This window comes from Krasilnikovia sp. M28-CT-15 (assembly GCF_047159595.1).
Lineage (GTDB): Bacteria > Actinomycetota > Actinomycetes > Mycobacteriales > Micromonosporaceae > Actinoplanes.
Genome location: NZ_BAAGAK010000001.1, coordinates 3128492 through 3587659 on the forward strand (window position 1 = coordinate 3128492; position 459168 = coordinate 3587659).

Below are 459168 nucleotides of genomic sequence, written 5' to 3' on the forward strand. Positions count from 1 at the left end.
AACGTAAGCGCCGCGACATCAGGCGTTTACGCGGCCCGGGTCGACCTGACCCGCACTCTCCAGGTCCGCGTGGGGCGTTCGGTGCGGTGGCAGCCTGCCGGGACCGGGTGGCCCGGGCGTCAGCGGTTGCCGCCCCGGAAGATCCGCAGGAAGAAGAGGAACACGTTGAGGATGTCGAGGAAGATCGATGCCGCCAGCAGGGGGGCGGATTCGACGTCGGAGGAGCGTCGCAGCCGCTGGAAGTCGAACATGATGAACCCCGCGAAGATCACCAGGCCGAGTACGGAGTAGACGAGGGACCCGTACGGGATGTTCACGAAGATCAGCACGATGCCGAAGAGGAGCAGGGCCACCAGCGCCCAGAAGCAGAACCGGGCCAGCACCGTGAGGTCGCGGCGGGTCGCGTATCCGGCCGCGCCGAAGGCCGCGACGAACAACGCCGTCGCGGCGCCCGCCTGCCACAGCGCCTGCGGATCGGTGCGGGCGTAGTAGACCAGCGTCGGTGCGACCGCCACCCCCATCAGCAGTCCGAATGCCGCCAGCAGTGCGATCGTCTTGTCCCGCGATCGGCGGACGGTGAACTGCATGCCGATCAGGGCGCCGAACGCTGCGAGGTACGCGACGAAGGCGATCACGCCGGGAAGGTTGCGACCGAGGAACGCGCCGAGGGCGAACAGGCCGGTGGTCGCCGCCACATAGCCCATCGTCTGCGCGAACAGGGCGTGGCCGCGGTCGCGGGCAGCGAGTGCGGCCGGGCGGTACGCAAAGGTGTGGTCCATCGGATTCCCCGCTGAGCTGGCTGGTGTGGCCCCAGTCTGAACCGGCGCGATCACGTGGACACCCTTCGCCAGGGGTGATAGTCGCCCCGGCGAATCGGCGCCGCCGAGCTCATCACCGGCCCGCCTGGCGATTACGGAACGGCGCCGTCTGCCCGCCCGATCCTGAGTGCCCATCCGGGGCGGTCTGACGCGTATCGTACTCGTTGTCCGTCTCCGCAATCCGTCTCACGCGACTGTGGACTCACGGTTTCGCCGGAGGGGAGGCGATCGGCATGGATCGTCCAGCGCAGATCGATTTCGTCCTGGGCGGCACGGTCCGCGTCGCGCTCACCGGAGCGGTGATCATGGTGCAGCACGAGGACGTGCTGTCGCAGGTGGAGCGCGCCATGAAGGCCGCGCACGCCCTGCGGGTGCAGGTTGACCTGACCGCAGCCGCGGCGCTGGACTCGTCGGGGGTCGCACTGCTCGTCCTCACCCGGCGGTTGGCCACCCGGTGCGGCGCCGAATTCCAGTTGCACGGGGCAGGTCCCGAGATCGTGCAGCACCTGCACATGGCGGGCCTGACCACGCTGTTCGGTCTGCGCCCGGCCGACGGCGGCGACGGTCCGGACACCGGCATGGCCGGGCAAGCGCCCGACGACCAACCGCCCGACGACCAACCGCCCGACGACCAACCGCCTGAGGTGCCCGCGGCTGTCGTTGACGTCCTAGACGAGCCGTTCGACCGGCAGGGCATCCCGGCGATCCGGGATCGCCTGTTGAGCTATGCCACGAGCTGCGGCCTGTCCGGCTTCGACCAGTACAAACTGGTGCTCGCCGCGACTGAGATCATGACCAACGCGGTCCTGCACGGCGGCGGCCGCGGGACCATCAGGGTCGAACGCCACGGCGAGCGGCTGATCCTGCGGATCACCGACCGCGGTCCCGGCATCCCGCGCCAGCAGCGTGTGACATATCCGCGTTCGCGTCCGGGCCGGGTGCGTTCCGCCGGTCTGTGGCTGGCCCGTCAGATCTGCCTGCGGGTCGACATCGACACCGGGCCCGGCGGCACGATCGTGTCGCTGACGTACGCCCTGCCACTGCACGCCGAGTAGAGCAAGCCGTACGCCGTGGATCCTGCCTGCGTGTCCCGGCACGGCGTGAGCGAACCGTGCGCGGCGAACGGCGGCCCCCGTGCCCGGGACGTGCCCGCGCCGCGGCTGGACTTCCTCCTGGCGGCGTACCGGATGCTCGGGCAGTCGCTCAGCCTGCAACGCAGCGCCCGCGCGGCAGTCCGGCTGCCGGTGCCCGCGCTGGCCGAGGCCGCGGCTCTCGTCCTCGTGTCCGGCCCGCAGTGGGCGCACTGGTGGACGACGGACGGCCGGGCGGCGGCGCACGGGCCGGAACGGATGCCGGTGCGCTCGGCGGACGTGCCACCGGCCGACCTTCCGGGCTGGATCCGGGCCGCGCTCGCGGTCGCCGACGGGCCCTGGGTGCGGCCGGTGCGCTGCGGACGGTGGGTCCTGCCCGACGGCACGGAGCACGACGGGCACGGGGTGCTCGTCCGGCTGCCGTGCGACCACCTGTGCCAGGGCGTGCTGGTGCTGCTGCGTTGCGCGGATGGCCCGGCCTTCGACGACGCCGATCGCACCCTGGCCGCCCAGTACGCCGAGCCGGTCGGCCGCGCCGTGACAGCGGCCCTCCTCTACCGGGATCAGGTCCGGGTCGCCGACACCCTGCGCGCGGCGCTGCGGCCGGCTCCGCTGCCGTCCGTCACCGGTCTGGACCTGGCGACGGCGTACCGGCCGGCACGCGAGGCGATGCACATGAGCGGCGACATCGTGCACGTCGAGCCGCTCGCCGACGGCGGCGTCCTGTGCATCGTCGGCGACGTCTGCGGCAAGGGCGTCGACGCGGCGGTGGCCGGTGGCCGGCTCCGGCAGTCCCTGTCGATCCTGTGCCGGGTCACCGGGCAGCCGCTGGACATCCTCGCCGTGCTCAACGACGCCTCCGTCGACACCAGCAGTGCGGCGGCGACCCAGTTCACCACGGTGGTCGTGGGCTCGGTGCGGGCGACGCCCGGTGGGGGTGCCCTGCTGCGCCTGGCGGCCGGCGGTCACCTTCCCCCCTTGGTGGTGCGGGGCACCGGCGAGGTGGAAGCGGTGCACATCGGCGGCATGATGCTCGGCGCCGACCGGCCGGGGAGGTTCGCTGAGGCCGTCGTCTGGCTTGCCCCCGGCGAGGCCTGCGTCCTCTACACCGACGGGGTGACCGAGGCCCGCGGACCAACGGGGACGATGTTCGGCCCGGATCGGCTCGCCGCACTGCTGACCGAATACGCAACCGCCCCGGCGGCGGTGGTGGCGGAGCGGATCGAGCAACGCGTCGTCGACTGGCTGTCCGGGGCCCACCACGACGACATCGCGATTCTCGTCGTTCGGGCGCAGCCTGCGGTTCCACCTCGAGGAGGAGCACGATGACCGGACGACCCATCCCGAATGCCCGACCTTGCTGGGCAACGTTCTGGCCGCCGACGAGGCGGCCGCGTTCCGGCTCGCCCACCACCTCATCGACACCGGCACGGACCCGGAGGACGTCCTGCTGCGGTTGATCGCGCCGGTCCAGGCGACGATCGGCGAGTTGTGGGCGCGCAACCGGGTGTCGGTGGCCGACGAACACGTGGCGAGCCATATCAACGCGCGGCTGACCGTCGTCTGCGCCGCTGCCGAGCCGCCACCCCGGCGGCCGGACAGGCTCGTCGTCGTCGCCTGCCCGGACGGCGAGTGGCACACGATGCCCTCCCGGCTGCTCGCCGAGACTCTCCGGCTGCGCGGCTTCTCGGTGCACTTTCTCGGGGCCAGCGTCCCGGCCGCACACCTGACGTCGTACCTGCAGCAGCATGAACCGGCCGCGGTGCTGCTCAGCATCTCGCTGGCCGTCCGCCTGCCCTCCGCCCACCGGTCGGTCATGGCGGCCCGGCGGGCCGGCGTACCGGTGCTGTGCGGCGGCCTGGGATTCGGTGGCACGGCGCGGTGGGCGGACCGCCTCGGGGCCGACGCCTGGGCCGCCGACGCCGCCGGGGCCGCTGCGGCGCTCGAGGACTGGCCGCCGCCCCCGGCAGACCGCGCCGGGCTCGACCACCTGGTCGACGAGGAGTACGACCGGCTGGTCAAGGAGACGCCCGACCTGGTCAACCGCGCTCTTTCCGTCCTGGACCAGCGCTTTCGGCCGATGCGCGGCTACACGCGTTCGCAGCGGGAGGCGACCGTCGAGGACCTGGGCCACATCGCTGCCTTCCTGGCCACCGCGGTGTATGTCGACGATCAGGCGCTGTTCGCGGGGTTCGTGGACTGGCTGGCCGACCTGCTCACGGCCCGTCATGTGCCGCCCGTCAGCGTCGACCTGGTCCTGGAGCACCTGCAGGAGGCGCTGGACGACAGCCCGCGCACCGCACGGATGGTGGCCGCCGGCCGGGCCGTGCTCCAGGGCCGCCTGTAGTCCAGCCTTGGCGCCCGTCGGCCGGGGCGGGATCACCTGGGGCGGGATCACCCAGGGCGGGTGAACATCGGGCCGGGAGGGAGGAAGGCACTTCCCAACCATCCACGTCGGTCCTTGCGGTGTCGTACCGTCGACCTCGGGATACCCGGTGCATCAGACCGAGGGGGAGAGGCAGTGACGACGAAGGCAGCATTCTCGCCGCAGGAATGGACGACGGTCCTTGAGGGTCCGCCGAGCGCGGGCATGATCGTGGTCACCGCGGCCAGCGGGGGGATGTTCCGCGAGACGTTGGCCCTGTCGAAGGCGTACGCCGAGGCGCGCAGGGTGCATGGCCAGAGCGAGCTGCTCGACGAGATCGTGGGGGCGAAACCCAAGGCCGACCACACGCGGTATCACTCGGTTGACGAGCTCCGGGACAGCGGACTGCGGCACCTGCGCGACGCCGTGGCGCTGCTGGCGGACAAGGCGACGGCCGAGGAGGTGGACGGCTACCGCAGCTTTGTTCTCGCCGTGGCGAACAAGGTCGCGGCCGCCCATCGGGAGGACGGCCAGGCCGTAAGCCCTCCGGAGACGGTCGCGATCGAGCAGATCACGGCGGCGCTGGGCGCAGACGCCTCCTGAAGCGAGGTCGTGGTCACGCCCGCGGCCGGCGCGGCGACCTGCGTGGACGGTGCCTTAGCGATCGTTCAGTTGTGCTGGTCGCCCATGGGCCGGATCGAGGAGTGCGGGATGGCTGAGCCGGTGCTGACCTACCGCGGCACGGTATACCCGTGGCACTGCGACCACATGGGGCACATGAACGTGATGTGGTATGTCGGGAAGTTCGACGAGGCGACCTGGAACCTGTTCACGACGCTCGGCATCACCCCGGACTACTTGAGATCATCCTCGCGCGGCATGGTCGCGGTGGAGCAGCACCTCACCTACCAGCGCGAGGTTCTTGCTGGTGACACGGTCGCGGTGCACTCCACGCTGCTCGAAGTCCGCGAGAAGGTGATGCGGTTCCGGCACGAGATGCGCAACGCCTCGGGGGAGACCGCGGCGGTCACCACGCTCACGGGCGTACACCTGGACACCGCGCGGCGGGTCTCCTGCCCGATGCCCGCCGAGATCCTGGACACCGCGCGCAGGCTCCACTCGGCCCAGGCGCAGTGACCAGTCCCGGCTTGCCCGCCCTCGGCGCGTGAGGCGGTCCTGCCTGCCGTCGGTCAGAAGCCCCTGCCGTCGGTCAGAAGCCGGGGAAGACGGCGCGGAGCTGGTCGAGCGAGATGTTCCCGGTCACCTCGAGGTGGGCCGGTGTGTGTTCCGGGGTGAGCCGGCCGTAGATGAGCCGCAGCGCGGACTCCAGCGGACCGGCGAACGTCGCCGTCGCGGGCAGGTCGGCGGTGGTGAATCGAACCCCGTCGTCGAGCGCGATGCGGTAGGGCGTCCCGCTGATGTCGACCACGGCGTGCTCGGGTGCCGCGTCGGATTTGCCGATGAAGCCGAGCAGAAAGCCGAGGCTGCCGCTGAGGTGCTCGGCGAGTAGCTGGGCGGACACGTCGGCGAGTGTCGCCGCCGGGTCGATGCCGACGCGGACGTCCCAGCTGTGCTGGGCCACCTCGCTGAGCCGCAGGGCGGCGAACGCCGCGAGCGGCAGCGGGTCGGGCAGGAAGCCGACCCTGACCTGGAGGTCGTCGTGGCGCTGTTCCGGAACGTTCTCGAGTGCCGTGACCAGTGCCTCGTCGGACCGGAGCGAGCCGGTGGCCTGGTCTTGTGGACTCAGCGCGTTCCACCGGTCCCAGACGCCCTGGTTGAAGTCCGGCCCGGGGGCCTGCGCCTCACCCAGCGCCGCCTGCAGGCTGGTGAGTGTGATTTCGGCGCCGCTGCCCAGATGGGAGAGGACATCGGCGATGCTCCACTCGGAGGCGCCGGACGCGCCGGTGAGCTGCTCGGCGGAGAGCGCGGGGACCGTGCTCGCCAAGACGTCGTGCTCGCTGCGCAGGGCCGCGATCGTGCGGCCGGCAAGTGTCGTCATGCGTCAAACCTAGGTCCAGTCACGGGCGGGCACGCGGTACCGGGTGGGCGTGGCGCGCGCGTGAAGTGGGGTAACGGGCCGCATCGTCAGGCGGCGTGGATGATCCGGGTGCTGAGCGCGCGTACCGTCGGGTTGTCCGCGGGAGCATCGGTGACGATCCCGGCGACGTCGGCCAGCGGCAGCACCCCGAATCGCGATGCCGCGCCGATCTTCTCCGAGCTCGCGAGGATGTACGTGTCGGCGGCCTGGCGCGCGAGGGCACGCTTCATCGCGGCCTCGTCGGCGTCATCCGTGGTGAGCCCCGTTTCGGGGTGGACGCCGGTCACGCCGAGCAGGAAGAGGTCGGCGTGCAGGCCCCGTGCGGCTTCCATGGCAGCGGCGCCACAGGCCACCATCGAGTGTTTGAACAGCCGTCCGCCGATGAGGTAGACCTCGATGTCGCGGTGATCGGCCAACGCGCTCGCCACGGTGGGGCTGTGCGTCACGACGGTGGCCCGCAGGCCGATGGGCAGCGCGCGGGCGACGGCGAGCGCGGTGGTGCCGCCGTCGAGGATCGCGGTGGTGCCCGGGGCGACCAGCGCGGCCGCGGCGGCCGCGACGCGTTGCTTGCCGGACACCGCGACGCCCTGGCGGGCCGCGTAGTCGGCGATCGCGGGCGAGGCGGGCAGCGCACCGCCGTACACGCGCTGGCACAGGCCCGCTGCGGCGAGGTCGCGAAGGTCGCGGCGGATGCTGTCCTCGGAGATGCCCAGTTCGGTGGCCAGGTCCTTGGCGACGATCCGGCCGTCGGCGCGTAGGCGTTCGAGCAGCAGGTCCCGGCGTTGAGCGGCCAGCATGCACGTTCCTCCTTGTTTTTGCCGAGTCTTGCACACTACGGTACCCGGCATGATGATTTTGATCGCGGGGCCCTACCGCTCGGGCACCGGTGACGACCCGGAGTTGATGGCGCGCAACCTGGCCCGGCTGGAGGAGGCGGCGTGGCCGATCTTCCGCAGTGGCCACGTACCGATGATCGGGGAGTGGGTCGCCCTGCCGGTGGTGCGCGGTGCGGGCGGCAACGGGCCGACCGACCCGGTCGCTGACCAGGTCATGTACCCGACCGCGGAGCGCCTGCTGCGGCACTGCGACGCGGTGCTGCGGTTGCCCGGTGAGTCCACCGGCGCCGACCAGGACGTCCGGATCGCCCAGCAACGGGGTCTGCCCGTCTACCACAGCGTCGAGGACATCCCTGACTACCAGCCCGCCTGAGGAGAACGCGAACGGGGGCCGCCCCGGTGGGGGACGGCCCTCGTTCTCCAGGCGCGGTGTCAGCTGACGGGCAGGTGCCGGCTGACCAGCGCCTCGGGGGAGGCCGGGACCACGATCCTGCGGGGTCGCATGCTGTACGCGGTCACGCCGGCCACGGCGCCGAGTGCCATGAACAGTCCGCCGAGCCCGATGACCAGCCAGGTGACCTGCTCGGCCTGGTAGGCGCTCAGCAGGGAACCGCGCAGCGTCTCGCCCATGAACGCGGTCTGCCGCACCTGCGCGAGCTGCGCGTCCTTGCGGCCGCCGGCGATCCATTCCTCGGAGACCTGCGAGTAGGTCTTGCCGCCGGTCGCCTTCGCGACGTGTTCGGCGATCAGGTCGGCGTATGCCTTCGCGTCGCTGCCCGTGGTGACCTGCTGTCCGGCGTACTCCTTCAGTCCGTCGGGAAGCTGGGCCCGCTCCGCCGGGAACGTGATCTTCTGAGCGGTCAGCTCGTCGGTGATCATGCTCTGTCCGTGCACGCCCTCGTACACCAGCACCGGGCCGGCCGCGACCATCCCGGCCCCGACCAAAGCCATCAGCACGCTGGCGATCCTGCGCGACCTCATTGTCCTGCCCCTTCCGTGCGCCTTCCGACTTCCTCGATGTGCACCTAGATCATCGGTCGGCGCTGCGGTGGCTGGACGTGCGTAAGGGCCTGATCGGCGCGGGCTGAAGATCCCGACCTGGGCGGGCCGGTCGGGGCCCCGGCCGTGCACCGGGCAGGGGACTTTCGGCCCTGCCGTTCGGCGGGCGCCGTTTCCATGCCGGCGGGTGTTACGGCAGTGCCGGGATGATGTGCTCGCCGTATGCGGCCAGCGTCGACTCCTTGGCATCGTGCTGCAGGTAGACGGCGAACTGGTCGACGCCGAGGTCCTTGAGTTCGGACAGTCGCTTGAGGTGGTTCTCGACCGGGCCGAGCACGCAGAACCGGTCGACCACCTCGTCCGGCACGAACGTGGCGTGCGAGTTCCCGGCCCGGCCGTGCTCGGCGTAGTCGTAGCCCTGGCGTTCCTTGATGTAGTCCGTCAGCACCTGCGGCACCGCGCCGTCGCCGCCGTAGCGGGCGACGATGTCGGCGACGTGGTTGCCGACCATGCCGCCGAACCAGCGGGTCTGGTCCCGCTGGTGCGCGATGTCGTCGCCCACGTAGGCGGGCGCGGCCACGCAGAACTTGATGGCCGCCGGGTCGCGCCCGGCCTTCGCGGCCGCGGTGCGGACCGCCTTGATCATCCATTCCGCGATGTCCGGGTCGGCGAGCTGCAGGATGTAGCCGTCACCCACCTCGCCGGCCACGGCCAGGGCCTTGGGACCGTACGCGGCCACCCAGACGTCGAGCCGGCTGTCCGGCGCCCAGGCGAACCGCAACTGCTGGCCGCGGAGCGTGACCTGCTCCCCGTTGCCCAGCCCTCTGATCACCTGTACGGCCTCCCGCAGCTGACCCAGCGTCTGCGGCTGCGCGCCGAGCACCCGCAGCGCCGAGTCGCCCCGGCCGATACCGCAGATGGTGCGGTTGCCGTACATCTCGTTGAGCGTGGCGAACAGCGACGCGGTGACCGTCCAGTCGCGGGTGCCGGGATTGGTCACCATCGGTCCGACGACGACGCGGGACGTCTCGTCCAGGATCTTGGAGTAGATGACGAACGGCTCCTGCCAGAGCACGTGCGAGTCGAACGTCCACACGTGGCTGAACCCGGCGGCGTCGGCCTTCTTCGCCAGTTCGACGACGCCCATGGCGGGCGGGTCGTTCTGCAGGACGACCCCGATGTCCATGCTCTTGGCGGGCATTGCTCACCGCACTTTCGGGAAGCCGAGGTCGACCTCGGAGGTGGCCGGGTCGGGCCAGCGGGAGGTGACGACCTTGCCGCGGGTGTAGAACTGGATGCCGTCCGGTCCGTACATGTGCAGGTCGCCGAAGAGCGAGGACTTCCAGCCGCCGAAGCTGTAGTAGGCGACCGGCACCGGCACGGGCACGTTGACGCCGACCATGCCGCACACGGCGTCGTACTGGAACTGCCGGGCGGCGCCGCCGTCGCGGGTGAAGATGGCGCACCCGTTGCCGAACTCGTTCGCGTTGACCAGGTGCAGCGCCTCGTCGTACGTGTCGACCCGGACGACCGACAGCACCGGGCCGAAGATCTCGTCGGTGTAGAGCGGCGAGTCGGTCGGCACCTTGTCCACCAGTGACGCGCCGAGGAAGAAGCCCGGCTCCTGCGCGATCGGTGCGTTGCGGCCGTCGACCACGACGTCGATGCCGTCGTGGTCGAGATACGCCGCCACCTTGTCGCGATGCTCGCGGCTGATCAGCGGGCCCATCTCGGCCGACGGGTCGGTGGCCGGGCCGACCGCGATCCGGCCGATCCGGTCCTTGATCGCGTCGACCAGCGGGTCGGCGCTGCCACCGACCGCCACCACCACCGAGATGGCCATGCAGCGCTCGCCGGCCGAGCCGTACCCGGCGGAGACCGCGGCGTCGGCGGCCGCGGAAATGTCCGCGTCCGGTAGCACGACCATGTGGTTCTTCGCGCCGCCGAGGGCCTGCACCCGCTTGCCCGCGGCGGTGCCGCGCTGGTAGATCGACTTCGCCACGGGGGTGGAGCCGACGAAGCTGAGCGCCTGCACGTCCGGGTGCGCGATGAGCGCCTCCACCGCCTCGACGTCACCCTGGACCACGTTGAACACGCCGTCGGGCAGCCCGGCCTGGTGCAGCAGGTCGGCCAGCAGCAGCGACACCGACGGGTCCTTCTCGCTGGGCTTGAGCACGAAGGTGTTGCCGCAGACGAGCGCGTTGGCGAACATCCACATCGGCACCATGGCGGGGAAGTTGAACGGGGTGATCCCGGCGACCACGCCGAGCGGCTGCCGGATCGAGTACACGTCCACGCCGTTCGACGCCTGTTCGCTGTATCCGCCCTTGAGCAGATGCGGCGCGCCGGTGGCGAACTCGATGTTCTCCAGGCCGCGGGCCACCTCACCCTCGGCGTCGGCCACGGTCTTGCCGTGCTCGGCGCTGACCAGCGACGCGATCTCCTTGCGGTTCGCGTCGACCAGCTCGCGGAAGCGGAACATCACCTCCGCGCGGCGGCTCAGCGACTGCGCCCGCCATTGCGGGTACGCGGCCAGCGCGGTCGCCACGGCCGCATCGGTCTCCGCCGCGGTGGCCGCGACCACGTACGCCTGCTGCTCGCCGGTCGCCGGGTCCCAGACCGGCAACTGCCGTCCACTCGTACCCGGCCGGGTCCTGCCGTTGATCCAGTGATCGATCGCGCGCATGCGCCCCCCTTTAGAGCAGGTAGTCGGAAAGCCCGCGCTTGACGAAACGGCCGTGACCGGCCCGGCCGGAGTAGGTGCCGCCGCGCGCGACGACCGTGCCGCGGGACAGGACGGTGTCCACGCCGCCGTCGATCTCCCAGCCCTCCCACGCGGAGTGGTCCATGTTCATGTGATGCGTCTCGACGCTGATCCGGGTCCGCGCGCCGGGGTCGTAGACCACGATGTCGGCGTCCGAGCCGGGCGCGATGACGCCCTTCTTCGGGTACAGGCCGAACATCCGGGCGGGCGTGGTGGCGATGGTCTCCACCCAGCGGGCCAGCGACAGCTTGCCGTCCACGACACCCTGGTAGAGCAGGTCGACGCGGTGCTCGACGCCGCCGATCCCGTTCGGGATCTTCGAGAAGTCGCCGAGCCCCAGCTCCTTCTGGTCCTTCATGCAGAACGGGCAGTGGTCGGTGGAGACCACCGACAGGTCGTTGGTGCGCAGGCCCCGCCACAGGTCGGCGCGGTGGCTCTGTTTGCCCGAGCGCAGCGGCGTCGAGCACACCCACTTGGCGCCCTCGAAGCCGGGCGCGCCGAGCTGGTCCTCCAGCGTCAGGTACAGATACTGCGGGCAGGTCTCGGCGAACACGTTGCGGCCCAGGTCGCGGGCCGCCTTGACCTGTTCGAGGGCCTTGGACGCGGACAGGTGCACGATGTACAGCGGGCAGTCCGCGGCGACCGCGGCCAGCCAGATCGCCCGGCTGGTCGCCTCGGCCTCCAGCTCCTGGGGCCGGGTCAGGCCGTGGTAGATCGGGTCCGTCTCGCCGCGTTGCAGGGCCTGCTGGACCAGCACGTCGATGGCCGGGCCGTTCTCCGCGTGCATCATGATCATCGACCCGTTGCCGCGGGCCTTCTGCATCGCCCGCAGGATCTGCCCGTCGTCGCTGTAGAACACCCCGGGGTACGCCATGAACAGCTTGAAGCTGCTGATCCCCTCGTCGGTGACGAGCCGGTCCATGGCCTTGAGCGACTCGTCGTCGACGCCGCCGAGGATCATGTGGAACGCGTAGTCGATGTGGCAGTTGCCGTCGGCCTTGGCGTGCCAGGCGGCCAGGCTGTCGTGCACGACCTCGCCGTAGCGCTGGACCGCGAAGTCGATGATCGTGGTGGTGCCGCCGATCGCCGCCGCCCGGGTGCCGGTGTCGAACGTGTCGCTGGCCTCGGTGCCGCCGAAGGGCAGCTGCATGTGGGTGTGTGCGTCGATGGCGCCGGGGATGACGTACTTGCCGGTGGCGTCGATCGTCTCGACGTCGGAGGGGCCGCGGCCGGGTGCGTACAGCGCGGCGATCGTCTCGCCGTCGACGAGGACGTCGGCGTGGCCGGCGCCGGTGGGGCCGATGACCAGGCCGCCCTTGATCAGCGTGGTCACGGGTTCACCAGTCCCTGGTAGCTGTCCGGGCGGCGGTCGCGGTAGAACTGCCAGCGGTCGCGGACCGTGCCCAGCAGGCTCATGTCCAGGTCGCGGACGATCAGCTCCGGATTGTGCGTGTCGGCGACCTCGCCGACGAATCTGCCCTCCGGGTCGACGAAGTACGACTGGCCGTAGAAGTCGTTGTCGCCGAGGTCCTCGATGCCGGTCCGGTTGATCGCACCGACGAAGTACTCGTTGGCCACCGCACTGGCCGGCTGCTCCAGCTGCCACAGATAGCTGGACAGGCCGCGGCTGGTGGCGGACGGGTTGAAGACGATCTGGGCGCCGTTCAGGCCGAGGGCGCGCCAGCCCTCGGGGAAGTGCCGGTCGTAGCAGATGTAGACGCCGACCTTGCCGACCGCGGTGTCGAACACCGGGTAGCCGAGGTTGCCGGGCCGGAAGTAGAACTTCTCCCAGAAGCCCTTGACCTGCGGAATGTGGTGCTTGCGGTACTTGCCGAGGTACGAGCCGTCCGCGTCGACGACCGCCGCGGTGTTGTAGAGGACGCCGGGCTGCTCCTGCTCGTACATGGGCAGGACCATCACCATGCCGAGTTCGGCCGCGAGGGCCTGGAAGCGTTCGGTCGTGGGTCCGGGGATCGCTTCGGCGTACTCGTAGAACTTCGCGTCCTGGACCTGGCAGAAGTACGGGCCGTAGAAGAGTTCCTGGAAGCAGATCACCTTCGCGCCCTGCGCGGCCGCGTCGCGGGCGTAGTCCTCGTGCGCCTTGATCATCGATTCCTTGTCGCCCGTCCAGCTGGTCTGGACGAGAGCGGCCCGAACGACATCGGTCATGGAGCAGCCCCTCCTCGGTACGGCGTGGATCACCATCGTTGTGATCGTCCGACCTGCAGCTGTCGTCCGCTCCTCGGCTTGACATCGGGGCCGGATACCGTAGGACACTACGACACAGATCCTGGCGTACAAAGACCCTACTGCTACGGAATGTTTGGGAGCTGGTCCTTGCTGGCGCTCATCGCGGAGGCCGTCGACGACCGCAGCGCCCGCGGAATCGCGGCCGCCGTGAGCCGTCTCGTCACCGCGGGCACCCTGGTCGCGGGCACCCGGCTGCCGACCGTGCGGGACCTGGCCCGGTCCCTCGGGGTCAGCCCGACGACGGTCAGCGAGGCGTGGGGGAGCCTGGCCAGGGCCGGTGCGATCCAGACCCGGGGACGGTCCGGGACGTTCGTGACCGGTGCCGCGTCCGGCCGCACCCGCCTGCGGTACGCGCAACTCGGCAGCACGTCGGCCGGATTGCCGCGGGACCTCTCCACCGGCGTACCCGATCATGATCTGCTGCCGGACGTCACCGACGCGCTGCGCCGCATCGGTGACGGGCGACTGACGACCAGCTATCTCGACGCGCCGGTCCTGCCCGCGCTCGACGCCGCGCTGCGGGCGCGGTGGCCGTTCGCGCCGCAGCGGCTGACCGTGGTCGACGGCGCGATGGACGCGCTGGACCGGATCATCGGGATCGCCGTGCGGTTCGGCGACCACGTGCTGGTGGAGAACCCGGCGTTTCCGCCGGTGCTCGACCTGCTCGACGCGGCCGGGGCAACCGTGGTCGGTGTGCCGCTGGATTCGGGCGGCCTGTCGGTCGCCGCCCTGACCGAGGCGTTGTCCCAGTGCGATCCGGTGGCGTTGTTCCTGCAACCGCGGGCCCACAACCCGACCGGGGTGAGCATGTCGCCCGCGCGGGCCCGGGAGCTGGCGGCCGTGCTGGCCGCGCATCCGCGGGTGACGGTCGTCGAGGACGACCACGCGGGAGACATCGCGTCCGCCCCGCCGGTCAGTCTCGGCACCCGCCTGGCCGGCCGGACCGTGCACGTGGCCGGCTTCTCCAAGAGCCACGGGCCGGACCTGCGGCTGGCCGCGGTCGGCGGCCCGGCCGAGCTGATCGACGCGGTGGCCGACCGGCGGCTGCTCGGCCCCGGCTGGTCCAGCCGCATCCTGCAGGCCGTCCTGCTCGACCTGCTGACCTCGCCGGACGCGATCGCCACGGTCGCGAACGCCCGCGACGAGTACGCCCGGCGCCGCGCCGCCCTGCTGTCCGCGCTGGCCGATCGCGGCGTGGCGGCCGACGCCGCGGACGGCATCAACCTGTGGCTGCCGGTCGACGACCAGCAGCGGGCCATGGTCACCCTCGCCGGGCACGGCATCGGCGTCGCTCCGGGTACGCCGTTCCTGGTGTCCCCGGCCGGCGGCGGCGATCATGTCCGGCTGACCGTGGGCCTGGTCCGCGACGGCTACGACGACCTCGCCGACATCCTGGCCGCGGCGGCCGGCCCCGCCGGTGGCAACGGTTCCGGTTCCCGAGCCCGCCCGCACCCGCGCGGCTGGCGCTGACGAAAGGTTGCGCGATGACGGACGATCTGCTGGCCCGGCACCGGGCCGTGTTGCCGACGTGGATGCCGCTGTACTACGGCGACGAACCGCTGGAGATCGTCTCCGGCTCGGGACGCCGGGTGGTCGACGCCGCCGGGCGCTCGTACCTCGACTTCTTCGGGGGCGTGCTGACCAACATGATCGGGTACGACATCCCGGAGATCTCCGCGGCGGTGTCCGAGCAGCTCGCCACCGGTGTCGTGCACACGTCCACGCTGTACCTGATCCGCCAGCAGGTGGAGCTGGCCGAGAAGATCGCCCGGCTCTCCGGGATCCCGGACGCGCGGGTGTTCTTCACCAACTCCGGCACCGAGGCGAACGAGACCGCGCTGCTGATGGCCACCAATATCCGGCGTTCCAACCAGATCCTCGCGGTCAAGAACAGCTACCACGGCCGGACGTTCGCCACGATGGCGATCACCGGCCACCGCAGCTGGTCGGCCAGCTCACTGAGCCCGCTGCAGGTGGCCTGGCTGCCCTCCGGCGACCGGGTACGCGGTCGCATGCGCGGACTCTCCGACGCCGACCACGTCGAGGTGGCCGTCGACGAGTTGCGCGAGGTGCTCGCCACGGTCACCGCGGGCGATGTCGCCGCGCTCATCGCCGAGCCGATCCAGGGGGTCGGCGGATTCGTGCATGCGCCCGACGGGCTGCTCGGGGCGTACAAGAAGGAGCTTGACGCGCACGGCATCCTGCTCATCGCGGACGAGGTGCAGACGGGGTGGGGGCGCACCGGCGACCACTTCTGGGGCTATCAGGCGCACGACGTCGAGCCGGATCTGATCACGTTCGCCAAGGGCATCGGCAACGGGTTCGCGCTCGGCGGCGTGGTCGGCCGCGCCGACGTGATGAACGCGGTCCCGGCGATCAGCTTCTCCACGTACGGCGGCAACCCGGTCTCCACCGCCGCCGGCAACGCCGTCCTGGACTATCTGCTCGACCACGACCTGCAGGCCAACGCCCGCCGGGTGGGCGCCATCCTGCTGGACGGGCTGCGGGCGGCCCTGGCGTCGTGCTCCATCGTGGCCGAGGTGCGGGGCCGGGGACTGATGATCGGCATCGAGTTCGTCCGTCCCGGTGGCAACGAGCCGGACCCGGCCGCCGCCGTCGCCGTGTTCGACGCGTGCCGCCGCTGCGGCCTGCTGGTCGGCAAGGGCGGTCTCTACGGCAACGTGCTGCGGATGGGGCCGCCGCTCACGCTGACCGAGGACGAGGCCCGCGAGGGGCTGGCCATTCTGGTCGAGGCGATCAGGACCGTGGACGCCGCCGCGATGTGATGAGCCAATTCATTGCTTCCGGGTTACGGGCGGGAGTGGAGAACGTCACCGTCCTCAGAGGATGAGGTCCGCTGCGCAAGCGGGACATGCGGTGTACGTTCCTTCCGTCTGTATAGGGAGGTATCAATGCCAAAGCGGCTCCTACACTCATTTGCCATTGTTGTAACCGGTTTGAGTCTTTCTACCGTGATGGCGGCGCCCGCGCTGGCCACGGAGTCCGACCCTCGCACACCCACCCCGGCGCTGACCGCACCTCAGGCGCCGGTCGCCGAGGCGGGGCCCGCGAAGCGCTCCGTGGCCAACGCCAACGCGGCCACCGCCACGGAACTGACGCCGTTGGCCCCGGCGCTGCCCCCGGGAGTCAGCACCAAGACCTGGTCGGTCGACGAGTTCGTCGCACTCTTCGAGCGCAAGTACGGCCGGCCGATGACCACGGAGGAAAGAAACGCCCTGGCCCGGGGCTGCATCGGCGTCACCACCGTCAACCTGGAACGCGGGAACATCAACCCGCCGCTCGACATGTCCTTCGGCACGTTCGCGACCGCCCGCAACGTCCAGGACGCGATCAACGACATCCTGGCCACCAACCCGACCCGCGCCCAGTTCGTCACGGCCGTGGCGCAGGACCCGCTGCTGAGCCGGATCGACAATGTCACCGACTCGCTGCCCGGCGGCCCGACCTCCCAGTGGACCGCCGTCATCTTCTCGAAGCGCTTCTACTCCAAGCAGGACCCGTCGTGGACCGACGAGCAGGCCGAGCAGGCGTTCCGCCCGGATCCGGCGACCGACCAGGTCGACATGACCGAGTACCGCTACCGGGCGAAGCCGGGATATGTCAACTTCGACTACGGTTGGCTGGATGACGGCACCGGGAACTGGTGGCACGCGAACCACGCGGAGCCTGGGATGAAGGTGTACCAGAGCACGCTGCGGCACTACTCCCGTCCCTTGCTGGACTTCGACCGCCAGGTTTTCACCGTGACGTTCGGGCGGCTTCACCCGTGACCATCGACCACCTCGTCGGCCGGCGCGTGACGTTGCGCGGCATCGCGGGCGACGCCGCCGCCGGCGCGGTGGTACTGGTCGGCGAAGGCCTGCCGGTATACATCGAGAGCCGGTCCGGCTGGGGCACGCTTGCCGGCGCGACGATCGAGATCACCGGCGAGCTCGACCGGACGGAGATCGCACCGCTGCATTCCGCGCCGGGGCAGCCGGCGAGCCACGGCGCACCGGGACGTCAATACGTCCTGCGGAACTCCACGCCACCGCGCCTACCGCCCCCGGAATGAGGGGACAGCCCCAAGATCACAGGTGCTCATGGTGCCGGTGTGACCGCTGAGTTCGGCCACGGCCCGCGCACGGCCTCCTCGGGCCGCGGAATTTGCTCAGCCAGGGTCGCCCGGGTTCCGATAGGGACAGCGGCAACTGTGCGGGGGTGGTTCCTTGGACGGCAGCGCGACCAGCGCCGAGGAGCTGTCGGCTGCCCTGCTGGCGCTGGAGGACCATTACGGCGGCGATGCCGAGGGCGGTTACGCCGCGGCGGTGGAGTGCGAGCGCCGGGCCGCCACCCTGCGCGACGAGGGCCTGCTCGCCCGCGCCCGCCTCTGCCGGACCATCATGCTTCAGCGGATCGGCGACGTCGCCGGGGCCACGCGGCAGGTTCACGGCATCCACGAGTGGGCCGTCCGGCACGGCGATCGCCGGCTGCAGGCCCGCGTACACCTGGCCTGGGCGAACATCGAACAGCTGTCCGGTGACGCGGCCAAATTCCTGGAGCACGCGCTGAGCGCGGTCGAGTTACTCGACGAGACCGCCACCCCGTACATGCAGATCATGCACCGTACCCGGCTGGCCGACGCCCTCGCGCTCAACGGTGAGATGGACGCGGCCCGGCTGCGCTACCGCCAGGCCGAGACGCTGGCCCGGGAGCTGCGGCAGTGGGAGCGGCTCACGATGGTCCTCAACAACTGGGCCTATGCCGAGTACGACGCCGCCGACTTCCTGCGGGCCCGCGAGATCGCCCACCGCATGCAGCACCACGCCGCGGCGCACGGCCTGGATCTGCATGCCACGGAGCTGGACACGATCGGCGTGATCCAGATCGAGAACGGCGAGTACGCCCAGGCCGAGCAGACGATGCAGAAGTGCATCGCCCAGCAGGAGGCCGGGCAGCGCGACGTCGCGGATGATCTGGCCGATTACCTGCTGACCCTGGCCCGCGCCCAGCGCGGTCTCGGCGCGACCGACCGGGCCCAGGTGAGCCTGGACGCCTCCCGAGCCCTGTGCATCGAGCGTGACCTGCACGCGGTCCTGGTCCGGGTGCACCGGGAACAGGCCGAACTGCACGCCGCCCGGGGGGAACACGCCGAGGCGTTCGCCACCCTCAAGAGCTTCTTCGCCGCCCAGGAGACCTTGCTGGCGCGACAGGAACAGGACACGGCGCTGACCCGGCACGCCCGCTTCGAGACCGCCGAAGCGCGCGAGGAAGCCGACCGCTTCCGCGAACAGGCCCGCCGTGACCCACTCACCGGGCTGCGCAATCGCCGCTACGTCGACGAGGAACTGCCCGCCCTGATCGCCGCCGACCCGGACCTGAGCGTCGGAATCGTCGACATCGACCATTTCAAGCAGATCAACGACCAGCTCTCCCACGACACCGGCGATCAGGTCCTCGCGCAGGTCGCGAAGCTGTTGGACACCGGACTGGCCGCCGTGTTGCCCGAAGGGATCACCGCCCGGCTCGGCGGCGAGGAGTTCCTCCTCGTGCTGCCGGCTACTCCTGTCATCCTGGCGGCCAGGCAGCTCGAGGGGATCCGGCGGGCCGTCAGCGAGCACGACTGGCACGACATGACCCGGGGGCTGCCCGTCACGGTCAGCATCGGCGTCGCAGGAGTCGGCGAGACGTCCCCCCGCAGCCAGGCTTCCGTACTGTCCACCGCCGACCGCAACCTGTACGCGGCAAAACGCGCGGGACGCAACCGCGTCGTGGCCGGAACCGAGCCGGAACCACGCCCCCGCGCCTACCGCGACCGAGGCACCCCGGCCGACTGACCCTGCGTGACGCCAGCGGTCGCCGACCGGCGGTCCCCTCCCGGCCGGATCGATGACCGGGAAGGGGAGCCGACCCGAGCGGGGACTCGGGCCGGGCTCAGCGGTGCAGGATGCCGGGGAGCCAGCGCTTGCGGGCCGATCGCGACTTCGCCGCGCGGCGGCCGAGGAGCACCGCGGCCACCGCACCGGCCAGGGCGAGGCCGCCTACCGTTGCCGGTACGGCCGGATTGCGGACGGCCTGCCGCGCCCGCCGCGGCGCCTGCGCGCGGAGGCGGGAGACGCCGGAGGCGGTCCTGGTCTTCATGCGCGACAGCGCGCCGCGCATCCGCGTACCGGGCTCCACCGTCCCGGTGAGCGCGGTGACGGTGCCGTCGAGGTCGGCACGGTTCTGTTCGATGTCCGCCCGGATGTGCTCGGGACTGCCCGCAGGGGTGTGCGACGTCCGCAGGCCACCGCTGGTGTAACTGGTCGTCATTTCTGTCTCCTCACCGTCGAGCGTCCGTGGAAGTGCTGGTCGCGTACTTGCCCCCTGGACGACGGTGACTAACGTGACTTGGGCGTTCATTCACCCTGCCGGGTTCGGTGACCTCGCACACCGGGGTCGGTGGCGGGGCTGGTGACCTGCACTATGTCGGGAAGCCGCGCTGGTGAGCGAGCCTTTGCAGGTCGGGCCAGTCGTCGCCGCTGTGGGTGTGTTGCGGCAGGAGGCAGCCGAGGGTGATCGGACGGGGCACGTGGTACCGCTCGGCGCTGGTGTCGGCCGGAGTGTCGAAGTCGAGGACCTCCGCGAGGTTGTTGGCGGCCGCGTCGCGGACGGTGAGGGGCGCGAGGCCGAACCGCCACTCGATCATCTTGAGGATCGAGGTGTGGTCGTACAGGCCGTGGGCCACGTGGCCGCGGCGGGCGCGGGGAGAGATGACGACGCACGGCACCCGGAAGCCGCGCAGGCCCGTGCCGAGCGCGGGATTCGGGTCCTCGCCCACCGGCGGTGGCACGTGATCGAAGAACCCGCCCCACTCGTCGTACGTGATGACCAGGACCGTCCGTCTCCAGTGGGGTGAGCTCACCACCGCGTCGTGGACCTTGCCGAGGAAAGCCTGGCCGAGACGGATGTCGGCCAGCGGGTGCTCGTCCTCCGCGAGGCCCGGCACAGCCTCGCCCAGGAACGCCGGCTCGACGAAGCTCACCGCGGGCAGCGTGCCCGCTGCCGCGGCGGTGTAGAACTCGCCGATGCGTCGGCTGATGCCGAGGTACCGGGTGCCCCACAGCGCGGTGAACGGGACGTCGCTGTAGAAGTAGCGGCCGCTCACGCCGGCCGCGGCGAGCCGGTCCCAGATGGCCGGCATGGTGGCGATCCGGTCGAGCGAGGTGGTGATCCGGTCCGTGGTCGCCGAGTGCAGGAAGAACCGGTTGGGGTAGGTCGGCGCCATCATCGCCGCGAAATACCGGTCGCACACCGTCCACTGCGGCGCGGCCTTGCCATAGAACCCCAGGTCGGGCCGCTCGTAGTAACCGATGGACAGCAGGTCGTTGGAGCCGGCACGCAGCCAGCCGTCGCAGGCGCCGTCATTGAGCTCGACCCGCCCGCCCTCGTACGAATGGTCCGGGTCGTGGAACCCGCAGCCGTTCGGCACCAGGAGATGGTGGGTCGGGTGCACCGCGCCGGAGGTGTCGGCGTAGCTCAGTCCGGCCTGGATGCCGTCGGCGCCGGGCAGCCAGCCGAGGTAGTGGTCGAACGATCGGTTCTCCATCATGACGACCACGATGTGGTCGATGCCGGAGTCGGCCGGGTCGGGTAGCTCGGTGTCGCCTTCCGCCGCGGTCGGGGTGAGAAGCATCCCCGCCGCCACGACGGCCGAGCCGGCCAGGAACTCCCGTCGGGTCACAGGATTCATGTGAGAGAGTGTCGTTAACATCGATGAACATAAATACCTCTCATCCTGATGATGCGAATACTCCCGCCGCACCCCGGCCGGTTCCGACGCCGCGACGGCCGTGCCGAACGCCCGCCCGTCGAAGGTCATTTGCGCGGTGGCGCGGGGTCTGTGAGGGTGAGCCGGTGGAGAGTGTGTTGGACGACCTGGTCGAAGCCCGTCTCGGCTGGACCTCCCCCACCATCGCGTCCTGGTATGCCGAGCCCGACCTGCGAAAGCAACTGCGCGACGCGGTGGCCGCCGAGGCGGACCGGACGGGCAACGCGGATTTCGGCGGCGAATTCCGGGACCAGGTAGGCACGGGTGGCCCCGCCGACCCGCTCGAATGGGCCAACCGCCGCCTCGATCTGCCCGGCGGTGGGTGGGCGCTCACCGGGATCCGCTTTCGCGGACGGGACGTCGACCGGCCCTTCGTCGACGTGGTCGCCACGAGTCTTCGCCCGGCACCCGACAGCCTGTCCGTCGTCGGCGCGGCCGTTGCATCGGCGTATCGGGACTTCGCACCGCTGTGCCTTCGGGTGGCCGCGCCGGACGCGCCGCGACTGGTCCAGCAGCTGCGGCGCGATCCCCGATTCGGCCCGCACTGCGCCATCGACATGCACGTCGTGGCGGGGCTCGTCAGCCAGCTCAGGGCGCATCCGCGAGCGAACTCGTATGCCGGGGTTGGCCTGCGCGCCGGCAATCCGCAGCGGCTGGTACAGCGGGTGGCGGCCATCTACGAGGAGCTGGCGGAGCGCGAGCCCGAGCTTCCGATGTGGGCGAACCCGGAGAACCTCGAGTCGTTGACCGAGTGCGCCGATGCGGGACTGCTCTTCGAGGTCCTCGTCGATGGTGCATCCGCCGGCGTTGTTGCGGCACTGCGCGACGACGCGCACGCGATGCGCGGGTTCTCCGTACAGGAGCTGTGCCTGGACGCGTCGCACCGAGGCCGGCGGCTGGCGTCGGGGGTGGTGCAGAGACTGGTTGATCAGCTTGACGCCGGTGACGGAGACGTGCTGTGGGGAACGATCCACCCATCCAATGCGGCCTCCCTGCGCAATGCCCTCTCGATCGGCCGCGAACTCGTGGGCGGCTACGTCTGGGTCACCCCCGAGGGCTTTCCCGGGATGCCGCCCGGCGTGGCGGGCTGACCGTCGGCCCGCCCGGAGGGAACGCTGTATCGGGACGGTGCTCGGTCAGCCCTTCACGGTCAGGATCGGTCGTAGCTCGGCGGCCGGCTGCGCGACCCCGGCACCGCCGCCGCTGAGTCCGCGTCGTGCCTGCCGGATCACCAGCCTCGCGGGCAAGGTCACCTCAGGGGCCGCGGATCTGGAAGGCCATCGATTTCCGGGCCGCCGCCGGCCGTCGCGGCGGACGGCCGCTGTCATGCGTCAAGGAGTCGGCAGGTAGGGGTTCCCTTCCGTCCGCGGCATCCGCCTGGCGCGGTGGTCCACCGGCCCTCGGCGTGCCTGACCGATGATCTTTCTGCGCCGTGCTGGTCTGTACGCCGAACGCCGACTCACGGGAGGCTGACGCCATGCGGAAACTGACCTTCGCCATGAACCTGAGCCTGGACGGCTACATCGCCGCGCCCGGCGACGACCTCGGCTGGAGCGTGCCGAGCGACGAACTGTTCCAGTGGTGGTCCGACCGGGTGGGGGCGACCAGCCTGGCGCTGTACGGGCGCAGACTGTGGGAGACGATGAGTTCCCACTGGCCGACCGCCGACCAGCAGCCCGGCGCCACCCCTGCGGAGATCGAGTACGCCCGCCGCTGGCGGGACATGCCGAAGGTGGTGTTCTCCTCCAGAATCAGCACGGTCGACTGGAACACCCGCCTGGTCACCGGCGACGCGGTCCCCGAGATCACCCGGCTCAAGGCCGAGGACGGCGGCCCCATGGACATCGGCGGCGCCACACTCGCCGCAGCGGCGATGCGGGCCGGGCTGATCGACGAGTACGTGCTGGCCACCGCACCGGTCTTGGTGGGCGGCGGCACGCCGTTCTTCACGGCCCTGGACAACTGGGTGAACCTGACCCTGGTGGAGACCCGGACGTTTCCCGACGGGGTGATCCTGACCAGGTACGAAACCAGGCACTGAGTGCCCGGCGTCGGATCGGCGCGGGCTTCGGGCCGCGCGGACGCACCTCTCACCAGGGGACGAGCCGTGGTGCAGGACCAATTCCTTAGGTCCGCATTCCGTCTGACGATATGAGCGCGAGGGATTGATTCGGACCAGGGGGACCGCGTGAGCGACGCCGGGGCGGGTGGCCACCGCTGGTCTGCGGGCAGCCGACTGGACTTGACCGATCTCGTCGTCGGCGCCGAGATCGGACGCGGCGCCGCCACGTCGGTGTTCCGGGCCGCGCGCCGCGGCCAGCCGTACGCCCTCAAGCAACTGCGCGGCGCGGCCGGGCACGAGCCGGAGGCGCTGGCCTCCTTCCGCCGCGAGGCCGCCCTGATGGCGTGCGTGGACCACCCCGGCCTGGTGCGCACCCGGGCCGTCGGACTGCACGACGGACGCCCCGCTCTGGTCACCGACCTGGTCGACGGTGCTTCGCTGGCCGACCTCCTGGCCGGCGGCATGCTGGACCAGGTGCGGGTCGTCACGCTGGGCGCGGAGATCGCCCACGCGCTGGCCGCCGCGCACCAGGCCGGCCTGGTGCACCGCGACCTGAAGCCGCAGAACGTCATGGTGCCGCGTTCGGGCCCGGCCATGCTGATCGACTTCGGCCTGGCCGCTCGCGCCGGCAAGGCGGTCGCCGAGGACAGCGCGGTCGGCACGTTCATCTACAGCTCGCCGGAGCAGACCGGCATGCTCAAACGCCCGGTCGACAGCCGCTCCGACCTCTACTCCCTCGGAGTCGTGCTCTTCGAATGCCTGACCGGGCACCCGCCCTACCAGGGCCCGGACGTCGGTGCGCTACTACGCCACCATGCCGCCGCGCCGATCCCGGACGTCCGCAAGTCCCGGCCCGACGCCGACCCGGTGCTCGCCGAGATCGTCACCCGGCTGCTGGCCAAGGACCCCGACGACCGGTACGGCTCGGCCACCGAGCTGCTCGCCGCGCTGGGTCGCTGCTCTGACGCCGTGGCGGCGGAGGGCCCGACGAACTGGCCGCTGTACGGCCGCGACGCGGACCTGTCCGCGCTGGAGTCCCGGTGGGCCAGGGCGCGCGCCGGGGCCGGTGGTGTCGCCGTGGTCCATGGTCCCAGTGGGCTCGGCAAGACCCGCCTGCTCGAAGCGGTCACCGCCGCCGCGGATGGCGCGCTGGTCCTCGACGCCCGGTGCGGCCCCGACGACACCGTGCCGCTGGCGGCGCTGCGCGAGACGCTCGACCGTTGTATCCGGAAGTGGCGGGCGCTGCCCGCGGACGAGTGGGCCGCCACCGCGCAGACCGTCCGGGAGTCGGCGATGGCGGCCGGCGCCAGCCTGCTCAAGCCGTTGTCGGCGGGCCTGGCCGACCTGCTCGCGGACGTTCCGGACACCGCCGCGGGGGGCCGCGACGAGCAGTTCGTCCACGCGGTCGCGACGTTCCTGATCGAACTGTCCACCCGCGTCGGCCCGACGCTGCTCTGTATCGACGACGCGCACTGGCTCGACGACACCAGCCGCCGAGTGCTGGCAGACCTCGACCGTACGCTGAGCGACGCACCGCTGCTGGTCCTCGTCGCCGTCGCGAACGACGCGGACACCGCCCCCGGCGGGTTCGCCGCCGGCGCCGACCCGGTGCTGGCGCTCGGGGCGCTGTCCGACGACGACATGGCGGCCCTGGTCGCCTCGCGGTTGCCCGGAGCCCCGGTGCCCGGCGAGTTGGCCGCACACGTCACCGCCCGCTCCGGCGGCGTACCACTGTCCGCGATCGAGTATCTGCGGCACCTGGTCGACAGCGGACTGCTGGTACCGCACTGGGACACCTGGCTGCTCGACGAGGAGGGCCTGGACGCGCTGCCGGTCCCGGCCGACGGCCTCGACCTGGTCGTGTCCCGGCTCGACGAGCTGACCGACGCCGAACGTGCCGTGCTGGCCGTGGCGGCCGCGGTGGGCAGCCGGTTCGACCTCGACCTGGTGACGGCGGCCGGTGGCCGGTCCGCGGATGCGGTCGCCACGGCGGTGGAGGCGGCCATCGGGCGCCGGCTGGTGGAGGCGCGCGCCGCAGGCCGTTACGGCTTCGTCTACCCGGCGGTCCGCCGGGCCCTGCTCGCCACGCTGGACCCCACGGGCCGCCGCGACCTCCACGCACGGATCGCCCGGCAGCTCGAGACGCTCGACCCCCGGGAGGCCGACCACGTCTACGCGGTCGCCGGGCACTACGCGCAGGCCGACCCGGCGGCTGAGGCTGAGGCGGTGTACCGCACCAGCGTGGCCGCCGGCCGGCAGGCGCTGGCCGACCAGGCGCCCGCCGAGGCCGTCACGTTCCTGGAGCAGGCCGAGCACGCCGCGAACGCCCACGGCCTGACGGTCGACATCGACACCCACCACCTGCTCGCCACGGCCTACCTGCGAGCCGGACGGCTGACGCAGGCGCGGGAACGACTCGACCTGGCGCTCGCGCACTCCGACGATCCGTGGCAGCGGGCGGCGGTGTGGACGACCATCGCCGAGCTGCACAATGTCGGCTACGCCGACGAGGAGGCGGCCAAGGCCGTCTTCGCCGGGCTGGCCGAGATCGGCCGGCCGTTGCCGCGCAACAAACTGGCGCGCGTTGTCTCCGGGTTCCTCCCCGCCCTCGGGGCGGCGGTGATCCGGCGCACCGGCATCGGGTTCGGCACCGTACGCGGCCGGCGGCGCGAGGAGTACCTCGTCCGGGCCCGGCTGCTGGACACGGGCGCCTACTCCGCCGCCCTGGGCATGCGCATGGACGAGGTGGCCGCGTTCGCCCAGCGCGCCCTGTTCGTGGCGAACCGGCTCGGTCCCGGTGCACAGCTCACGCGCGCGTACGCGATGGTGGGTTTCATCGGGGTGATGGTCCGCCTGCGGGGTGTCGGCCTGCGCTGCTTTGCCCGCGCGGCCCGCTACGCCGCCGAACTGGCCGACCCCGCCCTCGTCGCGTACGTCGACTTCACCCGCACGATGGGGCTGCTGTTCTCCGGCTCCGGCGACTCCGGCCAGGAATGGAACGAGATGCTGGACCGGCATGCCCGGTGGCTGGAGCCGGCTCAGTTCATCGCCGGTGTGGCCACCGCCGGCATGCGCCAGGTCCTGCGGGGCAATCCCCGGGAAGCGCAGGCCTGCTACGAGCGGGCCATCGCCGTGCTGCCCACCGGGCGGGAGATCAGCGGCACCACACTCGCCGCCCTGTCGGTCATGATCCCCGCTCAGCAGGGCCACCTGGGCGAGGCGGCCGCCGCGCTCGCCGACCTGCAGGAATCGTTCGATCATGAAGCCGCGAGTGTCCAGCAGCGCCGCACCCTGGTTCTGGCCACCATGCATTCGCTCGTGGAGCAGGGCGAGTTCGGCGAGCTGTTCGAGGCGGCCGCTGCCGACTGGGAGCGGTTCGCCGAGGGCGGCGAGCTGATGACCCACCACCACTGGTGCTACATGTACCTGGCCTATGGCCGCCTGGCTCAGTGCCGGCAGGCATCGGAGCCGGACCCCCGCCTGCTGACCGCCGCCCGCGCGGCCGTGCGTGAACTCGGCCGGCACACCGCCACGTCGCTGCTGCGTGCGGCGCACGAGATCACCCGGGCCGCGCTCCTGCTGGTCGAGGGCAAGTACACCGCGGTCCTTCGCCTGTGCGACCGCATCGAACGCAAGGCCCGGCCGCTCGACTCGCCGCTGGTCGCCTTCGAGATCGCTCGGCTGCGGGCCCGGGTACTGCACCGCACCGGCATCACCGGCGAGGCCGACCGCCATGCGCAGTGGGCCCACATGATCGCGACCCGGTACGGCCTGGAAGGTCGGGCACGTCAGGTCCGCGCGGAGTTCGGCATCACGGACGCCACCTCGGCCGCACCCGGTACGCGGATGGGCGAGCGGGCCACCAGGACGGTCGTCAGCCGGCGCATGGAAGCCCTCCAGCAGGTCAGCATCGCCGCCGCCTCGGTCCTCGACCCGGATCGGCTGGCCCGGATCGCGCTGGACGAGACGCTGCGCATCCTGGGCGCCGAGCGCGCACTGATGTTCCTGGTCGACGACGGCCGGGTCCGCCCGTTCGTCGGCCGCGACGCGGCCGGCGGCGACCTGGACGCGGTCAGCGACTACGGCTCCAGCCTGGTGCACCGCGTCGCGGACACCGGTGAGGCGCTCGTGGTCACCGGCACCGAACACGGCGCGTCGCTCGGCTCCGAGAGCGTGGTGGTGCACGGCCTTCGCAGCATCATGGTCGCTCCGGTGCAGCTCAAGGGCCGGCTCATCGGCATCGTCTACCTGGACAGCCGGATGGCGCGCGGCATCTTCACCGAGGACGACGTCGAGGTGCTGACCGCGATCACCAGCCACGTCGCCGTGTCCCTGGAGACCGCGCGTGCCGCCCAGCTCGATCTCGCCGTGCGCACCGCGCGCCAGGCGCAGGAGCTCGCGGAGACCCTGCGCGCCAGCCTCGCCGAACTGACCACGATCCTCGACCCCGCGCAGCTGCTCCACCAACTCTTCGCGACCCTGCACACCCAGCTCGGTGCCACCACCGCCGCCCTGCTGCGGGGCACCGACCCGCTGACCGTCACGCACCTGGCGGGACCGGCACCCGGACTGGTCGGCGGCACCGTGGACCCGGGCACGGACCCGGCGTGGACCCGGCTCTGCACCAACGAATCCGCGACGGTGCTGCGTGACGGGAAGGTGCCGGCCGCCGTCGCCGAGGTGCTGGGCGTCCACCCGACGACGCTCGTGGTGCCGCTCGTCAACCGTGACGGCCCGGTCGGTCTGGTGCTCCTGGGCGGGCCGGCGTTCGACGACACCGCACGGAATGTTGCCGCCACACTGACCGGCCAGGGCATGACCGCGTACGACAACGCTCAGCTCTTCACCCGGGTGCAGGAGCTGGCCACCACGGACGAGCTGACCGGTGTTCACAACCGCCGGCACTTCTTCTCCCTGGCGGCGGCGCTGTTCGGGGTGGCGCGCCGCAGCGGCCACGGGCTCAGCGCGGCCATGCTCGACATCGACAACTTCAAGAAGATCAACGATACGTACGGGCACGGCGTCGGTGACGACGTCATCCGCGAGGTCGCCCGCCGCATCGCCGCAGCACTCCGGGAATCCGACATCCTCGGCCGCTACGGCGGCGAGGAGTTCGCGGTGTTCCTGCCGGGCTTCGTGGACACCGAGACCACCGCGCTCGAACGGATCCGGTTGGCCGTGGCGGCGGAACCGGTGGCGACGCGGGACGGACCGGTCACCGTCACGATCAGCATCGGCCTGGCCAGCCTCAACGCGCACGATGACGGTCTCGACCAACTGCTCGCCCGCGCAGACCATGCCCTCTACCAGGCGAAGACGGCCGGGCGTAACCAGGTGATCGCCGTCTAGCACCGTTTCACGGGTCGTAATGGTTATCCCTCCACTGTGGTCACACTCATCGGCTAGCGTCGATTTCAGGCGCACCGCATGTGTGCGACTTATGGCGAGGAGAGACAAGTGATGGCTCAGGAGGCCCGGGGCGGCGTCGGCCGACGGTTCGTCCGCGCCGCCGTAGCGGGCGTCGTGGCGATCGTGGCGGCATTGGCGCTCATCGGGGGTCAGCCCGCTGCGGCCCAGGCGGCGTTGCCGTCGGGATGGTCGGGCTGGTCGCAGGTCCCCGGCGGCGGCGCGACGTACGACTCGCCCGCAACCGTCAACTACAACGACGTCCAGTACCTGTTCGTCCGGGGTACGGACAACCGGATCTACGTGCAACGGCACAACGGGGTGCTGTGGTCCGGCTGGAGTGAGGTGCCGGGTGGCGGCCTCACCACCTCTGGCCCGGCGGCCGTGGTGTACCAGTCACAGCTGAATCTCTTCGTCCGCGGCACGGACGACCGGATCTACGTCAACCGGCTGAACGGCACCTCGTGGTCCGGCTGGTCCCAGCTTCCCGGGGGCGGCGCTACGCACGGCGCGCCGGCGGCGACGATCTACCAGAGCACGCTCTACCTGTTCGTCCAGGGCACCGACAACCGGATCTACGTGAACCGGTACACGAGTTCGTGGAGCGGTTGGTCGGAGGTGGTCGGCGGGGGAGCGACACCGTCCGGGCCGGCGGCCGTGGTCTACCAGAACACGCTGTACCTGATCGTCCAGGGCACCGACAACGCGATCTACGTGAACAGGCTGGCGTCCAGCTGGTCCGGCTGGTCGCTGGTCCCCGGCGGCGGCCGTACGCCGTCGTCCCCGGCCGCCGTGGTCTACCGCGGTGAGCTCGGCGTGTTCGTCCGGGGCACGGACAACGCGATCTACCTCAACTCGCTGGGTAGCGCATGGTCCGGATGGTCGCAGGTGCCGGGTGGCGGCGCGACCACGTCCGGCCCCGGCGCCGGGGTGTATCAGAACATCCTGCACCTGTTCGTCCGCGGCACGGACAATGCGATCTACGTGAACCGGCTCGGGCCGCCACTGCGCTGATCCGAGCCCGGCGGCGCACCGCCCCGGACCAGGCGCCCGTTCGCCTGGTCCGGGGCAGGCGCCGCGATCAGGCGACACAGAACTCGTTTCCCTCAGGGTCGTGCAGGGTGACCCCGTAGTGATCCATGCCTGGCTCTGCCAGCACGCGCACCACGGTCGCGCCGAGCCCGGTCAACCGCTTGACCTCGGTGTCGACCTGCTCGCGCCGCGTCTGCAGTGCCGCCGTCCGGTCAGCGATCCTGATGTCCAGATGCAGCCGGTTCTTGACCACCTTCGTCTCGGGGACCGGCTGGAACCAGATTCGTGGCCCGGCCCCCTCCGGGTCGACGATGGAGTCGACCTCATCGTCGGCCATCCCCTCCAGCTCGTCCTCGGGCACTCCGAGGGAGCGGTAGTACGCCTTCCACGTGGCGTGACCCGCGGGTGCCGGTTCCGGTACGTAGCCGAGCGCTCCGGCCCAGAAGGCAGCCTGGCGGGCCGGCTCGGCGCAGTCGATGACAAGCTGAAAACGCGCGCTCATCCGCCGAACCTTACGGGAGCGTGGTGGCCTATGCGCGCTCCTCGCGCGGTGCCCGGTCCCGCGCACTGCCGGGTCGCGGTGGGCCTGCGTACCCCGCGCCCTTGCCCGAACACGGGAGCGCGCGGCCGCGTCGGGGAGATCAGGACTGCCGCACGTGGCGGGTGGCATGCTGAAGGGATGGGTGTCCCTGACGATGCGGTGCGCGAGGCTGCCCGGCTCGACCCGGCGCCCCGGTGGGTGGCACCGGTGTTCGCCGTGCTCGGCGCCGCCGCGATCCCGTGGACGGCGTATCTGGCGGTGACGCTGCCGGATCATGAGCGGACCCACAACTACCGTGCGGCGTGGGTGGGCTTCGACGTGATGCTCATCGTGGTTCTGCTCGCCACGGCGTTCGCGGCGTGGCGCGGGCGGCGGATCGTCGGGTTGCTGGCCGCCTCGACCGCGACCATGCTGGTCATGGACGCCTGGTTCGACATGACCACGTCGCGTCGCGTCGACGTGCCGGAGGCGGTGCTGTCGGCGGCGCTCGTCGAGTTGCCGCTGGCCGCGGTCTGTACCTGGATCGCCCTGCATGTGGACCAGGTTGTCGATCGGCGTCTCCGGCAGCTCGCCCGGCGGGCCTGATCTGCTGACCGATGTCACTCGGCCGGGCCCCGTCGACTTCAGCGGTCCGCTGCTCGTCCGCGCGATTCATGAGCCGGCCGCCTTCGACACCGTGGCGGCCGAGGTCGCGGACATGGGCTACCCGGTCGCGCGCGGGTAGCCTTCCGCGCCGAGCAGATAGTCGATGACGTCGCGGGCGTGGTAGTCGTCGCCGGTCCCGGCCAGTTCCGGCAGGAACGTGAGATCCTGCCCCAGGGTCAGCAGGGGCGGCTCGACGTACCCGTCCGGTCGGCGCTGACCCAGGCCGATCCCGGCGACCAGGCCGTTGCACAGGCACCGGCTGCCGACGGTGTCTTCGATCGATCCACCCTTGCGCAGGTATTCGCCGACCGGTTCGGCGGGACAGCGGTAACCGACTCTGCCGTCCGTTCTCTGGTAGGGGACACGGAGGTAGCCGAGGTCGCAGTGCCGCGGCCGGTCCGCGTACACGTCCTCGTCGGCGGCGGTGCCGGCCAGGTGTGCCACCTTGAAGGGGAAGCCGGTCGGTGACGCTCCGGCGTGGTTTCGCACCACCAGGGCACCGCGCAGAGCCTCATCCAGCAGGCTCCGCCGGAGCGTGGGGTCGAGACCGGACTCGCGGCAGAGGGCGAACGCCGTACCGACCTGCACCCCGGCGGCTCCGGCCGCGTGCACCGCGGTGAGGTGCTCCGGGCCGCACCGGCCACCGGCGATCCAGAACGGTAGCCCCAGGGCGGCGATCCTCGGCAGATCGACGTGGTCGCGCGGTCCGTACACCGGCTCACCGTCGGCGCTGAGTTTCAGCGGTCCCCGGGGACGGGCGCTGTGGCCGCCCGCGATCGGCGTCTCGACCACGAAACCGTCCGGCCGGGTGGCGTCGTCGCGGGCGAGATAGACGGCTAGCGTGGCGGACGAGACGATGGCCAGCAGCCGGGGGCGTCGCATTGGCGGCATCGGCATGCCCAGCAGCGTCGGCGGATCGAGGCTGACCTGGAAACGTTCGCCCGACGCGGCGGCCTGCACCGCCACCGGCAGCCGCACCGGTCGGTGTTCGGCCAGGGCGTCGAGCAGGCCGGGTATCTCGGTCGGCAGGCCCGCGCCCATCAGCACGTAGTCGACGCCCGCCAGCATCGCACCGTAGACCGCCGCGGGCGTGGCCATCTGGATCTTCTCGAGATAGTTCACCCCGACCGGCCCGTGGTGTCCCTGTTTGGCGAGGAACACCTCGGCGAAGTTGCCGAGTATCGCCAGCTCCTGCGCGGCCCGGCGGGAGCGCAGGCCGAGTCGCGGCACGGGCCGGTACGGCGTCGTGCCCGATATCCCTCCCGCCACGTAATAGCGCTGCAGCACCCGGTGGACCAGCTCGGGAGCCGGAAAATGTGCCAGCGCCCGGCGGACACACCCATCCGCGTCGCCCTCCTGCAACCGGCGGGCGAGCAGCGCGTCCAGGGCCACACCGGACACCACCCCCAGCTGGCCGGTGCGGGCCACGGCACGGGCCAGCCGCCATCCGGAGACACCGACCCCCATGCCGCCCTGGATGATCACCGGTAGGCCGCCGGTTGCCGTGGTGCCGCCGGTCGTCTCGTTCGGCCGGTTCACGACATCTGCAGGGCTAGGGCCACGAACGCCACGCCGATGGCCATGAACAGCGCACCCAGGCCGACGACCAGCAGGGTGACCTGCCATGCCTGGTACGCGCCGAGCAGGGCGCCGCGCAGGCTCTGTCCCATGAAGGCGGTGTCCCGCAACCGGGCCAGCCCGTCGTCGGCGCGTCCACCGGCCTGCCATTCGTCGGCGATCTCCGCGTACGTGCGGCCACCCGTGGCCTTGGCGACGTGGACGCCGATCAGCTCGGAGAAGGCCCGCGCCTGGGAGCCGGTGTGCACCGGCAGTCCGGCGTAGCGGGCCAGGCTGATGGGCAGCGCGTCCCTGACCGGGAAGCTGATGCGTTGCCGCGCCAGTTCCCGGGTGACACTGCGGCGTCCGATCAGCCCCTGGGTAAGCATCAGAGCGCCGGCGACGAGCAGGGTCCCGCCGGTGAACACGAGGACAACAGAGATCATGCGATGGATCCTGCCCCGCGGCGCGGGCGGGGAGCAGAGAACCACGTCCCCTAATCGGTACGGCCACAGGTCCCGCGATCCCGACGTTCTACGGGCGACAGGAGGCGCCGGGCACCATGATCGGATAGCCGGTGATCATGGCGGCGCAAATGTCATAGATCAGGCATTTCCCCACGTTTCCCGCCGAGCGCTCGGCAGTTAGTCGTCGTGTGCCAGATCTCGTTGAGTTAGCAGCCGCACCGATGCCACGCACGTCGGATTCGCCATCTCGCGGCCACATCGTGATGCTGGTACGCAACGGTGTCGAGACTGACTCGCGCGTGCAGAAGCAGGCCGAGTCGGCTGCGGCGGCCGGGTGGCGCGTGACCCTGGTCGGCATCAAGCTCCACACCAGCAAGGGCAGCCGCTGGAAGATCGGCGAGGCGGACGTGCAGCTGGTGCCGCTGGGTGACAACGCCTTCGCCTGGCGATCCGGAGTTCGCCGGCCGGTGCGCCGGGTGCTCGCCTACCCGTCACGCCTGGCTGCGGCATACCGCAAAGGCGTCGTCGAGTATCGCCACCTGGAGCTCCTCGCACGGCTCGGGCACCTGGCGGCCGTCCAGCAGTCGGGAGCCGTATGGCGTGCCCGACTCGGCCGCCTCGCGCTGTACCCCAGTCGCCTGGCGCTCAAAGTCCTTCGCCCGTGGGTCCGGTTCCGCGACGCGCAACGGCGGCGCCTGGACGCCGTGCGCGCCAGCGAGACCGCGCCTCTGACCAGGTTTCATATCTGGTTCCGGACGTTCTTCTGGGGCAACCGCAGCTGGCGGTATCTCGACCCGGCGATGCTCGATCTGGAGCTCGCCTTCGCCCCGGTGATCGACAAGCTCCGGCCGGACATCATCCACGCGAACGACTTTCACACGATCGGCGTCGGGGCTCGCGCGAAGATGCGGGCCGTACTGCGCGGGCGCTCGGTCAGACTCGTCTGGGACGCCCATGAACTCGTGTCGGGGGTCGTCCCGCCGCCAGGACGGCCGCGGTGGCTGCCGGCCCAGGTCGCCCACGAGCGGGAGTTCGCACCGTACGCCGACGCCGTTGTCACCGTCTCGCCGATGCTGGCCGACCTGCTGATGAGCAACCACCGGCTGACGGTCCGTCCCACCGTCGTCCTGAATGCGCCGAGGATCTCGGCCGAGACCGGCGAGGTCCCGGACCTGCGGCGCCGGTGCGGCCTGGACAGCGCCACACCGGTGCTGGCGTACAGCGGCGCGATCGCCCGTCAGCGCGGCCTGCACGTCGTGATCGACGCGCTGCCCCAGCTTCCCGGTGTGCATCTGGTGCTGCTGTCCCTCGCCCCGGACCAGACCCCGGCGGCTGCCGAGGCGCTGGAGGCGCAGGCTGCCGCGCGCGGGGTCGCCGACCGGCTGCACCTGTTGCCGTACCTGCCGCACCACCAGGTGGTTCCGTTCCTCGCCGGCGCCGACGCCGCGGTCAGCCCGCTCGAGCACACGCCGAACCACGAAGTGGCATTGACCAACAAGTCGTTCGAGTACGCACACGCCGGACTTCCGCAGGTGGTCAGCGACGTACGCGCCGCCGCCGAGATGGTCCGGGTCAACGGCATCGGCGAAGTCTTCCGGGCGGGCGATGTGGACGACTTCGCCCGCGCCGCCCGAGCCGTGCTGGCGGACCCGGCACGATACCGGGCCGGCTACGACCGGCCAGGACTCCTGGAGGAGTGGACGTGGGAGCGGCAGAGCGCGGTCCTCGACGCCGTCTACCGCGGTGTGCTCGAGGCGGCCCCGACGTGACCTGCCGTGCCTGGCCGGTCCCGAGCACCGCCGGGTACTCGGGACCGCGGGTACCCAGGCCTAGCTGAGGGCGAACTGCTGCGCGGCGCTGCCGTTGCAGTCGTAGATCTGGAGCCGGGTACCGTTCGCCGAGGCGCCGTTGGGGGCGTCCAGGCAGCGCCCGGACTGCGGGTTGCGCAGTGAGCCGTCGGCCTGCTGCTGCCAGACCTGGCCGCCGACGCCGTTGCAGTCCCAGAGTTCGACCGGGGTGCCGCCCGCCGTGCCGTTGCCGACGATGTCGAGGCAGCGGCCCAGAGTGCGCAGCGAGCCGTTGGCGTTGTGGAACCAGTGCTGGTCGATGGCGTACGACTGGCAGTCCCACAACTGAACGGCCGCCCCGTTGGCCCCGCTGTCGTCCGCGGCGACGTCCACACACTTGCCGGCCGGTCCGAGCGCGGCGCCGCCGCCGTCGACGGCGAACCTCTGGGCCGCCGAGGAGTTGCAGTCCCAGATCTGCAGGCGGGTGCCGTTGCCGGTGGCGCCGCTGGGCGAGTCGAGGCACCGGCCGGACTGCGGGTTGCGCAGCGAGCCGTCGGCCTGCTGCACCCACCTCTGGCCGCCGACGCCGTTGCAGTCCCAGAGTTCGACCGGGGTGCCGCCCGCCGTGCCGTTGCCGACGATGTCGAGGCAGCGGCCCAGTGTCCGCAGCGTGTTGTCGGCGAAGTGCGCCCAGTGCTGGTCGGACGCGTAGGACTGGCAGTCCCACAGCTGCACCGCGGCGAGGTTCTGGCCGGTGTCGTCCGCGGCCACGTCGACGCACTTGCCGCCGGGGCCGGTGATCGTCCCCTTGGGGCCGTTGGGCACGTGGGTCTGCCCGGAGTAGCCCACCGACACGATGTTGGCCTGCACCGCGTTGTCCGCGGCGTCGCTCGGGTAGCCGGAGGTCATCACGCCCTCGAAGAACGTACCCATGTTGCGGTTGCTGTTGTCGCCGCCGGTGCCGAGGATGATGGAGCCTTCCTGGTGCATCGGGATGTAGCCGCCACGGTTGGGCAGGGCGCCGTTCCACCAGGTGCTCAGGCCGCCGGCCTGGGAATTGCCGCCCTTGAGCGCGTACGTCGTCTGGCCGTTGTTCTTCAGCAGTGCCGTGACGAACGCGCTGTCGTTGCCCAGGTTCGCCGGGTTGGAGCCGTCGGCACCTTGGAACATGCCGTTCTCCAGGTCCGCCTCGACCCACGGCCCGGATCCGGTGCACGGCGCGAAGTAGCAGGTCGTGGCAATGCTGACCGCGTCCATGTGGCCGTTGCCGGTGTCCGCGACCTGCGCCTCGGCGTTGCCGTAGTCGAAGCAGCAGTCGGCACCGACGTGGGTCCCGCTGGCCACCATGTACATGCCTTCGGGTGCGCCGTTCTGGGCGACGCCCGCGCCGACGTAGTGCCGGTAGCCGTGCTGAGGGGAGATCCAGATGCCGTACGCCTTGTGGCCGCCGGCCGTGATCGCGATCTCGCTCGCATCGGCCGGGTAGTCGGCCGGCCCGGCGGTCCCGGCCGGGGACACGGTCAGGTCGTTGTGCCGGGTGCTCTGGTCGTAGATCCTGGTGATGCTGCAGGTGGTGCCGTTGCAGAAGGCGTCGTGGTCACCGGCGTTGGCGTAACCGCCGACCGCCAGCAGCCCGACGTCGTGGGTGGCGCGGTCGGAGGCGCGGGTGAGCTGGTACAGCGGTCCGGCGTACGCCGCGAAGAGCGCGCGCACGGTGCTGTGCGCGGCGACGCACGGGGTGCCGGCCGCGCCGTAGATGTCGCAGGGCAGGGAGGTGGCGGCGAGGCCCGCGCCGGGCATGCCGAACAGCGTGCCGAGCACGAGAACCAGCGTCGCCCCGAGGGTGCGGAGGGGGGAGTGGGGTTTGCGCATGGGGATGCACTCCTGACGACCGTCTGCGCAGTGCCGGCATGGCAGACATCGACGATGGTCGACCGTGTAAACGGGAAGTTACGCTGGCTGGTCGATACGGTCAATATCCGATCGAAAATGTTGCTTCTTGTTCGACTGTCCAGCAACGAGCGCGAGGCGACTCACCGGGCGAGCAGCATGATCGCGATGCAGGCGACGGCGGCTCCGATGGCCGTGCAGGCCAGAGCGGCTTGCGCGGCCATCTGGACGACGGCGAGGATCGGAGCATTGGCGGCGGCATCTGCCCGCCTCACCCTTGCCGCACTGGCTGACCCGGGTGTGAGTCGGCGCTGGCCGGCGGCGCCGTTCAAAATGTTGACGGGAACGAGAACATCGATAATCGTGGATAGCCAACGTCCCGGTGCACCGTGACGCCGGGCCACCCACGATCGAGGTACCGATGACCAGGTTCGCGCTCTCCCGCCGGTCGCGCCTGCGCAGTGTGCTCGCCGCCGCGACGGCTGTGCTGCTGCCCCTGCTCGGCGCCGGGCTGGCGTTTCCCGGCGGCGCCGCCGCGTCCGTCCCGAACGCGTCCGAACCGGCCTACTACGACGTCACGTCGCCGTCCACGACCGCTACCGGCCTGGCCGCCGATCTCACCCAGCGCGGATACGACGTGCTGGAAGGCCGGTTGACGCACGGCGTGCCGATTCTGGCGACTGCCGCGGAAGCCCAGCGGCTGCGGCACCGTGGCCTGACGGTGCGCTACGCCGGCCCGCTCTATCAGCCGGTGTCGGCGTCGGTGCGGGCGGCGGCCGGGACCTACTACGGCGGCTACCACACCGCGGCCGGGCATGAGGCGCACAACCAGCAGGTCGCCTCGGCCCACCCCGACCTCGTCGTCCTGCGCAGCATCGGCCAGTCGTGGCTGAAGACCCAGGGCAGGGGCGGCCACGACATCCAGGCCCTGTGCCTCACCAAGATCAAGCCGGGGGACTGCGCGACCAGCACCAGCGGTGCGAAACCCAAGTTCACGCTCATGGCCCAGATGCACGCGCGCGAGCTCGCGACCGGCGAGCTGGCCTACATGTGGATCGATTACCTGGTCGGCAACTACGGCACCAATGCCGACGTGACGCGGCTGATGGACACCACGGAACTCTGGGTCATCCCGATCGCCAACCCGGACGGCGTCGACATCGTGTCGTCCAACTCAACCCGGCCCGTCTCGCAGCGCAAGAACGCCCACGACAACGGCTGCTCCGGCACCGGCCGAGGCGTCGATCTCAACCGCAATTCGAGTTACCACTGGGATGTCAACCAGGGCACCAAGTGCAGCGAGACCTACCCGGGTGCGAGCGCGGCCAGCGAGCCGGAAACACAGGGCATCCAGAACCTGCTGGCCGGCATCTACCGCGACACCAAGCCCAGTGCCGACTTCTCGCCCGCGACCACCGACACCACCGGCACGTTCGTCACCCTGCACAGCTACGCCGAGCTCAACATCTATCCGTACGGGTGGACCAACACGCTGGCGCCGAACAACGACGACCTCCGGACGATCGCCACGGCCATGAGCCGGTCCAACCACTACGACGTCGTGCACGGTGACGGCGGCCTGAACTACTTCGCGCCCGGGGCGACCGACGACTGGATCTACGGCACGCTGGGCGTGCCCGGCTACACCATCGAGGTGGGCCCGAACTCCTCCAGCTGCAGCGGCTTCTTCCCGCGCTACTCGTGCGTGCCGGGCTTCTGGAACCTCAACGTGGGCGCTTTCATGGCCTTGGCGAACGCGGCGGCGCATCCCTACCCGACCGGCCACTGACAGCACGGCAGGCAGCTCGGCGGACAGCCGCGCCCCCGCTCGAAGGCGGGTTGCTGTGGCCCTTCGCGGCTCCCGACACGGGAGGCCACGAAGGGCCATGGCCGTCCACTAGGCTGCGGCGGTCAGCGGCCGTACTTGCGGTAGGGGACCGCCCAGTCGCCGAGCCCGTTGCCGATCTGCAGCGGTCTCGGGCTGTTCTTCACGTCGACGATGTCGCCGACGATGAAGTTCTCGTAGACCCACTTCGCGTCGGACACGCTGAGGTTGATGCAGCCGTGCGACAGGTTCGCGCGGCCCAGCGAATGGTTCCACGGGGCGGCGTGCATGAACTCGCCCGAGTCGCTGATCCGGGTGCAGTACTCGACGTCTTCGGGCGCGTAGTAGTTCGGGTCCTTCGGGTCGGTGATGCCGTAGCTCTCCGAGCTCATGCTGTGCACCCGCTCCTTGGACAGCACGACGTGGGGACCGCCCGTCGTCCAGTAGCTGATGTGCTCGCCGTTCGCGCCTGTGGTGGTGCCGCCCTTGCCGAGGCTGCACTTCATGGTGCGGACGAGCTTGCCGTCGATGTACACCTTCGTCTGGTGCTTCTTGTAGTCGCTGATCGCGATCAGCTGACGCCCGATCTTGAAGTGGGTGGACGCGTTCTTCGCGCCGTACACCTCCTTGCCGAGCTTCACACCGAACGCCTTGACGCTCACCTTGATCGTCGTGCCGCTGGTCCAGTACTTCGCCGGCCGCCAATGCACCGTGGAGTCGTTCGCCCAGTGGAACTTGCCTTCGACGGCGGGCGAGGTCTCGATCTCGATGGCCTTCTCCGCCGCGGCCTTGTTGACCGCGCGGCTGAACGCGATGATCACCGGCTGTCCCGCGCCGTACGTATGGCCGGTCTTGAGCGAGCTCATCCCGTTCGCCTGGAACGTGATCCTGGCGAGGCTGTGCGGCTTCACCGTGCTGAAGGTGGAGGTATGCGTGCTTGCGGCGCCCAGGCTGTCGGTGGCGGTCGCGACCACCTTGTAGGCCTTGCCGTAGTCCAGGTCGTCGGTCGAGGTCCAGGTCCCGTCGCTCTGCAGGGAACCGCTGACCTTCGTCTTGCCGGCGGTGACGGTGACCGACTGCAGCTTGGCGCCTTCGGCGGTGACGACGATCGGCTTCCCCGGCGACACCCCGGTGGCCCCGCTGGCCGGCGTCACGCTCAGCCGGACCGGCGTGGCCGGCCGGGCGGTGTCGGCCACCGGCTCGATCCAGCCGGCGGTGCCGGAGCGGACCGTGCGGTGGGCGGAACACCCGGCGGCCGCGGCGGCTGCGGCCACGCCCAGTGCGCCGATGATGACGTTACGTCGCTGAATCATGGTTCTCGCAATCGAGGGGTCCCGGTCGGCGTCATCCGTGGCCGTACAAGAGAAGACGCAACCGGGGCTTGAAACGTTGCCTGTTGAATCGATCGGACATTCAAGACGGGCTGTGGCGGAGACCGTCTGGGTGGATATGGGGTTAGCCCGGTGAACCGCTTCGGGCTTTCGACCGTGGCGGAACGCCGGGCGATATGGAGACCGGCGCCTCGGGGCCCGTTCTCGTTGTCTGCTTTGAGGTTTTTATGGGTATTTCCACATGTCGATCAAGTGGACCCTGGAGGTTACCACCGCCGCGCCGCATTGACCGCTGCCGTAAGTTGATCCTGCTCGTCGGCGCGGACCGGGAGGCGACCATGGCGGCGGGCGGCAGCGGGAGCGCTCTGTGGATGTGACCACTGTCATGGAACTCATCGCCGCGGGCGGACAGAACTGGTCGTGAATCTTTCTCAGCGAGCCCGGATACGCGCTGGTGACGCCGCGACGTTCGGGCAGCTCTTCGAAGACCACGCGGGCGCGGTGTACCGGCACGTCGTGCGGAACACCGGCAGCTGGAGCGTGGCTGAGGACATCGTGTCGCTGACGTTCCTGGAAGCCTGGCGGTTACGCGAGAAGCTGCGGCCCGAGGGCGACAGCGTGCTGCCCTGGCTGCTCGGCATCGCCGTGAACGTGCTGCGCAACACCCGGCGTGCGGCCCGTCGGCACGCCGCCGCGCTGATCCGGCTGCCACCGGCCGAGGCGATGCCGGACTTCGCCGACGAGATCGTCAACCGGATGCACGACAGCGAGCAACTGACCGCGGCGACGGCCGCGCTGAACCGGCTGCGCCCGGCCGAGCGCGAGGTGTTCACGTTGTGCGTGTGGTCCGGACTCGACTACGCGCAGGCCGCGGAGGCGCTCGGCGTACCGATCGGCACGGTCCGGTCCCGGCTGTCCCGGGCCCGGACCAGGCTGCGGGAGATGACCACGGAAGTCTCCGGCCCGCGGGAACCCGGCCCGGACAGCGGACAGGTACTGGATGGCCGTACCGATGCGGCCCGGTCGAATCAGGAGCGGAACCGATGAACCAGTCGCCACGGCTCGATGCTGCCGAGCGCGCCGAGCTGACCCGGCTGCTGCCGCCGCCGGGGGACCCGGAGCTGCCCGCGGACCGCCACCGCCTGCTCAAGGACGCCTTCATGCAACAGATCACGGAGCACCCCGCCGCCGCACCCCGCCGCCGGCTCCTCCTGCTGGCCGCCCCGGTCGCGGCCGCGGTGCTGGTCGCGGTGATCGTCGCGACGATCACGCTCAACCGGAGTACGACCGCTGCCACCAGCCCGGTCGTGGCGGTCGCGGCCGGTGACGCCACCAAGGTGGCACCGCTCATGGAGCGCGTGGCGCTGGTCGCGGGCAAGAAGCCGCAGGTGCCGGTCGGCAAGGACGAATACGTCTACATCAGGAGCCGGACGGCCGGGCTGGTCTTCACCACGGAGAACGACTCCGGCCACCTGGAGGCCGGTGTCGACGCCCAGGTGCTCGGACCGGTGCACAGCCGCGAGATCTGGGTGCCCGCCTCGCACGGCAGCGAAGGCCTGATCCGGGAGGAGGACGACACGTTCGGGCTGGAGGGCGCGACCCCGAACAGCCGCTACGCCGACCTGCCGACCGACCCGGCAGCGCTGCTCAGAAAGATCTACGCCGACACCAAGGGCCAGGGCCCGGGCCCGGACGAAGAGGCGTTCGACTTCATCGGTACGGCGTTGCGCGAGTCGCTGCTGCCCCCGCAGGTGACCGCAGCCCTCTACCGGGCCGCCGCGAAGATTCCCGGCGTGGTCCTGATCGCCGACTCGGTCGACGCCCAGGGCCGGCACGGGGTCGCGATCGCCCGCACCGAGGAGTCCGGCGAGCGGCGCGAATGGATCTTCAGTGCGACCACCCTCGAGTACCTCGGCGAGCGCTCGTACCTGGTCCGGGACACCAGGACCGGCAAGGCAGGCATGCTCACCGGCACCACCGCGGTCCTGGAACGCGGCGTGGTCCAGAAACAGGGCGACCTTCCACAGTGACCGCCCGGCCGCCGGGTGCCGGACGCGATCAGTACTCGTTCTTGATGGTGAAGTAGGAGCCGCGAATGGTTCCGGCCAGCTTCGACTTCTGCCTGGCGAACTTGAACCGCTCGGCGAGCTCGGCGGGAACCTCCATCCCGTCGGAGAGCTTGAATCCGACCGCCCGCTTCCCGAGGTCGTCGACCGTGTACAGCACGTTGATCGACAGGCCGCTCTCGTAGAAGACGTAGGCCCAGCGGATGTTCTCGACCTGGAAGGCCGTGGCCTCCAGCGGACGGGAGGAGATGACGATGTCGCGCTCCTCCTTGAGGATCCGGTGCACCCAGTCGACGGTCGCCTGGGCCTCGCTGGCAGGTTCCACCGTGAAGACGTGGTCGTACTTGTTCTTGAAGTAGCGGGCCTCGTTCGCCCGCAGGCCGGCCAGCGCGTCCGCGACCGGCGACGACTCCAGGCCGACGGTGGAGACGGTGGTGAAATCCACGATGTAGGGCATGGGCACCCCCGAGTCGCGCCGAGATGTGTCCGGGACGTTACCACCCGTGGTGGCGCTTGCAGCGCCGACGCGCTGATGTCATGGTCAACCGCGCACCGGCAGCTCGGCATGGACCGGCACCGCGGCGCCGCGGCGTTCCCTCAGGAGCTCGTGCAGCGCGGCCACCGGCGCGGGCCGGGCGAAGTGGTAGCCCTGCGCCAGGTCGCAGCCGAGCTCCCGCAGCCGGTCGGCCTGAGCGGCGGTCTCCACCGCCTCGGCGATGGTCTGCAGCCCGAGGAGCCGGCTGAGCTCCAGGATCGCGCGGATGAAGGCGAGGTCGCGCTCGGTGCCCTCCTCGATCTGCAGCGCGGTGAACGAGCCGTCCATCTTGAGGATGTCGACGGGCAGCTGGCGCAGGTAGGCCAGGGACGAATACCCCGTGCCGAAGTCGTCGATGGCGATGCGTACCTGGTGATCGCGCAGGATCTGCAGCTGTTCGGTGACGGTGGCGGCGTCGACGACCGACGTGACGAGCACCGTTTCGGTGATTTCGACGATCAGAGCCGAGCCCGGCAGGTCGTTGCGTTGCAACAGGTCGAGGACGTGGTGGGCGAATCGCGGGTCGCGCAGCTGCTGGGCGGAGACGTTCACGGTCACGGACAGGCCGTGGTCGCGGTGCAGGTCCCGCAGGTCGGCACAGACCTGGGCCAGCACCCAGGACCCGATGGCCACGATGGCGCCGCTCTGCTCGGCGAGCGGGATGAACCGTCCGGGCGAGATGACGGTGCCGTCGCTTCGGGTCCAGCGCAGCAACGCCTCGGCTTCGACGATGTCGTCCGTGCCCAGTGCCACGATGGGCTGGTAGTGGATGGTGAACTCGCCGTCCTCGAGGGCCCGGTGCAGGTCGGCCACCAGTTGGGTGTTGGCCAGCCGTTCGGCGTGCACCCCGGCGTCGTAGACCGCGTACTGCTGGCCGCCGGCCAGCCGGGCGCTGCGCAGTGCCAGGTCGGCGTCGCGCAGCGCGTGTCGGCGCGGGCTGTCCGCGCCCAGCGGCACCACCCCGATGCTGGCGGCGATGCGCCGCGAGGGGATCCCCGGCAGCCGGTACGGCCGGTGCAGACCGTCGAGGATGCCCTGGGCGACGACGGCGCCGTCGCGGCCGCCGCCGGTGTCGGTGAGCACGGCGAATTCGTCGCCGCTGATGCGGACGACGGTGGCCCGGTCGGGCAGGACCGCGCGGAGCCGCCGGGCGGTCTCCACGAGGACCGCGTCGCCGATCTGGTCGCCGAAGCTGTCGTTGAGGTCCCGGAAGCCGTCGAGGTCGACCAGCAGCAGCGCCTGGTCGCGGCGCCCGGCGGTGTCCAGGCCGTCCTGCAAGCGGGCCCGGTTGCCCAGCCCGGTGAGGCTGTCCAGCCGGGAGCGGCTGCCGAGCAGCGCGGCGAGTTGCGACATCCGCACGATGAGCAGGATCGACATCGCACCGCCGATCAGCACCAACCCGATCGTGCGGGGCGAGTGACCACCGCGGTCGCTCGCCAGGCTGGCAACGGTCATCGCGCCGATGGCCAGGATCAGCGTGACGTAGAGCAGGAGTCGTCCCCGCGATGTCGGTGCCGGGTTGCGGGTGACGGTGCCGGTGCTGCGGGCCATCGAGGGGTGCAGCGCCGCACCACCGATGAGCAGGTACGAGCCCAGCCAGCCGAGCGCGACCAGCCGGTCGACGTCCGTGCCGGACAGCAGCCCCGCGAAGTTCACCGTGTTGCTGACGACCAGCAGGCTGCTGGCGGCGACCATCAGGCGGTACGCGGCGGTGCGCACCCGTGAGACCACCACGACGCGCGCGGTCAGCACGAGGAAGACCAGGTCGATCGCGGCGTAACAGAGGTAGCTGGCCAGCCGCAGGCCGCTGAACCGGCCGCCGAACAGCAACGGCTCGATGACGATCGTCCAGGAGAGCGCGCCGCCACCCAGCACCACGATGGCGGCCTCCACGGCACCGCCCCGGCGCTGCCCGGGCCGGACCCAGCAGTAGTTGCTCAGGACCAGCAGGACCAGCATGAGGGCGTAGAACAGGTCACCGAACGACGGGAACCGGGGCACCCCCGCCGGCGTGAGCGCCATCGCCCAGCCGGCGTTGGCCACCAACGACGCGGCCACCGCCGCGATCATCAGCCACCACGGCGCGGTCCAGGACGGCCGGTGCCGGCGCACGCCGACCGCGACGGCCACCATGACCGAGGCGGCGACCGCCACGTACAACAAGAGGCGCACCTCGAGGTCGAGCAGCGTGCCGACCAGCACGACGAGTCCGCCGACGGCGAGGTACCAGCGGTTGGCCACCGCACCGGATACGTCTGGCTTTTGACGGGTCACGGCATATGGATACCGGCCCTCGGGTGCAGTCGCGTTGCCATAACCCTGCGATCCGGATCCTCTTCACGCCTCGACCGGGCGCGCGGAGATCATCAGTGCTGTCGCAAGCCGCTGAACAGGTCCTGCTCCGGCGTCGGGGATCCGGTCGAGTCGGTCGCCCGGATGTACGTCTCCACCCCGAGCACCTCGGCGAACAGCTCCGGCGGCAACTTGGCGGCCAGGGAGGAGCCGAGTTGGCTACGGTGCGCCAGCAGGGCCCGGCGTTTCCGGTCCGCGACGGCACGGGCGTCGATGGTGGTGCTGATGCGCTGCTGCACCGCGTCCATCTCCGCCCTCCGGGTGGCATCGGGAGCCGGCCGGGCGATGCCGATCCGGTTCAGCGCGGCCCGCAGGTCAGCCCAGTAGCTGCTGCCGTGCGCCTTGAAGTAGAGCTTGCGCGGAATGCCCGTGATCTCGGCGGCCCGGGCGGTGACGCGGGCCGTATGGATGTGGTCCGGGTGCTGGTAGCTGGTGTGCGGATCGTAGGTGACCACGACGTCCGGCCGGTACGTGTCGAAGTGTGCGCCCACCCGCAGGGCGGCCTGCTCGACCGGGACATTGCAGAAGACGTCCGGGCGGTCCCGGTAGGGCCAGTCGGGCATTCCGGAGTCGTGGTAGCCGAGCATCTCCACCGCGCTCACACCGAGGATCTCGCACGCGTCGCGCAACTCGCCCCGCCGGACGGCGGCGACCGCGCCGGGATGATGACCTGCGTCGCCGGGCTTGGCACCACCCGGGGCGTCACCGAGCTCCCCGTTGGTGCACGTGACGACGATGGTCCGTACGCCGGCCAGGGCGTAGTGCGCGAGAACGCCGCCGGTGCTGGTCGATTCGTCGTCCGGGTGCGCGTGCACCGCCATCAACGTCAGTACGGGATCCGCCATGGTTCGCTGCCTCCGCTTCGCCAGTCGTGTGTCCACTTCGTGTCGCGACCGGCGGTAGACATTCACAACACGGGCCGTGACGTATAGGCTCGTTCGCAAGCGTCCACTACAGTAGATGAGCGATGGAGTGGCCGGCGAGGAGCGGAGGCGGCAGCCTTGAGCGGGCGCACATCACACGAGAGCCGACAGGCCTGGCTGGCGAACACCATGCGGCGTCTGCTGGATGAGAAGTACGGTCCGGGACACGTCCCGGGAGTGCGCGCCATCTCCGCCGACATCCGGGCGGCCAACGGCGGCGAGACGGTGTCGCACGGCCACATCCACAACATCCTCAAGGGCGAGGCCGACAACCTGACCGATCGGACCCGCCGGTTGCTCGCCACCTTCTTCGGTAGGCAACTCGCGGATTTCCTGCCGCCCGAGGATGACATGCCGGGCTCGCCGGGGCAAGGCGTGCGGCCCGCCGGTGGCACCGGGCCGGACGCGCGGACGGTGCAGGCATTGGCCGGCCGGTTCGCGACCTTCGCGCCGGAGCAGATCGCCGCGATACGGCAGGCGGTCGAGATCGTGACCGCTCAGCAACAGGAACGCGAGGGACGGTAGTGCCCGCGCAGTCCACCCCGCGCGTGGCCCAGATCCGTCGCTGATGCGCGGCGGGAGTCATCCCCGCGGCATCGGTAGTCGTCGGTCACATATCAGATGTCTACAGAGGACCGGTCTGTGTACGGTGGGTCCGGGTCGATGAGTAGGCGATGTCTGACCGAGGAAACGGGGCACACGATGGGCTGGAAACGAGTCCAGGCAGCCGCTACGGAACTCATGGTGCAGCTTCCACCGATACCGGACCCATGGCTGATCGAGGACCTGTGCGCCCGTGTCGCGGCGCGCCGTGGACGCCCCCTGTTACTCCATTCCATGGACCTCCCGGCCCTGCCGTTCGGGTTCTGGCTCGACGATGGCGTCCGTGACCACATCATCTACCGCAGCGGGGTGGCCGGCTTTCACCGGGACCACATCATTCTGCACGAGCTGTGCCACATGCTGGCCGGCCACAACGCGACCGGCGAGGACGGCCAGTCTCATGCCGGGGTCGACATCGACCGGCTGATCGAGCGGGCCATGACGAATCGCTTCAACGACCGGCAGGAAGACGTCGCCGAGATGTTCGCCTCCCGGGTCCTCAAGGTGGTGCATGACGGCTTCCCCGGGTCCCTGAGCGACTTCGAGCAGCACGCGGCCGCGATGTTCGGCGCGGCGTGATGTCCGACGAGACCATCCGCCAGATCATCATCACCGTTGTCGTCGCCGTACTCGTCGTGCGGACGCCGTTCATGGTTCGCGACCGGCGCCAGCGTCCGCTGTGGTTGATGCTGCTGGTCTTCGCCGGCGGCTCCCTCGTCATCCAGTCCTGGTTCGGTGCCGCGATCAACCGGGCCACCGGGGTGGCGCAGGTCAACAACCTGGTCCAGGGGCTCTGGGGCGTCCTGAGCATGGCGGTCACCCTCGAGTTCGTCAGCCGCCTCGCCGGCAAGGGCCAGCGCTCCCGCCGATGGGATCTGACCCGGATCGCCGCCGCCCTGACCACCGCGGCCGCGATGGCGCTCTTCTTCGCGCTCACCCCACCGCCGCAGCGGTTCACCGTGCCCCACGGATTCACCACCTTCACGATGTACGCGCTCACGGCCGCGATCTACATGATCACCACGGCGGTGGCGGTCGTCTGGTTGCTGTGCCGTCACCTCCGGTTCGTGCGGACCAGGACCTTGTCCGCGGCGCTGGTCCTGCTCGCGGTGGGCAACGCGACCCAGGTGCCGTTCATGACCATCCGCACGGTGCAGCGGCTGAGCGGCGCGGCGAGCCCGGGCCTGCTGGATGTCGCGTTCATCCTCAACACCACCCGGTTCATCCTCGTGCCGATCGGATGCGTGATCGCCGCGATGGAACCCGTACGCAAGGCTTCGCTGTACTGCTACCGCCGGGCGCGCCTCTACGGCTTGTGGCGCCGGTTGCGCAGCGCCACCCCGGAACTGCAACTGTCTCCGGATGTCTCCCGGGCCTCCGATCTCCTGGCGTTCGACGATGCGTGGGAGCGCCTGCACCGTCGAGTGGTCGAGATCCGCGACAGCATGCTGTATCTCCATGACACGTGGGCGTCGCATGATCTGCTGAACGCGGCCCGTCAGCACGTGGAGGACGGGCCGCCAGCGCACCGGCCCCGCCTGTTGACCATCGCGTGCTGGCTCGAGGTGACCCGCCGGCTCGCCGTGACCGGGCGGCCCAGGGTGTACGCCGACGTCGACCGATCTCTGCTCCCCGACCTGCGCGCGGCACGGTCCACCATGCACCCGGAGACGCGGTACCTCCTGCGCCTGCACCGGGCGCTGCGCTCCCGGGCGGTACGCGACTTCGCCGACCGGCACCTGGAGGCCGGTGCGGCACCCGCGGCCGCCGGGTCGTCGCGGTAACCAGCTCTCTGCCAGCCCTGTGCACCCGGACCGAGGTCGGGCACGGGGCGTTCGGCGCGCGCGGCAGACCTCGAGGCACGTCCGTCTCCTTTCGACACCGGGTGTCCACTCGGGTGTCCAATGTACTTGACGCGTGCGACGGCCCCGGCCTAGGGTTGGCGACAGGATCGCGCGATTCAGACGGAATGCAGTTCCACCACGGCAACGGCACGATCGAGTGAAAGGCACGCGGGCGGCGGCGTCGGCGCCCCACGTGGCACGAGTAACCGAAGGAGTGGTAAATGCCGACACCGGCTTGGGAGATCGAACCCGATACCGGCAGGCCAAGGGTGATACACGTCAACACGACTGCCGTCGGCGGTGGGGTGGCCGAGGTGCTGCACGGCCTCGTTGCTCACCAGCGTTCGGACGGAACCAACGCGGGTTGGTTGGTGATCAACGGAACGGACGACTACTTCGCCGTCACCAAGTATCTCCATCATCTGCTGCATGGGCGGGCGGACCCCGATCGGCTCGATGATCCGGCGCTGCTGCGTACCTATCATGAGGTGCTTGCGCCCCAGGCATCGTGGCTGGCGTCTCAGCTCGGCCCTGGCGACGCCGTGATCCTGCACGATCCGCAGACGCTCGGGCTGGCCCCCGCGATCCGGGCCGCCGGAGCGCGGGTGGTGTGGCACTGCCACATCGGCACGCAGAGCCGGTCGGCCCAGGGGCCGGACGCGGTGTGGCGGGCCCTGGCCGCCGAGCTCGCCGCGGTCGACGCGGTCGTCACCACGCTGCCGGAGTACGTGCCATCGTCGGTGCCCCCGCACAAGCGGTTCATCGTCGCGCCGGCGATCGACCCGATGTCACCGAAGAACCACCCATTGACGACCATCGACATCGACACGCTGCTGGACGAGATCGGCCTCACCACGGCCCGCCACGCGCCCGACGTGTCGGTCACGCAGCAGGCGCCGATGCCGCGCGACGCGCGGGTCGTGCTTCAGGTTTCCCGGTGGGACCCGCTGAAGGACATGCCGGGCGCCCTGCGCTGCATCAAGGGACTGGCACCGGACGTGCACCTCGTGCTCGCCGGTTCGGATCCGACGGAGATATCCGACGACCCGGAGGGCGCCGCCGTCCTCACCGAGGTCCGCCGGGTCTATGCCGGCCTCGCCCCGGCCGATCGGGCCAGGGTGCACCTGGTGACGATCTCCGGGCGAAACCCGTACCGCAACGCGATCGTGGTCAACGCCCTGCAGCGGCGTGCCGACGTGGTGCTGCAGAAGAGCCTCGCCGAAGGCTTCGGTCTCACCGTGACCGAGGCCATGGTCAAGGGCCGTGCCGTCGTCGCGTCCGCGGTCGGCGGCCTGCGACAGCAGATCGTCGAGGGCGTCAACGGTCTGCTCGTCGACCCGGAAGACCTCAATGGGGTACGGACGGCGCTGCGGCGCCTGCTCGGTGATCCACCGTTGCGCGCCCGGCTGGGCGCCCGCGCCCGCATCGACGCTCTGGAACGCTACTCGATGACACGACTCGCCCAGGACTATGTCGACATCGTCGAGCCCACCCTGGCGGTGACCGCATGAGCGTCGCCGTCGTCACCGCGGCGACGGGTGGCATCGGTCGTGCGGTGGTCGAGGCACTGCTCGCCGAGAAGATCGTTTCGCGGGTCGTCGCCGTCGACATCGCGCAACCGGCTCATCCGTTGCCGGACGGCGCCGAGCTGCTCTGCTGTGATCTGCGCACTGAGCAAGGGCTGGCCAGGCTCGACGCGCAACTCCCCGCCGACGTGTCCGTGCTGGTCAATGTGCTGGGTGGGGAACGGCAGCCGCCGGTGCGCCCGATCACGGACGTGGCGTGGCCGCCTCCCGAGGTGTGGGATGACATCATCGATCTCAACGTTTCCGCCGGGTACCGGCTGACCAGGCTGCTCGTCCCACGGATCGCGCCGGGCGGCGCCATCTGCAACGTCAGCTCCATCGCGGCGACGATGCCGTGGGCGGTCTCGCCGGCGTACGGTGCTGCCAAGGCGGCACTCGAGCACTGGAGCAGCTCACTGGCCGTGCTGCTGGCCGACCGGGGGGTTCGCGTGAATCTGGTGCGACCGGGGTTCGTCTGGAGCAGCCAGTGGCAGCTGGTCGACCGTGACGAGTTCGAGAGCGTGGTGCGCGATCGGGTGCCGCTGCGCCAGGTCGCTGGTAGGACCCCGACCGACCGGGAACAGACCGCCGAGGACGTCGGCGCCGCCGTGGCGTTTCTCTGCTCCGCGGCGGCGGCACACGTCACCGGCCAGGCCATCAACGTGGACGGCGGCGCGGCCCTGGTCCGCGCCGCCCGGTGAGCGGCAGCGATGGCGGACACCACCACCGGAAAGACGCGACTGGGTAGCGGCACGGTCCTGCTCGCCTTCACCGCTTTCGGACTGCTCTGGGGCATGTACGCGGCAGCGCTGCCGGCGATCAAGCGCAACACCGGCGCCAGTGACGGCGACCTCGGCGCGGCGCTGGTGTGCGTCGGACTCGCGGCGGCACCGGCGATGTTCATGGTCGGCCGGCTGCTCGACCGGTACGGCAGGCCGGTCGCGATCACGGCGCTGTGCCTGTTCGCCGCTGCGGCACCGCTGCCCGCGTTCGCCGGATCGGTGCCCATGCTGGTGGTGGCGTTGCTGCTGTTCGGCTTCGCGTCGGGATCCTGCGACGTCGTGATCAACAGTTTGGCCGCGACGGTGGAGGCGGACACCGGGGAGCGGGTGCTCAACCGGGCGCACGCCCTGTTCAGCGTCGGCCTGCTGGTCGGCACGGTGGTCACGAGCCTGACCAGGGCGGCCGGCGTCGAGGCCGCCTGGCCGTTGGTGGGGTTGGCCGTGGTGACGGTTCTGCTCACGGTGGCCTCGACGGGCCGGGTGCCGGCGCGACTCGCCGCGCATGCCACCGGAGAGACCCAGGCGGCCAGGACGCGCCGGCGCATCAATCCGCTGGCGCTGCGGTTCGGTGTGCTGGCCGCGTTGGCCCTGCTCGTGGAGAGCGGAGTTCAGCAGTGGAGCGCGGTCTTCCTCGAGGACGAGGTACACGCCGCCCCGGGCCTGTCCGGGCTCGCTCCCGGGGTGTTCGCGGGATCGATGGCACTGGGCAGATTCGGTGGCCACTGGCTGTCCACCCGGATGTCCGACCGTGTCGTGCTGTTGGCATCCGGGCTGCTGTCCGGGGTGGGGGTCCTGATCGTGGCGTGGTCGGGCAGCCCGCTGGTGGCACTGGTCGGGTTCGCCGTCGCCGGGGCGGCGATCTCGGTCGCGGCGCCGACGGTGTACGGCGTGGTCGGCCGGAGCGCCCCGGCCCAGCGGCGCGCCACGCTCGTCGGAGCCACCGCCTCCATCGCCTATGTCGGACTACTGCTCGGACCGGTGGTAGTCGGATTGATCGCCGAGCAGACCGCGTTGCGCACCGCGATCGGCTCGCTGCTCGTGGTCTCGCTGGCGATCAGCGTCGCCGCCGTCCTGGTCAGAGCGGCAGGCCGAGAATCGCCCGTGTGACCGGCTCGTGACTCTCCGGGTGCGTATCCGAGCGCCCGCCACTGACACCGCACGCGCGGGCAGGCCGGGCGTGTGCTTGCGGCCGTGTCCGCGGCCGACGGAATGACGGTGCGGTACCGCCGTGCCCATGGGCGTCCAGGCCTGGGCCGGACATGACATCTACAGGCACGCGCTCTGCGGAAACACGTGATCTGCAACAGGGAGCCGCACTATGGACAATCGCATGTCGGGGGCCGACGAAAGGACAGTCACAGTATTCGACATCGGCGGTACCTATCTGCGGTGGGCGCAGTGGTCGCCGGTGAACGGTCTCGGGGCGGTGGGCCGTACGGCCTCGCCGAGCCGCGCGCGTTTCGGGTGGACCGGGGTCGACGAACTGCGGTCGATGTTGATCAACGACATCACGGCCCGGGTCCCGGCCGGGGCCACGGCTGGGGTGTCGCTCGGCGCGGCCCTGGACCACCGGACCGGCACGGTCTACGCCTCGGCCCCGCTGTGGGGGCCGCACGCCACGCCGTTCGACATGCTCGGCGCGCTGCAAGCGGCCCGCCCGGACGTTCGGTGGCAGGTGGTCAACGACGTGACCGCCGCGCTGCGGCACCTGGCGAGTTCCGAGCGCGGTCATGGCGTGAACAAGCTGCTGCTGGCCACCATCAGCACCGGTATCGCCTGCCGCACCATCGACCTGCGCACCGGAACGATCCCGGTCGACGGCAGCGGCCTGCAAGGGGAGATCGGGCATCTGCCGACCATCGTGCTGATCGACGAGGCGCCGGTGCGCCTGCGGTGTGACTGCGGGCAGATGGGACACGTGGCCGCCTACTCCTCGGGCCCGGGGATGCGGCGGCTCGCCGAGGTGCTGCGCATCCGGCGGGGCCGCGCGTGGGAGGCGTCGGCGATCGGCGTCCGGCTGGCCGGTGGGGCGGCGTTCGAGACGGCGCTCCAGGCGGCGTTGGACGCGGGCGACGCGGTGGCGACGGAACTGCTCGACGCCGCGACCGGGCCGGTGGCGGACATCGTGCGGACCGCGTTCTGTCTGGACCCGGACGTCGACCTCGTCGCACTCACCGGCGGGGTCGGCGTCGGTCTCGGGGCGCGCTACCGGGAGTCACTGCTTCGCCACCTGAGCCGGGCCGGGCTGTACCTGACCAGCGAACGGGATCCGGCCTGGATGCCCGATCGGATTCTGGTCTGCGCCGAGGGCGACGCCGACGGTCTCGTCGGTGCCGGGCTCGCGGCGCTGGCCGCGTTGCCCGAGCCCGCAGCGTCGGAGGAGTTGGTGCGGCAATGATCGGAAGAACTGCGGCGGCGGCCGGGCACCGGGCGATCGTCCGGTCTGACGGCGGGATATCCGTCGCCGACCGGCCCACGGTCCTGCCGGGTCCGGGCGAGTTGCTGGTAGCCACCGAGTACGCGGGGTTGTGCGGCACCGACATCCAGATGTTGCGGGGCCTGCGCGACGATCCGGCCCCGGTCGTCGGGCACGAAGGGGTGGCCAGAGTGGTGGCCGCGGGTGAGGGTACGCCGGAAACACTGGCGCCGGGCACCCTGGTCGCCGTCAATCCCACGCATCCGACGGACCCCGGCTTCCTGCTGGGACACAACGTCGACGGCCTGTTGCAGGAGCGCACGTTGCTGCCCGCCACGGCGGTGGCGGGCGGCAGGGTACTGGTCCTGCCGGAATCCACCGACGTCACGCTGGCCGCCCTGCTCGAGCCGTTGGCCGTGGTGCGGTACGCCGTGGACGCGCTGCGCGCCTTCCGGCCGACGACGCTGCTGGTCGTCGGTGATGGGACCGTGGGCCACCTCGCCGTGCGCGCCGCGGCCCGCTGGCTCGGCACCCGGACGCGTGTGGTCCTCGTGCACCACACATCCGCGGGCCGCGCGTTCAGCGCCGCCAGCCCGTACCCCGCGGATGTGCTGCTCGACGCGGGTGAGCTGGCGGAGGCCAAGCTGGGCGGCTCGGTCGCGGCCCTGGTGGCCACTCCCCGCGACGCCACGGTGGCCGCGCTCGAGGCCGTCATCCGCGCCACGGAATCAGACGTCGTCGTGGACATCGTGGGCGGGGTGCCGCCCGGCGCCACGGCACCGTCGCTGCCCGGGGTCGATCTCGGCGCCGTGCGGGCGGCCAACTGCGGCGGCGTGCCGGACCCGATCCTCGTCACGACCACCGACCGGGGGATACGCCTGGTGGGCCACCGCGGGGTGGCCAACCAGCATCTCGTCGCGTCTGCCGCCGAGCTGGCGCGGGCCCCGGAGCGTTACCGCGACCTGATCACCCACGAGACCGACCTCGACGGCGCGGCGCGCGTGATGCGGGCCCTGGCCGGATCGCCCGAACGGACCGTCGACGGCCGCCGCTTGATCAAACTTTCGGTGCGGGTCACCGAAGAGAGGACTTCTGATGACAGACACCCGGCTGACCGGTAAGCGCGCACTCGTCGTCGGCGGATCGACGGGCATCGGCCGCGGGATCGCGGACGCGTGGGCGGCCGCCGGCGCCCACGTGGTGATCGGCAGCCGCAGCGCACCCGTGGGTCCCGGTGCGGAACTCCTGCACTGGCGGCTGCTCGATCTCACCGAGCCGGAGCGCGCCCGGGCGCGGCTCGAGGAGATCGCCACGGACGGTCTCGATCTGACGTGTTTCTCCTCCATCTACTACGGAGCCAGGCGGGCCTACTTCGCCGACGTCGCCGAGCAGGAGTGGCGTACGCAACTCGACATCAACGTCAGTGGCCTCTGGATGACCCTTGCGGCGGCGCTGCCGTCCCTGCGCGCCGCCAGGCCGGGGCTGTTCGTCGGGGTGTCGTCGGAGGTCGTCTACAACGCCGGACCGGGCAGGTCCGGCTACACCGCGACGAAGGCCGCCGCAAAGGCGCTGCTGGACTCGGTCGGGCAGGAGGAGGACAGCACCGCGGTACGCATCGTCCAGGTACTGCCCGCGGGCATGGTCGACTCTCCGGGCATCCGCCGGCGGCGGCCGCCGGACTTCGACTACAGCTCCTACATGAAGCCCTCCGACTTCGCCCGCCTCGCGACGGAACTGGCCGTCACCGCCGGGGCGGGACACCACGGCGACAGCCTCGTGGTCGACGCGGACGGTGACTGGTGGTCGGCCACCGACCGGGTCCCCGTCTCCCAGAGCCGGTCGGTGCGCACATGAGCTGCCTCGTCGGCCTGGCCGCATGGCGCCTCGCCGCGACCGGCGCCGAAGCGGTGCGGCTGACCGCGGCCGTGGGCGCCGACGGCCTGCAACTCGACCTCGGCGGTCCCGGGCGTGGCGAATGGCTGGACACCCCGGGGCGGGCGGAGAGCCTGCGCGAGGTGGCGCAGGACACCGGGGTACACCTGCTGGCGGTCACGGCCAACACCCTCAACGACGTCGGACTGATCGCCGAACCGGCCGTGGTGCGGCCGATCCTGATCCGGCTTCTCGATGTCGCGTACGAGCTGGGCGTGGGCCTCGTGTTCGTGCCGAGCTTCCGGCGCAGCGCCATCCGCGGACCGGCGGAGTTCGACCGTACCGTCGCGGCCCTGCGCTGGGCGGCGGTCGCGGCCGAGGCCCGCGGCCTGGTGCTGGCCAGCGAAAATGTGCTCGCGCCCGGGATGGCCCGGACGCTCGCCGAGCGGGTGGCCTCGCCCGCCTTCCGCCTGCTGCTGGATACGTTCAATCCTGTCGTGCACGGCGTGAGCCCCGTCGCACTCGTCACCGAGCTCGGCCACGTGCTGGCCGACCAGGTCCACCTCAAGGACGGTCCGCCGGAGGTCGGCGCGTCGCCACCGTTGGGGGCGGGCCAGGGCGGACTCGACGACACCATCGCCGCGCTGCACCGGCGGCACGTGCCGGTACGCGCGTTCGTCCTGGAGAACGACTACCGCGACGCGGATGTCGACCGGCTCGCCGTCGACATCGCCTGGACGAGAGAGCGCATTCAGCAGTTCGTCACACCCGGGAGCAGGAGTCGATGATGACCACAGATGACACGACCGCGATGCGCCACGTCACCGCGACCGTGGCCGCGGTGCTGTTCGACATGGACGGGACGCTGGTCGACTCCACCGCGGTCGTCGAACGCACGTGGCGTTCGTTCGCCGACCGGCACCAGGTGGAACTCTCGCGGATCCTCGCGGTGTCGCACGGGCGCCGCACCGAGGAGACGGTCGCCGAGTTCGTCTCCGCGGGCGTGGACGTCGCGGCCGAGGCCCGGCGCATCGCCGCCGAGGAGGTCGCCGACACCGAGGGAATCACGGCGGTGCCCGGCGCCGGCGAGCTGCTGGCCCGGCTGCCCCGGGGCAGCTGGGCCATGGTGACCTCAGCCGGGCGCCGACTCGCGGAGGCCAGGATGGCAGCGGCCGGACTACCCATGCCCGATGTCACGATCAGCGCGGACGACGTCACCGCCGGCAAGCCCGATCCGGAGGGCTATCTCGCCGCGGCCGCACGGCTCGGCGTCGCTCCTGAGTCGACCCTCGTCTTCGAGGATGCCGAGGCCGGCCTGCTGGCCGCGCGGCGCTGCGGCGCACGGACCGTGGTCGTGGGCACGGCTCACCCGCCCGCCGGGCAGGGCCTCGACCGCGTCGCCGACTTCAGAAACGTACTCGTCGACGCCGACCCTTCGACCGGTCTGCTGCACGTGACGCTCGGTCCATGAGTCGTCAGGAGGTCGTCGGCACGAAGGTTGCACCTGATCCGGTTCATGAGTAACGCAATCAATGGGGGAGTGGACATGAGCATCAGCACAGCCGAGAGCAGGTCGGGACTGCACGTTCGAGACGAGGCCGGATCCTGGCTCGTCCACACGCAGAAGCAGGTCAGCTATGAGGTACGCATGCGTGACCATGTCTTCCGGCGCGACCATACCGACCTGCTCGAAATCGGGGCGGACACCGACGGCCGGCGGCGCCGATTCGTGATCGTCGACAGCAAGGTCGACGAGTTGTACGGCGCCGAGATCCGCGCCTACTTCGCGCACCACGATGTCGAGTACGCGATGATGACGGTGCACGCCAACGAAACCGTCAAGGACCTCGACACCGCGGGCCGTATCGTCGAGAAGATCGACGCGTTCGGCATCGCCCGGCGACGCGAGCCCGTGATCGTGGTCGGCGGCGGTGTGCTGACCGACGTCGTGGGCCTGGTCTCCAGCCTGTACCGGCGCGGCACACCCTTCCTGCGCGTCCCCACCACCCTGATCGGACTCGTCGACGCCGGTGTCGGCGCCAAGACCGGCGTGAACTTCAACGGCCACAAGAACCGCCTCGGTACCTACGCGCCCGCGGATCTCACCCTGCTCGACCGGCGGTTCCTCGCCACGGTGGGTCGACGGCACATCAGCAACGGCCTCGCCGAGATGCTCAAGATCGCCCTGATCAAGGACCACCAGCTGTTCGAACTGCTGGAACGGCACGGCCGGTTGCTGCTCGAGGAGAAGTTCCAGGGCATCACCCTGGCCGGGGACGAGGCCGCGACCGCCGCCCTGCGGGCGGCCACCCACGGCATGCTCGAAGAGTTGCAGCCCAACCTGTGGGAAGCGCAGCTGGAGCGGTGCGTCGACTACGGGCACACCTTCAGCCCGACCGTCGAGATGCGTGCGCTGCCCGCACTGCTGCACGGTGAGGCCGTCTGCGTGGACATGGCCTTCACGACCGTCATCGCCCAGCGGCGTGGCCTGCTGACCGAGGCCGAACGCGACCGCATCCTCGCCGTGATGGCGGCGCTCGAACTGCCCACCTGGCACCCCATGCTCGACCCGGTGGTGCTGGCCCACGCGCTGCAGGACACGATCCGGCACCGCGACAACCAGCAACGGCTTCCACTGCCGGTCGGCATCGGTGGTGTCACGTTCGTCAACGACCTCACCGAGAAGGAGATGCACGCTGCCGTCACGGTGCAGCGCGACCTCGCCGCAGGAATTCGGGACACGGGGGGAAACGGCAGGTATGGCGGCCACCGTTGACACGCCGTTCGACTGGCGAGACATCCGCGGCGACGGTGTGCGGCTGAAGGCCGGAGGGCGGTCCTACATCGACTGCGCCTCCGGCACCTTCAACCTCTCGCTCGGCTATTCGGCAACCGAGGTGAAGCAGGCGTTGCACGAGCAGATCGAACGGTGCTGCCACCTGTCGTCGGAGCTGACCCGGGAAAAGTCGCTCCGGGTGTTCGAGTCGCTGCGGGAACATCTGCCGTCGCACATAGACGGCTACTGGTTCCGGGACATCGTGGGGTCCACCGCGATCGAGTGTGCGGTCAGAATCGCGCAGAAGGCCACCGGGAAGACCGAGATCATCTCGCTGTTCGGCTCCCACCACGGCCAGTCGATCGCGGCGACCGGAATCTCCGGCAACGCGTTCCGCCAGGCGAGCTTCCGGCTGCCGGTCATCGCGTCACTCAAGGTGCCGGCGCCGGACTGCAACAACTGCTTCTACGACAAGACGCCGGACAGCTGCGGGATGTTCTGCGCGACCCGGCTGGACGACTTCCTGGAGTACGCGTCGAGCGGCCAGGTGGCCGCCGTGGTCATCGAGCCGATCCTGGGCAACGGCGGGAACATCGTCCCGCCGCCCGACTACTTCGGCAGGCTCCGGGAGTTCTGCGACCGGCACGGCATTCTCGTCATCGCCGACGAGGTGCAGACCGGCTTCGGGCGTACGGGAGAGTTCTTCGCCAGCAACGGACTCGCCCGGGAGCTGCGTCCTGATGTCATCGTCTTCGCCAAGGGCGCCGGAGGCATCGGCATTCCGGTCGCCGGTGTCCTCATGCGCCGTGAGCTCGATGTGCTCGAGCCATGGGAGCACTCGTCCACCGCCGGAGCGAATCCGCTGGCGCTGGTCGCGCTCCAGGCGACCATCGACTACATCAACAAGTACGACGTGCTGGCCAACGTGCGCGCCCTCGGGCCGGTGCTGCGCACGGAACTGGACCGTCTCGGACACGAGTTCCCCAGCATGGAGAACGTCCGCGGCGAAGGGCTGATGCTCGGGTTCGACCTGCCCGACAGCGCATCGGTCGCCGCGTTCATCGAGGTGGCCAAGGGACACGGGCTGCTCCTGCGGGGCAGCCGCTACGGGTTCGGGCGCACGGTGAAGGTGCGTCCGCCGCTGGTCGTGAACGCCGCCGAGGTGGCCGACATCGTGCGAGGACTGCGGTCCGCGTTGACCGAACTACAGGAGGCGGGAGTCGGATGAAAGCGCTCAAGTTTCACGGTGCCTGGGACGTGGAACTCACGGAGGTCGGGACGCTGCACGCCACCGGGCCCGACGACGTGGTCGTGGACGTGAAATTCTGCGGTATCTGCGGCACCGACCTCGCGATCGTTTCCGGTGCCTATCCGGTGGCCCAGCGCGGGGTCACCCTCGGGCACGAGGCCACCGGCATCGTCGCGGAGATCGGCGCGGACGTGTCCACGGTGCGCGTGGGAGACCGCGTCGTCATCAACCCGACGCCGTCCTGCGGGACGTGCCGGATGTGCACGAGCGGCCGGGCGAACCACTGCGTCAACAAGGTGGGGACGGAGAGCGGCGTCAGCTACGACGGCGCCTTCGCCGGCAGATTCCGGACGACGTCACCGTACGTGCATGTGCTGCCCGAGCATGTCCCGCTGGAAGCGGCCGCGTTGACCGAACCGCTGAGTTGCGTGCTCGGCGGGGTCCGTCAGCTGGACCTCACGACGCCCAGCGCATTCACGTTCGTGTTCGGTGCCGGGCCGCTGGGTCTCATGTACTCGTGGGCCCTGGCACTGCGCGGCGTCGTGCCCGTCGTGATCGAGCAGTCGCCCAGCCGTCTGGAGCTCGCGCCGTCGCGGCTTCCGTCCGGCGTGCGTGCCTACGCCTCGCTCGACGAGGCCCGCGCGAAGCATTTCCACGACCCTGCCTGCCCGATCGACCTCGTCGTGGACACGACGACCGGCCTGCTCGACGAGCTGTACCCGCAGATGTCCTGCGGAAGCACCTACCTGTCGGTGGGGCTCAAGGCCCGGCAGGTCGCGATCGACACCATGCACCTGGCCGATCGCAGCCTCACGATCCTCGGCTCGATCGACTCCCGGGACGGCTCCTTCACCGAGGCCTTCAACCTCATCGCCAGTGGCATCTTCCCGGCACGGCGCCTGGTCAGTGACGTGGTGCCGCTGGCGGACTTCGCGCGCGGCTTCGCCGTGCTGGGTTGCGACATCGGGAGACGTCAGATGACCCCGGCCCCGGTGGGTAGCTGCAAGGTGCTCCTGCAGGTATGAAGAATCCGAAGGTCAGCATCGTCATCCCGTACCGGCAGCGGCTGCGCAACATCCGCATCGCGTTCGAGGCGTTCGCACGGCAGACCCTGCCGCGGGCCGAGTTCGAGATCGTGCTCGGGGTCATGGAGCACGCGCCCGACTTCACCGCACTGTGCCAGGAGTTCTCCGACCGTCTCGACATCGTCGCGGTCAGCTGCTCGTACGACTGGCAGGTGGGCAGGGCGCGCAACCTGGCGCTGCGGATGGCCCGCGGCTCGGTCGTCGTGCTGCTCGACGCCGACATGGCGGTGCCCCGGCGTTTCCTGGAGAACCTCTGGGAGCGGCACTTCGCCGGAGGACAGGAGCACTGCGTCGTCGGCCAGATGATCGACTACGACAACAACACCGCGGACGTCACGTCGGCCGAGGCACGCCCGTACGCCTTCTACGCGGACCGCCTCGCCGAGTTGGACAGGCACGGGCCCGGCCCGGCCGATGCCCGGCTGCGCACCGCGCACGTCATCGCGTGGGCGTTCGCGTGGACCGCGCTGATCGCGTTGCCGCGGGACACGATCACGCGGCACGACCTGTTCTTCGACCTGAACTTCCACGGGTACGGCGTCGAGGATCTGGAGTGGGCGTACCGGGTGTCGCGGGCCGGTGTGCCGATCGTCATGCGCGAGGACGTCTTCGGCATCCACCTGCCACACCAGCGCAACGTCGCCGCGAACCGCCGGACGGAGGAGGCGAACTACCGCTATTTCCTGGGCAAGTGGCCGAGCGTTGAGGTGGAGCTCGCCGCGGCGTTCGGCGACTTCGAGGCGAACCAGCAGCTCGTGGCGTTCAGGCGGGAGCTCTCCGAGGTGCTCCCGTCCGGCAGCGCGGGCCCGGCGGTGGTACGCGGCGCCAGCGCGGGCGTCGACACCGTCGTGGTCGGTGCCGGACTGGGTGCCGACGGTGAGGTGTGTCTGCCGGTGGGCACGACCTTCGACGCGGAGCCGGAGGTCACGGTGTTGCCGCTGGCCGGACTCGCGCTGCCGTTCCCGACCGGGTCGGTGCAACGCTGCGTGATATCGCCGTCGGTGCGTGGTTTCTCCACCAGATACCGGAAGCATATTCTCGCCGAGGCCGGCCGCGTCGCCCGGGAGACCACCGATGCGGCAGCACTGACCTGAAAGGATCCGGTGATCGTGCCCGAGATGCAGTGGCTCAACGAACCCCCACAGTGGTCTGTGGAGGGCGACACCGTTCGCGCCGTCACGGCGGCCGACACGGATTTCTGGCGCAACACCTTCTACGGTTTCATCCACGACAACGGGCACTTCTACCACCGCGACGTCAGCGGCGACTTCACCGCCGAGGTCACGGTGCACGGCCGGTACGACACCCTGTATGACCAGTCCGGTCTGATGCTGCGGGTGGACGAGCGGAACTGGCTGAAGACCGGGATTGAGTACACCGACGGCACGACGCACGTCAGTACGGTCATCACCCGGGAGTTCTCCGACTGGTCCATGGTGCCTTGGCCGGACTATGCGGGGAGCCTGCGGATCCGGTTGACCCGGCACGACACGGCACTCCGGGTGCAGTGCGCGACCGACGACGGCGGATGGCGACTTCTCCGGCTGGGCTACCTCGACCTCCCGGAGTCGGTCCAGGTCGGCGTCATGTGCTGTTCGCCGCAGCGGGCCGGCTTCGGGGCGTCGTTCACCGGCTTCACGGTCACGGAGCCGATCTCCCGGGAGCTGCACTAGCGATGGCGAACGACGTCCGCACCGAGGAACGCGAGCGTCGGCGCCGGATGGCTCTGCTCGGGCGCGTGGCCACGCAGGCTGCGCATGCCGGTGCGGCCGCGGTCGCCGAGCGGCTCGACCGGGCGACCGGAGTGGGGCACAAGTCCGGCCGGACGGACCCGGTGACCGATGCCGACCGGGTCAGCGAGCGGGCGATCGTGGCAGCGCTGCACCGGGCCCGGCCGGACGACGGGGTGGTGGGCGAGGAGGGCAGCGACGTCGCCGGCACGACGGGACTCCGGTGGGTGGTCGACCCGCTCGACGGAACGGTGAACTACCTGTACGGCCTGCCGAACATCGCCGTCAGCGTCGGCTGTGAACAGTGCGTGGACGGCGTCTGGCGGCCCATCGTGGGCGCCGTCCACGACATCCGCCGAGGGGAGACGTTCGCGGCGGCTCACGGCCTGGGTGCCCGCCTGAACGGCACACCGATCACGGTCAACGCCACGGCCCGGCTGGCGACGGCCCTGGTCGCGACCGGCTTCTCGTACGATGCGGCGTCGCGGGCCCGGCAGTCGCGGGTGCTCACGGGTGTGCTTCCGCGCGTGCGGTGCCTCAGAAGCAACGGCAGCGCGGCCCTGGAGCTGTGCTGGGTGGCGTGCGGGCGCCTGGACGCCTACTACGAGGACGAGCTGCGCGCCTGGGACACCGCCGCGGGGGTGGTGGTGGTCGCGGAGGCCGGTGGCCGGGTGACCCCGCTGGGCGTGGGCGGTGTGATCGCGTCCGGTGCGGGGCTGCACGACGCGCTGGCCGAGCTGGTGAGGCCGGCGACCTCCGGCGGCGGGGCGCCGCCCGCGGCCGCGTAGGCGCGCATGGTCACTTCCGATGCCCTGGCCCGGCCGACCAGCAGACCGCGCCAGCTGGCGATCCTCATCACGCTGGCCGTCGCCACCTTCGTGTTCGTGACGGCGGAGATCATGCCGGTGGCCCTGCTGCCGTGGATGGCCCCGGCGCTGGACACCTCGTACGAGCGCATGGGCCTGGTGGTGACCGGATACGGTGCCGTCGTCGCGCTGACGTCGATTCCGCTCACCCGGCTGACGCTGCACCTGTCGCGGCGGCGGCTGCTGTGTGGCGCTTTCGGCCTGTTCACCGTATCGATCATCATGGCTGGGCTGGCCGACAGCTACGCGGTCCTGCTGACCGCGCGCATCGCGACGGCGCTCAGCCACGCGGTCTTCTGGTCGCTGGTGGCGACCACCGCGGCGTCGTTGTTCGCCGGTGCGGCGACCGGCTGGGTGATCGCGGTGGTGTTCAGCGGCGGCAGCCTCGGCGCGGTGATCGGCGTGCCGGGCACCGCGTGGGTCGGCGAGCACGGTGGTTGGCGCTTCGCGTTCGGCGTCGTCGGGCTGCTCGGCCTGCTCGTCTTCGTGGCCCTGTGCCTGCTGCTGCCGCAGGTGCCCCGCGTCGCCGAGAAACGGTCCGTGGGCCGCAGCCCGTCGCGTCGGCAGTACGCCGTCGTGCTCGCCACCACAGCCGTCGCCGTGACCGCGGTCTTCACCGCGCAGACGTACGTGACGATCTTCCTGACCGACGCCAGCGGTTTCGCCCCGTCGAGCATCGCCCCGACGCTGCTGGTGGCGGGTCTCGCAGGGGTGGCCGGCGTCAGCGCGGCAGGCTGGATCATGGATCGGCGGCCCTTGCTCGGCATGGTCGCGACGCTTGTGCTGTCCGCCGGAGCGCTGCTCGCCCTCTACCCGCTGGCGGGTCATGGCCCGGCCGTGATCCTCCTGGTGGCGCTGCGGGCGCTGGCGTTCGGCGCGCTCGGGACAGCGGTGCAGGTGCGCGTCCTGTCGGTGGCGCCGGGGAGCACCGACATCGCCTCGGCCGCGAGCTCCAGCGTGTTCAACGTGGGGATCGGCGCCGGTGCGCTGCTCGGTGGCTACGTCGTGGCCAACGCCGACGTCCGGCACACGACGCTGGTGGCCGGTGTGGCCGGTATCGTCGCGGTGGCGGTGTACGTCCTCGGCGTTCCACGGCCGCGCCGACAGCGGGCGAGGACGAAGTAACAGAGAGTAGTTCTCTGCTGTTCGGCGGGGTCCGTCTCTGGACGGACGGTCAGCGCTGACCGGCCGGGCGGTGACCCGCCGTCGCGGTAACGGTGAGTAACAGCGGCTGCTGCGTCGAGCCGGGGGCCGGGTCCGTTTCGGTACGTTCGTCGTTCTGATCCGTACCCCTCCCTTTGCCCGGAGTAATGATGCTTCGTCCGTCCCGTTCCTCTCTGCTGACCGCCGCCGTGTCGCTGGCCGCCGGCCTGCTCACGTTGCCGGCCCCCGCGTACGCCGCGGACACCACGACCTCGCTGGACGCGACCGCGATGGCCGCGGCGCTCAGGACGGTGGCCGACGCGTCGACCGCCGCGGCCCGCGACGGCTGGAAGATCACCGATGCCTTCACCGGTGGTTCGGTGTCGGCCTCGTCCACGGTGGTGGTCGATGTCAGCCACAAGATCGCACACTCGCGGTACCAGTTCGGCGGCGACAGCATCGCCATGTACGTCGTCGGTGGCAAGGGGATGTACCGGTCCTTGAGCGAGCCGGACGAGCGGGCGGCGGTGAAGATGATGGGCCGCCCCCAGGTCCGCTACCAGTTCACCGCGGTTCCGTCGGTGACCCTCGGTGATTTCCTCGGGGCAGGGCTGACCACGCCGGCCACGGCGCTGACCGACGTCGCGCACGCGGGCACCCGGACCGTGCACGGCGACGGGTCCGCCCACTACGCCTACCGCGACGGCGACGGCATGACGATCACCCTGCACGTCAGCGCGGCGGGGACGCTGACCGGCAGCCGCGGCGCCGGCCCTGGTTTCAGTGAAACCGCCACGTACGGCTACGGGGTGCAGCACGTGACGCTGCCGGCGGCGTCGGTGACGATCAGCGCGACGACGCTGGCCCGGGGCGTGGCGTACGTGAACATGACCGACACCGTCGGCGAGGTCGCCGCCCAGGGCGCGGCCGACACCCGCCGCGCCGCGCACGGGCACCGGATCAAGGTCGCCGTGTTGCGCCGGATGGTCCGCCAGGAGGCGTCCGACTTCAACCGCATGATCGGCACCAAGATGGTCCGGGTGACCACCATGGACCGTGGCGCCCGGGTGTACGCGAAGAACCCGTGGACCCACAAGACCACGTCGTTCACGGTCAAGGCGTCCGGCAAGAAGATCGCCGTCGAGGGCTGACCCGCTCCCGGAAGACCGCCCCGGACCCCTGGAACCCAGGAGTCCGGAGCGGCCCGGCGGATCAGGAGGGTGTGCCGTAGACGGCGAGCTCCGTCGAATCCATGAACGAGCAGCCGCTGTACGGTGCGTCCGGCGTGGTGCACACGCCCATGTCCTGTGCCTGGCTCGAGAGCATCGTGTACCGCACGTACAGCACGTCCGTCGTGCCCGCGGACAACGCGACCGGGTTGGCCAGGCCGCGGTTGGCCGCGGTGAACTGGCTGTCGGCGGCCACGGTCCAGGTGGTGCCGTCGGGGGACGTCTCGATCCGGAACTTACCGGTCGAGGCGCTTCCGAAGTCACCGCAGGTCGCGGTCGCGTCCAGCGTCAGCTCGGTGATGTCGACCGCCTGCGGCAGCTTGAGCACCACGTGGTACCCGTTGACACCGGTGACCTGGGAGGCCCAGCCGGAGCCGTACGACTGGTCGAACAGGTGCTTCGGGCCGCAGCGGGACTCGGTGTAGTCCGGGCCGGTGAAGCTGGCGACGCTGCTGCCGCCGGCGGTGGCCGCCCAGTCGCGGCGCAGCGCCCAGTCGGCCCGGTTCACCCGGGCACCGACGGAGACCGTCTTGACCATGGAGTCGAACCCGGCGGTCTTGGCGAACACCTTGGGGTAGGTGCCGGGCAGCACGCGACTGATCGTGTACGTCCCGTCGGCCGCCGTGGTGGTCACATAGTCGTTGGCGAACCCGGAGGTGTGACCGCTGAAGGTGACGGTCGCTCCGGCTACGGCCGCGCCCGTGTCGGCGTCGGTGACCTTCCCCGTCACCGTGCCCCGCGGGGTGTTGGCCGCGGGCGGCAGGGAGAAGTCCTCGGTCACGTCGGTGTCGGTGCCGTCCACGGCACCGGCGAAGAAGCCCATGCCGCGGTGCGCGAACACCTTCCAGATCGCCGACTGCAGCCGTCCGCGGTTGGCGACGAGATCGGCCTGGAGGATGGAGTTGCGCTGGTCGAGGAACGACGGCTTGGCGGGTGACAGCTCCATCGCGCGGGTCACCAGGAACTGGGCCTTGCTGCTGCCGATCGCCTTGCGCAGGTCCCACAGCGTCTGCGCCCAGATCTCGCCGTCGGTGTGCACGTCGGGACCACCGGAGTAGATCTTGCCGTAGTCGCCGTAGGTGTAGCCGCCCCGGCCCGCCGTCGGGGTGCCCGGGCACGCCTTGGAGGCGCTGCCGACCTGGCAGTCCATCGGCTCGCTGCGCAGGGTCACCCCACCGAACATGTACTTGCCGACGAGGACGTCACCTTCCCTCGCGGTGTCCTTCTCGTAGCCCTTGGCCACGAAGTAGTCCTGGGTGTACCAGTCACTCCAGGCCTCGCCCATGGCGCGCGCCTGAGCGACGGTCAGCGTCGAGACCCCGTTGGCGTCGACGACGAGGCGGTTGGACAAGCCGTGGGTGTACTCGTGGAATACCGTGTCGGCCTCGTCGCTGGAGTTGCCGGCGAGGGACTCGTCGTCCGGGTTGGTCGGGTCCGACCACAGGTACATCTGCATGCGCGGCGGGGTGCCGTCCGGCGGCGTGCTCATGTTCGCGTTGCTGATGTGGTCGGTGTCCGGCAGGCCGTTGGCGGTGTTGGCGCCGTCGAGGGCCTCACCCTGCACGGCGTCCTCGTCGATCGCTTCGAAGTTGCCCGCGGCGCGGGTGAAGCCGATCGGCTTGGCGGCCAGGTGGTCGTGCCACACGCCGAGGAGGTAGTAGAGCTCCACGGAGGACTGCGCGCGGTTCGTCCGCCAGGAGTACGGGACCTTCGGGTTCCAGGAACACTTGAACGCCGCCCGGCACTTGCCGCCCACCTGCTTGCTGAAGTCCGTGAACGGGTACCGCCAGGTGCGGTTCGCGCGTGGCCGGACCTCCTCGGACGGGTTGGCCTTGTTGTCGTCGTTGAGGTCGGTGTAGACGTGGGCGATGTTGCCGGCCAGTCTGGGTGAGCCGTTCGGCAGCCACCTGCCCAGGTCCACGCTGACCTGCTTGCCGCCCGACGGGGCGCCCGGGTAGTTGGGCCAGATGAGGGCGGTGTCCTTGGCCACCGTGCTCTGCCGGAACAGCACCGTGCCGTCCTGGGCGTCGACGACGTGGATCCAGCCGGTGTCCATCGCGACGGTCTGCCACGCAAGGCGCGGGCCGGTGGCGGTCTGGAACATGACCAGCGACGCCGCGCCCTGGTCGGAGAACGTGGTGGCCCTGGTCGCACCTGCGGCCCGGTGGACGACCGTGGCGCGGGAGTCGCCGAAGACGTTCTCGACCGCGGCGGCGCGGGCCTTTTCGGCGCTCAGCCTGGCCGTGCCCGGTCCGCTCGGCAGGTCCGCGACCGGTGAGCCGTCGACCTGGATGAGCCGCCCGTCCTTGGCGACGTGTGCCTTGACGCCGTTGCCGAATACGGGCACGCCGCCCACGCTCTGGATGAAGCTGAGGTGGTGGGTGCCCGCGCGGTCGACGTAGTCGCGGCGCAGCTTGAGCCGGCCGACCTCGCCGGCGCTGAGGCCGAACACCGCCGGGTTCGCCGTCACGTAGTTCAGGGCGATCCGGGCGGGGCTCAGGGAGCTCACCCCGGTGAGGAACCCGTCGAGCTTGGCGACGCGACGCGGCGTACCCGTGGCCCGGTCCAGCTCGACGACGCCCTGGATGCCGAGCGTGTCCCGCAGCCGGCGCACCGGGCTGCCCGGCTCGACCGCTGCGGTCAGGCGCCGCACGGCGACGCTGGTGCTCCTGGCCGTGATCTCCGGCTGTCTGGCCCGGGAGGCGTTCAGCGCGTCCCGCGAGTCGTAGTCGGCGAGGTCCTCGCGTTCCACCGTCCGGTCCGCGGCACGCACGACGTCCTTCGGCTTCGGCGCCGAATCAGCGTGCGCGGTCACCACGCCCCCGACCAGGACGGCGCCGCCCGCTGCTGCTGCCCACCATCGCCGGTTCCGCGATGACGCCGACAACGCTTTCATTCAAGGCCCCTTCCGGCCGGATCAGGTGGCACCGTCCGTCCGGTCGCACGTCGCGCGCCGGGAACCCACCTACGGCCATCCGGAGGACGCCGATCGGCGTCCGGTGCGGGATCACAAGATCAATTCCGATTTCGCTACCAGTTGGCAACCAAGGGAGGCGGAATCAGGCGGCGTCGAGGTCGCGAAAAGTGCGGTTGTGGCCTGTGCGCCCGTGGCTGGAGGCGATGCGGTCGCGGCCCGCGTGCTTGGCGATGTAGAGGTTGCGGTCCGCGGCGGACAGCAGCGCGGGCTGGCTGAGGTCGGGGGCCTCGTGGACGCCGGCCACGCCGATGCTGATCGTCACGGGCAGCGTTCCGGTGATCTCCTGCCACGCGTACGCGCTGACGACCTGGCGGATCCGGTCGAGTTGCTCCGTGGCGGCGGCGACCCCGGTCGCGGGCAGGACCATCAGGAATTCCTCGCCGCCGAGCCGGGCCGCGAACCCGTCCGGCGTCGCGGCGAGAAGCTCGGTCTCCAGCAGCTTCGCGACCTGGACCAGTACCCGGTCGCCGACGTCGTGGGACAGTTGGTCGTTGATCCGCTTGAAGTGGTCGAGGTCGACGATGGCGACGGTGAGGTCGGGGTCGGCCGCGATCAGGGCGGGGAGTTCCTCGTCGACGTAGCGCCGGTTGCGCAGGCCGGTCAGCGGGTCGCGGCGGGCCTGCTCGCGGAAGCGTTCGGCCTCCTCGCGGACCTCGGCGGTCTCGAAGATGGTCTGTGCCTGGGCCTCGTGCTGCTTGGAGCGCAACCGCTCGTAGGCCTCGTGGAAGACCTTGTGCATCGCGAACGCCTCGGCGATCTCGCCGCGGGCGGCGTGCAGCTCGGCCTGCTCCTGGTGGACCCGGACCAGGACCTCGTGCAGCTCCCGTTCGACGCAGAGCTCCCGGGAGGAGTCCAGGCTGGCCTGTGCCCGGTCGGTGGCACCCATCCCGCGCTGGGCGCGGGCCAGGGTGAGCAGGTACTCGGCCAGGTATTCGGCGCCGTCGTACCGCCCCGTGTGGTGCAGGTCGATGCAGGCGAGCATCGTCCGCTCGGCTTCCGCGTACAGGCCGTTGCTGATCTGGATCGCGCCGATCGTGTCCAGCGTGAAGGTGGCGAGTTCGATGTCGTGTGCCTCGGCGTGTTCCTGCAGCCGGCGGGCGACCTCCTGGGCGCGCACGAACTCCCCGGCGAGATACTCCGAGTACGCCCAGTTGTTGAGCACGTCCGTGAGCAGCTCCCACAGGCCCAGCTCGCGGGCCAGCTCCTCGGTCTGTGCAAAGCGCGGCCGGGCCGCGTCCAGCGCGCCGCTGTCGGCGAGGGCGTCGGCCAGCTTCATGTGGTGGCGCACCCTCATGTACGGGGTGGCGGTCTCGTCGAGCAGCTCCACCGAACTGAGCGCATGCTCCAGGCTCTTGGCGAAGTCACCGCGCAACCGCTGGACGTACGACCAGATCGCGTGAGTGCGGGCCTGCAACATGCGGTCACCGTGCTCGACCGCCCAGGCGAGGCTCTCGTCCAGCCGCTGGGCGGCCCCGGCGACGTCGCCCGCGCGCACGAGCAGGTACGTGCGGCTCAGGCGGGCGCGTGCGACGAGGGTGTCGTCGCCGAGTTCCAGCGCCCGGGCCTCGAACTCGGTGACGAGGGCGAGGGCGGCCTCGGCGTTCCCGATTCGCCGGTCCTCGATCTCGAGCAGGGCAGCCGAGAGTTGCTCGGCGCTGGTCGCGCTGGCGATCAAGGTCTCACCCCCGGTCCGGTCGCCTCCTCCATCGGCCAAGGTCAGCCGGGCTGAAGTAGTTGGGCGGCGCCAACCAGCGAAGATCCAGCCATCCTCCTAGGATGCTGTGATCACGTGACCCGGCAGGGCGATGTCCTCGTCGATCGGGGTGGGGGCACGCCGGTCTGTGCCCATCACCCGGTCACGGCCCGCGCTCTTGGCCCGGTACAGCGCGCGGTCGGCCTCCGCAATCAGCTGGTCGGGGTCGGCGGCGGCCAGGTTCCCCTCGGCCGGGGTGCCGGCGACGCCGACGGAGGCGGTGATGGGGATGGCGAGGCCGGGCCGGATGTCGACCGGAGTGCTGCGCAGCGCGTGACGCAGGCGTTCGGCGAGTTCGAGCGCCGCGTCCTCGTCCGTGTCGTTCAGCAGGCACACGAACTCCTCGCCGCCGAAGCGGGCGACGACGTCGCCGGCCCGCGCAGTCCGGCGGAGCCGGTCGGCGACCTGGACCAGTACGGCATCGCCGGCCGGATGGCCGTACCGGTCGTTGATGCGCTTGAAGTGGTCGAGGTCGAGGATGACCACCGCTATCGGCTGGCCGGACCGGGCACAGCGCGCGGACTCGTCCTTGAGCACGTCCTGGAAGAAACGCCGGTTGTACAGGCCGGTGAGGGGGTCGGTGGCCGCCAGGCGCTCCTGCTCGCGCAGCGCCGCATCCAGGTCGCGGGCCAGCCTGGTCCGGTCGCGGGTGGTGAGCATCTGGCGCAGCAGCAGTCCGCTGAACAGGACCGCGGCGACAGCCAGGGTGCCGCTGCCGATCCGGTCGGTGCGGGCCTGCTCGACGCCGACGAGCGCGGCGACGGCGAGCGCGGCCACCAGCACCGCCGGGAAGGTGATGTCACGGTCGATGCGTGCCACCTGCGCCTCGCCCTGGTGGCGTTTCGCCACCACGGCGGCCAGCAGGATCAGTACGGCCTCGGCCTGATATCCGATGTTCAGCCAGCTCCCGTCGGAGTACTCGTGCACCACCGCGACGTAGGTGTACCCGCCATCGGCGATCGCGGCGGTCAGGTACGCGCCCGCGATCAGCAGCACCGGGTACGGCACCACCCGGTGCCCGGCCAGGCCCACCGCAATCATGATCGCGAGGATCACGACGTCCAGCAGGGGGTACGCGCAGGACACCACGGCGGCGAGGTCGGCGCCGTCGGCGAGCTGCGGCGCGATGAACGTCGGCCAGCCCACCGCGCCCAGTCCCGCGGCAACCAGCGCCGCGTCGAGCAGGCCGCGCGCCTGGCGCAGCGCGTGGGCACCGCCGAACCCGATCACGATCGCCGGGATCGTGAGCAGGTTGCTGGCCAGGTATGCCACGTCGGCCAGCGAGGGATCCGGGCCGCCGTCCGCGTACGCGTACGCGGACACCGCCCAGCAGAGGTCGCCCGCCAGCCAGCAGACCGACGAGGCGCAGAGCAGGCGCCACATCGTCCGGGTCCGGCCGTGGGTCGCGCGTGCGGTGATCCCGCAGGCCACCGCCGCCGCGACGACCGGCACCAGGTAGACGATCGAGCCGACGAACCGGGTCAGGTCCTCGTCGCCCTGCGACAGGGCGGTCGCCGCGGTGTACAGCCCCAGCCAGAGCATCCCGAGGGCGGCCGCGACCCAGCACACCCGGTCGGACAGGACCGCCCGGCGCAGCACCGCCTGCGCGCGCAGCTGCCGTTCGGCGGGGGTGTCGACGGGCGTGGCGGCGCGGGCACGGTCCATGACCGGCGCACCTCCTTCCACCCCCGGCGCCCTCAGTCGCCGCTGCGGCGTGCGGGTCGGGAGCGGCCCACGCGTCGGCCGCCGCCCGGACACCGGATGCGGCCAGACCACCTCATCGGCAACACCCGAGCGCGACTGAAGCACTTCGGCGCTGCGTCCGCGGGCCGGACTGCCGGGGCGGCGCCCGGGTGCGGGCGGCCAGGCTCGGCGCGTTCGTCCGGCGTCTCATCCGGGGGGTGAAGACGCCGAGCCGGCTCAGGCTCCCACACGGGTGTGGGCTCTGCCCGCGCCGGCTCGGCGGTGTGATCTTCCCAGGCTGATGCGGTCCGTGGACCGCGGTCAGTTGGCCGTGGGGGTGAAGGTGTCGCAGGTGGTGCCGCGCTCGGCCTTCTTCACCGTCGTGCCCTTGCACAGCCGCACCGCGGGCTGGAATCCACCGAACAGCAGGTTGGAGGTGGTGGTGAAGTTGGTCTTGCCCCTACCGCAGAGCGTGCCGAACGTGCGCCACTCGATGCCGTCCGTGGGACCGTTGTAGGCGACCTGCACGACGCCACACGCCGTGGCGGAGTTGACGGCCAGCGTGCCGCTGATGCGGATCGGGGCGACCGGGTGCTCCGGGATGCTCATCATGCGGTCGTAGGTGCCATAGGCGGAGACGCTGCCGGTGACAAGCTCGAACGTGTTGTCGAGGGCCGCGGCGGCGGCGGGCGCGGCGGCGACCCCCACGGCGATACCGGCCGTCGCGACGATGCCGAGGGTGCGTGCAGCGAGAGACTTCATGAGTCGGTCCTTCGTGTGATCCCCACCGGTCGGGCGGGGGAGTGGATGGAACTGCCTACCGCCGGCGAAACGCCTCCTCGGCACAGCCTCGCGACTGGACAACGAGCCCGAACACCAATGAGGACGCTTGCAGTGAGTTGTGCTCACTCGACGGTGCGTCACGATCAGACGGCATCGTGGCGTGACGGTCAAGTCGAGGCGCAGGCGATCAACCGGTGGGCATCCGTTGGTGCCGGGTCAGACCCAGCTCACGGGTGTTGCAGCGGCGGCGGGCGGTCACTGGGTGTGTGAGATCATTCACTCTCCGCCGTGGCCGCTTGCCTGGTGCTGGCCCGCACCGCCGGGCGTTCTGCCGCCGATCCCGCGCGCGCAATCACGGGTTCTCGACGGTGATATTTGTCCCTCCACAGTGGTCAGACGCATCGATTAGTGTCAACGCATCCGCACCGGGTGTGCGGGAGTGATCACAAGGAGAGACGTTTTGATGGTTCATGAGGCGCGCGGCGGCATCGGCCGCCGTTCGGTCCGCGCCATGGTCGTCGGTATCGCAGCGATCATCGCGGCGACCGCTCTGGTCGGCACGCCCGCGCAGGCGGCATTGACTCCGGCGTGGTCGGGATGGTCCCAGCTGCCCGGCGGCGGCGCGACGCCGGACTCGCCCGCCACCACGACGTACAACGACATCCAGTACGTGTTCGTCCGCGGCACCGACAATCGGATCTACGTGCAGACCCACAACGGTGTGCAGTCGTCCGGCTGGCGCGAGGTCCCCGGCACCGGTCTCACGCCCAGCGCCCCCGCCGCGGTGGTGTATCAGAACAAGCTGTACGTGTTCGTCCGTGGCACCAATGACCGGATCTACGGCAACACGCTCGCGGGCTCGACCTGGGGTAGCCAGTGGACTGAGGTCCCCGGCACCGGCCTGACCCCGTCCGCTCCCGCGGCGGCGGTGTATCAGAGCAAGCTGCAGGTGCTCGTCCGTGGCACCAATGACCGGATCTACGGCAACACGCTCACGAACTCGTCCTGGGGTAGCCAGTGGACTGAGGTCCCCGGCACCGGCCTGACCCCGTCCGCTCCCGCGGCGGCGGTGTACCAGGACCGGCTGTACGCGCTCGTCCGTGGCACCGACGACCGGATCTACGGCAACACGCTCACGAACTCGACCTGGGGCGGCCAGTGGACCGAGGTCCCCGGCACCGGCCTGACGCCGTCCGCGCCGAGCCTCGTCGCGTACCGAGGTGACCTGCATGCCTTCGTCCGCGGCACGGACAACGGGATCTACCTCAACACCCTGACGAACACGACCTGGGGCAACCAGTGGACGCAGGTGCCCGGCGGCGGCGCGACCCCGTCCGCCCCCGGGGCCGGCACCTACCAGGGTGTGTTGCACCTGTTCGTCCGGGGCACGGACGACCGCATCTGGGTCGACCGGGTCGGCCCGCCGCTGCCCTGACGCATGACGCCGGGCAGGCCGACACCCCCACGGCCTGCCCGGCGCCCGCCTCGGTTCCGGCGACCGTGCACCCAGGCCGACCACGGCCGCCCGCTCACCGGACGAGTGCGCTTTTCGGTCACCGATCGCCAAGCCATGTCACGACGTCGGAAGCGTTGCTTGTCCGGCATTACGGACGGGGATCCGGGCCGCGCCGGACCGAAGGTCACTCAGGACGTCCGGGCGGTCACCCATGGTGCAGCAGTTGGCGGATCGGTGGGGGTGGAGTCGGATGGACAGCCACTGCCATGTGTGTACGTGGAGTGCGACATTGTCGCGCGGATCGGTGATGGGGGTGGTCATGGAAGAGGCGCTGCTGGCATACGCCGCCGGTCGCATCGACGCCCTGGAAGGAAACCGGGACGAGGCCAAGGCGGCGGATCCGGTGACCGGCGTGGATTATCGCAGGGGCTTTCTCGACGGCCGCCTGGACGTCTTCCGGATGCTCGCCGGTGTCCGCGACCTGCTCCGCGAATACGACTGACCTCGGCGTACACAATCGAGCGGGCGCCGTCCCTGACAAGGATCGGGCCCGGACAGCTTGATCCAGTACGTCACCGCCGACGACCGCGCCGTGCCGACGGTGCTGACCGGGCGGCTCGCCGCCGTCTACAAGGAGCTGGTCTGCCGGGGCGCCGCCTGGAGCGCCGCCAACCCGACGCTGGGGCTGCCGGCCCGGCGCCGCCGCGTCGTCACGCAACGGCACGGGGCATCGGCCGCGACAGCGCCCCCGTCGGGGGAGCGCGTCGCGGCGCGGCGATAGATCATCTGCAAGCCGATCCTTGTCCGGAGGCAGCGAGGATCCCGCGTCTCCTTCCAGGCCGGTCATCGACCGGATCAGTGAATACCCCGTCGCGCGCGGGGCGGGGTCCGTCCCGTGGCGCTGGCGGGCTGCGGCGGCGGGTACCTGTGCATGATCCACGCCTGCTGCCCGTAGGCGAACAGGCTCTGCGTCGCCCAGTAGAGAACGACGCCGATGGGGAACAACGCGCCCGAGACGAGCAGCGACAGCGGGATGCCGAACAGCATCAGCCGCTGCACCGTTCTCGCTTGCGGGTCCGGGGCCCAGCCCGTCTTGAGGATCATCTGCCGGCTGGACAGGAAGGTCGTTGCCACCATCACCGCGATCAGGACCGCCGCCACGATCGTGACGATGCCGTCGTGGGTGCCGAAGCTCGCGGCGATCGGTGCACCGAACAGCCGCGCGTGCGCCGCGCTGTCGAACTGTGTCAGCGTCTAGCCGTACAGGGTGCGGGCGGCCTCGCTGGTGACGGTCGGCCGGAGGTGGCGCAACACGTGCAGCAACCCGAGCAGGACCGGGGCCTGCAGCAGCATCGGCAGGACGCTCATCAGGGGGTTGACCTGCTCCGACCGGTAGAGCTCCCACAGCTGTCTGCGCAGGGTCTCCGGGTCGCCCTTGTGCTTGTCCTGCAGCGCTGTGACCCTGGGTTGCAGCTGTTGCACCGCGCGTTGTGACCTGACCTGCCGGGCGACGATCGGGAGCAGTGCGGTCCGGACGGTCAGCACCAGGAAGACGATGCCGAGCACCCAGGACCAGTCGGTGCCCCAACCGTGCGCGTCACCCAGCACCGTGTCCCAGGCCGCATGCCAGAACAGCAGGACCGCTGAGATCGCCGAATAGACCACCGCCATCAACGGGCTGAACAGCGCGCTCATCGCGCGGCCCCGGCGGCCGGGAAGGCCAGCGACAGGGCAAGGGTGCGACCGATGCCGGTCGGGCACCCGGAATCATCCGGTCCGCACAGGACAACAGGCATGGGCATGGGCATGACGGACCCCTCGAAGGACGGCCGGTGGCTGGATCAGGACGTGGACAGCTGCCAGCGGCCGCGAGGAGCGGTGGAAGTAGTCGAGCGGTTCAGGCGAGGACGCTCAGGCGGCCGCGAGGAGCCCGGTGGGCCCTCTCGGCCGGGTACGTCCTGCGGCGTCGGGATCGCGATGGCGCGGCACACCCGTACGGCCTGCCCGATCCCGCAGCGCCCGTAGGCGAATCCGCGGGTGGACCGCGGTGGCGCGACTGCTCAGCACCACACCGGCGGCAAGGGCGGCGATCAACAGCACGCCGGCAACGGCGCCCGTACCGACGAGCAGACCGGTCGGGCCGGCCTCGGTCAGCATGCTGACCAACAGCCGGAACGCCTCGAACCAGATCACCCCGCCACCGTAACCGCACGGCGCAAACCATCGTGGCCGGGTCGACGCGAGCGCCGCGGCTACCCGGCGCGCAGGTCCAGCGGCAGCCTGTGCACGCTGACCATCAGCCACGGATTGCGTTCCTCCACCGGCTCGTCGGGCGCGATCGAGATGCCGCGGTAGCGCTGGAGCATGATGCCCAGCGCGACCCGCGCCTCGAGCCTGGCCAGCGGTGCCCCGATGCAGAAATGGATGCCCTGGCCGAAGGCGAGGTGCGGGTTGCGGGCGCGGTGGATGTCGAACCGGTTCGGGCGGGCGAACACGCGCTCGTCGCGGTTGGCCGCCGCGAGCCAGGGCTGCACGATCGCTCCCGCGGGAATGTCCACGTCGCCGACCCGGACGTCCCGGGTGGCCCGCCGGGGCAGCCGCGGGAACGGTGTGCGATATCGCAGCACCTCCTCGATGGCGCCGGGCAGCAGACGCGGATCGGCGCGTACCGCCGCTGCCGCGTCGGGGTACTCGTGAAAGGACAGGACAGCGCTGCCGAGCGTCGCCGTCGTCGTGATGTGCCCGGCGATCAGGAGCAGGCCGACGAAGCCGATGATCTCCTCGTCGTCCAGCCGCTCCCCGTCGACCTCCGCCTGGATCAGCTTGCTCGTCAGGTCGGCACCCTGGTCCTGCCGCCGGGCCCGGATGTGCTCCAGGAGGTAGGCGTTCATGTCGCGCATGACGGGTCCGGCGGCGGCCATGGCCTGCGACCTGGCATCCCGCAGGGACTGCTCCGGACCGACGTCGGCCCGGTCGAAGAGCGCGTCCGCCCACCGGCGGAACACCGGCCGGTCCGACGCAGGGATCCCGAGCAGCTCCGCGATCACGATCACCGGCAACGGGTACGCCAGCGCTTCGATGAGCTCCACCCGGGTCGTGCCGGCCACGGCGTCGAGCAGCTCGTTGGTGACCTCGGCGATCCTGGGCTCCAGCTCGGCCACCACCCGGGGCGTGAACGCCTGGCTGACCAGGCCACGCAGCTTGCCGTGCCGGGGTGGATCCATCCGGACGAAGTTGCCCTTGCCGAAGAGGTCGAAGTCCTCCTGCTGCGGCATCAGCTCGCTCAGATCGGAGGAGAAGGTGCGGGGGTCGGCGAGCACCTCCCGCACCTCCGGATGGCCGAGCACGTGCCAGCACTGCTGCTTGTCGTCGTGGACCACCTGCCCCTTGTCGCGCTGTTGCTCCAGCCAGGCAAGCAGATCCGCCAGTCTCGGAGCTTCATTCGTCACGGGCATGGAACTCACCCCTCACGGGCACGCTGTGCCCCCGGTTCGGCTCAGCTCGAAGCGGTCACCTGTTGACAAACCAACGCTATATCCAAAGAGGACGATGGTGTCCGCCATGTCGGGACAAATTCTCCGGGGATCATCGCCGTCGTCCGGGAACCGCAGGCAGGCTCCGCCGGTTACCGAGCGCGTTACGTGCGTAACTCGCGGCCGCCCGTTTAGACTCTGCGTGCGCGCCCGGTTCCGCTCTGTCGTCGGCGAGGAGGCTCCTGTCGTGGTGGCCCAACGGATCACCGTCGTGTCGACCTTCGCTCCCGATCACTGCGGCATCGCCAGCTACACCAGCTACCTCGTCGCGGCGCTGCTTGCCGAGGACGAGGATGTCGAGGTCACCGTCGTCACGCCGAGCCGCGCCGTACCGCACCGCGACGGGCGGTTCCGGGTGGTCCCGGTACCGGTCCACGGCGCCGACTACCCGGCGCAGCTCGCCCCGGTGGTGGCCGCGACCCGCCCGGATGTCGTGCACATCCAGCACGAGTTCGGCATCTTCGGCGCCGATGAACGGTTTCCCCGGCTCCTGACCGCACTGGCGCACGCGGGACTGCCGGCGGTGGTCACGATGCACACGGTCCACACCGATCTCAGCGTCGACCTCGGCTGCGGATGGTCCCGCGGGTTCTCGCTGGATGGCGTGGCCATCGAGGCCCACCAGCGGGCGATCGGTGAGCGGGCCGGACTGCTCATCGTGCATCACGAGCAGTCGATGCGGCAGACCCTGATCCGGCAAGGGCTGCCGGAGGACGCGGTGGTGGCGATCCCCCACGGGACGCTGCACCTGCGTCCGGGGGCGATCGGGCGCGCCGATTCCGTCCCGGCCGGATCCCCGCTGCTCGTCGCCCCGGGTTATCTCCGGCGTTCCAAGAATCTCGAGGTCGTCATCGAGGCCTTCGCCTTGATCGCCGCAGGCCGCCCGGAAGCGCGGCTGTGGGTCGGCGGGTACCGGCGCGACTCCGGGACGCAGGGGCTCGCGTACCTCGACTCCTGCGTCGAGAAGGCGCAGCGGGCGGGGATCGGCGATCAGCTCGTGGTGACCCGGGACCCGGTCTCCGAACAGGTGATGAGCGCGGCCTTGGCCTCGGCCGACGTGGTGTTCTGCGTGTACGACGAGGACACCCGCTCGGTCAGCGGCATCCTGCACCGCGCACTCGGGGCGGGGGCGATCGTCGTCGCGTCCCGGCGGCCGAAGTTCCAGGAGCTGGCGGAGGTGTGCGACGAACTGCTCGTCGACCCCGGGCGCCCGGTGGAACTCGCGCGCCTGGTCGACAGGATCCTCGATGACGACGGGTTCCGCGCCGCGGTGCAGGCACCGCTACGCCACCTTGCGCTGCGTACGGCGTGGCCCGTGGTCGCACGCGCCCACCTGGACGCATACACCCGGGTCGCCCGGCGCACCGTGGCGGTGGTGCACGGCGGCTCGCCGGTGCCCGCGTTGAGTGGTCGATAGCGGGCCGGGATGCGGGAACTGGTCCAGGACGAATTCGCGGAGCCGGTAGCCGAGCGGGCGCTGCACGACGAACCGCTGGTGGTGCACCGGCATGCGGGACTGGCCGACTGCGCGAACCTGGTGGTCTTCGTGCACGGCCTGGGCGGCCGCCGGTACGGCACCCGTCCGACCTGGGGGGACTTCCCGCGCCTGCTGTTCCGGGAGCTCCCCGACGTCGACGTCGGGATCTACGAGTACGTTTCGTTGCGGGGACGGCTGAAGTTCTGGCGCTCGGTCGACCTGACGGTCGAGGCCGAGGTGCTGGCCGGCATCCTGCGGCAGGCGAGCACGTACCAGCGGATCATCCTCATCGGGCACAGCATGGGCGGCCTGTTGTGCAAGGCGGCCGTCCGGTTCCTGATCGACGCCGGGGAGTTCCGGCATCCACCACACGTGTCCGGCCTGATCATGATGGCGACGCCGCAGGCCGGGTCGTTGCGAGTGCCGCGCATCGCCGGGCGGTTGACCCGGGACGGACGGGCCATCGTCGCGCATGGTGCGCTGGTCACGCAGCTCAACACGTTCTTCACGACCCGGGTGGTGGTGGACGGCTCCGAGCCGGGCCCCGACCGCGAGTCCCTGCCGACGTGGGGCGTACTGGGAGCCTCGGACTTCTGGGTCGACACGCTGAGCGCGAGCCTCGGGCTGCCGATGAACCGCACCCGCCGGGTACGTGGCAGCCACACCTCGATCGTGAAGCCCGCGACGCGGGACGCGGATGCGTTCCGTTTCGTGCTCGACCGCGTGTGGCAGCTCGTCGGGCGTGACGGCACCACGACCGCCGCCACGGCTGCCGCGCCGGAACTGCCCCGCCGCGACGGCGTACCGGCCGTCGGGGTCGTTCTCGGGCGGCTGGAGCTGCGCGCTGAGCTGGCGTCGTTCGTCGCGGACCGCCACCAGCGCCTCTTCCTCCTCGCCGGACCACCGGGTTGGGGCAAACGCACCGTCGCGGCGAAGGCCTTCGACGACCACCGGGGGTCCTTCGACGACGCCCTCTGGATCGACTGCACCGAGGCGCGGGACACGGCGAGTGCGTTCCTCGGGCAGCTGCACGCCATGGTGAGCGAACAGGGCGACAGCGCGCTGGAGGGCCGCTGGCACCAGCGCGACCCCGATTCGTTGCCCGCGATCATCCAGCGGCTGATGCCCGCGCTGAACCGGAAGCGGTACCTGATCGTGCTGCATCGCGTCGAGCGGTGGCTGGGCGCCGACGGTTCGATCCGGGACGAGGCACTGCGGACCGTCCTGCTGGCGGTCCTGACCCGGGTCAACGCCGCGAAGGTTCTGGTGACCAGTGAGGTGTTCCCGCGGTTCGACCCGAGCGGAGTCGAAGTCCCGCTGGGTGCGGTGGTCGAACGCAAGGTCGGTGGACTCGACGAGGACGCGGCGGTGCACCTGCTGCGCGCGAGCGGGCTGGGATCGGCCGACGAGCAGCTGTTGCGGCGGGTGGCGGCACAGTACGGCGGGATGCCGGCCGCGCTGCGCGCGGTAGCCGACCTCGTCGTGCGCGGTCATCGCCCGCTCGACCAGGTGCTCCAGTCGGCGGAGGTGGACGTCGCAATGGACGACCTGGTGAACCAGTCGCTGGCCGATCTCCCGGAGAGCGCGCGGCACGCCCTCGACTGTCTCGCCGTGCTGCGGCGGCCGGTCGGCCGGACCGACCTGCCGCGGCTGGGCGACGAGGCGGCGGACGCGGTGCCCCTGCTGGCGCAGCGGTTCCTGGTCGAGGTGGACCTCGACAATGACACCGTCCGGATTGCGCCGGCCGTCCGCCGGGCGGTGCTGGTCGCGATGCCGGCGGACACGGCTGCGCGGCTGCACCGTGCGGCGGCCCGCTTCTACGCGCGGGATCCCCGGCCACCCCGGCCCGACGACCTCGCCGACGCGGAGACCGCCCTGGAGGAGCTCTTCCACCGGACCGAGGCGGGCGAGCTCGACGCCGCGTCACAGGTGCTGTGGTGGGCTGGTCCAGCGCTGCTCACCTGGGGATATGCCGACGTCGTCGATCGGGAGGCGCGGCGCGTTGTGACCGCGGCCGACCCTGCCAGTCACGCCCGGGCCGCGTTCCTGCTCGGTGAGGTCGCCGATCTGGGTGGTCAGTACGACGCGGCGGCCGCGCACTTCTCGGACAGCCGGCAGGCGGGAGCGGAGGCTGGTCTCTGGCCGATCGTGACATTGTCGGTGTATCGGCTGGGGCGCATCGCGTCCGCGCGGAGCCGCCTGGCCGAGGCCGAGGAGCTCTTGCGCGAGTGTGTCGCGGAGTGTGAGCGGCACGCGGTGACCGACGGGCTGGCCGGTGCCCTGCTCAGCCTGGGCTGGGTCGAACGCCAGCAGGGCGCGTCGGAGGAGGCGGTCGAGCGGCGGTTCGAGGAGGCACTGGCGCGGGCCCGCGGCGTCGATTCCCAGGTCGAGGCGTCCGCCCATCGTGAGCTGGGGTATCTCGCCTGGACGCGCTTCGGCCGGCAGGAGGACGCGCGGGAGCACCTCGCCCGGGCGCGGGTGATCTGTGAGCGTCACCACGACGTCAAGGAACTCGGGGCGGTCCACACCACCCTCGGCTATCTGGAGGTGCAGTGGGGCGACACCGATGCGGCGATCGACAACCTGTGGGCCGCCGTCGACATCGCCCGCAGGATCGGCGACGCTCACCTGCTCGCGTCGGCCTACGACCATCTGGGCCAGGCGTGGGAGCGGCGCGGTGAACTCGGCGGGGCGGAGGACTGGTACGACCGGAGTCTCGACACGCAGACGCAGATCGGCAACCCGAGCGGCCGGGCCGTCACCCACCTCCACCGGAGCCGGGTGCGCCGGCTCCAGGGCCGCGGGGCGGCGGCCGCCGCCGACCTGGACGCCGCGCGGCGGCTGGTCGTCGCGTACGGAATCACCGACCTCGGCGCCAGGGTGGCGGAGGAGGAGCGGGCACTCGGGTAGCGCACGTCCGGCTTTCACACGTGTCCGGCAACCGCAGGAGGCCGAGTGCGGGACTTCTACTCCACGATGGCTCAGGTCTTTCCCGTACTGATGCTGGCGCTGGTCTGGGAATCGGCGTATCTGGATCGGCTACGGACCCAGGCGCGTCACCGGGGGCGGGTGCGCTTCTGGACCAAGTCGCGCGTGCGCTCGTGGACGATAGCGATCTCCACGATCGCCATCGTTGCGGTGGCCCTGGCCGCGCTCGTGTTGGCCGGCATCGTGCCCGACAGCGCGCTGATTCGTGTGTCGATCGTGGTGGGTCTGCTCTGCGTGCTGGGGACGATCCTGACCCGTGCGGTCGTCGACATCGTCGAGGCGACCGACGAGTCCCCGACTCGCGCGCAGCGCCGAGATTGATCCTGCCGTCGCCGGGATCCAGGTTCTGAGCGCAGCCACCCCACCAGAACCCCTGTGTCAGGGAGTGGGAAAGGAGCTGATCTTCGGGAAATCGTTACCGGATCATGAAGCCGGAGTTACTGATCATCGGCTCCGCCGCTCGCTGACTTGCGACGACCGACCACGCCGAACGGAGGAAAGCACCCCAGCCATCGAGGACGCCGAGCGGCGGAACGCCTTGGGGGAGGGCACATGCGCAAGAGGCTCCACGACATCATCGAGGCACTCCGGCTGCGGATCCCATGGCGGGGTCCTCGGCGCCGGCGCTCCCGCGCGGCGCACGGCGCCGGGCACCGGGGCTCACGGGACGTCGCCACCCAGGTGTTGCGGGACGAGGATCACCGGCTACTGGGGATTCCCGGTCCACGACCCGCCGATATCACCGCGGATCATCGACCTCGGTACTGAGGCGGGGGCTGATTGACGGCCGGCATCGCCGACTGCGGGGGTGCATCGGCGGGCATCATCGTCGGTACGTGATGGTCTCGATCTGAAGGTACCGGACCGACCGCGACGGCCGCCGGGGATTCCCGGCGGCCGTCGCGGAGTCCTGCCTCAGGGCTGCGGGCGATCCACCTCGCCGCGCCACGCGCCGGTCTCGACGCCGCCGCGGCTCTCGATGAACTCCTTGAACCGCTTCAGGTCGCCTTTGACCTGTCGGTCGAGGAAGCCGAGCTTGCCGCCGACCTGTTCGACGACCCCGTCGGGCTCGAACTCCATCTGGACCGTCACCCGGGTCTGGGTGGGGTCGAGGCGGTGGAAGGTCACGACGCCAGCCTGGCGGCTGCCCTCCACGGACGTCCACGCCACCCGCTCGTCGGGCACCTGCTCGGTGATCCGGGCGTCGAACTCCCGCGTCACGCCGTCGATGGTGGTCTTCCAGTGCGTGGTGGTGTCGTCGAGCTGGCGGATCTCCTCCACCCCGCTCATGAACTGGGGGAAGTCCTCGAACTGCGTCCACTGGTTGTACGCGGTGCGTACCGGCACGTTGACGTCAACGGACTCGGTAACGGTGCTCACCATGGGTTCCTTCCTGTCCGGGCCGACATCGGCGCATCGCGCCCGAAGAATCCGAGCGCTCTGCCGCCGCGATCCATGCCTTGTTGGTGCCCAGTGCGCCTGATGCCAAACCGCCGCCGTCGTCGAAGGCGACCAGCCGGCTTGACTCCCAGATGCTAAGCGCGCATACTAATTGGCATGAAGACGATCGCGACCGCGGCAATCACCACCGACGTCCCCGCTCAGGCGTTCTTCGCGCGGTGGGCCGACATGACCACCTGGCCGGAGTGGAACACCGACATCGAATGGGTACGCCTCGACGGACCGTTCCGCCCTGGCGCGACCGGGCGGATGAAGCCGAAGGGCGGCCCGGTGACCCGGTTCGTCGTGACGGCGCTCGTCCCGGAGCGGGAGTTCACCGACGTGTCCCTGCTGCTGGGCGCGCGACTGACGTTCCAGCACCTGGTGACCACGGACGCAGGCGGCAGCACCACCGTCTCGGTGCGGGCGACCATGACCGGTCCGTTCTCCTTCTTCTGGACCGCGGTGCTCGGCAAAGGCATCGCGAGGGGACTCACCGCCGACCTGGCCCGGCTCGAAGCAGCCGCCCGCACGGCCGGAGTGCCGGCATGACCCACTGGCTCGGTGTGGTCTGCCGCGACCACGTACAGCGCGGCACCGAGCTGGGCATCGCCCAACTCGGTCACGGCAAGCGGGACGGGCTCGCCCGTCTCGCGGCCGGTGACCGGCTCGTCTACTACTCACCACGGACGAGCCTGCGCGACGGGGAGCCACTCCAGGCGTTCACCGCGCTCGGCGTGGTGGCCGACGACGAGATCTGGCAGGCGCACGAAGGCGACTTCCACCCGTGGCGTCGCCGGGTCAACTACCTGCCGGACGTGGTCGAGACGCCGATCCGGTCGCTGGGCCTGAGTTTCACCGCCCAGCCGGGGTGGGGCATCCGGCTGCGTCGCGGCCTCGTGCGCCTCACCGACGACGACTTCGGGCGCATTCACACCGCCATGCGGGCGCGGCGGGTGGCGGCATGAGGCTGGCCAGTCGGCATGACAGCGCCGACGAGAGCCCCGGGCTGCTGTTGTGGCAGGTCACCAACCGGTGGCAGGCCGCACAGCGGGCGGCACTGAAACCGTTCGACATCACCCACGTGCAGTTCGTGCTGCTGGCCACGCTCACCTACCTGCAAGCCTCCGGGCCGGTCACCCAGAAGGCACTGGCCGGTATGGCGGCCACCGATCCGATGATGACCTCCCAGGTGCTCCGTACGCTGGAAGGTCGCCGCCTGGTGCATCGGCCCGCGCATCCCAGCGACCGGCGGGCCCGGGCGGTGGCCGTCACCGAGGCCGGCCGGGACCTCGCCAACCGGGCGGTGGTCGCGGTGGAGGCGTGTGACGCCGCCTTCTTCGCGGACCTCGGCGCCGACCTGCCCGCGTTCACCACAGCGCTGCGCACGCTGCGCCGATCCACATCAGAGGGATGACCGCCGGCCGGGGCGCGGATCAGGGCGCCGGCCTGCCGGACCCGGCGCCGCCACGGTCGGCGGTGTGCCAGTACAGCAGAGGGCCGTCCGGGGTGCCGTCCGCCGCCAGCGCCCGCACCGCCGCTGCCGCCTTGGCGGTGTACACCGGCTCGGCCACCAGGCCGGCCTGGTCGGCCAGCCAGCCGGCCGCGGCCGCCGAGTCCGCGGTGGCCACCCCGTAGCCGGGGCCGAGCCAGTCGCGGCGCACCGTGAGCGGCGCCAGCGGCGTACCGTCGGGCAACGCCGCGCCGGCCCGGCGCAGCAGCCGCGCGGCGGCGGCAGCGAGCCGCTGGACCTGCGCCTGCCCCATCGGGGTGCGGTCGTTGACGAGTACGCCGATCACCTCGGTGGGCAGTCCCGCCAGGGCCAGCCCGAGGGCGAGCCCGGCCGCCGTGCCGCCGGAGCCGACCGGCAGCACCACCCGCCGGGGCGCGGGCACTTCACCGTCCGCCACCTGGGCCGCGAGCTCGAACGCCGCCTCGACGTAGCCGAGGCAGCCGCGGGGGCTGGAGCCGCCGATCGGCAGCAGGGCCGGGCGCCGGCCGGTCAGCGCGGCCCCGGCCAGGAAGCGGGCCGCGGCGAGGTAACCGCCGGGAACAGTGCGGACCCGGCGGACCCGGGCGCCGCTCGCGAGCACCGCGGCGAGCTGTCCGGCGACATGGTCGTCGTACGGCTGCTCCAGGGCGACGATGGACACCCGCAGGTCGGCCGCGGCGGCGTACCGGGCGACGGCGACCGCGTGGTGGCTGCCGGTCCCACCGGCGGTGACGACGGTGCGCCGGCCGCGACCGAGCAGGTCCGCGAGGGTCCACTCCAGCTTGCGGACCTTGTTGCCGCCGTAGATCGTCCCGTACCCGCTGTCGTCCTTGACCCACACCTGTGGGGCACCGGCCAGGCGGCGCACCGGCGTCGGGCCGGAGCCCAGCCGGCGAAACGGCAGCCGGGCCGCCGCGGTCGGGTACCGGAGATGCAGGTGCGGCGCCGTCATCCGCTCAGGGTACGGCCGTCTGCGGCCGCGCGGGCACCGTCATTTCTTGCCGATGGGGGGGAGGTCCGGGCGTCACGCACGGGCGTAGCGGGGTATGTACTGCTGGGCGGAGAGGGACTGGATGGTGGCCATGAGGGTGTCGGTGACGCGGCGGATGTCCGCCGGCTCCGCGACATGGACTGCGATCGCGGGCCCGAACGCGACGCTGACCGGGCGGCGGCGCGGGAATCGGGCGCCGGGTGGGCGCAGCCGGTCCGTGCCCCGGATTCCGACCGGGATGATCGGAACGGCGGCCTGATCGGCGAGGCGGACCACGCCGGTACGGCCGCGGTAGAGCCGTCCGTCGGGGGAGCGCGTGCCCTCGGGGAACACGGCCACCAGGCCACCCCCGCGAAGTACGGGAACGGCGGCGTCGAACGCGGTGCGGGTGGCCCGGCCGCCGCCGCGTTCGACCGGGATGGCACCCATGCCGGTGACCACGTGCCGGGTCAGCCGACCGCGGAGTCCGGGCGTCCGGAAGTACTCGGCTTTGGCCCAGAAGGCGATGTGCCGGGGCGTGAGGACGCCGAGGAACAACTGGTCGGCCACGGACAGATGGTTCGCGGCCAGGATCGCACCGCCGGTGGCGGGAACATGCTCCAGGCCCGTGACGGTGGGGCGCCAGCGGCGGCGCAGGTACCGGCCGAGGGTGTGCTGGGCCAGGGCGTACACCGGTGGGGTGGCGGTCATGTGGCGGGTCCTAGATGGGCGGTGAGGGCGGTGTCGAGCAGCGCGTCCGGATCGGTGGCGCCGGTGGCGAGGGGGAGGCTGCCCCACTGCCACAGCTGCGCGATGCCGTGCAGGTTGGCCCAGAGCGCTCCCGCGACGACCTGCGCGGACGGCTCGAGGTTCGGCCGGGCCTGCGCGACGAGCTCGGTGAGCAGCTGGAACAGTGGCAGGCTGGCATCGCGGAGCCGTAGGTGGCCGCTGGCCAGCAGGTCGTGGCGGAACATCAGCTCGTAGCGGCCGGGGCGGGTGATGGCGAAGTCCAGGTAGGCCCGGACGAGCACGCTGAGCCGGGTGCGCGGGTCACCGGGCGCCTGGGACAGCGCGGCGTCGGCCATCGCGGCGAGGTCGGCGTATCCCTCACGGGCGATCGCCGACAGCAACTCGAGGTGGGTGGGGAAGTACCGGCGCGGTGCGCCGTGGGACACCCCGGCGCACCGGGCGATCTCGCGCAGGGACACGGCGGAGGGACCGGCACGGTCGACGAGTTCCCCGCCGATCCGGACCAGGCGGGCCCGTAGCCCGTCGTCAGTGTGCATAGACACTGTCTACCTGACGTCGGTAGACAGTGTCTACTGATCGTGGCCGGAATTCGTGCGCGACGGGTCCCTGGTCATCCGGGATGGTTGTCGGGTCGCGGCGGTCCGGCCTCCAGGGCGGCGCGGTCCCAGCCGCCCAGATCCGCAGCGGCTCCGTACGTCGTGCCGAGGAACTCGGTGAGCATCGCATCCGGGTCGGGCGCGGCGGCGACGGCTTCATAGGGCAGCAGGAACTCCCCGACGTCGCGGTGGTAGGACGCGCCCTGGGGGCGCACCGGATGCCCGGCGTAGCCGGGCGGCTCGGGGTAGGCGTACGCGTAGTAGGCGCCTTCCGCGCCGCCGGGCCAGAAGCCACAACTGGCCAGCTCGTGTGAATAGCCTTCGCGCATGACCCGCGCGGGGCAGTTCGGCACGCCGCCGGGGTGCGGTGGCGCGGTGCGCCCCGAGAACCGGGTGCAGGCCAGGTCCATCGCGCCCCAGAAGAAGTGCACGGGACTGGACTTGCCCACGAACCCGGATCGGAACTGTGCGAGGACGCGGCTGGACTGCAGGAGCTGGTGCCAGTACCGCGTGACCGCGCGGGCGTCGTAGGACGCATGCTGCTCGTCGTGGGCGAACGGTACGGCGGGCTCCACCTCGTTGGGTGTGGCATGGATCCGGGTCTGGATGCCCAGCTCGGCAAGGGCGTCCATGGTCTCGGTGTAGAAGCGGGCCACCGGCTTGGGTGCCAGTGCGACCTGGCGCCGGCGGCCGTCGGTGGTCCGGATGTGCAGCTGGTGGTCGAGGAAGTCGAATTCGATGTCGAACGCCGCGTCGCGGTACGGGATCGTCGAGGTGGTCAGCCCGCGCGGACTGACGTAGAGCGTGACGTGCCACCAGTGGTTGACCGCTGGTGTGTGCGCCATGCGGATCTTCCCGACGATCTGGGTCCACATGTGCAATGTGTCTTTCGTGTCGGCCCAGTCTTCGGTCCGCAGCCGTGGCCACGCCCGATGCTGCGCCGTCGTCTGCCTGGTCACCACGCCCTCCCGCGGATGCCGCTGGACGTTCCGTCGGACCGTGGGCACGGGGGAGAGCGCCGTAGAGAATGGTGGGGCGCGCCCGGCACCACACCCACGGATGGTAGACCCGGTCGGCTTACTCCGGGGTCGTGCTGATGGATTCCGGGGACTGGTGGCTGCGGGGCGGGGGAGCCGCGACACCGCCCGGTGTGGTCGGTGCGCTGGTGCGGTGCGCGACGGCCCGGCGGACCACCGGGGGGACCAGGCACCCCACGGCGGCGAACGCGGCGCCGAGCACCCACCAGCCCGGGGTGCCCCACCCGAGGGTGAGCGTCGTGACCACGGCGGGGGCGATCATCTGACCGAATTGGTGGCCCATCGCGTAGGTCCCCTGATACTGCCCGTGCGCGTTGTCCGGTGCCAGGCCGAAGGAGATGCCCCAACCGCCCGCCGAATACCAGAGTTCACCGGCGACGTGCACCATGGCGGCGACGATGAGCAGCGTGATGGTCAGGAGGTGGTGGGTGCCGGCCGTCAGTGGAAAGATCAGGCACGACGTGAGCAGCGCGAATCCGGCCCGGCGGGAAGCGCGGGCGGCCCCGGTGATGGTGTCGGTGCCGCGGGCGGCGCGGACCTGGAGCAGCACCACGGTCACGGTGTTCACCGCGAACACCACCGAGATCATCCAGCGCGGCGCGTCGGTGCGCTCCGCGATCCACAGTGGCAGGGCCACCTCGAAGAGGCCGAAGTTCGTGGCGAGCAGGCCGTCCAGCATGACGAAGGCGAGGAACGGCCGGTCGCGCAGCGCGATCAGCCGCGGCCCGGATTCCGCGCGGGGCGCCCGGGCGACCGGGGCCAGCCGCGAGAGTATGGCCGCGGCCAGCAGGAACGTCGCCGCATCCGCGACGATCAGCGACAGGTACGCACTGCGGGTGTCCACGGTGAGTCCGATGCCGGCGACCGCGGCGCCGACCGTGATGCCGACATTGGTGACCGACCGCAGGTAGGCGCGGGTGTAGACCCGCCGGTCCGGCGGCACGCAACCGCCGATGATGGCCCCACGGGCCGCCCGTTGCGCCGCGTCCAGAATGGCCATCGGGCCCGCTACCAGCAGGAACCCGGTGATGGAACGGACCCCGGTCAAGCCGAACTCGCAGAGGCCGAGCGCCGCGAGCCCGCCGATCGCCACGCTGCGTGGGCCGAGCCGGTCGGCGAGGTAGCCCGCCGGGGTGCTGGTCACGAGGCTGACCAGCCCGACCAGGGTGAGCGCCAGACCGACCTGTCCGACCGGGAGACCGACGGAGCGGGTGAGAAACAGCGCGCTGGACACCATCCACAGCCCGTTGCCGATCGTGTTGATCAGGGTGGCGGTGGCGAGGGTCCGGATCGGTCCCGGTTCCGGTAGCAGGGGCATGGAGATCATCCAACAGTACGACCGTACTGTTTGACAATCGGTATTGCGTACCGTGGTCAGCGACCAGAGGTCACAGCAGGTCGAGCGCGGCGGCGACGATGCTGTCGGTGTCGAGGCCGTGGTGGCGGTACACCGATTCCAGGTCGCCGGACTGCCCGAACGTGGTCACGCCGAGGTGCGCCGCCCGGACCTGGCGGATGCCGGCCAGGAAGGCGAGCGTGTGCGGGTGGCCGTCGAGCACGGTGACCAGCGGTGATGACCTGCGGGCGGGGAAGGCGGCATCCAGGATCCACGTCTCGGTGGCCGCCGCGCGGGCCGGACGCCCGGCCTGGGCCTGGACGGCGTCGAACAACAGCCCGGGGCTGGTGACGCAGACGACGTCGACCGCCGTGCCCAACGACTGCAACCGGTCGGCGGCCTGCAGGGCCTCGGGGATGACCGCGCCCATCGCGGCGATGGTGAGTGCCGGTGTCTCGGCGGCGGAGCGGCGCAGCGGATAGGCCCCGGCCACGACCTGCTTGCGGCGCCGTTCGCGGGCGGCGGGGTCGGCGGGCACCGCGGCCAGCGTCTGATCGACCGGCCGGGTGGACAGCCGCAGGTACGCCGAGATGCCGTCCGGCCGGCCCAGGCGGGCCATCGACGCGAGCAGCGTCCACTCGACGTCGATGGCGAACGCCGGCTCGTAGCTGATGCAGCCGGGCTGTTCCAGCCCGACCGAGGGAGTGGTGATGGACTGGTGCGCGCCGCCTTCCGGGGCCAGCGCCACGCCGGACGGGGTGCCGACGAGAATGGACTGCCCTCCGGCGTAGAGACCGTAGGACCACGGCTCCAGGGCCCGCTGGACGAACGGGTCGTACAGCACGCCGATGGGCAGCAGGGGCTGTCCCCACCGCGACCAGGTCGCGCCCAGCTCGCCGAGCAGGCCGACGAGGTTGACCTCGGCGATGCCCAGCTCGAGGTGCTGGCCGTGGGGATGCTCGCGCCAGTGCAGGATCGTTTCGGGGTCGTCGTTGAACCAGTCCTGCCGTGCGGTCTGCGACCAGACGCCGACCTTGTTCACCCATCCGGCGAGGTTGGTCGACGACGAGACGTCCGGGGACAGGGTCACGACGCGGCGGGCGGCGTCGGGGGCGGCCCGGGTCAGATCCAGCAACGCCCGGCCCAGCGCGGCCTGGGTCGTCGCCTTGCCCGACGGCGTGCGCCCGATGTCGGTCGGCAGCACCCCGGCCGGACGGGTGGGCACCGGTTCCCGGCGCAGGCTTGCGGCCCGGCGCGCGCACAGCTCGGCGGCGTCGCTGCCCGCCGCGAACCGTTGCCAGGGCGCGTCCAGCGTCATGCCGGACCGGGCGGCGAGTTCGGTCATCTGTTCCTCGGACAGCAGCGAGGAATGGTTCTGCGGATGGCCCTCGGTGGCCAGCCCGTAGCCCTTGACGGTGTAGGCGAAGATCACCGTCGGCCGGGTGTCGTCGATGCTGCCGAACGCCTCGTCGAGCGCTTCCAGGTCGTGGCCGCCGAGGTTGCGCATCGCGTCGTGCAGCCGGGCGTCATCGAGCGTGCCGACGAGCGCGCGCAGGTCGTCGCTGTCGGGCAGCCGCTCACGCAGCTGGGCCGGGGAACACCGCAGCAGCCGCTGGTACTCCGGGTTGGTCATCTCGTCGATGCGGCGCCGCAACTGCGGGCCGCCCGGCCGGGCGAACAGGTCGTTCAGCTGCCGCCCGTACTTGACGGTGAGCACCTGCCAGCCGGCCGCGGCGAACATGCCCTGCAGCCGGGTGGCGCCGATGTTGGGCACCACGCGGTCGAGCGACTGCCGGTTCATGTCGACGATCCAGCAGATCTCGCCGAGCTCGGCGACCATGGGGTCGAGGATCGCCTCCCAGATCGCGCCCTCGTCGAGTTCCGCGTCGCCGACCAGCGAGTACTGGCGCCCCGTCCCGGCCCCGCCGAGGTGCGACTCCACGTAGCGGCGCGACAGCGCTCCCCAGATGGGCGCGGTGGCCCCGATGCCGACCGAGCCGGTCGAGTAGTCCACCGGGTCGGGATCCTTGGCCCGGGAGGGGTAGCTCTGCAGGCCGCCGAACGACCGGAGCCTGGTCAGATAGGACTCGTCAAGCGCGCCGAGCAGGAAGTTGATGGCATGCAGGACCGGCGAGGCGTGCGGCTTCACCGACACCCGGTCTTCGGCGCGCAGATGCTGGAACCACAACGTCGTCATGATCGTCGCCATCGACGCGGAGGACGCCTGGTGGCCGCCGACCTTCATGCCGGTCGGGTTGGGCCGGACCCGGTTGGCGTAGTCGACGATCGCGGTCGACAGCCAGAGCACCCGCTGCTCGATGTCACGCAACACGTCGGTGTGGTCACCCTGCCTGGTCCCGCCCGGCACGGACGGGGAGCTGGCGGTGGTCGGAAGGTTGCGATCGCTCATGAGAGGCTTTCTGACGGCGGTGCGGCATGACGGAGGTGGGCCCTCGCCGGGGCGAGGCTCGGTTCGGGTATCGGTCCCGGATTTCCCAGGGTAGGCGGACGTTCGCGACCAGCCGACGTCAGCCCCTGGCGCCGCCGCCGGGCCCCTCGTCCGCCGGCGCACCAGCGCGCGACGACATCGTTTCAGCCCGCCCGTCGCCTGCCGGAAATCGTCGGTAACACCGCGGGCCGCCCGGGCGTGCTTATGGCAGGAACAGCAGGCAGTACGGGACAGGAGCCGAGCACGGATGTCGACCGAAGCAGAGTTCGACGCCTTCTATGCCGCCACGGCGAAACGGCTGGTCGCCACGGTCTATGCGATGACCGGGGACCTGGCCGAGGCCGAGGACGCGGTGCAGGAGGCGTACGCCCGGGCGTGGCAGCGATGGGGTCGGCTCACCCAGCAGGGAGACCCGCTGCCCTGGGTACGCACCGTCGCGTCACGGCTGGCGATCAGCACCTGGCGGCGTACCCGTAACCGGCTTCGCGCTCAGCTGCGGCACGGCCCGGAACCGGATCTGCCCGGGCTGTCCGAGGACCGGGTCGCGCTGATAGCGGCGCTGCGCGAGCTGACCCCGGACCAGCGGCGGGTGGTGGTCCTGCACCACCTGCTCGACCTGCCGGTCGAGGACGTGGCGCGCGAGACGGGCTCGTCGAGCGGCGCGGTACGGACCCGGCTCAGCAGGGCTCGCAAACTGCTCGGCGCGCAGCTCGGGCACATGGACAGGTACGACGAGGGGGTTGTGGCGAATGGCTGACGTCGAGCAGCTACTGGATGGTGTCCCGGTGCGACTGGCGCCCGCCCAGGCCGTACGCGCGCGCGGCGAGCGCCGCCGGGCCCGGCAGAAAGGGGGCCTGGTCGCCGTGGCGGTGCTCGCCGCCGCGGCGGTGGGTGTCAGCTCGTGGACGCAACCGGCACCCGGCCCGCCCCCGACCGGCCTCTCCCCGGCGGGCACCAGCGTGGCCCCGGACGGTGAGAACCCGTTCAAACCGCACGGTGTGGTGCAGAACCTGAAGCCCTCGGACCTGCCGAAGGACGCGGTTCTGCACTGGCAGCTCGACTCCGGGGACTCCGAGGTCGTCGCGCTTCCGCAGGCCGGTCTCCACGGCGCGTGCAACGGCTGGCCCGGCGGCATCACCGCACCCGAGCAGCAGTTCACCAGCGCCTTCACCGGTCGGGGCGACGCCCGGGCGCGGTACCGCGTCTCGCAGTACGCGACCGAGGACCAGGCCCTCGACGCGGTCCGTGCGCTCGGGCAGGCGCTGCACGACTGTGGATTGCAGGAGCACCAGGACGGCAGTAGCTACAGCGGCGAGACGAACGCCGGCCCGCGGCTCGAGGTCAGCGTGCGGCGCTGGGGAGCGTGGGTCGGCGTGGTCGAGGCGCAGTACCGCCCGACCGCCTGACCGCGAGGACGGGCCCGTCACCCGCGGCGCCGGGCAGGTTTCGAAACCGGCGCCACGGGTGACTTCAATGGCCATGAGCATCACCGCACACGCCCCGCACGCGGCGCGCCGCGCCGCCGACAGCCCCGCCGTGCAACGCCTGGCCCGTGGCGGCTTCGTCTGCTACGGGGTCGTCCATCTGCTGTTCGCCTGGCTTGCGCTGCGGGTGGCGTTGGGTGATCCGGCCCAGGAGGGTGACCAGCGCGGCGCCCTGCAGACCCTCGCGGCGCAGCCGTTGGGGAAAGTTCTGGTCCTGGTGGTCGTCGCGGGGATGGTGGCGCTGGCCCTCTGGCAGGGGTTGGCGGCGGCCATCGGGCAACGCGGGCAGCGGGGCCGGGCCGCGGTCGCGGAACGGGTGGTCAGCGGATGCCGCGCCGTCATCTACCTCTGGCTCGCCTGGACCGGTGTCATGGTCGTGCGGGGCGCGGGCGGATCGTCGGCCGACAGCCAGGAACGCACCACGTCGCACCTGCTCAATGCCACCGGCGGTCGCTGGCTGGTCGGGCTGGTGGGGGCCGTCGTCGTGGGCGTGGGGCTGGGGCTGTTCTGGTACGGCGTGAGCAGGAAGTTCGAGCGTAATCTGCACACCGGGCAGATGAACGCGACCGTGCACCGTGCGGTCCGGCGGTTCGGGGTGGGCGGTTACGTCGCCAAGGGTGTCGCGTACACGATCGCCGGGGTGCTCGTGGTCGCCGCGGCCGTGACCTACGACCCGGACAAGGCGCGCGGGCTCGACGGCGCCCTGCGGACGCTGGCCGGGCAGAGCTGGGGGCCCTGGCTGCTGGGCCTGATCGCGCTCGGCTTCGCGGCGTTCGGTGTCTTCTGTTTCGCGCAGGCCCGCTACCGCAAGGTCTGACCGCGGATCTTCTCCATCGAGGCAGGGCTATGCATGGCGGCCCGCAAGTCCTATCGTTCCTGTCGTTTGGCTGTCCGCGCCGACGACAGGGGTTCCCGATGCCCGACGCCACTCCGACCGGTCTGCTCGACCAGGCCCACGCGCTCGCCGAGGGCAGCGTCACGTCACGTGTCCTGGTGCAGCGGGCGCTGGATCGCATCACCGCGACCCAGCGGACGCTCAACGCGTTCCGCCGGGTACGGGGCGAGGCGGCGCTTGCCGAGGCGGCCGCCGCCGACCGCCGCCTCGCCGCGGGTGACCGGCTGCCGCTGCTGGGTGTGCCGGTGGCGGTCAAGGACGACATCGACGTCGCGGGGGAGGCGACGGCGTTCGGCTGCGGCGGTGAGTTCTCGCCGCAGACAACGGACGCCGAGGCGGTACGGCGGCTGCGGGCGGCCGGCGCGGTCGTGGTCGGCAAGACCAACACCTGCGAACTCGGGCAGTGGCCGTTCACCGAGGGATCGGCGTTCGGCGCCACCCGCAACCCGTGGTCGACGGCGCACACCCCCGGGGGTTCGTCCGGTGGCGCGGCGGCCGCGGTCGCCGCCGGTCTCGTGCCCGCCGCGCTCGGCTCCGACGGCGCCGGGTCGGTACGGATCCCGGCCGCGTGGACGCACCTGGTCGGGATCAAGCCGCAGCGCGGCCGGGTCTCGACCTGGCCCCATGCGGAGGCGTTCCAGGGCCTGACCGGCTACGGACCGCTGGCCCGTACGGTCGCCGACGCCGCCCTGCTGCTCGACGTGGTGGCCGGTAGCCACCCCGGTGACCGGCACCGCCCGTCGCCGCTGACGGTCCAGCCGGCCGTGGGGCGCGACCCGGGCCGGTTGCGCATCGCGCTCTCGCTGCGCAGCGCGTTCCACGGGGGTGTGCCCCGGCCGCTGGACCCGGCGGTGCGGCGTGCCGTCATGGACGTCGCCGGGGTGCTGGCCCGGCTGGGCCACGACGTGGTCGAGGCGGATCCGCGCTACGGCCTGATCGGCCTGGCGTTCGTGCCCCGGGCGACCGCCGGTGTCCGCGACTGGGCCAGCCGGATGCCGGACCAGACGCTGCTGGACCGGCGGACCAGGCAGAACGCGCGGCAGGGCCGGATCCTCGGCGGACCGGTCCTGCGCCTGTCCCGGGCGGCGGAAACGCGCTCGCGCCGGCGGATCGGCGCCATCTTCACCCGGTTCGACGTGGTGCTGACCCCGACCACCGCGACCCCGCCGCCCAGGATCGGCGCCTGCGACACGCTGTCGAGCTGGAACACGGATCGGGCGATCATCGCGGCCTGCCCGTACGCCTGGCCGTGGAACGTCCTGGGATGGCCGGGCATCAACGTCCCGGCCGGTTTCACCCCGGACGGGCTGCCGGTCGGCGCGCAGCTGCTGGGTCCGGCCAACAGCGAACCGCTGCTCGTCTCGCTCGCCGCGCAGCTGGAAGACGATCAACAGTGGGCGCGGTACTGGCCGGACGGCGACCTCGACGAGGCCGTCAGGCAGGGCTGAGTGGCCCGGCAAATCCAGAACCGGGCTTGCGGCTGCCTTGAGCCGGGCGCGTCACTCTCGGCAGAGTCCGCATCACGCCCGACCACGGAGTTGCCCGCTTCATGAGCAAGAGCCCCAAGAGCGCCACGCGCGCCCGGCGTACCGCCCGCGCGCTCACGGCGGCCATGCTGCCGCTGGTCGCCGCCCCGTTCGCCGTCGCCTCGTCCGCGTTCGCCGCGGAGAGCCTGCCCGACACGCCGTACTCGCTGGCGGCCACGGTGGCGCCCGCGCCGATGACCGTGGCGGAATGCCAGGCGGACGCCTCCTGTGAGGTGGACCAGGCGGTCAACGCGAGCAGCGTGGAGAACCACGCCGGCCTCTACAAGGCGATCGCCCGGGCCGCCGCGAAGACGTCGCCGGCCGTGCTGGACGCCGGCGGCGACGTCGTCACCCCGGCGAAGACCGCGACCGTGCTGATCCCCGAGGGCAACTACTGGCTCAGCCGCCCGCTGCTGCTGCCGCCGAACGTCAACCTGCGCGGCAGCGGCATCAACAAGACCACGCTGACGCTGGACCCCGCGTACTGGATCAACTTCGGCTTCGTCATCCGCTACCAGGACAACCAGAACTGGGCCGGTAGCAGCAACCTGGTCTCGGACCTCACCGTCAACGGCAACTGCCGCATCGGCGCGGGTCAGGCCGACCCGAACGTCCCGGTCTCCCGGCCCGGCGAGGTCTGCGACTTCCGCGACAAGGACCGCTGGAGCGGCGCCCTGGCCAAGGACAACACCGGCGGCGGCATCAGCGTGGCGGACAACTGGACCGTGCGCCAGGTGCGGTTCACGAACCTGGAGTACTTCAAGCTCTGGATCAACAACGCCGGCAACGTGCACGTCATCGACAACCGTTGGGACAACTGGGGCGGCGCGGAGTCGGGCGAGGAAGACAACATCGGCGGTGGCGGCGGCCTCGAGAACGACACCGCGGTGATCGAGAACAACCAGTGGGACCGCAGCATCCGCGGCAACTCGTTCGACTTCACCAACGCCGTCGACACGGTCATCCGCAACAACGTCGTGCACAGCGACAACGCCGCCCTGCTGGCGCCCCGCAAGGTCGGCGACTACGGCTCGATGTACCTCGAGGACGTGCCCGGCGCCCAGGTCACCGGCAACCTGCTGGTGGGCGGCCACATCATCCTGCAGTCCAACGTCAAGTACACCCACGCCGGCGAGAACAAGGACATCGGCCAGCCGCGCAACACGCTCGTCGCGAACAACGAGATCCGCAACTCGTACTGGGCCGGCATCACCTCCTCGTACGAGGACTACACCGACGGCGACAAGTCCTGGGGCACCATCGACGCCGACCCCACCCACAACAGCCTGACCAGCACGACGGACCACCTGCTGCGCCCCGGCGGCAACAACGTCATCCGGGACAACCTCATCGTCAACCCGGCACTGTCCGGTGTGCTGCTCATCGGCAACACCAGCGTCGCCAAGGACGCCCCGGACACGGTGACGGGCAACCGGATCGTCAACGCCGGCTTCGGCGGCTCGCTGTCCTACAGCACGGGCGCGGGTGCGTTCGACACCTCCGGCGTCGGCGTCTCGCTGGGCACCGGCGACAAGATCTACAACAACGTGATCGAGGACAACCAGGCCCGGCCGACCACCCTGTACGGCGTGCACGTCGGCGCCCGGGGCGGGCTGACCGCGCCGGTCGGCACGGTGCTGAGCGACCCGGCCGACCCGACCGGCCAGTCCGGCACGAACCAGCTCGTCGGCAACATCCCGACGCTGGTGCGTACGGTCACCTCGCAGGCCGTCGAGACGCCGACCAACCTGGTCGTCAACGGCAACGAGCTGACCTGGAAGGAGTCGACCGCGATGGCGGTGGCCCCGGTCGCCGGTTACCGGATCTTCCGTAACGGCGTCCAGGTCGCCGACATGCCGCTCGGCAGCGTGGCCATCCCGGGCAACCTGCTCACCGTCAACGAGGCGAGCCTGGAGAGCGGGATCGCGGCCGACTACACGGCGGGCTACAAGACGTCGGTCAGCGCGTACACCGGGTCGGGTGTGCGGGGCGGCTACTCGCTCGCCCTGACGTCCGCCAACACCGGTCAGATCAGCGCCGCCACCACGCGGATGGTCCCGGTCACGCCCGGCCAGATGTACACCTCGGTCTCCTCGTACCGGGCGCTCAACAACACCGGGCACCGGGCCCGCGCCGGCATCGTCTGGTTCACCGCCGGCGGCACGATGATCGCCCGCATGGCGACCTCGAACTACGGCTCGGTCGACAACGGCAACGGCTGGACGACCAGCTCGTACAGCGAGGCGGCGCCCGCCAACGCGGCCTTCGCGCAGGTCTTCGTGTCGGTCGACCTGACCGTCCCGGGCGAGGTGCACCTGGTGGACCGGATCGGCCTGGTGGCCGGCACGAACACCGAGTCGTTCTGGGACCCGAACGGCACCGCCGGGGCCCGCTACCACATGGTGGCGTACAACCAGCTCAACGGTGAGTACTCGGCGACCGCCGTACTCAACAACTGACGTACGGCACGACCTTGACCGGCCCGGTGGGCGGGGCTCGCGGCCCCGCCCACCGGGCCGGTCCGCATCTGTCCCCAGTGGTGTGTCAGGCCACGTCGCGGTCGCGGTAGGCGCGGAGCAGGCGCTCACGGGGCGTACCCGCGATGACGCGGTTGCGTCCTTCGCGTTTGGCGGCGTAGAGGTTGCGGTCGGCGGCGGCCAGGGTGGCGGACTGGCTGGGTGGTGAGTTTTCGGCGACGGCGGCGACGCCGATGCTGACCGTGACGGGTAGGCCGCCGGTGATGTCGTGCCAGTCGTGTCCGCCGATGGCCTGGCGGATGTCGTCGAGGATGGTGGTGGCGACGGTGGCCGGGGTGCCGGGCAGTGCCAGCAGGAATTCCTCGCCGCCGAGGCGGGCGACGAATCCGTGGGGGTTGGCGGCGGTGAGACCGATTTCCAGGAGTTTGGCGACCTGGATGAGTACCTGGTCGCCGGTCTCGTGGGAGAGCTGGTCGTTGATGCGTTTGAAGTGGTCGATGTCGGCGATGGCGAGGCTCAGGCCGGGGTCGCTGGTGATGAGGGGGGCAAGTTCCTCGTCGACGTAGCGGCGGTTGTACAGGCCGGTGAGGGGGTCGCGGCGGGCCTGCTCGCGGAACCGTTCGGCTTGTTCGCGGGCTTCGGTGGTTTCGAACATGGCCTGCCGGGCCTGCGCCTGCGCTTCCCGTTCCTGCGAGCGCACGCCCTCGCGGGCGGCGATGAACAGCTTCAGTTCCGCGAACGCCGCGACGTGGTCACCGCGGGCCGCGTGCAGGTCGGCCTGCTCCTCGTGCACCTCGACCAGGATCTCCTGGAGTCCCAGTTCGGCGCACAGCGTCCGGCAGGCGTCCAGGCTCTCCTGGGCGCGGACGACGTCACCGAGTCCGCGCCGGGCGCGGGCCAGGGTGAGCCGGTAGTAGGCCAGGTCGGCGACGGCCTCCATCTGCCCCGCCTCGTACCGGGCGATGCACGTCAGCATGGTCTGCTCGGCCGCGGCGTACTCGCCGTTGGCGGCCTGGACCTCACCGACCGTGTGCAGGGTCGGCGGATCGATTTCGAGGCCGTGCGCGTCGGCGTCCGCGACCATCCGGCCGATGACCTCGCGGGCCCGGACGACGTCGCCGCCTTCGTACTCGTAGTGCGCCCAGTTGTTGTGCACGAGGTTCAGCAGCTGCCAGTGCCGCGCCGTGCGTGCCAGTTCCTCGGCCTGCCGGTAGCGCTGCCGTGCCGCGTCCATCGCGCCGGTTTCGGCGAGCGCGTCGCCCAGCCGGGTGCGGTACCCGATCTGCATGTACATGGTGGCGGTCTCGTCGAGCAGCTCGACCGCGGTCAGCGAGTGTTCCAGGCGCTTGGCTGCGTCACCGGACAGCCGCTGGATCAGTGCGCACATCCCGTGGGCGCGGGCCTCCAGCGGGCGGTCGCCGTGCTCGGCGGCCCACTTCTGGATGTCGTAGACCTCCCGGGCCACCCCGGTGATCTCGCCGCCGCGTACACCCATGTTGGCCCGGCAGAGCCGGGCACGCATGACGAGCCCCTCGTCGCCCAGCGCCGTGGCCCGGTGCTCCAGCTCGATCGCGGCGGCAAGGCCGGTCGCGGCGTCCGGAGCGAACTGCTCCTCTATCGCCAGCAGGGCAGCCGACAACTCCTCGGTACCCATCGCACTGACATCCATCGGTCCACCCCCTATATGGCTTCCCATCGGCCCCGGCCGTCGTCGCCTTAGCCGGGGCGCCGGGGCTCGATGCTCTTGGTGGGGCTGGTGGTGGCGCTGTTGCTGGGGGCGTTCGGCAGTCAGACCGGCGACGGCAGGGTCGTCGCCGGGTACGCCGTGCCGAGTTCCTCGAAGACGGCCGCGTTCAGCCGGAAGGCGAGCTGCGCCTCCGCCACGACGGTGTCCAGCTGCTCGTCCGGCAGCGGCAGGGCGTCGAGCCGGGCCCGGTAGGCGGCCTTGTACGCCTTCGGGTGCTCGACGCCGTCGAAGGCGTAGAAGCGCACCCCGTCCGGGCCCAGCCCGTACGTGGTGGCCACGGAGCGCCCGACCAGCAGGCCGCCGCTGAGGTCGCCGAGGTAGCGCACGTAGTGGTGGGCGATGAAATGCGGTGCCGAGGCGCGACAGTGTTCGTGCAGGCGCCGCACGTAGCGCTGGGTGGCCGGGAGCGGCGTGATCGTGCTCGCCCAGCCGGGGCCGTACAGGTGGGCGAGGTCGGCCTCCAGGGCGGGCACCCGGGTCAGCGCCGGGTCGGCGAACGGCGCCGCGGTCTTGTCGGCGCGCATCCGGTCGGCCGCCGCCTCGAGCTCGGCGTAGATGAACAGGTATTGGGCGGTCAGCGCGGCGAACCCGGCGCGCGGCACGCCGCCCGCCATCAGCCGGGTGATGAAGCCTCGGGTCTCGGCCTCGCGATGCTCGACCATGGTGGCGCGGCGGAGGCGGGCGGCGAAGGTCGTCATGTGGATCCTTCCGGGCGGCTCGGGTGGCCACGCCCACGATCCTCTCAGTGGCGGTCGCTGATCCGCCAGACGATCGCGCGGGCCGGGTCCGCAGTCGTCCGCACAGTGGATGTGATTCCCGACATGGCGGCTCGGGGTGATCGATGACGGTCGGTACTGTCGCGCTGTGACGGTGTATGTGATCGCCCAGTTGTCCATTCACGACCGCGAACGCTACGACCGCTATGCCGCGGGCGTCGCGTCGCTGCTGCCGCAGTTCGGCGGCCGGTTGCTGGTGTCCGACGAGGATCCCCGCGTCGCCGAGGGGCAGTGGGACGGCGACAAGGTGGTCGTCCTGTCGTTCCCGGATCAGGACGCTCTCACCGCCTGGGGGAGCTCGCCGGAGTACCAGCGGATCGTGCAGGACCGGCACGCCGCCACGGACGGTGTCGTGCTGACCGTGCGCGGCGCCGCCTAGTTCACGGCCCCGGTCAGGCGATACCGGCCAGGCGAAGGAGGGCGGCCGTGGCGGCCGCCGCGATCACGACCACGACGAATGGCGCGCGGCGCCACGCCAGCAGCGCCCCGACCGCGACCCCGGCCGGGCGCGCGACGCCCGCGAACGCGCCTCCGGCGGTCAGCGCGGCCGTCGCCGCCAGTGCGGTGAGCAGGGTCGCGGCGGCCATCGGCAGCAGGCGCTGCAGCCCGGCCGGGACATCCAGGCGTTCGCGCAGCAGGACCCCGGCGAGCCGCATGGTGTAGGTGCCCACGGCCAGCGCGACGATGGCGGCGATCAGCATGCGGCCGCCTCTTCGGGTACGTCCGCCGGGGTGCGGCGGCGGGGGCGGAACAGGGCGGCCAGCCCCAGCAGCGCACACAGCACCGGCAGTCCCGCGGGCAGGATCGGCGTGAGCAGCACCGCCAGGCCCGCGCCGAGAAGCGCCGTCAGGCGGGTGTCGCGGTCGCGCAAGGACGGCAGGACCAGTGCGATCAGCCCGGCCGGGAACGCCGCGTCGAGCCCCAGCACCGTGGGGTCGCCGGTGGCGCCGCCGAGCCACACGCCCAGGGCGGTGCCCACGTTCCACGAGGTGAACAGCGTGACCCCGATCAGCCAGTAGGTGCGGTGGCGCCGTGCGGGATCGTTCTGCGCCAGTGTGAACGCCACCACCTCGTCGGTCATCAGGTGGCTGCCGAGCAGCCGGTGGCGCGGCCGGGGACCGACGTCGTGCGCGACCGCCAGCCCGAACGGCAGGTGCCGCGCGTTGAGCAGCAGCCCGGCCAGCACGGCGGCGACCGGGTTGCCCGCCGCGATCAGGCCGACCGCGAGGAACTGGGAGCCGCCCGCGAACACGATCAGGGACATGACCACCGGCACCCAGACGGGCAGCCCGTACGCGACGGTGATGGCGCCGAACGACGCCCCGACGGCGACCATGGCGGCGGCGAGGGCGGCGGCGTCGCGTCGCAAGGCCCGATCGGGCGTTCGACTTGGCGTACGCATGGTTCAGAATAATGAACGACCGACCCGCTGTTCGTCAAACCGAACGAACCGACCGATGGAGCGAACATGCAGCAGCCCGCCCCGCCGCTGGCCACCATCGCCGCCGCGCTGCGCCGGGAACGTGAGCGGGCCGGCATCTCGCTGGCCGAGCTGGCCCGCCGCGCGGGCCTGGCCAAGTCCACGCTCTCCCAGCTCGAGGCCGGGACCGGCAACCCGAGCATCGAGACGCTGTGGTCGCTCGGAGTCGCGCTCGGCGTCCCGTTCAGCCGGCTCGTCGAGCCGCCCGCGCCCCAGGTGCGCGTCCTGCGCGCGGGCGAGGGGCCGCGCCTGCGGGCCGAGAGCGCCGACTTCATCGCGACCCTGCTGGCGGCCGGTTCCAACCACGCCCGCCGGGATCTGTACGTCATGGAACTGGAGCCGGGACAGGCGCGGCACGCCGAGGCACACATCCCGCACAGCGTCGAACACGTCGTCGTGGCCGCGGGCCGGCTCCGGGCCGGGCCGACGGGGGAGACCGTCGAGCTGGGGCCGGGCGACTACGTGTCATTCCCCGGCGACGCGCCGCACCTGTACGAAGGGCTGGCGCCCGGCACCTGGGCGGTCCTGGTGATGGAACACCGCTAGCCCGGTGTGCCGGCTCAGCCGCCGATCTCGCTCACCTCGGCGAACGGCTGCCCGTCCCGCCAGACCGCGTGGATGACGAAATGGTGACCCTGCTCGATGAAGAAGACGGCCAGGTTGTCCGGGGTCTGCTGCACCTTCTCCACCGAGTAGCCGGCGGCGGGCGTGGCGGTGACCAGCTGCACCCGCCCGTCGCTCATCCGGATCACCGCCTGGCCGCCCTCCACCAGGAACGACCGCGTGTATGAGGTGACCCCGGCCGCGTCCGTCGTGACCGTCCACCCGTCCCGGGTCTCCGTCTCCGTCTGCGTTTCCGTCTGCGTTTCCGTCTCCGGCGCACGGGGCGCGCTCCGGGATCGGGTGGCCTCCGGGCGCGACGGACTGGGGGAGGGCGTGGGCGAGGCCGACGAGGGGGCGGGTGGGGCGGGCGTGGTGGCCGGCACGTCGTCGGGCACGGTGACGGACGGCCGCGCTCGCGCCGCCTCGCCCGCCAACTCGTGCACGGAGGTCAGCGCCTGCTCGGCCGGGGCGGCGGCACGCAGCACCGGCAACAGCGCGACAGAGGACAGCGCGATGCCCGCCACGGTGGCCGCCAGCCATCCGAGCATCGGTGCCCAGCCTCGCAGTAGTCGCACGGTTACCGCCTCTCACCTGCCTCTATGTTTGATCCTATGGCGTTGATCCTGCTTGTCGAGGACGACCGCATCATCACCGCGGCACTGCGTCGGACGCTGACCGACGCCGGCCACGTGGTGCACGCGGTGAGCCGGGCGCGCGAGGCGCTCGACATCCTCGCCGACCACCCGCCCACGCTCATCCTGCTGGACCTGGGCCTGCCCGATATGGACGGAACGGACGCACTGCGCCTCATCAGGTCGGTGTCGGACGTACCGGTCGTGGTGGCCACCGCGCGCAAATCGGAGAACGCCATCATCCACCTGCTCCACGCGGGCGCCGACGACTATGTCACCAAGCCGTTCTCGGGCGAGCACATCCTCGCCCGCATCGACGCGGTGCTGCGCCGCTACAGCAGCGGTGCCGCCGACGAGAACAGCACGATCACGGTCGGTCCCCTGGTGATCGCCCGCAGTGAGCGTTGTGTCTCGATGAACGGCGAAGCCATCAAGCTCACCCGGCGCGAATACGACGTCCTGACGTACCTGGCCGAGCGGGTCGGTCAGGTGGTGAGCCGGCAGGAGCTGATGACCGAGGTGTGGCGGCAGCCGCGCATCGGCGAGGAGCAGACCATCGACGTCCACCTGTCCTGGTTGCGCCGCAAGCTCGGGGAGACGGCCGCCGAGCCGCGGATGCTGCGTACGATCCGCGGCGTCGGCGTGATGATGGTCGACCCGGGCTGAGGGAAGGACCGCGATGAGGTGGGCGCTCAACCGGCTGGCGCTGGCCATCACGTCGATGGTGGCGTTGGCCTTCCTGGTGCCGTTGGCGGTCGTCACCCGGCAGCTCGCACACGACCGCGCGTTCGGTGACGCCCGGCAGCAGGCCAGCGCGATGGTCGCGGCCCTCGCGATCGACGCCGACCCCAGGCTGCTGACCCTGGCGGTGGCCAGCACCGCGGCCGGCAGCCAGCGGCGCCTGGCGGTGCACCTGCCCGGAATGGCGCCGATCGGCGCGGCCCACGCCGACCCGGCGGATGTGGCGCTGGCCGCCCGGTACCGGCGCGCGGTCACCACCGAGGCCGGGACGGGCGTGTCGTACCTGTCGCCCACGGTGATCCGCGACGGCCGCACGGCCGTGATCGAGGTGTACGTGACCCGCTCCGACATGGAGCGTGGCGTGTGGCGGGCGTGGCTGGCGCTGGGTGCGGTGGCCGTCGTCCTGGTCATCGGCTCGACGCTGGTGGCGGACCGGCTGGGCGGCCGCATCGTGCGGGCGACGCGGCGGCTGGCGGGCACGGCGCGCGAACTGGGCCGCGGCGACCTGAGCGCCCGGGTCGTTCCCGAGGGCCCACCCGAGCTGCGCGACGCGGCGCAGGCGTTCAACGCGATGGCGCGGGACATGCGCCGCCTCCTCGTCGCCGAGCGGGAACTCGCCGCGGACCTGTCGCACCGGCTGCGCACCCCGTTGACGGCGTTGCGTCTCGACGCCGACGCGATGCCGCCGGGGCCGATCGGTGACCGGATGCGTCAGGCCTGCGACCTGCTCGACGAGGAGCTGGAGGCAATCATCACGGGTGCCCGCCGCGGCACCGACGGGCACACCGCCGAGACCACCGACCTGGTCGAGGTGCTGGCCGACCGGCTGGCGTTCTGGTCCGTGCTGGCCGAGGACCAGCAGCGCCCGTGGACGGTGACCGGCGGCGACCGGCCGGTCCCCGTGCCGGTGTCGCGGGGCGACCTGATCCTCGCGGTGGACGCCATGCTCGGCAACGTGTTCGCGCACACGCCGGAGGGTTGTGCCTTCGAGGTCTCCATCTCCGAGCGCGCACTGATCGTCGACGACGCGGGTCCGGGCATCGCCGACCCGGCCGCCGCGGTGCGGCGTGGGTCGAGCGGGGCGGGGTCCACGGGGCTCGGCCTCGACATCGTGCAGCGGGTCGCGGCCGCCGCCGGGGGGCGGCTCGAGATCAGCCGGGGGCCGCTCGGCGGGGCTCGGCTGGCGGTCGTCCTGGCCGCCCCGGAACCGGCCGGCACCGCTCTGCAGGCTGCCGTGGCAGCGCCGCCTCGGCGGCGTGGACTGTTCGGATCAGTACGGAATTCGCCACGCGGATAGTCGTCGAGCAGGGGCGCAGCGTGGTTTCACGGCCCTTTCCGAAACGTTTAAGGTTCGTTTGAGGCACCCCTGGCTAGCGTCCTGACCGTTACTCGAGATCCGTCGGAACCTCCGGCGATCCGATCGACAGAAACGGGTTGAGTAGACGATGGCCATGCGCAGACTGATCACCTATCCGCTTGCCGCGATCGCGGCCGCCGGAGCGACGCTCGCCGCCACCGGCTCGGCCGCCTCGGCACACGGGTACGTGTCGTCGCCGCCGAGCCGGCAGGCCCTGTGCGCGGCGCGCGCCGTACCCGACTGTGGACCGATCCAGTTCGAGCCGCAGAGTGTCGAGGGCCCGAAGGGTCAGCGCAACTGCAACGGCGGGCTGTCCCAGTTCGCGGTGCTGAACGACAACAGCCGCAACTGGCCCGCCAAGGCGGTCGGCAAGACCGTCTCGTTCAGCTGGGCCCTGACCGCGCGCCACCGCACCAGCACCTGGGAGTACTTCATCGGCGACAAGCGGGTCGCCGTCTTCGACGACGGCAACAAGCAGCCGGAGGCGGTCGTGACGCACCAGGTCGACCTGAGTGCGTTCCCCGGGCGGCAGACCGTGCTGGCGGTGTGGAACATCGGCGACACCCCGATGGCGTTCTACAACTGCATCGACCTCAATGTCGGTGGCGGCGGCGGTTCCGCTCCCGAACCGACGGGACAGCCGACGACTCCGCCGGCCACGCCGTCCCAGCCCAGCCAGCCGGACACCACCCCCAGCCAGCCGGGCACCCCCAGCCAGTCCGGGAGCCCGAGCGAGCCCGGCAGCCCGAGCGCGCCCGGCAACACCAGCCAGCCCGGCAGCACCAGCCAGCCCGGTGGCGCGGCGGGGACCTGGGCGGCGGGGACGAGCTACCGCACCGGCGATCAGGTGACGTTCAACGGCAAGAGCTACCAGTGCCGGCAAGGGCACACCGCGCTGCGCGGCTGGGAGCCCTCGCAGTTCACGCTGGCGCTCTGGTTGCCGCTGTGAGACAGCGTCAGCGGCTGCACCGGGTCGCCGTGCTCGCCGTCGTCCTGCCGTTGGCCCTCACCGCCTGCGGTACGGGGGCGCCGGCCCGGCAGCCCGCGGGGTCGGCGGCGGGCGGCGCGGCGACGGCTGACCCGGCGACATCCGGGTCGGCGGCCGCCGTGCGTGCCGACGGCGCGCACAACGACACCGACGTGATGTTCCTGCAGATGATGGTCGCCCACGAGAAGCAGGGACTGGAACTGGCGCGTCTGGGTGCCGAGGCGCAGCGGGAGAACGTCCGGACGCTGGCCGCCGCCGTGGCGGCCACCCAGACCGACGAGGTCAGCATGATGACGTCGTGGCTGCGCGGCTGGTCCAAACCCGTCGCCGTGGACACCGACCCGGCGGCACACGCCAGCCACGGCGGGCTGCCGGCGACCGGGCCGGAGCAGATCGCGGCGCTGAAGAAGACCGGCAAGTCCGAATTCGACGGTCGGCTCCTCAACCTCTTCATCGGCCACCAGCACAACGCGGTGGAGATGGCGACGAAGGAGGCCGCGGACGGGGCGAACGCCGAAACGAAGGAGTTCGCCCGCCGCGTCGTGGAGTCCCGTACCGATCAGATCCAGCAGATGTTGACGCTCCTCAACGAGTAGGTTCCCGGGTCGCCGTACCTGTCCGAAGACGGTGCGGCGGCCCGGCCGCCATGTCGGGTCAGAGGCCGCCGTCCAGCGCGGTCATCAGTTCCCCTCCGGCGGTGTCACCCGACATCTCCCAGATCATCGCGCCGAGCAGTCCGCGTTCCTTGGTCCATGCCGTCTTGCGGGCCAGCGACCACGCGTCGTCGTACGTCCACCACTGCCCGCCCGGGCCGGTGTAGCAGTGGGTGGCCACCGACTGCGCGTCGTGGTGCACCGTGCAGCCGGGCACCGAGGCGAGCAGGTTGGCGTACCCGCGGGTGCCGGCCTCCTCCGAGAATTGCCCGGGCGCGGCGCCGGTCGCCGACTGCCATTCGCCGTCGGCCGCCGGGCCGGCGGCCACCCCCTGCCAGCCCCGGCCGTAGAACGCGACGCCGACGGTGAGCTGCCGGGGGTTCACGCCCGCGGCGAGGTACGTCTGGATCGCCCGCTCGACGCTGAATTCGAACGGGTACGGGTCCTGCGCGTCGCGGTAGAGGTTGCCCTGGTGTCCCGTACGGTTCGGCTCCCACGAGTTGTCGCTGCCCGCGCCGTGGAAGTCGTACCCCTGGACGTTGGCGAAGTCCAGGGAGCGGAACACGCCCGAGGCGCTGATGTCCCAACCGGCGGCGATCTTCGCCGGGTCCGCCGGGGTGAACGCCGTGAGCAGGTAACGCCGCCCCGTGGTGGCACCGAGCGCGTCGAGCTGCTTGCGGAACTCGGCCAGCAGCGCGGTGTTGTTCGCCTTGTCCTGCGCACCCCAGTGGTTGCCCGCGTGCCCCTCGGCCCCCGGCCACTCCCAGTCCAGGTCGATGCCGTCGAAGATGCCGGCGGCACTGCCCGCGCCGCCCGCCCCGTTGTAGGCGGGCAGGTTGCCGCGCAGGTACATGTCCACGCAGGAGCGGACGAACCTCTCCCGGGTGGTGGGCGTCGCGGCCGCGTCGGAGAAGAACTTCGAGTAGGTCCAGCCGCCGAGTGACATGAGCACCTTCAGCTGCGGGTGCTTGGCCTTGAGCTTGCGCAGCTGGTTGAAGTTGCCGCGCAGCGGCTCCCAGCCGGTGTCGGCCACCCCGTCCACGGACTGCGCGGCGCTCATCGGCCGGGCGTAGTCGGCGTCCGCGTCGCCCGCGCCGGTGCCCTGGTCGGGGTCCTGCGGGTTCTGGGTGGTGCCCCTGGTCACCCCGTTCATGCAGGTGAGGTTCACCGGGTCGAGGTTGGTGAACGCGTAGTTGAGGTGGGTCAGCTTCGCCGCGGCGCCCGAGGTGTCGAGGTTGCGGACGAAGTACTGCCGCCCGTAGATGCCCCACTGCACGAAGTAGCCCACCTTCGCGTAGTTGCCGGTGCCGACCGCGTCGTCGGTGGTCACGGTCACCGCGGCGCTGGGCGGCGAGGCGTTGTCGTAGGTGTCGCGCGCCCGGACGGTGAACGTGTACGAGGTCAGCGGGGTCAGCCCGCCGACGGTCGCGGCGGCGGTGGTGGGCCCGACCCTGGTGGCGAGGATCGAGCCCCGGTAGACGTCGTATCCGGCGATGCCGCTGGCGTCGGTGACCGCGTTCCAGGCCAGGCTCACGCTGGTGGCGGTCCGTCCCGTTGTGCGCAGTCCGCCCGGCGGCGGGGGAGCGGTGGTGTCCTCGGCCGGGTCGCGCGTGATGGCGGAGACGGCCGCGCTGTCGGCGGAGGCGTTGCCACGGGTGTCCTTCGCCCGCACCGTGAAGGAGTACCCGGTCTTCGGCGCCAGCCCGGTGACCGTCGCGGTGGTGGCGGTGACGCTGGCGGCCAGGGCGCCACCGCGGTACACGTCGTACGACGCGACCGGGAAGTCCCCGGCGGTGGCCGCCGTCCAGGACAGCGCCACGGTCGTGGTGGTCCGGCCGGTGACGGCCAGCCCGGTCGGGGCTCCCGGCGCGCGGTCCGGGCCGCCGTCGCACCGGTTGCCGTTGATCCGGCAGTTCAGTGGCGCGGCCGGGGAGCCGTTGGCGATGAACCAGAAGCTGTACGGCTCCGTGGTGCCGCCGGGCGCCACGGTGCCGTTGTAGTGGGCGTTGCCGACGGTGACGTGATCGCCGCTGGTGGTGACGGTGCCGTTGTAGCCGGAGCCCATGGTCACGCCGGGCGGCAGGTCGAACTCCAGGGTCCAGCCGGTGATCGGCGCGGGGGTCGGGTTGGCGATGACGTACCTGTCGAGATACCAGCTGCCGTTGTCGGCCGAGGAGAACGTGGCGGTCAGCCCGGCCGCGGCGTGGGCCGGTGCGGCGACACCGACCGCGGCGCCGCTGGCCAGCAGGGCGGCCGCGAGGCCGAGCAGGGACCGCTGTCGTGGAGTGGGGCGTCGTGGGGTCAGCACCGGGGACACCTCCGTACAGTTAACAATCCTAACTGAAGTTACAAAGATGTCCGTCGATACGTCAACCCTGGGGGGCAACACGATCGGGGCTCCGCCGATATGATCAACGACGGCGTCACAGCAAACGGGGAGGCAGCGTGCCTGATGGAGTGCAGATCGACACCGACGGTGTCGGCGATGTCGCGCACGGGATGCGTGGGCAGGCGGACGGTGGTCTCGCCGACGCGGCGCAGCGGGGTGCGACCCTGCACGGGCACGGCGTGGAGTTCGGCGCCCGGATCACCCCGAGCGGCGTGGTGACCGAGGCCAAGAACCGCTACGCGCTGGCCCTCGCGCACACCGAGGCGAACCTGCGGGCCTACCACACGGCCGCGGGCGCGCTGGCCCAGGCGGCGGATGAGATCGCGCGGATGTTCGCGTCGTCCGACATGAGTTCCGCGGCGGCCCACCGCAAGGTCGAGGACCTGATGGCCGGAGCGGTCCGCGCGGCGAACGCCGCGATCGATCAGGCCGGGAAGGAACCGCTGCTGTGAGCGCGACGAACTGGGACTCCTACAATCTTCCCGCCATCTGGGAGATGCTGCGGAAAGAGAACTCCTGCACCGGAGCCGACCGGGTGCTGGCCTGGGAGGGCCTGGCCACCTCGGTCCGCGAACAGCACGGCAGGCTGCTCAAGGCCGGCGAGGATCTGGCCGCGGTGTGGCCGCCGGAGAAGAACGAGTCGGCGCATCGGTTCCAATTCCTGATCGGTCAACTGGCCACTTCGATGACCGAGACCCTGACCTGCGCGGAAGACACCCGGGCGGGGCTGCGCGGCGTCATGGAGGCGATCGGCACGGCGCAGAGCACGATCCGGACCCTGGCTGATGGGCGCGCCGAGGTCAGCGATGACTGGATCCCGCGTTTCATCGACCACGCCGAGGACGAGTACGACGAGCAGGCCCAGCAGGCGATGCGCGAGGCCGAGGCCGCGATCCAGGACCACAACCCGCAGATCCGGGCCCCCGAGCTGTTCAAAATGATCCTGCGCAAGGACGGCGACGACGGAACCGATTTCCCTCCTGGCCATCAGGGAGACCCGGGGCAAGGTTCCGGGCCGGCGACGATCCATGCGCGGCCGGTGCCGGTCGCGGTCCCGCATCATCCGGTGCTCGTCGGCGAGCCGCCGCAGGCCGCGAACACCGGCGCTAACACCGGGGCGCACACCGGGCTCGGTCCGATGCCCGGACACGACGCGTCCTCCGGTGTCGGTCCTGGACTCGCCGGGTCCACCATCACCCCGGCGGGGCTGCTGCCGGGCCAGGGCCTGGGCGGATATCCGGGCGGATCGGCGGCCGGTGGCGCCCTGCCGGGCGCGGTGATCGGAGGCGGCGGCGGAAACGCGGCCCTCGGGCTGATCGCGGGTGCCGGTGGGGCCGGAGCGCTCGGCGTGCTGGGCGCTGGTGGTGCCGGCGTGCTGGGCACCGGTGGTGTCGCGGGGTTCGGCGCCTCGGGTTCCGGTGGTGCCGGCGGCCTCGGTGCCTCGGCCGGTGGCCTGGGCATCTCCGGTGGGCCTGGCGCCGCCGCGAGCCGGCAGGCCGTGCCGATGCGTCGTGGGATGCCCTCGGGCGCGGTGATCGGGGCCGACGGACATGGGCCCGGCGGCCGGGGCCAGTCGCCGTTCGGCGCGCAGGGACAGCGCGCCGGTCGGCGCACCGAGGACGGAACCATGCTGCCGGAGGGCGAGGCCGATCAGCAGTGGGCGACCGCCGACGGCGTGCAGGCCGTGATCGTCCCGGACGCCACCGTGACGAGGCACGATCCCGGGCCGGGCGTGCTCGGTTTCCCACGGTGATCAGGCGCCTCGCGGCCGGCGCGGCTACCGCACTGGTCCTGGTCGGGTTGTCCGCGGCGCCGGCCGCCGCGGACAACGTCCGGGACCAGCAGTGGCACCTCTCGGATCTGAAGATCCCCGAGGCGCACCGCATCACCCGAGGCGAGGGGGTCGTTGTCGCGGTGATCGACACCGGCGTCGACGCGAAACACCGCGACCTCGCCGGGGCGGTCCTGCCCGGGTACAACACCTACCACGGCAAATACGCGACGGACCCCACCGGCCGCCAGGATATCGATGGTCACGGCACCGAGATGGCGGGCCTCATCGCGGGTCGCGGGCATGGCTCCGGCGCGGGCGTGCTCGGCATCGCACCCGCCGCGAAGATCCTTCCGATCGCCACGTCGGTCGGCGGCTTCTCGAGTCAGTCCCTGAAGAATGTGGTCGACTTCGCCATTGCGCACCACGCTGGCGTGATCAACATGTCCTTCGGTACGGCCGAAGATGAAGATGATCACGAGGCGATCCGCAACGCCTTGGCGCACGACATCGTGGTGGTCGCCGCGTCCGGCAACCGCGGCAAGGACGGGGCCAACTCTGACTACCCCGGCAAGTACCCGGAGGTGCTCACCGTCGGCGCGTACAGCGCCAACCGGAAGATCGCCAAGTTCTCGGTCACCGGCCCCCAGGTCGATCTGGTCGCTCCGGGCGACCGCATTGTCACCACCGGCATCAACGAGTCCGGATACCGGTTGTCCAACGGCACCAGTGAGGCCACCGCCGTGGCCAGTGGTGCCGCAGCGCTGATCCGCGCGAAGTACCCCACCATGAGCGCGGCCGAGGTGGTCCACCGGCTCACCGCGGCCGCCGACGACGCGGGCGCACCGGGACGCGACGACACCTACGGGTACGGGCGGCTGGACATCGTCCGTGCCCTGACCGCCGACATCGAACCGCTGCCCGACGCCCCCGCGGTCTCCGCCTCACCCTCGACCGACGCGGCACCGGCACCACCGGCCCAGGCGTCCAAGGTCGACCCCCGGGACCTGCCCCGGGCGGCCAGCCCGCTGTCGCTGGCTCTCCTCGTAGGGGGAGTCCTGCTGGCCGTCGCCGCCGTGCTCACCGTGGTGTTCTGGCGCCGCCGTCGGCCTTCCTGACCCGCCACCGTCTCCACGCGAGTGCGTGCGTCCACTGCGGACCCCGGCGCATCGATAACCGCTGGGTCGGTTGTGGCGGTCTCGCTACGATCGGGCGATGGCGCTTCCCGAGTACCTGAACGAGTTCGTGCTGCCGGTCGACGTCCGTGAGCGCGAACGCCACGGCACGGTCGACCTGTATCTGCCCGACACGGCCGCGCCGCGTCCCGCCGTCCTGTTCGTCCACGGTGGCCCCGTGCCCGAGGAGGTCCCGACGAGGCCCCGGGACTGGCCCATCTTCCGGGCGTACGGATCGCTGGCGGCCGCCCGCGGGCTGGTCGGCGCGACCGTCGACCACCGGCTGCACGCCCTCACGGACTATCCGCTGGCGGCCGACGACGTCGCCGCGGCGGCGGAGTTGCTGCGCGCCGACCCGCGCGTCGACGCGGACCGGGTGGCGCTGTGGTTCTTCTCCGGCGGCTCCCCGCTCATGGCCGACTGGCTGCGCGCCTCGCCGTCGTGGCTGCGCTGCGTGTCCGCCACGTACGGTCTCCTGTCGTGCCCACCCGAGTACGGGACCAGGTTCAACCCCGCGCACGCGGTCGCCGAGGCCGGTGCCCTGCCGATCGTGGTGACCCGCGTGGGCCGGGAGCGGCCCGAGTTCGCGCTGACCGTGGCGGAGTTCGTCGCCGCCGCCGAGGCCTGCGGCGCACGGCTCGAGATCGTGGACGTCCCGAACGGCCGTCATTCGTTCGACATCCTCGATGACACCGACGAGTCCCGGCGCGCGATCGAGCAGGCGGTGGACCTGGTCGCAAAGATCATTTGAGAGCCAATTGATCTTTGTGGATCAGCGTTGCCGGCGTGTCCACGCTGGTCAGAGCGTCGCGGCGGATGGGCGAGCCCGATCTCACGACAATGATCGACACCCATGTGTTTGCGGGGGTCGATAACCGAAACCGGGCTCGCCTGCGTACTTTTTCACAGAGCTTTGACGGTGTCCCTGAGCGACAGTATCGTGGCAGACCGATATGTTGACGGACGGGGGTCGGCATTGGACGAGAAGGCCGTTGTCAGCGACGATCTCACCTCGCCTGGCCCGCGAACCGTCCCCGGCCCACCACATCGGCTCCAATGAAGATCAACCCCGTGCGGGATGAGAGATGAGTCGGCAGGTCAAGGCGGGGAGCAAGGCTTACCGCACGGAGATGCGCGATCGGCTGGCCGCGCTTGGCTTCCCCGCCGAGATCATCTCCGCCCAGCTCGCGGCGCACCTGATCGCGGAGTGCCAGATCAGGCCGCGTACGGCATGGCGGATGGCCGCCGAGTTGTCGCTCGACCTGGCGGCGCGCCACTACAACGCGGTCACCGCGGACCCCCGCGCGGGGATGCGCGGTTCCCGCATCTGGGAATACGAACAATGGCCGGACCGCGGCGTACGACCGCCGTTGCACGCACTGCGCACACTGGCTCAGGTGTACGGCACCGAATGGCAGTCCCTGCTCGATCTTCGCGACCTGGAGAATCTGCCGCCGAAGGATCTCGCCGAATACCATTCCGCGCCGTCCCCGGCGGCGGACGGACACCGTCTTCACACCACGGGGACGGTCGCGCCGTCGTACCCGCCGCCCGGCGCGGCGGTCAGCCCGCTGGAACAGGCGATGACGCTGACCACGACGAACGTCGACGACGCCCAGCTCGACGACCTGTGGTCGGACATGGGTCATCTCGGCGACGCCTACACCCACACGACACCCAAGTCGATCCTTCGCCAGCTGTCCTTCGTGCGTGAGCAGGCCGCGACGCTGTTGCAGGGACGGCAACGGCCGAAGCAGGCGAGGAATCTGTACCTGCTGAGCGCGAAATGCTGCGCGATGATGGCCTGGATATCGGCGGATCTGGGACGCTACGGTGCCGCGCAGGAGCTCAATTCCGCGGCCTGGCTGTACAGCCAGTACGCCGACGACCACCTCGCCCGGCGCTGGGTGCGGACCGCACAGTCGCGAGTGGAGTACTGGGCCGGCAACGGCGCCGAATCGGCCCGGCTCGCCGCGGACGCGCTGGCCTACCCGGTCAGCAGCGGGATGACCGACGCGCCGCTCATCCTGGCGGAGGCCCGGGGCTGGGCCAGCGTCCGGGCGGAGCGGCAGGTGCTGGACGCCGTGCGGCGGTGGGCCAGAATCGAGGACGCCGATCCCACGGTCACCGACGAGGACAGGTTCTTCAACATCAGCAAGGATCGCCGGTACTACATGGCGGGGACGTCGCTTCTGTCGGTGGGGCGCACCGGCCTCGCCCTGCAGGAGCTTCGCACGGCCCGCCAGGCGTACGAGCGGTCGGCGCCGGAGTTCCGGTGGGAGGCGATGGATCCGATGATCCGGATCGACACGGCCCGCGCCCACCTGCGGCTCGGCGAGCTCGACGGCACCGCCGCCGAGATCGAGCCTCTTCTGTCCACGGACATCGGACGGCGACCGGACATGGTGCGGGCAATGCTGAAAGTGCTGGCGACGGAACTCACCGGCCCGGGCTGGCACAAGTCGAAGACGGCCGAGAGCCTGGCGGAAGCGCTGCGTGACGCCCAGCGCCCGCATTGACGTCACAGTTGCCCGTCGGGCACAGATGGTATGGGGGACATCGTGTTGGCTATGTCGGTCAGTGCCCCTTCGGGGGCGGTCAGAACGGACTCCGCACCACCCGAAGGCCCGGGTGAGGAGCAGGATGCCACGCGCAGCATGCCGCCGACCTGCGGCAGCACCAGACACGTCCTGCTGGTGGCTGACAGGTTCGCGCAGTTCGCCGACGGTGAGCAGGTGTTCGCCGTCTCCGACTTCACGGCCCGGGCGGCCCGCGGCGAGACCACGGAATCCGGTGCCGGATGGGTGATCCATGCCGGCCAGGGGATAGAACGCTCGGATCTGGACGTTCTGCGTACCATCAGTGTGGTGGACCGGGGGTCCGGGATTCGCCTCGCGTCCTCGGCCGCCATGCTGGGGCAGCCGGTGCCACCGGCCACGGTGCACAAGAGCCGGGCGGAGAACGTGCTGCTGGCGGATCTCCGCAACCCCTCCAGGGACCACTGCGCGGCCCGTCTGCGGATCCACGCCGACAACGAACTCGTCCTCGATCACTCCTCCGGGAAGCATGTGCAGGGAATGGTGATCATCGAGGCCATGCGCCAGATCTGCACCGCCCAGTTCGAGACGAGCTACCGGCCGGAGCTGCCGCACCACGACTACGCGGGCCTGTGGCACCGCATGGATCTGACGTTCGAGAGCTTCCTTTTCGCCTTGAACGCGGACGTGCTCGCCGAGATCACCAATGTGGATGTCAGCCGGAAGACCAGTCTGCGTTTCCGCGCGTCGACCTCCGTGCGGCAGAACGGCGAAGTGGTGGCGTCGGCCGAGATCGAATATTCCATGGTCGACAAGGCCCGCATGGACGTCCTGGAGCGCTACCGGGCCGCCCGGGCGGCCCGGGCCCACCTCGCCGGGCCCGCCGACCGGTGAACGTGCGTGTCCGACCCGAACTTTTCGCCCTGTTGCACAACGGAAAGGAAGCTGACGATGGTTGACGAGCCGGGTGCCGGTCGGCACCCCGATTTCGATCGGGGGCTGCGGCTGATCCAACGCATGGGCGCTGTGGATCGTCCCGCGGTGCTGGACCTGTTCGAGAGTCTGGACGAGGGCGCCTTCGGCGAGGAATGCGTGGCGTTCATCTACGGCGGCGTCTACCACCGAAGCGGACTCCCGCTGCCCGAGCGGCAGCTGGCGACGCTCGGCGCGCTGACCGCGCTCGGTTACGCCTCCGCGCAGCTGCAGTTTCACGCGAAGGCGGCGCTGAACGTCGGATGCAGCCGACGGCAGGTCATCGAGTCCATCGTCCAGGCGAGTTCGTTCGTCGGATTCCCGGCCGCACTCAACGCCCTCGCGGCGGTCAAGGAGGCCACCGCCGGGGTCGACGAGGAGGACGGGCAGGGCTCACCCGGCCCGATCGACGGCGACCGGTTCGCGCGCGGCATGCGCCTGATGGAGCAGGTCGACGGCGAGGCGGGCAAGCAGGTCCTGGCGGCGCTCGAGGACATCGCGCCCGACCTGGCGCGATACATCATCGAGTTCACGTTCGGCGAGATCTACCCCCGGCCGCACCTGGACCTGAGGCAACGGGAGATCGTGACGATCGCGGCGTGCACCGCGCTCGGTGCGGCCCTGCCGCAGTTGAAGGTGCACATCCACGGCCTGCTCAACGTCGGCGGCACCCGGCAGGAGGTGGTCGAGACGCTGCTGCACGTGGCGTTCTACGCCGGATTCCCGGCGGCGCTCAATGCCCTGGCGGTGGCCAGGGACGTGTTCACGGAGCGCGACCAGAGCTAGTGAACGGATTCCGCAAGATCCGCCTGGTCGCGGTCGACTGCGACGGTGTCCTCATCGACGACACGTACCTCGCCGTCATCGAGCGTTTCGTCACCCGCCACGGCGGCCGGTACGACGCGCAGGCCGAACGGGACATCATCGGCCTGCGCGACGTGGTCGTCGCGGAACGCGTCGCGCAGCTGTGCGGGCTTGACCAACCGGTCACCGACACCCTGGCGGCACTCTGGGCGGAACGGGAGCGGTACCTGCGCGAGCGGCCCATCAAGGTCGCCGACGGCGTGCCGGAGTTCCTGCGGTCGCTGCGGCGGCTGGACCTCCGCGTCGTCTGCTACGGCGGGCGGACGCGGCAGCACACGTTCGACACGTACCTCGGGTCTCTCGTGGATCTGCTCGATCCCGCGCATCCGTACGTGAGCGTGAACGACCATCGGCCAGGAGTCGAGTGGATCGTCCGCGACGTCGTCGGCTGCGATTTCGACCAGGCCGTCTTCATCGACGATGTCAGCCGGGTGGCCGAGGCGGCGCGCAGCCACGGCGCGGGATTCATCGGCTTTCCCAGCGGCGCCGCACATGCCCGGCAACGGCGATTCATGACCGAGGGGGGCGTGCGGCACCTGATCGGCTCACTCGAGGAGGTCACACCGCGGCTGCTGGCACGCATCGATGCGGAGCTTGCCGCGGCGACGCACTGGCCGGCGCGAGGGGCCTGACGGCACGATCGAGAAATGGGGCGATAGTGAAGTACTTCTGCCTGCCACAACCAGGTGGCAGCCTTATTCTGCGCGAACGCGAGACCCCGGAACCCGGGCCGGGGCAGGTGCTCGTGCGCATGCGCGGCTGGTCGGTCAACTTCCGCGACCTGATGATCGCCAAGGGGTGGTACCCGAAGGCGGTCAAGGCGGACGTGGTGGCGCTGTCCGACGGCGCGGGTGAGGTCGTCCGGGTCGGCGCCGACGTCACGCGGTGGTCGCCCGGCGACCGCGTGGCCGGCACGTACTTTCCCCGCTGGGTGTCGGGTCCCGGCACCCCGGACAAGACCGCGGACGACCTCGGCGGCGCGGTGGACGGTGTGCTGGCCGAGTACGTGGTCTTCGCCGAACACGCCGTGGTGGCGGTCCCGGCGCACCTCGACTTCGCGGAGGCCGCGACGCTGCCCAGCGCGGGCGTCACCGCGTGGCGTGCCGTGGTGGAGGAGGGCGGGCTGGCCCCCGGCCAGAGCGTGCTCACCCTGGGCAGTGGCGGGGTTTCGACGTTCGCGGTGCAGTTCGCGGCGCTCGGCGGCGCCCGGATCATCGCCACGTCCCGCTCGGACGAGAAGCTGGAGCGGCTGAAAATGCTCGGGGCCACCGACGTGGTCAACTACGTGGCCACACCCGAGTGGGGAGCCGCGGCGGCCGCGCTCACCGCGGGCGGGGTCGACCACGTCGTCGACGTCGGTGGCGGCGGCACGCTGGGGCAGTCCGTCAGCGCGGCCCGCATGGGCGGGCACATCAGTGTCGTCGGGGTGCTGAGCCAAGGCAGCGGCGCCGACCCGCTGATGGTGCTCGCCAAGCAGCTCACCCTGCGGGGCCTCACCAACGCCAGCCGGGAGACCTTCGAACGGATGAACCGGGCCATCGCGCATCACGGCCTCCGCCCGGTGATCGACAAGCGGTTCGGCTTCGACGAGGTCGACGCGGCGTACCGGTATCTGGAGTCCGGAGCGCACGTCGGCAAGGTGGTCCTCGACGCCGGCTGACAGTCGGTGCCAGGGGCGGAGAACTGTCCGTCCTGGTTGGGTAAATCTCCCCTCGCCTTCGGTATCCGTGCAGGTCAACGCCCTGCCAACACCGGAAAACACGGGCCGGTCGCAGGAGTGGTGGTGCGTCCGGGTGAGCCGCGATAGTGGTACCACCCGGAACGCATCCCGCGGCGGCCGTCGTGCTGGACAGCCCGGATACGCCCGGCCGGTGTGCTGAAGGCTCTCAACAGAGGGGGTTCGTATGCTAGGGGAGCAGACTCGGATCGGTCTTCTGGGGACGCTCGAGGTGGACCACGCCGCCGGCACGCCACCGGGCCACCGCCAGGTGCAGATCACCGCGGCGAAGCCGAGGCAGGTGCTGGCGATGCTGGCGGCCAACGCGGACACCACGGTCAGCATGGACCAGATGATCGACGAGCTGTGGCCCGTCAAACCGCCCAGCACGGTCAAGACGATCGTGCAGACGTACGTCTATCAGCTGCGCAAGCTGTTCGGCGAGGCGTCGCGTTCCTCGGCCGGATCGGCGCTGCTCACCACGCGCCCCGGGGGTTACCTGCTGAGCGTGCCGCGCGAACGGGTCGACATCTTCCAGTTCCAGACCCTGATGGCACGCGGCCGCAGCGCGCTGCGGCTCGGCCGGCCCGCGCAGGCCGCGGAACTGCTCCGCGAGTCGCTGGAACTGTGGCGTGGCCCGGTCCTCGCGGACGTCCAGGCGGGACCCGACCTGAAGAGTCTGTCGGTGTATCTGGAGGAGCAGCGCCTGGAGGCGATCTCGGCGCGGATCGAGGCGGACCTGGCCGACAACCGGCACGGCGAACTGGTCGGCGAGCTGCGCCGTCTGGTATCCGTCCACCGGCTGCACGAGTCGTTCCACATCCGGCTCATGCAGGCCCTGCACCGGTCCGGGCGCCGCGGTGAGGCCCTGACCGCCTACCAGCAGCTGCGCGGAGTGCTCGACCGGGATCTGGGGCTCCAACCCTCCGTCGAGGCGCAGCAGCTCCAGCGGGACATCCTCGCCAGCACCTGACCGCCCCTCAGCATCCTGCGGCCACGGGGGATCGCAGGATGCCGGGTGTCCACCGGGTTTCGCGCCCGAAGTCCGGTGGACACCCGGCCGGCGGCGGCGACCACAAGGTCGACGTCTACCGTGGCCGGCTGGCCGCGGGCGACGCAGACCGCCCCCGCCACGCCGCGTCCACAACGCTCATGGACAACACAGCTAGACCACGGATTGAGTGGTGGTCGAGCGGCCCCGCATAGCGTCGGACGGACCGGAACCCGGGGACGGAGGCCACGCGAATGAATCGCAGGAACATGTCCGGTGGCGCATGAGCGTCATCACGGGGATCGGCGTCGTCGCGCCGAACGGGCTCGGGATCAAGGAATACTGGGCCGCGACGCTGTCGGGACGCAGCGGTATCCGGAAGCTGGACCGGTTCGACACCGCCGGGTGCCCGGCCGGGCTGGCCGGTCTCGTGCGGGATGTGGACCCGGCGGTGCACCCGTCCGGTCGGCTCCTGCCGCAGACCGACGTGTCCACGCGGCTGGCCCTGATCGCCGCGCAGGGCGCCCTCGACGACGCCGATGTCGACACCGCCGCCATGTCCGGCGACGACATCGGCATCGTCACGGCCAGCACCTCCGGCAGCGCCGAGTTCACCCACCCGGAGTTCACCAGGCGGTGGAGCCGGGGACCGGAACACGACGGCCGGAACGAGTCCTTCGCCTGGTTCTCCGCGGTGAACACCGGTGAGGTCTCGATCCGGCACGTCCTGCGCGGGCCCTCCACCGGTCTGCTCGCCGAGCAGGCGGGCGGGCTGGACGCGCTGGGGCGGGCCCGGCACACCATCCGCACGGGGGTGCCCCTCATGCTGTGTGGCGGCGTCGACTCCGCGTTCGACCCGCCGGGGTGGGCCTCGCACCTGGCCAGTGGCCGGGTCAGCGCCGACCCGGACCCGGCCACCGCGTACCGGCCCTTCGATACCGGCGCCACCGGTTACCTGCCGGGCGAAGGGGGCGCCGCCTGCGTGGTGGAGGACGCCGCCGCCGCGCTGGCCCGCCACGCCCGGGTGTACGGCGAGATCGCCGGCTACGCGGCCACCTTCGATCCGGCGCCGGACAGCGGGCGTCCCCCGGGGCTGCGACGCGCCATCGAGACCGCCCTCGCCGATGCCGGTATCACCCCCGCCGACGTGGACGTCGTGTTCGCCGACGCGGCCGGGGTGCCGCAGCTGGATCTCGCCGAGGCGCGGGCACTGCGGGAGGTCTTCGGGACCCGTGGGGTGCCGATCACCGCACCCAAGGCGCTGACCGGCCGGTTGCTGTCCGGCGGCGCACTGCTGGACGTCGTCTCGGCGGTGATGAGCATCCAGGAGGCCGTGATCCCGGCGACCTTCGGCACCCGGCAGGTGCCGGCCGCGTACGGCATCGACGTCGTGCTCGGCGAGCCACGCCGGGCGCCGGTCGACACCGTGCTGGTGCTCGCCCGCGGCCGCTGGGGCTTCAACGCCGCCGTCGTCATCCGCCAGTTCCAGAACGGGAGCTGACACCCCCGGCATCCGTGATCGCCGCGAAGAGCAGGCGGTCGCGCCAGCGGCCCCGGACGTACAGGTGGTCGTGGAGGTGTCCTTCGCGCCGCATCCCGATCTTCGTCAGGACGCGGCCGGACGCGATGTTGCCGGGATCGCAGGTGGCGGAGATCTTGTGCAGGTCGAGCCGGTCGAAGCCCAGGCGCAGCATCGCTGTCGCGGCCTCGGTGGCCCGGCCCTGCCCCCACCAGGGCCGGGCCAGGACGTACCCGGTGCTGCCCTGCCGGTGCGCCGCGCTGGTGACGCTCAGCTCGACCGAGCCGATCAGCACCTGCGCGGCGCGGTCGAGCACGGCCAGCGCGAACCGGGTCCGCGGCCGCGCCCCGGCGTCGTGGGTGGCCTCGGCCAGGAAGGCCGCGGTGTCGTCCACAGTGTTCGGCCCCCAGTCGGTGAACCGGATGACCTCGGGATCGGCGGCGAAGGCGTGCACCGCGTCGAGGTCGTCGGCGTGGAACTCGCGCAGCAGCAGCCGTGGTGTCTCCAGATGCATGCGTTCGATCATCCCGGGCCTGCCGGGATCGCCGGGCGGGTGCCGGACGAGCTCACCCCTGCGCCGTGAGCAGGACCGGGGCACACGGCGGCCGGTCCACCCTTCCGCTGCCGAGGCGAACGTGGTGACGTGGAGCGGTCGGGCGGTGACCGCAGGGCCGCCCGCACCATCGAGTCCCGGGAGGAAGCCATGCGCGCATTGCACGTCCCCGCCGCAGGCCAGGCGCCGGTTCTGGGCGAACTGCCGACCCCGCAGGCCGGTGACGGCCAGGTCCTCGTCCAGGTCAAGGCCGCCAGCCTCAACGGCATCGACAACGCCATCGTCGCCGGCCTCATCGCCGACCTGATGCCCCACGAATACCCGCTGGTCGTCGGCCGCGACGCGGCCGGGATAGTCGCCGCGGTCGGCGCCGGCGTCGCACACGTCGAGCCGGGCGACGCCGTGATCGGCCACGTCCTGCTCGCCCCGCCCGTCCAGGCGGGGACCATTGCCGAGTACGCCGTCCTGCCCGCTGCGGCGGTCACCGCGAAGCCCCCGGAGCTCGACGACGTCACGGCCGCGGCCATCCCGCTGGCCGGTACCGCGGCGCTCACCGCCGTCGACGCGATCGACCCGAAACCCGGTCAGGTGGTGCTGGTCAACGGCGCCGGAGGCGGCGTCGGATCGTATGCGGTGCAGCTGCTGGCCGCCCGCGGCGTGACCGTCGTGGCCACCGGTACCGCCCCGGACGCCGACCGGCTCATCCGGCTCGGCGCAGCCACGGTCGTCGACTACACCGCCGGCGACGTGGCCGCGCGGGTACGCGCCGCCCACCCCGACGGCGTCGACGCCCTCATCGAACTGGCCGCGTTCACCGTGGACAGCTCCCCGCTGGCCGCCGTGCACCGCGGCGGGCAGGTGGCCAGTGCCACCGGCATCCCCGACGAGAAATCCCTCGAGGCCGCCGGACTCACCGGCACCCACATCGTGTCCGCGCCGGTCCGCGAGGTGATCGCCGCGCTGGCGGAGCAGGTCGCCGCCGGGACGCTGACGGCCGACGTGGGCACCGTGCTCCCGCTCGACGCCGCCGTCGAGGGCTTCGGCCTGCTGGCCGGCCGCCGGGCCCGCGGCAAGATCGTCATCACGGTCGGGGACTGACGCCGCGCCGGGCACCGGTGGAGTTCACCGGTGCCCGGCATCGGTCAGCCGAGGGTCAGCCGGGAATCAGCTGCCGAAGGAGTTGACCACGACCGAGGCGGTGTCCACGGCCGGGCCGTGACCCTGGTCGTGCGGCACGCCGACGGTCGCCGTACCGGTGCAGGTGCCGCCCTTGCCGTCGCTGACGGTGTAGGCGATCCGGTACACCCGGCCGTCGCCGGTGCCGGCGCGCTCGGCGCGCACCTGGACCTTGTCCTTGACGGTCGCGTTGACCCACGCGGCGTCGGGTCCGGTGTCGCCGTCACCGGTGCCGTTCAGGGCCTCGTCCTGGGTCACCCCGGTGATGGTGAGCGCGGTCGCGTCCCCGTCCGGGTCGGTGGCACCGCTCAGCGCGACGGTGACGAACTTGTGGTTCGGCGGCCACAGCTCGTTCTTGTCCAGCTTCACCGCGGTGCACACCGGCGCATGGTTGATGATCGGCGTCACGGTGTTCGTCTCGACGAATTCCGTCCTGCCGGTGGTTACGCCGTTGAGCTGGAAGTCCACGGTGCACTTGAGCGGGGTGTCGCTGGAGACACCGGCGCCGAGAGTCAGCGTCTCGGTGAACGTGGCCTGCTCGCCGCTGGTCACGGTCTTCTCCGCGGCGTCGAACGTGGCGGTCAGGCCGGCATCGCAGGTGGCGACCGGCTTGACCTTTGTCGGCAGGCTGGTCAGACCGGTGAGGATCGCGTCGGACACCTCGTTGGGTGGCACGTCCATGAACACCCGGCCGCCGGTGGCGTTCGCGATGTCGGTGGCCTGGCCCGCGGCGCCACCGGGGCTGCCGCACACACCGTAGTCGGTCGAACTGGCGACCGGATCCCCGTCGAGACCGAGGCTGCCGGGGGTGCTGGTGGACACCGCGATGACCTTGATGTTCGCGGCCTGCAACTCCGCGATGACCGAGGCCTTGGTGACATTCGAGGAGTCCCCGGAAATGGCCGTACACACCGGGTCGTGCCCGGGAGCGTCGCCGAACCAGACCACGATCCGGCTGGAGTCCGCGCGGAAGTTGGCCTCGGTCGCCAGCTTGTGCAGCGCGAACAGGTTCGCCTCGGGGGCGTCACCGCCGCCGGAAGCGGTCCAGGCGTTGATGGCCGCCTGTGCGGCGGCACCGTTGTCGTCCGACCCCGGGATCGGGGCGTCGTTGTAGTAGCCGGTGTCCCCGTTCACGAAGTCCTTGTACGAGCCCGCGCCGTAACGGGCGTCATTCGCGACGCTGTCGACGGTCGTCAGGATGGTGCCGGCGTTGGTGCGTACGTTGGTCAGCACCGGGGTCATGCTGCCGGTGGTGTCGGCGAGGAAGAAGACGTCTGGCTTGGGCAGGATCTGCGGCGTGTCCACCTTCTTGGTGATGGTGGTGTGCTCGCCGGGCTTCAGCGACGCCGCGTACACCGACGGCGTCACGCCGTCCGCCAGGGCCGGGGTGGCCGGGGCCAGGACGGTGGCCACGGCCGCGCCGGCCGCCACGGCCCAACGGGGTACTGCTCGAACAGTCGACACTGTGGTCCTTTCGGGGGGCGCCAGGCATCGCCCGACCGGCCGCGAAGGCACGGTGGGGTGCGGGCTGCCGGCTCAGGTGATGTGGGGGAACGTCCGGACCGGGAGCCGGGGAGAGTCCGGAGTGGTGGCGCGCTGCGTCCAGCTCGACCGTGCGTGACCCTACAAGGGACAGTGAGTCAACGGCCGCCGACACGCCGGGGCCGGTCGGGTCACCCGTACGGTGCGGTGCGGTTTGATCGAGGGCGACGGACATCGATCGTCGCGAAGGAGCAGCCGTGACCGTGCGCGAGGCCACCGCCGCGGACTGGCCCGAGGTGGCCGGCATCGTCAACCACTACATCGCCACCACGACGGTCAACTTCCGCACCGAGCCGCAGACGCCGCAGCAGTGGCTGGCGGAGTGGCGCCGGCATCGCGACCGGTATCCGTGGCTGGTGGCGACCGACGGCGGCCGCGTCGCCGGGGTGGCCTACGCCGGGCCGTGGAAGGCGCGTCCGGCGTACGACTGGTGCGCCGAGGTCACCGGGTACGTGGCCGCGGACCTGCGCGGCCGCCGGATCGGCCAGGCCCTGTACCGGGGCCTGCTGGCGGTGCTGGACGCGCAGGGCTTCCGCACCCAGGTCGCGGTCATCGGCCTGCCCAACGACGCGAGCGTGGCGTTCCACGAGGCGTTCGGGTTCCGGCACACCGGGACCCTGACCGGCGTCGGGTTCAAGCACGACACGTGGTGCGACGTCGGCTTCTGGCAGCGCGGCGCCGGTCGTCCCGGTGAGCCCCCCGCAGCGCTGCGGGCCTGCGCCGAGGTGCTGCCGGAGGTGCTGGGCGCGCAGCGGGGGTAAGGGACCCGGTCACGGCGCGGCGTCTCGGACGGTCAGCAGCCCGGCGACCGCGTCGGCGGCCTTCAGGGCCGAGCCGGTCAGCACCGCCACGATCTTCTGGCCGGGGCGCAGCGCACCGCGGCGCGCGAACTCGCGGATCGCCGGGAGCACGATCGCGCTGGTCGGCTCCGCGTACAGGCCGCGGCGGGCCAGGTCGGCCGTGGCCGGGCCGATGTCCGCCTCGGCGACCGCCGCCATGTCGCCGCCGCAGGACCGCACGGCCGCCAGCACTTCCCGGTCCCGGACCGGCCGCGCGATCGCGGTCCCCTCGGCCACGGTCGCGCTCCACCCGCCGGGGGAGACCTCGGCGGCCCCGGCCGCGAACGCCGCGACCAGCGGGGCGCAGTTGCGCGGCTGCGCGACCAGCAGCCGGGGCAGGGCCCGGATGGCGCCCGCGGCCAGCAACTCGCCGAAGCCGAGATGGCAGCCCAGCACCAGGCTGCCCGCACCGGCGGGCAGTACGACCGCGTCGGGCGCGGTGAAACCCAGATCCTCCCAGATCTCGTACGCCAGCAGCTTCGTGCCCTGCAGGAAGAACGGGTGCCAGTTGTGGCTGGCGTAGAAGGTGGTCGCGGCCCGGCGCACCGCCTCGTCCGCGGTCGCCTGCCGGGGGCCGGGCACCAGCTCGACCGCCGCGCCGTGGAACCGGCTCTGCTGGATCTTGGCGGGGGAGGTGGTGGCGGGCGCGAGGATCGTGGCCCGGATGCCCGCGGCGGCCGCGTACGCGGCGACCGACGAGCCGCCGTTGCCACTGCTGTCCTCCAGCACCTCGCCCACACCCTGCTGGGCCAGCAGCGACATCATCACGGTGGTGCCCCGATCCTTGAAGCTCGCGGTCGGGTTGAACCACTCCGGCTTGACCAGCAGCTCCAAGCCGTCCACTTGCAGCGGGAGCACCGGGGTCACTCCCTCGCCGAGCGTCACCGGGCGCGCGATGGGCAGTGGCAGCGCGGCGGCGTAGCGCCACTGCGACCGTATCGTCGTGTCGACGTCGTCGCGGGTCAGCCCGCCCAAGGCGGTGACGGCCAGCGGTGAGCCGTCGGCGCCGCGCCAGCACGGCTCGCCGAGCGGATAGCGCCGCCCGCTGCGGTCGACCAGGGCGGCACCTCCGGTCACGGGCGTGCGTCCGGGCCCGGCGCGGCCTCGGCCTCGGTCTCCCGGACGACGCGGGCCGCGATGCGGGCCACCTCCTCCACGGTCAGCGCGATGATCGGGAAGTCCGGGCCACCCGCCGCCAGGCCACGCTCGGCGTGCCCGACGCTGATCTCGGCGCCGACCCGCTGGTCGAGCGTCTCGTGGAGCCGGGCGGCGATGCGCTGTGCGAGATCCGACATCATGCGCACCACGGTAGAGGGCACCGCGCAGGGGTGAACCTCCGGAGCGGGGCACCAAATCGGTGCCAAGGCGAAACTCCGGCGTCCCGTCGCCGATCACACGGGCCATGAGGCCTCAGCCGGTGCACCTGTTCATCGCCGCGACCGTGGTCGCCGCGGTGGTCGCCGGCGTGACCGCGGGCGAGACCCTGGGCGACCCCATCTACCTCGTCGCGCACGCGGGCATCTGCGCGACCGGGCTGGTGTGCGCGCTGCGCCCCCGCCGGCGCGCGGACCGGCGGCCCTGGCTGTGGATCGTCGCGGGGCAGCTGTTCTGGCTGGCCGGCAACGCCGCGTACCCGGTCGCCCGGCTGCTCGGGCGGCCGGAACCCGGGGCGGCGGAGGCGGTGCTCTGGACGCTGGGGTACGTGGCGTACGGCGCGGCTCTGATCATCATGGCCCGGAGCCGGGCGGGGCGCTGGATTCGCCCCGCGGTCCTGGACATGCTGACCCTGACGACCGCGGTCGGCATCGCGATCTGGGTCGCGTTCATCTCGCCGTACCTGGCGGACCTGGCGGCCGAGCCGGTGTACGCGTACCTGGTGATCATGGGGCCGCTCGGTGACGTCGTCGTCACCGCCGGAGTGCTGCTGCTCGCGCTCTCGCCCGGGGTGCGGGGCACCGCGACCCGGCTGCTGCTGGCCTCGGCCGTGATCCGCATCGCCGCCGACCTCGGCACCAGCTACATCCCGAGCGACACCGTGGCGATCATGGTGCCGACCGGGATCATCCTGCTCAGCAACGGGCTGCTGATCGCGGCCGCGCTGCATCCCGGCAGCAGCGAGCTGACTCACCCCGCGTCGAACCGGCCGACCCTGCACCCGGCGCGCATCTGGTTCCTCGGCGTCGGCCTGCTCACCGCGCCGACGATCACCTTCACCCGCCAGGGCTACATCCCGGCCGAACGGATCGCCCTATTCACGGCCACCGTCGTCACGCTGGTGTTCGTCTTCATCCGGTTCGCCAGCGCGCTGCGCTCGCTGGAGCGCGCGGAGCGGCAGCTGAGCTTCCAGGCGCTGCACGACCCGCTCACCGGGCTGGCCAACCGGGCGGCCCTCAGCCAGGCCCTGGACGCCGCGCCCCCGGTCACCACGGTTCTCTACCTCGATCTCGACGGCTTCAAGGCGATCAACGACGCGGCCGGGCACGCCGCCGGGGACGCCATCCTGCGCGCGGTGTCGCAGCGGCTGCGCGCCGCCGTCCGGGACGCCGACACGGTCGCCCGGCTCGGCGGCGACGAGTTCGTTGTCGTGCTGCCCGGTCTCGACGAGAGTGCGGCCGTACCGATCGCCGAGCGCATCCTGCGCGACGTGGCCGCGCCGGTGCCGCACGAGGGTGCCTTCCACACGGTCGGCACGAGCATCGGTATCGCGGGCGGGGGCGCGGGCCAGAGCGACGCCACGTGGCGGCCCGCGGCGCTGCTGCGCGCCGCGGACGCCGCGATGTACCGCGCCAAGGGTCTCGGCCGCGGCTGTTTCGTCATCGCCGGCAGCGCGGCGTAGCACCCCGGCCACGCCCCGCCGCGAACCCGTGGCGGGCCCGGTCAGACCACCTCGGACCAGCCCTTTCGGCTATCGCGACCTGCCTGTTCGGCTTGGTAGGCTCCCGCGCGGATCATGGCTGGATGCCCCGGCCCGGACCCCGCCACTCCGGTGTCCGCGGTGTGCCCGGATCCGACCCCGCGTCCGGCGCGCGCAGCCGCGGGCGACCCACATACCTATGGAGGTCCGCGTGACTGACAACCGGATGAAGGTGATCCTCGGGACGTCCCCCGACGGAGCGACCTCGGAGCACGTCCTGATGGCCCCCACCGCCGGGCACCCCAACCAGGCGTTGCAGGTGCTCACGCTGGCCCAGCGCACCGCCGAGGAGCACGTCGCCACGGCCCACCGCCAGGCGGACAAGATCCGTACGGACGCGTTGGGGGCCGCCGAGCAGATCGCCCGGGAGGCCGAGCACCACGCCCACGCCGTGCGGCGCGAGGCAGATCATGTGCTGGCCGAGGCCCGGGCCACCGCGGAACACGGCGCGGTCGAGGCGCGGACCCGGGTCGAGGAGGCGCAGCGCACCGCCGAGCAGATCGTCGCGGACGCGCAGGCGCGGGCCGAGTCGATCGACGCGGACGCCCGCGCCAACGCTGAGGAGCTGCGGTTGCAGGCCCAGCGTCGCTACGACGACGTGGTGGGCAGCCTCAGCGTGAAGCGGGAGGACCTACAGGAGCAGATCGAGGCGCTGGAGCGCTTCGACCGGGAGTACCGGGCCCGTCTCGCCGCGTTCATGCAGGGACAGCTGCGCGCGCTGTGGATGGACCAGCCGCAGGTGAACGGCGAACTCGACGTCCCGGAGGCGGAGGAGCCGCGGCACGCCGCCGAGCCGGTGGCGACCGCGGCCGAGCCCGCGGTGCCGGGCCCGCGGCGCAGTCCCGAGGCGGAGGCGGCGCAGCCCGCCCCGCAGCGCGGGTTCGAGGCGGAGGCGATCGCGCCGGGCCCGCAGCGCGGGTTCGAGGCGGAGGCGGAGCCTGCCGCGCCGGGCGGGGATCAACCCGCCTAGGCTGGTCCCGTGACCTGGCTCGACGTGATCGGCTGGGCAGGATCGGCGCTGCTCGTGTGGTCGCTGCTGCAGAGCCGGCTGCTGCGCCTGCGTGCCCTCAACCTGCTCGGCTGCGTGGTACTCCTCGGCTTCAACGCGGCGCTCGGAGTGTGGCCGATGGTCGGCCTGAACGTCGTGCTCGCCGCAGTCAACGTCTTCTACCTGTGGCGGATGCTGGCCACCAGGCACGACGAACGGGCCTACCGGGTGGTGAAGGTCCGTTCGGACGACGAGATGCTCGAGTACGTGCTGGAGCGGCACCGCGACGACATCGCCCGGTTCAACCCCGGCTTCCGCCCGGCCAAACCGAGCCCCGAGCGCGCGGCGTTCCTGGTCGTCAACCGCGACGAGGTGGTCGGGGCGGTGCTGTTCCGCACCAGCGGCGACGGCGTGGCCCGGGTGGAGCTGGACTACGTGACCCCGCCGTACCGGGACTTCACGCCGGGGGAGTTCGTCTACCGGCGCAGCCAGCACTTCCTCGAACTCGGCTGCCGGACCGTGGTGACCCCGCCCGGCATGGTCGCGCCGTACTACGACCGGCTGGGGTTCCGCCGCTCCGGCGACTCGTACGTGCTGGACCTGGCCGCCTGACCGGCGGGCCGGGCCGCCCGGCGGCCCTGACCCACCTCCCCAGGGCGTTCACAGCGTGGACAAGGCTAAGGAGGTGCCTGTCCCGGTCGATGGCATGCCAAGTCGCGTCCGCGCCTTTTCGCAGAGCCCTCGGGGGGTCCCATCGTGCTGCGCCGTCTCGCCGCCGTGCTCGCCACCGCCATCGTCAGCGTCCCTGTCGTCGCCACACCGGCGTCCGCGGCCACCGCGTACTGCCTGCCGGTCACGGGTAGCGCGCGCTGCCACGTCTGGACCGGCAAGGTCTCCTGGGTCGCCGACGGCGACACGATGCTGGTCGACATCAACGGTGACGGCACCGACACGCCCCGGCCCGTGCGGATCATCGGCATGCAGGCCATGGAGCAGCGTGTGTACTCGCCGAACCCGAAGAAGCGCCGCGGCGAATGCCACGCGCTGGCCGCCACGGCCCGGGTCGAGCAGCTGGTCAAGGCGGGGGGCGGCATCGTACGGATGACCGCCCTGCGCGCCTCCAGCAAGAGCAAGGGACGGCCGCTGCGGTCCATCTCCGTCAAGATCAATGGCCAGTGGCGCGACATCGGTGCCGACCTGGTGAGCCGCGGCCTGACGCTGTGGCAGCCGTTCGCGGGCGAGTGGGCGGCGGATGTGACGTACCGCAAACTCGAGGCGCAGGCGGCGAGCTACCGGCGGAACCTGTTCGACACCGACAGCTGCGGGGTCGGGCCGTTCCAGAGCACCCCGCTGCACGTGTGGGTCAACTCGGACGCCGACGGCGAGGACAGCAAGAACCTCAACGGCGAGTGGGTCCGCATCGGCAACGACTCGGCGGTCAACACCCGCATCGACGGCTGGTGGGTTCGCGACTCGGGGCTGCGGCGCTACACGTTCGGAGCGAACACCGTGGTGCCCGCGCACGGGGCGATCTACCTGCACGTGGGGCGCGGCCACAACACCCCGACCCACAAGTACTGGGGCCTGACCGCGCCGGTCTTCGAGAACGTGGGCGCCGCCGCGCACGTGATCGGCGACGGGGCGTACCTGTTCGACCGCCAGGGCGACGTCCGCTCCTGGATGCAGTACCCCTGCATGCTGAACTGCACCAGTCCGCTGGCCGGCAAGGTCGATGTGAAGGTGCACCAGAGTGGTGTCGAGAGCATCGAGGTGACCAACACCTCCGCGGAGGCGGTGGACCTGTTCGGGCACATGCTGGTCAGCAAGCCGTACCGGTACTCGTTCGTCAACCACACCGTGCTGCAGCCCGGGGCGACCCTGACGCTGTACACCTCGTGGGGCACCAGTTCGGGCCTGACCCGGTACTGGAACAAGAACGGCGGGATCCTCACCGACCGCGGGGACGCCGTGTCGCTGCAGACCGCGGCCGAATCCATCGTGCAGTGCGTGAACTGGGGCGGCGTCCGCTGCTGAACTCCCGTCCGCCGCATGGCGTACCGTTACCGATCTCTGTCGCCGCGGGTCGCGGCGTGGGCGGCGGGCGGTAGCTTGTGACGGACGCGGACAAGGGAGCGTGGGTGCGATGACGACCGGGCGCAACCGTTCGACCGGACGACCCACCCTGGATCAGGTTGCCGAGCGGGCCGGGGTGGGTCGCGGGACAGTGTCCCGGGTGGTGAACGGCTCGGCGCAGGTCAGCCCGCAGGCGCGGCAGGCGGTGCAGGACGCGATCGAGGAACTGGGCTACGTGCCGAATCGCGCGGCCCGCGCCCTGGTCACTCAGCGTACGGATTCCATCGCCCTGGTGATCTTCGAGTCGGGGGAACGGTTCTTCGCGGAACCGTTCTTCGGCCGGATCGTGCAGTCGATCTCCTCGGCGCTGATCGTCCGCAACCTGCAGATGCTGCTGATGATCGCCCAGTCCCCGCAGGAGCGGCAGCGCCTGGAGGGTTACCTGACCCGCCAGCACGTCGACGGAGCGTTGCTGCTGTCCCTGCACGGCGACGACCCGCTGCCGGCCAAGCTGGAGGAGCGGGGACTGGCGACCGTGCGGGCCGGGCGCCCCACCTATCCCGCCCGTGGCTGCGTCGTCGACGCGGACAACCGGGGCGGGGCCCGCGACGCGGTGCGCTACCTGCACCAGCAGGGGCGCCGTCGGATCGCCGCCATCGCCGGGCCGCAGGACATGGCCGCGGGCGTGGCCCGGCTCGAGGGTTTCCGCGACGTCGTCGGCCACGGCCCGGTGGCGGTCGGTGACTTCAGCGAGGAGAGCGGCGCCGCCGCGATGCGGTGGCTGCTGGAGCACTACCCGGACCTCGACGCCGTCTTCGCGGCCTCCGACATGATGGCCGCGGGCGCCATGCGGGTCATGCGGGAACGTGGCGTGCGGGTGCCCGGCGACATCGCGGTCGTCGGCTTCGACGACTCCGTGATCGCCCGGCACACCGATCCGCCGCTGACCAGCGTGCACCAGCCGATCGAGCAGATGGGCCAGGAGATGGTCCGGCTGCTGCTGGCCAAGCTCGACGGCGAGGAACTGGACGACTGCGAGATCGTGCTGCGGACCCGGCTGGAGCTGCGCGGCTCCGCCTGATCCGGCGGGCTCGCGAGGGTGGCTGAGGCGATGTCCAGGGCTCAGGCCCGGGCGGCCCGGGCCAGGTCGGTGATCCGCGACTGCAGCACGTCGGCCCGGCCGGTCGCGATGGCGCCCTCGACGGCGCGCTGCGACACCTTGCGGCGCAGGTCGGCGATCCGGCCCGCGACGTCCCCGGCCGCCGCCCCCGCCAGCGGGCGCAGCAGGTTCGTCAGATCCGTGGCGACGTCGGGACGGATCTCCCCGGCGGCCTGGCCGTCGCGCACCGCCGTGCCGACCCGGCGCAGCGCCACGTCGAGGTCCAGCGGGGCCGGCGTGGGCGGGCTGCGCCGCGGGCGGGGGCTGGTCGCCGCGTTCGACGGCGCGGCGTTGGACGGTACGGAAGACTGCGGCGCGGCCACCGCCGGTGGTGGTGGTGACACCCCTGCCTCGTCCCTCCGCAACGCCGCCCCCAGCACCACTAATCCCGCCGCGGCGGCCACGGCCACTCCGGCCACTGCGGCGCGCAGTGGCCGGCGGCGCCCGGGCGGCCGGGTCAGCGCCACGGTGTGCGCGGCGGCGCGCCCGGCCGCGAACCCGCGCGGCGCGCTCCGGGCGGTGCTCGCCTCCGGCGGGGCCAGCGCGGTCAGCCGGTCCTTGACCAGCGCGGCGCCCGGGCGCTGCGCGGGGTCTTCGTCCAGGCACTGCGCGACGAGTTCGCGCAACGGTGCGGGCAGTGTCGCCGGCAACGGCGCGGGCGGCTGCCGACGGGCGGCGGCCAGTTCCTCCCAGGTGTCCACCGGATACGGCGGGTCGCCCGTCACCATCTCGTACAGCAGGACGCCCAGCCCGTAGACGTCCGTGGCGGGCTGGGCGGGATGGCCGTCGAGCCGCTCGGGGGACACGTACGCGGGGGTGCCGAAGGTCCGGCCGGTTTCGTCGTCGTCCGGCTCGCCGGTGGCCGCGCTGATGCCGAAGTCGAGAATCTTGACGCCGGTCGGTGTGAGCATCACGTTGCCCGGCTTGATGTCGCGGTGCACGACCCCGGTGGCGTGCGCCGCGACCAGCGCGTCCGCGACCGCCGCCGCGACGGCCGCCGCCTCCCGCCACGGGAGCACGGCCCGGTCCAGGCGGGCCGCCAGGGTCTCGCCCGCCAGCAGTTCCATCACCACGAACGGGGCGATGGAGCCGTCCGGCCGGATGGCTTCGGTGTAGTCGTGCACCGCCGCCACGTGCGGGTGCGACAGCCGGGCCCCGGCGCGCGCCTCCTTCCAGGCGAGCTGCAGCAGCTCGGCGGCGGTGGAGGTGAGGTTCGTGGGCAGCTTCAGGGCGACCGGGCGGCCGAGCAGTTCGTCGTCGGCGCGCCAGATCTCGGCCATCCCGCCGGTTTCCAGGCGGGTCGTGAGCCGGTACCGGGCGGCCAGCAGCGTGCCCGCGGTCGGCCAGTCGTCGCTCACCCGGCAAACCCTCGCCGACCGGCGTCCGGCGTGTCAACCGTTCCCGGCCGCTTGGTCCGCCTCGATGCCGGCCCGGCCCCCGCCGGGGTCTACGCCCCGATCTGCCCTGGTGTACGCCCGATCCGCCAGGCCGGGTGCCACGGCGACGTGGCGAGCGCCGCCATTTCCGCCCTTGCGGATCGTGGCCGCGGCGCCGACCATAGTCTGTCGCGGTCACCGTCGGGTTCGGGGATTGGAACACATGTCCACAGAGGAGGGCGCGCGGCTGCGCCAGGTCACGCTCACGGGTTCCGCCGTGCTGCTGGCCGTGGCGATCGCCGTGCCGATGCTGCTGGTCCGGGAGACACGCTCCGCGGCCCCCAGCCGCTTCATCCTGCCCTCGACCGCCGCCGAGCCGGTGATCCCGGTCACTGCGGGCGGGTCCGGCCACCCCGTCGCGGTGCCCGGCACCCGTACGGTCGCGCCGCCGCAGACCACCACCCCCACCGTCGCGCCCGGGCCGCCCGAGCACAGCCGGTCCGCGCGTGCCATGACCGCGACCGCGCCCCCGCCCACCACCGTCCCGCCCACCAGCGCCGCCGCGCCCTCGTCCCCGCCGCCCTCGTCCCCGCCGCCCGCGTCGCCGGACGTCCCCGCCCTGGTGGCCGGCGCGGTCATCGGCCTGGAGCCGGCCGCAAGCCCGGGACACCGGTTGGGGCACGGCCGGGCCCGGGCGTGGATCGGCAGCGTGCGGCCCGACGGTCCGGCCGCCGACCGCCTCGCCACCCGTTTCGTCGTCCGGCCCGGCCTGGCCGATCCGGCGTGCGTCTCGCTCGAGTCGGGCACCCGTGCGGGCCACTTCCTGCGGCACCGCACGTTCGTGGTCCGGGTGGACCGGCAGCGGTCCGACGACAGCACCTTCGCGGCCGACGCGACGTTCTGCCCGGTGCCGGACAAGCCGGGCGAACGGGTGACCCTGCGCTCTGCCAACCACCCCGACCGCTACCTCACCGTCCGGCGCGGAAAGCTGGTGCTGGCGCCCGCCTCCGCCGGGGACGCCGCGACCTTCGTGGTGCGCCCTCCGCTGTAGGCGAGCGGGGTCACCCGGCTCGGCGGAAGATCGTGATGGAGTGGCCGACCTCGTCGATCGGACGGCTGGTCTCGATCAGCTCGCGCAACTGCCGGCCGGGCCGGTCGATCCGCGAGTCCGACACCACCAGCAGCCCGCGGACCCGCTCCGGTGGGACGGCCAGCGGGTTGCCGGCGGTGATCCCGTACGCGGCCGGGACGCCGCTGCCCTTGTAGACCAGCCATACCGGCTCGCCGGGGTACTTCTCGCGCAGCCGGTCCGCCAGCCGCCCCAGGTCCTGCCCCCAGTCGACGTTCGAGTCGTGCAGCCGCAGGTAGGTCTTCGCCGGGCCGCCGAACGCCTCGTTGGAGTACGGCAGGTAGTACGGGAACGTCCGCAGCGAGCTGGCCGCCACGAACACCACGAGCGCAGCCGCGGCGGCCGGGGCCCAGCGCGGACGGCGCACCGTCACCACGGTCGCCGCCGCGACCGCCAGGAACAGCGGCAGGAACACCGCGTACCGGGTGCCGAAGTCGCGGGCGCCGGTCATCGCGGACAGCAGCAGCACCCCGGCCGGGAGCAGCACGTACGCGGCGGCCGGCCGCAGCCGACGGGTCGCCACCATCCGCAGCGCCCCGGCCGCCCACAGCGCCAGCATGCCCAGCGGCGTCTTCACCAGTAGCGCCGCGGGCAGGTAGTACCAGAGCGCACCGCGGTACTGCCGCCCGAACAGGAACCCCCGGTACGTGTCGTCCTCGAAGCCGAACTGGATGCGCATCCCGTCCCGGTACGCCGCCGGCACCGGCAGCCAGTCCGCGACCAGCCCGCGCAGGCCGCCGATGGCCGGCACGTCCGGCGGCGTCACCCAGCGCAGCCTGGGATCCACGGCCAGGTAGCTCACCCACACCACCGCGACCGCGCAGACCGCCACCACGGCCGCGGCCGCGGCGGCGCGCCGCACCTTCCGCCGCCGATCCCCGCTGGTCCGGTCCTCACCGGCCTGGTCCACGCTGCTGCGGCCCGGGCCGCGCTCGGCCGCGGCGTCCGGTCCGCGGCGGGTCGCGGGCCAGGCGGACATTGCGGCCAGCGCCAGCATCACCGGCACGGCCGCGAGCGCGCTCATCTTGGTGGCCAACGCCGCACCGAGGGCCAGCCCGGCCAGCGGCAGGTACCGGCGCGGGCGGCCCCGGGCCCGCCACAACAGCCACGCCGAGGTGAGCAGGAAGCCCGCGACGGGGACGTCCAGGGTGGCCAGCGCGCCGTGCGCGATGACGTCGGGGGAGAAGGCGTACAGGGCGAGCGCCAGCAGCCCGCCCCACCGGCCCGCCAGGTCGGCGGCGAACGCCAGCACCACGAGGCCGAACAGCAGGGTCAGGGCGATCACCGGCAGGCGGGCCAGCAGCATCAGCCGGTACGGGTCGTTGCCGGAGGCGTACAGCAGGGTGCGCCCGAGGTCCTCCTGGGTGTCGCGTGCCGTGGGCGCTGCCAGTCGCGGGTGGGCGAAGGCCAGCGGAGCGCCGATCAGGAGCTTGGCGAGCGGCGGGTGTTCGGGGTTGTACCGCAGGCTGTGCTGCTGCTGGTAGACGACCGCGGTCCCGACGTACACCGGCTCGTCGATCGTGGGGGTCTGCTGCACCGCCGTGGTGAGCATGGCGACCGCCATCTGGGCCAGCAGGGCCATCGCCGCCAGCAGGAACGGCCACCGCCGTCGCCGGACGCCGCCCGTCGTGGGGGGCGCGTCGGCCGGGTGGTCGAGGGTCGTCTGCTGGGTCATCGTCCGCGGGGTCGCTCGGGTCGGCTGGGGGCCGGGCCGCGCCGGATGCGTGGACCGTCCCGGGTGACGGTACCCGGACCCGGCCAGGGCGAACCGGGGCCGGTCGACGACAAACCCGGGCGGTCCGGGACGAACTCGGGCGGTCTCAGCCCAGGGACAGCAGCTCCACCGGGCGTTCCGGCCGCCAGGTGGCCGGGACGACGGCGAGCGCGTCGGCCTGTGCCGCGTCGCCCAGATGCCACGGCGGGGCCGTGGCGTGGCCCAGCACGTACGGACCCTGCTGGACGACCGGGAGCAGCCGGGTGGCGCGCGGGTCGGCGCGGACGTCGCCCATGAGCATCGCCTGCGCCGCGGGAGCGGCCGGCCGTCCGGCGAGGCCGCCGAGCAGCGGTTCCAGCAGGGTGAGTGCCGCGACCAGCGCCGCGTAGGGATCTCCGGGCAGCCCGACCAGCCAGCGGTCGCCGAACTGGGCGAGGACCTGCCGCTCGGCCGGTCGGCAGGCCACCCCGTCGACGTGTACGCACGCGCCGAGCAGCCGCAGCGATCGGTGCAGCCCATCGGCGGGCCCGGCCGACGACGCGCCGCACACCACGGTGACCTCGGCGTCGTGGACCGCCGCGGCGATGGCTGCGGTTACGGCCGTGGCGGGCTGGTCGGGGACGTACCGGGGCGGATCGACCTCGGCCCCCCAGCCACGCAGCATCGGCGCGAGCATCGGCGCGACCGCGTCGCGCACGGCGCCGGGTGGGGGAGTGCCCGCGGCGACGATCTCGTCCCCGGTGACCAGCAGGCGCACCGAGGGGCGGCGGCGCACCGTCACCGTGTCCAGGCCGACCGCGGCGGCCAGGCCGAGGGCGGCGGGGGTGAGCAGGGCGCCGCTGGGCAGTACCGGGTCGCCGGCCGCGACGTACTCGCCGGTGCCGCGGATGTGCCGGCGGGCCGCGACGCTGGCGGTGCAGACCAGGTCACCGTCGCGCTGCGCCTCCTCGTACGGGACCACGCGGTGGGTGCCCGCGGGGATCGCGGCGCCCGCGGCGATCTCCACGGCCTCTCCGGCGGCGACCGCGGCGGGGCCACCGTGCCCGGCCAGGGCCCGGCCCACCACGCGCCACGGTGCGATGCCGCGGACCGCGTAGCCGTCCACCGCGGCATCGTCGGTGCCCGGCAGGCTGGCCGTGGCGACCACCGCGGCGGCGAGGGTACGGCCCGCCGCGGCGTCCAGCGGGATCCGTTCCGGGGCCAGCGCCGTGGGCAGCCGCCGCGCCAGCGCACGGGCCTGCGCCCACGGCGTCAGCGCCGGGGCGCTGCGGCGCAGCCGCCGGGCTTTGGGCGCCCGGGCGGTCCCGGCGGTCATCGGTGGTCGGCGCTGCGGCGCCGGCGCTCGGATGTCCTCATGGAAGTGACCTTCGACGTACGGCACGCCACGGCCGTGGCGCGGACGGGAGGGAACCCCCAGAGTCAGGCTCGCGCCCGGGGCCGGAAGGTCAGTAGGGACCTTCGGCCCCTTCGCGGTGCGCCGGGCCGGTCGGTGCCGCGGCGGTCGTCGGCGAGGTCTCGGGTGCGGACGGGGTGGTGGGCGGGAGGTACCAGGGCGGCAGGCCGGTGCCGGTCAGGCGCAGGCGACCCCACGGGTCCGGCTCGCCCAGGCGGACGGCGACCGCCGGGCCCGCCCCGATCAGCAGGGTGCCGTCGCGCAGCCCGGAGCGGAACAGGGCGTGCAGGTCGTCGCCCGCGCCGGCCCGGCCGGCCCACCGGTAGCGGCCCTCGACGGGCTCGAAGCGGGCGGACAGCCGTACTGTCACCGGGGTGTCCCGGCCGTCGAGGCGCAGCACCGCGACGCCCGCATACCGCTCGTCCACGCCGGACAGCTCGCCGAGGTCGGTCATCGCCCGGTCACCGCCAGCCCGCCCGGCAGGTCGGCGGCCGCCTTGATGCCGGAGACGCCGCTCCAGAGCAGCGTCGTGAGGTAGTCGCTGAGCGCCGCCCGGCTGATCGGTTTCTGCCGCCGCAGCCACCAGTCGGCGGTGGTCTGCACGTAGCCGACCACCCCGTACGCCCAGGGCAGGGCGGGGCCGGTGTCGAGGCCCAGGGCGCGCAGCCGGTCGCCGAGGATGCTGGCCAGGCCGCTGGCCACGGTGTCGATGACCTCGGCGACGACGTCGCGGGCGCGGGCGATGCCGGGCTGGTGCACGACGAACAGATAGAGATGCGGGTCGGCCTCGATGTGCGTCAGGTAGGCGTCGATCGCGGCGTGGATGACGTCGCGCTCCTCGCGGACCGCGGCCACGGCGGGCCCGATGGCGGCGATCGCGAACGCGGCACCCTGCTGGCCCACGGCCTGCCACAGCTGCGACTTGTCCGCGAAGTAGCGGTAGAGCACGGGCTTGCTCACGCCCGCGTGGGCGGCGATCGTGTCCATTCCGATCTCGGGACCGAGCTCCCGGATGGCCTCGATGGCGGCGGCGGTCAGCTCGGCCCGGCGCTGCTCACGGTGGTCGGCCCAGCGACCCCGGCGGCCGTCCGGGCCGGTGTTGACGGAGGCATCGACCGAGTTCATAGTACTAGAAGTAACTGTTACTTCGGGTAACGTCAACCCCCGACCCCGGAGGCTCGTCATGGTGACCCCGCCCCCCGCCCGCGACGTGACCGCCACCCGCCTGTTGCGCTCGTCCCCGCCGCACACGTACGACCCCGACGTGGAGATCGACTGGGATGCCCCGCTGGCGCCCGACCGCTACTTCGTCCCCCCGCACCGCTGCAGCCTCTACGGCACCCCGCTGTGGGAGTCGCTGACCGAGGCGCAGCGGATCACCCTGACCCGACACGAGGTGGCCAGCGTGGCCAGTCTCGGCATCTGGTTCGAGACGATCCTCATGCAGCTGCTGCTGCGTGACTACTACCGCCAGGACCCCACCCGGTCACACGCCCAGTACGCGCTGACCGAGGTCGCCGACGAGTGCCGGCACTCGGTGATGTTCGGCCGGATGCTGTCGAAGCTGGGCTGCCCGGCGTACCGGGTCGGCATGCTCGACGACCTGCTGGGCCGCTGGCTGGCGGCGACCGCGGCCGGGCCCCGGATGTTCGCGGCGATCCTCATCGCCGAGGAGGTCCTCGACGCGCTGCAACGGGAGTCCGCCGCGGACGAGTCGCTGCAGCCGCTGATCCGCATGGTGTCGCGCATCCACGTCATCGAGGAGGCCCGCCACGTCCGGTACGCCCGCGAGGAGCTGGCCCGCCAGGTCCGGACCGCCGGGCGGTCCCGGCTGGCGTACGACCGGATGATCATCGCGCGGGCGGCGTACCTGACCGGGACGCGGATGGTGGCGCCGGAGGTGTACCGCAGCGTCGGGATCTCGCCCGAGGTCGGCCGGCGGGCGGCCCGCACCAATCCGCACCATCTGGCGACGCTGCGCTGGGCCGGCCAGCGGGTCGTCTCCTATCTGGACGAACTCGGCCTCATCGGTGGCCCGGGTGTCGCCCTGTGGCGCCGCTCCGGCCTGATCTGACCGTACGGGCAGGCCCGCCCGGATGGCGGGCGGCCCGGGCTCAGGCGGCCTGCGAGCGGGCGCTCAGGCCCGGCAGCAGGGTCAGGCCCGCGACGAACGGACCGGCCACCATCGCCAGGTACGCCAGCAGCACCACCGGGCCGACCGACGTGGCCAGCAGCATTCCCGCGAGCAGCAGCAACATCCCGCACACCGAGGGAGTGGCGGCCAGCACCCAGGCCGCCGCCTTCTGCGCGGGCGACCACCGCGGTGACCCGCTGACCAGCGCCATCCCGGCCAGCGGCGCGACCACCGGGAGGAACACGGCACCGATGCTGAGCAGGGTGACCGCCACGTAGTCGGTGGTCGTGCCGACGGCGGCAGCGGTGGCCGGGACGGGCCGCAGCGCGGGTAGTCGAAGGTGGGGAGGCATCCGTCCCCGGCGCACGGCGGCGGCCAGGTCCTCGGGCGGCCCCAGCCGCCGGATGATCCGTTCGGGGTCCTCGCCACCGGCGGCCCGCCGCCGCGCGACGTAGTCGGCCACCGTGGTCATCAGCTCGTCGCGCAGCTCCGGCGTGAGGTCCTCAGTCTCGGCCCAGAGCGCCGCGAGGTAGTCCAGGACCAGGACGTCGGTGTGCGCCAGCGGTGCCGTGTCCGCCATCGTTGTCCCCCAGGGTGTCGGTGCGTGGTGGCGTCTCCCAGCCTGCTGGCGCCGGGCTCGGCCGGGTATCTGGCGCTCGGCGGGTTGCCGGGCGACCGGCTCCACCTTTCGGCGGACCCACCGCGAGACCGCCCACGGAACCCCGCGTCGGGCACCCCCTGGTGGTGAGCTGGTGGGTTTGCCCGGCACGGTGCGCGCCGGTGGGCGACGCTGTTGGCGTGGTGGCGCAGGGCAGCGGGCGGCATCCGGAGAGCTGGTGGGCGCAGTTCCCGGACGCGTCCGAGCGCTTCGACACCGCGTCCGCGGTCGACGGGCTCGGCGAACTGATCCTGCCGCACATCCCGTCGCCGCTGCTGCGCCGCGAGGCGGAGATCGCCACGGACATCGTGGTGCGGCGGCTGGTGCGGCCGAACAGTCCGGAGGCGGCCGAGCGGGCGGACACCGCGCTGAGCCGATTCGGCGCGACCCTGGACCGTCTCGCCGAGCGCTCGACCGGCACGGGCTCGATCGCCGAGGCGCTGGCCCTGCGCGAGGCGCTGCAGGGCCGGTGCCCGGCCGCGGCGGCCGCCTGCGAACCGTACGTCGGCACCGGCAAGCTGGCGAAGGTGTTCCTCGCCGCGCTGAGGTTGGAATACTTCGACATCCCGCTGGCCCTGCGGCTGCTCAACGGCGGTCAGGAACCCGCCCAGGCGGTGCGGTCGGGTCGGCTCATCGGCCGGTACAGCTGGTGGCCCGCGTGGCTGCTGAATGTCGTCACGGAACGGGCGCTGGCCGGCACCCTCGACGAGGAGACCATCATCGCGCTGGACACCTGCGCGTACGCATCGCTGAGCCCCGCTCAGGCCCGGCTGGCGCGCCACCTGCTCGCCGGGGATCCCCGCCTGATCGGTACGGCCGTACAGCGGCTGGAGGTGCTGGGGGAGGCGGACGCGGCGGCGCGGCTGCTCGACGGGGACCTCAAGGCCGTGGCGCTCGCGGCCCGGCTCATGCCGATGTGACGACGCCCTTCGATGTAAGGGCCGGGGGCCCCATGACGGCGAACGAATGGTGAACGACGCCGCCCATCCAGGCTCAATAGTCGCTCTAAGTAACTGAATGACTACACAGAGCAGGTTTTAGGGAAACAATAGGCAAACAAATGCGGAACTCCTTTACATGTGTGGTTCACCCACTGGAAGAACCCTGCCCACGCAGGTCACCATCGCCGCGTGACAACCACATCGGTGATCCTGGCGCTGGTGATCGTCGCCGCGCTCGCGTTCGATTTCACGAACGGGTTCCACGACACCGCCAACGCGATGGCCACCTCCATCGCCACGGGCGCCCTGCGGCCAAAAGTCGCCGTCGCCCTGTCCGGGGTCCTCAATCTGATCGGCGCCTTCCTGTCCGTGGAGGTGGCCCTGACGGTCACCAACGCCGTGGTCAAGATCCAGGGCAAGACCGGCGCCCCGAAGCCCGAGCTGCTCTCCGACGGCGGCACCGCCCTGCTGCTGATCATCCTGGCAGGGCTGGCCGGGGGCATCCTCTGGAATCTGCTGACGTGGTTGCTCGGCCTGCCGTCGAGTTCCTCGCACGCGCTGTTCGGCGGCCTGATCGGCGCCACTGTCGCCGGTCTGGGCTGGGCCGGGGTCAACTGGGCCGGTGACGGCAGCAAGCTCGACGGAGTGATCGGCAAGGTCCTGCTGCCCGCCGTCCTCTCGCCGATGATCGCGGGTGCCGTGGCCGCGGCCGGGACCTGGCTGGTCTACCGCGCCAGTGTCGGCGTGGCGCAGCGGTTCACCGACTCCGGTTTCAAGTGGGGCCAGATCGGCAGCGCCTCGCTGGTCTCCCTGGCGCACGGCACGAACGACGCGCAGAAGACCATGGGGGTCATCACCCTCGCGCTGATCGCGGCGGGGCAGTGGCACGACACCACGAGCATCCCGTTCTGGGTCAAGGTGGCGTGCGCGCTCGCCATCGCTCTCGGTACGTACCTGGGCGGCTGGCGCATCATCCGGACCCTGGGCAAGGGCGTCGTGGAGATCACCCCGCCGCAGGGCATGGCCGCGCAGTCCGCCGCGGCCACCGTCATCCTCGCCTCCAGCCACCTCGGCTTCGCGCTGTCCACCACGCACGTGGCGACCGGGTCCATCATCGGCGGCGGCATCGGCCGGGCCGGTGCGTCGGTGCGCTGGGCCGTGGCCGGGCGGATGGTGGCCGCATGGCTGGTCACCCTGCCCGCAGCCGGTCTGGTCGGTGCCGTGATGTGGTGGATCGGCCACCTGGTCGGCGGCCTCGGCGGTGGCCTGGCCATCTTCACCCTGCTGGTGGCCGGTTCCGCGGCCATGTACCTGCGGTCGCGGCGTACGCCGATCGGCCACCACAACGTCAACGACGAGTGGGAGCCCGCCCCGGCGGCAGCCGCCCCCGTTCCCGCCACCGCGGCGAGCTGAGAAGGACGACGAGATGCACAACCTGGGTTTCGCGCTGGACGGCGCGTGGCGGGTCCTGCTGGCCGGTCTGCTGCTGGGTGCCGGGCTGCCGGCGTTGTTCGCCCTCGGCGTGCGGTCGCTGGCGTGGGGCAGCGGCGGTGATGCCGAGGTGCACGAGACCGGCGTGACCGGGCCCACCCCGCGTCCGGTGGGCACGGTGCTCGGCTGGGCCTGCTTCGGGGTGGTGCTGCTCGCGGTCGCCGTGGGCATCACGTTCATCGTGGCCAGCGGCTTCGGCAAGGCGATCAGCTTCGCGCACGTGTTCCCGGCGATCGTCGACAAGTGAGGTCGTACCGGTCCGCGGCGCCGCCGCGGACCGGTCATCCGCGGGCGCGCAACTTTAAGGGAGCCTGAAGAAATCCGGTGCGGTGAACGGTTATGGGAGCGCTCCCGTAACTATCGGGGAAGCGCGATTCCCCGCACAGGAAGGTTCCTCGCCCTCATGTATACCTCCCGAACGAACGCGCGTCGCTGGCAGATCGCCGGCGTCGCCGCAGTGGCCGTGGCAATGGTCGGTGTGGGCCTCGGTGTGGCCGCCGCCGACGAGACCGGCGCACCCACCGTCAGCTGCCCCAGCATCGCCGACAAACTGCCCGCGGTGCCCGCTCAGGCGCAGGCGGAGATCGCGCGCAATCTGGCGCTGTTGAACACCCAGATCGGCGAGGCGAACCGGCGGCTGGCGACGAGCCAGGGCGAGGGTGGCCCGAACTTCGTGCAGAACGCGATCCTGGGCCCGCTGAAGGACAAGCGGGTCGCGACGATCAACCGGATGGCCACCGCGATCGGGCGTAACGCGCCGCGCCCGCAGCTCGACGTGCAGGGCCTGGCCACGTGCTCGCTGAACCGGGGCGGCGGCGCCTCCGCCGCCGAGCCCACCGCCGTGGCCACCCAGGCGCCGGGCACGGTCGCCGCCCGTACCGTGAACTGCCCGCGGGTGGCCGGGGCGCTGCCCGCGGTCCCCGCCCAGGCCCGGGACGAGGTGACCCGCAACCTGGCGCTGCTGGACACCCAGATCGGCGAGGCGAACCGGCGGCTGGCCACCAGCGTCGGCGAGGGCGGCCCGAACTTCGTGCGGAACGCGATCCTCGGGCCGCTGGAGGACAAGCGGGTCGCCACCATCAACCGGATCGCCACCGCGATCGGGCGGCACACCGCCCGGCCGAACCTCGACGTGGCGGCCCTCGCCCCGTGCGCCCTCAACAACTGAACCAGGCTGGCGGGCCCCGCCCTCCGCTTGCCCGTCAGCCGAACTGCGGTGTGGTCACCGACCCCGACCACACGCCGCCGAACGTCGCCGCCGTCGCCGCGTCGACTTCATAGCGGCACCGCAGCACGAGCGGGCCGGTCGGCAACGGTGCACCCCCGTTGACCGGCCGGCCCGCCCAGTGCCGCAGGTCGGCCGTGTGGGTCAGCGAACCCCCGGGCACCAGCCGGGCCCGCTCGACCGCCGACTCGTCGCGGTCGCCGACGAACCGCAGGGTGCGCGAGGAGCCGAGCAGCACGGTGTACCAGTCCAGGTGGATCTCGCCGACGTCCACGTGACTCAGCACCGTCAGCTCCTGCGGCCCGGCGTTCTGCAGCGTGAACGTCACCGTGTCACCGTCGGCCGCGCCGCCCAGCCGCAGCCCGGCAACGACCGGCGACCACGCCACCTCGCCCACCGCGGCCCCCTCAGCGCTCGTATCCGACCCGTACCTCGTAGTTGGCGTCGTCCATCGACGACTTGTTCTTGACCTGGCCCATGGCCGGGGACCAGCGCATCGACACGATCTTGTCGTCCGCGTCCGGGGTGTCCTCGTCGAACACCTCGATCAGCACCTCCGACGCCAGCGGCAACGTGGTGGTGAACGCCTCCAGCGGCACGAGGAAGTCGTGGCTGTCGCCGTCGTTGAGCTTCTTCACCTTCGTCCGGTACTTCTTCTGGCCGGTGACGCGGGCGTACACCTCGTCGGCCCCGGTCCAGTCCTCGGTGCCGCGCACCTTCACCCAGACCTCGACGTTGCGGTGCGCGAGCTCCCGCTCGTACGCGAGGCGGGTGAAGTCGCGCCGCACCCGGTCCGCACCGGCGGGCAGCCGCGCGACCTCCGCGCGCAGCTCGATCAGCCGCCGCGCCAGGTTGACCGTGTCGAACATGTCGATGTCGTGGGCGATCGGCAGATCGACCGTGTTGTAGACCGTGCCCGTGGCCGGGTCGGTGAAGCTCAGCGCGTTCCACTTCGCGGCCGCGTCGCCGAACGCCTCCGTGGGCGGCCCCTGCCGCACCAACGTGATCGCGGCCGGATCCAGCTTCGCCCGGCCCGCGTCGTCGGTGCGCCAGCCCCATGCCACGCTGCCCAGGTACATCCCCGCCAGCGGCCCGTCGATGGCCAGCGCCGCGACCTCGAAGCTCTGCTGCCACTGCTGGCCCGCGAACGCCGGAGTGCGCCCCGGCGTGTCGTCGAGGACTGCGTCGACCGCCGGGAAGAACGTGCCGTCCGGCTTGCGGCGGTGCGCGCCCGTGGCATTGTTCCCGCCGCTGGCCGCCACGTCGCCCAGGGCCGCCGACACCACCGCCGCGGCGGCACCGGCCGGGGCGACGTTGTACACGCCGTACAGCGGGTTGGTGTTGGGGACGGTGCCGCCGCGGCCGAAGTCCCGCCGGTCGATGCCGCGGCCCACGTCACCCTCGCCGCGCTGCAGGAAATCCGGCATCGTACGGGCATTCGACGGCGTGTTCACGGCGGCGCCGCGGGCGGTCGCGGACAGTGTGCGTACCGTCTGGCTCAGACCGATCTGGGTCGCCTCGACCTGGTCGTTCGCGGTGAAGTGCAGCTCGATGTGCGCGCCGATGGTGCCCGCCTGGTTGACCGGCCGGTACGCCGAGGTGGTCCAGGACCCGCCCGCCGTGGCGACCAGCCGGTGGATCAGCGGCGGCGCCGCGGCGCCCCGGCTCCCGGCCACGGCCGCCCGCTCCGTCGCGTCGCCAGGGGAGCTCACCCCGCCTGGCCGCCCCGGCAGGCTCATCCCTTCCTGCTGCACCACGTGCGCCACCTCGTGCGCGACGACCTCGGGAGTGGGGCGTGCATCCGCGAACGCAATTCGGCTGCCGTACGTCGCGGCCTGCGCGCCCAGCGCGGTCAGCCCGGCGCCGGCCGCCTCCCCACCCAGGTACGCGTCGACATGCCCCAGGTCGCGCCCGAACCGTGCCTCCATCCGCTCCCGGTACGGCACCGCCGCGGCATTGCCTGATGTCGCCAGTGTGAACGCGTCGGCGGGGGTCATCGTCCGGTCCCGGTGTGCCGCGACGACCGGGGCCGCCATGTCGCGGAGCAGTCGGTGGATCGCCGCGTTGCCCGCGACCAGCGCGGTCTCCAGCGACACCCGGCCGGGGGGTAGCCGCCCCGGGGGCAACCGGCCGGGCAGCGGCGACCGCGTCGGCGAGGGCGCGGGCGGGCGGGGCACCGGCACGACCGCCTCGTCGCTGTCCAGCCGTGGCTCCAGCCTGGCCCGCATCGCCATCACCCGCTCTCGCCCGCTTGTCTCACGGTAACCAGCACAGGCCCGCCACGACAGGTGCTCGGACCGCGCGCCAGGTGGAAGGCGGCAGCCGACCTTGGCCGGTCGCGCGACGAAAGAAGCTGACCGGACTCGCTGCCTGCCGTCCGCCGAGTGGCCCGCGCCACTGTGACGCCCGTTATGCCAGGCGCAAACCCGATGACAACCGTAAAAGCCTGACGTTTGGTCCGCCGTCGGCCGATCGTTGGGTCCGGGACGCCGCGGGCGGCGTTTCCATCGTCAATGCGTCCGGCGCGTCAGGTCCGGCGCCGTGGTGTCACACAGTGATGGGGAGGGTGTCGTTCCGATCATGGCCGCGACGCGACAATGGATTGCCGACCGCAGTGTGCGGGCGAAGGTGAGTATGGCCGTGGCAGTGATCGCCGCGGTCGCGGCCGGTGTCGGCGTGCTGTCCGTGCAGAGCATCCGGGATGTCAACGGCCGGCTGGAGGCGCTCAACGCGCGCACCGTGCCGCAGCTGGAGGCCCTCAGCGACATCCGGGGCGCGCAGGCGCAGATCAACGACGGCGCTGCCAAGTCCTTCGTCGCCGGGGGCGACTCCACTCAGGCCGCCGCCGCCAAGCAGCAGCTGGCCGCCGGCGAGGCCGCGATGAACCAGGCGATCGCCCGGCTACAGGCCTCCGTGAGTGACGCGGACGCGCGCGCCAAGACCGCCGAGCTCACCGCCGACTGGAAGACCTTCGACGCCGGCATGCGGGTGTCGCTACTGGGCGAAACCGCGTCCGCGGGCCCGCAGGTGTCCAACACGGAGCTGGGCGGGCTGGCCAAGAGAATCAACGACCTCACCGCGCAGCTGGCCGCCGACGCGCACGCGCAGTCCCAGTCGGCGGCGGCCGAGGTACGCGCCGCCTACCGCCGCGCCGTGGGCGAGATCCTCGGGCTGCTGGTGATCGGGCTGGTGAGCGGGCTGCTCGTCGCCGAGGCGGTCACCCGCGCCATCAAGCGCCGCGTGGGCGCAGTCGGGCGGATCGTTCGCGCGATGGCGGACGGTGACCTGACCCAGTCCGTGCCGGTGACCTCCCGCGACGAGCTCGGGGTGATGTCCGGCGACGTCAACCGAGCCCTCGCCGAGGTGCGCAGAACCGTGGCGACCATGGCCGCCAGCGCTGACACCCTCGCCGCCGGTTCGGCGCAGTTGTCGACCAGCAGCGATCACGTCGTCGCCAGCGCCGAGCAGGCCAGCGGCCTCGCATTGGGTGCCGCCGCCACCGCCGACCAGCTCTCGGCCAACGTCAATACCGTGGCGAGCGCATCCCACGAGATGAGCGCCTCGATCGGGGAGATCGCCCGCAACGCCGGTGACGGCGCGGCCATCGCCTCCCGCGCGGTCGAGGTCGCCACCGACACCAACGACGTCATCACCAGGCTGGGCGAGTCCTCCGCCGAAATCGGCAACGTCATCAGGGTGATCACCGCCATCGCCGAGCAGACCAACCTTCTCGCCCTCAACGCCACCATCGAGGCCGCCCGCGCCGGCGACGCCGGCAAGGGATTCGCGGTCGTCGCCGGTGAGGTCAAGGACCTCGCCCAGGAGACGGCCCGGGCCACCGACGACATCGCCCGGCGCATCGCCGCGATCCAGACCGACACCCAGGGTGCCGTCGCCGCAATCGCCGAGATCGGCACCATCATCTCGAGGATCAACGAATACCAGGGGTTGATCTCCACCGCGGTCGACGAGCAGACCGCGACCACCAACGAGATGAACCGGAACGTGACCGAGGCCGCCACGGGCAGCACCGATATCGCCCGCACCATCGCCGAGGCGGCCCGCGCCGCCGAAAACGCCACCGCAGGAATCGCCGACAGCCGCCAGGCCGCCGCCAATCTGGCCGCCATCTCCGCGGAGTTCCGTCAGATGGTCAGCCGATTCCGGTACTAGCGAGACGCTCGAGTCGTCCTCGATCGAGTTCCCCTTTGGCAATCACGGTGTACACCGAGTGGGATGGTCGGATTGTGATCGACCATGCCGGACCGACGCCGTTGTACGTGCAGGTGGCGGATGCTGTCCAAGCGCGTATCGAGGCTGGTGATCTCCTCCCGAACCGACCGATTCCTTCGGAGAACCAGCTGGTGCAGGAGTACGGCGTCGCGCGCGGAACGGCACGCAAGTCGATTCAGCTGCTCCGCGAGCGTGGGCTGGTGGTGACGGTGGTGGGTCGCGGCACGTACGTCGTCGCCAGGCCCTCGACGCGGGAGAAATAGCTGGCGGTCCAACCCTCGTCCTGTTGCTCGTGCCGATGCCCGGAAACCGGCCGCCGGCCCGGTCTTACGCGGAGGCTTGAGCAGGCTTCCGGCGGCGGCGCACCAGGATCGTGACGACCAGGGTGAACGCCGCGACGCCGAGCAGCAGGAACGCCGACGCGGACAGCGAGACCACCGCCAACGGGCCCCGGTCGACGCGCACCATCAGCGGCGCGGCACCGGCGCAATCGACATGTACGTCGCGTTCCCCGGCGCCGCGGAAACTGCCGACGTAGCGGAACGTCGTACCCACGAAGTCGACGGTCTCCGGCGCCCACCACGGCCGGCCGCCCGGATGGACCGGAACGCAGTCCTGCGCCGGGCCGTCCCCCGCCTGGTAGACCAGATAGCGGCCGCCGCGCTCGGTCAGCACGCTCACGTTGCCGTAGACCCGGTCGCTGCCCACCCGTGGGGCGTCATCCGTGCCGGCCGTCGCCGCACCGAACGCCACCACGGCGGTAGCCAGCACGACGACGCCGACGAGCAGCATCGCCGGAGCGGCCAGCAGCCACCACGCCGACGGCCGGGCCGCCGGAGCTGCCGCCGATCGCCGCCGGCGGCCCACGAGTACGGCCACCAGCGCGGCCACGGCCAGCAGCAGCGCCGCGCCGACCCCACCCAGGAGGACCGACAACGGACCACGACCCTCGGCGAGTACGAACCGCTGGTCGGGTCCGCAGGTGACCCCGGTGAACTCGGAGCGGTCGCTGCGGAGCCGGCCGAAGAACGGCAGCTTCGGGCTGCCGTCCACCGACGCCGTGGCGGCGAACATCGGGGCGTCCGCGGAGCGGCGTACCGTCAAGTCCCGCTGGAACTGGTCGCTGCCGATGGTGCAGTGCAGCTCGTCCGCGCCGGGCGCATCGGCGTAGATCGGGTATTCGCGGCCCTCGACCAGATCGGTGACCGCCATGCCGCTGACACCCGTGGCGTTCGGCCGGGTGTGCCGCTGCAGCACCCAGCCGTTGAGGCCGCCGCAGCAGCTCAGCACGGCCAGCCCAGCCAGCAGCCAGACCAGCCAGGCGCGGCGGCGGGCCGTCGGTGCGACAGTCGGGGGAACGGGCTGACCGGAGGCAATCACGGCGGACACTATGCCGCAGAGGCCGCCGCGCTGTCCGCCCCGGGCGGCACGTTGTCCCGCGACAGCGGAGACCCGGCAGGTCGCCGGCGCGGCGCCGCAGTGGCGGTCGGGCGAGCTGGATGAGCAGGTTGCGGCGATCAGATTCGCCCAGTCCCACCACCGGGCCCTCCCGGTGATATCGTGATATCGCGCGACGCCTTCGGAGGTGATTGATGCCCAACATTCTCATTCGTGATCTGAGTCAGGAAGCGGTCGAGCGCATCGACGCCGAGGCCGCCAACCTTGGCCTGTCGCGCAACGAGTATCTGCGCCGCAAGTTGGAGGAGGGCGCCGGTCCCGTCGGCGAACGGACGGTCACCGCCGAGGACTGGCAGCGGTCCGCGGAGGTCTTCGCGGACCTCGGCGACCCCACCGTGATGGACACCGCATGGCGGTGAGGGGCTGGTTGATCGACAAGTCCGCGTACGTACGGCTCCAGCTCGGTCAAGCGGCGAACCGCGAAGAGTGGAGTGCACGGATCAGCCGGGGGCTTGTCCGGCTCTCCACCGTCACGCGGCTCGAACTCGGCTACTCGGCACGCTCCGGAGACACGGGGCGCCGACAGTTCGCCTCTCCACCGCTGTCCTTGATGCCAGTCGAGCACCTGACACCTGCCATCGAGGACAGGGCCTTTCAGGTGCAGATGCTCTTGGCCGACCGCGGCCAGCACCGTGCCCCGTCCATCCCTGACCTGTTGATCGCGGCGACCGCGGAGAAGGCGGCGCTCACCGTCCTCGCCGCCGACAAGGACTTCGAGCTCATCGCCGCCATCACGGGCCAGCCAGTCGAAACCCTGGATGGCTAGCCGGGATCGGACGCTTCCGTGGTCAGAGGCGCAGTTGGGGCCAGTCCAGCAGTCCGGCGCCGAGGTCGCGGATCGTGGCCAGCAGGCCGAGGCGGGCCGCCCGCAGCGCCGGGTCCTCGGCCATCACGAACACGTCCGTGAAGAACGTGTCCACGGGCGCGACCAGCCGCCCCGCGACGCGGGTGAAACCGGTCAGGTCTGGATCCGGGCCCAGCTCGCTGCGGACCGCCACGACCGCCTCGTGCAGGGCGACCTCGGCCGGTTCCGTCAGCGCGCCGGGATCGTAGGCGGCAGCGGTGCCGTCCGGCACGATGCGCCGGGCCCGCTGGATCGCCGCGGCGACACCCCGGAACGACTCGTCATCGGCGAGCGTGGCCAGTTCGGACAGCAGGTGGTCGGCGCGGGACGGGCGGTCGGCGTGCGGCAGCACCGCGCGGATCCGGTCGACCGGATGCCCCTCCTCGGTCAGCACCTGTTCGAGGCGGCGGGCCAGGAAGTCCGCGACGTCGCGGCGGACCGGATCGGGGACCTCGACGGGCTGGAGTGTCGCCGCCTCGGCCAGCCCAACGGTGAGGCTCAAGGCGCCCAGCGCCGGGTGGGCGCGGTGCACCGCGAGGGCGCCGAGGGCGGCGCGGCGTACCGCGAACGGGTCGCTGCTGCCGGTGGGCAGGCCCACGGTGGCGGCCAGACCGGCCAGCAGGTCGAGCCGGTCGGCCAGCGACAGCAGCGCGCCCGGCAGGGTACGCGGCGGCGCGTCGCCCGCGTGGCGGGGCAGCTCCACTTCGTACAGTGCGGTGGCGACGTCGCGGGGTTCCCCGGCGTGCCGGGCGTAGTCGCGGGCCATCTCGCCGGCCAGGCTGGTCATCTCCGTGACCAGCTGGGCGCCCAGGTCGAACTTGACCAGTGGGGCGGCCCGGCGCAGGGTGGCCGCGTCCGCGGGGGACAGCCCGAGCGGGGCGGCGAGTGCGGCGGCCAGGGCGGCGATCCGGTCCGCGCGGTCGGCCATCGAGCCGAGCCGGTCCGTGAACGTCAGCCGGGCCAGCCGTGCCCGCAGCGTGGCCGGGTCGGCGCGCCGGTCCGCGGCGTAGAAGAACGCGGCGTCGGCGAACCGGGCCCGCAGCACGGCCTCGTTACCCGCGCGCACCCGGTCCACGTCGACCGGGCCGTTGGCCACGGTCACGAACCGGGGCAGCAGGACACCGTCGGGGTCCCGCACCGGCAGGTACCGCTGGTGCTTGCGCATCACCGTGGTGAGCACGGCCTCGGGCAGCTCGAGGTGGGCCTCGTCGAACGCGCCGAGCAGCGGTGTCGGCTGCTCCACCAGGTAGGTGATCTGGTCGATGAGGTTGCCCTCCGCGGTCACGTCGACGCGGCCGTCCGGGTAGACGAGGTCCTGCGCGCCGGTCACCACGAGGTCGCGACGGTCCTCGGCGTCCGCGACGATGCCGTTGACCGCGATCAGCTCGGCGAACTCCTCGGCCGTGGGCACCGCCACGACCGGTTCGGCGGCGGTGCGCAGCAGGCGGGTGTGCCGTCCCGCGGTCAGCGCCGACACCGTGACCGGCACGACCTGCTCACCCCAGAGGGCCAGCAGCCAGCGGATCGGCCGGGTGAAGGACAGCTGGGGATCGTTCCACCGCATGTTGCGGGCGCCGCGCAGCCCGGTGACCACGGGCGCCAGCGCGGTGGCCAGCACGGTGGGTGCCGCGCCACCGGCGTCGTCGCGCCGCACCACCACATGGGGTACGCCGTTGACCTCCGCGGTCTCCACGGCCTCGGTCGCGACACCCTGGGCGCGGGCGAAACCGGCCAGCGCCGCGGTCGGCGTGCCCGCGGCGTCGTACGCCGCCGAAGCGCGGGGACCGCGGACCGTGACGACCTGGTCCGGTTCGCGGGCGGCCACGTCGGCCACGGTCGCGATCAGGCGCCGTGGTGTCGCCGCCACCCGCACCTCGCCGTGGGTGAGCCGGGTCGCGGCCAGCCGCTCGGCGACCGCGCGGCGCAGGTACGCGCAGGCGGCGCGCGCCTCGGCGGGCGGCATCTCCTCGGTGCCGATCTCGAAGACCAGCGTCCGCGCCCGGTTGTCGGTCAGCTCCGGAACCGGCGACGGCGACGCGGGTGCCCGGGGCGCCGACACCCCGAGCGGGTGGTCCAGTGCCGCGCGGCGGGCGACCCAGAGCCGGGCGACGTCGCCGGCCAGGCGCCGCATCCGGGCGAACTCGGCCGCCCGGTCCGCAGTGGACACCGCGCCGCGGGCGTCGAGCACGTTGAAGGCGTGCGAGGACTTGAGTACGTACGTGTGGGCGGGCACCGGCAGTCCAGCGTCGACCATCCGCTGCGCCTCGGCGGCGTACTCGTCGAGCAGCCGCCGGTTGGCCGCCACGTCGGCATCGTCCAGGTAGTACCGCGACATCTCGTACTCGGCCTGGCCGAACGCCTCGCCGTAGCTGATGCCGGGCGCGTACGTGATGTCCTTGAAGTGCCGCACCTCCTGCAGCGCCATCAGGATCCGCTCGATGCCGTAGGTGATCTCCACCGACACCGGGTCGAGGTCCAGCCCGCCGGCCTGCTGGAAGTAGGTGAACTGGGTGATCTCCAGGCCGTCGAGCCACACCTCCCAGCCCAGGCCCCAGGCGCCCAGCGCGGGTGAGGCCCAGTTGTCCTCGACGAAACGCACGTCGTGGGCGGCGACGTCGATACCGAGGGCGGCGAGGCTGCCGAGGTACAGCTCCTGTGCGTCGCCCGGGTCCGGCTTGAGGATCACCTGGAGCTGGGTGTGGGTCTGCAGGCGGTTCGGGTTCTCGCCGTAGCGGGAGTCGTCGGGACGCACGGACGGCTCCACGTACGCGACCCGCCACGGCTCCGGGCCGAGCACCCGCAGGAACGTGGCCGGGTTCAGCGTCCCGGCGCCGACCTCGGTGTTCATCGGCTGGACGGTCAGGCAGCCCTGCCGCGTCCAGTACTCGATCAACCGTTGGAGGGCCTCCTGCATGGTGAGCATGGGTCCGAAGTCTACGAGCGGGAGTGGCGGGCCCGTACCGATTTCGCCGCGTGGCTCAGAAGGACAACATGCCGCTGATCAGGGCCTGCCAGGTCATCGGGCCGACGATGCCGTCGACCGCCATCGACGGTACGTCCGCCTTGATGGCCTGCTGGAAGTCGCGGACGAAGCGTTCCGTGACCGGACCGAAGATCCCGTCGATCTGCGGCCCCTTGCTCGGGTCGCCGGACAGGTTGCGGAACTGGAACTCCTCCTGCACCGCGCGCACCGCGTCGCCCTGCGAGCCGCGCCGTACGGTGATGATGAGTGCGCCCCACGTCTGCGGCCCGACGATGCCGTCCACGGTGAGGTGCTTCTGCGACTGGAAGGCGCGCACCGCCGTTTCGGTGCGCGGGCCGAAGTCACCGTCCACGGTGACGGTCTGCCCGCGCGCCCGCAGCAGGTACTGCAGGCTGGGCACCGGGTGGTCTTCGTCGCCGCGGCGCACGATCGGCCAGGGTGAGAGGGCGGCCATGTCGATCATCCCCTTCGGGCGGCGCTGCGTGGGCCGCCCCTGCCGCCATGGTGACCCGCTTGTGCACGCCTGCCCACCGGGTGTCACCGTTGCGACACGAGGATCCCCCGTCCGCGTCAGCGGAACGGACGAAACCCGCGTCAGCGGGCGAGACGAAACCCGCGTCAGCGGGCCAGGCGGGGGCCGCGCGTCAGCGGGCCAGGCGGACGCCGCCGCCGTCGCGCTTCGCCCGGTACATGGCGGCGTCGGCGCCGCGCAGCAGCCGGGGCACGTCGCTGGCGTCGTCCGGGAACATCGCGACGCCGATGCTGGCGCCGATCGTGACCGTCCGGCCCTCGATGTCGAACGGCTCGCTGAGCCGCTGGTGGATCCGCTCGGCGGCGGTGGCGGCCGACGCGTGGTCCGGGTTGCGGGTGAGCAGGATGGCGAATTCGTCGCCGCCGAGCCGCGACACCAGGTCGTTGTCCCGCACGGTACGCAGCAGCCGGTGCGCGACGGCCTGCAGCAGGGCGTCGCCCGCGTGGTGCCCGGCGGTGTCGTTGACCTGCTTGAAGCCGTCGAGGTCGAGCAGCAGAAGGGCGGTCCGCTCGCCCGAGCGCTCGGCCGTGGCCACCGCCTGCTCCGCGCCTTCCAGCAGGTGGGAGCGGTTCGGCAGGCCGGTCAGCGCATCGTGGAACGCCTGGCGGGTGAGTTCGGCGACGTGCTGCTGCTCGGCCTGGCGCAGCCGGGCGCTGTCGACGATGAGCGCCCCCTCGACCGCAAGCTGGCGGGCCAGGCCGTGGTCGTCGGCGCTCCAGCGGCGGGTGCCGGTGGAGTCGCCGCACAGCACGATGCCGACCGGGCCGGTCGCGGACATCAGCGGCATGGCGATGAACGAGCGCAGCCCCATGGTGTGCACGAAGCCGCCGGGCGAGACCCCGACGGTTTCGACGTCGCTGACCAGCACGGGCGACCCGTCCTGGACGGCCGCCCGCCAGATGGGCGAGTCGTTGGCCATCTTGCCGATCAGGTTGCGCTGGAGGCTCTCGGTGCTGTCGACGGCGGGGCCGACGCCGGTGGCGTAGCGGATCCGGCCGTCGGTGTCGACCAGGTGCAGGCCGGAGAATTCGGTACGGAACGCCTCGGCGGTCGCCCGGGCGACCAGCTCGGCGGCGGTCTCGACGCTGGTGGCGACCGTGCCGCGCTCGAAGAGGCGGCGGATCGTGGTGGTCGCGTTGGCGAGGAACTGCCGCTGCCGTTCCGCCTCGAGCGACTGCAGCGTCGCGGCCAGGTGCAGACCGGCCGACGCGACGACGTCCTCGCGGACCCGGTCGAGGCGGCCGCCGGTCAGCACGAGTACGCCGACCGTCTGGCCGCCGATGCGCAACCGTACGGTCAGCCGGTCGCCGTTGCGGGTCGGCGGCGCACCGGCCGGAACGCGGAAGACCATGCCGGCGGTGCGCAGTTCGCCGGGTTCGGGCTCCCCGACGGTCGCGACCGGATAGAGTCCGCCGTCCTCGGAGCTGAGGGTGAAGACCGTGGTGCAGCGCAGTTCCGCCAGCTCGCCCAGGTGACGGTGGACGAGGTCGAGAACGTGCTCGATGACCGGTGTGTCCCGGGTCATGACGTCCACCAGGGCAGCAAGCAGGTCGGTCTGCACGTCGACCGCATGGGCCTGCGCGGGCAGGGTTAACCCGTCCCGGCTACCGGCGAGGCGCACGCCACTGCTCACAGTCACGGACCTATGGTCGGCAGCGACCCCGCCGGCTTGAGGTTGCTGCCACGGGGGTTTCCTGAAGGCCCCGGTGCACTACCGTGGCGGACCGGGTGCGGCGCAGCGCATCCGAGCGGCGGAAAGGGACACCAGCGATGAAGGTGTGTGTTGTCGGCACGGGGTACGTGGGTCTGACCACCGGTGCGTGTCTGGCCTATCTCGGACACGACGTGACCTGTGTCGAGCTGGACGCGGCGAAGGTGGAGTCGCTGCGGGCGGGCCGATCGCCGATCTACGAACCGCACATGGACGAGTTGCTGGCCGAGGCCGCCGAGCGGCTGCGCTTCACCACGGAGCACGCCGAGGGGGTTTCCGGCGCCGATGTCGTGTTCATCGCGGTGCAGACGCCGTCGCTGCCGGACGGCAATCCGGACCTGCGCCACCTGCGTTCGGCCGCGGAGAGCGTGGGTGAGCACGTCACCGGCCCGTTCACGGTCGTGGTGAACAAGTCGACCGTGCCGATCGGCAGCGGCAACTGGGTGGACGCGATCCTGCGCGAGTCCTTCGAGCGCCGCCACGGCCGCCGCCCGGACGGCGAGTTCGCGGTGGCGTCGAACCCGGAGTTCCTGCGCGAGGGTGTGGCGCTGTTCGACACGCTGTACCCCGACCGGATCGTGATCGGCTCGGACGACCCGCGCAGCCTCCAGGTGCTCAACGAGCTCTACCGTCCCATCCTCAACCAGACTTTCACCCCGCCGACGTTCCTGCCCCGCCCGGGCGAGGTCGGCGCGGTGCCGATGGTCTCCACCGACCTGGCCTCCGCCGAACTCATCAAGTACGCCGCGAACGCCTTCCTCGCCATCAAGATCAGCTACATCAACGAGATCGGCCGGCTGGCGGGCCGGGTCGGCGCCGACATCATGGAGGTGGCCCGAGGCACCGGGCTCGACGCCCGGATCGGGCCCCGGTTCCTGGAGCCCGGGGTGGGGTGGGGCGGCTCCTGCTTCGGCAAGGACACCGCGGCGCTGATCACGACCGCGGGGGAGTACCACCACGACATGCCGATCGTGCAGGCCGCCCGGGAGGTCAACGCGCGCCAGCGCCGCATGGTGGTGGACCGGCTCCTCGACGAGCTGCGCCTGATCAAGGGCCGGCGGATCGGCCTGCTCGGGCTCGCGTTCAAGCCGGAGACGGACGACCTGCGCGATTCCCCGGCGATCGACATCGCCGAGCAGTTGATCGCGCACGGCGCACGGGTGGTGCTGCACGACCCGGTGGCCGCGGGGCGCTTCCGCCGCGAGCGCCCGGACCTGGCCGGTCACCTCTGCGACAGCGCCGAGGCGGTGTTCGACGACAGCGACGCGGTGGTGCTGGTGACCAAGTGGTCGCACTACCTCGACCTGGACTGGGGCAAGCTGCTGCCGACCATGCGGACCCCGGTCCTGCTGGACGGGCGGCACTGCCTCGACGCGGAGCGCATGCGCCGCCTCGGCTACCGCTATCTCTGCGTGGGCGGCTGACCGCCACCCCGCTAGCACCCCCGAACGCCGCCCGGCCCCGCGCCGGGCGGCGTTCGTCGTCTGTGCGGGATCGAAGATCGTCAGCACGGAAACCTTGACGTTACCTGAGCAACATTGTTGGAATGTGTTGGCTCATGGCGTTCCGCGAGCGCTTTCCCACTTCCCGAGGACGCAGCCCTTTCCCCACGAAGGACGCAGCCGATGAACCGGATGTTCTCCCTGGCCGCCGCGGTCCTGCTGGCGCTCGGCCTCGCCGGGCCCGCCGGCGCCGCGCCCCCGCGACCCGCCGCCCCCGCCTGGCACCCCGGCGTTCCACCCCTGGCCACCCGCTGGACCGGCGAGGTCGGCCCGGACAACGCGCTGCCCGAGTACCCGCGCCCGCAGTTCACCCGTGCCCGCTGGCAGAACCTCAACGGCGTCTGGCAGTTCGCCGAGGCCGACACCGGGCAGGCCCCGCCGGTCGGGCGGGACCTCAGCGAGCGGGTCCTGGTGCCGTACCCGATCGAATCCGCGCTCTCCGGCATCCAGCGCCACGAGGACCGGATGTGGTACCGCCGCACCTTCGAGGTGCCCGCCGGGTGGCGGGTGGGCGCGGGCAACCGGCTGCTGCTGCACTTCGGGGCGGTCGACTACGACGCCCGGGTCTGGGTCAACGGCGTCCAGGTGGCGACCCACCGCGGCGGCTACGACTCCTTCGACGCCGACGTCACGGACGCGCTCACCACCGGCCCGCAGGAACTCATCGTCTGGGCCGAGGACCTCACCGACGCCACCGGCCAGCCGATCGGCAAGCAGCGCCGCACCAGCGACCACGGCATCTTCTACCAGGGCAGCTCCGGCATCTGGCGCACGGTGTGGATGGAACCGGTCGCCCCGGCCCACCTTGAGGGACTCACGACGACCCCGGACGTGCCCGCCGGGGTGCTGCGGCTGACCGCGCAGGTGGCGGACGGCGCCGGGCTCACGGTACGGGCCGTCGCCCGCGCCGGCGGCCGGGTCGTCGGCCGGGCCTCCGGCGCGGCGGGCGCCCCGCTGGCGGTACCCGTGCCCCAGGCCCGGCTCTGGTCGCCCGACTCGCCGTTCCTGTACGACCTGGACGTCACGCTGTATCGGGGCGGCCGCGCCGTCGACGCGGTCGGGTCGTACTTCGGCATGCGGCAGATCGGCACGGCGCGCGGCGCCGACGGCAGGCTGCGCATCACGCTCAACGGCCGGATCCTCTTCCATCTGGCGAACCTCGACCAGGGCTTCTGGCCGGACGGGCTGAACACCGCGCCCACGGACGCCGCGCTGAAGTTCGACCTGCAGCAGGACAAGCGGATGGGCTTCAACGCGGTGCGCAAGCACATCAAGGTCGAACCGGACCGCTGGTACTACTGGGCCGACAGGCTCGGTCTGATGGTGTGGCAGGACATGCCCGCCACCAACACCGGGCCGATGCCGCAGCAGTGGCGGGGACAGTTCGAGTCCGAGCTGCACGAGATGGTGCGCGAGCACCGGAGCTGGACGTCCATCGTGGCCTGGGTGCCGTTCAACGAGGGCTGGGGGGAGTGGGACCGGGCGGCCACCGGGCGCATCGCCGACGAGGTCAAGGCGCAGGACCCCAGCCGGCTGGTCAACGCGCACAGTGGCGTGAACTGCTGCAACTCGCACGGCGACGCCGGTCGCGGCGACGTCATCGACTTCCACCAGTACCTCGGCCCGGCCTACCTGTCGCCCAGCGGCGAGCGGGTTGCCATCGACGGCGAGCACGGCGGCTACGGCCTCAAGGTCGCCAACCACATGTGGTTCGGGGACGGCCATGCGTACGAGATGGAGCCCGACTCGGCGACCCTGACCGGCAGGTACGTGGCCAACCAGCAGGACGTCCTCGCCTCGGCCCGCGCGTGCGGCATCAGCGCGTCCGTCTACACCCAGCTCACCGACGTCGAGGGGGAGGTCAACGGCTTCTTCACGTACGACCGGCAGGTGGCCAAGATGGATCTCGGCCAGGTCCGGGCGATCAACACCAGGATCATCGCGCAGGCAGACGGCTCGGCCGGTCAGGTGCCGCAGCCGCCGCCCGGCACGCCCGGGCTCACCGGGGTCGCGTTCTACCCCCTCGACGGCACGGGCGCGGATCAGGCCGGTGACCACGACGCGACCCTGGTCGGCGGCGCCGCCTTCGTCGCGGGCCACCACGGGCAGGCGGTCGCGCTCGACGGGGCCACCCAGTATCTGGATGCTGGTGCGCCCATCCTGGACACCGCGGCGGACTACACCGCCGCGGCGTGGGTCAAGCTCGACAGGGTCGACGGCGCATTCCAGACCGTGGTCAGCCAGGACGGGCCGACCACCAGCGACTTCTACCTGCAGTACGCCGGGGCCGACCAGCGGTTCGCGATGAGCTTCGCCGGGGTGCGGGCCCTGGCCCCGATCAGGCCCGAGCCGGGCCGGTGGTACCACCTCGCCGGGGTACGCGACACGGTGAAGGGCGAGCTGCGCCTCTACGTCGACGGCGAGCTGGCCGGGACGAGCAGCGCCTGCCGGCCTCGGTCCGCCCCCACCGGGAACACCGTGATCGGCCGGGGCCGCTACGGCGGTAACCCGGTCGACTTCCTGGACGGCACGGTCGACCAGGTTCATCTGTACGACCGGGCGTTGAGCGCGACCGAGATCCGGCAGCTGTTCGAGTCGGGCGCCTGATCAACCGGTGACCACCGCGGTCGCCCCTGCCCGCTGCTCGTGTGACGCCAGGCGGTCAGGGCGACGCCCCGGGGTGCGGGGTCGGGTGCGGGGATGGCGCGCTCGCCGCGAGGTGAGGTCCGGCGCCCCGGCTGACACGGCCGGGGTCGCCGGACCGGCCGCGATTGGCCGACCGGTGCGAAATCCCCGACAGAAGCGCAGGTCAAGGTGGGTTTCGGGGCTAGCGTGGGGCATGGCCGAGCTGCGTGTCGCCACGTTCAATCTGGAGAATTTCGACGAGACCGCGGCCGGGGAGCGGCCCAGCCTCGCCGAGCGGATCGTCCTGATGCGTCCGCAGATCGCCCGGCTGCGCGCCGACGTGGCTTGCTTCCAGGAGGTCAACGGCCAGGAGCGGCCCGGCCGCCCGCGTGCCCTGCTGGCGCTGCGCGAGCTGCTGACCGGGACCGGGCTCGAACACGCCGAGCTGGTGAGCACCCAGCCGCAGGGAAACGACGTGTACGACGAGCGGAACCTGGTCGTCGCCTCCACCCTGCACGTTACGGCGCGCGAGCAGCTGAAACACCAGCTGGTGGCCGCGCCCCGGTATCAGCGGCTGACCGCGGTGCCGGCGGACGCGGCGCCGGTCGAGGTCAGCGCCGAGCGGCCGATCCTGCACGTGGAGCTGTCCACCGCCGACGGTGTCCCACTGCACGTGATCAACGTCCACCTCAAGTCGAAGATCCCCACCCCGATCCCGGGGCAGACCCTGGACGCCTACACCTGGCGTACGGCGGACGCGTGGGCCGAGGGGGTGTTCCTGTCCAGCATGAAACGGATGGCGCAGGCGGTGGAGGTGCGCCGCCTGGTCGACCGGATCCTGGACGCCGACCCGGCGGCGCGCATCATCGTGGCAGGCGACTTCAACGCCACGCCCGACGACGTGCCCGTGCTGGCCATCCGGGGCAGCGTCGAGGACACCGGCAACGGCGACCTGGCGGGCCGGGTTCTCGTGCCGATCGAGAACACGGTGCCGTTGTCCAGCCGGTACACGCTGTTCCACCAGGGCCGGGGCGAGATGCTCGACCACCTGCTGGTGACCCGCAATCTGCTGGCCCACTACCGGGGTTCGGAGATCCACAACGAGGTGCTGCACGACGAGAGCGCGTCGTTCGCCACGGACCGCAAGTTCCCCGAGTCGGACCACGCTCCGGTGGTGGCCACGTTCGACCTGCCGTAACGGCGACCAACTGTTTCCAAGTCATCACAGACTGATTGCATTGGGAGCGCTCCCATGCAATGCTGGCGGGACCGGCGGCGACGACCGATGTCCATGTATCGATCAGCGCTGCCAGGGATCCCGGGCGTCGGCGACCGCGTCGGCGGCACCCGGTCGCGCCCACCCCACTCCATCCCCGAGGAGTCCCCCATCATGAGATCCGATCCACCCACCCGGCGCTCCCGCCTGGCACGCGGGGCCACCGCGGCCGTCGTGGCAACCGCCGTCTCCGGCGTCGGTGTCGTCACGCTCGCCCCCGGCGCACACGCGGCGGCCGGCTGCCGCGTGGCCTACTCCGTCAACCAGTGGAACACCGGCTTCACCGGCTCGGTCGACCTCACCAACCTCGGCGACCCGATCACCAACGGCTGGACCCTGGCCTGGGAGTTCACCGGCAACCAGCACATCACCCAGGGCTGGAACGGCACGTTCAGCCAGACCGGCCAGCGGATCAGCGTGGCCAACCCCGCCTGGTCCGCCGCGCTGGCCACCAACGCCACCGTGTCGCTCGGCTTCAACGCGGACTACTCCGGGACCAACGCGGTCCCCGCCACGTTCTCGCTCAACGGCGTCGCCTGCACCGGCTCGACCCCCAGCACCCCGCCCACACCCCCGCCCACACCCCCGACCACCCCGCCCCCGACCACCCCGCCCCCGACCACCCCGCCCCCGACCACCCCGCCCCCGACCTCGCCGCCCGCGGGGACCCGGGTCGACAACCCGTATGTCGGCGCCAAGGGCTACGTCAATCCCGAGTGGAAGGCCAAGGCGGACGCCGAGCCCGGCGGCAGCCGGATCTCCAGCAACCCCACCGCGGTGTGGCTGGACCGGATCGCGGCCATCAACGGCAGCAGCTCCAACGACGCCATGGGGCTGCGCGACCACCTCGACGCCGCGCTCGCCCAGGGTGCGGGCTACATCCAGCTGGTCATCTACAACCTGCCCGGCCGCGACTGCGCCGCGCTGGCCTCCAACGGCGAGCTCGGCCCGGACGACCTGGCCCGCTACCAGGCCGAATACATCGACCCCGTCGCCGCCATCCAGGCCGACCCCAAGTACCGCAACCTGCGCATCATCAACGTCATCGAGATCGACTCGTTGCCGAACCTGGTCACCAACACCGCCGGTCAGGCGGGCGCCACCGCGATGTGCGACACCATGAAAAGCAACGGCGGATACGTCAACGGCATCGCGTACGCGCTGCGCAAGCTCGGGGCGATCGGCAACACGTACAACTACCTCGACGCGGCGCACCACGGCTGGATCGGCTGGGATTCCAACTTCGGCCCCACCGCCGACCTGATGCTGCAGACCGCCCGGGCCTCCGGGGACGTCCGCAACGTCACCGGCTTCATCACCGACACGGCCAACTACTCCGCGTTGCGGGAGCCGTACTTCACCGTCGCCGCCACCGTCAACGGGACCTCCGTACGTCAGTCGACGTGGGTCGACTGGAACCAGTACGTCGATGAGCTGACGTTCGCGACCGCGTTCCGGAGCAAGCTCGTCTCGGTCGGCTTCGACCCGGGCATCGGGATGCTCATCGACACCTCCCGCAACGGCTGGGGCGGCCCGAACCGGCCCACCCGGGCCAGCACCTCGACGGACGTGAACACATTCGTCAACCAGTCCCGCATCGACCGCCGCATCCACGCCGGCAACTGGTGCAACCAGTCCGGCGCGGGCCTGGGCGAACGGCCCACGGCGGCGCCCGAGCCGGGCATCGACGCGTATGTGTGGGTCAAGCCGCCGGGCGAGTCGGACGGCTCCAGCACCCTCATCCCCAACGACGAGGGCAAGGGCTTCGACCGGATGTGCGACCCGACGTACACCGGCAACGCCCGCAACGGCAACAACCTGACCGGCGCGCTGTCCGGCGCCCCCCTGTCGGGCGCCTGGTTCGCCGCCCAGTTCCGGGAACTGATGGCCAACGCGTACCCGCCGCTGTCCTGACCGGACAGCGCCACCGCCGGACCGGACCCCGCCGCCGAGCAGCGGCGGGGTCCGCCGGGTCAGGGGGCCGGGTAGAACCTCGTCGGCATGGTCTGCTGAGCCGCCAGCCGGTTGCGCGTGCGCAGCCGCAGCAGGAGCCCCACCCCGGCGAAGACCAGCAGCGCCCCGACGATCAGGCCGGGTCCGAGCAGGCTGGGGGAGCCGTCCGAGGCGGAGGCGGCGGCGTTGTCGGCCGCCGGGGCGGTCGCGCCCGGGGCCCGCCCGGGCGGTTCCGCGGTGTCGCCGCCAGCCGCGCCGGCGCCGGGTTCGTCCGACTCGTCCGGTGACGGGCTCGGCTCGGCCTCATCGGACTCGCTCGGCTCCGGATCCGCCCCGCCCTGCACCGCGGCGGTCGTGACCGCGGCCCCCAGGGGCCGCACGCCCACATCGAACGCCTGCACCTCCAGCGTGACCCGGCCCTGCGGCGCGTCCTCGTCCGCGGCGACCCGGTACCGCGCCGTCACGGTCTTGCCCCGGCACAGTTCGCCCGGATCGAACTGCACGTCCGTCAGGCGCGCGGCGTCACCGGCGGTCTGCACCTGCACCGGGAAGTCGCCGTCGTCCTCGACCCGCTGCACGCGTACCTGATCGAGGCGCAGGCCCTCCGCCCGCAGCACCGCCGACCAGCGCACTTTGCGGCAACGGCCGCCGCGGTCCGTCGTGACCACGGCGGTCACCGTGCCCGCGTCGTCGCCCGGGGCGAGTGTCTGGGGCGCCTCGGTGATGCGTACCTCGGCGCCACCGGGGCCGGGACCGGGCGCCGCCGATGCGGCAGTGGGCAGGGCCAGGAACGCGGCCGCGACCGCGACCGCCGGCACCGCCGAGAGCAGGGCAGCACGATGCCGCACGGCGACCATCTCCTTACGCTCAGGCGTCAGCTTGCTCGCTCACGAGGTAGTTCGGGCGGGGCCGCCGAAAGGTTCACCGCGTGTGCGGGATATCCCGCTGGGGGGACCTTACTTTCCTCCTACCCCTCGGTTGCACTCCGATGTCGCCGCAGGTCAGAGGCCATATAGCCGGGCGCAATACCAGCCCGGTGCAAAGTTGCCGACAAAGAAGTTCCGGATCGTTCATCCGCACGCGCCCCCGGCACGTAGATGGGGATTGGGCAGGGACCAGCCGCAACGCAGGGTGAGAGAGGTAGGTCAGCGGCACCGCCCAACGGAATAGCGCGGGGCACCCCCCACGGGTGCCGGCGTCAGGAAGGCCCGCCGAGACGCGACCGCTGCGGAGAACGAGGAGTCAATGGCCCGGACGAAGCTGAACCAACGATCCGCCAATCGTGGAAGCGTGCCGATGGATGCCACCGGTGGTCCCACACCGCCATCGAAGATCACGATCGCGATCCTCGCGGTCTCGATCCTCCTGGCGATCTGGGCCGCCATGATGCTGATCCCGGCCGGCCGCGTCCTCTACGTCTACGTCTTCGCCTATCTCGAGTGGTACATGGGTGTACTCACGCTCGTGTCGCTCTCGATCACCATCATGCTCGGCCTGGTCAGCACCGACCGGCTCGTGCTCTCCATCCGGCAGCGCGTCCTGCTGCAGTCCGCCCACCGCACCTTCGGCGTGATCGCCGTCGGCGCGCTCGGCGTGCACCTGTGGGCGAAGCTCATGGAGCAGCACATCCAGGTGATCGATATGTTCATCCCGTTCCTGAACGCGAACTTCTACGTCGGCTTCGGCACGATCTCCGGGATCATCATGGTGCTGGTCCTGTGGACCGGCATCGCGCGCGCCCGGTTCATCGGCCGCGGCAAGCCGTGGATGTGGCGCTCGGTGCACGCCAGCTCGTACCTGATGTGGCCGATCGCGATGGTGCACGGCCTTAACGCGGGCCGTCCCGCCGCGGTCTGGGTCATCGTCAGCTACGTCGTCTGCGCCCTGCTGGTCGTCCTCGGCCTCGCCGTCCGCGTCTCCGTCAGCCTGAACCGTAAGAAGGACTTCGCCTCCCAGTCCGGCACCAGCACGGGCTCCATGAAGCCGGTCGGCAAGCTCACGCCCAGCGCCGGCGCGGGGATGAAGAAGCGCTCGCCGCGCCGCGACAGCGACCGGATCGCCTCCAACCCGGGCCTCACCGAGACCGCGGTGCTGGAGCCGTGGGTCCCGGCCGCCGCACCGGCCGCGGAGAAGCCCGCCGCCGCCAAGACGGACGGCGCCCCGCCCGCCAAGGTGGCTGGCGCCCGGTCCGGGCCCGGCGACGAGGCGTACCGGCGCTCGCGCCGCGACGCCGACGAGGACCGCGCGCCGCGTGGCCGGCGGGAGGACGAGTACGAGGCGCCCCGCTCGCGCCGTCATGCCCAGGCCGAGGAGCCTGCCCGGCGCGCGGCCCCCGGCTACGACGAGGAGACCCGGGCGATGTCGCGGCGGGCCATCGAGTCGGGCCGCCGCCGCTTCGAGGCCGACGAGGAGCCGGCCCCGCGCTCGCGCCGCCGCACCGGCGAGCAGGAGCGGTACGAGCCGCCCCGCTACGAGCGGGAGACCCGTTCCGGCCGGTACGCCGAGGACGAGCCCGCCCCCCGGCCGCGCCGGGCCATCGAGGCCGCCCCGGCCCGCGGCTGGTACGCCGACGACGAGCCCCGCCGCGCCTCGCGCGGCGACGACGAGCCCCGTGGCCGCCGGTACGCCGACGACCTGCCCCGCGGGCGCCGCTCCGCCGAGGACGACGGGTACGCCGACGAGCGGCCCCGCCGCGCCGATCGGTGGGCCGATCCCGGCTACTCGGCGGGCCCCCCGGAACCCCGTTCGGCCCGGTACTCTGACGACCCCTCGCCCGCGCCCCGCTCCCGGCGCGACCGTGGGGATCGCGGCGGCGACGTCGACCGGGCCGACTCCGGCCGGCACAGCCGCAGCGAGTTCGTCGACCTCGGCGGCCCGCAGTACGACCGCCAGGCGTGGGGTCCCGACCTGGAGCCCGACGACACGCCGACCCTCGTGGACATGGCGTCGCGGCGGGCCCGCAGGGCCGAACAGCCCGAAGCCCCGCGCGGGGCGAGCCGGGGGGCTCGCCGCGGCCGGGGCCGTAGCACCGACGATGTGGCCGACGACCAGTACTGGCGTCAGCTGCGAGGAGAAGCGCAGTGAACAAGCACCACCACGGCAGGGGTGACGCGGGGCAGCGCCGGGGGGCGCGGCCATGAGCGCGTCCAAGGTTCCACCGGTCACCGCCATCGGGACCCCGCGCATCACCGCGGGGTTCGACGAGTACGGCCGCCTCGACCTGGTCGCCCACCAGGAGGTACACGGCGGCTTCGCGGCGCTCAGCTCGGGGGAGCTGATCGGGCTGGCAGACCGCATCGAGCTGCGCGGCCGGGGCGGCGCGGGGTTCCCGTTCGCCCGCAAGGTGCGCGCGGTGCTGGACTCGTGCCGCCGCCAGGACCTGCCGCCGGTCATCGTGGTCAACGCGACCGAGGGTGAACCGCCGTCCTGGAAGGACAAGGCGATCCTCACCCGCGGCCCGCACCTGATCCTCGACGGTGCCGCGCTGGCCGCCGCCGCGCTCGACGCCGAGGAGATCGTCATCGGGGTCGCCGACGACGGCATCGGCCAGGACTCGCTGGCCGCGGCGCTGTCCGAGCGCAAGATGCCCGTACCGACCCGGATCGTCACGGTGCCGCACCGGTTCATCTCCGGCGAGGGCGGTGCCCTGGTGCGCGGCATCAACGGCGAGGCGCACATCCCGCCCGGCCGCAAGGTGCGCTCCAGCGACAACGGCGTGATGGGCCTGCCCACCCTGCTGTCCAACGCCGAGACGTACTCGCAGCTGGCCATCGCCGCGCGGCTCGGTCCGTGGGAGTACAACAGCGTCGGCATCCCCGAGGAGCCGGGCACGGTCATGCTCACCGTCGGCGGCTCGGCCACCGCGCCCGCGGTCGTCGAGGCGCCGACCGGCACCCCGCTGATGGACATCCTCACCATGTGCGGCGCGGACATCGGCCCCGGCATCCTGGTCGGCGGCTACCACGGCAAGTGGCTGTCCGCGGAGGCCGCGAAGACCGTCACGATCAGCCGCAAGGGCTTCGCCAAGGCGGGGGCCACCCTCGGCGCCGGCATGCTGCTGCCCATCGGGTCGTCGACCTGCCCGCTCGGCGAGGTCGCCCAGGTCACCCAGTACCTGGCCGGGGAGTCCGCCGGGCAGTGCGGGCCGTGCCGGCTCGGCCTGCCCGACCTGGCCCGCTCGGTCACCCTGGTCTCGCTGGGCGGCAACGCGCTGGAGGACGTCCGGGCCGCCGCGGGCGTGGTCAAGGGCCGCGGCGCGTGCAGCCATCCGGACGGCACGGCCCGGTTCGCGCTGTCCGCGCTGGAGATCTTCCACAAAGACGTCGCGGCGCACGCCAACGGCGAGGGCTGCGGCAAGCAGGTGCGCGGCATCCTGCCGCTGCCGTACCACCAGAACCAGGGCGTCCGTAAGCTCGCCCTGGACTGGTCCCGGTGCGACGGGCACGGGCTGTGCTCCGCGGTCGCCCCCGAGATCATCCGGCTGGACGCCAACGGCTTCCCGGCATTCCCGACGACCCCGCTGCCCCCGTGGCTGGAGGACGGGGCCCGCCGGGCCGTCAACGTGTGCCCGGCGCTCGCGCTGCGGCTCACCGAGGCGGCCGGCAAGTGACCCGGCGGGCCGTGGCGGCGGCAATGGCACTGGCGGTGGCGGCCGCCGGCCTCGCCGCCGCCACGGCCGGCTGCGCCGCCCGCCCGGCCCCGGCAGCCGAATCCGTCGCGACCGCCGCAGGCTCGGGCACCGGTTCCGCCGGATCCGGCGTGCCGGCCAACCTCCGGTTCACGGGACGCACCCTCGACGGCGCGGCGTTCGACGCGGCGACCCTCGCGGGCCGCCCCACTGTGCTGTGGTTCTGGGCCCCCTGGTGCGCCACCTGCGCCGCCGAGGCGCAGTCCGTGGCCGACCTCAGGGACACGTACGGCGACCGGCTCGCCGTGCTCGGCATCGCGGGACTGGGTGACAACACGGCGATGCACAAGTTCGTGGCGGACCTGAACGTGGGCACCGTGCCGCACCTGGACGACGGGCAGGGCGTCCTGTGGCGCCGCTTCGGGATCACCGAGCAGAGCATGTACGTGCTGCTGGACCGCGCCGGTAAGGTGCGCACCTCGGGGTACCTGGACGACCAGCAGCTCACCGCCCAGATCAAGGCGCTGGTGGCCTGAGTCGTGCAGGTGCCGGTGCTGCTCGCGCTGACCGCCGGGATGCTCGGCGCGGTGAACCCGTGTGGCTTCGCGCTGCTGCCCGCGTACCTGTCCCTGCTGGTGTCGGCCGGTGACGGACCGGCCGGTCCGCGTGCCGGCGCGGCCGCGGTGGGCCGCGCGCTGCGCTGCACCGCCGCGCTCACCGTCGGGTACGTGGCCGTGTTCGGCGCGTTCGGCCTCGTGGTCGCGCCGGTGGCCGCCCGGGTACAGCCGCACCTGCCGTGGATGACTGTCGTGCTCGGGGTGGCGCTGGCCGCGACCGGCGGCTGGCTGCTGGCCGGACGCTCCCTGCCCGCGCTCGGCGCCCGGCTGCGCGCCCCCCGGCTGACCGGTTCACTCGCCTCCACGGCACTGTTCGGCGCCGCGTACGCGCTGGCCTCCCTCGGTTGTGCCGCCGGGCCGTTCCTGGCGATCGTGGCCGCGGGCCTGCGGGCCGGGTCGTCCAGCGCCGGGCTGGCGCTGTTCGCGGCGTACGCGGTGGGCATGGCGCTGGTGGTCGGCGTCGTCGCGGTCGCCGTGGCACTGGCCCGTACCTCGGCCGTGACCCGGCTGCGGCGGGCCGCCGCGGTGGCGCCCCGCCTCGGCGGCGCGGTGCTGCTGGCCTGCGGCGGGTACGTCGCCTACTACGGCTGGTATGAGCTGCGCCTCGCCCGGGACCTGCGGGTCGCGGGGCACGATCCGCTCGTCGCGGCCGCCACCGCCGTGCAGCAACGGATCAGTGACCTGCTCGGCGGCGTCGGCGCGGCATGGCTGGCCACGGTCCTGGTGGCGCTCGTGGCGGCGGGCCTGTGGTGGCCGCGCCGGCCACGCCCGGAGATGGGTGATGCCCGATGAGTGTGTCCGCCCCGCCCCCGGTGCAGGCGCTGCACCGCAACGACCCGCGCCGGCTGGGCCGCTACCGGCTCGTCGGGCGGCTCGGCTCCGGCGGCATGGGCGTGGTCTACCTCGGCGAGGATCCGGACGGCGGCCCCGTGGCGGTCAAGCTGGTGCACGCCGCGCTCGCCCACGACCCGGAGTTCTCCCAGCGGTTCCGCAGCGAGGTGCAGCGGGCGCGCCAGGTCCCGTCGTTCTGCACCGCGGAGGTGCTGGACGCCGACCTCGAACACCAGCCGCCGTACCTGGTGGTCGAGTACGTGCCCGGGCCGAGTCTGGGGCAGGTGGTCGACGAGCGGGGGCCGCTGACCCCCGCGAACCTGCATTCCGTGGCCGTGGGGGTGGCCACCGCGCTGGCCGGCATTCACGGCGCCGGGGTCATCCACCGCGACCTCAAGCCGGAGAACGTGCTGCTGGCCCCGGGCAGCCCCAAGGTCATCGACTTCGGCATCGCGCGGGCGTTCGAGGCGACCAGCCAGCTCACCCGCACCGATCAGATGGTGGGCACCGTGGCGTACATGGCGCCGGAACGGTTCTCCTCCGAGCCGGGTGTCCCGCTCACCGCCGCGGCGGACGTCTTCGCCTGGGGGTGTGTGGTCGCGTACGCGGGCACCGGGCGTACCCCGTTCCGGGCCGACTCGCCGCCGGCCACGGCCGCGCGCATCCTCACCCAGCCGCCGCACCTCGACGGGCTGGCCGGACCTTTGCGCAACCTCGTCGAGCTGGCGCTGGCCAAGGATCCGGCGGACCGGCCCACCGCGCGCGAACTCCTGGACATGCTGCTCGGCGAGGCCCCGGTACGGCGTCCAGCCGCGCCCCGGGCGAACCCGGCGCCGGCCCGGCTGCCCAACCCCCCGGCCCGGCATCCGGCGTACGCGGGCCGGACGGTCGCGCAGGCCCCCGGGTACCCCCGCCGTCCGCGCGGTGGCCGCCTGCTGGCGGCCCTGGCGGTGCTGCTGGTCCTCGCGGGTATCGGGACGGTCGCCGCGGTGCTGCGCCTCGACGAACGGGCGCGCGACGCGTTCGTCTCCGACGCCGGTCGCGGCGCCGCGACGGACGGATCCGGCTCGAACGGCTCCGGCGCGGACGCGAACGGAGGTGGTGGCGGTCCGGACGGCTCCGAAGCGGACGGGGGCGGCGGCGGTCCGGACGGCTCCGACGACTCCAGCGGCAAGGGCTCCGGCGGGAACGGCTCCAGCAACAAGGGTCCCGGCGGCAACGGCTCCAACGGGAAGGGCTCCGGGCCGGACGGCGGCAGCGCGGGCGGCGACAGCGGTGGCCCGGCAGCCGCGGACCCTGTGCCGGTGGAGCCGACCGGCGGTGAGCCGAACCTGCAGGATTCGCTCGACTCACCCGGACAGTGGGCCGAGACCGTGGCGCGTGCCGACGGCGCGGGCTGCACGCTCCGTGGGGTGCTGCGTGCCACCCGCACCGGTCCCGGCACGCTGCAGTGCCCCGGCCCGGAGGACCGCTTCGCGGGTGACCTGGGTGTCGAGGTGACCGTCACGCTGCTGGACGCGGGTGGGTGCGCCGCCGTCTGGTTCCACTGGGACCCTGCGGCGGGCGGTCAGGTGCTGCGGGTGTGCCAGCGGGAGCTGTCGGTCGCCGCGGACGCCCCCGGTGACCTTCAGGTCTTCGGCACGGTGCCGCTGTCGCGCCCGATCCAGCTCGGCGCCGACACCCGGATCCACCTGGTCGTCCGCGACGGGCGGGCCGAGGTGTTCCGGGCCGGGCAGTTCGCCGGGGCGGTCCGGTTGCCCGCCGACGGGCCCGACCGGGGCCAGGTGGTGCTCGGGGTCAGCGAGGCGGCCTCGGCCGCCCGGACCTCGGTGACCTTCGCGGATGTGGCGATCCAGTCACTCTGAGGCCCGTGCGCCGATCACGGAGTGTCAGTTAGGCGGCAACGCGGGGCGGGGGGGTTCGCAGGCACTGACATTGCCCGATAAGGTGCCAGTCGGCCGTGGGTCGGCGGCCGTCGACGGGCGGGGACAGGCGTGGGGGCACGATGACGAACGAGCGCGCGGCACCGCTGTGGTCGCGTGACCCGCGCCAGCTGGGCAAATACGAGGTCGTCGGGCGGCTCGGGCAGGGCGGCATGGGCACGGTCTACCTGGCCCGGGATCCCGCCGGGACGCTGGTGGCGGTCAAGGTGGTCCGGGCGGACCTGGCGCCGGACGACGAGTTCCGCCGGCGCTTCCGCAGCGAGGTCGACCGGGTCCGGCAGGTGCCGCCGTTCTGCACCGCGGAGGTGCTCGACGCGGACCCCGACCACGAGCTGCCGTACCTCGTGGTCGAGTACGTCGACGGCCCCAGCCTCGCCGACGTCGTGCAGGACCGCGGCCCGCTGACCGCTGCGAACCTGCACTCCGTGGCGATCGGGGTGGCCACCGCGCTCACCGCCATCCACGGCGCCGGGGTGATCCACCGCGACCTCAAACCGCGCAACGTGCTGCTGGCACCCGGCAGCCCCAAGGTGATCGACTTCGGCATCGCCCGCGCCCTGGAGGCGACCACCGGTCTGACCCGCACCGACCAGATGGTCGGGACGGTGGCGTACATGGCGCCGGAGCGCTTCGGCGACGACGTCCGGCACACGCTGACCCCGGCCGCGGACATCTTCGCCTGGGGCAGCGTCGTGGCGTACGCGGGCACGGGGAAGACGCCGTTCTCGGCCGACTCGCCGACCGCGACCGCCGCACGCATCCTCACCCAGCCACCCGTCCTGGAGGGTCTCTCCGGCCCCCTGCGTGACCTGGTCGCGCATGCCCTGGAGAAGGACCCGGCCAATCGGCCCACCGCGCGCGAGCTGCTCGATCTGCTGGTCAGCGGCGCGCAGCGGACCCCGGCCGCGGCGGCCGCACTGGCACACCAGCCGGGGCTGCGCGCGGCCACCGAGGAGGCCCAGGCCGCCACCGGGTACGACACGAACCGGCAGCTCACCATGCTGAACCCGGCACCCGGGCTGGCCGGGACCGCCGACGGCGAATCCACCACCCGCCCGGTCGCGGCGGTGCAGTCGGCCCCGCCCGACGACGCGGCCGGTGCACCACGGCGCGGGGCGGCCCGGACGGTGGCCGTGGCCGCCGCCGTGGCGCTGGTGGCCGCGGTGCTCGGTGTCGCCGCGCTGCTGGCGTTCGGCCCGCCCTGGTCCGCGGGCGCGGGCGAGCCCACCGCGAGCGCGACGGTCTCCACCACGTCGCCGACCCCGCTGGTCACCGACGCCCTGGCGGCTCCGTCGCTGTGGCAGCTGTCCTCGGACGAGGACGAGAAGGCGAGCTGTTCGTTCGACGGGGCCCTGGTGGTGCGCCGGGAGAGCGGCGGATCGTTCCGCTGCCGCGGCCCGGCGGACAAGCTGCCCAGCGACCTGCGCACCGAGGTGGATCTGCAGCTGCGTACGCCGGGCAGTTGCGGGAGCATCTGGCTGCGGTTCAAGGTGAACCGTGGCTACCAGGTGCGGTTCTGCGAGAAGGCCGTGTACGTGGGCGTGCACAAGCGGGCGAACCCGGACGTCTACAAGACCTTCCCGCTGGACGCCGCCCCGCTCGTCGTCGGCGGCCCGCCGACCCACGTGACGGTGACCATCGCCGACGACACCATCGTGGTGCAGCGCGACGGCGCGGCGCTCGGCACCGTGCCGCTACAGGACCGCGATCTCATCGACGGGCGGGTCGTGCTGGGCATCTTCACCGAGGAGGGCGTGCCCGCCGGGCAGCCGTACGAGGTGGCGTTCCGCAACGTCCAGATCTACCCCGCGCACTGACCGGCCGGGGTGACGCGGTCCCGCGTCACCCCGCTGCGGGATCAGTCCTTGGCCAGGCCCGCCCGGCGCAGGGCGTCCGCCATCGCGCCACCGTTGAAGCTGCCGCCCGAGCTGGACCCGCCCGAGCTGGACCCGCCTGTGCGACCCCGTTGACCGCCCTGCCGACCGTCGCGCGGCTGGCCCTGTCGCTGGCCGCCCTGTCGCTGGCCGCCCTGCCGCTGCTCGGCCTGGCCCGAGCCGCCGCCCTGCCGCCGCTGGCCCTGGCCTGAACCGCCGCCGCCCTGGCGCTGCTGGCCCTGGCCGGGACGGCCGTCGCGGGACCGGCCACCCGCTTCCCGGCGCGGGGTGTCCTCCAACCGCATCGTCAGCGAGATCCGCTTGCGGGCCTCGTCGATCTCCACCACGCGGACCTTGACCACGTCGCCGGACTTCACCACCTCGCGCGGGTCCTGCACGAACGTGTCCGACAGCGCGGACACGTGCACCAGGCCGTCCTGATGCACCCCGACGTCCACGAACGCGCCGAACGCGGCCACGTTCGTGACCACGCCCTCCAGGATCATCCCGGGCTTCAGGTCGGCGATCTTCTCGACGCCCTCGGCGAAGGTGGCGGTGGTGAACGCGGGCCGCGGGTCCCGGCCCGGCTTCTCCAGCTCGCGCAGGATGTCCGTGACCGTGGGCAGCCCGACCGTGTCCGTGACGAACCGGTCCGGCTTGAGCCCGCGCAGCAGCGGGCTGTTGCCGATCACCGACCGCAGGTCCGAGCCCGCGGCCGCGAGGATCGTGCGGACCACCGGATACGACTCGGGGTGCACGCTGGAGGCGTCCAGCGGGTCGTCGCCGCCCGGGATGCGCAGGAAGCCCGCGCACTGCTCGAACGCCTTCGGGCCCAGCCGGGCCACCTGCTTGAGCGCGGACCGGTTGCGGAACGGCCCGTTCGCGTCGCGGTGCAGCACGATGTTCTCGGCCAGCCCGGCACCGATGCCGGAGACCCGGGTCAGCAGCGGCGCGGACGCGGTGTTCACGTCGACCCCGACCGCGTTCACGCAGTCCTCCACGACCGCGTCCAGTGACTTCGACAGCTTTAGCTCGGACAGGTCGTGCTGATACTGCCCGACCCCGATCGACCGTGGGTCGATCTTCACCAGCTCGGCGAGCGGGTCTTGCAGGCGGCGGGCGATGGAGACCGCCCCGCGCAGCGACACGTCCATCCCCGGCAGCTCCTGCGACGCGTACGCGGAGGCCGAGTAGACCGAGGCGCCCGCCTCGGACACCATCACCTTGGTCAGCGTCAGCTCGGGATGCCGCTTGATCAGGTCGGCGGCCAGCCGGTCGGTCTCCCGCGACGCGGTCCCGTTGCCGATGGCGACCAGTTCCACGCCGTGCGCCGCGGCGAGCGCGGCCAGCTTGTGGATCGACTCGTCCCACTTGTTCTGCGGCACGTGTGGGTAGATCGTCTCGGTGGCCACGCACTTGCCGGTCGCGTCGACCACGGCCACCTTCACGCCCGTACGGAAACCGGGGTCCAGGCCCATCGTGGCCCGCGTGCCCGCGGGCGCGGCCAGCAGCAGGTCCCGCAGGTTGGCCGCGAACACCCGGACCGCCTCGTCCTCGGCCGCCTGCCACAGCCGCAGCCGCAGGTCCGCGCCGAGGTGCACGAGGATCCGGGTACGCCAGGCCCAGCGCACCGTGTCGGCCAGCCACTTGTCGCCGGGCCGCCCGTGATCGGCCACGCCGAAGCGGGCCGCGATGCGCGGCTCGAACGACGACGCGTCCTCCGGCTCCGGTTCCATGGTCAGGTCGAGCACGTTCTCCTTCTCGCCGCGGAACACCGCGAGGATCCGGTGCGACGGCAGCTTCGCGTACGCCTCGGCGAAGTCGAAGTAGTCCGCAAACTTCGCGCCCTCGGTCTGCTGCCCGTCGCGCACCTTCGCGATCAGCCGGCCCTTGGTCCACATGAGTTCGCGCAGCTCACCGATCAGGTCGGCGTCCTCGGCGAAGCGTTCGACGAGGATGGCGCGGGCGCCGTCCAGCGCGGCGGCGGCGTCCGCGACACCCTTGTCGGCGTCCACGTAGGCCGCCGCCTCGGCGCGCGGGTCGCGGGCCGGGTCGCCCAGCAGCAGGTCGGCGAGGGGCTCCAGCCCGGCTTCGCGGGCGATCTGCGCGCGGGTACGCCGCTTCGGCTTGTACGGCAGGTAGATGTCCTCCAGCCGCGCCTTGGAGTCGGCGGCCATCACCTGCGCCTCGAGGGCCTCGTCCAGCTTGCCCTGGGAGCGGATCGACTCCAGCACGGCCGCCCGGCGTTCCTCCAGCTCCCGCAGGTAACCCAGCCGTTCCTCCAGCGTGCGCAGCTGCTGGTCGTCCAGGGTGCCGGTGACCTCCTTGCGGTAGCGGGCGATGAACGGCACCGTCGCGCCACCGTCCAGCAGTTCCACCGCCGCGGTCACCTGGCGCTCGCGAACCCCGAGCTCCTCGGCGATGCGCTGATGAATCGTGGTCGTCACTCGTTCACCTCTCGTAGGACTGCCGCGACGATTGTGCCCAAGGGCGCCGGGGGTTGTCTCGCCGCCCCGCTCATCCATGCACGCTGGGGTGACGATCCGCGGGGGTACCGGCGCGCACCGCCCGGAGGGCCACTTCGGTGCGTGACGACGCGCCGGTCTTGCGCAGCAGGTTGGACACGTGCACCGTCACGGTGCGTACCGAGATCCCCAGTGCGCGGGCGATCTGCTTGTTCGACATCCCCTCGGCGAGGCAGCCGAGGACCTCCCGCTCCCGGGCGGTCAGCGGTGGCTCGGGGACCTGGTCCCCGGCGCTGCGTTCGGCGTGCTGACCGGTGGGCTGCAGGTAGCCGGGCAGCGGCTCGTCGATCAGCGCCTCCGGGCCCCGCCCGGCCGCCATCGCCAGCAGCTCCGTCAGCCGGTACGGGTTACCGCCGGTGCGCCGCCACACCGCGGACGCCAGCTGCGCCGACGGGCTGGCGTCCGGGTACGCGTGCGCGATGATCTGCGCGACGTGCCCGGCGTCCAGCGCGCCGAGGTGCTGGCGTACCGCGCCGGGCACCCCGGAGAGCCGGGCGAGGCTGCGCGCGGCAAGTTGCGGGGACACCGCGTCGTCCGGCGGGCGGCTGGTGACCAGCAGCAGGGTGGGCAGGTCCGTGGCGGCCAGCTCACCGATGAGGTTGAGGCTGGCCGGGTCGAGCGCGTGCAGGTCCTCCACCACGAGCACCGCGGGCCCGGCGCCGACCAGCGCCCGCACCGCGGCCACCGCCAGCCGCAGCAGCGCTTCCGGGGTGTACCGCTCCCGAGGGACGTCCGGGCGCTGGGCCAGCCAGGCCAGCGCGTCCGGCGGCACCGGCAGCGCGTCCGTGTCCCGCCCGGCCAGCACCGCGGCCAGCCAGTCGTACGGCGCGGGGGAGTGCAGCCGCGCCGCGCCGGTCAGCACCGCACCCGGCCGTACGTCCTGCAACAGCGCCCCGACCAGGGCGCTCTTGCCGGTCCCCGGCTCACCCGTGAGCACCGCGGGCAGGCACCCGCCCTCGTCGTCGACCCGCTGCCACGCCCGCCGCAGCTCGTCGAGCGCGGCGGCGCGACCCACCATTGGTACCGCCATCACCACCCAACACTACGTAGTAGGTACTACAGACAGCACCGCAGGTTCTTGGCAGTCTGGTGGCATGACGCTGGTACTACGCGCCGTCACGGCCACCGATCAAGGGCTCGTGCGCGACAACAACGAGGACGCGGCGTTCGTCGGCGCCCGGCTGCTCGTCGTCGCCGACGGCATGGGCGGCCTGCCCGCCGGGGAGCTGGCCAGCGACATCCTGGTACGCACGCTCGCGACGGTGGACGCCATGCCCGACTCGGGGGAGCCGTTGCAGGATCTGATCACGGCGCTGGGCACCGCGAACGAGCGGATCGAGGCGGCGGTCGCGGACGACGGCGCCCGCGACGGCATGGGCACCACCGTGACGGCCCTGATGCTGACCGGGGACGCGATGGCCGCGATGAACGTCGGCGACTCCCGCTGCTATCTCAGCCGCGACGGGCAGCTGACCCAGCTCACCCGCGACGACACCTACGTGCAGGCGCTCGTGGACTCCGGGGTGCTCACCCCGGCCGACGCACGCCGCCACCCGCAGCGCGCGCTGGTCACCCAGGCGGTGCAGGGCGGCCCGCTGCGCCCGGCCGGGCGGATGGTGCCGGTGCAGCCGGGCGACCGGTTCCTGCTGTGCAGCGACGGGCTCTCCGACTACGTCGCCGACGAGGTGATCGCCGAGACGCTGCGCCAGCACCCGGACCGGCAGGAGTGCGCGGCGGAACTGATCGCCCGCACGCTGGAGGCGGGCGCACCCGACAACGTCACGGTGATCGTCGCCGACGTCGAGGCAGGCTGACCTGCTCACCACGGAACGCCTCGTGCTGCGCCGGTTCCGGGACGCCGACGCCGCGGCGCTGTCGGCGTACCGGTCCGATCCGGACACCGCCCGCTACCAGTCCTGGGAAGCCCCGTTCTCACTCGACGCGGCGCGGGCGTTCGTCGCCGAGATGGCCGTGGCCGACCCCGACGGTCCGGGATGGTTTCAGTACGCGGCCGAGCGCACCGCCGATCACGTCCTGGTCGGCGACGTCGGGGTCGGCACGCACCCCGGCGGGCGGCAGGCGGATCTCGGCTTCACCCTGGCGCCGCAGCACCGCGGCCACGGGTACGCCACCGAGGCCGTGACCGCGGTCCTGGACCACCTGTTCCGGGTACGCGGACTGCACCGTGTCTCGGCCGAGTGCGACGCCCGCAACCTCGCCTCGGCCCGCCTGCTCGAACGCGTCGGCTTCACCTCCGAAGGGCTGCGCCGTCAGCACACCTGGGCCAAGGGCGAGTGGACCGACGACCTGCTGTACGGCCTGCTCGCCACGGACTGGCTCACCCGTCATTGAAGACGGCCGCGTCCGGTCCGCTCTGCCGGGATCACCTGCGCAGGGTCTGGCCGGGCGGTTGGCCGTACTCCTGCCGGTAGGCGCCGGTGAACCGGCCGATGTGACCGAAGCCCCAGCGGACGGCGACGGCGGCGACCGTCGTGCCGTCGCCCGGCTGGGCGGCCAGCAGCTGATCGTGGGCGCGGGCCAGCCGGACCCGGCGCAGGTAGGCGAGCGGGGTGGTGTCGCGGTGCCGGTGGAACGCCTGGCCGAGGGTGCGTGGTCCGACCTGGGCCGCGGCGGCGATGTCGGTCACGGTGATCGGCTCCCCGGCGTGGGCGTCGATGAACGCGATCGCCCGGCGCACGGTCGCCGCACCGGCCGGATCGCGCGGCCTGCGCTGCTCCGTGGTCGTGGCGGTGTTCGGGAACGTCGCGAGCAGGCTCGCCGCGACCGCCTGCTCCGCGGCGGCCAGCAGCAGGGGCGGCTCCAGAATGCCGGTGTAGATTCCGCGCCGCACGAACTCCACGGTGACCAGCCACTGCCGCTGTGCCGCGGGCGAGATCGGCCGCAGGTCGGTGAAGTGCAGCCCCGCCGGGTCCAGTCCGGTCTGCTCCTCGGCCACCCGCTGCAGCACGCCCAGCGGCATCCGCACGCTGGCGTACCAGCAACAGTCGTTGAGCAGCGAGAAGCCGTCGGGTGGGAACAGCAGCACGCCATGCTTGGCGACCCGCACCTCGGTGCCGTGCCAGCAGGTCTGGTGCCGCCCGGACAACAGGCGCCCGGCCGCGACGAACGGCATCGGCGGCCATGCGGCGTGACTGGTCGCCGCCGTGTAGCGGGAGTAGTCGAGGGTGAGCGCACCCACCGCCCCCGACTCGGAGAAGAACTCGAACCCGCGGGAGCGGGGTCGCACCTGCCGTCGATGGCCGTTGTAGCGGGTGGCGATCCAGGCGTAGTGCTCGTCGGGGTCCTGGGTGTGGATCCGGGAGATGTGCCGTGGCGTCTCTCGACCATCTGGTGCCGTCGCATCACCGTCCGGGCACCGGTCTGCAGTGGTGTCCTGGTCCGACATGACCACTCCCTGACTGCGTGACCCCGGTCTGTGCGGCGGTACAGGCCGCTCCGGCGGCCGGGGGTGTCTCCACCCTCCCACGCCACGCGCGCGCTGGACAGCCGGGCAGTCGCCCTCGGCGGTCGCTAGCGGCCGGGTGGTTGCCCGTAGGCGCGGCGGTAGTCGGCCGCGAACCGGGCGGGGTCGGCATAGCCCCAGCGCGCCGCGATCTCCTGGACGGTGACGCCGGGGCCGGCGTCCCGCAACTGCTGGTGGCCACGGGCCAGCCGGATCCGCCGCAGGTAGGCCGTGGGGGTGGTGCCGAGATGGCGACGGAAGGCGCGCTGCACGGCACGGACGGTGACGCGGGCGGCGCGGGCGATGTCGACGACGCTGATGTCGAGGTCCGCGTTGGCCTCGATGAAGCCGACCGCGCGGGACAGGGCGGCGACGGTGGCGTCGGTGCGGTCGTAATGCTGCGGCTCGGTGGCGCAGGTGTTGGGGAACGTGGTGAGCAGGGTCGCGGCGAGGAGCCGCGCGAACGGGCCGACCAGCAGGGGGTGGGTGATGAACTCGGGGGCGTTCCGCACGCTGTCGGTGACGTAGTCGACGACATGCAGCCAGCGGCGGACGTCGGCCGGACCGGCCGGGCGTGCGGAGGTGAAGCGCAGCGGGGGCCGGGGACGCTCGGGGTCGTTGCCGGCGACCTCGGCGACGACCTGCGGGGCGATGCCGACCAGCGAGCCCACCAGGGCCTCCTGCCGTACCCGGTGGGGCCCGCCCGTGTGGACGTGCAGGCCCAGGTCACCGATGCCGTACCGGACGTCGCGGTCAAGGTCGGTGCGCATTCCACGATGGACCCGCGTCACCATGATCGGCGTATCCGGGCCGGAGCGGTATTCGATGACGGCCTGGTGGTCCAGGGAGTCGAGGCAGAACGATCCAGCGCTGAGCCGGGTGTGCCGGAGCCGGTAGGCGTCCGGGTGGCAGCGGATGGTCATGGCCGAGTCGAACGCGGCACTGAGGTAGGCGCGGGCGCGGTCGGGGTCGGTGGTGGCGAACTCGATCCGATTCCGGTCATTGGCCTGGGAATGCATGGTGCTGGGCACGCAGCTCGTCCGCTTGAGGTGGGTGTCATGAGCGCAGGGGTTCGATCCGGAACCCTACCGTACGCCCGCCGGTCTGCGGCTGAATCGCCTGGCCTGCGAGTGCTGTCTGGTCTGGCGGCTCTTCACAATGCACAGTGTCTCGCACAATGCACAGTGTCTTCGGTGACGCTGATGGGCCGATTGTCGTCGAACTCGTACAAAAACCCGATCTACAAGGCATTCCGGGAGGTCGGGCGCTAATTTGAGGGCACCCCGAAGCAGAGGAGAGCCCCGTGGGCAAGGTGGTCATGTACAGCTCGGTGTCGGTGGACGGCTTCGTCGCGGACGAGAATGACCAGCCCGGACCGCTGTTCGACTGGTTGTCCAGCGGTGACGTCCCGTTGGACGAGAGCGGCGAGGTGAAGGTGTCGCAGACGTCCTACGACTACACCCGGCCGTACTGGGACCAGATCGGGGTGACGATCGTCGGCCGCCACGTCTTCGACATGACGGACGGCTGGGGCGGGAAGCCCCCGAGCGGGATCGACCACGTGGTCGTCGTGACGCACCGGCAGGAGCCTGAGGGCTGGGACCCCGAGGCGCCGTTCCACTTCGTCGACGGCGTCGAGGCAGCCGTGGCCAAGGCGCAGGAACTGGCGGGTGACCGCATGGTCGAGGTCGCCGCCGGCGAGGTCGGTGGGCAGGTGCTTGCCGCGGGCCTGGTCGACGAGGTGCGCATGGACGTCGTACCCGTCGTGTTCGGGTCCGGCAAGCGCTACTTCGGGTCGGTCCGCGCGCAGCACCTGTTGGAGGATCCTGACGTGGTGATTCAGGGCAACCGGGTGCTTCACGTGCGCTATCGGGTGCGCCGTTGACCGATCTGAGCGGGTACACGAACAAGTCCACTGCGGACGGTGACACAAGATCGGGCCTTCAGCTGTGTTGCGCATCGGTCGAGGCCGCCTGGGGAATGCTCACATCCGATGCACCGGTACCGGCGGATCGTCACCAGCAGGGTGGTCGGTCGCCAGCCCAGCGGCTCGTGCGCCAGCTCCCGCGTGACGGTGTCCCGGGGGTCTTCCTGCGCACACGTGGAGGTCTTCCAGATGGACGGCGTAGGAACCTCCATCCTCGGAAGACCTCGGCAGCTACCGGGGACCGACGCGCGTCACCATCCAACAAGCGACCACACCCTCAACTGTGAAGAGCCGGTTTGCGCACGGTGATAGGCGGCGCCGTAGTCCGGCACCGGCTTCAGGAGATCACGGTGCAGACGTACACCTTCAGGTCACCGTGGGGCGCCCCGCAGCCGATAATTGCATTCACCCTTAGTCGACATGCGGCATGTCGCCGTTCAGATAATCCGCTATTTGTCTGCGCATCGTTGGGTGGATGTCCAAGGTGAGCAATTCCTCGGGTGTGAACCAGCCGACTGCACTCGCCTCATCGTTCTCAGTCGGTGCGCCGCGCAACGGCCGAGCCAGGAACGTCACCTCATATTCTTGGCGTATCTCTCCATCTGTGTACGCGACAATGTGCCCGGGATCGGAGTAGATTCCCACGATCCCGAGGATCTCAACGGTTATCCCGGTCTCTTCAAGGGTTTCCCGTACGGCACACTCGGACGGAGTCTCGCCCAACTCCTGTTTGCCCATGGGTAACGCCCATTGGCCAGTATCCCGACGACGCTGCAACAAGAGCTTGCCGGCATCGTCGACTGCGATAACACCGCATGCAGGTACGAGCGTGTTCGGCTTCGGTGCTTCGGGATCGTTCCAATATTCGACCCGTCCCATGATGTCATGCCTCCGTTACCGAGCCGCGGATGGAGCGCCGACCGCCCGCCTTCAGTCGATGGTGCAGAGCCGCCCGGCGGACCCGTCGCGGCAGCCATGACGATGGTGCGGCGCCTGTCATCGCATCCCCGCGCGGTCGGCGGTCCGGCCGTGCCCCTTCGGGCAACGCAATTGCTCGCCACACTGTGGACACCACCGGCTCTTGATCTTGAAGCTGAACAAGCCCGCGCAGAAGCCGAGCGTGAGGGTAGTTACGTACGCCACGGAGATCACCTCGTTCTGCCGTCGCCGACGTCGACGGGCGTGAAGCCTCGAGCTGACGGGTCGTCGACGACTGCCATGAGCCCAAGCATGAGGTCGTGTGCGTCACCGACGGTGCTTACACGATCGCCGACGGCGGCCATCGCGGGAATACCGACCAGTGCTCGGACTTGGGTTACCGACGTGTGGACGGACCGGTGGCATGCCTGGGGCCCTGGCGTTCGGATCAGACGAGTCAGCCGGTTTCGGCACTACCCTGAGCGGAGACGGCGCTGCTGGGTTGGAGGCCACGACGTGTCTGACGAGGATCAACACGAAGGATCGACGACATCAACCACCTTCCGCAGCCTCGACGGCCTGCGGTTGGCCGGGACCTTCGCGAAACCGTCCACCCACCCCCGCTCCGTCACGGTGCTGGTGCACGGTGGTGGCGTCACGCGGGACGAGGGCGGCTTCTTCACCCGCCTTGCCGACGGCATGGCGACGGCGGGCGTTGCGTCCCTGCGTTTCGACCTGCGCGGGCATGGCGAGAGTGAGGGGCGCCAGGAGGACCTGACGATCGCCGGGGTCCTCAACGACATCCGGTCGGCCGTTGCGCACGCGCGAACGCAGGCGGGCACGACGGTGGTGAACCTCCTCGGCGCCAGCTTCGGTGGCGGTATCTGCGGGTACTACGCCGGTCATCGGCCCACCGATCTCGACCGGCTGGTCCTCATCAACCCACTGGTCAACTACAAGGGACGTTTCGTCGACGACAAGCCCTACTGGTCCGATGACCAGATCGACGAATCCGCTGGACGTGAGCTGTCGGAGAACGGCTTCCTGCCCCACTCGCCGACCTTCAAACTCGGACGCCCGCTTCTCAACGAGGTCTTCCACCTTCGTCCAGACCAAGCCGTTGAGCGGATCGCGGTGCCTACGCTGATCCTGCATGGCACCGCTGACACGTTCATCCCGGTGCAGAGTTCCCGTGATCTCGCTGCCAGGGTCCCCGCGCCGGTGAAGCTGATCGAGTTCGAAGGGGCACAGCACGGTATTGCCGTGCACGACGATCCTCGCTACCTCGATCCGCGGACACAGGAATGGCAATCGGCGGCCATCCAGTCCATTGCTGAATGGCTCGTCTGATCACGTCTGCTGCATCAATCGCAGAAACGAGGCCACCTCGGGTCGTGCACGCCACGGCTCGAGATCGCGCCGAAGGCGCGACAATTCCCGCACGGTGCGAGCCGATCCGGCCGTGACTGCAGCGCTCCACGCCGCCGAGCCAGTGGTAGCCGCGTCGTCCGGGCGATGTGCGGCCGCGAGGGTTTGTGCTTTCAACGCCGAGAAGTAGGCGTGGTCGCGGGTGGACAATGTGCCCGGCGTCAAGCTCGACTCGAAGAACTCCACCGCTTCCTCTGGGCGGCCTGATTCGCCGAGGCAGATGGCCTTCTGCAACCGGAACAACACGATGTCATAGTGCGCGGCCAGCTCGGTGCCCTCGTCGACACCATGCACCAGCAGATCCTCTGCCCGCTTGAGGACGTCATCGACGTCCTGCGTCCGTGCGTCGAGCATGGCAAGACCACGGGCCCGCTGCTGCACCGCCTCCGCCATCACCCGGGTGGGCAGCTGCCATGGTCCCTCCTGAACGGCCTCGGCAAGTCCGAGCATCCGGCGTGCGTCGCGGTCGTCCCACGCGGACTGACTCTTCTTGATCAGGACGTATCCCGGCATCGCGAAATCACCGGCCTCCATGGCCCACTCTGAAGCGCGATCGCGCCAGTACTCGGCGGCACTTGCCTGACCGGAATCTCGACAAAGCCAGCCGACAAGTTCGGCGGCGCGGGCGCCAACTTCCAGCAGGGGACGCCGGAGCTCCGGTCTGGAACCTCCTGCAGCGTGCTGCACCATCGAGACGACGCCCAAGGTGGCGGGCAGCGCGAAGCGGGGGCCGCGAAGTCCATCGTCGGCGGCACAACGTCCCAGACACTCGTCAAGGTATGCCACCAGTTCCGGGGCCGTGCGTGATCCCGCCTCACGCACGATGGCATCAAACCGGTCAAGGTCGTTCAGCGTCGGCGCGGAAGCAGCGCTCGCCTCTGCCGTGGGGAACAGGCCACCAACCGATGGGATCGACCCCACAACGGCCGGGTGCTGTCGATCGGCACCGTGCGGACTACGGACGGGCGGGAGAGCCCGGCTCATGCGGAGTGCGGACGACGCACCAGTCGGCGGACTCTGCCCTCCATCCGGGTCTACTTCGGCGAAGATTTCGCCGCTGACGCCACGCTCCGCGGGGCGTGGTGGGTGCAGTCCGAGCTGGTGGTCGGATGCCGCCCCGGTGACCTCCCGCAGTGCTGACCGGCGTTCCCGGCTGGCCCAATGGTGGTCACCACGTTCCAGATTTCCGATCCAGCGGCCGGTGACGTAGTGGCATGCGATGTTCGGTCGATCGCCGAACAGTCTGTCGAGTGCCTGGTTCACGGCGTCGGCCAGCTCCGAACGCGACATCCTTCGCCCCGGAAGGTAGGGGGACCGAAGGGCGGCACGGGCCCTGATCAGAGCCTCGTTCGGCCTGCGGCTGGCCACGGTCTCCGGATGACGCGACACGGCACCCCCTCGACGGCCGAATCAGTACATCAGCGGCGCCGCGGCATCTCAAGCAACCTCATCCAGGCCCGCACTGCGGAGGTACCTGGACGGGGTGGCGTCGGTCCGCTCAGCGTTCGTGGCGGAGCCACACGGCGCCCAACGGGGGCACCCGCAGCGAGACCGAGAAGTCCAGGGCGTGCCACGGCTGGGGTTCGGCGGTCACCTGGCCCAGGTTGCCGACGCCGGACCCGCCGTACAGTTCGCTGTCGGTGTTGATCACCTCGCGCCACACCCCCGGCCGGGGCAGACCGATGCGGTAGCCCTCGTGCGGGACCGCGGCGAAGTTGACCACGCAGGCGAGGGTGTCGCCGCCCGGGGCGAAGCGCAGGAACGAGAACACGTTGTGCTGCGAGTCCTCGGCGCTGATCCAGCGGAAGCCGCTCGGCTCGGTGTCCTGCGTCCACAGTGCCGGGGTGTCGCGGTACACCCGGTTCAGGTCCTGCACGAGGCGGCGGATGCCGCCCCGGGCGGGGTCCTGCAGAAGGTCCCAGTCCAGGCCGCGGGCCTCGTTCCATTCCCGCTCGTCGCCCATCTCGGCGCCCATGAAGATCAGGTGCTTGCCGGTGAACGCCCACATGAAGCCGAGCAGGGCACGGGTGTTGGCCAGCTTCTGCCACTCGTCGCCGGGCATCTTGCCGGTCAGCGAACCCTTGCCGTGCACCACCTCGTCGTGGCTGATCGGCAGGATGTAGTTCTCGCTCCACGCGTACACCGTGGCGAAGGTCATCTGGTGGTGGTGCCACTGCCGGTGGATGGGCTCCTTGCCCATGTAGGTGAGCGTGTCGTTCATCCAGCCCATGTTCCACTTGAAGCCGAAGCCGAGGCCGCCCAGGTGGGTGGGCCGGGTGACCCCGGGCCACGCCGTGGACTCCTCGGCGATCGTCACCACGCCGGGGCAGTGCTTGTAGACGGTCGCGTTCATCTCCTGCAGGAAACTGATCGCGTCGAGGTTCTCCCGTCCGCCGTACTGGTTCGGGGTCCACTCGCCGTCCTTGCGGGAGTAGTCCAGATACAGCATCGACGCGACCGCGTCGACCCGCAGGCCGTCGGCGTGGAACTCCTGGCACCAGTACAGCGCGTTGGCGACGAGGAAGTTGCGGACCTCGGTGCGGCCGAAGTCGAAGACGTACGTGCCCCAGTCGGGGTGCTCGCCGCGGCGCCAGTCGCCGTGCTCGTACAGCGGGGTGCCGTCGAAGCGGGCCAGCGCCCACTCGTCCTTGGGGAAGTGGGCGGGCACCCAGTCGAGGATCACCCCGATGCCGGCCCGGTGCAGGGTGTCCACGAGGTGGCGGAACTCGTCCGGGGTGCCGAACCGGGACGTCGGTGCGAAGTAGCCGGTGACCTGGTAGCCCCACGAGCCGCCGAACGGGTGCTCCATCACGGGCATCAGCTCGACGTGGGTGAAGCCGGTGTCCACCACGTACTCGGTGAGCTGCTCGGCGAGCTCGGTGTACGACAGGCCGGGGCGCCACGAGCCCAGATGCACCTCGTAGATGCTCATCGGGTCCTGGTGCGGGTGCCGGGACGCCCGGGCGGTCATCCATTCGCCGTCGCCCCACTCGTAGCCGGACTCGTACACCACCGACGCGGTCTGCGGCGGAATCTCGGTGTGCTGGGCCATCGGGTCGGCCTTCTCCCGCCACACCCCGTCGCGGCCGAGGATCCGGAACTTGTACCGCGTGCCGGGCGCGGCGCCCGGCACGTAGAGTTCCCACACCCCGCTGGAGCCCAGCGAGCGCATCGGCCAGCCGTCGTGCGGGCCCCAGCTGGTGAAGTCGCCCACGATGCGCACCCCGCGGGCGCTGGGCGCCCACACCGCGAACGCCACTCCGGTGCCGCGGTGCTGCGCGCCGAGCACCTGCCACAGCTTCTCGTGGCGCCCCTCGCCGATCAGGTGCAGGTCCAGCTCGCCCAGGGTGGGCAGGTGACGGTACGGATCGTCGGACTCCACCCCGTCCACGTCGAGGCGGTAGTCGAGCACCGTGCCCGCGACGTCGACCGCGAAGATGCCGTCCGGGTGCACCTTGGCCATCGGCGCCTTCTCGCCGCCGAACAGCAGGGTCACGTGGGCGGCGCCGCGCCGCAGCGTACGGATCACGGTGCGGCCGCCGTGCGGGTGAGCCCCGAGGATCGCGTGCGGGTCGTGGGTGTCCCCGTTGATCACCGCATGCATTGCCCGCTCGTCGGCGGCCGAGGACGCCGAGGTGCTGTGCCCGATCATCGAAACTCCTCCGTGGTCAGCCGACGAGGCGGGCGATGGCGCGCAACGGGATCCGCGACCACCCTGGCCGGTGCCGGGCTTCGTACACGGCCTCGTAGACCGCCTTGTCCAACTCGTACGCCGCGAGCAGCGGGGCCTGATCACGCGGGTCGATGCCTGCCGCCGCAGCGTACCCGTCGCAGAAGGCAGCCCGGTTACGGTCCACCCACTCCCGGGCCCGGGCGGCGAGATGCTCCTGCTCGTCGTCGGTGTCGACGAGCAACTGGTACGCGGCGTACTCGTAGGAGCGCAGCACCCCGGCGACGTCGCGCAGCGGCGAGTCCGGCAGCCGCCGCTCGTCCAGCGGCGAGCCCGGCTCGCCCTCGAAGTCGATCAGCAGCCAGGCGGACGGGGTCCGCAGCACCTGGCCCAGATGCAGGTCGCCGTGGACCCGCTGCACGTCCACCCGGCTGCCGGTCAGGCTCCGGAACCGCGCCTCGATCGCGGGCACGTGCGGGGCCAGCTCCGGCACGGCGGAGGCCGCGGCCCGCAGCCGGGCCAGCACCGCGTCCACCGGGAACGGTGACGGGCCGACGCCCAGCTGCTCGGCCAGGGTCCGGTGCACGCTGGCCACGGCCTCACCCAGCCGGTACGACTCGCCGGAGAAGTCGCCGCCCACCTCGTCCGCGCGCAGCTCCGCGTCCTCGGCGAACAGGTCGCGGGCACTGGCGGTGGCCATCGCCCACCCCTCGGCCGAGTTGTCCGCGTACGCGGTGACCATGCCCAGGGCGCACGGCTCGCCGCTCTCGGTGGTCTCGAACGAGCTGAGCAGCCGTGCCACGTGCGGGTTGCCGGCGCGGCCGAGCACCCGGTTCAGTTCGATGTCCGGGTTGACGCCCGTGGCGACCCGGCGGAACACCTTGAGGATCGCCGCCTGCTCGTAGATCACACTGGTGTTGGTCTGTTCGGCGTCGAACACCCGCGGCGCCGCATCGAGCCGCAGAGCCACCCCGGGCTCCGGCTCGAACACGACGTCGCCGACCGCGCGGGGCGAACCGAGCAGCGACAGCAGGTAGCTGGCGGCCTCCGGGTCGTAGAGGGCGTCGTAGCCGGTGCGGTCGCCGTCCGTGCCGATCGTGGCGATCGCGGCGTACTCGGGGATCGGGCCGGAGTTCCAGGCGACCAGGACCTGATAGCGCTCCGAGCTGCCGTCGGTGTACGTGACGTCGACCAGGATCAGGTCGAGGTCGTCGCGCAGCGCGGTGCTCGATGCCGGTTTCGCGGACTCCAGGGTGCGGGTACGGCCCGCGTACCAGCGTTGGCGGGGCAGCCAGTCGGCGAACGGCAGCGTCATCACTTCTCCTCGGTGCCGCACAGCTGGAACCAGTAGAACCCGTGTCCGGGCAGGGTCAGCAGGTACGGCAGGTGACCGATGCGCGGGAAGTTCACGTGCCCGGTCAGCTCGACCGGGGTGTAGCCGTTCCATTGCTGCAGGTTCAGCTCGATGGGCTGGGGGAAGCGGGACAGGTTGTTGACGCACAGCACCACGTCGTCGCCGACCTCGCGCACGAACGCCAGCACGGACGGGTTGGAGCCGCCCAGCTCACGGAACGTGCCGACCGCGAACGCCTCGTGCCTTCGGCGCACCGCCAGCATGGTGCGGGTCCAGTTGAGCAGCGACGCCGAGTTGTCGCGCTGGGCCTCCACATTGACCGCCTGGTATCCGTACACCGGGTCCTGGTTGGCGGGCAGGTAGAGCCGGCCGGGGTTGGCGGTGGAGAAGCCGGCGTTGCGGTCCGGGGTCCACTGCATCGGGGTGCGCACGCCGTCGCGGTCGCCGAGCCAGATGTTGTCGCCCATGCCGATCTCGTCGCCGTAGTACAGCACGGGGGAGCCGGGCAGGCTCAGCAGCAGCGCGGTGAACAGCTCGATCTGGTTGCGGTCGTTCTCCAGCAGGGGCGCGAGGCGGCGCCGGATGCCGACGTTGGCCTTCATCCGCGGGTCCTTCGCGTACTCCGCGTACATGTAGTCGCGCTCCTCGTCGGTCACCATCTCCAGGGTGAGCTCGTCGTGGTTGCGCAGGAAGATCCCCCACTGGCAGTTCTCCGGAATTTCTGGAGTCTGGGCCAGGATTTCGGAGATAGGGAAGCGGGACTCCCGGCGGACGGCCATGAAGATCCGCGGCATCAGCGGGAAGTGGAACGCCATGTGGCACTCGTCGCCGCCGCTCTTCGGGTCGCCGAAGTACTCGACCACGTCGGCGGGCCACTGGTTCGCCTCGGCCAGCAGCACCCGTCCCGGGAACTCGTCGTCGATCACCTTGCGGCAGTGCTTGAGGAACGCGTGCGTGGCGGGCAGGTTCTCGCAGTTGGTGCCCTCGGCCTCGAACAGGTACGGCACCGCGTCCAGCCGGAAGCCGTCGATGCCCAGGCCGAGCCAGAACCGCAGTACGTCGAGCATGGCCTCCTGCACGGCCGGGTTCTCGTAGTTGAGGTCCGGCTGGTGGGAGAAGAAGCGGTGCCAGTAGAACTGGCGGCGTACCGGGTCGAAGGTCCAGTTGGACTCCTCGGTGTCCACGAAGATCACCCGGGCGTCGGGGTAGGGCTCGCTGGTGTCGCTCCACACGTAGAAGTCGCCGTGCGGGCCGTCCGGGTCGCTGCGCGACGCCTGGAACCACGGGTGCGAGTCGGAGGTGTGGTTCATGACCAGGTCGGTGATCACCCGGATGCCGCGCTTGTGCGCCGCGTCGAGCAGTGCCACGAAGTCGTCGACCGTGCCGAAGTCGGGCAGCACCTTGTAGAAGTCGCGGATGTCGTAGCCGCCGTCGCGCAGCGGGGAGTCGTAGAACGGGGGGAGCCAGAGGCAGTCCACACCCAGCCACTGGAGGTAGTCCAGGCGCTCGATCAGCCCGCGCAGGTCGCCGGAGCCGTCCGTTCCGGAGTCGTAGAACGCCCGGACGAGCACCTCGTAGAAGACGGCGCGCTGGAACCAGGTGCGGTCCGCGGGCAGCACCCGGGCGTGGCCGAAGTCGTCCGCGTTGGGGTGCTCGACCGTGCGGTGTTCGAGGTGACTGCCCTCGGCCGGGTCGACCTGACTCGTCTGGTCCATCGTTCCCACCTACCCCACCCGCAGGGACTCGAATCGCGTCAGCTCTGCGGCTGCACCACGAAGATGTGCGCCGGTTCGACGTACGGGTCGATGCGGACCGCGTTGTGCTGGCCCCACTCGTACGACGCCCCGGTGATCTGGTCGGTCACCGTGAACCGCTCGTGCCAGTCCATGCCCAGCGCCGGCATGTCGAGCGTGGTGTTGGCCCACTGCACGTTGTGCGCGTCGAACGAGCAGATCGCCAGGATGGTGTTGCCGGTCTCCGGGTCCCGCTTCGACCAGCACAGCAGCGAGCCGTTGTCGACCTCGTGGAAGTGCAGGTTGCGCAGCCAGTGCAGGGCGGGGTTCTCCCGCCGGACCTTGTTGATCGTGGTCAGGTACGGCGCCAGGGTCCGCCCGGAGCGCGCGGCGCCCGCCCAGTCGCGGGGCTTGAGCTCGAACTTCTCGTTGTCGATGTACTCCTCGGCGCCGGGCCGGGCCTCGTGCTCGAACAGTTCGAAGCCCGCGTACATGCCCCACGACGGTGACAGCATCCCGGCCAGTACCGCGCGGATCTTGAACATCGGCGGCCCGCCGTGTTGCAGCGTCTCGTGCAGGATGTCCGGGGTGTTGGGCCAGAAGTTGGGCCGCATCCAGTCCACCGAGGTCAGCAGCTGGTTGAGGTATTCGCGCATCTCCCAGGCCGTGGTCCGCCACGTGAAGTACGTGTACGACTGGGTGAAGCCGATCTTGCCGAGGCCGTTCATCATGGCGGGCCGGGTGAACGCCTCGGCCAGGAACAGCACGTCGGGGTCGACGTCCTTGACCTTGGTGATGAGCCACTGCCAGAAGTTCAGTGCCTTGGTGTGCGGGTTGTCGACCCGGAAGATCTTGACGCCCTGTGCCACCCAGTGCAGGACGACCCGCAGGACCTCCTTGCGCAGGCCCTGGTAGTCGTTGTCCCAGTTGATGGGGTAGATGTCCTGGTACTTCTTGGGCGGGTTCTCGGCGTAGGCGATGCTGCCGTCGGCGCGGGTGGTGAACCACTCCGGGTGCTCGCGCACCCAGGGGTGGTCCGGCGCGGCCTGCAGCGCGAGGTCCAGCGCCACCTCCATGCCGTTGTCCTGGGCCGCGGCGACGAACGCCCGGAAGTCCTCCAGCGTGCCCAGCTCCGGGTGGATGGCGTCGTGGCCGCCGTCGTCAGAGCCGATGGCCCAGGGGGAGCCGACGTCCTCGGGCCGGGCCACGAGCGTGTTGTTGCGGCCCTTCCGGTTGATCTTGCCGATCGGGTGGATGGGCGGCAGGTAGAGCACATCGAAACCCATGGCCGCGACGGCCGGGATGCGCTCGGCGGCGGTACGGAACGTGCCGTGCTTGATCGGGACGGCGTCCGGGCCGATCTCGGCGCCTTCGGAGCGTGGGAAGAACTCGTACCAGGCCGAGAACAGGGCCCGCGGGCGGTCCACCCAGATCGCGTACGAGCGGGTCGTGGTGACCAGCTGGCGCACCGGGTGCTGCCAGAGCAGCGCCTCCAGGTCCAGGGCGGGGGAGACCCGTTCGTACAGCGGGCGCTGCTCGTCGCGCAGCGCGGCCGCCGCGGCCCGGACGCGTTCCTCCTCCGCCGCCGGGACGATCTTGGTGGCCAGGTCCAGGACCTCGGCGCCCTCGGCGAGATCGTTCGCCAGCTCACCCGTGCCCTGGCCCGCGCCGATCTTCTTGGTCACCGCGTTGCGCCACGTCAGGTACGGGTCGTCGAACGCCTCGACCGTGAACGTCCACCGGCCGACCCGGTCCGGCTTGATCATGGCGTGCCACCGGTCCAGCCCGGGCTCGCCCGGTTGCATGCGGGTGAACGGCTCGGGCTGGCCGTCCGGGCCCTGCCATACCACGTTGACGCCGAGGGCGTGGTGTCCTTCCCGATAGGACACCGCGGAGACCGGTACCAGCTCGCCGACGACCGCCTTCGCGGGGTAACGGCCGCAGGACACCGACGGCGTGACGTCTTCGATGGGGAAGCGACCGGTCATGATCTCCACCGTAGTCTTCGGGCGCGTGAACAGGCTCGGCGACCGGGAAAATCCACCACCGCGTCCGCTCGCGTTCGCCCGCCCGCTTTCCGCAGTGGAGTAACGGCCGGATCCGGTGGCGCCCGTCACGCTCAACCTACCGGAGACCGGGCGCCGCAGTGCAGTCTCGGGTGCGCGTCGGTTGCCATGCGGTGCCAACCGAGTGATCTTGCTTAGGCCGGGCGGCTGCCGGCCGAGGAACAGGGCGTATCGCGCCCCACCCCCGGGTCGCATCGACCCTGGGAGGGCCACGTGGCCGGTCCGTCTGCCGCGCTGTCGCCGGTGATCGCCGCCAGCACGCATTGGCTGGCGCGCGCGTACCCGGCCACCGGTGAGGATCACCAGGCGGCCGCGCTCGCGGAGCTGCAGGCGCGCCAGGCCGTGACCGTCGCCGCATGGCTGCGATACCCCACGCCGGTGGATGCCGAACTCGTGGCGCTGGCCGGGCCGGGCGGCTCCGCCGTGCTCGACTGGCGGGCCGGCAGCGAGCCCGTCGAGGAGTACGCCGAGGACGAGGCGTGGCGCACCTGGGTCGACGAGGTCGTGGTGAGCTGGGCCGCCTGCCTGCTGGCCGATCCGGTGCTCGCGGTGCGCGCGGTGTCCGCGGTCGCCGCGGCCGTGCCCGACCACGAGGACCACCGCCGGCCGCGCCCGCGCCGTGCCGGGGACCTGCTGGGACAGTTCCGCCGGCTGACCACCCCGAACCCACGGGAACGCTCCGCCGCCGTGCTGATGCGCCACCCCGACCTGCTGGACCCGGTGGCCACCATGCACCGCGACGCGCTGCGCTACCTGCTGGGCGTCGAGGTGCCCAACCCGTGGCTGGGCATCAGCGGCTGACCGCCGCCCCGGCGCCGGCGGCGACGCCGGATGGGCGGGTGCCGTCAGGCCCGCCGGACGACTCAGTCGGCCAGCCGGGCCGGGAATCCGCCCGTGGCGATCGGCCCCCAGCGCTCGATCGAGACCCGGATCAGCGACTTGCCCTGGGCCCGCATGGCGTCGCGGTACTCGTCCCAGTCCGGATGCTCACCGGAGATGCAGCGGAAGTACTCCACCAGCGGCTCCAGCGCCTCCGGCAGATCGAGCACCTCCGCGGTGCCGTCCAGGTGGACCCACGGGCCGTTCCACTCGTCGGAGAGCACGCACAGCGACACCCGGGGATCGCGCCGGATGTTGGCCACCTTCGCCCGCTCGGGGTAGGTCGAGATGACCACCCGGCCGTCGGCGTCCACCCCGCAGGCGTTCGGTGACGATTGCGGGCGCCCGTCGCGCCGCGTGGTGATCAGGATGGCGCGGTGCCGGGGCCGCAGGAATGCGAGCAGGTCCGCGCGCCCGGTCCTGGTGTTGGTCGCGATGGTGCGGGCCATGGCCGGTCAGCTCCCGTAGGCGGCGGCGTGGGCGGCATCGACGGTCATCGGGCCGGTGCGGCCGGCGGTCTGCGCCGCGGTCACGGCGGCGCCGATGATGCCGGCGTTGTTGAGCAGCGCCGCGGGCACCATCGCGGTGCGGATGTCGATCAGCGGGAAGTACCTGTCCGCCTTCTTGCTCACGCCGCCGCCGATGATGAACAGCCGCGGCGACAACAGCATCTCGAGGTGCCGCAGGTACTGCTGCACCCGCTGCGCCCATCGCTCCCAGCCGAGGTCCTCGGACTCGCGGGCGCGGTCGGAGGCGCGCACCTCGGCGTCGACGCCCTCCAGCTCCAGGTGGCCGAACTCGGTGTTGGGCATCAGCACCCCGTCGAGGAACAGCGCGCTGCCGATGCCGGTGCCGAAGGTCAGCATGACCGTGAGGCCGGCCTGCTCACGCCCGGCGCCGAACGCGACCTCGGCCACGCCCGCCGCATCGGCGTCGTTGAGCACCGCCACCGGCCGGCCCAGCCGCTGCGCGAACAGTGCCGCCGCGTCGGCGTCGAGCCAGGACCGGTCGACGTTCGCGGCGCTGCGGATGACCCCGTCGACGACCACACCGGGAAAGGTGAGGCCGACCCGGTCGTAGCCGGGGAACCGGCTGGCCACCTCGGCGACCGCCTCGACCACGGCGGAGACGTCCGACGGTTGCGGCGTGGGCACCCGGTAGCGCTCGTCGAGCAGCTCGCCGCGCACGGGATCGACCGGTGCGCCCTTCACGCCGGAGCCCCCGATGTCGATGCCGAGGATGGCCATCCCTGATCCCGTCTGCCGTCCGATGGTGTTCCTGCTGTGTACCACGCGGTACCGGCGAACGCCCCGGCGCCACCCGCCGGGGGTCGGCCGCAGGGACAGCGGCGGGCACAGTTCGGTAACCCTGCCCCCAGCAGCCACTCCAAGGGTCATAATTCTCTTAGGCACCAATTGCCCCGGTAATTCCTCCGGTGCAACCGAGGCGCACCCGGGCGCCCCCTTGGCCCGCAACGGCCCCCCGTGACTGTCGAACAGACGCCCGAAGCCACAGAGGGGACCGCTTCATGCTGCACACCGCCCGCCGGCTGTTCACCGCCCCGGCGCTGGCCGTCGTGATCGGCGCCGGTCTGCTCGTCGCGCCGGAGGCGGCCCTCGCCGCGAGCGTCCCCGCCACGGTGGATGTCGTCGGCACGCTGCGGATCCGCTCCGCGCCGTCGCTGGCCGCCCCGATCGTCGGCGCCGTGAACGACGAGCAGCGCGTCACGGTCGAGTGCGCGACCCGCGGCACCGCGGTGCGCGGCAGCCAGCGCACCACGGACGTCTGGGACCGGCTCGGCGCCGGCCGCTACATCTCGCACGCGTACGTGCGTCCCCAGGGCGCGATCCCGTCCTGCGCCGCCGTGCCGGTGCAGACTCAGCCGGCCACGGCCCGCCCGGCGGCCGTCCGGAAGTACATCGTCGGCCGGGTCCGCAGCTCGGACGGCCGGATCAACGTCCGCGCCGGCACGTCGCTCACCGCACCGGTCAAGGGCACCCTGGCCAACGGCGCCCGGGTCAGCCTGGTGTGCGGGGTGGTCGGCGCCCGGGTCAAGGGCACGGTCCGCACCACGACCCAGTGGAACCGGCTCAGCAACGGCTACTACATCTCCCACGCGTACGTGGTGACCCCGACGCTGCACCTGTGCCCGGGCGCGCCCCGGCCCGTGCTGTCGCCCGCGGTGACCCCGGAGCAGTTCATCGCCCGGTCGGTGGCGGGTGCCCAGCGCGGCTGGCGCGACTACGGCGTCCCGCCGTCGGTGACGATCGCCCAGGCCATCCTCGAATCCGGCTGGGGCCGCAGCGACCTGTCCGTCAACGACGGCAACTTCTTCGGCATCAAGTGCTTCAACGGCTACCACGGCCCGCTGGCTTTCGGCTGCCACACGTACAAGACGCAGGAGTGCACGAAGGCCGGCAAGTGCTTCGACACGACCGCGAGCTTCCGGAGGTACGCCTCGCCGGGGATGTCCTTCCGCGATCACGGCTACTTCCTGCGGGCCAACCGCCGGTACCGGCCGGCCTTCGCGTACACCCGCAGCGCGAACCGGTTCATCTGGGGCGTGTGGAAGGCCGGGTACGCCACCGATCCCAACTACTACACCAAGATCACCGGCATCATGGCCAAGTGGGGCCTGTACCGGTACGACACCTGGAAGTGAGCCCATCCACGGGAGCCACCGCCGCGCAGCGACGGTGATCGACACCCCAGGGACGCTAATCATGCGGCGCCCGCGGTCCGATCCGCCTATCCTTGCTCCGCCATGTCGATGCCACCCCCGGACGCCGCCGCGCTGCGCCGTACGCTGACGACCCTGCTGCCTCGCGATGAGCACCGCCTCGGGCGGCGGCTCGAGGGCACCCGGCGGATCCGCGACGCGGCCGCCCGCGCCGCGGCGCTGACCGAGATCGCCGAACAGATCGAGGCGGCCCAGCAGCGGTTCGAGGCCCGGCTCGCGGCCGTACCCAAGGTCAGTTACCCGGAGGAACTGCCGGTCAGCGCGCGCCGCGACGACATCGCCGCGGCGATCCGCGACCATCAGGTCGTGGTGGTGGCCGGCGAGACCGGATCGGGCAAGACCACCCAGCTGCCGAAGATCTGCCTCGAGCTGGGCCGCGGGGTGCGCGGCGTGATCGGGCACACCCAGCCGCGCCGCATCGCGGCCCGCACCGTGGCCGAGCGCATCGCCGAGGAGCTGAGCACCCCGCTGGGCGCCACGGTCGGCTACAAGGTGCGCTTCACCGACCAGGTCAGCGACCAGACCATGGTCAAGGTCATGACGGACGGCATCCTGCTGGCCGAGATCCAGAACGACCGGGCGCTGCGCGGCTACGACACCCTGATCATCGACGAGGCGCACGAGCGCAGCCTCAACATCGACTTCCTGCTCGGCTATCTCAAGGAACTGCTGCCCCGCCGCCCCGACCTGAAGCTGATCATCACCTCGGCCACGATCGAGACGGGCCGGTTCGCGCAGCACTTCGCGAGCCCGGCGGGACCGGCCCCGGTGATCGAGGTGTCCGGGCGCACGTACCCGGTGGAGGTGCGCTACCGACCGCTGGTGGCCGCCACCGGCGAGGGCGAGGAGGAGGGCCGGGAGGAGCCGGTCGACCAGGTCGACGGCATCGCCGCGGCGGTCGACGAGCTGGGCGGCGAAGGCAACGGCGACATCCTGGTCTTCCTCAGCGGCGAACGCGAGATCCGCGACACCGCGGACGCCCTCAACCGGCGCGACCTGCGCAACACCGAGGTCGTCCCGCTGTACGGGCGCCTGAGCGCCGCCGAGCAGCACCGGGTGTTCGAGCGGCACACCGGGCGGCGGATCGTGCTGGCCACCAACGTCGCCGAGACCTCGCTGACCGTCCCCGGCATCCGGTACGTCATCGACCCCGGCACGGCCCGGATCTCCCGCTACAGCCACCGGCTCAAGGTGCAGCGGCTGCCGATCGAGCCGGTGTCGCAGGCCAGCGCGAACCAGCGCAAGGGCCGCTGCGGGCGTACCTCCGACGGCATCTGCATCCGGTTGTACTCCGAAGAGGACTTCATCCAGCGTCCCGAGTTCACCGAGCCGGAGATCCTGCGGACCAACCTGGCCAGCGTCATCCTGCAGATGACCGCGCTGGGCCTGGGCGATCTGGCCCGGTTCCCGTTCATCGACCCGCCGGACCGGCGCAACGTCACCGACGGCATCAAGCTGCTGGAGGAGCTGGGCGCGCTGGACGGGCGCAAGCTCACCCCGCTGGGCCGCCAGCTGGCCCAGCTGCCGGTCGACCCGCGGCTGGCCCGCATGGTGATCGAGGCGGACAAGCAGGACTGTGTCGCCGAGGTGATGGTGGTGACGGCCGCGCTGTCCATCCAGGACCCCCGCGAGCGCCCCGCCGACAAACAGCAGCAGGCCGACGAGAAGCACGCCCGGTTCACCGACAAGGAATCCGACTTCTTCAGCTACCTCAACCTGTGGCGCTACCTGCGCGAGCAGCAACGGGAGCTGTCCGGCAACCAGTTCCGCCGGTTGTGCCGCGCCGAGTTCCTCAACTACCTGCGGGTCCGCGAGTGGCAGGACATCTACGCCCAGCTGCGGCAGGTCGCCCGTACCCTCGGGCTGAGCGTCGCCGAGCACGACGACGCCGAGCCGCCGGACGCGCAGCGACTGCACACGGCCCTGCTGTCGGGCCTGCTGTCGCACATCGGCCTCAAGGACACCGACAAGCGTGAGTACCTGGGCGCTCGCGGCGCGAAGTTCGCGATCTTCCCGGGCTCGGCGCTGTTCAAGAAGCAGCCCCGCTGGGTGATGTCCGCCGAGCTGGTCGAGACCAGCCGCCTCTGGGCCCGGGTGAACGCCCGCATCGAGCCGGAATGGGCCGAGAAGCTCGCCCCGCACCTGGTCAAACGCAGCTACAGCGAGCCGCACTGGGACCGCCGGCAGGGCGCGGTGCTGGGCTACGAGAAGGTCACCCTGTACGGCCTGCCGATCGTGCCCCGCCGCAAGGTCGGCTACGCCCGGGTCGACCCCGTGCTGGCCCGGGAGCTGTTCATCCGGCACGCCCTGGTCGAGGGCGACTGGGACACCCACCACGCCTTCTTCGCGCAGAACACCAAGCTGCTCGAGCAGATCGAGCAGATGGAACACCGGGCCCGCCGCCGCGACATCGCGGTCGACGACGAGACCGTGTTCGCCCTGTACGACGCGCGCATCCCGGCCGAGGTGGTGTCCGCGCGGCACTTCGACGCGTGGTGGAAGAAGGCCCGCCGCGACCAGCCCGACCTGCTGACCTTCACCCGTGAGCTGCTGGTCAACGCGGGCAAGGACGCGGTGGACCCGGGGGCGTACCCGGACGCCTGGCTGGCCGACGGGGTGCGGCTGCCGCTGAGCTACCAGTTCGAGCCGGGCGCCGCCGCCGACGGGGTCACCGTGCGGATTCCGGTGGCGCTGCTGAACAAGGTGGACGCCGAGGACTTCGGCTGGTCGGTGCCGGGCCTGCGCAAGGAGGTCGTGGTGGCGCTGATCCGGGCGCTGCCCAAGGCGCTGCGCACCCACTTCGTGCCGGTGCCGGACTGGGCCGAGGCGGTGCTGGCGCGGGTGCCCGCCCGGCGCGGCCCGCTGCCCGACGCGATCGGTACGGAGCTGCGGAAGCTCACCGGCACGGTCGTGCCGCGCGACGCCTGGCGGCCCGACCAGGTGCCCGATCACCTGCGGATGAACTTCCGGGTGGTGGCCGAGGACGGCTCGGTGCTGGGCGAGGGCCGTGATCTGGAGGTGCTGCGCCGTTCCCTGGCCCCGAAGGTGCAGGCCACGATCTCCGCCGCGGCCGGGAACGTGGAACGCCGCGGCATCACCACCGCCGACATTCCGACGATCCCGCGCCACGTCGCCCAGAACCGCGGCGGATACGAGGTGACGGTCTTCCCCGCGCTGGCCGACGAGGGCGACAGCGTGGCGGTACGGGTCTTCGAGACCGAGCCGCAACAGCGGGTCGCGATGCGCGCGGGCACCCGCCGGCTGCTGCTGCTCACGTTGCCGCAGGCCGCCCGCTACCTGCAGGGGCGGCTGGACAACCGGGCCAAGCTGGAGCTGAGCCGGGGCAACCCGTACCGGTCGATCGCGGAGCTGCTGGACGACTGCGCGGGGGCGGCACTGGACCGGCTGGTCGCCGAGGCGGGGGGCCCGGCCTGGGACGCCGAGGCGTTCGCCGTGCTGCGCGACGCGGTCCGCGCCGACCTGGTCGACGCGGTCGCGAACGTGGTGACGCAGGTGCGGGCCGTGCTGGCCACGGCGTACGAGATCGACCAGCGGATCGGCGCCACGAAGGACCCGGCGCTGGTACCCGCGCTGGCGGACATCCGGGCGCAGCTGCGGGCGCTGGTCCATCCCGGGTTCGTGACCCAGACGGGCTGGCGGCAGCTGCACCAGCTGCCCCGGTACCTGAAGGCGGTCGCGTACCGGCTGGACCGGCTGCCGGGCACGCTGGCCCGGGACCGGCAGCTGATGGCGCAGGTGCACGAGATCGAGGCGGAGTACCGGGAGCTGCGCGCGGAGCTGGCCCCGGGCGGGGAGGCCGACGAGGGCCTGGAGGAGATCCGCTGGATGATCGAGGAGCTGCGGGTCAACCTGTTCGCCCAGTCGCTGGGCACCGCGTACGCCGTGTCGGACAAGCGCATCTACCGGGCCATGGACCAACTGCCCGGCTAGCCCGTTCTGTCCTTTCCGCCCCCTTGTGCCCGACGGTCGTGCGACCGTGAGGAACGGGCGGAAGGGGGCCGCCGGTGGACCAGCCAGGGCGATCCGGGAGCGCAGCACTCCGGTGGTGGCCGTGGTGCCTGTGCGCCTGCGTGCTGCTGACCACGGCCGGGGCAGCGGTCGGGGGAACAGCCGGGCGGCTGGTCATCGGACTCGCCATCGCCGGGGCCATCGTGGCCGGGATCCGGCTGCACCGTCCGCCCCGGCCCACGCCGTGGTGGCTGCTGGTCGTGGTGGTCGGCGCGACCACCACGCTCGGCGTGACCACCCGGGCGCTCACGCCGCAGGGCGGCACCCCACCGCCCGTCCTGGACTACTTCTACTACCCCTTCTATCTGGTACTGGCCGCGGCGCTGGCGACGCTCGGCCCGCGCGGCCGCGACGACCGCTCCCCGGCCGGGGGGATGGCGGAGGCCGGGATCCTCACCTGCGGCGCGGCGGTGCTCTGGTGGATCCTGGTGATCGACCCGCTCAGCGACACGGGCCGCCTGCCGGTGCACGGCCGGCTGCTGGCGTTCCCGCTGCTCGACTTCGCGATGGTCGCCCTCGCGGTGCGGCTGGTCCGCGGTACGCGTCGTAGCCCCGCGACCGTCCTGATCGCGCTGGCCACGGCCATGCTGCTGGTCGCGGACACGGCGTACTTCGTGTCCGCGAACGGGACCACTCCGCCGCTGAGCGCGGCCTGTTCGCTGCTGGCCAACCTGCTGCTCGGCGCGGCAGCCCTGCATCCGTCGATGGCCCGCGACGCTCCGGCCGAACCGGCGGCGACCGCGCCGCCGGGGGTGGCGACCGGGCCTGAGGCGACCGGGCCTGAGCTGGCCACCGCCGCGCCCGTGTACCTGCTCATCGTCGTGCTGGCCCCGCTGGTCACCGCCGCGTACCTGATGCACGAGCGGATCACCGGCACCATCCAGCCGGGCGACATCGGGGTGCCGTTGCTCACCACCACCCTCGCCGCAGCCCTGCTGCTGTGGCGGATCCAGCAGCTCAACGGCGTCGCCCGCCGCCATGCCGCGCGCCTCGAACAGGCCCTGCGCGCGGAGGCCGAACTGCAGGGGGAGTTGCGCCACCGGACCCAGCACGACGCGCTCACCGGCCTGCCGAACCGGGCGCTGCTGTACGAGCGGATCGGGGCCGCGCTGGCCGCGGCCACCCCGGGCGCCCTGATCGTGCTCGACATCGACGACTTCAAGGACGTCAATGACCGGCTCGGGCACGCCGTCGGCGACGACCTGCTGGTCGCGGTCGCGGAGCGGATCACCGCAATGCTGGCGGGCCGGGCGATGGTCGCGCGGCTGGACAGCGACGAGTTCGCGGTGCTGCTCGAAGGCGCCACCGCGGACGAGGCCGTCGGCTGGGCCGAGGAACTGCTGGTCGCCATGCGCCGCCCCGTCACCGTGCAGCACCACGCGCTGTTCGCCGCGATCAGCGTCGGGCTGCGCGGGCTCGACCCGGACCTGCTCACCGCGGACATCCTGCGCGACACGTACGTGGCGCTGCATGCGGCCAAGGCGGCCGGACGCGACCAGCTCGCGACGTTCGACCAGCGGATGCGCGACGAGCGGCTGGCCCGGGCGCGGACCGTGGAACGGCTGCGCGGCGCCCTCGACCGCGGCGAGCTGCTGCTGCACTACCAGCCGCTGATCCGGCTCGCCGACGAACGCTACGTCGGCGCGGAGGCGCTGCTGCGCTGGAAACCCGCGGGGGAGGCGATGGTGCCGCCGGACGCGTTCATCCCGGAGGCCGAGGACAGCGGGCTGATCGTGCCGATCGGGGCCTGGGTGCTGCACGAGGCGTGCCGGGTCGCCGCAGCGTGGCACCGCGACAACGGTGCGGTGGTGTCGGTCAACGCCTCGCCGCGCCAGCTGCGCGAGCCGGACTTCGCGGCGCAGGTCCTGGACGCGCTGCACCGTGCGCACCTGCCGCCGCAGGCGCTGATCCTGGAGATCACCGAGGGTGTGCTGGTGGGTTCCGGCCCGGTCGCCGAGCAGGCCGTACGCCACTTGAGCGCGCTGCGCGAGCAGGGGGTGCGGGTCGCCGTCGACGACTTCGGTACGGGCTACTCGTCGCTGGCCTACCTCCGGGACCTGCCGATCGACCACGTGAAGATCGACAGGTCGTTCATGCCCGCACCGGGTGAACCGGATCCGACGGCACGGACCCTGGTGAAGGCGATCATCGACCTGGCGACCGCGCTGGGTCTGGGCACGATCGCCGAAGGGGTGGAGACCGCCGACCAGGTGGCGTTGTTGCGCGCGCTGGGGTGCGAGCGGGCCCAGGGCTTCCACTTCGCCCGGCCGGTGCCCGCCGCCGAGGCGGGCGAGATGCTGGCCCGCTCACACCGCGAGGCCCGGGTGTGATCTGTGACTTTGGCCGGGCGTGCCGTGCCCTGCGGCGGGCGCCCGATCGCGGGGTCGGCCGCTCGGATAAAAAGGCTGAAACGGCAATAGGAGCACTTTGCTCACCAAGGTCGCCTAAGTAACTTCATGCCTTATGAAGGTTCCAGCCAGACTCCTCACCCTCCTGCTGATCACGACCCCGGCCGTACCGGCCCTGGCGTCGACCGCCACGGCCGCCCCCCGGACCGTCATGCGGTACACATTCGACGCGGGCCCGACCGCGACCGGGCGCGTGGCCGACATCTCCGGGACGGTCGCCCCGCTGGCCATGCGCAGCATCTCCGGCGGCACCATCCGCTTCCTGCGCAAGGGCACCGGCCGCTACGTCGGATTCCCGGCCCGCTGTGCCAGCACCGCCCAGACCTGTCCGCGGGCGTTGTTCGAGGCCCCCGACGACAACGACCTCGACCCGGGGACCACGTCGTTCCGCTGGGGTGCCAGCGTCTACGTCCAGCCATGGCAGGTCGCCGGCTCGTCCAACATCATGCAGAAGGGCGTGTCGGACACCGAGAGCCAGTGGAAGCTGCAGATCGGGGCTAACCGCGGCAAGGCCCAATGTGTGGTGGTCGGGCGGGGCTCCAGCCAGGCGTACGTCGCACGCTCGGCGATCACGGTCGCCAACGGCGCCTGGCACCGGCTGCTGTGCCGCCGCGCCGGCGGCACCCTGACGGTGTTCGTCGACGGGGTCGCCCGCGGCAGCGCCAGCATCCCGCCCACCCTGGAGATCGCCAACAACATGCCGCTGCGCATCGGCGGGCCGAACTTCAACACGACCTCCGACATGTACCACGGCTTCCTCGACGACGTGGTGGCCGTCGCCGGATGAGCGACCGTGGCCCGGGACAGGCGTCCCGGGCCACGGCTCGCACCGGCTCCGCAGGCGCGGCCCGCCGGTGTGGCTGATGCCGACGTGTGCCGCCCGGTCGACGGCGTCCCGCCGACCGGGCGGCCACCGGCTCAGCTGCGGCGGAACGCGTACGAGCGGCTCTGGCCGGACCGCGCCGCCCGGCCGGAGCGAGCCTGCTCCGAGCGCTGGCGGGCGGCCAGGCGCGAGTCCCCCGCGCCGTGGTGCGGTGCGGGGGAGTCGGCTTCGGACCCGTGGCCGTCGTGCCCGCGCGCGGCCGTCATCTGCTGACGGGCCAGCTCATCGCGGTCGACGTGCACGGTGAAGGGTTGGTCAGGCATACCGAGACCTCCTGAAATCGAGGAGACGAGCCGTGGAGGAGGCGCCGCGGCGAGGCGGCGCGCGAGTCATGTCCCGAGCGGCGGTAGGGCTGTTCCACGGCAGACGGTGCCCGCCGCAGCGCCCGGAACCGGAAATGCCGGCGCCTTGCCCGGGCGCGATGGCCCGGGGGGCGCGAGAGCCCGCATGGCCGGACCGGCGAAAGGCGCGGGTCGGCGCGGGGTGGCGACGTCAGGAGATCATGCGGGCACGTTACCCGGACTTCGGCAGCGGGCGCGACCCTATTTCCGCGCGATCTTCCATGCGGCCGCGGCCGCCGCCGGGATCACCCGGCCAGCGGATCGAGATCGACGACGATCGGCGCGTGATCGGACGGGCCCTTGCCCTTGCGTGCCTCCCGGTCCACCACCGCGTCGCGCACCGCGGCCGCGACCGCCGGTGTGCCGTACACGAGGTCGATGCGCATGCCCTTGTTCTGGTGGAACATGCCCGCGCGGTAGTCCCAGTAGGTGAACGGGTGATCGCCCTTGAGTGGCCGGGGGACGATGTCGGTCAGCCCCACCGCCAGGATCGCGGCCAGCGCCGCCCGTTCCGGCGCGGTGACATGGGTGGCGCCGATGAACACCGTGGGATCCCAGACGTCGTCGTCGGTCGGTGCCACGTTGAAGTCCCCGGCCACCACGGCCGGGCCGGCGGCGACCTCCGCGGCCAGCGTGTCACGCAGGGCGGCCAGCCAGGCCAGCTTGTACTCGTAGTGCGGGTCCTGCGGCGTGCGCCCGTTCGGCACGTACAGCGAGGTGAACCGCACCCCGCCGCAGAGTCCGCTGATCGCGCGCGCCTCCGGCTCCGGGAAGCCCGGCTCACCCGCGAAGCCGTGCCGGACGTCGTCGAGGCCGATCCGGGACAGCAGCGCGACCCCGTTCCACCGGCCTTGGCCGTACGCGGCACTGGCGTAGCCGAGCGCGGCGACCTCCCCGGCCGGGAATCCGTCCGCCGCGACCTTCGTCTCCTGCAGGCAGACGACGTCCGGCCCAGTGTCCGCGAGCCACTGCAGCAGCCGGGGGAGCCGGGCCTTCACGGAGTTGACGTTCCAGGTGGCGAAGCGCATCTGCACAGCCTGCCCGATCGGCGCGGACGCCGCCCGCTTCCGGGCACGGCGTGGCCCAACCCGGCGTGGCCCAACCCGGGGCGGCCCGGGGCGGCCCGGCCCGCGTGGTCGCCATCGGCTACGGTCGATCCCGCTGAACAGGGGGGCACATGCGGGTGGATGTCGTCGCCGAGATGCCGGCACAGTTGCTGGACGCGGCCTGGGGGTTCTATCACGACACGTTCGACGAGTTGCGCACGCGCGCGGCGGCGCGGCACGTCATGTATCGCCACGAATTCGACGACCTGATGGCCGACAAGCGGGTCATGAAGTACGTGGCCTGCGACGGCGACACGGTCGTCGGGCTCGCGGCGCAGACCGACGACCTGCACGCGGTCCCGCTGATCTCACCGGAGTACTTCGCCCACCGCTGGCCCGATCACTACGCCCAGCGCCGGCTCTTCTACGCGGTGTTCGTCGGCGCCCGGCCGGGCCTGCACGGCATGGGTGTCTTCGTGACCCTGCTGCGCGAGATGATGCGCCCGATCACCGCCGTGGCGGGCGTGGTCACCATCGACGTGTGCACGCACAACGAGGCCGTGCGTGCGCTGCCGCAGCGGGTGGAGCTCATCCTCGGCCGGATCGCCGGCGCGGCCCGCGTGCAGCGGGTCGACAGCCAGTCGTTCTGGTGTTACGAGTTCCCGGCCGCCAGCTGATTCCGGTTCAGCGCGGGCGCCACGGCGCGAATGCTCGTGGCGAACTCGTCGGGCGCCATCGCGCGCCCCCACAGCCAGCCCTGGCCCTGCCGCACCCCGACCGTGGCGAGCGCGTCGCGCTGCGTCGGGGTCTCCACGCCTTCCGCGACGATACTCAGCCCGAGGGCACGGCTCATCGCGACGACCGCGCGGACGATCTCCTCGTCCTCCACGCTCGCGCCGAGCCCGGACACGAACGACCGGTCGATCTTGACCCCGGTGACCGGGAAGCGACGCAGGTATCCGAGCGCCGAGAATCCCGTGCCGAAGTCGTCGACCAGCAGGCGCAGCCCCAGCTCGCGCAGCTCGAACAGGACCCGGGAGGTCACGCTGGATCCGTCCACCATGACCGACTCGGTCATCTCCAGCGCGACGGCGCTGGCCGGCACGCCGTACCGCATCAGCTCGGCGGAGACGATCAGCGGCAGGTTGGCGTCGGTGAGCTGGCGCGGGGAGACGTTGACGGACAGGTAGAAGTCGTCGGCGACAGTGCCGTCGGCCCGCCAGCGCGCAAGCTGGCTCAGTGCCTGATTGCGGACCCAGGTGCCGATCGGGCCGATCAGGCCGGCCTCCTCGGCGATCGGGATGAACGTCGCCGGTGAGATGTCCCCCCGCTCCGGATGCTCCCAGCGGACCAGGGCCTCCGCGCCGAGCGGCTGCCCCGTCTCCAGGTTCACGATCGGCTGGTACGCGACCCGCAGCTCGCCCCGCGCGAGGGAGGTGCGCAGTGCCGCCTCCAGCTCGATGCGCTCGCGGACCCGGTTGTGCATGGAGACGTCGAAGAGGGTGGACCGGCCGTGCCCGTCGGCCTTGGACCGGTACATGGCCGTGTCGGCGTCCCGCAGCAGGGCCTCGGCGGTCACGGCCGGGTTCGGATCCCCGGCGGCGTGCGCGATGCCAACCGACGCCGTGATCACGACCTCGGTGTCGCGGACCGGCAGCGGCCGGGCGAAGCAGACCTTCACGTCGTCGACCACCCGCAGCGCGTCCGCCTGCTCACCCACATACGTCAGCACGAACTCGTCGCCGCCGACCCGGGCCAGCGTGACCGCCGGGGGCAGGGCCGCCCGCAGCCGGGTCGCGACCTCGATCACGAGCTGGTCGCCGGTGTCATGCCCCCACGAGTCGTTGACCCATTTGAAGCCGTCCAGGTCGAGGTAGTACACCCAGACCCGGTGCGGGCCGTCCGGCGGGGTCCGTTCGACGAGGCGGGCGATCCGTTCGGAGATCATCGGCCGGTTCGGCAGCCCGGTCAGCGGATCGGTCACGGCCTGGTGCTCGGAGTGCAGCTCCGCCGCCACCTGGGCCTGCACCGCCGACACGGCCCGGGCCAGCAGCAGCACCACCACCGCGGCGCCACCGATCGCGATGGTCAGCCGGTGCCACGGCGAGCGCGCGCCGACCGCCACCATCAGCACGAACGGCACACAGATCGCGGGCGCCAGCAGCGCCATCCGGCGCCCGGACCAGGCCTGCACGGGGCGCCGGGCGGCCCGGCTCAGCTGCACCACGGACGGATGCAGGGCGGTCACCCCCAGCAGCACGTAGGCCAGCAGGAACGGCACGTCCAGCAGCGGGGAGGTGTACGTCTTGCCGGCCAGCCCGATGATCGCGTACGCGAGGTCGCCGGTCACCATCAGCACCATCGTGCCGAGCAGCGTGACCAGGCTGACCGGCCAGGTTCTGGCGGTGAAGGTCAGGTTCACCACGAGCAGCAGCAGCACCACGTCGAACAGCGGGTACAGGCCCGCCAGCACCGACTCGACCGGCGGGCGGCCGGTCAGCGCCGCCGCGGGCGCCGCCAGCAGCAGCGCGCTGGCCAGCCCGCCGGCCAGGCAGACGATCAGGCCGTCGAGCACGGCGTGGCGTTCGACGCTCTGCCGGGCCCGAAGCAGGATCACGAAGAACACCCCGAGCATCAGGTAGCCCGGGATGGTCGCGGCGTCGCCGAACAGGTCCCGCGGGGACGGCTGGGCGGCCGCCCACGGCCGGACCACGACGCCGACGAGGAAGGCGAGGCAGGCCGCGCCCATCAGCCGCCAGGCGGCGCGCGGTTCGGCGCCGAACCGGCGCGGGCCGGCGAAACAGGCGGTGACCGTGCCGATCCCGATGACCGCGAACGCCAGCAGGCTGGCCGTCTCCGACAGGTCGGCCACGTAGATCGCGGTGGCGGTGAGGCCCGCCGCAGCGAACAGCAGCCATGGTGCCTTCCACCGTCCGGTGGTTGACGGAACCATGGATCGCACCCCGATCGTCCCTGGCAGGAGAATCTCTTACACGTACGTCGCCAGGCCAACCTGCCAGGACCAGGTAGCACTCCGGGTCTCACCAGGTGGCATTTCGGTCATGGTCAGGTAGCCGACGCCCCCGCCGAAGGCACCGTACCTGCCGGGGTGCGCTCACCGGCAGTGCTGCCGTGGACAAACAGCGTGGGACTCACGCATCGGCGCAGCAGTTCGTGGGCCACCACGCCGAGCAGCGGGCTGCCGTCGGCGCCGCGCGGCCCGACGATCACCATGCGGGCGTGCCGGGAGGCGCGGACCAGTTCGGTCGCCGGATCGCCGGTGGGCAGCAGGACGCGGTGGGTGGGCAACCCGGGCACGGCCGCGATGGCCGCGTCGAGCATGCTCCGGGCGCGGGCCTGCGCTGCCGGGCCCGGCAGCTCCACCACATGCACCACCTCGACTGCCAGCTGCCGCCACCGGGCTTCCGCGGCGGCGTGCCGCAGCGCGGCCAGGGAGGCGGCGGAACCGTCCACCCCGGCCAGCAGGGGGCCGGTGGGCGGGCGTACGCCCCGGGCCACGGCGACCGGGCAGCGGGCCCGCGACACCGTCTGTAGCAACACCGATCCGACCGTCAGGTGCGGCACCGTGGCCAGGTCGTCCTCGCCGAGGATCAGCAGCTGGGCGGTGCGACTCTGCTGCAGCAGGACCCGCGCGGGCGGGCCGTCGACGACCAGTCCCTGCACCCGGGGCGCGGGGGTCGCGCGCCGCGCGACGGTGACCGCGTGCTCGACCATCCGGGCCGCAGCGTGCCGCGCGGTGCCGTAGTCTTGGCTTTCCGGATTCTGTCCGGGGCCTGGCGGTGCGGTTCCGGGCCACGGGCGTGGCGGGGCAGTTTCAGGCCACGTGAATGCGTGCACGATCCGCAGCGCGCACCCGCGGGCCACCGCCTCCCGGGCACCCAGCCGCACCGCGGCGAGGCCGGCCGCGGTCCGGTTCACGCCTACCACCACACCGGTCGAGCCCGGGGTCAGCATCGACTCCCACCTCCACAACCATTATCTATGCGGTGTGTTCTTCGTCGCACAGGTGATCAATGCCTCAGCAGGCGGGCAGCTGATGACCCATTCAGGTTGAGGGTTTACGGTGAAGTTCACGTTCTAGGGGACATCTGCCGGTGAAGCGAGGGAAATACATGACGGATGTCAAGCTTGACCACCCCGGTGGCCAGTTGACGATGCCGGTGCGCGAGGCGGTCGAGGGCCCCGGCGGCATCGAGGTCAGCGCGCTGCTGAAGGAAACCGGTTTCGTCACCCTGGACCAGGGTTTCGTCAACACGGCCTCCTGCTCGTCCGCCATCACCTACATCGATGGTGATGCCGGTATCCTGCGCTATCGCGGGTACCCGATCGAGCAGCTGGCGGGCCAGGCGTCCTTCCTCGAGGTGTCCTACCTGCTCATCCACGACGCGCTGCCGACACCCACCGAGCTGGCGGACTTCGCCGACAAGATCCGGGTGCACACGCTGTTGCAGGAGGAGATGCGGACGTTCTTCTCCGGTTTCCCGCGTGACGCGCACCCGATGGCGGTGCTCTCCTCGGCGGTGACCGCCCTGTCGACCTTCTACCAGGACGCGCTCGACCCGACCGACCCGGACCAGGTCGAAATCTCCACGATTCGCCTGATGGCGAAGCTTCCGACCATCGCGGCGTACGCGTACAAGAAGTCCATCGGGCACCCGCTGCCGTACCCGGACAACTCGCTGGACTACGTCGAGAACTTCCTGCGCATGACGTTCGGCCTGCCCACGGTGCAGTACGACGTCGACCCGACCATCGCCAAGGTCCTGGACATGCTGCTGGTGCTGCATGCCGACCACGAGCAGAACTGCTCCACCTCCACGGTCCGCCTGGTCGGCTCCAGCCAGGCCAACCTGTACGCGTCGGTTTCGGCCGGGGTGAACGCCCTGTCCGGCCCGCTGCACGGCGGCGCGAACGCGGCGGTGCTGGACATGCTCGAGCAGATCCAGCGCGAGGGTGGCGACGTCGACACGTTCGTCAACCGGGTGAAGAACAAGGAAAAAGGCGTCAAGCTCATGGGCTTCGGCCACCGGGTCTACAAGAACTACGACCCGCGTGCCGCGATCGTGAAGAAGGCCGCCCGCGAGGTCCTGTCCACCTTGGAGAAGCCGGATCCGCTGCTGGACATCGCGTTCAAGCTCGAGGAGATCGCGCTCGCGGACGACTACTTCGTCTCGCGCAAGCTGTACCCGAACGTCGACTTCTACACCGGCCTGATCTACAAGGCCATGGGCTTCCCGACGAATCTGTTCACGGTGCTGTTCGCGCTGGGCCGCCTGCCGGGCTGGATCGCCCAGTGGCGGGAGATGACCGCCGACCCGACCACCAAGATCGGCCGTCCGCGCCAGCTGTACACGGGCTCGCCGGAGCGCGAGTTCACCCCGATCGACAAGCGCTGACCGCGCTCGTTGTTCCGCCCCGTCGGCTTCGGCCGGCGGGGCGGTCGTCGTCTCGGGGCCCGTACCTCTGTGTTTGCCTTGACGGTTATATAACGCGAGTGGAATAGTCGGGGTTGTGCCCGTGGACGCCATCGCCGTGCTGGCCGACCCGGCCCGCCGCCGGATCCTGGACGAGCTGCGCCACGCCGACCGCAGCGTCGGCGCCCTGGTCGGTGCGCTCCAGATGAGCCAGCCCGCGGTCTCCAAACACCTGCGGGTGCTGCGCGACGCCGGATTCGTCACCCGCCGCTCCGCCGCCCAGCAGCGCATCTACCACCTGGAGCCGGAACGGTTCCGCGCCCTGGACGCCTGGCTGGCGCCCTACCGAGCGCTGTGGACCCGGCACCTCGACGCCCTCGAACGCCACCTCGACTCCGAGGAGCAGCCATGAGCCACCCGTCGCCACACGCCACCGATTTCGACCCGGGCCCGCCCGGCGACGCCAGCGTCGTCCCCGACGGTGACGCCTGGACCCTCGTGTTCGTCCGCGACCTGCGGCACCCGCCCGAGCGGGTGTGGCGAGCCCTGACCGACCCGGGCGAGGTCGACCAGTGGGCGCCGTTCGCCGTCGCCCGCGACCTCGGCGCGCCCGGCGACACCACCCTCACCATGATCGACGGCGACACCCGGATGGAGCAGCCCGTCACCGTGCTGCGCGCGGAGGCGCCGCGGGTGCTGGAGTACACCTGGGGCGAGGATCGGTTGCGCTGGGAGCTGGACGCCGACGGCGCCGGCACCCGGCTGACCCTGCGGCACACGCTGGCCCAGCCCGGCATGGACGCGATGGTCGCCGCGGGCTGGCACCTGTGCATGGCCGTGCTCCGGCGGCTGCTCGACGGCGCCCCGGTGGGCGTCATCCGCGGCCGCGACGCCCTCGCGTACGGCTTCGACGACCTGCGGACCGGGTACGCGCACCGCCTGGCCCGCTGACTAGGCTCGGCCGCGTGACGGTACACGGACGGCACCGGATCATCGCGTCGGTGTCGAATCTGGACGGCGGGCTCGCCCATTACCGCGACGCGCGCGAAGACCAGCCCCGGGGCGAACGACAGGCCGTGCGCACAGACCCCGACGGGCACGGCCTGTGCCTCGTGTCGCCCCGGGGATGACCCGTGGAGGTCATCGTCGGCATCGACACCGGCACCACCGCGACCAAGGCGGTGGCGGTCGGCGCGGCCGGTGAGCAGCGGGCGTTCGCCCGTGTCACCTATCCACTGTCCGTACCCGGTGCCGGCCGGGCGGAGCTGGACCCCGCCGGGCTGTGCGACGCCGCGATCCGCACCCTCGTCGCCGTGGCCCGGCAGGCTCGCGAGCGCGGCGACCGGGTCGTCGCGATCAGTCTCAGCGCGTTCCTGCATGGGCTCGTCCCGATGGATCCCCGGGGGCAGCCCCTCGGCCCGATGATCACCTGGGCGGACGACCGCGCCGCGCGGCAGTGCGCCGCGCTGGTGGCCGCCGGGCGGGCACGGGACCTGCACGCCCGCACCGGCACTCCGGTGCACCCGATGTCGCCACTGGCCAAGCTCGCCTGGTGGCGCGACGTCCACCCGGCGACGCTGCGCGGCACGCCCCGCTGGGGCGGTGTCAAGGAGCTGGTGCTGGCCGCCCTCGCGGACGCGCCGTACGTCGTGGACCTCTCCGCCGCCTCCGGCACCGGGCTCTACGACATCCACCAGCGGCGCTGGGATCCCGAGGCGATGGAGATCGCCGGAGTGCGACCCGTGCACCTGGCCGAGGTCGTGCCCACCACCGCGCAGTTCACACTGCGCCGCGACATCGCGGCCGCGGCCGGGCTTCCCGCCACCACCCCGGTGATCGCCGGAGCCACCGACGGACCGCTGGCCACCCTCGGCGTCGGCGCGACCGCGCCGGGCCTGGCCGCGGTGTCGCTGGGCACCAGCGGCGCCCTGCGGACAGTCGTCCGTGCGCCCACCGCGGATCGGGCGGGGCGGCTGTTCTGCTACGCGCTCACCGCGGACCGCTGGGTCACCGGCGGGGCGATCAGCAACGCCGGATCTGTGGTGCGCTGGGCGCGGCGGGCCTTCACCGGCAATCCCGGCGCCGACCGTCCCGATGTCGGGGACGACCTCGGCGATGCCGCGTTGCTGGCCGAGGCGGGCGGTGTCCCGGCGGGCAGCGGGGGACTGCTGTGCCTGCCGTACCTGCTGGGGGAGCGGGCACCGTGGTGGCGTCCGGGCCTGCGCGGGGCATATCTGGGAATGGGCCGCGAACACGGCCGCCCCCACCTGGTCCGCGCCGCGGTCGAGGGGGTCTGCCAGCAGTTGGCCCTCGTCCGGGACACCTTCGCGGACGAGGGGATCGCGGTCACCGAGGTACGGGCCACCGGTGGCGCGGTCGCCTCCGCCCTGTGGGTGAGTGTCCTGGCCGCCGCCCTGGATCTGCCGGTCGCGGTCGCCGGCGCCGCCGGGGGCACCGCGCTCGGCGCCGGCCTGCTGGGCTGGCATGCCGTCGGTGCGCTGCCCGACCTGGATCACGCCGCCGCCCTGGTCGGCGCCGGGGAACCCACCCGGCCCGACCCGGACGCCGCGGCGCTGTACCGCCGCCTTCGCCCGGTCGTCGAACGCGCCGCCCTCGCGGTGACCGAGGTGCACACCGAACTCGCCGGGCTCACCTCGGGCCGGGCGTCGCCACCGTCGCCATAGGCCCGCGGCCACACCCTGCGTGGGACGGCGGGCGCCGAGAAGGGCGGCACGTCACGTTGACGGCCGGTGGCGTGGTAGGAAAGCATGACCGGCGAGCGGTAGCGGAGGAACCCGGTGCAAGACCGGGGCGGTCCCGCCACTGTGACCGGGGAGCGACCCGCGACGACGCCACGGCCGGAGACGGCCGGAAGGCCGCGGCGAGTGCCGATCCGGGAGCCAGGAGACTCCGGCCGCTCGTACCTGACGGATGCGGGCGTGGACACCCGCGGAAGGGATTGCCGCGTGTTGCCTGCGTACCCGTTCTCCGCCGTCGTCGGCCTCGACGACCTGCGGCTCGCCCTGCTCCTGACCGCGGTGTCACCGGCCGTGGGCGGCGTCCTGGTCCGGGGGGAGAAGGGCACCGCCAAGTCGACAGTGGTCCGCGCACTCGCCGGGCTGCTGCCCGAGGTCGACGTCGTGCGCGGCTGCCGCTTCGCCTGCGATCCCGCCGCGCCCGATCCGGACTGTCCGGACGGTCCGCACGAGACGGAGGCCCCGCACGGCCACCGGCCCGCCACCCTCGTGGAACTGCCGGTCGGCGCCACCGAGGACCGGGTGGTCGGCACGCTCGACATCCAGCGCGCCCTCGCCGACGGGGTCAAGGCGTACGAGCCGGGCCTGCTGGCCGCCGCCCACCGCGGCGCCCTGTACGTCGACGAGGTCAACCTGCTGCCGGACCACCTCGTCGACCTGCTCCTCGACGCGGCCGCGATGGGCCGGGCACACGTGGAACGTGACGGCGTGTCCGTCAAGCACGCCGCCCGGTTCCTGCTGGTCGGCACCATGAACCCCGAGGAGGGCGAGCCCCGCCCCCAGCTCGTCGACCGGTTCGGGCTGGTGGTCACGGTCGCCGCGCCCCGCAACGCCGGGCAGCGCGCGGAGGTGGTGCGGCGCCGCCTGGCGTACGAGGCGGATCCGGCCGGGTTCACGGCCCGGTTCGCGGACGCCGAACGGGCGCTGGCGCGCCGGATCGCCGTGGCCCGGTCCGCCGTGCCGGGGGTGACGCTTCCCGACGGCGAATTGGACCGGATCGCCCGGGTGTGCCTCGCGTACGGCGTCGACGGCATGCGTGCCGACATCGTGGTGGCCCGGTGCGCGGTGGCGCTGGCGGCGTGGCACGGCCGGGACCGGGTGACCGGCGACGACGTCAAGGATGCGGCCCGGCTGGCGCTGCCGCACCGGCGCCGCCGCGACCCGCTCGACCCGCCCGGCACGGACGAACAGCGCCTCGAAGAGGCCCTGGCCCAGGCGGACTCGGACGACGACCCGCCCACCCCGCCGGACGGCGGCGCCCCTGCGCCCGACGACGGGCCGCCCCCGGGCGACGGTCCGCCCCCCGGTGGCCCGTCCGCAACGGACGACTCGACCTCGCCAGGCCCGGCGGATGGCCGCGCACCCGAGCCGGAAGCCGGCGCCGGGCAGCCCCAGTCATCCGCCGGGCAGCCCCAGTCATCCGCCGGGCAGCCCCAGTCATCCGCCGGGCAGCCCGGGCAGTCCGCGGACCAGCCCGGCGATCCGGCGCCGGACCGGCGAGACGAGTCCCCGACGTCCGGCCGCCCCCAGCCGGGCACGGTCCAGGCCGGCACCGCTTTCCGGCCCCGAACGCTGCGGATCGCGGCGCGCGGTGAGGGCGGCCACGCGGGTCGGCGCTCCCCGGCCTACGCCCGCCGCGGCCGGGTGGTCGGGGCGCGGGTGCCGCACGGCCGCCTCGCCGGAGCCCCGCACCTGCCCGCCACGCTGCGCGCCGCCCTGCACCGCGCCGCCGCACACCGCGCCACCGATCACCGGGCCGCCGATCACCGGCCCGCCGATCACCGGGCCGCCGCGCACCGGCCCGCGGACCACCGCGCCGGGCACCCCGGCGATGTCGTCGTGCAGCCGCGCGACCTGCGCGAGGCCGTCCACGTCGGCCGCGAGGCCAACCTCGTCCTGTTCGTGGTGGACGCCTCCGGCTCGATGGCCGCGCGCCGCCGGATGACCGTGGTCAAGACCGCGGTGCTGTCCCTGCTGCGCGACGCCTACCAGCGGCGGGACCGGATTGGCATGATCACCTTCCGGGGTTCGTCCGCGGAGCAGGTGCTGCCGCCGACCTCCAGCCACGAGGTCGGGGTGCTGCGGCTCGCCTCGCTGCGCACCGGTGGGCGTACCCCGCTGGCCGCGGGCCTGCGCACCGCGGCCGCGACGATCGCCACCGAGCGCCGCCGCGACCCTCGCCGCCGGCCCCTGCTGGTCGTGGTCACCGACGGCCGTGCGACCAGCGGACCGGACCCCGCGACAGTCGCCGGAGCCCTGGCCGGGGTCGCCACCGTGGTGGTGGACTGCGAGTCCGGCCCGGTACGCCTGGGCCTCGCCCGCCGCCTCGCCGCCGCCCTCGACGCGGACCTGGTGCCACTGGACCACCTGGAACACACCACCATCCGGAGGGCAGCCTGATGCCGCAGGGCAAGGTCACGACGGTGCCGGACGACGGCCTGACCACCCGCCAGCGCCGCCGCCAGGCCGTGCTGGCGGTGCACACCGGACACGGCAAGGGCAAGTCCACGGCCGCGTTCGGGATGGCGCTGCGGGCCTGGAGCGCCGGGTGGTCCATCGGGGTGTTCCAGTTCGTCAAGAGCGAGAAGTGGCGGGTCGGCGAGGAGACCGCGCTCAAGGCGCTCGGCGCGACCGGCGGCCCGCCCGTGGCCTGGCACAAGATGGGCGAGGGCTGGTCCTGGATCCAGCGGGCCGGTACGGAACGCGACCACGCCGCCGAGGCCGCCGAGGGCTGGGCACAGATCAAACGGGACCTGGCCGCGCAGACCCACAAGTTCTACGTGCTCGACGAGTTCACGTACCCGATGAAGTGGGGTTGGGTCGACGTGGCGGACGTCGTCGCGACGCTGGCCGGGCGGCCCGGCACCCAGCACGTCGTGATCACCGGCCGCGACGCGCACCCCGACCTGGTCGCGGCGGCCGACCTGGTCACCGAGATGACCAAGCTCAAGCACCCGATGGACGCGGGCCGCAAGGGGCAGCCGGGCATCGAATGGTGAGCGTGCCCCGCCTGGTCGTGGCCGCTCCGGCCTCCGGGCACGGCAAGACCACGGTGGCCACGGGCCTGCTGGCCGCGTTCGCCGCACGCGGCCTCACGGTCGCGCCGTTCAAGGTGGGGCCGGACTACATCGACCCCGGCTACCACGCGCTCGCGGCCGGGCGGCCCGGGCGCAACCTCGACCCGGTCATGGTGGGCGAGCAGCTGATCGGGCCGCTGTTCGCGCACGGCGCGGCCGGTGCGCATCTCGCGGTGGTCGAAGGTGTCATGGGCCTGTACGACGGCCGCACCGGCGCCGGTGACACCGGCTCCACCGCACAGGTGTCGCGCCTGCTGGACGCGCCCGTGGTGCTCGTGGTGGACGCCGCCGCGCAGGGCCGATCCGTGGCCGCCCTGGTGCACGGGTTCCGCACGTTCGGCGACGTGCGCATCGGCGGGGTCATTCTCAACCGGGTCGGCTCCGACCGGCACGAACAGCTGCTGCGCGAGGCGTGCGAGGAGGTGGGCACGCCGGTGCTCGGTGCGCTGCGCCGCGCCGATGCGGTGGCCGCCCCGTCCCGGCACCTCGGGCTGGTTCCGGCGGCCGAGCGCCGCGCCGAGGCCGTCGCGGCGGTCGACGCGCTGGCCGCGCTCGTGGCGTCCGCTGTGGACCTGGAGGCGGTGCTGGCACTGGCTCGCGCCGCCCCGCCGCTGGCCGCGACCGCGTGGACCCCGGCGGCGGCCGAGCCCGTGCCGGGCCGTCCGGTCGTCGCGGTCGCGGGCGGACCGGCCTTCACGTTCTCGTACGCGGAGACCGCCGAGCTGCTGGCCGGGGCCGGTGCCGAGGTCGTCACGGTCGACCCGCTGCGCGCCGAGGCCCTGCCCAGCGGCACCCGGGCCCTGGTGGTCGGCGGCGGCTTCCCCGAGGTGTACGCCGATCAGCTGTCCGCCAACGAGCCCCTGCGCCGCGACGTGGCCGCCCGTGCCGCGGCCGGTCTGCCGACCGTGGCCGAATGCGCGGGCCTGCTGTGGCTGTGCCGCAGCCTCGACGGCGCCCCGATGTGCGGGGTGCTCGACGCAGTGGCGGCCATGACCCCCACGCTGACCCTGGGCTATCGCGACGCCGCGGCGCTGTCGGACAGCCCCCTCGCCGTGGCCGGGACCAGGGTCACCGGGCACGAGTTCCACCGTACGGTCGTGCAGCCCCGCTCCGGGCTGCTGCTGTCCCCGGCGGCCGGGGCGGCGTGGGGATGGCGCGGCGCCGACCCGGAGGGCTTCGCGACCCCGGCCCTGCACGCGTCGTATCTGCACCTCCACTGGGCGGGTCACCCGGCGATGGCCCGCCGGGTGGTGACCGCCGCTGCCGCTCAGGCCCTCCCTCTGGAGCGGCAGGCCCTGCCTCCGGAGCGCTCGCCATGACCGCCACGAGCCCCGCGACGTCGCCGTTGCGGCATGACGCACCGGTGGCGGCACACCGCGGGCGGGTGGCGGTGGGTGTCGGGGCGCGCAACGGCGTACCCGGGGAGGAGCTGGACCGGGCGATCCTGGCCGCGCTGGCCGCGGCGGGCGTGCCCCGCGGTGATGTCGGCGTGCTGGCCACGCTGGACCGCCGCGCGGGCGCGACGCTGACGGCCGTCGCCGCCCGCCACGGATGGGCGGTACGGTCCTTCCGGGCCGACCAGCTCGCCGCCGTGCCGGTGCCGCACCCGAGCGCACGGGTCGCCTCGGCCGCTGGGACACCGAGCGTGGCCGAGGCCGCCGCCCTGCTGGCCGCCGGGCCGGGCGCGCGGCTGATCCTGGCGAAGTCGGTGTGGTCGCGCGTCACCGTGGCGGCGGCGGTCGGCGGCGAAGGCGACGAATTTCCCGGCGGCGGTGCTGGGCGCGCAGGGCCTGGCGACCCGGGTCGTCGGCGGCCCGGCTAGGCGGGCAGCGGCCATTCGTGCACGGGCACGTTGCCGTGCATGAGCGGCAGATACCGCTGGAGCATCTCGTGCAGCGCGTCGCGGCGCTCCCGGCCGTCGGCCTCCAGCGCGTGCAGCGTTTCCACCTGCCACTGCGCCCCGTTGCGTCCGGCCAGGCAGCGGCGTTCGATGATGCCGAGCAGGCGGTCGCGCTCGGCCGGGGGCACCGCCCACCGGTCCAGCCCCTCGTGGGCCAGCGGCAGCAGGCGGCGCAGCACCAGCTCCGTGACCGGGACGTAGCCCAGACCGGGCCAGAACACGGTGGCGGCGATGCCGTGGCGCGCACCGGTGTGGAAGTTCTCCTCGGCGGCGCTGAACGACATCTGCGTCCACAGCGGACGCTCCGCGTCGGCGAGGCTGCGCACGAGGCCGTAGTAGAACGCCGCGTTGGCGATCGTGTCCACCACGGTGGGCCCGGCGGGCAGCACCCGGTTTTCGACGCGCAGGTGGGGGCGGCCGTTGACGACCGCGTAGACCGGACGGTTCCACCGGTAGATGGTGCCGTTGTGCAGCCGCAGCTCGCTGAGCTCGGGAATGTCGCCGCGTTCCAGTTCCTGTTCGGGGTCGGTGTCCGCACAGATGGGCAGCAGCGCGGGAAAGTACCGCACGTTCTCCTCGAACAGGTCGAACACCGACGTGACCCAGCGCTCGCCGAACCACACCCGCGGGCGTACCCCCTGGGCCTTGATCTCCTCGCTGCGCGTGTCCGTGGCCTGCTCGAACAGCGGGATGCGGGTCTCGCGCCACAGCTCGCGCCCGAACAGCAGCGGCGAGTTCGCGCCGAGCGCCACCTGGATGCCCGCGATGGCCTGCGCCGCGTTCCAGTACGCGGCGAACTGCCCCGGGCTGACCTGCAGGTGGAACTGGGTGCTCGTGCAGGCCGCCTCGGGGGCGATCGTGTCCGTGGTGACCGCGAGCCGGTCGATCCCGTCGATGCGGATGTCGAGGTCCTCGCCGCGCGCCGCGAAGATCTGCTCGTTGAGCAGCCGGTACCGCGGGTTCGCGGACAGCGAGTCCATGGAGAGGTGTTCCTTGCGCAGCGTCGGCAGGATGCCGATCATCACCATGTGCGCGCCGACCGAGCGGGCGTGCTGCTCGGCGTTGTTGAGGCTGGCCCGCAGGCCGCGTTCCAGGTCGGTGTTGCCGTCCCCGGCCAGCAGCCGCGGCGGCACGTTGATCTCGATGTTGAACTGCCCCAGCTCGGTCTGATAGTCGGGGTCCGCGATGGCGCCGAGCACCTCGGCGTTGCGCATCGCCGGGTCGCAGTGTTCGTCGATGAGGTTCAGCTCGATCTCCAGGCCGGTCAGCGGCCGCTCGAACTCGAACCGGGACTCGCGCAGCATCGACGCGAGCACGTCCAGGCTCCGGCGGATCTTCTGCCGGTACCGGGCGCGGTCGTCACGGGTGAACGCGCGCTGCTCGACCTCTTCACCCACAGTGCATCACCCTCTCCACGCACCGTCACCGTCTCATCGCATCACCGCGGCGCGCAACTCCCGCACGGGCGCGCCGGGTCGCGCACCGCCGATCGGAACACCGATTCCGGTACGGCGGCACCCGCCGTCCCGAGTGGACCGGCATGCGGATCACGGCCGATCCCGTACCCAGACGTGCCGGTCCGTAGTCGCGGTGGGCTCAGCAGCCGGTGGGCTCAGCAGCCGGTGGGCTCAGCTGAGCCAGGCCGCCACGAGTAGCCCGGCCAGCACGAGGCCCACCACGGCCTCGATGAGCAGGCCCGGGCCGAGATGCGACCACAGTGTCGGGACACGCGGGGTCAGCGGCTGCAGGGTGGTCAGGTTGAGCACCTGCCCCACCTTCACCGGCAGCTGAGGGTCCTTCTGCTGCTGGGTGCGCAACTGGACGAGATCCCCCCGGTGCAGCGCGGAAACAGGCAGATACCCGTGCATCTCGACCTCGTACGTCTGACCCAGGTCGTCGCGGACCCGCAGCGGGGTCACCAGATACTCGGGGCCCTTCTTCAGCTCCTTGAAGCTACGGCGCGGGCCCCGCCCACCGCCGCGCAGCGTAGCGAGGATCAACGCGACGAGGCCCTGGGCGATCCCGGCCGCCACGAAGACCGCCAGCAGCAGCGGCTGGCCGACCTTGACCTCCCGGGTGTACGAGGACTGGAAGCCGACGAAACGGCCCGTGATGACGGGACCGGCGTGCCGGAGGATCTGCTCGCGGTACAGCCCGGCATCGTCCATGGGTCACCTCTGCGGGCGAGGAGATGGATGTCCCCTGATGGTACGGAGAGCGATGTCTGGTGCACAGTGAGTGAATTTTGGTTCATTGCGCCCTTCTGACCGGCCCGCCGCCGTTCCACCGACGGCCCGGTGTCCGACCCTCTCCGCCGCGGTCCGCCGAAGGTCTTCCGATTGCGCGAAACCGCTCCAAACCCGCCCCGGGCGCGGTGAACTTGTGCTGACCACGCGTCCCGGCGCGCGCGGCGGACCGACGGGGGACCACCATGGCTACAGGGTCGACGGCGTACATCCGGCCGGACAGCGTCCTGGCGCGCACAGCCGCGGAAGTGATGGAGGCGCACGCCGGTGGCGCCGGCCCCACCGCGGGGATGACCACCTGCCCCGTGTGCGGGGAACCACTGCCCTGTTCGACCGGCCTCGCCGCCGCCGAAGTTCTCGTCGCCGCCGGGCTGGCCGAGTCGTCCGGCCTGGTCGAGGCGGCCCGGCAAGGACGCGGCGGGCCCGCCGGCCCCCTCATGCCGCCCGGCGGGCTGACGATGCCGCGCACCACGGAGCCGGTTGCGGACTTCGACATCCCGGGTCTGCCGGCCACCCCCGGGGACCCCGGACACGCCGAGCCCCCGGACATCGCGGCTGCCCACGCCCGGCCCGCGCCACCCCGACCCGCGGCGGAGCGGACCGGCCACGGGTTGCCCGAGCCCATGCCGGCGGACGCGCCGATGCCGCCCGGTGGCCCGGCCGCCCCTGCTCCGGCGGCTTTGGGGCTGCCCCCGGCGCCTGGGTTGCCGCCAGCCTCGGGGTTGCCGTCGGCGCCCACCTCGGGCCTGCCGCCTGCCGAGCCTGCGGCCGAATCGTTCACACCCGGCCCGGCCGCATCCGAAGCGGCGGGCCGGTTTGCTTCTGCGCCGGACCTCACCCCGGCCCCCGGCCCCGCCGGCCCGCCTGGTCTGTCCGCGCCGTCTCCGTCGCCCGCGGCGCCCTCGGGTCTGTCTGGGCCGCCTTCGCCGCCCACCGCGTCTTCGGGCCTTTCCGCACCGCCGCCCACCGGCCCGTCGGGTCTGTCTGCGCCGTCTCCGTCGCCCACCGGGCCGTCGGGCCTTGCCGCGCCTGCGCCCACTGGCCCGTCGGGTCTGTCTGCGCCGTCTCCGTCGCCCACCGCGCCGTCGGGCCTTGCCGCGCCTGCGCCCACTGGCCCGTCGGGTCTGTCCGCGCCGTCTCCGTCGCCCACCGCGCCGTCGGGCCTTTCCGCGCCTGCGCCCACTGCGCCGTCGGGTCTGTCCGCGCCGTCTCCGTCGCCCACCGGGCCGTCGGGCCTTTCCGCACCTCCGCCCGCTGCTCCGTTGGGGCCGCCATCAACGGCCGGAGCCCCCTCGGGTCTCTCGGACGCGGGGGCGGGCAGCCCCGCCTCCGCTGCCCGGGTCAGCCCGGAGGCCAGCGGTCCGGCAGGTGGACCCGGGCACCCGGTCGGGCCCGCCGCAAGCGGCACGAGCACCACACCATCCGGGCTCCCCGGCGGCCCCTCGGCGCCGTCGCACGGCGGCGCCCCGCTGACGGGATGGGATTCCACGGCGGCGTCGGCCGGCGGCCCGCCCGCACAGGCCGAGCTGCCCGGCGACCGCGCCGCTGGCCCTGTGAACGGGGCGTCCGCTCTGACCGCCCCGCGGGAGAGCGGCGCGCCGCCCGCGACACCGGGATTCGCACCCGGTGGCCGGGCTGGTGTCGCGCACCCCGACGCGCCCGCCGGTGCCGGGCCCGGCTCGGCGCCGTCGCCGCAGTGGCCCGCCCCGGGAGCGCAGACGGGCGGCCCTGCCGCGCCGTACGGCGCGGGCACCCACCCGTCCCACGGCGGCGGTCCGGTCACCCCGCCGACGGGCGCCGGGCAGGCGCCCGGGAGCGCACCACCGGCCGTGCCGCCGAACCTTCCGCCGGACTTCGATCCGCTGCTGCTCGGGCCGCCGATCTATGTCCAGCAGAACCGGCCCTTGGACGCGCCGCAGTTCACGCCCTCCCGCCCACGGACCGACCAGCCCGGCGGCGTCCCCGGCCAAGGACCAGTGCCCGGGCCGGGAGGTCAGCCCGGTCAGCCCGGCCCGGCGGGGCAGCCCGCTCAGCCCGGCCCGATGGGGCAGCCCGGTCAGCTGGGCGCAGCGGGACAGCCTGGGAGCGTTCCTGGAGCGGCCGGACAGCCGCAGGGCCGCCCGCCCACGCGCCCGGACGAACCGGCCGCCCCGACGGCCCCGGCCAGCGGCCTGACCCCGGGAGCCGAGCCCTCGGCCCGGCCACCACTGGAACCGCCGCAGCTCGGGCAGCCGCAGCTCGGGCAGCCGCAGCCGGGGCAGCCGCAGCTCGGGCAGCCGCAGCCGGGGCAACAGAGCCCGGCGGGTCAGATGACGAGCGGGCTGTCGCTGGAACCGCCGCAGCTGGGCCAGCAGAACCGCCCGCCCCTGGCGGCTCAGGCGGGCGGCCCGCCACCGCTGGGACCGCAGAACCAAGGTCAGGAGCAGACCCGGCCGCCGCTGCAGCCCCCGCAGCTCGGTCAGAACCGGCCCCCGCTGGAGGCAGGCGAGCCCGGTCAGCGCAACCGGCCGCCGCTGGCGGGCCAGAGCCCGGCGCGGCCACCGCTGGAGCCGCCGCAGCTCGGCCAGCACAACCCGCCGCCGGGCGCCGCATCCGGGCTGGGTCCCGAGGGTGCGCCGCCGTCGGCGCAGCAGCCGTGGGCGCAGCCGGGCGCCCCCGTGGCCGGACACGAGCCAGCACCGGGCTCCACCGCCAACCCGCTCCAGGGCACCGGCCCCACGCGATCACTGGGACCGATTCCGACTCCCGCCGCCCTGCAGACGCCGGGCCAGCAGCCCACCGGTGCCCCGAGCGGCCTGGCGTCGGCGCAGCCGCCGAGCCGGCCGCCGCTGGAGCCGCCACAGCTCGGCCAGCACAACCGCCCGCTGGAGGCGGGACCGGCCGGGCAGCCCGGCACCGGCACCCCGTCCGGACTGTCCGGCCAGGGAGCCGCCCCCGGCGGGCCGTCAGGCCTGACCGGGCCTGGCCCGACCCCGCCCACGATGCCCTCCGGGTTGCCTGCGCCGGGTTACGCCGCCCCGCCGCCGGGGCCTGTCTCCGCGGGGTACCCCGCAGCGACCTCCGCGGGCCCCGCCGGCCAGGGGAGCGGTCTCCCGTCCGGCCTACCCGGGCCGGGCAGCGGCCTCCAGCCGGGCGTGCCGGGCCGTACCCCGGGTGAGCCGGAGCCCGGGTCCGCGGACACCGGAGCCCCCTCGTGGGCGCTGCGCCGCGACGAGGACAACGAGGCCGCAGCGCGGGACCCCGGCGGGCAGGCGCAGCCGCCGAGCGGCCTGACCCCGTACACGCAGCAGGACGACGCCGGCTGAGCGCCGGGGTGTCCATCGAGCCCCGCATCCCGTACGGATGCGGGCCGCGGCCGTCGCCCCCGGAGCGTGCCGGCCTTTCGGGAGGTGGAGCTGTCGTGAGGGAGCGCGGGGGCCCGACCGTAGGCGCGGATGGGCTGCCGGCGCGCCGCCACGATTTGGGTCGATGCGTTTGAGTCACACAGCCGGGGCAGTAACGTCGCCCCAAGGGGCCGATCCGGGGACGGTGGGGACCGGGCGCTCGAGGCGCCAGCGGGGCGATGGCTCCCGCCTCGCCCTCCGGCCGAGGGTGGCCTCGCCTGTCGCGGCGAGGCCGCGCGAGGGAGAGACGATGCCCGCACGTGAAGAAGTGCAGACGGTGGAGTGTCCCCCGGCGGATCTCGACGCCGCCGCGGTTGTCTACGCGCGACGGTGCGCCGGTGCACCGCCCGCCGCACGCCAGGCCCTGCGCGAGGAACTCGTCGCGGCGTGCCTGCCGTTCGCGGGGCGGCTCGCGCGGCGCTACCGGGGCCGCGGCGAGCCGCTGGAGGACCTCACCCAGGTGGCCCGCCTGGGCCTGGTCAAGGCCATCGACCGGTACGACCCGGTGCGCGGCTCGTTCACCGCGTACGCGGTCATCACCATCACCGGCGAGATCAAACGCCACTTCCGTGACAAGACCTGGGGCGTGCATGTGCCCCGCCGGATCCAGGACCTCAGCCTCGAGGTGGCCCACGCGTGCACCGTGCTGACCAGCCAGCTCTCCGGCAGCCCTACGGTGGCCGAGATCGCCGAGTTCCTGCGCGTCGACGAGGACGCGGTGGTCGAGGCGATCGAATCGGCGGCCAGCTACTGCCCGGCGTCGCTCAACGCCCCGGTCGGTGCCGGCGGTGCCGGTGAACTGGGTGACCTGCTCGGCGGTGTCGACCTGGACCTGGAGGCGGTCGACGACAAGCTGACGGTCGCGGACCTGCTGCTGCGGATGCCCGCCCGGGAGCGGCGGATGCTCGCGCTGCGGTTCTACGGCAACCGTACCCAGGCCGAGATCGCCCATGAGCTGGGCGTCTCCCAGATGCATGTGTCCCGCCTGCTGAGCCGGGCGCTGACCTGGCTGCGGGAGGCGATGCTGCGCGACACTCCGCCGCGCTGGGAGGGTGCCACGGGTGCCGGGCACGACATGCGCGTGTCGGTGGCCCGGATGCCGGGCGGGCTGACGGTACGGGTACGCGGGGAGGTCGACCGGGACACCGCCGAGCGGCTGCGGGCGGGGTTGGGGCAGGCGGTCTCGGCGGCTTCTGGCCAGCGGATCGTCGTGGATCTCTCCGGGGTTCCGCTGATCGACGCGGCCGGGGTGGCGGCGCTGGTGGACGCCCGCGCGGGCGCGGCCCGCGCCGAGGTGCCGCTGATCGTCCGCGGAGCGCAACCGTACGTGGCCCGCATTCTGGCGGTTTCCGGCCTGGCCCCGATGCTGGCGATGGAGTAGGCGACGTGCCCCCCGGAGCGGGGGTGGGTGGGGCCGGACCGGCTGCCGGGCGGTGCCGCGCGGGGGCCGGGCTGGCGCCGGGGGCGGCGCCGGCGGGCGACGCCGGCCGGCATATCGGGCGTCCGGGGCGGGAGTCGGGCGCAAACGGCGGCCGACATCAAGTACCGTTGCCGGCCATGGGTGTGTCGCAGCGGCTGAAGAGCCGGTTCCGTAAGTTTCTGCAGCGTCCGGGCACCACGGTCGATCTCGCCCCACTGCGCCGTCGGCTGCCGGAGATCGAAGCGCGTGAGGAGGCCCTGGCGGCTCTCGACGACGCGGAGCTGACCGCCGCGGCCGCCGAGGCGCACGATTTCACGGAGATCTGCGCGGTCGGCCGGGAGGCCGCGAAGCGGGCGCTGGATCAGCGGCCGTACGACGTGCAGCTGCTCGGCGCCATGGCCCTGCTGTCGGGCAAGGTCGCCGAGATGGCCACCGGCGAGGGCAAGACCCTGACGGCGACGATCGCGGCGTACGGGCACGTCCGGCTCGGCAACGGGCCGGTGCACGTGCTCACGGTCAACGACTACCTGGCCCGCCGCGACGCCACCTGGATGGAGCCGGTCTACACCCTGCTCGGGCTCACGGTCGCCTGGGTCACCGAGGCGTCGACGCCGGAGGAGCGCCGGGAGGCGTACGCCTCCGACGTCACGTACGTGTCGGTGAGCGAGGCGGGCTTCGACTACCTGCGTGACCAGCTGGTCACGGACATCGCGGACCGGGTGCAGGGCGAGCTGGCCACGGCGATCGTGGACGAGGCCGACTCGATCCTGATCGACGAGGCCCGGGTGCCGATGGTGCTGGCCGGCAGCATCCACACCGAGAGCGACCCGGTGCACGAGGCCGCCGAGCTGGTCCGCGACCTGCGCCCCGGCAAGCACTTCGAGGTGGCCGACGACGGCCGCAGCGTCGCCTTCACCGCCGCGGGCCTGGCGGAGATCGAGCGCCGGATGGGCATCGACCTGTACGCGCACGAGAACGTCGAGCAGCTCTCCGCGGTGAACGTGGCGCTGCACGCCCGGGCGCTGCTGCGCCGCGACGTCGACTACATCGTGCGCGACGGCTCGGTCGAGCTGATCGACGAGATGCGTGGCCGTGTGGCGCAGCGCCGCCGCTGGCCGGACGGCCTGCAGGCGGCCGTGGAGGCCAAGGAGGGGCTCAGCGCCACCGCCGAGGGCGAGGTGCTGGACACGATCACCGTGCAGGCGTTCATCGCGCTGTACGAGACCAAGTGCGGGATGACCGCGACCGCGGTGCACGTGGGTGAGCAGCTGCGCGAGTACTTCAAGCTCGAGGTCGCGGTGATCCCGTCGAACGCCGAGAACATCCGCATCGACGAGCCGGACCGGATCTACTCGGCGCACGACATGCGCGACGAGGCGCTGGTCGAGGAGATCAAGCTGGCCCACGAGAAGGGCCGCCCGGTGCTGGTCGGCACGCTCGACGTGAAGGCGTCCGAGCAGCTGGCGGCGCAGCTGGCCGCGGCCGGGGTCCCGTCGCAGGTGCTGAACGCGAAGAACGACGCCGAGGAAGCGGCGATCATCGCCGAGGCGGGCGCGCTGGGCGCGGTGACGGTCTCGACCCAGATGGCGGGCCGCGGTGTCGACATCCGCCTGGGCGGCAGCGACGAGAAGGACCGCGACCAGGTGGTGGAGCTGGGCGGACTGTACGTGATCGGCAGTGGCCGCCACGACAGCCGCCGGGTGGACGACCAGCTGCGTGGCCGGGCCGGCCGGCAGGGCGACCCGGGTGGCTCGGTGTTCTTCGTCAGCCTGGAGGACGACCTGGTGGGCCGGCACGCGGGCGACATCCTGCCCGCGTCGCCGCGGATGGACATCGACGGCGTGGTGCACGACGAGACCGTGGACTACGCGGTGGAGCATGCCCAGCGGGTCGCCGAGGGTGTCAATCACGAGATCCACCGCAACACCTGGCGCTACAGCGTGGTGATCGAGCAGCAGCGGGTGGCGCTGGCCGAGCGGCGGGAGCGGCTGCTCACCAGCGAGGTGGCCGCGATCATGCTGCTGGAGCGTTCCCCGGAGAAGGCCAAGGCGACCGATGAGGACATCCTCAGCGACGCCGGCCGGGCCATCGCCCTGTTCCACCTCGACCGGCTGTGGGCCGAGCACCTGGCGCATCTGAGTGAGGTCCGTGAGGGTGTGCACCTGCGGGCGCTGGGCAAGCTGGACCCGCTGGACGAGTTTCACCGGGCGGCGGTACCGGCCTTCCAGACGATGTTCACCGAGATCGAGCGGCGCACCATCGAGACCTTCGAGGAGGTCGACCTCTCCGACGGGTGGCAGCCGGAGCAGGCGCAGATCGTGCGGCCCAGCGCGACGTGGACCTATCTGGTGCACGACAACCCGTTCGGCTCCGAGCTGGACCGGCTCATCGCGGCGGTGGGCCGTCGCCTCACCTCCGCCGGACAGTAACTACGGGCTGTGCCCCGGGCCCGCGCGGTGGGCGGCGAGTACGTCGCCGCCGAAGTCGCCGCGCGGGCGGCGCAGCACGGTGTGCGCGTGGTTGCCGTCGTCGGTGGTGTTGTCGTACTCGATGAGCAGGTCGTCGGCCTGGACGCGGTAGTAGTGGCGGCTGCCCGGCCCGGGCGGCCCCTCCCACGCGAAGTGCACGTCCGTGCCGAGGGTGTCCGCGTACGCGGCGGCCAGCTCGTCGGGTAGCCGTCCCAGGTAGAGCGCGACCAGCTGGTCGAGCAGGGCCCGCTCGCCGGGGCGCAGGTCGGCGCGGTGCACTCCGGCCGGTGGGATCGGCCCCGCCGACGGCGCGGTGCCGCTGCGGATGTCGGACGGTGCCTGCTCGGCGACGATGGCGCGCCCCCGTGCCGTGGGGGTCATGGCCAGGAGCAGCTCGCGCCCGAGATCCTCCTCGGCGGCGAGGGGCCGCAGCACCACCCGCCCGGCGGTGTCCACCCGGGCCGGGTTGGCCCCGAGGAAGACCGGGGCGGGGGAGACCACGTCGTCGGCCACGGTCATGCTGACCGACAGGTGGTGGCCTTCGAACCGCCAGCCCCACCGGTCGTCGCCCGGGTTGCCGAAGACCACCACCCGGTAGTCCTCGCTGTGTCGTCCCCGGCGCCAGTCCTCCCGGCGGTCCAGCACCTCCTCCAACGCCACGACCGCCATGGCCTGGGCGTACGCGGGCGGGCTCAGGGCGGTGGCCAGCAGCCGGTGTGCCGCCTTGCGAGCGCTCACCTCCAGGTCGGCCAGGCTGAGCCCGGGGCGTGGTTCGGGCCGGTACTCGATCCAGCGGCGGGCCGCGTCGTCGAAGGTCCGGGTGGCCGTGGCTTGCTGCTCGCCGGTCAGCGCGGCCAGCAGCGTGTCCGCGACGGCGCGCATCTCGTAGGCGAGGATCATGTCGGAACCCCCTGGCCGCGGCGCGGTGCGCGGTGCGCGTCGCGCATCCTGGTGTGAACGCGATCGTTTCGCCGTGCCGCGCGTGGATTATTTCATCGGCAACCACCTGAGCGTACGATGCCAATCTCGGCCACACATTCGCGGAAGGCGTGGATGTGACGGGCGGCGCGCCTGAACACGGGCCTGCCGCGTCCCGGCCCGGGCGGCCGTGTGGCCATTTCTCGCCGACGTCGACGTGCGGCTCGACGGGTGCACCACGCCGCGCCGCCGGGCATCGGGCCCGGCGACGGCCGCGGCGGAGGGCCGATGGCGGCCCGGGCGGCGGGATCTCCCCCGTACCCCCATGTTGTACTGGGTAAACCTGGCGGAGAGCGCGTTCTTTGGACGGCTCGGACCGACTCGCCGCGGGGCTGCGGAGCGGCCCGGGCCGTACGCATCGTAAGATGGCCATCACTGCCTGGGTGGCGGGCGTCGCCGCGCCACGGTAGTTTGACGTGAGGAAAACTGTTCTTTCCCGAGGACTCCAACGAATGGATGCATGCTGTTAACCCGTGACGGGAATCGCATTTCCAGTGCGGAAATCTCTCATGTGGAACGACCTTCCCACACTGTGGTTGCCGTCTTGACCGGACAACCCGCGAACCGACAATATCGACCCCGTTTACGAATGTATTGTTTTCGTCTGCCGCTGCGGGGTGCGGCCTATCCGTATCGCAATTTGGGGGGCATTCATGCCGGTCACGGCACTGTCGGCACGCGCCGGGCGGCGCGGTTCGCACGCGACGGGAGCGAGGAACGTCGCGACGATCCGTCGTACTCCGACCGCGCTCGCGGCCGATCCCGCGCTGACCGTCACACTGGCGATCCCGCTCACCGACGAGGGGCTCACGCCGCAGGCCCACCGCCTGCTCGACGCCGTCCGCGAGCTCGTCGAGCTCGGGCAGGGCGCGGTCTCCGTCGCGCCGCCGGATCCGGAACCCGCGCTGCCGGTCGCCGCGCACAGCGGCCCGGAACTGCGCCTGCTCACCGCGTCCCGGCAGGTGATGCTGGACGGTGAGGTGCTGCCGCTCACCCGGCTCGAGTTCGACCTGCTGCTGTTCCTGGCGGAGAACCCCCGCCGGGTCTTCAGCCGGACTCAGCTGCTGTCGGCGGTCTGGGGCTACGAGCACACCGGCGAACGCACGGTCGACGTGCACGTGCGGCGGCTGAGGGTCAAGCTTGGTGGCAACGTTCCGCTGATCACCACGGTCTACGGCGTCGGGTACCGCCTCTCGGACGAGGCCCGCGTCGTGGTGCAGCCGCAGGACTGAAGTACGCGCGCGGCTATCGTGGCCGCATGCGTGCGCGTCCGGTGTCCACCCCGGCCCTGGTCGAGGAGCTGGCCGACCGTATTGCGGGCACGGCTCCCGACCGGTGGCTGCGGGTGGGCATGGACGGAGCGCCGGCCGCCGGTCCGGGGGAACTGGCGGACGCGCTAGTCGGCCCGCTGCGGCTGCGGGGGCGGGCCGCCGTCCGCATCGACGCCGAGGACTTCCTGCGGCCCGCTTCGCTGCGCCTGGAGTTCGGCCGGACCAACCCGGACTCGTTCTACGCCGGATGGCTGGACGAGGACGGGTTGCGCCGGGAGGTGCTCGACCCGGCCGGTCCGGGCGGCAGCGGGCGGGTCCTGACCCGGCTGTGGGACACACGTACGGACCGGTCTGCGCGCGAGCCGTACCGTCAGCTGCCCACGGCCGCGGTCGTGCTGGTGAGCGGGCCGCTGCTGCTCGGTGGCGCGTTGCCGTTCGATGTCGCGGTGCACCTGTCCCTGTCGCCGGCCGCGCTGAACCGGCGGACGGCGCCCGAGCAGCACTGGACGCTGCCCGCTTACGCCCGGTACGACGCCGAGGTCGATCCGGCGGCGTTCGCGGACGTGGTGGTCCGCGTGGACGACCCGCGCCACCCCGCGGTGCTGCTCGACCGCTCCTGATCCCGGTACGCGGGATCGGTCACACCTTCGCAAACCGCCTCTGACCTGCGACGCGAAAGCATCCTCACGCAGTCCGTGGCGGTTTCGAGCACTGACAGTTATGCTCCGATTACTTTTCAGCGAAGATCCCGTTTGAGATCTTCCGCGGTGGGTATCAGCCGGCTTCACGGAGGCCACGCCGGCCCGGGGGACCCCACCGGCAGGCAGGGGCAGTGCAGACCGGCAGGGTCACAGGCGAAGGGTAGGGGAGCGCATGCTCGTCAACAGCACGGTGATCGCGGGGAAGGGTGCGGAGACCGCCACGGGGCGCTCAGCCGAGGAGGTCGAGCAGATCCGGACGGTGCTGCGGACCCGATACGAGGATCTCAACGCCGAGTACGAAGACGCCGTGGCCGAGAACCAGAAGCTGCGCCTCGTCGAGATCGGTGACGCCGCCGGCGACGACCAGGCCGACAGCGGCTCCAAGACCGCCGAACGGGACGCGGCCACCTCCCTGCTGCGTACCCTGCTCGACCGGCGGATGCAGGCCGAACTCGCGCTGCAGCGTCTGGAGGACGGCACGTACGGCTACTGCGATGGCTGCGCCAACCCGATCCCGGTGGCCCGGCTCGAGGTGTTCCCGTCGGCGACCACGTGCGTGAGCTGCAAGTCCAACCGCGAGCGCCGCGCGGGCTGAACCTCAGCGCGCCACCGGTCCGTCGTCCCCGCGCGGGCGGCGGACCGGCCGCATCCTCGGTAGCGTGAGCCGGTGGGCACGATCGAGGTCGGCACGGCATCGTGGACCGACCGCACCCTGCTCGAGTCGGGGTGGTATCCGCAGACCGCGGACACCCCGGAGAAGCGCCTGGCCCACTACGCCCGGCAGTTCCCCGTGGTGGAGGTGGACGCCACCTACTACGGCCCGCCCGCCGAGCAGACCACCCGACTGTGGGCCGAGCGCACCCCGCCGCACTTCACGTTCAACATCAAGGCGTTCAGCCTGCTCACAGGTCATCCCACCCGGGTCTCCGCGATCTACAAGGACCTGCGCCCGCAGACCGAGAAGAAGTCCGTCTACCCGGGTGACCTGCCGCCGCAGGTGTACGAGGAGATCTGGTCGCGGTTCCTGTCGGCGCTGGACCCGCTGCAGGAGGCGGGCAAGCTCGGCGCGGTGCTGTTCCAGTTCCCGCCGTGGTTCGGCATCCGCCGCTCCAACAAGGAGTACCTGCGGGAGGTCGCCGCCCGGTGCAAGCCGCTGCGGCCGGTCATCGAGCTGCGCAACGCCTCGTGGTTCGAGGGCGCCAACCACAACGAGACCCTTGACTTCCTGCGCGCGTTCGGGTTGCCGTTCGTCTGCGTGGACATGCCGCAGGGCCATCGCAGCTCCGTCCCGCCGGTGCTGGCGGCCACCGCGGACCTGGCCGTGGTGCGGTTCCACGGTCACAGCGACAAGTGGACCAGCAAGGACATCCACGAGAAGTACGGCTACCGGTACACCGACGACGAGCTGGCCCGGTGGGCGCCGAAGCTGCGTGCCCTCGCCGACGACGCCCGGCACACCCAGGTGTTCATGAACAACTGCTACCTGGACTACGCCCAGCGCAACGCGGCCGAGTTGCAGCAGCTCCTGACGGAGAGCTGAGACCCGCTACCGGCCGAACGCGTTCAGCACCGCGCCCACCCCGCCCAGCGGGAAGACCATCGACCACGGCACCACGAACAGGTAGCCCAGCACCAGGCCCGTCACCGCCATCGGGTGGCCGCCCCGCATCCCGTCCCGGGTGGCGCTCATGCCCTGGTGGCCCAGCACGATGGCAGCCAGGCACGGCAGCCCCAGCAGGAACCAGCCGCCGAGTGCGCCGAGGACACCCAGCACCATCGCGGCGGTCGCCGCACCCGAGGTGGACGAACCCTGGGCTACCGCGCCGGAGATGACCGGGCCACCGTCCAGGCCGGGTGGCGCGGGTGGCGCGCCGGGCACCACCGGCACCGGATAGGCGTAGCGGGTGCGCTCCAGGTCGTGGGGCAGCTCGTAGGTCACGGTCGTGCTCCGTCCGGGCTGGACGCGACCCGGAAGGGCGGCCGGTCCCCAGCCCAGGACCGGCCGCCCGCCCACTGTGGTCGCTGCGTCGCGACCGGCATAGCCATCAGACGCCAATCCGGATGATCGGCGCCCCGATCCACCGCGATGGCCGCCAGCACGCGCCGACGTCCGGCAAGGTGCGTGCGAGCGGACGAATCCGTTCGGCTGGTCCATGCCTCATTCGCGACCCCGGGCAGGCCGCGTCCACGTGAGGCTGACCTCGACGCCACCCCGCCCTACCGACTCGGTCGGGGGCTGATCTGCGGGGTGCGGGTGACCTCGAGGCCCCGGCGCGCGGCCTGCCTGGCCAGGGCAGCCGCGTCGATCACGGCGGCCCCGCCCGGGTCGTTGTTGAAATAGACGTACGTGGGCAGCCCGCCCAGCCGCTGCGCGATCCGGTCCAGCCAGCTCGCCAGGGCCGCCCGCCCATACCGCGGCCGGGGATCGGCCCGGCCCTCGTGCAGCCGCAGGTAGCCGAAGCCGGCGGTCACCCACAGCGGAGTGACCGGGCGGCCGTTGCGGTCGGCCCAGCACAGGGCGGCACCGTGCCGGGTGAGCAGGTCGCGGATCTCGGGGGTGAACCACGACTCGTGCCGCGGCTCGACCGCGACGCGCACGTGCGCGGGGAACCGCCCCAGCGTCTCGTCGAGGGCGGCCGGGTCGGCCCGCAGGTTCGGCGGCAGTTGCAGCAGCACCGGGCCGAGCTTGTCGCCCAGCGCATCGGCGCGGCTCAGGAACCGGGCCACCGGCTCGGCCGGCTCCCGCAGCCGCCGGATGTGCGTCAGGTAGCGGCTCATCTTCACCGCCACGACGAAGTCGGCCGGGGTCCGCTCGCGCCACTGCTGGAACGTGGCGCGCTCCGGCAACCGGTAGAACGCGTTGTTGATCTCCACCGTGCCGAACTGCCGGGCGTAATGCTCCAGCCAGAGGCGCTGCGGCAGGCCCGCCGGGTACAGATACCCGGTCGCGTCGCCGTCGCGCGGCGGCCGCCAGTCCCGGTACTGGAAGCCTGAGGTTCCGATCTGCAGCACGTCGTGGTGGATACCCACCGCGGCCAGGCTGAAAGCCGTGCGCCGGGTTAGACGCGCCGATGGTGGGTAGATCGAAGGCCCGACGACCCGGTGACTGGAAGCCGGGCAACCTTGAAGGAGATTTCATGCGACTCAGCGACGACGACATCACGAGCGCCGGTGCCGCGGACGGCGAGGGAGTGGCGGACGGCGGCGCGAACCCGGCGGGCAACGACGGCGGCGCCGACGGCAGCGCGGCTCGGGGCGGGGAAGGACCGGCCGACGGCGGCGCGAACCCGGCGGGCAACGACGGCGGCGCGGACGGTGGCGCCGGTGGCGAAGGGCCGGCCGACGGCGGGGCCAACCCGGCGGGAACCGATGGCGGCGCCGACGGTGGCGCGTCCTGACGGGCCGGCGCGCGATGACGACGGATACGTGCGCGGGGTGCGGATGACGATGGACACGGGCCGGATGGCGTCGGGCGGGACCGCTCCCTCGGTGCTCCAGCGGTGCGTCGCGGTCGAGACGGCGAAGTTCGCGGCCGCCTACTGGGGGCGGTCGCCGCTGCTGTCGCGGGCCGGGGAGCTGGCCGGGCAGTACGGGTTCGCTGAGCTGTTGTCGCCGGCCGCGGTGGATGAGCTGCTCAGCCGCCGCGGCCTGCGGACGCCGTTCCTGCGGGTCGCGGATCAGGGCACGGTGCTGCCCGCGGGCAGGTTCACCGGCGGCGCGGGCGCGGGCGCGGAGATCGGCGACCAGGTGCACGACGACAAGGTGCTGCGACTGTACGCGGGCGGTGCCACGCTCGTACTCCAGGGGCTGCACCGGATCTGGCCCCCACTGATCGACTTCGCCGACCGCCTCGGTGTGGAGCTCCGCCAGCCGGTGCAGGTCAACGCGTATCTCACGCCGCCCGGCCACCAGGGCTTCGCCACCCACTACGACACCCACGACGTGTTCGTCCTGCAGGTCGAGGGCACCAAGCGGTGGCGGGTGCACGAGCCGGTCCTGCCCGATCCGCTGGAACGCCAGCCGTGGGGTGGCCGCGCCGACGAGGTGGCGGCCACCGCCGAGGGACCCGCCGCGCTGGACACGGTGCTCCACCCCGGCGACGCGCTGTACCTGCCGCGGGGCTGGCTCCATTCCGCCGCCGCCCAGGACGGCCGCAGCCTGCACCTGACCGTGGGGGTACGGGCGCTGACCCGGTACGCGATCGTCGAGGAGCTGCTGGCCCTGGCCGCGGGGGACCGCCGGCTCCGGGCCGGTCTGCCGTTCGGTACGGACGTGACCGATCCCGACGCGGTCGAGCCGGAGCTGACCGAGACCGTGGAGGCGCTGCGGGACTGGCTGGGCAGCGCCGAGCCGGCCGCGCTCGCCGAGCGGCTGCGGTCCCGTGCCTGGCCCGCGGCACGTCCGGCCCCGATCGGCCCGCTGGCGCAGCTCGACTTCGCCGAGCGGCTCGGCGCCGACGACCGGATCGCCGGGCGGGCCGGGTTGCGCTGGCGGCTGTCCGGCGACGGCGGTGAGCGGGTCGTGCTCCAGCTCGTCGACCGCGTCGTGCGGTTCCCGGCGTACTGTGCGGCTGCCGTGCGGTCCGCGCTCAGCGGCGTGCCGGTGCGGGTCGGTGACCTGCCCGGCCTCGACGACGACGGGGACCGGTTGGTGCTGGCCCGGCGTCTGCTGCGGGAGGGCCTGGCCGTCCCGGCCTGAGTGGAGCTAGCCGCCGCCGAGGATCGCGACGATCAGGCCGGCCGTGGCCAGCCCGGTGAGCAGCACGGTGGTGATCGCCGCGGCGTTCAGTTCCGCGCCCCGGCGGTCCGCCACCCGCTTCGCCGCGAACACCGCGACCACGGGGCCGAGCACCAGCGCGATCAGCGCCACCACCGGCAGCGCCGCCGCCCAGTCGCCGCCCGCCGTGGTGCCGGCCCAGCGCAGCAGCTGGTGGGCCGCCACGCCCAGCAGTCCGCCGACGCACCCGAACATCGCGAACACCGTGGTCGTGGCCCCGGTCAGCGGCCGCGGCGGCGGCGTGTACGCGACCTTCGCCGCGACCTGCTGCAGATAGTCGTCGGCGGTCAGTTCGCCGCGCTGCCGGGGCACGGTGGGCTGAGGCACGGTACGGCCGAACCGCTCGGCGGCCGGGCCGACCCGGTGGACGAAGTCCGACCACAACCCGGCCGCCCGGGCATCGGCCTCCTCCCGCGCCCGCTGCGCCGCGCGGACCGCCCCCGCCGCCTCGCGTACGGAGTCGTCCGCGGCGCGCACCGCCTCGTCGGCCGCCGCGACCCGGGCGTCGTGCCAGGCCACCGCCTCGGCGCGGTGCGCGGCCGCCGCGGCGTCGAGAGTGGTCAGCCGCCGCAGCACCGCCCGGTAATCGTCGCCATTCACGCGGTGCCCGTCCTTCGGATGCGCCTGGTGCACCCGTTCACGGGGCACCGTACGGGATGATCACCTCGGCGCCGCGGTGCACCGAGCGGTCGAAATGCAGCGCCCGCCACGGCCGCGGGTACCACACCGGCGCGCCCGCGCCCGGGTAGTACGGGGCCAGTTCGCTGCCGTGCACGTCCAGCGCGACCCAGGCCCCGATGGCGTCGGTGCGCGACCCCTGCCCGCCGAGGGTCTCGCGGAGCATGGCCGCGCCACGCCACCAGCCGAGGACGTGGATGCGCCGTTCCGGGCCCTGGCGCAGGATCCGGCGCAGCAGCTCCGCCGTGCGGACCCCGCCGGGCGCCGCGTCCACCGCGTACAGGAATAGGAAGTGGGGCCGTCCCGCGGCGGTGGCGTCGGCGTCGGCGGCCTCGGCGGCGTCGTCGAGGAGCCAGCCCACGCTGTCCGGGCCGTACCAGCCGGTGTCCTCGGGCAGGTGGGGGCGCAGCGCGTCGACCGCGGCGGCCGCGTCGGAGTCCAGGCAGGCCACGGAGAAGCGGGCCGCGCCGGGCGGATACTGGGCGGCCAGCGCCCGGGCGGCGGTCCCCAGCACCGCGCACGCTTCGTCCACCCGGGTGCCGAGCACGGCGAGGTTGCGGCCGGGTGCCCGGCGCAGCACGGTCCGGGCGGAGTGGGCGGCCACGTCGATCGTCTCGCCGAGCAGCACCACCGGGGCGGGCCCGGCCGGGTCCGGGGCGAGGCGGGCGAAGTCGGGGCTGTCCGCGAGCCGCGGCACCACGTCGCCGTCGAACAGGCGCGGCGCGCTCAGTTCGGGGGGCCGGCGCCGCCACAGCCGGTGCTGTAGCGCGCTCCACTGGTCCCGGTCGCCGGCGGCGGGCACCCGCACCACGCGGTTCGCCTCGAGCGCACCGGAGTCCGCGTTGACCACGGCGTGGAAGCGGGGCAGCGCGTCGGCGGCCGGGTTGGTCTCGGCCAGGATGCGGCGGGCCCGGGGCAGCGCGATGCGCAGCGAGAACTGCGCGACCAGTGCGGGCCGTCCCCACAGTGCCTCGATGCCGGAGACGTCCTGGCTGGCCAGGATGAGGTGGATGCCCTGGGAGCGGCCGCGCCGGGCCAGGTCCTCCAGCAGGTCCACGGCCTCGGCGGCCAGCGCGTCGCGCCCGGCCAGCAGCACCTGGAACTCGTCGACCACGGCCACGATCCGCGGCCAGTGCCCGTCGGGGTCCTCGGCGCGCAGCTCGGCCAGGTTGGTGACCTCGTGGCGTTTGGCGGCGTCGGCGCGTCGGCGCAGCTCCGCGCCGAGGAAGCGCAGCAGCGCCAGCCCGAACTCACGGTCGGTGTTGACGTTGACCCCGACCAGACGTACGTGGGGTAGCCAGCTCGGGTCGCGCCGGCCGGGCGCGAACCGGGCGAAGGACACCCCCTCCTTGAAGTCGAGCAGGTAGAAGGCCAGTTCGGCGGGGGAGTACCGGGCCGCGAGGGCCCCGATCCAGGCGTAGATCAGGTTGGTTTTGCCGGTGCCGGACGGCCCCGCGATCAGCGCGTGCGGCGGGTAGTCGCTGAGCGTCACGATGACCGGGTTCCCGTGTGGACCGTCGCCGAGCGGGGCGCTCAGGCCGGTCGCCGAGTGCTCGCGCCAGTCCTGGTCCGGCAGCAGGGTGTCCAGGGCCACCGGACGCGGTCCCGCCGCGACCTGTTCGGCGATCCGCCGGCTGGTGGCGGTGACCAGCGCCGCGGGCGGACCCTCGTCCAGGCGTACGGGCAGCTCGCCACAGCCGGACAGGCGGGCCGCCCGGCCCCGGGCGGCGTCGATCACCTCGACCCCGGCGGGTGGCTCATCCACACCGATGCCGCGCAGCACCAGGTGCACCCCGCAGGCCGCTCCCGTACGCAGCAGCCGGTCGAGCTGCCCGCGTTCCTTGCGCGACAGTTCGTCGCCGCGCCCGCCGCCCAGCAGCACCGCGACCCGCCACGGCTCGGGCCGGCGCCCGGTGGCGGCGGCCAGCGCACCCAGCGACGGGTGTTCCCCGGCCAGCACGGTCTCGTTGATCCGCCGGACGTGGTCGACCAGCTCGTCGAGCAGCGCGCCCAGCGCGCCCGGCCCGGCGAACGTGAGCACCCCGGCCGCGGCGAGCCCGGCGAATCCGGCCAGCCCGCCGCCCAGCTGCTCCGGGTCGTAGCCGGTGAGGCGTACCGTTCCGGGCCCGGTCGTGCCGAGCGCGCGCAGCAGCAGGCCCGCCACCACCTCGTCGCTGGCCGCGGCGTCGCCGCGCACCACCACGTGACCGCGGTCGAGCAGCGGCACGAGCGCGGGCACCTCCCCCTCGTACGGCAGCAGCAGGCGGCCGACGCGCAGCTCGCTGGCGCCGACGGCCGGAGTGGGCGCCCAGCTCGCCCAGGGCGTGCCCGCGGCTCCCGGCGCGCCGCGGCGGCCCGCGTCGGCGGCGGCCCCGGCCAGCGCGGCGAGGTCGTCGTGGTGCTGGTGGTCGATGTCGCGCAGCCGGGTGTCGCGTTCGACGGCCAGCCGGATCTTCTGCGCCTCGGCCGCGGCGGCGACCCGGTTGCGGCGTTCGACCGCGGCGAGGTGGCGGTGGCGGGCCGCGTCCACAGCGGACTGTGCGGCGCCGAGCGCGTGCGCCAGCCCGGCCCGTACGTCGAGCACCTGCTGGGTGGTGGACTCAGGCATCGGTGTCGCGGGGGCGCAGCGGTTCCGGGGCCGAGGGCAGCAGGGCTGCCGGGTCGCGGCCGAGCCGGGCGAGGAGCACGCCGGTCAGCACGCCCGAGGCGACCGCGGTGTCGGCCGGATGCGGCTGGTCGGGGTCCGGGGCGGGGGCGCGGCAGACCCGGGCGAGCAGGGTGTCCAGCACGGCGGGCGCGACACCGGGCAACAGGCTGCGGACCGGCCCGGTGGCCGCGTTGCGCAGCCGGTCGAGGTCGGCGGGCCGGGGTTCGTGGCCGAGGAGGTCGCCCGCGAGGCGGTGCAGGACGGGTGGGGTCACCGCGGACAGTGCCAGGCCCGAGGAGGCGTTCACTGCGTGCAGGTCGTGGCCCAGCCGGGCCCGGTCGCCGCTGCGCACCCCGGCGGCCACCCGGCGCAGCAGTTCGGCGGCGTCGGTCGCGGCGGGGGTGGTGTCGCGCTGCGGCGCCTGCCCGGTCAGTTCCGCGACCCGCTGCTGCCACCACGGGCCGAGCCGTTGCGACGGTGGGGGGCCCGCGCGGGGTGCCGGTGGCGGGGCGACCTCGGTGAGCCCGGCCCGCCACCCGGAGTCCGGCCGGGCGGCGTCGCCCGCAAGCCCGAGCGCCCCCAGGTACGTGGCCAGGGCTTCCTGGGCGACCCGCAGCGCGGCGGCGGCGTGCTCGGCGTGCTCGGTCGCGTTGCCCAGCTGCGGCACCCCGAGCGGGTCCACGGAGGTCTGCCGGACCCAGTTCAGCAGTTCGGTGGCGGCGCGCAGCCGGGCCAGCGCCACGTCGACGAGGCCGGTGGGCAGCTCGTCACCGGCGGCGCGGATCTGCGCACCGAGTTCCTGCAGGACGGACATCGCGGGCTACAGCGTGGCGGTGTAGGTCTGGGCCTGCTCGACCGCGACCAGGGTGGCCGAGAGGCACTCCTCCAGCTGCTGGTCGGCCTGCGACAGGGCGGCGTGCGCGGCGCCGACCGCCTCGTTGGCGCTGCCGTCGAGGGCGCCCGCGAGGCTCTGCTGGGCCTCGCCGAGTTTCTCCCGTGCCGCCTGGATCGCCGCCTGCCCCTCGGTGACCTGTTGCAGGGCGGCATCGACGGCCGCTCTGAGCTCGGCGACGCTGGCCACGGCGGCAGCCTCCTGGGGGGTGTGGGGGTACGCCGCCGCCCAGGATAGTCGTCCCCGATGGGGTGCTCATGCCCGCACGTCCGATTCCGCCCATCAGGCGGCGAGCGCGGTTCAGCGCGGCTGCGGCCGGGGCAGGGTGGAGGGGCCGCGGGTTTCGGCGCCGAGGGCGCTGACGCGGGCGCGCAGTTCGCGGTCCGCGGTCACCACGACCACCCGGCGGCCGGGACGGGCGGCGCCGACCAGGTCCACGATGGTGTCGTCGCCGGAGCCGGGGGCGCGCTCCACCCGTACCGTGCTGGCGGCCGGGATGTCGCGGGCCTTGCCCTCCACCACCAGGACGACCTCGACGGGGGCCGGAAGGTCGGGCAGTCCGGCGGCGGCCAGCGGCGCCAGCCGCTCGCGCAGCCGGACCGCCGCGGCGGCCCGGTCGCGCCACCACCCGTCCGGCACGGAGCCCACCACGTTGGCCCCGTCGACGATCAGCAGCGGTTCGGGCATGTCGCCAGCCTCGCACGCGCGGCGGCGCCGGCGCGGTCGGCCGCGCCCACAACCCGGCGCGGCCGGGCTATGCCGCCGCCAGCTGGTGGTTGCCGAGCGCGGGATAGTCGACGAGCCACTTGACGTACCGCGGGTTGCGGGCCACCGCCTCCTGGTACGCCTCCACGGCCATGCCGATCAGCCGGGGGGCGACGGCGGCCGCAGGGCTGTCCGGGTGCCACCCGAGCACCTGCCGCCAGCGCAGCGGGGACCCGGCCAGCGGCCGGTGGGTGAGCCCGGTGGGCGGCCGGAAGGTGGGCTGGCAGATGCCGATGGCCAGGCCCATCTCCACCATGTCCACCACGCCGCGCACGTCGGTCTCCAGGACCCGGCGGGGGGTGAAACCGGCCCGGGCGCACGCGGCCGCGAAGCAGTCGGCCATGCAGCCGTCGCCGGTGCCGGCCGCCCACTGTTCCTCGGCGAGCTCGGCCAGGTCGATGTCGTCGCCCGCGGCCTGGGGGTGGCCTTCGGGCAGCAGGATGCAGACCGCGTCCACCGCGATGGTCTGCCACATCAGGCCGTAGTCCGCGGACGGCATCGCGTCGCCGCACACGCCGACCTGCGCGTAGTCCAGCTTCCCGGCGACGACCATGTTGGCCAGTTCGTCGACGTAGTACGACGCCTGGGTGGAGATCTGGGCGTCGGGCTGGGCCTCGGAGAGCCGGTGGACGAGGCCGCCGATGACCGGCCCGCCGATGGTGCCGATCCGGTACCGGCTCATGCCCTGGTCGGTGCCGGCCCCGGCGAGCCGGGCGGCCTCGTCCTGTAGCCCTTTCATCGCGGGCAGCAGGACGCGGGCCCGGGACAGCACCAGCTCGCCGAGGGCGGTGGCGCGGGCACCGCGTCGGTCGCGTTCGAACAGTGGACCGCCGAGGGTCCGTTCGATGCGTTGCAGTTGGGCGGTCAGGGCCGGTTGGGCGAGCCCCAGCAGCGACGCGGCCTTCGTGACGCTGCCTGTCTCGGCGATGGCGCAGACCACCTTGAGATGCCGCAGCTCCAGGTTCATAGCGTGACGGTAGGACGTTCATGGGATCGACGGGAAGACCTTTGGACAGTGATAGATCCGCTACATATGACAAACGGGTTAAGCAAATGGACAGATCCGAATAACTAGTGCGCAAGATCAGCACCGTACGTGCAGGGTCGGAAACATTCAGTAAGATCAACGTCTACTTTGTACGTTGTTTACATATCGTGCGGATACCCCGGGCGGCATCGACGACCGTGTCGACGTCCGCCCGCTGCGCCCACCGCCGAACGGGCAGACGATTGCCGCCTGGTAAGAAGGGCCCATGGACGCCACCGCCGCCGACGAGGTCGTGGAGATCTGTCGCGACCTGCTCCGGATCGACACCACCAACACCGGTGATCCCCGCACCACCGTGGGCGAGCGCACCGCCGCCGAGTACGTGGCCGAGCGCCTCGACGAGGTCGGCATCGCCTCGGAACTCTTCGAATCGGCCCCCCGCCGGGCCAACCTGGTGGCCCGCATCCCCGGCGCAGATCGCTCGCGCGGCGCCCTGCTGCTGCACGGCCACCTCGACGTCGTTCCCGCGGACGCCAGCGAGTGGTCCGTCCACCCGTTCTCCGGCGCCGAACGCGACGGCTACCTGTGGGGACGCGGCGCGATCGACATGAAGGACTTCGACGCGATGATGCTCGCGGTGGTCCGCCAGTGGCGCCGTACCGGCGTGACGCCGCCGCGCGACATCGTGCTGTGCTTCACCGCCGACGAGGAAGCCGGCATGGAATACGGCTCCCAGTGGCTGGTCCGCGAGCACGCCGATCTGTTCACCGGCTGCACCGAGGCGATCGGCGAGGTCGGCGGCTTCTCCTACACGGTCAACGACGACCTGCGCCTGTATCTCGTCGAGACCGCGGAGAAGGGCCTCGACTGGCTGCGCCTGCACGCCCGTGGCCGCCCCGGGCACGGCTCGTTCGTGCACGACGACAACGCGGTCACCGCGCTCGCCGAGGCAGTCGCCCGGGTCGGGCGGCACCGCTTCCCGATGGTCGTCACCCCCACGGTCGCGGCGTTCCTGGAGCAGGTGTCCGACGCGTTCGGCATCGAGCTGGACCCGGCCGAGCCGGAGGTGGCCATCGCCAAACTGGGCCCGATCGCCAACCTGATCGGCGCCACCCTGCGCAACACCGCCAACCCGACCCGCCTGGACGCGGGCTACAAGGACAACGTCATCCCGGGCCGGGCGTCCGCCACGATCGACTGCCGCACCCTGCCCGGGCAGGCCGAGGCGTTCCTGGAACAGCTGCGCGAGGTCATCGGGCCGGACATCGAGATCGAGCACATCTCGCAGCAGGGCGCGGTCGAGACCGGCTTCGACGGCGCGCTCGTCGACGCCATGGCCGCGGCGTTGCGGGCCGAGGATCCGGGCGCGCGGGCGGTGCCGTACATGCTCTCCGGGGGCACAGACGCGAAGGCGTTCCACACGCTGGGCATCCGCTGCTTCGGCTTCGCCCCGCTGCGCCTTCCCGCCGACCTCAACTTCTCCGCGCTGTTCCATGGCGTCGACGAGCGGGTGCCGGTGGAAGGACTACAGTTCGGCGTGCGCGTGCTCGACCGACTTCTGCAGACCAGCTGAGTTCATATATTTCCGAAGGGACGCCGTCACCATGTCCGACCAGTATGCGGAGCTGGACAAGGCCCTGGAACGGGTCTTCGACGCCGCCCGGGCCCATCTCGCGGCGGTCAAGGCCGCCGAGGGCCGAGTCGATGACGACGAGGTGTGGCAGGCGTACGTCACCCTCAACAACACCTCTTATGCGTACGACGAACAGCTGCTCGACACGTTCGGCGAGGTCACCCCGTGGGATGTCGAGTCGATCGACCCCGACGAGGCGGACCGGCGCTTCGGGCTCGGCGTGGACGGGCTCGGCGGCACCGGCGCCAGTGACCCGTACCCGCAGGTGATCTCGGTGCGCCAGCGGCGCGACTACCGGGTGCCCAGCGTCGCCGCCCTGCTGCGGATCGCCGAGGTCGCCCGCCGCGAGGCCGTGCCCGCCGACGAGGACGCGGGCAGCGTGGAGAGTGTGGGGGAGGCCGTCCTCGAGCTGCTGCAGGCCGGCGACGGTTCGCTGGCCTCGCTCGACGTGCCCGAGCTGGAGCCGCTCGACGGTCTGCTGACCGTGAGCGAGGTGGCCAAGCCACTCGACCTGGAGGCGTACGACGACGCCGACGGCACCGGGCCGTTCACCCCGGAGGCGGGTGACCTGCTGGTCGGCCGCCTCGACGAGCACCCGTTCCTGCCCGACGAGGACGAGGAGCACGACCACCAGCACTGACCGGTGCGGGCCGCCCGGCCGGGCTTGGATTCAGTACGACAGACCTGGCTGGGCGGGGCCCTGCACCAGGCGGCGCAACATCACCCGCCGGGTCCCGTCCGGGAACAGCTGGACCCGGGCCAGCTCCCAGCCTGAGAACTCCGCCCGGATGGCCAGCTGCGCCGCAGCGGTCAATCGATCGACATTCGACGGCAACCGCAGCGGCGCATATTCGTAGTCCATGTGACCTAATATGCGCCAGCCTGCGGTCCTTTGCCAGTACCCTCGCGCTCCGGGTAGCCCACGGAAATGGCGGACACGTCGTCCAGCGCCGACGCGATCTCGGCGGGCAGGGTGAGCTGGTCGCTGGCCAGCGCGCCCTGCAACTGCCCCGCGGTGCGCGCGCCCAGAATCGGCGCCACCACCCCGGGCCGGTCCCGCACCCAGGCCAGCGCCACCTCCAGCGGCGACACGCCGAGCCCGCCCGCCGCGATCACCACCGCCTCCACGATGCTGGAGCTGCGCGGCTCCAGGTAGGTCTGCACGAACGGCGCCAGATGCTCCGAGGCGGCCCGCGAATCCGCCGGGCGCCCGTTGCGGTACTTGCCGGTGAGCACCCCGCGCCCGAGCGGCGACCAGGGCAGCACGCCGATGCCCAGCGCCGCCGCGGCGGGCAGCAGCTCCCGTTCGATGCCGCGCTCCAGCAGCGAGTACTCCATCTGGGCGGCCACCACGGGCGCCCGCCCCGGGTACGCGGCCTGCCAGGTGGCCGCCCGGGTGGTCTGCCACGCGGCGAAGTTGGACACCCCGACGTAGCGGACCCGGCCCGAGTCCACCGCGTGATCCAGGGCCGACAGGGTCTCCTCCAGCGGGGTCTGCGGGTCGTACCCGTGCACCTGCCACAGGTCCACATAGTCGGTGCCCAGCCGCCGCAGCGACGCGTCCAGGGCGCGCAGCAGATGCCCACGGGAGCCGTCGCGCCGCCGGTACGGCCCCCGGGCCAGTCCCGCCTTCGTCGCGATGAGGATCTCGTCGCGCGGCACGAGCTGGTCCAGCAGGGAGCCGATGACCGCCTCGGCGTCGCCGTCGCCGTACACGTCGGCGGTGTCCAGCAGGGTGCCGCCCGCGTCGAGGTAGAACTTCAGTTGCGCGGCCGCGTCGTCCGGATCGGTGTCGCGTCCCCAGGTCATGGTGCCGAGCGCGAGCCGGGAGACCGCCAGCCCGCTACGGCCGAGCGGTCGTTGCTGCATGGGTGAACCTTATTCACAGCCGGTCATCCGCGAAATCCTTGTGGCAGGTCAACCGCGTCGGGAAGGCGACGGAACACCGCGAAGATCACCGAGCGTGGTTGCGTAGGCTTCCTGACGGGAGCAAGGCGGCTCCCGCGACTCTCGGGAGGACCCGTGCGGCTCGGACTCAGCCTCGGCTACCAGACCTCGTGGACGACCCCCGCGGACCACCTCGCCCTGGCCCAGGAGGCGGACCGGCTGGGGTTCTCGGTGGTGTGGGCGGCGGAGGCGTACGGCTCGGACGCGCCGAGCATGCTCGCCTGGATCGCCGGGCAGACCCGGCAGATCGACGTCGGCGCGGCCGTGATGCAGATCCCGGCGCGCAGCCCCGCGATGACCGCGATGACCGCGGCCACGATCGACACCGTCTCGGGCGGGCGGTTCCGGCTGGGCCTGGGCGTCTCCGGGCCGCAGGTCTCCGAGGGCTGGCACGGCGTCCGGTTCGCCAAGCCGCTGGGCCGCACCCGGGAGTACGTCGACATCGTCCGGCTGGCCCTGGCCCGCAAGCCGGTCGCGTACGCCGGGCAGCACTACCAGTTGCCCCTGCCCGACGGCGCGGGCAAGGCGCTGCGGCTCGGCTTCCACCCGCCGCGCGACACCATCCCGATCTACCTGGCCGCCGTGGGCCCGAAGAACCTGGAACTGACCGGCGAGATCGCCGACGGCTGGCTGGCGATCTTCTTCGCCCCGGACGCCGCCGGGGAGTACCTGCAGCACATCGAGCGGGGCCGGGCCAAGAGCGGGGCCGGGCTGAGCGGCTTCGACGTCAACGTCACCGCCCCCCTGGTGGTCGGCGACGACATCGCCGCGGGGGCCGACGTGGTCCGCCCGCACGCCGCGCTGTACGTCGGGGGGATGGGCAGCCGGGACCAGAACTTCTACAACCAGCTCGCGGTGCGGATGGGCTACGAGCAGGAGGCCGCGAAGGTGCAGGAGCTGTACCTGGCCCGCCAGATCCGCGACGCCGCGGCCGCGGTGCCGCAGGAGTTCATCGAACGGGTCTCGCTGATCGGCCCGCCCGCGCGGATCGCGGAGCGCATGCGCGAGTACGCGGCCGCCGGTGTGGGCACCCTGTCGATCGAGCTGCACGCCCCGGACCGGGAAACCGCCGTGGCGGCCCTGCGCGTGGCGGCGGAGGCGTACGAAGCCTCCGGCGTGGCTGTCTGACCGTGGCGACCGTCCTGCTGCTGCGCCACGGGCGCACCGCCGCGAACGCCAGTGGCGGGCTGGCCGGGCGCCAGCCCGTCGAGCTCGACGACACCGGCCGTGCCCAGGCGCAGCGCGTCGGCGAGCGGCTGCGGGCCGTGTCGCTGGCCGCCGTGGTCACCAGCCCGCTGCGCCGCTGCTGGCAGACGCTCGAGCTGGCCCTGCCCGGCACCGACCCGGCCGTCGACGACGGCCTGATCGAGTGCGGGTACGGCGACTGGGAGGGCCAGCCACTGAAGAAGCTGGCCAAGGACCCGCTCTGGCCGGTCGTCCAGCACCATCCCAGCGCCGTGGTCTTCCCGAACGGCGAGGCGATGGCCGACATGTCCGCCCGGGCGGTGGCCGCGGTGCGCCGGTGGGATGCCGCGGTGACCGCGGAGCACGGGCCCGAGGCGGTCTGGCTGGCCTGTAGCCACGGCGACGTGATCAAGGCGATCGTGGCCGACGCCATGGGGCTGCACCTGGACCAGTTCCAGCGGATCGTGGTCGATCCCGCGTCGATCACGGCGATCCGGTACACACCCACCCGGCCGTTCCTGGTCCGGCTGAACGACACCGCGGACCTGGCGTCGCTCGTGCCCCCGAAGACGGCCCAGCGCCGTCGCGCGGCCCGTCCGGCGGAATCCTCGGACGCGGCCGTCGGGGGCGGCGCCGGGGCGGGCGTCTGAGCACGCCTTGTGATCGGCGTGTTACGCCTGCGTGTGCCCGGTTGCGCCCTCCGCGAACCCGCCCAAGTGCACTGCGCACCCGTGCGCGCGGGCGACTAGGGTCGACGGTATGACCGAGCGCAGCGAGGGCCGCCGGGGTATGCCCGAGGGGAGCCCGGAATGACCCACCAGGTGCACGCCTTCGAGCCGCCGGAGCGGTTCGTCGCCGGGACGGTGGGTGAGCCCGGCGATCGGACCTTCTTCCTGCAGGCTCGCGGTGGCGGCCGGGTGATCAGCGTCGCGCTGGAGAAGGTGCAGGTCTCGCTGCTGGCGGAGAAGCTGGAGGAGCTGCTCACCGAGGCGAGCCGCCGGTTCGGCATCGCGTTGCCGGAGAGCACTCCGTCGGGACACGACAACGAACCGCTGGACACCCCGGTCGACGAGGAGTTCCGCGTCGGCACGCTCGGCCTGGCCTTCGACGTCGACAGCACCACGGTCGTGATCGAGGCGATCGAGGCGGGGGAGGGCGAGGCCGAGACGGAGCTGGCCGGCGAGGACGACGACACGGCCGATGAGGACGACGAACCCGACGACGACCTGGACCGGTTGCGGGTGCGGCTGACCCCGGAGGCGACCCGGGAGTTCATCGACCGGGCCCGGCGGGTGGTGGCCGCAGGACGTCCGCCCTGCCCGTTGTGCGGCCAGCCCCTCGACCCGGCCGGTCACCTCTGCCCCCGGCACAACGGCTACCACCGGTGACGACCACAGGTCCGGCCGCCGTGCTGTCCGAAGACGACGCCCTGGAGCTGCTCCAGCGTGGCGAGATCGAGCTGGAGGGACGGCTCGTCGAGGCGTCCAACACGACACTGCGCGCCGAGATCACCCTGGACGGCGTCCACGCCCGCTGCGTGTACAAGCCGGTCCGTGGCGAGCGCCCGCTGTGGGACTTCCCCGACGGCACACTGGCCGGGCGGGAGGTCTCGGCGTACCTGGTCTCCCAGGCCACCGGGTGGGGCCTGGTGCCGCCGACGATCCTGCGCGACGGCCCGCTCGGCCCCGGCGCGGTCCAGCTGTGGATCGAGGAGCCGGACGACGCCGAGACCCTGATCGGCTTCGTCCCGGCGTACGACGTGCCCGCGGGCTGGTTCGCGATCGCCTCGGCCCGCGACCCCGGCGGTGACGCGTACGCGCTCGCCCACGCCGACGACGGGCGGCTGGCCCACCTCGCGGTGCTGGACGCCGTACTCAACAACGCCGACCGCAAGGGCGGCCACGTGCTGTACGGCCCCGACGGCCGGATCTACGCCGTCGATCACGGCGTCTGCTTCCACGTCGAGAACAAGCTGCGCACGGTGCTGTGGGGGTGGACGGGCAAGGCGTTGCCGGGCGACGCCGTGGAGGTGCTCACCGCCTTGCAGGAACGCCTGGACGGGCCGCTGGGACAAGCCCTGGAGGAGCACCTCACCACTACGGAGGTGCAGCACGTGCGGCTGCGGGCGCGGCGGCTGGCCCGGGCGGCCCGGTTCCCCAAGCCACCGCGCGACTGGCCCGCCGTCCCGTGGCCCCCGGTTTAGGGCCAGAGGTCTAGCTCACTCCGTGCAAACCGCACCGGTGCGGCTGGATAGGCTCGGTGACCATGGACGCATGGACGGGGCACGAGGTGCCGACGCTGCCGGGAACCGCGACGCCGCCCGCGCTGTACGACTCGGCCCGCCGGTCGGTGCTGCCCACCACCCCCGGCCTGACCGCGACGATGTACGTCTGCGGGATCACCCCGTACGACGCGACCCACCTCGGGCACGCCGCCACCATGATCACCTTCGACCTGATCAACCGCGTCTGGCGCGACGCCGGCCATCCCGTCACGTACGTGCAGAACGTCACGGACATCGATGACCCCCTGCTGGAACGCGCCAACCGCGACGGTGAGGACTGGGTGGTGCTGGCCATGCGCGAGACCGCGCTGTTCCGCGAGGACATGGAGGCGCTGCGGATCATCCCGCCGGAGCACTACGTGGGCGCGGTCGAGTCCATCCCGGCCATCGCCGCGCACGTGCGGGAGCTGCTCGGCGCCGGGGCCGCCTACCGGCTCGACGACGGCACCGGCGACGTGTACTTCCCGATCTCGGCCGCCCCCGCCTGGGGCTACGAGTCGCATCTGAGCCGCGAGGAGATGCTGGTGCTGTCCGCCGAGCGCGGCGGCGACCCGGAACGCCCCGGCAAACGCGACCCGCTCGACCCGCTGCTGTGGCGCGGCGCCCGCGACGGCGAACCCGCCTGGGACGGCGGTGACCTCGGCCCCGGCCGCCCCGGCTGGCACATCGAGTGCGCCACGATCGCGCTGGGCCTGCTCGGCGCCACGATCGACGTCCAGGGCGGCGGCAACGACCTGATCTACCCGCACCACGAATGCTCCGCGGCGCACGCCGAGCGGCTGACCGGCGCGGCCCCGTTCGCCCGGCACTACGTGCACGCCGGCATGATCGGCCTGCACGGCGAGAAGATGTCGAAGTCCAAGGGCAACCTCGTGTTCGTCTCCCGGCTGCGCGGCGACGGCATCGACCCGATGGGGGTGCGGCTGGCGCTGCTGGCCGACCACTACCGCAGCGACCGCCAGTGGACCGACGACGTGCTCAAGGCCGGCCAGGAGCGCCTGGCCCGGTGGCGCGAGGCCGCCGCGGCCCCCGCCGGGCCGTCCGGGGCCGGCCTGCTCTCCGCGGTACGTGAGGCGCTCGCCAACGACCTCGACACCCCCGCCGCGCTGGCCGTGGTGGACGCCTGGGCGGACGCCGCCCTCGCCGGTACCGGCGACGACCAGGAGGCGCCCGCCCTGCTGGCCCGCGTCGTCGACGCGCTTCTGGGGATCCGCCTCTAGGGCTGCGCACCTGGCTGGTCGTCGAGTTCGACGCAGCAGTGGCCGGGTCTGGGCTCCAGCCGGGCGGTCAGGTCCGTGCGGCCGGTCCCCTCGATCAGTCCGGCGACGAAAGCGTGGTTGAGGCCGCACACCAGGGCCGTCTGCCGGGTGGCCAGGGCGTGGAACGGGCAGTTGCGCAGCACGACCCGATTGCCGAGCGGCTCGGGGTCGAAGCCCAGCCCGCAGAGCACGGTCACGAGGTCGTCCGGCCCGTCGCCCAGCCGGGTGCCCAGCTCGTACCCCCGCTGCCGGGCGTTGCGGCGGGCCGCCTGCCCGGCGTTGCCAGGCTCGTCGGAGACGGCGTCCGCGAGGATCTCGGCGATCAGTTCGTAGCGCCGTTCGGGGACGGTGAGCGCGACGCCGTCGCCGTCCGCCGGTTCGTAGACCTTCGGGGCCCGGCCGCGGCCGCGTGGCCGGTCGGGCGGCGTCTCGTAGCGGGCGCGCAGGAGTCCGGTCTCGACGAGCTTGTCGAGGTGGAACGCGGTCAGGTTGCGGGAGATGCCCAGCGCCTCGGCCGCCTCCTCCCGCGTGACGGGGTGGCCGGCCCGGCGCACGTGGTCGTACAGGGCCCGGCGGGACACGTCGACGAGCGCCGCCATCGCACTCCAGCGATCACCCGTGTTCATGACCCGGAGATTATCACCAACGCGGGCTATTGAAATTCCCGGCGGGCCGTTGCAGCATGATCGCTAACACCAACGGCGATTAGCGAAAATGCGGAGGCTCGGATGACGCCCCACCGACCAGACCACGTGCGGCTGACATGAGCGTCACCCCGCTGCCCGTGCACCGGGCGGGCCCACGCCGCGACGAAGCCGCCGCCGTGCGCGCCGCGGCCGCGTTCCTCGCCGCGCTCGGCGTGGATCTCGACGCCGACGGGCTCGCCGACACCCCGGCCCGGATGGCCCGCGCGTACGCCGACCTGCTGACCCCGCGCGAGTTCAAGCTGACCACCTTCGCCAACGACGAGGGCTACGACGAACTGGTGCTGGCCCGGGCCATCCCGATCCGGTCGGTCTGCGAGCACCACCTGCTGCCGTTCGTCGGCGTCGCGCACGTGGGGTACCTGCCCGGCGACCGCATCCTGGGTCTGTCCAAACTGGCCCGCGTGGTGGAGCTGTTCGCCCACGGCCCGCAGGTGCAGGAGCGGCTCACCAAGCAGGTCGCCGACTGGCTCACCACGCAGCTGAACCCCCGGGGTGTCGGGGTGATCGTCGAGGCCGAGCACCTGTGCATGACGCTGCGGGGCGTGCGGGCCGTCGGTGCCACGACCATCACCTCCACGCTGCTGGGCACCCTGCGCGACGACGCCCGGTCCCGCGCGGAGTTCTTCAGCCTGGCCGGCGTCGGCGCCCGCTGAGCGCGCCTGCGTGAACACCCGCGGCGGCCGGTGCCGGCCGCAACGAAGATCGGAGACCCGTGATGACCACAGACGGCACATTCGTGATCGTCGGTGCCGGACTGGCCGGAGCGAAGGCCGCGGAGACCCTGCGCGAGGAGGGATTCGACGGCCGCATCGTGCTGATCGGCGCGGAGTCCGAGCGTCCCTACGAGCGCCCGCCACTGTCCAAGGGACTGCTCACCAGCGACGCCGAGCCCGACAGCGTGTTCGTCCACGAGGCCGGCTGGTACGCTGAGCACGGTGTCGAGCTGCGTACCGGCGTCCGGGCCACCGGCCTCGACCCCGCCGCCCGGCGGCTGCGCCTGTCCGACGGCGCGGACCTCGGCTACGACAAGCTGCTGCTGGCCACCGGTGCCGGCCCGCGACCCCTGGACGTCCCCGGTGCGGACCTCGACGGGGTCCGGCAGCTGCGTACCCGCGCCGACAGCGCCCGGATCGCCGCCGCACTGACCGGAACGGCCCGCGTCGTGATCGTCGGGGCCGGATGGATCGGCCTGGAGGTCGCCGCCGCCGCCCGGCAGCGCGGCGCCACGGTCACCGTCGTGGAGACGGCCGACCTTCCGCTGCAGCGTGTCCTGGGCGACGAGATGGCCCGCGTCTTCGCCGACCTGCACCGAGGCAACGGCGTCACCTTCCGCTTCGGCACCGGCGTCCGTGAGATCCGCGGCGCCGGGAAGGTCGCCACGGTGGTGCTGACCGACGGCACCGAGCTACCCGCGGACCTGGTCGTCGCCGCCGTCGGCGCGCGGCCGAACACCGAGCTGGCCGAGGCGGCCGGGCTCACGGTCGACAACGGTGTCGTGGTCGACGAGTCCCTGCGCACCACGGACCCGCACATCCACGCCGCCGGTGACGTCGCGAACGCCTACCATCCGCTGCTCGGCCGTCACCTGCGCGTCGAGCACTGGTCGAACGCCCTCAACGGCGGCCCCGTGGCGGCCCGCGCCATGCTGGGCCGGCCGGTCCGCCACGACGAGCTGCCCTACTTCTTCACCGACCAGTACGACCTGGGCATGGAATACACCGGGCACGCCCCGCCCGGCGCCGCCGAACGGGTCGTGATCCGCGGTGATCTCGACCGGCGCGAGTTCATCGCGTTCTGGACCGCGGGCGGCCGGGTGCTGGCCGGCATGAACGTCAACGTCTGGGACGTCGTCCCGGAGATCCAGCGGCTGATCCGTTCCGGGCAGCCGGTCGATCCGGACCGCCTCGCCGACCCCGGCGTCCCGTTGGCGGAACTCTGAGCGGGATCACGCCAGGGTGAGCCCCGGGCCCGGTTCGGGCTCGGGGCTCGGCGCGGGGATGCGGTACTCCTCGGTCAGCGTGGTCATCGGACCCGGCCAGGTCGCCTGGGCCACCTCGATCGGCTTGCGCGTCTCGTCGAACGCGACGTGCAGCAGATGCAGCACCGGGGTGTCCGGGCGGATCTGCAGGATCTCCGCCTCCTCGCGGCTGGGCTGCCGGGCGCTGATCGTGTCCGTGGCCGAGGCGTACCGGCGCCCGATCGCCTCCTCCGCCTCCTGGTACAGCGGCCGCCCGAAGGCCTCCACGCGTTCCAGCGAGGTACCGCTCGCGTCGGTGACCCGGAACCAGGACGCGCCCACCTCGACCGGGGCGTCGTCGGTGCGCACGATGTGCCGCCGGACCAGCATCTCCGTGCCGTCGCGCACCCCGAACGCGTCGGCCACCTCGGGCGGGGCGGGCTCGCGGCCCACCCCGGCCAGCTGCTGCCGGTACCGGGCGGCGAGGTCGGCGTGGTAGCCGCGGTGGGCGCCGTACCGGCCGCGGGAGAGGCGGTTCAGGCGGCGCCGGGTGCCGCGCACGTAGGTGCCCGACCCCGGCTTGGTGATCAGTACGCCCTCGACGCGCAGCTGGTCGACCGTCCGCTGCACGGTCTGCTTGGCCACCCCGAACATCTCCGCCATGGCGGGGATGGAGGGCAGGCGTTCGCCGGGCTGCCAGTCGCCGCGCCGGATGCGCTCGCGCAGCTGGGCGGCGATCTGCCGGTGCGGGAACTCGGCGGTACCAGGGTTGATCGTCATGGCGCACCTCCGGCTCGCAATGAACCCAGGTTCCTAGGATGCGCCACGCAGGGTGCCCCGCGCCGCCGACACGCCGAAATTCCGGGCACGGCGTGACGGTCCGGTGTGGACTACCAGGAACCGGCGGTCGGGCCGGCGGAGCCGCCGCGGCGGCGCAGGTACTTCTCGAACTCGCTGGCGATCTCGTCGCCGGTCAGCGGCTGGATGCCCTCGTCGCCGACCCGTTCCTCCAGCTCCCGGACGTACTCGCCCAGCTCGGAGTCCTGCTCGGCGGCCGCGCGGACCCGGGCTTCCCACTCTCCGGATTCCTCGGCCAGGTCGGCCATGGGCACCGGCAGGTCCAGGACGTCCTCGACGCGGTGCAGCAGCGCCTGTGTCGCCTTCGGACACGGCGGGTTGTTCGCGTAGTGGGGCACATGCACCCAGAACGACAGGGCTTCCAGCTCGGCCTTGCCGCAGGCCTCCTGCAGCACCCCCACGATGCCGGTGGGCCCGTCGTAGCGGGTCGGCGCGACCTTGTACTTCTCGGCCGTCTCCCGGCCCGTCGCGGTCCCGCTGATCGGCAGCGGCCGGGTGTAGGGCACGTCCGCCAGCAGGGCGCCGAGCAGCACGACCCGGTTCACCTCCAGGCTGTGACACACCTCGAGGATCTCCTCGCAGAACGTACGCCAGCGCATGCTGGGCTCGATGCCACGGATGAGCACCACGTCGCGCTCCGTCCCGGGCGGGCTGGCCACCATGAACCGGGTCGTGGGCCACTCGATCCGGCGGGTCTCGCCCTCGGCCATGGTGATCGTCGGGCGGCTGACCTGGAAGTCGTAGAACTCCTCCGGGTCGATGCTGGTGATCTCGCGGGCCTGCCAGACCTGTTCCAGGTGTTCCACCGCGGCGGTGGAGGCGTCGGCCGCGTCGTTCCACCCTTCGAAGGCGGCGATCGCCACGGGGGAGCGCAGCACGGGGAGGCCGTCGAACTCAGTCACATCGCCAACCTTACGTGGCGTGTGGGACACCGGCTCGGCGGCCGCGCCGTGGGGGTGACACCCCCGGACCGAGCGCTGGTGGAGAGCCCCGTCACACTCCGGCGTCCCACGTGACGGCGGATATTCGGCTGCGCGGCGGCGAACCCTTAGCCTGGGAAGGTGCCGAATGACTTCCTTGCTGCGCTGACCGACCGGGTTCTCGTCGCCGACGGGGCCATGGGAACGATGCTGCAGGCCGCCGACCTCAGCGTTGACGAGGACTTTCAGGGCCTAGAGGGCTGCAACGAGATCCTCAACGTGACCCGGCCCGACGTGGTGCGCGGGGTGCACGAGGCGTACCTCGCGGCGGGAAGTGACTGCGTCGAGACCAACACGTTCGGGGCCAATCTCGGCAATCTCGGCGACTACGACATCCAGCACCGGATCCGGGAGCTGAGCGAGGCGGGCGCGCGGATCGCCCGTACGGCTGCGGACGCGTACGCCACGCCGGAACAGCCCCGGTACGTGCTGGGCTCCATCGGTCCCGGCACCAAGCTGCCCACCCTCGGCCACACCAGCTACGCCGTGCTGCGCGACGCGTACCTGGAGAACGCGGCGGGCCTGGTCCTCGGCGGCGCCGACGCGCTGATCGTCGAGACGTGCCAGGACCTGCTGCAGACCAAGGCGGCGGTGATCGGCGCGCACCGGGCGATGGCCGAGGTCGGCCGTACGGTGCCGTTGATCTGCCATGTCACGGTCGAGACCACCGGCACGATGCTGCTGGGCAGCGAGATCGGCGCCGCGCTGACCGCGCTGGAGCCGCTGGGCATCGACCTGATCGGGCTCAACTGCGCCACCGGCCCCGCCGAGATGACCGAGCACCTGCGCTTCCTGTCGCAGCACGCCCGCGTACCCCTGTCGGTGATGCCGAACGCGGGCCTGCCCGTCCTCGCGGCCGGCGGCGCCTACTACCCGCTGGGCCCGGACGAGCTGGCCGAGGCCCTCGACCGCTTCGTCACGGAGTACGGCGTACCCCTCGTGGGTGGCTGTTGCGGCACCACCCCGGCCCACATCGAAGCCGTGGTGCGGCGCGTGCGCGGCCGGCAGGCCGCGGCGCGCAGCCCGGAACACGCGGCCGGTGCCGCGTCGATCTACCACGAGGTGCCGTTCCGGCAGGACGCCGGGGTGCTGATGGTCGGCGAGCGGACCAACGCGAACGGCTCCAAGGCGTTCCGCGAGCCGATGCTGGCCGGTGACTGGCAGGCGTGCGTGGAGATCGCCCGCGGCCAGGCCCGCGACGGCTCCCACATGCTCGACCTGTGCGTGGACTACGTCGGCCGCGACGGCACCCAGGACATGCGCGAGCTGGCCGGCCGGTTCGCCACCGCCTCGACGCTGCCGATCATGCTGGACTCCACCGAGCCGCCGGTCATCGAGGCCGGGCTCGAGATGCTGGGCGGCCGGTGCATCGTCAACTCGGTCAACTACGAGGACGGTGACGGCCCGAACTCCCGCTTCGCCCGGATGATGCCGATCGTCAAGGAGCACGGCGCCGCGGTGGTCGCGCTGACCATCGACGAGGAGGGCCAGGCCCGCACCGCGGACTGGAAGGTACGGGTGGCCGCCCGGCTCATCGACGACCTCACCGGCACGTGGGGGCTGAACCGCGCCGACATCCTCATCGACTGCCTGACCTTCCCGATCGCCACCGGCCAGGAGGAGACCCGCCGCGACGGCATCGAGACCATCGAGGCGATCCGGCGGATCACCGAGCTGTACCCGGGCGTGAACTTCACGCTCGGCGTCTCGAACATCTCGTTCGGCCTCAACCCGGCCGCCCGGCAGGTGCTCAACTCGGTGTTCCTGCACGAGTGTGTCCAAGCTGGACTGACCAGCGCGATCGTGCACGCCAGCAAGATCCTGCCGATGTCGAAGATCCCCGACGAGCATCGCCAGGTCGCCCTCGACATGGTCTACGACCGGCGCAGCGAGGGCTACGACCCGCTGCAGAAGTTCATGGAGCTGTTCGAGGGTGTGGACGCCACCAGCGCTCGCGCCTCACGCGCCCAGGAACTGCTCAGCCTGCCGCTGGACGAGCGGCTCAAGCGGCGCATCATCGACGGCGAACGCAACGGTCTCGAGGACGACCTGCTGGCCGCGCTGGCCGAGAAGCCCGCGCTGACCATCGTCAACGACGTCCTGCTCGACGGCATGAAGACCGTCGGTGAGCTGTTCGGCTCCGGCCAGATGCAGCTGCCGTTCGTGTTGCAGTCCGCCGAGGTGATGAAGGCGGCCGTCGCGTACCTCGAGCCGCACATGGAAAAGCACGAGGAGGACGCGGGCAAGGGCCGCATCGTGCTCGCCACGGTCAAGGGCGACGTGCACGACATCGGCAAGAACCTCGTCGACATCATCCTCAGCAACAACGGGTACGAGGTCGTCAACATCGGCATCAAGCAGCCGATCAACGCCATCATCGACGCCGCGGAGCAGCACCAGGCCGACGCCATCGGCATGTCCGGCCTGCTGGTCAAGAGCACGGTGGTGATGAAGGAGAACCTGCAGGAGATGGCCGAACGCGGGGTCGCCGGCCGGTATCCGGTGCTGCTCGGCGGCGCCGCGTTGACCCGCTCGTACGTGGAGGACGACCTGCGCTCGGCGTACGACGGGGACGTGCACTACGCGCGGGACGCGTTCGAGGGCCTGACCCTGATGGACAAGGTGATGACCGCCAAGCGGGGCGGCACCGCCGTCGTCGACGCCGAGCGGGAGGCCGTGCTGCAGGAGCGGCGCGAACGGCGGGCCCGGCAGCGCGCGATCGTCACGGACAACCTGCCGCCGCTGGACGACACGTCCGTGCGTTCCGACGTCGCGCGCGATGTCGACGTGCCCACGCCGCCGTTCTTCGGCACCCGCGTCATCAAGGGCATCCCGCTGGGCGAGTACGCGGCGATGCTGGACGAGCGGGCCACCTTCCTCGGCCAGTGGGGTCTCAAGGGCTCCCGCGGTGGCAGCGGACCGACGTACGAGGAGCTGGTCGAGACCGAGGGCCGGCCGCGGCTGCGGTACTGGCTGGACCGGCTCGCCGCCGACCACGTGCTGGAGGCGGCCGTGGTCTACGGGTACTTCCCGGCGTACTCCGAAGGCAACACGCTCGTGGTGCTCGACGAGAACGGGGTCAGCGAGCGGGCGCGGTTCACGTTCCCGCGGCAGCGCCAGGAGCGGCGGCTGTGCCTGGCCGACTTCTTCCGTCCCCGCGGCGAAACCCTCGACGTCGTCGGCCTGCAACTGGTGACGGTCGGCCAGCCGGTCAGCGAATACACCGCGAAGATGTTCGCCCGCAACGAATACCGGGACTACCTGGAGGTGCACGGCCTCTCGGTGCAGCTGACGGAGGCCCTGGCCGAGTACTGGCACCGCCGGGTGCGCAGCGAACTGATCCTGCCCGGCGGTGGGCCCGTCGGCGCCACCGACCCGAGCGACCTCGCGGGCATTCTCAAGAACGACTACCGGGGCTGCCGGTACGCGTTCGGCTACCCCGCCTGTCCGGACCTAGAGGACCGGGCGAAGGTCGTGGACCTGCTCGACGCGGGGCGCATCGGGGTGACGTTGTCTGAGGAATTCCAGCTCGAGCCGGAGCAGTCGACGGACGCCATCATCGTTCACCACCCGGAGGCGAACTACTTCAACGCCAAGTAAGCCGGACACCCGCTCTGACCTGCGGAAACGTTCGCCTCTAGCATGATCAGGCCGTCTCCGGGCCGTCGTCGGTTTCGAGGTCATCCTCGAACGCCCGTTCGACGGCCTGGCGCGGTTTCCAAGCTGACGATGCGGGTTTGATTCCCGTCACCCGCTCCACACACCGGAAGCCCCGGTCAGGACCCGATGGTCCCGCCAGGGCTTCCGTGGTGTCAGGGCGCTTCTTCCGGGGCGCCGAGCCTCGGCCGGGGCATCGGCCGTCGGCTCCCGGACGGCACCCGTACCTCAACGTCGGCGTTCTTTAGCGCAGCGCCCGCGCCACCGATCTGAACAGGCGTTGGAACAGGTCTGCGAGGAGGCGGCCGTGCGTCGTTGGTGGCGAAACCGTGGTATCCGCACGAAGCTCTTGCTGGTGACAGCCCTGGCGGGGGTGGCGACGGCTGCGGTCGGCGCCGGCGCGGTCGTCCAGCTGAACTCGGTGGCGTCCACCGCGCGGACCATCACTGACGAGCGGACCCAGCAGGCGCTGCGCATCAACGAGGCGCGCACCGAGCTGCTGCAGGAGGACGCGACCCTCCTGGAGCACGTGGCGCTCACGGATGAGGTCTCCCGCAAGCGGGCCGAGGATGAGATCAAGGCCAGCGACGCGGCGTACGACAAGGCGTGGGCTGCGTACCGGGAGGGCGACACCGCGCACCGGGGCACACTCGCCGCCACCGAGGGGCTGATCGCGACGTACCGTCGCCTGCGCGACGAGACGATGCTACCGGCCAGCCGGAAGCACGACGCCGACACGTTCCAGAACAGCCGCTACACCCAGGGCGCCGCTCTGGTCATGGCGAAGCGCAACCTGGACGATCTGGCGACCTACCAGACCAACGCGGTGGTGGCTGGTGGTCGCGCCATCCAGCACGCGAAGTCGCAGGCCCTCCAGATGATCCTCGGCCTGCTGATCGGCGGGCTCGCGCTCGCCGGGGCGGCCGCGGTGTACCTGGCCAACGCCATGCTGCGGCCGGTACGCCAGGTCGAGCATGCCCTGGCCGCCATGGCCGCGGGCGACCTGACCAGTCCCGCGAAGGTCGACTCGAACGACGAGATCGGCCGGATGGCGGCCGGGTACGAACGGGCCCGGCAGGCGATGCGCGAAACCGTGGAGGCGCTGTACGCGGCTGCCGACACGGTGAGCGAGGCGTCCGGCCAGGTGCACAACTCGGGCACCCGGCTCGGCGAGTCGACCACCGACACCGCGCGGCAGGCGCGTTCGGTCACCGAGGCGGCCGGGATGGTCTCCGGCAACGTGCAGATGCTGTCCGCGGCCGGCGTGGAGATGGGCTCCTCGATCGAGTCGATCTCGCACAGCGCGAACGAGGCCGCCCGGGTCGCGTCCGCCGCGGTCGACGTCGCCGCCAGCACCACCGAGATCGTCACGAAGCTCGGAAAGTCGTCCACCGAGATCAGTGACGTGGTCGAGGTGATCACCGCGATCGCCGAGCAGACCAACCTGCTGGCGCTCAACGCCACGATCGAGGCGGCCCGCGCGGGCGAGAGCGGCAAGGGTTTCGCGGTGGTGGCGGGCGAGGTGAAGGAGCTGGCCCAGGAAACCGCCCGGGCCACCGACGACATCACCCGGCGGGTCCGGACCATCCAGTCCGACACCGGCGGCGCGGTCGAGGCGATCGGGCAGATCAGCGAGATCATCACGCAGATCAACAACTTCCAGCTCACCATCGCCTCGGCGGTCGAGGAGCAGACGGCTACGACCAACGAGATGAACCGCAACGTGTCCGAGGCGGCGAGCGGCTCGCAGGAGATCGCCACCACCATCGAGGTGCTGTCGGCCTCGGTGGACACCGCCGCCCAGGACGCGGTGAGCACGAAGGCGGCCGCCGGTGATCTGGCGCAGACCGCGGCGGAGCTGCGCGAGGCCGTACACCGGTTCCGGATCTGAGTCGTCGTACCTCGCCGACCGGGCCGCCGCGCGCCCGGCACCGGCCATCCGGCGCGGTAACCCGTTGACACACCACTACACGCAGGGGATGAAGATGACAGGCTCGTTCAGGCGCCGCCGGGTTGCGGCAGCGGGCGTCGCGGTGGCGTTGTGCCTGGCCGCGGCCGCATGCGGCAGCACGGCCATGATGGGTGGCGATGCCCTGACCGACGCGAAGCAGTGCGCCCCATACCAGCAGTATCTCGGCCACGCGGGCACCAAGGTGCATGTGTACGGCTCGATCGGCGCCTTCGAGGCCAACCAGATCCAGCAGGCGTTGCGCCACTTCGGTGACTGCACCGGAATCGACGTACGGTACGAGGGCAGTCCGACCTTCGAGACCGACATCCGCAAGCGGGTTGCCGACGGCCAGTCCCCCGACCTGGCGATCTTCCCCCAGCCGGGGCTCATGAAGGACTTCATCGCCCAGGGCAAAGTCAAGCCCGCCTCGGCCGCGACCAAGGCCAACGCCGACAAGGGCTGGTCCCAGGACTGGCTGAACTACGGCTCGGTGGACGGCAAGTTCTACGCGGCGCCGCTGGGCGCGAGCGTCAAGTCGCTCGTGTGGTACTCGCCGAAGACCTTCGCCGCCAAGGGCTACAAGGTGCCGCAGAGCTGGGACGAGATGGTCGCGCTCAGCGACAAGATCGTTGCGGACGGCGGGAAGCCGTGGTGCGCGGGCATGGAGTCCGGCGACGCCACCGGCTGGCCCGCGACGGACTGGATGGAAGACGTCGCGCTGCGGTTGGCCGGACCCGAGACGTACGACAAGTGGGTCAACCACCAGATCCCGTTCAACGACCCGCAGATCGTCGCGGTCACCGACAAGGTCGGCTCCATCCTGAAGAACCCCGAGTACGTCAACGGTGGTTTCGGCGGTGTCGAGAGCATCGCGACCAAGTCGTTCCAGGTTGGCGGCCTGCCCATCATTTCGGGCAAGTGCGCCATGCACCGCCAGGCGTCGTTCTACGCAGGCCAGTGGCCGCGTGGCACCAAGGTGGCCGAGGACGGCGACGTGTTCGCCTTCTATTTCCCGTCGATCGACCCCGCCAAGGGCAAGCCGGTGCTGGTTGCGGGCGAGTTCGTGGCCGGGTTCTCCGACCGGCCGGAGGTACAGGCCGTGCAGGCGTTCATGGCCAGCGGCGAGTACGCCACCAACCGGGCCGCGCTGGGCGGATGGGTGACGGCGAACAAGCTCGTCGACATGAAGCTCTTCACCAGTCCGGTGGACAAGTTGTCAGTGGAGATCCTGCGCGACGACAAGACCGTGGCCCGGTTCGACGGCTCCGACCAGATGCCCGGCAGCGTGGGCGCGGGTACGTTCTGGACCGGCATGACCGCCTGGATCAAGGGCGCGAGCACGAAGGAGACCCTCGACAGCATCGAGGCATCCTGGCCCAAGTCCAACTAACGATCCAGGGATGGCGTAACGCGGGGCAGATGCCCCGCGTTACGTGCATTCCGAACCCGGCGGGTACGCCTTCTCGGGGGCAGGGATGACGATCGCCGAGATGGCAGGGCGCCGTCACGGATGACGTCACCACACCTGAGGGCTACGCGGTCCTCACAACGGCGAGCGGTTCCAGGCGCACGACGCGCGAGGTCCAGCAATCCGACGATTCGGTCGCAATCTCGTTGCCGCAGTCACACACAAGATTGGGGCCGTCGCAGCCGTCCAGGCCGCAGCAGCCATTCCGCCGGCTGAGGTCAGGATGCAGACGACGGACAACCAGATCGTCCGGGTGGATCAGTACCGTGTTCCGGGGCCCTGCGGAGACGTGGATCCTCTCGTCCGTGGAACTGGGCACGTGGGGAGGGCCGAAAGGATCGGGATCGACCGCAAATCTCCCTGGTGGCAGCCATGCCGGACATTCCTCACCGGGCTCCAGGTCGCATGGTGCCACCGGTTCGTCGAGTTCCGCGAGGGGTATTGCTTCCAGATCTTCTGTCAGCACGGCACCGCACCGCAGGCAGGCGAACACAGTCATTGAGTGATCATCGCGCGATCGCCGATCTGGAGCACTCACGTTTCGTCGGACGTTGCGGGTACGTGGTGGCGTTTGCTCGGCTTCGCGGCTGGCTTTTCCGGGGCACGCAGCTGCCGACCGCGATACGGCGTACGGATCTGCGGCGCCTGTCTGTGTGAGCCGGAGACGCCGTAGTCCATGATCCGCCGCATCCGCGAAGGCTACGGGCCGGCTGGGCGGATCCACGGGTCGAGGATCAGGTGGTCCTCGCCGTCCCGCCAGTCACCGGCCGGCGCCGGGCACGGCGGGGTGTCCGGCAGATCGGAATCCCCGAGCGTACCGGCCGACGTGGGCGAGTACGGCATTTGCTGGATATCGGACAGCCCGAGCGGATGCCACCGCCTGCGCAGCGTCGCGGCGTTCGTCGGTTTGACGCCCGGAACCGGGATGCCATCCGGGCAGGTGTCGCCGCCGAGCGGAGCCAGGACCGGGGCCGGCGCGCACAGCTCCGCATCTTCGACCGGGCCGCTCGCCTCGACGAGATCGGCGTCCCGGACGATCAGCTCGGCCCGCCCCGCTGGCACCATCACCGGTACCGGTCCCGACGCGGGATCTGGTGGTGGTGTCCGGTGAGTGGCGGACCCCAGCGCCCCCGTGGCCAGGATCGCGGCCGCCGCCACAGCGACCGGCACCAACCAGCCCCGCCGCGTCGGGGTCACCGACCGGCTCACGTCCGACTCGAGTGGCGGTGGCTGGGTCGCCCGCCCGAGATCGTCAGCGTCGGTGAGCGGGTCCTCGCTCAGCTCAGAGCCGGGATCACCAGGCACCATTGTCCCTCTGCCAGGTCCGAAGTCCGCGCACCGGTCAGACGCTAGGCGTTGATCGGATCCTTGGCGTCCCCCGAGCCAGCCAACCGCACGTCCGAACGGAGGAATGCCGTCCGCCCGGACTGCGCGGTGAGGCCGGCGGGCGCACATGCCCCGATTCGCCCCTTTTGCTGTCGCACGTCATCCGGCGAGGGACAGGCGACGGCCAGCGTCGCGTCTCAGGACCTCCGTGACAGATCAGTCTCGGGAGGGGTGACACATCCGGCCGGCGAACCTGGGTGATCGAGGGAATCCGGTTTGATCGTGGTCAGCCTGGAAGGTGTGTGCGGATGGCGGTCGCCACCGCGGCCAGGTCTGCGGCTGGGAGTAGGCGTTGCTCTGTGCCGTCCAGAGCGGCCCGGCGACGATCACTGTCTCGGGTGCGTGTCGCATGCGGACTTCAGTCCCGCAAGTTCGACAGAGAGGCTTTCTAACGGTGATCGGACAGGCCCCACTCGAGAGTGGACAGGTCAGACCGCGCGGAGGGCCGTGCGTTGCGGACGGTGGCGCAGCTGGTCGACTGCAGCAGCCGTCGCTTCGTCGGCAGGTAGCCAGATGACCAGCTGCTGAGCATCCGGGGCGGGGAGTTCCAGCGTCTCCCGATTCCACCGCAGCCGATCGGCGCGGGGGTGGTTCATCGTCAGCGGCACCCGGGGCGGGGGGAGATGCCTGTGCAGCCGTCGGGTGAACTCGGCCCCGGCGACGGGTGCGAAGTCGGCCGTGAACCATTCGAAGCTCTCGGTGGAGGGTCCGAGCCACAGACTGAAGACCTGTTCGTCGGCAACCTGATGCCAGTCGATGAAGGTGGCCCCGGCCCGTGGGTGCGTGAAGACGTATCTGGTGACATTCGGCTGCTCGGCGTCGAGCAGCCCGGTGTCGCTCATGACCAGGGCGAAACTGTCGGTATGGGCGAGCACATCGCCGAGCCGGTTGGTGACGAAGGCGACGCCAGGCTCAAGGAGTTCGAGTATCTGGCGGGTGGCCGGCCGAACGGTCCGGTCGGGCGGTGCCGGCCGTACGTGTCCGGCACACGCACCGCCGCTGATCTTGGATAGGTAACGCAGATGGGCGCGTTCGGCGGCGTCGAGGCTGAGCGCGTCGGCGAGCGCGTTGACGACGGGGTCGGACGGGTTGCGGTCGCGGCCCTGCTCGATCCTTGTGAGGTACTCGACGCTGATCCGGGCTCGCGCGGCCAGCTCTGTTCGCCGAAGCCCCGGAGCGCGTCGTCGTTCGTGCGCCGGGAGCCCCAGATCCTCAGGTCGGGTGTTGTCGCGCTTGGCCCGGATGAAGTCCCCCAACGGCGTACCCATGGTCCGAAGCCTACGGTCCGGCCGGCCGGACCGTAGGCTTGCAGGGTGGCCCTGTGGGGGCCAGCCTGCACCCGGTCTGGCTGACGAGTCGATCACGACGGACCGTTGACGGCATGAGTGACAAGAGCAAACTCGTGGTCATCGTCGGTAGCGTCCGCGACGGCAGGTTCGGGCCGGTGGTCGCGGCCTGGGTGGCGGGCCGTGCCCGGGAGCACGGCGGTTTCGAGGTCGACGTCGTCGACCTGGCCGACGCCGATATTCCGTTGTCCCTGCCTGCTGCGCCACCGAAGTTCGCCGGTGACGACTACCCCCGGCCCGCAGGAATGAAGGAACTCACCGCGAAGCTCGCCGCCGCGGACGCCTTCCTCATCGTCACGCCGGAGTACAACCACAGCTATCCCGCCTCGCTGAAGGCACTCATCGACTGGCACTTCACCCAGTGGACCGCCAAGCCGGTCGCCTTCGTCAGCTACGGTGGCGCGGCCGGCGGCCGGCATGCGGTCCTTCATCTGGAGAACGTGCTGACTGAACTGCACGCGGTGACCATCCGCGACGGACTGGCCTTCCCGAACTACTTCACCGCCTGGCAGGACGGCGCACCTCTCGACGCCGCCGCGGCCGGCTACGCCAAGTCCCTCCTGGAACAGCTCGCCTGGTGGACCACCGCCCTGCGCGTCGCCCGGGCCGCCGCGCCGTACCCGGGCGGAGCGTGAACGCGGGGCGTCCGCTGTGATCACACCTGCGGGCGCGGGCCCCCGCACCGGCTTTGTGTTCACCCGGCGGTGAGCACCTGTGCGGGAGGACGTCGGGCGGTGCTGGATCCGCCTTCGGTGTGGCCGAGCTGGAACAGCATCTGCGGATGTCCGCCACCGGCCAGGTGGCCGAGTTGGGCCCGGGCGGCCGGAATTTCGAGCGGCTGCGTGTAAATGGCGGCATGGACGCCGTAGTGGGCGGCATGCAGCAGCATGCGTTGCAGCGCCTGACCGGCGCGCAGCCAGGCCCGCGGATCGTCGCGGCCGGTGGTCAGCACCACCGTGGTCGGCCAGCGATGCCCGGGCGGGACGTCGGTTCCGGTCGGTGCGTCCGACCCCAGGGCGCGGGGCGTGAACCGGCCGGGCCCCGTGTCGATGCCCTCGGCGACCTTGGTGATGCCGTCACGGTCGGCGCTGCCCGGCGGGCGCAGCCAGCGATTCAGCTCGGCCAGCATGGTCGGCTGGCGCTCCTGCGCCCGCTGCGCCCGGGCAGTTAGCTGGGCCACCTGGCGCAGCGTGTGGTCGTCGTCGAGCACGACCGCGCGGCAGCCCGCCCGGCTGACGAGCCGCCGCAGGCGGACCAGCAGACCGCGGGCGACGGGTACGTCGTCGAACGGGCCGCGATGGGTGTGTCGGTCGAGGACGGTGGCGAACATGTCCAGCTCCAGCGTGCTGGTCTCGTACGCCGGGCCCATGGCCACCTGGGCCACCAGGGCCGGCTGGGCGGGATCGGGCCAGTGGCGCACCCAGGGCTGATGGCCGAGCCACCGTACCCCGAGCATCAGTGTGGCCAGCGCAGCGCCGCAGCTGATGATCAGCTCGCGCCCGGTGGGATCGACCGTCGGCAAGCCCCGTCTCGGGTCGGCCCACAGCTCGACGTCGCCGTCCGGGCGGTGAACGAAACGCCACGGCTGGGTGTTGTGCACCGACGGTGCGCGGGTCGCGGCGCCGACGAGAAACTCGGCGAGGTCGAAATCGATGCGCGTCGTCGCTGTCATGCTCGCAACCTCCTTGTGATGCCGCAGACGCCCAGAGTCATCCGTGGAATCCCCGCAACATAGGGTCGTTCGGCCCGCGTCGCCCCGTGTCCGTGCGCGGGCATGGCCCGGATTTCCAGGGCGGGAGGCGGCTCCCGACGCACTGCGGGCGCGGCTTCGGCCTCCGGTCTACGCTGGTCGCGTGTCGAAGGAGGCGGAATCACCCGCCAGGGTCGAGGACGTGCACGCGGCGGCCCTCGCGATGCCGTACGTCACGGTCACCTACGGCACCGCCGGCAACCCCGTGTACCAGGTGGGCGGAAAGTCGTTCGTGTTCTTCCGCAACCCCCGGCCCGACGCGGCCGACCCCGTAACCAGGGAACGGTACGCCGACGTGATCGTCTTCTGGGTCGAGTCCGACGCCGACAAGCAGGCCCTCGTCCAGGACGGGGCGACACCGTTCTTCACCACCGCCCATTTCGACGGACACCCGTCGGTGCTCGTACGGGCGAGCCGGCTCGCCGAGCTCACCCGGGCCGAACTGGCCGAGGTGATTCAGGACGCCTGGTTGTCGCGCGCGTCGCCGCGGCGGCGCGCAGCGTGGCTCGGGAGCCGTTTCGGCTGACCGCCCGGCCGCCGGCGCTGCCACCCGGCACGTCAGGACGCGGTCGGGTTTGCCAGAATTGCCGTGAGAATCCGGTGCACGGGCCAGGAGACGTCATGAGCGACTGGAACGACAAGATCGTCGAGGAATTCCGCGCCAACGGTGGGCAGGTGGGCGGTCAGTTCGCCGGCGCGCCGCTGCTGCTGTTGCACACGGTGGGCGCCAAGACCGGCCGGCCCCGCGTGAACCCGATGATGTACCAGAAGGTGGACGGCGGCTATGCCGTGTTCGCGTCCAAGGCCGGTGCCCCCACCAATCCCGACTGGTACTTCAACCTGCTCGCCCATCCCCAGGTCCAAGCGGAGATCGGTGCGGTCAAGGTCGATCTGGTCGCCAGGGTCGCCGATGGCGATGAGCGGGAACGCATCTGGAGCGCGCAGAAGGCCACCTATCCCGGCTTCGCCGACTACGAGCAGAAGACGACCCGTCAGATCCCGGTCGTCGTCCTGGAATCTGCGCCGTAGACCACGTCCGCACCATTCCGCGACCAGCTCGCCGGTGCATGAACGGACGACGAAGGGGACTACGACCATGAAACTGACGACCGTCACGAACGTCTCGGTCGACGGCGTGATGCAGGGACTCGGCGGAGCGGATGAGGACCGCCGGGGCGGGTTCGAGCGCGGGGGATGGGCGCTGCCACTGTTCGACGGCGAGGCCGCGGCGTTCGTCAGCCAGGTCTACCAGCGCGCCGACGCATTCCTGTTCGGCCGGCGAACCTACGAGATCTTCGCCGGTTACTGGGCAGTGTTGGCAGATCCCGCCAACCCCATCGCCTCGGCGTTGAACACGCGGCCCAAGTACGTGGCCTCGTCCACTCTCGGCGACCCGCAATGGGCGGACACGACCGTCCTCTGTGGTGACCTCGCGGCGGCCATCGGCGAGCTGAAGGCCGGACCGGCGGGTGAACTGCAGGTGCACGGCAGCGGCAACCTGGTCCGTTGGCTGCTCGGCAACGAGCTGGTCGACGAGATGATCCTGCTCGTCTATCCGGTGGTCGTCGGCCAGGGCACTCGGTTGTTCCCCGACACCGGCCCGGACGCCGCGCTTCAGCTGATCGACTCACGGGCCACCCCGGGCGGGGTGACCATCCAGGTCTACCGGCCCACGGGGCGCCCGACGTATGCGACGGGCGCGGCGGACTGAACGGCCGGCCGCCCCGGCTCAGAGATCGTGGTTCCAGGTCGCGGGTGGTTTGACGGCCACCCTGCCCTCGTCCATGCGCATCAGCAGCAGGGGCAGCTGGGTCTCCTCCAGCCATTCGTCCACGGCCTGGCGGGCACCCTCCCACCAGCCGTAGTCGTCGAGCAGGAGTACGCCGCCGGGGACGAGGCGGGGCCAGAGGTGCTTCAGCTCGTGCCTGGTCGACTCGTACCAGTCGGTGTCGAGTCGCAGGATGCTGATCCGGTCGGGGATGTGCCCCGGGATGGTGTCCTCCACCTTGCCCTTGTAGTAGTGGATCCGGTCGGCCGGGTACGCCGATTCCCGCATCCCCTCCTGCACGTCCTCCAGCGACGCGCAGGCCCAGACACCCGAGGTGCGGCTGGACGTCGACAGCATCTCCGCGGCGGGCTTGCCGTCGAAACGCCGGTCGTGTTCGGTCGGCTCGCTCATTCCCTCGAATGTGTCGTAGAGGTGCAGATGGCGGTCCGTGTCGCCGGTTTCGATGAGGGTTCTTGCGATTGCCATCATGCTTCCGCCGCGCCATACGCCGCATTCGACGATGTCGCCGGGGATCTGGTGGCGGACGATGTAACGCACGGAGTTGACGAGTGCGTTGAGTTTCTCCGGTGACGTCATCGTGCGCGGCTTGACCGCACGGATGAGGTCCTTGGTGGCCTCGTCGAAGTCGTGGGGGAGTTCGAGCTGCGGCTTGGACTTGGGCACCGGCTTGGGCTCCGGCTTCGGCGCGGGCTTGGCCACCGGCGGCTTGCTTCGCGCGGGCACCGGCACGTTCTGGCCCGCGACTCCATTGCGTGGGGAAACCGCCGGGCGCAGTTCATAGCCGGTGACCGTTCGCAGCATTCGATTGATCGATTTCCGCAAGGTCACGGCGGGCACAGTACCACAAACATTTGCGATGTGAACTTGTCTCACGGGCGTTTCTTTTGGCCGCGACGCCTTGCGGCATTGTGCTAATGCGGCGGGAAGCGGCCACTTCGACGCAGGCCGATTCGCCGGGCACCGGCCGTGCTGAGGGAGCCATTGCGGGCAGCGCGGACTTCGGCGGCGCGGCTGGGTGGCCACGGCCCACCGTGGACCGATGCGGGGGATGAACCGGTCGCCCGTGCTACTCCTCGTCGTCGCTGGTCACCGGCCGTCGTCGTTCCTTGATCCAGGCTTCGACGTCCTCGGCGAGCCAGACGTTTCCCATCGCCAGCTCCGCCACCGGTGCGGGGAAATCCCGGCGGCTGGTGAGCTGGTAGGCCCGCTGGCGGCTGATCCCGCCGAGGCGCACCCGAATCTCATGTGCACCCATGAGGTTCAGCTTCTTACCCATGATCGCAGGCTAGGCAACTGCATAGGCGTCGGGTGCGAACTTAGCGGACGATCAGTGCATACGCTATGGTCGTACGAAATAGTCTATTGCCTAGTAGATGGGTGCGGGCATGCGTATCAAGCTCTGGCTGCGAGGTCCCGCCGACGATCCGCAGGTCGAGATCGTCGCCGAGTTCGACGGGCGGGCGCCCGGGCGCCCCGCCGCCCGCGCCGGGCGCTCGATCCTGACCGAGGCGCTGCCCCACGACGGCACCAGCCGCCGGCCTGTGGCCGACGGCTGGTGGTTTCTACCTGGCTAGTGTTCTGACGGCCCGGCGACGGGCCACGAGGATCAGGGCTTGGTCGGCGCCACGATCCGACCGTCATACAGTTGCTGGCGCAGGGCGTCCAGTTCCGGCTGCAGCCCGGCGATCTCGGCCTGGTTCGACGCCGCGTACCCGACGCCGTCGGTCTTGAGGTCGAAACGGCGCACCCCGCCCGCGTGGTCGCCCTTCACGAACGCCTGGATCTCCTGGAACACCGCGTTGTCGACCCGCTTGAGCATCGAGGTCAGCACCGCGGGCTGCACGGCCGCGTCGGCGCTGGTGTATTGGTCGGAGTCGACGCCGATGAACGCGGCGCCCTCGGTCGCGGCCACCGCCTGCAGCGCGCCCGCGCCGGAGCCACCGGCAGCCGCGTAGATCACGTCCGCCTCGTCGTCCAGCATGTCGGTGGCGATCTGCTTCGCCTTGTCCGGCGCGCCGAACCCGCTGAAGTCCGGCGGGGCGCTCAGGTACTTCACCTTCACCTTGATCTTCGGGTCCACGTGTTTGGCGCCGGCCGTGAAGCCGGCCTCGAACTTCTGCAGCAGCGGGATCTGGACGCCGCCGATGAAGCCCACGGTCCCGGAGCGGGACTTCAGGGCGGCCGCGGCGCCGACCAGATAGGACCCCTGCTCCTCGGCGAAGACCAGCGACACCACGTTGTTGGCGGTGATCGAGTCGTCGTCGACGATGGCGAACGTCGTTTCGGGGTGGGCGGTGGCGGCCTTCTTCAGCGCGTTGACGTACTGGAAGCCGACCGCGAACACCGGGTTGTTCCCGGATTCGACCAGTTTGTTGAGGGTGGCGAGGCGGACGTCGTCGTCGCCCTTGGCGGGCGCCGTCTCGGTCACCTCGATCTCGAGCTCCTTCTTGGCCCGATCCAGGCCCGCCGCCGCCATGTCGTTGAAGCTCTTGTCGCCGCGGCCGCCGACGTCGAAGGCCATGCCGACCTTGACGTGTTCGGCGCCGAGCCCGGCGAGCTCGGCGTTCGCCGAGCCGGCCGGTGCCACCGGCGCGTGGGCACACGCCGCGAGGGTCAGAGCCGCCGCGGTGGCCGTGGCCACCAGCATTTTCGTACGCATGTCCTCGTCGCCCTCTCAGTACCGGAACTGTCCGACGGCCTCGCGCAGCTGCCGCGACATGCGGGTCAGCTCCGCGGCGGCGGCCCGGGACCGCGCCACGTCGTCGCTGGCCGCGCTCGCGGCCGCGGCGACCGCGGCGATGTTGTCCGCGATCTGCGTGCTGCCCCCGGCAGCCTCGGCGACACCCCGGTTCATCTCGGTGGTGGTCGCGGTCTGCTCCTCGACCGCGCTGGCGATCGTGGTCTGGTAGCCGCTGATCCGGCTGATGATCTCCCCGATGCCGGAGATCGCGGACGCGGCCGCGGCGCTGTCGCTCTGGATCTCCTGCACCAGCCGGCCGATGTCCTCGGTGGCCTTGGAGGTCTCCTGGGCCAGCTCCTTGACCTCGCCCGCCACGACCGCGAAGCCCTTGCCGAGCTCGCCCGCGCGGGCTGCCTCGATGGTCGCGTTCAGGGCCAGCAGGTTGGTCTGTTCCGCGATCGCGGTGATCAGCTGGAGCACGTCGCCGATCCGCGCCGACGAGGTGCCGAGGCTGGCCACCGTGCTGTTCGCGACCCCGGCGGCGGTCACCGCCTCGGAGGCGACCGCGGCCGCCTGCGAGGCGCTCTCGGCGATGTCGGCGATCGCCGAACCCATCTCCTCGGCGCCCATGGCGACCGAGTTCACGTTCGCGCTGACCTCCTGGGACGCGTCGGCCACGATCCGGGCCTGGGTGGAGGTCTCGGCGATGTTGGCGGCGAAGGTCTGCGCGACCTCGTCCAGCGCGGCCGAGGTCCGGTCCAGGACCTCCGCCTGCTCGGCCACGTCGACGACCACCCGGTGGATCGAGCCGAGCGCGTCGCCGAGCGCGGCGGCCATCTCGGCGGGCTCGTCGGTGCCGCCGCCCGCCAGCTCCACCTTCAGCTCGCCGTCGGCGACCCGGCGCAGCGCGTCGCGGGCCGCGACCACCGGCCGGGTGATGCTGCGCGTCACGACCAGGGCCAGCAGGCAGCCCAGCAGCAGGGCCAGCGCGCTGCCGACCAGGATGATCCGCTGTGCGGTGTCGGCCGCCGCGGCGGATTCGGCCACGGCGTGCTCGCTGCGCTGGTCGACGGACTCCACCAGCCGCTGGGTGCTCGTCATGATCCGGTAGTACGAGTTCCAGCTGTCGTACTGGGCGAGCTGGTCACCCTTGGCCACGGCCGCGGGAGTGCCCGGCTTGTACGCCGCCACCACCTGCTCGTTGACCCCGAAGTAGGTCGTGGCCTCCTTCTGCACCTTGGCGAACAGGGCCTGCTCGGCGCCGTTCATGTCGGCCGTGTGCACCGCCTTCAGGTACGCCTGGAAGCGGTCGCGTTCGCGCTGCCAGGCGCGGTAGTTGACGGAGTCGCCGCCGAACGCCCGGGCTGCGCCGAGCCGGTGGATGTCCGCCACGTACGCGCTCTGCCAGCCGTTGAGGCTGGCCGCGTAGAAGCGGATCTCCTTCGCCTCGCTCGTGAGCACCTGCAGGGCGCGCACCTCGGCGGCGGTGGCCTTCTGGTTGCCGATCGCGGTGAACGCGACCGCTGCCACGACGCCCAGCAGGGCGAGCACGGCGACGAACGCGGCACCCAGCCGCGTTCCGATCCTGACTCTGCGCATGCTTTTCCCCGTCCTTCCAAACGCTGAATGCATCGGCGGCCTCGGCGGCGAGCTGACGAATTGAGGGCAAGTCCGCAGCTCGCGACGGTCCGGGCCGAGCGGGCGAACCGTTGCGCAGGCCGCTCGACGGGCCGGATTCAACCGGTGGTCATCCGCGCGTGGGCTGCCGTTCACCGTCGTTTCGCACCATTCCGAGGCATGAGCCTGGCCCTGACGACGCTCACCGACGCCGCCCAGCAGACCGCGTACGCGCTGCTGGGGGGCATGGGTGCGCGGTGGCGGCACAGCCGCGGGGTGGCCCGCCGGGCCGCGGAGCTGGCCGGGCCGCTCGGCGTCGACGCGGACCTGCTGGTCGCGGCGGCCTGGCTGCACGACATCGGGTACGCCCCGCCGGCGGTCGTCACCGGCTTCCACCCGCTGGACGGGGCCGGCTACCTGGCCGCCCGGCGCTGGCCGCCGCGCGTGACCGGCCTGGTCGCGTACCACTCGGGTGCGGTGTTCGTGGCGGCGGCGCGGGGGCTCGGCGGCGCGCTCGCGGCGTTCGCCGACGAGGGGGGCCTGGTGGCGGACGCGCTGACGTACGCCGACCAGACCGTCGGGCCGGACGGCGACCGGGTCACCCTGGTGGACCGGCGCGTGGAGATGCTGTGCCGCCACGGCGCCCACTCCTGGAACGCCCGGGTGGACCACGTGCGCTGGCCGCACCTGCGCGCCCTCGCCGAGCGGGTCGAACGGCGACTCGCTGCCGCACCCCCCGCCGTGCCGGGCCGGCTCGCCCGGGACGGCGTGGCGGTGCCCGTCTGAGCCCGAGCGGGGGAGCCCGAATGTCGGTCCGCCCAGGCCGGCGCGTTGCGCCGAAGCGGCGCGCCGCCCGCGTTCGGCTCGCAGACTGGCCGTATGCGTCCCGGTCTGGCGTTTCGCGCCGCGACCGCCGCGTACGTGGCGGCCGTCGCGGGACTGGCGGCGGCCGGCAGCGAGGTGGCCGCCCCGCTGGTCTTCCCCACGGGCCTGGTGCTGGCGCCCGCCGATCGGTGGCTGGACGGCACGGGCACGCTGCTGCCCCTGGCCCGGATCGCGGTGCTGTGCGTGTTCGCGGTGGCCAACGCCCACCTGGTGCGCGCGGTGCTGCGCCTGCTGCCCGCGGACCCGGCAGAGCAGGGGGTGGCGCGGCGGCTCGCGTGGGCGCTGGTCGGCTCCGGGGTGCCGGTCACCGCGGCGGCCGGCGGCGGCGGGCGGATCCGTGGCCCCGAGGGGCAGCTGCGCCGCCAGCGCAGTCTGGACCTGCGCAACCTGCCGGTGTCGTATCCGGAGCTGATGGCGGTGTACCAGGGGATGTGGCGGCGCGCGGGCCTCAGCGTCCAGCAGCGGCCGGACCCGCCCCGGGTGCGGGCCTACGACCCGCAGGGCTACGAGTACGTGATGGAGCCCGGCCAGGCCGGTGCGGCCGTGCTGCGGGTCTCGGGTCCGGCGCGCCGGTTCCGGAGCTTGGCCCGGGCGGCGCTTGCGGTGTCCGTCCCGGCGCTCGGTGTCGGGTTGTCCCTGCTGCTGCCGAGAATGTTCTGATCGGGCCGTCCGGCCCCAGGTCGGCCCGATGACTCAGCCGGGCTGCGCCGCACCCGATTACCCCTGGGTGAAGCTCAAGCCGCTCGCGGACGACTACGACGTCGAGTTCTGGGCGCGCCAGGTCCGGATCTGTGCCTGGGTCGCCGTCGGGATCTCGCTGCTGGCCGCCATGCGCATGGCGGTGGCGTGGGAGTCCGGCATGCGGTGGTGGGCCGTACCGATGGGGGTGGCGACCCTCGTGCAGGCGGCCGCGACCCGGCTGCCGTGGGCCCGGATCGTCCGCCTGCCGCACGCGCGCGAGGCGCTGCTCATCTGGTTCCTGGCCGAGCTGGCGATCATCTACCTGTTCGAGGTCGTCGACGACACCGGCCGGATGCGGTACGTCCCGGCCGTCATGCTGGTCGTCACGGCGGCCGCCGCGCTGTACCCGCCGCGGTGGGTGATCGGCGTGGGCGTGCTCGCCCTGGCCGGGTTCTTCGCCCTGGTGCCGATGCAGTCCGGCGTCGACGTCTCCTTCATCGCCGGGATGTCCGCGATGCTGGCCTGCGTCGTGGGCCTGTGCGCGCTGACCGCGGGTAGCCGCAGCCGGCTCGACGACCGCCGCCGCGCCGCGGAACGGCGCATCGAGCTGCTGCTGGAGAACTCCTCCGACGCGGTCCTCGCGATCGACCCCGCCGGGCGGCTGCGCTACGTCAGCCCGTCCGCGCGGTCCCTGTTCGGCCCCGACCAGCCGTGGCAGGCCGACGGCAACCTCGGCGCCCTCGCGCACCCCGACGACCTGGCGCGGGCGCGGGAATGGCTCAACGCGCTGGCCGCCACGCCGGTCGGGCACACCAGCCGCATCGAGGCGCGTCTGCGCTGCGCGGACGACGCCTGGCTGTACGCCGACATCATCGGCACCAACCGCGTCCAGGACGCGGACCTCGGTGCGCTGGTGCTCAGCGTCCGCGACATCGGCGCCCGCCGCTCGCTGGAGGAGGAACTGACCCGCCAGGCGTTCCGCGACTCGCTGACCGGGCTGGCGAACCGGGCCCTGTTCCGCGACCGCCTCGAGCACGCCGTGGCCCGGGCCCGGCGCGGCGGCGAGCACGTCACCCTGCTGCTGATCGACCTCGACAACTTCAAGATGGTCAACGACACCCTGGGGCACAGCGCGGGCGACGAGCTGCTCATCACGGTGGCCGAGCGGCTCACCGCACAGGTACGGCCCGCCGACACGCTCGCCCGCCTCGGCGGCGACGAGTTCGCGCTGCTGGTCGAGGGCGTCGACGAGAGGGAGGCGGTGGCCCTGGCCGAGCGCGTCCTGGCCATCGTCCGGGAGCCGGTGCACCTGGCCGCCCGCGACGTCGTCTGCACGATGAGCATCGGCATCGCGACCGCGGCCCCGAGCGACGGCACCGCCGACACCGAGGAACTGCTGCGCGACGCGGACCTGGCCATGTACGCCTCCAAGCGCAACGGCCGGGACCGGTACGCGGTCTTCGACCCGGCCATGTACGCCGACGTGCTGCGCGAGGCCCGGGTGCGCGCCGAGCTGGAACGCGCCGTCGCCGAGGAGCAGTTCTTCGTCCTGTACCAGCCCATCGTGGACATGCCCAGCGGCCGCCCCACCGGCGTCGAGGCGCTGGTGCGCTGGCGGCACCCGACCGACGGGGTGCTGGGACCGGACACGTTCATCCCGTACGCCGAGGAGTCGGGTCTGATCGTGCCGCTCGGCCGGTGGGTGTTGCAGCAGGCCTGCAACCAGCTCGCCCAGTGGCGCCGGGAGCTGCCCTCGGCGCGGCACCTGCACATGAGTGTCAACCTGTCGGCGCGGCAGTTCCAGAACCCGAAGCTGGTCGAGGAGGTCGCCGGGGCGGTGTCGCGGTCCGGCATCGAACCGTCCTGCCTCGTCCTGGAGATCACCGAGACGACCCTGCTGAAGGACTCCGAGGTCGTGCTGGAGGCGCTGCACGGGCTGCGCCGCCTCGGGGTACGGGTGGCGGTCGACGACTTCGGCAGCGGGTACTCGTCGCTGGGCTACCTGAAGCGTTTCCCGGTCGACATCCTGAAGATCGACCGGTCGTTCGTCCAGGGCGACCAGGAGGACGCGGACGCCGCCACCCTCACCGAGGCGGTCATCGGCATCGGCCGGGCGCTGCGGCTGCAGACGGTCGCCGAGGGTGTCGAGACGAGTGCCCAGTGGACGACGCTGCGGGAACTCGGCTGCGACCTCGGGCAGGGCTTCTACTTCGCCCGCCCCGCCGAGGCCGATGTCATCGCCCGGCTGCTGGCCGGGGACATGCCCTCGGTGGCCCTGCTCGACGTCCACTGATCCGCCGTAGGTCAGACCCGTGAGGGTTGTCGTGCTTCCGGCACGTCCGGCGGGCCGAACACGACCGGAAGGCCGGGGGAGTACAGCACGCTGACCGGTGGCGCAGAGGCGGCGGGCAGCCCGGCGGCCTGCACCAGGGTGTCGTCCAGGGTGAGCAGTTCGGCGCGGTGCAGCGGCCAGGCAGGGTGTTCGTTGGGCAGGTGCAGGGTCCGGCCCCAGGCGCGGGTGTGCAGTCCCCACCGCGCGGTCAGGAAGTGCTCCAGCGGCGTCGGCGTGGCGATCGGCGCGCCGACCCGGATCGTCATGGCGTTGACCGCCGTCCGCGGCCCCGGCCACCGGCGACGGCTGGTGTAGTGCAGGAGGTCACCGTCGCGGGTCAGCCGCATCCGCGACCACATGTACGGCAGCCGCAGCAGCGCCCGCGCGACCAGCACCGGCAGCAGCCGGGCCGCCTCCAGCGACCGGAACACCACCGCCCGCCGCCCGTGCCGGTCGACGCTGTACAACCGCACGTTCGTCTCACAGAACGTGCCCAGGTACGGCACCCCGGGGCCGCGCAGCGGACCCACCCCGACCATCCGGAAGCCGATCAGCCCGACGTAGGTTTGCCCGTCGAGGGTGTCGGGCACGGTGCCCGCGGGCAGTAGCGGTGCCACCGCCGACGGCGGCACCGCCCAGTGCAGGAACGTGAGGTCGTGCCAGCGCTGGCTCAGCAGCGGGCGCCGCACCGGCCGTACGGTCAGCGGGGTCACATCCTCGACGAGCACGGCCCCATCATGCCGTGCCGTCGGGGCCTGCCCTCCCGGCCCCTCGCTGCGTGCGGTGCGGTCCTGCCGTGCCCTGACCCACGTGGAGGTTCGCCCTGAGTGCACGACGACCGGCGGCGGTGCTGTTCGACATGGACGGCACCCTGGTCGACAGTGAGAAGGTCTGGGACGTCGCCCTGATCGAGCTGGCCCGGCGGGCCGGTGGGGAGCTGTCCCGGGCCGCCCGGCAGGCGATGGTCGGCACCACGATGACGCGCACGATGCAGCTGCTGCGCGACGACCTCGGCCAGCCCGGCCGCGACGAGGCCGCCGATGTGGCGTGGCTGACCGGCCGGGTCTTCGAGCTGTTCACCCAGGGGCTGGTGTGGCGCCCGGGAGCGTTCGAACTGCTCCGCGCCGTACGGGCGGCGGGCCTGCCCACGGCCCTGGTCACGTCCACCGGCCGCAGGCTGGTCGAGGTCGCGCTGGACACGCTGGGGCGGGCGAACTTCGACGTCGTGGTCTGCGGCGACGAGGTCGCGCGCCCGAAACCGGACCCGGAGCCGTACCGGACGGCCGCCCGGCTGCTGGGTGTGCCGATCGCGGCGTGCGTGGCCGTCGAGGACTCGCCGGCCGGGGTGGCCAGCGCGCTGGCATCCGGCGCGGCGGTGCTGGCGGTGCCCGCGGAACTGGAGCTGCCGCCGACCGACGGGGTCCACCTGCGTGGGTCTCTGGAGGGGGTGGACCCGGCGTATCTGGCCGCGCTGCTGCCTCCCGGGCGCGGCTGACGGCAACAAAGGCGTCAGGATGACGCTTGACTGACGTCATCGATGACGTCAGTATGGAGTCATGGACCTGACCCCGTACCTCGAGACGCTTCGGGCCGACCTCGCGGCCGCGGCCGCACCCGGCGGCACCGAGACCCAGCGCGCCGCCGACCTGCTCGGCCACGCGCTGGAGGCGTCCGCCCGGCTGGCGCTGCTGGAGGCGCTGTCCGACGCGGCCGCCGAGATCACCACCCGCCTGCACGGCGCCGGAGTCGAGGTGCGCCTGCGCGGCCGGCAGGCCGACCTCGTCGTCACCGAGGCCGTGACCGAGCCCGCGCCGGAGCCGCCCTCCCTGGACGGCGGCGACCTCGCCCGGCTCACCCTGCGCATGCCGGAAGCGCTGAAGAACCACGTCGAGCAGGTCGCGGCCGCCGAGGGCATCTCGGTCAACGCCTGGCTGGTGCGCGCGGTCACCGCGGCCGCCACCCAGCCCGGCGGTCCGCCGCGCTGGGCCCGGCCCGAGCCGCCCGGGTGGCCGGCGCCGCCCCCGCCGCCCGCGCCCCCCGGGCGCCCGGGCAAGCGCATCACCGGATTCGCCCAGGCCTGACCCACCACCCACCCCGCGAAGGAGCACCACCATGCCCGAGTACGAATTCACCCACGACGGCCCGCTCGACGTCCGGCTGGAGATGCACCGCGGCGCCGCGGACATCACCGCTGCGCCCGGCGACGCCGTCCGAGTGCAGGTCACCGGCTACGACGACGGCGCCACCGCCCGCCAGGCCGCGGAGAGCTTCCGGGTCAGCCTCGACGGCGACCAGCTGACCGTGCGCCCGGCCGAGGAGTCCGGTTGGCTGTGGCGGCGCTCCGCCAAGGTGCACCTGGTGATCCAGGTGCCGGTCGGCAGCTCGCTGAGCGCCCGGACCGCCTCCGCCGACCTGCGTGCCCGCGGCGAGCTCGCCGCGCTCCACGCCGATCTGGCCTCCGGCGACGCGTTCGTCGAACGGGTCGCCGGAGCGGCGCAGATCAAGACCGCCAGCGGCGACCTCACGCTGGACAGTGTCGGCGGCAGCCTGCACGTCGGCAGTGCCTCCGGCGACCTGCGGGTCGGTGACGTCACCGGTGACGTCATCGCGAACACGGCCAGCGGCGATCTCACCGTCCGCAGCATCGGCGGCTCACTGCAGTCCAAGACCGCCTCCGGGGACATCGAGGTGGGCTGCCTCACCCGTGGCCAGGCGAACGTCCACTCGGCCTCCGGCGACGTCACGATCGGGGTGGCCCGCGGCACCGGCGTCTGGCTCGACCTCAACACCGCGTCCGGCTCCACGACCAGCGAACTCGCCATGGGACAGGCCGACGAGGGCGGCCAGCAGGTCGGTCTCGAGCTGCGCATCCGTACCGCCAGCGGCGACATCCACGTGCACCGGGCCGCCGACGACACCGCGCGGGCCGCCTGATGCTGCCGCACGACCGGGCCAGCGTCGAGACGGCCGCCCGCCACGTCCGAAACCGTCTCACCACCCATCGCGCGCAGCGGTTCGCCCCGGCCGCCAGACCGCAACGGCGCGGCCGTACCCCGCCGACCTGAGCACCGGCCGCCGCCCGGGCGGCATCTCCCGCCCGGGTGACGGCCTTGCCGGGCGCCCCTCAGGCGCCCCGGGTCACGAGGCCGGACTCGTACGCGAGGACGACCGCCTGGACCCGGTCACGCAGGCCGAGCTTGCCCAGCATGTGCCCGACGTGGGTCTTGATCGTGGTCTCGCTGACCAGCAGGGCGCGGGCGATCTCCGCATTCGTGTGGCCGCGCGCGACGTGCACCAGGACCTCGCGTTCGCGCTCGGTCAACGTGTCCAGTGCGGGCGCAGCCGTGGCGGCGGGTGCGGGTGCGGTGTCGGCCAGCCGGGGCAGCAGCCGGGCCAGCAGACGAGGCGCCACCACCGCACCCCCGGCGGCGATCGTGCGGATCGCCGCGATCAGCTCGCCCGGCGGCACGTCCTTGCCGAGATAGCCGACCGCGCCCGCGGCCAGCGCGCCCAGTACCAGTTCGTCGCTGAAGTCGGCGGTGAAGACGAGCACCCGGACGGCCGGGTCGGCGGCCGCGGCGATGGCCCGGGTCGCGGCGAGACCGTCGAGGCGGGGCAGCCGCACATCCAGCAGCACGACATCGGGCAGCAGCCGGCGGGCGAGCTCCACCGCCTCGGCACCGTCGGTGGCCTCGCCGACGACGTCCACATCGGCGAGATCGGCCAGGGCCATGCGCAGACCGGAGCGCTGCATCGGGGCGGCATCCGCCAGCAGCACGCGGATCGGCGGCCGGCCCGCCGCCACACCACCTGCCGTCACCCACGACTCCCCGTGCCGGTCGCGACGCCCGCGCCGCTGCCGGCGGCGGCCCTTGCGGCATCGGCAGGGCTGGCGGCATCGGTGGGGTTTGCGGCGTCGGCTGGGCTGGCGGTCTCGGTGGCGTCGGGCTCGGGATACGGCGGTGGGGTGCCGCCGAACTCGGGGCACAACTGCTGGTGGCGGCACCAGCCACACAGCTTGCTCGGCTTGGGGCGGAAGTCGCGGTCGCGCTTGGCGCGCTCGATGGCCTGCGACAGGGCGACGAGGGTGCGTTCGAAACGCTCCAGCTCCTCGGCGTCCGGGCGGTAGTCGCACACCTCGGCGTCCTTGAGATAAAGCAGGCGCAGCACCTTGGGCACCAGGCCGCGGGTGCGCCAGAGCACCAGGGCGTAGAACTTGAGCTGGAACAGGGCGCGGCCCTCGAAGGCCTCCCGGGGGGCACCGCCGGTCTTGTAGTCGACCACCCGCAGGTCGCCCGCCGGGGAGACGTCCAGGCGGTCGATGTAGCCGCGGATGAGCAGTTCGTCGTCGACCAGCGTGGAGATCAAGCTCTCCCGCTCGGCCGGCTCCAGCCGCTGCGGATCCTCCACCGCGAAATAGCCGTCCAGCAGCGCACCGGCGCCGGCCAGGAAGTCGGCCAGCAGGTCCGCCTCGGGCAGCGGGCTCCCGGTGGGCGTGAACAGGTCGGCCAGCACGGGCTCCTGCGCCACCAGGCGCTGCCACTCGGGGCTGACCAGGGCGGCCGCCGCGGCGGGGGTGCGCTGCGCGGCGGGCAGATCGAACAGGCGCTCGAGCACCGCGTGCACCAGCGTGCCGCGGACCTGGTCGGCGGACGGCTGCTCGGGCAGCCGGTCGATCGTGCGGAACCGGAACAACAACGGGCAGGTCTTGAAATCCGCGGCCCGCGACGGTGACAGCGACGGACCGGTGGGCCGATCGGCCGGCCCGGCCGCCGAAGCGGCATCCGCCGGGCCCGAAGCGTCGTCCAGCCGCCCCGAAGCGGTGGTCTGCGGGGCGGTCGGAGGGGCGGGGGACGCCGTCTGTGCCGTCATGGGGGACAGGCTAGGGGAGAGGTACGACGAAACGGCGCCTCGGTGCGCAGCGGGGCGTTCCGTAGCATCGGTCCCGTGGACGACAGCGCATCGCGCCCGCGCCGCCCTTCGGCGCGCCGGGGACGGCGACTCGGCCGGGTCCTCGGCGTGCCGGTATACGCCAATCCCTCGATGGCTCTGCTGGCCCTGGTCGTCACGTTCGTCTACGGCGGCTACGTGCGCACTGAGCTGGGCCTGCCGGATCCGCTGGGCTACCTGGTCGGCTTCGGTTTCGTGCTCTGCCTGCTCGGCTCCGTGCTGTTGCACGAGCTGGGCCATGCCCTGACCGCCCGCCGCTACGGCATCGGCGTACGCCGGATCACGCTGGAACTGCTGGGCGGCTGGACGGAGATGGAATCCGACGCGCCGACCCCGCGGGTCGACGCGCTGGTGTCGCTGGCCGGTCCGGCCGTGTCTCTCGTTCTGGGCGCGGTGTCCACCGCAGCTGCGCTGGCGTTGCCCGACCGTACGGTGCTCGCCCAGATCGCCTTTCAGCTCGCCGCCAGCAACCTCATCGTGACGGTCTTCAACGTGCTGCCCGGCCTGCCACTGGACGGCGGCCGGGCGCTGCGCGCCGCGATGTGGGCCCTGCTGCGCGACCGCAACCGCGCCACGGTCGTCGCCGGCTGGGCCGGCCGGGTGATCGCCGCGACCACGGTGCTCTTCGCGCTGAGCCTGTACCAGCTGCGGCTGCTCACCCTGTTCGGGGTGGGCTTCGTGCTGCTCGTCGCGTTCACCCTGGGGCACGGGGCGGGCCAGTCGATCCGGCTGGGGCGGATGACCAGCCGCTTCCCCCTCGTCGACCTGGAGGAGCTGGCCCGGCCCGTGCTCGCGGTGCCGTCGGGCACCCCGCTGGCCGAGGCGCAGCGGCGCGCCGGAGAGGCACCCCGGCCGCACACGCTGGCCGTCGCGGACTCCGCCGGACGCCTGGTCGCGGTGGTCGACGCCAGCTCGGCGGCCCGGGTACCGGCGCAGCGCCGGCCGTGGGTGGCAGTCGACGCGGTGGCCCGCGGCCTGGCCGGTGTGCCCGCGCTGCCGGTCGAGCTCAGCGGTGAACAGGTGGTCCGCGCGGTGCAGGCCCACCCGGGTGCGCACTATCTGGTGACCGCAGGCGAGGATGTGCTCGGCGTCCTGCACGTCGGCGATCTGGCCGAGGTGCTGGAGCCGCACCGCGGCCGGCGGCGCGACGACCCGCGCTGACCCGGCCGGGAATGCCCGGCCCGGTACCGGCCGGGAAGCACCCGACCCAGAGAGAAGCGCCGTGACCGTCCACTCCACCGCCGCCGTCGACGAGCCGGCCCCCGTGCACCGTGGGCCGTTCCAGCCCGGGGACCGGGTGCAACTCACCGATCCCAAGGGACGGATGCACACCGTCGTGCTCGAACCCGGCAAGGCGTACCACACCCACCGCGGCGCGCTGGCGCACGACGCCCTGATCGGGTTGCCCGAGGGCAGCGTGGTGACGTCTGCGGGCGGCACGGCGTACCTGGCGTTGCGGCCGCTGCTGGCCGACTACGTGCTGTCCATGCCGCGCGGCGCCCAGGTGATCTACCCGAAGGACGCGGCGCAGATCGTCGCGATGGGCGACGTCTTCCCGGGCGCCAAGGTGCTGGAGGCCGGCGCCGGCTCGGGCGCGCTGACCTGCTCGCTGCTGCGGGCGGTGGGTCGTTCGGGCGAGCTGCACTCGTATGAGGTGCGGGACGACTTCGCGGCGATCGCCCGGCGCAACGTGGAGTCGTTCTTCGGCGGCCCGCACCCGGCCTGGCACCTGCACCGGGGCGACGTCGCCGAGGCGACCGAGACCGGTTTCGACCGGATCATCCTGGACATGCTGACCCCGTGGGAAGCCCTCGACATGGTCGAACGCGCCCTGGTGCCCGGCGGCGTCTTCATCGGGTATGTGGCGACCACCCCGCAGCTGTCCGAGCTGGTGGAGGCGCTGCGCGAGCGCGGCGGCTGGACCGAGCCGCGGGCCTGGGAGTCGCTGATCCGGGACTGGCACGCCGACGGCCTGGCGGTCCGCCCCGACCACCGAATGATCGCGCACACCGCGTTCCTGGTGTCGGCCCGCAAGCTCGCCCCGGGGGTGATCGCGCCGCCGCGGCGGCGTAAGCCCAGCAAGGGCGCGGAGGCGTACGCGCTGCGCCGGGCGGCGCGGCAGGCCCCGGCGGCCACCGGCCCGGAGATCGACCCGGATCACGCGGAGATCGACGCCGATCCCGGGGTGTGAGCACGGTGCCCGCGTCGGGTAGGTTCCGTCGCGGGCCCGGCGATCGCCGGGTGTCAACGGGCGGCAGGGCCAGCGGGAGGATGGGTGGGCGCGATGAGTTCACCGCCGTTCGGCGGCAGCAACGACATGCCGGCGGTGTTCCCGGACTGGTCGCCGTACGAGGACCTCGACTCGGCCGCCCGGGCCTATCTGCGCGACCCGGAGGTGGCCCTCGACGCGTTGTTCGGGGTCCTGCGGGGCGCCTCGGTGTTGTGTTTCACACTCGAGCGTTTCGTCAACGAGGTGAACGGCGTCTGGCAGGAGGTCGTCATCTGTGACGGCAGCCGTCTGGTGCTGTGGCACGGTGAGGATGTCGCGCCCGGGGACGGCCCGGTCGGCTCGATGACCTCGTCGCTGCGGGTGGTGCCGCTGTCCACGGTCACGGAGGTGGGCTGCCGCCGGCGGCTCACCCGGACCCCCAGTGGGCAGGCGCGGGTCGACAGCATCGACGTGTATCTGCTGCTCAGCTCAGTCGACGACGCGGTGCCACCGCCTGGCCTGGAGGAGGAGGGGCGCCCGGCGCTGCGGCACGACGCGCTGCGGTTCGGCAAGACCCTCGACGACGGCGGCCCGGGACAGATCGCCCGCCTCGAGGAGTTCTCCCGGGTGGTGGCCTCCCTGGTGGGCAGGCCGACCCTCTGAGCCGGTAGGCAGCCTTGAGCCGGTAGGCAGGCTGACCTGGTCGGCAGGCCGACCTTCCGCGCTGTCGGCGGGGCGATTTTCGAGCTGGTCGGCAGGCCGACACTCGGGCGTCCGGTGACGCCTACCGGTCCGGTCGGTCGGCAAATTGACGTCGGCCGGGGGCCGACGCGGGCGGTCAGTCCGCGTCGGGTCCCGCGATCTCCACGTCGTCGGTGCGGCGCACCACGTGGATGCAGTCGCCGGGGCACTCCTTGGCTGCGTCGATCACCTCAAGCCGCAGCCCGGCCGGCACGTCCGTGCGCACGCCGGGGCTTTGCAGCAGCTCACCGGTGGTGTCTTTGACGTACGCGAGGCCGTCGACGTCGAATTCGAAGACCTCCGGCGCGTACTGCACGCACAGGCCGTCGCCGGTGCACAGGTCTTGATCCACCCAGACCTGAAGCTCGTCCGTGTCTGTCTGTGTCGACATGGTGGGCCTCCCACAGTTCTCCCGCCCCGACCGTACCGGACACCTCCGACCGGGTGGCGCAGCAGTCCGGCTCAATGGATCAAGGTTCAGTGACGAGGGTGTTGCACCGGTCGAAAACGGCCCCGCAACGGCTAGTGTTATGTGCAAGACGTTCGAGCCCCCGGGGAGGTGGGACGTGGCACGTAGCGACGAGGCGGATTCACGCGCCGCACGTTGGGAGAAGGAAGCCAACGATCTCTCCAGCCAGGTCGCGTTCCTGCAGGAGGAACTCGCTCTGGTACGGCGCAAGTTGACCGAAAGCCCCCGACACGTCCGGCAGCTCGAAGAGCGGCTCGCGGCGACGCAGGCGCAGCTGGCCCGACTGACCGAGAACAACGACCGGCTCGTGGCGACCCTCAAGGAAGCCCGCGCTCAGATCGTCACTCTCAAGGAAGAGATTGACCGGCTCGCCCAGCCGCCGAGCGGCTACGGCGTGTTCCTCACCGCCCACGAGGACGGCACCGTCGATGTGTTCACCGGCGGCCGCAAGCTTCGCGTGGCGGTGTCCCCGTCGCTGGTGGTCGAGGACCTCAAGCGCGGCCAGGAGGTGCTGCTCAACGACGCGCTGAACGTCGTGGACGCCTTCGGCTACGAACGGGTCGGCGAGGTCGTCCTGCTCAAGGAGGTGCTGACCGCGCCGGGCGGCGAGCTGCCCGACCGCGCCCTGGTCGTCTCGCACGCCGACGAGGAGCGGATCGTCCACCTGGCCGAGTCGCTGCAGGTGTCTGCGCTGCGCGCGGGTGACTCGCTCATGATCGAGCCGCGCTCGGCGTACGCCTACGAGCGCATCCCGAAGAGCGAGGTCGAGGAGCTGGTCCTCGAGGAGGTTCCGGACGTCGACTACACCGACATCGGTGGCCTGCACGCCCAGATCGAGCAGATCCGCGACGCCGTGGAGCTGCCGTTCCTGCACGCGGACCTGTTCCGGGAGCACCAGCTGCGCCCGCCGAAGGGCATCCTGCTCTACGGCCCGCCCGGCTGCGGCAAGACCCTGATCGCCAAGGCGGTCGCGAACTCGCTGGCGAAGAAGATCGCCGAGCGGCGCGGCGAGGAGAAGCACACCAGCTACTTCCTCAACATCAAGGGCCCGGAGCTGCTCAACAAATACGTGGGTGAGACCGAGCGGCACATCCGCCTGGTCTTCCAGCGGGCCCGGGAGAAGGCCAGCGAGGGCACCCCGGTCATCGTGTTCTTCGACGAGATGGACTCGATCTTCCGGACCCGTGGCTCCGGCGTCTCCTCCGACGTGGAGAACACGATCGTCCCGCAGCTGCTCAGCGAGATCGACGGCGTGGAGGGCCTGGAGAACGTCATCGTCATCGGCGCCTCCAACCGGGAGGACATGATCGACCCGGCGATCCTGCGCCCGGGCCGGCTCGACGTGAAGATCAAGATCGAGCGTCCGGACGCGGAGGCCGCCAAGGACATCTTCGCCAAGTACATCCTCGCCGGGCTGCCGCTGTCCGACGACGACCTGGTCGAGCACGGCAACGACCGCGACGTCACGGTCGCCGCGATGATCGAGGCCGTCGTGCTGCGGATGTACACGGAGTCCGAGGAGAACCGCTTCCTGGAGGTCACCTACGCCAACGGTGACAAGGAGGTCCTGTACTTCAAGGACTTCAACTCCGGCGCGATGATCCAGAACATCGTCGACCGCGGCAAGAAGATGGCGATCAAGGAGTTCCTCACCTCCGGCAAGAAGGGGCTGCGCCTGCAGCACCTGCTGGACTCGTGCGTCGACGAGTTCCGCGAGAACGAGGACCTGCCCAACACCACCAACCCGGACGACTGGGCCCGGATCTCCGGCAAGAAGGGCGAGCGGATCGTCTACATCCGTACGCTCGTCTCCGGCGGCAAGGGCGCCGAGGCCGGCCGCTCGATCGACACGGTCAGCAACACCGGCCAGTACCTGTAACACCGGCTCACCCGGCGCGGGAGGGGCGATTCGTCGCCCCGCCCGCGCCGCGTCGTTGCACCCGGTGTGAATACCGGGACCACTGCCGCCGGCCTGCCGGGTTCCCGTGCACCGGACACCGATTCCGGGCCGGCGCCCGGCGCAGCCGCTCCCCGCGCGGAGAACCCGCCCGGGCCGGCCGGTGGGGCGGCCCGGCTCGGCTGGCTCGACGCGCTGCGCGGCTTCGCCGCGCTCACGGTCGTCTGGTTCCACCTCAGCCCCGTCGTGCTCGGCCCCGGCCGGCACCTGCGCATCCACCACCACATCGACCTCGGCAAGTACGGGGTGCTGCTGTTCTTCCTCGTCAGCGGGTACGTGATCCCCATGTCGCTGGAGCGGCACGGTTCGCTGCGCCGTTTCTGGGTCGGGCGGCTGTTCCGGGTGTACCCGGCATACCTGGTCACGGTCGCGGTCACCGGGATCCTGGCGCTTGCGGGGCTGGGGGGCGTGCGGGCATCGCTGCGCGCCGATCCGGTCACGGCGGTGCTGGCCCACGCCTCGATGCTGCTCGACCCGCTGGGCCTGCGCGGGACGGTGCGGGTCTTCTGGACCCTGTCGTACGAAATGATCTTCTACCTGGTGGTGGCCGGCCTGTTCGCGTGGCGGCTGCACCGGCACAGCGGCTGGTGGGCGGCCGGGCTGGCGGTCGTGGCCCTGGTGGCGGGCCCCCGCCTGCCGGACGGGATGTTCGCCGCGGACCCGGCCGGGCGGCGGGTCACGGCGGCGGTGCTGCTGGTGGCCGTCGCCGCGGTCGTCGCCGCCGGCCTGAGCGGGCGACGGCGTCTCGCCGTGGCCGCGGGGACGGCCGGGATCGCCTTCCTGATCCTGCCCGCGATCGACGGCCACCCCACCGCCGACAGCACCGTCGTCGCGTCCTGGCAGGGCCTGCTGCTGCTGGCGGTCATGTTCTCCGGCACGGTGGTCTTCCGGGCCCAGCACGGGCAGCTGGGGCGGTGGCCGGCCGCGTTGGCGCTGGCCGCCGTCGGGGGCGGCACCGTGGCGGCGCACTGGGCCCATCTGCCCGGGCGCACCGCACACCTGGTCTGGCTGACCACGGTGGCGGCGGTGGCGGCCACGTTCGCGGTGGCGTACGCGATGCGGCGGCGCGCCGTGCCGAGAATCCTCGCTTGGCTGGGCACGATCAGCTACTCGCTGTATCTCCTCCACGTCGTGGTGCTCGGTCAGGTGACCCGGCTCATGCCGGATCTGGCCTCCCGTCCGGCGCCGCTGCGAGTCGTCGCGGGGGGCGCGTTCCTGCTGCTGGCCCTGGGGGTGGCTGCGGTGTCGCAACGCCTGGTCGAGCGGCCCGGTCAGGCGCTCGGGCGGCGGCTGTTACGGGCCTTGGAGGGGGCGCCGGGTCCCGCACGGAGCGTGCCGATCACCACCGAGCGTGCCGCGCCGCGTACCCGCAGACGACAAGAGACCCGGCGAAGCGTCTAGGCTCGATACATGGGCTCGGGGATCGACGTGGCGGGCGGAGTGACGGCATGAGCGTTCGACGGATCATGGGCACCGAGGTCGAGTACGGAATCTCCGTGCCAGGCCAGCCCGGGGCCAATCCGATGGTCACCTCATCGCAGGTGGTGAACGCGTACGGGGCGCGGCCGGAACTCAACCGGGGCGGCCGTGCGCGCTGGGACTACGAGGAGGAGTCGCCGCTGCGGGACGCCCGCGGCTTCACCTACTCGGGTGCGGCCTACGATCCGGCGGACGCGCTGGCGGACGAGGACCTGGGCCTCGCGAACGTGATACTGACCAATGGGGCGCGGCTGTATGTCGACCACGCCCACCCGGAGTACAGCACGCCGGAGTGCACCAACCCGATGGACGTGGTGCGCTGGGACAAGGCGGGCGAGCGGGTGATGGCCGAGGCGTCGCGCCGGGCGGCGACGATTCCCGGGGCACACCGGATCCAGCTGTACAAGAACAACACCGACAACAAGGGTGCCAGCTACGGCTCGCACGAGAACTACCTGATGCGCCGGCAGACCCCGTTCGCGGACATCGTCGCGCATCTGACGCCGTTCTTCGTGACCCGGCAGGTGTTCTGTGGCGCCGGGCGGGTCGGCATCGGTCAGGACGGCACCGGGGCCGGTTTTCAGATCTCCTCGCGGGCGGACTTCTTCGAGGTCGAGGTGGGCCTGGAGACGACGCTGAAGCGGCCGATCATCAACACCCGCGACGAGCCGCATGCCGACGCCGACAAGTACCGGCGGCTGCACGTCATCATCGGTGACGCGAACCTGTCGGAGATCGCCACGTACCTGAAGGTGGGCACCACGGCCCTGGTGCTGAGCATGATCGAGGCGAAGATCTTCACCGGTGAGCTGGGCATCGCGGACCCGGTCTCCGAGCTGAAGGCGGTCAGCCACGACCCCAGCCTCAAGCACCTGGTGCGGCTGCGCGACGGGCGCCGGCTGACCGCGCTGGACCTGCAATGGGCGTACTTCGAGCGGGCCCGGCTGTTCGTGGACGACCGCTACGGCGACGATGTGGACGAGCAGACCGCGGACGTGCTGCGCCGGTGGGAGACGGTGCTGGACAAGCTGGGCCGCGACCCGATGCTGTGCTCGGACGAGTTGGACTGGGTGGCCAAGCTGCGGCTGCTGGAGGGCTACCGTGAGCGGGAGAACCTGGGCTGGTCCTCGCCGAAGCTGCAGCTGGTCGACCTGCAGTACTCCGACGTGCGTCCGGAGAAGGGGTTGTATCACCGGCTGGTGGCCCGTGGCTCGATGAAGACGCTGCTGGACGAGGCGGAGACCCGCAGCGCCATGGTGGAGCCGCCGGAGGACACCCGGGCCTACTTCCGCGGCCGCTGCCTGGCACAGTATGCGTCCGAAGTGGTCGCGGCCAGTTGGGACTCGGTCATCTTCGACGTCGGCCGGGAATCGCTGGTGCGGGTCCCGATGATGGAGCCCGAGCGGGGCACCCGCAAGCATGTGGGGGCGTTGTTCGACCGCTGCGAGAGCGCGAAGGACCTGCTCGAGGTCATCACGAGTCGCTGAACGGACAGGCGGGGAGAGAAACACCCGGTGCGACAGGGGTTTTCGTCGTACCCGCGAGGTAGGTTTTTCCCAACCCGATGGTGCGGCCGGGCCCCGCGGGTGGGGGCTTTGCACCCGGGGACGCTCGGCTGGGCGATGTCGGGCAACGAAGGCGATGAAGGGGGACTCAGATGGCAACCCGAGACACCGGCGGCCAGTCGCAGTCCGGCAAGGGCCGCCGCGACGAGGAGATCGAGGACGTCACCACAGAGGCCAACCCGGAGGTCGCCGAACGGCACGCCGAGATCACCGAGGATGTGGACGACCTGCTCGACGAGATCGACTCGGTCCTGGAGGAGAACGCGGAGGAGTTCGTCCGCGGATATGTACAAAAGGGCGGCGAGTAGCACTTAGGGAGCGAATCGGACATGCCACGGGGGCTGGACGACCGCGACGGAGAGAGCTCGGTCGAGTTCGACGAGTTGATGTTGGCCCAGGAGGGTCGGTGCGCCATCTGCCGGGCGCCCGACCCCCAACACCTTGATCACGACCGTCGCACCGGATGGGTGCGCGGGATATTGTGCTTGGACTGCTTTGGCGGCCTCGGGCGGTTTCGGGACAGCCCGGAGCTGCTGGCCGAAGCGATCACGTATCTGAAGGGAACCACGTGGCATCGGGTTTTGATCCATCCGGGCGTCTTCCAGATGTGTTCACCAATGCGGGGACGTCCTCCTTCACGCAGTTCCTGAGTTACGCGGCGCCCGAACTGCTGCCGGGTCGGCGGCCGCTGCCGCCCGGCATGGCCGCCGAACTGGCGCCGCACGGCACCACGATCGTGGCCATCGCGACCGCCGACGGTGTCGTGATGGCCGGGGACCGGCGCGCCACCATGGGCAACCTCATCGCCAGCCGGGATATCGAGAAGGTGCACCCCGCGGACGCGTATTCGTTGATCGGCATCGCGGGGACCGCCGGTGTCGGCATCGAGCTGATGCGGCTGTTCCAGGTGGAGCTGGAGCACTACGAAAAGATCGAGGGCGCGATGCTGTCCCTCGACGGAAAGGCCAACCGGCTGGCCTCCATGGTCCGCGGCAATCTCGGCGCGGCCATGCAGGGCCTCGCGGTCGTGCCGCTGTTCGCCGGGTTCGACCTGACGCCGGCCGACCCGGCCAAGGCGGGGCGCATCTTCAGCTTCGACGTGGCAGGCGGCCTCTACGAGGAAACCGGCTTCGAGGCGATCGGCTCGGGCTCGCTGTTCGCCAAGGCGGCGCTGAAGAAGCGGTACCGGCCGGGCGTCACCACCGCGGAGGCGATCCGGCTGGCAGTCGAGGCGCTGTACGACGCGGCGGACGACGACACCGCCACCGGCGGCCCGGATCTGACCCGCAAGATCTACCCGGTGGTCATGACCGCCACGGCGGAGGGCACCCACCGCCTCGCCGAATCGGAGATCACCTCGGTGGCCGAGGACGTGGTCGCCGGGCGGATGGAGAATCCGGGCGGCTGAGCGTCGGCGCTGTTCGCACGACCCCTGCCATCCGGTCATCGAAGGAGTAGCCACCCGTGGCAATGCAGTTCTACGCCTCGCCCGAGCAGGTCCAGCGCGACCGCTCGGAGTACGCCCGCAAGGGCATCGCGCGCGGCCGCTCCGCGGTCGTCCTCAGCTACGAGGGCGGCATCCTGCTGGTCGCCGAGAACCTCACCTCGCTGCGCAAGATCAGCGAGATTTACGACAAGATCGGCTTCGCGGCCGTGGGCCGCTACAACGAGTTCGAGAACCTGCGCCGTGCCGGCGTGCGGATGGCTGACCTCAACGGGTTCAGCTACGACCGCCGCGACGTCACCGGCCGGGGGCTCGCCAACGCCTACACCCAGACGCTGGGCGCCATCTTCTCCGAGACGCAGAAGCCGTACGAGGTGGAGATCTGCGTGGCCCAGGTCGGCGCCACGGCGCAGGACGACGAGCTGTACCGCATCACCTATGACGGCTCGGTCATGGACGAGCCCGGCTTCATGGCTATGGGCGGGCAGGCCGAGGCGATCTCGAATGTGCTGAAGGAGCGTCACAACGTCGCCGCGGACCTGGGCGCCGCGCTCAAGCTCGCGGTCGAGGCGCTCGGCAGCGTCGGCGGCGAGAACGGCGCCGCCCGGGAGCTGGGCCCCTCCCAGCTGGAGGTGGCGTTGCTGGACCGAAGCCGCAAGGGCCGCGCCTTCCGGCGCATCGCCCCGGCGGCACTGACGACCCTGCTCGAGGGCGGCAAGGACCTGCCCGAGCCGGAGAAGGAGAACCCGACCGGGGACGCCGTGCCGCCCGCGCCCGCCGAGGCCAAGCCCACGGTGTCGGCCGCCTCCGAGGATCTGGAGGGCACCGCCGACAGCGACAGCTGACGACGGCGGTGGAGACCGCGGCGGCGGACTAGCGGCTGCCGCGGCGGCGGAGACCGCGGTGGGCGGACTCGCGGCTGTCGCGGCGGCGGAGACCGCGGTGGGCGGACTCGCGGCTGTCGCGGCGGCGGAGACCGCGGTGGGCGGACTCGCGGCTGTCGCGGCAGACTCGCGGCTCTGCTGCGGTGCGGCGACGCGGTCGCGCCTCAGTCGATGACCAACGGGGCCCACCATCGCTCGTTGTCGCGGTACCAGCGGACGGTGGTGGGCAGGCCCTGGGCGAAGCCGACGCGCGGGCGGTAACCCAGCTCCCGGCGGATCTTGCTGTCGTCGAGGGCGTACCGGTGGTCGTGGCCCATGCGGTCGGCCACCGTCACGATCGACTTCTCGTCCGCGCCGCACTCGCGCAACAGCATGTCCGTCAGCTCCCGGTTGGACAGCTCGGCGCTACCGCCGACGTGGTACACCTCGCCGGGTCTGCCCCGCAGCAGCACCAGCGCCGTGGCCCGGCAGTGGTCGTCGACATGGATCCAGTCGCGGACCTGCAGGCCGCTGCCGTACAGCGGCACGGTGCGGCCGGACAGCAGGTTCGTCACGAACCGGGGGATGAGCTTCTCCGGATGCTGGTACGGGCCGTAGTTGTTGGCGCACCGGGTCACCGTCACCGGCAGCCCGTACGTGCGGTGGTAGGCGAGCGCCAGCAGGTCCCCGCCCGCCTTGGTGGCGGCGTACGGGGAGGTCGGCGCCAGCGGGGCCTGCTCGTCCCACGTGCCGGTGTCGATCGAGCCGTACACCTCGTCGGTGGAGACGTACACGAATTTGCCGGTGCCGTGGCGCAGCGCCGCGTCGAGCAGCACCTGGGTGCCCACCACGTTCGTGACCGCGAACGGCGCCGCTGCCAGGATCGAGCGGTCGACGTGTGACTCCGCCGCGAAATGCACGACCGCGTCGTGGCCCCGGAGCACAAAATCCACCAGCGCGGCGTCGCAGATGTCGCCCGGCACGAAATCCAGCCGCCGGCTCTGCGCGACCGGGCCGAGGTTGTCGAAGTTGCCCGCGTACGTGAGCTTGTCGAGCACCGTGACCCGGGCCCCGGCCAGGCCCTCCAGCGCGTCGGTGAGCACCGACCGCGCGAAGTGGGAGCCGATGAATCCGGCACCGCCGGTCACCAGAAGGTTCATCAAAGCGGCAGTTTATCCGCCGGGAGCTGCGGCGGGGGCGGTAGATGGCGACCAGTAGGCCACGCTGCGTGATGGTGATTTCAGGGATCTGTGAGCGTCGAGGTGGTTTGTGACTGCCGCTGATGCCCCTTGGGCGGCTAGTGTTTCGTCATGGAACGGCGAATCTTCGGCCTCGAGACCGAGTACGGCGTCACGTGCACCTACCGGGGTCAGCGGCGGCTCTCTCCGGACGAGGTGGCCCGCTACCTGTTCCGCCGCGTGGTGTCCTGGGGGCGCTCCAGCAACGTCTTCCTGCGCAACGGTGCCCGCCTCTACCTCGACGTCGGATCCCACCCCGAGTACGCCACCCCCGAGTGCGACTCCGTGACCGACCTGGTCGCGCACGACCGGGCGGGCGAGCGGATCCTCGAGGGCCTGCTGGTCGATGCCGAGAAGCGCCTGCACGACGAGGGGATCGCGGGCGAGATCTACCTGTTCAAGAACAACACCGACTCGGCCGGCAACTCGTACGGCTGCCACGAGAACTACCTCGTCAGCCGGCACGGCGAGTTCGGCCGCCTCGCCGACGTCCTCATCCCGTTCCTCGTCACCCGCCAGCTGATCTGCGGCGCCGGCAAGGTGCTGCAGACCCCGCGCGGCGCGGTGTTCTGCCTGTCCCAGCGCGCCGAGCACATCTGGGAGGGGGTCTCCAGCGCTACCACCCGCAGCCGCCCGATCATCAACACCCGCGACGAGCCGCACGCCGACGCGGAGCGCTACCGCCGCCTGCACGTCATCGTCGGCGACTCCAACATGAACGAGGTCACGACGCTGCTGAAGGTCGGCAGCGCGGACATCGTGCTGCGCATGATCGAGGCCGGGGTGGTGATGCGGGACCTGACGCTGGAGAACCCGATCCGGGCCATCCGCGAGGTCAGCCACGACATCAGCGGTCGCCGCAAGATCCGTCTGGCCAACAACAAAGAGGTCAGCGCCCTGGAGATCCAGCAGGAGTACCTGGCCAAGGCCACGGAGTTCGTCGAGCGGCGCGGGGGCGACCAGGTCGCCAAGCGCGTCGTCGAGCTGTGGGGCCGGGTGCTCAACGCGATCGAGAGCGGGGACCTCACCCCGGTCGCCCGCGAGATCGACTGGGTGAGCAAGCTCAAGCTCATCGAGCGGTACCAGGCCAAGCACCAGATCCAGATGTCGCACCCGCGGATCGCTCAGCTCGACCTCGCGTACCACGACGTGCGTCGCGGCCGCGGCCTGTACGCCCTCATGGAGAAGCGCGGGCAGATCGACCGGGTCTCCAACGACCTGCAGATCTTCGAGGCGAAGGAGACGCCGCCGCAGACCACCCGGGCGCGGCTGCGCGGCGAGTTCATCCGGCACGCCCAGGAGAAGCGGCGCGACTTCACGGTCGACTGGGTGCACCTGAAGCTGAACGACCAGGCCCAGCGCACCGTGCTGTGCAAGGACCCGTTCCGGGCGTACGACGAGCGGGTGGAACGGCTCATCGCCAGCATGTGAGCGCGGACGGATACGCTGGTCGGGCCATGTCCACGCGCCCGCCCGACCAGCAGCCACCCGACCGGCCATCCGAGGGGGGTGCGCCGGGCCAGCGCCCGGAGCGTACGGCCGAGGACGTGCTGTGGAGTCGCGTGCAGCGGCGCCGCGAGAAGATCCGCGCCGAGATCCAGCGCAACCGCGAGGGCGGTCACCGCATCCCCACCTGGGTGCTGGCCACGCTGCTGGGCCTGCTCCTGCTCGGCTGGCTCTATCTGATCGTCACCCGCTGAATCTGATCGCCACCCTTCGGCACGCCTGCGGATCAGGCCGAGGTGGCGGCGGCCAGCAGGGTGGCGGCGTGGCGGCCCGCCGCGGCAGCGGTCAGGAAGTAGGCGTGGTCGGCGTCCAGGCCGCGGCCCATCGTGGACAGGGTCACCGGGCTGGCCCGCAGCGCCTCGTCCAGGCCGGCCACCGGCACCCGGATCAGGCGGTGCCGTACGGTCAGCGGCGCCACCGCGGCGGCCACGTCGGTGTCGAGCCCGGCGGGCAGCTCGGTAGGCAGCACGAGGTCGGCGCGGGCCAGCGCCACCCGCCCGTACGCGGTGAGGCTGTGGTGGGAGAGGCCGTGGTGCCGGGCCCTGGCGTCCCCGGCCGAGACCCGCAGTGAGCCCACTGGCCGCCCGCCCAGCGCCGCCACGGCGTTGACCGCCTCGCCCACCGCCACCCCGGAGAAGCCCCAGGTTGTGCCGGTGCCGAGGTTGCCCGGTCCCTGTGTCACCACCGCGACGTCGGCCTTCAGCACGTGCCGCGCCGCCAGCAGCCCGGTGTGGACGGTGCCGGCTTCCAGGTCGCCGCCGAACGCCTGACCGGTCGTCACCGTGCCCACGAGGTGCCCGCGCAGCCCGTCCAGGGTGCGCGAGAACCAGGCGGGCAGGGCGCCGCCGTCGGTCATCACGTACGCCACCCGGGCGTCGGGTCGCTCGGCGTGCACCCCGGCCAGGATCGCGGGCAGCGCGGAATGCAGGTCGGCCGTGACCACCGGCAAGCCGTCGAGGCCCTCTGCCGCGGCCATGGCGGCACGGTACGGAGATGCCTCCTCGTCGACGCCGAGCAGGATCGGCTGCAGCGGGGTGTACCGGGCCTTGACCAGGTGGCCGGCGTCGCGGGTGCTGCCGTCCGCGGCCGGGTCGGCCGGGAGCCGGTCGGGCAGCGCCACCACCAGGGCGTACCCGCCGGTGCCCAGCCCCATGACCAGGGCGCCCACGTTGAGCAGCACCCGGTCGCCCGCCTCCGGGTCGCCGGTGAGCTGCGGGTACGCCAGCGCGCGCAGTTCGCCGTCCGGGGTCCGTACGTCCAGCTCGACCGCGCCCCGCCAGCGCCGCCGTACCCTCGTCACCGTTCCGGACCGCCACCGCACCATGGCGGCCAACCTATCGGTCGGCGGGGCCCTCGCCGTGGCGGCGCCCGGCGCCGCCACGCGTCAGGCCCCCATACGGGCAGGCACCAGCGCTCGTCGTCGGCGCCGGGCGGCCGGTGCGGGGTGCCGGGACAGCGGCCGGCCGGGGCGGGCTGGGAACCGGACTCGGCGTGTACCGCCAACCTCCGTCGAGGCTGCTAGCGTTTCTGCCGTGTCGCGGACCCGTACCGAACGCCTGGTGAACCTGGTGATCTGTCTGCTGTCCACGCGACGGTTCCTGACCGCCGCGCAGATCGCCGCGACCGTGCCCGGTTACGAGCACGACCCGGCCGATCCGCGAGACCACGAGGCGTTCCAGCGCAAGTTCGAGCGGGACAAGGCGGAGCTGCGCGAGCTGGGGGTGCCGCTGGAGACCGGCACGGCCAGCGCCTTCGACAGTGAACCGGGCTATCGGATCGCGCACCGCGAGTACGCCCTGCCGGACATCCCTCTCGAACCGGACGAGGCCGCGGCGGTCGGCATCGCCGCCCGGCTGTGGCAGCACGCCGGGCTGGCCGCCGCCGCCTCCTCGGGCCTGGCGAAGCTGCGCGCCGCCGGGGTCGACGTCGACCCGCAGGCCACCCTCGGCGTGGAACCCGTCGTGACGGTCGACCCGTCGTTCGGCCCGCTGACCGCCGCGGCCCGCGACCGGCGGGCGGTCACCTTCGACTACCGGGCCCCGGAGAACGACACGGCGGCCACCCGCCACCTCGAACCGTGGGGCGTGGTCTGCTGGCAGGGCCGGTGGTATGTGGTCGGCCACGACCGGGACCGCGACGCCACCCGGTGCTTCCGGCTGTCCCGGATCGTCGGCAACGTCCGTGCCGTCGGCCGCACCGGCGTCTTCACCCCACCCCCGGACGTCGACCTGATCAGCCACGTCGCCCGGTGGTCCGGTCCGGTGGTGCACACCGGCCGGGCGATTGTCCTGGCCCGGACCGGCCGCGCCGCCGGGCTGCGGCGGATGGCCGAGCACACCGAGCCCGGCCCGGGCGGCGACCGGCTCACCATCGCGTACGCGGATGTCGAGCGGCTGGCCGCGACCCTGGTGGGCTACGGCGCCGACGTGCGCGTCGAGGACCCGCCGGAGTTGCGGGAGGCGGTCATCCAGCAGCTCAAGGAGGTCGTCGCCCGGCACGAGGGCGTCGCCCGCCCGGCAGGGGTGTCGACGTGACGCTTCAGCCGCGCACACCGGCACACCGCGCGTCCGCCGACCGGCTGGGCCGGCTGCTCAACCTGGTGCCGTATTTGCTGGCCCGGCCCGGGATCCGGGTCGCCGAGGCAGCCGCCGACCTGGGGGTCACGGAACGCCAGCTGCGCGAGGATCTGGAACTGCTGTGGGTGTGCGGCCTGCCCGGGTACGGCCCGGGGGACCTGATCGACATGGCGTTCGACGGTGACCGGGTCACCATCACCTACGACGCGGGCATCGACCGCCCGCTGCGGCTCACCCAGGACGAGGCGCTGGCCCTGGTCGTGGCGCTGCGGATGCTGGCCGAGACGCCGGGCACCGGCAACCGGGACGCCGTCGAGCGGGCCCTCGCGAAGATCGAGGGGGCGGCCGGGGACCTGGCCGACGCGCCGGTCGCGGTGCGGCTGCCCGCCAACGCCGAACGTCTCGACGCGATCCGTTCGGCGGTGGAAGGCGGGCGCGCCCTGCGCCTGACCTACTACACCGCGGCCCGCGACGAGACCACCGAGCGCGTCGTCGATCCGATGCGGGTGCTCATGGTGGGTGCCCGCGGATACCTGGAGGCGTGGTGCCGCCGCGCCGAGGCGACCCGGCTGTTCCGCATCGACCGCATCGACGCATTCGCCGAGCTGGCGGAGCGTGCCGCGCCGCCCGCGCAGGCGGTCCCGCACGACGTCACCGGCGGGGTGTTCCACCCCAGCGGCGACCTGCCGCTGGTCACCGTCCGGGTGGGCCGTGGCGGCCGGTGGATCACGGAGTACTACCCGGTCGAGGAGGTGCGCCGCGACGGCGGCGGGTGGGTGGTGGCGATGCGCGTCACCGATCTGGGCTGGGCGCAGCGGCTGCTGCTCGGGCTCGGCGCCGACGTCACCGTGCTCGGCCCGCCGGAGCTGGTCGACCGGATCCGCGCGCAGGCCGCGACGGCTCTGGATCAGTACGCCGCGCCTCATCCCGCGCCGCCGCGGGCCGCCCGCTAGGCTGACGGGGTGATGTGGCTGATCTGGGGTCTGGTCGTCCTCGTCGCGGTGCTTGTCCTCGGAGCGGCCCTGTTCTCCCTCGGTGGCCGGTTGGCCGGGCTGCAGCGGGCCGCGGTGCGGCTCCAGCGGCGCCAGCAGGAGGCCGCCAAGCTGCAGGAGAAGGCGCTGACGCTGCAGCGTACGGTCGCCGACGTGCAGCAGCAGGCGGAGCAGCTCCAGCGCCGGGCCGAGTCGATCAAGGCCGGACGCGGATAAACCAGACGTCCGGCCGGGGCCATGCGAAGAATCTGCACGTACCATAGATCCGGCATACTGCCAGGACCGTTGTCCCACCGACTGGAGTCACCACCATGGGCGCCCTCAAGCCAGTGCACCTTCTGATCTTCGCGGCCGTCATTCTGCTGCTGTTCGGTGCGAAGCGGCTGCCCGACGCGGCGCGCTCGCTGGGTCGGTCGCTGCGGATCATCAAGGCGGAGACGAAGGGCCTCATCGACGAGGACAACAACCTCGCGGAGAAGGCCGAGCCCCAGCAGGCGCGCCAGCCGCTGCACCCCACGGAGATCCACCAGCCCGGCGCCGCGGGCGGCCAGCAGCAGCCCCAGGGTTACCAGCAGCCGCAGCAGCCGTTCGTCGACCCGGTTCAGCGCACCAACGACCGCTGACCGCCCGGCATGGCTCTGACCCTGCGCCGTCGGGGGCCCAGCACCTTCGCCAAGGCCGCCGACGGCTCCATGACGCTGCTCGAGCACGTACGGGAGCTGCGTAACCGCCTGTTCTGGGCGTCGCTGGGCCTCGTCGCCGGCCTGATCGTCGGCTTCCTCGTCTCCGACTGGGTCTTCCACCTTCTCAGCGGACCCTACTGCGACCTGGACAGCTCGTGGGTGCCGAACAAGTTCGGTGTACCCGAGTGTCGGTTCCTGACCCTCGGCGCCACCGACTCGCTGGTTCTCAGGCTGAAGATCGCGCTGTGGGTCGGGCTTGTTGTCGGTGCTCCGGTCTGGCTCTACCAGCTATGGGCATTCGTTGCCCCCGGTCTGCACCGGCATGAACGCAAGTGGGCGTACATCTTCGTCGGGATCGCGGCGCCGTTGTTCATGGGTGGCGCGGTGCTCGCCTATTTTGTGGTCGGGCACAGCCTGAGGTTCATCATGGAGGCCGGTGTCCTCCGGCAGTCTCAGCAGCTCGAGGTCGTCGCCTACGTGGACTTCGTGACGACCATGCTGCTGCTGTTTGGTGTGGCGTTCGAGTTTCCGCTGATCCTGCTGATGCTCAATTTCACCGGTGTGGTGTCGGCGAAGCGGCTGCTCAGTTGGTGGCGCATCGTAGTGTTTCTGTCCTTCGGATTCGCCGCCGTGGCCACCCCGGACCCAGGGCCGTTCGGAATGACCCTCTTGGCCGCCTGCATGTCGCTGCTGTACTTCCTCGCCGTGGGTGTTGCATTCCTGAACGACCGGCGCCGAGGTCGGGGCGAGCCGATGTACGGGAGCCTGGACGACAACGAACTCTCGCCGATGGAGGAAGAGCAGCAGCCGATTGGTGCCAGTGACCCGATCGACGCACCCGCGCCGATCGAGAAGCCCAGTCCGGTGTCGCAGCCATTGCCGCTGACGGACCACTTCGACGACGTAACCTGACCTCGAGTTTCTGGTCAGGTGCGGCGGTGGCCGCTGACAAGGGGGCCGGCTCGGCCGGCTTTCCGAACCTCGCCGACCTTTTGAACCCACCCCCTTCCCCTGCCTTCGGTTGGGGATGCGGCGTCGTCAATTCAGGGCAGTTCGAATTGCATTCTTTGCACTGGATGTCATGTTTCGACGCAGTGCCTTGTCGGGTTATCGCGACCGCCCGCGAATTTTCGAGACTATCTAATTAAGATTTGTTGTGTGTGAAATGCCACTTCCACGGTGGGTCAATCGATCACAAATCATGACACGTCAAGCAAGAGTGAGGCCGTGATACTTTGATTCGCCGCTACCTTTCGAGCCAATTCGAGGAGAATTGTGTCCAAGCTTTTCAAGCGACTTGCTGTCTCGTTCGCCGGTGCCTCCGTGATCGTTGGACTTGCGGCGACGCCTGCCTATGCGCACGACCTTCGGGTTGAAGGGCCGTGGGGCTGTGGCAACAACCCGCTCAACCAGCGTTGCGGATATGGGCAGGTGCGCGACCAGCATGAGATCGTGGACGCCTGCGACGTCAATGCTGATGGGGCGGGCTTCTATGTCAAGTACGAACTGCGTAACGGTTCCTTTGGCACGGTTGGTGACGGCAATGGCGCAAAGGCCGGCTGCGGCATCAAGCGGGTCGGAAGTACAAGCAAGGTTGCAAAGATTCAGGTTTGTTCGGACTACATGGGTATTTGTCTGCCGTGGAAGGACGCCTGAGACGGGTGAGGAATTCTCCGACATCGCCTCCGGTGCGCTGACCGTTGCGTGAGATCTCCGTTCCACGTCGGATGCTTGAGTGGAATGAGTAGTCTTCGCAACTGTGACAGGTAACAGGATCGCGGTGCTGGCCAATCCCGTTGCAGGGCGCGGCCGGCACCGCCGCCTGATTTCCGACGTTATTGAAACGCTCCGGTCCTCTGGGCGGCCGTGTGAATTGCTGCAGGCTGGCAGCCGGGCCGAGGCCGCGGTCGCCTGCAACCAGGCCGTTGCCGACGGCGCTGCCGCGCTGGTGGCCCTTGGTGGGGATGGCACGCTGCACCTGGCGCTGCAAGCGGTGGCGGGCACTCCGGTAGCCCTGGGTGTCGTCCCCCTCGGCACGGGAAATGACTTCGCGACCGCGGTCGATATTTCCCCGGAACCCCGGATTGCGGCAAACGCCATCGCCGGAGCCCTGCGTAACGGGCGGCAGACCCGCGTCGATCTGGCCCGAATGATTGACGCGGAAGGCGACAGCCGCTGGTTCGGTGCGGTGCTCGCCACTGGATTCGACGCGATCGTCAACGAGCGCGCCAATCGGATGCGCTGGCCCAAAGGGCCGCGTCGTTACGACCTTGCCGTGGCGCTGGAACTGGCACGACTGCGGCCGCGGGCCTACACGCTGGAACTCGACTCAGAGGTGCACCGGTTCGCCAGCGTGCTGGTCGCGGTCGGCAACGGTCCGAGCTACGGCGGCGGGATGCGGATCTGTCCGGACGCTGACCTGGCGGACGGCCTACTTGACATCGTTGTGGCGGACCCGTTGAGCAGGGTCACGCTGGCGCGCCTAAAGCCGCGGCTGCGTCGTGGCACCCACATAACGGATCCCCGGGTGCATTGCTACCGCGCCCGCGAGGTGCGCATCGACGCGGAGGGCATCGTCGGCTACGCCGACGGGGAGCGGGTCGGGCCGCTTCCGCTGCGGGTGGGCTGCGTACCCGGTGCACTGCGGTTGCTCCGCTGAGCACGGCGTCAGGGGATCGGCGCGGCCACCGAAGGGTACGGGCAGTACCCGCCGCGAAGGAGTGAGATGTCGATCGGATCGGTCAGCCCGGCCACGGTCACCGCGCCGCCTGTCCCGGCACCCTCCGGCTCCGCAACGCCGACCTCCGCGCCCGCCGGATCTCCGGCGGGCGCGGCCTCGCCTGCCACAACTCAGGCGCCGGCTCGGCGCGGCGAGCCCGGCGGGGTCGCCGACGCGGCTGCCAGCGGCCCGCGGGCCGAGGTTCCGGCGCACGATCCGTGGGCAACCCTCGGCACGGTCGTCGACATCTACCTCTGAGATCCCGCTGGCACTTCGGCCACCCGGGCCGGTCAGATGGAGCAGCCCGCGAGTGCCAGGGTGGCGCTGAGCCCGTTGGCGTGGCCCGGCTCGGCCGCGGGCAGCACCAGCGCCGCGCAGCCCGCCTTGACCGCCCCGGCATCGGCGGGGGTGTCGCCCACCATCAGGGTGCGTTCCGGGTCGGCGCCGAGCATCCCGCAGGCGCGCAGGAAGATCGCCGGATCGGGCTTGCAGCGGCCCACCTCGTACGACAGCACGAACGCATCGATCAGATCGGTGAGCCCCCAGGCGGCGAAGATCGGCCGGATGTCGAAGCCGATGTTGCTGACCACGGCCACCTTGATCCCGGCGTCGTGCAGGGTGCGCAGGGTCGGCTCGGTGTCCGCGTACGGAAGCCAGCCGTCGGGGCCGAGCAGCCGCTCGTACAGGGCGTCGGCCAGGCCCTCGACGTCGGTGCTCACGGTCTGCGCCAGGCCGGTGTACGCCGCGCGGTGGCTGTGTTCGTACAGATCCCGGTCCGCCCAGTGCTCCGCGAGGTGGGGCGGCACCCGGTGCGGCACCGGGCCCCCGGCCCGGCCCGCCATCACCAGGCGGTCGGCCAGCCCGGTGGCGCGGCCCCGGTCCAGGGAGGTGCCGCACGCCGTGGCGGCCGCGATCACCCAGGCCACCGGGTCCTCGACCTGCGCGAGGGTGCCGTGGAAGTCGAACAGGACAGCGTCGACCTGGCGGCGCGGGGATTCCGGCGGTTGACGGGTCGAGTCGCGCAAGTCCGGCACGCCGTGCACGATACCGACCGGGAGGGACGCGCCCGCCGCCAACCGCCGCTCGGTACTTGTCACACGGACGAATTAGCCTGGGACCCATGACGAGCCCCGCCGAACGGTATGCGGAGTCGAAGCGGCGGGCGGCCCGCGCGGCGCAGTTTCCCGCCCTCGACGATTTCATGCTCGATGTCGGCTTCGACCTCGACGACTTTCAGCGGCAGGCGTGCGAGGTGCTGGAGCGTGGCAGCGGGGTGCTGGTGTGCGCGCCCACCGGGGCGGGCAAGACCGTGGTGGGGGAGTTCGCGGTGCACCTGGCGCTGCGGGCGGAGGCCGCTGTCGGGGCGCCGCGCAAGTGCTTCTACACCACCCCGATCAAGGCGCTGTCCAACCAGAAATACCACGACCTCGTCGAGCGGCACGGCGCCGACAAGGTCGGCCTGCTGACCGGCGACAACGCGATCAACGGCGACGCCCCGGTGGTGGTGATGACCACCGAGGTGCTGCGCAACATGCTGTATTCGGGGTCGGCCAGCCTGCGCGGGCTGGCGTACGTCGTGATGGACGAGGTGCACTACCTCGCCGACCGGTTCCGTGGCGCGGTCTGGGAAGAGGTGATCATCCACCTGCCCGCGTCGGTGACGCTGGTGTCCTTGTCGGCCACGGTGAGCAACTACGAGGAGTTCGCCGACTGGCTGGTCACGGTGCGCGGGCAGACCGAGGTGGTGGTCAGCGAGCATCGGCCCGTCCCGCTGTGGCAGCACATGCTGGTCGGCAAACGCATGTTCGACCTGTTCCACGACCCCGACGCGGCCCGCAAGCACGACGTGCACCCCGAGCTGCTGCGCTACACCCGGGAGATGATGCGCCGGCTCGAGCTCGGTGACCGGGCCGGCGGCGGCTACGGAGGCCGCGGCCCCCGCCAGCGCCGGTGGCTGCCGACCGCCCGCGCCGAGGTGGTCGACCGGCTGGAGCGCGCCGGGCTGCTGCCCGCGATCCTGTTCATCTTCAGCCGCAACGGCTGCGACGCCGCGGTGCAGCAGTGCCTCGCCGCCGGTCTGCGCCTGACCAGCCCGGACGAGCGGGCCGAGATCCGCCACATCGCCCAGGCGAGGGTCGCCGCCATCCCGGCCGAGGACCTGTCCGTCCTCGGGTACTGGGAGTGGCTGGACGGCCTGGAGCGCGGCATCGCGGCGCACCATGCCGGGATGTTGCCCGCCTTCAAGGAGGCGGTCGAGGAGTGTTTCGTACGCGGCCTGGTCAAGGCGGTCTTCGCGACCGAGACGCTGGCCCTGGGCATCAACATGCCCGCTCGTTGCGTCGTGCTCGAGCGCTTGGTCAAGTTCAACGGCGAGGCCCATGTCGACCTCACCCCGGGGGAGTACACCCAGCTCACCGGCCGGGCCGGGCGGCGCGGCATCGACATCGAGGGGCACGCCGTGGTGCTGTGGAGTCCCGAGGTGGATCCCCGGCACGTCGCGGGGCTCGCCTCCACCCGGACGTATCCGCTGCGCTCCAGCTTCCGGCCCTCGTACAACATGGCGGCCAACCTGGTCGGCACGGTCGGGGCGGAGCGGGCCCGGGAGCTGCTGGAGTCCTCGTTCGCGCAGTTCCAGGCGGACCGCTCGGTGGTGGGGCTGGCCCGCCAGGTGCAGCGCAACACCGAGATCATCGAGTCGTACGGGGCGGAGGAGACCTGCCACCACGGCGACTTCGAGGAGTACTTCGCGATCCGGGTGGCGATCGCCGAGCGGGAGCGGGCCCTGGCCCGGCAGGGCGCGTCGCAGCGGCGCGCGGCCGCGGTGTCGTCGCTGGAGGCGCTGCGGGTGGGTGACGTGATCCGGGTGCCCCAGGGCCGCCGGGCCGGGCTGGCCGTGGTGCTGGACCCGGGCACGGGCGGGTTCGGCGAGCCGCGCCCGCTGGTGCTCACCCAGGACCGCTGGGCCGGGCGGGTCAGCCCGGCGGACTTCCCCGGGGCGGTGGACGTGCTGGAGCGCATCCGGGTGCCGAAGCATTTCAACCACCGTTCGCCGGCGGCCCGGCGGGATCTGGCGTCCTCGATCAGCGCCACCGGGCTCGACCGGCACGGCGGTGGCCGGCGTGCCCGCAACCGTGGCGGCGGCAACGGCGAGGACGCGGAGATCGCGCTGCTCAAGGTCCGGATGCGTCAGCACCCCTGCCACGCCTGCCCCGAACGGGAGGACCATGCCCGGTGGGCGGAGCGGCGGCACCGGCTGCAGCGCGACAACGACGGGCTGCGGGCCCGGGTGGCGGGCCGGACGGGTTCGCTGGCCCGCACGTTCGACCAGGTCTGCGCGGTGCTGGCCGATCGGGGCTACCTGAGCCCGGACGGGGAGGTCACCGACGCGGGCCGGATGCTGGCCCGGATCTGGACGGAGGCCGACCTGCTGGTCGCCGAGTGCCTGCGCCAGGGCGTGTGGGAGGGCCTGGCCCCCGAGGAACTGGCCGCCGCCGTGTCCGTGGTGCTGTACGAGTCGCGCCGCGAGGGTGACGAGCGGGCCTCGATGCCCAAGGGGCCGGCCACGGCCGCGGTGGACGCCTGCGTGAAGCTGTGGTCGGAGATCGAATCCACGGAGGCCGCGCGTGGCCTGTCGCTGACCCGCGAACCGGACCTCGGGTTCGTCTGGCCGATGTACCGGTGGGCCCGCGGCGAGCCGCTGGCCAAGGTGCTGGCCAGCGGCTCCAACTACGACCAGGACATGCCCGCCGGTGACTTCGTCCGCTGGGCGCGGCAGGTGCTCGACCTGCTCGGCCAGCTCAAGGACGCCTCCGGTGCGTCGCCTGCGGTGCGCGACACCGCCCGCCGGGCGATCGGGGCGGTCAACCGGGGGGTGCTGGCCCACCAGCCGACGCTGTGACCGTGCGGTGTGGACGCTGCGCAGTGGTGAGTCGCGGCGCTACGCCGCGTCGATCATTTCGTGGCCCCGCTGACAGCACTCGCGGCTGGGTGCGCCGGAGCTGCGTTCCGCCTTGGCCTGCTGGGGCAGGTGCTGCGGCGAGATCCGGCGCGTCAGCACGGGTGTGGTGACCCCCTTGAGCCGGGTCCGCGCCGCGCGTACCGGTCCGAACAGGCGCCGGACCTGGGCGAACGCGTGTGGCCCGATCTGCAGCTCGCCCGGCCCGGCGAGATCGCACAGTCGGCTCGCGAGGTTCACCGGGCGTCCCCAGACGCCGTAGCCGGCCGGGGGCCAGGAGCCGGTCACGTAGATTTCACCGGTTTCCACCCCGGCATGGACCGACGGCAGGCCCAGCCGGGCGCCGCCCGACGCCACGAGTTCGAGCCCGGCGGCGACCGCGCGTTCGGCCTCGTCGCCCTGCGTCGCGTGCAGGCCGAAGACGCACATGAAGCCGTCGCCCATGATCTGCTGGATCTCGCCGCCGTGGTGGCGGGCGATGTCGACGAGGTCGTCCATGAGCGGCTGAACCACCTGGTAGACGATCTCCGGCTCGACGGTCTCGACGAGCCTGCTGAAGCCCGAGAGATCGGCGAACAGCACGGCTGCGTCGCGCCGGTGTCCCGTCGCGTGGTCGAGGTGGTGCTGCTGAACGACATCCACGTTGAGTCAGAGTTCTGGCATTCAGTGGTGATACATCACCGGGGTCAGCGTTTAGGCTGCTCCGTACGCGCTGAACGTGCACCAGTTGACGTACGCCGCCGGGTCCGTGGGGTCCAGAGCGGCCCGCGCGGTGTGCAGCGCGTGCGCCAGCGTACGGCCGGTGGCCACCTGTTCGTGCAGGGCGACCATCAGGTCCACGGCGGCCACGTCCGGGACGGCAGCCACGCTGGCGACCACCCCGGCGGTGCCCCGGGCCAGCAGGGAGCTGATGAACCCGACCACCTCGTCGCCCGCGTAGCTGACATCCGCACCGGACTGGCAGGACGCCAGCACCAGCCGGTGCGGGGCGACCCCGCTGTTGTGCAACTCCTGCACGGTCAGCGGCCCGTCGCTGAGCACCAGCGAGGAGAACAGCGGGTTGTCCGAGCGCAGCCAGCCGTGGCAGGCCAGGTGCACCAGGTCGGCGCCGTCGAGCTGGCGCAGGACCCGTTGCGTGGTGCTGTCGGGCGGCGCGATGGTCACCGCGCCGGGGTAGCGTTCGGACAGCAGTTGCACCTCGGTGGTGGCGCCGGGCAGGCTCGGGCCCTCGACGAGCACGGTGGGGCCCGGCCCCGGGTGCGCGAGGGCCGCCTCGCGGGTGCGGGTCCACAGCGCCGCCGAAGGAGCCAGCGACACCGGCGCGTCCCACAGCGACGACCACGGGATGCCGTGCAGCTGCCCGGCGGGCACCACGACCAGCTCGGCGTCGGCCGCGACGCTCAGCGGCGCCAGCAGCAGCTCGCGCAGCTTGGCGACGCGCACGTCCGCGCTGAGGCGGGCGGCGTCCAGCGACGATTCCGGCAGGGCCCGGGTCAGCCGGCGCAGCGCGAAGAACAGCGCCCGGACCTGCTCCAGCACGGGCGCGCTGGGCCCGAGCGCGACGAGGCGGCTGCGCCGCGGCTCCACCACCACCGCGACGATGTCGTCGTGCAGCACGGCGTACTCGACCAGGACCCGGCCGTCGAGGGCGGCGCGCAGCCGGGCGGGCCGGATCGTGGCGGTGACCTGCCGGTTGTCCGTACGGCGCCGCCAGCTGGTGCGCCGGATCCGGTCCTCGATGGCCTTCTGCCGGGCCAGCAGCGGGTCGCGCAGGCCGACCGTGCGCTCGCCCGTGGCCAGCCCCTCGAGTTCGGCGTGGATGCCGCGCAGCGCCTCCAGATCCGCCACGTCCGTGCCGCCGGGCGGCTCCACGGCCAGCAGCGCGGCGGCCCGGGTGCGTTCCATCCAGTCCAGCACCCGCGGCGGTGAGCCACCGCGGACCATCACCGCGAGCCCGAGCTGGCCCAGCTCGGCGCCGTGCCCGGAGGCGAGCGCCCGCAGTTCGACCGAGGGCAGGGCGGTGCGGTGCCGGGCGAGATCGGCGAGGCCGCGCCGGCAGTGCGTCAGCACCCCCGCGTCGTCGCCGAGCAGCGCCGCGGCGGTCGCCCCGGCCACGCTGCCGCGCATCCGGATCAGTACGGGGCTGCGCCGGGCCAGTTCGACCGCGTGCTGCAGCGCCGCGACGGCCTCCCGGCGGCGCCCCAGGGCGGCAGCGATGCGCCCCGCGATGTCGTACGCGCCGACCGCGTACGCCCAGGTGCCCTGATCCTCCAGGGTGCGGCAGACCCGGCGGGCCGCGCGCAGGTCGTCGGCGGTCGCGCGGCCCGCGTCGAGCCGTGCCTGTGCGTGCACCAGGGCGGCCCTGGCCTTCCACGCGCGACGCCCCTGCCGGTCGAAGCTGCGTGCGGCGACGGCCGAGGCCTGCTCGGCCTCCCGCGGGTCACCCGTGAGCAGGGCGAGCTGGGCGACCCGCAGCTCCGCCTCGGCGCCCATCAGCGGTACTCCGTGCCGTTCGAACTGTTCGGCGGCGGAGCGCGCGGCGGCCGTGGCCTCCGGGATGAGCCGCAGGTCCATGAGGGCGTCCGCGTACTCCACGTAGTGCTCGCCCAGGGGTAGCCCGGCCGCCTCGAACGCGTGCGCCGCGTCCTCGAACAGCCGGACCCCGTCGGCGAGGCGGCCCGCGTGGACCGTCGCCCACGCCCGGGTCTCGATCACCATGGCCACCAGGGCGGGCCCGACCTCGTGGGCGAGGGTTCCGGCGTCGTCGAGGCGGCGGAGTGCCTCGGCGTGGCGGCCGTACTGGGCTTCGATGATGGCCAGGTTGTTGCCTGCGATGACCCTGGTGCGGGCGGGGGTGCCGGGGCCGGACAGCAGCTCTCGGTACGCGGCGGCGGCGGGCGCCAGCTGGCCGATGTTCTGTTGCAGGACGGCCCGCTGGAAGGTCAGCTCGACCGCCCGGTCCGGGGCGACCAGGGGCTCCGCGGCGTCGAGGTCGTGCTGGGCGCTGTCGAGGCGGCCCAGCTCCTGGTTGACCGCGGCGCGGCTCATCAGGACGTCCGCCAGGACGTGCTGCAGCTTGTGCCGGCGGGCGATCCGGGCGGCCTCGTCGAGGAGCTGGCGGGCCGGGGCGGCGGCCAGCCGGGCCCGCTCCGCCCAGGCGTGCGCGCGCAGCGCGAGCGCCAGCGCCTCGGGCGGGCCGGAACGGCGTACCGTTCGGACGAGTTCGGCGGCGATGGGCCCAAAGCGTCGGGGATCCGCTATTACGCCCTCATGAACTCGCCTAGCGTGTATCACAAGGTCGTCAGGCGTCTCTTGTTCCACTGAGGGTTCCATCTCCACCGCGCGTGCGACCGCCCGTCGCTGTGCCGATCTATCACAAAGGCCAGGAACCGCTATGAATCTGACCGATGCGCCCCTGGGCTATGCCTTCGAGGGCGACTATCCGGAATCCTACGGCTCCGAGCTGGTGCGCCTGCGTACCATCGTGGCCCAGCAGGTGGTCCGCTTGGCCGACACCCGGCCGTCCGCCGAGGGCCGGCTGCTCGGCATCCTGATCGGGCGCCGGTCGAGCGACCCGCAGCGCGCCCAGATCGAGGTGGCGCTGCGCCGCGACGGTGCGCCCAGCCTGCTGGCCCGCGGTGAGCTGCTGATCTCGGCGAAAGATCTCGCCCGGGGTGCCGCCGGTGCGCTGGTGCAGGACTACGACGACCAGTCCGTCGGCGACCATGTGCGGCTGCGCCGGTTCGCGGCCGGGCGGGCGGAGCTGGCCCGGATCATCGACGGACTCGGCGTGCAGGACATCGCCGCCCACCCGAACTACATCGCCTCGATGGCCGCGGTCGGCAAGGGCGTCGGCGGCCCGGAGAATGCGCCCTCGCTGGGCGACTTCGCGAACTACCGCATCCCGAACGCACCCGGCGACGGCGGACCCGGGCCGCGGCCACCGGTCGCGGTGATCGACACCGGCATCGAGGAGAAGGTCCGCACGGACCACTGGCTCGGCGACGTGACGCGCACCAAGGACAACCTGGACCTGCTCGACGTGCTGCCCCGCGGCGGGGACGGCTTCCTCGACTACGAGGCCGGGCACGGCACGTTCGTGGCCGGGGTGGTGCAGCGGGTCGCGCCGACCGCGGACATCAAGGTGTACCGTGCGGCCGACACGGACGGCTTCGCCACCGACGACGACATCGCCGCCGCGATCGTGCAGGCACACCGGGACGGCGCGGAGATCATCAACTTGTCGCTGGGCGGCAAGACCCTCGACGACCAGCCGCCGCTGCTCATGCAGCAGGCCGTCGAGACGGTGCACGCCGAGGCCGGGCGCGACAGCAAGGGCCGGTTCAACAAGGTGATCGTCGCCGCCGCGGGTAACTACGGCGACCGGGGGATCGTCTGGCCCGCCGCGCTCGACGGCGTCGAGGCGGTCGCCGGGCTGACCGCGTACCTGTCGCCCGCGTCCTGGTCCAGCTACGGCGCGGTGCGCTTCTCCACGGTGGGTGAGGGCATCCGCTCGGTGTATCCCGAAGGTGCCGAGTCGCCGCTGTTCGATCCCGAGCCGGACACGTTCGGCCCGGACGCGACGGCGGTGTGGAGCGGCACCTCGTTCGCCGCACCCCAGATCGCCGGGGCGGTGGCCCGCATCGTCGCCGAGCAGAACGTCTCGCCGCGCGACGCGGTGGACCTGCTCGACATGCGCGGCAAGGCGGTCGTCGGCTTCGGCAAGGCGATGCGGATCCTGCAGGGAATCGGATGAGGCGACCCGGCAAACGGGCCGCGACGTGACACCGGGCGGCCCGGCAACCGCCGTCCGGCGACGTGACGAAGCGGGGACAAGATGGCAGACATGCTGGAGTGGGAGCTACCGGCTCTCGTCAAGGCCAGTGTCGAGCGCGACGAGGACGCGTGGAACGAGATCGTCCGCCGGTTCGCCGGCCTGGTGGCGTACGTGATCCGGCACTACCGGCTGTCGCCGGCCGACACTCAGGATGTCAGCCAGCTCGTCTGGCTGCGTCTGGTCGAACATCTGGGCCAGCTGCGCGAGCCGTCCGCCCTGCCGGGCTGGCTGACCACCACCACCCGGCACGAATGTGAGCGGTACCTGCGCACCAACGGCCGTAACGTGGCCGTGGACCCGCAGACCATGCCCGCGCTGGACCGCTCCGACAGCCCCGAGATCGACGAGCTGCTGATCGCCGCCGAACGCCGCCAGGTTTTGCTGGACGGGCTCGGGGAACTAGCACCCCAGCAGCGGGAACTCTTGCTGATGCTGACCGCGGACCCGCCGTACTCGTACCAGGAGATCAGCCGGGTGCTCGGGGTGCCGATCGGCAGCATCGGCCCGATGCGCAGCCGCGTGCTGGGCAAACTGCGCGACACGGACGCCGTCCGGGCGTACCTCGGGGAAGACGAATCCGCACACACCGGGAGGTGTCCGTGATGCCTTGGCGCAACTGGAGTGACGACGAGGAGTTGTTCCTCGACGTCCGCGACGCACTGCATCCCGATCCGATCGAGGCCCAGGTCGTGGCGGCGGCCAGCGCGGTACGGGCCTGGCAGACCGCCGACCCGGACCGGGAGCTCGCCGCCCTGCTCTATGACTCCTACGTGGATCAGACCGTCGGCGTACGCGGCCCGCAGCCCAGCGCCGCCCGCAACCTCGTGTTCGGGCGCGACGAACTGCGGGTCGAGATCGAACTGTCCGACGCGGGCATCGAGGGCCAGCTCATCCCGCCGGAACCGGCGACGGTACGGCTGTTCACCGTGGCCGGGCCGGTGGCCGAGACCACCGCGGACGAGGTCGGCTGCTTCACGTTCCCGGCCACCCGGCCCGGCCCGATCCGCATCGAGTGCTCCGTGGCGGGTCGCCAGGTCGCCACGGAGTGGATCAGCGTCTGACGTTCGTGCCTACGTGGTGGGCGCGTGCAGTGTGATGGTCGTCCACGCGCCGACCTGCACGCGGTCGCCGTCGCCGAGCGTGCGGCTCTGACCGGCCTTCAACGGCGTCGCCTCGTCGTTGACGTACGTGCCGTTGGTCGAGCCCAGGTCGGACACGAGCCAGCCGCCGTCGATGTTGACCGTCAGCAGGGCGTGGCTGTGCGAGACGCCCGGGTCCAGCGGGGCCGCGGACAGGTCGATCTCCGGGTCGGTCCCCTTCGACGTGCTCTTCCGGCCGATCCGGGCCTGGGGGGTGGGCAGCGGGAAGCGGCGCTCGGGGAAGTGCTCCGGAAACTCCACCCCCTCGATCGCGTTGGCGTCGAAATACCCCCGGTCCGCGGACACCGTCGCGGTCCACTGCCCCGCCGGGCGCGGCGCCGCCGGTGGGGTCTCCAGGTCGGGCACCTTGCCGGTGTTGTGGTCGTACCCGCAGTCCTCGCAGAAGCGCCACATCGCGGTGCGCGGGGTGCCGCAGTTCGGGCACGGGGCGCCGCGCCCCGGCGCCGGGGCCGCGGTGGGCGCGGCGGCGGGTGCCGGGGGCGCGGAGGCGGGCGACGCGACGGGTACGGTGCCGCCGATCCGCGCGCCGCAGGTGTCGCAGAAGTCGTCCGTGCTGGACGGGTGGCCCTTCGGGCAGGTGTACGTCGTCATTGCGCGCGCCCCACCCGGACCGTCTTCGTGGAGCGGGTGTCCAGCGCCATCTCGTCGGCCGCCTCGACCTTGCGGCGCAGCCGGACCGTACCGGTCGCCGGGTCCTCGATGTCGACCACCGTGGCCAGCAGTTCCTCGGTGGCCTTGTTGCCGCTGGCGTGGGCGAGCTGCGCGGCCCGGCCGAACTTCAGGGTGGCCGTACGGTCGTCGCCCGCCTTGCGAGCCTCCAGCCCGGCCTGGATCGCCTCGGCCAGCTCGGCCTGCCCGGTGTAGTGCGCCACCTGCCGGTTGATCCGGGTGGACAGCGCGGTGTCCTCGGTCCACACCGCGCGCACCAGGCACTGGGTGAGCACGTCGTCGCCCTCGACCACGGACACCCGGGCGGCCAGCATCTCGTCGCCGGCCGCGCCCGCGGTCACGTCCACGCAGACGTGGTAGTCGCGGCTCTCGGCGCCCCACGACCCGAGCGGGTAGCGCCCCGCGCGGGGCCCGTCCTCGGTGCGCTTGCCGGTCAGGTCGACGACCTCCGGCTCGACCTGCTTGACGAAGCGGACGGCCGCGTTCACCGGGGTCCACACCTTGAGTTGCACGTCCGCGCTGGTCTTACCCATCGCGGCGGTCATCATCTGCTCGAACGCGGCGGTCAGGTCGGCGGGGCGGGCGACGATGTCGACCGTGCCCAGCAGCGCCGTGGCGATCTTGCGCAGCTCGGAGACCTGCCAGTTGGTCCCCACGCCCCGGCAGTCGCACTGGAACTTGCCCGCGATCTGCTGCAGCACCTGTTCCAGATAGCCCTGGTACTCGCCGTTCTCGCCGTCGGTGAGCAGGATGGCGTGCGCGATGTCGCCGGGGCGCTGGGCGAACAGCTGAGCCGCCAGGCTGAGCCAGGCGCCCATGGCCGTGCCGCCGTTGGCCTGCAGGCGGTCGATCGAGCGGACCGCGTCGGCCCGGCTCTGCGGCGACGCGACCGCGAGCTGGCCGGGCGCGGGGAACAGCTGCTGTGCGGTGCTCACCCCCGCGATGATGGCGAAGTGGACGCCGTCGTCGAGGCATTCGATCGCCGCCTTGGCGGCCTGCCGGGCGGCCGCCATCCGGCCTTCGGCCTGCATCGAGCCGGACGCGTCCACGATGATGATCTCGGTGGCGCCGGCGGTGCGCCGGCCACCCTCGCTGCCGGTCGAGGCGACCGTCACGATCGCGTTGACCTCGGTGGCGCCCAGCGAGAGGAACTCGTTCTGGAACGCCTCGGCGGTGTACGGCACGGGCCTCTCCTTCAGGACGCGGTGATGGGTTCGACGGTGGCGGCGGTGGGCTGGTGGGGGACGAGGGTAGCGGTCGCGGCGGGGTCGACGGGGACCAGCGCGACCGTGATGTTGTCCGCGCCGCCCGCCTCGTTGGCGAACGCGGTCAGCGACCGTGCCGCGGCCAGCAGCGGGTGCGCGGCACCGGCCCCGGCGGCCAGATGGGCGCGCACGGTGTCGCCGAACGCCGCGGGCTCGGGCAGGTAGTTCCACAGCCCGTCGCTGCACAGCACGAGGTGCCCGGGGCCGGGCGCGGTGAATCCGCCGGTGCGCGGCGTGACCGGCCCGGCGTCCGCGCCCAGCCACGCGGTGATGGCGTGCGCTTTGGGGTCGCGCCACGCGGCCTGCGGGTCGGCGCCCAGCGCGATGGCGTGGATGGCCCACGAGTCGTCCTCGGTCAGCGCCACGATGTCGCCGGACGCGGGCAGCCAGTACGCGCGGCTGTCGCCGACCCAGCCGTACCCGACCTCGGCGCCACGCACGCACGCCGCCACGATCGTGCAGGCCGGGTTGGAGGCGGCGCGCCGCGGATCCCCGGTACGGGCCAGCGCGGCGACGGCCGTGGCGGCCGAGGACAGTGCCGTCGCGATGCGTTCGGGCAGGGGCTGCGTGCCCGCGCTCAGCAATGGCCCGGCGGTCTCGGTGGCCAGCTCGGACGCCACGTCCGGGTCGAACGAGGCGGACACCCCGTCGCAGACCACGGCGTCGATGCCGGCCGCGGTGCCCCCCAGGAACACCGAATCCTCGTTGCGGTGGTGGCGTCGGCCCCGGTCGGTGACCGCGGCGGCCGCACCCGCGACGGACTCGAGGTGGTCGCGGGGACGCCCGGCCAGCATCCCGCAGTGCCCGCAGTAGCCGTCCGCACCGATGGCGCCGGGCGTGCCGCACGCCGGACACGCCCGGTCGGCCCCCGTGACACCGTCTGCCCCGCCCGATGGGCTGAGCACGCCCGATGGACTGAGCACGCCTGATGAAGCGAGCACACCTGATGATCCGAGCACGCCTGATGAGCCGAGCACGCCCGCCGCGGTCAGCGGCCGGCCGCACTCCTCGCAGAATGCGGCTCCGGCGCCGCGTTCGTCCACACAGGACATGCATTCGGTGACGGTCACGCGGGTTGCCTCCTCGGACATCACGTACGGGTCCGCGGACGCGCCGCGTTGGCCAGGTCCACCAGGCGGATCTTCTCCGCGCCGTGCGCCGCGTGTGCCACCTCGCGGTACGCGGCCTCCAGCGCGAACCGCACATCGCGCTCCGCGACGGCGCCGTTCGCGCCGCCCGGCGTCGCGGCCACGGCGCCGCCCAACACCCCCGCCGGTACGGCGGCGCCACCGGCCAGCGCCTGCAGGGCCTGCTCCAGCAACTCGGCGCGCAGCGCGGCGAGCTGCGCCGCCTCCACCTCCAGCCGATCGATCAGCGCCGCCGCGGCGGCCAGCGCGCTCACGTCCGCGGCGGCGCCCGCGTGCGGGCGAACCAGGGCGCGTACCGCGCCGACCTGGGAACTGTGGTACGCCGACGAGGTGCCCGGCACCCGGTTGTACGCCTCCACGGCCCCGTTGCGGTCACCCGCCGCGAGCCGGCACCGGGCCAGCCCGGCCGCCGCCGTCGTGTACGCCGGATCGGTGCGGCTCACCACGTCGTAGCGGGCCGCGGCGTCGCCCGGCTGCCCGGCCATCTCGTACGCCAGCCCCAGAGCCAGCTTGGGCGCCAGCTCCCCGGGCAGCGCCGAGTAGACCGCGTCGAACTGGGCGACCGCCTGGGCGGTGTCGCCGCTGGCCAGCGCCAGCACCCCGTCGTACCAGGCGAGCCGCCAGTCCGCGGCGGCGCCCGCGGCGATCGTGTCGCGCATCGTCCGCGCGTCCGCGAACGCGTCCGGGCCGGATCCGGCCGCGCCCAGGTCGATGAGCGCCCGCAGCGCCCGCAGTTGCACCTCGATGGTGTTCTCCGGGGCCTTGCCGAGCAGCGTGAGGACCTCCTGCGGGTCGGTCACGGTGACCGAGGCGAGGAAGGCGGCGGCCGGGTCGGCGAGGTCGATCAGCGGGGCGGGCAGGAACCGCCAGTCCGGTTCGTCCGCGCGGGTGTCGGTGCGTAGTTCGCTCGTGAACAGCCGCGACGGCGCCGGGTGCGGCGTGCCGCCGGCGGCGAGGACCTCGCGCAGCACGCCGAGCAGCTGCTCGCTCATCTCGGCCGCGTCGACGAACCGGTCCGCCGGATCGGTGCGGGTGGCCCGCTGCAGCAGCCGGTAGAACGACTCGTTGCGCCGGTACACCGCGAATGCTTCGCGATCCGGCAGGCTGTCGGCGTACGTGCTCTGGTAGCCGCGGAAGTCCGTGGTGAGCACCGCGAGGGTACGCCCGATCGTGTACAGGTCCGACTGGATCGACGGCCCGGCGGTGGCCATCTCGGGAGCCTGGTAGCCGACCGTGCCGTAGATCGCGGAGTCCAGGTCGTCGACGCGCACGACGCCGCCAAGGTCGATGAGCTTGACCTGGTCGCCGGTCTGGATGACGTTGTCGGGCTTGAAGTCACAGAAGATCAGGCCGCGGTCGTGCAGGTAGCCGAACGCGGGCATGATCTCCAGCACGTACGCGAGGGCCTGCTCGACCGGCAGCGGGTCGGTACTGCCCGCGTTGGCCTGCATCCGGGCCTTGAGCAGGCTCTTGAGGGACTCGCCGCCGACGTACTCCATGACGATGTAGCCCGCGCCGTCATGCTCGACGAAGTTGTAGATCTTAACGATGTTGGGGTGTTCCACCTCGGCGAGGAAGCGCCGCTCGGCCACCGCGGCGGCCAGCGCGTCCTCGTCGCCGGAGTTCAGCAGGCCCTTGAGCACCACCCACCGGTCGGAGACGTTCTTGTCCACGGCCAGGTAGATCCAGCCCAGGCCGCCGTGCGCCAGGGGACCGACCACCTCGTACTGCCCGCCGACCAGGTCGCCCTTGGACAGCTTGGGGGTGAAGTCGAACGGCTCGCCGCAGGACGGGCAGAACCCGGACGTGCGCCCGGGGCGCTCGCCGCGGGCCCGCCCGACCGGCTTGCCGCACTTCGCGCAGTACCGCTTGTCCTCCGGCACCTGCGCGACCGCCATCACCGCGGTCGACGGATCCCGCGGGGGCAGCGGGGCCACGTCGACCAGGCCGCCCCCGAAGCGCCGGCGCCGGCTGCCGCTGGTGCTGCCGGTGCGCCCGGACCCACCGGTACGGGTGGACAGCGCCCCCGTGCGCACCGACGGCGCGGTGGCGGTGCGCTGGGCGGGCAGCGCGGTCGCCCCGGTGCCCGCGGCCCGGGGCGTGGCGGGCGGGGCCATCCCGCAGGTGTCGCAGTAGCCGTCCTCGATCGTCCCGGTGCAGTCGCGTGGGCACGTCATAGCTGGCCATCCCTGGTGTGCGTGGCGGTGAGCGCGGCGACCGCGTTCTGGTACGCGGTGACCGCCGTGCGCGCGGCGTCGAGGTCGCACGGCGCGGTCCACAGTGCCGCCCGGGCGGCCTCGGCCAGCGGCGTCAGCGTGGGGTCCTCGGCGGCGCCGCGCCGTGCCGCCTTGGCCTGGTACGCGTCGAGCCGTCCGCGCAGCTCGTTGCGGGCGGCCAGCAGGCCGCCGTTGTGCCCGGCCGCGTCGCGCAGTGCGCTCAGGTGGTGCCGGGCGCGGCGGTTCCAGTCGGCCAGCCGTGGGCTCAGCAGCGACCAGTGCCCGGCCGCGGCCAGCGCGTCGATCGCCGCCAGGTCCGGTCCCAGGTCGGGTCCCAGGCCGGTGACTGCGGCGAGGTCGGCGTCCGCGAACCGGCCGGAGACCTCGTCCGCGGCGGCCTGTGCGGCCCGCCCGGCCTCGGTCAGCTCCCCGGCGAGGGCGTGCGCGTCGGCCAGCCGCTGGGTCAGGGCCTCGCGCAGCTCCGCCGCCGAGGTGCGTTCGGCGTCGGCGCGGTCGATCAGCGCCCGGACCGCGGTGAGCCCGTTCTCGTCGCAGCCCAGCGGATCGGTGGCCAGGGCGGCCGTGACGTCGCCGAGGCGCCGGTCGGCCTCGTCCAAGGCGGCGCCACCGGCCGGTCCGGCCAGCGCCCGGACCTGGTCGAGCGTGGCCGCGAGTTCGGCGGCGCGGGGCAGCAGCCGCTGCCACACCTGTCCGGCCCGGGTGGCGACGTCCACCACGGTCGCGAACGCCGCCTCCATCGCGGCCAGCAGTTCCGCCGGGGTGCAGGTCGTGCTGACCTGCCCGGCGCCGAGCAGGCCGCGCTGGGCCAGCGGCACCGTGGCGACCGACAGCGTGATCGAACGGCCCAGCACCTGCTCCACGTACGCGGCCTTCTCGGCGTCGCCGAACCGGCGCGCGTCGCGGGCCGCCCGGGCGCCGGTGGTCAGCGCGGTGAGCAGGCCGTAGCCGTCCCACAGCTGGGTCAGGGCGGTGGTGGCGTCGGCCCACGCGGCGGCGGTGGCGCCGGTGAGCCGGGTGCCGTCCAGCTCCTTGCGGGCGGTGTTGTCGTCGAGGTCGACCAGGTTCGCGGCCACGGCGGTGGCGGCGGCCTCCAGGCGGCGCAGCTCGGTGTCGGCGCGGGCCAGCAGTTCGGCGGGCGGTGCGGTCATCGCCGGTTCAGTCCCGGTACTCGGGGCTTGGCGGCTGCGGGGCCGGGCCGAACCGGCCGAGCCACCGGTCGTACGTGCGCTTCCAGGTGCCGTCGGCGCGGTTGCGTTCCAGCACGGCGTTGACGAACCGGGTGAACTCGGGGTGCTTGTTCGACATGGCCAGCCCGTACGGCTCGTCGGTGAACCGGTCGCCGACCACCTTCGCGTACGGGTCCTGGGCGGCCAGCCCGGCGAGGATCGTGTCGTCCGTGCTGATCGCGTCGACCTCGTTCTGCTGGAAGGCGACCAGGCAGTCGCCGAAGCCGGCCCGTCCCACGGGGATCGGCCGGGCGGGGTTCTTGGCGATGTTGTCCAGCGACGTCGAGCCGTTGGGCGCGCAGACCCGCTTGCCGCCGAGGTCGGCGATGCCCTTGGCCGGCGACGACGAGGAGACCAGGACCTTCTGCCCGGCGTCGTAGTAGACCGTGGAGAAGTTCACCTGCTTCCACCGCGCGCAGTTCATCGTCATCGTGTAGGCGACCAGGTCGACCGTGCCGTCGGCGGCGTAGGGCACCCGCTTGTCGTTCGCGATGACCTTGATCTTCAGCTTGCTCGGGTCCCCGAAGATCGCCTCGGCGATCTGGCGGCCCATGTCCACGTCGAACCCCTCGACCGTGCCGGTGAACGGGTTGCGTGAGCTGAACAGCAGGGTGTCCTGGCTGGTGCCGAGCACCAGCCGGCCCTGCTTCTGGATCTGCGCCATGTAGCTGCCGGTCGGCATCTTGCCCGGCTGCGGCAGGGCACCACTGGGCCGCAGGCTGCGCCGGGGCTGGCAGGAGGTGTCCACGGGAGCGTGGGCGGCCGGTGCGGTGGTGGCCCGCGCCTGGGTTGCGGCCGGGGGGCGGGGGTCCGCGGTGCACCCCGCGAGGGCCGCCGCGGTACACAGGATTGCCGCGGCGAGCGCGGCGCGGGCTCGGGTCGGGCGGGTCACCGGTACTCCTCCAATCGGGCGCGGATGCCGACGGCGGCCAGGGCGCAGCCGAGCAGGGCGAGCATGGGCCCGAGCACGGTGAGCGCGCCCAGGCCGCGCCCGGCCGTATCGATCTCGTCCGTGAACGCGGCCTTGCGGTCCTCCATCGCGGCACCGATCGCGCCGGTGGCCGCGCCGAACGTGTCGGTCGTCGCGTCGCCGATCGCCAGGTCGACCGCGGCGTCGTAGTCGCCGTTGTCGTCCAGCGCCCGCACCTTGGCGTGCGCCTCGGCGTAGTCGGTCAGCCGCCGGCTGGCGTCGCCGACCGCCGAGGCGGCCGGGTCGGGAAGGTCGACGGCGATCTCGCCGAGCAGGTTGTGCACCTTCCGGTCGACCGTGTCGAAGTCGTCCTCGTAGGCGCCCCGGCCGCTGCGTGCCACCAGGGTCAGCGCCTCGTCGCCGCGTTCGCGCAGCGCGAGGATGCGGGCTTCGGCGAGCCGGGCGACCGGGGCCGACCCGTCGGTGTCCGCGTTGTGCAGGCGTGCCCGCTGGTGGGCCAGCAGCCCGCCCGCACCGAGCGCCAGCACGGCGGTGACCACGGTCGCGGCGACCAGCGGCAGGTTGAAGGTCCGGTGGGTGGTGCGACTCAGGTAGCGCTGGGCCAGCACCAGCGCCAGCAACAGCGCGGCCAGCAACAGCACCAGCAGGGTCTCCCAGACGGAGCTGCGGGCGTCGGCGTACCCGGCGTCGACCTCGTCCTGGGCGGTGCGGAACAGCGTCTGCGCCTGCGGCAGCAGGGTGTCGCGGTTGAGGGTGGAGGCGGCCGACAGGTATGCCGCGCCCACCGGCAGTCCCTGGCGGTTGTTGGCGCGGGCCGTGGCGACCAGGGCGGCGTACCGGGCGACACCGGTGGCCAGCTCGTGCACGGCGTCGGCGCCGGCGCCGCTCGCGGGTGTCCGCCGGGCCGCCGAGGCCAGTGCGTCCGTGGCGCGGCGCAGGTCGTCGTCGTAGCGGGCGGTCAGCGCGGTGGGCTCCAGCCCGCCCGCGAGGAACGCCTGTGCGGCCGTGGTGTCCGCGTCGGCCAGCGCGGAGTAGATCGTCTCGGCCTCGATGAGCAGCGGCTGGGCCCGGCCGCCCAGGTCGGCGGTGCCGGTCGTCGCGGCGCGCGCGGCCAGCCCGCTGACCAGCCCGGTGAGCAGGCCGAGGGTGAGCAGTGCGGCGAGGATCAGTTGCAGGCGGCCGGGGGAGGTGTGGCGCAGGGCGCCGACCCGGTGCAGCAGCCGGGCGGCGCGGCTACCGGTGGGCGGCGCGACGTCCGGCGTGGCCCTCGGCCGGTCGAGCTGGGCGGTGGGCAAGCTTCCTCCGTCGATGCCGATCGTGTACGACCCGTCACCCTGACACTGTGCGGCACCGCCGCAACAGATGATCTTCGCGGCGGCCGACCGAATCCGGGGCGGGCGCCGAGTCTACGGACACCGACGCGCGCCCGGCGGGATGGTCCCGCCGGGCGCGCGTCGCCCATGGGTGTGAACCCTGGCCGGTCAAGCTCAGCCGCGCTCGCGCGGCCCGCCCGGTCAAGCTCAGCCGCGCTCGCGCGGCCCGCCCGGTCAAGCTCAGCCGCGCTCGCGCGGCCCGCCCGGTCAGCTCAGTTGGCGCTTGAGCAGCTTGCCCGTGGCCGTCATGGGCAGTGCGTCCACGAAAGTGACGATGCGCGGGTATTTGTACGCCGCCATCTGCTCCTTGCCCCACGCCACGAGTTCCGCCTCGGTGATCGCGGCGTTCGCGGTGCGGATCACGTACGCCTTGACCTCCTCGCCGTGCTGCGGGTGCGGGACGCCGATGACCGCGGCCAGCGAGACGGCCTCATGGGTCATGAGAACCTCTTCGATCTCCCGCGGGTACACGTTGAACCCACCCCGGATGATCATGTCCTTGGCGCGGTCGACGATGTAGTAGAAGCCGTCCTTGTCGCGGCGGGCCAGGTCACCCGTACGGAACCAGCCGTTGTTCATCACCTCGGCGGTGGCCTCGGGCCGGTTGTAGTAGCCGCGCATGATGTTGTGGCCGCGGATGGCGATCTCGCCGATCTCGTCGGCGCCCTCGATGGTGTTCCAGCTCTCGTCGATGAGCTTGACCTCGACGCCCCAGATCGGGATCCCGATCGAGCCCGGGCGCGGCTCCCGGTCGGGGTCGGAGAACGTCGCCACCGGCGAGGTCTCGGACAGCCCGTACCCCTCCAGGATCTGCACCCCGAGCCGTTCCTTGACCTGCTTGATGATCTCGACCGGGAGGCTGGAGCCACCGGAGACGGCGACCCGCAGGTTGCGGGCGATCCGCTCGACGTCCACGTCGTCGGTGAGCGCGTTGAGCAGCCCCCAGTACATCGTGGGCACACCGGCGAAGTAGGTGATCTCCTCCTGCTCGAAGATCTTGACCGCGGCGGCCGCATCGAAGCGCGGCAGCAGCACCAGGGTCGCCGCGACGGAGAAGCCGGCGTTCATCTGCACCGACGAGCCGAACGAGTGGAACAGCGGCAGCACCAGCAGGTGAGTGTCCGTGCCCGGCTTGCTCTGGAACAGCCGGTTGGAGGTGAGCGCGTTGAACAACAGGTTCGAGTGCGACAGCTCGGCGCCCTTGGCCTGACCCGTGGTGCCGCTGGTGTACAGGATGACCGCCGGATCGGTCTCGGGGGCCAGCACGGTCTCGAAGGTCGACGACTGCCCGGTGACCGCGGACCCCAGCGTCTCGGCGCCCTCGATCGGCGACGCGGCCGTCGGATCCGCGGTGATCAGGAAGAACTGCTCGCAGCCCGGTACCTGGCCGAACCCGGCGTGACCTTCGGCGCCCAGCGGCAGCTCGGCCGTGCCCTCGAAGCAGAAGTACGCCCTGGCCTCGCTGTCGGTCAGGTGGTACGCGATCTCCCGGGCCTTGAGCAGCACGTTCAGCGGCACCACCACGGCGCCCGCCTTGAGGATCCCGTAGTAGATGACCGGGAAGTACGGCAGGTTCGGGCAGGACAGAGCCACCTTGTCACCCGGGCGGATGCCGCGCGCCACCAGCAGATTCGCCACCTGGTTGGCCGCCGCGTCGACCTGTGCGTACGTCAGGCGCTGCGGGCCCAGCACCACCGCGGCCCGGTCGGGGTAGTGGCGGGCGCTGTCCTCCAGCAGGACGGAGAGATTGAGCATGCGGCGGTCTCCTTGCGGTGTCCGGGGGTGTGACGACGGTCCCATCCCAGCACGGCGTACCCGCCGGCGAAACCTTCGCGCGCGGCAAGTTTCCCAAGGTCTTCGCGCGAGGAAAGTTTCGCCGGCCGCCCGCCTCCCGGCGGCCGGCGAAACGACTCAGCTGGCCAGGGCGAACCGCTCCGCGTGCACCTGGCGGCGGGGGACGCCGAGGGTGCGCAGGCTGGCCAGCACCGCCTCGGTCATGGCGTTGGGACCGCACACGTACACGTCGCGGTCGGTGATGTCGGGGACCAGGGCGCGCAGCCCGTCCGGGCTCAGCGGCTGGTTGCCCGGCCCGGTGCGGCCGGTGAGCAGGTGCAGCTGTGCGCCCCGGGTGGCGGCGATCGCCCGCATCTCGGACAGCAGCACCGCGTCGGCCTCGGTGTGCACCCGGTACAGCACCACGATGTCGCCGGTCAGCGTGGGATCGTCGAGCAGCGCGCGGATCGGGGTGACGCCGATGCCGCCCGCGATGAGCAGGGTGGTCTCGCGGGTGCGCTGCAGCGCGGTGAACGCGCCGTACGGGCCCTCGGCGAAGACCCGGGTGCCGACCGGCACGTCGCGCAGCCCGGCACTGCCGGTGCCGACCGCCTTGGCGGTCAGCCGCAGCGAGCGGCCGTCCGGCGCGGCGGACAGCGAGAACGGGTTGACCTGCCACCACGAGCGGAAACCGGGGAAGCGCCAGATCATGAACTGCCCGGCCAGGGCGGGCAGTTCATCGAGACGGCGGCCGGTCACGTGCACCGAGACGGTGTTGTCCGACTCGGGCACGACCGCGGCGACCCGCAGCTGGTGACGGCTGTTGCGCCACAGCGGCATGATCACCCGGCCGGTGAGGAAGGCCCCGACCGCGAACAACCACAGCGCCCACCAGTACGCGGTCGTGAGCGCCGAGGTGCGGAACGTGGTGCCCTCCAGGAACTGGTGCGTCAGCGCGAGCGCGAGCGCGAGGTACAGCACGAGGTGGATGGCGTGCCAGGTCTCGTACTGCATACGGCGCCGGGCGGCCCGGATCGACGCGGCGACCGCGACGACGATGCAGAACAGGGCCAGCATCCCGATCAGCGACGCGGGCACCCCGGCGAGCGCGCCGAACGTCTTGAACGGTGAGACCTTGTCGAGGACGGAGAAGCCCGCCACGATCAGCATGGCGTGGGTGACCAGCGCCCAGAACAGCGTGAAGCCGACCCAGCGGTGCCAGGAGGTCAGCCGGTCCATGCCGATGCGCCGGTCCAGCCACGGCACCCGGGCCACGAGGATCAGCTGCAGGAAGATCAGCACGGCGGCGTGCAGGCCGACGAACTTGCCCGCGGCCAGCACGCCGTTCTTGGACGGCGGGGCGGCGATGAACATCACCCACACGATCAGCACGTTGACCGCGAGGGCGGCCCACAGGACCGTACGGGCCAGCGTGGCTGCGGGCAGTGAGGAGGTGCGGGCGGGGTGGCGGGTGACCGTCATGTCTGACTCCGGCGCTCGTGGTCGTCCCCAGTGTGTACACCACCGGTGGCCTGGCGGTTCGACACACAGGCTAGGAGCAGCGGGGAGTCGCCGGGCAGATATGTAGGGTTTCCGTCCCTCGTCGTGGGGACAGTCGGATTTGCCGGGCGGCTGGATGTGGTGGTGATCATCTCGGGCGTCCGTCGCCGGGCCCTCCGTATGCGGCATTGACCGATGTCGAACCGGCGGGCAGTGTTGGTCCGGTCACCTTCTGTTCGTACTGTGTGGAGGGTCCGATGAAGGTCGCCGTGGACATCAGTCTCTGTATCGGGTCGGGGATGTGTGCGCTGACCGCTCCCGCCGTCTTCGACCAGGATCCGGATGAGGCGATCGTGGTGCTGCGCGACCCGGCGCCGCCGGCGGAGCAGCACGAGGCCGTCCGGGAAGCGGTGTTGCGCTGCCCCGCCGCGGTGATCTCGGTGACCGACGACTGACCGCGCGCGGGTGCCGCAATAGGGCGGCACTGATCGATGAACTCCGATAGGTTCGGCGGTGACCTGTTCGACCCTGCCGGACCGCGATCCGGTCCGCCGACGGAAGGACCTGGCACCGTGCGACGAGCGCTCGTGGCCCTGATCGCCACAGCCGCCACCCTCGCGGGGACCGCCCTGCCCGCCCTGCCCGCCCTGGCCGCCCCCGCCCTCGCCCCCGCCCCCGCCCCCGCCCCCGCCCCGGGAGCATCCGGCCTGGGCGACGAATACTTCCCGGACTACGGCAACTCCGGGTACGACGTCTCGCACTACGACATCCGGCTGCGCTACCAACCGGACACGGACACCCTGACCGGCACCACCACCATCCTGGCCACCGCCACCCAGGACCTGAGCAGCTTCGACCTGGACTTCGTCCTCGACGTCACGAGCGTGCGGGTGAACAACCGGGTCGCCACCGCCACCCGGGCCGGTGACCACGAGCTCGTCGTCACCCCGCCGCGCAGCATCGCCGCCGGTCAGCCGATGACCGTCGTGGTGCAGTACTCCGGGGTGCCCTCCAGCAAGCGGGCCGCCGGGTTCACCGCGTGGACGAAGACCCCCGACGGCGCCCTGGCCGTCGGCGAGCCCGAGATGTCCTGGTGGTGGTTCCCCGCCAACGACCACCCGGCGGACAAGGCGACGTTCGACGTCTCCGTCTCCGTTCCCGACGGGACCGAGGTGATCAGCAACGGCGTGCAGCCGCGCCCGCCGTCGCCCGAGATCCTCGGCTGGACCCGGTGGAACTGGCGCTCGGTCAAGCCGATGGCCACGTACCTGGCGTTCCTCGCCATCGGCCAGTACGACCTGCGCACGGACACCGCCCCGAACGGCCAGCCGGTGCTCACCGCGTACTCGCAGCTGCTGGCGCCGGACTTCGCCGATGCCGCCCGCGCCAGCGTCGAGCGCACCGCCGAGGTCATCGACTGGGAGAGCGGGCTGTTCGGGCCGTACCCGTTCGAGGCGCAGGGCGGGGTGGTCGCGCCGCCCGGCGCGATCACCTTCGCGCTGGAGACCCAGACCCGGCCGGTCTACTCGAGCAAGTTCTTCCGCAGCGGCTCGAACATGTACGTGGTCGTTCACGAGCTCGGCCACCAGTGGTTCGGTGACTCCGTCTCGGTGGCCCAGTGGAAGCACATCTGGCTCAACGAGGGCTTCGCCGCCTACGCCGAGTGGCTCTGGTCGCAGGCCCAGGGGGAGGGGACCGCACAGGAGATCTTCGACTACACGTACGCGCAGCACGCGGCGGACAGCCCGTTCTGGACGGTCAAGCCGGGTGACCCGGGCGCCGCGGACGTCTTCGACGGCGCCGTGTACGACCGGGGCGCCATGACCCTGCACCAGTTGCGGCTGGCCGTAGGCGACGCCGCGTTCTTCGACCTCGTGCGCACGTGGACCACCACCCACCGGTACGGCAACGGCACCACGGACGAGTTCGTGGCGCTGGCCGAGCGGATCTCCGGAAAGCAGCTCGACGCGCTGTTCCAGACGTGGCTGTTCACCCCGGCGCGGCCGGACGTGGCCACCGCGCCGGCGACCTCGGCGGCCTCGGTGCGCGCCGCCGCGCCGCGCCAGCCCAGGTCCTGGGCCGCGATCCAGCGGTCCCACGCCCTGCTGGCCGGTCACTGATCCACCCGGGCGCCGCCGGGCCGCGGAACCGGCCCGGCGGCGTGCGGATCAGACCGCGGCGGTGATCTCGGCTGGTCCGAAGTCAGGTTCGGTCACCGGCTTGCCGAAGTGGTAACCCTGGGCCAGCCGGTAGCCGAGGCGGTGCAGCTCGGCGGCCTGTTCGGCAGTCTCGACGCCCTCGGCCACGGCGGTCAGCCCCAGGCCGGTGCTGACGTTGATCAAGGCCGTCGCGATGACCGCGTGGCGCCCCGCCATGGTGATGTTGTCGACGAACGACTTGTCGACCTTCAGCACGTCCACCGGGACGGTCTGCAGCAGGCCGAGCGACGAGTGGCCGGTGCCGAAGTCGTCCAGCGCGACCAGCACCCCCAGCGCGTGCAGTTCGTGCAGCGTCTCCTGGGCCCGGCCGCCCTCGAACACCGCGGTCTCGGTCACCTCGATCACCAGGCAGGACGGCGGCAGCCCGCTGTCGACCAGCGCGGCGGACACCACGTCGGCGAAGCCCGGCTCGGCCAGCTGGCGCGCCGACACGTTGACGTTGACCCGGGCGGGGGCGCGCGACCCGAGCCGGGCCCGCCAGTCCGCGGCCTGGGCGCAGGCGGTGCGCAGGATCCACGCGCCCAGCTCCACGATCAGGCCGTTCTGCTCGGCCACCGGGATGAAGTCGGCGGGCGAGACCCAGCCACGCTCGGGGTGCACCCAGCGCACCAGCGCCTCGACCGACACCAGGGAACCCGTCGGCAGGGCCACGATCGGCTGGTAGACGAGCTGGAACTGGCCGGCGTCCAGCGCGGCCCGCAGCTCGGCGCCCAGCCGCGCCTGCTCGGTGGAGTGCTGGTCCAGCTCCGTGGTGTACCGGTGGAACGGCTTGCCCGCGCCCTTCGCCTCGTACATGGCCACGTCGGCGCGGCGCAGCACCTCCATCGGGGCTTCCGCACCCTCCGCGCCCGCGATGCCGATGCTGGCACCGACCAGCAGATCGTGCTGGCCCGCGTGCACCGGGGCGTGGAACGTGGCGGCGAGGCGGCGCACCACGGCGTTGCCCGCGCGGTCCGAGGCGTTCGGGATGAGCACGGCGAACTCGTCGCCACCCATCCGGGCCACCATCGCGTCGGGGCGCAGTGCCGCGGTGATCCGCCCCGCGACGATCGTCAGCAGCTCGTCGCCGACGGCGTGGCCGAACCGGTCGTTGACGTCCTTGAAGCCGTCGAGGTCGAACAGGACCACCTGCGGCGATCCGGTGGCGAACTCCGCCCGCAGCGCCTCCTCGAACCGGCGCCGGTTGGCCAGCCCGGTGAGGTCGTCGCGCATCGCCAGGTCTTCCAGCTGGTCGGACTGGCGCTGCACCTCGGCCACGAAACCGGACATGCGCAGCACGACGAGCAGGAACAGGATTCCGGCGGACAGCGCGATGGCGATCCGGTCCCGGCCGTTCTCGGCCACGTAGGGCACCAGCAGCATGGCCGGCGCGATGAGCGAACAGGCGCCGAGCAGCCAGAGCCGGCGGCGGTTCACGTGAGTGGTGCCGGTGACCGGGGTCTGCCCGGTGGTGCGCATCGACGGGTGCAGCGCGGCGGCGGCCCACAGCACGTACGACAGCAGCCAGCCCGCGTCGATGAAGCCGACGTCGTACTCGGTGTGCAGCGAGATCAGCGAGAAGGCGACGTCCGCGCCCAGCAGGGCCAGCGCCGCGCCGCCGAGCAGCCGGGAGCTCATGGTGGACTTCGCGCCGCCGAGGAACAGCCGGGCCAGCAGCGCCAGCATCAGCGCGTCCATGGCTGGGTAGGCGTCGCTGACCGTCTGCTCCAGCACCGACGCGGAGGTGCCCGCCGCGGTCGGCTCCATGACGAAGACCCAGAACAGCAGACCCAGGCCGGTGCCGACGATCCCGGCGTCGATCAGCCCGGCCACGTCCCGGCGGGCCAGCCGCTGGCCGCCGCGGACCAGCAGGATCAACCCGAAGATCAGCATCGGGTACGCGCACAGGTAGAACACGTCCGCCAGCGACGGGTACGGCTCCTCGTCCAGCGCCAGCCGGTAGAAGTCGAAGACCACGTCCCCGACGACCCAGATGAGCTGTCCCGCGGCGAACCAGTGCCAGATGTTGCGCCGCACCGGCTGGTGCAGCCGCACCGCCAGCAGGATCAGCACGCTGGAGATCAGGCCGGTGAGGTTGTACGCGATGCTGCGTTGCAGGCTGTGATCGGGCAAAAGGAAGTAGCCGCCGATGGACAGTACGCCCACCGCCAGCCACCAACGCCACAGGCTGCCGAATCGCACACCGTGACATCGGCCTGGCCAGCCCCCAGTTGAGGCTCGCTTGAGGAAGTGTGTCGCGCGCCCGCTACACCGGGACGGCCTGCTCCACCAGCGCTGCGGTGTCGATGCCGCGCGGCAGCGTGCCGAAGGCCAGGCCACCGTCCCCGGCCAGCCGGCTTCGGCAGAATGCATCGGCCACCGCAGTGGGGCCGTGCCGCACCAGCAGCGACCCCTGCAACACCAGCGCCATGCGTTCCACCACCCGCCGGGCCTGACCCTCCGGGTCCTCCCGCCCGGCCAGCATGGCCCGCAGCCCCGCGGCCGCCGCGTCGAGGTGCCGGTCGGCGCCGGCCGCGGCGTCCACCTCCGCGAAGTACGCGGCCAGGCTGTCCGGCTCCCGGTGCAACGCCCGCAGCACGTCGAGTGCCTGCACGTTGCCGGAGCCCTCCCAGATCGAGTTCAGCGGGGCGTCCCGGTAGAGCCGCGGCAGACCGGACTCCTCCACGTACCCGTTTCCGCCCAGGCATTCCAGCGCCTCCCCGACGACCGCCGGCTGCCGCTTGCACACCCAGTACTTGCCGACCGCGATGGCCAGCCGCCGAAACGCCTGCTCGGCGGCGTCGCCGCGGGCCGCGCGGTCCACGGCCCCGGCCAGCCGCACCGCCAGCACGGTCGCCGCCTGCGACTCCACCGCCAGGTCGGCCAGGACGTTGCGCATCAGCGGCTTGTCCGCCAGCCGAGCGCCGAACGCGCTGCGGTGCCGCGCGTGGTGCACCGCCTGCACGAGCGCGGCGCGCATCCCGGACGCCGAGCCGGTCACGCAGTCCAGCCGGGTCATCGCGACCATCTCGATGATCGTGCGGACCCCGTGGCCCTCGTCGCCGACCAGCCACGCCACCGTGTCGTCGAACTCCGGCTCGCTGCTGGCGTTGCTGCGGTTGCCCAGCTTGTCCTTGAGCCGCTGGATGCGGAACGTGTTGCGGGTCCCGTCCGGCAGCACCCGCGGCACCAGGAAACAGGACAGCCCGCCCGGCGCCTGCGCCAGCACCAGGAACACGTCGCACATCGGCGCGCTGGTGAACCACTTGTGCCCGCGCAACCGGTAGCTGCCGTCGCCGGCCGCCGTGGCGGTGGTGGTGTTGGCCCGCACGTCCGAGCCGCCCTGCTTCTCCGTCATGCCCATGCCCGCCAGCAGGCCCCGCTTGCCCAGCGGCGTACGCAGCCCCGGATCGTAGACGCGGCTGGTCAGCAACGGCTCGTACGCGGCGGCCAGCTCGGGCGCGTTGCGCAGCGCGGGCACCACCGCGTACGTCATGGAGACCGGGCAGGAGTGGCCCGCCTCGGCCTGGCTCCACACGTACAGGCCGGCGGCGCGGGCCACGTGGGCGCCCGGGCGGGGGTCCGCCCACGGGGCGCCGGCCAGGCCCTCGGCGACCGCGACGTCCAACAGCCGGTGCCAGGACGGGTGGAAGTCCACCTCGTCGACGCGGTGGCCGTACCGGTCGTGGGTGAGCAGCCGCGGCTCGTACCGGTTGGCCTCGTCGGCCCACCGCTGCGCCTGCTCCCCGCCCGCGAGCCGGCCCAGCCGGTGCAGGTCCTCGGCGGCCCACCCGGCACCCTCCCGGGCCACGGCGGCCAGCAACGTGGGGTCGGCGGCGACGTCGTGATCCACCAGCGGCGGTGGCTGGTTCAGCACCTCGTGGGTCGCGGTCACGGCGGGCACCGGCGGCGTGGTGGTGGTCATCGGCCCAACCTACGGCCGATCGAACGGCCGCGACCATGACCCGACCGCTCGGCCGGGGTGACCGTACCGCCCCGCGGCGGTCGCCGGGCCGCCGGGACGCGATGATCGCCCTTCGGTCACTTGCTGGTCAGCCGTCATCCGCGGCGCGTAGGGTCTGGACAGGACCGCGTCGAGGGGATTGTGGGGGAGCGGTTGGCCACGGTGACGCCCATGGCAGGGCGGCGCGGCGCGGCGGTCGCCGACCTGCTGGCCGAGTTCTCCGACGCCCAGCGGCTGGCCGCCGAGGCGGACCGGCCCGACCTCGCCGAGCGGCTCGCCCGGGCGGCGCGGCGGCTGCGCGCCGACGACGTGACCGTGGCCGTGGTGGGCGAGTTCAAGCAGGGCAAGAGCACCCTGGTCAACGCGCTGCTGCGCACCGACATCTGCCCGGTCGACTCCGACGTCGTCACGGCCGTGCCGACCGTGGTGCGCTACGGCCGCCCACCCGCGGTGAGCCTGCACCTGCCCGGCCCGAACGGCGCACCCACCGAGGTGCCGGTGCCCTTCGACGAGCTGCGCCGCTACGTCACCGAGAGCGCGGCCGACGGGCCCGACGCGCAGGCGCCCCGCAGCGTCGAGGTCCGCCTGGACCGGCGGCTGCTCGCTGCGGGCCTCTCCTTCATCGACACCCCGGGCGTCGGCGGCCTCGACTCCGCGCAGGGCAACCTCACCCTGTCCACGCTGCCGCTGGCCGCCGCGGCCCTGTTCGTCACGGACGCCGCCCAGGAACTCACCGCCCCCGAGGTGGACTTCCTGCGCCGGGTCAAGGAGCGCTGCCCCCAGGTCATCTGCGTCGTCACCAAGACCGACCTGTACTCCGAGTGGCGCCGCATCGTCGAGATCAACGAGGGGCATCTGCGGCACGCCGGGCTGGACGTACCCATCGTGGCGGTCTCGTCCTTCCTGCGCATGCGCGCCCAGGCCCGCGACAGCACCGCCCTCAACACGGAGTCGGGCTTCCCCGGCCTGGTGGAGATCCTGCGCCGCGACGTGCTCGGCGCCGCCCGCGCGAACGCGCTGGCCACCGCCCGCACCGAGCTGTCGTTCGTGGTGGCCCAGCTGCGCGAACGGGTGGCCGCCGAACAGGTCGCCGTGGCCGCCCCGGCGGGGGCCGCGCCCCAGCTGGAGCAACGCTACGCGGAGCGCAGCAGGCGCAGCGCGCGGCTCAGCGGCGGCACCTGGCAGACCGTGCTCAGCGACGGCATCCAGGACCTGGCCGCCGACGTCGACCACGACCTGCGCGAGCGGCTACGGCTCATGGTGCGCCGCGGCGAGGAGCTGCTCGATGAGACCGACCCCCGCGACACCTGGCGCGACTTCCAGGCGTGGGCGGCGCGGGAGGCCACGGCCGCCGCGGTGGACAACCTGATGCTGCTGGTCGGGCGCACCGAGGAACTGGCCCGCGACGTCGCCGAGCGCTTCGACATCGAGTACGACAGCCTCGACGTCGACCTGCCCGCGCCCGAACTGGCGCTGCGCAAGGTCGGCGACCTCGACGTCAGCTTCCAGAAGTCGGGGATGGCGCAGTTCCTCGGCGCGTTCACCGCCGCCCGGGTCACGTACGGGGGCTTCTACATGCTCGGCGCGCTCGGCGCGCTGTTCAATGTGGCGCTGGCCGCGCCGCTGGGACTGCTGGCCGGGATGACGCTGGGGCGGCGGCTGATGAAGGCCGAACGGGAACGTCAGGCCCAGCAGCGGCGCCTGCAGGCCAAGGCGGAACTGCGCCGCTACGTCGACGACGTGACGTTCCACGTCGGACGCGACTCGCGCGAGGCGGTGCGGCGTACCCAGCGTTTCCTGCGCGACGAGTTCGCCGCCCGCGCCCAGGTGATCGAGCGCTCCGCCGCGGCGACCGCGGCGGCGGTGCGCCGCACCGCCGCCCTGCCCGACGACGAGCGGGCCCGCCGCGCCGCCACCCTCGCCGAGCAGCGCCGTCGCCTCGACCGGCTGGACGCCCCATGACACTGCTGGATCAGGTACGCACGCTGCTCGACCGCGCACAGGCCGAACTGCCCGACCCGGGTGTCCGGGCCCGCCTCGCCGACGCCCGTCGCCGGGTCGACGAGCCGCTGCGCGTCGCGATCGCCGGCAAGGTCAAGGCCGGCAAGTCGACCCTGCTCAACGCGCTGGTCGGGGAGGAGCTGGCCCCGACGGACGCGGGCGAGTGCACCCGGATCGTCACCTGGTACGCCGACGGGCGCACCTACGAGGTGACCGCCCACCTGACCGACGGCAGCACGGAGCAGCGCCCGTTCCGGCGGGTCAGCGGCGCGATCCGGATCGACCTGGGCCGCCCCGCCGACCAGGTGGACCACCTCGAGGTACGGGTGCCCAGCGCCCGGCTGCGCCGGCACACCCTCATCGACACCCCCGGCATCGCGTCACTGTCGACGGACGTGTCGCTGCGCACCATGGCGTTCCTGGAAGCCGAGGGGGAACGGGCCGCCCAGACCGACGCGGTGATCTACCTGCTGCGCCACATGCACGGCAGCGACGTACGGTTCCTCGAATCGTTCCACGGCGACGGGCTGTCCAATGGCACCCCGGTCAACGCGGTCGGGGTGCTGTCGCGCGCCGACGAGATCGGCGGCTGCCGCCTGGACGCGATGGCGGCCGCCGCCCGGGTCGCCGACCGGTACGCCCACGACGAGCGGCTGCGGCGGCTGTGCCCGGTCGTGGTGCCGGTGGCGGGGCTGCTCGGCGCGGCCGGGGCCACGCTGCGCGAGGACGAGTTCCGGATCCTCGCGGCGGTCGCCGAGCAACCGATGGACGAGGTCGTGGAGCTGATGCTGACCGCGGACCGGTTCGCCGGTTCCGGGTCCGCGCGCGCGGCGGTGCTGGCCCGGCTGGGCCTGTTCGGGGTGCGGCTGTCGGTGCGGCTGATCCGCGAGGGGGCCGTGCACGACTCCGCCGACCTGGCCCGCGCCCTGACCGGGCACAGCGGCATCGACCGGCTGCGGGAGGTGTTCGCGGCGCAGTTCGTGGGCCGCAGCGAGGTGCTCAAGGCCCGCTCCGCGCTGGCCGTGCTCGACGAGTGCCTCACCGGCCGGTACGCCGACGGCCTGGCCGCCGAGGCGGAGCGGATCCGGGCCAGCGCGCACGAGTTCGTCGAGCTGCGCCTGCTGCACCTGCTGCGCTCCGGTCGGCTGCCGGGTTCCGCGGAGCAGCTGGCCGAGATGGACCTGCTGCTGGGCGGGGCGGGCAGCGCGCCGTACCAGCGGCTCGGCCTGCCCGCGGACGCCCCGCCGGAGCGGGTCACGGCCGCGGCCACGGCGGCCCTGGCCCGGTGGCAGGCCGTCGCGGAACATCCGTTCTCGGCGCGCGAGCTGCGCACGGCGGCACGAGCGGCGGCCCGCAGCTGCGAGGGCATCCTCGCCGCGTCCGCCCCGCCGGGCCGGCCCGCTCAGCGCTAGTCCGGTTCAGGACCAGCAGGGATGGCCTTCCCGGGCGTCTGCGGGAGTCAGTGTCTGTTCCTGCGACCCGTCGGCCTTGACGACGGTGACCCGGGGCCGGTTCAGCTCGCCGCGGGTGAACGCCAGCCAGGTGCCGTCCGGCGCCCAGGTGGGGTCCATCTCGCGCGCGGGGTCGTTCGTGATCTGGTGCGCGTCCGTGCCGTCCGCGTCGACTGCCCAGATGTCGGACAGCCCCGGGCCGGTCAGCTTGGTGTACGCGATCATCGTGCCGTCGTTTGTCCACGCCGGATCGACCGCGGGGCCGTCGTCCCCGGAGGTGACCGCCTTTCCCGGCTCCTGCGGGTCGGCGACCGACAGCTTGTAGATCTGCCGCACACCGTCGACGTCCACCCAGTACGCGATGGTGTCGCCGGCGGGGGACCAGGCCGGGTCGTCCTTGGCGGCCGACGAGCGGGTGAGCTGGCGTGGCTTGCTCTCACCGATGGTGATGACGAACATCTGCGGCACCTTGTCGACGACGCGGATGAACGCGAGTTTCTTGTCGTCGGCCGACCACGAGGCGCGGCCGCCGGTGACGTTCCCGATGACCTTCTGCTGGTTGCTGCCGTCGGCGTTCATCACCCAGATCTCGTTGGTGTCGGCGAGGTTGCGGGTGATGGCGATCCGCTTGCGGTCGTGCGACCACTCCGGCAGCACATCCGTGCCCGTGTCGACGACCTTCGTCCGCGTGTCGGTGCCGGGGATGAGTTGGTAGACGCCGGACTTGCGACTGGGTGGCTGGTCGCCGCCGGTGTCCACGCGGACCAGCATGGCGTCGGTCGGGAACGCCTGCGCCGGTGGCGCCGACGGGTTCTGGGGGGCCGCGTCGGAGCCCTGGTCCTTGTCGCGGGTGAGGGCGAGCGCCGTGGCGGTGCCCGCCGCCAGCAACGCCACCACGATCGCGCCGGCCATGATGAGCAGCTTCGTCGATGGACGGGACCGGCGCCCGGTCGCCGTGGCCCCGCCCTGCCCGGGCGGTGATCCCACGCCCGGCACGGGCGCGAACACGCTGACCGCTTCCGGGTCGGCGCCGGCGGTGAACGGGTTCCGTACGGCCTCCCGGGACCATGCGGCGGTCGGCCCGCTGGGGTGCGCGGAGAGATTGCCCCGGGCCGCGGCCGCCCCGGTGTCCGGCGCGGCGCCGCCGGTGGTCGGCAGACCGCCGGCCGGGGGCAGGACCACGGTGGGGTCCGCTTTCGCCCGCGGTTCAGCGGAGGCGCGGTTTCCGGACGTGACCGCCGGACCGGGGGTGACCGGCGGGGCCGGAGTGGCGGCAGGGCCGGGGGTGACCGGCGGGCCTGGAGTGGCGGCAGGGCCGGGGGTGACCGCAGGGCCGGGGGTGACCGCACGACCTGCGGTGGCCGCGCGGTCCGGGGTGGTGGGCTCCGGGGTGGTGGGCTGGCCTGGCGGTGGGGTCGACGGCGTGACCGGCCGGGCGGCGGACCGTCCCGTTGTGCCGGTCGTCGGGGCCGTGGCGAGCGCCGCGCCCAGTGCGATGCTGTGCTCCGGGTGCGGGTCGGCCACCACCGGCCGCTCGAACGTGGTGGACAGCAGCTGGGCGACCAGCGGGATGCGCGACGAGCCGCCCGCCAGCAGGATCGCACTGAGATCCGCCGGGGCGAGTTGCGCCGAGCGCAGCGCCCGCTGCATGGCACCGACGGTGTCCTCGAGCGAAGGCGCGATCATCGCCTCGAGTTCGGAGCGGTTGAGCCGGACCCGGGTGTGCAGGCCGGGCAGCGCGACCGGGATCATCGCCTCGGTGTCGAAGGACAGCGCCTCCTTGGCCTCCACGCAGTCGCGGCGCAGCCGGGCCAGCGCGGTGACCACCTCGGGGTCGTTCGGGTCCAGGCCCTCCGCCTTGCTGCCGAGCACCTCGATCACATGGCCGAAGACCGCCTCGTCGAAGTCCGCCCCGCCGAGCTGTTCGACCCCCTCCGGCTCGCCGAGCAGCACGAAGTCGTCGCCGTCGCGGCGCAGCACGGCCGCGTCGAACGTGCCGCCGCCCAGGTCGTACACGGCGACTGCCTCACCGGGGGCGATCCGCCGGGCCGTGGCGTGCTGCAGCGCCGCCGCCTCCGGCTCGGTACGCAGCCGCACCGGGCCCGCGTCGGCCAGCCGGATCGCCTGGTCGAGCTGCTCCCGCTTGTACGGCCCCCAGTTCGCGGGATGGGTCACGGTCACCGCCGCGGGCGGCGAGTCCTGCAGCTGGGTGACCGTGTCCAGCACGTGCCGCAGCAGCTTCGCGGTCAGCGCGTGCGCCGAGAACGGCACGCCGCCCACCAGGATCGGCACGGGGTCGCCGATGCGGCGCTTGAACTCGCGGGCCAGCCGGGCCGGCTCGGCCAGCCCGCGCCGTTCCGCCGCGTCGCCGACGAGCAGCCCGCCGTCGGGCTTCACGAACACCAGCGACGGGATCTCGGCGCGCCGCCCGCCCAGGCGCAGCACCTCGACCTGGCCGTCGACGCGTACCGCGGCCGCGGTCTGAGTGGTGCCGAGGTCGACACCCAAGCCGTACTGCATCACCACGCCCAAGACCCTAGAGGTCGGCCGCGGCCCCGGGCACCGATCGGCGGGCGGTTCGTGAGGCGGCTCATGGGGTGACGGCGCATTTCGGGGCCAGGCTGCGCCACTGGGTGCAGTACGCGGCCGCGGCCGCGGGCGACGCGAAGCCGTCCTGCAGCAGCACCCAGAAACCGGCGCCCTCGTCGGCCAGCTGGTCGGAGGCGAGGCTGTCGACCAGCCGTACCGGCATGCCGGCGGCGGCGAGCCGGGCGCGTTCCGCCTCGGCTGCCGCGTGTCCGCCGTCGGCGCCGCGGTGCGGGAACACGTCGACGAGCGCGAACGGCCGCCCGACCACCACGGGGGTCACCGGGGGCGGCGCGGCGGGTGTGGTGGCGGCGACGCGGGCCCGGCCGGGAAATGGCAGCCGTACCCCGGAGATCGCGACCGCCGCGGTGCCCGCGGCCGCCAGCACCAGCGCGGCGATGCCCGCGGCCAGCGACGACACCCGGGGCGGGCGGCGCCCGGTGCCGGTCGCGGTGAACAGCGGCGGGCGCTGCGGGTCGTGCGCGTCGGTGACGGACAACAGCACCGCGTACGTCTGGGCCGCGCCCATCAGCGGCCGGGCGGGCCGGGCCCGCACGACCGCGGTGAGGGCGTCACCGGGCTCCAGCAGCGCGGCGCCGGGTTCGGTGGTGACCTGGCCCGCGGGCGGGTCCAGCTTCGCCTCGAGGCGGATCGCGGCGGGCCGGTCGCTGTCGTTGGCCAGCCTCAGGTCGAACGTGTGCGGCTCGCCGGTGCGCGCCACCAGTTCCCCGACCACCGGTACGGGCAGGGCCACGCTGAGCAGCCCGGTGGCGTATCCGGCCGGGGTGCCGTCGATCGCGGCCTGCACCGTGAACGGCAGCAGGGTGCCGCTGGGCGGCTGGTCGGCGGGCGGTTGCAGGACGATGTCGACGGTCACCGTGGCACCCGCCGCGACGGTCGCGGTGACCGGTTCGGCCGGCGCCCACGCACCGGCACGGCCCCGGGTCACCGACACCCGCACGTCGGCCTGGGGCCCGTACTCGTTGCGCAGCTGCACGGGCACCCGCGTGGCGACCCCGGGAGCCAGGGTCACCGGTTCCGCCGGCAGGGTCACCTCCACGTCCATGATCATCGCACCCGGTCGTGGATCAGGGCAGGTCGTGGGCGTCGTCCAGCGGACCGGGGGCGGTCGCCCGGCCGCCCAGCAGCTGGGTCTGCCCCAGCCCCGGGCCGGTGCCGGGCTGGCCCGTTCCGGGCGGCGCGCCGGGAACGTCGCCCTCGGCCCCGGGCAGCTCGCCGGGGTGGTGCATCAGAGGGTTGTCGTGCGCGTCGAGCGGGTTGCTGCCCGAGTGGTACTCCAGGCCGTCGCTGAAGCCGTCCGCGTCGGAGTCGCTGAGCCGCGGGTCCAGGCCGAGCACCCGTTCCAGCGCGTCGTCGAGCCCGTCGAGATCGGTGTCGGTCTGCGCCGGGGTGAGGCTGCCGTCGAGGTGCCCGTCGTGGTCGGTGTCGGGCGAGCGCGGATCGAGGCCCTGGGCCAGCTCGAACGCGTCGTTGAGCTGGTCGCCGTCGGTGTCGGCCTTGCGGGCGTCGGTCCCGTACGTGACGAGCTCCTGCGCGTCGCTGAGGTTGTCCGCGTCGGTGTCGGCGCGCAGCGGGTCGAGGCCGTAGCGGCGTTCGAGGGCGTCGCTGAGCCCGTCGTGGTCGCTGTCCGGGCCGCCGAGGTCGGGCAGCGGCGCGGGCTCCGCCGGGGTCAGCGGCGGGACGCCCAGCTCCGGTGGCGTCGGCGTGGCCAGCGGGGTGGCGCTGCCGTCCGAGACGCCGGGCAGCACCGCGGCGTACTCGAAACGGCTGCCCGCGGTGCTCTCGCGGACCCCGGCGCGCCGGTTGGCGGCCTCCACGATCTTGCCGTCGCCGAGGCTGATGGCCACGTGCGCGCCCGGGGTGCGGCCGTCGCCGGCCCGCGGCTCCCGGTCGAACGAGAACAGCAGGGCGCCCGGCGTGTCCTTCGCCTGCTCGACCGGAATCAGCAGACCTTTCTCCTTAAGATCAAGATATTGCGCGGTGGCCCCATCGGGGATTCGCACCCCGGCCTGATAAGCCGCCCACTGGGTGAATTCCGAGCAATCGAATACCGCGGGATCGGGATCACTCAGCTTGACCTCGGCGCCGAACACGTAAGGATCTCCGATTTGCGCCTTGGCCACCCGCAGCAACGTTTCCAGCGCGGCATTGTCGCCCACCGCGCCGCCCCGATCGGCGGTCACGAGACCCGTGACCTCGTGCACCGGCACCCCGGCCGGACCGTCGCCGGCCGACGCCGACACATGGTCGCCGTAACCGACCGTGCCGGTCCACACGCCGCGCCCCGGCCCGTCGCCGTACGCGACCGCGGCGGACTGCGCATCCTCGCGGTGCCGCAGGTAGCGCGAGCCCAGGCCGCCGTGCGTCACCGTCCAGGGCGAGATGTCGTGGCCGTGCCGGGACACCTCGAACGCCGCCTTCGCGTTGTCCTGCGGGTCGTACAGGTTGTACTTGGTCAGGAAGCTCGGATGTGCCCGGCCGTTGATCTGCCAGAGGCCGCGGGAGTCCTCGCCGTGCGGGTTGTGCGCGCGGCTGTTCCCACCGGACTCGGCGAGCGCGATCGCGGTCATGGTCGCCGCCTCGTCCGGCGAGAAGCCGGCGCGGCGGGCGAAACCATAGATCTGTTCCGCGGAGTACCTGGGCATGTTGTGAGCCTAGAACCCTCGATCCACCCTGCAAAGCGCGTTCCATTCTGCCCTTTGCGAGCAGCGGAAACAGCCGCTAAGTCGGACCGGCGACAAAGCCCGAAAGAGCTATTGTTCTGATCGACTTCCTGAGAGCATCATGGTCGGACGGCCGAGGGGGGCTCGGGCCGCTCGCCAGGGGGAATGATGCTCGCGCAACGGCCGCCTACGGTGTGGATCGATGACAGTCATGCCATCGTCCGGCGCGGAATGGCCGCCTGCCTGCAACAGGCCGACTTCGTGGTGCGCGGCGAAAGTGCCACCCTCGCCCCCGTGCCGGTCGTCGCCGACCTGGACATCCTCGTCTTCGAGTACGGCTCCACCGCGCTGCGCCGCGCGGTCCGGCTGGCCGAGGGCCGCGCCACCCGGCTGGTCGCCACGGTCCGCGACGTCAGCGAACAGTCCGTGCGCGAGCTCGTCGACGCGGGCGTCGGCGCGGTCCTGCCGCACCGCACGCTCACCCCGGACACCCTGATCGCGACCGTACGCGCGGTCGTCGCCGGCACGGTGGCGCTACCCGGCGACATGCTGGCCCGGCTGCTGCTGCACGTCACCCAGACTTCCCATCTCGGCCCGGCCGGGCTCAACGCCCGCGAACGTTCCGTGCTGCGGCTGCTGGCCGACGGTCTGGACACCCGGGGCATCGCCGAGGACCTGTGCTTCTCCGAACGCACGGTGAAGAACGTCGTGCACGACGTACTCACGAAACTGAACTGCCGGACGCGGGCACAGGCGGTCGCGGTCGCCACCCGCGAAGGCGTGATCTGACCGGCCATGGCCGCACCCGCGGAACCCTGGATCACCCTGGCCGACACGCTGCTGCAGCGTGAGGCGCTGATCTGCCGGCTCGCCGACGGCCGTCCCCCGCGCGACTTCGCCGGCCTGTACGTCGGCGACGAGGAGGTCGAGCGGGTGCTGTCCGGGCTGCCCGGCCTGGACGGCCCCGGCCCCGCCCGGGTCGCCGCGGTCCGCGCCGGCTCGGCGATCGCGGTGGGGCGGGCCCGGGAGGCGTTCCGGGCGGCGCTGACCGGCACCTCCCGGCTGGCCGCCCTGGCCCGCGCCGCGCACCTGGGCACACCCGAAGCGGAGGTGCTCGCGCTCGTCGTCGCAGTCGAACTGTCCCCGGCCCGGCAGCGGCTCGTGGCGTACCTGCAGGATTCGGTGCAACTGCCCCGGCTCACCCTGGCCACCCTCGCCCAGATCTTCGCCGACGACCCGGGACATCCGGCCGAGCGCGCCCTGGCACCCGGTGCGGGTCTGCGCCGCGCCGCGCTGGCCCGGCTGGGCGGCGACGGGCCGTGGGCCACCCTGGTCGCCGAGCCCGCCGCCCGGCTCGTCTGGCACCTGCGCGGCGACACGTCCCCCGACCCCGCGCTGCCGCCCGGCACCGTACGCGTGCCCGGCGACGCGCCGCAGCGCCCCGGCGGGCTGCTGCTGGTGCACGGCGGCGACCGGGAGAGCCGGTTGCGCGCGGTCCGCGCCCGGTGGCCCGGTGCCGGGCTGCTGGTCTGCCCGCCGCCCGAGGCCGTCGCGGGCTGGGAGGCGGTGGCGCGCGAGGCCACGATCGGCAACCTCGTCGTCGTCCTCGAAATCGCCACGCCGCTGACCGCCGCCGCCCGCGACGCGGTCACCCGCGGCGCCCACCTCGACTGGGTGCTGTCGTCGGCGGGGGAGCAGCCGCTCGAGGCCGTGCCGGACCGGCCGTGGCAGGAGATCCGGGTCGGCGACGGGGAGGCCGACGCGGACGACTGGCAGCGGGTGCTGGGACGCCCGCCGGATCCGGCGTACCGGCTCAGCCGGGAGCAGCTGCGGCTGGTCGCCGCCGCGGCCTCGGCCGACTCCGGCCAGGTCGCCCCGGCGGTGCGGCGGCTGGCCGGGGGACACCTGGACGGCGTCGCGGTGCGCATCCGGCCCCGCCGCGGCTGGGACGACCTGATCCTGCCCCCGGACGAGACCGGCCAGCTGCACGAACTGTCCGCCCGTCACCTCGGCCGCGACACCGTGTACGGCCGGTGGCACTTCAGCCCCGTGCCGTCCACCGGGGTGGTGGCGCTGTTCGCGGGCCCCTCCGGCACGGGTAAGACCCTCGCCGCCGAGGTGGTCGCCGGGGAACTGGGCCTGGATCTGTACAAGGTGGACCTGTCCGCGGTCGTCAGCAAGTACATCGGGGAGACCGAGAAGAATTTGGAGCGCATCTTCGGCGCGGCCGCCGCCGGAGACCTCGTGCTCTTCTTCGACGAGGCCGACGCCCTGTTCGGTAAGCGTTCCGAGGTCAGCGACGCCCACGACCGGTACGCCAACATCGAGGTGGCGTACCTGCTGCAGCGCCTGGAAACCTACGACGGGCTGGTCGTGCTCGCCACGAACCTGCAGCGCAACATCGATCCCGCGTTCCTGCGCCGCATCTCGGTCGCCATCGACTTCGTCGCCCCGGAGGAGCCGCAGCGCCGCGCCATCTGGGCCCGCGCCTTCCCGCCCACCGCGCCGCTGGGCGACCTGGACCTGGACTTCCTCGCACGGCAGTTCAAGGTCACCGGCGGGGTGATCAGCAACGCGGCGCTGGGTGCGGCGTTCCTGGCCGCCGCCGAGGACAGTCCGATCACGATGCGCCATGCCGTGCTGTCCATGAAGCGCGAGTTCCAGAAGCTCGGGCGGCTGCGCACCGAGAAGGAGTTCGACCGCTACTTCGACCTGGTGAATCGAGACGCCGATGCTGCACCTGCTCGATGAGACGCTGGAGGCGTTCCTGCGCGCCGAGGTCCCGCTGCCGGCCCGCGATGTCGACGTGGCGTTCGAGGCGCCCGACTCCGACTGGTCGGCGGCGCTGTCGTCGCGGCCCACGGTCGACCTGTACCTGTGGGACGTGCGCCCGAATCTGGCCGAGCGCGACTTCGGCGAGGTCATCCTGGAGGAGGAGGACGGACGCCGGTTCCGTCGCGACCCGCTGCCCCGGGTCGACTGCCGTTACCTGGTGACCGCCTGGACCAGCGAGGTGCGCGACGAGCATTCCCTGCTCGGCGACGTACTGTCCACAGTGTTGCTGCATCCGGTGATCGCGGCCGAGCACGTGCAGGGGGTGTTCAGCTCGGTGCGGCCGCTGCCGAGCCTGCGGCTGCGCAGCGGTGACGGTTCGGAGAACTCGGACTTCTGGTCCGCTCTGGGCGGCCAGCTAAAGCCCGGCCTGGACCTGGTCGTGACGGTCACGCTCGACGCGGCGCTGCGGGCCGCCGCCGGCCCACCCACCGAGACCATCACGGTACGGACCGCCAGCGGCATGCCCATTCAATAACCACCTGGTGCCCACCAGGCTGCCGAACCCCACCCCGTAACGAGCCGGTCGTCATTATCAGGGCGCCTGGCTGAATGGCTGGCGTTGTTGCTGCGACCGATGATCGGCCGCTGTGCCAGCTCTTCAAGGCGGTCGGTCAGCTCGTCCGCTTCGGCGAGCGCACCTGTGATCATCTTCATCAGTTCGTGCAGTCCGGCACTGCGGCTCTCGGCATCGATGCGCGGGGCCGCCGCGCGGACGTCGCGCACCTCCAGCGCGGCAACTGTTTCCTCGGGAGTGCGCGACATCAGGTCCGCCCAGGCAGACGCGCGTCTGTTCACCGCGTCGTTCGCGGCTGCTAGAACCGCGTGGCCGATCGACTCTGCGTCGACCTGACGCGACCAGTCCGGGCGGATCTCGATCCGGTCGATGTGACCCTCGGCATTGAGATACACCTCAACCGTGCCCGACTCGTCCGAGCCCGCAGCGGGCGGCGGCTGGCGGATCAGGGACGCTGCAGTCTGCTGCAGGCGGCGCAGTTCCTCCGCGGCGTTCAAGCGCACCCCCCGAATGCTGATACGTGGCTCGACGTCGCAGGACATTAGCAGCGTATCCGTCGTCCGCGCCGCCCGTGGTCTTCGCCCCAGTGGTCAGGGCAACCGCGACCCGCTCGGCTCTGCTTCAATGGCTGTATGTCGAACCTCGGCGTCCAAGCCCCCCGTCGCGGTCCCGGCCTGGCGCTGCTCGTCTTGGCCATCCCGGTGATCATGTTTGTCGCCATTGCCGCAGTCCTGATCGTCTTGAAGGTCGCGCACAGCCCTGCCCGATGGACCGCCGTCAACAAGACCTGCCCCGTATTGGACGCGTCCACCGCTGCCGCTCTTGGAATGGTTGCTACGCCGTTGCCCGACGACAACGTGCGAGGCGCCCGCGATACGTCCGAATTGCGCAACTGTTTCTACAGTCCCGGCGATGGGTCCCACCACGACCTGCAGGTGAGCGTGAGCCTGTACCAAGGCAGCATCCTGCGTAGTTCACATGCCGAAGCCGTCGCCGCCCTCGATGAATACCCGCCGAGCGGCTTCCGGCCGCTGGGGCAACAGGACGACAATCACCGGTTCGGTGATCGCGGCCCAGGATCCAGCCGTCTTGTGCTGATCAACCTCGTCGACAACGCCGAGGTGCGCGTCCAGCTCTACAACCGCGACAAACTCGGCACGGCGACCGACGCGGCGACAGAGAACCTCCGCGCCCCGATGCAGGCCGTCGCTGATCAGGCCATCGCCAACCTCGGGTGATGCGACGCCCGGTCGCGCCAACCGCACTCCGACGTTCGCCGTCGCACGGAACGTCCGAGGCGACCGCAGCCGGAATCGGAGAGGCCCGTTTCCGACCCGGGTGGTTCAGTTCGGGCTCCATACCCGCGTGACGTTGTCGGCCCCTCGGCCCGGCAGCTATCGTGCACCCGCCCTCGGATGTAGCCCGCCGTGTCGTTGCTTGCCGGTATATCGGACCCGGCGCCGGCGCGGCGGTGGAGGAGCCGGACGATGGTCCCGGCGCAGGAGTGCCAGCTTCCCTCGGCTGCGAAGTTCACTACCCGTCCAGCCCTGCGACTCGAGGGGTTCGGCTGCGGCCATCGTGATCTGAAGAGCCTGCGACCCCTTGGCGCTGTTGCTCACCGAAGTACGTCATCTCAGGGCGAGGGAAACTTCACGGTTTAGTCAAGTGTTGAACATCAATGCAACTATCGTATATCCATTGCCAGGCGTCACTTCCTCCGGTAGAAGTACGGTGCACGCTGATGATTCGCTGTCACGGGAGGTCAGCCAGGATGACGACAGCACGCCAACATCGGAGGCGGGCAGCCGTTGCCGTCGCAACGGTAGCCCTGTCCGCGGTATCGCTCGCCGCGATGGCAAGCCCCGCGAGCGCCGACTCGAAACATGTGCAGTGTTCCGCAGGCGGTGACACGCTCAACACGACCGTGTACTACCAGAGCAATGGCTCGTACTGGTTCGTCGAGTCCAACAGCTTCACGCTGATGGAGAACTCGCAGGACAAGAACAACGTGTACATGCGTCTGCGAAACAACGGCGGAAACAACACGTATTTCGCCTGGACCAGCGGAGACGACATCGTTGGCGAGCACACCTATCAGATCCCGGTCAACGAGAACGTACCGAAGTCCGGCAGTCCGTACATGAAGACGAACGCCATCTTCGACCAGAGCGGCTCGGACCCGAACTGCTCGACGTACGCCAACCTGTAGCACCCCGGTGACGTGTGGCTGCCGCTCGCGACGCACGCGCGGCAGCCACACGTCGTGCAGCTTCGGAGGTTCGGACGGCCGTGCGATGGAGGCGGGTGTCGTTGATCGTTGCGGCGGCCGGGGCGGCGCTCGCCGCCATGATGGCGGTGGTGACGAACCTGCCGGATTCCTCCGCGGAGAAGGTGCCGGCCCCACCTTCGACGCCGGCTCCGTTCCTCGTGGACGCCGACTCGAACGGCGCGATCGTCTTCGATCTGGCTCGCGAGGTGATTGTCGGATACGACCGATCAGGAAAGGTGATCTGGCAGGATCCGGCGATGACCCGGAGTGCATACGTCACCTGCCTGGCCTCGTGTCCGGACGCGGTCGCCTCAGGCGCGTTGAGGGGCCCGGAGTCCGGCGACGGTTGGCCGGAGATCGTTCGTTCGGGGAGCGAGTCGCACACGCGCCAGATGAAGGGGAATGATCTCGTACTGCTGGCGCGCAGCGCGCAGACCAGGGTCGTGCTGGAGCGCCGCCCCGAAGGAGCGGCACTGGTGAACTATCACGACGGCAGAGCGCAGCAGCGCCTCCCACTGAGCACCCCGAAGATGCCGCTGATCACGGCCGGTCCGACCGGCGAGCTTCTGATCTTGAGTCGTGACGAGTCGTCCTCGACGATCTTCCTGGTGCGGCCGAGTGGCACGGGTTGGGTGATCACGCCGGAGAACGACGAAGCCGCCGTCGGTGGCTGTGTGAACCGGCAGAGCCATGCGATCGTCTACGCCGACCACGCGGTCGTCATCGGCAAATCGGGGCGGAAGACCGTCCCCCAACCCCACGTCGGCGCATGCCACCTCGTGGGCGACACCCTCCTGGCGGAGACGATGAGCGTCGGTCCGTCCGGACACAGGTCGTTGGTACGGTACTGGGATCTGCGACTCGACACCGGTTGGACGATGGAAGGGGCCGACAAGGTGAGCGCCGACCTGGATCCCACAGGGCAGCGGGCAGCGGTCGTTCAAGGCACGGTGGCGACGATTCGATCAGAGGCCGGGAGTCAGGTCGTGCGGGACGTCGTCGATGCCAGATATGCAGAGGACGGTTCGCTGGTCCTTCTCCATCCCGATGCGAGCGTCTCGCGCAGATGACTGACTCAGCACCTTCCGAGGTCCGCCTCCAGCTCGACGGTGCCGGCCATCATTACCGGGCGGGTCGCCGGATCGGTCCCATCACGTTCACCGCGGGTGTCGGTCAGGTCGTCGGCCTCGTCGGTGCGAACGGCAGCGGGAAGACCACCACGTTCCGGATGATCACCGGGCTCGCGACGATCGACAGTGGAACCGTGACGGTCGATGGAACCGGCGTGCGTTACGGTTTCCTGCCGACCGCAACGACCGCCATGATCGAGGAACCGGCCTTCTACGACTGGGCTTCCGGGCGGGACAACCTGCGGCTGGCGGCCGGCGGCCGCGCTGACCGGAACGACAGGATCGGGGCCGTCCTGCAGGAGGTCGGTCTCTCCGGGGCCGCCGATGATCTGGTCAAGCGATATTCGCAGGGCATGCGTCAGCGCCTCGGCCTGGCCAGGATACTTCTCCACGACGCCCGGCTCATCCTGCTGGACGAGCCCACGAACGGGTTGGACCCGGAGGGCATGCGGTGGCTTCGTGAGCTGCTGCGGTCACTGGCCGGGCGAGGGGTGACCATCCTCGTCTCCAGTCACCTCCTGCACGAGCTCGAGCAGATCGCCGACACGCTGGTCGTTCTCTCGCACGGAAAGGTACTGCTGGCCGGCGATGCCGCTGCCATCTGTGCCTCCTCCGACAGCCTCGAAAGTCTCTACCTCCGGCTTGTCGATTCGGATCGGGGATGAAGGCGGCGTCGGCAACGGCTGCCGAACTGAGGTTGCTGATACGCAGCCGCCCCGTGCTCCTGGTGAATGTCGGTGCGGGGCTGTGGGTGCTGGGGCAGGTCACGCTTCGCGCGAGCGAGGCGTCGGTCCCGGTCACGCCCGGCGACGTTCTCGTCGATCTCGCCGACGGGGTCCGGGTCGCGACGGCCGTTGCGGCCGCCTTCGGCGCGGCGTACCTGCTCGGCGCCCATTGGCACCACAGGGCCGGCCAGACGCTCTACCTGGCCGGGGTCCGGCGCGTCGAGACGGCGGCATACGCGTCCGCCGCGTGCTTTGTCCTGTCGTTCGGCGTCCTCGGCGCATTCGCGGCCGTCGGGCTCCTCGCGGCGCCACTGCTGTCGATGTTCCCGACACCGGCGCTCGCCGTCCCGTTCCACCATGCGGATTTCTGGGGAGCCTTCGCCGTTCTGATCCTCACGCTCATTGCCGGCAGTGCGATCTGGACGCTGGTCGGGGGTGCCCTCGGCGCAGGTGCGGGCAGCCGGTCCGCCGGGAGTGCCGCCGCGATGCTGTTGTTCGCGATGAGCGTGGTGGGTGAACGTGTCGCCGCCACCTATCCCATGATTCGTTCCGTCTGGGTGTTGTCCCCGACCGGTTCGGCGAATGTTCTGCTGACCGGTCACAGCATCCCGGACATGCCGCAGAGTTCGGCCAACCCCGGTTTGGGTGTCGCCGGACTGGCGTGTTGGGCCGGGTTGTTGTGGGGTTTGGCGACCTGGCGGTCCAGGCAGGTCGGCAGGGGCAGAAGCGCCACCGCCGCCCCAACCTTGCGAGCACAGCTGGTCGCGCGCCTCGTGCGGTGTGGTGGGGGTGCTCTCTTGGTGGCCGCCATGCTCGTATCCGGCTGGCTGCTTCCGCCCGCCATCGCTGCGCAGATGCCCTGGCGATACACCTACGACTGGCGTCGCGACGAGGCCGCGCACACGGCTCCCGACGACGTGACGAGGCGGATGCTCGCAGCGCTGACCACGACCGGTGAGCTTGATGAAAGCTACTTCGCCGGCAATGGTTACACACTGGCCAGGCCGTACGTCCCGCAGCTCCAGGCGGCCGCCGGGTCCGGCTCGGTCTTCAACATCATGAGTTCCGACAAGCCTGGTGAGGTGGCGATCCTCACGGGCCCGTACAGCGGCGAAGAACTGATGGTGTGCCTCCACCACGTCGAGGGTGAATGGCGGATCATCGGAATGCGCAAGAACCTGCCGTGTCAGGATTTTCTCGATGAGTGGTAGGTCCTGGCTCGTTCATCGCATGGCGATCGCGTTGCGCAACAGTTGGGGCCCCGTGCTGCTGGGCGCGACGACGGGGTTCCTTTCTGCACTGGTGCCGTCCGGCTTCGCCGTCTATCCGGACGGAGCCGGGGTTCTCGGGGGAATGGGAGCCGCCTGCCTCGGAGCCGCCGCCCTGGCTCCAGTGGTGTTGGTCTTCCTCGTGGCCTCCGCCGTCGGCCGTGACGACGACGACCGGGTCAGCGTGGAGTACTTCTTCAGTGATGTCAGCGCCCTCTGGTATCGGGGCGGTGCGTGCGGCGCCGGCGTGGCGCAGTGGACGGTCTTCGTTGTGTGCGCCATCGCTGCGGGTGCCATCACCGGCCTCGGCGACGGGCTACGTCAGGCGCACCCGGTGGGTTCGGCCGGTAAGGTGCTGCTGCCTTTTCTCCTGCTGGTGCTGGTGACGGCCTACCTGGGAATCATCGCGGCCGGCGTGTCGGTGAACGCGAACGGTCGCCTGCGCGGTTTCGCCTGCAACTATGGCCTGCTCGCACTGTTCCTCGCGCTGCTGGCACTCGGCCCGGAAAGCCCCTTGGCGCAGATCGCGCGGTTTCTCCCCGCGGCGCCGTTGTGGAGCCTGCTTCCCCGAGAGGTGACGGGACGGTACACGCAGCCGACGCCGTGGGTCGAGTCGGTCGGGGTGGCCAGCGCATGGGTGTTTCTCGGGGTTGTCGCCTTCCTCAGCCGCGTTCGGCGTGGCGGCCTGGCGAATCAGGAGTGACGGGCCGGTCGGGTGGTTCGGAGGTGGTAGCCCGCGACCGGACCTGCGCCGGGCCCTGATCCAGATCCAGGGCGTGAAATCCGCTGGGAAGGAGCCTGACGGCGGATCTGTTCGGTGGTGGAGTTCGTCGCGGTTGGACCTTCCTGGGGAAGGCGCCCACCGTGGTGGAATGGCCGTCTCGTTGCGCGACCCGATCATCCACGAAGGTCCCCAGATACGTGCCGTTCGGGCGGTACACGTCGCTACCGAAGCGTCGGCCGACATGAACGCCGGCCCGGGAGAACACGTCGTCACCGACCAGGAAGCAGGCGGGCCTGCCCCTCAGGTCCCAATACCACTGCACCTCATCCGCCATCTGACCTCCTCGTTCGTGATCGCGGACCAGTTGCGTCCTCGGATGTCTGCCCTCCCCGACATTTCTCACCTCGACCTCCCACGGTAGGCGCGAGCAGACGATGACACATCGGGGATGCCCCCGACGCCCTGGCCAGGGAACCGGACCGTTTTCCCCGCCGCTCGGCGGGCGGCGGGTGCCCGCGCCGCGCACGTAACTGATCCGCAGTCTCGAATTGGCCGTGCCTTCGGGCGCCGCTGAGACTGCGAGCGTGCCTAACCGGCTCGAAGCCGTTCGAGGGTCTGAGCCACACGTCGGGTGCGGGTATCGGCGCGCTTCGCGCCGACGATCCACTCGACGTACTCGCGGCGATGGGTGAATGACAGGCGCTCGAAGGCCGCCCCGGCCGCCTCGTCACCGGCCAGCGCCGAGGCCAGGTCGTCCGGCACGGTCAGTACCCGCGGACGGTCGTCACGCTCGACCGTCAACTCGACCGTGTCTCCGACGGCGACCCCGGCCGCCTCTCGGGTGGTTTTGTGGAGACCGAGGCACACCTTGCCGCCGCCCATCCCCATGGTGGAACTGGCGAAGTCGACACCGTTGAGCGTCCCGGTCACCCGCATCCGGCTTCCGCCACCCAACGCCGAAACGACATGATCCGGAAGCATGACGAACGCGCCGCCGCCGCGACCGGCCTCCAGTGCGGCGGTGAACTGCTGACCAGACACGCTCTCCTCCTCGGTGTGCGGCGGGTGAGCCCGCAGTTTCTCAGCAGCGCACGGCCACGCTGTCGAAGCGGGCGCTGAACGAGGACGGACTCGCCCCCTGCTGGGCCCGGTTCAGCACGGCCACCCCGACCTGCACGGTCCGCGGCAGGTCCAGATGGATGCTGCCGAGATCTCGCAGTTCGGCATCGGACACGGCACGTGCCTTGGCGGTGATCGTGTCGCCGGTCCGGACGAGCTGCAGGACCCCCCGCTGCGCGTCCGTCTCGATCAGGGTCCGATCCTTGCGCAGCGGGGAGTGCACCTTCACGTGGGGACCATGGTCCTTGTACTCGAACACGATGGCCCCGGAATCGCCGTAGCCGCGCTCCAGCCGTACGTAGCTGCCGGGGCCGTTCCACAGCACCAGGCCCGCGCCCTGGTAGAACTGGTGCGGCGCCGCCGTCACGTCCGTCTCCAGGGTGAAGTCGCCCGTGACCGGTCGCAGCAGCATCGGGGCGGCCAGGTGGGTCTCGAAGATGTCGGAGCCGTCGGATGCCTCCATCGTGACCGCGCCGTCCGCCACCGTGACATCGGTACGTTGCCGCTGCCAGGCTGGATCGAGGGTGCCTGCCTCGAATGAGTCCGCGAAACCGCAGGCCGCCGCGGAGGCGCCGCCGCTGTCCGCACCGGTACGACGAAGGGCCGCGACGGTGACCGCCGCACCGCCCACGGCGAGGACGGCCACGACCACCAGCACGGCCCGCGTCCGCCGGTGCCGGGGCGGGGCGCCCCCGCCTGCGCGGTCTCGGCCGGCAACCCCACCACCGGGACCATCCGCGACGGTGGGCCCGGCAGGCCCGGGCTCCGCGGCGTCGGGAGGCGCCGGTTCCGTCGGGCCGCGTCGTGGCCCGGGCACCCGGTCGGCTTGTCTGACGCCTGCGGCATCGCCGGATTCCGCAGGCGGTGGTGCGCCGCGGCCGGATGTGGGCGAGCCGTCGGCCGGGTCGCCCTCGACGATGATCCGGCTCGTGGCGCTGGGGCGCGCGGCGGCGGCCCTCGGCGGCTGCGCCGGGGGAGGGAACACCCCGGACGCGGTCAGCCGGGCCGCTCCGAGCGCGATGCTGTGCTCGGGATGCGGATCCAGCGCGGTCGGGCACCCGAACGTCGAGCCCAGGACCTGAGTGACCAGCGGGATACGGGACGAGCCGCCGGACAGCAGGATCGTGCGAAGCTGGTCCGCCGACACCCCGGCCGAGCGCAGCGCCCGCCGCATCGCGCCGGTGGTCTCCTCCAGCGGGGGAAAGATCATGGCCTCGAACTCGTGGCGGGTCAGGCGTACCCGGGTGTGCAGGCCGGGCAGCGCGACCGGCACCAGCACCTCGGTGTCCTCGGACAGCGCCTCCTTGGCCTCGACGCAGTCGCGGCGCAGCCGTGCGCAGGCGGCCCCTACCTCGGGGTCGTCCGTGTCCGGGGCCGACGCGCCGAGAGTGGCCAGCACATGGTCGAAGACGGCCTCGTCGAAGTCGATCCCGCCGAGCTGCTCGATGCCCTCGGGCTCGCCCAGCAGCTCGAATCCGGTGGCCGTGCGCCGCAGTACGGCCGCGTCAAAGGTGCCGCCGCCGAGGTCGTAGACCGCGATGATCTCGCCGGGCGTGACCCGCTCGCCCGAGGCGAACTGCACGGCCGCCGCCTCCGGCTCGGTGCGCAACGCGATGGTCTCCAGGTCGGCGAGCCGGGCGGCCTGGCGCAACAGGTCCCGCTTGTACGGCCCCCAGTTCGCCGGGCAGGTCACCACGACCGACGCGGGCGGCCCGCCCTCCGCCGCTGCCGCGGTGCCGAGGATGTGGTCCAGCTGCCGGGCCATGAGGGCGTGCGCGGAGTACGGCGCCCCGCCCACCAGCAGCGGCACCGGGTCGCCGAGGCGCCGCTTGAATTCACGGGCGATCCGGCCCGGCGCGGTCTCGCCGCGGCGGGTGGCGGGCTCGCCGACCAGTACGGGCCCGTCGACGGGCAGGTAGACGACGGACGGGACCTCGGGGCGGCGGGCACCGAGCCGCAGCACGTCGCAGCCGTCGGACCGCCGCACCGCCGCTGCGGTGTACGTGGTCCCGAGGTCGACGCCGAGCCCGTATCCCACCGAACCTCTCATTTCCGGCCGGTCGCGTCACGCGTTGTCGGTCGCGTCCGCCGGTGCGTCCGCGGGCCCGCGGAACCGGCGCGACACGATCCACTTCTCGACGCGCAGCGTTTCCTGGTTGCAGTTGCGGCAGAGCCCTTCCAGGTTGGTGTCCAGGTTGTACCAGGTCTCGCGCTCGGGCTGGATCATGGTGAGGCCGGTGTCCTGGAAGTGTTTGACCACCGGCGTCTTGTGGTCGAGCGAGAACGCTCGGACCTCGTAGCCGGGCACGTTGCCGCGCGACGAGAAGTACTCCTTGCAGTCCTGGCACTGGTAGAGGTCGAACTGGTCGGGGATGACCTCGCCCGGGTTGCGGGCGCGCCAGTACTCCAGCCCGGCGTCGTACGCCTTGCGCTGGTGCCTCTCCCGGACCCCGGAGGCCCAGTCCCCGTAGAAGGTGTCGCGCCACAGTGGATAGCCGCGGAAGCCCTGCGCGATCGAGTCGCCCTCGACGAACCGGGACCGGTGGCCGAGGTTCTCCAGGTCCTTGAGGTGCAGCGTGGTCCCCGCGGTCTCCAGCTGGGTCCGCCACAGCGAGACCTGGTCGGTCACCTTCTGCCGGTACGCCGCCTTGGTCAGGAACTGGTTGCCGAAGAACTGGCTCATGATCTCCTTGGTGCCGCTCTGGTACGCGGTCTCCTGCCCCGGGATCTCGGCCTCCAGCCGGCCCATCGCCTGCGACAGCTCCGCGGCCTCGGTCTTGCCCTCGGCGGGGAAGGCGGGATCCTTCATCGCCTTGTCGAGCTTGCCCTTGAGCCAGCCGGGCGACGACGCCATGAACAGCTGGGGTTTGCCGCCCACGTTCTCGAACCAGACGGTGTGCCCCATGCCGTCCATCGAGAACGGCGTCTTGCCGGCGGGCACGATCGGCCCGTCCGGGCCCACCGCGGCGGCCGGGTCGGCGGGCTGGGCGGGTGTGCCGCCGCCGACGCCGAGCGCGTTCAGCGCCGACTGGCCCAGCGACTTGGCTTTGGCGAACAGCCACTCGACCGCCTCGTCGATCAGCTTCTGGAGTTCCTTGACGTGCTCGGCCAGCTCCTCCGGGACGCTGCCCAGCCCGGCCTGGTTGGCCAGGAACCCGATCGCCACCGGCACCGCGTTGGCGAGTCCCTTCTCGACCTTCGCGGCGCCGGACTGGATGTCGCCCTTCGCGATCGACGCCAGCGTCGACACGTAGTCGTTGATGATCTGCAGAATCTCGCGGACGTAGTCGATGACCGACTGCACCGCCTTGAAGAACGCGATGGTGCTGTTGACCACGGCCATGATGCCGGTGGGGTCCAGCATGGACAGCAGCTTGGCGGTGGCCTTCTCGACGATCTCCTTGGTGATCCAGTCCATGACGATGCCCAGTAGTGTGTCCCACAGGTTGCCGAGCTGGCCCTCGACGTACTTCCAGATCGCGGCGACGCCGTTCTCCTGCACGTCCTTGATGAACTCCCAGGCCTCCCCGGCCATCTCCAGACCGGCGCGGATCTTGCGGACGTTCTCCTCGCCGATCGTCTTGCCCAGCTTCTGCCAGAGCATCTCGGTGGTGATGCCGAGCACCTGCAGCACCAGGTTCAGGATGGACTTCAGCGACAGGTCGGGCGGCTTCTGGATGCCGATCTTGGCGAGCCCGCGGAACAGCCAGTCGGCCAAGCCGTTCAACAGGTACGTCAGAACCTTGTCGAGGAAACCGAACAGGCCCGTCTTGAGCGCCTGCAACAGGTTGAGGAAGAACGCGACCGGGTCGCGTTTGATGTCCTCGATGGCCGCCATCGCGTTGGACACGATGCTGCCCAGTAGCTCGGACGGGAAGTTCATCAGCTTGAGGACCAGGGTCACGACGACCTTGAGGACCTCGCCGACGAACGCGACGATGCGTCCCAGCGGCTCGCCGAACTTGTCCAGCACCCGGATGAACGCGCCGATCGGGTTGAGCAGGTCCTCCAGCGTGAGCATGTTCCACACGCCGAGGAACGTGTTCTTGATCAGGTCCACGGAGATGCCGAGCCGGGCCATCGCGCCCTCGATCTGCGCGGCGGCGTCCGCGATCACCCCGGCCTCGGCCAGCTTCTGGTACGTGGCCTCCCCGTTGGGCAGCAGCGCGATGAAGCCCCCGATGAGGTTCTCCGCGGACCGCGGCACCGGCGTACCCGTGAACGGGTCCATCCCGATGATCACGGTGAGCAGTTTGAAGCCCCGGGTCTGGTGCGCGTGCTTGCTCAGCCAGTCCAGCAGGGCATCCTTGATCAGGCTCAGCACCGTGCCGATGACGTCGTACGCGAACGCCCCGATCCGTTGCACCAGGCCGATCGCGTCGTGGGCCAGCTTGCTCAGATTGTCGGCCAGGTGCGCGATGTTCTCCGGCTGGATGGCCTTCCACCCCGCCTGGAACAGCGCGACCAGCTCACCGATCAGCCCGAGGAATCGGGGCACCTGCAGGTCCAGCCAGTCCGCGGTCTTCTGCAGGGTGCCGCGTTCCTGCATCTGTGCCAGGGCGCTCTGCTTGCCGATCAGCTTGAGGAAGTCCGCCAGGATCTCGACCGTCGGGGCGTTCACCGGGGTGCCGCGCAGCGGGTCGGTGTGCAGCACCTTCTTCGTCAGGTCCCAGACCGGCGTGCCGACCAGGTACTTCTCCGCGAAGCCGACCGCGGCGTCGCGGATCAGCTGCACGACCGCGTCGATGATGCCCTTCACGAACGCGAGCGCGTCGTTGTACAGCCCGTCGACGTGCTTGGTCACCACGGCGACGTTGCCGTCGATGCCCTTGGTGACACTGATCTCGGACCAGGCCTGGTCGACCTCGCGCTGGAAGCGGGCCAGGGTCAGGTTGTGCGCCGACAGCCCACTGTCGATCATTTTGTACGCGTCCTGCAGCACCCCCATCTCCTGTAGCTTCCCGGCGACCACCCCGCCGAACGGCACCAGGCCGAGCACCCCGCGGACCAGGTTCTCCGGGGTCCGGGCGACCGTACGGTTCGCGATCGGGTCGTAGCCGGTGACGACCGCCAGCATGTCGTAGCCGGGGATGGCGTGCACCGCCGAGACCAGCGGGGCCAGGGCCCAGTCCGGCAGCAGGCTGTCGGAGTCGCGTTGCAGCCCCAGCCGGTACACGCCGACCGACTGCTGCTGCACCACGTGGGTGGCCTCGTGGGCCATTAGCGCCAGGTCGCCGGCGGACTCCCCGGCGCCGAGGAAGATGTGCCCGCCGGTGGTGAAGGCCCGGGCGTTGAGCTGCGCCGCCCCGGCCGCCGCGCGCTCGGACGCGTGCACCTGCACCCCGCCGAGGTCGAACCGCAGGTGCGCCTCGACCCGCGCGCGTACGTCCGGTGGGATGGGCGAGCCCGGCCCCGGCTCGGTCAGCAGAGCGCCCAGCCCCGCCGGGGCCTCCGCGCCGGGATCCCCGGCGGCCGCCGCCGGAGTGGCCAGCCGGGACAGTCCCGGCGCCGGCCCGGCCGTGGTCTCGGCGTCCCGGCCGAGCGCGACCTGGGCGGCCACCGCGTCGGCCTCGCGTTCGAACCGGTCGCCCGGCTGGCTCACGGTCAGCTTGGGCTGTACGTGCAGGCGCCGCAGCGCGTGCCCACCGCCCGCGGTGAGCGCGCCGAGGGGTACGGGGTGCGGCGACCGGCCGGTCACGAGGCGGGCGATGGCGGCGTTGCCGCCGGCCACCGCCGGATCCCGGCTGCGCGCCGGGGGCGTGGACTCCGCCGGGGTGTCGGCGGCGCGGGCGACGAGCACCGGACCGGGCTCCGCGGTGCGGGCCACGGTCTCGGCCTCGGCTCGGGACGGTTGCCGGGCCCCGCCGCCATCCCCGACGAGGGGCGCGGGCGAACGTTCCGACCCGCTCTGCGTGTCGGTCTGCGGCTCCTCGCGCGTGGACAGCTTCACCGGCGACCCCCGACCCAGCATCGGTGCCACCATCGCGGCGGGCAAGGTGCCCGGTGCACCGCTGCACCTTCGGCTGCACCGGCGCACCTTTCTCCCGTACGCGGGGCGGCGCACGCTCACAAGGTCGGCACGACGCGGAGGTGAGGCGATGACGCGGGTCCTCATGGGGGACTTCAGCGCCCTGCACCGCCTCGGCCTGGAGGACATCCTGCGCACCGACGGCATCGAGCTGATCGACACCGCGGGTACGGACGTCCTGGCCCGGCTGCTCGAGGCGCTGCCCGACGTGATCATGCTCGATCTCGACAAACATGGAACCGGTGATCTGGTGCACGTCATCGTCCACCGGTTCCCGGCGGTGAAGGTGGTGGCCTGCTCGTCGCGCCGCCCGCGAATGCGCATCTTCCCGCCGCTGCACTACGGCGAGTTCTACGAATCCGATTGTGATCCCGCGCTGCTCACCAGCGCGGTGCAGGCCTGATGAAGGGGTGCCAGCATGGCCGCGTCGTACGGAGCACCGGGCGTCTACATCGAGGAGCAACCCAGCGGCTCCATGCCCATCGAGGGGGTGGGAACGGCCGTCGCCGCGTTCGTGGGGTTCACCGAACGCTACGACAGTGAGCAGGGCGACCCCACCGATCCGGCCGGGGTGAAACCCCAACTGGTCACCAGTTGGCCCCAGTACGAGCGCGTGTACGGCGGGTTCGTGCGCGGCGCGATGCTCCCGCACGCGGTGCGCGGGTTCTTCGAGAACGGCGGCAGCGCGGCGTACATCTGCCGGGTTCCGGGCGCGAACGGGGACGACGGCGGGGCCGCCCGGCCCACGCTGACGCTGCCGGTCGCCGACCAGCCGGGCGTGGCCAGCCTGCGCGTGTCCGCCCTGAACCCGGGCGTACGCCTGGAGGTGGAGGTCGTCCCGCCACCGCCAGCCGTCGAAGGCGCCGAAGGCTCGGAGAGCAGCGCCGCCGGTGAGTACACGCTGCGCGTCTACGAGGACGGGACGCTGCGCGAGGAGCTGAGCGGGCTGTCGTTCAGCGGGCGCAGCGCGCGCTCGGTCGAACGTACCGTCAATGAGCGCTCCCAGTTCCTGCGGATCGAGATGCAGCCGCTGCAGGGCGCGTCGCTGGCCGAACGGGCCCCCGCGCCCGGCCGCTACGAGCTGCAGGCCCCGCCGGTGTCCACCAAGGCGGTCACCCCGGCCGACCTGGTCGGCTCCGAGACCGAACGCACCGGATACCAGGGCCTGGCCATCGCCGAGAACGTCACCATGGTCGCCATCCCCGACCTGGTCACCGTGGCCACCCGCCGGGACGGCTCGGTCGACGAGGAGATGTACCTCGCCGCGCAGCAACAGCTGCTCGACTACTGCGAGGCCAGCCACACGAAGATGGCGATCCTGGACACCCCGCCCGGGCTCAACGCCACCCGCGCCCTGGAGTGGCGGGGCCGGCTGGCCCGCGACAGCGCGTTCGCCGCGCTGTACTACCCGAACGTGGTGATCAGCAACCCGCTGGCCCGGCCCGGCGCCACCAACGGCGAGCTGTACCTGACCGTGCCGCCGTCCGGGCACGTGGCCGGGGTGTGGGCGCGCACCGACGGCGCCCGCGGGGTGTGGAAGGCGCCGGCCAACGAGGCGTTGCGCGGCGCCGTGCGGCTGGAGACCGACGTGACCAGCGGCGAGCAGGACCTGCTCAACCCCGAAGGAATCAACTGCATCCGTTCGTTCGGCAGCTACGGCACCAAGATCTGGGGGGCGCGCACCCTCGCCAAGACCGACCCGAGCTGGCGCTATGTCAACGTGCGGCGGCTGTTCAACTTCGTCGAGGAGTCGATCCGCCGGGGCACCCAGTGGGCGGTGTTCGAGCCGAACGACTTCGACCTGTGGCAGCGGGTCAAGCGCAACATCACGTCGTTCCTGCGTGGTCTGTGGAGCCAGGGAGCGCTGGTCGGGGCCACCCCGGAGCAGGCGTTCTACGTGGTGTGCGACGAGAGCAACAATCCGCCGTCGTCGGTGGACGAGGGCAAGCTCATCGTCGAGGTCGGCATCGCTCCGAGCAAGCCCGCCGAGTTCGTCATCTTCCGGATCAGCCAGTGGCAGGGCGGCGGCGCCGCGACGGAGTAAGGGGAGACCGACATGCCAGACCTGATGACCACGTTCAACTTCGTCCTGGAGATCGGCGGAGTCGAGATGGCCAGCTTCCGCAAGTGCTCGGGCGTCGAATCGGAGACCGAGACGATCGAATACAAGGAGGCCACCAAGGACGGCAAGATGATCATCCGGAAGGTGCCCGGGGCGATGAAGTGGAGCGACATCACCCTGGAACGCCGCATCGACGAGTCCAAGGCACTGTGGGAGTGGCGCAAGCAGGTCGAGGACGGCGACGTGGACGCCGCGCGCCGGGACGGCTCGATCGTCATCAAGGACTCGACGCACAAGGAAGTCGCCCGCTGGAACTTCGAACGCGGCTGGTGCTCCAAGTGGACCGGCGCCGAGCTGGACGCGGGCGCCAACGACGTGGCCACGGAGAAGATCACCATCACGCACGAAGGGCTGCACCGGGCATGAGCGGGCTGCAGACCGAGTATCCGTTCACGCTGCCGAAGGGCTTCGTGGACGACAACGGCACCCTGCACCGTACGGGGGTGATGCGGCTGGCCTGCGCCCGCGACGAGATCGAGCCGCTGCGCGACGGCCGGGTCAAGGAGAACGACGCGTACGCCACCGTCATCGTGCTGTCCCGGGTCGTCACGGAACTCGGCACGGTGCAACGGGTCACCACCAAGACGATCGAGTCGCTGTTCGTCAGCGACTTCGGCTATCTCCAGGACCTCTACCGGATCATCAACTTCCAGGACCCGAGCATCCTCGACGCCCTGGAGCCGGGCACCCCTTTCCCGACGGCGTCCGTGGGGGTGGGTTAGGGCACTACGCCCACGACGAGCTGTGGCAGGAGATCGCTTTCCTGGCGTACCACCTGCACTGGGACCTCGACCGGCTGCTGGACCTGGAACACGGGGACCGGATTCTGCTGCTGCGGGAGGTCGGCGGCCTGAACGAACGCGCATGGCAAGGAGTGCAGGGTGGCTGAGGCGCACACGATGGACCCGCCGTTCGTCGGCAAGTTCACGCTGGAGATCGGGGCGACCGTGATCGGCTCGTTCACCGAGGTGTCCGGGCTGTCCGTGCAGCTCGACGTGGAGGAGCTCGCCGAGGGCGGGCAGAACGCGTTCACGCACAAACTGCTGGGCCGGATGAAGTGGCCCAACCTCGTGCTCAAGCGCGGCCTCACCGACACCGACGCGCTGTTCGAGTGGGTCATGGAGTGTTCCGGCGAGGGACTGACCGCCAAGAAGAACCAGATCAAGCCACGCGACGGCAAGATCAGTATCCGCAACGCCAAGGGCCTGCCCGTACGGACGTGGACGATCCTCGAGGCCAAGCCGGTGAAGTGGTCCGGCCCCCGGTTCGCCGCGTCGTCGCGCGACCTCGCCGTCGAGGAGCTGGAGGTGTGCCACAGTGGCTTCCGCTCCGGCAAGTGAGCGCCGCCCGCGTACGTTGCGCCGGGTCGTGCGCCGCCTGTTCACCGACCGGTGGGCCGGGCGCCGTGGCCGGCGCGGGCTGGACCCGGCGGCCGGTCCCGCGGTCGCGGCGGATCTCGCCGCCGCCCTGCCGGTGCGCGCCTCGTGGCCGGTGCTGCGGTGGTGGCGGCAATGGCGCTCCCGGCACACCGATTCGTCCCCCGGGCCCACCGGCCGGGGGATCGTCACGGCCCCGGCCATGCTGCGCGACTCTCCGGCTCGGAGCCGCGCGGTCACCGGCCGGGGCCTGTCCGGCGCGCGCGCCCGGCTCGGCGCCGTGCGCCCGCCACTGGTGTCCGGACCGGCGACCGGCCCGGACGTGCGTCCCGGCCACGAGCCGGTGCTGCGTCCGGCCCTCGTCCTGCGGGACCGCCGGGGCGACGCCCGGCCGGGGGACGGCCGGCGGCGGCCCGGCGACGCGGGCGTGGTCCGATCCGGAGGCGACCACCCGCATCCCTGGGCGGACGCGGGCGACGGTGCGCCGTACCGGGAGGGGCCGCTGGGGGTCCGCCCCGTGCTGGCCTGGACGGGTGCGGGCCGATCGCCCGGGCCCGCGGTGTCCGGTCCGGCCGGTGCGGGTTCGGGCGGCGGGGACACGAGGGCTGGTGGCCTGCTCGCGGGCGGCGACATGGCGAGCGGGGCCTTCGGGCCCGGCGTCGGCCGGGGCGCGGGATCCTCCGGCGGCGCCGTGGCCGGTACCGGTCCGGGCCTCGTGACCGGACCGGAGCTCAGGACAGGTCGGCGGCTGCCCGGCCGGGCGGGGTCGCTGACGTCGCGCCCCGGGCCCGGCCCGTCCGTGCGCACCCCCGAATCCGCCGCCGACCTGCCCGTGCTCGGCGCGGGGCCGCTGCCACCGGGAACGGGACCTGATCCCGCAGGCGCCGTGACCACTCGGCGGCCCAGCCACGGGCGGGGGCTGCTTGGCGGCTACGGGGCGCCCGTACCTGAAAAGCCCGTACCTGAAAAGCCCGGATCCGAAAAGCCCGGATCCGAAAAGCCCGGTGCCGACCCCCGGGCGCGGTGGGAGGCGGCGGTCGCCGCCCGGCCGTTGGAGGCACCGCGGACGCTGCCCGGCGCCCTGCACGCGATGGCGTCCGCGCTGACCGGCCGGGCCCGCCCGCCGATGTACACCACCGGCCCGGCCACCCGGCATGCGCTCGCGGCCGCCGGTGCACTCGGCGCCACCACCGGCACGGTCGTGCACCTGCCCGAGGCGCCGCCGAACGTGCCCGCCATGTCCGAAGTCCTGGCCCACGAGCTGACCCACACCCGTAACCCGGTGCGGCGGCCCCGGTTCCTGCTGGAGCACGTTTCCGGACTGCTCGACGACGACGAGCGGCAGGCCCTGTCCGCGGGCCGGGAGCGGCTCGCCGACGTGGGCCAGGGACTGCTGGGCGCGGGGCGGCAGGCGGGGGAGGGGTTGGTGAGCGCCGGTCGGCAGCGACTGGCCGAGGCCGCGCCGACCGCGGCGGGAATCGTGGACCAGCTGCCCGTCGGTGGCGGCATCGGCGCGGTCGGCGACGTCGCGACCCGCGCCGCCCGCGCCGCCGTGCTGGAGGCGGCGTCCGGTCCGATGGCGGGGCTCGCCGGCGCTGCGGGCGGCGCCCGGGACGCCGCAGCGGGGGCGCTGGACTCTGCGGGTGGCCTCGCCGCCGACGCGGCGTCCGGCGTCACCGGTGCCGTGGACGCGGCGGCCGGGGCGGTCTCCGGGGCCGCCTCCACGGTTGCGGGGGCGGCGAGCGGCGCGGTAGGGGCGGCGACCGGAGCGTTGGGGGCCGCGAGCGGTGCCGTGGGCGCGGCGAAGGCGGCGCTGGACCCGGACAAGGTCGTGGAGATCGTCGAGGCGCGGCTGCTGCGCGAGATCGAGCGCCGTGGCGGGCGCTGGGCAGGAGTGTTCTGATGACCGCACCCAGCGCGCCCGCGAAGGCGTTCCTCAAGACCGAGAAGAACGACCAGATCGACTTCCTGTTCAACCCGGCCGAGCTGACCATCACCAAGGCCAACACGTGGAACGCGGCCGAGAACAAGGGCGGCAACGCGCCCGAGCTGCGCTTCCAGGCCGGTCAGTCCGGCACCCTGGCGCTGAGCATCACGCTGGACACCACCGCCACCGGCAAGGACGTCACGGAGCACACCAACAAACTGCTCGACCTGCTCAAGGTGGACCCCAGCCTGCCCGGCTCGGACAAGCAGCGCAACAAGGCCCGGCCGCCGTGGGTGGAGTTCCACTGGGGCAAACTGCACTCGTTCAAGGCGATCGTGGAACGGCTGCAGCTCAAGTTCACGTACTTCGCCAGCGACGGGATGCCGTTGCGGGCCAAGGCCGACCTGTCCCTCAAGCAGTACAAGGACGAGGGCAAGCCGCTGCTGCAGAACCCCACCTCGCACACGCCCACGCTGCACACGGTGCACCGGCTCGGGTACGGCGAAACCCTCGACCGGGTCGCCGCCCGGCACTACGCCGACGCCACCCGCTGGCGGCTGATCGCCGCGGCCAACGGTGTGGTCGACCCGATCGGGCTCGACCCCGGCACCCTGCTGGTCATCCCCGAACTGCCGGTGCGCCGCCGTGGCTGAGGCGACCAAGCGCCTCGACGGCGTGGTGCTCACCGTGGACGGGCGGCCGCTGGCCCCCGACCTGTATTCGCGGCTGGCGATGGTCCGGGTCGAGGAGTCGGTGCACCTGCCGGACTACTTCGCGGTGCACTTCGACGACCCGCATTTCGAGCTGTTCGACCGGGGCACCTTCACGCTCGGCACCAAGCTGGACATCGCGTTCCGCGCCGAGGGTGATCCGGTGGTCGTCACGTCCGGGGAGATCACCGCGGTCGTCGTGGAGCCGGGCGCCTCCGGGCGGCACGAGCTTGTGCTCACCGGCTTCGACCTGACCCACCGGATGGCCCGGGAGCCGAAGTCGCGCAGCTTCCAGCGGGTCACCGACGCCGACATCGCCACCCGCATCGCGCGTGAGTACGGCCTCGACACCGACGTGGACGCCACCGGCTCGGTGCATGACTACGTGTTGCAGGCCGGGGAGACCGACTACGCGTTCCTGCGCCGCCGCGCCGCCCGCATCGGCTACGACGTGTGGGTCACCGAACGCAAGTTCTCCTTCAAACGCTCACCGCGCTCCACCGTCACCCCGCCGAAACTGCGCTTCGGCCAGAACCTGAGCCGGTTCACGGTGCGCTTCTCCGCCGCCGAGCGTAGCGACGAGGTGCAGATCCGGGGCTGGGACTCCCTCGGCAAGCAGGCCATCGCGGGCCGCGCCGACCAGCCCGACCCGGGTTCGGACGCCCCCGCCGCCACCGAGCTGACCGGGGCGGCGCGGCGCGCGTTCGGGCGGGTCAAGCGCAACGCCGGGCAGTTCCCGGTCACCGACCAGGCCGAGGCGGACAAGCTCGCGTCCGCGCTGCTGCTGCGCGCCTCCGGCGAGGAGGTGGTGCTGCGCGGGGAGGCGGCCGGGGACCCGAACATCGCGGCCGGGGCCAAGGTGCACATCGAGGGGGTGGGTTCCAAGCTCACCGGCAACTACCGGGTCACCGGCGTCGAGCACACCTACGGGGCGGGCCGCCCGTACGTGACCCGGTTCGTGTGCGGCGGCAAGGAGCCCGGCGGCATCGCCGACCTGACCGGCCCGGTCACCGCCGGGGGCGACCGGCGCGGCTGGGGCGGGCTGGTCATCGGCATCGTCACCAACAACGACGACCCGGAGAAGCTGGGCCGGGTACGGGTCACCTTCCCCACCCTGTCCGCCGACGACGAGAGCGCCTGGGCGCGGGTCGCCGCCCCCGGGGTGGGCCGCCAGCGCGGCATGCAGTGGCTGCCCGAGGTGGACGACGAGGTGCTGGTCGGCTTCGAACTCGACGACCACGCCCGCCCGGTGGTGCTCGGCGGGCTGTGGAACCGCGACGACGCCCCACCCCAGCCGGACGCCGCGTCCGGCGGCAAGGTGAAGCAGCGGGTGCTGGCCAGCCGCAAGGATTCCCGGCTCACGCTCGACGACGACGTGCCGTCGGTGGCGCTGACGCTGGGCGGCAGCCCGTGCACGCTCAAGCTGGCGCAGAGCGAGTCCACCCTCACCGGCGACCAGAAGCTGGTCATCTCCGCCAGCCAGGTGGAGATCAAGGCGACCCAGAAGCTGAGCCTCAGCGGCGCCCAGGTGGAAATCACCGCGTCCGGCGGGCTGACCGCGTCCGGCAAGCCGATCAAGCTGAACTAGGGGAGGCCGCGGATGACGCACGACTTCATCGGCAACGGGTGGGCGTTCCCGGCGGCGATCTCGCGTACCGGGTCGGTGCGGCTGGTCAGCGGCGTCGACGAGGTGGACGCGGCGATCCGCATGATCCTGTCCACGGTGCCGGGGGAACGGGTGATGCGTCCCGAGTTCGGCTGCGCCATGTGGGAGCTGCTGTTCGCCCCGATCACGGCGGGCACCCTCGGGCTGGTCGAGCAGGCCGTCCGGGAGGCCCTGGAACGCTGGGAGCCGCGGATCGACCTACAGTCCGTGCTGGCCACGGGTGAGCAGGGCACGGGCACGGTGCACATCGCTCTCGCCTACCGCCTCCGGGCCACCAACGACGTACGCAATCTGGTGTTCCCGTTCTATACGATCCCGACCGAGGAGCCGGCATGAGTCTGCCTGCGCCGGACCTGGACGACCGCCGGTTTCAGGACATCGTGGACGAGGCGAAACGGCGGATCAACCGGCTCTGTCCCGAGTGGACCGACCACAACGTCTCCGACGCCGGGGTGGCCATCGTCGAGCTGTTCGCCTGGATGACCGAGATGACGCTGTACCGGCTCAACCAGGTCCCCGACCGCCTGTACGTGAAGTTCCTCGAACTCGTCGGCGTCGAGCTGTTCTCCGCGGTGCCCGCCCGCGCGGACGTGCTGTTCCACCTCACCTCGCCCCGCGAGGACGTGGTCCGGGTTCCCGCGGGCACCCAGGTCAGCACGGAACGCCGCGAGGACGAGGAACCGGTCGTCTTCCTCACCGACACCGAGTTGCAGGTCACCCCGCCGGAGCTGACGGCCTGCCTGACCCACACCGGGGACCGGTACACCGACCACTGGGACAATCTGCGCACCGAGGCGTCGTCCGTGCGGCTGTTCCCCAGCCTGAGCCACGACGAGGCGGTGTACTTCGGGCTGGCCGAGTCCGCCGCGGGCAACCTGCTGCGCCTCGACGTGCACACCGGCCCGGAGGGCGCCGGGGTGGACCCGCGCCGCCCGCCCCGGGTCTGGGAGGCGTGGGACGGCCAGCAATGGCGCGACGTGCGCATCCTGGAGGACACCAGCGCGGGCTTCAACAGCCCCGGCCAGGTCACCCTGCTGCTGCCCGCCCGGCACGAGGCCCTCGCGATCGGCTCGCGCCGCGCGCACTGGCTGCGCTGCCGCCTGGTCCGCGCGGTGGAGGGCCAGCCGGAATACACCAACCCGCCGGTACTGGAGTCGCTGTCCGCGGTGGCGCTGGGCGGGGCGGTGCCCGCCCACCACGCCGAACCGGCCCCGGCCGAGCTGCTCGGCGCCAGCACCGGCCGTCCCGGCCAGGTCTTTCAGGTACGCCGGGTGCCGGTGCTGCCGCGCCGCCACGACGAGCACATCCGGGTGGTGCTGCCCCGCCACGAACGCACCGGCGAGCCCGAGGAACAGGACTGGATGGAGGTCGCCGACCTGGCCGACGCCACCGAGGACGACCGGGTCTACACCTGGTCCGGGGCGACCGGGGAGATCCGGTTCGGGCCGCGGGTGCTGGACCGCCACGGCCAGGTCTGGCAGCACGGCGCGATCCCGCCCATCGACGCGCAGATCTATGTCACCGGGTACCGGTTCGGCGGGGGCCGCCGCGGCAACGTCGCCGCGGACCGGCTGACCGTGCTGCACACCTCGATCCCGTTCGTCGCCTCGGTCACCAACCTGGACCCCAGCGCGGGCGGGGTCGACGCCGAGACCGTGGAGAACGCGAAGGTGCGCGGCCCCATGCTGCTGCGCGGCGGCCGACGCGCGGTCACCGCCGAGGACGTCGAACGGCTCACCCTGGACGCCGCCCCGAGCGTGGCCCGGGCCCGCTGCCTGCCCCCGGCGTCCCCGGACGAACCGGCCCGGCTGCTGGTCGTCCCGCGCGTCGACATCGCCCCCGAGGCCCTGACCCTGGACGACCTGGCGATCTCCGACGAGCTGGAGGAGCAGATCAAGGCGTACCTGGAGCCGCGGCGGCTGCTGACCATGCGGCTGCGCATCGAGTCGCCCCGCTACCAGGGGGTCAAGGTGGTCGCGGAGGTGCGGGCCGGGCCGGGGGTGCGCACCGAGACCGTCCGGGAACGCGCCGAGCGCGCGCTGTACGAGTACCTGAACCCGCTCACCGGCGGGCCGAGCGGGCAGGGCTGGCCGTTCGACACGGACCTGCGCCTCGGCGACGTGTACGGCGTGCTGCACGGATCGTTCGGCGTGCAGGGGGTGGAGGCCGTACATTTCTTCTCCGCCGACCTGCGCCGTAAGCGCACCCTGGACCAGGTGGAGCAGCGGCTGCGCCTCATGCCGGAGGCACTGTTCATGTCGTACGAGCATCGGGTGGTGGTGCAGCAGTGACCGTCACGACCGGCTGGCTGGTGGGCCAGCTGCCCCGGGTCATGGCCACCGATCCGGTGCTGCGCGGGTTCGTGTCCGCGTTCGAGGAGGTCGCCGACACCGTCCGGGAACGCATCGACAGCGTCGAGCACCAGATCGACACCGGCCTGGCCAGCCCGGAGATGCTGCAGTACCTGGGCGCCTGGCTGGGGGTGGAGCTGGAACCCACCGACCCGGCCGAGTACCGGCGTTCCATGGTGCGTGAGGTGGGGCGGCTGCTCGGCTGGCGTGGCACCCGTTTCGGGGTGGAGGCCCTGCTGGAGGCGGCCACAGGCGCGCGGGTCACGGTGATCGACGCGGGCGGGGTGTACGGCCGCAACGACACCGTGCCGCCCGCCGACCCGGTCGTGGTGGTGCAGATGGACCACACCGGGCACCTCACCGAACGGCAGGTGCTCGGCTTCCTGCAGAGCGAGCTGCCGCTGGGCGCCCGGGTGCGGCTGGACGTCCGCTTCCAGCCGCAGACCGCCCGCGGCCGGGCCCGCCCGGTCGACGGCACCGGCAACGCGGGCGGGACCGGCAATGGCTGAGCGTGGCGGCGGGGTGCGGCAGATGCCGTGCCCGGACTGCGGCTCCCCGGTGCGCCCCGACGTCGAGCAGCTGTGTCCCCGCTGCGGCTACCCGCTGATGTTCCTGCGCGCCCCGGCGGAGGACGACGCCCGCGCGGTGCCGCGCGCCCCGAACGAGAAGGACGACCCGACCGGCCTGCTGCGGTCCGCCCCCGGGCGTGCCGACACCCGCCAGTTCCCCGCGGCCACGTACGGGCGCCCGGCGGTCGCGCCGGGCCAGGTGGCATGCCCGCGCTGCGGCTACGCCAACGAGGGGGCCCGGATCCGCTGCGAGCGGTGCGGCCACGAGTTGCAGCCGGCCCGGCCGGAGCCGGTGGTGCTCGGGCCGCCCATGCCACGCCAGCAGCCGCAGCGCGACAGCTGGGGCTGGGTGATCGCCCTGATCGTGCTCGCGGTTCTGGCGCTGCTGGTGCTGGTCGGTGTGTTCGTCTGGACCAATCTGCGCTGAGTGTCCGGGTCGGCGGCGGCATACCCACCGCGGTTGAGTAGCACTACTCAGGATTCCGGCCCGGGTTTTCCGCAGGCTGATCACGTTCCGGTACACCCCCCGACGCCGACCCCGTCGTCGGCACTGTTCACGATTCGGAGAATGCGATGCCCGCTCAGCCTTCGTCCCAGCCCAAGCCCACCGCTGCCTTCGTCGGCGCCTCCTGGGCGGTGCTGGTTCTCGGTGTCATTTCCTTCGTGGTCGGGTTGTGGAACGCCACGATGACCAAGAGCGAGAAGGGCTTCTACGCCGCCGTTCTCGTGCTGGGGTTGTTCGCCGCTGTCTCGCTGCAGAAGGCGGTGCGCGACCGGGCGGAGGGTCTCCCGGTGTCGTCGCTGTACCTGGGACTGTCGTGGTCCGTGCTCGCTCTTTCCGTTCTGATGCTGGCGGTCGGCCTGTGGAACAGCGCAATGGCGCTCAGCGAGAAGGGCTTCTACGGCCTGTCGTTCGCCATGACGTTGTTCGCGGCGGTCGCGGTGCAGAAGAACGTTCGCGACACGCTGCAGTACCGGGCGCCGTCGCCGGCCGTCGTCATGCCGGAGATGCAGTGGGGTGGCCCGGCGGGCGGTAACACGGGTGTCGCCGGCTGACGCCTCGGCTCGGCAGCCCAGCAGGCCGCGGCGGTCCCCACCGCCGCGGCTTTCACCATCCGCGGACTACGCCGTGGCGAACGCGCTGGGCGACACCGGGCTGAGCAACTGGCCCTGGGGCGGGGCGGTGTAGGCCGGATGGGACGTGGTGGGCAGGGCCATCTCCGTGCTGGCGGGCAGGGTGAACCGCATGCGGGTGCCGCCGCCGGGATTGTCGGACACGGTGATGGTGCCGTCGTGCCGGTCCACGATCCGCTGGCAGATGCTCAGGCCGAGGCCCGTGCCCGCGTAGCCGCGATGGCTGGCGGAGCGGTGGAACGACGTGAACACGTGCGGCTGGTCGGCGGCGGGGATGCCGATGCCCCGGTCGGCGATCTCGATGCGGGCCGTTCCGTCCGCGGCCGGCTGGCTGGAGATGGCGATGTGGGCGGGCTGGCCGGGCCGGGTGTACTTGAGGGCGTTGCCGATGAGGTTGTCGAGCAGCTGACGGATCATCGCGGGGTCGGCGTGCACGACCGGCAGGGGACCGGTGGTGATGGTGGGGAGCTGAGCCTCGGGGCGGTGGCCCGCGCGCAGCGGGGCGGTGCGCTCGTTGACGACTTCGGCGACGACCGCCTGCAGGTCGACCGGTTCGCGGTGCAGCTGGGCGTCGCGGGCGGTGGCGTAGGCCAGCAGGTCGTCGATGAGCCGGCGCATCCGGTCCATGCCGCTGCGGATCCGGTTCAGGGCAGGGCGCAGCAGGGTCGGCTCGGTCGTACCGGCGTCGAGGTGGTCGTCCAGGATCTCGGCGAATCCGGCGACCGCGCCGAGCGGGCCCTTCAGGTCGTGCGCGACGACACCGGCGAAGGCCTGCAGGTCGGCTTCGCGTTCGCGCAGCACGGTGATGTCGGAGGCGGAGCAGACCGCCCCGATGATGCGGCCGGTGTAGTCCCGCAGCGGGCGGGCGTCGACCAGGAGGTTGCGCCGGGGGCGCCCGGCGGGCTCGATGGTCATCTCCTCGCCGCGGACGGAGTTGCCGAACAGGGCGCGGGCCAGCGCCCGGTCGAGATCGTCGGCTGGCAGGCCGCCGGGGCTGGTGCCCGGGCGGCTGTGCGCACGGGTCCAGTCGGTGACGGCGTGGTTGGCGTGCACGATCGCACCGGTGGTGTCGCAGGTGATCACGGCCGTGTCGAGGGTGTCGAGGACCTGCATCAGGTAGGTCTTCTGCTCGACGAGTTGGTCGCGGGCGGCGCTCAGCCTGGCGGTGGCGGCGCGGACCCGTGCCTCGGCCCGAGCACGTCCGGTGGCCAGCACCCACACCAGCCCGGCCGACAGCAGGCCGAGCAGCGTCCCGACGATGGTGACCAGCAGCGGCAGCCGGGTGGCGCCGCCGGGCAGCCGCTTCGCGACGGAGTTGACGTTCAGCGACCAGGTCCGGTCGGCGACCGCGACGTCGGTGGTGCTGCTCAGATCGCGGCGTCCGGGCATGTCGGCGGTCAGGGCCGCAACCGCGGGCCAGGTGCCGCCGGAATCGGGGGCGTGCAAGGTGACGTCGATCAGGTCCTGCGACAGCTGGGTCAGGGTGGCGCCGATGAAGTCCTGCCCGCGCGTGGCCATGACGACCCAGCCGCGGAACTCGCTGCGCCCGCGCTCGTCGGCGGGGCCGTAGACCGGGGCGGTGAGCGCGAACGACAGCTGCCGCTGGGCGGCGGGCAACTGCCGGTCGGCCCGCAGCTGGTACGCGTCCGAGATGGTGACCTGCCCGGTGGCCCGGGATCGCGCCAGGGCCTGCGCCGGGGCGGGCACCTGGGCGAAGTCGATTCCCGTCGTCGGGAGCCGCCCGTCGAAACGGTGGCTGGCGACCGAGAACACGCGCTCCCGGTTCCCGTCCTCGCGGTGCAGGGTCTCCTGGTGGACGCCAGGCGCCCGCCAACGCGCCTGGATCGCGGCGACCTGCTCGTCGCGGGCGGCCACGACGAAGCCGACCGAGGCGGCGCCCGCCAGCCGCATGCCGTCCAGTGGCTGCACGACCTGCTCGAAACGGGCTGCGGTCGGCGCCTCGGGTCCGCCCAGGCCCCCGGCGACCGTGCGCAGCGTGTCCACGTAGCGGCCCGCCTCCGCGGTCACCGCCGCCCCCACGAGGGAGGCGCGGCGGTCCAGCTGCTGCCGGGCGGCGTCGCGCTGCTCGCCGGCCACCAGCGCCGCCACCGCTACGGACATGACGATGAGCGCCACCGCAACGAGCGCCGCGAGGATGCCGGCCGTTCGGAGCTGTCTGGTCAACCGCAGAGGTGTGAAATTCACACCATCCGCGTCGGCTGGGTCGTCACATGACTGATAGCTGGTTCCCGATTCGCACCCCAGGGATCACCGAGACGAACCGCGCCCGCCCGGAAGCGTGACCGCCGTCACCTTCCCTCGGGCACCTGGCCTTTGACGTCGTCGTAGCCGACCTTGCCGGGCGCCTCGGCCGGTGCGTAGATCACCCGGATCACGCCCGTCGGGAACGCCTCGGTCGCCAGCACCTTCAGGTGGTACGGCGCGTCGCCCTCGTCGAACAGCTTGCGGCCCTTGCGCGCCGCCACGGGGTGCACCAGCAGGCGCAGCTCGTCGATCAGCCGTGCGGCCAGCAGCTGTTGCACCACGGAGATCGAGCCGGGGATGAGGATGCCCTTGAGGCCCGCATCGGCCTTGAGCGCGGTGACGGCCGTGACGAGATCCCCGTCGATCAGCTCGGAGTTGCGCCAGGAGGACTCCAGCGGCTGACGGGACACCACGATCTTGCGTACGTCCCCGAGCTGCTTGGCGAACCCCGCGTCGTCGCCACCGCCCGCCTCCCGGGCGGGCCACGCCCCGGCGAAGCTGTCGTAGGTCTCGCGGCCGATGAGCAGCACGTCGGAGGTGTCGTAGTCCTCCGTGACGGCGCGGCCCATGTTCTCGTCGAAGTAGGGGAAGTGCCAATCGGGGTCGATCTCGGCTACACCGTCGGCCGAGATGAACAGTGTGGAGATGACCTTTGCCATCGCGATGATCCCATCAGGTCGGGTGGTGAGGCAGGCGGACTGGCGCAGCACCCGCACCATATCGCCGCCGCGACCCACGCAGCCGGTAGGCGTGGCCGGGCGGGTGCGCCGTCGCGGTGCCCACGCAGCGCCCGGCGCCCGTCAGCGCAGCGGGCCGATGCGAATTCCGGTGAGTGCCACCGGGGCGGGTGTCCCGCCGCCTGCGGCGGTGCGGGGCCGGACCAGCACGAAGTCGATGCCCCCGTGCTTGGCCGCGTTGGCGACCGTGAGGTCGGGCTTCACCTCGCTCGTCAGGTCGCGGTACACGACCTCCATCTCCAGGGTGTCCGGGTTGAGCGGGGCGAGTTTGACGGACCCGGCGGGCGCTTCCGCCGCGAAGTCGATCATCATCGGGACGGTGTTGCACTTCGTCGGGTCGTCGGCGCTGGAGGAGGTGAGGAACTTCCTGCCGTCCGGGCCGGAGACGATCGCGACGCTGCGCGCGTCATCGCAGCCCGCGACGATGACCGCGCCCGGGTCGGCGCTGGCCAGAAACCCCTGATTGCGGAACGCGTCACTGTCCAGCACCCCGGGGCCGACCCCGCCCAGGTCCACGTCGCGAGCCCCGTCGCCGGTGACCGACGCGGACGGCGACGCCGGCGCGGACGACGCCGGGGCGGAGGAGGGCGCCGCGCTGGCGCTGGCGCTGGCGGACGCGGACGGTGCGGCCGCCGACGACGCGGCGACGCTGGGCGCCGGCGGCGGCGCGGCGGCGCTCTGCGGGGCGTTGCCGGCGCCGTTCTGCGGGGTCTTGTTGTCGTGCTTGCCCGCGTTGACCACCAGGGCGGGCACCGCGATCGCGGCGGCCAGCAGGGCTACCGCGGCGCCGATACCGGCCACCTTCGCGAACTTCGACGCGAATCGGGGTCGTTGGACGAACGTGGCCGCGCCCGTGCCGGGCGCTGCGCCGGGCAGGTCGGGGGTCGCGGTGATGGTGAGCTGCCGCTGCTTCTCCTTGTTCCACGGCAGCGGGGCCTGCACCGACAGCAGGGCCTGCGCGGAGGTGCCGGGCGGCAGGTCCACCCAGGCCGGCTGGAACTCGGCACGCACCCGGCGTTCCGGGTCGGTGGCGGCCAGGTACAGCCGGACCGGGGCGTTGCCGCCGTTGGCGATCTCCAGGGTGTAGCGCCCGGCCCGGCCCCCGGTCACGACCTCCGGCGTGGCCCGTACCCTGATCTCCTCGACCGCGGCCAGCTGCAGCGGCACCTCGACGCAGCGCGACACGTCGTCGCGGTACCGCGACTTCACCAGCGCCCCGAGCACGTACGTTCCGGCCGGTGCGGGCGGTTGCACCGGCAGGGTCACCCGTACGGTGAGGGTGGCCGTCTCCGCGGGGCGCAGCTTGGCGACCTCCGGCTCGGTGCGTACCGTCGCCCCCTCGGGCAGGCCGAGCAGTTCGAGGCCGTAATGCTCCACGATGTCGCTGGCGTTGCGCACCGTCACGTCGAAGGTGAGGGCCTCGCCGGGCGACGCGTCGGCCCGCTCCGGAGCCACGGTCACCCGCAGCGGCAGGGTCATGGCCGGGCCGCCCTGGCCATGTCGTTGCGGCCCTCGCCGCGCTCGGTGCAGCCGGTCATGGCAACCTCCAGTGACTGCGTCCCCTGGACCGCGGCCGCCGGTCCCGATCCAGGGTAACCAGGGAAGGGGGCGAGCGCGGCGGAGACCATGCGGGACGTGCGTCGTCGACGACACCGGCCGGTGGGTCAGGGGCAGAGGACGCTGGTCGTCGCCGTGCTGAACGCGGCGCGGGCGTCGGGGACGGGCAGCTGATCCGGGCGATGCCGCTGGTCGCGGGCGAGGTCGAAGACGTTGGCCACGAGTACGAGCTGGCGGGAGGCGTCGGCGGTCGTCATGGACACGCTGCTGTATCCGGGGCCGCCGCCGTCGGTCGCCCAGACCGTGACGTCCGCACCGGGGCAGGGCACCGTGATGCGGTGCACGCCCAGCCCGTAGTCGCTGTCCAGGACGGTGGCCTGCAACTCGCGCTGCTGCGCCGGCGGTAGCAGCCGGCCGCCGAACAGTGCGGTGTCGAACCGGGCGAGGTCGGCGACGGTGGAGATCATCGCGCCGGCCGTCCACTCGGCGGAGGGGTTGAAGCCGGTGACATCCCGATGGTTCATGTCGTATCCGTGCAGGTGTGGCCCCGGCAGGCGCGCATCGTCGAGCGGGAATGACGTGTGGGTCAGCCCGAGCGGGATCGTGATGCGCCGCCGAATCTCGAGGTCCGCGCGGTGGTGCGTGACCGCCTCGATGACCATTCCGGCCAGCAGGTAGTTGGTGTTGGAGTAGTCCCATCGGTGCCCGGGCGCGAACAGCGGCGGGTGGGCCATGGCGGCGGTGATCACCTCCAGTGGGGTGTGACCGCCGCGGTCGGTGGCGAACCGCGGGTCGTTCGTGGGGTCGTGGATTCCGCTGGTGTGGTTGAGCAATTGCCGGACGGTGACCTTGCTGCCGTCGTTCTCGTGTCCGTGGACCAGGCCGGGCAGCCACCGTTCCACGGTGTCGTCGAGGCGTAGCCGGCGTTCGGCGACCAGTTGCAGCACCACGGTGGAGACGAATGACTTGGTGTTGCTGAAGATCCGCCACCGGTCGCCCGGCCGCGCCGGGCGACCCGTGGCCCGGTCGGCGATCCCGGCGGCGAGCTTCCATTCGTGCGCACCCCGACGGGCGTATGCGATCACCCCAGGGTTCCCGGCGGCGACCGCCTCGTCGAGTGCCCCCTGCAACGCGGCGGGCGGCGCGGCCTGCGGTGCGCGCGGCGGCGGGTCGGCGTACGCGAGCCGCGCGACCGCCGTCAGCCCGATCAGCACCGCGCCGACACAGGCCACCCGAAGCGCCGTCTGCCTTTTCCGATTCGCCATGTCCGCTCCTTCGGTCGGTGAACGTTGACCGGGCCGACTCTGCCGGTTGCGGTCGCACGGGATCGACCAGGTGATCCCCCGAATCCGCCCCTGGGGACAACCCGGTACCCGACGAGGGGTCTACCGGCTGGCGAAGCGAATCGGTGATCGGGAATCCTGGGTGCCGATGTCAGCCGGACCACGATGACGGAGTTACTGGGATGACACCTCCCCCCGTGCGGGACGGGCGGCGTTTCGGCGCCGACGTACTCAGCCGGCTGCTCTACGTCCTGCTCGGACTACCGCTGGGCCTGCTCGGCCTGGTCTACGCCGTGGTCGCCGTCGTCGCCGGATCCACGCTGTCGCTCACGGTTGTCGGACTGCCACTGCTCAGCGCCGGTCTCCGGGGCGCTCGCCGCCTGGGCGGGCTGCATCGTGCTCTTGCCCGGAGCCTGCTCCAGACAGCGACGGCAGGGCCGGCGCGGGCCCGCCGCAGCACCGGCTTCACGGACTGGGTCCGGATCGGGTTGACCGATCGGGCCGGCTGGCAAGCGGCGCTGTACCTCGTGCTGAAGGCGCCGATCGCCGTTGTCTCCGTCGCGGCAGCCGTCGTCTGCTACGGGTACGGGCTCGCCGCGCTCAGCTATCCCGCCTGGTGGCGGCTCGTCCCCGCGCAGCCCGACCACGCCGGGGTGCCGCACGCCGGGCTGCCCCTGCCTGGAGACGTCTTCCTCGATACCTGGCCGCGTGCGTTCCTGGTGGCCGGTGTCGGCGCCGTCCTGCTGCTGGCCGGTCCCTGGGTGCTGCGCGCGGTGCTGATGCTCGACCGTCTCGCCATCACCGGCCTGCTCACCGGGGGCCGGCTGCACGAACGGGTCCACGAACTGGAACAGAGCCGGGCCTTCGCGGTGCGCGACGCTGCGGCGGCGCTGCGTCGCATCGAACGTGACCTGCACGACGGGGCGCAGGCCCGGCTGGTGGCCGTGGCGATGAACCTCGGCGCCGCCAAGGAACAACTGGAACGGGCTGACGCCGACCCGCAGACTCTCGACCTCGTCGGCACCGCCCACCGGGACGCCAAAGGCGCCCTGGTCGAGCTGCGTGACCTGGTGCGCGGCATTCATCCACCCATCCTCGACAGTGGACTCGGCGCCGCCTTGACCACGCTCGCCGCCCGCAGCCCGGTGCAGGTGGAGCTGAGTGTCGCTCTCACCCGCAGGCCGGCGCCGGCGGTGGAGACCATCGCCTATTTCTGCGTCAGCGAGCTGCTCACCAACGTCGCCAAGCACAGCGGAGCGCGGCGCGCGGCGGTGGGCGTCGACCAACGGGCCGGATCACTGCGCCTCCGGGTCACCGATCACGGCCGGGGCGGCGCCCAGCCTTGCGGCGGACTCGCGGGACTCGCCGAACGGGTCCGTACCGTCGACGGCCACCTCGACGTCAGCAGCCCCGTCGGTGGGCCTACGGTCGTGACCGTGGAGCTGCCGTGCGAATCGTGATCGCCGAGGACGCGGCCGTGCTGCGCGACGGCCTGACCCACATCCTGTCGAGCCGCGGGCACACCGTCGCGGCGGCCGTGGCCAACGCCGACGATCTGCTGCGCGCCGTCGCCGAGCACCAGCCCGACGTGGTGATCGCCGACATCCGCATGCCGCCGACGCACACCGACGAGGGGCTGCGCGCGGCGATCACCATCCGCCGTGACCAACCCGAGGTGGGTGTGCTGGTCTTCTCGCAGTACATCGAGACCCGGTACGCCGCCGAACTGCTGGCCGCCGGCGCCCGGAAAGTGGGCTACCTGCTCAAGGACCGGGTGGCGGACGTCAGCGACTTCATCGACGCGCTGGCGCGCGTCGCCGCGGGCGGGACGGTCCTCGACCCGGATGTGGTCACCCAGATGCTCGCGGTCAGCCGGCACACCGACCACCTGGCCGCCCTGACCCCACGCGAACGGGAGGTCCTGGCGTTGATGGCCGAAGGCCGCTCGAACACCGCCATCGCCGAACAGCTCGTGCTCGCGTACGGATCGGTCGAGAAACACATCACCAGCATCTTCACCAAGCTCGGCCTGCCGGCGTCGGCCACCGACCACCGCCGGGTCCTGGCCGTGCTGCACTATCTCGGTTCGTAGCCGGACTGGCTACGCCGCGCCCAGGTATTCGGCCCAGCCGCCCTTCGGCTGGTGCCCCACGGGCAGGGACCGCAGGCGGCGCAGCACGGCCGGATCCTGCGCCTCGAGCCACGCGACGAGCTGGCGGAACGACACGAACCGCACGTCGGGATGGTCTGCCATCGCGGTGACCGCCGCGGCGACGGCGTCCATGTAGATGCCGCCGTTCCAGCGCTCGAAGTGGTTGCCGATGATCAGTGGCGCCCGGTTGGAGCCGTACGCGCGCCGGAACCCGGCCAGGAACGACTCCTTCGCCTGGCTGCCCCAGGTGGCGCGCATGCCGGGATCACCGTTGGGGGTCTTCGACTGGTTGTACATCATGTTGTAGTCCATCGAGAGGACCTCGAAGGTGTGCCCGGGGAAGGGAATCTGCTGCATCGGCAGATTCCACAGGCCGTTGGCGAAGCGTGACGGCCACACCTGGGTGCCGGTACCGGAGCTGTCGTATTTCCACCCCTGGACCCGTTTGGCGCGCCGCAGGTTGGCCCCACCCTCCAGGCACGGCGTACGGCCGCCGATCAGCTCGCGCCGGTAGTCGAACGGCAGCGGCGGCAGGTCGGTGAACCCGGTGTTGGTCCGCCAGTTCGACACGAACCCGATCGCCTGGTCGATCTCGGAGTTCCATTCGGCGGGTGACCACCGTTGCACCCCCGTCGGGCCGCAGAAGTGACCGTTGAAGTGGGTGCCGATCTCGTGGCCTTCCGTCCAGGCCAGACCCACCTGCTCGATCGTCGCGTGCACCGAGGAGTCGGACAGGAACCCGATCGCCGAGGAGCCGACCGGGTGCTGCGGCGGCGCATACAACTTCCGCTTGGACTCGGGAAGCGTGTAGATCCCGGAGAGGAAGAACGTCATCGAGCCGTGCACGTCCTGTGCGACGCCGCGGAACCGGGTGAAGAGCTTGGCCGCCGTCTCCCCGGCGCCGTCCCAGGACAGCACCACGAACTGCGGGGGCACCTCACCGGGCGCGAGTCGTTGGGCGACCGGCTGCCTCGGCTGCGGTCCGCTGTCGCGGGTGCTGCCGTCACCGATGGGTTCCGGCGCGCGTGCGGCCGGCGGTGTCACCGGCGAGGTGGTCGATGTTCCCGCGGGCGACGGTGCGCCTTCGCTGCTGCACGCCGCCAGCGCGCCGGCTGCCGCGCCTACCGCGGCACCCAGGAATGCCCTTCTGCCCATCGCCACGCCGCGCTCCCTTACGCCAGTTGACCCGGTGCGTGGGATCGACGCTAGGAAATGATCGACGGGGTCGAATCACGGAATCGTGCCAGTACCGGCGTGGGTGGACACGCGAAGCGGCCCGGGGGCAGGTGCCCCCGGGCCGCAGCTGCCACCGATCAGGCAGCTATCGCGGGCTGAGTCGCCGGCGTCGCCACGCCGCCGCCCATGTGCCGCAGATACGCCGGCAGGGTCAGGAACTCCGGACACGTGCGCTCACTGAGCAGCACGGTCAGCAGCGTGCGCGCCTGACCGAACAGCCGCGCCGACTCCTCGTCCAGTGCCCCGGTCTCGCTGAGCACGTCGAGTTCCTCCCGCAGGAACCGCATCACCAGGCCCGCCGTGACCGGCACGCCGTAGTCGGTGGGGGTACCCTGCGCGATCCACTGCCACAACTGGGCCCGGCAGATCTCCGCCGTGGCCGCGTCCTCCATCAGGCCGTTCAGCGCGACCGCGCCCCGCCCGCCCAGCCAGGCCGCGACGTAGCGCAGCGCGACGCTGACGGAGGTCCGCAACGCCACCTCGCTGACCGCGACCGTGCCGAACCGGATGTCGAGCAGTTGCTCCGCGGTGACGTGCACGTCGTCGCGGCGCCGCACGATCTGGTTCGGTTCGTGGCCGAGCCACTGGTCGAAGACCTCCTTGCACGTCTCGACCAGGCCGGGGTGGGCCACCCACGAGCCGTCGAAGCCGTCGCCGACCTCGCGCCGCTTGTCCTGCCGGACCTGGTTGAGCGCGCGCTTGGCGGCCACCGGGTCGCGGCTGGGCACGACGGCGGCCATGCCGCCGATCGCGTGGGCCCCGCGCCGGTGGCAGGTGCGCACGAGCAGTTCCGTGTACGCCCGCATGAACGGCGCGGTCATCGTCACCTGGGCGCGGTCCGGCAGGACCACGTCCGGGCGGTTCTTGATCATGCTGAACAGGTAGTCCCACCGGCCCGCGTTCAGGCCGGCCGAGTGCTCGCGCAGCTCGTAGAGGATCTCCTCCATCTCGAACGCGGCCGTGATCGTCTCGATGAGCACCGTCGCGCGGATCGTGCCGCGGGCGAAGCCCAGCCGTTCCTGGGCGAAGACGAACACGTCGTTCCAGAGGCGGGCCTCCAGGTGACTTTCCAGCTTCGGCAGGTAGAAGTACGGACCACTGCCGCGGTCGAGCTGCTTCTGGCCGCAGTGGAACAGGTACATGCCGAAGTCGAACAGCGACGCCGACACCGCCCGGCCGCCGATGCGCACGTGGCACTCCGGCAGGTGCCAGCCGCGCGGGCGCACCATGATGGTCGGCAGGGTCTCGCCGACCCGGTACTCCTTGCCGTCCGAAGCGGTGAAGTCGATCTTTCCGTCCAGCGCGTCCTTCAGGTTGAGCTGGCCGGTGATGACGTTGTCCCAGGTCGGTGCGGTGGCGTCCTCGAAGTCGGCCATCCACACCTTGGCACCGGAGTTGAGCGCGTTGACGGTCATCTTGCGCTCCGGCGGACCGGTGATCTCGACCCGGCGGTCGGTCAGGTCCGGCACCGGCGGAGCCACCTGCCACGACTCGTCATCGCGGATGACCTTCGTGGACGGCAGGAAGTCGAGCTCCGTGGTGCGGGTTGCCCGGCGCCGGCGGCGCCGGTCCAGAAGCTGGACCCGGCGCGCGCCGAACTCGCGATCCAGGGCGACGACGAAGTCGATCGCCTCCGGAGTCAGGATCTCCGTGTACCGGCCCTCGGCCGAGCCGGTGATCGTGACCTCCTCCTGGGTACGCATGTCAGAACTGCTCTTCCTCAGTGGAGCCCGACAGCGCGGTGGTGGAGCTCTCCGGGTTGAGCGCGGTGGAGACCGCGTCGAAGTACCCGGTGCCGACCTCCGCCTGGTGCTTGGTGGCGGTGTAGCCGATCTTCTCGTTGGCGAACTCCGCCTCCTGCAGCTTCACGTACGCGCTCATGCCGGTCTCGGAGTAGCCCTTGGCCAGCTCGAACATCGAGTGGTTGAGGGCGTGGAAGCCGGCCAGCGTGACGAACTGGAACTTGTAGCCCATCGCGCCGAGCTCGCGCTGGAACTTGGCGATGGTGTCGTCGTCGAGGTTGCGCTTCCAGTTGAACGACGGCGAGCAGTTGTACGACAGCATCTTGCCGGGGTGCTCCTTGTGCACCGCCTCGGCGAACTGCCGCGCGAACTCCAGGTCCGGGGTGCCGGTCTCGACCCAGATCAGGTCGCAGTAGTCCGCGTACGCGAGGCCACGGGCGATGGCGGCCTCGGGGCCGCTGCGGACCCGGAAGAAGCCCTCGGCGGTGCGCTCACCGGTCACGAACGGCTTGTCGCGCTCGTCCACGTCGGTGGTGAGCAGGTCGGCCCCGAGGGCGTCGGTGCGGGCGATGATCAGCGACGGGACGCCGGCCACGTCGGCCGCCAGGCGCGCCGCGTTCAGCGTACGGATGTGCTGCGCCGTGGGGATCAGCACCTTGCCGCCGAGGTGGCCGCACTTCTTCTCCGAGGCGAGCTGGTCCTCCCAGTGCACGCCCGCGGCACCCGCCGCGATCATGCCCTTCATCAGCTCGAACGCGTTGAGCGGGCCGCCGAAGCCCGCCTCCGCGTCGGCCACGATCGGGGCCAGCCAGTCGCGCTCGTCGCGACCCGCGGCGTGGTCGATCTGGTCCGCCCGCAGCAGGGCGTTGTTGATGCGCCGCACGACCGCGGGCACCGAGTTCGCCGGGTAGAGGCTCTGGTCCGGGTAGGTGTGCCCGGAGAGGTTCGCGTCCGCGGCCACCTGCCAGCCGGACAGGTAGATCGCCTTGAGCCCGGCGCGGACCATCTGGACCGCCTGGCCGCCGGTCAGTGCGCCCAGCGCGTTGATGTAGTCCTCGTTGTGCAGCAGATCCCACAGCCGGCGGGCGCCCCGCTCGGCGAGCGTGTGCTGCTCCTGGACGGTGCCCCGCAGCTTCACCACGTCCTGCGCGGTGTAGCTGCGCTTCACGCCAAGCCAACGCGGATCGCCGGCCCACGCCCGAGTGAGGTCCGCGGCGGTACCGCCCCTGACTTCGGTCGACTGATCGCTCATCAGATGGTTCCTTTCCCGTGTTTCTTCCTGCTGATCGGTGGAAGAACTCGACTGTTGCGCACCGCGCAAGCCCCGAAGAAGGCTGATGTGAGGAGAAGAAGCGAAGAAATTCTGATACCGTGAAACGCGTGTCCGCTTCGCCTCTCGCCGCCGCCCCGTCCCCCGACGGTCAAGTTGATCTCGTCACACTTGGCCAGCGCCTGCGCCATCTGCGCCGCGCCAAGGGCATGACCCTCGATCAGCTCAGCGCCGCCGTCGGCCGCGCCCCCTCACAGCTGTCGCTCATCGAGAACGGCAAGCGCGAACCCAAGCTCAGCGTGCTGCAGGCCATCGCCGCCGCCCTAGGCGTCGGCGTGCAGGACCTGCTGCGCCCCGAGGCGCCCAGCCGCCGGGCCGGGCTGGAGATCGAGCTGGCCCACTTCCAGCGCCAGGGTGGGTACGCCGCCCTGGGCCTGCCCGTGGTGCGCGGCGGCCGGCGGCTGCCCGCGGACGCCCTGGAGTCGCTGATCGGCCTGCACCGCGAGCTGACCCGCCTGCTCACCGAGCAGAGCGCCACCCCCGAGGTGGCCCGCCGGGCCAACCAGCAGTTGCGCGCCGACATGCGCCGGCGCGACAACTACTTCCCCGAGATCGAGCAGGCGGCGGCCCGGGTCCTGGAGTCCGTGCGGAACACCACCGGGCCGCTGTCGCAGCGCGGCATCCTCGACATCGCCGAGCAGCTCGGCTTCACCCTGAGCTACGTCAGCGACCTGCCCGGCTCCACCCGGTCCATCACCGACCTGCGCAACCGCCGCATCTACCTGCCGCAGGTGGCCAGCGGCAAGGGCCACGACCCGCGCGCGGTGGTGCTGCAGACCCTCGGGCACTTCGTGCTCGGCCACCCCGAGCCGGCCGACTTCGGCGACTTCCTGCGCCAGCGGGTCGAGGCGAACTACTTCGCCGCCGCCCTGCTGATGCCGGAGAAGTTCGCGGTCGACTTCCTCGCCGCGGCCAAGGCCGACAAGGCCCTCGCCATCGACGACTTCCGCGACGCGTTCGGGGTGTCCTACGAGACCGCCGCACACCGGTTCACCAACCTGGTGACCCACCACTTCGGCATCCCGGTGCACTTCACCCGGGTGCACGAGAGCGGCACCATCTACAAGGCGTACGAGAACGACAACGTGCGCTTCCCGTCGGACGTGACCGGGGCGATCGAGGGCCAGCACGCCTGCCGCAAGTGGGCGTCGCGCACGATCTTCCAGGCCGAGGACCCGTACTCGTCGTTCTACCAGTTCACCGACACCGTGTCGGGGACGTACTGGTGCACGGTGCACATCGAGTCGACCCGCTCGGGGGAGTTCTCCGTGACCGTGGGGACGCCGTACGAGCACGCGCGCTGGTTCCGCGGCGGGGACACCACCCGGCGTACGGTCTCGACCTGCCCCGACCCGCAGTGCTGCCGGCGGCCCCCGGCCGAGCTGGTGGCGCGTTGGGCGGGGCATGCGTGGCCGAGCGCCCGGGTGCACGCCCACCTGCTGGCCGCGCTGCCGCCGGGCACCTTCCCGGGCGTCGACGCCCAGGACGTGTACGAGTTCCTCCAGCGCCGCTCCGTCAGCTAGCCTCGCCTACCGCAGCCAGACGACGTCGTCCCGGCCAGGCAGCTGCCCGGTGGACGGCAACTCGCGCACGGTCTTCTCGAGCCGGTCCAGCCCGGCAGCCGTCCGGGGGAAACGCCGGCTCGACACGAACACGATCCCGGCGTGGGCGAAGCCCTGCTGTGCCAGGCGTGCGAAGTCGCTGACGTTCTCCGTGACCACGCAACGGTGGTTTCGTGCCGCCCACGCCAGTACGTCATCGTCGGTCTTGGAAGCCAGTCCCACCTCCACGTCCAGCACGGCGACCACGTCGTGGCCGTGGCCGCGTAGTCGTTGCGCCAGAGCGGGCGGGTACATCTCGTCGAGGAGCAGACCGGTCAGTGCTTCCGCCTGCGCAGAAGCTCCTGCTGGGCTTCCCACAACTGCTCCTCTCGGTCCGCGACCTCCTGGTTGAGCGCGATCCGTTCATCAACCTCGTCGGGGTAGGCCGCGTAGTAGCGCAGGGCGACGCCCACCTGCGCGGGGGCCAGCCCGGTGACGCCGCTCAGCTCCGCGAGCAGCGCCGCCCGGTCGGCTCGCGGGTCCTCGGCGCGGATGGCGTCGAGGGCCGCGATCACTTCCCAGCCGGCGTCGTGCTGTTTCCGCGCCTCGCCTGCCGGCAGCCAGCTACCGGATCGCGTCCAGGATGGTGCGGCAGAGGGTCAACAGCTCCTCGTCGGCCCGCACCACATTGATGCTGGAGCCGCCATGTTGGATCGCCGTATGTCGGCGGGCCTGCTGCAGCTCGGCGCGGAGCAGTGGGCGGATCCTGGTGGCGGCCGGCCCCATCTCCGCCCATGCCGTCGCGGCCATCCGGCGGCTGAGCGGGTGCGTCCGCCACAGGTGCTCCAGCACGGGCATCGTGGCGGCAACGTCGCCGGTGACGGACCACAGCGCGTGGGCGGCGGGCCCCTGCACCCACGGATCGTCCTGCCGGAGAAGGTCATGCAGGTAGGGCGCGAGGTCGGCCATGGGAGCGCCCACCTCGGCGAGGAGCGGCGGTAGATCCGTGTGGGCATACTCGTCGTCGCGGAACCGGGCGAACACGGCCCGCGCCGCGGCGTCGTCGCCGCTCACGCGCCAGCACGCGGTGGCGGCGAGGACCGCGTCGACCCGGTGCCCGGTGGCGACGATGTCCCGCAGCCGCTCCTGCGCATCCCGTGCGGCGGGCCCGAAGGCGCCCAGCGCGCTGATGCCGGCCCGGCTGAGCGGCGCGGCCAACAGCTCGGGGGTGGCCGCGGCGGCCGCCGGGCCGATCTGGCGGAGCGCGCCGAGCAGATCGATTCGGCGGATGTCGTCGACCGGCAGTTCCCGCCAGCGCCGGATGATCAGCGGGACGAGATCCGCGGCCTGGTCACCGAATCGCCCCAGATACCTGCCCACGTCCCGGGGTAGCTCCTCCACCTCGAGTGCCCAGGCGAGCATGGGCAGCGCCCGTGGGTCTTCCGTGCCGGCCAAGGCCCGCAGCCCGCCACCGATGCCGGTGCCGAAGCGGAACTCGACCACCCACGGCGTGTGCTTGTGCATCGCGGACTCGGCGACCATCCGCTCGGAGCGTTCGAGCGCGCCGACGAGCGCGTCGGCCGCGGGTGCCGCCTGCACATCCATCCGTTCGAGCGGGTCGAGGGCCCGGGCCCGGGTGGTCGCCGGCCCTCGGGTCACCTGCTCGCCGATCAGGGTGACCAACTCAGTGAAGTCCCCACGCCACCCGGTGACCAGGAAATGCGCGGACATGAAGGTGCTCGACCGGTACCTTCGGTCGGGCGAGCGCAGCAGGGCGGTGAGCAGGTCGATCCGTGCCCCGACCTGGTCGCCGAGCGAGGTGCTCAGGTCCAACACCCGGGCGCCCAGATCCATCCGGCTCCGCGGTGCGGTGCCGAGCCCGGTCAGCAGCGCGAGCGACTCCTCGACGGTCACCGGCGGCCCGCCGTGCGCCGTCAACGCGGTCGCCTGGGCCAGCGCGGTCATGCGTACCCCCGGGTCCGGGTCGCCGGTGTACACCTCGGCGAGCCAGGACCCCGGCGCGGCTCCGTCGCCTGCGCGTTTGGCCAGTTCCGCGACGGCGTCGACGATGGCTGCGCGGGTCCGCGCGTCGCCTTCGCCGGCGAAGCGGTTCCGGAGTGCGGTGGGCAGCTCGGTCGCGCGATCCCGGCAGGCGAGCACGGCGGTGCAGGTGGCCGTGCGGACTGCCGGCACGTGGTCGCTCAGCAGCTCGAGCCACATCGGATACGCGGCGGACACCGCCTGATTGGCCCGCGACTCGAGGTCGGTCAAGGCGCCGGCGTACCCGGCGTTGCCGATGCTGGCCAGCAGTTCCACCAGCGTGGCGCGGCCCGGTCGGCGCCGGTCGGCCACGATCCGCAGCAGGAACGGGACCACCGCCACGGTGCACTCGTACACGTCGCCCTGGTGGTGTACGGAGCCGTACATGACCTCCAGCGCGCCTTCGCGCACCGCCCGGTCGGTGTCGAGGAGTTCGCGCAATGCCTGCGGCACGTTGGTGGCGGCGCCGTAGGCGTGCCGCATGCCCTCCCACGGCACGTCGTCGACTCCGGCAAGAACATCCGCGGACTGGGTCACAGGGGCAGATCATGCCACCAGCGCGCCACCGCCACCCGTGCGTAATCCGATCGGAAGGAGATCGTCTGGTGGGTCCCGAGAAATGTGAACAATGTGGCTCTGGTCGACGCCGGTGACTCCCGTGACTCCGAGGGGATGGTGAGTGGCCTCGAAGGACACTTCGCATCGAAAAACTTGATTAAGAGTCTTTACTGTTAACACTCTTTAAATTATGTTGAGCGCACACGTCGAGGCCGGCGCCCCGAGATCGCCGTTTGTCGATGTCCGCCATCCGTCCCCGACCTGTCTCCGGTGGGCTGGGCCACCCCCAAGCCCGGCCTGCCGACCCATGAAGAATCCCGTCCCCCCACGTTTGAGGAGCACTTCATGAGACGCCGGATCGCCCTGCCCCTGTTGACCATCGGCGCGGTCGTCACGTCCTTCTTCGTCGCGGTGGCCCCCGCCTCCGCCCACGGCTACATCTCATCCCCGCCCAGCCGGCAGGCCAACTGCGCCAGCGGTGCGGTGGCCAACTGCGGCGACATCATCTACGAACCGCAGAGCGTCGAGGCTCCTAAAGGCTCGATGCAGTGCAACGGTGGCGGCGCCCGGTTCGCCGTCCTCAACGACAACGGCAAGAACTGGCCCGCCGCCTCCGTCGGGCAGAGCGTGACGTTCAACTGGGTGTACACCGCGCGGCATGCCACCAGCAACTGGGAGTACTTCATCGGCAACACGTTGCTGGCCTCGTTCAGCGGTGGGGGAGCGCAGCCCGGTGCCACCACGACGCACACGGTGAGCATGAAGGGCTTCAGCGGGCGCCAGACCGTGCTCGCGCGGTGGAACATCGCCGACACGGTCAACGCCTTCTACTCCTGTGTGGACCTGAACATCGGCGGCGGCAGCACCCCGCCGCCCACCACGCCTCCGCCGACGACGCCCACCACCTCGCCGACGACCCCGCCCACCACCACGCCGCCGGCGGGTGGCACCTGGGCCGCGGGCACGGCGTACGCGGTCGGGGCCGTCGTCACGTACGGCGGGTTGTCGTACCGGTGCCGCCAGGCGCACACCGCCCTGGTCGGCTGGGAGCCCCCGAACGCCCCGGCGCTGTGGGAACGCAGCTGATCCCAGGCCCCGGCGGGGCGGGTCCACGGCCACGGGCGCGGACCCGCCCTCGGGGGCTCGTCATCCTGCTCCTGGCCGTCCTCGCGGTCACCGGCTGCGGCCCGGCCGCCCCGGCGCCGGTGCCGACCACGGTCACCGGCAACGCCACCGACGTGATGTTCCTGCAGATGAGCCTCGCGTACGCGGATCAGGGTGACCAGGTCGCGGCGATCGCCGAGCAGCGCGCCGCCGACCCCCGGGTACGGGCCCTCGCCGCCCGGCTGCGCGCCGAGTGGCACGCCGAGTCGGAGACCATGCGGCACTGGTTGCTCGGCTGGCAGCAGCCGCTCACGCCCGACCCGGCGGCCGGGGTGCACGCCGGGCACGGTGACCTGCAGTCGCTGCGGCCCGCCGACGTGGCGGATCTGCGTGCGGCCCGGCCCGCCGACCTGGACCGGACGGCCCTGACGCTGCTCACCGGCCATCTGCACAACTGCGTCGCGGTGAGCCGGATGGAGTCCGCGGCGGGCGGCTACCCACCGGCCCGCGACCTCGCCGCGGCGATCACCGCAGCCCGCCAGGAGGAGATCCGGCAGATGCTCCAGTTCATCGCGTGACCGACTGCACCGGAGCGCAGCGGAGGGCCGGGAGGGCGCGCCCGGCGGCACCGCGTGACCGACTGCACCGGAGCGCAGCGGAGGGCCGGGAGGGCGCGCCCGGCGGCACCGCGTGACCGACTGCACCGGAGCGCAGCGGAGGGCCGGGAGGGCGCGCCCGGCGGCACCGCGTGACCGACTGCACCGCGTGACCCGATCGAGTGAACTTGAAGCTTCAAGACCGACCTACACTGGAGGCGTGAGCGCTGCCCCCGCCGACCCGCCACGCTGGCTCGACCACGCCGAGCTCGGCTCCTGGCTGCCGGTCGGCGGCCTGCTGCTGCGCCTGCCCGCCGCCCTGGACACCCAGATGCAGCGCGACTCCGGCCTCAGCCACTTCGAATACCTGGTGCTGGCCAGCCTGTCCGAGGCGCCGGGCCGGACCCGCCGGATGAGTGCCCTCGCCGCCCTGGCCAACGGCTCCCTGTCGCGGCTGTCCCACGTCGTCAAGCGCCTGGAGAGCCGCGGCTGGGTGACCCGCACGGCCTGCCCGGATGACGGCCGGTACACCAACGCGGTGCTCACCGATGCGGGGTGGGACAAGGTCGTGGCCAGTGCCCCCGGCCACGTCGAAGCCGTCCGTGCGCTGATCCTCGACGCCCTGACCGACAGCGAGCTGGAGCAGCTCGGCGACATGGCCCGGCGCATCCTCGCCCGTCTCGACGCCCAGCAGGCGCCCTAAATCCGTCGCCCGCGTGGTGCGGTGCCGCTAGCGTCGCCCGCATGCCCGAGCTGATCAGCCCCACCAGCCGCCTCCACCTCGCCTGGCTGGCCGCCCGCGACGAATGGGGGCGCGGGGTCCACCAGGACGGCTCCGGGCTGCACACCGACGACGATGTCGACTCACCCGAGGGCTTCGCCGCCTGGGTGGACCGGTTGTGCCGCTCCGCCGACACCGGCGTGGCACCCGAGCCGGGCAGGGTGCACTGCACCTACCGGTGGATCGTCGAGGACGACACTGTGCTCGGCGCGATCGCGCTGCGCCACGAACTCAACGACTTCCTGCTGCGCGCCGGTGGGCACATCGGCTATGGAATCCGGCCGGGCGCCCGGCGGCGCGGGCTGGCCACCTTCGCGCTCGGGGAGGTGCTGGGGCAGGCCAAGCAGCTCGGGCTGGAGCGGGCGCTGATCACCTGCAATGTCGCCAACGAGGCGTCGCGGCGCACCATCGAGCGGCACGGCGGGGCGCTGGAGGACATCCGCGACACCGAGCTGGGCCGGTTGCGCCGGTACTGGATCTCGCTGTAGGCCGACCAGACGGCGCGGCGCCCCGGAAGCACTGTGCTCCCGGGGCGCCGCGCCCATGCCGGACCGCGATGGGGTTACGGAGCCACCACGCTCGTGGGGGTGGAGTTCTCCTTCGCGGAGTAGGCCACCACGTGGTAGGTGGCCGGGCCCGCGGGCGGGTTCGCCTCGGAGAACCGCCCCATGGTCAGGCCCAGCCGGTCGACGAGGTGGACCTCACCGGCGACGGTGTCCTCGATGATGCACCAGGCCTGCACCGATACCGCGTCGGCCGGAGCCGTGGCGGTGAAGGTGCCCTTGATCCAGCTCCCGGTCGCGTCGACGGGCGCCGAGGTCTTGGAGACCGCCAGCTTGTCGTCGGGGTTGCCGGCCCGGGTGAAGATCAGGCCCGCCCGGACCGGCCGGCCGGCGCCGAGGGCCTTGGCCGAGACGAACGCCGTGTACGACTGCCCCGGCACCGCGGCGATCTTCCGGCTGGTCACGTGGACCGTGCCGGCGACGCCGGTGGAGGTCAGCGACATCGATCCGGTACCTACCGCGCCGTCATTGCCCACGCGGTTCAGCACGGCGCGGGTGCTCGGGATCCAGCCGGCGGTGCCCGCGCCGGGGTTCTCGAAACCGGACTCGTCAGCGGTGAGCAGGTTGCCCAGGATGGTGGGGCTGTCGACCGGCAGGTCGCCGACGAGGTTGCCGTCGCGGTAGACGCGGTACCCGGCGATCGGGTTACCCGCGGTCGGGGCCGCATCGGTCCAGCTCAGGAACTTGCCGTTCGCGGTGAGGTTGGTGGGTGCGTTGGGCATGTCGGCAGCCCTGTGGACGGGGGAGGCGATCAGGTTGGTGAAGGTGTTGGTCTCGCCCGCCGGGCCGGAGAGCACGGTGTTCGACGCCGTCGTCGTGGCGTTGCGGGCGCCGAGGTCGATGCCGTACCACGTGGTCTTCTTCGCCGGATCGTTGGTGATGGTGTTGCCGTAGATCCGGTCGCCGTTGCCGATCGAGATCCCGATGCCCGCGGTGTCGAACGTTCCGGCGCCGGTGCCGTACGAGGTCGAGCCGGCCCATCCGACGTTGCGGATCGTGTTGCCCATGATCGTGTCGGGAACGATCTTGTTGTTGTCGTAGGCGCCGATCACCAGGATGCCGGAGCGGTCGCCGTACTCGACGATGTTGTCCCGGATGACGTTGTTGCCGCCGGGGCGGATCACATGCATCGGGCTCGTCTTGTCGCTGAACGTGTTCCAGCACTCGTCGGTGGTCACCGTCGGCGTCAAGCAGGAATCCATGTCCATCGCGTGGTCGTAGTCGTTGTAGGCCACGAGGACGCCCGCATATTCCGGGTAGGTGATCCGGTTCCGGGCCACGATCATGTCGCGCGGATTGGTGATGTCCTTGTTGTTGAGCGAGTCCGCGTAGGACGCGTTCGACTTCAGGTTGATCTCCGCGCCGTGCAGCACGTTGTCCTCGACCGTGGCCTTGATGACACCCTCCAGGATCACGTTGCCGGCGACCCCGTTGAGCCCGCGGGCGGCGGCGACGGCGCGGTCGGCGTGCACGGTGTTGTTGCGGACCGTGGTCCCGATGGCGTTGGTGAAGTCGAAGCTGTTGCCGCGGATGGTCTTGTCGAACTGGTTGTACTCGACCACGGTGCCGTCGTTGCGGCCGCCGCCACCGATGTTGTCCTCGTCGCCGGACTCGGCGCCGCCCCAGTTGTCGAACCGGTTGTCGATGACGTGCACGCCCGTGGTGCCGTGGACCCAGATCTTGAAGTACTCCAGGTTGGTGAACCGCACCTGGCGTACCGTCCACCGGTCACCGACCGTGATGCCGCCGCCGGCGTTCGTGCTGGCCAGCGAGCCGTCCTTGCCGCGGAAGTCGCAGAACTCGCCCGGACGCCCCGGCAGGTCCGCGGGAATCGGGAGGCCGGCACCCTCGCGGCAGTTGCCGTTGACCGTCAGGTCCGACACCAGGTTGGTGCTGCCGTCGACCTTGGCCTTCTTGGGGTCCCAGCGGATCAGGGAGCTGTAGTTGAAGTTCGACGAATTGGCCGTGATCATCGAGACCGTCGTCGCGGTGATGCCCCGCCCCCGCACGTTCACATTGGGCGGCAGCATCAACGGCGCACCGAGGCGGTAGGGCATGGTACGGCCCTGGGCGTCACGCCCGTCGGCGGCGAGCAGCACCGTGGCGGGCTTCGCCGACGTCGCCCGGCTCGCCGCCGTGGCCACCGTGGTGGCCAGGGCGGGCTGGTCGTCCCCACCGCTGGGTGCGGGCGCGAGGACGCAGGCCGGGTCCGCGGTGCACTCGTCGCGGGTCATGGCAGGCGGGGAGACCGTTGCCGCCAGCGAGTACACCGGCGCGCTCGGGGCCGCGGCGTTGCCGCGTGCCTCGATCTCGTCGACCTTGGTCCATGCGGAGCCGCCGTCTACGTCCACCTTGACGTAGCGAGCCGTGGTGGTCAGGCCGATCGCCCGGTAGGTCCTGGTCTGGTCCGCGGACGACACCGCGGGACGCTCGATCGACGCCACCGGTGTGAACGTGTGGCCGTCGGCCGAGGTCGAATAGGTCACCGTCGTCGGCAACTGGACGCCGTCGGACTTCACCTGTAGCCAGGAGCTGTTGATCTCGGTGATCGGGCGCTGGACCTTCAGGTCCACAATGATCGGGTACGCGCCGACACCGTTGCGGCCCTGCCAGGCCGGGCCGTCGTGCGCCTCGCCCCGCACCGCGTCGGTCAGCTCGGCGTCGCCGGTGTCCGGGCTGCCGCCGTCGGCCGGAACATCGCTCTGGTACGCGCAGCCACGCTTGCCCTCGGCCGCATCGCACCGAGCGTAGTTGTACGCGGTGACCGGCACCGCGCTGGTCGTCGCGGTCACCTCGGCGCTGCGCGGGGACTCGAAGCCGTTTCCGTTGATCGTGCTGATCTGGTAGCGGTAGGTGGCCGAGCCGTCGAGCTGCAGGTCGACGAAGCGCGGCGCGTCGACCGGCGTCAGGACTCCCTGGGCTACGGTGGCGACGTACTGGCCGTCCCGATAGATCTTGTAGGCGGTCGCGTCGACGACGTCGCGCCACGACAGGTGCACGGTCTGCGCGCCGATCGCCTGCGCCGTCACCCCGTCCGGTGCCGCGGTGACAGCCCAGGTGACAACGACCTCGGCGGTGCGGGCGTCGGTGTCGGTGGCGGTGGCGGTACTGGTCAGGGTGCCCGCGATGGTGGGGGTGCCGGTGATGGTGCCGGTGGCGGCGTCCAGTGCCAGCCCGTCGGGGAGCTGGCTGATCGCCCACCTGTAGGGCTTGTTGCCGCCGTCGGCGTGCAGCGTGGTGGTGACGGCGACGCCCACGGTGAGGTTCTGCGCCGCCGGGGTCTCCACGGCCAGCGGCGATGCCACGGGCCAGGGGAATGCCAGGTTGACGGTCCGGCCGATGGCGTCACTGACGCTCACGGTCGGCAGGCTCGAGCCGGTCGCCGTCGGGGTGCCGGTGATCTCGCCGGTGGCCGCGTCGATGGTCAGGCCGTCGGGCAGGTCGGTCGCGGTCCAGGTGTACGGGGTGGTGCCGCCCGCGGCGCTCAGGGGCACGTGCAGCGTCTGACCGGTGGTGCCGACCTGGCGGCCGGGGTTCGTGAGGGTGAGCGGGTCGGCGATCGCCCACGTCACCGTGATGGTGTCGGTGCGGGCATCGGTGTCGGTGGCGGTGGCCGTGGCGGTCGTGGTGCCCACGGTGGTGGGCGTACCGGTGATGGTGCCGGTTGCCCCGTCCAGCGTCAGCCCGTCAGGCAGTTCGCTGATCGTCCACAGGTACGGCGTGCTGCCGCCGTCGGCGTGCAGCGTCGTGGTGGCGGCGACACCGGTGGTGAGGTTCTGCAGCCCGGGATCGTCCACCGTCAGCGGGCGCGCCACGGGCCACGGGAAGGCCAGGTCGGCGGTCCGTCCGATGGCGTCGGTGACGGTCACGGTCGGCCGGGCCGGGCCGGCCGTCGTCGGGGTGCCGGTGATCTCGCCGGTGGCCGCGTCGATGGTCAGGCCGTCGGGTAGGTCGGTCGCGGTCCAGGTGTACGGGGTGGTGCCGCCCGCGGCGGTCAGCGGCAGGTGCACGGCCTGACCGGTGGTGCCGATCTGGCTACCGGGGGCCGTGAGGGTCAACGGGTCGGCGATCGCCCAGGTCACCGTGACGGCTGCGATGCGACCGACCGCGTCCACCACGGTCAGGGTGGCCGTGCTGGTGCCGGCGGTGGTGGGGGTGCCGGTGATCTCGCCAGTGGCGGGGTTGATGGTCAGGCCGGCGGGCAACCCGGTCGCCGACCAGGTGTACGGGGCGACGCCGTCGCGGGCGGTCACGGTGAGCCGGACCGGCTCGCCGGTCGTGCCGTTCTGGTTGCCAGGAACAACCAGGTTGAGCTGGTTGGCGATGTCCCAGGCGAGATCGAGGGTGGCGGTGCCGTTGCTGGCGTCGGTCACGGTGACCACCGCCGTGCGTGCACCCCGGGTGGTGGGGGTGCCGGTGATGACACCGGTGCCGGAGTTGATGCTCAGCCCGTCGGGCAGCCCGGTCGCGTTGAACGTGTAGGGGGCCACACCCCCGGACACGCTCAACGGCAGGGTGATGGGGTGGCCGATCTGGCCCTTCTGCAGGCCTGGGTCCGCCACCGTGACCGGTGGTCCGGACACGACGTTGACCTTGAGGTGGGCCGTGGCGGCGGATCCGTTGCCCGCATTGTCGACGGTGCGCACATGGACCCACCAGGTGCCGTCCGACGCCACGGTGGTGGTGTTGGTCGTGCCCGCGACGGCATTCGCGGTGCTCGGAACGGTGCTGGCGTTCTGGTCGACGACCACCGCGTAGCCCTTGACACCCGACATCGCGTCGGCGCCCGCGGTCCAGGACGTGGTGACCGTGCTGGGGCCGTAGCTGTTGCGGGCGGCCGGATGGGTGCTCGAGGCCAGGTTGGTGACCGCGGCGGGGGCGGTGCCGTCGACCTGAATCTTGAAGTGGGTGTATTCAGACCAGTGCGAGGTGCGGTCCAGGGCGGCCGCGTGGACGTAGCGGGTCCCGTCCGCCAGGCCGGACAGCGAAACGCTGGTGGTGGCCGGCACGTTGGGAGCGGGCGTCACCGTGCTGGTGGAACTTGGCGGCGCGGCGGTCGCGGACGTGTCGTTGGTGATGGACCAGGCGGTGATGCCGGACGGGTCGACCGCGCTGATATCGACGGTGGCGTTGCGGGTGCTGTACCAGGAGTTGTCGTCGGGGTGGCTGGTGCTGGTGACCTTCGGCGCGACCGGAGCAGAGGCGTCGACGGTGAAGTCGCACCCTCCGCGGGCGATGGTGTACCCGCCATCCTTGGTGATTCCGGTGGCCGTCCACGAGTAGGTGTGGCCGTCGGTCAGTTGCTGCGCGGCGGGGATCGTCGCCCACAGCATGGACCCAGAGGCGAAGGTCGTGGCGGTGGGCAGGTCGCCGGGCTTGACGCCGTCGGACCAGTGGAACGAGACGCCGACAGTGCTCGTGTCGTCGGACACCACGGCGCCGAGCGTGGGCGTGGTGTCATTCATGAACGGCCGTGGGCTGCCCGCGGGGCAGACCGTCGCCGGGCTGGTCTGGATGGAGCTGACCGTGGGCTGGTTGTCGTAGGTGATGGAGACCTGCGGCATCTTGTTGACGTCGCCGTTGTTCATGGACCAGAAGCGCTTCGCCGAGGCCGGGTCGGTCTCGTCGCTGGCCTGCAGGCCCATGTGGCCCAGGTCGTAGTTGTTGTCCGCAGCCCGCTGGAAGAACGGCTCCACACGCATGTAGACGCGGCCGTCGGCGATGCAGCCGCCCGGGCCGGCCTTGGTCGCGGTGGAGGCACCGTCCTTGTAGCGCCACGGCGGTTGATTGGTCCACCGAGTGTCCGGGTTGCCGCCGCCGACCACCATCCAGGCTTCCCATGCCTTGTTGGTGCAGGTGTTGGACGACGAGTTGTACAAGCTCATCGAGGCGAAGGAGATGTGCTTGCCGTTGAGCGCCGCGGTGTCCCACTTGATGAACGACCGGGCGATCTTGCCGCTCCACGAGCCGATCTCGAGGTACGTCGAGTTGCTCTGGTCCGTGGTCAGGCCCTCTCGGACCCAGGTGTCGTAGATGGCGTTGGCGTTGTTGATTTCGGGGTCGATCGTCACCGGGTAGACGGTGTCCGGGTCGGTGAGGAAGTCCATGTCCGGGCTGAGCGCCAGGTCGACCCCGGCCCCGTCGACGGGTGCCCCCGTGTCCTTCTTGCGGGCGGCGTTGTGGTGGGCGGCCGCGACGCCGACGGCCCGCTTCACCGCGGGTTCGCCGGTCGCCTTGTCGGTGCGGGCATCCCACATCAGCGGCTGGGGCGACGACGCCACCACTGTGCCGGCGGCGTCGAGCAGCGCCAGCCGGCCGTTCTTGTCCAGCTTGTGCGAGGTGACATCCGTGCCGGTGACCGGCATCGTCAGCTTGGCGACCTGCGCCGCGGCGGAACGCTTGCGGACCACATAGAAGCTTTCGACACCCGTGAGCGTCGCCTTCACCACCAGGTCGACGTTCGGCTTGATGTTGCGGTAGGTCGCCGTCGGCCCGTCCAGCTCAGGCTCCGGGAGCTTGCCGTCGAAGCCCATGGCGACCTGCTCCTCGCCTGCCCCCAGGGCGGCGAGCTGCTGCGTCCCGGTGTCTCCGGACGCGCCGGACAGCCGCAGACCGTCCGGGTGCGCGACCGGCGCGACCGACCCGTCCGGCTGGCGCACCAGCGTCAGGTCGACCGGCACCCACTTGTTGTCCTTGCGAGCGCGCACGGGGCCGCCGCTCAGCTCCAACTGGATCTGCCCGTTCGGCAACGCCCACGACTGCGACGACTCCGATGTCGCCGCGTCGATCAGCACACGGTCGCCGCACCGCGCCGCCATCGCGGCGGCGGCATCCTCGGTGAGCTGCGTGTCGGCGCACGGTGCCGGCGCGGCGGCGGACGCCGCCCCCGGCGCCGGCACCAGCAGCAGGCCGGTGACCACCGACAACGCCGCCGTGGCGGTCAAGGACCGCGACCTCATCGCCTGCGTGAAGAATCCGCCAGCCGGCCGACGACCACCACTGAACACGCTGTGCCCCATCCATCGATGACAAGAACAGCGCGCAGCGGCCTTTCGTCCGGCAGCCACGCGCCGAGGAGGGACATCGGCCGGGCACAGCGAATTGCCAGGTGGTTGAACCAAACCTGAGGTATGCCGCGGTTCAGCCGACCAGGCGGCGCTCCCAGACCCACGCGGCGATCTCCACCCGGTTGCGGGCGCCCAGCTTGGTCTGCACGCTGCCCAGGTGGGTCTTGACCGTCCCGACCGAGATGAACAGCTGGGTGGCGATCTCGGCGTTGGTCAGGCCGCGCGCGGCCAGCTTCACCACGTCCAGCTCGCGCGGGGACAGGCCCCCGTCGTCGCCGGTGGGCGCGGGCGGGCTCAGATGCTCCAGCAGCCGGACCGTGATCGACGGGCTGATCAGGGCGTCGCCCGAGACCGCGGCGCGCACCGCCTCCACCAGCAGCGCAGGGCCGGAGTCCTTGAGCAGGAAACCGCAGGCGCCGTTGCGCAGCGCGGTGTGCACGTACTCGTCCAGGTCGAAGGTCGTCACGACGACCACCTTGACCGGCTCCGCGACGCCCGGCCCGGCCAGCAGGCGCAGCGCCTCCAGGCCGTCCATCTTCGGCATCCGGATGTCGAACAGGGCGACGTCCGGCTTGAGCCGCCGGGCCAGCGCGACCGCCTCGACCCCGTCAGCGGCCTCGCCGATCACCTCCATGTCCGGCTGCGCCCCGATGATCATCCCGAAGCCCGTGCGGACCATGGCCTGGTCGTCGGCGATCAGTACGCGGATCACTGCGTCACCTCCTGAACCACCGGCAGGGCCGCGTCGACCACCCAGCCGCCGTCGATGCCCGGCCCGGCGGTGATGCGCCCGCCGACCGCGCGGACCCGTTCCGTCAGGCCCACGAGACCGTACCCCGGGCGCTCGCGCGGCACGGTGGGCCGGGGTGCCGCGCCGTCGTTGGCCACCCGGACCAGCAGCCATTCCGGGGTACGCCGGATCCACACGTCCGCCACCCGCGCGCCCCGGGCGTGCTGGCGGATGTTCGTCAGCGCCTCCATCACCACCCGGTACGCCGAGGTCGACACCTCCACCGGCAGCCCCCCGATGTCGCCGTCCACGTGCAGCCGGGCCAGCGTGCCGCCGGAGCTGCTGAACTGCTCCAGCAGGGGGCTCAGCTCGTGCACCCCGGCCAGCGGGGCCAGCGGCGCGTCCGGGTGCGCGTCCGGGTCGCGTAGCACCCCGACCATGCGCCGCATCGACGCCATCGTCTCGGCGCCCGCCTGCTCGATCTGCTCCAGCGCCAGCAGCACCCGCTGCGGATCCTGCTCGGCGATGAACCTCGCCCCCTGCGCCTGCACCACGATGCCGGTCACGTGGTGGGCGATGAAGTCGTGCAGGTCCCGGGCGAACTCCGCGCGCTGCTCCGCCTTCACGGCGTCCATCGCCCGCTGCCGGCTCGACTCGATCGTGCGCAGGTACACCCCGGCACCGATCGCCGCCGTCGACACCAGCGCCAGCATCAGCCCGGCGATGACGTACTCGGGGCTGATCCCGCCGCGGGCCGGCAGCAGCCCCACCGCCATGACCGTGGTCACCACGGCGGCGACCGCCCACTGCGCCTCGGCCCGGCGGCTCACCACGTACAGGGTGCCGAGCAGGCCCAGCGCTTCGGCGATCCCGAAGCTGCCGTCGGTCGAGCCGCTCACCACGACCAGGAACGTCACCAGCAGCGAGAACCCGGCCACCAGCAGTGCGACTTTCGGCAGACGCTTCGAGCCCTGCTCGCGCCGGGGCAGCCATGCCGTGGCGGTCGTCATCGCGGACAGGACCTGCAACAGGGCCAGGTCACCGGTCGACGCCATGCCCGCCTGCAGATCGAACAGCCCGAGCAGCGCCATGAGGCCCAGCAGGGCAAGCTGGCCGAGGCGGAACAGCAGGTTCCGGTTTTGTTGCGTCAACATCGTGACCCAGCGTAGTGGGCGCTGGACGGACCCCTCATCGGCCGAAAGGCAGACCCGGCGCCGCCGCAGGTCCCGGCTGCGGGCCGATGCGGACGTTGATCGGCGTCGAACAGGATTCTCCCCAGCTTCCGACCCCGACTGAAGAGGACCCGCACGATGAGAACGCAGTTCCCGGCCGCCGCGCCGATGCCAGCGGACACCACCAACTCCGCGGTGGCGGCCGTCGACCTGGTGAAGGTCTACGGCAGCGGCGACACGGCCGTACGGGCGCTGGACGGCGTCACCGTGGGCTTCGCCCGGGCCGCGTTCACCGCCATCATGGGCCCCTCCGGCTCCGGCAAGTCCACGCTCATGCACTGCCTCGCCGGGCTGGACACGGCCACCTCCGGGCGGGCCCTGCTGGGCGGCACGGACCTCACCACCCAGCCGGACCGGGTGCTCACCAAGGTGCGCCGGGAGCGGATCGGCTTCGTCTTCCAGTCGTTCAACCTGCTGCCACAGCTGACCGCCGAGCAGAACATCACCCTGCCGCTCGATCTGGCGGGGCGCCGCGCCGAGCGGGGGCTGCTCCAGCACCTGGTCGAGGTGCTCGGCATCGCCGGCCGGCTCAACCACCGGCCCAGCGAACTGTCCGGCGGCCAGCAGCAGCGCGTCGCGCTGGCCCGCGCTCTGGTGTCTCGCCCGGAGGTGGTCTTCGCCGACGAGCCGACCGGCAACCTGGACTCCCGCTCCGGCGCCGAGGTGCTGGCGTTCCTGCGCAACTCGGTGCGGGAACTGGGCCAGACCGTGGTCATGGTGACGCACGACCCGGCCGCCGCGGCGTACGCGGACCGGGTCGTGCTGCTGGCCGACGGCCGGGTGGCCGGGGAGATCGACCGCCCCGACCGGGCCAGCGTCACCGAGGCCCTGCAGTCGCTGGGCAGCACCCGATGAGCCCGGTGCTGCGTACCCAGCTCGGCGGGGTGGCGCGCCGGCCCGCCCGGCTGCTGCTCACCGGCCTGGCGATGCTGGTGGCGTCGTTCGTGGTGTACGCGACGGTGCTGGCCCAACAGATCACGCTGCGCACCGCCCTGGACACCCTCAGTGGCACCCCGGAAGCCGTGGACCTGGTCGTCCACAGTCCCGATTCGGAGAACGCCGCCCCGATCACCACGACCCAGCTCGGCAAGATCAAGGCGGTGCCCGGGGTGGCCGAGGCGGTCGGCCGGGTCGAGACCGGCGGCGAGATCGGTGGCCAGTACCTGAGCGTGGTCGGTGACCCAGGCACCGGCGCCCTGTCCGTCGCCAAGGTCACCCAGGGCCGCTACCCCAGCGCGCCGAACGAGATCGCGGTGACGCCGCGTACCGCCAGCCGGATGGGCCTGCCCCTCGGCACCGAGCTCGGGTTGAAGGTCTACGGCCCCGACGACAAGGACAAGACCGTCAAGCTCCAGGTCGTCGGCATCGTCGACCCGGCGGACGACTTCGGCTCGCAGGCGTACGCGCCGCAGAGCAGCGTCACCGCCCTGACCGGGGGTGACACCCTCCAGCAGATCGACGTACGGCTCGACGCGGGCGCCGACGCCGGGGCCGTCCGGACCGCCATCGAAGCGACCGGTGGCAAGCGGGCCCCCGACGTCCGCAGCGGTGCGGACGTGCGGCTCGACGAGGCCAACCAGGCCGCGTCCGACCTGAACGCGCTGTTCGCGGTCGTGGGCATGTTCATCGCCATCGCGGTGGTGGCCGCCGGACTGGTCGCCGCGTCCACGTTCCGGATCGTGTTCGCCCAGCGGATGCGCCAGCTCGCGCTGCTGCGTGCCGTCGGTGCCGGACGGGGAGCCCTCGTGCGGGCGCTGGCCGCCGAAGGGGTGCTGACCGGCCTGGCCGCGGGCGTCGTCGGGGTGCTCGGCGCGCTGGCAGTGGGCTCCGCCGTGCCACCCGTCCTGCGGCTGTTCGACATCACGGTGGCCGGTCCCGGCGTACCCGTGCTGCCCGCCGTCGGCGTGATCGCGCTGGCCGTGGTCGTCACGCTGCTGGCGGTCATCGCGCCGGCGGCCTCCGCCGCCCGGGTGGCGCCGCTGGAGGCGCTGCGGGCAGCGGCCACCACCGCGGGCAAGCACGGCATCGGCAAGCTCCGGTGGGTGTTCGGGCTGCTGCTGGTCGCCGGGGCCGCCCTGTCCGCCGCCTACGTCGCCACCAACCTGCCCGGCCGCGACACCAAGGACTACCACCCCGACGTCATGCTGCTGGCCATCGTGTTCTCCGGCGCGCTCGCGTACTTCGCCCTGATCGCGCTGGGCCCGGTGCTCATGCGTCCGGTGCTGGCCGTCGTCGGCCTGCCGCTGCGCCGGCTCGGTCCGGTGGGCCGGCTCGCCGTGGGCGGTGTCGGCGGCGCCACCCGCCGTGCCGCCGCGGTCTCGGTGGTCGTCGCGCTCGGCGTCACCCTCATCGCGGGCGTGGTGGTCGGCGGGGCGTCCCTGCGGGTGCTGGCCGACCGGGAACTCGCCTCGTCCGCGCCGGCCGACTTCGAGCTGACCGCGGGCGACGGTGCGACCCTGCCCGCCGACCTGGTCAGCCGGGCGACCGGCAGCCCGCAGCTGCGGCATGTCACCACGTACCGGCGGCTCAACGAGGTGAAGGTCGGAGCGGCGCCGTCGCACTTCGACGCCAACGACCTCGATCTCGCCGCACTGCCCGAGCTCAGCAAGATCGACGTCGCCGAGGGTTCGCTGTCCGACCTGCGCCCCGGAACCATCGCCCTGTCCGGCTGGGCGGCCGAGGACGCCGGCGCCCACCTCGGCGACCGCGTCGAGGTGAGCGCCGCCAAGGGCAAGCAGAAGCTGACCCTCACGGTCGCGGCCCTGCTGCCGTCCTCCGCCCCGCTGGGCTCCAGCGTGCTGCTGCACCACAGCGACATGGACCGGCTCGGCGCGCCCGCGCCCGCCTCCGGCCTGCTCGCCGACGCGGCCCAGCCGGGGGAGGACGGCCGTACCGCCGGGCAGCAGGCGCTGCGACAGGTCATGGACAACCGGTCCGGGCTCGGTCTCAACGTCCTGGCGGACCAGCGCGACCAGGAGAACGAGGCGATCGACGCGGTGCTGGCCATCGCGCTCGGGCTGATCGGGCTGACCGTACTCATCGCGGTGGTCGGGGTGGGCACCACCACGGCGCTGTCGGTGGTGGAGCGGGCCCGCGAGTCCGGGCTGCTGCGCGCGGTCGGGCTCACCCGGGGCGGCCTGCGGGCCATGCTGACCACCGAGTCCGGCCTGTACGGCGTCATCGGCGCGGCGCTCGGCCTGCTGCTCGGCGTGCCGTACGCATTTCTGACGGTCAAGGCCCTCGGCGTGAACGCGCCGCTGCGCCTGCCGGTGCTCCAGCTGCTGCTCGTGTTCGCCGCGCTGGTGGCGTTCACCGCGCTGGCCGGGGTGCTGCCCGCCCGCCGGGCGGCCCGGGTGAGCCCGGTCGTGGCACTCGGCACGGAGTAACGCCACCCACGGCAGGGCCACGCCGTCCGGACCCGGCGTGGCCCTGCTGTTTGCGCAACTCGGTGGTGGCTGACCGCGCCGGACGCCATGCTCGCTGCATGACGATGCCCGACTGGCCGCTGTTCGGGATCCGGCTCGCCTGCCGGACCGTCACCCTGCGGCCGGTACGCGAGGAGGACCTGCCGCAGCTCGCGGCCGCGCTGCCGGGCGACGTCGGGCACGACCCCCGGCTGGAGCTGTTCGACGAGCAGTCGGCCGAGCACAACGAGCGGCGCCTGTTCTGCCAGGGCTACTGGCGCGCGCTGGGCACCTGGTCACCGTCGTCGTGGGTGCTGCATCTCGCGGTGCGGCATGCGGGGGTGCTGGTGGGGGTGCAGACCGTCGAGGGCGACAACTTCGCGGTGCTGCGTACCGTCGACACCGCGTCCTGGCTGGTGCCCCCGGTGCGCGGGCGCGGGCTGGGGGTGGCGATGCGGACGGCCGTGCTGGGGCTCGCGTTCGATCACCTGGATGCGCTCGCGGCGGTGAGTTCGGCCGTGGTGGACAACGCCGCCTCGCTCGGGGTGTCGCGGCGGCTCGGCTACGCCGACAACGGGCTCGGGTTCGTGGCCGAGACGACCGGCCGGGCCGAGCTGCGGCATCTGCGGCTGACCGCCGAGGCGTGGCGGGCCGCGGGGCACGGCCGCGACGTGACCGTCTCGGGCGTCGATGCGTGCCGCCGCTGGTTCGGGGTGTGAGCTCGGTGACATCATCCGTTCGGCCCCAATCGATCTGGCCGGACGGTGGAGGTGTCCGAGGTCTCGGGCGATCATCGACTGTGGATGGACGGTAGGCAGCCCGCGCGGTCCCCGCGTGAACCGGTACCCTCACGGCCGATCCGGCCGCGCCCGCGACCGGTCGACACGGGGGTGAATGTGAACCGGCGCCAGGTCATCGGTGTGCTCGTGTCCACGGCGGTGGTCGCCGTGGGTACGGCGGCGATCGCGCTGAACAGGCCCGGGGAGGCGTCGTCCCACCCGGCCGCTGCCGCGGACCCGGTCGCCGCGCTTCCCGCCGCCGGTCCCGCCGAGCCGGCCGCCCCCAAGGGGCCGCCGGTCAAGGTGCGCTCGCACAGCCTCGACATCGCCCCGGCGGATCGCCAGGCCCGCACACTGAAGGTGCCCGAGCGCCGGACGGACCGGTTCAGCCTGCTCGGCATCACCTGGACCGATCCCGCCGCCCTGGTGTCCGGCACAGTCCAGGTCCGGACCCGCGCGGTCGCCACCGGCAAGTGGTCGCCGTGGCAGACCCTGGAGTCCGACGACAGCCGCGGCCCGGACACCGCGGCCGAGCGCGGTAACCACACCCGCGGCGGCACCGCGCCGCTGTGGGTCGGGCTCGCCGACGGCGTGGCCGCCCGCGTGGTGGACGCCGCCGGTGGGGTCAGCCGGGCCCTGCCCGCCGGACTGCGCCTCGAACTGCTCGACTCCACCGCGAAGGCCGGCAGCCGGGGGACCGGCGGCGGCAGCGGTGGCCAGGGCAGCGGTGGCCAGGGCGGCGGCGATGAGGCGACCGACCCGAACGGATCGCCGGCGCCCCCGCCGCCCGCGTCGCAGGAGACCGGCGTGCCACCGGCCCACGCCGCGCCGGCCGGGACGGCACCCGCCCCGGCCGTGACCACGACCGCCCCGGCCAAGCCGGGGGCCACCACCGCAGCACCGCGCACGGCGGCCCGGGCCGCCCAGCCGGGCCTGCCCCCGTACGTCAGCCGGGCCGGGTGGCAGGCGGACGAGAGCCTCGTCAAGGACGCGCCGTCGTACGGCAGCAACGTCGGCGTGGTCTTCGTGCACCACACCGCCGGGAAGAACGACTACGACTGCGCCGACTCGCCGGCGATCGTCCGGGGCATCATGGCGTTCCAGGTGGAGAAGGAGCACTGGAACGACATCGGCTACAACTTCCTCGCCGACAAGTGCGGCACCCTGTTCGAGGGCCGCAAGGGCGGGGTGGACAAGGCGGTCATCGGCGCACACACGTACGGCTTCAACACCGGCTCGACCGCCATCGCGGTGCTGGGCGACTACCGGCAGGGCCGGGTGCCCGCAGCGACCCAGTCCACGATCGCGCGGCTGTCGGCGTACAAGCTCGGCCTGTCCGGTCTCGCGCCCACCGGCAGCACGCAGCTGACCGAAGGCGTCTCGGACGGCAAGTTCCCGAAGGGCACCGTGGTCACGTTCGCGCGGATCTCGGGCCACCGCGACGGCGTGGCCACCGAGTGCCCCGGCGACGCGCTGTACGCGCAGCTGGCGGACATCCGGGCCGAGGCGGCCGCGGGCGTGGCGGCGGACACCACCGCCCCGACGTTCCCCGGTGCGCCGGCGGTGGTCCTGCGCGGCGGTACGGTCTCGGCCGCCTCCGTGCCGGTGACCCTGACCTTCCGGGCCGCCGACAACGTGCGGCTGGCCTCGGTGGCGGTCACCGCGCCGTACGCGCGGACGTTCGGCCCGACGACCACCTCGTGGGCGACCGCGGTCAAGCCGGGCGGCACCGTCTGGCGACTCGCCGCGAAGGACGTCGCGGGCAACACCGGTGCCGCGTCGGTCGGCCGGACCGTGGTGCTGCTGCCGGAGACCAAGGCCAAACGGGCCGGAAAGTGGAGCACCGCCTCGAAGAGCTCGCACCTGGGTGGCAAGGCGCTGACCACGGGCACCCGCAAGGCGAAGCTGACCTGGACCTTCACCGGCAGCTCGGCCGCGCTGCTGTTCGCCCGCAGCACCAAGTCCGGCAAGGTCGACGTCTACCTGGACGGCAAGAGGGTGGGCACCCTCGACCTCAAGGCCGGCAAGAACAGCTACCGGCAGGCGCTGTGGACCCGCAGCTTCGCCAAGGGGCGGCACACCGTCGCCATCGTCGTCCACGGCACCGGCGGGCGCCCGACCGTGACCTCCGACGGCCTCGCCTACCTGAGGTAGGGCCTGACGAGCCGGCGCCGCGGACCGCCAGGTCAGCGCCGGTGAGCCGCCGAGGTCACGGTTTCGTGCCACGGCCCGGCCGGAGGATCCTGCGCCACGCAGTCCTGTGCTTCTATGTCGGGACACATCTGTTCGGGGAGGAAGATTTGCAGCAGCGAGTTTCCGCCCGCCTGGTCACCGCCACGCTGGCGGCGGCCCTCGGCGGCGGTCTCGGCGCGGTCGCGCTGACACCCGGCGCGGCTGAGGCGGCGGCCCCCGTGGCCGCTGCCGCACCGGCGGCCGTGGTGGTCCGCCAGGCCGCGGCGGCTTCGTGCGCGACCGGCAAGTACCAGCGCCAGGTCGAGGGTTACCTCAAGAAGATCGGCGGCTTCGGCGCGGTCACGGTCGACGGCAAGCAGTCGGCCGCCGACTGCGCGGCCATCAAGAAGTTCCAGCGGCGCTTCGGCATCCAGCCGTCCTCCGGCCTCGCCGGCCCGACCACGTACGGGGTGGCCAAGCGGCTCGCCGCCACCAACACCTCGGCGTGCAAGGCCAGCAAGAGCCGGACCACGGTCTGCGTCGACCTGACGCATCAGACCGTGTGGGTGATGAAGAACGGCAAGGTGTACACCAAGCCGAGCGTCACCCGGACCGGCATGAAGGGCTACCGCACCCCCACCGGCACCTACTCCATCTGGCAGCGGGCGTCGAAGGAGTACTCCGAGAAGTACAAGGTGTGGATGCCGTACTGGCAGCGTTTCGTGGGTGGCATCGGCCTGCACCAGACCACCACCTACCTGCACGACGCGTGGCGCGGCTCGCACGGCTGCGTCAACCTGCTGCCGTCGGACGCCAAGAAGTTCTACGGCACGCTCAAGTACGGCACCACGGTCAAGGTGTTCGGGCGCCGTCCCGGGACCTGATCCGCGTACCTGACCATGCGGCCCACCGGCGACGCCGGTGGGCCGCATGTCGTTTCAGCCCCCCGGTCAGGCGGCCAGGTCCTGATCGCGTCGGCGTCCGATCCGGTGCGCCAGCCGTACGTGGGTCGTCAGCACCTCGTGGCTGGGGAACACCCACTCCCGGCCGTCCGCGGCGCGCACCCGCAGACCGGTGCGCCCCAGTGTGTACGTCACGTCGGTGAAGCGGCGGACCGTGTCGTCGTGGTGGACGACGACCAGTTCGTCGGCGGGGAGCATGCCGTTCACCTCGATCCCCGGCGGCGGGGACACCGGCGAGCCGGGATCTGGGCCATGGCGCCTCCTTCGGCGGTACGCCGGGCGACGGACGGGCGCCTGCGGCGGTGATCTGCGGGGCGGGCACCGGGGCGTCTGGACCGGCCGGCCCCGGGGTGTGCATCCATGGTGCGCCGGTTCGGCAACCTGGCCAGTCGCCTGCGCGACAGCGTCCGAAACCAGGCATCGTGTATCAGGTATGGGCAAGCCGGGCGGACGCCCACCACGGATCGGCCGACACTGATCCACCGGCATAGCATTGCCCCGTGTCTGCCGCCCAGCGCCGCCCTTCCGCCCCGCAGCGCGGCGAGCCCGAGCCGGCCCGGGCCGCCACCGACCATGGCCCGGCCGCAACCGATCATGGCCCGGCCGCCACCGATCACGGGCCGGCCGCAACCGATCATGGCCCGGCCGCCACCGATCACGGCCCGGCCGCCGCCGAGGTCCAGCCGGTCCGGCGCCGCCTCGCTCACCGGCGCCGGACCGTCGCGCTGGTCACGGCAGCCGCCCTGCTCGTCTGCCTGACCGCCGCCTCGTGCCGAGACAAGACCACCGGTGTCACGCTCGGCACCGCCACCCAGGGCACGGTCGCCGAAATCGTCGAGGCGCCCGGCTCGGTGACCGCGCGGGCCGCCGCCACCGTCAACGCCCCGGCTGATGGGAGCCTCGCCGAGCTGCGCGTCGATGCGGGTGATCGGGTCCGCAAGGGGCAGGTCGTGGCTGTCATCGACTCGCCCGCCACGCAGCGGCGGCTGCGCGACGCCCGGCGGGCACTCGCGCAGTCGTCCGGCGGCACCCGCGTGCCGAGCGGCGGCAGCGCGGGAGTCGCGGCGGCGCAGCGCCGTGCCGATGCGTCCGCCGCGGACGCGTTCACCGCCGCCCGGGACGCGGCCCGTCAGGTCAGCGACCCGCAGCTGCGCGCGGCACTGCTGACCCAGCTCGACGCCGCCCGCCGCCAGTACGCCGCGGTGTCGCAGACCGCCTCGGCGGCGGTGCGTTCCGTGCAGCGCGGCGTGGCGAGCCTCGGCCAGGCCGTCGGCGCGCTCGGCGTCGCGCAGCGGATGCAGGCCCAGCAGGCGTACGGCCTGGCCGAGGCCGCCGTCGACGCGCTGACCCTGCGGGCACCCGTCGCCGGGGTGGTCCAGCTCGGCGGCACCCCGTCCGGCGGCGCGACCTCCCTGACCGACCTGCTGTCCACCGGGGCGGGCACGGCCGCCGGAGCGGGGGCGGGCGCCACCGGGCCGTCCCTGCCGGGTGTCGACGCGGCCGTGCCCGAAGGCGCCGCGGTCAGCGCCGGCACCCCGATCCTCACCGTGGTCGACGTGGACCGGCTCGGGCTCGCCGCGGACGTCGACGAGACGGACGTGCTGCTGGTGCGGCCGGGTGTCCGGGCCGACATCGAACTCGACGCCGCCACCGGCGCGACCTACCGGGCCACCGTACGAGCGGTCGACCTGCTGCCCACCACCTCGTCGCGCGGCGGCGTCTCGTACCGGGCGAGGCTGGACCTCGGCGCGGGCCGGTACGCCGACGGCCGCCCCGCCCCCACCCCGCGGCCCGGCATGAGCGCGGTGGTCCGCCTGCAGGTCCGGCAGGCGACCGACGCGGTGACCGTGCCCGCCGCCGCGATCGTGGACGCCGACGGCCGCGACATCGTCTGGGCGGTCCGGTCCGGCCGCGCCGAGCGGGTGCCGGTCACCCTCGGGGTGCAGGGCGAGGACGTGGTGCAGGTCGTCGCCGGGGTACGGACCGGCGAGCGGATCGTGGTCGGCGGCGCCGATCAGGTCCGATCCGGCCAGGAGCTGCCCCGGTGACCACACCCGCGATCCTGGCCACCGGGATCACCCGCACGTACGAGCTGGACGGGGTGTCCGTGCCGGCGCTGCGCGGGGTGTCGCTGACGGTCGAGCCGGGCGACTACGTGGCGATCGTCGGCACCTCGGGCTCGGGCAAGTCCACCCTCATGCACCTGCTCGGTGCGTTGGACCAGCCGACCAGCGGGCAGCTGCTGATCGGCGGACGGGACGTGGCCACCCTGTCGGCGGGGGAGATGGCCCGGCTGCGCAACGAGACCATCGGCTTCGTGTTCCAGTCCTTCCATCTGCTGGCCCGTACCACCGCGCAGGACAACGTGGCACTGCCGCTGGTGTACCGCGGGATCGGGCGCCGCGAGCGGCGCCGCCGCGCCGCGGCCCTGCTCGACCGGGTCGGGCTGGGGCATCGCGTCGGCCACCGCCCGAACCAGATGTCCGGCGGCGAGCAACAGCGGGTCGCCATCGCCCGGGCACTGGTCACCGGCCCGTCGGTGCTGCTGGCCGACGAGCCCACCGGCAACCTGGACTCGGCCACCGGCCGTTCGGTGCTGGCACTGCTGGAGTCGCTCAACGCGGACGGCGTCGCCGTCGTGCTGGTCACCCACGACCGGGACGTCGCGGCCCGGGCCCGCCGCCAGATCGTCATGCGCGACGGCCTCATCGTTGATGGGCCGCCCGGCGAGGGCGCGCCGTGAGGGTTGCCGAGGCGTGGCGGGTCGCCCTGGACGCGCTGCGCGCCAACCGGCTGCGCAGTGTCCTCACCATGCTCGGCGTGGTCATCGGCGTGGCCGCCGTGGTGGCACTGGTCGCGATCGGCACGGGCACCAAACAGCTGATCGAACGCCAGGTCGAAGGCCTCGGCTCCAACCTGCTCATCGTCGTGCCGGGCCGGCTCGCCGCGGGTGCCGCCCCCACGGTCTCCACGCTCACCCTGGACGACGTCGACGCCGTCACCCGGGTCGTCGGCGACCGGTCCCGGGTGGCGGTCACCGTCCAGTCCGGCCAGACCGTACGCGCGGGCAGCAGGTCCGCCTTCGCCAGCATGCAGGGCGTCCTGGAGAGCACCCCGGACGTCTTCGTCCGGCGGCTGGACCGCGGGAGCTACCTGACCCACTCCGACGTCAGCACCGGCCGCCGGGTGGCGGTGCTGGGCGCCGGTACCGCGCGCACTCTGTTCGGCGACCGGGACCCGATCGGGCGGCAGATCACGCTCGGCGGGGTCCGCTTCCGGGTCGTCGGCACGTTCGCGCCGCTCGGGCAGAGCCTCGGGGTGGACCGCGACAGCGAGGTGCACATCCCGGTCACGGCCGCGCAGCGGCTGCTCGGCACCGACCGCATCGACGCGCTGGCCATCCGGGCGCCTGACCGGGACCGCATCGACGCGCTCGGCGACGCGGTCGTCGCGGCACTGGTCAAACGGCATCCCGACACCGACTTCAGCGCGGTCACCCAGCAGCAGATCCTCGGTGTGCTCGGCGACATCCTGGGCGTACTGACCGGTGTGCTCGCCGCCATCGCGGGGATCAGCCTGCTCGTCGGCGGGGTGGGGGTCTCGAACATCATGCTGGTCAGCGTGCGCGAGCGGACCCGCGAGATCGGGTTGCGCAAGGCCGTCGGTGCCCGGCCCCGCGACATCGGCGTGCAGTTCCTGCTGGAGGCGGTGCTGCTCACCACGGTCGGCGGGGTGGTGGGGATGGGCCTGGGGGTGGGGGTCGCGTTGCTGGTCGACCGGGTGTCCCCGGTGCCCGCCGCGATCACCTGGTGGTCGCTGACCCTCGCGTTCGGTGTCTCGGCCGCCGTCGGGATCGTCTTCGGGGTGGTCCCGGCGCAACGCGCCGGGCGGCTCGACCCGGTGGTCGCGCTGCGCACCGAGTGAGCCGGGCCTATCCGGTCGCGGTGGCTGCCGGTTGGTCGGCGGGCTCACCCAGGATCTGCCGCCGCAGCCGCGGGTACGGTCCCCACCCGTCGCGCAGCACGTGGATGTAGACCGCCTCCAGGGAGACGTCGATGCGATCCACGAGGTCGAGGTCCTCGGGGTCGCCGAGCCGGATGGCCCGCGCGAAATGATCCAGGGCCTCCATGTGCCGCCCCTGGTCGAAGCAGCTGCGCCCGGCGTTCTCGTGCACGACGCTGCGCAGCACCGGCGGCGCCTCCGAACTGGCCGCCACCTCGAACAGGCGGTCCGCCTCGGCGTGGTCGCCGCGCAGCCGCAGGACGTGCGCGAGCTCCGCCTGCGCGATGACGATCGCCTGCACCTCGCCCGAGGACTCGGCGTGGCTGAGCGCGAGCCGGCTGGCCGCGGCGGCCATGCCGAGCTCGTCGAGCAGGCGGTACACCTCCGCCCGTACGGAGAGCAGTCCCGCCCGGGTCGCGTGGTCCGCCTCGCCCGCCAGCGGCTCGTCCAGGCGGGCCCCCAGTTCGCGCAGGGCGTCCCGATCGTCGACGACCTCCCGCAGCGTCCCCCCGTCCAGCCGCCAGCGGATCGCTGCCAGGTCCTCGGCGGACAGTGGCGTGAGCGGACGTACCGGGGTCTTCGGTTCGGCGGGCTCGGGACGGGACATGACCGACGGCTCCGGCCGCCCCGCCGTGGTGGTCCCGGCCGCGCCGTCGGGTTCGGAGTCCGCGGGCAGGGTCGGGTGCGGCACCACGACCGGCTGCTGGCCGGTGGCCAGGTTCGTCAGCATGTCGGTGATGTCGAGGTCGACCACCATCCCGGGGGCACCCGCGGCACGGTCGGCGGCGGCGCTCGGCGCCGTGTCCCCGGTGGCCGCGTCCGGCGCGCCGGTGGTGTCCGGTGTGGTGGACGGCGCGTCGGCGTGCGGGGTGAACCAGCCCCCGGACAGGCCCGCGTCGGCGTACCGGCGCGGAGTGGTGTCCGGGCCGGAGGTGGCGAGCCGGGCGACCGGCTTCAGCGGGACGTCGCCCATGGTCTGCACGGACGGCCGCCCGTCCGGCGGCGGCGCGGTGCTCGGCGGGGCCGGGCTGGCCGGTGCCGCACCGGTACGGTCGGCGCCGGTCGCGGGCCCACCGGGAGGGGAGGTCCGTGGCACCGCGGGCGGGGGTGCCGCCGCTGCGGGCACCACCGGCGCGGGCACCGCCGGTGGGGCCGGAGCAGGGGAGGGAACGACGGGCGGGGGTACCGCGCCCGGTGCGGTGGCGGGTGGCGCGAGCGGTGCGGTGGCGGGTGGCGCGAGCGGTGCGGTGGCGGGTGGCGCGAGCGGTGCGGTGGCGGGTGGCGCGGGCGGTGCGGTGGCGGGTGGCGCGGGCGGCCGGACTGCGGCGGGTACGGCCACACCCGCCGAGGCGGCCTGCGGCGGCACGGGCGGCCGGACCCGCGGCGCGGGCGTGCCACCGGGAACGCCGGATGCGGGCCGGGGGTCCGGCGACGCCGCGGCGGGGAGCGTCGCCGCGGGCGCACCGGCCGGTGCGGGTGACACCGGCGGCACGGCGCCGGTGGGCGCTCCCGTGGCCGCGGGCGTCGCCGTGGGCGGGCTGGGTGCCGCGGCGGGGCTGGTGCCCGGCGGGTTCGCCGTCGCGGCCGGGTTCATACCGGGCTGGACGGTCGGCGGGGCGGGCTGGATCACCCGTGCCGGTCCCACCTGCGGCGTGGTGCCGACGACCCGCGGCGTCGCGGGCGGTTCTGCCTTCTTGAGCACCCGGGGAGCGGGCGGCGGCGTGGCCTTGCTGATGACGCGCGGCGCGGTCGGCGGGCTCGCCTTGCTGAGCACGCGCGGACCCGTGTCGACCGGCCCGGGCTCGGCCCGCCGCTCGTCGCCGCGCGCGTCGTCGCCACGCGGGTCCTGGTTGCCGCGTTCGCGGCGCGCCCGCGCGGCGGGGTCGAGCGGCTGGTCGTACTCCCTGGAGGCGGGCTCGAAGGGCTGGTCGTACTCCCGTGCGGCGGGGTCGAAGGGCTGGTCGTAGTCGCTTGCGGCGGGCTCGAGCGGCTGGTCGTACCGGTCGGGATCCGCGGCGCGGTTCTGGCGGAACGTGCGTTCGCTGTCCCAGCGACCGGAGTACGGCTCCCGTTCGTCGTCCCACGGCTCGGCGTCGCCGGTGTGGTCGCGGCGCGTGTCCCCGACCGTGGCGCCACCGCGGGCCGCCGGGGGCGGCGACCAGCGTTCGTCGTCGTCCGCGGCAGCCGGGCGATCGGCCAGGGGAGCCGCGTCACGCTGGGTGACCTCCGGGGGCCGTCCCGTCCCGGCCCAGCCCGGCGCGCCGTGTCCCGGCCGTTCCCACGGCGGTCCGTCCCAGCCGGGTTCGGTGAATCCGGGACCCCACGGGCCGGGGAAGCCGGGGCCGGTCCAGCCCGGGAAACCGGATCCGGGGAACGGCCCACCGGTCCACCCCGGGATGCCGGGCCCGGGGAACGGGGCACCGTACTGCTCTGTTCCCTGCGCGGCGGGATCTCCCGGCTGCGCCCGGTGACGGCGCGGGTCGGGTGGCAGCAGCTCGCCCTGCAGCACATCGTCGCGACGTTCGTCGGGAGGTGGGCCGCCCCGCCGGACGTCGTCCGCGGGTCCGCGCCGGGACCGGTCGTCGCCCTCGCCACGCGGGCCGCGGCGTTCCTCCGGCCGGGTCCGGCCGTCCTGCCGGTCGCGGCGCGGCTGGCCGGGCCCGTGCCGTCCGGCATCGCGCCGCTCGCGCCCGCTCCGGTCCGCCCAGCCGGTCTCCCGGTCGCGGTCGATCCAGCCGGTCTCCCGGTCGCGGTCTATCCACCCGGTCTCCCGGTCGGCGGGCTCCGCCCACCCGGTCTCCCGGTCGGCCCGACCGGTCCAGCCGGTGTCGTCGGGCCAGTCCCCGGTGTCGTCGGGCCAGTCCCCGGTGTCGTCGGCCCAGCCCGCGGGGCGCTGGCTCGCGCCCTGCCGGTCGCCACGGCGTGGGTCGTCGCGGCCCGGTGCCACGCGGTGGCCGGGCTCGTCGGCCCAGGCCCCGTCGCCGCCCCGTACTCTGCCGTCGGGCCGTGGCGCCTCGTCCGCCCAGCCGGTGTCGTCGCCGTCGTTGCGGCGACGGTCCGGCCAGACGGTCTGGCGGCCGGAGCCGGACCGTGCATCCAGGGGGCGTCGGCCCTCGCCGTCGCGCTCATCCTGGCCGGGGTCGTTCGTGCGGCGCGGAGGCAGGTAGAGGTCGAGCGGCGCGTCACTCACGGGCTGGTTGGGGACCCGGGCGCGACCGGAGGCGGGCCGGTCCGCCGGGTGGGAGGGCGCGCCGTCGTACTCGCCGGGGCCGCCACCGGTGCGGCGCCCGCCCGGCCGGCGGATCGGGCCGTCGTCCGGGACGGGGTCCCACCCGGCCACGTCCGCTTCGGGGGCACGGCGCCGCGGCTGCCGGTCGCGGGGGTCGTCCCAGTCGGCGGCGGGCGCATCCCAGTCGTCGTCCGCCGTGTCCCAGTCGTCGGCCTGCTCGTCCCAGTCCGCGGTCGGCGTGTCCCAGTCGGCCGCCGGAGTGTCCCAGTCGTCCTCTCGCCCGTCCGGGTCCCGGTCCTCGGCACCGGTGCGGGGCCCGCCGCGCCCGCCCCGGCTCGCGAACGCGGGGTCGTCCAGCCAGCTGGGACGTTCGGCGTCGAACGCGGCCCGGATACGTTGTTCACGATTCGCTGACTGTGCGTTATTTCGCTGGCGCCGTTGCCGACGGACCGCGAGCTCGTCGTTCGCGTACTCCTCGTCGGCGTCGTCGGCCCATGGGCCGCCTCCGCCAGCGCCGTTGCGGCGCGACGGTACGGGCCGGTCCACGTACGCATACCGGTCGTGGGCGATCGCGGTGTTGTCGGCGTACCCGACGGCCTGGTCGGAGTATTCGGCTTCCCAGTACTCGTCGTCTTCGAAGCTCATCGGGCCCCCTCGGCGGGGTGCCCGTCGCGCCGGTGGCCGGCGGCGGGCAGGCGGTCGCCGGGAAGGCGCCGTCCGCTCCGGTGCCGCATTCGTGCCCCCAGTCCTCGCCGCGTCCCTGTCCGCGCGCCCGATACCACCTTTCCACGCGGCTGAGAGGGAAGGTTAACCATGGGTTTATGGCGTGCGCCAGGGCCCCTGGAAGCGCTTCACCCACCCCGCGGGCGTCGGTGGCATGCGGGCCCTCCCGGCGCGGTGGTACGCCGGAGGTGTCCCGTCAACGGACTGTACGCACGGGCGTGCGGTCTGGTTCACCCGACCGGCCAGCCCGTACACCCGGTCGGTGGCAATTGACCATCCGTTGATGTGGTCCCGGTATGTGAATGCGTTTCTCATCATTCGGGGATTGGGGGGTGCGCAAATGGCGTACCGAAATTAAGCAACATTTAATGCGGCATCCGGACCCGGGCCGGGAGGCGGCCGCGGAACCGTCGTGGATCACCGAGCCTGCGATCACCGTACGTAATTGCAGATGATGTGCGCAGGGTTACCGATGGTGGGTCCGGGCCGTGTGACCGGCATGGGCAGCGCCACCGGCACCCCGCCAGCAGCTCGACCGAACCGGGGCCCGCCTCCCGCGCGCTACTGCGCCACGGTGTCGCGCCCGCGGACCGTCCCGGCGGCCACGTCGGAGCCGGGCGCCGGGCGCAGCAGCGCCGCGCCCGCGACCAGCAGGGCCAGCGCCGCCGGAGCGGTCACCGGCAGCACCAGCAGGGTGGCGGTCCGGCCGTCCAGCAGCCCACCGAAGCCCACCGTGGAAACCCCCAGCACGCCGAGGGTGCACAGGAGCATCCCGAGCGCCGACCGCAGCGGGTACCCCCCGCACGTCGCCGCCGGCGGCCGGGGCGCGTCGAATCGCCGGAAGACGCTCACCAGCACGGCCGTGCACAGCGCCGCGGCACCCAGCCACAGCGGCCGGGTCAGCCACCACACCGGTCCGCCCGGTGCGCCGAGGTCCCAGCCGCGGACCGCGACCACCCCGACGACGGCGAACGCGGCGCCGAGGTGCCACAGGAACGCGGTCATCGCCAGGCCGTTGGCGGCGACCACCGCCCGCCACACCCGCGCCCGGGCCAGCCAGCGGGTCGCGGGCCCGCGCAGCAGCAGGACCAGCCCGGTCAGCCAGACCGCGTGCGCGGCCAGCGCCAGCGTCGGCGGTGACATGTTGGACACCGCGTCGCCGGGCACACCCACCATCGACACCGGGTACGGCCCGGCGCTCGTCAGCACCACCAGGGCGAGCAGGCCGGCGCCGGCCAGCCACCCGGCCAGGCGCCGGCCGCCGCGCTGGAGGGTGCCGTCGGCGTACAGGAAGCCGAGCTGGTGCACCCCGGCCCACACCAGCAGCAGGTTCAGGGTGGCCAGCCGGGTGTGGCCGCCGGTGAAGCGCAGCACGTCGACCGCGGCGGTGGCGGCCAGCAGCGCAGCGGGCACCGCGGGCGCCCGCCTGCCGAGCCGCCGGTGCAGCGACCACAGCGGCGGGGTCAGTGCCACCAGCGCCAGGTAGACGCCGAGAAACCACAACGGCTGGGTCACCGTACGCAGCGCCACCCGCACCAGGCCCGCGTCCTGCCCGGCCAGGCCCGCGACGGTGGCGAGCGCGAGCCACACCGCCAGGAACACGGCCGTGGGCCGCAGCAGCCGGATCGCGCGGGCGCGGGTGAAGTCGGCGTACCCGCCCCCGCGGCGGCGCACCGACGCCCAGGCCGTGCCGTGCGCGAACCCGCCGACCAGGAAGAACACCGGCATGACCTGCAACAGCCAGGTCAGCGGCCGCAGCGCGGGCACGGCGGACAGCACGTTGCCGACCGCGACCGAGCCGTCGGCCGCCACCACGGGTACGGCCATCAGCCAGTGCCCGAAGATCACCGCGGCCAGCGAGACCACGCGGAGCAGGTCGACGTACCGGTCACGGCTCGCCGGGGTGCGTGCGGCCAGCTCGGCGGCACGCGGCGCGCGGGTACGGGGGGCCGGGACGGCCGCGCGGTGGGTACGGGATCCGGGGGCGACGTTCATGACCGGCAGCCTGCCGCCCGCGCGGCCCGCGCGGATGAGTGCGCGTACGCAGACCCGCCCGAGTACGGTGCCCCAACATGCCTGGGCGCGGCGAGCCGGTCAGGGGTCGAGGAGCCGGTTCGAGCCGAGCACCCGGATGACCCGGACCTCGATCACGACCCGTAGCGGGTTCGGCCGGGGCGGGCGGTAGCGGGCCGCGTACCGCCGTTCCGCCTCGGCGACCGCGGTGGGCTCGGCGCGGATCACCGCGACCCCCTCCAGGGTGCTCCACCGCGCCCCGTCGACCTGGCAGACCGCGACCCGGGCCCCGGCCGGCCCGGCCGCCGCGACGTGGCGCACCTTGGCCGAGGTACGTGAGCTGATCACCCGGGCCAGCCCGGCGTCGGCGTCGAGGGTGGCACCCACCGCGACCACGTGCGGGGAGCCGTCCGGCCGCAGCGTGGTGAGCGTGCACAGGTGGCGCTCGACCCAGAACGCCCGCAGCGCCGCCCCACCGAGATCAAGCCGCCCGCTCATGCGGGTTCGGCGGGGAGGATGCCGCGGCGGACCGCGTCGACCAGCCGGGCGTGGTCGCGCTCGATCTGGTCGGCGTAGGCGCGGGCGAACCGGCACAGCATCTGGTCCATCTTGTCGCTGCCGCCGATGTACCCCGCGATCATGGACGCGCCGCTGGTCCGCGCGTGGCTGCGGGCCAGCAGGTAGCCGCACACCCCCGCGTAGTCGGCCAGCGCGGCCGCGTCGATGCCCTCGACCGTGATCGCCCCCTTCATGTCCCGGAACTGCCGCACGTAGTACTGCTGGTCGCCGATCGTGGCCCAGCCCAGCAGCGGATCGCTGACCGTCTGCAGGGCCTGCTGGTACTCCACCACCCGCTGGCCCTGATGCCGGTGCCAGGCGGCGGCGCCGTGCTGGTGGTGGGCCACCACGGACCGCCGGGCCTGCTTGAGCTGCAGGAAGATCACATCGTCGGGGCTGCTGCCCTCGCACAGGGCGACGTACGCGCGCAGGCCCACCGAGCCGACCCCGACGACCTTGTGCGCGATGTCGACGATCCGGTATCCGCCCAGGATCCGCGCCCAGTGCGGCGGCAGCGTGTTCAGGTAGCCGTCCAGCGCCGCGGCCAGCCGGTCCTGGTCCGTCGCGCTGGGCCGGGTGATCAGCGGCGGTTCCTCGACGATGCGCCGGGTGCCGTCCCGCTCCTCGCAGAAGCGCGGCAGCGCCCGGTCGCTGGTGCGCCGCCGCGCCCGCCGGGCCGCGCGTTCGATCTCGTCCCGGAAGCTGGCCTTGCTGGCCGCGGCCCGCAGCCGGTCGACGTCCAGCCGGTCGAACGAGCGGGCCAGCAGCGGCTGCTCCGCCAGGTGGCCGATCTGCTCGCGGTACTGCTCGATGCAGTGCAGCACGGCGTCGGCACACGCGGTCTCCGCGAAGCCGTTCTGGCGCCCCGCGACGTGCACGCTGACGGCCAGCCGGCGCAGGTCCCACTCCCAGGCGCCGGGATGCGCCTCGTCGAAATCGTTGAGGTCGAAGACCAGTTCCCGCTCCGGGGAGGCATAGAACCCGAAGTTGCCCAGGTGGGCGTCGCCGCAGATGACCGGCGTGATCCCGGTGTACGGCAGGGTCGCGAAGTCGTCGGCCATGATGTTCGCCGAGCCGCGCAGGAACGCGTACGGGGAGGCGATCATCCGCCCCACCCGGATCGGGATCAGCTCCGGCACCCGCCCGGCGTGCGCCGCCATGAGCTGGTGCACCGGATCGATCCGGCCCGGCCCGGGAGCCCAGTGGCCCAGGCCGCCGCGCGGCGAGCGCTCCCGCAGGGACCGGCCCAGGCCGTAGCGCTCGGCGCGCGGGCGGGCGTCGAGCCGCAGCGAGGCGAAGCCCTCCTCGCGGCGGGTGCCCAGCACGACGTGGCCGGTGGCGGAGTCGGATACCGCGTCAACATGCATCCACCTGAGCTTACGGCCGGGAAGACCGGGCACCGGTTACCGCCCGCGACGGCACCGACGTACGCTCAGCGCGTGGATCTCAACGAGTCGGTGCGCACCCCCAAGTCGTGGGTCGTGGTGGGCCTGGACAACGGCGGCACCTGCAACAACGCGACCGTGCTCGACGCGACGGGCCAGTTCCTGGTCGAACACATGACGGAGAGCCCGAGCCGGGTGCAGGAAGGCCCCGAGCTGGCGGTCGAGGCACTGGCCGAGGCGTTCAACTCCGTCCTCGAGCTGACCAGCACCCCGTTCACCCTGGTCCGCGCGGTAGGCCTGGACACTCCGGGCCCGGCGAGTGCCGGCGGGGTGATCTCGTCGAAGGGCTCGACGAACTTCTCCCAGGTGGCCTGGCGCGGCTTCGACATCCGCGGCGCCCTGGAAAAGCGCATCGGCCTGCCCGTGATCTACAACAACGACGCGAACGCGGCCGCCCTGTACGCCCACCACCGGCACTTCGGTGCCGCCTCGCAGCAGCGCTCGTCGGTCGCGGCGATCGTCGGCACCGGCCTGGGCGGCGGGGTCGTGGAGAGCGGCCGGGTCATCCGCGGCGCCGCGGGCATGGCGGGGGAGCTGGGACACGTGCAGATCCCGCTGCACGGGGTGCTGGAGGACGGCCAGCCGATCCCGCAGTGCAACTGCGGCTTCGCCGGTGACGTGGAGAGCATCGCGTCGCTGACCGGCATCACCAACAACCTGCTGCCGTACTGGCTGACCCGGTTCCCGGACCACCCGCTGGCCGCTGAGCCGGTCGCGCGGGCCGCCAAGCTGCTGCGCGGCTACGGCGAGAAGGACGATCCGCTGGCGCTCGCGGTCTTCGGCCAGCAGGCGCGGGCGATCGGCAAATTGTTCACGATCGCGGCGAACTTCACCGACCCGTCGGCGTACTTCCTGGGCGGTGGCGTGGTGGAGGCCGCGCCGTCGTTCCGCGCGTGGTTCCTCGACGTGGTGCGCGAGCACACCCAACTGCGCCGGGAGCAGGCGGTCGCGGCGACATTCGCGCTCGTGCCCGACCTCGACATGGCCGGAGCGCGGGGTGCCGCCGTGGCGGCGCTGGAGTCGGTGCAGTCGGCGTAATCTCCGCTGCGCCCGTCGTAGCACGTGTGAAGCCTCATCGACATCTATGGATCTCGCACGCCCTCTTCAGTAGCGTCGGCCGTGCCGTCCGGGGCGTCGGCCCCGGACGTTCGAAGGGGGACACCAGATGCGACGCAGCATCGCAACCGTCGGAGCCGCCGTGCTCGTACTGGCCGGGCTCGCCCAGGCCACGCCGAGCGCCGCCGCTCCATCCGATCCCGGGCTGAGTCCAGCCGACCGCGCCTCGCTGGCCGCCGGGCTGCCGGTGGCACCCAAGGCCGCCCTCGGCAGCAAGCCCGCCGGCCCGAACCCGTATCTGGCGATGGTGCCCGACGCGGCGAAGGTCGACTACAGCGGCTGGGACCACTACCTGCAGCGGCAGGCGTCCGGCAAGGCCGCAGCCCGCCTCAAGGCCCTGGCCGCCGCGCCCGCCGCGGCCCGCCCGGCCGCCTCCGCCGTGGTCGTCGACGAGGACGAACCGGACGGCAACCGCGGCTCCAACGACGACCCGGCGTCGGCGCAGCTGATCCGCAACTTCGGCACCGGGTCCGGACAGGACTCGCGGCTGCGCATCCTGGGCAGCCTCGACCCCGAGTTCGTCAGCCCGACCACGATCGCGGCAAACCCGGAGGACGACGGCGCGATCCCGCTGGCGGGCGACACCGGCATCGGCGCCGGACGCGACGGGATCGTCACCGACGCGCAGATCGGCGACGGCCCGCACGGCTCCGCGGGTACGGGCACGAACGACTTCGACTTCTACAAGCTCACCGCTCCCGCCGGCAAGGTGGTCACGGTCAAGACCGCGACCCCGAACGGCGCGCTGGACACGGTCGTCGTGCTCTACGACCCGGCCGGCAACGTCCTGGCCGCCAACGACGACTTCGGCGGCAGCCTGGACAGCCAGCTCTCCTACAAGGTGCCGGCCGAAGGCACGTTCTACGCGCTGGTGGCGGCGTACAGCGGGCTGCCGGCCGACCCGTTCGACCCGGCCAGCGGCGACGGCGGCGCCAGCGAGGGCCCGTACACGCTGACCATCACGTCGGCGGCGGACGACACGGACTTCTTCGCGGTCAAGCTCAAGGCCGGCGACGTCCTCGGTGCCGCCGCGAAGGGCGCGAACACCTTCCTCACGGTGTACGACACCACCCCGCGCGAGGTGCACGGCTCGCAGCAGGACGCGTCGTTCATCTACCCGATGGCCTCGCCGCTGCCCGGCGGCGGCAAGCAGGTCACCGACTACGTCGCCACGAAGTCCGGCTGGCACTACGTCGGTGTCTCCGGCGGTTCCGGCAGCTACGACATCACGGTCGAGGGCTACCGGCCCGCGCTGCAGGGTGCCAAGCCGACCCAGACGCTGTACCTCGACTTCGACGGCGCACGGGTGAACACCGCGACCTTCGGCGGGACCGGCAATGTGGACCTGGCCCCGTTCTCGGCGTTCCTCGGCAAGTGGGGCATCGCCCGGGCCGACGAGGACCGGCTCATCGACGCCGTCACCGCGAGCGTGACCGAGAACCTCAAGCAGGACATGGTCGCCAGTGGTCTGAACAGCCGCTTCAAGCTCAAGGTGCTCAACAGCAAGGACGACCCGGACCCGTGGGGCAAGGCGAACGTGAGCCGCATCGTGGTGGGCGGCACGATCGCCGAGTCCGGGGTGCCGACCATCGGCATCGCGCAGAGCATCGACCCGGGCAACTTCGAGACCGAGGAGACCGCGCTGGTGCTGCTGGACGTGCTCAGCAACCCCGCGGGTGACCCCGCGTCGCTGAACACGTACCTGACGTCGGGCAGTGACCGGATCGCCTTCGTCAGCCACGCGCTGGGCAACGTCATCTCCCACGAGGGCGGGCACTTCTTCGGCAACTGGCACACGGACAACTCCGACGCGGTCGCGAACGTGCAGGACGCGGGCGGCGCCAACTTCGACGTGCTGTTCGGGGTGGGCCCGGACAAGGTCGGCGGCACCGCCGACGACCCCGATGTCGACTTCGGCGACGACCGGTTCAGCCCGGCGGAGGGTTTCGTCGGGACCGAGGACACCCTGGGCCGGATCGTGTTCGGCGTGACCAGCTGACGCGGACGGTCTGACCCGGTGGTGGCCGGGGACGCCCACGAGGGGCGCCCCGGCCACCCTCGGCTGCTCCGGGCTGGTCCGCGGCCTCGGGGCTCGCGCGATTCGTGCCGCACAGTACGCCTTACGTGCGTCACCGACATCGTGGATCTTGATGGGTTGCTTCAGTAGCGTCAGGAGCGCTGTCCGGGGCGGGGGCCCTGGACGCTCAAAGGGGGACTCCTGATGCGACGAAGCATCGCCACCGTCGGGGCAATCCTGCTCGGACTATCCATCGTCATCCCTGGCGCCGCGTCGCCCAGCGGTGCCGCACCACCCGACCCCGGGCTGAGTCCGGCTGACCGCGCCTCACTGGCCGCCGGTATCCCGGTGGCGCCCAAGGCCGCACTCGGCGCGAAGCCGACCGGACCCAACCCGTACCTGGCGATGGTGCCGGACGCGGCCCGGGTCGACTACAGCGGATGGAACCACTACCTGCAGCGCCGCTCCCCGGCGCAGGCGGTCGCCCGGCTGAAGGCGCCGGGTGCGGTGCGCCCGTCCGGCAGCACCCTGGTCATCGACGAGGACGAGCCGGACGGCACCCGCGGTGCCAACGAGTCCCCGGCGACCGCGCAGCGGATCACCAGATTCGGCACCGCCCCGAAGAAGAACCCGCGGATCCGCATCCTGGGCAGCCTGAATCCGGAGCAGGTCATCCCGGACACCGTCGCCGCCAACGCGGAGGACGACGGCGCGATCCCGCTGGCGGGCAACACCGGCATCGGCACCGCGGGCCGCAAGGGCATCGAGACCAGCGCCCGGATCGGCGACGGCCCGCACGGTTCCGCCGGTACGGGCACGAACGACTTCGACTTCTACCGGCTCACCTCGACGCCCGGCAAAGTGATCACGATCGCCACCGACACACCGACGGGTGACCTGGACACCGTCGTGGCGGTGTTCGACCCGGCCGGTCACGTGCTGGCCGCCAACGACGACTTCGGCGGCAGCCTGGACAGCCGCCTCGAGTACAAGGTGCCCGCGACCGGCACCTTCTACGCGATGGTGGCGGGATACAACGGCCTGCCGGCCGACCCGTTCGATCCGGCCAGCGGTGACGGCGACGGCAGCGAGGGCCCGTACACGGTGAGGATCACCTCGGGCGACGACGACTCGGACTTCTTCGCGGTCAAGCTCCGCGCCGGTGACGTGCTGGGCGCCTCCGCCAAGGGCGCGAACACCTACCTGACCCTCTTCGACACCACCCCGCGCGAGGTGCACGGCTCGCAGCAGAACGCCTCGTTCATCTACCCGATGGCCTCCCCGCTGCCCGGCGGCGGCAACCAGGTCACCGACTACGTCGCCACGAAGGCGGGCTGGCACTACGTCGGGGTGACCGGCGGCTCGGGTGGCTACGCCGTCACCGTGGAGGGGTACCGGGCCGTCCTGGAACGGGTGCGGCCGATCCAGACCCTGTTCCTCGACTTCGACGGTGAGCGGGTGAACACCGGTGTGTTCGGCGGCACGGGCAACGTGGATCTCAGCCCGCTGGCCGCTTTCCTCGGCAAATGGGGCCTCACCCGCGCCGACGAGCGCAGGCTCATCGACGTCGTCACCGCCACCGTGACCGAGAACCTCCGCAAGGACCTGACCGCCCGAGGCCTGAACAAGCGCTTCAAGCTCAAGCTGGTCACCAGTAAGAACGGCGCCGACCCGTGGGGCGGGCGCAATGTCAGCCGCATCGTGGTCGGCGGCACGATCGCCGAGTCCGGGGTGCCGACCATCGGCATCGCGCAGAGCATCGACCCGGGCAACTTCGAGACCGAGGAGACGGCCCTGGTGCTGCTGGACGTGCTCAGCGATCCGGCCGGTGACGACGCGTCGCTGAACACGTACCTGAGGCCGGCCAGCAACCGGGTCGCCTTCGTGGGCCGCGCCCTGGGCAATGTGATCTCCCACGAGGCCGGGCACTTCTTCGGCAACTGGCACACGGACAACTCCGACGCGTCGCCGAACCTGCAGGACGCCGGCGGCGCCAACTTCGGCGTGCTGTTCGGGGTGGGCCCGGACGGGGTCGGCGGGACGGCCGACGACCGCGACGTCGACTTCGGCGACGACCGGTTCAGCCCCACCGAGGGTTTCGTCGGAACCGAGGACACCCTGGGCCGGATCGATTTCGGCGTGACCAGCTGAGCTGACCCGCGGCCGGGGGCGGCACGCCCGTCCCCGGCCGTACGTCAGTCCTTGAGCGCGGCCGCGACGTCCGGATGCAGCGACAGGTGTTCCGTGAGGCCAAGCGTGTCGAGCAGCCGGCACAGGAACCTCGACGGCGCGGCCAGCCGCACCCAGCCGCCGCGCTCCAGCGCCCGGCGGTGCGCGGTGACGAGCACCCCGACCCCCATGGAGTCGCAGAAGTCCAGGCCGCCCAGGTCGACGACGACCCGGGGCCGGGGCCGTTCCACGAGCCGGGTCAGGTTGGCCTTCAGCGACGGTGCGGTGTCGATGTCGAGGGAGCCGCGCAGCACGAGGACGGCGGTGTTGGGCGGATGGTGCGCGACGGAGACCTGCATTCCGGTGGTCGCTTTCGGTGTCGAGCGACGGGCACGGCCGATCGGGGCCGCGCCGGGTGGATCCCTCCACCCTAGGCGGTATCGCCTCGACTGGCCGAATCCGCGGTTCAGACCCCGTTGCGCCACCGACGGCCGCTGCGGCCGATCAGCCGATCCGCGTCGGTCGGTCCCCACGAGGCGGCCTCGTACGTGGGGATCGGCGACGGATCGTTCGCCCAGTGCTCGATGATCGGGTCGACGATCCGCCAGCACTGCTCGACCTCGTCCGTACGGATGAACAGGGTGGGGTCGCCGAGCAGCGCATCGAGCAGCAGACGCTCGTACGCCTCGGGCGACTCCTCCCGGAAGGTGGCGTCGTAGGAGAAGTCCATGCTGGCGGTGCGCACCCGGAACGAGTGGCCGGGCACCTTGGCGCCGAAGCGCAGCGAGATGCCCTCGTTGGGCTGGATCCGCAGGATGAGCGCGTCGGCCTCCAGCCCGGTGAGCTGGTCCTGCGGGATCGGCAGGTGCGGCGGGCGCTGGAACTCCAGGGCCACCTCGGTGACCCGGGCGGGCAGCCGCTTGCCGGTACGCACGTAGAACGGCACCCCGGCCCAGCGCCAGTTGTCCACGTCCAGCCGCATGGCCGCGTACGTCTCGGTGCGCGACAGGGGGTCCACCCCGGGCTCGTCGCGGTAGCCCGCCATCAGCTCCTCGCGGGTGCCGCCGCGGGTGTACTGGCCGCGGACCGCGGTGTCGGCGATGTCGCGGTCGGTGGGCAGCCGGATCGCCTGCAGCAGCTTGACCTTCTCGTTGCGCAGCCCCTCGGCCTCGAACGAGGCCGGCGGCTCCATCAGCGAGAGCGCCAGCACCTGCAGCACGTGGTTCTGCACGATGTCGCGCATGGCGCCCGCGTGCTCGTAGAAGCCGCCGCGGGTGCCGACGCCGAGCGTCTCGGCCACGGTGATCTGCACGTGGTCGACCCAGGTGCGGTTCCAGATCGGCTGGAAGATCGCGTTGGCGAAGCGCAGCGCCAGCACGTTCTGGACGGTGTCCTTGCCGAGGTAGTGGTCGATCCGGAAGACCTGGGGCTCCTCGAACGCGGCGTGCACGATCTGGTCGAGCTCGCCCGCGGTGGCCAGGTTCCGCCCGTACGGCTTCTCGATCACCAGGCGGGCGAAGGAGCCGGGGCGGGCGTGGTTGAGTCCGGCCCCGGCGAGGCCGTTGATGACCGGTTCGAAGGCCTCGGCGGGGGTGGAGAGGTAGTAGAGGCGGTTGCCCGCGGTGCCGCGCTGGGCGTCGAGCTCGTCGAGCACCTCGCCGAGCCGCTTGTACGTCGCCGGGTCGTCATAGCCGCCCGATACGTACCTGATTGCCCCGGAAAGACCGGGCATGTTCCGCAGGCCGCGCTCGCCCAGGGCGCGCTCGATGAACTGCTCGTCGGTCATTCCGGTCCGGGCGACGCCGACCAGCGCGAACTCGGCGGGCAGGCGGCCGTGCCGGGCCAGGCTCTCGACCGCGGGGATCAGCTTGCGCCGGGTCAGGTCGCCCGACGCGCCGAAGATCACCAAAGTGGCGGGCGGGGCGTTGCGATCCTGCGTGAGCTGAGGGGCGATGTCCATCGTCTCGTTCTTCCTCCGGGGCCGCGTCTCTGGGCGTCTGTCAGAACCTTACGCAGCGCGAGCCCTCCCCGGTTCAGGTCGGTAGGTCGATGCGATGGGTGAAATCCCGCAAAAGTGGCAAACTGGTGTGGACCGGCATGGTGACAGGGAGGGAACTCGCGTGAAGTACCGGCTCGTGACCCGTAGTGACTTCGACGGCCTGGTCTGCGCCGTGCTGCTCAAGTTCATGGACGTCATCGACATCGAAGACATCAAGTTCGTGCACCCCAAGGACGTCCAGGACGGCACGGTCGACATCACCGACCGCGACATCCTGACCAACCTGCCGTACGCCCCCGGTGCGCATCTGGTCTTCGACCACCACCACTCCGAGACGCTGCGTAACCCGGGGGAGCGGCCGAACCACATCATCAACCCCGACGCCCCGTCCGCGGCCCGGGTGGTCTTCGAGTACTACGGGGGCGCCGAGCGTTTCCCGGAGGTGCCGCAGGACCTCATGAAGGCCGTCGACCAGGCCGACTCGGCCCAGTACACGATCGACGACATCCTCAACCCCGACGGCTGGACGCTGCTGAACTTCATCATGGACAGCCGTACCGGGCTGGGCCGCTTCCGGGAGTTCCGGGTCGCCAACTTCGACCTGATGGCCACGCTCATCGACGCCTGCATCCAGATGGACATCACCGAGATCCTCAAGATGCCCGACGTGGCGGAGCGGGTCGACATGTACCGCGACTCCTCCGCGATGTTCGTGGAACAGCTCAAGCGGGTCTGCAAGATGGACGGCGACGTCGTCATCGTGGACCTGCGCAACGAGGAGACCATCTTCGCGGGCAACCGCTTCATGGTGTACGCGCTGTTCCCCGAGGCCCGGGTGTCGGTGCACATCATCTGGGGCTTCAAGCAGCAGAACACGGTGTTCGCCTGCGGCAAGTCGATCCTCGACCGCACCTCGCCGGTCGACATCGGCGCCGTCATGCTCAAATACGGCGGCGGCGGCCACCAGGCCGCTGGCACCTGCCAGGTCTCGCACGCGGACGCCGCGCGGGTCCAGCGCGAGATCATCCAGGCGCTGCGTACGCCGCGCACGGTCAGCGTCTGACGGGCAGCTCCCGGGTACGGCCGGCCGCCGCGGCCGGCGCCGGAAAGCCCGGCGGGGCGGAAAGGATGTCCTTCCCGCCCCGCGCGCCGCGAGTCGTGGGCCGTGCCCTGAGGCCCCACCCGCTCGTCGTGTTCCGCGCCCCACGCGCATCATCACGACAACCCGCGCCCACCTGCGCGGGGAGTCCTGTCACGGGCCGTCGCGGTAGCTCCAGCCGGTGACTCGCGCCCGGCTGGTCCCGGCGCCGACCGGCTCGTTCGCCGCCTCGGCTTTCGCCGCGCCCTCCGCCGCCGCGCCGCCGTCCGCCTCGGCCTTCGCCGTGCCGTCCGCTGTCGTACCCTTCGGCGCCGCGCCGTCCGGGGCCGCGGCATCCGCCGTGCTGTCCCGGGTCGCGGGCCCGTCCGCATCGCCGGGCCGGCGCCGGGAGCGCCGCACCGCCAGCACGGCGCCCGCCCCCGCCAGCACCGCGACCACCCAGCCCGCGATCGACCAGAAGCTCGGCCCCTGCTCTGCCCGGCTGACCACCGCGGCGAACGCGGCGTCGTCGGCACCCGCGGAGTTCTGCCCGGGGTCGGTGGCGCCGCCGCCGTGTCCGGGGTGCGCGGCGGGCGCCTCGCCGGGTGCGAGCGGGGTGAGCTTGAGATCGGCGGACGTCGCCGGGACCGGGGTCCCGTCGGCGTACGTGCCCTGGACCGTGAACCGCATCGAACTCAGCGTGGGCAACGGGCCCAGGGCGACGGCCAGGTCGGCGGCCTTGCCCGGCGCGATCGACTTGCCGCCCATCGCGATCCAGGTGATCGCCGCCGCGGTCTCGGTGACCGGGGTGCCGCCGTGGATCGTCTTCAGCGGGGTGTCCAGGTGGCGGTTGTCGATCCGCGGCGCCCAGTCGTCGTCCGACAGCGGGTACACCTCGGCGACCGGGGTGTCCGGGGGCAGCACCAGCCGTACCGTGGTGATCTGCTTGCCGCCGGGATTGGTGACGTGGAACGTCAGGTTCTGGCCACTGCCCTGCGGGACGCTGCCCGGGCTCACCGTCACGTCGGCCGCCGCGGGCCCGGCCGTGCACAGCACGCCCGCCGTGGCGGCGGCCACGAGGATGCCCGCCCGGCGCGTGTCGAGGAGTCGGCTCACATCCGGTAGTTCGCATCCGGTGCCCGAATGGTTCAACCGCCGGGCGGAACTTTTTCGCCGGTCCGGCAAGATGAACGCCATGCACGACGTGGCGATCGACGCAGACATGATCAGGCTGGGGCAGTTTCTCAAGCTCGCGGACCTCGTCGACACCGGCGGGGAAGGCAAGATCCTGATCGCCTCCGGCGACGTCACGGTCAACGGGGAGGTCGACACCCGCCGAGGCCGCCAGCTGCACCGAGGCGACGTGGTCCGGGTCCTGGGCCGCGCCGCGCGGGTGACCTGAGGTGACGAGGGCCACCTCGCCGCAAAAAGATCCAGATCGTTTTCGTCCGGGGCGGAACCGCGGGGCGTCGCCCGTCGTCGTACCCGGCATGACCAGACTCCGCGGCACATGGACGGCCGCCGCCGTGACCCTGTTCCTGCTCGGCGCCTGCGCCCGCACCACCGCGGGCGCCGCAGCGGGGGACGCCGCTGCGCCCGGCGCGTCCGGTAACCCTCCGGCCCCGGCCGGTGACGCACTCGTCCTGCGGGTCGAGCACTACGGCGGCTTCGTCGGGACCAACCTGCGCGTCGGCCGCATCCCCGACGTCAGCGTGTACGCCGACGGCCGGGTCATCACCCAGGGCCCGCAGATCGCCATCTACCCCGGTCCGGCCCTGCCCAACCTGGTGGTCCTGCAGGTCACCCCCGAGCGGGTCACCGAGCTGGCCCGCCAGGCGACCGACGCCGGGGTCCGTTCCGGCGCCGAGCTGGGCCGCCCCGGGGTGGCCGACGCCACGACCACCCGGGTCACCGCGGTCACCGGCGGCGCGAAGTACACCGTGGACGCGTACGCCTTGAGTGAGGCGCAGTCGCAGGACCCGGCGCTGACCCCGGCCCAGAACGCCGCCCGCACCAAACTGGCGGGTTTCGTGCGCGAATTGACGGACCTGTCCACGGCCGCGAGCGCGGCGAAGCCGGAGCCGTACGTGGCGCAGAAGGTCGCGGTGCTGGCCACCCCGTGGGTCAAGCCGGGCAACGACCTGCCCAAGCAGCCCGGCCCGCAGGCGTGGCCCGGGCCCGCCCTGCCGGGCGACTACGTGTCCCCCGAGGTGAAGCAGGGCTGCCTGACGCTCACCGGAGCGCAGGCGCAGACCGTCCTGAGCGCCGCCGCCAAGGCGAACGCGAACACGCCGTGGGAGTCCGGCGGCCAGCAGTGGCGGGTCTCGTTCCGTCCGCTGCTGCCGGACGAGAACGGCTGCAACGACCTGCGGACGCGCCAGTGACCCCCATCGGGGAGCCGGCCGACCCGGCGGGATTCTCCGGCCCGGCCGGATTCCTCCCGCTGGACGGGGAGGCGGCCGGGAACACGGACGGGCCGGAGCGGGCAGCGCCCACTCCGGCCCGTCCGGCCTGCCGTCCCGGGTTCAGCGCACGCCGAGCAGATCCACCACGAAGATGAGCGTCTCGTTCGGCTTGATGACGCCGCCGGCGCCGCGCGCTCCGTACCCCAGCTGCGGGGGGATCGTCAGCTTGCGGCGGCCCCCCACGCGCATCCCGGCCACGCCCTGATCCCAGCCGGCGATGACCTGCCCGCCACCGAGGTGGAACTCGAACGGCTCCCCGCGGTTGTACGACGCGTCGAACTCCTGGCCCGACGAGAAGGACACACCCACGTAGTGCACGCTGACGACCTGACCGGGCGTGGCCTCGGGGCCCTCGCCGACCGTCAGGTCCTCGACCTGCAGGGTGGCGGGCGGCTGGCCCTCGATGGGACCGACGTCGGGCTTGTCCATGTGTTCTCCTTGTGTCCGCGTTACCGGTCACATGCAATCACACCGGTGCCGCCGCGGCCCGCATCGACCCACAGTAGTGAACGACTCACGGCCCATCTCCGTATCTTCGCCGTGGGGCCTCCTACGGCCTCCGAGCCCGTCGGGGGCCCAGCCGTGGCCCTCGAGCCGCCGCGCCCGAGGAGAGCCGCATGACGCACCGCACCGCCACAGCGCAGCACCGGGTGGGTGGCCGGCGCGCGACCTCCACCGGGCGCCGGATCGCCGGGGTCGCCGCCGCGGGCGTTCTCGCCGCCGCCGCGGGACTGCTGCCCGCCCTGCCCGCGCTGGCCCACGGAGCGCCCACCCTGCCGCTGAGCCGCACCGCCGCGTGCGCGGCCGGCGGCACGGACACCGGCTCGGCGGCCTGCCGGGCGGCGCGGGAGGCCAACGGGCGGTCGTTCGGCACGTTCGACAATCTGCGGGTGCCCGGCGTCGACGGCAATGACCGCCAGTTCATCCCGGACGGCAAGCTGTGCAGCGGCGGGCTGCCCGAGTTCAAGGGCCTGGATCTGGCCCGTACGGACTGGCCCGCCACCAAGATGACCGCGGGCAGTTCCCTGTCCATCCGGTACCGCACCACGATCCCGCACGAGGGGCTGTTCCGGGTCTACCTCACCAAACCCGGTTACGACCCGGCCCGGCCGTTGCGCTGGTCCGATCTGGGCGCCCAGCCGATCCTCACCGCGGACAACCCGCCGGTGCGCGACGGGGCGTACCAGATGAAGGGGAAGCTGCCGGCGGACCGTACCGGGCGGCATGTGCTGTTCACGATCTGGCAGACCACCAGCACCCCGGACACGTACTACTCCTGCTCGGATCTGGTCCTGTCGGCAGCGGGGGCGGGCGTCGCCGCGACACCCCGGCCGTCCGCGTCGTCGTCCAAGGCCAAGCCCGCGACCGCGGCGCGGCCGCTGGCCTCACGGTCGCCGGAGCCGGGCGCCGCCGCCACCCCTGTGGAGGGCAGCCCGGCGGCCGCGCCGGTCGCGGAGAAGGAGTCGTGGCTGAGCCGCGCCGGTGACGAGCAGCAGATCACGCTCGGCCGTGGGCTGCTCAGCGGCGCGCTGATCGTCGGGGTGCTCATCACCGCGACCGTCGGCCTGCTGCGGCTGCGGCGACAGCACAGGCCGCGGGGAAAGCACTGAACCACGCCCCGCGGGGGCCGTGCGGAAAGCGCTGAACCGCGTTCGGCGCGACAGCGGCACAGGCGGTGCGAAAAGCGTTGAACCACTTCCGGGTCCTGCTCCGTACTGATGGGCGTCGACGACGTTTGTCCGGGCATCACAGACCCTCGCTCTCGGGTGGCACCACCACCCGAGAGCTTTCCGAAAGGCCGAGCATGAGTCGTGTCCAGTACGGCAGCCGGGCGGTTTCCCGCCTGTCGCGTCGCAAGGTCCTTACCATCGCCGCCACGGTCGGGGTCGGCGCCACCGCCGCGAGTGTCGCCGGGCTGAGCCTGGCCGGCGAGAACACTTCAGCGAAGAACGACAGCGAGCCGCTGGTGCTCTCGCTGCGCGACGCCAAGAAGGGCACGTTCGACCTCTTCTCCGGCGGCTCCAAGGTCACCATCACCGACCAGAAGCTCTGTGCGCAGCTGCTCAAGGCCGCCAAGCGCGGCTGATCGCCGCCCCTCGCCCCTCAACCCCCATTCCCCGAAGGACGACGCATGTCTTCGCACCGTGAAGCGCCGGAGATCAGCAAGGACCCGGTAGCGGACAGCTCCGACCTGTACGCGTTCGTGAGCCCGGACCACCCGGACACCGTGACCATCATCGCGAACTACGTGCCGCTGCAGCTCCCGGCCAGCGGCCCGAACTTCTTCGAGTTCGGCGACGACGTGCTTTACGAGATCCACGTCGACTCCAACGGCGACGGCCGGCCCGATCTGACGTACCAGTTCCGGTTCCGCACCGAGCTGCGCAACAACAACACGTTCCTGTACAACACCGGTCCGATCGAGTCGCTCGACAGCGAGAACTGGAACCGGCGGCAGTTCTTCTCCGTGACCAAGGTGGACGCCCACGGCAAGCACGAGGTGCTGGCCCGCAAGCTGCCCTGCCCGCCGTGCAACGTGGGCCCGCTGTCCATTCCGGACTACAACAAGCTCGCCGACGACGCGGTGCACCACCTGGAGACCGGTGAGAAGGTGTTCGCCGGGCAGCGCGCCGACGCGTTCTTCGTCGACCTCGGCGCCATCTTCGACCTGGGCACGCTGCGGCCGTTCCAGGACAAGCACCTGGTCGGCAAGAAGCTGTTCAACTACGCGGGCAAGGCGGTCAACGCCACCGACGAGCTGAACGTGCACAGCATCGCCATCCAGGTGCCGATGCACATGGTGCGTCGCGACGGAAAGAAGAAGGTGCGCGGGCGCGACCCGGGCGCGGTCATCGGCGTGTGGACCTCCGCCAGCCGCCGCCAGGTGCAGATCCGCGACGGCCGCAAGGCCGGCGAGGACGTCGAGGTCGGCCCGCAGGTGCAGGTGTCGCGGCTGGGCAACCCGCTGTTCAACGAGGTCATCGTGCCGATGGCCGAGAAGGACAAGTGGAACAGCCTGCCGCCGACCGAGGACAAGCGGTTCGCGAAGTTCGTGGAGAAGCCGGAACTGGCCGGGCTGCTCCCGGTGCTGTACCCGGGGCTGTTCGACAACCTGCAGAAGCTGAACGAGACCGGCCACCCCCGCGCCGACCTGGTCGCGATCCTGCTCACCGGCATCCCGGACGGGCTGATCGACAACTTCCAGAACACCACCGGCGCGGTGCAGGCGGACATGCTGCGGCTCAACACCGCCATCCCGCCCACCAAGGATGAGAACGGGTTCGGCCTGCTCGGCGGTGACCTGGCGGGCTTCCCGAACGGCCGGCGCATCGCCGACGACGTGGTGTCGATCTCGATTCGCGCCATCGCGGGCGTCACCGTCCCGCTGGTCGACGAGAAGTTCAAGCCGGACGACGCGGCGGCACTGGTGGAGCAGGGACTGAGCGTCAAGGACGTGAGCGCCAAGCTGCTCAAGCGCTTCCCGTACCTGCCCGTTCCCTTCGACGGCTTCAACCACCCGAAGTGAGCGCGGGCCCGCACCACCACCACACCCTCGCCCCGTCCGGGCAGGGGACCGTGGTGCTCAACATCGGGGCGGACATCGGGGCGCTGATCATTCACACCCCGGGCAACCTGCACGGCCACGAGATCGAGGTCAGCCCGGTCGACGCGCAGGACGCCCGCACCCACGCGGCGGTCCGTGCCCGGTACGTGCACGACGGCGTACGGTTCAGCGTCGTCATCGACAACCTGCGCGCCGGCCGGTACGTGATCTGGCGGGACGCGGTGACACCGCTGGCCGAGGCGGACGTGATGGGCGGCTCGGTCACCGAGTACGAGTGGCCCCAGGAAGAGGCCGCGGCCGCGTAGTGACGACCGGCCGGGCCCGCGGTGGACAGCGATCCACCGCGGGCCCGGCCGGACCGCTGTGTCGGCCGGGCGCCACCCGTCGAATCCACCTGCGAGGACTGCGCGGGCGGCGCCCGGCCGGTCACAGTTCCACGTGCTGGTTCTTGCCGACCACGACCACCCCGCCGTCGGAGACGGTGTACAGCTTGCGGTCCCGGTCGAGGTCCACGCCGATCTGTGCGCCCTCGGGGATGACGACGTTCTTGTCGATGATCGCGTTGCGGATCACCGCGCGGCGCCCGACCGACACGCCGTCCATGAGCACGGATCCCTCCACGTGGGCCCACGAGTTGACCCGGACGCTGGGTGAGACGATGGAGCGTTCCACGTACGCCCCGGAGATGACCACCCCCGGCGAGATCATCGACTGGACCGCCCGGCCCTGCCGGTCGTCGTGCGAGTGGACGAACTTCGCGGGCGGCCACGAGCCGTAGTTCGTGAAGATCGGCCAGTCCATGTTGTAGAGGTTGAACACCGGCAGCGTCGCGATCAGGTCCATGTGCGCGTCGTAGAAGGAGTCCAAGGTCCCCACGTCGCGCCAGTAGCCGCGGTCGCGATCGGTGCTTCCGGGTACGTCGTTGTCGCGGAAGTCGTAGATGTTGGCCTCGCCGCGCTCCACCAGCATCGGGATGATGTTGCCGCCCATGTCGTGCTTGCTGTCGGGGTCGCGGGCGTCGGCGGTCACCGCGTCACACAGCGCCCGGGTGCTGAACACGTAGTTGCCCATCGACGCGTAGATCTCGTCGGGGGAGTCCGGCAGCCCGTCGACCTCGCGCGGCTTCTCCCGGAACGCGCGGATGCGGCGTCCGTCCTCGGCCACGTCGATGACACCGAACTGGTCGGACATCGACTTGGGCTGGCGGATGCCGGCCACGGTGACCGCGGCGCCGGAGGCGATGTGCGCCTTGACCATCTGCTTCGGATCCATCCGGTAGATGTGGTCCGCGCCGAAGACGATCACGTAGTCGGGGTTCTCGTCGTTGATCAGGTTGAGGCTCTGGTAGATGGCGTCGGCGGAGCCGGCGAACCAGCGCGGACCGAGGCGTTGCTGCGCGGGCACCGGGGTGACGTAGTTGCCGAGCAGGGTGGACATCCGCCACGTCTTGGAGATGTGCCGGTCCAGCGAGTGCGACTTGTACTGGGTCAGCACGACGATCTTGAGGTAACCGGCGTTCGCCAGGTTGGACAACACAAAGTCGATCATGCGGTAGATCCCGCCGAACGGAACCCCGGGCTTGGCCCGGTCCGCGGTCAGCGGCATCAGCCGCTTCCCTTCGCCGCCTGCCAGCACGATAGCGAGGACCTTGACACCCATGCAGCGACGCTAACTTTCCCCGTGCCCGAACACCAGCCAAAGCAGCTATTCTGCGTCTCGTGACCGACTCGGGTGCCGTGCGCGTGGATCTGCTGACCCGGGAGTACCCGCCGGAGGTGTACGGCGGCGCCGGCGTGCACGTGGAGTATCTCGCCCGGGACCTTCGGCCCCTCGCCGACGTACGGGTGCACTGCTTCGGCGCCAAGCGCGGCGAGTCCGGGGTCACCGCGTACCCGGAGCCGGAGCAGCTGCGCGACGCCAACGCCGCCCTGCGCACCATGGGCATCGACCTGGCGATGGCGGCCGGATGCGCCGGCACCGACATCGTGCACAGCCACACCTGGTACGCCAACTTCGCCGGTCACGTCGCCAAGCTGCTGTACGGCGTCCCGCACGTGCTGACCACGCACAGCCTGGAGCCGCTGCGGCCGTGGAAGGCCGAGCAGCTCGGCGGGGGATACGCGCTGTCCTCGTACTGCGAGCGGACCGCCGTGGAGAGCGCCGACGCGATCATCGCGGTCTCCGGCGGGATGAAGCGTGACGTGCTGGCCGCGTACCCGGGGGTGGATCCGGAGAAGATCCAGGTGGTCTACAACGGCATCGACACCGAGCAGTACAAGCCCGACCGTGGCACGGACGTCATCGAGCGGCTCGGCATCGACCTGAGCAGGCCCAGCGTGGTCTTCGTCGGCCGGATCACCCGGCAGAAGGGCCTGCCGTACCTGATGCGGGCCTGCCGCGAGCTGCCGCCGAAGGCGCAGATCGTGCTGCTGGCCGGCGCGCCGGACACCCCGGAGATCGCCGCCGAGGTCGAGGAGCTGGCCGCCGCGCTGCGCGCCGCCCGCGACCCGCGCGGGGTGATCTGGGTGCAGGAGATGCTGCCCAAGCACGAGGTCGTGCAGGTGCTCACGCACGGCACGGTCTTCGTCTGCCCGTCGGTGTACGAGCCGATGGGCATCGTCAACCTCGAGGCCATGGCCTGCGAGACCGCGGTGGTGGCCACCGCGACCGGCGGCATCCCCGAGGTCGTCGCGGACGGCGAGACCGGGCTGCTCGTGCCGATCGCGCAGGCGGCCGACGGCACCGGGGCCCCGGTCGACCCGGACCGCTTCGTCGCCGACCTCGCGGCCGCGCTGACCACCCTGGTCGAGGACCCGGACCGCGCCCGGCAGATGGGGCTGGCGGGGCGGCGCCGGGCGGTCGAGACGTTCTCCTGGGCGAGCATCGCCGAGGACACGATGCGCGTCTACCGCTCCGTGCTGGGCCGCTGAGCCGCTGGGGCTGAGCTGCTGAGTTGCTGGGCCGCTGAGCAGCACACAGCGCCGCCGCGGGGCGGTCAGACCAAATAGCGCGTTCCGGGCCCGGTGGCCGCCCGCCGAGACGCATACTGCCGATGTCACATCCGACGATGCCACATCCGGCAGGTCTGCGAGGTCCCCATGGCTCGTGCCGCATCGGACGGCCGCCGGCTCGCGCCGTTGCGGTGGTTCGCGGACCTGCGCGTGGGCGGCAAGGTGCTGACCGCGGTCGCGGTACCGATCGTCGGCATGCTCGCCGTGGGCCTGGTCAGCCTGGTCGGCATCAACCAGCTCAAGGCCACCCGGTCCGATGAGGTCAAGCGCGAGGTGCCGTACATCACGAACCTCAACAACGCCGCCCTGGCCGCGTCGGGTGCGGTGGCCGACGAGCGGACCTTCCTGATCAAGGGGGACCCGAAGTACCGGGACTCCACTCTCAACCGCCAGGGTGGACTCAACAATCTCCTCGCCGCCGCCGGCAGCTACGCCGACGATCCCAAGGAGAAGCAGGCGCTGGCGGCCATCAACGCCGCGGTGAACCAGTGGTTCGCCGCCGTCCGGGCCGAGTTCGACCAGTTCGCCACCGCTCCGGACGCGGCCCGTACCACCGCGCTCGGTCCGAACCAGGCGCTGCGCATGAAGATTGCGGGGATGTTCCAGGCGGAACTGAAACGGGCGAACGACGAACTGGTCACCGGCCAGGAGTTCGACGCCTCGGTCACCCAGACCAAGATGCGTACGGCGGTGCTGCTGGTCATCGCGCTCGCGGTCGCGCTGGCCCTGGCGTTCTGGGTGGCGCGGATCATCGCCGCGCCGCTGCGCCAGGTCAAGACCGTCCTCGACGCCGTGGCCGACGGGGACCTCACGCAGGAGGCGGTCGTGACCCAGCGCGACGAGCTGGGCGCGATGGCCGCCGCCCTGCGCCGGGCCACCATCAACCTGCGCCACACGCTCGCCTCCATCGGGACGCACGCCGGCACCCTGACCACCTCGTCCGACGAGCTGACCCGGATCAGCGCCGACAGCGCCACCAGCGCGGACCGCGGCTCCCGGCAGGCCAACGAGGTCGCCGAGGCCGCGGCGGCGATGTCGCGCAACATCCAGACGGTCGCGGCGGGCGCGGAGCAGATGGGTGCCAGCATCCGGGAGATCTCGCACAGCGCGGCCGAGGCCGCCTCGGTGGCCGCCCGCGCGGTCGACGTCACCGGCACCACGAGTGGGGTGATGGCCCAGCTCGGTGAGTCGTCTGCGGAGATCGGCAACGTCATCAAGGTGATCACCGATATCGCGGAGCAGACCAACCTGCTGGCGCTGAACGCCACCATCGAGGCCGCCCGGGCCGGTGACGCCGGCAAGGGCTTCGCCGTGGTGGCCAGCGAGGTCAAGGACCTGGCCCAGGAGACCGCCCGGGCCACCGAGGACATCAGCCAGCGGATCGCCGCCATCCAGTCGGACACCACCGGCGCGGTAAGCGCGATCGAGGAGATCAGTACGATCATCGGCAGCATCAACGAGTTCCAGACCACGATCGCCTCGGCCGTGGAGGAACAGACCGTGACGACCAACGAGATGACCCGCAACGTCGCCGAGGCGGCCCTGGCCGGGTCCCGGGTCGCGGACAGCATCACGGACGTCGCCGACGCGGTGCGCGACACCACCGGCGCCTCGGCGCAGGCGAACCAGTCCGCCACCCAGCTCGCCGACCTGTCCACCGAGCTGCGACGGCTGGTCGCCGGATTCCGGGTCTGAGCCGGGACGCCCCCGGCGTCAGCCCAGCCGGGCCGCCAGCGCGGCACCCGCGGCGCGGCCGGACAGCCACGCCGTCTGCACCCGCGGGCGCCCGAACGCGTCGCCGGCCAGCGCGACGCCGTCCCCGAGTACGAACTCGGCGGAGTCCGGCCGCGCCCCCGGTTGGGCGTACCGCCACGGATGCACGTGTACCGCCGTCGCCGGGGTGGGCAGGCCGAGCAGTTCCCGCGTGGCGCGTTCCACCTCGGGTCCGGCGTCCGCGGGCCGGTCCAGGTGGACGGCCGCGAATTCGGCGTTCGTGTGGGCCACCAGCACGGGGGCGTGGTCGCCGCGGCGGTCGCCGTCGTCGAACACCCGGTCCAGCACCGGGTGGTTGTTGACGAACGCGCCGCGGAAGCACGGCCAGCTCCGCTCCGGGTACGTCAGCACCACCGCCAGGACCGCGGACCACCGCTGTAGCCGCGCCGCCTCGACGACCAGTCCGACGCCGTCCGTGCCGGTGCCCGTGTCGCCCGTGCCGCCTGCCGGTGCGGCGGCGTCCGGGGTGAGCAGCCGCAGCGCCTGGGGGCCGGGCATCGCCAGCACGACCGCGTCGGCGCGCGGCAGCTCGGTCACCTCGCACCCCAGCGTCACATCCAGCCCGGCGGCGAGGTCCTCGGCGAGGGCGCGCAGCCCGCCCGGCGCGGTGAAGCGCACCGGCCCGGTCGAGGCGTGCGGCGGCCCGCCCCGGTCATACGTCATCAGGGTGTCGGTCCACGGCCGGGCCACGCCGGCTGCCAGCCACGTCCGTACCTGTTCGACGAACGCCGGATCGTTCGCGGTGAAGTACCCCGCTCCGACGTCCGCGGAGCGCCCGGCGGACACCGCGGACCCCAGCCGGCCGCCGACGACCGGCTCACGATCAAACACGTGTACGGCCACTCCGGCCCGGTCCAGCTCCCGGGCGCAGGCGAGACCCGCCAGGCCCGCGCCCACCACGATCACCCCCACCAGCGGAACTCTAGTGCCGCGCCGATCGACGGCACTCCTGCCGGGCCGGCCGGAGTGCCGCCGCCCCGCACACCCTGAACGGGACGAAACGCCAGGGCCGCCCTTGATCATCGGGTCTGCCGGTGCGACCGGGCACACTAGGTGCGTGCCTCGTATTCCTGCCCGGGTGGTCGCCGTCGGCCTCGCGCTCGCCGCTGCCCTCGGCGGGATCGGATCCGGGCTGCTGCGCGCGGCCACCGCGGACCCGCCGTCGGCCGCCGCGCCGATGGCGGTCATGGCGGGCGGATCCTGCGCCGGGTTGCCGGTGGCGGCGCCACGGCAGCTGCGCGGGATGTGGCTCACCACGGTCAACAACATCGACTTCCCGAGCCGTCCCGGGCTCGGCGAGGCCCAGGTCAAGGCCGAGTACCGCGCCTGGCTCGACCTCGTGGTGGCACAGCGGCACAACGCGGTCTTCGTGCACGTCCGGCCCAGCGGAGACGCGTTCTGGCCGTCGGCGTTTGCGCCGTGGTCGCAGTGGCTCACCGGGCGGCGCGACGGCCGGGGACCCGGCTGGGACCCGATGGCGTTCATGGTGGCCGAGGCGCACGCGCGCAACCTGCAGTTCCACGCCTGGTTCAACCCGTACCGGGGGAGCCAGCCGGCGCCTGCGGGCACCGGGGCGGATCTCGCGAAGCTGCCCCCGGCGCACCCGCTGCGCAAGCATCCGGACTGGGCGCTGGCGTACCCGAGCGGTCCCACCGGGCGGCTGTACTTCGACCCGGGCAACCCGGACGCCCGCCGCTTCGTCGAGGATTCCATGCTGGAGGCGGTCGCCAGGTACGACGTGGACGGGGTGCACTTCGACGACTTCTTCTACCCGTACCCGGAGCGGGGCCAGGACTTCCCGGACGCCGGGAGCTACGAGCGGCGGGCCCGCCCGGGGCAGAGCCGGGCCGACTGGCGGCGCGAGAACGTGGACACCCTGGTCCGCGAGATGAGCGAACGCATCCGGGCGCTCAAGCCGTGGGTCCAGTTCGGGATCAGCCCGTTCGGGATCTGGCGCAACGCCGCCACCGATCCCGCCGGGTCGGACACGCATGGGCTGCAGAGCTACGACGAGATCTACGCCGACACCCGGCGCTGGGTCCGCGAACGCTGGCTGGACTACGTGGTGCCCCAGCTGTACTGGGCGATCGGCTTCGACCGCGCCGACTACGCCAAGGTGCTGCCGTGGTGGGCGAAGCTGGTCGAGGGCACCGGAGTGCGGCTCTACCTCGGGATCGCCGACTACCGGGTGGGGGAGAAAGGCCCGTGGCGCGACCCCGCCCAGCTCGACCGGCAGCTGACCCTCGCTGCCCGGTACGGCGTCGACGGCAGTGTCCACTTCAGCGCGAAGCAGGTGCGGGCGGACCGGCTCGGCGCGGTCACCCGCTACCGCGACCACCACTTCGCCGCGCCCGCCCTGGCTCCGATCGCCAGCCGCCAGGTGGTCCCCGGACCGGCCGCGCCACGCCTGGGCGCGGCCCGTCGCATCCCGTCCGGCGGGGTGAGTCTCACGTGGCAGCCCGGTCCCGGAGCGGCGCCGGTGGGCTGGGCGCTCTACCGCGTGGCCGGCGGCACGGCAACGCTGGCGGCCACCGGCCGGGCGGGGACGCCGGTGGCCGATCCGCAGGCGCTGCCGGGCGATGCCGCAGCCGGTGCACGGGCGACCAGGTGGTGCCTGACCGCGCTGGACCGGGCCGGGAACGAGGGCCCGCCGTCGAACCCGGGCGCGATCACGTCCTGACCGCGCCGGGCCGCCGCGCTCACTCCGTGCCGCGCCGGTGCGGGACCGGACCGATGCTCACTCCGTGACGCGGCCGTCCGCGACCGTGAACTGGCGGGTGGTGTGCACCGCCGCCAGCATCCGCCGGTCGTGGGTGACCAGCAGCAGCGTGCCGGCGTAGTTCGCCAGCGCCGACTCCAGTTGCTCGATCGCGGGCAGGTCCAGGTGGTTGGTCGGCTCGTCGAGCACCAGCAGGTTCACCCCGCGCGCCTGCAGCAGCGCCAGCGCGGCCCGGGTCCGTTCGCCCGGTGACAGGGTTCCCGCGGGCCGCACCACGTGCGCGGCCCTGAGGCCGAACTTCGCCAGCAGCGTACGGATCTCCGCGTCCTTGAATTCCGGCGCCGCCGCCCCGAACGCGGCCATCAGTGAGCTGTCGCCGAGGAACAGCCCCCGCGCCTGGTCGACCTCGCCCACGACCACACCGGGGCCCAGCGCGGCCACGCCCTGGTCGAGGGGGACCCGGCCCAGCAGCGCCGCCAGCAGGGTGGACTTGCCGGAGCCGTTGGCGCCCGTGATCGCCACCCGGTCCGCCCAGTCGATCTGCAAGGTCACCGGCCCGAGGGTGAAGTCGCCGCGGCGCACCACCGCGTCGCGCACGGTGGCCACCACCGCCCCGGCGCGGGGCGCGGCGGCGATCTCCATCCGCAGCTCCCACTCCTTGCGCGGCTCCTCGACCACCTCCAGGCGCTCGATCAGCTTCTCCGTCTGGCGTGCCTTGGCCGCCTGCTTCTCGCTGGTCTCACCCCGGAAGTGCTTGATGTTCTTGTCGTTGTCGGTGGCCTTGCGGCGCGCGTTGCGCACGCCCTTCTCCATCCAGGCGCGCTGGGTGCGGGCCCGCTCCAGCAGGCCCTCCTTGCGCTCGGCGTACTCGTCGTACTCCTCGCGGGCGTGCCGCCGGGCCCGCTCCCGCTCCTGCAGGTACGCCTCGTACCCGCCGCCGAACAGGTTGACCTGCTGCTGGTGCAGGTCGAGTTCCAGCACCGCGGTCGCCGTGCGGGCCAGGAACTCGCGGTCGTGGCTGACCAGCAGGGTGCCCGCGCGCAGCCCGGTGACGAACTTCTCCAGCCGGGCCAGGCCGTCCAGGTCCAGGTCGTTGGTGGGCTCGTCGAGCAGGAACACGTCGTACCGGCTGAGCAGCAGCGACGCCATCTGGGCGCGGGCCGCCTGGCCGCCGGACAGCGCGGTCATCGGGTGCGTGGGAGCCACTCCGAGCCCGATCTCGTCGGCGACCGCGAGGGCGCGTTCCTCGAAGTCCGCGCCGCCCAGCGCCAGCCAGCGCTGCAGCGCCTCGTCGTAGCCGTCGTACGCGGCCGCCACCCCCGCCGCCATCGCCTCGGCCGCCGCCTCCATCGCCGCGTGGGCGGGGCCCACCCCGGTGCGCCGGGCCAGGAAGTCGTGGACCGTCTCGCCGGGGCGGCGCTCCCGCTCCTGCGGCAGGTAGCCGACCGTCGCCGTGGGTGGGCTCAGCGACACCGAGCCGGACTCGACGCTCAGCAGGCCCGCGAGGGTACGAAGTAGGGTCGTTTTTCCGGCGCCGTTGACGCCGACCAACCCGATCACGTCGCCGGGCGCGACCACCAGGTCGAGCCCCGTGAACAGGGTGCGGTCGCCGTGCCCCGCGGCGAGATCCCGGGCGATCATGGTGGCGCTCATAGCGGCCCGATCGTATCCGGCACCCGTCAGCACTGCGGGATCGCCCGGTTCGCGAGGTAGCGTTCGTACGGTGACTGCTGCTTTCACGCCGCTCGTCCCCGAAACACCCACCCACCTGCCGCGGACCGTCGGTGAGCTACGCGCCACCGGCCACGAATTCCGTACCGTCAAGCAGGAGTTGCGCGACAACCTGCTGGCCCGGCTGCGCTCCGGCGAACCCCGGTTCCCCGGCATCGTCGGCTACGACGACACCGTGCTGCCGGAGGTCGAACGGGCACTGCTGGCCGGGCACGACATGGTCCTGCTCGGGGAGCGGGGCCAGGGCAAGACCCGGCTGATCCGCAGCCTGGTCGGCCTGTTCGACGAGTGGACCCCGATGATCGAGGGTTCCGAGCTGCGCGAACACCCGTACGATCCGGTGACCCCGGCGTCTCGGCGGCTGGCCGCCGAGCTTGGCGACCTGCTGCCGGTGGCCTGGCTGCACCGCTCCCAGCGGTACGGCGAGAAGCTGGCCACCCCCGACACCAGCGTCGGCGACCTGATCGGCGACGTCGACCCGATCAAGGTGGCCGAGGGGCGGGCACTGGGCGACCCGGACACCATCCACTTCGGACTCGTGCCGCGCACCAACCGCGGCATCTTCGCGGTCAACGAGCTGCCCGACCTGGCCGAGCGCATCCAGGTGTCGCTGCTCAACGTGCTGGAGGAACGCGACATCCAGGTTCGCGGCTACCAGCTGCGGCTGCCCCTGGATCTGCTGCTGGTGGCCAGCGCCAACCCGGAGGACTACACCAACCGGGGGCGGATCATCACCCCGCTCAAGGACCGGTTCGGCGCGGAGATCCGTACCCACTACCCGCTCGACCTGGAGCTGGAGACGGCGCTGATCCGCCAGGAGGCGGCGCTGAGCGCGGAGGTGCCCGACCACCTCGTCGACGTGCTGGCCCGCTATACCCGCGCCGTCCGCGAATCCCCTGCGGTGGACGCCCGCTCCGGCGTGTCGGCCCGCTTCGCGATCGCCGCGGCCGAGACGGTCGCCGCCTCGGCGCTGCGCCGGGCGGGGCTGCGCGACGACGAGCCCGTCGCCCGGGTCTGCGACACCATCTCGGTGACCTCCACGCTGCGCGGCAAGGTCGAGTTCGACAGCGGCGAGGAGGGCCGGGAGACCGAGGTGCTGGCCCACCTGCTGCGGGTGGCCACCGCGGAGACGTTCCGGGACCGGCTGGCCGGGCTGGACCTGTCCGGCTTCACCGACCTGGTCGCCGAGGGCGCGATCATCGAGACCGGCGAGCTGGTGTCCGCGGCGGAGCTGCTGGCCCAGATCGGCACGGTGCCCGGCCTGGCCAAGGTGCTGGACCGGCTCGGCCTCGGCGACGCGCCCAGCCCCGGTCAGGCGGCCTCCGGCATCGAGTTCGTCCTCGAAGGGCTGCACCTGACCCGGCGGCTGGCCAAGGAACTGACCGACGACGGCCGCACCCTCTACGGGAACTGATCATGAGAAGCAACCGGTTCCGGTACGGCGCGTGGCGCGAGGGGCCGGACCCGCTCGCCCCGCCGTACGACGTGCGGGCCGCGGTCGACGAGGTCGGCGAGCGGGTGCTGGCCGGGGAGAGCCTGCGGGACGCGCTGCGTGACCTGGTGCGCCGCGGCCCCCGCGACGGCCGGGGCCTGGACGACCTGCGGGCCCGCGCCCGCCGGATGCGCCGGGAGGCGCTGCGCCGGGGCAACCTCGACGGCGCCGTGACCGGCGCCCAGGCCCTGCTCGACCAGGCGGTGGCGGCCGAACGCGACGAGCTGCGGGGCCGCGACGACGAGGCGGCCCGGTTCAACGAGGCGGTGCTGGACGCCCTGCCCCGCTCCACCGCCCAGGCGGTGCGGGAGCTGTCGGAATACGAGTGGGCCAGCGACGAGGCCCGGGCCATGTACCAGCAGATCCTCGACGGGCTGCGCCGCGAGGTGGTGGAACAGCGGTTCGCGGGCATGCGCGACGCGCTGCGCGGGCGCGACCCGGCCACGGACGCGGCGGTCGCCGAGATGCTGCGCGACCTCAACGACCTGCTGGACCGGCACGCCCGGGGCGAGGACACCCAGGACGCGTTCGCCGAGTTCATGAACCGGCACGGCGAGTTCTTCCCGGAGCGCCCGGAGACCGTCGAGGACCTGATCGACGAGCTGGCCCGCCGGGCCGCGGCAGCGGAGCAGCTGCTGCGTTCGCTGAGCCCCCAGCAGCGGCAGGAGCTGGGTGAGCTGATCGACCAGGCGCTCGGCGACGGCCCGCTGCGCGCTCAGCTGGCCGAGCTGACCGACCACCTGCGGGCGCTGCGCCCCGCGCTGGCGTGGGGGCGCGGCGAGCGGATGCGCGGCTCCGACGATCTCGGGTACGGCGACGCCACGGCCGCCCTGGGCGAGCTGGCCGAGCTGGACGACCTGCTGGACCAGCTGGGGCAGGAGCATCCCGGCGCGACCTTGGACGACGTCGACGTCGAAGCGGTGGAGCGCCGGCTGGGGCGCTCGGCCGCCGACGACGTACGGCGGCTGCGCGAGCTGGAACGGGAGCTGCGCCGGCAGGGCTGGGTGACCCGCGGCACCGACGGCCTGACCCTGTCGCCCAAGGCGCTGCGCCGGCTCGGGCGTACCGCCCTGGCCCGGGTGTTCGCCGAGCTGGCCGGGCGCCGCCGCGGCGAGCACGACCTGCGCGACGCGGGCGCGGCCGGGGACCTGGTCGGTTCGTCGCGGCGCTGGCACTTCGGTGACGAGCAGCCGATCGACGTCGTGCGCACGATCGGCAACGCGGTCCGCCGCCGGGCCGCCGAGGGGTCCACCGCCACCCTGCCGGTCCGGCTGCATCCCGAGGACTTCGAGGTGGCCGAGACGGAGCGGCGCGCCTCGGCGGTGGTGGCGCTGTGCGTCGACCTGTCCTACTCGATGTTCGCGGACGGCCGGTGGGGCCCGATGAAGCAGACCGCGCTGGCGCTGTCGCACCTGGTGGCCACGCAGTTCCCGCAGGACTCGCTGCAGATCATCGGCTTCGGCCGGTATGCGCTGACCCTCTCGCAGGGCGAGCTGGCCGCGATCGAACCGGACATGGTGCAGGGCACCAACCTCCAGCACGCTCTGAAGCTGGCCGGCCGGCACCTGCGCCGCCACCCCGGCTCGGAGCCGGTGGTGCTGGTGGTGACGGACGGCGAGCCCACCGCCCACCTGGAGGACGACGGCGAGGCGTACTTCTCCTGGCCGCCGCTGCCGGAGACGGTCCGGGCGACGGTCGAGGAGGTGGACCACCTGACCCGGTACGGCGCCACCCTGAACGTGTTCATGCTGGGCGAGGACCCGTCGCTGCGCCGCTTCGTGGACGCGGTGGCCCAGCGCAGCGGCGGCCGGGTGTTCAGCCCGGACGTCGCCGACCTCGGCCGGTACGTGGTCGACGACTACGTCCGGGCCCGCCGGGGCCGCCGCCCCGCCGGGAGCTAGGGTCCTAGGACGGACGCGCGGTGTGCGTGGCGCAACCGGTGGTGAAGGGACCGCCACGGGCCTGGTTATAGTTGCTGCGCGTTGACCGGCCAGCGGGGGAGAGGGAGTCGCGATGCCGCAGCAGCCTGCGCCCGTCGCCCCGCGCCCACCGGTCGCCTCCGACCGGATCTGGACGATTCCGAACGTCATCAGCTTCGCGCGCCTGCTCGGCGTGCCGCTCTTCCTCTACCTGCTGCTCGTCCCGCACGCCGACGTCGCGGCGCTCGTGGTGCTCGCGCTGGGCGGCACCACCGACTGGGTCGACGGGTACGTGGCCCGGCGCATGGGCTCGGTCAGCCGCCTGGGCGAGCTGCTCGACCCGTTCGCGGACCGGCTGTACATCCTCGCCACACTGATCGGCTTCACCGTCCGCGAGGTCGTGCCGTGGTGGCTGACGGTCGCGCTGCTGGCCCGCGAGGCGGTGCTGGGGGTGGCGCTGCTGGTGCTGCGCCGCCACGGCTACGGGCCGCCGCCGGTGCACTACGTGGGCAAGACCGGCACCTTCGTGTTGCTGGGCGCGTTCCCGGTGCTGCTGCTGGCGCACGCGGTCCCGTCCACCGCCGCCGTGGCCGGGCCGATCGGCTGGGGCCTGGCCTGGTGGGCGCTGGGCCTGTACTGGGCCGCGGCCGCGCTCTACCTGATCCAGACCGCCGCCGTGCTGCGGGCGGACCGCGCCACGCGGGCCGGGACGGCCACGGGATGACCTCGCCCCCCGGCGGCGAGCGCCGGACCTTCACCCCGGATTTCCTGACCGAGCTGTTCCGCAACCCGCTCGATCCGGGCTATGCCGACGCGGCGGCCCGCCGGGCGCGCGAGGGCCCGCGCAGCGCCCCGCGGCGGCGGGTGATCAGCGCGGTCAGTGCGCTCACCTTGATCGGGGTCGGCTTCCTGCTGGTCGTGGCGTACCAGCAGACCGTGGCGGACGAGCCCGGCCGCACCAAGGCGCGGGCCGCCCTGGCCCAGCAGGTGCAGCACCGGCGCGGCGGCACGGTCGCCCTGCAGAATCGCGCGGACGAGCTGCGTGCCGAGGTCGCGGCGCTGCGGGAACGTGAACTCGGTGGCGCGGCCGTGGCGCGGCTGCGCGACCTGGAGGCGGCGACCGGGCTGGCCCCGGTCCGCGGCCCCGGCACCAAGATCACAATCGGCGACGGGCCCACCTCGGTCAACCCGGTGACCGGCAAGCAGTCGAGCGACGCCCGGGTCCGCGACAGCGACCTGCAACTCGCCGCGAACGCGTTGTGGGCGGCCGGGGCGGAGGCGATTGCGATCAACGGCCAGCGGCTCACCGCCACCTCCACGATCCGGCAGGCGGGCGAGGCGATCCTGGTGGACTTCCGGCCGGTCGCGTCGCCGTACGAGGTGGTGGCGATCGGGCCCGACTCGCTGGCTGACGACTTCCGGGACGGCTACGCTGGGCGCTTCTTCCGCGAGCTGGCCGCCCGGTACGGCATGCGTTTCGACGCGACCGACGTGCACGACGTGACCCTCGACGCGGCCACCGAGCTGAAGCTGCGGGTGGCGGAGCCGTCGACCCCACCGTCCTCCGGTGGCCCCCCGTCCCCCGGCCCGGACACGCCCCCGCCGGCCGGCACCCCCACGAAAGGCGGCCGATGATCGCCGTACTCGCCCTGGCCGCCGGTGTGGTCCTCGGCATCGTGCTGCACCCGACGGTGCCGCCGGGCCTGCAGCCGTATCTGCCCATCGCCGTGGTGGCGGCGCTGGACGCCGTGTTCGGGGGCGTCCGGGCGAAGCTGGACGGCATCTTCGACGACAAGCAGTTCGTGGTGTCGTTCATCGCCAACGTGGTGGTGGCCGGGCTGATCGTCTACCTGGGTGACCAGCTGGGCGTGGGCGGCCAGCTCTCCACCGGCGTGGTGGTCGTGCTCGGCGTACGGATCTTCGGCAACGTGGCGGCGATCCGTCGCCACCTGTTCCGGGCCTGAGGACCGGCGATGAGTGAGCAGCGCGAACCACGCCCGGGCGACCCGGACGCCGGGCGCGACGACGATGCCACGGTGGTGACATCGCGCGATGAGCCGACGGCCGTCGCGCCGGACGACGATGCCACGGTGGTGACCCCGCGCGATGAGCCGGCCGCCGTCGCGCCGGACGACGAGGCGACCGTGGTCACGGCGCACGACGCGCAGCGGCCCGGCACGGCGGACGACGGGCCGACGGTGGCCGCGCCGGACGTCCCGGGTGGCGAGGCGGCCGTCCCGGCGCCGACCGCCGCGTCGGGGGCGGAGCCGGCCGGGCTGTCACCCGATCCGGTGGTAGCCGACCGGGCGGCCTCTGAACCAGGGGAGCCGGAATCGATCCCGGCCCGAGCCGATGTGCCGGGGGAGTCCGGCGGGCCGGTGACCGGTGCAGCGGTGGACACGGGAGAGCCGGGCCCCGTCCGGACCGGCGCTGAGGGCGGCCCCGGGGAGCCTGGCGACGAGGGCCTGGCCACCACCGCAGCGGCGCCCCTCGGTCAGCCGGCGCCGTGGCGGCGGGTGTCGTCCGCGGGCGCGCTGATCTGGGTGCTGCTGGCGCTGTTCGGCTTCACGCTGGTCGTGCAGTTGCGCAGCAACGGCGGCGACGAGGGCCTGGCCACCGCACGCCAGGAGGACCTCGTGCGCATCCTGTCCGACCTGGAAGCCCGCGACACCCGCCTGCAGGCGGAGATCAACGGGCTGGAGCAGAGCCAGCGCCAGCTCACCTCCGGCGTGGCGGGCCGGCAGGCGGCCCTGGCGGAGGCCGACAAGCGTGCGGATGAGCTGGGCCTGCTGGCGGGCACCCTGCCGGGACGCGGGCCCGGCCTGCGGATCACGATCGATCCGCGGGGCAAGGACGTCAAGGCGTCCGCGATCCTCAACGCGGTGCAGGAGCTGCGCGGCGCGGGCGGCGAGGTGATGGAGCTGGCCGGGTCGGGCGGCGCGCCCGTACGCATCGTGGCGTCGAGCTACTTCGTGGACTCCAGCGGCGGCGGCATCGTGGCCGACGGGGAACGGCTCACCGGGCCGTACACGTTGTCGGTGATCGGGGTGCCGCAGACGATGCAGACCGCGTTGCAGATCCCCGGTGGGGTGGTCGCGTCCGTGGAGGGCGCCGGCGGTAGCGTGACCATGGAGCAACGCGCCATGGTCGAGGTGACCGCGGTGCGTAAGGCCACCAGTCTGCAGTACGCGCGTCCGGTCTCCTGAGCGGGCGCGGAGCGATTCGCCGGGTTGTGACAACGGAGGAACTGTGATTCCTGAGGACCTGCGGTACACGTCCGAGCACGAGTGGGTGGCGGGCGACGGGAGCGGACCGGTGCGGGTGGGCATCACCCACTTCGCGCAGGACGCGCTCGGCGACATCGTGTACGTGCAGCTGCCCGAGGAGGGCACGGCGGTGCGCACGGGCGACTCGCTCGGCGAGATCGAGTCGACCAAGAGCGTCTCGGAGATCTACGCGCCAATATCCGGGACGATCGTGTCGCGCAACGCGACCCTGGCCGACGAACCGGAACTGATCAATGCCGAGCCGTACGCGGCCGGCTGGCTGGTGGAGATTGCGCCGGAAGATCCGGATTCGCTTCAGGGCCTGCTGGACGCCGCCGCCTACCGTTCGCTCACTGAGGGCTGACACGGCGTATCACACACTCCGCGCGTCCGGTTGCCGCGCTTTTTCGCGCTGACTAGGCTCGCGGAGCACATGAAGTAGACCGTTATTCATTCGCAACCGATAGTCGTCCGTCTGGAGCCTCCGGGCAGCGGCGGGGGGTGCCGCGCTCCGGGCGTCGTGTCCGGTTCCGCTCACCCCTTGTGTCCGCGGGCGGCGACCGACCAGATCCGTGAGGTGGTCCGATGACGCGCCCAGACGACGAGTTTCCCCCGCTCGACGTCACGTCCACGCTCAACCTCGGCGCCCTCGACGAGGTGCTCGAGGGTCCTGAGACCGATGTGGTGCCGAGCCGGATGTCCGGTTCGCTGCCGCCCGGCATGGCGCTGCTGGTGGTGCGCCGTGGCCCGAACGCGGGGGCGCGGTTCCTGCTGGACCACGACGTGACGACCAGCGGCAGGCATCCCGACAGCGACATCTTCCTCGACGACGTGACCGTGTCGCGCCGCCACGCGGAGTTCCACCGCGACGGCGGCACCTTCACGGTGCGCGACGTGGGCTCGCTCAACGGCACCTACGTCAACCGGGAGCGGGTCGAGTCGGCCACGCTCAGCAACGGCGACGAGGTGCAGATCGGCAAGTTCCGCCTGGTGTTCATCGCCGGCCCCCGGCCGGAGGGTGAGGGCGGCGGGGCGTGAACCCGTCCGGGGCGGCCGCGCGCGACCCGGGTGCCCATGAGCAGGGCGCCCGGGACGGCGCGCTGATGAGCATCGGGGAGGTGCTGGCCCACCTGCGCACGGAGTTCCCGGACACGACGATCTCGAAGCTGCGCTTCCTGGAGGCGGAGGGGCTGGTCGATCCCCAGCGCACCGCCTCCGGGTATCGCAAGTACTCGTGGCACGACGTGGCCCGCCTGCGGTTCGTGCTCACCGCCCAGCGCGACCAGTATCTGCCGCTACGGGTGATCCGCGAGCAGCTGGAGGCCCTGGAGCGGGGAGAGGGCGAGCTGCCGGCCGCCGGGCGGCCCGCGCTGGTGGCGGTCGGCCCCGAGGGTGACGTGCCGGTCGAGACCGGCGACGTGCGGGTCTCCCGCGCTGACCTGGTCGCGCGCACCGGGGTCGCCGATGATCTGCTTGCCGAGCTGGAACGGCTGGGTCTGGTGCAGTCCCGGCCCCCGGGGTGGTTCGACGGCGACGCCGTGGTCATCGTCGAGGCTGTGGTCGGGCTGACCCGGCACGGGCTGGAGCTGCGGCATCTGCGCGCGTTCCGGGTCGCGGCGGACCGGGAGGTGGGCCTGTTCACCCAGCTGCTGGCTCCGCTGGTCCGCCAGCATGATCCGGCCGCCCGGGCCCGGGCCGCCGAGACAGCCCGCGAGCTGCAAGCGCTGTCGCAGCGGCTGCACGCTGCCCTGGTGCGGGCCGGGCTGCGCGCGACGCTCGGCCGCTGAGCGGTTCGTCGTAGGCTCGAGGGGTACTGCGGGGTGGTGCACGGACACGGACCGCGTGTGGGGGTACGCCCGACAGCGCCGTGTACCGTGCAGGTGAGGGCGCGGGAAACAGCCTGAAGGCCGCCTCGGGTGGCCATTTGGGGCGGCGACGACAGCGACACGGAGGCGGGCGGTGCGCGAGCTGAGCGTGGTCGGGGTTCGGGTGGAGCTGCCCAGCAACCAGCCGATCGTCCTGCTCAGGGAGGTCGACGGTGATCGGTATCTGCCGATCTGGATCGGCGCGGTGGAGGCGACCGCCATCGCGTACGAGCAGCAGGGCGTCAAACCGGCCCGGCCGTTGACCCATGACCTGCTGCGGGACATTCTCGCGGCGCTGCAGGCGCCGCTGAAGGCCGTGGAGATCACGGAGCTGAAGGAGAACGTCTTCTACGCCGACCTGCTGATCGGCGAGAACCTGCGGGTATCGGCGCGGCCCAGCGACTCGATCGCGCTGGCGCTGCGGGTCGGCGCGCCGATCCGGTGCGCGGAGCAGGTGCTGACCGAGGCCGGCATCGTCATCCCGGACGAGCAGGAGGACGAGGTGGAGAAATTCCGCGAGTTCCTCGACCAGGTCCGGCCGGAGGACTTCGCGGGCTGACCCATCGACGGTCACCACAGGTTTCGTCGCCCACACGCGGCGTGTCGCGGCATTACCTCCCTGTTCGCCAGCCCGGTGCGATATACGCTCAAGGCATCCAGATGAGGTGGCCGCGCAGCGGGGAGGTAGTCGCGTGCACGAGTCAGATCCTCTCGAGGGCCCCCGGGTCGGCGAGGACGGCGACGTCGGCTATCGCGGTGTCACGGCCTGCCACGCGGTGGGCATCAGCTACCGGCAGCTCGACTACTGGGCGCGGACCGCGCTGGTCGTGCCCAGCATCCGCGACGCGTCCGGCTCCGGCACACAGCGGCTCTACTCGTTCCGTGACCTGGTCGTCTTGAAGGTCGTGAAGCGGCTGCTCGACGCCGGGGTGTCGCTGCAGAACATCCGCAAGGCGATCGAGACGCTGCGCTCGCGTGGCGTCGATGATCTGGCCGGCATCACGCTGATCTCCGACGGCACGACCGTCTACGAGTGCCGTTCGCCGGAGGAGGTCGTGGACCTGCTGCAGGGCGGCCAGGGCGTGTTCGGCATCGCCATCGGCGGCGCCTTCAAGGAGATCCAGGGATCGCTGTCGCACCTGCCGGCCGAGCCGGCCAGCGCGCCGCAGCCGGTGGGCGCGGCCGTGCCCGCCGAGCCGGCGGCGGGCGACGAACTCGCCGCCCGGCGGGCCCGCCGCCGCGTCGGCTGACACCGATTTTCCGTACGGCGGGAGCCGCGCAGACCGGGCGGGAATGCACCGCATCCGGTCCTCGGCGCAACGGGGCGCGGCATCACGAGGCTCAGGCGGCGCGGAACCGACGCAGGTCCCGGGCCTGTGCCGCGGAGCGGACCAGGCGGTGCACGGTGCGTGGCCCGGCCACCCCGTCCTCGGCGAGGCCCGAGCGGGCCTGAAAGGACTGTACGGCCGCGGTCAGGTCCCGCTCGGCGGGCCCGACGGCGACGCCGAGGTCCCCGAACAGATCGCGCAGTGCGGCCGGGTCGGCAGGCGGTGGCTGGTCGGCGGGCCAGCCGATCAACCCGCCGACCGCCGTGCCGACCACGCTGAGCATTCCTCGTGCGGACATTGCGAACCTCCCGGACGCGGTGTTCAGCCCAGCATGTCCGGGCGGCGGCGGGCCGCACCTCCGCCCGGGGACCCGAACCGCCGCGGCCTGCCTGCGACTTTTGGCCGAGGACGCAGGGTCAGCCCGCCAGGTGCCCCCACTGGTCCTCGAGCTCCCGCCAGGTGCCCTGTGCCACCGCGCGGCCCCCGGTCAGCACGACCACCCGGTCCGCCTGGCTGAGCGCGGCCCGCTTCGAGGTCGAGCCGACCACGGTCACCCCGTGCCCGCGCAGCGCCCGCCACAGCTCCAGCTCCGTGGTGACATCCAGCGCGGACGACACGTCGTCCGCGATCAGCAGCTCCGTACGGGGCGCCAGCGCCCGGGCCAGCGCCAGCCGCTGCAACTGCCCGCCCGACAGCCGGGTGCCCTTGTGCCCGATGAGCAGCTGCAGACCGCCGCCGGCCGCGGTCAGGTCGTGTTCCAGCTGCGCCGTGGAGACCGCGTCCGCGGCGTCCACCGAGTGGCCGAGCTGGATGTTGTCGGCCACCGTCCCGGACAGCACCCGGGGCAGCTGGGCCACGTAGCCGACCTGGTTGGGCCGCAGGAACAGCTCCGGTTCGTCCACCGGCTGGCCGTTCCAGCGCAGCGTGCCGGTGTGGTGCACGATGCCGGCCAGCGCGCGCAGCAGCGAGGACTTGCCCGAGCCGACCGGTCCGAGCACCAGCACCAGCTGGCCCCGCTCGACGGCCAGGTCGACGTCGTGCACCCCGACGGCGCCGTTCTCGTGCACGGCGCTGAAGGATTCCAGCTCCAGCCGGCTCAGCGGGTTGCGCGGCGCCGTGGGCGGTGCCGGGGCGGTGCCCGCCGAGAGGTCCACGCCGGGGACGGCGACCGAGTACTCGCCGACACCGGCCATCGCGACCGTCCGGCGTGTCCACACCCGCGCCGACGGCAGCTGCGACACCAGCGAGGCGGTCGTCCACGCGAACCAGCGGGCCGCGCCCAGGGTCGCCACCGCGATCAGGGTCGCCGCGGCGGACAGCGATCCGGCCAGGTAGAGCGCCCACGCCGCGATCGGCAGCAGCCCGCTGACCAGCGACGGGGTCGACCGGGCCCAGACCTGGGTGGTGATCTCCCGGCGCTGCCGTTCGCTGCGGTCGGTGTCGAGGCGGGCCAGGTGGGCCAGCACCGGCCGGGTCGCCCCGGCCAGCTTCACCGTGCGGGCCGCGGACAGCGACGAGACCAGCGCGGTCGCGAACGCGGCGCGGGCCGCGACGGTACGCCGGGCAGCCTTCTCCAGCCGCGGCCCGAACATCGTCGCCGCCAGCCCGGACACCAGCATCGTGCCGCCGAAGAACAGCGCCGGTACGACCGAGCCGGACGCCCACGTCATCGCCACGATCATCACCAGGCCGATGGCGTTGTCGACGACGTTGTCCGCGAGCACCACGACCCGCTCGGTGTCGCCGCTCTGCGCGACCACCTCCGCCGGGGTGTGTTTGCTGACCCGGCGCGGGCCGACCTGCCCGTGCATCAGCCGCAGGCTGATCCGCAGCATCTGCCGGACCCACCACTCCGGGAACCACGCGCCGGTGTAGAACAACGCGGGGGTGGTCAGCAGCAGAGCGGCGGCGATCGCCACGGCGGGCCACATCGGATTGCCGAGCCCGTCGACGACGTGTGACCACAGCAGCGGCAGAATCGCGCCGTCCAACCCGAACAGCACCAGCACGGCGAAGAGCGCGACCGCGGCCAGGCCGTACCTGGGGTCGTTGGTGGTCAGCCGGATGATCTCCCGCAGCGTGCGGGCGGGCGGCGGGTCCGGCAGCGGCGGCGGCTCCGCCGCCGGCGGCACGTCGGCGAGCATCGCACCCGCCTCGGCGTCGGCGGCGCTGCTCTCCGGGCCGGTGGCGCGGCCGTCCGGATCGGCCGGCTCGTCCCAGTCCTCGCGCTCGGCCAGCAGCACCCCGCCCGGGGCCGATTCGCCGGGCCCCGCCGGTGCGGCGACATGACTGGCCGCCAGCAGCTCGGCGAAACGCCGCGAGCCGCGCAACGGGCCCGCCTCCAGTACCCGGCCGTCGGCCAGCACGATGACCTCGTCGCAGCGGCGCACCGAGGAGAGCCGGTGCGCCACGATCACGCCGATGCGGCCGGTGAGCAGCCGGTCCGTGGCCCGATGCACCCAGCCCTCGGTGACCGGGTCCATCCGGGCGGTGGCCTCGTCCAGGATCACCACGTGCGGGTCCCGCACGAGGATCCGGGCGAACGCGACCAGCTGCTCCTGCCCGGCGGAGAGCTTGTGGCCACCCTCCCCGAGCTTGGTGTCGATGCCGTCGGGCAGGCTGTCCACCCAGGTCGTCAGGCCCAGCTCGGCCACGGCCCGACCGGCCCCGGGCAGCAGCTGCGGGTCGAACAGGGCGATGTTCTCCGCGAGCGTGCCGGCGAGGATCTCGGTGCGCTGCGGGACGATCGCGGTCCACTGGCGCAGCAGCTCGATGTCGATGTCGTTGAGGTCGACGCCGCCCAGCGTCACGGTGCCGGGCGGCACGTCCACGGAGCGGGTGAGCACCTTCGCGAGGGTGGACTTGCCGGAGCCGGTGCGCCCGATCAGCGCGTACGAGCGGCCCCGCGCGAACGACAGGTTCACCTCGCGCAGCGCCGGGGGCCGGTCGGAGTCGGTGCCGTATCGGAAGGTGAGGTCACGGATGACCAGGTCGCCGTCGGCCGGTGGGGCACCACCGGCGGGCTCCTGCGGCACGTCGCGCAGCAGTTGCACCCGGCTCCACGCGCCGAGTGCGTTCTGCAGCTGGGGCACCATCCGGGTGACGTGTTCCAGCGTGCCGCCGAAGCCCAGCGCCAGCAGCCACACCGCGGTCAGCCGGGCGCCGCCGACATGCCCGGTGGTCAGCGCCCACGCGCCGGTCACCACCAGCACGGCGATCAGGGTGCGGGTGATCGTGCCCGCCTGCAGGGTCACCTTCGCCGAGGTACGCCACACCAGGCGCCCGCGCCGCAGGACCTCCCGGGCGCGCTGGGCGAACAGCCGCCGCACGTACGGGGCGGCGAGGCTGGTGCGGACGTCGTCCTGGCCGTGGATCGCCTCCTCCATCACCGCGGCGAGGTCGCTCCACGCCTCCTCCTCGGCGATCCGCTGCGGCGAGATGCGCCGGATCGGCCCTCTCATCGTGGCGATGAGCAGCCCGGAAACGAACACCATGGCGACGGCGGCCGGCCACCACACCGCGAACGCGGTGACGATGGACAGGGTCGCGACGGCCACGGACTGGGCGAGCCGGACGCCGGGCCCGCGCAGCTCGGAACCGACCTGGTAGACGTCGTTGTCGATGCGGTCGAGCAGCTCGCCGACCGGGGTGTTCTCGAGGGTGGGCAGATCCTGCCCGAGGGCCACCCGGCACAGGCCGCGGCGGACCGCGGCGGTCCAGTCCGCGGTGAGCCGCGCGACGATCAGCCCGATCGCGAGGTCGCTGAGCACCGCGGCGACCAGGGCGGCGGCCAGCATCGCGAACAGCGGCACCGAGCGGTTCACCAGGACCGGTCCCGCCAGGGCGAGGGCCGCCGCCTGACCGGCGGCGCCGAGCACGATGAGCGTGGCCACCAGCGCCGTTCGGCGGGGGGCGGTAGCCCACAGGTCGCGGAGCAGGCGCATGCGAGGTCCTCACGATCGGGGGGCGGTTCCTCCATCCTGCGGGGCCGGAAGTGGGCGGACAAACCAATTACGGTGCACCGCGGTATCGCCTCGGTCACCGGCACACCCTGCCGGCGCGCGGGCTCGCGGGCGTACGGAAACGACCGGGTCAGGCTCGGCGCAGCGTCAGCAGGGTGACCTCGCTGGGGGCGAAGACGCGGAACGGCGGCCCCCAGAAGCCGGTGCCCCGGCTGGTGTAGAGCTGGGTGCGCTCGCCGTGCCTGCTCAGCCCCTGCAGGACGGGCTGGTCCGTGCGGACGAGGTAGTGGAACGGCCAGATCTGGCCGCCGTGGGTGTGCCCGGACAGCTGCAGGTCCACCCCGTGCGCCACGGCACCGTCGATCTGCTGGGGCTGGTGGGCCAGCAGGAGCACCGGCAGGTCCGGGTCGGTGCCGGTCAGCGCCGCGGTGTGGTCCGCGTGGTGGCCCGGCACCCCGGAGCCGCCCGCGGTGCGGTCGTCGACCCCGGCGATCACCAGCCGGTCGCCGCCGCGTTCGACGACGATGTGCCGGTTGTGCAGTGCCTCCCAGCCCAGCGTCGCCATGTGCTCCACCCATCGCTGGGCGCCGCTGAAGTATTCGTGGTTGCCGGTGACGTACACCCGGGCGAGGCCGGCGCGCACGTCGGCCAGCGGGGCGGCCTGGGCGCGGCGGGCCGCCACCTCCCCGTCGGCGATGTCGCCGGTGTGCGCCACGACGTCCGGTTCCAAGGAGTTGATCACCTCGGTGACCCCGGCGGACCAGCGGGCCCGGTCGATCGGGCCGTAGTGGGTGTCGGTGATGAGCACCACCCGGAGTCCGTCCAGCGCCGGGCCGAGCCGGTCCAGCCGCACCTCGACGCGGCGCACCCGGGGGACCCGCATCGCCTCGGCGTATCCCCAGCAGAGCAGGACCAGGGTGATGCCCACGACCGCGACGCTGACCAGCCGTGAGCGCACCGGGTCGGCGACACCGGCCAGCACAAGCACCGCCCGCAGCAGGTTGCCGAGCAGCGCCCAGGTGAACAGCACCCAGATCACGCCGAGTTCGGTGTCGGCGATCCGGGCGGCCCAGTCGAGGTGGCGGCCGTGCCCGGCGATCATCAGCGGGGGGAAGGAGACCAGCGCGGCGGCGGCCAGCACGGTGCCGCCCGTGACGACCGCCGTGGGCCAGTGGTTGCCCGCCAGCAGCAACGTCCACCAGGGGAGACCGAACAACAGCAGCATGACCGCCGTGATCGTCGCCGCGAACCGCATGGCGCGGGCGACGCGGCGTCGCGGCGTCGCGGCCTGCACCGCTTCATCGACCGACACGCCTACGAGGATGCCACGCCAGGGCCGGTGCCGTCGTGACCGGCCTGATCCGGCGGCGCACCCACCCGCCGCATGAGCTCGGCCGGGACGACAAGGTCGGCGCGGTCACGGGTCGCGGCGATCAGGGCGGCGTTGTGTTCGTCCGGGCCGGTGGCCCAGGCGACGGCGGCCTGCTCGGCCTTGCCGAAACGTACGTGCCGCTCGATCAGCCGGCGCAGCCGTTCGGCACGGGGCATCTCGACGAACCACACCTCGTCGACCTGCGCCCGGGCCCGGGCCCAGCGGGGGTCGTCCAGCAGCAGATAGTTGCCCTCGGTGAGGATCAGGCGGGCGCTGCTGGGCACCGCGATGGCGCCGGCGAGCGGTTGCTCGAGCACCCGTTCGAAGCCGGGCGCGTACACGACGTCGTCCGCGTCGTCGCGCAGGCGGCGCAGCAGGGCCGCGTACCCGAGCGGGTCGAAGGTGTCCGGCGCGCCCTTGCGGTCGCGCAGGCCGAGGCGGTCCAGCTCGCGGTCTGCCAGGTGGAAGCCGTCCATCGGCACATGCGCGACCCAGCGGTGCGCGGGCAGGCCGGGCGGGGGTGCCGGGGCCAGGGCGGCCAGCAGCTGCTCGGCCAAGGTGGACTTGCCCGCGGCGGGGGCACCGGTGATCCCGAGGACCGCCCGGCGCCGCCCCGCAGTGAGCGCGCGGGCCCGCTCCACCAGCGCCGCGAACGTCAGCACCCGTCAGAGTCTGTCATCGGCCGCCCCGGCCACGCCACGACGCTGATCGCGCCTTGACGCCTACAAGCCGAGTCGCAGCGCCGCCACCCCGGCCGGCGACAGCGGCCGGATCGCGGCGCGCCGCAGGTCGGTGCGGACCCCCACCGGCAGCTGCGTGCCGAGGGAACACAGCGCGGGGAACAGGTCCAGCACGTCGCGATGGCTCAGCGCACCGACCCCGATGATCAACCCGTTGACCGCGGGAGGAGTACGGGCCAGCTCCGCGCACAGCTCCATGCGCCAGATCGGGTCCGCGACGTGCGTGGCGAACTCGCGGGCGATCCTGGTGCTGGCGGCGCACCCCGAATCGGGCGCCGCGTGCCGCCCGGAGGTCGCGAGCACGGGCGCGGGCCGTACCGCGACGCCGAGCTGCTCGGCCAGCTCGGGCACGGTCAGCGTGGACAGCCCGTACGCGCAGGCGTCGCAGAGCCGCCGGAAGTTGTGGGCGTCGACCACCATGGCCGCGCTGGGGCACCCGCCCGGTGCCTCGCAGATCGCGTCCATCACCACTTCGGCGAGCCGGCCGCCGGCGTCGAAACGCCCGACACCGAAGTAGGGACCGGGGGTGGCGCGGCACGCCTGCAGTGCCGCCTCTTCGCTGGAATAGCCGTCGGGGTCCACACCGATGCGCGGGATGCCGTGGTGTGGGTGGAGGTGGATGAGTCGGTACATCCTGTCGCTCCCGGGGTCGTGCCTGGCGTCGTCGACCCGGGGTACGGCCGCGATGGCCCCGTCGGTTCAGTCCTCACGCTGTGTGTAAGAAAATTGCCTTCGATCGCGGTGACCTGTGAGACGGAAACAATCGAATGTCACGGCATGTAACGCGTACGTGCCTGCCGTGAGCAGCAGCAGCACCGCCGCGAGGGCGGCGGCGACCGAGGTGTCCAGTACCCGCCAGGCGGCCGGCAGCGTCACCACTCCGAGGATCGCCGCGGCCTGCGCAGCCGCCTCGGTGAGGCGCAGCGGGTCGAGAACGCGTCGCTCTGTCATGGCGGACAGCCTCCCGCCCGGGCCCCGGCGGGCGCTTCCCTCCGCAGCGGGAACGATGACTATGACTTTCGGCCGAGCACCACGAGCGCACACCCCACACCCCCGGGTGAGGGGGAGCGCGAGTGCGGTCGCCCAACAGGCATCATCCGGGGCAGATAGCGGAAACGGGTGGTCAAAAACGCCCGGTGGGACGGTTGCCAAGTACCCCCATAACCCCGAAGCTTGCCAAGGCACCGGCCGATTGTCGTCGTGACCGGCCCGATCGGGGAGGAAGTCGCAGTGACCGTCACGGCGTCGCCGATGTGGAAGACCATGCCGGCACTCATGTACCACTCGGTATCCGCGGTCGGCGGGCCGATGCGGGACCTCGCCGTCCCGCCGGAACGCCTCGCCGAACAGCTCACCGCGCTCACCGCGGCCGGATACCGCCTGGTCGGGCTCACCGAAGCCTTGGACCTGCTGGATTCCGGCTGCACGGACAACCTGCTGGCGGTCACGTTCGACGACGGCTACCGGGACTTCCTCACCGAGGCCGTACCGGCGCTGGCCGCCGCGGGCGCCCGCGCCACCCTGTACGCCTCCGTGGGTCACCTCGGCGCGCACGCCGACTGGCTGGGCCGGTGGTCCCCGGACTTCGGCCCGATGCTGACCTGGGAGGAGCTGGCCGAGGTCGCGGCGGCGGGCGTCGAGATCGGCAACCACAGCCTCGTGCACCACCCCCTCGACGTGCTGCCGCCCGCGCAGCTGCGTGAGGAGGTCGTGCGCAGCCACGGCGAGCTGGAACAGCGGCTGCAGCTGAAGGTGCGCAGCTTCGCCTACCCGCACGGGTACAACGGCCGCCGGGTGCGCGACGTGGTCGAGGCCGCCGGGCACGACAACGCCACCGAGGTGGGGCGGCGGCTGCACCGACCCAACGAGCGGCGCTTCGCCGTACCTCGGCTGCAGCCCACCCCCGACCACACCGGCGCCGACCTGGTGGACCTCGTCCGCGGCGGCGGCAGCCCGCTGCTGCCGCAGGCCAAGCGGCTCGCCCAACCCGCGTGGCGCCTGGTGCGCCGCGTAGCGCGCAGCACCGGCCGGAACCTGACATGAGCCGCCACCGGTCGGCCCGGGTGACCCGCCGCCGCGTGCTGGGCCTCGGTGCCCTGGCCGCAGTGCCGGCGGTGACGCTGGCCGTGCGCGAGGCCGGGTCGCCGGATGCCCCGGACACGGCCGCCGCCCCGGCGCCGAGCGCGTCGTCGCGGCCGTCCCCGTCGACAACCGCGCTGCGGGTCGTCACCCACGGCGGCGGGCCGGTCCCGTTCGTCGCGGGCAAGGCGATGCTGGGCTCGTACCTCGGGCTGAAGGGCAAGACGCTGCAGCAGAGCCTGCTGCTGCGCCGCCAGCAGCTCGGCCGCGACCAGCGCATCGTGAACCTGTTCTACGACTGGACCGACATCCTGCTGAGCGCGGCCCCGGTGCTGCCCGCCAGGTCCGTCCCGATGATCTCCTGGGCGGGCACCAAGTACGCCGACATCACCGGGGGTGCCTCGGACGCGCTGATCGCCCGCGCGGGCCGTCGCGTCGCCCGCTACGGCCGCCCGGTCATGCTGCGCTTCTCCTGGGAGATGAACGGCAGCTGGTTCGCCTGGGGCGGCGCCAAGAACGGCGGCCACTCCGACGGCTACATCGCGTCCTGGCGCCGGGTGCACAAGATCTTCCGCGACGTGGGCGCCCGCAACGTGTCCTGGGTGTGGAGTCCCAACTGGAACTCCAGCCCCACCGCCGACTGGAACACCACGCAGTCCTACTACCCGGGCGACGCGTACGTCGACTGGGTCGGCGTCTCCGGCTACAACCTGCACCGGGAGTCCCCGGCGGCGCTGTTCGACGGCGTCTACCAGCAGTTCGCCGCGCGCAAGCCGATCGTCGTCACCGAGGTCGGCGCGGTGGACCGCGGCGGGAGCACCAAGGCCGACTGGATCACCGTGTTCGGGAAATGGGTGCAGGACCGGCCCGGAGTGGGCGCCGTGATCTGGTTCGACACGGACACCCACCCCGGCTACGACGAGAAGTGGCGCATCGACACCGACCCGCAGGCGCTGGCCGCGTACCGCGCGATGGCCGCCGGGGAACGCTTCAGCGGCTGACGGCGTCCTAGCGCTCCGCCGCGATGTACAGCGTGCGGTACGCGGTGGTCTCGCCCGCGCGCAGGAGGTTCACGGTCATCCGCTGACGGCTCGGCAGGCTGATCGCGGCCGTCCAGGTGCCGTCCCCGCTCACCGGGATCGTCCGCTGCTCGGCGGTCTTGCCCGTCGGGCCGACCACCGCCAGCGTGTACGGCCCGTACTCGGGGAGCAGCCCGGTGGCCGTGATCGGCACGAGCCGGGTGCCCGACCCGGTGACCGGTCCGGGCTGACCGGCCGACAACGCGGTGACGGTCGACTCGTAGCTGTTCTGGGAGCTGCCGTACGACAGCCAGCTCGCCCCGCCCAGGACGGCCAGCACGAGGACCAGCGGGAGCAACTGCCACACCAGCCGGCGCGTGCCCCGGGCATCCGCGGTGTCGTCGGCCGGGCCGTCGTCGACGACCTTCGGCAGCAGCATGGTCGAGACCTGGTCCTCGGTCAGCACGGGCGTCGGCGCAGCGGCGACGGGCACTGCGGCGACGGGCACACCGGCGACGGGCGCAGCGGCGGTCGCGGCCGGGCCGGGCACCGCGCCGTCCGCAGGCTCCGACTCCGGTTCGTCCTCTTCCTCCTCGTCCCAGAGCTTGCTGACCAGGCGCTTCAGCACACTCACCCACCGGTCCGGCAGGCCCGCCGGCACCAGCGCCACCAGGGTCACCCCGGCGGTGGCGACGGTCCAGGACGTCCGGCCGATCGAGAACCCGCAGACGTGGATGACCAGGCCACCCAGGATGAGTACGGCGAGGCTGAGCGCCGCGGTCAGCACCGTACGCTCCACCCCGCTCAGGTCGCGGCCCCGCATCAGCGCCCCGGTCAGCGCCGCGCCCGGCAGCAGCAGCGCCAGCAGCGAACCCCCGGCGATCATGAACGGCGGAGTCCCGAACAGCACCGCGGCGGCTGCCGCAACGGTCACCACGGCGAGCAGAACGGCCAGTTTCGGCTTCACTGTGCCCCCATGCGGTAGATGCGGACGGTGCCGTTGTCGTAGACCCGGCCCACCTCGGTGAGGGTGTCGAACTTGCCGATCTGCGCCACGGTCAGGGGAGTGGTGATCTGCCCCGCGTGCGGGTCGTTCTCGAAGTAGGCGTCGCTGACCGGCAGCCGGGTGGTCAGCCGCTGGTCGACGACCAGGTACTCGAGGTGTACCCGGGTCACGAGGTCGTCCTCGGCCAGGCCCCACTGGTCGGCGTAGAACAGCGCGCCCACCTCGCGGACCGGATCCTGGCGGCCGTACGTGGACGCCAGCGACACCGACGTGACGTCACCGCCGACGCGGTGGCCCGGTCCGAGCGTCTCCCGTTCGAAGTTCGCGGCCGCGATCCCGTACGCGTCCACGGACCGCTCGAAGCCGCCCGGCAGGTACGGCCCCGGCAGCAGCGACACCAGCGGCGGCCAACCACCCGCCCGGGCGCCGATCATCAGCAGCGTGACCAGCGCCGATCCAGCCGCGACGCGGGTGAACAAGGGCCAGCCCACCGGCGCGGGATAGTCGTACACCGGCGCGGCGGCCCGCCACCGGTGCCCCGCGGCGTCGCGCATCGGGATGATCTGCACGCCGCGCACGAGCGCGATGGCGGACAGAATCGCGATCGGGATGTACGTGAACGTCTGCAGCCGCCCGGAGATCTCCGGCCCGTTCTGGCCGAGGAAGCGGATGCCGTTGCCCGCGAAGAACAGGAAGCTGCCCACCACGGCTGCCCACCGCCAGGCGTCCCGGTCATGCCGGTGGATCATGTCCCGGACGCAGGCCAGGTAGAGCACGAACAGGCCCAGCAGCCCGGCGCCCTGCACCACCAGCTGCCCCACGGACACCGCCGCCGAGGCCTTCTCCGGCGTCGTCTCGTTGTTGATCAGCTGCTGGACTGTCGCGATCACCTGGGTGATCGGGGCTTCCAGGTAGGCGATCACGTCGTTGGCCACGAACAGGATCCACGCCGCGACGACCGCCAGGGCCACCGCGGGCATCACCAGGGCCGCCCACCGGCGCGGCCGTTCAGCGATCAGCTGGGCCACGGCCAGCAGGGTCAGCGTGGCGACCAGCGCGAACGCGGTCACGTGGTGGCTGACCGTGGTCGCCACGATCGACCCGACCGCGATCATCGCGAACGCCCGCCCGCCCTCGGCCAGCCAGCGGCGGGTCGCCCAGATCGTCAGCATGAAGAACGGCAGCGCCGCGGTCTGGTACAGGAACATCGAGTTGAAGAACAGGTAGTGCATCGCGGTGGCGTACAGCGCGCAGGCCACGCCCGCGACGGCGGGGGAGTTGCTGGCCCGCAGCGCGGTCACGAACAGCACGCCCACGAAGACCAGGTGCGCGATCCCGGCGACGATCACCCCGGACGCGGTCACCGGCATCCCGGTCATGCCCGAGAGCCCAGCGGCCATCTCCGCCAGCCCGGGGAAGTGGACGGCGGGCGGCAGCGCCGCGTTCGGCTGGAACAGCTCGCCGGTCTGCATCAGGATCGTCGTGGCCAGCCAGTGCTGCAGCTCGTCCGGAAAGCGGAACTGGTCCGGGCTGTACATCCATTTCAGCAGGTACTGGTTGACGGCCAGACCCATGACCAGTAGAAACGACTCGCCCACGCCGGCCATGCGGCGGCTGAGCAGGCGCAGCACCACCGGGGTGAAGACCACCACCTGCCCGATCCAGTACGCGGTCATGGCGCTGTCCGCACCGTTGCGCCCGCCCTGGTAAGCGAACGCGACCAGCAGCACCCCGATGCTGGAAAGGACCAGCACCAGCGGCGCGTGGCCCAGGTCCAGGCGCTGGCGACGGGCGCGGGCGGGCTTGGGTGCCCGGGCGGGGTCGGGCGCGGGCGCGGGA

General features: G+C 72.2%; 393 protein-coding genes, 2 pseudogenes and 1 riboswitch (1 of these 396 running past the window's edge). Of the genes and pseudogenes, 241 read left to right on the forward strand and 154 right to left on the reverse strand.

All coding sequences use genetic code 11. The annotated features are described in order from the left end of the window. Positions 1–119: 119 nt before the first annotated feature. Entirely contained in the window at positions 120–779 is a 660-nt protein-coding gene (locus ACMCNO_RS14620) for a Bax inhibitor-1 family protein (RefSeq protein ID WP_412749970.1), read from the reverse strand. 272 nt (positions 780–1051) lie between these two features. Between ACMCNO_RS14620 and ACMCNO_RS14625 the strand changes: the two genes are divergently transcribed. The 5 genes from ACMCNO_RS14625 to ACMCNO_RS14645 all read left to right on the forward strand — a co-directional run bounded on the left by ACMCNO_RS14625 (position 1052) and on the right by ACMCNO_RS14645 (position 5411). Next, positions 1052–1873: an ATP-binding protein gene (locus ACMCNO_RS14625; protein WP_412749971.1), complete on the forward strand. Its 822-nt coding sequence runs from the start codon at positions 1052–1054 to the stop codon at positions 1871–1873. A gap of 30 nt (positions 1874–1903) precedes the next feature. Then, the gene (locus tag ACMCNO_RS14630; RefSeq protein ID WP_412749972.1) at positions 1904–3238 is read left to right on the forward strand and encodes a PP2C family protein-serine/threonine phosphatase; all 1335 of its coding nucleotides are present in this window, start codon (positions 1904–1906) and stop codon (positions 3236–3238) included. Between the two features lie 28 nt (positions 3239–3266). Then, a complete protein-coding gene (locus tag ACMCNO_RS14635; protein WP_412749973.1) occupies positions 3267–4256 on the forward strand; it encodes a B12-binding domain-containing protein in 990 nt (329 codons plus the stop codon). 174 nt (positions 4257–4430) lie between these two features. After that, positions 4431–4877, forward strand: a complete 447-nt coding sequence (locus tag ACMCNO_RS14640; protein WP_412749974.1) for a hypothetical protein — start codon at positions 4431–4433, stop codon at positions 4875–4877. 108 nt (positions 4878–4985) lie between these two features. Then, positions 4986–5411 carry an acyl-CoA thioesterase gene (locus ACMCNO_RS14645; protein ID WP_412749975.1) on the forward strand — a complete coding sequence of 142 codons (426 nt, stop codon included), beginning with the start codon at positions 4986–4988 and terminating at the stop codon, positions 5409–5411. A 73-nt stretch (positions 5412–5484) separates the two neighbouring features. On the opposite strand, the gene ACMCNO_RS14650 is transcribed toward ACMCNO_RS14645, so the two are convergent. Both ACMCNO_RS14650 and ACMCNO_RS14655 read right to left on the reverse strand, forming a co-directional pair. Further along, positions 5485–6273, reverse strand: coding sequence for a maleylpyruvate isomerase family mycothiol-dependent enzyme (locus ACMCNO_RS14650; protein ID WP_412749976.1), 789 nt, complete (start codon positions 6271–6273; stop codon positions 5485–5487). Positions 6274–6359: 86 nt separating this feature from the next. Continuing rightward, positions 6360–7109 (reverse strand): DeoR/GlpR family DNA-binding transcription regulator, encoded by a 750-nt coding sequence (locus tag ACMCNO_RS14655; RefSeq protein ID WP_412749977.1) that lies wholly within the window; start codon positions 7107–7109, stop codon positions 6360–6362. A gap of 49 nt (positions 7110–7158) precedes the next feature. On the opposite strand from ACMCNO_RS14655, the gene ACMCNO_RS14660 reads away from it, so the two are divergent. Beyond that, the gene (locus ACMCNO_RS14660; protein ID WP_412749978.1) at positions 7159–7521 is read left to right on the forward strand and encodes a DUF4406 domain-containing protein; all 363 of its coding nucleotides are present in this window, start codon (positions 7159–7161) and stop codon (positions 7519–7521) included. A 59-nt stretch (positions 7522–7580) separates the two neighbouring features. Here the strand turns inward: ACMCNO_RS14660 and ACMCNO_RS14665 are convergent, their stop codons facing one another. From ACMCNO_RS14665 to ACMCNO_RS14685, 5 genes are all read right to left on the reverse strand, one after another. Further along, on the reverse strand, positions 7581–8105 hold the full coding sequence (locus ACMCNO_RS14665; RefSeq protein ID WP_412749979.1) for a hypothetical protein: 525 nt from the start codon (positions 8103–8105) through the stop codon (positions 7581–7583). Positions 8106–8337: 232 nt separating this feature from the next. Beyond that, a complete protein-coding gene (locus ACMCNO_RS14670; RefSeq protein ID WP_412753703.1) occupies positions 8338–9333 on the reverse strand; it encodes a TIGR03842 family LLM class F420-dependent oxidoreductase in 996 nt (331 codons plus the stop codon). A gap of 18 nt (positions 9334–9351) precedes the next feature. Then, the gene (locus tag ACMCNO_RS14675; protein WP_412749980.1) at positions 9352–10833 is read right to left on the reverse strand and encodes a CoA-acylating methylmalonate-semialdehyde dehydrogenase; all 1482 of its coding nucleotides are present in this window, start codon (positions 10831–10833) and stop codon (positions 9352–9354) included. A gap of 10 nt (positions 10834–10843) precedes the next feature. Further along, on the reverse strand, positions 10844–12244 hold the full coding sequence (gene hydA / locus ACMCNO_RS14680; protein WP_412749981.1) for a dihydropyrimidinase: 1401 nt from the start codon (positions 12242–12244) through the stop codon (positions 10844–10846). Continuing rightward, positions 12241–13080, reverse strand: coding sequence for a nitrilase-related carbon-nitrogen hydrolase (locus ACMCNO_RS14685; protein WP_412749982.1), 840 nt, complete (start codon positions 13078–13080; stop codon positions 12241–12243). The genes hydA and ACMCNO_RS14685 overlap by 4 nt, the downstream gene beginning before the upstream one ends. A gap of 168 nt (positions 13081–13248) precedes the next feature. Here ACMCNO_RS14685 and ACMCNO_RS14690 point away from each other — a divergent pair, with 168 nt between their 5' ends. From ACMCNO_RS14690 to ACMCNO_RS14710, 5 genes are all read left to right on the forward strand, one after another. Further along, positions 13249–14631, forward strand: a complete 1383-nt coding sequence (locus tag ACMCNO_RS14690) for a PLP-dependent aminotransferase family protein (RefSeq protein WP_412749983.1) — start codon at positions 13249–13251, stop codon at positions 14629–14631. A 14-nt stretch (positions 14632–14645) separates the two neighbouring features. Then, positions 14646–15947 (forward strand): aspartate aminotransferase family protein, encoded by a 1302-nt coding sequence (locus ACMCNO_RS14695; RefSeq protein WP_412749984.1) that lies wholly within the window; start codon positions 14646–14648, stop codon positions 15945–15947. Positions 15948–16118: 171 nt separating this feature from the next. Then, positions 16119–16952 carry a hypothetical protein gene (locus tag ACMCNO_RS14700; protein WP_412749985.1) on the forward strand — a complete coding sequence of 278 codons (834 nt, stop codon included), beginning with the start codon at positions 16119–16121 and terminating at the stop codon, positions 16950–16952. Next, complete coding sequence (locus ACMCNO_RS14705; protein WP_412749986.1) at positions 16949–17236, forward strand: hypothetical protein; 288 nt, start codon at positions 16949–16951, stop codon at positions 17234–17236. The genes ACMCNO_RS14700 and ACMCNO_RS14705 overlap by 4 nt, the downstream gene beginning before the upstream one ends. A gap of 154 nt (positions 17237–17390) precedes the next feature. After that, a complete protein-coding gene (locus ACMCNO_RS14710) occupies positions 17391–18998 on the forward strand; it encodes a diguanylate cyclase (protein WP_412749987.1) in 1608 nt (535 codons plus the stop codon). 97 nt (positions 18999–19095) lie between these two features. Here the strand turns inward: ACMCNO_RS14710 and ACMCNO_RS14715 are convergent, their stop codons facing one another. Both ACMCNO_RS14715 and ACMCNO_RS14720 read right to left on the reverse strand, forming a co-directional pair. Then, positions 19096–19473, reverse strand: coding sequence for a DUF3618 domain-containing protein (locus tag ACMCNO_RS14715; protein ID WP_412749988.1), 378 nt, complete (start codon positions 19471–19473; stop codon positions 19096–19098). 151 nt (positions 19474–19624) lie between these two features. Then, the gene (locus ACMCNO_RS14720; RefSeq protein WP_412749989.1) at positions 19625–20893 is read right to left on the reverse strand and encodes an alkaline phosphatase family protein; all 1269 of its coding nucleotides are present in this window, start codon (positions 20891–20893) and stop codon (positions 19625–19627) included. A 176-nt stretch (positions 20894–21069) separates the two neighbouring features. Between ACMCNO_RS14720 and ACMCNO_RS14725 the strand changes: the two genes are divergently transcribed. The 4 genes from ACMCNO_RS14725 (at position 21070) to ACMCNO_RS14740 (ending at position 29453) form a co-directional block, all read left to right on the forward strand. Further along, positions 21070–22062, forward strand: a complete 993-nt coding sequence (locus tag ACMCNO_RS14725) for a hypothetical protein (protein WP_412749990.1) — start codon at positions 21070–21072, stop codon at positions 22060–22062. A gap of 386 nt (positions 22063–22448) precedes the next feature. Beyond that, a complete protein-coding gene (locus ACMCNO_RS14730; protein WP_412749991.1) occupies positions 22449–23012 on the forward strand; it encodes a dihydrofolate reductase family protein in 564 nt (187 codons plus the stop codon). Between the two features lie 147 nt (positions 23013–23159). Further along, on the forward strand, positions 23160–28382 hold the full coding sequence (locus ACMCNO_RS14735) for a diguanylate cyclase (RefSeq protein WP_412749992.1): 5223 nt from the start codon (positions 23160–23162) through the stop codon (positions 28380–28382). Positions 28383–28490: 108 nt separating this feature from the next. Continuing rightward, entirely contained in the window at positions 28491–29453 is a 963-nt protein-coding gene (locus tag ACMCNO_RS14740) for a hypothetical protein (RefSeq protein WP_412749993.1), read from the forward strand. 67 nt (positions 29454–29520) lie between these two features. Here the strand turns inward: ACMCNO_RS14740 and ACMCNO_RS14745 are convergent, their stop codons facing one another. Next, positions 29521–29973: a VOC family protein gene (locus ACMCNO_RS14745; protein WP_412749994.1), complete on the reverse strand. Its 453-nt coding sequence runs from the start codon at positions 29971–29973 to the stop codon at positions 29521–29523. Between the two features lie 177 nt (positions 29974–30150). Here ACMCNO_RS14745 and ACMCNO_RS14750 point away from each other — a divergent pair, with 177 nt between their 5' ends. Beyond that, positions 30151–30597, forward strand: coding sequence for a hypothetical protein (locus ACMCNO_RS14750; RefSeq protein ID WP_412749995.1), 447 nt, complete (start codon positions 30151–30153; stop codon positions 30595–30597). Between the two features lie 117 nt (positions 30598–30714). Here the strand turns inward: ACMCNO_RS14750 and ACMCNO_RS14755 are convergent, their stop codons facing one another. Together ACMCNO_RS14755 and ACMCNO_RS14760 are read right to left on the reverse strand one after the other, a co-directional pair. After that, complete coding sequence (locus ACMCNO_RS14755) at positions 30715–32124, reverse strand: nitronate monooxygenase (protein ID WP_412753704.1); 1410 nt, start codon at positions 32122–32124, stop codon at positions 30715–30717. Between the two features lie 68 nt (positions 32125–32192). Then, a complete protein-coding gene (locus ACMCNO_RS14760; protein ID WP_412749996.1) occupies positions 32193–32660 on the reverse strand; it encodes a hypothetical protein in 468 nt (155 codons plus the stop codon). 320 nt (positions 32661–32980) lie between these two features. On the opposite strand from ACMCNO_RS14760, the gene ACMCNO_RS14765 reads away from it, so the two are divergent. Then, positions 32981–34450, forward strand: coding sequence for a glycosyltransferase family 4 protein (locus tag ACMCNO_RS14765; protein WP_412749997.1), 1470 nt, complete (start codon positions 32981–32983; stop codon positions 34448–34450). 60 nt (positions 34451–34510) lie between these two features. On the opposite strand, the gene ACMCNO_RS14770 is transcribed toward ACMCNO_RS14765, so the two are convergent. Beyond that, positions 34511–36340, reverse strand: coding sequence for an arabinofuranosidase catalytic domain-containing protein (locus tag ACMCNO_RS14770; protein WP_412749998.1), 1830 nt, complete (start codon positions 36338–36340; stop codon positions 34511–34513). Between the two features lie 30 nt (positions 36341–36370). On the opposite strand from ACMCNO_RS14770, the gene ACMCNO_RS14775 reads away from it, so the two are divergent. After that, positions 36371–36751, forward strand: a complete 381-nt coding sequence (locus ACMCNO_RS14775) for a hypothetical protein (protein WP_412749999.1) — start codon at positions 36371–36373, stop codon at positions 36749–36751. Positions 36752–36779: 28 nt separating this feature from the next. Next, positions 36780–38147, forward strand: coding sequence for a M14 family zinc carboxypeptidase (locus ACMCNO_RS14780; protein WP_412750000.1), 1368 nt, complete (start codon positions 36780–36782; stop codon positions 38145–38147). Between the two features lie 122 nt (positions 38148–38269). Here the strand turns inward: ACMCNO_RS14780 and ACMCNO_RS14785 are convergent, their stop codons facing one another. Then, the gene (locus tag ACMCNO_RS14785; protein WP_412750001.1) at positions 38270–39496 is read right to left on the reverse strand and encodes an Ig-like domain-containing protein; all 1227 of its coding nucleotides are present in this window, start codon (positions 39494–39496) and stop codon (positions 38270–38272) included. A 438-nt stretch (positions 39497–39934) separates the two neighbouring features. On the opposite strand from ACMCNO_RS14785, the gene ACMCNO_RS14790 reads away from it, so the two are divergent. Together ACMCNO_RS14790 and ACMCNO_RS14795 are read left to right on the forward strand one after the other, a co-directional pair. After that, positions 39935–40561, forward strand: coding sequence for an RNA polymerase sigma factor (locus tag ACMCNO_RS14790; RefSeq protein ID WP_412750002.1), 627 nt, complete (start codon positions 39935–39937; stop codon positions 40559–40561). Continuing rightward, complete coding sequence (locus tag ACMCNO_RS14795) at positions 40558–41544, forward strand: CU044_5270 family protein (RefSeq protein ID WP_412750003.1); 987 nt, start codon at positions 40558–40560, stop codon at positions 41542–41544. Before ACMCNO_RS14790 ends, ACMCNO_RS14795 begins: the two co-directional genes overlap by 4 nt. 28 nt (positions 41545–41572) lie before the next feature. On the opposite strand, the gene ACMCNO_RS14800 is transcribed toward ACMCNO_RS14795, so the two are convergent. From ACMCNO_RS14800 to ACMCNO_RS14810, 3 genes are all read right to left on the reverse strand, one after another. Next, positions 41573–42037 (reverse strand): phage tail protein, encoded by a 465-nt coding sequence (locus tag ACMCNO_RS14800; RefSeq protein ID WP_412750004.1) that lies wholly within the window; start codon positions 42035–42037, stop codon positions 41573–41575. Between the two features lie 84 nt (positions 42038–42121). Continuing rightward, on the reverse strand, positions 42122–44389 hold the full coding sequence (locus ACMCNO_RS14805) for a putative bifunctional diguanylate cyclase/phosphodiesterase (protein WP_412750005.1): 2268 nt from the start codon (positions 44387–44389) through the stop codon (positions 42122–42124). A gap of 92 nt (positions 44390–44481) precedes the next feature. Further along, positions 44482–45312 (reverse strand): PIG-L family deacetylase, encoded by an 831-nt coding sequence (locus tag ACMCNO_RS14810; RefSeq protein ID WP_412750006.1) that lies wholly within the window; start codon positions 45310–45312, stop codon positions 44482–44484. A gap of 207 nt (positions 45313–45519) precedes the next feature. Between ACMCNO_RS14810 and ACMCNO_RS14815 the strand changes: the two genes are divergently transcribed. The 19 genes from ACMCNO_RS14815 (at position 45520) to ACMCNO_RS14905 (ending at position 64472) form a co-directional block, all read left to right on the forward strand. Continuing rightward, positions 45520–45915: a hypothetical protein gene (locus ACMCNO_RS14815; RefSeq protein WP_412750007.1), complete on the forward strand. Its 396-nt coding sequence runs from the start codon at positions 45520–45522 to the stop codon at positions 45913–45915. 312 nt (positions 45916–46227) lie between these two features. Further along, positions 46228–46572, forward strand: a complete 345-nt coding sequence (locus ACMCNO_RS14820) for a hypothetical protein (protein ID WP_412750008.1) — start codon at positions 46228–46230, stop codon at positions 46570–46572. Further along, positions 46572–47777 carry an MAB_1171c family putative transporter gene (locus tag ACMCNO_RS14825; protein WP_412750009.1) on the forward strand — a complete coding sequence of 402 codons (1206 nt, stop codon included), beginning with the start codon at positions 46572–46574 and terminating at the stop codon, positions 47775–47777. The genes ACMCNO_RS14820 and ACMCNO_RS14825 overlap by 1 nt, the downstream gene beginning before the upstream one ends. A 281-nt stretch (positions 47778–48058) precedes the next feature. Continuing rightward, positions 48059–49348 (forward strand): glycosyltransferase, encoded by a 1290-nt coding sequence (locus ACMCNO_RS14830; protein WP_412750010.1) that lies wholly within the window; start codon positions 48059–48061, stop codon positions 49346–49348. Continuing rightward, on the forward strand, positions 49345–50103 hold the full coding sequence (locus ACMCNO_RS14835; RefSeq protein WP_412750011.1) for an SDR family NAD(P)-dependent oxidoreductase: 759 nt from the start codon (positions 49345–49347) through the stop codon (positions 50101–50103). The genes ACMCNO_RS14830 and ACMCNO_RS14835 overlap by 4 nt, the downstream gene beginning before the upstream one ends. Positions 50104–50112: 9 nt before the next feature. Beyond that, entirely contained in the window at positions 50113–51291 is a 1179-nt protein-coding gene (locus ACMCNO_RS14840) for an MFS transporter (protein ID WP_412750012.1), read from the forward strand. Between the two features lie 211 nt (positions 51292–51502). Further along, positions 51503–52582, forward strand: a complete 1080-nt coding sequence (locus ACMCNO_RS14845; RefSeq protein ID WP_412750013.1) for an ROK family protein — start codon at positions 51503–51505, stop codon at positions 52580–52582. Further along, positions 52579–53721 carry an alcohol dehydrogenase catalytic domain-containing protein gene (locus ACMCNO_RS14850; protein ID WP_412750014.1) on the forward strand — a complete coding sequence of 381 codons (1143 nt, stop codon included), beginning with the start codon at positions 52579–52581 and terminating at the stop codon, positions 53719–53721. The genes ACMCNO_RS14845 and ACMCNO_RS14850 overlap by 4 nt, the downstream gene beginning before the upstream one ends. Continuing rightward, the gene (locus tag ACMCNO_RS14855) at positions 53696–54454 is read left to right on the forward strand and encodes an SDR family NAD(P)-dependent oxidoreductase (RefSeq protein WP_412750015.1); all 759 of its coding nucleotides are present in this window, start codon (positions 53696–53698) and stop codon (positions 54452–54454) included. The genes ACMCNO_RS14850 and ACMCNO_RS14855 overlap by 26 nt, the downstream gene beginning before the upstream one ends. After that, entirely contained in the window at positions 54451–55260 is an 810-nt protein-coding gene (locus ACMCNO_RS14860) for a sugar phosphate isomerase/epimerase family protein (RefSeq protein ID WP_412750016.1), read from the forward strand. The genes ACMCNO_RS14855 and ACMCNO_RS14860 overlap by 4 nt, the downstream gene beginning before the upstream one ends. Continuing rightward, positions 55260–55943: an HAD-IA family hydrolase gene (locus tag ACMCNO_RS14865; protein ID WP_412750017.1), complete on the forward strand. Its 684-nt coding sequence runs from the start codon at positions 55260–55262 to the stop codon at positions 55941–55943. Before ACMCNO_RS14860 ends, ACMCNO_RS14865 begins: the two co-directional genes overlap by 1 nt. 75 nt (positions 55944–56018) lie before the next feature. Beyond that, complete coding sequence (locus ACMCNO_RS14870) at positions 56019–57248, forward strand: sedoheptulose 7-phosphate cyclase (protein ID WP_412750018.1); 1230 nt, start codon at positions 56019–56021, stop codon at positions 57246–57248. After that, on the forward strand, positions 57232–58476 hold the full coding sequence (locus tag ACMCNO_RS14875; RefSeq protein ID WP_412750019.1) for an aspartate aminotransferase family protein: 1245 nt from the start codon (positions 57232–57234) through the stop codon (positions 58474–58476). Before ACMCNO_RS14870 ends, ACMCNO_RS14875 begins: the two co-directional genes overlap by 17 nt. After that, the gene (locus ACMCNO_RS14880) at positions 58473–59522 is read left to right on the forward strand and encodes a zinc-dependent alcohol dehydrogenase (RefSeq protein WP_412750020.1); all 1050 of its coding nucleotides are present in this window, start codon (positions 58473–58475) and stop codon (positions 59520–59522) included. The genes ACMCNO_RS14875 and ACMCNO_RS14880 overlap by 4 nt, the downstream gene beginning before the upstream one ends. Continuing rightward, on the forward strand, positions 59519–60676 hold the full coding sequence (locus tag ACMCNO_RS14885) for a glycosyltransferase family 2 protein (protein ID WP_412750021.1): 1158 nt from the start codon (positions 59519–59521) through the stop codon (positions 60674–60676). Before ACMCNO_RS14880 ends, ACMCNO_RS14885 begins: the two co-directional genes overlap by 4 nt. Positions 60677–60700: 24 nt before the next feature. Further along, positions 60701–61255, forward strand: a complete 555-nt coding sequence (locus ACMCNO_RS14890) for a DUF1349 domain-containing protein (protein WP_412753705.1) — start codon at positions 60701–60703, stop codon at positions 61253–61255. A gap of 2 nt (positions 61256–61257) precedes the next feature. Next, complete coding sequence (locus ACMCNO_RS14895; RefSeq protein WP_412750022.1) at positions 61258–62100, forward strand: inositol monophosphatase family protein; 843 nt, start codon at positions 61258–61260, stop codon at positions 62098–62100. Between the two features lie 6 nt (positions 62101–62106). Further along, positions 62107–63303: an MFS transporter gene (locus ACMCNO_RS14900; protein ID WP_412750023.1), complete on the forward strand. Its 1197-nt coding sequence runs from the start codon at positions 62107–62109 to the stop codon at positions 63301–63303. Positions 63304–63491: 188 nt separating this feature from the next. Next, complete coding sequence (locus ACMCNO_RS14905; protein WP_412750024.1) at positions 63492–64472, forward strand: hypothetical protein; 981 nt, start codon at positions 63492–63494, stop codon at positions 64470–64472. Between the two features lie 61 nt (positions 64473–64533). Here the strand turns inward: ACMCNO_RS14905 and ACMCNO_RS14910 are convergent, their stop codons facing one another. From ACMCNO_RS14910 to ACMCNO_RS14925, 4 genes are all read right to left on the reverse strand, one after another. Next, positions 64534–67446 carry a M36 family metallopeptidase gene (locus ACMCNO_RS14910; protein ID WP_412750025.1) on the reverse strand — a complete coding sequence of 971 codons (2913 nt, stop codon included), beginning with the start codon at positions 67444–67446 and terminating at the stop codon, positions 64534–64536. Positions 67447–67609: 163 nt separating this feature from the next. Further along, entirely contained in the window at positions 67610–69202 is a 1593-nt protein-coding gene (locus ACMCNO_RS14915; RefSeq protein WP_412750026.1) for a GGDEF domain-containing protein, read from the reverse strand. Positions 69203–69298: 96 nt separating this feature from the next. Further along, positions 69299–70945 carry a diguanylate cyclase gene (locus tag ACMCNO_RS14920; protein ID WP_412750027.1) on the reverse strand — a complete coding sequence of 549 codons (1647 nt, stop codon included), beginning with the start codon at positions 70943–70945 and terminating at the stop codon, positions 69299–69301. Positions 70946–71284: 339 nt separating this feature from the next. Next, a complete protein-coding gene (locus ACMCNO_RS14925) occupies positions 71285–71725 on the reverse strand; it encodes a hypothetical protein (RefSeq protein ID WP_412750028.1) in 441 nt (146 codons plus the stop codon). A 484-nt stretch (positions 71726–72209) separates the two neighbouring features. On the opposite strand from ACMCNO_RS14925, the gene ACMCNO_RS14930 reads away from it, so the two are divergent. The 3 genes from ACMCNO_RS14930 to ACMCNO_RS14940 all read left to right on the forward strand — a co-directional run bounded on the left by ACMCNO_RS14930 (position 72210) and on the right by ACMCNO_RS14940 (position 73983). Beyond that, positions 72210–73181: a hypothetical protein gene (locus ACMCNO_RS14930; RefSeq protein WP_412750029.1), complete on the forward strand. Its 972-nt coding sequence runs from the start codon at positions 72210–72212 to the stop codon at positions 73179–73181. A gap of 328 nt (positions 73182–73509) precedes the next feature. Then, positions 73510–73704 (forward strand): hypothetical protein, encoded by a 195-nt coding sequence (locus tag ACMCNO_RS14935; RefSeq protein ID WP_412750030.1) that lies wholly within the window; start codon positions 73510–73512, stop codon positions 73702–73704. Positions 73705–73761: 57 nt separating this feature from the next. Further along, positions 73762–73983 carry a hypothetical protein gene (locus ACMCNO_RS14940; RefSeq protein WP_412750031.1) on the forward strand — a complete coding sequence of 74 codons (222 nt, stop codon included), beginning with the start codon at positions 73762–73764 and terminating at the stop codon, positions 73981–73983. 74 nt (positions 73984–74057) lie between these two features. Here ACMCNO_RS14940 and yidC read toward each other — a convergent pair. The 3 genes and pseudogenes from yidC to ACMCNO_RS14955 form a co-directional block, all read right to left on the reverse strand. Continuing rightward, positions 74058–74897, reverse strand: a pseudogene (yidC, locus tag ACMCNO_RS14945) (membrane protein insertase YidC). 216 nt (positions 74898–75113) lie between these two features. Continuing rightward, complete coding sequence (locus ACMCNO_RS14950; protein ID WP_412750032.1) at positions 75114–75395, reverse strand: DUF6412 domain-containing protein; 282 nt, start codon at positions 75393–75395, stop codon at positions 75114–75116. Positions 75396–75454: 59 nt separating this feature from the next. Then, positions 75455–76657: a cytochrome P450 gene (locus ACMCNO_RS14955; protein WP_412750033.1), complete on the reverse strand. Its 1203-nt coding sequence runs from the start codon at positions 76655–76657 to the stop codon at positions 75455–75457. Between the two features lie 265 nt (positions 76658–76922). Here ACMCNO_RS14955 and ACMCNO_RS14960 point away from each other — a divergent pair, with 265 nt between their 5' ends. The 3 genes from ACMCNO_RS14960 to ACMCNO_RS14970 are packed head-to-tail and all read left to right on the forward strand — an operon-like array spanning position 76923 to position 81521. Further along, positions 76923–78152, forward strand: a complete 1230-nt coding sequence (locus ACMCNO_RS14960; protein WP_412750034.1) for a glycosyltransferase — start codon at positions 76923–76925, stop codon at positions 78150–78152. 9 nt (positions 78153–78161) lie between these two features. After that, positions 78162–81122, forward strand: coding sequence for a tetratricopeptide repeat protein (locus ACMCNO_RS14965; protein ID WP_412750035.1), 2961 nt, complete (start codon positions 78162–78164; stop codon positions 81120–81122). A 45-nt stretch (positions 81123–81167) separates the two neighbouring features. Continuing rightward, positions 81168–81521 (forward strand): hypothetical protein, encoded by a 354-nt coding sequence (locus ACMCNO_RS14970; protein WP_412750036.1) that lies wholly within the window; start codon positions 81168–81170, stop codon positions 81519–81521. Positions 81522–82115: 594 nt separating this feature from the next. Here the strand turns inward: ACMCNO_RS14970 and ACMCNO_RS14975 are convergent. Beyond that, positions 82116–82580, reverse strand: a complete 465-nt coding sequence (locus tag ACMCNO_RS14975; protein ID WP_412753706.1) for an SRPBCC family protein — start codon at positions 82578–82580, stop codon at positions 82116–82118. Between the two features lie 177 nt (positions 82581–82757). On the opposite strand from ACMCNO_RS14975, the gene ACMCNO_RS14980 reads away from it, so the two are divergent. From ACMCNO_RS14980 to ACMCNO_RS14990, 3 genes are read left to right on the forward strand one after another with little or no spacing between them, the layout of a single operon-like run. After that, positions 82758–83192, forward strand: a complete 435-nt coding sequence (locus ACMCNO_RS14980) for an SRPBCC family protein (RefSeq protein WP_412750037.1) — start codon at positions 82758–82760, stop codon at positions 83190–83192. Further along, positions 83189–83608, forward strand: coding sequence for an EVE domain-containing protein (locus ACMCNO_RS14985; RefSeq protein WP_412750038.1), 420 nt, complete (start codon positions 83189–83191; stop codon positions 83606–83608). The genes ACMCNO_RS14980 and ACMCNO_RS14985 overlap by 4 nt, the downstream gene beginning before the upstream one ends. Beyond that, positions 83605–84057 carry a MarR family winged helix-turn-helix transcriptional regulator gene (locus ACMCNO_RS14990; protein ID WP_412750039.1) on the forward strand — a complete coding sequence of 151 codons (453 nt, stop codon included), beginning with the start codon at positions 83605–83607 and terminating at the stop codon, positions 84055–84057. Before ACMCNO_RS14985 ends, ACMCNO_RS14990 begins: the two co-directional genes overlap by 4 nt. A 19-nt stretch (positions 84058–84076) precedes the next feature. On the opposite strand, the gene ACMCNO_RS14995 is transcribed toward ACMCNO_RS14990, so the two are convergent. From ACMCNO_RS14995 to ACMCNO_RS15020, 6 genes are all read right to left on the reverse strand, one after another. Beyond that, the gene (locus ACMCNO_RS14995; protein WP_412750040.1) at positions 84077–85084 is read right to left on the reverse strand and encodes a pyridoxal-phosphate dependent enzyme; all 1008 of its coding nucleotides are present in this window, start codon (positions 85082–85084) and stop codon (positions 84077–84079) included. Between the two features lie 72 nt (positions 85085–85156). Beyond that, positions 85157–85813: a lysophospholipid acyltransferase family protein gene (locus tag ACMCNO_RS15000; protein WP_412750041.1), complete on the reverse strand. Its 657-nt coding sequence runs from the start codon at positions 85811–85813 to the stop codon at positions 85157–85159. Then, positions 85810–86388, reverse strand: coding sequence for a TetR/AcrR family transcriptional regulator (locus ACMCNO_RS15005; protein ID WP_412750042.1), 579 nt, complete (start codon positions 86386–86388; stop codon positions 85810–85812). The genes ACMCNO_RS15000 and ACMCNO_RS15005 overlap by 4 nt, the downstream gene beginning before the upstream one ends. A 74-nt stretch (positions 86389–86462) precedes the next feature. Beyond that, entirely contained in the window at positions 86463–87407 is a 945-nt protein-coding gene (locus tag ACMCNO_RS15010; RefSeq protein ID WP_412750043.1) for a DUF5996 family protein, read from the reverse strand. A 118-nt stretch (positions 87408–87525) separates the two neighbouring features. Continuing rightward, the gene (locus ACMCNO_RS15015) at positions 87526–88803 is read right to left on the reverse strand and encodes an MFS transporter (protein WP_412750044.1); all 1278 of its coding nucleotides are present in this window, start codon (positions 88801–88803) and stop codon (positions 87526–87528) included. 70 nt (positions 88804–88873) lie between these two features. Next, a complete protein-coding gene (locus ACMCNO_RS15020) occupies positions 88874–91231 on the reverse strand; it encodes a transketolase-like TK C-terminal-containing protein (RefSeq protein WP_412750045.1) in 2358 nt (785 codons plus the stop codon). Positions 91232–91517: 286 nt separating this feature from the next. On the opposite strand from ACMCNO_RS15020, the gene ACMCNO_RS15025 reads away from it, so the two are divergent. The 5 genes from ACMCNO_RS15025 (at position 91518) to ACMCNO_RS15045 (ending at position 97634) form a co-directional block, all read left to right on the forward strand. Continuing rightward, complete coding sequence (locus tag ACMCNO_RS15025; RefSeq protein ID WP_412750046.1) at positions 91518–92027, forward strand: SigE family RNA polymerase sigma factor; 510 nt, start codon at positions 91518–91520, stop codon at positions 92025–92027. Beyond that, positions 92020–92676 (forward strand): hypothetical protein, encoded by a 657-nt coding sequence (locus tag ACMCNO_RS15030; RefSeq protein WP_412750047.1) that lies wholly within the window; start codon positions 92020–92022, stop codon positions 92674–92676. The genes ACMCNO_RS15025 and ACMCNO_RS15030 overlap by 8 nt, the downstream gene beginning before the upstream one ends. A gap of 73 nt (positions 92677–92749) precedes the next feature. Continuing rightward, positions 92750–93571, forward strand: a complete 822-nt coding sequence (locus ACMCNO_RS15035; RefSeq protein WP_412750048.1) for a DUF1206 domain-containing protein — start codon at positions 92750–92752, stop codon at positions 93569–93571. A gap of 98 nt (positions 93572–93669) precedes the next feature. Then, the gene (locus tag ACMCNO_RS15040; protein ID WP_412750049.1) at positions 93670–95097 is read left to right on the forward strand and encodes an amidase; all 1428 of its coding nucleotides are present in this window, start codon (positions 93670–93672) and stop codon (positions 95095–95097) included. Positions 95098–95198: 101 nt separating this feature from the next. Then, positions 95199–97634 carry a hypothetical protein gene (locus tag ACMCNO_RS15045; RefSeq protein WP_412750050.1) on the forward strand — a complete coding sequence of 812 codons (2436 nt, stop codon included), beginning with the start codon at positions 95199–95201 and terminating at the stop codon, positions 97632–97634. Between the two features lie 85 nt (positions 97635–97719). On the opposite strand, the gene ACMCNO_RS15050 is transcribed toward ACMCNO_RS15045, so the two are convergent. Together ACMCNO_RS15050 and ACMCNO_RS15055 are read right to left on the reverse strand one after the other, a co-directional pair. Beyond that, entirely contained in the window at positions 97720–99321 is a 1602-nt protein-coding gene (locus tag ACMCNO_RS15050) for a GGDEF domain-containing protein (protein WP_412750051.1), read from the reverse strand. A 119-nt stretch (positions 99322–99440) separates the two neighbouring features. Further along, positions 99441–100097 (reverse strand): heme oxygenase (biliverdin-producing), encoded by a 657-nt coding sequence (locus ACMCNO_RS15055; protein WP_412750052.1) that lies wholly within the window; start codon positions 100095–100097, stop codon positions 99441–99443. Positions 100098–100263: 166 nt separating this feature from the next. On the opposite strand from ACMCNO_RS15055, the gene ACMCNO_RS15060 reads away from it, so the two are divergent. After that, positions 100264–100554, forward strand: a complete 291-nt coding sequence (locus ACMCNO_RS15060) for a DUF1330 domain-containing protein (RefSeq protein ID WP_412750053.1) — start codon at positions 100264–100266, stop codon at positions 100552–100554. Positions 100555–100567: 13 nt separating this feature from the next. Here ACMCNO_RS15060 and ACMCNO_RS15065 read toward each other — a convergent pair whose 3' ends face one another. Together ACMCNO_RS15065 and ACMCNO_RS15070 are read right to left on the reverse strand one after the other, a co-directional pair. Next, the gene (locus ACMCNO_RS15065) at positions 100568–100876 is read right to left on the reverse strand and encodes an AzlD domain-containing protein (RefSeq protein ID WP_412750054.1); all 309 of its coding nucleotides are present in this window, start codon (positions 100874–100876) and stop codon (positions 100568–100570) included. Then, on the reverse strand, positions 100870–101544 hold the full coding sequence (locus tag ACMCNO_RS15070; RefSeq protein ID WP_412750055.1) for an AzlC family ABC transporter permease: 675 nt from the start codon (positions 101542–101544) through the stop codon (positions 100870–100872). The genes ACMCNO_RS15065 and ACMCNO_RS15070 overlap by 7 nt, the downstream gene beginning before the upstream one ends. Positions 101545–101643: 99 nt before the next feature. On the opposite strand from ACMCNO_RS15070, the gene ACMCNO_RS15075 reads away from it, so the two are divergent. Next, on the forward strand, positions 101644–102201 hold the full coding sequence (locus tag ACMCNO_RS15075) for a helix-turn-helix domain-containing protein (RefSeq protein WP_412750056.1): 558 nt from the start codon (positions 101644–101646) through the stop codon (positions 102199–102201). Positions 102202–102215: 14 nt separating this feature from the next. Here the strand turns inward: ACMCNO_RS15075 and ACMCNO_RS15080 are convergent, their stop codons facing one another. Continuing rightward, positions 102216–102833, reverse strand: coding sequence for a hypothetical protein (locus ACMCNO_RS15080; protein ID WP_412750057.1), 618 nt, complete (start codon positions 102831–102833; stop codon positions 102216–102218). Positions 102834–102869: 36 nt separating this feature from the next. Between ACMCNO_RS15080 and ACMCNO_RS15085 the strand changes: the two genes are divergently transcribed. The 4 genes from ACMCNO_RS15085 (at position 102870) to ACMCNO_RS15100 (ending at position 106572) form a co-directional block, all read left to right on the forward strand. After that, on the forward strand, positions 102870–103556 hold the full coding sequence (locus ACMCNO_RS15085) for a response regulator transcription factor (RefSeq protein ID WP_412750058.1): 687 nt from the start codon (positions 102870–102872) through the stop codon (positions 103554–103556). Positions 103557–103569: 13 nt separating this feature from the next. Next, positions 103570–104928 (forward strand): sensor histidine kinase, encoded by a 1359-nt coding sequence (locus ACMCNO_RS15090; protein ID WP_412750059.1) that lies wholly within the window; start codon positions 103570–103572, stop codon positions 104926–104928. Between the two features lie 148 nt (positions 104929–105076). Then, positions 105077–105937 carry a lytic polysaccharide monooxygenase gene (locus tag ACMCNO_RS15095; protein ID WP_412750060.1) on the forward strand — a complete coding sequence of 287 codons (861 nt, stop codon included), beginning with the start codon at positions 105077–105079 and terminating at the stop codon, positions 105935–105937. A gap of 50 nt (positions 105938–105987) precedes the next feature. Beyond that, positions 105988–106572 carry a DUF305 domain-containing protein gene (locus tag ACMCNO_RS15100; RefSeq protein WP_412753707.1) on the forward strand — a complete coding sequence of 195 codons (585 nt, stop codon included), beginning with the start codon at positions 105988–105990 and terminating at the stop codon, positions 106570–106572. Between the two features lie 58 nt (positions 106573–106630). Here ACMCNO_RS15100 and ACMCNO_RS15105 read toward each other — a convergent pair whose 3' ends face one another. Continuing rightward, positions 106631–108937, reverse strand: a complete 2307-nt coding sequence (locus ACMCNO_RS15105) for a glycosyl hydrolase family 18 protein (RefSeq protein ID WP_412750061.1) — start codon at positions 108935–108937, stop codon at positions 106631–106633. Positions 108938–109074: 137 nt separating this feature from the next. On the opposite strand from ACMCNO_RS15105, the gene ACMCNO_RS15110 reads away from it, so the two are divergent. The 11 genes from ACMCNO_RS15110 to ACMCNO_RS15160 all read left to right on the forward strand — a co-directional run bounded on the left by ACMCNO_RS15110 (position 109075) and on the right by ACMCNO_RS15160 (position 120546). Next, positions 109075–109470 (forward strand): hypothetical protein, encoded by a 396-nt coding sequence (locus ACMCNO_RS15110; RefSeq protein WP_412750062.1) that lies wholly within the window; start codon positions 109075–109077, stop codon positions 109468–109470. Continuing rightward, positions 109467–110771 (forward strand): hypothetical protein, encoded by a 1305-nt coding sequence (locus tag ACMCNO_RS15115; RefSeq protein ID WP_412750063.1) that lies wholly within the window; start codon positions 109467–109469, stop codon positions 110769–110771. Before ACMCNO_RS15110 ends, ACMCNO_RS15115 begins: the two co-directional genes overlap by 4 nt. Next, positions 110768–111907 (forward strand): S8 family serine peptidase, encoded by a 1140-nt coding sequence (locus ACMCNO_RS15120; RefSeq protein ID WP_412750064.1) that lies wholly within the window; start codon positions 110768–110770, stop codon positions 111905–111907. Before ACMCNO_RS15115 ends, ACMCNO_RS15120 begins: the two co-directional genes overlap by 4 nt. Before the next feature lie 97 nt (positions 111908–112004). After that, on the forward strand, positions 112005–112715 hold the full coding sequence (locus tag ACMCNO_RS15125; RefSeq protein WP_412750065.1) for an alpha/beta hydrolase family protein: 711 nt from the start codon (positions 112005–112007) through the stop codon (positions 112713–112715). A 334-nt stretch (positions 112716–113049) separates the two neighbouring features. Continuing rightward, positions 113050–114483 (forward strand): hypothetical protein, encoded by a 1434-nt coding sequence (locus ACMCNO_RS15130; RefSeq protein ID WP_412750066.1) that lies wholly within the window; start codon positions 113050–113052, stop codon positions 114481–114483. A 177-nt stretch (positions 114484–114660) separates the two neighbouring features. Continuing rightward, positions 114661–115395, forward strand: a complete 735-nt coding sequence (locus tag ACMCNO_RS15135; protein WP_412750067.1) for an AfsA-related hotdog domain-containing protein — start codon at positions 114661–114663, stop codon at positions 115393–115395. Between the two features lie 57 nt (positions 115396–115452). Further along, on the forward strand, positions 115453–116259 hold the full coding sequence (locus ACMCNO_RS15140) for a carboxymuconolactone decarboxylase family protein (protein WP_412750068.1): 807 nt from the start codon (positions 115453–115455) through the stop codon (positions 116257–116259). Next, entirely contained in the window at positions 116259–116969 is a 711-nt protein-coding gene (locus tag ACMCNO_RS15145) for a hypothetical protein (protein ID WP_412750069.1), read from the forward strand. The genes ACMCNO_RS15140 and ACMCNO_RS15145 overlap by 1 nt, the downstream gene beginning before the upstream one ends. Positions 116970–116995: 26 nt before the next feature. Beyond that, positions 116996–117997 (forward strand): zinc-dependent alcohol dehydrogenase family protein, encoded by a 1002-nt coding sequence (locus ACMCNO_RS15150; protein WP_412750070.1) that lies wholly within the window; start codon positions 116996–116998, stop codon positions 117995–117997. 289 nt (positions 117998–118286) lie between these two features. Then, a complete protein-coding gene (locus tag ACMCNO_RS15155; protein WP_412750071.1) occupies positions 118287–119027 on the forward strand; it encodes an AfsR/SARP family transcriptional regulator in 741 nt (246 codons plus the stop codon). 301 nt (positions 119028–119328) lie between these two features. Continuing rightward, positions 119329–120546, forward strand: a complete 1218-nt coding sequence (locus ACMCNO_RS15160) for a ketosynthase chain-length factor (RefSeq protein ID WP_412750072.1) — start codon at positions 119329–119331, stop codon at positions 120544–120546. Here the strand turns inward: ACMCNO_RS15160 and ACMCNO_RS15165 are convergent. After that, entirely contained in the window at positions 120518–121090 is a 573-nt protein-coding gene (locus ACMCNO_RS15165) for a GNAT family N-acetyltransferase (protein WP_412750073.1), read from the reverse strand. The genes ACMCNO_RS15160 and ACMCNO_RS15165 overlap by 29 nt on opposite strands. 177 nt (positions 121091–121267) lie before the next feature. Between ACMCNO_RS15165 and ACMCNO_RS15170 the strand changes: the two genes are divergently transcribed. Continuing rightward, positions 121268–122215, forward strand: a complete 948-nt coding sequence (locus tag ACMCNO_RS15170; protein ID WP_412750074.1) for an NADP-dependent oxidoreductase — start codon at positions 121268–121270, stop codon at positions 122213–122215. Between the two features lie 66 nt (positions 122216–122281). Here ACMCNO_RS15170 and ACMCNO_RS15175 read toward each other — a convergent pair whose 3' ends face one another. Then, positions 122282–123724, reverse strand: a complete 1443-nt coding sequence (locus ACMCNO_RS15175; protein WP_412750075.1) for a vWA domain-containing protein — start codon at positions 123722–123724, stop codon at positions 122282–122284. 308 nt (positions 123725–124032) lie between these two features. Between ACMCNO_RS15175 and ACMCNO_RS15180 the strand changes: the two genes are divergently transcribed. After that, complete coding sequence (locus tag ACMCNO_RS15180; RefSeq protein ID WP_412750076.1) at positions 124033–124596, forward strand: GNAT family N-acetyltransferase; 564 nt, start codon at positions 124033–124035, stop codon at positions 124594–124596. Between the two features lie 9 nt (positions 124597–124605). On the opposite strand, the gene ACMCNO_RS15185 is transcribed toward ACMCNO_RS15180, so the two are convergent. Then, the gene (locus ACMCNO_RS15185) at positions 124606–125751 is read right to left on the reverse strand and encodes a threonine synthase (RefSeq protein ID WP_412750077.1); all 1146 of its coding nucleotides are present in this window, start codon (positions 125749–125751) and stop codon (positions 124606–124608) included. After that, positions 125748–125972, reverse strand: a complete 225-nt coding sequence (locus ACMCNO_RS15190; protein ID WP_412750078.1) for a hypothetical protein — start codon at positions 125970–125972, stop codon at positions 125748–125750. Before ACMCNO_RS15190 ends, ACMCNO_RS15185 begins: the two co-directional genes overlap by 4 nt. Positions 125973–126076: 104 nt before the next feature. Here ACMCNO_RS15190 and ACMCNO_RS15195 point away from each other — a divergent pair, with 104 nt between their 5' ends. From ACMCNO_RS15195 to ACMCNO_RS15215, 5 genes are all read left to right on the forward strand, one after another. Continuing rightward, positions 126077–127510 carry a diguanylate cyclase domain-containing protein gene (locus ACMCNO_RS15195; protein WP_412750079.1) on the forward strand — a complete coding sequence of 478 codons (1434 nt, stop codon included), beginning with the start codon at positions 126077–126079 and terminating at the stop codon, positions 127508–127510. 229 nt (positions 127511–127739) lie between these two features. Further along, positions 127740–128558 carry a hypothetical protein gene (locus tag ACMCNO_RS15200; protein ID WP_412750080.1) on the forward strand — a complete coding sequence of 273 codons (819 nt, stop codon included), beginning with the start codon at positions 127740–127742 and terminating at the stop codon, positions 128556–128558. A 9-nt stretch (positions 128559–128567) separates the two neighbouring features. Then, a complete protein-coding gene (locus tag ACMCNO_RS15205; protein ID WP_412750081.1) occupies positions 128568–129188 on the forward strand; it encodes a hypothetical protein in 621 nt (206 codons plus the stop codon). A 144-nt stretch (positions 129189–129332) separates the two neighbouring features. Beyond that, the gene (locus tag ACMCNO_RS15210) at positions 129333–130610 is read left to right on the forward strand and encodes a lamin tail domain-containing protein (RefSeq protein WP_412750082.1); all 1278 of its coding nucleotides are present in this window, start codon (positions 129333–129335) and stop codon (positions 130608–130610) included. Between the two features lie 109 nt (positions 130611–130719). Next, on the forward strand, positions 130720–131730 hold the full coding sequence (locus ACMCNO_RS15215) for a LacI family DNA-binding transcriptional regulator (RefSeq protein WP_412750083.1): 1011 nt from the start codon (positions 130720–130722) through the stop codon (positions 131728–131730). 41 nt (positions 131731–131771) lie between these two features. On the opposite strand, the gene ACMCNO_RS15220 is transcribed toward ACMCNO_RS15215, so the two are convergent. Next, entirely contained in the window at positions 131772–133166 is a 1395-nt protein-coding gene (locus tag ACMCNO_RS15220; RefSeq protein WP_412750084.1) for a serine/threonine-protein kinase, read from the reverse strand. Positions 133167–133407: 241 nt separating this feature from the next. Here ACMCNO_RS15220 and ACMCNO_RS15225 point away from each other — a divergent pair, with 241 nt between their 5' ends. After that, positions 133408–134235, forward strand: a complete 828-nt coding sequence (locus tag ACMCNO_RS15225) for an AbfB domain-containing protein (RefSeq protein ID WP_412750085.1) — start codon at positions 133408–133410, stop codon at positions 134233–134235. Between the two features lie 10 nt (positions 134236–134245). Here ACMCNO_RS15225 and ACMCNO_RS15230 read toward each other — a convergent pair whose 3' ends face one another. From ACMCNO_RS15230 to ACMCNO_RS15245, 4 genes are all read right to left on the reverse strand, one after another. Next, the gene (locus tag ACMCNO_RS15230) at positions 134246–135988 is read right to left on the reverse strand and encodes an ArnT family glycosyltransferase (RefSeq protein WP_412750086.1); all 1743 of its coding nucleotides are present in this window, start codon (positions 135986–135988) and stop codon (positions 134246–134248) included. A gap of 145 nt (positions 135989–136133) precedes the next feature. Then, a complete protein-coding gene (locus ACMCNO_RS15235) occupies positions 136134–137408 on the reverse strand; it encodes a molybdopterin-binding protein (protein ID WP_412750087.1) in 1275 nt (424 codons plus the stop codon). Positions 137409–137472: 64 nt separating this feature from the next. Continuing rightward, the gene (locus tag ACMCNO_RS15240; protein ID WP_412750088.1) at positions 137473–137874 is read right to left on the reverse strand and encodes a DUF4873 domain-containing protein; all 402 of its coding nucleotides are present in this window, start codon (positions 137872–137874) and stop codon (positions 137473–137475) included. Continuing rightward, on the reverse strand, positions 137871–138545 hold the full coding sequence (locus ACMCNO_RS15245) for a TetR/AcrR family transcriptional regulator (RefSeq protein WP_412750089.1): 675 nt from the start codon (positions 138543–138545) through the stop codon (positions 137871–137873). Before ACMCNO_RS15245 ends, ACMCNO_RS15240 begins: the two co-directional genes overlap by 4 nt. A gap of 58 nt (positions 138546–138603) precedes the next feature. Between ACMCNO_RS15245 and ACMCNO_RS15250 the strand changes: the two genes are divergently transcribed. Next, the gene (locus ACMCNO_RS15250) at positions 138604–139494 is read left to right on the forward strand and encodes an AurF N-oxygenase family protein (protein WP_412750090.1); all 891 of its coding nucleotides are present in this window, start codon (positions 138604–138606) and stop codon (positions 139492–139494) included. Between the two features lie 40 nt (positions 139495–139534). Here the strand turns inward: ACMCNO_RS15250 and ACMCNO_RS15255 are convergent, their stop codons facing one another. Further along, positions 139535–140134 carry an HAAS signaling domain-containing protein gene (locus tag ACMCNO_RS15255; protein WP_412750091.1) on the reverse strand — a complete coding sequence of 200 codons (600 nt, stop codon included), beginning with the start codon at positions 140132–140134 and terminating at the stop codon, positions 139535–139537. 200 nt (positions 140135–140334) lie between these two features. On the opposite strand from ACMCNO_RS15255, the gene ACMCNO_RS15260 reads away from it, so the two are divergent. The 4 genes from ACMCNO_RS15260 to ACMCNO_RS15275 all read left to right on the forward strand — a co-directional run bounded on the left by ACMCNO_RS15260 (position 140335) and on the right by ACMCNO_RS15275 (position 143812). After that, positions 140335–141132, forward strand: a complete 798-nt coding sequence (locus ACMCNO_RS15260; protein ID WP_412750092.1) for a hypothetical protein — start codon at positions 140335–140337, stop codon at positions 141130–141132. 210 nt (positions 141133–141342) lie between these two features. Next, a complete protein-coding gene (locus ACMCNO_RS15265; protein WP_412750093.1) occupies positions 141343–142566 on the forward strand; it encodes an inorganic phosphate transporter in 1224 nt (407 codons plus the stop codon). 13 nt (positions 142567–142579) lie between these two features. Further along, a complete protein-coding gene (locus ACMCNO_RS15270; RefSeq protein WP_412750094.1) occupies positions 142580–142891 on the forward strand; it encodes a hypothetical protein in 312 nt (103 codons plus the stop codon). Between the two features lie 156 nt (positions 142892–143047). Continuing rightward, positions 143048–143812 carry a hypothetical protein gene (locus ACMCNO_RS15275; RefSeq protein ID WP_412750095.1) on the forward strand — a complete coding sequence of 255 codons (765 nt, stop codon included), beginning with the start codon at positions 143048–143050 and terminating at the stop codon, positions 143810–143812. A gap of 34 nt (positions 143813–143846) precedes the next feature. Here ACMCNO_RS15275 and ACMCNO_RS15280 read toward each other — a convergent pair whose 3' ends face one another. Both ACMCNO_RS15280 and ACMCNO_RS15285 read right to left on the reverse strand, forming a co-directional pair. Further along, on the reverse strand, positions 143847–144266 hold the full coding sequence (locus ACMCNO_RS15280; protein ID WP_412750096.1) for a hypothetical protein: 420 nt from the start codon (positions 144264–144266) through the stop codon (positions 143847–143849). A 10-nt stretch (positions 144267–144276) separates the two neighbouring features. Further along, entirely contained in the window at positions 144277–146097 is a 1821-nt protein-coding gene (locus tag ACMCNO_RS15285; protein WP_412750097.1) for a DUF4157 domain-containing protein, read from the reverse strand. A gap of 352 nt (positions 146098–146449) precedes the next feature. On the opposite strand from ACMCNO_RS15285, the gene ACMCNO_RS15290 reads away from it, so the two are divergent. Then, complete coding sequence (locus tag ACMCNO_RS15290; protein ID WP_412750098.1) at positions 146450–148042, forward strand: methyl-accepting chemotaxis protein; 1593 nt, start codon at positions 146450–146452, stop codon at positions 148040–148042. A gap of 35 nt (positions 148043–148077) precedes the next feature. Beyond that, on the forward strand, positions 148078–148365 hold the full coding sequence (locus ACMCNO_RS15295) for a GntR family transcriptional regulator (protein ID WP_412750099.1): 288 nt from the start codon (positions 148078–148080) through the stop codon (positions 148363–148365). A 64-nt stretch (positions 148366–148429) separates the two neighbouring features. On the opposite strand, the gene ACMCNO_RS15300 is transcribed toward ACMCNO_RS15295, so the two are convergent. Continuing rightward, complete coding sequence (locus ACMCNO_RS15300; RefSeq protein ID WP_412750100.1) at positions 148430–149482, reverse strand: hypothetical protein; 1053 nt, start codon at positions 149480–149482, stop codon at positions 148430–148432. 212 nt (positions 149483–149694) lie between these two features. On the opposite strand from ACMCNO_RS15300, the gene ACMCNO_RS15305 reads away from it, so the two are divergent. Both ACMCNO_RS15305 and ACMCNO_RS15310 read left to right on the forward strand, forming a co-directional pair. After that, on the forward strand, positions 149695–149919 hold the full coding sequence (locus ACMCNO_RS15305; RefSeq protein WP_412750101.1) for a hypothetical protein: 225 nt from the start codon (positions 149695–149697) through the stop codon (positions 149917–149919). Beyond that, positions 149910–150326 (forward strand): PIN domain nuclease, encoded by a 417-nt coding sequence (locus tag ACMCNO_RS15310; protein WP_412750102.1) that lies wholly within the window; start codon positions 149910–149912, stop codon positions 150324–150326. Before ACMCNO_RS15305 ends, ACMCNO_RS15310 begins: the two co-directional genes overlap by 10 nt. Before the next feature lie 22 nt (positions 150327–150348). On the opposite strand, the gene ACMCNO_RS15315 is transcribed toward ACMCNO_RS15310, so the two are convergent. The 3 genes from ACMCNO_RS15315 to ACMCNO_RS15325 form a co-directional block, all read right to left on the reverse strand. Next, a complete protein-coding gene (locus ACMCNO_RS15315) occupies positions 150349–153327 on the reverse strand; it encodes a glycine--tRNA ligase (RefSeq protein ID WP_412750103.1) in 2979 nt (992 codons plus the stop codon). A 55-nt stretch (positions 153328–153382) separates the two neighbouring features. After that, positions 153383–153841: a peptidoglycan-binding domain-containing protein gene (locus ACMCNO_RS15320; RefSeq protein WP_412750104.1), complete on the reverse strand. Its 459-nt coding sequence runs from the start codon at positions 153839–153841 to the stop codon at positions 153383–153385. A 190-nt stretch (positions 153842–154031) separates the two neighbouring features. Further along, positions 154032–155558, reverse strand: coding sequence for a diguanylate cyclase domain-containing protein (locus tag ACMCNO_RS15325; RefSeq protein WP_412750105.1), 1527 nt, complete (start codon positions 155556–155558; stop codon positions 154032–154034). 131 nt (positions 155559–155689) lie between these two features. Between ACMCNO_RS15325 and ACMCNO_RS15330 the strand changes: the two genes are divergently transcribed. The 4 genes from ACMCNO_RS15330 (at position 155690) to ACMCNO_RS15345 (ending at position 162947) form a co-directional block, all read left to right on the forward strand. Next, positions 155690–157054 (forward strand): UDP-glucose dehydrogenase family protein, encoded by a 1365-nt coding sequence (locus tag ACMCNO_RS15330; protein ID WP_412750106.1) that lies wholly within the window; start codon positions 155690–155692, stop codon positions 157052–157054. A 201-nt stretch (positions 157055–157255) separates the two neighbouring features. Next, complete coding sequence (locus tag ACMCNO_RS15335; RefSeq protein WP_412750107.1) at positions 157256–159739, forward strand: LamG-like jellyroll fold domain-containing protein; 2484 nt, start codon at positions 157256–157258, stop codon at positions 159737–159739. Positions 159740–159971: 232 nt separating this feature from the next. Beyond that, positions 159972–160955: an endonuclease/exonuclease/phosphatase family protein gene (locus tag ACMCNO_RS15340; RefSeq protein ID WP_412750108.1), complete on the forward strand. Its 984-nt coding sequence runs from the start codon at positions 159972–159974 to the stop codon at positions 160953–160955. Positions 160956–161147: 192 nt separating this feature from the next. Next, the gene (locus tag ACMCNO_RS15345; protein WP_412750109.1) at positions 161148–162947 is read left to right on the forward strand and encodes a glycoside hydrolase family 6 protein; all 1800 of its coding nucleotides are present in this window, start codon (positions 161148–161150) and stop codon (positions 162945–162947) included. Positions 162948–163006: 59 nt separating this feature from the next. On the opposite strand, the gene ACMCNO_RS15350 is transcribed toward ACMCNO_RS15345, so the two are convergent. Continuing rightward, positions 163007–163834, reverse strand: coding sequence for a hypothetical protein (locus ACMCNO_RS15350; RefSeq protein WP_412750110.1), 828 nt, complete (start codon positions 163832–163834; stop codon positions 163007–163009). Between the two features lie 448 nt (positions 163835–164282). On the opposite strand from ACMCNO_RS15350, the gene ACMCNO_RS15355 reads away from it, so the two are divergent. The 6 genes from ACMCNO_RS15355 (at position 164283) to ACMCNO_RS15380 (ending at position 172821) form a co-directional block, all read left to right on the forward strand. Beyond that, on the forward strand, positions 164283–166070 hold the full coding sequence (locus tag ACMCNO_RS15355; RefSeq protein ID WP_412753708.1) for a translation initiation factor III: 1788 nt from the start codon (positions 164283–164285) through the stop codon (positions 166068–166070). A 52-nt stretch (positions 166071–166122) separates the two neighbouring features. Then, entirely contained in the window at positions 166123–167595 is a 1473-nt protein-coding gene (locus ACMCNO_RS15360; protein WP_412750111.1) for an NADH-ubiquinone oxidoreductase-F iron-sulfur binding region domain-containing protein, read from the forward strand. Positions 167596–167618: 23 nt separating this feature from the next. Further along, positions 167619–168149, forward strand: a complete 531-nt coding sequence (locus tag ACMCNO_RS15365; protein ID WP_412753709.1) for a TlpA family protein disulfide reductase — start codon at positions 167619–167621, stop codon at positions 168147–168149. 3 nt (positions 168150–168152) lie between these two features. Beyond that, positions 168153–169022, forward strand: coding sequence for a cytochrome c biogenesis CcdA family protein (locus tag ACMCNO_RS15370; protein ID WP_412750112.1), 870 nt, complete (start codon positions 168153–168155; stop codon positions 169020–169022). Continuing rightward, entirely contained in the window at positions 169019–170926 is a 1908-nt protein-coding gene (locus ACMCNO_RS15375) for a serine/threonine-protein kinase (protein WP_412750113.1), read from the forward strand. Before ACMCNO_RS15370 ends, ACMCNO_RS15375 begins: the two co-directional genes overlap by 4 nt. Before the next feature lie 140 nt (positions 170927–171066). Then, the gene (locus ACMCNO_RS15380) at positions 171067–172821 is read left to right on the forward strand and encodes a serine/threonine-protein kinase (protein ID WP_412750114.1); all 1755 of its coding nucleotides are present in this window, start codon (positions 171067–171069) and stop codon (positions 172819–172821) included. A 41-nt stretch (positions 172822–172862) separates the two neighbouring features. Here the strand turns inward: ACMCNO_RS15380 and ACMCNO_RS15385 are convergent, their stop codons facing one another. After that, positions 172863–175325 carry a Tex family protein gene (locus ACMCNO_RS15385; RefSeq protein ID WP_412750115.1) on the reverse strand — a complete coding sequence of 821 codons (2463 nt, stop codon included), beginning with the start codon at positions 175323–175325 and terminating at the stop codon, positions 172863–172865. A gap of 70 nt (positions 175326–175395) precedes the next feature. Beyond that, the gene (locus ACMCNO_RS15390) at positions 175396–176433 is read right to left on the reverse strand and encodes a LuxR C-terminal-related transcriptional regulator (protein ID WP_412753710.1); all 1038 of its coding nucleotides are present in this window, start codon (positions 176431–176433) and stop codon (positions 175396–175398) included. 64 nt (positions 176434–176497) lie between these two features. Between ACMCNO_RS15390 and ACMCNO_RS15395 the strand changes: the two genes are divergently transcribed. After that, complete coding sequence (locus ACMCNO_RS15395) at positions 176498–177217, forward strand: PP2C family protein-serine/threonine phosphatase (RefSeq protein WP_412750116.1); 720 nt, start codon at positions 176498–176500, stop codon at positions 177215–177217. A 22-nt stretch (positions 177218–177239) separates the two neighbouring features. Beyond that, a complete protein-coding gene (locus tag ACMCNO_RS15400; RefSeq protein WP_412750117.1) occupies positions 177240–177755 on the forward strand; it encodes a GNAT family N-acetyltransferase in 516 nt (171 codons plus the stop codon). A gap of 31 nt (positions 177756–177786) precedes the next feature. Here the strand turns inward: ACMCNO_RS15400 and ACMCNO_RS15405 are convergent, their stop codons facing one another. Both ACMCNO_RS15405 and ACMCNO_RS15410 read right to left on the reverse strand, forming a co-directional pair. Further along, on the reverse strand, positions 177787–178809 hold the full coding sequence (locus ACMCNO_RS15405) for a helix-turn-helix domain-containing protein (protein WP_412750118.1): 1023 nt from the start codon (positions 178807–178809) through the stop codon (positions 177787–177789). Positions 178810–178934: 125 nt separating this feature from the next. After that, on the reverse strand, positions 178935–179897 hold the full coding sequence (locus tag ACMCNO_RS15410; protein WP_412750119.1) for a helix-turn-helix transcriptional regulator: 963 nt from the start codon (positions 179895–179897) through the stop codon (positions 178935–178937). 272 nt (positions 179898–180169) lie between these two features. Between ACMCNO_RS15410 and ACMCNO_RS15415 the strand changes: the two genes are divergently transcribed. After that, entirely contained in the window at positions 180170–180751 is a 582-nt protein-coding gene (locus tag ACMCNO_RS15415) for a dihydrofolate reductase family protein (protein ID WP_412750120.1), read from the forward strand. A 453-nt stretch (positions 180752–181204) separates the two neighbouring features. Here the strand turns inward: ACMCNO_RS15415 and ACMCNO_RS15420 are convergent, their stop codons facing one another. Next, positions 181205–181672, reverse strand: coding sequence for an NUDIX hydrolase (locus tag ACMCNO_RS15420; protein ID WP_412750121.1), 468 nt, complete (start codon positions 181670–181672; stop codon positions 181205–181207). 555 nt (positions 181673–182227) lie between these two features. Here ACMCNO_RS15420 and ACMCNO_RS15425 point away from each other — a divergent pair. Further along, positions 182228–183061 carry an alpha/beta hydrolase gene (locus ACMCNO_RS15425; RefSeq protein ID WP_412750122.1) on the forward strand — a complete coding sequence of 278 codons (834 nt, stop codon included), beginning with the start codon at positions 182228–182230 and terminating at the stop codon, positions 183059–183061. Here ACMCNO_RS15425 and ACMCNO_RS15430 read toward each other — a convergent pair whose 3' ends face one another. The 5 genes from ACMCNO_RS15430 to ACMCNO_RS15450 form a co-directional block, all read right to left on the reverse strand. After that, positions 183062–184429, reverse strand: a complete 1368-nt coding sequence (locus tag ACMCNO_RS15430; RefSeq protein WP_412750123.1) for a hypothetical protein — start codon at positions 184427–184429, stop codon at positions 183062–183064. Positions 184430–184637: 208 nt separating this feature from the next. Then, on the reverse strand, positions 184638–186743 hold the full coding sequence (glgB, locus tag ACMCNO_RS15435; protein WP_412753711.1) for a 1,4-alpha-glucan branching protein GlgB: 2106 nt from the start codon (positions 186741–186743) through the stop codon (positions 184638–184640). Positions 186744–186807: 64 nt separating this feature from the next. Next, entirely contained in the window at positions 186808–188124 is a 1317-nt protein-coding gene (locus tag ACMCNO_RS15440; RefSeq protein ID WP_412750124.1) for a maltokinase N-terminal cap-like domain-containing protein, read from the reverse strand. Further along, positions 188124–189878: a maltose alpha-D-glucosyltransferase gene (treS, locus tag ACMCNO_RS15445; RefSeq protein ID WP_412750125.1), complete on the reverse strand. Its 1755-nt coding sequence runs from the start codon at positions 189876–189878 to the stop codon at positions 188124–188126. Before treS ends, ACMCNO_RS15440 begins: the two co-directional genes overlap by 1 nt. A gap of 38 nt (positions 189879–189916) precedes the next feature. Continuing rightward, positions 189917–191884, reverse strand: coding sequence for an alpha-1,4-glucan--maltose-1-phosphate maltosyltransferase (locus tag ACMCNO_RS15450; RefSeq protein ID WP_412750126.1), 1968 nt, complete (start codon positions 191882–191884; stop codon positions 189917–189919). 291 nt (positions 191885–192175) lie between these two features. On the opposite strand from ACMCNO_RS15450, the gene ACMCNO_RS15455 reads away from it, so the two are divergent. Beyond that, positions 192176–192763 (forward strand): hypothetical protein, encoded by a 588-nt coding sequence (locus tag ACMCNO_RS15455; protein WP_412750127.1) that lies wholly within the window; start codon positions 192176–192178, stop codon positions 192761–192763. A gap of 62 nt (positions 192764–192825) precedes the next feature. Here the strand turns inward: ACMCNO_RS15455 and ACMCNO_RS15460 are convergent, their stop codons facing one another. Then, positions 192826–193290, reverse strand: a complete 465-nt coding sequence (locus ACMCNO_RS15460) for a PPOX class F420-dependent oxidoreductase (protein WP_412750128.1) — start codon at positions 193288–193290, stop codon at positions 192826–192828. 6 nt (positions 193291–193296) lie between these two features. Then, entirely contained in the window at positions 193297–194088 is a 792-nt protein-coding gene (gene ppgK / locus ACMCNO_RS15465) for a polyphosphate--glucose phosphotransferase (RefSeq protein ID WP_412750129.1), read from the reverse strand. A 281-nt stretch (positions 194089–194369) separates the two neighbouring features. Between ppgK and gsmA the strand changes: the two genes are divergently transcribed. From gsmA to ACMCNO_RS15485, 4 genes are all read left to right on the forward strand, one after another. Continuing rightward, the gene (gene gsmA / locus ACMCNO_RS15470) at positions 194370–195503 is read left to right on the forward strand and encodes a sporangiospore maturation cell wall hydrolase GsmA (protein ID WP_412750130.1); all 1134 of its coding nucleotides are present in this window, start codon (positions 194370–194372) and stop codon (positions 195501–195503) included. A gap of 102 nt (positions 195504–195605) precedes the next feature. After that, positions 195606–199532 (forward strand): ATP-dependent RNA helicase HrpA, encoded by a 3927-nt coding sequence (gene hrpA, locus ACMCNO_RS15475; protein WP_412750131.1) that lies wholly within the window; start codon positions 195606–195608, stop codon positions 199530–199532. A gap of 140 nt (positions 199533–199672) precedes the next feature. Beyond that, positions 199673–201940 (forward strand): putative bifunctional diguanylate cyclase/phosphodiesterase, encoded by a 2268-nt coding sequence (locus tag ACMCNO_RS15480; RefSeq protein ID WP_412750132.1) that lies wholly within the window; start codon positions 199673–199675, stop codon positions 201938–201940. A gap of 133 nt (positions 201941–202073) precedes the next feature. Continuing rightward, positions 202074–202805 (forward strand): LamG-like jellyroll fold domain-containing protein, encoded by a 732-nt coding sequence (locus tag ACMCNO_RS15485; RefSeq protein ID WP_412750133.1) that lies wholly within the window; start codon positions 202074–202076, stop codon positions 202803–202805. Positions 202806–202936: 131 nt separating this feature from the next. Here the strand turns inward: ACMCNO_RS15485 and ACMCNO_RS15490 are convergent, their stop codons facing one another. Both ACMCNO_RS15490 and ACMCNO_RS15495 read right to left on the reverse strand, forming a co-directional pair. Next, entirely contained in the window at positions 202937–203164 is a 228-nt protein-coding gene (locus ACMCNO_RS15490; RefSeq protein WP_412750134.1) for a hypothetical protein, read from the reverse strand. A 323-nt stretch (positions 203165–203487) separates the two neighbouring features. Continuing rightward, positions 203488–204270, reverse strand: a complete 783-nt coding sequence (locus tag ACMCNO_RS15495; protein ID WP_412750135.1) for an exodeoxyribonuclease III — start codon at positions 204268–204270, stop codon at positions 203488–203490. A gap of 149 nt (positions 204271–204419) precedes the next feature. Between ACMCNO_RS15495 and ACMCNO_RS15500 the strand changes: the two genes are divergently transcribed. Beyond that, positions 204420–204965: a hypothetical protein gene (locus tag ACMCNO_RS15500; RefSeq protein ID WP_412750136.1), complete on the forward strand. Its 546-nt coding sequence runs from the start codon at positions 204420–204422 to the stop codon at positions 204963–204965. Here the strand turns inward: ACMCNO_RS15500 and ACMCNO_RS15505 are convergent. Both ACMCNO_RS15505 and ACMCNO_RS15510 read right to left on the reverse strand, forming a co-directional pair. Further along, on the reverse strand, positions 204941–207241 hold the full coding sequence (locus tag ACMCNO_RS15505) for a putative bifunctional diguanylate cyclase/phosphodiesterase (RefSeq protein WP_412750137.1): 2301 nt from the start codon (positions 207239–207241) through the stop codon (positions 204941–204943). The two genes, ACMCNO_RS15500 and ACMCNO_RS15505, sit on opposite strands and share 25 nt — an antisense overlap. A gap of 113 nt (positions 207242–207354) precedes the next feature. After that, positions 207355–208263, reverse strand: coding sequence for a universal stress protein (locus tag ACMCNO_RS15510; protein WP_412750138.1), 909 nt, complete (start codon positions 208261–208263; stop codon positions 207355–207357). 158 nt (positions 208264–208421) lie between these two features. On the opposite strand from ACMCNO_RS15510, the gene ACMCNO_RS15515 reads away from it, so the two are divergent. The 9 genes from ACMCNO_RS15515 (at position 208422) to ACMCNO_RS15555 (ending at position 217378) form a co-directional block, all read left to right on the forward strand. Next, a complete protein-coding gene (locus ACMCNO_RS15515; protein ID WP_412750139.1) occupies positions 208422–209705 on the forward strand; it encodes a citrate synthase in 1284 nt (427 codons plus the stop codon). Between the two features lie 121 nt (positions 209706–209826). Beyond that, positions 209827–210135 (forward strand): ArsR/SmtB family transcription factor, encoded by a 309-nt coding sequence (locus ACMCNO_RS15520; protein ID WP_412750140.1) that lies wholly within the window; start codon positions 209827–209829, stop codon positions 210133–210135. After that, positions 210132–210674 carry an SRPBCC family protein gene (locus ACMCNO_RS15525; protein WP_412750141.1) on the forward strand — a complete coding sequence of 181 codons (543 nt, stop codon included), beginning with the start codon at positions 210132–210134 and terminating at the stop codon, positions 210672–210674. The genes ACMCNO_RS15520 and ACMCNO_RS15525 overlap by 4 nt, the downstream gene beginning before the upstream one ends. 14 nt (positions 210675–210688) lie before the next feature. Beyond that, a complete protein-coding gene (locus tag ACMCNO_RS15530; RefSeq protein WP_412750142.1) occupies positions 210689–210853 on the forward strand; it encodes a hypothetical protein in 165 nt (54 codons plus the stop codon). Between the two features lie 3 nt (positions 210854–210856). Further along, complete coding sequence (locus tag ACMCNO_RS15535) at positions 210857–212407, forward strand: gluconokinase (RefSeq protein ID WP_412750143.1); 1551 nt, start codon at positions 210857–210859, stop codon at positions 212405–212407. Positions 212408–212511: 104 nt separating this feature from the next. Next, a riboswitch (cobalamin riboswitch) is annotated at positions 212512–212634 on the forward strand. Between the two features lie 55 nt (positions 212635–212689). After that, positions 212690–214879 (forward strand): VWA domain-containing protein, encoded by a 2190-nt coding sequence (locus tag ACMCNO_RS15540; RefSeq protein WP_412750144.1) that lies wholly within the window; start codon positions 212690–212692, stop codon positions 214877–214879. After that, positions 214879–215478 carry a cob(I)yrinic acid a,c-diamide adenosyltransferase gene (cobO, locus tag ACMCNO_RS15545; RefSeq protein ID WP_412750145.1) on the forward strand — a complete coding sequence of 200 codons (600 nt, stop codon included), beginning with the start codon at positions 214879–214881 and terminating at the stop codon, positions 215476–215478. Before ACMCNO_RS15540 ends, cobO begins: the two co-directional genes overlap by 1 nt. After that, on the forward strand, positions 215472–216875 hold the full coding sequence (locus ACMCNO_RS15550; protein WP_412750146.1) for a cobyrinate a,c-diamide synthase: 1404 nt from the start codon (positions 215472–215474) through the stop codon (positions 216873–216875). Before cobO ends, ACMCNO_RS15550 begins: the two co-directional genes overlap by 7 nt. Beyond that, complete coding sequence (locus ACMCNO_RS15555; protein WP_412750147.1) at positions 216872–217378, forward strand: cobalamin biosynthesis protein; 507 nt, start codon at positions 216872–216874, stop codon at positions 217376–217378. The genes ACMCNO_RS15550 and ACMCNO_RS15555 overlap by 4 nt, the downstream gene beginning before the upstream one ends. Here ACMCNO_RS15555 and ACMCNO_RS15560 read toward each other — a convergent pair. Beyond that, complete coding sequence (locus ACMCNO_RS15560; protein WP_412750148.1) at positions 217375–218853, reverse strand: glutamate--cysteine ligase; 1479 nt, start codon at positions 218851–218853, stop codon at positions 217375–217377. The two genes, ACMCNO_RS15555 and ACMCNO_RS15560, sit on opposite strands and share 4 nt — an antisense overlap. A gap of 231 nt (positions 218854–219084) precedes the next feature. Then, positions 219085–219624 carry a hypothetical protein gene (locus ACMCNO_RS15565; RefSeq protein ID WP_412750149.1) on the reverse strand — a complete coding sequence of 180 codons (540 nt, stop codon included), beginning with the start codon at positions 219622–219624 and terminating at the stop codon, positions 219085–219087. Between the two features lie 1631 nt (positions 219625–221255). Here ACMCNO_RS15565 and ACMCNO_RS15570 point away from each other — a divergent pair. The 3 genes from ACMCNO_RS15570 to secA2 all read left to right on the forward strand — a co-directional run bounded on the left by ACMCNO_RS15570 (position 221256) and on the right by secA2 (position 226934). Next, on the forward strand, positions 221256–223007 hold the full coding sequence (locus tag ACMCNO_RS15570) for a hypothetical protein (protein WP_412750150.1): 1752 nt from the start codon (positions 221256–221258) through the stop codon (positions 223005–223007). 328 nt (positions 223008–223335) lie between these two features. Continuing rightward, on the forward strand, positions 223336–224466 hold the full coding sequence (locus tag ACMCNO_RS15575) for a SigB/SigF/SigG family RNA polymerase sigma factor (protein ID WP_412750151.1): 1131 nt from the start codon (positions 223336–223338) through the stop codon (positions 224464–224466). 176 nt (positions 224467–224642) lie between these two features. Further along, complete coding sequence (gene secA2, locus ACMCNO_RS15580) at positions 224643–226934, forward strand: accessory Sec system translocase SecA2 (protein WP_412750152.1); 2292 nt, start codon at positions 224643–224645, stop codon at positions 226932–226934. Here the strand turns inward: secA2 and ACMCNO_RS15585 are convergent, their stop codons facing one another. Continuing rightward, the gene (locus tag ACMCNO_RS15585; protein ID WP_412750153.1) at positions 226935–227873 is read right to left on the reverse strand and encodes a DUF3500 domain-containing protein; all 939 of its coding nucleotides are present in this window, start codon (positions 227871–227873) and stop codon (positions 226935–226937) included. A gap of 731 nt (positions 227874–228604) precedes the next feature. Between ACMCNO_RS15585 and ACMCNO_RS15590 the strand changes: the two genes are divergently transcribed. The 4 genes from ACMCNO_RS15590 (at position 228605) to ACMCNO_RS15605 (ending at position 231463) form a co-directional block, all read left to right on the forward strand. Then, complete coding sequence (locus tag ACMCNO_RS15590; RefSeq protein WP_412750154.1) at positions 228605–229183, forward strand: winged helix-turn-helix domain-containing protein; 579 nt, start codon at positions 228605–228607, stop codon at positions 229181–229183. Between the two features lie 26 nt (positions 229184–229209). After that, on the forward strand, positions 229210–229842 hold the full coding sequence (locus tag ACMCNO_RS15595) for a uridine kinase (protein WP_412750155.1): 633 nt from the start codon (positions 229210–229212) through the stop codon (positions 229840–229842). 253 nt (positions 229843–230095) lie between these two features. Next, a complete protein-coding gene (locus ACMCNO_RS15600; protein ID WP_412750156.1) occupies positions 230096–230518 on the forward strand; it encodes a TraR/DksA family transcriptional regulator in 423 nt (140 codons plus the stop codon). A gap of 72 nt (positions 230519–230590) precedes the next feature. After that, the gene (locus ACMCNO_RS15605) at positions 230591–231463 is read left to right on the forward strand and encodes a DUF72 domain-containing protein (RefSeq protein ID WP_412750157.1); all 873 of its coding nucleotides are present in this window, start codon (positions 230591–230593) and stop codon (positions 231461–231463) included. A gap of 6 nt (positions 231464–231469) precedes the next feature. On the opposite strand, the gene ACMCNO_RS15610 is transcribed toward ACMCNO_RS15605, so the two are convergent. Both ACMCNO_RS15610 and ACMCNO_RS15615 read right to left on the reverse strand, forming a co-directional pair. Then, on the reverse strand, positions 231470–231862 hold the full coding sequence (locus tag ACMCNO_RS15610) for a DUF4190 domain-containing protein (protein WP_412750158.1): 393 nt from the start codon (positions 231860–231862) through the stop codon (positions 231470–231472). Positions 231863–232140: 278 nt separating this feature from the next. Continuing rightward, on the reverse strand, positions 232141–232953 hold the full coding sequence (locus ACMCNO_RS15615) for a DUF72 domain-containing protein (protein ID WP_412750159.1): 813 nt from the start codon (positions 232951–232953) through the stop codon (positions 232141–232143). Positions 232954–233060: 107 nt separating this feature from the next. Here ACMCNO_RS15615 and ACMCNO_RS15620 point away from each other — a divergent pair, with 107 nt between their 5' ends. Further along, positions 233061–233321: a BatC protein gene (locus ACMCNO_RS15620; RefSeq protein ID WP_412750160.1), complete on the forward strand. Its 261-nt coding sequence runs from the start codon at positions 233061–233063 to the stop codon at positions 233319–233321. Continuing rightward, the gene (locus ACMCNO_RS15625; protein ID WP_412750161.1) at positions 233308–234621 is read left to right on the forward strand and encodes a cupin domain-containing protein; all 1314 of its coding nucleotides are present in this window, start codon (positions 233308–233310) and stop codon (positions 234619–234621) included. The genes ACMCNO_RS15620 and ACMCNO_RS15625 overlap by 14 nt, the downstream gene beginning before the upstream one ends. A 6-nt stretch (positions 234622–234627) precedes the next feature. Here the strand turns inward: ACMCNO_RS15625 and ACMCNO_RS15630 are convergent, their stop codons facing one another. The 6 genes from ACMCNO_RS15630 to ACMCNO_RS15655 form a co-directional block, all read right to left on the reverse strand. Continuing rightward, positions 234628–235299 carry a hypothetical protein gene (locus tag ACMCNO_RS15630; RefSeq protein WP_412750162.1) on the reverse strand — a complete coding sequence of 224 codons (672 nt, stop codon included), beginning with the start codon at positions 235297–235299 and terminating at the stop codon, positions 234628–234630. A gap of 37 nt (positions 235300–235336) precedes the next feature. Further along, positions 235337–237985, reverse strand: a complete 2649-nt coding sequence (locus tag ACMCNO_RS15635) for an FtsK/SpoIIIE domain-containing protein (protein ID WP_412750163.1) — start codon at positions 237983–237985, stop codon at positions 235337–235339. Further along, positions 237978–238838 carry a hypothetical protein gene (locus tag ACMCNO_RS15640; protein WP_412750164.1) on the reverse strand — a complete coding sequence of 287 codons (861 nt, stop codon included), beginning with the start codon at positions 238836–238838 and terminating at the stop codon, positions 237978–237980. Before ACMCNO_RS15640 ends, ACMCNO_RS15635 begins: the two co-directional genes overlap by 8 nt. 6 nt (positions 238839–238844) lie before the next feature. Then, positions 238845–239105, reverse strand: coding sequence for a hypothetical protein (locus ACMCNO_RS15645; protein ID WP_412750165.1), 261 nt, complete (start codon positions 239103–239105; stop codon positions 238845–238847). Positions 239106–239216: 111 nt separating this feature from the next. After that, on the reverse strand, positions 239217–239603 hold the full coding sequence (locus tag ACMCNO_RS15650) for a hypothetical protein (RefSeq protein WP_412750166.1): 387 nt from the start codon (positions 239601–239603) through the stop codon (positions 239217–239219). A 67-nt stretch (positions 239604–239670) separates the two neighbouring features. Next, positions 239671–240648, reverse strand: a complete 978-nt coding sequence (locus ACMCNO_RS15655) for a LysR family transcriptional regulator (RefSeq protein ID WP_412750167.1) — start codon at positions 240646–240648, stop codon at positions 239671–239673. 286 nt (positions 240649–240934) lie between these two features. On the opposite strand from ACMCNO_RS15655, the gene ACMCNO_RS15660 reads away from it, so the two are divergent. Both ACMCNO_RS15660 and ACMCNO_RS15665 read left to right on the forward strand, forming a co-directional pair. After that, positions 240935–242242 (forward strand): M20/M25/M40 family metallo-hydrolase, encoded by a 1308-nt coding sequence (locus tag ACMCNO_RS15660; protein WP_412750168.1) that lies wholly within the window; start codon positions 240935–240937, stop codon positions 242240–242242. Positions 242243–242273: 31 nt separating this feature from the next. Beyond that, complete coding sequence (locus ACMCNO_RS15665; RefSeq protein ID WP_412750169.1) at positions 242274–242942, forward strand: hypothetical protein; 669 nt, start codon at positions 242274–242276, stop codon at positions 242940–242942. A gap of 30 nt (positions 242943–242972) precedes the next feature. Here ACMCNO_RS15665 and ACMCNO_RS15670 read toward each other — a convergent pair whose 3' ends face one another. Together ACMCNO_RS15670 and ACMCNO_RS15675 are read right to left on the reverse strand one after the other, a co-directional pair. Further along, positions 242973–243164 (reverse strand): DUF5703 family protein, encoded by a 192-nt coding sequence (locus ACMCNO_RS15670; RefSeq protein ID WP_412750170.1) that lies wholly within the window; start codon positions 243162–243164, stop codon positions 242973–242975. 5 nt (positions 243165–243169) lie between these two features. Then, on the reverse strand, positions 243170–244171 hold the full coding sequence (locus tag ACMCNO_RS15675; RefSeq protein ID WP_412750171.1) for an aldo/keto reductase: 1002 nt from the start codon (positions 244169–244171) through the stop codon (positions 243170–243172). A gap of 153 nt (positions 244172–244324) precedes the next feature. Here ACMCNO_RS15675 and ACMCNO_RS15680 point away from each other — a divergent pair, with 153 nt between their 5' ends. The 5 genes from ACMCNO_RS15680 (at position 244325) to mshC (ending at position 248938) form a co-directional block, all read left to right on the forward strand. Continuing rightward, positions 244325–245377: an LLM class F420-dependent oxidoreductase gene (locus ACMCNO_RS15680; RefSeq protein ID WP_412750172.1), complete on the forward strand. Its 1053-nt coding sequence runs from the start codon at positions 244325–244327 to the stop codon at positions 245375–245377. Further along, complete coding sequence (locus ACMCNO_RS15685) at positions 245374–246084, forward strand: histidine phosphatase family protein (RefSeq protein ID WP_412753712.1); 711 nt, start codon at positions 245374–245376, stop codon at positions 246082–246084. Before ACMCNO_RS15680 ends, ACMCNO_RS15685 begins: the two co-directional genes overlap by 4 nt. Before the next feature lie 159 nt (positions 246085–246243). Further along, a complete protein-coding gene (locus tag ACMCNO_RS15690) occupies positions 246244–246822 on the forward strand; it encodes a DUF3090 domain-containing protein (RefSeq protein ID WP_412750173.1) in 579 nt (192 codons plus the stop codon). Then, the gene (locus tag ACMCNO_RS15695) at positions 246819–247637 is read left to right on the forward strand and encodes an SCO1664 family protein (RefSeq protein ID WP_412750174.1); all 819 of its coding nucleotides are present in this window, start codon (positions 246819–246821) and stop codon (positions 247635–247637) included. Before ACMCNO_RS15690 ends, ACMCNO_RS15695 begins: the two co-directional genes overlap by 4 nt. Before the next feature lie 62 nt (positions 247638–247699). Next, entirely contained in the window at positions 247700–248938 is a 1239-nt protein-coding gene (gene mshC, locus ACMCNO_RS15700) for a cysteine--1-D-myo-inosityl 2-amino-2-deoxy-alpha-D-glucopyranoside ligase (protein ID WP_412750175.1), read from the forward strand. On the opposite strand, the gene ACMCNO_RS15705 is transcribed toward mshC, so the two are convergent. Then, positions 248935–249603, reverse strand: coding sequence for a helix-turn-helix transcriptional regulator (locus ACMCNO_RS15705; RefSeq protein WP_412750176.1), 669 nt, complete (start codon positions 249601–249603; stop codon positions 248935–248937). The genes mshC and ACMCNO_RS15705 overlap by 4 nt on opposite strands. Positions 249604–249740: 137 nt before the next feature. On the opposite strand from ACMCNO_RS15705, the gene folE reads away from it, so the two are divergent. Then, positions 249741–250337: a GTP cyclohydrolase I FolE gene (gene folE, locus ACMCNO_RS15710; RefSeq protein WP_412750177.1), complete on the forward strand. Its 597-nt coding sequence runs from the start codon at positions 249741–249743 to the stop codon at positions 250335–250337. 62 nt (positions 250338–250399) lie between these two features. Further along, positions 250400–251623 carry an NAD(P)/FAD-dependent oxidoreductase gene (locus ACMCNO_RS15715; protein ID WP_412750178.1) on the forward strand — a complete coding sequence of 408 codons (1224 nt, stop codon included), beginning with the start codon at positions 250400–250402 and terminating at the stop codon, positions 251621–251623. A 6-nt stretch (positions 251624–251629) separates the two neighbouring features. On the opposite strand, the gene ACMCNO_RS15720 is transcribed toward ACMCNO_RS15715, so the two are convergent. Together ACMCNO_RS15720 and ACMCNO_RS15725 are read right to left on the reverse strand one after the other, a co-directional pair. Then, complete coding sequence (locus tag ACMCNO_RS15720) at positions 251630–252421, reverse strand: GntR family transcriptional regulator (protein ID WP_412750179.1); 792 nt, start codon at positions 252419–252421, stop codon at positions 251630–251632. 110 nt (positions 252422–252531) lie between these two features. Continuing rightward, on the reverse strand, positions 252532–253401 hold the full coding sequence (locus tag ACMCNO_RS15725; RefSeq protein WP_412750180.1) for a PAC2 family protein: 870 nt from the start codon (positions 253399–253401) through the stop codon (positions 252532–252534). A 159-nt stretch (positions 253402–253560) separates the two neighbouring features. Here ACMCNO_RS15725 and metH point away from each other — a divergent pair, with 159 nt between their 5' ends. The 3 genes from metH to ACMCNO_RS15740 all read left to right on the forward strand — a co-directional run bounded on the left by metH (position 253561) and on the right by ACMCNO_RS15740 (position 260477). Next, positions 253561–257079, forward strand: coding sequence for a methionine synthase (gene metH, locus ACMCNO_RS15730; RefSeq protein ID WP_412750181.1), 3519 nt, complete (start codon positions 253561–253563; stop codon positions 257077–257079). Positions 257080–257443: 364 nt separating this feature from the next. Continuing rightward, positions 257444–259027: a methyl-accepting chemotaxis protein gene (locus ACMCNO_RS15735; protein ID WP_412750182.1), complete on the forward strand. Its 1584-nt coding sequence runs from the start codon at positions 257444–257446 to the stop codon at positions 259025–259027. Between the two features lie 94 nt (positions 259028–259121). Continuing rightward, the gene (locus ACMCNO_RS15740; RefSeq protein ID WP_412750183.1) at positions 259122–260477 is read left to right on the forward strand and encodes an ABC transporter substrate-binding protein; all 1356 of its coding nucleotides are present in this window, start codon (positions 259122–259124) and stop codon (positions 260475–260477) included. A gap of 777 nt (positions 260478–261254) precedes the next feature. Here the strand turns inward: ACMCNO_RS15740 and ACMCNO_RS15745 are convergent. Beyond that, positions 261255–261623, reverse strand: a complete 369-nt coding sequence (locus ACMCNO_RS15745) for a hypothetical protein (protein ID WP_412750184.1) — start codon at positions 261621–261623, stop codon at positions 261255–261257. A gap of 746 nt (positions 261624–262369) precedes the next feature. Beyond that, positions 262370–263209 carry a helix-turn-helix transcriptional regulator gene (locus ACMCNO_RS15750; RefSeq protein WP_412750185.1) on the reverse strand — a complete coding sequence of 280 codons (840 nt, stop codon included), beginning with the start codon at positions 263207–263209 and terminating at the stop codon, positions 262370–262372. A 113-nt stretch (positions 263210–263322) separates the two neighbouring features. Between ACMCNO_RS15750 and ACMCNO_RS15755 the strand changes: the two genes are divergently transcribed. Continuing rightward, positions 263323–263922: an NADPH-dependent FMN reductase gene (locus tag ACMCNO_RS15755; protein WP_412750186.1), complete on the forward strand. Its 600-nt coding sequence runs from the start codon at positions 263323–263325 to the stop codon at positions 263920–263922. 59 nt (positions 263923–263981) lie between these two features. Here ACMCNO_RS15755 and ACMCNO_RS15760 read toward each other — a convergent pair whose 3' ends face one another. Then, entirely contained in the window at positions 263982–264959 is a 978-nt protein-coding gene (locus tag ACMCNO_RS15760) for an Acg family FMN-binding oxidoreductase (protein ID WP_412750187.1), read from the reverse strand. Between the two features lie 181 nt (positions 264960–265140). On the opposite strand from ACMCNO_RS15760, the gene ACMCNO_RS15765 reads away from it, so the two are divergent. The 3 genes from ACMCNO_RS15765 to ACMCNO_RS15775 all read left to right on the forward strand — a co-directional run bounded on the left by ACMCNO_RS15765 (position 265141) and on the right by ACMCNO_RS15775 (position 266748). Beyond that, positions 265141–265563 carry an MmcQ/YjbR family DNA-binding protein gene (locus ACMCNO_RS15765; protein ID WP_412750188.1) on the forward strand — a complete coding sequence of 141 codons (423 nt, stop codon included), beginning with the start codon at positions 265141–265143 and terminating at the stop codon, positions 265561–265563. A 95-nt stretch (positions 265564–265658) separates the two neighbouring features. After that, the gene (locus ACMCNO_RS15770; RefSeq protein ID WP_412750189.1) at positions 265659–266066 is read left to right on the forward strand and encodes a nitroreductase family deazaflavin-dependent oxidoreductase; all 408 of its coding nucleotides are present in this window, start codon (positions 265659–265661) and stop codon (positions 266064–266066) included. 67 nt (positions 266067–266133) lie between these two features. Beyond that, entirely contained in the window at positions 266134–266748 is a 615-nt protein-coding gene (locus tag ACMCNO_RS15775) for a dihydrofolate reductase family protein (RefSeq protein WP_412750190.1), read from the forward strand. An 18-nt stretch (positions 266749–266766) separates the two neighbouring features. Here the strand turns inward: ACMCNO_RS15775 and ACMCNO_RS15780 are convergent, their stop codons facing one another. Then, positions 266767–267654 (reverse strand): TylF/MycF/NovP-related O-methyltransferase, encoded by an 888-nt coding sequence (locus ACMCNO_RS15780; RefSeq protein WP_412750191.1) that lies wholly within the window; start codon positions 267652–267654, stop codon positions 266767–266769. Positions 267655–267892: 238 nt separating this feature from the next. Then, on the reverse strand, positions 267893–268102 hold the full coding sequence (locus tag ACMCNO_RS15785; protein WP_412750192.1) for a helix-turn-helix transcriptional regulator: 210 nt from the start codon (positions 268100–268102) through the stop codon (positions 267893–267895). 109 nt (positions 268103–268211) lie between these two features. Between ACMCNO_RS15785 and ACMCNO_RS15790 the strand changes: the two genes are divergently transcribed. Continuing rightward, a complete protein-coding gene (locus ACMCNO_RS15790) occupies positions 268212–268400 on the forward strand; it encodes a hypothetical protein (protein WP_412750193.1) in 189 nt (62 codons plus the stop codon). A gap of 32 nt (positions 268401–268432) precedes the next feature. Here ACMCNO_RS15790 and ACMCNO_RS15795 read toward each other — a convergent pair whose 3' ends face one another. After that, the gene (locus ACMCNO_RS15795) at positions 268433–269485 is read right to left on the reverse strand and encodes a BMP family lipoprotein (RefSeq protein ID WP_412750194.1); all 1053 of its coding nucleotides are present in this window, start codon (positions 269483–269485) and stop codon (positions 268433–268435) included. A 15-nt stretch (positions 269486–269500) separates the two neighbouring features. Further along, complete coding sequence (locus tag ACMCNO_RS15800; protein ID WP_412750195.1) at positions 269501–271105, reverse strand: methyl-accepting chemotaxis protein; 1605 nt, start codon at positions 271103–271105, stop codon at positions 269501–269503. A gap of 198 nt (positions 271106–271303) precedes the next feature. On the opposite strand from ACMCNO_RS15800, the gene ACMCNO_RS15805 reads away from it, so the two are divergent. The 3 genes from ACMCNO_RS15805 to ACMCNO_RS15815 all read left to right on the forward strand — a co-directional run bounded on the left by ACMCNO_RS15805 (position 271304) and on the right by ACMCNO_RS15815 (position 274982). After that, on the forward strand, positions 271304–271909 hold the full coding sequence (locus ACMCNO_RS15805; protein ID WP_412750196.1) for an HD domain-containing protein: 606 nt from the start codon (positions 271304–271306) through the stop codon (positions 271907–271909). Between the two features lie 93 nt (positions 271910–272002). Continuing rightward, positions 272003–272668, forward strand: a complete 666-nt coding sequence (locus tag ACMCNO_RS15810; protein WP_412750197.1) for a hypothetical protein — start codon at positions 272003–272005, stop codon at positions 272666–272668. A gap of 28 nt (positions 272669–272696) precedes the next feature. After that, positions 272697–274982, forward strand: a complete 2286-nt coding sequence (locus tag ACMCNO_RS15815; RefSeq protein ID WP_412750198.1) for a putative bifunctional diguanylate cyclase/phosphodiesterase — start codon at positions 272697–272699, stop codon at positions 274980–274982. 11 nt (positions 274983–274993) lie between these two features. On the opposite strand, the gene ACMCNO_RS15820 is transcribed toward ACMCNO_RS15815, so the two are convergent. After that, the gene (locus ACMCNO_RS15820; protein WP_412750199.1) at positions 274994–275749 is read right to left on the reverse strand and encodes a YqjF family protein; all 756 of its coding nucleotides are present in this window, start codon (positions 275747–275749) and stop codon (positions 274994–274996) included. 119 nt (positions 275750–275868) lie between these two features. Between ACMCNO_RS15820 and ACMCNO_RS15825 the strand changes: the two genes are divergently transcribed. The 3 genes from ACMCNO_RS15825 (at position 275869) to ACMCNO_RS15835 (ending at position 277955) form a co-directional block, all read left to right on the forward strand. Next, entirely contained in the window at positions 275869–276516 is a 648-nt protein-coding gene (locus tag ACMCNO_RS15825) for an HAD family hydrolase (protein WP_412750200.1), read from the forward strand. 61 nt (positions 276517–276577) lie between these two features. Continuing rightward, a complete protein-coding gene (locus ACMCNO_RS15830) occupies positions 276578–277102 on the forward strand; it encodes a hypothetical protein (protein ID WP_412750201.1) in 525 nt (174 codons plus the stop codon). Between the two features lie 31 nt (positions 277103–277133). Beyond that, a complete protein-coding gene (locus ACMCNO_RS15835; RefSeq protein WP_412750202.1) occupies positions 277134–277955 on the forward strand; it encodes a DUF4097 family beta strand repeat-containing protein in 822 nt (273 codons plus the stop codon). Positions 277956–278145: 190 nt separating this feature from the next. On the opposite strand, the gene ACMCNO_RS15840 is transcribed toward ACMCNO_RS15835, so the two are convergent. Both ACMCNO_RS15840 and ACMCNO_RS15845 read right to left on the reverse strand, forming a co-directional pair. After that, positions 278146–278841, reverse strand: a complete 696-nt coding sequence (locus ACMCNO_RS15840; protein WP_412750203.1) for a response regulator — start codon at positions 278839–278841, stop codon at positions 278146–278148. Then, the gene (locus ACMCNO_RS15845; RefSeq protein WP_412750204.1) at positions 278838–279893 is read right to left on the reverse strand and encodes a RecB family exonuclease; all 1056 of its coding nucleotides are present in this window, start codon (positions 279891–279893) and stop codon (positions 278838–278840) included. Before ACMCNO_RS15845 ends, ACMCNO_RS15840 begins: the two co-directional genes overlap by 4 nt. A gap of 75 nt (positions 279894–279968) precedes the next feature. On the opposite strand from ACMCNO_RS15845, the gene ACMCNO_RS15850 reads away from it, so the two are divergent. The 3 genes from ACMCNO_RS15850 (at position 279969) to ACMCNO_RS15860 (ending at position 282843) form a co-directional block, all read left to right on the forward strand. Next, on the forward strand, positions 279969–281132 hold the full coding sequence (locus ACMCNO_RS15850) for a site-2 protease family protein (RefSeq protein ID WP_412750205.1): 1164 nt from the start codon (positions 279969–279971) through the stop codon (positions 281130–281132). A gap of 61 nt (positions 281133–281193) precedes the next feature. Beyond that, positions 281194–282162, forward strand: a complete 969-nt coding sequence (locus tag ACMCNO_RS15855) for a tRNA (adenine-N1)-methyltransferase (protein ID WP_412750206.1) — start codon at positions 281194–281196, stop codon at positions 282160–282162. Between the two features lie 93 nt (positions 282163–282255). Beyond that, complete coding sequence (locus tag ACMCNO_RS15860; protein WP_412750207.1) at positions 282256–282843, forward strand: hypothetical protein; 588 nt, start codon at positions 282256–282258, stop codon at positions 282841–282843. A gap of 175 nt (positions 282844–283018) precedes the next feature. On the opposite strand, the gene ACMCNO_RS15865 is transcribed toward ACMCNO_RS15860, so the two are convergent. Next, on the reverse strand, positions 283019–283312 hold the full coding sequence (locus tag ACMCNO_RS15865; protein ID WP_412750208.1) for a ferredoxin: 294 nt from the start codon (positions 283310–283312) through the stop codon (positions 283019–283021). 175 nt (positions 283313–283487) lie between these two features. Between ACMCNO_RS15865 and arc the strand changes: the two genes are divergently transcribed. The 7 genes from arc to prcA all read left to right on the forward strand — a co-directional run bounded on the left by arc (position 283488) and on the right by prcA (position 290680). Further along, complete coding sequence (gene arc / locus ACMCNO_RS15870; protein ID WP_412750209.1) at positions 283488–285269, forward strand: proteasome ATPase; 1782 nt, start codon at positions 283488–283490, stop codon at positions 285267–285269. Between the two features lie 66 nt (positions 285270–285335). Continuing rightward, positions 285336–286748 carry an acyltransferase family protein gene (locus ACMCNO_RS15875; protein WP_412750210.1) on the forward strand — a complete coding sequence of 471 codons (1413 nt, stop codon included), beginning with the start codon at positions 285336–285338 and terminating at the stop codon, positions 286746–286748. A gap of 47 nt (positions 286749–286795) precedes the next feature. Then, positions 286796–288313, forward strand: a complete 1518-nt coding sequence (dop, locus tag ACMCNO_RS15880) for a depupylase/deamidase Dop (RefSeq protein WP_412750211.1) — start codon at positions 286796–286798, stop codon at positions 288311–288313. 170 nt (positions 288314–288483) lie between these two features. Next, positions 288484–288699: a ubiquitin-like protein Pup gene (locus ACMCNO_RS15885; RefSeq protein WP_412735697.1), complete on the forward strand. Its 216-nt coding sequence runs from the start codon at positions 288484–288486 to the stop codon at positions 288697–288699. 78 nt (positions 288700–288777) lie between these two features. Further along, on the forward strand, positions 288778–289041 hold the full coding sequence (locus ACMCNO_RS15890; RefSeq protein WP_412753713.1) for an endonuclease VII domain-containing protein: 264 nt from the start codon (positions 288778–288780) through the stop codon (positions 289039–289041). Further along, positions 288960–289799, forward strand: a complete 840-nt coding sequence (gene prcB / locus ACMCNO_RS15895) for a proteasome subunit beta (RefSeq protein ID WP_412750212.1) — start codon at positions 288960–288962, stop codon at positions 289797–289799. Before ACMCNO_RS15890 ends, prcB begins: the two co-directional genes overlap by 82 nt. Positions 289800–289855: 56 nt before the next feature. Further along, entirely contained in the window at positions 289856–290680 is an 825-nt protein-coding gene (gene prcA / locus ACMCNO_RS15900) for a proteasome subunit alpha (RefSeq protein ID WP_412750213.1), read from the forward strand. Positions 290681–290883: 203 nt separating this feature from the next. Here prcA and rfbB read toward each other — a convergent pair whose 3' ends face one another. After that, positions 290884–291858 (reverse strand): dTDP-glucose 4,6-dehydratase, encoded by a 975-nt coding sequence (rfbB, locus tag ACMCNO_RS15905; protein ID WP_412750214.1) that lies wholly within the window; start codon positions 291856–291858, stop codon positions 290884–290886. A gap of 150 nt (positions 291859–292008) precedes the next feature. Between rfbB and pafA the strand changes: the two genes are divergently transcribed. Both pafA and ACMCNO_RS15915 read left to right on the forward strand, forming a co-directional pair. Beyond that, positions 292009–293367, forward strand: coding sequence for a Pup--protein ligase (gene pafA / locus ACMCNO_RS15910; protein ID WP_412750215.1), 1359 nt, complete (start codon positions 292009–292011; stop codon positions 293365–293367). A gap of 26 nt (positions 293368–293393) precedes the next feature. Further along, positions 293394–293636, forward strand: a complete 243-nt coding sequence (locus ACMCNO_RS15915) for a hypothetical protein (protein ID WP_412750216.1) — start codon at positions 293394–293396, stop codon at positions 293634–293636. A 32-nt stretch (positions 293637–293668) separates the two neighbouring features. Here ACMCNO_RS15915 and ACMCNO_RS15920 read toward each other — a convergent pair whose 3' ends face one another. Next, positions 293669–294766 carry a DUF3866 family protein gene (locus ACMCNO_RS15920; RefSeq protein WP_412750217.1) on the reverse strand — a complete coding sequence of 366 codons (1098 nt, stop codon included), beginning with the start codon at positions 294764–294766 and terminating at the stop codon, positions 293669–293671. A gap of 208 nt (positions 294767–294974) precedes the next feature. Between ACMCNO_RS15920 and ACMCNO_RS15925 the strand changes: the two genes are divergently transcribed. The 8 genes from ACMCNO_RS15925 to ACMCNO_RS15960 all read left to right on the forward strand — a co-directional run bounded on the left by ACMCNO_RS15925 (position 294975) and on the right by ACMCNO_RS15960 (position 300670). Next, positions 294975–295976 carry a helix-turn-helix transcriptional regulator gene (locus ACMCNO_RS15925; protein ID WP_412750218.1) on the forward strand — a complete coding sequence of 334 codons (1002 nt, stop codon included), beginning with the start codon at positions 294975–294977 and terminating at the stop codon, positions 295974–295976. Continuing rightward, positions 295973–296971 carry a helix-turn-helix transcriptional regulator gene (locus ACMCNO_RS15930; RefSeq protein WP_412750219.1) on the forward strand — a complete coding sequence of 333 codons (999 nt, stop codon included), beginning with the start codon at positions 295973–295975 and terminating at the stop codon, positions 296969–296971. The genes ACMCNO_RS15925 and ACMCNO_RS15930 overlap by 4 nt, the downstream gene beginning before the upstream one ends. Before the next feature lie 12 nt (positions 296972–296983). Further along, positions 296984–297226 carry a hypothetical protein gene (locus tag ACMCNO_RS15935; protein ID WP_412753714.1) on the forward strand — a complete coding sequence of 81 codons (243 nt, stop codon included), beginning with the start codon at positions 296984–296986 and terminating at the stop codon, positions 297224–297226. Between the two features lie 95 nt (positions 297227–297321). Then, a complete protein-coding gene (gene tatA / locus ACMCNO_RS15940) occupies positions 297322–297633 on the forward strand; it encodes a Sec-independent protein translocase subunit TatA (protein WP_412750220.1) in 312 nt (103 codons plus the stop codon). A gap of 9 nt (positions 297634–297642) precedes the next feature. After that, positions 297643–298605, forward strand: a complete 963-nt coding sequence (tatC, locus tag ACMCNO_RS15945; RefSeq protein ID WP_412750221.1) for a twin-arginine translocase subunit TatC — start codon at positions 297643–297645, stop codon at positions 298603–298605. 363 nt (positions 298606–298968) lie between these two features. Next, positions 298969–299349 (forward strand): hypothetical protein, encoded by a 381-nt coding sequence (locus ACMCNO_RS15950; RefSeq protein WP_412750222.1) that lies wholly within the window; start codon positions 298969–298971, stop codon positions 299347–299349. A 124-nt stretch (positions 299350–299473) separates the two neighbouring features. Then, positions 299474–300352, forward strand: coding sequence for a diacylglycerol/lipid kinase family protein (locus tag ACMCNO_RS15955; RefSeq protein WP_412750223.1), 879 nt, complete (start codon positions 299474–299476; stop codon positions 300350–300352). Between the two features lie 66 nt (positions 300353–300418). Beyond that, positions 300419–300670, forward strand: coding sequence for a hypothetical protein (locus tag ACMCNO_RS15960; protein WP_412750224.1), 252 nt, complete (start codon positions 300419–300421; stop codon positions 300668–300670). 32 nt (positions 300671–300702) lie between these two features. On the opposite strand, the gene ACMCNO_RS15965 is transcribed toward ACMCNO_RS15960, so the two are convergent. Further along, entirely contained in the window at positions 300703–301455 is a 753-nt protein-coding gene (locus ACMCNO_RS15965; RefSeq protein ID WP_412753715.1) for an HAD family hydrolase, read from the reverse strand. Positions 301456–301532: 77 nt separating this feature from the next. On the opposite strand from ACMCNO_RS15965, the gene ACMCNO_RS15970 reads away from it, so the two are divergent. Next, positions 301533–304310 carry a DEAD/DEAH box helicase gene (locus ACMCNO_RS15970; RefSeq protein ID WP_412750225.1) on the forward strand — a complete coding sequence of 926 codons (2778 nt, stop codon included), beginning with the start codon at positions 301533–301535 and terminating at the stop codon, positions 304308–304310. Positions 304311–304349: 39 nt separating this feature from the next. Here ACMCNO_RS15970 and ACMCNO_RS15975 read toward each other — a convergent pair whose 3' ends face one another. Next, the gene (locus tag ACMCNO_RS15975; protein WP_412750226.1) at positions 304350–305009 is read right to left on the reverse strand and encodes an adenylate/guanylate cyclase domain-containing protein; all 660 of its coding nucleotides are present in this window, start codon (positions 305007–305009) and stop codon (positions 304350–304352) included. A gap of 51 nt (positions 305010–305060) precedes the next feature. Beyond that, the gene (locus ACMCNO_RS15980) at positions 305061–307661 is read right to left on the reverse strand and encodes a CHAT domain-containing protein (RefSeq protein ID WP_412750227.1); all 2601 of its coding nucleotides are present in this window, start codon (positions 307659–307661) and stop codon (positions 305061–305063) included. A 100-nt stretch (positions 307662–307761) separates the two neighbouring features. Here ACMCNO_RS15980 and ACMCNO_RS15985 point away from each other — a divergent pair, with 100 nt between their 5' ends. From ACMCNO_RS15985 to ACMCNO_RS15995, 3 genes are all read left to right on the forward strand, one after another. Further along, on the forward strand, positions 307762–309123 hold the full coding sequence (locus tag ACMCNO_RS15985; RefSeq protein ID WP_412750228.1) for a S8 family peptidase: 1362 nt from the start codon (positions 307762–307764) through the stop codon (positions 309121–309123). 90 nt (positions 309124–309213) lie between these two features. Continuing rightward, positions 309214–309807, forward strand: coding sequence for an RNA polymerase sigma factor (locus tag ACMCNO_RS15990; RefSeq protein WP_412750229.1), 594 nt, complete (start codon positions 309214–309216; stop codon positions 309805–309807). Then, positions 309807–310265, forward strand: coding sequence for a carboxypeptidase-like regulatory domain-containing protein (locus ACMCNO_RS15995; protein WP_412750230.1), 459 nt, complete (start codon positions 309807–309809; stop codon positions 310263–310265). The genes ACMCNO_RS15990 and ACMCNO_RS15995 overlap by 1 nt, the downstream gene beginning before the upstream one ends. Before the next feature lie 9 nt (positions 310266–310274). On the opposite strand, the gene ACMCNO_RS16000 is transcribed toward ACMCNO_RS15995, so the two are convergent. The 9 genes from ACMCNO_RS16000 to ACMCNO_RS16040 form a co-directional block, all read right to left on the reverse strand. Continuing rightward, entirely contained in the window at positions 310275–310955 is a 681-nt protein-coding gene (locus ACMCNO_RS16000; RefSeq protein WP_412750231.1) for an FHA domain-containing protein, read from the reverse strand. Further along, positions 310952–312217 (reverse strand): VWA domain-containing protein, encoded by a 1266-nt coding sequence (locus tag ACMCNO_RS16005; protein ID WP_412750232.1) that lies wholly within the window; start codon positions 312215–312217, stop codon positions 310952–310954. The genes ACMCNO_RS16000 and ACMCNO_RS16005 overlap by 4 nt, the downstream gene beginning before the upstream one ends. Positions 312218–312228: 11 nt before the next feature. Further along, the gene (locus tag ACMCNO_RS16010; RefSeq protein ID WP_412750233.1) at positions 312229–313368 is read right to left on the reverse strand and encodes a PP2C family protein-serine/threonine phosphatase; all 1140 of its coding nucleotides are present in this window, start codon (positions 313366–313368) and stop codon (positions 312229–312231) included. A gap of 20 nt (positions 313369–313388) precedes the next feature. Further along, the gene (locus tag ACMCNO_RS16015; protein WP_412750234.1) at positions 313389–315623 is read right to left on the reverse strand and encodes a tetratricopeptide repeat protein; all 2235 of its coding nucleotides are present in this window, start codon (positions 315621–315623) and stop codon (positions 313389–313391) included. After that, on the reverse strand, positions 315620–316831 hold the full coding sequence (locus tag ACMCNO_RS16020) for a hypothetical protein (protein WP_412750235.1): 1212 nt from the start codon (positions 316829–316831) through the stop codon (positions 315620–315622). The genes ACMCNO_RS16015 and ACMCNO_RS16020 overlap by 4 nt, the downstream gene beginning before the upstream one ends. A 7-nt stretch (positions 316832–316838) precedes the next feature. Then, the gene (locus ACMCNO_RS16025) at positions 316839–317801 is read right to left on the reverse strand and encodes a glutamate ABC transporter substrate-binding protein (RefSeq protein WP_412750236.1); all 963 of its coding nucleotides are present in this window, start codon (positions 317799–317801) and stop codon (positions 316839–316841) included. After that, a complete protein-coding gene (locus ACMCNO_RS16030; protein ID WP_412750237.1) occupies positions 317798–319135 on the reverse strand; it encodes a hypothetical protein in 1338 nt (445 codons plus the stop codon). The genes ACMCNO_RS16025 and ACMCNO_RS16030 overlap by 4 nt, the downstream gene beginning before the upstream one ends. Before the next feature lie 285 nt (positions 319136–319420). Beyond that, positions 319421–320968, reverse strand: a complete 1548-nt coding sequence (locus ACMCNO_RS16035; RefSeq protein ID WP_412750238.1) for a long-chain-fatty-acid--CoA ligase — start codon at positions 320966–320968, stop codon at positions 319421–319423. 156 nt (positions 320969–321124) lie between these two features. Beyond that, on the reverse strand, positions 321125–322468 hold the full coding sequence (locus ACMCNO_RS16040) for a ferric reductase-like transmembrane domain-containing protein (RefSeq protein WP_412750239.1): 1344 nt from the start codon (positions 322466–322468) through the stop codon (positions 321125–321127). A gap of 275 nt (positions 322469–322743) precedes the next feature. On the opposite strand from ACMCNO_RS16040, the gene ACMCNO_RS16045 reads away from it, so the two are divergent. Together ACMCNO_RS16045 and ACMCNO_RS16050 are read left to right on the forward strand one after the other, a co-directional pair. Continuing rightward, positions 322744–322941, forward strand: coding sequence for a ferredoxin (locus ACMCNO_RS16045; protein WP_412750240.1), 198 nt, complete (start codon positions 322744–322746; stop codon positions 322939–322941). A 117-nt stretch (positions 322942–323058) separates the two neighbouring features. Continuing rightward, entirely contained in the window at positions 323059–324606 is a 1548-nt protein-coding gene (locus ACMCNO_RS16050) for a M1 family metallopeptidase (RefSeq protein WP_412750241.1), read from the forward strand. 48 nt (positions 324607–324654) lie between these two features. Here ACMCNO_RS16050 and ACMCNO_RS16055 read toward each other — a convergent pair whose 3' ends face one another. Beyond that, on the reverse strand, positions 324655–326886 hold the full coding sequence (locus ACMCNO_RS16055; protein WP_412750242.1) for a putative bifunctional diguanylate cyclase/phosphodiesterase: 2232 nt from the start codon (positions 326884–326886) through the stop codon (positions 324655–324657). Between the two features lie 64 nt (positions 326887–326950). Beyond that, complete coding sequence (locus ACMCNO_RS16060; protein WP_412750243.1) at positions 326951–328609, reverse strand: acyl-CoA dehydrogenase family protein; 1659 nt, start codon at positions 328607–328609, stop codon at positions 326951–326953. Between the two features lie 210 nt (positions 328610–328819). Between ACMCNO_RS16060 and ACMCNO_RS16065 the strand changes: the two genes are divergently transcribed. Together ACMCNO_RS16065 and ACMCNO_RS16070 are read left to right on the forward strand one after the other, a co-directional pair. Beyond that, entirely contained in the window at positions 328820–330610 is a 1791-nt protein-coding gene (locus ACMCNO_RS16065) for a dynamin family protein (protein ID WP_412750244.1), read from the forward strand. After that, the gene (locus ACMCNO_RS16070; RefSeq protein WP_412750245.1) at positions 330607–332061 is read left to right on the forward strand and encodes a dynamin family protein; all 1455 of its coding nucleotides are present in this window, start codon (positions 330607–330609) and stop codon (positions 332059–332061) included. Before ACMCNO_RS16065 ends, ACMCNO_RS16070 begins: the two co-directional genes overlap by 4 nt. A gap of 6 nt (positions 332062–332067) precedes the next feature. On the opposite strand, the gene ACMCNO_RS16075 is transcribed toward ACMCNO_RS16070, so the two are convergent. From ACMCNO_RS16075 to ACMCNO_RS16085, 3 genes are all read right to left on the reverse strand, one after another. Beyond that, positions 332068–334620 (reverse strand): Hsp70 family protein, encoded by a 2553-nt coding sequence (locus ACMCNO_RS16075; RefSeq protein ID WP_412753716.1) that lies wholly within the window; start codon positions 334618–334620, stop codon positions 332068–332070. 70 nt (positions 334621–334690) lie between these two features. Further along, positions 334691–335752 carry a hypothetical protein gene (locus tag ACMCNO_RS16080; RefSeq protein WP_412750246.1) on the reverse strand — a complete coding sequence of 354 codons (1062 nt, stop codon included), beginning with the start codon at positions 335750–335752 and terminating at the stop codon, positions 334691–334693. Between the two features lie 22 nt (positions 335753–335774). Beyond that, positions 335775–337352, reverse strand: coding sequence for an NlpC/P60 family protein (locus tag ACMCNO_RS16085; RefSeq protein ID WP_412750247.1), 1578 nt, complete (start codon positions 337350–337352; stop codon positions 335775–335777). A 249-nt stretch (positions 337353–337601) separates the two neighbouring features. Between ACMCNO_RS16085 and ACMCNO_RS16090 the strand changes: the two genes are divergently transcribed. Genes ACMCNO_RS16090 through ACMCNO_RS16100 form a run of 3 tightly spaced genes read left to right on the forward strand, consistent with a single transcriptional unit; the run spans position 337602 to position 340680 of the window. Further along, positions 337602–338159: a LuxR C-terminal-related transcriptional regulator gene (locus tag ACMCNO_RS16090; protein ID WP_412750248.1), complete on the forward strand. Its 558-nt coding sequence runs from the start codon at positions 337602–337604 to the stop codon at positions 338157–338159. 6 nt (positions 338160–338165) lie between these two features. Continuing rightward, entirely contained in the window at positions 338166–340121 is a 1956-nt protein-coding gene (locus tag ACMCNO_RS16095; RefSeq protein ID WP_412750249.1) for an ATP-binding protein, read from the forward strand. After that, positions 340102–340680, forward strand: coding sequence for a DUF4255 domain-containing protein (locus ACMCNO_RS16100; RefSeq protein WP_412750250.1), 579 nt, complete (start codon positions 340102–340104; stop codon positions 340678–340680). The genes ACMCNO_RS16095 and ACMCNO_RS16100 overlap by 20 nt, the downstream gene beginning before the upstream one ends. On the opposite strand, the gene ACMCNO_RS16105 is transcribed toward ACMCNO_RS16100, so the two are convergent. Then, positions 340674–341222: a YbaB/EbfC family nucleoid-associated protein gene (locus ACMCNO_RS16105; RefSeq protein WP_412750251.1), complete on the reverse strand. Its 549-nt coding sequence runs from the start codon at positions 341220–341222 to the stop codon at positions 340674–340676. The genes ACMCNO_RS16100 and ACMCNO_RS16105 overlap by 7 nt on opposite strands. 129 nt (positions 341223–341351) lie before the next feature. Here ACMCNO_RS16105 and ACMCNO_RS16110 point away from each other — a divergent pair, with 129 nt between their 5' ends. The 6 genes from ACMCNO_RS16110 to ACMCNO_RS16135 all read left to right on the forward strand — a co-directional run bounded on the left by ACMCNO_RS16110 (position 341352) and on the right by ACMCNO_RS16135 (position 346814). Next, on the forward strand, positions 341352–341957 hold the full coding sequence (locus tag ACMCNO_RS16110; protein WP_412750252.1) for a hypothetical protein: 606 nt from the start codon (positions 341352–341354) through the stop codon (positions 341955–341957). A gap of 614 nt (positions 341958–342571) precedes the next feature. After that, positions 342572–342928: a hypothetical protein gene (locus tag ACMCNO_RS16115; RefSeq protein ID WP_412750253.1), complete on the forward strand. Its 357-nt coding sequence runs from the start codon at positions 342572–342574 to the stop codon at positions 342926–342928. Positions 342929–343023: 95 nt separating this feature from the next. Then, positions 343024–344058 (forward strand): hypothetical protein, encoded by a 1035-nt coding sequence (locus tag ACMCNO_RS16120; RefSeq protein ID WP_412750254.1) that lies wholly within the window; start codon positions 343024–343026, stop codon positions 344056–344058. Beyond that, entirely contained in the window at positions 344055–344783 is a 729-nt protein-coding gene (locus tag ACMCNO_RS16125) for an ABC transporter ATP-binding protein (protein ID WP_412750255.1), read from the forward strand. The genes ACMCNO_RS16120 and ACMCNO_RS16125 overlap by 4 nt, the downstream gene beginning before the upstream one ends. Continuing rightward, positions 344780–346054 (forward strand): hypothetical protein, encoded by a 1275-nt coding sequence (locus ACMCNO_RS16130; RefSeq protein ID WP_412750256.1) that lies wholly within the window; start codon positions 344780–344782, stop codon positions 346052–346054. Before ACMCNO_RS16125 ends, ACMCNO_RS16130 begins: the two co-directional genes overlap by 4 nt. Before the next feature lie 19 nt (positions 346055–346073). Beyond that, positions 346074–346814, forward strand: coding sequence for a hypothetical protein (locus ACMCNO_RS16135; protein ID WP_412750257.1), 741 nt, complete (start codon positions 346074–346076; stop codon positions 346812–346814). Positions 346815–347423: 609 nt separating this feature from the next. Here ACMCNO_RS16135 and ACMCNO_RS16140 read toward each other — a convergent pair. Genes ACMCNO_RS16140 through ACMCNO_RS16150 form a run of 3 tightly spaced genes read right to left on the reverse strand, consistent with a single transcriptional unit; the run spans position 347424 to position 353925 of the window. Beyond that, positions 347424–347876: a YdeI/OmpD-associated family protein gene (locus tag ACMCNO_RS16140; protein ID WP_412750258.1), complete on the reverse strand. Its 453-nt coding sequence runs from the start codon at positions 347874–347876 to the stop codon at positions 347424–347426. A gap of 40 nt (positions 347877–347916) precedes the next feature. After that, positions 347917–349992 (reverse strand): Hsp70 family protein, encoded by a 2076-nt coding sequence (locus tag ACMCNO_RS16145; RefSeq protein ID WP_412750259.1) that lies wholly within the window; start codon positions 349990–349992, stop codon positions 347917–347919. Positions 349993–350019: 27 nt separating this feature from the next. Then, positions 350020–353925, reverse strand: coding sequence for a DUF4157 domain-containing protein (locus ACMCNO_RS16150; protein ID WP_412750260.1), 3906 nt, complete (start codon positions 353923–353925; stop codon positions 350020–350022). 127 nt (positions 353926–354052) lie between these two features. On the opposite strand from ACMCNO_RS16150, the gene ACMCNO_RS16155 reads away from it, so the two are divergent. From ACMCNO_RS16155 to yiaA, 14 genes and pseudogenes are all read left to right on the forward strand, one after another. Then, positions 354053–354385, forward strand: a complete 333-nt coding sequence (locus tag ACMCNO_RS16155; RefSeq protein WP_412750261.1) for a hypothetical protein — start codon at positions 354053–354055, stop codon at positions 354383–354385. Between the two features lie 15 nt (positions 354386–354400). Then, positions 354401–356026 carry a phage tail sheath family protein gene (locus ACMCNO_RS16160; protein ID WP_412750262.1) on the forward strand — a complete coding sequence of 542 codons (1626 nt, stop codon included), beginning with the start codon at positions 354401–354403 and terminating at the stop codon, positions 356024–356026. Between the two features lie 12 nt (positions 356027–356038). Then, a complete protein-coding gene (locus tag ACMCNO_RS16165) occupies positions 356039–356470 on the forward strand; it encodes a phage tail protein (RefSeq protein ID WP_412750263.1) in 432 nt (143 codons plus the stop codon). Beyond that, positions 356467–356826 (forward strand): hypothetical protein, encoded by a 360-nt coding sequence (locus ACMCNO_RS16170; protein WP_412750264.1) that lies wholly within the window; start codon positions 356467–356469, stop codon positions 356824–356826. Before ACMCNO_RS16165 ends, ACMCNO_RS16170 begins: the two co-directional genes overlap by 4 nt. 17 nt (positions 356827–356843) lie before the next feature. Then, positions 356844–356993: pseudogene (locus ACMCNO_RS16175) on the forward strand (DUF6760 family protein); the annotation flags it as partial. After that, positions 356986–357444 (forward strand): phage tail protein, encoded by a 459-nt coding sequence (locus tag ACMCNO_RS16180; RefSeq protein WP_412750265.1) that lies wholly within the window; start codon positions 356986–356988, stop codon positions 357442–357444. The pseudogene ACMCNO_RS16175 and the gene ACMCNO_RS16180, both read left to right, overlap by 8 nt. Continuing rightward, a complete protein-coding gene (locus ACMCNO_RS16185) occupies positions 357422–359383 on the forward strand; it encodes a DUF4157 domain-containing protein (RefSeq protein WP_412750266.1) in 1962 nt (653 codons plus the stop codon). The genes ACMCNO_RS16180 and ACMCNO_RS16185 overlap by 23 nt, the downstream gene beginning before the upstream one ends. Further along, a complete protein-coding gene (locus ACMCNO_RS16190) occupies positions 359383–360060 on the forward strand; it encodes a CIS tube protein (RefSeq protein ID WP_412750267.1) in 678 nt (225 codons plus the stop codon). The genes ACMCNO_RS16185 and ACMCNO_RS16190 overlap by 1 nt, the downstream gene beginning before the upstream one ends. After that, positions 360053–361705: a VgrG-related protein gene (locus tag ACMCNO_RS16195; RefSeq protein ID WP_412750268.1), complete on the forward strand. Its 1653-nt coding sequence runs from the start codon at positions 360053–360055 to the stop codon at positions 361703–361705. Before ACMCNO_RS16190 ends, ACMCNO_RS16195 begins: the two co-directional genes overlap by 8 nt. A 12-nt stretch (positions 361706–361717) precedes the next feature. Then, the gene (locus tag ACMCNO_RS16200; protein ID WP_412750269.1) at positions 361718–362119 is read left to right on the forward strand and encodes a GPW/gp25 family protein; all 402 of its coding nucleotides are present in this window, start codon (positions 361718–361720) and stop codon (positions 362117–362119) included. Beyond that, complete coding sequence (locus ACMCNO_RS16205; protein ID WP_412750270.1) at positions 362116–364074, forward strand: putative baseplate assembly protein; 1959 nt, start codon at positions 362116–362118, stop codon at positions 364072–364074. Before ACMCNO_RS16200 ends, ACMCNO_RS16205 begins: the two co-directional genes overlap by 4 nt. Continuing rightward, the gene (locus ACMCNO_RS16210; RefSeq protein ID WP_412750271.1) at positions 364071–364643 is read left to right on the forward strand and encodes a phage tail protein; all 573 of its coding nucleotides are present in this window, start codon (positions 364071–364073) and stop codon (positions 364641–364643) included. Before ACMCNO_RS16205 ends, ACMCNO_RS16210 begins: the two co-directional genes overlap by 4 nt. Further along, complete coding sequence (locus ACMCNO_RS16215) at positions 364636–365130, forward strand: hypothetical protein (RefSeq protein ID WP_412750272.1); 495 nt, start codon at positions 364636–364638, stop codon at positions 365128–365130. The genes ACMCNO_RS16210 and ACMCNO_RS16215 overlap by 8 nt, the downstream gene beginning before the upstream one ends. Before the next feature lie 146 nt (positions 365131–365276). Next, positions 365277–365759 (forward strand): inner membrane protein YiaA, encoded by a 483-nt coding sequence (yiaA, locus tag ACMCNO_RS16220; RefSeq protein WP_412750273.1) that lies wholly within the window; start codon positions 365277–365279, stop codon positions 365757–365759. Positions 365760–365825: 66 nt separating this feature from the next. On the opposite strand, the gene ACMCNO_RS16225 is transcribed toward yiaA, so the two are convergent. The 4 genes from ACMCNO_RS16225 to ACMCNO_RS16240 all read right to left on the reverse strand — a co-directional run bounded on the left by ACMCNO_RS16225 (position 365826) and on the right by ACMCNO_RS16240 (position 371661). Continuing rightward, complete coding sequence (locus tag ACMCNO_RS16225) at positions 365826–368021, reverse strand: ATP-binding protein (RefSeq protein ID WP_412750274.1); 2196 nt, start codon at positions 368019–368021, stop codon at positions 365826–365828. A 125-nt stretch (positions 368022–368146) separates the two neighbouring features. Further along, positions 368147–368761: a dihydrofolate reductase family protein gene (locus ACMCNO_RS16230; protein WP_412750275.1), complete on the reverse strand. Its 615-nt coding sequence runs from the start codon at positions 368759–368761 to the stop codon at positions 368147–368149. A gap of 141 nt (positions 368762–368902) precedes the next feature. Beyond that, complete coding sequence (locus ACMCNO_RS16235) at positions 368903–370318, reverse strand: hypothetical protein (protein WP_412750276.1); 1416 nt, start codon at positions 370316–370318, stop codon at positions 368903–368905. A 185-nt stretch (positions 370319–370503) separates the two neighbouring features. Next, entirely contained in the window at positions 370504–371661 is a 1158-nt protein-coding gene (locus ACMCNO_RS16240) for a serine hydrolase domain-containing protein (protein WP_412750277.1), read from the reverse strand. 200 nt (positions 371662–371861) lie between these two features. On the opposite strand from ACMCNO_RS16240, the gene ACMCNO_RS16245 reads away from it, so the two are divergent. Continuing rightward, entirely contained in the window at positions 371862–373139 is a 1278-nt protein-coding gene (locus ACMCNO_RS16245; protein ID WP_412750278.1) for a sensor histidine kinase, read from the forward strand. Further along, positions 373127–373771, forward strand: coding sequence for a response regulator (locus ACMCNO_RS16250; protein WP_412750279.1), 645 nt, complete (start codon positions 373127–373129; stop codon positions 373769–373771). Before ACMCNO_RS16245 ends, ACMCNO_RS16250 begins: the two co-directional genes overlap by 13 nt. A 9-nt stretch (positions 373772–373780) precedes the next feature. Here the strand turns inward: ACMCNO_RS16250 and ACMCNO_RS16255 are convergent, their stop codons facing one another. From ACMCNO_RS16255 to aceA, 3 genes are all read right to left on the reverse strand, one after another. Beyond that, entirely contained in the window at positions 373781–374992 is a 1212-nt protein-coding gene (locus ACMCNO_RS16255) for a hypothetical protein (protein WP_412750280.1), read from the reverse strand. 152 nt (positions 374993–375144) lie between these two features. Beyond that, positions 375145–376770 carry a malate synthase A gene (gene aceB / locus ACMCNO_RS16260; RefSeq protein WP_412750281.1) on the reverse strand — a complete coding sequence of 542 codons (1626 nt, stop codon included), beginning with the start codon at positions 376768–376770 and terminating at the stop codon, positions 375145–375147. Between the two features lies 1 nt (position 376771). Beyond that, positions 376772–378061 (reverse strand): isocitrate lyase, encoded by a 1290-nt coding sequence (gene aceA, locus ACMCNO_RS16265; protein WP_412750282.1) that lies wholly within the window; start codon positions 378059–378061, stop codon positions 376772–376774. Positions 378062–378189: 128 nt separating this feature from the next. Between aceA and ACMCNO_RS16270 the strand changes: the two genes are divergently transcribed. Next, the gene (locus ACMCNO_RS16270) at positions 378190–379662 is read left to right on the forward strand and encodes a helix-turn-helix domain-containing protein (protein ID WP_412750283.1); all 1473 of its coding nucleotides are present in this window, start codon (positions 378190–378192) and stop codon (positions 379660–379662) included. A 6-nt stretch (positions 379663–379668) separates the two neighbouring features. Here ACMCNO_RS16270 and ACMCNO_RS16275 read toward each other — a convergent pair whose 3' ends face one another. From ACMCNO_RS16275 to ACMCNO_RS16285, 3 genes are read right to left on the reverse strand one after another with little or no spacing between them, the layout of a single operon-like run. After that, positions 379669–380058, reverse strand: coding sequence for a DUF5615 family PIN-like protein (locus ACMCNO_RS16275; RefSeq protein WP_412750284.1), 390 nt, complete (start codon positions 380056–380058; stop codon positions 379669–379671). Next, on the reverse strand, positions 380016–380255 hold the full coding sequence (locus ACMCNO_RS16280; RefSeq protein WP_412750285.1) for a hypothetical protein: 240 nt from the start codon (positions 380253–380255) through the stop codon (positions 380016–380018). Before ACMCNO_RS16280 ends, ACMCNO_RS16275 begins: the two co-directional genes overlap by 43 nt. A gap of 49 nt (positions 380256–380304) precedes the next feature. Then, entirely contained in the window at positions 380305–382257 is a 1953-nt protein-coding gene (locus ACMCNO_RS16285; RefSeq protein ID WP_412750286.1) for a hypothetical protein, read from the reverse strand. 366 nt (positions 382258–382623) lie between these two features. Here ACMCNO_RS16285 and ACMCNO_RS16290 point away from each other — a divergent pair, with 366 nt between their 5' ends. The 4 genes from ACMCNO_RS16290 to ACMCNO_RS16305 all read left to right on the forward strand — a co-directional run bounded on the left by ACMCNO_RS16290 (position 382624) and on the right by ACMCNO_RS16305 (position 385247). Further along, positions 382624–383364, forward strand: a complete 741-nt coding sequence (locus ACMCNO_RS16290; RefSeq protein ID WP_412750287.1) for a lytic polysaccharide monooxygenase — start codon at positions 382624–382626, stop codon at positions 383362–383364. Then, positions 383349–383960, forward strand: coding sequence for a DUF305 domain-containing protein (locus ACMCNO_RS16295; protein ID WP_412750288.1), 612 nt, complete (start codon positions 383349–383351; stop codon positions 383958–383960). Before ACMCNO_RS16290 ends, ACMCNO_RS16295 begins: the two co-directional genes overlap by 16 nt. A 238-nt stretch (positions 383961–384198) precedes the next feature. Further along, a complete protein-coding gene (locus ACMCNO_RS16300) occupies positions 384199–384681 on the forward strand; it encodes a MarR family winged helix-turn-helix transcriptional regulator (RefSeq protein ID WP_412750289.1) in 483 nt (160 codons plus the stop codon). Positions 384682–384722: 41 nt separating this feature from the next. Continuing rightward, complete coding sequence (locus tag ACMCNO_RS16305; protein WP_412750290.1) at positions 384723–385247, forward strand: GNAT family N-acetyltransferase; 525 nt, start codon at positions 384723–384725, stop codon at positions 385245–385247. Positions 385248–385321: 74 nt separating this feature from the next. On the opposite strand, the gene ACMCNO_RS16310 is transcribed toward ACMCNO_RS16305, so the two are convergent. From ACMCNO_RS16310 to ACMCNO_RS16320, 3 genes are all read right to left on the reverse strand, one after another. Continuing rightward, positions 385322–392266, reverse strand: a complete 6945-nt coding sequence (locus ACMCNO_RS16310) for a putative Ig domain-containing protein (RefSeq protein WP_412750291.1) — start codon at positions 392264–392266, stop codon at positions 385322–385324. A 196-nt stretch (positions 392267–392462) separates the two neighbouring features. Further along, positions 392463–393101: a response regulator gene (locus tag ACMCNO_RS16315; protein ID WP_412750292.1), complete on the reverse strand. Its 639-nt coding sequence runs from the start codon at positions 393099–393101 to the stop codon at positions 392463–392465. Next, a complete protein-coding gene (locus tag ACMCNO_RS16320) occupies positions 393098–394273 on the reverse strand; it encodes a sensor histidine kinase (protein WP_412750293.1) in 1176 nt (391 codons plus the stop codon). Before ACMCNO_RS16320 ends, ACMCNO_RS16315 begins: the two co-directional genes overlap by 4 nt. A 156-nt stretch (positions 394274–394429) precedes the next feature. Between ACMCNO_RS16320 and ACMCNO_RS16325 the strand changes: the two genes are divergently transcribed. The 5 genes from ACMCNO_RS16325 (at position 394430) to ACMCNO_RS16345 (ending at position 401590) form a co-directional block, all read left to right on the forward strand. Then, on the forward strand, positions 394430–395206 hold the full coding sequence (locus ACMCNO_RS16325; protein WP_412750294.1) for an ABC transporter ATP-binding protein: 777 nt from the start codon (positions 394430–394432) through the stop codon (positions 395204–395206). Then, entirely contained in the window at positions 395203–397737 is a 2535-nt protein-coding gene (locus ACMCNO_RS16330) for an FtsX-like permease family protein (protein WP_412750295.1), read from the forward strand. Before ACMCNO_RS16325 ends, ACMCNO_RS16330 begins: the two co-directional genes overlap by 4 nt. 98 nt (positions 397738–397835) lie before the next feature. Continuing rightward, positions 397836–398474, forward strand: coding sequence for a GNAT family N-acetyltransferase (locus ACMCNO_RS16335; protein WP_412750296.1), 639 nt, complete (start codon positions 397836–397838; stop codon positions 398472–398474). 177 nt (positions 398475–398651) lie between these two features. Further along, on the forward strand, positions 398652–400688 hold the full coding sequence (locus tag ACMCNO_RS16340; protein ID WP_412750297.1) for an N-acetylmuramoyl-L-alanine amidase: 2037 nt from the start codon (positions 398652–398654) through the stop codon (positions 400686–400688). 146 nt (positions 400689–400834) lie between these two features. Next, positions 400835–401590, forward strand: coding sequence for a L,D-transpeptidase family protein (locus ACMCNO_RS16345; RefSeq protein WP_412750298.1), 756 nt, complete (start codon positions 400835–400837; stop codon positions 401588–401590). Between the two features lie 66 nt (positions 401591–401656). On the opposite strand, the gene ACMCNO_RS16350 is transcribed toward ACMCNO_RS16345, so the two are convergent. After that, positions 401657–401866 carry a hypothetical protein gene (locus ACMCNO_RS16350; protein WP_412750299.1) on the reverse strand — a complete coding sequence of 70 codons (210 nt, stop codon included), beginning with the start codon at positions 401864–401866 and terminating at the stop codon, positions 401657–401659. Between the two features lie 302 nt (positions 401867–402168). Here ACMCNO_RS16350 and ACMCNO_RS16355 point away from each other — a divergent pair, with 302 nt between their 5' ends. From ACMCNO_RS16355 to ACMCNO_RS16365, 3 genes are read left to right on the forward strand one after another with little or no spacing between them, the layout of a single operon-like run. Next, entirely contained in the window at positions 402169–403716 is a 1548-nt protein-coding gene (locus ACMCNO_RS16355; protein WP_412750300.1) for an efflux RND transporter periplasmic adaptor subunit, read from the forward strand. Then, on the forward strand, positions 403713–404411 hold the full coding sequence (locus tag ACMCNO_RS16360; RefSeq protein WP_412750301.1) for an ABC transporter ATP-binding protein: 699 nt from the start codon (positions 403713–403715) through the stop codon (positions 404409–404411). The genes ACMCNO_RS16355 and ACMCNO_RS16360 overlap by 4 nt, the downstream gene beginning before the upstream one ends. Continuing rightward, positions 404408–405592 carry an ABC transporter permease gene (locus ACMCNO_RS16365; RefSeq protein WP_412750302.1) on the forward strand — a complete coding sequence of 395 codons (1185 nt, stop codon included), beginning with the start codon at positions 404408–404410 and terminating at the stop codon, positions 405590–405592. Before ACMCNO_RS16360 ends, ACMCNO_RS16365 begins: the two co-directional genes overlap by 4 nt. A gap of 7 nt (positions 405593–405599) precedes the next feature. On the opposite strand, the gene ACMCNO_RS16370 is transcribed toward ACMCNO_RS16365, so the two are convergent. The 4 genes from ACMCNO_RS16370 to ACMCNO_RS16385 all read right to left on the reverse strand — a co-directional run bounded on the left by ACMCNO_RS16370 (position 405600) and on the right by ACMCNO_RS16385 (position 413560). Further along, positions 405600–409544 carry a hypothetical protein gene (locus tag ACMCNO_RS16370; RefSeq protein WP_412750303.1) on the reverse strand — a complete coding sequence of 1315 codons (3945 nt, stop codon included), beginning with the start codon at positions 409542–409544 and terminating at the stop codon, positions 405600–405602. 639 nt (positions 409545–410183) lie between these two features. After that, positions 410184–411617: an acyltransferase family protein gene (locus tag ACMCNO_RS16375; protein WP_412750304.1), complete on the reverse strand. Its 1434-nt coding sequence runs from the start codon at positions 411615–411617 to the stop codon at positions 410184–410186. Positions 411618–411716: 99 nt separating this feature from the next. Continuing rightward, positions 411717–412133, reverse strand: a complete 417-nt coding sequence (locus tag ACMCNO_RS16380; protein ID WP_412750305.1) for a pyridoxamine 5'-phosphate oxidase family protein — start codon at positions 412131–412133, stop codon at positions 411717–411719. Next, positions 412130–413560, reverse strand: coding sequence for a DUF2252 domain-containing protein (locus ACMCNO_RS16385; RefSeq protein WP_412750306.1), 1431 nt, complete (start codon positions 413558–413560; stop codon positions 412130–412132). The genes ACMCNO_RS16380 and ACMCNO_RS16385 overlap by 4 nt, the downstream gene beginning before the upstream one ends. Before the next feature lie 72 nt (positions 413561–413632). Here ACMCNO_RS16385 and ACMCNO_RS16390 point away from each other — a divergent pair, with 72 nt between their 5' ends. The 3 genes from ACMCNO_RS16390 (at position 413633) to ACMCNO_RS16400 (ending at position 418922) form a co-directional block, all read left to right on the forward strand. After that, positions 413633–414676: an ROK family protein gene (locus tag ACMCNO_RS16390; RefSeq protein WP_412750307.1), complete on the forward strand. Its 1044-nt coding sequence runs from the start codon at positions 413633–413635 to the stop codon at positions 414674–414676. Positions 414677–414803: 127 nt separating this feature from the next. Beyond that, positions 414804–416753, forward strand: a complete 1950-nt coding sequence (locus ACMCNO_RS16395) for a PPC domain-containing protein (RefSeq protein WP_412750308.1) — start codon at positions 414804–414806, stop codon at positions 416751–416753. A gap of 222 nt (positions 416754–416975) precedes the next feature. Then, positions 416976–418922 carry a pre-peptidase C-terminal domain-containing protein gene (locus ACMCNO_RS16400; protein WP_412750309.1) on the forward strand — a complete coding sequence of 649 codons (1947 nt, stop codon included), beginning with the start codon at positions 416976–416978 and terminating at the stop codon, positions 418920–418922. Positions 418923–418966: 44 nt separating this feature from the next. Here the strand turns inward: ACMCNO_RS16400 and ACMCNO_RS16405 are convergent, their stop codons facing one another. Then, positions 418967–419299 carry an STAS domain-containing protein gene (locus tag ACMCNO_RS16405; RefSeq protein ID WP_412750310.1) on the reverse strand — a complete coding sequence of 111 codons (333 nt, stop codon included), beginning with the start codon at positions 419297–419299 and terminating at the stop codon, positions 418967–418969. A 107-nt stretch (positions 419300–419406) separates the two neighbouring features. Next, positions 419407–420900 carry a glucose-6-phosphate dehydrogenase gene (zwf, locus tag ACMCNO_RS16410; RefSeq protein WP_412750311.1) on the reverse strand — a complete coding sequence of 498 codons (1494 nt, stop codon included), beginning with the start codon at positions 420898–420900 and terminating at the stop codon, positions 419407–419409. 160 nt (positions 420901–421060) lie between these two features. Here zwf and ACMCNO_RS16415 point away from each other — a divergent pair, with 160 nt between their 5' ends. Further along, positions 421061–422002 carry an exopolyphosphatase gene (locus tag ACMCNO_RS16415; RefSeq protein WP_412750312.1) on the forward strand — a complete coding sequence of 314 codons (942 nt, stop codon included), beginning with the start codon at positions 421061–421063 and terminating at the stop codon, positions 422000–422002. Positions 422003–422191: 189 nt separating this feature from the next. Here ACMCNO_RS16415 and ACMCNO_RS16420 read toward each other — a convergent pair whose 3' ends face one another. After that, on the reverse strand, positions 422192–423133 hold the full coding sequence (locus ACMCNO_RS16420; protein WP_412750313.1) for a DUF1775 domain-containing protein: 942 nt from the start codon (positions 423131–423133) through the stop codon (positions 422192–422194). Between the two features lie 79 nt (positions 423134–423212). Between ACMCNO_RS16420 and ACMCNO_RS16425 the strand changes: the two genes are divergently transcribed. Further along, entirely contained in the window at positions 423213–423419 is a 207-nt protein-coding gene (locus ACMCNO_RS16425; protein WP_412750314.1) for an RNA-binding S4 domain-containing protein, read from the forward strand. Between the two features lie 88 nt (positions 423420–423507). Then, on the forward strand, positions 423508–424401 hold the full coding sequence (locus tag ACMCNO_RS16430) for a hypothetical protein (RefSeq protein ID WP_412750315.1): 894 nt from the start codon (positions 423508–423510) through the stop codon (positions 424399–424401). A 141-nt stretch (positions 424402–424542) separates the two neighbouring features. Here ACMCNO_RS16430 and ACMCNO_RS16435 read toward each other — a convergent pair whose 3' ends face one another. Beyond that, positions 424543–424911: an FKBP-type peptidyl-prolyl cis-trans isomerase gene (locus tag ACMCNO_RS16435; RefSeq protein WP_412750316.1), complete on the reverse strand. Its 369-nt coding sequence runs from the start codon at positions 424909–424911 to the stop codon at positions 424543–424545. A gap of 188 nt (positions 424912–425099) precedes the next feature. Here ACMCNO_RS16435 and ACMCNO_RS16440 point away from each other — a divergent pair, with 188 nt between their 5' ends. The 4 genes from ACMCNO_RS16440 (at position 425100) to ACMCNO_RS16455 (ending at position 428352) form a co-directional block, all read left to right on the forward strand. Next, positions 425100–426092, forward strand: a complete 993-nt coding sequence (locus ACMCNO_RS16440) for a lytic polysaccharide monooxygenase (protein ID WP_412750317.1) — start codon at positions 425100–425102, stop codon at positions 426090–426092. 194 nt (positions 426093–426286) lie between these two features. Next, complete coding sequence (locus ACMCNO_RS16445; protein ID WP_412750318.1) at positions 426287–426568, forward strand: hypothetical protein; 282 nt, start codon at positions 426287–426289, stop codon at positions 426566–426568. Positions 426569–426613: 45 nt separating this feature from the next. Continuing rightward, complete coding sequence (locus tag ACMCNO_RS16450) at positions 426614–428008, forward strand: DUF4331 domain-containing protein (RefSeq protein ID WP_412750319.1); 1395 nt, start codon at positions 426614–426616, stop codon at positions 428006–428008. Further along, positions 428005–428352: a phospholipase gene (locus ACMCNO_RS16455; RefSeq protein WP_412750320.1), complete on the forward strand. Its 348-nt coding sequence runs from the start codon at positions 428005–428007 to the stop codon at positions 428350–428352. The genes ACMCNO_RS16450 and ACMCNO_RS16455 overlap by 4 nt, the downstream gene beginning before the upstream one ends. Before the next feature lie 121 nt (positions 428353–428473). Here the strand turns inward: ACMCNO_RS16455 and glgC are convergent, their stop codons facing one another. Then, positions 428474–429706 (reverse strand): glucose-1-phosphate adenylyltransferase, encoded by a 1233-nt coding sequence (gene glgC / locus ACMCNO_RS16460; protein WP_412750321.1) that lies wholly within the window; start codon positions 429704–429706, stop codon positions 428474–428476. A 59-nt stretch (positions 429707–429765) separates the two neighbouring features. Between glgC and glgA the strand changes: the two genes are divergently transcribed. Together glgA and ACMCNO_RS16470 are read left to right on the forward strand one after the other, a co-directional pair. After that, positions 429766–430977 carry a glycogen synthase gene (gene glgA / locus ACMCNO_RS16465; RefSeq protein WP_412750322.1) on the forward strand — a complete coding sequence of 404 codons (1212 nt, stop codon included), beginning with the start codon at positions 429766–429768 and terminating at the stop codon, positions 430975–430977. Positions 430978–431145: 168 nt separating this feature from the next. After that, positions 431146–432753, forward strand: coding sequence for a methyl-accepting chemotaxis protein (locus ACMCNO_RS16470; protein WP_412750323.1), 1608 nt, complete (start codon positions 431146–431148; stop codon positions 432751–432753). A gap of 18 nt (positions 432754–432771) precedes the next feature. On the opposite strand, the gene ACMCNO_RS16475 is transcribed toward ACMCNO_RS16470, so the two are convergent. After that, positions 432772–433743, reverse strand: coding sequence for an NAD(P)/FAD-dependent oxidoreductase (locus tag ACMCNO_RS16475; protein ID WP_412750324.1), 972 nt, complete (start codon positions 433741–433743; stop codon positions 432772–432774). A gap of 145 nt (positions 433744–433888) precedes the next feature. Between ACMCNO_RS16475 and ACMCNO_RS16480 the strand changes: the two genes are divergently transcribed. Next, a complete protein-coding gene (locus tag ACMCNO_RS16480) occupies positions 433889–435511 on the forward strand; it encodes a family 10 glycosylhydrolase (RefSeq protein ID WP_412750325.1) in 1623 nt (540 codons plus the stop codon). 57 nt (positions 435512–435568) lie between these two features. On the opposite strand, the gene ACMCNO_RS16485 is transcribed toward ACMCNO_RS16480, so the two are convergent. Continuing rightward, a complete protein-coding gene (locus tag ACMCNO_RS16485) occupies positions 435569–437203 on the reverse strand; it encodes an ABC-F family ATP-binding cassette domain-containing protein (protein ID WP_412750326.1) in 1635 nt (544 codons plus the stop codon). Positions 437204–437273: 70 nt separating this feature from the next. Here ACMCNO_RS16485 and ACMCNO_RS16490 point away from each other — a divergent pair, with 70 nt between their 5' ends. From ACMCNO_RS16490 to ACMCNO_RS16540, 11 genes are all read left to right on the forward strand, one after another. Continuing rightward, positions 437274–438695 carry a sigma 54-interacting transcriptional regulator gene (locus ACMCNO_RS16490; RefSeq protein ID WP_412750327.1) on the forward strand — a complete coding sequence of 474 codons (1422 nt, stop codon included), beginning with the start codon at positions 437274–437276 and terminating at the stop codon, positions 438693–438695. A 2-nt stretch (positions 438696–438697) separates the two neighbouring features. Beyond that, positions 438698–440674, forward strand: coding sequence for a vWA domain-containing protein (locus ACMCNO_RS16495; protein ID WP_412750328.1), 1977 nt, complete (start codon positions 438698–438700; stop codon positions 440672–440674). Positions 440675–440786: 112 nt separating this feature from the next. Next, positions 440787–441416 carry a CDP-alcohol phosphatidyltransferase family protein gene (locus tag ACMCNO_RS16500; protein WP_412750329.1) on the forward strand — a complete coding sequence of 210 codons (630 nt, stop codon included), beginning with the start codon at positions 440787–440789 and terminating at the stop codon, positions 441414–441416. Continuing rightward, complete coding sequence (locus tag ACMCNO_RS16505; RefSeq protein WP_412750330.1) at positions 441413–442327, forward strand: DUF881 domain-containing protein; 915 nt, start codon at positions 441413–441415, stop codon at positions 442325–442327. Before ACMCNO_RS16500 ends, ACMCNO_RS16505 begins: the two co-directional genes overlap by 4 nt. Beyond that, complete coding sequence (locus tag ACMCNO_RS16510) at positions 442324–442656, forward strand: small basic family protein (RefSeq protein ID WP_412750331.1); 333 nt, start codon at positions 442324–442326, stop codon at positions 442654–442656. Before ACMCNO_RS16505 ends, ACMCNO_RS16510 begins: the two co-directional genes overlap by 4 nt. A 312-nt stretch (positions 442657–442968) precedes the next feature. Then, positions 442969–443898, forward strand: coding sequence for a DUF881 domain-containing protein (locus ACMCNO_RS16515; RefSeq protein ID WP_412753717.1), 930 nt, complete (start codon positions 442969–442971; stop codon positions 443896–443898). A gap of 43 nt (positions 443899–443941) precedes the next feature. Then, positions 443942–444322, forward strand: a complete 381-nt coding sequence (gcvH, locus tag ACMCNO_RS16520; protein ID WP_412750332.1) for a glycine cleavage system protein GcvH — start codon at positions 443942–443944, stop codon at positions 444320–444322. Between the two features lie 221 nt (positions 444323–444543). Beyond that, positions 444544–444996, forward strand: coding sequence for an FHA domain-containing protein (locus ACMCNO_RS16525; protein WP_067499957.1), 453 nt, complete (start codon positions 444544–444546; stop codon positions 444994–444996). Between the two features lie 65 nt (positions 444997–445061). Beyond that, on the forward strand, positions 445062–445745 hold the full coding sequence (locus tag ACMCNO_RS16530) for a MerR family transcriptional regulator (protein WP_412753718.1): 684 nt from the start codon (positions 445062–445064) through the stop codon (positions 445743–445745). A 172-nt stretch (positions 445746–445917) separates the two neighbouring features. Continuing rightward, positions 445918–446382: a bifunctional nuclease family protein gene (locus tag ACMCNO_RS16535; RefSeq protein WP_412750333.1), complete on the forward strand. Its 465-nt coding sequence runs from the start codon at positions 445918–445920 to the stop codon at positions 446380–446382. A 133-nt stretch (positions 446383–446515) separates the two neighbouring features. Then, positions 446516–447073 (forward strand): MerR family transcriptional regulator, encoded by a 558-nt coding sequence (locus ACMCNO_RS16540; protein ID WP_412750334.1) that lies wholly within the window; start codon positions 446516–446518, stop codon positions 447071–447073. Positions 447074–447164: 91 nt separating this feature from the next. Here ACMCNO_RS16540 and ACMCNO_RS16545 read toward each other — a convergent pair whose 3' ends face one another. The 6 genes from ACMCNO_RS16545 to ACMCNO_RS16570 form a co-directional block, all read right to left on the reverse strand. Beyond that, positions 447165–447449: a peptidoglycan-binding protein gene (locus tag ACMCNO_RS16545; protein WP_412750335.1), complete on the reverse strand. Its 285-nt coding sequence runs from the start codon at positions 447447–447449 to the stop codon at positions 447165–447167. A 118-nt stretch (positions 447450–447567) separates the two neighbouring features. After that, the gene (locus ACMCNO_RS16550; RefSeq protein ID WP_412750336.1) at positions 447568–451095 is read right to left on the reverse strand and encodes an ATP-binding cassette domain-containing protein; all 3528 of its coding nucleotides are present in this window, start codon (positions 451093–451095) and stop codon (positions 447568–447570) included. 148 nt (positions 451096–451243) lie between these two features. Continuing rightward, positions 451244–452425, reverse strand: coding sequence for a metallophosphoesterase (locus tag ACMCNO_RS16555; protein WP_412750337.1), 1182 nt, complete (start codon positions 452423–452425; stop codon positions 451244–451246). A gap of 2 nt (positions 452426–452427) precedes the next feature. Continuing rightward, the gene (locus ACMCNO_RS16560; protein ID WP_412753719.1) at positions 452428–453144 is read right to left on the reverse strand and encodes a nucleoside/nucleotide kinase family protein; all 717 of its coding nucleotides are present in this window, start codon (positions 453142–453144) and stop codon (positions 452428–452430) included. A gap of 63 nt (positions 453145–453207) precedes the next feature. Further along, the gene (locus ACMCNO_RS16565) at positions 453208–453858 is read right to left on the reverse strand and encodes a hypothetical protein (RefSeq protein WP_412750338.1); all 651 of its coding nucleotides are present in this window, start codon (positions 453856–453858) and stop codon (positions 453208–453210) included. A 66-nt stretch (positions 453859–453924) separates the two neighbouring features. Then, a complete protein-coding gene (locus ACMCNO_RS16570; protein ID WP_412750339.1) occupies positions 453925–454176 on the reverse strand; it encodes a hypothetical protein in 252 nt (83 codons plus the stop codon). Positions 454177–454455: 279 nt separating this feature from the next. On the opposite strand from ACMCNO_RS16570, the gene ACMCNO_RS16575 reads away from it, so the two are divergent. Together ACMCNO_RS16575 and ACMCNO_RS16580 are read left to right on the forward strand one after the other, a co-directional pair. Further along, positions 454456–455268 (forward strand): polysaccharide deacetylase family protein, encoded by an 813-nt coding sequence (locus ACMCNO_RS16575; RefSeq protein ID WP_412750340.1) that lies wholly within the window; start codon positions 454456–454458, stop codon positions 455266–455268. Then, positions 455265–456305: a glycoside hydrolase family 26 protein gene (locus ACMCNO_RS16580; protein ID WP_412750341.1), complete on the forward strand. Its 1041-nt coding sequence runs from the start codon at positions 455265–455267 to the stop codon at positions 456303–456305. Before ACMCNO_RS16575 ends, ACMCNO_RS16580 begins: the two co-directional genes overlap by 4 nt. A gap of 7 nt (positions 456306–456312) precedes the next feature. On the opposite strand, the gene ACMCNO_RS16585 is transcribed toward ACMCNO_RS16580, so the two are convergent. After that, complete coding sequence (locus ACMCNO_RS16585; protein WP_412750342.1) at positions 456313–457290, reverse strand: DUF1616 domain-containing protein; 978 nt, start codon at positions 457288–457290, stop codon at positions 456313–456315. Next, on the reverse strand, positions 457287–459168 hold the 3' portion of the coding sequence (locus tag ACMCNO_RS16590) for a hypothetical protein (RefSeq protein WP_412750343.1). It continues 197 nt past the right edge of the window; only the last 1882 of its 2079 coding nucleotides appear in the window; the start codon falls outside the window, past its right edge — the gene reads right to left on this strand; it ends in the stop codon at positions 457287–457289. Before ACMCNO_RS16590 ends, ACMCNO_RS16585 begins: the two co-directional genes overlap by 4 nt.

Bases quoted from the DNA above. Each gene is read 5' to 3' on its own strand.
- ACMCNO_RS14620 (WP_412749970.1), bottom strand. From the start codon at position 779: ATGGACCACACCTTTGCGTACCGCCCGGCCGCACTCGCTGCCCGCGAC.
- ACMCNO_RS14625 (WP_412749971.1), top strand. From the start codon at position 1,052: ATGGATCGTCCAGCGCAGATCGATTTCGTCCTGGGCGGCACGGTCCGC.
- ACMCNO_RS14645 (WP_412749975.1), top strand. From the start codon at position 4,986: ATGGCTGAGCCGGTGCTGACCTACCGCGGCACGGTATACCCGTGGCAC.
- ACMCNO_RS14650 (WP_412749976.1), bottom strand. From the start codon at position 6,273: ATGACGACACTTGCCGGCCGCACGATCGCGGCCCTGCGCAGCGAGCAC.
- ACMCNO_RS14655 (WP_412749977.1), bottom strand. From the start codon at position 7,109: ATGCTGGCCGCTCAACGCCGGGACCTGCTGCTCGAACGCCTACGCGCC.
- ACMCNO_RS14660 (WP_412749978.1), top strand. From the start codon at position 7,159: ATGATGATTTTGATCGCGGGGCCCTACCGCTCGGGCACCGGTGACGAC.
- ACMCNO_RS14670 (WP_412753703.1), bottom strand. From the start codon at position 9,333: ATGGACATCGGGGTCGTCCTGCAGAACGACCCGCCCGCCATGGGCGTC.
- ACMCNO_RS14675 (WP_412749980.1), bottom strand. From the start codon at position 10,833: ATGCGCGCGATCGATCACTGGATCAACGGCAGGACCCGGCCGGGTACG.
- ACMCNO_RS14685 (WP_412749982.1), bottom strand. From the start codon at position 13,080: ATGACCGATGTCGTTCGGGCCGCTCTCGTCCAGACCAGCTGGACGGGC.
- ACMCNO_RS14695 (WP_412749984.1), top strand. From the start codon at position 14,646: ATGACGGACGATCTGCTGGCCCGGCACCGGGCCGTGTTGCCGACGTGG.
- ACMCNO_RS14715 (WP_412749988.1), bottom strand. From the start codon at position 19,473: ATGACGACCAGTTACACCAGCGGTGGCCTGCGGACGTCGCACACCCCT.
- ACMCNO_RS14720 (WP_412749989.1), bottom strand. From the start codon at position 20,893: ATGAATCCTGTGACCCGACGGGAGTTCCTGGCCGGCTCGGCCGTCGTG.
- ACMCNO_RS14730 (WP_412749991.1), top strand. From the start codon at position 22,449: ATGCGGAAACTGACCTTCGCCATGAACCTGAGCCTGGACGGCTACATC.
- ACMCNO_RS14745 (WP_412749994.1), bottom strand. From the start codon at position 29,973: ATGAGCGCGCGTTTTCAGCTTGTCATCGACTGCGCCGAGCCGGCCCGC.
- ACMCNO_RS14750 (WP_412749995.1), top strand. From the start codon at position 30,151: ATGGGTGTCCCTGACGATGCGGTGCGCGAGGCTGCCCGGCTCGACCCG.
- ACMCNO_RS14755 (WP_412753704.1), bottom strand. From the start codon at position 32,124: ATGGGGGTCGGTGTCTCCGGATGGCGGCTGGCCCGTGCCGTGGCCCGC.
- ACMCNO_RS14760 (WP_412749996.1), bottom strand. From the start codon at position 32,660: ATGATCTCTGTTGTCCTCGTGTTCACCGGCGGGACCCTGCTCGTCGCC.
- ACMCNO_RS14770 (WP_412749998.1), bottom strand. From the start codon at position 36,340: ATGCGCAAACCCCACTCCCCCCTCCGCACCCTCGGGGCGACGCTGGTT.
- ACMCNO_RS14780 (WP_412750000.1), top strand. From the start codon at position 36,780: ATGACCAGGTTCGCGCTCTCCCGCCGGTCGCGCCTGCGCAGTGTGCTC.
- ACMCNO_RS14785 (WP_412750001.1), bottom strand. From the start codon at position 39,496: ATGATTCAGCGACGTAACGTCATCATCGGCGCACTGGGCGTGGCCGCA.
- ACMCNO_RS14795 (WP_412750003.1), top strand. From the start codon at position 40,558: ATGAACCAGTCGCCACGGCTCGATGCTGCCGAGCGCGCCGAGCTGACC.
- ACMCNO_RS14800 (WP_412750004.1), bottom strand. From the start codon at position 42,037: ATGCCCTACATCGTGGATTTCACCACCGTCTCCACCGTCGGCCTGGAG.
- ACMCNO_RS14810 (WP_412750006.1), bottom strand. From the start codon at position 45,312: ATGGCGGATCCCGTACTGACGTTGATGGCGGTGCACGCGCACCCGGAC.
- ACMCNO_RS14815 (WP_412750007.1), top strand. From the start codon at position 45,520: ATGCGGCGTCTGCTGGATGAGAAGTACGGTCCGGGACACGTCCCGGGA.
- ACMCNO_RS14820 (WP_412750008.1), top strand. From the start codon at position 46,228: ATGGACCTCCCGGCCCTGCCGTTCGGGTTCTGGCTCGACGATGGCGTC.
- ACMCNO_RS14825 (WP_412750009.1), top strand. From the start codon at position 46,572: ATGTCCGACGAGACCATCCGCCAGATCATCATCACCGTTGTCGTCGCC.
- ACMCNO_RS14830 (WP_412750010.1), top strand. From the start codon at position 48,059: ATGCCGACACCGGCTTGGGAGATCGAACCCGATACCGGCAGGCCAAGG.
- ACMCNO_RS14835 (WP_412750011.1), top strand. From the start codon at position 49,345: ATGAGCGTCGCCGTCGTCACCGCGGCGACGGGTGGCATCGGTCGTGCG.
- ACMCNO_RS14840 (WP_412750012.1), top strand. From the start codon at position 50,113: ATGGCGGACACCACCACCGGAAAGACGCGACTGGGTAGCGGCACGGTC.
- ACMCNO_RS14845 (WP_412750013.1), top strand. From the start codon at position 51,503: ATGGACAATCGCATGTCGGGGGCCGACGAAAGGACAGTCACAGTATTC.
- ACMCNO_RS14850 (WP_412750014.1), top strand. From the start codon at position 52,579: ATGATCGGAAGAACTGCGGCGGCGGCCGGGCACCGGGCGATCGTCCGG.
- ACMCNO_RS14855 (WP_412750015.1), top strand. From the start codon at position 53,696: ATGACAGACACCCGGCTGACCGGTAAGCGCGCACTCGTCGTCGGCGGA.
- ACMCNO_RS14860 (WP_412750016.1), top strand. From the start codon at position 54,451: ATGAGCTGCCTCGTCGGCCTGGCCGCATGGCGCCTCGCCGCGACCGGC.
- ACMCNO_RS14865 (WP_412750017.1), top strand. From the start codon at position 55,260: ATGACCACAGATGACACGACCGCGATGCGCCACGTCACCGCGACCGTG.
- ACMCNO_RS14870 (WP_412750018.1), top strand. From the start codon at position 56,019: ATGAGCATCAGCACAGCCGAGAGCAGGTCGGGACTGCACGTTCGAGAC.
- ACMCNO_RS14875 (WP_412750019.1), top strand. From the start codon at position 57,232: ATGGCGGCCACCGTTGACACGCCGTTCGACTGGCGAGACATCCGCGGC.
- ACMCNO_RS14880 (WP_412750020.1), top strand. From the start codon at position 58,473: ATGAAAGCGCTCAAGTTTCACGGTGCCTGGGACGTGGAACTCACGGAG.
- ACMCNO_RS14885 (WP_412750021.1), top strand. From the start codon at position 59,519: ATGAAGAATCCGAAGGTCAGCATCGTCATCCCGTACCGGCAGCGGCTG.
- ACMCNO_RS14890 (WP_412753705.1), top strand. From the start codon at position 60,701: ATGCAGTGGCTCAACGAACCCCCACAGTGGTCTGTGGAGGGCGACACC.
- ACMCNO_RS14895 (WP_412750022.1), top strand. From the start codon at position 61,258: ATGGCGAACGACGTCCGCACCGAGGAACGCGAGCGTCGGCGCCGGATG.
- ACMCNO_RS14900 (WP_412750023.1), top strand. From the start codon at position 62,107: ATGGTCACTTCCGATGCCCTGGCCCGGCCGACCAGCAGACCGCGCCAG.
- ACMCNO_RS14905 (WP_412750024.1), top strand. From the start codon at position 63,492: ATGCTTCGTCCGTCCCGTTCCTCTCTGCTGACCGCCGCCGTGTCGCTG.
- ACMCNO_RS14910 (WP_412750025.1), bottom strand. From the start codon at position 67,446: ATGAAAGCGTTGTCGGCGTCATCGCGGAACCGGCGATGGTGGGCAGCA.
- ACMCNO_RS14920 (WP_412750027.1), bottom strand. From the start codon at position 70,945: ATGGACCGTGCCCGCGCCGCCACGCCCGTCGACACCCCCGCCGAACGG.
- ACMCNO_RS14925 (WP_412750028.1), bottom strand. From the start codon at position 71,725: ATGAAGTCTCTCGCTGCACGCACCCTCGGCATCGTCGCGACGGCCGGT.
- ACMCNO_RS14930 (WP_412750029.1), top strand. From the start codon at position 72,210: ATGGTTCATGAGGCGCGCGGCGGCATCGGCCGCCGTTCGGTCCGCGCC.
- ACMCNO_RS14935 (WP_412750030.1), top strand. From the start codon at position 73,510: ATGGGGGTGGTCATGGAAGAGGCGCTGCTGGCATACGCCGCCGGTCGC.
- ACMCNO_RS14955 (WP_412750033.1), bottom strand. From the start codon at position 76,657: ATGCCCGTGACGAATGAAGCTCCGAGACTGGCGGATCTGCTTGCCTGG.
- ACMCNO_RS14965 (WP_412750035.1), top strand. From the start codon at position 78,162: ATGCGGGAACTGGTCCAGGACGAATTCGCGGAGCCGGTAGCCGAGCGG.
- ACMCNO_RS14980 (WP_412750037.1), top strand. From the start codon at position 82,758: ATGAAGACGATCGCGACCGCGGCAATCACCACCGACGTCCCCGCTCAG.
- ACMCNO_RS14985 (WP_412750038.1), top strand. From the start codon at position 83,189: ATGACCCACTGGCTCGGTGTGGTCTGCCGCGACCACGTACAGCGCGGC.
- ACMCNO_RS14990 (WP_412750039.1), top strand. From the start codon at position 83,605: ATGAGGCTGGCCAGTCGGCATGACAGCGCCGACGAGAGCCCCGGGCTG.
- ACMCNO_RS14995 (WP_412750040.1), bottom strand. From the start codon at position 85,084: ATGACGGCGCCGCACCTGCATCTCCGGTACCCGACCGCGGCGGCCCGG.
- ACMCNO_RS15000 (WP_412750041.1), bottom strand. From the start codon at position 85,813: ATGACCGCCACCCCACCGGTGTACGCCCTGGCCCAGCACACCCTCGGC.
- ACMCNO_RS15005 (WP_412750042.1), bottom strand. From the start codon at position 86,388: ATGCACACTGACGACGGGCTACGGGCCCGCCTGGTCCGGATCGGCGGG.
- ACMCNO_RS15015 (WP_412750044.1), bottom strand. From the start codon at position 88,803: ATGCCCCTGCTACCGGAACCGGGACCGATCCGGACCCTCGCCACCGCC.
- ACMCNO_RS15020 (WP_412750045.1), bottom strand. From the start codon at position 91,231: ATGAGCGATCGCAACCTTCCGACCACCGCCAGCTCCCCGTCCGTGCCG.
- ACMCNO_RS15025 (WP_412750046.1), top strand. From the start codon at position 91,518: ATGTCGACCGAAGCAGAGTTCGACGCCTTCTATGCCGCCACGGCGAAA.
- ACMCNO_RS15030 (WP_412750047.1), top strand. From the start codon at position 92,020: ATGGCTGACGTCGAGCAGCTACTGGATGGTGTCCCGGTGCGACTGGCG.
- ACMCNO_RS15035 (WP_412750048.1), top strand. From the start codon at position 92,750: ATGAGCATCACCGCACACGCCCCGCACGCGGCGCGCCGCGCCGCCGAC.
- ACMCNO_RS15040 (WP_412750049.1), top strand. From the start codon at position 93,670: ATGCCCGACGCCACTCCGACCGGTCTGCTCGACCAGGCCCACGCGCTC.
- ACMCNO_RS15045 (WP_412750050.1), top strand. From the start codon at position 95,199: ATGAGCAAGAGCCCCAAGAGCGCCACGCGCGCCCGGCGTACCGCCCGC.
- ACMCNO_RS15050 (WP_412750051.1), bottom strand. From the start codon at position 99,321: ATGGATGTCAGTGCGATGGGTACCGAGGAGTTGTCGGCTGCCCTGCTG.
- ACMCNO_RS15055 (WP_412750052.1), bottom strand. From the start codon at position 100,097: ATGACGACCTTCGCCGCCCGCCTCCGCCGCGCCACCATGGTCGAGCAT.
- ACMCNO_RS15065 (WP_412750054.1), bottom strand. From the start codon at position 100,876: ATGCTGATCGCCGCCATCGTCGCGCTGGCCGTGGGCACCTACACCATG.
- ACMCNO_RS15075 (WP_412750056.1), top strand. From the start codon at position 101,644: ATGCAGCAGCCCGCCCCGCCGCTGGCCACCATCGCCGCCGCGCTGCGC.
- ACMCNO_RS15085 (WP_412750058.1), top strand. From the start codon at position 102,870: ATGGCGTTGATCCTGCTTGTCGAGGACGACCGCATCATCACCGCGGCA.
- ACMCNO_RS15090 (WP_412750059.1), top strand. From the start codon at position 103,570: ATGAGGTGGGCGCTCAACCGGCTGGCGCTGGCCATCACGTCGATGGTG.
- ACMCNO_RS15095 (WP_412750060.1), top strand. From the start codon at position 105,077: ATGGCCATGCGCAGACTGATCACCTATCCGCTTGCCGCGATCGCGGCC.
- ACMCNO_RS15125 (WP_412750065.1), top strand. From the start codon at position 112,005: ATGGCGCTTCCCGAGTACCTGAACGAGTTCGTGCTGCCGGTCGACGTC.
- ACMCNO_RS15130 (WP_412750066.1), top strand. From the start codon at position 113,050: ATGAGTCGGCAGGTCAAGGCGGGGAGCAAGGCTTACCGCACGGAGATG.
- ACMCNO_RS15140 (WP_412750068.1), top strand. From the start codon at position 115,453: ATGGTTGACGAGCCGGGTGCCGGTCGGCACCCCGATTTCGATCGGGGG.
- ACMCNO_RS15160 (WP_412750072.1), top strand. From the start codon at position 119,329: ATGAGCGTCATCACGGGGATCGGCGTCGTCGCGCCGAACGGGCTCGGG.
- ACMCNO_RS15165 (WP_412750073.1), bottom strand. From the start codon at position 121,090: ATGATCGAACGCATGCATCTGGAGACACCACGGCTGCTGCTGCGCGAG.
- ACMCNO_RS15170 (WP_412750074.1), top strand. From the start codon at position 121,268: ATGCGCGCATTGCACGTCCCCGCCGCAGGCCAGGCGCCGGTTCTGGGC.
- ACMCNO_RS15190 (WP_412750078.1), bottom strand. From the start codon at position 125,972: ATGATGTCGGATCTCGCACAGCGCATCGCCGCCCGGCTCCACGAGACG.
- ACMCNO_RS15195 (WP_412750079.1), top strand. From the start codon at position 126,077: ATGAGGCCTCAGCCGGTGCACCTGTTCATCGCCGCGACCGTGGTCGCC.
- ACMCNO_RS15215 (WP_412750083.1), top strand. From the start codon at position 130,720: ATGACGACCGGGCGCAACCGTTCGACCGGACGACCCACCCTGGATCAG.
- ACMCNO_RS15225 (WP_412750085.1), top strand. From the start codon at position 133,408: ATGTCCACAGAGGAGGGCGCGCGGCTGCGCCAGGTCACGCTCACGGGT.
- ACMCNO_RS15230 (WP_412750086.1), bottom strand. From the start codon at position 135,988: ATGACCCAGCAGACGACCCTCGACCACCCGGCCGACGCGCCCCCCACG.
- ACMCNO_RS15240 (WP_412750088.1), bottom strand. From the start codon at position 137,874: ATGACCGACCTCGGCGAGCTGTCCGGCGTGGACGAGCGGTATGCGGGC.
- ACMCNO_RS15245 (WP_412750089.1), bottom strand. From the start codon at position 138,545: ATGAACTCGGTCGATGCCTCCGTCAACACCGGCCCGGACGGCCGCCGG.
- ACMCNO_RS15250 (WP_412750090.1), top strand. From the start codon at position 138,604: ATGGTGACCCCGCCCCCCGCCCGCGACGTGACCGCCACCCGCCTGTTG.
- ACMCNO_RS15255 (WP_412750091.1), bottom strand. From the start codon at position 140,134: ATGGCGGACACGGCACCGCTGGCGCACACCGACGTCCTGGTCCTGGAC.
- ACMCNO_RS15270 (WP_412750094.1), top strand. From the start codon at position 142,580: ATGCACAACCTGGGTTTCGCGCTGGACGGCGCGTGGCGGGTCCTGCTG.
- ACMCNO_RS15275 (WP_412750095.1), top strand. From the start codon at position 143,048: ATGTATACCTCCCGAACGAACGCGCGTCGCTGGCAGATCGCCGGCGTC.
- ACMCNO_RS15285 (WP_412750097.1), bottom strand. From the start codon at position 146,097: ATGCGGGCCAGGCTGGAGCCACGGCTGGACAGCGACGAGGCGGTCGTG.
- ACMCNO_RS15290 (WP_412750098.1), top strand. From the start codon at position 146,450: ATGGCCGCGACGCGACAATGGATTGCCGACCGCAGTGTGCGGGCGAAG.
- ACMCNO_RS15305 (WP_412750101.1), top strand. From the start codon at position 149,695: ATGCCCAACATTCTCATTCGTGATCTGAGTCAGGAAGCGGTCGAGCGC.
- ACMCNO_RS15310 (WP_412750102.1), top strand. From the start codon at position 149,910: ATGGCGGTGAGGGGCTGGTTGATCGACAAGTCCGCGTACGTACGGCTC.
- ACMCNO_RS15315 (WP_412750103.1), bottom strand. From the start codon at position 153,327: ATGCTCACCATGCAGGAGGCCCTCCAACGGTTGATCGAGTACTGGACG.
- ACMCNO_RS15320 (WP_412750104.1), bottom strand. From the start codon at position 153,841: ATGGCCGCCCTCTCACCCTGGCCGATCGTGCGCCGCGGCGACGAAGAC.
- ACMCNO_RS15330 (WP_412750106.1), top strand. From the start codon at position 155,690: ATGAAGGTGTGTGTTGTCGGCACGGGGTACGTGGGTCTGACCACCGGT.
- ACMCNO_RS15335 (WP_412750107.1), top strand. From the start codon at position 157,256: ATGAACCGGATGTTCTCCCTGGCCGCCGCGGTCCTGCTGGCGCTCGGC.
- ACMCNO_RS15340 (WP_412750108.1), top strand. From the start codon at position 159,972: ATGGCCGAGCTGCGTGTCGCCACGTTCAATCTGGAGAATTTCGACGAG.
- ACMCNO_RS15345 (WP_412750109.1), top strand. From the start codon at position 161,148: ATGAGATCCGATCCACCCACCCGGCGCTCCCGCCTGGCACGCGGGGCC.
- ACMCNO_RS15355 (WP_412753708.1), top strand. From the start codon at position 164,283: ATGGATGCCACCGGTGGTCCCACACCGCCATCGAAGATCACGATCGCG.
- ACMCNO_RS15360 (WP_412750111.1), top strand. From the start codon at position 166,123: ATGAGCGCGTCCAAGGTTCCACCGGTCACCGCCATCGGGACCCCGCGC.
- ACMCNO_RS15365 (WP_412753709.1), top strand. From the start codon at position 167,619: ATGGCACTGGCGGTGGCGGCCGCCGGCCTCGCCGCCGCCACGGCCGGC.
- ACMCNO_RS15375 (WP_412750113.1), top strand. From the start codon at position 169,019: ATGAGTGTGTCCGCCCCGCCCCCGGTGCAGGCGCTGCACCGCAACGAC.
- ACMCNO_RS15380 (WP_412750114.1), top strand. From the start codon at position 171,067: ATGACGAACGAGCGCGCGGCACCGCTGTGGTCGCGTGACCCGCGCCAG.
- ACMCNO_RS15390 (WP_412753710.1), bottom strand. From the start codon at position 176,433: ATGGCGGTACCAATGGTGGGTCGCGCCGCCGCGCTCGACGAGCTGCGG.
- ACMCNO_RS15395 (WP_412750116.1), top strand. From the start codon at position 176,498: ATGACGCTGGTACTACGCGCCGTCACGGCCACCGATCAAGGGCTCGTG.
- ACMCNO_RS15405 (WP_412750118.1), bottom strand. From the start codon at position 178,809: ATGTCGGACCAGGACACCACTGCAGACCGGTGCCCGGACGGTGATGCG.
- ACMCNO_RS15420 (WP_412750121.1), bottom strand. From the start codon at position 181,672: ATGGGACGGGTCGAATATTGGAACGATCCCGAAGCACCGAAGCCGAAC.
- ACMCNO_RS15430 (WP_412750123.1), bottom strand. From the start codon at position 184,429: ATGTCGCGTTCGGAGCTGGCCGACGCCGTGAACCAGGCACTCGACAGA.
- glgB (WP_412753711.1), bottom strand. From the start codon at position 186,743: ATGCATGCGGTGATCAACGGGGACACCCACGACCCGCACGCGATCCTC.
- ACMCNO_RS15440 (WP_412750124.1), bottom strand. From the start codon at position 188,124: ATGACGCTGCCGTTCGCCGACTGGCTGCCCCGCCAACGCTGGTACGCG.
- treS (WP_412750125.1), bottom strand. From the start codon at position 189,878: ATGGACCAGACGAGTCAGGTCGACCCGGCCGAGGGCAGTCACCTCGAA.
- ACMCNO_RS15450 (WP_412750126.1), bottom strand. From the start codon at position 191,884: ATGACCGGTCGCTTCCCCATCGAAGACGTCACGCCGTCGGTGTCCTGC.
- ACMCNO_RS15460 (WP_412750128.1), bottom strand. From the start codon at position 193,290: ATGGCCCGCACCATCGCGACCAACACCAGGACCGGGCGCGCGGACCTG.
- ppgK (WP_412750129.1), bottom strand. From the start codon at position 194,088: ATGGCCATCCTCGGCATCGACATCGGGGGCTCCGGCGTGAAGGGCGCA.
- gsmA (WP_412750130.1), top strand. From the start codon at position 194,370: ATGCTGCACACCGCCCGCCGGCTGTTCACCGCCCCGGCGCTGGCCGTC.
- hrpA (WP_412750131.1), top strand. From the start codon at position 195,606: ATGTCGATGCCACCCCCGGACGCCGCCGCGCTGCGCCGTACGCTGACG.
- ACMCNO_RS15485 (WP_412750133.1), top strand. From the start codon at position 202,074: ATGAAGGTTCCAGCCAGACTCCTCACCCTCCTGCTGATCACGACCCCG.
- ACMCNO_RS15490 (WP_412750134.1), bottom strand. From the start codon at position 203,164: ATGCCTGACCAACCCTTCACCGTGCACGTCGACCGCGATGAGCTGGCC.
- ACMCNO_RS15495 (WP_412750135.1), bottom strand. From the start codon at position 204,270: ATGCGCTTCGCCACCTGGAACGTCAACTCCGTGAAGGCCCGGCTCCCC.
- ACMCNO_RS15500 (WP_412750136.1), top strand. From the start codon at position 204,420: ATGCGGGTGGATGTCGTCGCCGAGATGCCGGCACAGTTGCTGGACGCG.
- ACMCNO_RS15505 (WP_412750137.1), bottom strand. From the start codon at position 207,241: ATGGTTCCGTCAACCACCGGACGGTGGAAGGCACCATGGCTGCTGTTC.
- ACMCNO_RS15510 (WP_412750138.1), bottom strand. From the start codon at position 208,263: ATGCTGACCCCGGGCTCGACCGGTGTGGTGGTAGGCGTGAACCGGACC.
- ACMCNO_RS15515 (WP_412750139.1), top strand. From the start codon at position 208,422: ATGACGGATGTCAAGCTTGACCACCCCGGTGGCCAGTTGACGATGCCG.
- ACMCNO_RS15525 (WP_412750141.1), top strand. From the start codon at position 210,132: ATGAGCCACCCGTCGCCACACGCCACCGATTTCGACCCGGGCCCGCCC.
- cobO (WP_412750145.1), top strand. From the start codon at position 214,879: ATGCCGCAGGGCAAGGTCACGACGGTGCCGGACGACGGCCTGACCACC.
- ACMCNO_RS15550 (WP_412750146.1), top strand. From the start codon at position 215,472: ATGGTGAGCGTGCCCCGCCTGGTCGTGGCCGCTCCGGCCTCCGGGCAC.
- ACMCNO_RS15555 (WP_412750147.1), top strand. From the start codon at position 216,872: ATGACCGCCACGAGCCCCGCGACGTCGCCGTTGCGGCATGACGCACCG.
- ACMCNO_RS15565 (WP_412750149.1), bottom strand. From the start codon at position 219,624: ATGGACGATGCCGGGCTGTACCGCGAGCAGATCCTCCGGCACGCCGGT.
- ACMCNO_RS15575 (WP_412750151.1), top strand. From the start codon at position 223,336: ATGCCCGCACGTGAAGAAGTGCAGACGGTGGAGTGTCCCCCGGCGGAT.
- secA2 (WP_412750152.1), top strand. From the start codon at position 224,643: ATGGGTGTGTCGCAGCGGCTGAAGAGCCGGTTCCGTAAGTTTCTGCAG.
- ACMCNO_RS15585 (WP_412750153.1), bottom strand. From the start codon at position 227,873: ATGATCCTCGCCTACGAGATGCGCGCCGTCGCGGACACGCTGCTGGCC.
- ACMCNO_RS15590 (WP_412750154.1), top strand. From the start codon at position 228,605: ATGCCGGTCACGGCACTGTCGGCACGCGCCGGGCGGCGCGGTTCGCAC.
- ACMCNO_RS15595 (WP_412750155.1), top strand. From the start codon at position 229,210: ATGCGTGCGCGTCCGGTGTCCACCCCGGCCCTGGTCGAGGAGCTGGCC.
- ACMCNO_RS15600 (WP_412750156.1), top strand. From the start codon at position 230,096: ATGCTCGTCAACAGCACGGTGATCGCGGGGAAGGGTGCGGAGACCGCC.
- ACMCNO_RS15620 (WP_412750160.1), top strand. From the start codon at position 233,061: ATGCGACTCAGCGACGACGACATCACGAGCGCCGGTGCCGCGGACGGC.
- ACMCNO_RS15635 (WP_412750163.1), bottom strand. From the start codon at position 237,985: ATGCCTGAGTCCACCACCCAGCAGGTGCTCGACGTACGGGCCGGGCTG.
- ACMCNO_RS15640 (WP_412750164.1), bottom strand. From the start codon at position 238,838: ATGTCCGTCCTGCAGGAACTCGGTGCGCAGATCCGCGCCGCCGGTGAC.
- ACMCNO_RS15650 (WP_412750166.1), bottom strand. From the start codon at position 239,603: ATGCCCGAACCGCTGCTGATCGTCGACGGGGCCAACGTGGTGGGCTCC.
- ACMCNO_RS15655 (WP_412750167.1), bottom strand. From the start codon at position 240,648: ATGAACCTGGAGCTGCGGCATCTCAAGGTGGTCTGCGCCATCGCCGAG.
- ACMCNO_RS15660 (WP_412750168.1), top strand. From the start codon at position 240,935: ATGGACGCCACCGCCGCCGACGAGGTCGTGGAGATCTGTCGCGACCTG.
- ACMCNO_RS15665 (WP_412750169.1), top strand. From the start codon at position 242,274: ATGTCCGACCAGTATGCGGAGCTGGACAAGGCCCTGGAACGGGTCTTC.
- ACMCNO_RS15670 (WP_412750170.1), bottom strand. From the start codon at position 243,164: ATGGACTACGAATATGCGCCGCTGCGGTTGCCGTCGAATGTCGATCGA.
- ACMCNO_RS15675 (WP_412750171.1), bottom strand. From the start codon at position 244,171: ATGCAGCAACGACCGCTCGGCCGTAGCGGGCTGGCGGTCTCCCGGCTC.
- ACMCNO_RS15690 (WP_412750173.1), top strand. From the start codon at position 246,244: ATGACCCACCAGGTGCACGCCTTCGAGCCGCCGGAGCGGTTCGTCGCC.
- mshC (WP_412750175.1), top strand. From the start codon at position 247,700: ATGGACGCATGGACGGGGCACGAGGTGCCGACGCTGCCGGGAACCGCG.
- ACMCNO_RS15705 (WP_412750176.1), bottom strand. From the start codon at position 249,603: ATGAACACGGGTGATCGCTGGAGTGCGATGGCGGCGCTCGTCGACGTG.
- folE (WP_412750177.1), top strand. From the start codon at position 249,741: ATGAGCGTCACCCCGCTGCCCGTGCACCGGGCGGGCCCACGCCGCGAC.
- ACMCNO_RS15715 (WP_412750178.1), top strand. From the start codon at position 250,400: ATGACCACAGACGGCACATTCGTGATCGTCGGTGCCGGACTGGCCGGA.
- ACMCNO_RS15720 (WP_412750179.1), bottom strand. From the start codon at position 252,421: ATGACGATCAACCCTGGTACCGCCGAGTTCCCGCACCGGCAGATCGCC.
- ACMCNO_RS15740 (WP_412750183.1), top strand. From the start codon at position 259,122: ATGACAGGCTCGTTCAGGCGCCGCCGGGTTGCGGCAGCGGGCGTCGCG.
- ACMCNO_RS15750 (WP_412750185.1), bottom strand. From the start codon at position 263,209: ATGGGTACGCCGTTGGGGGACTTCATCCGGGCCAAGCGCGACAACACC.
- ACMCNO_RS15755 (WP_412750186.1), top strand. From the start codon at position 263,323: ATGAGTGACAAGAGCAAACTCGTGGTCATCGTCGGTAGCGTCCGCGAC.
- ACMCNO_RS15760 (WP_412750187.1), bottom strand. From the start codon at position 264,959: ATGACAGCGACGACGCGCATCGATTTCGACCTCGCCGAGTTTCTCGTC.
- ACMCNO_RS15770 (WP_412750189.1), top strand. From the start codon at position 265,659: ATGAGCGACTGGAACGACAAGATCGTCGAGGAATTCCGCGCCAACGGT.
- ACMCNO_RS15775 (WP_412750190.1), top strand. From the start codon at position 266,134: ATGAAACTGACGACCGTCACGAACGTCTCGGTCGACGGCGTGATGCAG.
- ACMCNO_RS15785 (WP_412750192.1), bottom strand. From the start codon at position 268,102: ATGGGTAAGAAGCTGAACCTCATGGGTGCACATGAGATTCGGGTGCGC.
- ACMCNO_RS15790 (WP_412750193.1), top strand. From the start codon at position 268,212: ATGCGTATCAAGCTCTGGCTGCGAGGTCCCGCCGACGATCCGCAGGTC.
- ACMCNO_RS15795 (WP_412750194.1), bottom strand. From the start codon at position 269,485: ATGCGTACGAAAATGCTGGTGGCCACGGCCACCGCGGCGGCTCTGACC.
- ACMCNO_RS15800 (WP_412750195.1), bottom strand. From the start codon at position 271,105: ATGCGCAGAGTCAGGATCGGAACGCGGCTGGGTGCCGCGTTCGTCGCC.
- ACMCNO_RS15805 (WP_412750196.1), top strand. From the start codon at position 271,304: ATGAGCCTGGCCCTGACGACGCTCACCGACGCCGCCCAGCAGACCGCG.
- ACMCNO_RS15810 (WP_412750197.1), top strand. From the start codon at position 272,003: ATGCGTCCCGGTCTGGCGTTTCGCGCCGCGACCGCCGCGTACGTGGCG.
- ACMCNO_RS15815 (WP_412750198.1), top strand. From the start codon at position 272,697: ATGACTCAGCCGGGCTGCGCCGCACCCGATTACCCCTGGGTGAAGCTC.
- ACMCNO_RS15830 (WP_412750201.1), top strand. From the start codon at position 276,578: ATGGACCTGACCCCGTACCTCGAGACGCTTCGGGCCGACCTCGCGGCC.
- ACMCNO_RS15835 (WP_412750202.1), top strand. From the start codon at position 277,134: ATGCCCGAGTACGAATTCACCCACGACGGCCCGCTCGACGTCCGGCTG.
- ACMCNO_RS15845 (WP_412750204.1), bottom strand. From the start codon at position 279,893: ATGACGGCACAGACGGCGTCCCCCGCCCCTCCGACCGCCCCGCAGACC.
- ACMCNO_RS15860 (WP_412750207.1), top strand. From the start codon at position 282,256: ATGAGTTCACCGCCGTTCGGCGGCAGCAACGACATGCCGGCGGTGTTC.
- ACMCNO_RS15865 (WP_412750208.1), bottom strand. From the start codon at position 283,312: ATGTCGACACAGACAGACACGGACGAGCTTCAGGTCTGGGTGGATCAA.
- dop (WP_412750211.1), top strand. From the start codon at position 286,796: ATGAGCGTTCGACGGATCATGGGCACCGAGGTCGAGTACGGAATCTCC.
- ACMCNO_RS15885 (WP_412735697.1), top strand. From the start codon at position 288,484: ATGGCAACCCGAGACACCGGCGGCCAGTCGCAGTCCGGCAAGGGCCGC.
- ACMCNO_RS15890 (WP_412753713.1), top strand. From the start codon at position 288,778: ATGTTGGCCCAGGAGGGTCGGTGCGCCATCTGCCGGGCGCCCGACCCC.
- rfbB (WP_412750214.1), bottom strand. From the start codon at position 291,858: ATGAACCTTCTGGTGACCGGCGGTGCCGGATTCATCGGCTCCCACTTC.
- pafA (WP_412750215.1), top strand. From the start codon at position 292,009: ATGGAACGGCGAATCTTCGGCCTCGAGACCGAGTACGGCGTCACGTGC.
- ACMCNO_RS15915 (WP_412750216.1), top strand. From the start codon at position 293,394: ATGTCCACGCGCCCGCCCGACCAGCAGCCACCCGACCGGCCATCCGAG.
- ACMCNO_RS15920 (WP_412750217.1), bottom strand. From the start codon at position 294,766: ATGGTGCGGTGGCGGTCCGGAACGGTGACGAGGGTACGGCGGCGCTGG.
- ACMCNO_RS15935 (WP_412753714.1), top strand. From the start codon at position 296,984: ATGTGGCTGATCTGGGGTCTGGTCGTCCTCGTCGCGGTGCTTGTCCTC.
- tatA (WP_412750220.1), top strand. From the start codon at position 297,322: ATGGGCGCCCTCAAGCCAGTGCACCTTCTGATCTTCGCGGCCGTCATT.
- tatC (WP_412750221.1), top strand. From the start codon at position 297,643: ATGGCTCTGACCCTGCGCCGTCGGGGGCCCAGCACCTTCGCCAAGGCC.
- ACMCNO_RS15960 (WP_412750224.1), top strand. From the start codon at position 300,419: ATGTCGATCGGATCGGTCAGCCCGGCCACGGTCACCGCGCCGCCTGTC.
- ACMCNO_RS15970 (WP_412750225.1), top strand. From the start codon at position 301,533: ATGACGAGCCCCGCCGAACGGTATGCGGAGTCGAAGCGGCGGGCGGCC.
- ACMCNO_RS15985 (WP_412750228.1), top strand. From the start codon at position 307,762: ATGAATCTGACCGATGCGCCCCTGGGCTATGCCTTCGAGGGCGACTAT.
- ACMCNO_RS15990 (WP_412750229.1), top strand. From the start codon at position 309,214: ATGCTGGAGTGGGAGCTACCGGCTCTCGTCAAGGCCAGTGTCGAGCGC.
- ACMCNO_RS15995 (WP_412750230.1), top strand. From the start codon at position 309,807: ATGCCTTGGCGCAACTGGAGTGACGACGAGGAGTTGTTCCTCGACGTC.
- ACMCNO_RS16000 (WP_412750231.1), bottom strand. From the start codon at position 310,955: ATGACGACGTACACCTGCCCGAAGGGCCACCCGTCCAGCACGGACGAC.
- ACMCNO_RS16015 (WP_412750234.1), bottom strand. From the start codon at position 315,623: ATGACGTGCCCACGCGACTGCACCGGGACGATCGAGGACGGCTACTGC.
- ACMCNO_RS16020 (WP_412750235.1), bottom strand. From the start codon at position 316,831: ATGACCGCACCGCCCGCCGAACTGCTGGCCCGCGCCGACACCGAGCTG.
- ACMCNO_RS16035 (WP_412750238.1), bottom strand. From the start codon at position 320,968: ATGCTCAATCTCTCCGTCCTGCTGGAGGACAGCGCCCGCCACTACCCC.
- ACMCNO_RS16040 (WP_412750239.1), bottom strand. From the start codon at position 322,468: ATGACGGTCACCCGCCACCCCGCCCGCACCTCCTCACTGCCCGCAGCC.
- ACMCNO_RS16045 (WP_412750240.1), top strand. From the start codon at position 322,744: ATGAAGGTCGCCGTGGACATCAGTCTCTGTATCGGGTCGGGGATGTGT.
- ACMCNO_RS16060 (WP_412750243.1), bottom strand. From the start codon at position 328,609: ATGACCACCACCACGCCGCCGGTGCCCGCCGTGACCGCGACCCACGAG.
- ACMCNO_RS16065 (WP_412750244.1), top strand. From the start codon at position 328,820: ATGGCAGGGCGGCGCGGCGCGGCGGTCGCCGACCTGCTGGCCGAGTTC.
- ACMCNO_RS16070 (WP_412750245.1), top strand. From the start codon at position 330,607: ATGACACTGCTGGATCAGGTACGCACGCTGCTCGACCGCGCACAGGCC.
- ACMCNO_RS16075 (WP_412753716.1), bottom strand. From the start codon at position 334,620: ATGCAGTACGGCTTGGGTGTCGACCTCGGCACCACTCAGACCGCGGCC.
- ACMCNO_RS16080 (WP_412750246.1), bottom strand. From the start codon at position 335,752: ATGGACGTGGAGGTGACCCTGCCGGCGGAACCGGTGACCCTGGCTCCC.
- ACMCNO_RS16085 (WP_412750247.1), bottom strand. From the start codon at position 337,352: ATGCCCAGGTACTCCGCGGAACAGATCTATGGTTTCGCCCGCCGCGCC.
- ACMCNO_RS16090 (WP_412750248.1), top strand. From the start codon at position 337,602: ATGGCCGCCTGCCTGCAACAGGCCGACTTCGTGGTGCGCGGCGAAAGT.
- ACMCNO_RS16095 (WP_412750249.1), top strand. From the start codon at position 338,166: ATGGCCGCACCCGCGGAACCCTGGATCACCCTGGCCGACACGCTGCTG.
- ACMCNO_RS16100 (WP_412750250.1), top strand. From the start codon at position 340,102: ATGCTGCACCTGCTCGATGAGACGCTGGAGGCGTTCCTGCGCGCCGAG.
- ACMCNO_RS16110 (WP_412750252.1), top strand. From the start codon at position 341,352: ATGTCGAACCTCGGCGTCCAAGCCCCCCGTCGCGGTCCCGGCCTGGCG.
- ACMCNO_RS16115 (WP_412750253.1), top strand. From the start codon at position 342,572: ATGGCAAGCCCCGCGAGCGCCGACTCGAAACATGTGCAGTGTTCCGCA.
- ACMCNO_RS16125 (WP_412750255.1), top strand. From the start codon at position 344,055: ATGACTGACTCAGCACCTTCCGAGGTCCGCCTCCAGCTCGACGGTGCC.
- ACMCNO_RS16130 (WP_412750256.1), top strand. From the start codon at position 344,780: ATGAAGGCGGCGTCGGCAACGGCTGCCGAACTGAGGTTGCTGATACGC.
- ACMCNO_RS16135 (WP_412750257.1), top strand. From the start codon at position 346,074: ATGGCGATCGCGTTGCGCAACAGTTGGGGCCCCGTGCTGCTGGGCGCG.
- ACMCNO_RS16150 (WP_412750260.1), bottom strand. From the start codon at position 353,925: ATGCTGGGTCGGGGGTCGCCGGTGAAGCTGTCCACGCGCGAGGAGCCG.
- ACMCNO_RS16155 (WP_412750261.1), top strand. From the start codon at position 354,053: ATGACGCGGGTCCTCATGGGGGACTTCAGCGCCCTGCACCGCCTCGGC.
- ACMCNO_RS16160 (WP_412750262.1), top strand. From the start codon at position 354,401: ATGGCCGCGTCGTACGGAGCACCGGGCGTCTACATCGAGGAGCAACCC.
- ACMCNO_RS16165 (WP_412750263.1), top strand. From the start codon at position 356,039: ATGCCAGACCTGATGACCACGTTCAACTTCGTCCTGGAGATCGGCGGA.
- ACMCNO_RS16170 (WP_412750264.1), top strand. From the start codon at position 356,467: ATGAGCGGGCTGCAGACCGAGTATCCGTTCACGCTGCCGAAGGGCTTC.
- ACMCNO_RS16190 (WP_412750267.1), top strand. From the start codon at position 359,383: ATGACCGCACCCAGCGCGCCCGCGAAGGCGTTCCTCAAGACCGAGAAG.
- ACMCNO_RS16200 (WP_412750269.1), top strand. From the start codon at position 361,718: ATGACGCACGACTTCATCGGCAACGGGTGGGCGTTCCCGGCGGCGATC.
- ACMCNO_RS16205 (WP_412750270.1), top strand. From the start codon at position 362,116: ATGAGTCTGCCTGCGCCGGACCTGGACGACCGCCGGTTTCAGGACATC.
- ACMCNO_RS16215 (WP_412750272.1), top strand. From the start codon at position 364,636: ATGGCTGAGCGTGGCGGCGGGGTGCGGCAGATGCCGTGCCCGGACTGC.
- yiaA (WP_412750273.1), top strand. From the start codon at position 365,277: ATGCCCGCTCAGCCTTCGTCCCAGCCCAAGCCCACCGCTGCCTTCGTC.
- ACMCNO_RS16230 (WP_412750275.1), bottom strand. From the start codon at position 368,761: ATGGCAAAGGTCATCTCCACACTGTTCATCTCGGCCGACGGTGTAGCC.
- ACMCNO_RS16235 (WP_412750276.1), bottom strand. From the start codon at position 370,318: ATGACCCTGCCGCTGCGGGTGACCGTGGCTCCGGAGCGGGCCGACGCG.
- ACMCNO_RS16240 (WP_412750277.1), bottom strand. From the start codon at position 371,661: ATGGCGAATCGGAAAAGGCAGACGGCGCTTCGGGTGGCCTGTGTCGGC.
- ACMCNO_RS16245 (WP_412750278.1), top strand. From the start codon at position 371,862: ATGACACCTCCCCCCGTGCGGGACGGGCGGCGTTTCGGCGCCGACGTA.
- aceB (WP_412750281.1), bottom strand. From the start codon at position 376,770: ATGCGTACCCAGGAGGAGGTCACGATCACCGGCTCGGCCGAGGGCCGG.
- aceA (WP_412750282.1), bottom strand. From the start codon at position 378,061: ATGAGCGATCAGTCGACCGAAGTCAGGGGCGGTACCGCCGCGGACCTC.
- ACMCNO_RS16290 (WP_412750287.1), top strand. From the start codon at position 382,624: ATGAGACGCCGGATCGCCCTGCCCCTGTTGACCATCGGCGCGGTCGTC.
- ACMCNO_RS16305 (WP_412750290.1), top strand. From the start codon at position 384,723: ATGCCCGAGCTGATCAGCCCCACCAGCCGCCTCCACCTCGCCTGGCTG.
- ACMCNO_RS16320 (WP_412750293.1), bottom strand. From the start codon at position 394,273: ATGTTGACGCAACAAAACCGGAACCTGCTGTTCCGCCTCGGCCAGCTT.
- ACMCNO_RS16325 (WP_412750294.1), top strand. From the start codon at position 394,430: ATGAGAACGCAGTTCCCGGCCGCCGCGCCGATGCCAGCGGACACCACC.
- ACMCNO_RS16330 (WP_412750295.1), top strand. From the start codon at position 395,203: ATGAGCCCGGTGCTGCGTACCCAGCTCGGCGGGGTGGCGCGCCGGCCC.
- ACMCNO_RS16335 (WP_412750296.1), top strand. From the start codon at position 397,836: ATGACGATGCCCGACTGGCCGCTGTTCGGGATCCGGCTCGCCTGCCGG.
- ACMCNO_RS16350 (WP_412750299.1), bottom strand. From the start codon at position 401,866: ATGCTCCCCGCCGACGAACTGGTCGTCGTCCACCACGACGACACGGTC.
- ACMCNO_RS16370 (WP_412750303.1), bottom strand. From the start codon at position 409,544: ATGAGCTTCGAAGACGACGAGTACTGGGAAGCCGAATACTCCGACCAG.
- ACMCNO_RS16375 (WP_412750304.1), bottom strand. From the start codon at position 411,617: ATGAACGTCGCCCCCGGATCCCGTACCCACCGCGCGGCCGTCCCGGCC.
- ACMCNO_RS16380 (WP_412750305.1), bottom strand. From the start codon at position 412,133: ATGAGCGGGCGGCTTGATCTCGGTGGGGCGGCGCTGCGGGCGTTCTGG.
- ACMCNO_RS16385 (WP_412750306.1), bottom strand. From the start codon at position 413,560: ATGCATGTTGACGCGGTATCCGACTCCGCCACCGGCCACGTCGTGCTG.
- ACMCNO_RS16395 (WP_412750308.1), top strand. From the start codon at position 414,804: ATGCGACGCAGCATCGCAACCGTCGGAGCCGCCGTGCTCGTACTGGCC.
- ACMCNO_RS16400 (WP_412750309.1), top strand. From the start codon at position 416,976: ATGCGACGAAGCATCGCCACCGTCGGGGCAATCCTGCTCGGACTATCC.
- ACMCNO_RS16405 (WP_412750310.1), bottom strand. From the start codon at position 419,299: ATGCAGGTCTCCGTCGCGCACCATCCGCCCAACACCGCCGTCCTCGTG.
- zwf (WP_412750311.1), bottom strand. From the start codon at position 420,900: ATGGACATCGCCCCTCAGCTCACGCAGGATCGCAACGCCCCGCCCGCC.
- ACMCNO_RS16425 (WP_412750314.1), top strand. From the start codon at position 423,213: ATGCACGACGTGGCGATCGACGCAGACATGATCAGGCTGGGGCAGTTT.
- ACMCNO_RS16430 (WP_412750315.1), top strand. From the start codon at position 423,508: ATGACCAGACTCCGCGGCACATGGACGGCCGCCGCCGTGACCCTGTTC.
- ACMCNO_RS16435 (WP_412750316.1), bottom strand. From the start codon at position 424,911: ATGGACAAGCCCGACGTCGGTCCCATCGAGGGCCAGCCGCCCGCCACC.
- ACMCNO_RS16440 (WP_412750317.1), top strand. From the start codon at position 425,100: ATGACGCACCGCACCGCCACAGCGCAGCACCGGGTGGGTGGCCGGCGC.
- ACMCNO_RS16445 (WP_412750318.1), top strand. From the start codon at position 426,287: ATGAGTCGTGTCCAGTACGGCAGCCGGGCGGTTTCCCGCCTGTCGCGT.
- ACMCNO_RS16450 (WP_412750319.1), top strand. From the start codon at position 426,614: ATGTCTTCGCACCGTGAAGCGCCGGAGATCAGCAAGGACCCGGTAGCG.
- glgC (WP_412750321.1), bottom strand. From the start codon at position 429,706: ATGGGTGTCAAGGTCCTCGCTATCGTGCTGGCAGGCGGCGAAGGGAAG.
- ACMCNO_RS16470 (WP_412750323.1), top strand. From the start codon at position 431,146: ATGGCTCGTGCCGCATCGGACGGCCGCCGGCTCGCGCCGTTGCGGTGG.
- ACMCNO_RS16485 (WP_412750326.1), bottom strand. From the start codon at position 437,203: ATGAGCGCCACCATGATCGCCCGGGATCTCGCCGCGGGGCACGGCGAC.
- ACMCNO_RS16495 (WP_412750328.1), top strand. From the start codon at position 438,698: ATGAGAAGCAACCGGTTCCGGTACGGCGCGTGGCGCGAGGGGCCGGAC.
- ACMCNO_RS16500 (WP_412750329.1), top strand. From the start codon at position 440,787: ATGCCGCAGCAGCCTGCGCCCGTCGCCCCGCGCCCACCGGTCGCCTCC.
- ACMCNO_RS16505 (WP_412750330.1), top strand. From the start codon at position 441,413: ATGACCTCGCCCCCCGGCGGCGAGCGCCGGACCTTCACCCCGGATTTC.
- ACMCNO_RS16510 (WP_412750331.1), top strand. From the start codon at position 442,324: ATGATCGCCGTACTCGCCCTGGCCGCCGGTGTGGTCCTCGGCATCGTG.
- ACMCNO_RS16525 (WP_067499957.1), top strand. From the start codon at position 444,544: ATGACGCGCCCAGACGACGAGTTTCCCCCGCTCGACGTCACGTCCACG.
- ACMCNO_RS16530 (WP_412753718.1), top strand. From the start codon at position 445,062: ATGAGCATCGGGGAGGTGCTGGCCCACCTGCGCACGGAGTTCCCGGAC.
- ACMCNO_RS16545 (WP_412750335.1), bottom strand. From the start codon at position 447,449: ATGTCCGCACGAGGAATGCTCAGCGTGGTCGGCACGGCGGTCGGCGGG.
- ACMCNO_RS16550 (WP_412750336.1), bottom strand. From the start codon at position 451,095: ATGCGCCTGCTCCGCGACCTGTGGGCTACCGCCCCCCGCCGAACGGCG.
- ACMCNO_RS16565 (WP_412750338.1), bottom strand. From the start codon at position 453,858: ATGTACCGACTCATCCACCTCCACCCACACCACGGCATCCCGCGCATC.
- ACMCNO_RS16570 (WP_412750339.1), bottom strand. From the start codon at position 454,176: ATGACAGAGCGACGCGTTCTCGACCCGCTGCGCCTCACCGAGGCGGCT.
- ACMCNO_RS16580 (WP_412750341.1), top strand. From the start codon at position 455,265: ATGAGCCGCCACCGGTCGGCCCGGGTGACCCGCCGCCGCGTGCTGGGC.